Origin of the sequence: Labilibaculum manganireducens, assembly GCF_963665805.2 — a bacterium.
GTDB lineage: Bacteria > Bacteroidota > Bacteroidia > Bacteroidales > Marinifilaceae > Labilibaculum > Labilibaculum manganireducens.
In genome coordinates, this window is the sequence record NZ_CAXXEE010000003.1 from 3,114,264 (window position 1) to 3,575,636 (window position 461,373).

Here is a 461,373-nt window from a genome sequence, read left to right on the forward strand (position 1 = left end):
AGATTAAATTCTGATCAATTTTACATTAACTTTTTCCCATGACATTACTTTTTGTATCAGGCTATTTTAGGACGAGACATTACAGCAAAAAAAAGAGCGCTGAAAAAAAATCAACGCTCCTGATTGTGATTATACCAATTTAATTTCAAAACAGACTTTAATTAAAATGAATTAATTTTTAGCTGTATCGAGGCAAAAAAGTAAAGCATAGCTATGTTACGATGCATCTTTTTTAACGAAGATATAGCTGAAAAGAAACATTTTATAAGGCATGTTTTGATGTTAATTTGGTATTGTATCCTTATCGACACTAAACTTATCCCCGTTTTTATTTGTACTCCTCTTTTTTCTTTTTGTAATAGTTCTGCATAATATAGAAAGCCTTTTTCTTGGCTCCCGACTCCGAAACCAATCCTTTTCTGTTCCAGCCATCCTGCACATTGGGTAACTGGCGAAGCGGTGTCATAAAATCGACCAAAATCCATGGTGTTAATCCAACTACACCTTCAATTTTATCGAACATGGCCAAATTCTCCTGATACATATACTCCTGATATTCTTCACTCCAGCGTGTTTCCTTATCGGCATGAAATCCTTCAATTGCACCACCGCCAAACTCACTAATAATTACCGGCTTATTGTATTCTATTGTGAAGCGTTTGTTTCGGCAGGTTTCAGGAGATCCACCGTACCATCCCTGATATTCATTAAAACTTACAATATCAAAAACTTCGGCAATCGGATCACTCACTTTGTAATTATCACCGGCCAGTCCATCTTCCCAACCATCTTTTTTGCAGGCCGCACTCAACAATCGGGTACTGTCCAACGAACGCACCTGTGAAGTTACTTCTCTTAAAAAGTGATTTCGCGCTTCGCCGGGTACCGTTTCATTTGCAATGGACCAAATTATGGTGGCCGCTCTGTTTTTGTCTCTTCTAACTAGTTCGGAATATTGCGCTTTCGCCTTTTTCAAAACTTCTTCATTCTTCCAGTCGATTCCCCAATACAACGGCAATTCTTCCCAAAGCAAAATTCCCATTTCATCGGCCAAACGAACAATATTTTCCTGATGCGGGTAATGTGCCAGGCGGGCAAAATTACAACCCATTTCCTTTGCCCAACCCAACAACAGCTTTGCATCATCCATTGAATGCGCTCTGTCTCTCCGAACCGGATTTTCATCATGAATGGAAACGCCGCGAAGAAAAACCGGCTTCCCATTTAACAGGATTTCTTTTCCTTGTGTCTCTACAGTTCTAAAACCAATTCTATCGGTAAGCTCATCATCTCCGGCAATCAGTTTTACATCATAAAGCTTTGGGTTTTCGGGCGACCACAAGCTCATCTTTTTTGAGCTAAATGCAAACTCACCTCTTCCCTCTTTGTTTATGGAAACTTCTGCCACAACTCCCAATTCCTTAATTTCAACCTTTGCCTTGTCAGGATAATCGTTGCCGGCAAGCTGAACAGAACCTTTTACCACACGCGTTTTTCTATTCAACGACTCCTTTTGTAAAACCAGTGTGTAATCATCAATATAGGTTTGAGGAACCTCTACAATTTTCACATCGCGCGTAATTCCTCCATGATTGTACCAATCGGTTACCATGGCAGGAATATAATCCTTCTCGCGTCGGTTACTAACTCCTAAAATCAAAAAATTATCCTGCTTTTTTAGTAAATCAGTTACCTCAAAACTAAATGGAGTAAATCCACCTTCGTGCACACCCAATTTTTTTCCATTAAATGAAAAAGTAGTTTTATAGTTTGCAGCCCCCACATATATAAATATTCTGGAGTTTTTATGCTTAGGCTGGTAATCGAAGGTCTTTCGGAACCAAACACTTCCTTCGTAATAATACAGCTCTTCTTTTTGCGAATTCCAGGAACCGGGAACCCATAAGGTTTGAGCATTGTCAAAACTGTACTCTACCCTATCGCTCTTCGATTTTGCCTTGCTGTTTTTATACAAAGGACTAAAGCCGATCTGCCCGGTTTCATACTGATCTAAAATATACTTCCATTTGCCGTTCAGGCTTTGATGGGTGCGACCATTAACATTCGTAATAAAATTGCCTTGTGCAAATAAATTACCCGCACCAAACAACAGGCAAATAACTAATACTGATATAAATTTTGTGATTCTCATTATGGTATCGTTTAATGATTTCTAATCCAGAAGATATTCAATTCTACTTTTAAAATTTGTGTAATGAATGTACTTCTCGTTTACCATCCACAACACAACTGCCTGATCCCCTTTTTTCATGTTTTTAGGAACAACAGGACGAACATTATCATATTTCGAATGCTGCGTAATTGGAGTTACTTCCCAGGTTTTACCAAAATCTGAAGTGACTCTTTTCTCAATTTCAAAAACTCCGTTCACATTTCTCGATAAATAAATTGTATTAGGCTTTAGTGGATGAAAAGTTAAGCCTGCAGAATAATGAGGTTCTCTTTCAACTACTCCTTCAGGAGTTTGGGGAAACCATTTCCCGGCATTACAAATCTCATTATCGATCCATTTCCCTTTCGAAAATTGGGCGTAATGATACAAATGCTCGGTTTCTTTCGGATAACGTGCATATAAAATAACCGGGTTTCCTTTTTTATCAGCCGTAACATCATAAACCCATGCTCTTCCAGATTCTTCTGTTGCCTGATAAACTACTGTTGCTTCTTTAGGCTCAAAAGGAATCTGATTTAAATCACAAATTTTTGTTCCATCAGCTCTCCAAAATGCACCTTTCTCATAGCATGCGTAATAAACAGAATTGGTTGGTTCTTTTCGTGGATGTCCATCGGTAAAAATGATGTGTATTTTAGATTTCCCATCGGAATAGTACCGAACATAGGGGCGATTGTCATCGTTAAATGGTTGGTTCGTAATAAAAACCTGAGCCGGATTAAAAGTTTCTCCATTGTCATCCGACCACATCATGTTGGGTTTAAAACCTGTCCACCGGCCAAAACAAAACAATCTGTTCTTTTCCTTTTTTAATGCGATCGGATTTGCATAAGTAACACACTTTCGAGGATACAATTTAAATTGCTCCCCGCTAAACACCTCTTTAAAGGAAGTTGGACCAAAATCTTTGGAATCTTCCTTTGCCGACAATTTATTCATACGCACAGCCTGATCGAAATGCTTGGTATAAAACATCAGCACATCTTTGTTGTTCAACTCAATAAAAGAAGGATTCGCATGATCGTCTTTATCCAACTTCGGACTTACCGTTTGAATGTAACTCGTTTTAGTTTCCAGATTCAAAGTCGCAGCTTCAATCGATCCATCGGAAGTGACCCAACCAGTTACAACTTCAGCCTTTCCATTGTGTTTGTAAATTGCTCCAGGTGCAGAAAACCAACACCATGCTCCATCATTTGTCAATGTGTTTTGTTGTCCTAAAACTACTGTTGACATAAATAAGAAGCAGATGACCGCGAAAACTTTATTTTTCATCATTTTAATAACTATTTTAATTTGAAAATCATTCATTCTTCCACTTTGAAAAACCCATATTATTTGTGCTTTCAATAATCCTTATTACAAATGAAACGATTCCAGGCATTTTGTTTATCTTTAACATTGCTTTAACGGTACTTATAACGGTTAACACTAAGCCTAAAGCATTGTAAAACCAACCATTACAAACCAAACCCGAAAACTGAAAATTCTTCTTTAATGAATATCTCTTTAGATAACAAGCGGCTTATTATTGCGAAAATCAGGAACAGCAAAACATTTTCCAAGGCTCCCACAAGCAGTTCTTTACTTTCCTATCTATTCGAAGAAACAATAAAAGGAACCGATCTGAAAGAAAAATTAATTGAAATAGAATTTTTTGGAGAATCAAAGAGTACAGAAAAAAGCAGTCCCAGAGTGCGGGTTAATGTTTATAATCTGAGAAAAAAAATTGCCCGGTATTACGAAAACGAAGGCAAAGAAGATGCCTGCAGACTGCACATTGAAAAAGGTCAGTATCAATTGATGTTTTCAATGAAAAAAACCAAAGAAAACGCAGTTAAAAAAATAAAGTTATCCTTATACATACCATACGTAGTACTATTTGTTGTTTTATTGCTGTTTGCCCTTAGTAAAATACCTCAAAAACCGCCAATTTTATGGAGTTCATTTGTAGAGGATGAAAGCAAGCCGAAGCTAATTATTGGTGACGCTTTTGGTGTTATGGGCAATACGGCAACCGGTGCATTTGGATGGAACCGTGATTATACAATCAACAGCATTGAGGAATTCTATCAGTTCTGCGACAACAACCCAAAGCTTAAAAACGAACTTTCTCCTGCCAATTACACGTACATGACGGGTATGGGAGCCATTACCAGCCAAAAAATCACTTCCCTGTTCGACAAATACAATACTGATTTTAACATTCATTTTTCAAGCCAAACTTCCATTGCTGATTTAAAAGATGGAAATACAATTTACGCCGGCCCAATTAAAAATAACAATTCGTTCATCCATTTTTTTAATGAAGCAAATCAATACTACAAAATTAAAGATTCCAAACTGTATTTTTCGAAACACCCAAGCATAAAGGACACCACATTTGATTTATTCACCGAAGGACTTGTCTCTGAATATTCAATTGTATCGAAATACAAAGGGCCGAACAATCACGATCAATTCGTTTTCTTTTCGGATCATGACATAGGCGTCTGTTCAACAGTAGAATATTTCACAAATACTGACTCTCTGCAAAAATTCACAGCATCTTATTTGGGCAATTCAACCTATTTTACTGCCGTTTTTATGGCGAAAGGCAAAAGCAGAACCAATACCGATCTAAAACTGCTGTTGGTTACCACAGAATAAAATCACCTGCCAATTTAAACATCATATTACATCGGCAATTCATCGAATAATCGTAAATTTATTTTCCAAAATCAATAAAATATAAATCATGAAAAAAACAGGTCTTCTCTTGTTACTTATTAGTGTGTATTCGTTCAATATATTTGGTCAGAATAACATTATTCCTCTATGGCCGAATGAGATGCCAAACCACAAAGTTTCAAATGAAACAGAAGTTATTAATGCAACAGATGTTGTTCGGATTTCGAAAGTACAAACGCCGACAATAGAGGTATTCACTCCTGCCAAAAAAAACTCAAACGGGCAGGCTGTTCTTATTTGCCCTGGCGGCGGGTATCGAATTTTAGCATACGATTCGGAAGGTACCGATATAGCCAAATGGTTAAATTCAAAAGGAATTACAGCCTTTGTTCTAAAATACCGCTTACCGGATTCTCAGTCGGTTGTTGAAAGTTACAAAGCCCCGCTGCAAGATGCGATGAGAGCTTTAAGAACCATCCGGTTTAATGCTGAAAAATACAACATCAATAAAAATGAAATAGGCGTAATGGGCTTTTCTGCCGGCGGACATCTGGCTTCAACCCTTGGCACACATTACAATGAATTGATGTATCCTGCAGCTGACGATATTGATTTAGAAAGTGCCCGTCCCGATTTTATGGCACTCATCTATCCTGTAATCAGCATGAAAGAGGGCATTACACATCAAGGATCGAAGCGAAGTTTATTGGGCGAAAATCCAAATGAAAAATTAGCAGGTAAATTCTCCAACGACCTACAGGTTACCAGCGACACACCACCTGCTTTTCTTATTCACGCATCAGATGATAATGCGGTGCCCGTAAAAAACAGCTTGTTGATGTACGAAAGCTTAATCAGCAATGGAGTTTCTGCTGAAATGCATATCTTCTCGACCGGAGGCCACGGCTTTTCTTTTGGTTTTAATAAAGGGCATGTAAGCTCCTGGACCGATTTATTTTACACCTGGAGCAAATCAATTAAAAAATAAGTGGAATGATTTTCACCGCAAAGCTCTGTCTGAAATTTCCACTTCAGACAGAGCTTTGTTCTTTATTGGCAATTGCATAAAAAAAGCAATGTCATATTCTTACAAATACAACATTGCTAACACCAGCCGATATAAAAATATACTAATTCACAATTTTTACAAAATTGGGTTCAGTAAAAAAATACTTATTTAATGCTTACAACAACAGGCGAACTCAATTCATCAGCCTGACTTTTCATCAGATTTTCAAAATTTTCCTGTTCTGCCCACTTTTTATTTTCCAACTCCCAGGCGGCAAAAAAGTAGTGCGTTGCACTTTTGTTGTTATTGATTTTCTGAGTTACAAAGTGTGTTAAACCAACAGGTTGATTCCAACGGCTTCCATTGCTTACCTCTTCGCTCAAAACAGGAGCATCACCAATTCTCACCTTACTATCCGATGGAAATAAAACTCCCATTGCCAGACAGTCATTATTCATCGATTGAATATCGTGGGTTGCAATTGCCTCAAATTGATTGTTTGCTGTAAACGAAAATGGTTTCTTTTCTCTTAAGTAGCTGGTTACAATCCCAACTGCCAATTCCGATTCTTCATCCAATCCGCCTACGGTAACATCACTCTGAAACCAATATTTACCGGCCCAAACAGTTATTTTCTCTTGCGCACTCAGGCTTTTGCCATCCACATTCCATCCGCCGTAATTCAATTCAAAAATAGAACGAACCGGTCCTTTTGTTACCAGTTGAAATTCGAATTTATCGGTTGATCCCAAACGGTATAAAGAATCTTGATGAAACAAGGCCAAACCTCCGGCACCTAAGGATGGACCAACGTGTAAAATATCCATTCCCCAACTGCTTAGTTCATGGTAACTAGTACTTTCTTTGGTTCCGATATTATCCATAATCATTTCAGGCTGAAGCTTTCCGAATAAATCCTTAGCATTTCTGCAGTCGAAATAATCACGAAAACCCATCAAATCGTTTTCCCAACTCACACTTTCGGCCTGATAACTTATTGGAACTCCGGTAAATCCTTTTGGAGAAACTGCATGATCAACACCTTCGAATCCCCCTTCAATGGAACCAACTCCCAAACGCACATTGGTACGTACGGTATATTCAGGAATCTTGTCATACGATACAAAATTCACATTCAATTTTTTCACCTCTTTTGCTTCAAAATCGCAAACCAAAGCCAATTCATCCCATTTTCCATCTCTGTCTAAATCATCAATCTGCGAAGGAATTACAGTTCCTTTTTCATCAGTAACAACCGGGAATTTCTCATTAGGAATTTCTCCTGTTAATTTCTGAACTTCCATCCTGCTAATTACAACAGGTGCATCTTTTCGGGCCTTAGCCGTATTGTTCTTTAATTGAAGAACAGGAGACGAAGTACATGCACTTAAAAAGCTTGCTAAAACGGCAATAACAAAACTATATCTCTTCATTTTACAAAAATTTAGATCTTAAAAAACCTACGAACTGAATGAAAAAAAAGAATAAGAAGAGCATCAATTCACATTACTCTTCCTATTCTTTCACACAACTAACTAATAATCTATATTATCTAACAATTATTTTTCGTTTGATGGTTTGCCGATGGTTGCCAAAATACCACCATCAACATAAACAACATGTCCGTTTACAAAATCGGATGCTTTTGATGCAAGGAATACTGCTGTTCCGCCCAAATCTTCAGGATCTCCCCAACGTGCTGCAGGCGTTCTGTTAATAATGAAATCATTAAAAGGATGACCGTCTTCGCGGATAGCTGCAGTTTGTGATGTTGCAAAATATCCAGGTCCGATTCCATTGGTCTGAATACCATATTTTGCCCACTCAGTAGCCATATTCTTAGTCAACATTTTTAAACCGCCTTTTGCCGATGCATAAGCACAAACGTCGTTACGCCCCAACTCACTCATCATCGAACAAATATTGATGATTTTACCTTCGCGGCGCTCAATCATTTTACGTCCAACATATTTACCCATGATGAAAGGACCAACCAAGTCGATATCAACCACCTTACGGTAATCTTTCACTTCCATATCCTGCATTGGCACACGCATAATGATACCGGCATTGTTTACCAAAATTCCAATTGGTCCAACTTCTGCCTCTATTTTGTCAACACCTGCGATAACTCCGGCCTCATCTGTTACATCGAAAATATAACCTTTACAATCAATGCCTTTTTTTGCGTAATCAGCAATTCCGCGATCCAGATTTTCTTTCGAAATATCATTTACAACAATCTGAGCACCTGCTTCAGCCAATGCTGTAGCGATAGCCATTCCAATACCATGAGTAGCACCGGTTACCAAAGCAACCTTGCCGTCCAACTTAAATAAATCCAAAATCATAACTTATATCTTAATTATATACAACCTGTTTTATACTAACGCAATTCATCCGGCTGACAAATATCCATATCGCCGTAATTCAGGTTTTCGCCGCCCATTCCCCAAATAAATGTGTAGTTACTTGTTCCTGCTGCCGAGTGAATCGACCATGTAGGCGAGAAAACAGCTTCTTCATTTGCCATCCAAATGTGACGGGTTTCTTTAGGATCACCCATAAAGTGACAAATAGCCTGTCCTTTTGGTACTTCAAAATAGAAGTAAGCCTCCATTCTTCTGCTGTGAGTATGTGCCGGCATTGTATTCCAAACACTTCCGGGATGCAACTCGGTCATTCCCATTTGCAGCTGATTTGTTTTAATTGTATCCGAAACAATTAATTTGCGCAATGTTCTGCGGTTCGAATTTTCAGGCTCGCCCAACTCAACCACAATAGCATCTTCGTGTCCGATTTTCACATTTGGAAAAATCTCGTGTGCAGGAGCAGAGTTTAAATAAAAATGAGCAGGAGAAGCCGCATCTGCACTTGCAAAAACAATTTCCTTATTTCCTTTTCCCACATAAAGAGCCTCTTTGTAGTCCAGCTCATAAACTGCACCGTCAACACTTACGCTTCCTTTTCCGCCAACATTCACAATACCCAACTCTCTTCTTTCCAAAAAGTAGTCAGCTTTTAAAGGATCGATCGCTTCCAATGTCAATGCTTCTTTTACTGGAACTGCACCACCTACAATAATTCTATCGTACTGAGAGTAAGTCAAATTAATGCTTCCTTCTTCCATTAAATTCTGAACCAAATACTCATCTCTTAATCGAGTAGTATCGTAACTCTTCGCATCAGCAGGATGAGTTGCATATCTTTCTTCGTATTTCAAACCCATGGTCTTTATTTTATAAATTAGTACAATCTTTTTTGATATTTATTCCAGGCAGGATATTACCTGTCTGCCTCATGCAAAGTAATAAAATGTAATTGATTTGTGCAATCGATTGTCTGTATTTATTTTTTTTAACTAAAAACATCATCGGCACCAAAGCATCAAACCATCAGTAAACATTGATTACCAACACCATTTTAATCAATAAAAAAATAATAAATCAAACTAAATACTGTGCAATCGATTACCCTTTATTGCACTTTTATTACACGAATGTAAAAATAATATGCATCTTTGTATTGGATTACAAGCTACATAACCGGAACATGAAAAAAGAGAGTCACACAACAATACACGATATCGCAAGAGCTTTAAATATATCTGGTTCTACCGTATCCAGAGCTCTCAACGACAATTCCAGAATTAGCGAAAAAACAAAAAAAGCCGTTCGCGACATGGCCAGACAACTGGGCTACCAACCCAATGCCCTGGCATCTAATTTGCGCACCAGTTGCACAAACACCATTGGTGTTATTATTCCCCGAATCAGCAGGTACTTCTTTTCTTCGGCCATTACCGGTATCGAGGAATTGGCCCGAACCAGAGGCTACAATGTTATTATTTGCCAGTCGAACGATCAGGAAGCCAGAGAAGCCGATTGTGTGCAAACTCTTTTTGCCAGCAGGGTTGATGGCGTGATTTCATCGATAGCCATCAACACCGAAAACTTTGAGCATTACAAAACCTTCACCGACAGAAACATCCCTTTGGTGTTTTTCGACCGGGTTTGCGACGAACTGGAAACCAGCCAGGTGGTGGTTGATGACTTTAAAGGCGGCTTTATTGCTGCCGAACACCTGATTTCGAAAGGATGCAAACGAATTGCCCACATTGGCGGTCCGCAGCATTTAAACATTTACATTAACCGTTTGCAGGGATACTTAAAAGCACTGCGCAAGCACAATTTTGAAATTGAAGAAGAACTGATTATTGAAAGTCTGTTAACCCGCGAAGACGGCGAAGCGTGCGCAAAAAAATTGCTGGACTCGCCCAATCGTCCGGATGCCATATTTGCAGCCAACGATATTTCAGCTCTCAGCATTATTCTTTATGCCAAAGAAATAGGACTTCGAATTCCTGAAGATCTGGCTGTTGTTGGATTCAGCAACGAACCTTTCTCCGAGTATGTCAGCCCTTCGCTAACCACCATTGAGCAATCGGGTTTTGATGTTGGCACCAAAGCAACCGAATTACTGCTCGACATTATCACCAACAAAACCGGAAATCATCAGGAAACCATCGTATTGCCGGTAAAACTGATTGAGCGGGAATCGAGCAACCGGTAAAGATTTTCAAGCTTTAAAAAAAGCATCGATACAACTGATTTAAAGCATAAAAAATACCGGAAACAAATGAATGCCTCCGGTACTAACCCCAGATACCAAAATGGTATCCAACCCATAAAACAAAAAAAAACTATTCGCCTGCGCTGATTTCTTCAACAACATCCTTAGCAGACCGCCCTGCACGCTGCAGTAAAAGTGCATTGGTTTCTTCCGATACAATGTTTATTTCTTTCGCCAATTTCGAATAAGCAGCATCTGTATTTAAATCGCACATCACATCTAAATATTTAAAGAAAGTCTCAAACTCATTCCTGATTTCTTTACACATCTCACCACCAATCTCCTCGTTCCGATCCAATTTCGCATTCCCTCTTGCCTCAACCGCTTCGGTAAATTCCTGTTCCGCTTTTTCAAGCTCTTCCAACCATAGCTGTCCAAGCATGTTTTGCAAACACTCGCTTAAAAACGGACTGTTCTTTATTTTTGCAAACAAAGCAACAAGAATAGCCGATTCCTCTAACATCGGGCGACGGGTAATGCCACTGCCATAACTTACTATTTCGTTCAGAATTGCTTTGCCTGCTCCACTAACAACAGGATTTAAACGTTTCGAACAAGCCTCAGCATAAGTTGCAAAGGCAATCATTGCCTGATCTCTCCTGCTGTCGCATTCGGTCACATTTATAGTTAACAACTGCGTGTTCACTTTTTTGCCCGATTCCTCAAGTCTGCCTTTCGATTTCTCGATTCTGCTTTTAAATGGCTCCAAACTAACACTGTCTGTAACAGTATTTGTTATTAAACTGTAAACACGAGCCGTAAAAGTTAGGTATTCCGCTATGCGCATGCGGTAAAACAATGGATACTTAATCATGAAGTAAATATATTACGTTAATATTACAGCTATCTAAATTATCATTTTATCACTCAATAAAAAAGACAATAAGTAAATTTATTTTGTTTTACACACAAAACAACTTAATAATCATGCCAAGCCCACCACCGTAGCCTTACAAAACACCAGTAAAACATAAGCATACACAACTGCCAATTTCTTATTTATACTAAAAATAAACAGTAAAAAACCACCATTTCCCTTTGTGGGTATCCAAATTAAGTCTTAAACGAAGCAGCCCTGCATTGCCTGGAGCCCTGCCGGCACTTTTGCTTTCGTGCCCTGCATTGATGAAAACCCTCACCACACTGCCTTGCTGATATCCCGCACCACTGCCAACCTACCTGGTAAATTTGCTTTTGCCTCCGGCAAACCTGCCAGCCTGCTTCCCGCTTTTACGAACGCCTCCTGCACCACTGCAAGCCTCAATGCCAACATTGCGATGCAGGCTCACACTTGTGCGGGCATCGCTCCAAAAATTGCCGGCAGGGCAAACAGCAGGTTAAGATGCCCACCAAAACAGTACAAACCGGGCTTTTAGTTCGTTAACTATGCCACCCCAATTTTACGAGCAGGGCTTTTACTGAGTGAAGATGGTGCTCGTGAGTGTTTGGTGGGGGCTTTGAATGTATCGAGGAGATTTTCCAATCTATAACGATTATATCCTTTCAGAGGTAAATTGAATGTGCTTGTTTTAATAGAGAAGCTTGTGTGTTTCAAGACAATAAAAACACTTAACAATATTTTGCAACAACATAATAAAGCTTTACATTTGGTTTAACCTTAACCCTAAACTACTATATCATGACTATCCCAATCGAAACAAGTTCCCTTAACTGGAGTGATTTAATTTCCTTATTCGTTGGTATTTGTGCTCTTATCACTGCAATTGTCTCTATACTACTAACCCGAAAAATTTCAAGAAATTCTGTAAAGCCCCTTATTTCAACTATCTCCAGATCTGGCGAAAAGCAATGTGGAATGAAAATGAAAAATTATGGTAATGCACCAGCAGTCATTACTAAAATACAATTCACAAATAAAGCAACCAATTTGGTATTTAATGGATTTCCAAAAGCATTTCCAATTCCTTCAGAATATTGGGAAAACTATATTTATTTCACAGCAGATAAATATTATCTAAGTGCTGGAGAAGAAATCATCTTGGGAATTATTGACAAGCAACATTTAGCTAAAGCACCAAAAAAGAAAAGCTATTTAGATATGAAGAAGGAGTATGACATATTTAAACAAAACGTATCAACCTATATTGAATATGAGGATGTGTATGGTAATAAAATGCCCCCTTATTATAGAGCCAGTATCATTAGTCTAACAAACTAACTTAAGAAAAAAAAATCCGCGAAATGATTTTACATTTCATAAGATTTAGCACTGAAAATAAAGCCTAACAATCCAAAATTGTTAGGCTTTTGTAATTCTTACACCCAATCCATTTTTAAGGATTGTACAAATCGGGATTGAAAAAATTCATGATGGATTGAATCATCTCTATTTTTACGTTTGCCTTTTTATGATCTGGCTGCAGATCGGTAACCCGAATATAGGCGCTTAGAGCTTTTGGCAGCTCGCCCAACTGGTGATGCATTTCGCCTACCTTAAAATGAGCTTCTGCATTGTCTTTATCCAACACCGCAATTTCTTTGTATTTCTCTAAGGCAGAACGAAAATCCCCTTCACTTTCGAACTTTTGCGCGTCTATCTGTATATTTTCAATATCCTTGTTCATGTTTTTTGTTGTTTCGGCAAAGCAATCGGCCTGCCTGTGTTTGTGTGAAGCAAATGTAAGGAAATTTGAATTTGTTTGGATTAATTGTGTGCATCTTATCGGTAAAGAAACAGTTATTTGTAATTTTGCGTCACTAAAACGCTACAAGTATGACAAAACAACACTGGAAACCCGGAACCATGGTTTATCCCCTGCCTGCCGTAATGGTAAGCTGTGGCAGCACACCCGAAAATTACAACATCATCACCATTGCCTGGACAGGAACCATTTGCTCCGATCCGGCCATGTGTTACATATCTGTTCGCAAGAACCGTCACTCCTACAACATCATAAAAGAAAGCGGCGAATTTGTAATCAACCTTACCACAAAAGATTTGGCATTCGCTACCGATTGGTGCGGTGTAAAATCGGGCAAGGATTTCGACAAATTCAAGGAAATGAAACTTACGCCCGGCAAATCGAAAGAAATATCAGCTCCCATTATCGAGGAATCGCCACTGAGCATAGAGTGCAAGGTGACTAAAATAGTTGAATTGGGTTCGCACGATATGTTTATGGCCGAAGTGGTAAACGTTCAAGCCGATGAACGATACATCAACGAAAAAGGGGAATTCTCACTGGCCAAATCAGGACCATTGGTTTACTCGCACGGTCACTACTTCGAATTGGGAGAGCTAATCGGTCGTTTTGGCTACTCGGTAATGAAAAAGAAAACCAAGGAAAAAATTAAAAAGTCGAAAGGGTAGGAAAAATCTGGAAGGGTCTGGAATAGTCCAAAGGTCTTGAAGGGTCTGGAAAAGTCGAAGGTCAAAAGAGAATTGAGACTGCTTACTGATCTCTGCTTTACGATCATCCAAAACACCCCTCTCCCTGTCGGTATCTCCCCTAAAAAGGGAGAAATTCACCAAATTAAGATTTACTGATAACTCTTAACAAACAAAACCGGCCTTTTGAGCCGGTTTTGTTAGTTTATTTTAGGTGCTTACCGAATCCGATCCATCAATCAGCGCACCAATTGGCATTCAGTTCGACGGTGGGCCCCATAGGTGAAAAAGGCGTTAAAAACAGAATTCCATGAGCGAGGTACGAGAGAATATTATTCTGTTTAGACTTTGAACCGTAATGGGTAACAAAGAACTGCAGCCTAGCCCTTTTGGTTCTTTTATGGTGATGATAAAAGAACAGCCCGTCTGGCTTGAAGACAAAAGAGCAAAAGAGAAGTGAAATTTAAAATATGAGACCAAAACACCCCTCTCCCTGTCGGGATCTCCCCTGAAAGGGAGAAATTCACCAAATTAAGATTTACTGATAAGTCTTAACTAATAACCAACAAAAAACCGGCCTTTTGAGCCGGTTTTGTTAGTTTATTTTAGGCGCTCACCGAATCCGATCCATCGAGCGGATTAAAGCTTCATCTTTACCAATTTCGCGTATTGCCAAATAGCTCAACACCAATGCAACCAAGGGAAATGCGTTGATTAAGCTGTAAGTTGGAATGGCATTTAATTCAGTTGCCTGACTGCTTATGCTGTAATAGATCAATCCCATTGCACCAATCATGCAAATCATATTGAACACCGTTAAACGAATCTGCAGCATTCTTTTCTTGAATAAGAAAATAGTAACGAAACTAATTAAGGCAATAATGCTTAACAAGATAGCAACCGGCATGGCATTAAAAACGGCAGGCTCTCCTTCCTGCAAAGCAGGAATTCCACGGTATAAAAATTGGTATACTGCACCCGATACATCTACCAATTCCGCTAAGGGAAAAAAGAACATCACTGCAATTAAAATAAAACTCCCAAACAGGTATAAAGACTGAATTCTTTGTATCATCGTATTTCTATTTTTTTTGTACAAATTTAAACTTAAATACAAAAGCAGCAAACTTTCGTTTACTGCTTTTTACCATCATTACTTACAACTAACTAATCACACTAGTAAAAAAATACTCTTGCCCTGCAGAAATCCCCCTAATCACAAAGCAAATTTTCTATCAGCTTTTGCAGCAAGTTACATCTGCAAAATTTAAGCAGGCTATTAACCTTTTCGTTTTAACGACATATAGTCGATATAATAAATCACTTTAACAGACAGACTGTTAAACTGCGTTGCATCAAATGTATTCTTCAGATTATTCACAAAACGATGAGCAATTTTATCATCTTCGCTAAATATTGTGTTCTTCCAGACTACTGCTAATTCACTTCCCGGAGCAAATCTCCACGAGTACACCATGTCAATAGTAAAGTTGTTAAAATTGATGTCGTTGTTCTCATTGTAATCTGTGGAATTTAAGCCTCCATCCGATCGCAAAGTATAAAAACTGTTGTATTCCGCTTTTGCCCAATAATGCCTTACCTTCATGCTTAACGAGCTTTTATTGTTGAAAATAAAACTTCCGGTGAGCTTATTCTCCAAATAAGAATTAGTTCTGTCTCCGATATAAACTGTTGTTTTGCCATTAATTTCTTCATCATCAACATAACCCAAATCATTCAAATTCCTTCCCCACTCCAACTGATAACTCATCACAAAACGATCACTAAAACGATAGCGTGGTTCAATCTCAAATTCAAACACCTGTAAATTATCGTTTGACAATCTTTTGCCGTACTCACCCCGAACATCAATGGCAAATGCCTTCCTGTAATCCGATGAAATCCATGCTCCTGCAAATGCCGACGATCCTTTTCGCAACTTTAATCCATCAACTCTTGGTTCATCCCAGTCGTACTGATGCAATGGCCGGAAGTTACCATAAATGCCCACATCGGTATAACTTTTAAATTTCACATGTGCATCATAAAAAATAGTAAAGCGCGAAAACCTTGCAGGTGCATATCTTGCCTCATGATTAAATTGTAAATTCCAATTTCGTGCCAGAATACTGCCTTTCGGTTCTGAATTATTATAATAAAAACCCAGATTATTATTGATTAGATTGTTTCGGCTTAAATACCCCATATCGTTAGGATTGTATTTATCCGAAATCATTCTGTGGTAAAAATCCCAGGTAAATTTCCCCTTAATTCTACCAAACTCCAGCTCATGATAATGACCGATTTCATCCGATTCCCCTTTGCCGAACCGTGCAGAAACAATCCCCGTGCCCTTTAAACAATACGAGCGTTCTTTATTCCGGAATTCAAACTCGGTACCGCTTACATTCGCCACATAATCCAACTCAGGCATGTACACATTTGTATTAAACAAACTGACATACGACTCATTTTTTAAACTCTGATCGAACACCAACATATTGTAATTCGAAAATGGCTGCGTTTTAACCTTTCTGCTATCTCCTGTAAGGGTATCGGTAACTTCGGCATAGGTATTTTTAGTCATCGCATTAAAAACACCAATTCCCAATCCCTTTGCATTGCGGCCCGAAATTTTTGTTGCATTAATAATTTTTGCCTCAATAGGATTTTCTGTGATGTCCTCATTCTCATTTAGCTGCTCTTCTACATCATCCATATAAACAGGACGACCACCAATTCTGCGGGAATAGAAAATCTCTCCCCGGTCAAACAACTCCGTGGCCTCGGTAAAGAACTGTCTGTTCTCATCAAATTTAACCTCAAAGGGTGATAAATTCAGAATTTCATCATCCGACTGCACCTGTCCAAAATCAGGAATCAGCATCATATCCAAGGTGTAACTTTCGTTGATTCCATATTTTAAATCCATTCCTCCCCGGTAGTTCACATCAACCGCCGATTTATCGGAAGATTTGTCGAAATAGGTAGAAAAATAAGGTGTAAATGACAGGCGAACAGGAGGATGTACATTCTCAATTCCTTTCATAACGCCACTCTGACTTACCCAGCCATCTTCTTCTTTATCAATAAAATTCCATGTAACTTTTTCACGTACACTCTGAATGTTTCGAACAATATTTATTCCCCACTCCTGAATTTCTTTTGCCGGAAAGCGCAATGCGGAGTAAGGTATTTCCATTTCGGTACTCCAGCCTTTTTCATTAATAATGACAGCACTATTCCAAACAGCATTCCAGCTTGAATCTTCGTTCCCCTTAACAACTTTGGCGTCCCACTGCACTCCTGCCGGAGTTACAATAAATTCAAAAGCATCCAATCCAGTATTAAAAGGGTCAATTACCAAAGATAAGAAGTCAGTATTATTCAGATCATCCCGCTTACTTAATTCTTTAAGAATCCCAGCAGGATTATTATCATACATCATCACACCAACAATAATGGAATGATCCGTATAGACAATTTTCACCTCTGTTTTAAAATTGGAAGGCTCTCCATTCGAAGGCTCATACTGAATAAAATTGCCTGCAACCGGAATACCTTTCCAAACTTCATCAGTAAGATTTCCATCAATCACAGGTTTAGTTGTAACTCGAACAGCAGTAAGTTCTTTTTTGGGTGCTAAGCCGTGTGCGGGCAAAGCGAATACGATTGTAATCTGGCAAACCAGTAACAGCACTCTCTTCATGGTGGTAATAAACATATAGGGGTTTAGCAAAAAAAAATGTGGTTAACTCTCCACCCTACTATCACATTCTATGCCAACAACACAACATCAGCTAATCTACAGACATTTAGTGTTTTTCGAACAAGAATAAACTGAACGTTTACGAAACAATGCTGTTCGCATACGGACAAAAAAAACCGCTTGATTGCTCAAGCGGTTTTATATTTTAGTGAAAAATCTTAATTATTTCCAAGAATTAATGGCATTCCATCTTTTCCGCTTCCAATTACTACCACTTTAGCATTTGGAGATTCAGAAAGTTTAATGGTAGCTTCTATACCACGCATTTTCAAAAGGGCATCAGTTAAACTGCTGTTGATAATCTTATTGGCAACAGCTTCACCATCTGCTGCGATACGTTTTCTTTCCGCCTCACTTTTTTCTTTATCCAATCTAAACTGATAGGCTAAAGCCTCTTGCTCCTGCTGCAATTTGCTTTCAATAGCTGTTTTAATTTTTGCCGGAAGATTTATGGAACGAATCAACAAGGCCTTCATTTGAATGTTATTCTTATGCAGAATTAATGAAGTTTCCTGAATAATTGCATCTTCCACCTCTTTTCTTCTTGTGGAATAAATTTCTTCCGCATTGTACCTTCCTGCAACCTGTCTAACCGAAGAACGAACCTCAGGTATTACAAGTTGATTAATATAGTCCTTACCAAAGACTTCATGCAAATATCCAATTTTATCGTACTCCGGATTAAATCGAACAGATACATCAATATTCAGCGACAAACCACTTTTATCCAAAACATCCATGGTTTCTTCACTTTTCTGTTCACGAACCACATAAACATTCATTTTATTCCAAGGAGCAATAATATGGAAACCTGGCTGAGCAACATGCTCTTTATCTAATCCTCCCGAAAATTTACGGAAAATAACTCCTCGTTCACCCGGTTGCAATGTAACAAACATACTTGATCCTGATAAGATCAGGATTACGGCCAATATACCTAGAACAATTAAAAAATAAGGTTGCTTCTTCATGATTTTGTATTTCAATTATATTTCTAATTCCTGTTAAATGTACTACAATTATGTCATATTTAGAAGAATATTGCAAGTGTAATTTTGAAAATCACATCTCTTATCAAAAGAAACTATTTAGTTAGTTTGCAGATTGATTTTTTTTACATATTTTCGGCTCTTTACTCTTGTAAATTTTAAAAATCATGGAAAAAATAAAATCATCAGAATTAATAATAAATCCTGACGGAAGTGTTTTTCACTTACACCTTAAACCGGAACATCTTGCTGACACAGTAATTCTCGTTGGAGATCCCGGACGCGTAGAGTTAGTTGCAAGTTATTTTGACAGTGTGGAATGTACGATATCAAACCGCGAGTTTGTAACAAAAACCGGAAGCTATAAAGGAAAAAGGTTTTCTGTTCTTTCAACAGGAATTGGTACCGACAACATAGATATCGTAGTGAACGAATTAGATGCTTTGGTAAACATCGATTTGGAAACACGAACACCTAAAAAAGAACATTCCACTTTAAATTTGGTTAGAATTGGAACTTCCGGAGCTTTACAGGGAAATATTCCTGTTGATTCCTTTCTGCTGTCAAACAAATCGATAGGTTTTGACGGGATGCTGAATTTTTATGCCGACAGAGATTCCGTATCCGAATTGGATTTCGAAGATGCATTTAAAAAGTTTGTAAATTGGGATCAAAAACTAGCTTCTCCCTATGTTGTTCCTGCCTCAAAAAGTCTGTTGGACATTCTAGATGGCGACGACATGACAAGAGGTGTTACTATCTCAGCAAATGGATTTTACGGACCTCAAGGCAGAGTTCTTCGCCTTCAGACTTTGGATCCTGATTTGAATGATAAAATCGAAAAATTCGAATACAAAGGAGAGAAGATCACCAATTACGAAATGGAAAGTTCTGCAATATTCGGGCTTTCTGCAATGTTAGGACATGAGTCGGTTGCCGTTTGTGCAATAATTGCGAATAGAATTACTAAGGATGCCAGTAAAGATTATCATCCAACGATAAAAAAACTAATTCAAACCGTTTTAGATCGACTAAGTAAATAGCTTTTACTCTTACTATCAAAGATTTAACCCGCAGGATTGCTTTTCCTTGCGGGTTTTACTATATTTAGTGAGGACAAAACCTGTTATCATGAATAAGAATAAGTTAGAAGCTCTATTATCCTTACTAGACGATCCAGACAAAGAAATTCATAAAAGTGTCGAAAAAGAACTGATGGAGTTACCGGTTAGTACGATCCCACAACTGGAAGATTTCTGGCTGGAATCTAAGAATCCTATCTTTCAGGAAAGACTGGAAATGGTAATCAACAAAATTCAGTTTAAGACCGTTAAGAAAGAGCTTATTGAATGGAGTTCCAATAAAAACCCGAATTTAATAGATGGCGCTATTCTGGTAAATAAGAGCTACAATCCAAATCTGTTAATAGATCCTATCCGAAAAAGTATCCAGAAAATAAAAGATGATGTAAGCTTAGAAATAAACGATAATCTTACCGCACTGGAAAAAATTAAGATTCTAAATCATTTTTTCTACAATATATATAACTATCAGGCTCTCTCTCCAAATCAACCCACAAACTGGGATGGTGATATCAGTACAGTATTATCACAAAAGCATGGTAATTATATAATAATTGCAATTATTTATGCCGGTATTGCTCAGGAACTAAACATTCCCGTATATGGAATAAATCTTCCGGGCAGTGTTTTTCTTTGTTATAATAATGAATCATCTGCCAAATCAAATATAGAAAACACCAATTCAATTCTTTTTTACATCAATCCTATTGATAAAGGAACTGTCTTTGGACAGAAGGATCTACAATATATTATTAAAAGCAAAAACATTGCAAACAGAGCCCAATTCTATAAATTGGCATCCAACACAAGTATGATTAAAAGATTGGTTCAACATGAAATTAATGTGTACAAAAAACTGAACCTAAATAGTTTTATACCCAATTTTAAAGAATTATTTCGCTCCATATAAAAAAAGCCCGTTTCATTACGAAACGGGCTTTTCACTATTTTATACTTTATTACTTCGCGTAATTAATCGCTCTCGTTTCTCTAATTACTGTAATCTTCACCTGACCCGGATAGGTCATTTCGTCCTGAATTTTTTGGGCAATATCCAAAGACAATGTTTCAGCTTCTTTGTCAGAAACTTTATCGCTGCCAACAATTACTCTCAATTCTCTACCTGCCTGAATAGCATATGTTTTAAGCACGCCAGGATGCGACAATGCCAAATTCTCAAGATCCTTCAATCTCTTGATATATGACTCTACAATTTCCCTTCTTGCTCCAGGACGTGCACCTGAAATAGCATCACAAGCCTGAATAATCGGAGAAATCATTGATGTCATTTCAATTTCGTCGTGGTGAGCACCGATTGCATTACAGATATCCGGCTTCTCTTTGTACTTTTCGGCCAATTTCATACCCAAAATTGCATGCGGCAATTCAGGCTCTTCATCCGGTACCTTTCCAATATCATGCAACAGACCGGCACGTTTTGCTCTTTTTGCATTCAATCCAAGCTCAGTTGCCATGATTGCACAAAGATTAGCTGTTTCTCTGGAATGTTGTAATAAATTTTGTCCGTAAGACGAACGATACTTCATTTTACCAACCAAACGAATCAATTCTGGATGCAATCCATGGACACCCAAGTCAATTGCAGTACGTTTTCCAGTCTCAATAATTTCTTCTTCAATCTGCTTGCGCACCTTATTAACAACCTCTTCAATTCTTGCCGGGTGAATACGTCCATCAGTAACTAATTGATGCAGTGCCAATCTGGCAATTTCCCGTCGTACAGGATCAAAACCAGAAAGAACAATAGCTTCAGGAGTATCATCTACAATTATTTCAATACCTGTAGCCGCTTCCAAGGCACGAATGTTCCGTCCTTCCCGACCAATAATTCTACCTTTTATTTCATCTGATTCGATATGGAAAATTGTAACTGAATTTTCAATCGCAGTTTCAGTAGCTACCCGCTGAATCGTTTTCACAACCACTTTCTTAGCTTCCATATTAGCAGTCATCTTGGCCTCTTCCATGATTTCGTTCACGTAAGACATGGCTTCGGTTTTCGCTACATCGCGCATAGAATCGATCAACTGAGTTTTAGCCTCTTCGCCGGACAAGCCGGAAATCTTTTCCAACTGCTCGATTTGCTGCTTTTTAGCCTTCTCCAACTCATCGGATTTTCTTTCTACCAAATCAATTTGAACGGTCAAATTCTCTCGAACGATATCAACCTCTTTCTTCTTGCGTTGAAATTCATCTATCCGTTGATTTAAAGCATTTTCCCTTTGTTTGTATTTCGTCTCAGCCGCAAGTAATTTATTATTTCTTGAGTTGATTTGTTTCTCATGCTCTGTTTTCAATTGGAAAAATTTCTCTTTTGCCTGAAGAATCTTATCTTTTTTGATCACTTCTGCTTCCGATTGCGCATCCCTGATTATTGAGCTGCTCCTGGCTTTAAGAGTCTTTTGCAAAACAAAGTAAGAAACGATGCCACCACCAACAAAAGCAATGGACCCTATTATTATTTCAATCATATCATAGAATATTAAGTCAGTATTATTATATATATAAAATGCAACCCGCACTATCACTCAGGCTTACAACAATAACGTTCAATAGTCCTTTCCTGTCTCACCATAAGATACAAGAAAAATGACTACAAAACATTAAAATTGCGATCAGCTTAAGAAATAATGCGGGTTACAACTTTCCTACCAAGAATGTAAACTACTCTTTATCTAAAAATTCTCTTAACTCCTGTTCCATTGCCTTGACCTCTTCAAGAACCGGGGAAACATCAGTTTTATTTTCAGCTTCAATAACCTTAATTACGTACTGTAACGAAGCCATTGCTAAAAAATCCTGAGTATCTTTATCTTTATATCGTTGTTTGTATTGCAATACTTTTTCATTAATCATTTTTGCAGCTTTCCGGATAACCTCTTCCTGATTACGATCTATCTTCAAAGGATAAAACCGATCCGCTACATTAACTCTTATTGAAAGTTTTTCGTCCATAAACAAATTCTACCTGTTTAAAAGAGCAATACATTTATCAATCTCCCGCACAATTCGGTTAATTTTAACCTTAGCTTCCTGCGAATCACCGCTATTCGCAGTAAATGTTTTGGCTAACTTTAATGTATTGTATTGATGGTCGAGTTCTTCCCTTTCCCTTTTCAGGATTTCAACCTTTTCCATAAGCTCCAGTTTCTCATGAATTAAAGATTCTTTCTCCTGTTTAGATTTCCGGTACAACAAAATAAGTTCCGAAATTTGTCCTTTTAAACTATTCAGTACTTCGTTTGGCTCTTGATCCATCATTAAAATTTTTCTTTTACAAAATTAACATTGCTGAGAAGATTATCAAATATATTAGTTTGTATTTTGTAAATCATTTCAGAAAAAACAGGTTTTTTTGTAGTTTTGATAATCCTTTCACAAAACCAGCATTTATAATATGAAGATAACCAGAACATACACTATTTTCACACTATTGTCACTACTATTTTTATTTTCTAAACAAATATACTCCCAGAGTATAATATTCCCTCAAAATTATTTTCGTTCACCCGTTGATTTTGACATAACATTATCAGGTAACTTTGCAGAACTCCGTAACAATCACTTTCATTCCGGTATCGATATCAGAACATTTACAACTGGTAAAAAAGTATATGCGGTTGCTGATGGTTTCGTGAGCAGAATCAAAATATCTTCAGGAGGTTATGGAAAAGCAATTTATATCGATCATCCAAATGGTTACACCTCTGTTTTCGCGCATCTCGATCATTTCAACAAGGATATTGAAGAATTTGTCAAGTCATATCAGTATCAAAACAACACTTTCGAATTTGATTTAAATCTCAAGAATAATGAAATACAGATTAAAAAAGGTACTGTAATTGCATTTTCAGGAAATACAGGTTCTTCTGCCGGTCCGCATTTGCATTTCGAAATAAGAGATACGAAATCTGAACATCCGCTTAATCCGTTACTTTTTGGTTTCAAAATAAAGGATACTACTCCTCCAAAAATATTCAATTTTTATGCATACCCTCTCGATTCTGCAAGCAATGTAAATGGTTTAAACAGCAGACAAAGTTTTCCGGTTACTTTTTACAACAATGCATACCATTTAAAAGGCGATCCGAAATTAAAATTATTAGGAAATATTGGTTTTGCTCTTGAAACAAATGACTATATGGATAATACATGGGGAAAGTGCGGCATTTTCGACATGAAAATGAAAATAAATGACACATTAATCTCAAGTTATTCTTTTGAAGAGTTTTCTTTTGACGAATCAACCTATATCAACAGTCACCTTGATTACGAATTAAATGTATCCCATAATAAACGCATTCATAAAACTTTTAAAGAGCCAAATAATCAACTTAGCATTTATTCGAAGATGAAAAACAATGGGGTCTTTCAATTTAAAAAGAGCACTGGTTACAAAATTGACTTTTTCGTTTCCGATGCAAATCTAAATAAAAGCAGTCTTCGGGTTTACGCAGCAGGAAACGAAATTGAAAAGATTTTTCCGAAAGGTAATTTTGATGTGCTAATGAACTATGAAAAAGAGAACACTTTCAAAAAAGAAAATATAGAATTGAAATTTCCTAAGAATAGCTTCTATTCAAACATTCCGTTTACCTATTCATGCGAACAGGATTCAAACTATCTTTCGGATATTCATTACATCTGCAATGAAAACATTCCTGTACACAATTATTGCACGATATCAATAAAGCCAAAATCAATTCCTAAAGGAAAATCCGATAAGCTTCTTGTAGTCCGAATAGATGCAAAAGGAGAAATAATCAACGAAGGGGGAATTTATTTCGATTCCTCAGTAAAAACGAAATCGAGATATTTTGGAAAATTTGCTGTGAGCGCAGACACCATTTCTCCCACGATTAAACCAATTACCAATTTTCACCTTAAATCCCTTAAGGGACAAAAGTCAATCAGATTTACTATCAAAGATGAGCTTTCAGGGATAAAATCATACGAAGGATCAATTGATGGTAAATGGGTGCTATTTGAATATGACGCTAAAAATGATCTTTTATTTTATGTTTTTGATCGCAAAAGATTAGCTCCGAATAAAAACCATCAATTACAAATAAAGGTGACAGATCAAGTTCAAAACCAGAAAATATTCACAAGTAATTTCATCTGGTAGTTCAATTTATATATTCCATAAAGCTTCAGTTTATAACATATCCATTTCAAACACGATCAAAAGACCGATAAATCAGGACTTTTATCATTTTTATCTACTGATTTTTTTCTATTTTTGTACGACCGAAAACGGTTTAATTCAGTATTGAATACATTTAAAATAGTTAAACATGAAAAAGATTTTTGTAGTTGCTGCTCTTCTAATGTTGGTGTCTGCTTTTTCAACTCCAAGTGCCAGAGCATGTACTAATTACCTAATAACCCGTGGTGCTTCCACTGATGGTTCTAATATGATTACCTATGCAGCGGATTCGCATGTATTATACGGAGAACTATATTTTCGTCCGGCGGCAGATTGGCCGGAAGGAACAATGATTGATGTTTACGAATGGGATACAGGAAAATTACTTGGTAAAATTCCACAAATTCCTCATACATATTCTGTAGTTGGTAACATGAACGAATTTCAGGTGGCTATTGGAGAAACTACTTACGGAGGTCGCTCAGAATTAGGATCTCAAGAGGGAGCTGTAATTGATTACGGAAGTCTTATCTACCTGTCTCTTCAGAGATCAAAAAGCGCACGTGAAGCGATTAAAGTAATGACTGAGTTGGTTGAAACCTACGGATATTACAGTTCAGGAGAGTCTTTCTCAATTTCTGATGCTAACGAAGTTTGGATTTTAGAGTTGATTGGTAAAGGTAATGGCGAAAAAGGTGCAGTTTGGGTAGCTCGTATGATTCCTGACGGATATGTTAGTGGTCACGCTAATCAAGCAAGAATCACTACTTTCCCATTAGAAGGTAAAACGTCTATCTCTTCTGATAAAATGGATAAAATTTTCAATCCTGAAGTTCAAAATATTTATGCAAAAGATGTTATTTCATTTGCAAAAGAAAAAGGATACTATCCTAAAGAAGGAAAAAATAAAGATTTTAGTTTTTCTGACACCTATGCTCCTGTTGATTTTGGCGGTGCCAGATTTTGTGAAATTAGAGTATGGTCTTTCTTTAACGATGTAAAAGAAGGAATGGATCAATATTTTGACTACTGCAAAGGTAAGATTGAACACGACGATAAAGGTTATGCTACCAACAGAATGCCTTTATGGATTAAACCGGATCACAAAATCAATGTACTTGAAGTAATGGATTTCATGAGAAATCATTTAGAAGGTACAGATTTAGATATGTCAAAAGATATGGGTGCAGGTCCTTACGGAAATCCATACAGATGGAGACCTTTAACCTGGAAGGTAGATGGTGTAACCTATTGTAATGAACGTGCGACTGCTACTCAACAAACAGGTTTCTCATTTGTTGCTCAAAGCAGAAACTGGTTACCTGATGCCGTTGGTGGAATTAACTGGTTTGGTGTTGATGATGCATCTTCATCAGTTTATTTCCCGGTATATTGCGGAATTACAAGGGTTCCAGCAACATTTGCCGTTGGAAATGGAAAAATAATGGATTTCACAAGTAAATCTGCATTTTGGATATTCAATCAGGTTAGTAATTTTGCCTATACCCGATACAATGTAATACATCCCGAAATTGCAGCTAAACAAAAGGCTTTAGAAACTAAATACCTTGCTTTCACCAATATCATTGATCTTGCTGCTGAAGGAATGTTTAAGAAGAACAAAGCAACAGCCATTGAATTTTTAACAGATTTCTCTTGTAACCAAGGAAATAATCTTGTTGCAGAATGGAAAGATTTTTATGGCTATCTTTTTGCTAAATTTATGGATGGAAACATCAAAGAAAAAGATGGAGACAATCAAAATCCAAAAGTTAATCAACCTGGTTACAGTGAAGAGTTTTACAAGACAATTGTAAAAACAACTGGTGACAAGCTTAAAGTTGTTGGTAATGCTCATTAGTATCAACAAATAAATACAAAAAAAGGAACCTTTTCGGTTCCTTTTTTTTGTGCCAGAACAGCTATTTAAAATCTATTATAACTATACAAATTCAATCTGTGTTTGATTTCTTTTATGAATCATGAATCATGAAGAAAAAATAACTTTATTAGGATGTTTTTATAGATTTTTTTATTAATTTCGCGTCGAATTCGTGCGTAATCTCTGACATGGTAATAGATGAATATGTTTACATTGCGTTCGTGAACTTTAACAAATTAAGACAATGGATTTAATTAAAATTGCAGAAGAAGCTTTCGCTACAGGTGTTCAAAATCCTGAATTCAAAGCAGGGGATACTATTAGTGTTTCTTACAAAATTAAAGAAGGAAACAAAGAAAGAATCCAGGTTTTTAGAGGTGTTGTTATTCAGCTTAAAGGTACTGGCACAACTAAAACTTTTACAATCAGAAAAATGTCTGGTAACGTAGGTGTTGAAAGAATTATTCCACTTTGTTCTCCATTCATCGATAAAATTGAAGTGAACAAAAGAGGTCGTGTTAGAAGAGCAAGAATTTTCTATCTACGTGCACTTACAGGTAAAAAAGCAAGAATCAAAGAAAGAAGATTCTAATTTACCTCTTTCCAAGAAATATAAAAGCTTTCCAAAATTGGAAAGCTTTTTTTATTTCGTTATGCTTTAAAAATCAAACTCTATTTAAATTTTAACAATCTAAGGATTGTACAAATCAGGCATCTCTCCATTAGAGATAATCTTTTCCCGGTTACTTCCATCCGTATCCATGATCCAAATATTCTTTTTGCCTTCATTATCATTGGCCACATTCATAAAAATGATTTTACCCCCTGTTTCGGTATACCTGGCCTGCAGATCATTGGTTCCTGCTGGTTTATCATCACCAGAAAGATCTGTCCAATTTGTTCCATCAATATTTACAGAATAAATTTTCGCATTTAGCTGTCTGCCATTATCGTCCTGAAATAGTGAATCCAAAGAAAAAATCACCTTTGTTCCATCAGGCGAAAAGTGAGGACTAGAAATAGTTCCTTCCAGATTTCCCAACAATAAAAATAAATTCGATCCATCAGGATCCATTAAATAAATTTCATTATCGTAGGGCTTCTCTCCTTGCGTAAGTACAGCAATTTTTTCTTGTGACACATTATTGAAATGAGCACTCCAATCACATGATTTAAAATGACGATTCACAGGAGCATTGGCAATTTTAGTTTCCCCGGTTCCATTATAATTTATAGTATAAAGATCGCCGTAATGACCATAAAGAATTTGATCCCCCTCCGGAGACCAAACAAAACCACTTCCACTATTATTATAGCTTACTAAAGACTTGTCGTTAGTCACCTTTACAACATTCTCACCTTTAGTATCCATTGTATAAATATGGTATTCACCGGATTTATTCGAGGCATATGCGATTAATTCTTCATTTGGTGAAATTCTAGGTGAAACTTCACTTCCCCCATCTTTGGTTAATCGAACCAAATGATTTTCTGCTAAATCCCACGAGTAAATATCTCTGGATCCTAGAGTATCTTTCACAAATAAATACCCATTCTTAGGGAAGTTTTCTGTTGTAAATCGCCATTTCTTCCCTTCAACTTCATCCAACTGTTTATTTCTAGCGACAATTTGCCATTCATAAGTTTGTTCAAATTTAAGATTTTGAACAGTAAAAGTTGTATCCAAGATATTTGAAGCAACTTTTGTACCATTCTCATCACTTGCACCTTCAAAAATAATAACATCAAAACGTAACGTATCCCCCTTTTCCGTTTCCCCATTCCTCCAAACTAGATTTACTTTATTTGGAAGTCTAGTTGCATCCTTCTGTATATCTAATGGTGAAACATATGTTATATCATCAGGAATCGTTGAATCAAGAGGAGCAATTCCCATAACCACCTGCATAACCAATTCTTTTCCTTCCTGAACCTTAACGGGTGTACTTACGGCAGTATAACCTTCTTTTTTAGCATTGACAGTTACATCACCAACATTAACCTCACTCAAACTGAAAGATCCATCTGAGTTAGTTGTCACTGATGTAGTTCCAGGATTAGTTGTAATAGTAACTCCTTCCATTGGCAAACTCCCTGCTTCTTCAGAAGTTTTAACAGTACCACTTATCGAACCAAATAATTCCGGATCAACAGTACTTTCATTGCAAGAAAAAATAATTAAAGGCAGACATAGCAAAATAAAATGCCTGAAGAGTAGGTAGAATTGTCGCATATATATTGTCAATTTTATTTTTTTTAAATTAATAATTATCTCCTTGTAAAACAACCGAATCTTGAGCAACAATCAGATTATCCTGATAAATTAATAATTTAGCTGTTAACTTATCAGCTTTGCTAAGATTTATTCTTGATTCAGAAAGAGAAGAAATGCTCTTGTCTAAAATGGTAAAGATTCCTTTCTGGATGGTTTTGGTGTCTCCTGCATGCCCTTTTTTTGTCACCTCAAAAATATATTTTAATGTTACAGAATTATACCCAACATTTTGAACATTTGCCTTTAACAAGCAGCTATGAACCTCTCTTTCCATTACAATCAAGGCTTTAACTGGCAATTGTCCCATACCCCCTACAGTATTTAAAACAAAGCACATAACAACCGAAACAGTGAGTCTTGCATACATTCCTAATTAGCTTTGATATTGTAAATCTAAATTTATTTAATATTTAGCAACGAACCAATACGGAGTCCGTTAAATTACTATAATAACTTCAAAAAAAAGTACCTATTCCCTAAATTATCTTAAAAAAAAGGGATGCCCGTAGAAGGACATCCCATCAAATTAAACCTGCTCTGTATTCACAAACCACTTTTTATTATTACATTCATACCAGTTCCAACCTGATTTACGATCATTCCGCTATTTGCCAATCCTGAATCAATCTCTAATTGGTTGTCATTACCAGACTGAGTAATTTCAAAGCTCTTATTATTCCCAATAACTTCTTGTTGCAATGAATTGTTATCACCATATTGATGAATGCTAGTGGAAATGTTTTTCCCTTGAAGTAAGGATTCAACAAGGTTTCTATCACCTGATTGTAATATTTCCAAGAGACTAGATTCTCCTTTTTGTATTGCCTTAATCAAGTTCTCCATTCCTACTTGCTGAATAATGACCAACTGTTTCTGACTAAATTGATGAAGTATCAATTCGTTCTCATTTCCTGATTGGATTGCCAAAACTTTGGTTTCAGCATTTATAGCATCAACAGCACTGGAATTTAATTGGTTTAGAATCTGATCTTCAACATTATAATTTTGTCCTACAAGATTAACGAAGCAAAATACGAACAGAGCAAACCATATATATTTTCGAATAATTACAGACATAGAAAGGTTTGTGAAAACTATTAGAGGAAAAAAATCCCGCCGAAGCGGGAATTTTTTTCTATTATATATTTTGTAATTATGGAGTTACAAAGATAGTTCCTGCATTTCCTTGCTGAGTTACAGCGAAGTTATCATTACCATCCTGAATAACTAAACCAAAATGACTATTACCAACCTGCTCAAGGAATGAAGTATTATCATCACCAAACTGATAGGTTAAACCTGTGTTATCATCACCAGTTTGAATGATTGTTGCACTATTTCTAGCTCCGTCAATCTGACCGATTACTGCAACGTTACGATCACCTTCCTGAAGGATATCTGCTAAACTTTCTTCCTGATCAACCTGGAAAACCCATCCGCGGTTATTATCACCTCTTTGCTCAACAGCTGCGTCAGAACCAGATCCGCCAAATTGTCCAACAAATGCGAAGTTATGCTCACCTTTTTGAAATACATCAGCACTATTCATTGTTCCACCAATTTGGTCAACGATCGCAGTATTACCATGATCTTTCTGAACAACTTTTGCTTTATTCATAGTACCCCACAATTGAGAAACATAAGCTGTTTGATGATCACCAAATTGCTTCACTGTAGCTTTGTCTTTATTACCAAACTTCTGAGTTACATCAGCAAAGTTTCTGTAACCATCCTGCAATACATTTACTTTACCTTTAGACTCACCAATCTGCTCAACAAATGCCCAGTTACGTGCACCCATTTGAGTTGTTTTAGCGTCATTATGATCGCCGCCAATTTGAACAGTTCTTGCGCCATTAGCCCAACCGTTCTGATCTATAGAAGCCTCATTGTCAACTCCACCTCTTTGGAAAGTTGAAGCCTGGTTAAAATAACCATTCTGATGAATCATAGCATTATTGGAATAACCACCTAATTGTGTAGTGTTAGCACGATTAAATGCTCTCAACTGAGTGATAGCGGCATTATTGAAACGACCACCTAATTGTAGAGTAGAAGCTAAATTACGATATCCCCACTGATTAATGTAGGCAGAATTGAAAGCTCCGCCTCTTTGCATTGTACTTGCTCTATTTGCTCTACCTACCTGTAAAATTTCGGCAGTTGCCATATAAGTGTACATTTGAGAAATAGATGCAGAATTATACATACCAAATTGACTTACCATAGCACTACTGTGAGCACCCATTTGATATACATCACTGTTATTAAATGCACCCCATTGAAGCACACTTGCAGTATTTGCATGATTCCCTTGCAAAACAGAAGAATAGTTTGCTAATCCCAATTGAGTTACACCTGCCGAATTTAAAAATCCATACTGCAAAACATTAGACATATTGAAAAGACCGTACTGACTTACAGCAGCAGAATTCAACATTCCCATTTGCATAATTCCTGACATGTTACCAAGTCCCATTTGATCAACAACAGCAGAATTAAAAAAACCTACCTGATCAACGTAAGAACCATTAAAAGCACCATCCTGAGTTACATCAGCACTGTTTCCAACAAGAAACTGATCGATGCTTGAGTAATTAGCAAGCCCTGTTTGATCAACAGTTGCACCATTCCATAGTCCAAGCTGATCCACATCACTGCTATTAAACCAGCCAACCTGAGTTACGCCAGCAGTGTTCAGCCAACCTGTTTGGTTGACATTCGAATTGTTTACCTGTGCAAATGCAGAAGATACTGCAAAAACAACAGCTACAAATAAAAATAAAAATTTTTTCATGGTTGAATTTTTTAAAGGTTTAAAGTGAATTAATTTTAAAAATCAATTTTAAAGGTTTAAGAGCTCTGACTGATCTAATTATGCACTTATAGCATCCTTCGATCTTTTTATCTAAATTAAGCAAAAGCCTTTCCAACCACTTATGTTTTTACACAAACGTCATTGATTTAGTGATTAAACCAAGTCTCTTTTATGCTAATCTTTATTCATTCTAAAAAAGAATAAGAAAACTTAAACAAAAGTTTAAGGAGTCTTAAATGCATGAAATTAAAAAACCGTCAAAATCGAATAAAAATCCAATTTTGACGGTCTTAAATACTATAATCAATAAATATTCTGACTACTAATTAGAAACCATTATATTGACTAACAGTGGCTGAATTTCCATTCCCATATTGAGAAACAAATGAAGAGTGACCATTACCATTTTGGTAAACATTTACGAAATTGTTACTTCCCACTTGTTCTGTATAAGATACATTTTCAGCACCAACCTGAGTTGTAAAAGCTACATTATTTTCACCATACGCCTGAATAGAAACAGCTTCGTTGTCATCACCATACTGCTGAATTAAAGCATAACTGTTATCCACTTCATATTGGCCAATTCCTGCTGCGTTACCATTCCCAACCTGAATAATACCAGCAAAAGTATTACCTGTTGCAAATTGTTCAATATATGCATAGTTTTCGTTACCTATTTGGGCAACACCTGCATAACTTCCTGAGTTTTCTACCTGAAGAATTTCAGCCTCATTGAATTTACCATCCTGTCCAATATATGCATTATTAAATGAACCGTCAATCTGAGTAATTACCGCATCATTTCCTTTTCCATACTGCTCAACTTCAGCGGCATTTAACCAACCATCCAATTGATATACAGAAGCTTCATTCATTCTACCTCTTTGTGTTACTACAGCGGCATTAAACAAACCTCCATCCTGAAGTATTTCAGCATTATTTCTTCTTCCTTTCTGAGAAATCAGACCTTTATTAAAAGCTCCGTCAATCTGTGTAACAGCAGCTTCATTTCCACGTCCTCTTTGATTAATGGCTGCAGAGTTAAAAGCACCACCATCTTGCTCAGTTACTGCAACATTCTTTTTTCCTTGTTGCATAACAGCAGACTTATTAAAAATTCCTCCATTCTGAAAAGCATATGCCTCATTGGACTTGCCGTCCTGATTCACATCAATTTTATTTAAAATCCCACCTACTTGTTTTGTCCATGCAAGGTTATTTTTACCTTTTTGTATAACAACTGAACTATTTCCTGCTCCAAAAAACTGATCAACATATGCGTAATTATTAGATCCAACCTGAGAAATTTCAGCATTATTGCTACGTCCCATAAATTGATTAACAAGACCATTGTTGGCAAATCCCCGTTGAGACACAAGTGCTGAATTTCTAGTTGTAAATGTTTGATAAATATTCGCATTATTCAAAACACCCCATTGACTTATGGCTGCCTTATCATATTGGCCACCTGTTTGCATTACATTAGCCGAATTTAAAGATCCAAACTGGAATACATCAGCAGTCTCATGATAACTTAAAAATTGACTGATAACAGACATGTTGAAAAATCCGAATTGATCTACATCTGCCTTATTGTAACTTCCCCAAAGTTGAGAAATATAAGATGCATTAAATCCTAATTGGTTCACCTCTGCAAGGTTGTAATTTCCAACCTGTAAAGCTTTTGAGAAATTAGTCATGGACTGAGCAGCATAATACTCATTTCCTTCACCATACTGATCTAAAAATGACATATTTAGAAACCCATACTGCTTAACTTCAGCAATGTTACCTTCCCCATTTTGGTAAATGTCATTAATATTTAGAACACCCACTTGCTCTACTGTGGATAAATTGTCATTCCCAACTTGGTTCACGTTGGAATGGTTAACTTGGGCAAATGAAACTACCCCAGTACATAGTACTACTAAAAAGATGAATAAAATCTTTTTCATGGTTTATAAATTTTTAAGGTTTAAAGTGAATAGATCAGGTCTCCCTGATTTAAAAGTTTTACAAATTTGGTTGTTGGTTGATTTTTACTTGATAATTTATGTTTTATCGTTTTAAATTCAATTTAAATGTAAAGAGATCTATTGAGTTTATATTATTAGATTACATCAAACAGCAAATTAATATGATGAATATGATCAAGAATTTGATGAAGGTAACTCAAAGTTTTAAATTCAATACAAATTATTAATTTAAATTAAACAACTACACATAAGCTACTGTTTTGCAAACTATTAAAGACAATAAGCCGAGAAATACACAAATAAAAAAAGGGTCGAATATTTATTCGACCCTGTTAATAACTTGTTACTATTTTATTCAGCAGAAACAGACTGACTCACTGCTTTTTTTTGTACTTTTTCTTTTCTGTTTTTCTTCTTCTTATTTCTATCCCAAATCTTATCAAAATAGAAGTTTAAGCCGATTTTCCCTTCCCAAAAATAATCATTAAAATTTCCTTGTTTTAATCCATCTATATTATCATTAAATATGTAATGATTCAACACAGAGAAATTCAAACCTATATGATCATTAAATAAAAATTCTACACCTGCTCCATATAATGCCTGAGTATATATCGAATTTGAAAGATCAATAGTATATATGGACTTTTCATGTTCTGAAAAAACACCTAAGCCACCTTCAATATAAGGAGTCCAATCTTTATAAGGCAGTAAACGATATTTAGCTGTTAAATCAAGAGAATTATAAGTTTTTTGAAAATAATTTGTAGTTGCAAGATCTCCCCGGCTAAAATTAAGTCCAAACTGCAATGCTGTTTGAGTATCGTACAATAAAGATACTCCAGCCATAGCTTTCATCTCCGTATGCTTATAATCTCCCATATACAACCATGATCCGCCATTAAAGCCTAAACCAAATTTACGGCGGCGCGGAGTAATTAACTGATCAAAGAAATCTGCCCCCTGATTATCCTCTTTTCCTTCAACATATTTTGTTATTACATCTGAATTAACATCTTCCGGATTCTTCAAATCCCAGAGTCCTTCAATAACACCTTCTATAATCAATGACTCAACGGCTTTCTCTATTGCTTCTTTCACAGCCATTTCAGACGGTTCATTATAGGTGAAACCAACCTCAGCCTCAAGCAGACGTTTAAACTTAACATATCGGAAGATACTGGCGTCCAATTTTTGAGAAAGAATCATTTTTGAAGTGTACACAGTCTTTAGAATTCGACCATTACTTGTAGAAATAGCACGAAGATAAACAGTTACTCTGTCTTGCCGGTACTGACCAGAAGCCCCAGCACCAAAATACTTTAATCCAGCACCGCCAGTCAAAACATTGGCATCGTAACTAATAACGCCGCCTTCCAATACCAAACCGGCAAACAAAAGAGGAGGCAATAATTGAGAACTTTCATTTTGACCTGCGTAATTTGCACGGCTTGATCGTATAATTTTTCGCTCATTCAGTAAATTAGATAAGCCTTCTCTTTCAATAGGAATAAACCAACCCGATTCTTCAATTGCTTTTAAGAGTATTGATGTGGTTCCCTGAGTAACCGCTGTCGACCAATTGGCTCCATTATCAGAAGGCTTATATTGTCCGGTCTGATCACGGAATTTATACACTGCCGCAACTATCTTTTCTTTTGGCTCTGGCAAACCAACCAAACTTTTCCTTGCAGGTGTTTCAGCTCCAATTTCGGCTCTTTGCTCACTTAAAGGTTGATTAAAATATGGAACACATCCATTTAAGAGAGGTAGTAAAATTAAAACACTATAGTAGTGGCGTATACATTTAAACATATATAGGGAATTAGCGAATAACTATTTATTAATAACTGGGAATAACAATATTTGTAAAATTTCCATTTGTAATATCACTGACATTCACAGTAACACCACTTGCATCTTCAGAAATATCTACCTTGTAATTCCCAAGATTATACGAACCGGTTTCAAGCTGATTATTGTCTCCAAAAATAGAATTAACCAATTTACTTGATAGTTGATTCAATATTTGTCGGTTCAGGTTATCCTGAAAATCATCCAACGGATCTTTATTTAATGCACTATCAGCATTTGGATCTTCAATTCTATTTTGCTGTGTTGCGGAATTCAATAACCAATTGTAATTGTACTGATCTCCCCCAAAAGATGAATTTATTGGTTTATACACAAAATCCTGAGCCATAGATTCGGTTGGCAATAACAAACTCAGAAAAAACAAGACAAATACTATTTTTATAATATTCATGGTTCACAGTTTAAAGTTCAAAACATTCCCGTTCCCTGTTGATCTTCATCTTCAAGTTGGGCATTCATTTTTTCATAATTATTTAAAAATTGCATCGCCATTTGGTTTGCGTATTGGGACATTTGTTCCAATACTTCATAGCGTGGCTGCACTCTTTGTTTAAATACTTCATTATCATTTACCAAAACAATAATCTGAGTTGCTAAGCCCGGTAAAACCATTTCTTTAATAGTAATGGTGAAATTTTTTGCTTTTTGAGGCGCAACCCAGACGGAAAAAAACATATCATAGAAATCACGTCCTACTTTGGTCATTGTTTCATCCATAACCAAACCATCAACTTCCATCTCGGAACCTACATTTTCATAGGCTGTATTTTTTTCAACAATATCATCAAGTGTTTGTTGAAGAATCTTTAATGTTTTTATTGAGTCACTCACATCTTCAGTTTCCTGTCCCTTCATTTCCGGAAGTGAAACAAAAAACATAAAAAAAAAGATTAATAGTAAAACTCTATAAAAAATTTTCATTTGAATTTCAATAAAATCAATGATTATCACAACATAAATATATCATTTCTAAATTTAATATCATAGCAATACCAAATTCAATAGACTTCTCTTAAGGAATCTTAACTTTTGTTAACCGGTTAATAATAATTAAACTTCAACACTCTATAATTCAATAACATTCAACCTGTTTATTTTAAAATTTCGGACATCGAATTGCACGTATCCTTCTTTTTTTTCTTAAAAAATAAGTTCCGGAACAAGAAGATTTTGCCTTTCCCAATAAATAGCTAAGCGATATCTCGTGAGCTCCTGAATTTGTTTTCACCAAATTAGACACCACATAATCATAGGAATAGCCAATTCTAATTTTATCAGTTTGGTAACCAATCAAAATAATGAATGCATCAAAATCGAAGGAAAGATTATGACGAAACCAAGCACCAACCACCCAGTTATTTCTGGATAAATACATTCCATAATTTATTTGCTCAAAATCCAATTGTCGTTGATACAATATATTTGGGGAAATGGTAAAATTGCTCTTCATTAATCCACGGGAATATCCCATTGGAATATTTGCACCTGCATGCACTGTATATTTACGAGGTAAAACCGCTATATTCTGTTCTGAATTGAATGCCTCATTGGGTTCTGAGAGATGATCAATTACACCTCCAAAATAAAGACTTTTATAATTTACGATGATCCCCATGGAAAAGTCCCAGTACGATTTACTCAAATTATTTGGCTGAACTTCTCTGGAAGGATAAATCACTCCATACAATGGATCTATCATATCTGAAAACACAAATGAACTCCAATCCAATTTTCTTTGAATATAACCAGCCTTGAATCCAACATTCATTGATAAATTTCGATTAATATCCAAGGAGTACGAGTACATTCCCGAGGCAGTTGTTGTTTTAATTGCTCCCTGTCCCTGATTATCCTGAAGAATTAATATTCCCAGTCCGCCATTCATCAAATCAACGAATTGATCGTAAGAAGCACTGTAGGTGACAAAAGGACGATTATTCTGAGGCCACTGATTTCGATAAGACATTCCTAAAGTTGGAACGTACTCTGATCCGGCAAACGCAGGATTAAGATAAAGCCGGTTTGCGTAAAACTGAGAGAACTCAACGTCCTGAGCCTTGACCAATGAAGTCCAAAGCAAACAACAGACAATACAAATAAATCTCCATTTTACCATTTTATCGAATTAAAGAAACATTGCCATCCTGACGGGCTTTCCCATTAACAATCAGGATCCAAACATATACTCCCACATTTGCGTTTTTCCCTTTATAGGTACCATCCCATCCCTGCCCCAAATCAGTAAATGTATAGATTAGTTCTCCCCAACGATTGTATATATACATCTCAATATCTTCACCTGCAATATCACCTGTGATTGATGGTCCAAAAGTATCATTAACACCATTTCCGTCAGGGGTAAAAGCATTTGGAACAAATATCCGATACCTATCGACATAAACCATGATGGAATCCATCCCAACACAACCGTTCATATCTGTATATTCCAAAAAGTACTTTCCTTCTTCGGTAACCGTATAGGTTGAAGCCGTTGTACCGTCCTGCCACAGATAATTGCCTGGTAAAAACCGAATATCTATTGAAGGAGATAATATTTTTGATTCGGTGTAAAATATTGTTGTATCCATTCCTAAATCAAAAAAAGGCCTGTCATGAACGGTAAAATCAATCACCGAGAAATTAACACATCCATTTTCTATTTTAGCGAAATAACTTTCACCGGAACGAAGTGAAATTTTAAGCGGATTTAAGACAGGAATGAGTAAATCAACATCTTCATACCAACTCACTGTAACAGAGGCATCAGGTGTTACCTGATTATCAAGCGCAGTCAGGTTATAATTCACAACCTCTCCTGTTCCCAAAACATCCTCACATAATTCTATACTTAGATTATTTGCTTCCGGCAGTGGATCGACTAAGAAATTTAATCGTCCGGTATTTTCACAAGAACTCGCATTAGTGGCAAGGGCATAATATGAGCTTTGATTAAAGACAGTTACACCCGAAGGATTCGCTACAGGAATATTCAATTGGTCATCTTCGAACCATTGCACATTTGCAGCAGGATCGTTACTCACCTGCAGATTATAATCGGTAAGGTTTATTCCAGACAATGAGGACGATCCAAAACTCTCTTCACAAACTACCTCGTTTACTGTTGAGGTTTGAGGTAATGATAAAATATCAAATGACAGCTCTGCAAAATTCTCGCAGACACCATTCCAAACTCTGGCGTAATATACATCTCCGTCCGAAACAAGAACATTTCGAGTATTTAAAACAGCATTGGAATAAGTTGCTTCATAATACCAAATAATAGTACTGCTTACTGATGTTGTAATGTCAGAATAGTAATTATTCAAATTCTCTCCTCTCACCTGCCCGGAATTGAAACTATCTTCGCATAACAAGACCTGATGGTTTTGAGCATCAGGCAACGAATTGATTGTAAAATCAATTCTTCCAACATTACTCTCCGCGCCAAAACTTACGCGAACAAAAAAACTATCTCCGTTAGAAATGGCTGCGTTCATAGGATTTGGAACCGGCAAACTCAAGGCCATATCAAAAAACCATTCTTTAACTGTTCCCGGATCATTGTTTACTGCCGGCTCTAATTTTGAAAGATCGTAAGATGTCAATGAACCACTTCCCGATACATCTTCACATAACTCAACCTGCAAATCATTTGCTTCGGGCAGATTTCGAACAGTAAATGTTAAAACTGCAGAGTTTTGACAACTGCCATCATCTACCAAGGCATAATAACTGTCTCCTGTTGTTACATTTACATTATCAGGAGTTAATACAGAAATTGTATGCAAAGCATCTTCATACCACGATATTGAATTGCTTGAAATAATTGAATTATAAGCCAATAAATTTATCCCTGTTGCCAGACCTGTTCCAAAAGTATCTTCCCAAACCTCAACAGTTTGATTGACAGCACCGGGTAATGAATTAACGGTATAAGTAACGGCGGCAACATTCGTATTAAAGGCATCGCTTACTGATGCAAAAAAACGATCGCCATTTGCAGCAATTACATTTGCAGGGTCAGGAATTGCATTCGTTGGTAATCCATTGGGTTCTGTTGGCCAATCACTATACCATGCAAAAGCATCTCCATTCCCTTCATTAATCTGATTTTCAAACAAACTTAAATCAACCAAAGCATTGCCTGTTCCCGCAACATCTTCACAAACAACGGGAAATACATTTCTGGCAATTGGTGTGTTAACCACTGAAAAATCAACAGTTGCAACATTCGAACAAACTCCGTTTGATACAAGGACATAAAAAACATCACCATCCGCAACATCTTGATTTGTTGGATCAGGAACCAAATTTGTAAGACCAGCATCTAAGTACCAATCAATTGAGTTTGATTGCCCGCCAAGTATCATATTATTGTGAAAACTTAAATCTACGCCAAGAGAAATCATAGATCCGGGCACATCTTCAAATTCAACAACACTTTGGTTATTCGCAATTGGTGAGGAAAGAACCGTATAGATAACTGTGGCCGTATTCGACTCACCGGCACTTTGAACCAAAACATAAAACACTTGCCCGTTGGTTACACTTACATTTGAAGGGGTTGTCACAGGAGTTAACAATGCTGCATCGGTAAACCAACTGACACTACTGGTTGTTCCCCCGTTAATGGCACCATTAAGCAACAATAAATCAATATTAGATGCAATTCCACCTCCAAACACATCCTCGCACACATCTATATTTAAATCATTTGCAATTGGCGATGATCGTACTGTGAACTTGATACTTCCACGATTTAAACATGATCCATTGTCAATATATGCGTAAAAAACATCCTGATCATTCACAACAAGGTTAGTTGTATTTACAATTGGATTTGTTAATGCTGCATCAAAATACCATACGATATTATTTGATCCCGCAACCTGTATATTATAGGATGTTAAATCAACACCTGAAGCTGTTCCTGAACCAAAACTATCTTCCCAAATTTGAACTGAAACATCATTCCCCACAGGAAGTGTTTCGATAGTGTAAGTAACAGTGGCAACACTTGTCTCGGTACCTGTTGATACCTGAGCATAAAACACTTCTCCATTGGAAACTATCCTATTGTTAGGATTTATTACCGGCTGTGTTAAAGCAAGATCGTGGAACCATGTTACTGTGAAACCATTATTATTTGTGATTGCTGCTTCGAGCAATGTTAAGTCGATATTGGAAACAATACCCGTATTATAATTGTCCTCACATAGAGTAATATTTTGATCCAAAGCTTTCGGCAAAGTGTTCACCGTATAAGTTACCACAGCAACATTACTGCAAAAACCATCATTCACCTCAACCCAGAATTGTTGTCCGTTGGTAACGGTTACATTGGTGGCATCAGGCACAACCGATGTTAGGGTGACATCAGAATACCATGTAAAAGTTGATCCTGCCACACTATTTACAGCAGTTTCCAAAATAGTCAAATCTACACCTGTTGCTATTCCCGTGCCTTGAACACCTTCCCAAACAGATTGCGATTGATTATTAACTATTGGCAAAGAACGTATTGCTACAGCTTGAGTAACATTATCTGTTCCTCCTGAAATCAGACTAACTTCTAAATTAACATTGTAAGTGTTTGCTGTTCCGTAAATATGATTTACTGTGAAAGGACTGATATTAGAAGTTAATACAGTTCCATCGCCAAAATTCCAGGTTGCACTTGAAATATTTGTCAGATCGGAACTGATTGTAAACTCAGTATTGTCTCCCCTACAGTCAAACTGATAGGCAAACTCAAGAGTGAAAATACTAGTCACAAAATTTGGCAAACCTAACCGACATCTTCTTCCAGATAAATTTTTCGAATCAGCAACAAAATTTGCTCCAGCCCCAGCTACATCCGGATTATTAATCACATCCAGATTAAGACTTCCGGTTGTTCCGTCCGTATTGGTTTTGGCCATGTAAATTCTATTATCCGGAGCTAATTGCAATGCACCATACAACCACGATCCGTTTCCGATAATTTGAGCAGATCCGTTTATAGTGGCCTGATTATTAGATGAAATATTAAACTGATACAAATTGCCACCTAAGAATGAACTTAGATATAAAAATTCCCCCGAAGGAGAAAACTCAATACCATAAGGAGTGCTGTAATTATTCAGCTGAATTGGATTTGAAACAACTCCTGAGGCAGTATTGAAATCGAACAACTCAGCCCGATCCTGAGTATAGATTGCAACAGCCAATTTCGATCCGCCAGGAGAAGTTTTCATATATCCAATAGCAGATTTCCGATCACTATTATGCCGTACTCCAACCGTACTGATTACAGGAGTTGAAATACCTGTGGCTGTAAATTGATAAGCATAAAAATCACGACTGTCCCATGGATGCATAAGAACCCAAAAATCAGTACCATTAGCATGTTTCACCGCGGTTACTTTTTCGCAAACCTCACTGCCATACAATACCGTATTTTTAACTGTTACAGCTCCAAGTCCACCATTTTGCGACAAATCAACAATCGAGTAATTTAAACCATTTCGAAGAGCATTTTGATGAGCATCAACAGTAAATATATAATAGAGTATCGCACTTCCCGGCTGCTGCACAATTATTGAAGATTGGGTTGCTGAAGAATTGCCATCCAAACCTGTTCCATTAGCCATTACTGCATGGGTTTTATTATACACAGTAACTCCATCTGTATAAAATAACAGGTCTCCTTGCGCAGTACAAACAGTTGAACAACCTTCCTCTGTATTTAAACTACCATCAGTTAACGCAACGGAAGGGGTTACATTGAAATCCAAACCTGCATTTTCACCAAAATACCATATCCCAGCCTGTCCCTGACCAAATGCTAAATTTGAAGACAAAAAGAGATAAAAAAGCACTATTCGAAATACAGATTTCATACTTGACTGATATTAAAAAATGGAAAGCAAACAAGCTGTTTAAAATTGCTTAAACCCTGATGTTCTACCACTTACATGCAATTTACAAAATATATCCAATCAATTAATCAGATGCTGATTGTAATTAAATAAAAATCAGGTAATCCTTCCATGAGTCATGAATAATTACCTGATTATTAATATTAGTTAAACGGCATTGGTCAAAAAAATTAACTAAGGCCTAAGTAATCAAAGAGTTTTGACTTAACTGTTGTAGTCAATGGTCGTTTTCCATTAAGAATATAAGACAAATACACATCTGTTACACCAATAATCTTGGCAACTTTCTTCTTCTTGTCATCAAGGATTCTGAGTCTGTCTTTAATTCTAACTAAATCATCCTGAACTTCCTGCTTCATAACTTCAGTTTTATAATTTAACAATTGAGATTAAGGTTTCTTTTTTTTAATTTGAACCGGAAGCAAATGAAAGTTTCATTTGCTTCCGAGATTCAAATTCAATTTTTGTAAATTTTTAATCAATCTACATGGTTGGTTGAAAAGTGAATAGAGCAAAATATCAGTTCGGACTATAATCAAGACCGGAACCAATAGCTTTTTTTAAGTCGAATAAACGAAGTTGCTTCTGCAGCAGTTCGTAATTCATATAGAGTGCTTTTCGGTTTTCCAATTTGGAATTCTGTTCCTCACGGTCAACCGTAATCACAACTTTGGTTTCCTTAAAATTATCATTAATGTATTTTAGCATATCCGAATTGGATAAAGCCTTCAACGGCAAAATTACCAAATCAATTGTCGTCTGATTTAAAATAATTTCCATCTCGACCGGATCATCAGCAAAATACGCTCTGGCATCTAAGCTCTGAATGTATTCTTTCAGCTCATCAATAAGTGATCTATTTTCTTTGACAAAAAGGATATTCATAGGTTCATCTGATGAAGGAATAATTTTCAATAAGTTGCCTTCCAATATTAACAAATCCATACACTAATAATTGATAATAACATACTTCCTTTATCAATCGACATACCACAAAACATATATATCTAAAATACAGATAGTTACATTAATAACAATTATTAATCTGTATTGAAAAAATTATCCGTTTACGGATATATATGTTTAAGAAAAGTAAAACCATCACCTTAACTGCCTGATCTACTTGCAAACAAGTCATTTTTCAATATTTTATCCATTATCGGATACAATAAAAATCGGATACAATAGGAAACCTGAAAAATCTTGATTCTATATGCCTTTACTAAAAAATAGAGCTAATCGTGAATGCAACTCACCAATTTTGGAGGAAAAAAAATATCTGATCGGAATCAGATATTAAACTTCAATTTTATATTTTTTTATTCGCCTATCGAGAGATTGCCAGGTAATATTTAGGAGGTCGGCAGCTTTAGATTTATTATTATTGGATCTTTCCAGTGCTTTACGGATACAATCCATTTCAACCAATTCCAGATCCAGATTTTCATCAGTAGAAAAATCGATTCTTCGTTTTTCTTCTTTCGGGTGGGTAAGTTGGAAATGCGATAAGCTTAATCGATTTGCATCACAAATAATAACAGCTCGTTCCACCATGTTTTTTAGTTCCCGCACGTTGCCAGGAAATTCATAAGCAAGTAATCGCCTAATAACGGCACCATCAATCTCGCTAATGCTTTTCCCCATTACACGGTTAAAGTATTTCACAAAATAATCCAGAAGTAAGGGAATATCTTCTTTTCTGTTTCGCAAAGGCTCTAAATGGATAATAAAAGAACTGATTCGGTGATACAGATCCAAACGAAATCCTTTTTCGGAATGAAGTCCTTCAATGTTTTGATTCGTGGCTGCAATAATTCTTGTGTCAAATGGAATTTCGATATTAGAACCAACTTTCATGATTTTCCGATCTTCTAAAACCCTTAAAAATTTGGTTTGAAGATTAAGTTGCATGTCACCAATTTCATCCAAAAAAAGAGTTCCTTTATTAGCAGCTTCAAACCATCCTACTTTAGATGCGGAAGCTCCGGTAAACGCTCCTTTGGTGTGTCCGAAAAATTCACTTTCAAAAAGTGACTCCGGAATAGCACTGCAGTTTACGGCATAAAAATAATTTTCCTTTCTACTGCTCAGATAATGAATAGCTCTGGCAACTAACTCTTTACCCGTTCCACTTTCACCTGTTATGAGCACCGAAGTATTCTCAGTTTTAGCAACTTTCCCAATAAGATTAATTAAATTCTTCATCTGAGGACTATCTCCGATAATTTCATATCCCATAGCCTTGTAAAACTCTTCTGAAATTATAGAGTAGTTTCGTTTAACCTCTACTAAACTTTTCTTTAGGTGAACAAACTTTTTGGTTCGTTCGATTGCACTTTCGACATCACGCAGACGAAAAGGTTTTGTGAAAAAATCTGAGGCTCCCAAACGCATCGAATGAATAACAGAATCCATCTCACTGTATCCGCTAATCATAATCACTTCAATTTCAGGAAAATCGTGCTTCACTTTTTCCAGAACATCCAAGCCATTCATCTCAGGTAAATTAATATCAATAATGGCTATATGGATCTCGTTCTTATCCATAATATTGAACGCTTCTGACGGGCTTTCTGCTTTAAATATTCTAAAATTAGGATCATTTAAAAATTCCTCCAATTCATCACGAACCAGCTTCTCATCATCTAAAATCAATATTCTTAAATTACTTATAGACACCATACTAAGCAGACTTTACTGATGATTAATTATTTTCAAATTTGATTGCTTTTTTTGAATTCTCGAATTCAAAAGGCAATATCAATTTCATTTCCGTGAATTCGTTCTTTTTACTGCTAACTGAAATTTGCCCATTCATCTTCTGCACAATTCCTTTGCTAATATACAACCCGAGTCCTGAGCCAATACCTGATTGTTTGGTCGTAAAAAATGGTTCGAAAATATAATTGAGGTTATCCGGATCGATTCCACAGCCATTATCTTTAATTGCTATTACTACAGTTTTATCCACTAATTCAGCAGTAATTTTTATCCATTCAACTTTTTTCTTTGCATCTGAAGATTGTTGTTTGTACTCAATAGATTCGTAAGCATTGTTTAATATATCAACAATAACCTTCTGAAACTTATACTTATTACCTGTTACGTATAAATCATCAGAACATGCATCAAACGAAACCTCAACAGTTCGTGTCTTATATTGTTTCTTAATCAGGTTTAAAGAATCATGAACTAGACTTTTCACATCAATTAGCTCCTGCGTATTTTCCTTTTGAGAAGAGTTATAAATGCCAATTTGAGACAAATACTTCTTGATGCGGTCGATGTCTGCAAATACCTGCGAACATTTTTCCCGGATGTACCCCTCGTCAATATTATTCGTCGATAAACGCAAAAGAATATTATCCATAATCATCGAAATTCCAGTTAAGGGCTGATTGATCTCATTCACCATTGAGCCTGCCATTTTTCCAAGGGATTCAAGCTCCGATTTCTTCAATAATAACTGACGATGAAAATCATTGATTCTAAGCTCTTGTTCAACTTTCTCTTTTAGCTTATTGGTTTTATCTTCAAATTCCTGCTCCTGTCGCTTCAAACCGGTTATAATATCCTTATAATCAAAAGAATTATTTTCAACTTCACCATTTGTAACTATTTCCATCATTATGCCACGCACACCTTTTTCATTATTTACCAAGGTTGAATGAGCTGCTAAAACAATTCGTTTCAGTGAATGTTTTTTGGTAACAATTGACAATAATTCAAACACAAAGCCTTTTTTAGAACTCGACAGATTCAATATCTTCTTAATTCTCTTAGTGTCCTCCCCCTTAAAAAACTGTGTAAATTCCATTCCCTTAGAGTCTTTTAGCGCTTTACACTCCAGGAATTTACATGCGTAATCATTCAAATAGCTGATTTGATTTTTTGCATTCAACTCAAAAATGGCCTTGTCACTGTACGCATCATTTTCAAGACTTAAACTCTCTTTAAATGTCAACTCCAAAGCTTTCTTCTGAGAAATATCCGAAACAAGACCATACAGATGAAATATGTCCTCTGCTTCACGGTATTCACTGTACATCTCAATTTTGAAATGTTTAACCTCTCCGCTGTTATAAATATATCGATGTTCAAATTCAATTTTTTGATTTTTTTCAGGAAGATTTAAAAGCATGCGTTCAATTGCCTCCTTATCATCAATATGGGTTTTCAACTTAATTTCCTCAAAAATATTTTCTTTATCAATTGAAGAAATATCATAGAGTCGTAAAAATTCATCTGAACCACGAATAATTTTAGAATAGGAATCCCATTCAAAACTTCCTATTTTGGCTTTCTTTTGAATCTTTCTTAAAACACTTTCTTTCTTAACTAATGTATCTTTTAATTGTTTCCGTTCCGAAACATCACGGCCAATTGCCAAATAGTGCGTATCATCAAATTCTATCTCCTTAAAAACAGTCCATTCCAGGCAAACATTATTTCCAGCAGAATTGACGATATGACCTTCAAAAGTTGTGAATTTATTCTTGCCATTCAGCTTCTTAATTCCTTGAGTCAATTGCTCCTGCAAAACTAAATTAACAGAAGCCAAAGAATCTCTGGAAATTCCATCCAAGGTATAATTGAAAAAATCTGTAAATGCCTTGTTCGCAAATTCCACCCTATGGAGACTATCCATTTTCAAAATGAGTTCCGATTGTCCTTCCAAAATAGATCGGTAATTGGATGCAAGGTTTCGTAAACGTCCCTCCAACAAATCCTTCTCGTTAAGAGCTACAGTCAACTTCTTATTCTGAGATTCAATCAATCTCCGGTTTTTATATAGTTCCAAAAAGATATTGATCTTATTAATTAAGATCGTATTATCAAATGGTTTCATAATAAAATCAACACCACCGCATTCATAAGCCTTTGATTCACTTTGTTTATCCAAAAATATTGCTGTTAAAAAAATAATCGGAGTTGATTTATTCACATAACCACTTCTAATTTTTTGAGCAAGTAAAAACCCATCCATCTGTGGCATTTGAACGTCGAGAATGATAAGAGCATACTCCTTATTCTCGATATCCTGTAAAGCTTTTATTGGTGATTGAATTAACTCTAAACCAACATGTAACTTCCCTAACAAGGCTTTTAGTAATTCCAAGTTTTCAGCACGGTCATCAACAATCAATAATTGGGGAGTAAAATCCAATTCCATAGGTTTCGAGTTAGTGGTTTACACACTTTAAAAAGAAAAAAAATACCCTTACAGGGCACTATTTATTTCATACTAAGGTTGTTTAATCAAAATTAAAACTAATGCATCACAAAATCAACCCCTTTATGATAAAAGGTAACTTAATTTCCTTAGGAATACATATAACAGCGACTAACTATCCGAAAACGGCTATTAAGAATTTGATGATTTATGACTTGAAAATGAATTAAGAGTCGCACGTAAAGTTTGAAAAACAAACTGAAACCCAGCATTTAAAAGACGTTCAGGCACAACTCGCTGGCCTGAAAGAAGAACATTTGCACCTTCCCCAAAAAGGACTCTGAGAATTAATACAGGAACATGGAAAAATGCAGGTCTATTTAAAAAAGCACTAAGTGCTTTGGTATAGTCCCGATTCGTAATTAATTCAGGTGCAATTAAATTGTAAGCCCCTTCCATTTCCTTATTTAAAATAACATAAGAATAGGCATTCATAAGATCTTTTATATGAATAAACGGAAATGCCTGACTTCCATTTCCCAATTTACCGCCTAAGGCATAGCGAAAAATAGGCAGAACTTTTGCGAAAGCTCCTCCTTTGTCGCTCAAAACAACACCTAATCTAAAAATAACAGTTCGAACACCTTGCCTTTTTATCTCATTAGCAGCATTTTCCCAATCAATACAAAGTTCACCCAAGAAATCATCCGAAAAATTTTTACTATACTCGTTGTGTGTATGTTTGTTGTCGTAAATACCAACTGCTGAAGTTGAAATGAATAGCTTTGGTTTAATTTCCATCAAAGCAATAGCACAATTAAGATTTTTAGTTGTAGTAATCCGGCTATTGCGCAGAACCTGTTTATTTTTGGAATTCCACCTGCAAAGTACAGGGGCGCCGGAAAGGTGAATTATGACTTCACAATACTTAATAAATTCGGAAAGATCCTGAACATTACCATAAAGAAGTTTTCTTGGAATCAAAAGAATATCAGCATTTAAATCTCCTGCCAATTTTTCTGTTAGATGAGTACCAATCAAACCAGATCCTCCGGTAATTCCAATTTTCATTTCTTTGGTTTTAAATGATAAAACTTGAAAAATCGCCTTCCAAAAATGTTCGTAATTCGTTTGTCGTAATCCTTACCTTAATATTTCCTCCCATAATATAGGAGATATTTCCAGTTTCCTCGGAAACCGTAATTACATGAGAGTCGGTCGCCTGAGTCATTCCAATCGCCGCCCGATGTCTTAATCCGAGGCTGCCCGGAATATTCGTATCATCCGTAACAGGCAATATGCAGCGTGCAGCAAGTATTCTGCTATTTGACCAAATCACAGCACCATCATGAAGAGGTGAATTCTTAAAAAATATGGTTTCCAAGAGGTTTTTAGATACTCTTGCTTTTAAAATTTGTCCTGTATCTGCATAACTTTGCAAATCCATGTTTTTTGCGATTACAATCAGAGCACCCGTTTTCGTTTTTGACATGTGTTCACATGCGCTAACGACTGATCTGATTTCAATATCCGGAATTCCTCTTTCATCAAGAGCGAACCAATTATTCAATGTAAATTTTTGACTTAAGTTGTATTTAGTTCCAAGTAAAAGAAAAAATCTCCTGATTTCTGGTTGAAATACAACAATTAATGCAATTACACCAACCCCCATAAACTGACCAAGAATACCACTTAACAATTCCATGTTAAGTGCCCGAACCAACAACCACATTAGGTAAAAAAGAGACAACCCAACAAATATGTTGATGGCAACAGTCCCCTTAATTAACATGTAAATCTGGTAAAGCAGGAAGGCTACAAGTAATATATCAAGAATATCAAAAAGTCCAAGTGTAATAAATGCTGTGGTCATTCTTTTCTATTAAATTCAGTATGTTAACAAAATTACAATTTTATTGGACATATTACTGCAATGAGGATTTGATCTTTGAATACAGCTTTACGCATTCAACAGCTTCTTTCACATCGTGTACTCTTAGAATATTTGCTCCCTGATCCAATGCCATCATATTCAACGCAGTAGTGCCATTTAAACTCGTAGATGGATCCCCACCTAAAAATTTATAAATCATCGACTTACGAGACACTCCAATCAATATTGGCAAGTCAAGCTGATTAAATTCCTGTAAATTAGCTATAATTTCATAATTGTGATCCAATGTTTTCCCAAATCCAAATCCGGGATCAATAATAATATCTTTGGCTCCAAATTCATTCAGTCTTTTAATCTGCAATCGAAAAAAAGCAAGCATGTCATTCATTAAATGATGATAAACCGGATTTTGCTGCATTGTTTGGGGCGTTCCCTTGATATGCATCATGATATATGGAACTTTTAATTCGCCAATAACCGAGAACATTTTATCATCCATGGTTCCTCCTGAGATATCATTAATAATGCAGGCTCCAAAATCGGCGACAATTCTTTTAGCTACTTCGGCTCTAAATGTATCGATAGATAATATCGCATCGGGGAATTCCTTTCGAATACATTCTACTGCCGGAATCAATCTGAGAATTTCCTGCTCAGCTGAAACATCTGCAGCACCAGGACGAGTAGAGTAAGCCCCAAGATCAATAATTTCAGCTCCTTCGGACAGAATTTGCTCGCTTCGTTTCAAAATGGCTGCTTTATTAAGATAAGAACCTCCATCATAAAATGAGTCGGGAGTCAGATTCAGAATCCCCATAACCAAAGGCTTTTCAAAATTTATTGACCGATCCCCGCACTTAATAGAAAGATTATCGCTGTTAAAACAATTTGTTTTGTAATTTTGCATCACCGTTTTTTTTGAACAAATTTCGAAGCAAAAGTAAAATAAAATACCATGTCTTAAGCTATTTTCTTACTTTTACAAAGGAAATTTCTAACACTAATTATGAATAAAACAGACCAACAGTACAATTCGATTATTAAAATCTGTACGGATATCTTCACAAAAAAAATGCACGATTACGGAACCGCCTGGAGAATTCTTCGCCCAAGTTCCATAACCGATCAAATATACATTAAAGCACAGCGAATAAGAAGTCTTGAGACCAAAGGAGTAAGCAAGATCGAGGATAATATTCGGGATGAGTTTATCGGAATTGTAAACTATGCCGTCATGGGTATTATACAACTGAAACTTGGCCCCTCAGAAAATGAACTCCCTAATGAAAAAGCTCTTGAGTTGTATTCAAAATATTTTGCTGAGGCTAAAGAATTAATGGAAGCCAAAAATCACGATTATGATGAAGCATGGCGAAGTATGAGGGTAAGCTCTTATACCGACTTGATCCTGATGAAAATTAACAGAACCAAACAAATTGAAGATCTTCGGGGAAAAACATTAATATCGGAAGGTATTGATGCCAACTATTTCGATATGATTAACTATGCAGTTTTTGGTTTAATTAAAATTGAGTTCGAAAACGCCTGATAAGATTGCTGAATTATGAGAATATTACAATTTGTTAGTCGTCTTTTTGTTGGTCTAATTTTTATCTTCTCCGGATTTGTAAAAGCTGTTGACCCAATGGGATCAACCTTCAAATTCACAGATTATTTTTTGGCCTTTGGCATGGATGCTTTAAAGGAGACTGCATTTCCTCTTGCAATTCTTTTATCTGCTCTCGAATTTACCGTTGGAATGGCCTTGATTTTCAACAGTAGAAAAAATATTACTGCATGGTTGGCACTCCTGTTTATGCTTTTTTTCACACCTCTTACATTTGTTTTAGCAATTAGTAATCCGGTAACCGACTGCGGATGTTTTGGAGATGCGTTGGTTCTTAGCAATTGGGAAACTTTCTGGAAAAACATTGTAATTCTTGCTTTCACTTTAGTGATCTTTTTGAGGAGGAAAAAAGATGAAAATCAGCATCCGGTTTGGGAACAAAATTTACTGGTTGGATTCGCCCTTGCTGTTTCCATATGGATCTCAACCTACTCATATCGTCATTTGCCTCTTATCGATTTTAGACCGTATCATATTGGCGCCAATATTTCTGATGGAATGAAAATTCCGGAAGGAGCTCCTGCTGACGAATACCGAAGTCTTTTTAAATATGAAAAAAATGGCGTAGTAAAGGAGTTTGACGAAACCAATTATCCCTGGCAGGATACAACCTGGAAATATGTAGATTCTGAACAAATAAAAATAAAAGAAGGATACACTCCTCCGATTCATGATTTTTCAATCTCGAATGAGACAGAAGGAGACATTACCAATATGGTTTTATCCGACAATGGATATACATTCCTTTTGGTTTCGAAAAATCTTAGTGAAATCAACGAAAGTGCTTTACTAAAAATTAAAGAACTTGCATTTTACGCTCTTGAAAACAACATACAGTTTATTGGCCTGACTGCTTCGGGTGAAGATGCTATGCAAAACTTTAAAACTACTAATGAATTGCCCTTTGAATTTTACAATAACGATGAAATTCAATTAAAAACAATCATTCGTTCGAATCCAGGTTTGCTTTTACTTAAAAAAGGAACTATTCTTGACAAATGGCATTTTAGAGATTTTCCTGAAGCAAATCAACTTCAAGGTGATCTTGCGGCCTACTCTATTACAAAACATCAAACACTAAATATCAATCTATTAATTATTAGTATTACATCAACTTTGCTATTGCTTCTTGTTCTTTTCTGTTTGATAAGAATTCGATTTGCAGAAGCAAAAAACAGATTACGATTATGAGAAAGAAAATTGTTGCAGGAAACTGGAAAATGAACAATACACTTGAAGAAGGTATTGTATTGGCGGGACAAATCAATGATTTAGTTGAAAAGACTGAGCTTAATGGTGTAGATGTTGTTATTGGTACTCCTTTTATTCACCTAACTGAAGTAAATAAACTTGTTAGTGGTAAAATTGGTGTTGCTGCTCAAAACTGTGCAGATGAAGTTAGCGGAGCTTATACCGGAGAGATTTCGGCTTCGATGATTAAATCAACCGGCAGTAAATACGTAATTCTAGGTCATTCGGAACGCAGAGAATACTATGGCGAAACCAGTGAGAAGTTAGTTAAAAAGGTAGCTCTAAGTCTTGCTAACGGTTTAACTCCAATTTTCTGTTTTGGTGAGGTTTTGGAAGAACGTCAGTCAGAAAAGCATTTTGATGTTGTAAAAAGCCAGATTGCAGAAGGATTATTCCATTTATCAGCAGAAGAATTTGGAAAAATTGTTTTGGCTTACGAACCAGTTTGGGCTATTGGAACAGGTGTAACTGCTTCTTCAGCTCAGGCACAGGAAATGCACGCATTTATCCGTCAGACTTTGGTTGCTCAATACGGACAAGAAGTTGCAGACAATACATCTATCCTTTACGGAGGAAGTTGTAAACCTTCCAATGCTAAAGAATTATTCGAAAACCCTGATGTAGACGGAGGTTTAATTGGCGGAGCTTCTCTTAATGCAGAAGATTTCATGGGAATTATTACCGCTTTTTAATAGCGTAAACACATATAATTAAAGCCGATACACTTGTGTCGGCTTTTGTTTTTTGATCAGGATTAAATTAACTTGTTGCCTTATATTATTAGACAAATAAAATGGATTATATCGAACTGAAATGTCAGATCCAACCTTTCTCGGAAGAAATTGCAGAAATATTAATTGCAGAACTTGGCGAATTGGATTACGAGAGTTTTACACAAAGTGAAGATGCTGTTGAAGCATACATACAGGCGCCTCTGTTTGATATGAAAGAGGTAGAGCAACTTAGCATTAATCAGTTGCCGAATGCTCCTTTTAAATTGAGCTACTCGAACAAAACAATTGAATCTCAGGATTGGAATGCGCTTTGGGAATCCAATTTCAGTCCGGTTATCATCTCAGATCAGGTAGTGATCAGAGCCTCTTTCCATACCGACACTCCAAAAGTTCCTTACGATATTGTAATTGATCCAAAAATGTCGTTTGGAACAGGACACCACTCTACCACTTCGTTAATGGTTCAGAGTATTCTTGAATTGGATCTGGACGGAAAATCAGTCTTGGATATGGGCTGTGGTACCAGTCTGCTTGCAATTTTGGCATCGAAACGAAACGCTGAAAAAGTAGATGCAATTGACATCGACGAATGGCCTTATACCAACTCACTGGAAAATATCAAAAACAATAAGGCTGATAATGTATCCGTTTTTTTGGGTGATGCCACTTTATTGGAAGGAAAACAATATGATGTTGTTTTGGCCAACATTAACAGAAATATCTTGCTTAATGACATGAAACATTACGTTACCTGTCTTCCGCAAAACGGAGAATTGGTGATGAGTGGATTCTATACCGAAGATTTAAAATACATTAAAGAGGAAGCTGAAAAAAACAACATGGAATACATCAGCCACAAAGTGGATCTGAATTGGGTTGCTGTTCGTTTCATAAAAAAGTAAAACACACTATTTTTGCCGGTATCTGCTATTCTATAAAGAAGACAGAGAACCGGCGTTTTACTTTCCAGATCCCATCAAATTTGTTAAATTGCCTTTGCAAATATATCCATATCCGAAACTTCATTTACAATGAATAAGCTTCTCTTCCCCGTTATTCTTTTTTTTGGAATAGTAATTTCAACCCAATCCATTTTAGCACAAAGTATCAAGTCATTTTCCCACGACTCGATCATTTTTCAAGATGAATTTTTGAAGTTCATGGATCATCCAACCAAAAAAAAAGAAAGCAAAGAGTTTAAAGAGCAATTCCCGACTTTCTGGTTTTCGCCGGAAATGACAAGAGACAGACGACAGAACATCTACCGGATATGTGATATTTTCCTTGCCAAAAAGGCCAGATCTTTTCCGGATTTTTATAACTATTTCGAAACACTAATGTTGTTTCAGCAACAAAATCGTGACGAAAAAGATTACTCCAATTGGGAGAAGGGGTTAATTCATCAGATCAGTGATAAAAAGAATAAGTTAAGTGCAACACAAGACTTTCTAATTCAAACACAAAACCTTTTAAAGGATACAATAATAAATGAATCCTACGCTACCAAATGGAAATGTGAGAATGCAAAATTCAAGTTTCTATTCGATAAAGTACTATGCATCCAGTTCGATCAGGCAGACCTATATTGCATCGCACAACGAGACAGTTCATGCATTTACAGCACAAGTGGAATTTATCATCCTTTTGAAAAGATTTGGATAGGAAAAAAAGGAAAAGTAACATGGACCAGAGCCGGGAAAAGCGATACTGAAGAATACGCTGTATTTGATTCTTACACTGTTGACACCCAAAAATCATCTTTCCAGGTTGACACCGTCAGCTATTACAACAAGGAACTGTTTGATCATAAAATTGAGGGCAGTCTTTCTGAAAAGATGAACTCGGTGAAAGATCCATCTTTGGCAATTTATCCTCGTTTTGAATCCTTCGAGAAAGAAATCGAGATTAAAAATCTATTCGAAAATCTTAATTACAAAGGAGGTGTTGCCATTCACGGGGCAAAATTTTTGGGAAAAGGAAGTCCCGAAATCCCATCTGTAATAGAGTTATCCAGACATGACACTTTATTTTTAAGGGCACGATCGGAACATTTCTCATTTAACAACAATCGTGTTGTTGGAAAAGATACCGAGATTGAAATCCTGATCGATACCTGTCAAATTTATCACCCCGGATTGTTGTTTCAATACTACCCAGACAAAAAAGAAGTCAATTTAATCCGAGAAGGAGAAGGAATTGCCTTGAGTCCCTACTTCAACACCTATCACAATCTGATTATGGATTTTGGAATGTTGATATGGAATATGGATGAAAATTTAATGCACTTTGGAAGTATGAAAGGCGCTACCAGTCGTCAGGCACACTTTGAGTCCATGAATTATTTTAGTCTCAACCGATTCATGAAAATTCAGGGCATGGATCAGGAGAATCCGCTGGTTTTACTGCGTAAATATGCCGATTATTCTTACGTAGAAACATTTACCGCAATGGAATATGCCAACTTCATTAAAAAACCGGTTAACCATGTGCGCCAGCAAATTATTGGCTTATCGTTTCAAGGCTTTGTAATCTACAATAGAAACACCGATGAAGTTACATTACAGCAACGACTTACCGATTACATTAAATCGGGAATGGGACGACAGGATTACGATGTAATTCGTTTCACCACGCAAACAGAAAATAATGAAGATGATGCTACTCTTCGAATGGGAAGTTACAATTTGGATATTAACGGTGTAAAACACATTGCTGTAAGTGATTCGCAAAATGTGGTAATCTTTCCCAAGCATCAGAAAATAACCCTTAAAAAGAATCGTGACTTCCAGTTCGACGGAAAAATAATGGCCGGATTACTGGATATGTACGGGAAAGATTTTAATTTCTCTTACGAAAAGTTCAAAATTGACCTCGACCTGATTGACTCTCTGCAAATAAACATTGTAACTGACTCACTTTCTAACTATGGCAGAAGATACACAACACAATTGGGAAGTGTATTGGAAAAAATAACAGGAAATCTATTAATTGATGATCCCAACAACAAGTCGGGATTGAAAAACTACGCAGAGTATCCGATTTTTAATAGTTCTGATTCTTGTTTTGTGTACTACGACAGCAAAAAAATTCAGGATGGAGCTTATAAAAAGGAAGAATTCTATTTCAAGGTTGATCCATACACAATCAACAATATAAACGACTTTAAAAAGGAAGACATTTCGTTAAAAGGAACTTTTGTTTCCGACAGCATATTCCCAACATTTAGAGAAACTCTAAGTATTAATGAAGATAATTCGCTGGGATTCTACCACATAACACCTAAAGAAGGATTGCCAGTTTATGGGAAAGGAACTTTTACTGATACCATACACCTTTCTAACGAAGGATTAATTGGTGATGGAACACTAAACTACCTTACCTCTATTACAAAATCTGAAAAATTAGTATTCAGACCGGAAATTATGACCACTCAGGCCGAAAGTTTTGAATTAAAGGAACTTGCTTCGCATATGAACAATCCTGAGGTAAACGGCGAGAAAATTTTTGCAACATGGTATCCGTACAAAGAAGAACTTTACGTGAAGAGTACGGCCTTACCTATCGACATGTATAAAAAGCTGGCAACCCTTGCCGGAACGCTGAAAATTACTCCAACAGAAATTACAGGAGTTGGCGACATGGAATTGGTTAATGCAGAACTTCAATCGGATTATTTTACCTACACGCCTAAAACCATTGTTGCTGATACAGCTGTTTTTAAGCTGAAGAATACAGATTCGGAAAGTTATGCCTTCGAAAGTAAAGATGTTAGAGCACATATCGACTTTATCAACAGAACCGGACAATTTACAAGCACAACAGGAGGAAGCAACAGTGAGTTTCCATCGAACAAATACATGGCCTACATCAATAGTTTTGGTTGGGAAATGGATCAACAGGAGCTTTTATTCGGAAACGAGGATGAAAATACACTTGCCTCTTTGTGGGATCAGGATAAAATGGAAAGCTTACCTAAAACAGCCTATAACGAATTTATTTCGACAAGTTTAAAACAGGATTCCCTTAGCTTTTTCACCCCATTGGCCAAATACAGTTCCATTGATCATACGATTAAAGCACAATTTGTAAAAGATCTGGCCGTTGCTGATGCAAAAATTTATCCTGATAAAGGTGATGTGAACATTGAAGAGGAAGGACAGATGCAAACGCTTCGTAACTCGACAGTACTTGCCGACACTCTTAATTCATTTCACAACATTTTTAATGCTGCCATAAATGTTCATAGCAAAACCTCCTATTCCGGATCGGGTAGTTACACTTATTTAGATGCCGAAGAAAATGAGCAGGAACTGTTTTTTGATGTAATAGATGTGGACAGCCTCGGACAAACCATTGCCATGGGAAATTTACCGGAAGAAAAATCGTTTAGCTTAAGTCCCGATTTTGATTACAAAGGAAAAGTTAGGTTAGAAGCACGCGAGAAATCACTTTTCTTTCATGGTCAGACCAAAATTCATAACAAATGCGAAAGTATTGGCGACAAATGGCTTGATTTCAATTCACAGATTGATCCGAAAGAAATTTACATCCCTGTTGATTTGCACGTAACCGATGATGAAAGCCTGATGCTTTACAATAGTTTTTTCTTAACGAATGATTCCATTCATATCTATTCATCGTTTTTATCTCGTAGAATATTTTACACGGACAACGTGCTATTGGAAGCCAGAGGATTTCTTACCTACAAGCCAAATTTGCAGGCCTATCAAATTGCACCGAAAGACAAATTACAAGATATGGACGCAACCGGAAATATCCTTTCTTTCTATCCTGGCAATTGTAATATGAGAGGAGAAGGTTTAATTAATTTAGGTGCCGAATTGGGACAAATAAAACAGATTTCAGCCGGAGCTATCGAACACGATTTGTCGAGTGATCTTGTGACCCTTGACTTAATTTTTGGTGTTGATTTCTTTATGAACGATCAGGCCATGAAGATTATGGAAACAGCATTTACGCAGGCAAATTTAAAACACACGAACATCAACAAACAGAACTACACCAGAAAACTGGCTGAAATAATGGGGCGCAAAAGAGCCGAATTAGCCGTGCGGGAAATGGACGACAACGGCACTTTTAAAACCCTGCCCAATGAACTTTTGCATACCCTGTATTTCAATAATCTCGATTTTATATGGGACAAAGAAGCCAAGGCATATCAATCAATTGGAGAGATTGGGATTGGAAATATTAACGACAAACAAATCAATAAAAGCATAAAAGGTAAAATTGAACTGGACAAAAAACGAAGTGGTAACCGTCTTACTATGTATCTTGAAATTGATAAATCTACATGGTTCTTTTTCGAATATCACCATGGAGTGATGTTTGTAAGATCATCGAACGAGGAATTTAATACCATATTGCACGAAACCAAAGAAGACAAACGTGAATTTAAAGATCCGTTAAAGAAAAATCCTTATTCATATATTATCTGTCCCCGTTCACAGAAAACAAAATTCCTGAAACGATTTAATTTGTAGAACTTAAATTCATTAGAGGTGCAGCACGCTGCACCTCTAATATTATAATATTGCTATTCTATTATTTCCTTTACACGGCCAACCTGCCCATCTTCAAGCATTACCTTTATGCCATGCGGATGTAAATGCGAATTGGTTAATAACTTTTTTACAGTCCCCTCTGTCAACTTTCCTGACCGCTGATCTGCTTTCAGCACAATTCGAACCTCAAGTCCTGGATGAATATCTGCCCTCTTTGTTCCGTCTTTCATTTCATTTTTTTTTTTGATTTATCGTTACTACAAATATACAGGCTTTTGGGGATTTTGTATTATTATATTAAGTAAATCATTGGTTAAACAAACAAGACCAGTTTATTTAAGTATCCTTCCAATCAAAATTCAACACCATTGTTACAATCAACCTAAAAAGGATCCTTAACTCTTCTCCACAAAATTTAGTTTGAGAAAACCCACAAAAAAATGTATCTTCTAATAATCAGATAGTTTGCATGTAACATTAAAAAAAACAAACAATCAGAAATAAAGTAAGCGTCTCCGCGTCGCCACTCCGTCAAAAAAAAACACCCCGTCAAATTTTGGTTCAAATTGACGGGGTATTAAAATATCAGATATTACTCAGCCCACTTATCAGGAAGCAAGTTTCTCATTTGTTCGTTGGTCATGGTTTGGTGTTCTGCCAGGTGCTGTATCACATCTTTGAAATAAGAAAAGGTATTCACATTGTTCAGTCTGCATGAAATAGCCAGAGAATATAGTTTCGCAGTTCTGGCAGCTCCAGCATTAGAGCCACAGAAAAGCGAATTGCGACGACTAATGCTAATGTAACGCATCGGTCGTTCAATCCTATTATTATCCAAATCGTAATCTGTAGATATTATAATATTGTAAATCGATTCCAGTTCGTTGAGACAGTATGCAGTGGCTTTATTTAAAATATGGTTGGGTAGTATTTCAGGGTCTCGATCAATAGTCCTGAGTTTTTTTTCTAAATCGGTGTAAACTTTCAAGGATTCTTCTTTCCATTTTTCTTTTGGTTTCTTTTTTCTGATCATGTAAAACTGGTTGTACAGGTCAATAATATTTTGTGCTTTTGGTTGTTCTTGAATCTCTATAAATTTTCGTTTGCAATGTTGAATACAACCTAATCGCATTGCTTTTGGATAATTCCACCCTTCAAGTACTTTGTACGAGCTGTAACCATCAGTCTGAACGGCTCCTTTATAATCTCCGGACAGGTAGTTTGTAAATACCTTTTTGGCTCTTGATCCATTTTCATAAATGAACTGAATCAAATTATTTTGATGGGATAAAGCACTCCAAAAGTAACCTTTTCGACTTCCTTTATCGCCGTCTAATACGGTATGATAGGTTTCATCGAAATGGATATAAGGATCTGCAAGAATAGCATTCTTAAGGTGTGGCATCAATCTATCAAGCAGGTCCGCTGATTTTTCGATTAAGCCATGAACAGTTGCTTTGGGGATATCAATGCCCATCTCGTTCAAGTATTTCATAATGCGTTCTACGGGCATGCCGTACACATATCTTTGTTGAATTAGGTGTGCCAGTATCGAGCTATCGAAGTTGGAGTTCTGAAATGGCGCCACTGGAGCTTTTCCTTCAAAAAAGTTATCACCCATCCGATATTTCCTGCAGCGATAAATATGTTTGATCAGTCGGGGTGGTATATATGTATACCTTATCACGTCACGGTGAAACAAGTAAACAGCAACTTTTTCATCAAAGCCGGCATCGCAAGGCAGTACATCTTCTACAAGCTCTTCAATATTATCGTAAACCTTTCGTTTAGCACCATTATTACCTCTTTCTTTTGGGGAAGGAGCTGGTTTTTTATCGTCTGCAACAGGAGCTGTATATTTACGTTTTTCGGTCTTTTTAGGAAGGTTCATATTCGCAAATCGCTTCAACTTCTGGGCATCTTTATCCTTCTCTAAAAGTACTGCCTTTAAAGCAGCTAACTCTTTAGCTTGTTCTTCTATGGTTTTAGTCAAAGATGCCAGTACAGCTGTTAATTCTGAAATTTGTTCCTGATAAAAAGCGCTTAACTCTCTGTTTGTCATGATATAAAGATACAAAAATAGTAGGGTTTCACCATGCAAAACACACACTATTTTTGCACCTTTTACGCTCTGTATCAAGCCGTTATCATGGCTTTTAAGCGAAGTTCGTTCGAATTGCTTTTGTGTTTTATTGAGTTGACGATTTGATCAAGAATAGTACTTTCTACCTCAAAGAAAGGTGCATCGCCAACTTGTTGTGGCAGAGTATAGCAGCCCAATTCAAGCTTCTTGTTGTAAAGAACAAATCCTTCTTTTTGCCATCGTAAAACCTTAATTGATTTACGCGTGCTACCAACAAAAACATAACCATCGCCATTTAGTGCATCCTTTTTACCTAAAGTCTTTACCAGATGATAAAGCGAATGGATTCCCTTACGCATATCAACTGGTTCGCGAAAAAAATAAAAACGTGTCGTTGCCGTGAAATTGAAAATCATAGTACATCCTTTTTATGTGAATTTTAAGAATGTAAAAATCTAAAATCTTATCGAAAATCCATATGCGCTATTGTGGAGACGGATACGAAATAAATACAAAACACACTATAACTAATTCCATATTGTAAAATTTTTATATATTTACATGAACATAACACAAAAACCAATTACGTTTCATAATCAGGCAGAAGAATGAACACCACTAATCATCAGTCCGTAAAAGCAAAGTTCTCATTTAACGGTCATATTTTTTTCTCTTACACCAAACTAAGTTTTCAAAAGAATCTTTTTAGTTTTGCTGTACCTGTTATTCTTATTCCAATATTAATCGTATCAAATTCGCTAAATCTTTACAGTGCATACAAAGATGAGGCAAATTACGAAATGATTTTTTTCTTATCGATCCTAATAATCAGCCTAGGTCTTACGATTGTCACAATTTTCAAATATAAAGAGGTTAAAGCAATGGATGGCAAGGAGTTCACATTCCGAGAGATAAAAATGATCCGCATTAGAGAATCGAGAACGAATGCCAAATTAGCCTTTGAATTTACAAATGGTATAAAGCATAAAATGTCGATTAAAAAGGACGATGCCTATTCCAATTTCTTCAAGAACCTGAGCTATGCCAATGTAAAAATTTCAACAACTAAAAGTTAGTAAACCCGAACTGCCTTTAGCATACAAAAAGCACCCAATTCTTCAAAATCTCCTTGTATTAGCTGAGATTGATTGCTGTGGAAACAAAAAATTGATTAATTTTATCTTACTAGTTAAACAGTCCATAGTCAATCATCATATGCAAAAATATCAGTTCTTAAATAGAGATTTAAGTTGGTTATCCTTCAATAAAAGAGTACTACAAGAGGCTTCGAATACAAGATTGCCATTATACGAGAGAATTAAATTTTTAGCTATATATTCTTCAAACCTCGATGAATTTTATAGGGTACGCTTGGGCACCTACAAACGGTTTACCGAATTGCCTGCCGAAGACAAAGATATTTTGAGAGAGAATCCTGATGCAATATTAAAAAATATCAATGCTGAAGTTGATCGTCAGCAGAATGAATTTGGGAACATTTTTACGCAGGAAATTATTCCGGCATTGGAAGAGGAAGATATTATTCTGATTCGGGACCAATCCCTATGCGAAGAACATCATCAGTTCGTAAAAGATTTTTTTCTTGATAATTTGTTGCCTCATGTTCAACCCATACTATTATTAAAAAAGCAGATTCAGCCTTTTCTTCAAAATAACGTGATTTATATTGCGGTTAAATTGTTTAAAAAAAGAAAAAAAGAAGAGGAAGAAGGTATTCCCAAATCCCGTCGTTCCAGATATGCGATTATAAAAGTTCCGAGTCATCGTTTTCCACGCTTTATTGAATTGCCTGATAGGGATGGCAAGCACTTCATCATGTTTTTAGACGACATCATTAAATTGAGGATGAAACTCTTGTTTCCCGGTTACAAGATCGATTCCAGCTACAGTTTTAAGCTTAGCCGCGATGCGGATTTACTGATTGAAGATGAGTATTCGGGCGATTTAATTAAAATGATCGAGAACAGTTTAAAAAAACGGGAAACAGGTTCTCCTTCGCGTTTTTTATATGATGCATCGATCCCTAAGGATTTTCTGAAATTTTTAAAAGACTCTTTTAACCTGCAAAACAATGACATGGTGAAAGGAGCCCGATATCATAATTTTCAGGATTTTTTCGGTTTTCCAAATCCAAAATATCCTGAACTGGAACCCGAATCGTTTCACCCCTTAAAGGTGGATGATTTGCAGGGCAATAAATCTGTTTTTAAAACCATTCGGCTAAAAGATCAGATTCTTCATTTTCCTTATCAGTCGTACGAATATGTAATTCGCTTTTTAAACGAAGCGGCAGTTGACCCGAAAGTTGTAGAAATTAAAGCGACCCAATATCGGGTTGCTGATAATTCGGCCGTTGTAAATGCATTAATTAACGCAGCATTAAACGGTAAAAAAGTGACTGTCTTTGTTGAAGTAAAAGCGCGCTTTGATGAAGAAGCCAATCTTAGATCGGCAAATGAGATGCGAAAAGCCGGCGTAAAGATTATTGACAGTATTCCCGGCCTGAAAGTTCATGCAAAACTAGCTTTGGTATTGCGTAAAGGAGATAAAAAAGATTATGCCTTTTTAAGTACCGGAAATTTCAACGAAAAAACAGCCAAAATTTATTCCGACCATGGTTTACTAACTTCAAATGAAGTAATTATTACTGAGTTGAAACAGCTCTTCGATTATCTTGAAAATCAAACCGAGGGATATGAGTTCCGAAAACTTTTGGTTGGCCGATTTAATTTGAGAAGAAGCTTAATTGAATTAATTGATCAGGAAATTCAAAATGTAAAAAAAGGACACAAAGGATATATTATTCTGAAAATGAATGGCCTTCAGGAACGCGACATGATCACAAAATTATATGAAGCCAGTGAAAACGGGGTGAAAATTGATCTTATTATTCGCGGAATTTGTTGTCTAAAACCAAACAAAACATACGCAAAAAACATTCGGATTATTCGTATTGTCGATCAATTTCTGGAGCACGGAAGAATCTTTTATTTTCACAATTTAGGAGAAGAACTTCTGTACCTGTCTTCGGCCGATTGGATGAATCGGAATTTGCACCGACGAATTGAATGTGCTTTCCCGATTCAGGATAAGAAAATAAAAAAAGAATTGATTGATATCTTAAACATACAGCTTAATGATAATGTTAGTGCCCGAATATTAGACGGAAAGTTGAATAACCTGCCCATTCCAATCAATGGAAAAGTAAAGAAAATTCAATCGCAGAAGGAAATTTTCGCATACTTAAACAAAAAAGAAACAGCGAGCAAATCGAGAAAAAACCGGGCCGCAAAAGATTCCGTGTAAATTTGTATTGTTCTAACCCAAACTAAAACCCAATGAAACAACTTATTCTTGTAAGACATGCTAAAACAGAAGTTATTCGATACGACATTTCAGACTATCAGCGCAGCTTGGTTAACAGAGGAATAAATGATTCCAAATTGATTGCCAACAAGCTGTTTTTAAAGAATATCATTCCTGATTTGATGATTTCGAGTCCGGCTAACAGGGCTATTGAGACTGCTTTGCTTTTTGCAGATGTGTTGCAATACCCAATTGATAAAATTGAACAGAATGACGATTTATACGATGGTTTCACCACTCACGAATTTCTAGGCTTACTCGATAAACTGGGAAAAGAAAATGAAACAGTTATGGTGGTTGGGCACAACCCCAGCATTGAATATTTAGCCTTTAACCTAACCGAAGAGTTCTATCACAATGTTCCAACCTGCACAGTAATTGGTATCGATTTCCAAATAGACAAATGGTCTGATATTGAAGCTAGAACAGGCAAGTTGGCTTTTTACGAGTATCCAAAGAAATATAAGGAGGTAAAGTAGGTGTAATATTTTCAAATTGATTATTACAAGAACACTATGATTCAACATTTCAAAATACTTACATCAATTTTAATAATTCAATTATTACTTGCTTGTTCATATTCTTCAAATAAGGAAAATAATAAAATCAAGGTAAGCGTCTCCGCGTCGCCACTCCGTCAAAAAAAAACACCCCGTCAAATTTTGGTTCAAATTGACGGGGTATTAAAATATCAGATATTACTCAGCCCACTTATCAGGAAGCAAGTTTCTCATTTGTTCGTTGGTCATGGTTTGGTGTTCTGCCAGGTGCTGTATCACATCTTTGAAATAAGAAAAGGTATTCACATTGTTCAGTCTGCATGAAATAGCCAGAGAATATAGTTTCGCAGTTCTGGCAGCTCCAGCATTAGAGCCACAGAAAAGCGAATTGCGACGACTAATGCTAATGTAACGCATCGGTCGTTCAATCCTATTATTATCCAAATCGTAATCTGTAGATATTATAATATTGTAAATCGATTCCAGTTCGTTGAGACAGTATGCAGTGGCTTTATTTAAAATATGGTTGGGTAGTATTTCAGGGTCTCGATCAATAGTCCTGAGTTTTTTTTCTAAATCGGTGTAAACTTTCAAGGATTCTTCTTTCCATTTTTCTTTTGGTTTCTTTTTTCTGATCATGTAAAACTGGTTGTACAGGTCAATAATATTTTGTGCTTTTGGTTGTTCTTGAATCTCTATAAATTTTCGTTTGCAATGTTGAATACAACCTAATCGCATTGCTTTTGGATAATTCCACCCTTCAAGTACTTTGTACGAGCTGTAACCATCAGTCTGAACGGCTCCTTTATAATCTCCGGACAGGTAGTTTGTAAATACCTTTTTGGCTCTTGATCCATTTTCATAAATGAACTGAATCAAATTATTTTGATGGGATAAAGCACTCCAAAAGTAACCTTTTCGACTTCCTTTATCGCCGTCTAATACGGTATGATAGGTTTCATCGAAATGGATATAAGGATCTGCAAGAATAGCATTCTTAAGGTGTGGCATCAATCTATCAAGCAGGTCCGCTGATTTTTCGATTAAGCCATGAACAGTTGCTTTGGGGATATCAATGCCCATCTCGTTCAAGTATTTCATAATGCGTTCTACGGGCATGCCGTACACATATCTTTGTTGAATTAGGTGTGCCAGTATCGAGCTATCGAAGTTGGAGTTCTGAAATGGCGCCACTGGAGCTTTTCCTTCAAAAAAGTTATCACCCATCCGATATTTCCTGCAGCGATAAATATGTTTGATCAGTCGGGGTGGTATATATGTATACCTTATCACGTCACGGTGAAACAAGTAAACAGCAACTTTTTCATCAAAGCCGGCATCGCAAGGCAGTACATCTTCTACAAGCTCTTCAATATTATCGTAAACCTTTCGTTTAGCACCATTATTACCTCTTTCTTTTGGGGAAGGAGCTGGTTTTTTATCGTCTGCAACAGGAGCTGTATATTTACGTTTTTCGGTCTTTTTAGGAAGGTTCATATTCGCAAATCGCTTCAACTTCTGGGCATCTTTATCCTTCTCTAAAAGTACTGCCTTTAAAGCAGCTAACTCTTTAGCTTGTTCTTCTATGGTTTTAGTCAAAGATGCCAGTACAGCTGTTAATTCTGAAATTTGTTCCTGATAAAAAGCGCTTAACTCTCTGTTTGTCATGATATAAAGATACAAAAATAGTAGGGTTTCACCATGCAAAACACACACTATTTTTGCACCTTTTACGCTCTGTATCAAGCCGTTATCATGGCTTTTAAGCGAAGTTCGTTCGAATTGCTTTTGTGTTTTATTGAGTTGACGATTTGATCAAGAATAGTACTTTCTACCTCAAAGAAAGGTGCATCGCCAACTTGTTGTGGCAGAGTATAGCAGCCCAATTCAAGCTTCTTGTTGTAAAGAACAAATCCTTCTTTTTGCCATCGTAAAACCTTAATTGATTTACGCGTGCTACCAACAAAAACATAACCATCGCCATTTAGTGCATCCTTTTTACCTAAAGTCTTTACCAGATGATAAAGCGAATGGATTCCCTTACGCATATCAACTGGTTCGCGAAAAAAATAAAAACGTGTCGTTGCCGTGAAATTGAAAATCATAGTACATCCTTTTTATGTGAATTTTAAGAATGTAAAAATCTAAAATCTTATCGAAAATCCATATGCGCTATTGTGGAGACGGATACAAATCAAGGATTCATCTAATATTTCTTTTGCGGATAGTTTATGGATGAAATTTGCCACTGCTATTGAAGAAGGCAATTTAGAATTTTTAGTGAATAATTCATTTGATACAATTCAGTGTGTCGATTGTATTTCTGAGAATAATGATGAAAAAGAATTCTATCAATCAAAAATTATTTTTCAAAATTATCTTGATAAATTAATGCATCTGGACAACCTAACGAACAAGGAATTTTCAACATTTATGAATGATAGTAGTATTCGAGTCAGCTATAATATTAAATGGAAATCAGCACCTGAAGGAGCTTACGGACTTGTATTCTCTTTTGCCAAGAAGAATGAAAAATTCTATTTTGATGGAATGTTTACAATACCATAAATACTCTTAAATTGCACCTTTAGAATTTTCAGCTAAAATAAAAATACGTGTTAATTACTGCTTCCCAAAAATAATCTGTCCCTGATTATCCAAGATTAATTTGCCATCAACAGTTTCCTGCGATTGTGGATCTTTAAAACCTTTAATCAGAGGTGTTTTTCCTTTAGTTGCCAACGATTTTATTTGAGCTTCGCTCAATTTTTTCTCCATAAAAACAAAAGGAACAATAAACTTGCAGCCATTTCGGTAATTGGAGCAACCATAAGCAGCATTCCCCTTTAAGAGTGTGCCTGTTTTGCAAACCGGACAAGTCCATGATTCTGCTTCCCCGGCTATAAACTCGATACCGAAATCGGGTGTTAAGCCTAATTGTCCATTTTGCTTTTTCCCATCAATTTCGAATCCTTTAATTTTGGGCGTTATTTTTTTCAGCACCAATGCCTCAACCTGTTTATCGGTTAATTTCTTTCCTTCAAATTCAAAAGGAATAAGAATTTTACATCCATTTCCCCAATTGGAGCATCCCCAGGCATTATTGCCTTTTAAAATCTTCCCTTCTCCGCATTTAGGACAAGTTAATTCTTTCTTGATTGCTGGTTTTACCTTCGCTTTTTGCTTTTCCTTTTCTTTTTCCTTCTCCTCATCAATCACTTCTATTTGACTGATATTTTTCCGCGATTTTACGTCCCAAACAATTCCTACAACCATATTTTTCAATTCGGCCATAAACTGATTTACTTCGTAGTTGCCCAGCTCAATTTCCCGAAGTTTCTTTTCCCATTGTCCGGTTAGTTCTGCCGATTTTAGCAGCTCATTCTGAATCGTATCAATTAGCTGAACACCTGTAACCGTAGCCTCAAGTCGCTTTTTATCTCTTCTGATGTATTTTCTTTTAAACAGAGTCTCAATAATATTCGCCCGGGTGGAAGGACGGCCAATTCCGTTCTCTTTCATTAAATCCCTTAACTCATCATCATCGACCTGTTTGCCGGCGGTTTCCATGGCACGAAGCAAAGTTGCTTCTGAATAATATTTAGGAGCCTGCGTCTGTTTCTCAGCCAAATCGGGCGTATGTTCTCCACTCTCCCCTTTCACAAAATCAGGAAGAATAACTCCATCGCCAATATTACCGTCTTTAGCATATAAAACACGCCATCCTGGTTCCAAAATCTGTTTTCCTGTTGCCTTAAAATCTATAGTAGTCACCTTTCCTAAAACGGTGGTGTTACTCACTTTACAATCCGGATAAAATACCGAAATAAACCGTCGTGTAACAATATCGTAAACCTGCTTCTCATCATACGACAAAGTCCCCGGCACAACACCTGTAGGAATAATGGCGTGGTGATCGGTCACCTTCTTATCATCAAAAACCTTTTTCGATTTTTTAATTTTTGCTTTTAAAAGCGGCTCTGTAAACTCGCTGAATGCTGTTAGCTTTTGAAGAATTCCCGGTATTTTTTTATACAAATCATCCGTAAGATAAGTCGTATCAACTCTTGGGTAAGTGGTTAATTTCTTCTCGTACAAACTTTGAATCATTCGCAGTGTATCTTCTGCCGAAAAACCCAGTTTCCGGTTACAATCTACCTGCAACGAGGTTAAATCATATAATCTGGGAGGTAGTTCTGTTCCACTCTTTTTCTCAACAGAAACAATTTCGAATGGCTCCGAATTAATTTTATCAAGGAACTCAATTCCTTGCTCTTTTTGTTCAAACCGCCCATGAGTTGCAGCAAAACTCACATCACGATAAGTGGTTTTTAGCTCCCAATAAGTTTGAGGAATAAAATTATCAATCTCTTTTTGACGATTTACAATTAAAGCCAAAGTAGGCGTTTGCACACGGCCAATGGAAAGTACCGACTTACCGTTTGCGTATTTTAGTGTGTAAAGTCGTGTTGCATTAATTCCCAACAGCCAGTCGCCAATTGATCTTGATGATCCTGCAGCATATAATTTATCAAACTCCTTACTATCACGTAAATTATTAAAGCCGTCACGAATAGCCTCTTCGGTTAGAGATGAAATCCAAAGTCGTTTAACGGGAACCTTACACTTAGCTTTGTGCAAAACCCATCGTTGAATTACTTCCCCTTCTATTCCGGCATCACCACAGTTTATCACTTCGCTGGCATTGGCAATTAGCTTTTTAAGAGTATCGAATTGTTTCTGAACGCCTTTATCGGGAATTACCCGAATTCCAAAACGCGGAGGAATAATTGGCAAATCATTTAAATGCCAGTATTTCCAATTAAGATTGTATTCATGAGGTTCTTTCAAGCCGCACAGATGACCAAAAGTCCATGATATTTGATATCCGTTTCCTTCGTAATATCCATCTTTTTTACTTTTGGCACCCAATATTAGGGCAATTTCACGTGCTACACTTGGTTTCTCAGCTATACAAACTATCATGCTTTACTCCTCTTGTTTTAAGGCAATATATTCTTAAATATTTCACAAAAAATCAGATTCCTGGTTCTAAGGAACCAAACAATTTATTCTGTAATATAATTTTTATTTCTTTCTTTCCCGCTTCATCCACTTTTCAACCATCATGAACAACTCCATTTTTGAAACTGGTTTCATAATAAAATCGTCCATACCTGCTTCAGCAGATTTCACATGGTCATCCGAAAAAGCATTTGCTGTCATAGCAATAATCGGCCTGTTGAACCCATTCTTACGCAATGCAACGGTTGCCTGATAACCATCTATTATTGGCATTTGCAAATCCATAAACACCATCAAAACACATTCTTTATTTTCCTGACAAAAATCGAGAGCTTCCCGTCCATTTTTCACCCAATGGGTAGGAATATTATCCATTTCCAACAGACGGGATATGATTTTACCATTCACAAAATCGTCCTCTACCAACAGTACTCTCCCATTACTAAACTCAGGCTTTTCTTCCTCCATTATTCTGATTTATTATTTTCAATGTAAATATGTATTGTTTTATCCAATTATCATATTAAATCACTAAAACAAGTATTTAAATTCGATAGAAAGAATATCATCTTCAATTGAATGGCTAAAATTAGCAGTAATTACCATTAATTTATAAGGTGCGAGCCAAATTCCTCCTCCATATCCATGGTGCCATTTGTTAGAACTCTCATTATCAACCCAGACCTTGCCAAAATCATTAAAACCCAAAATACCCACTTCACCTCCCAAAAAATAAGATTTAAAACGAGCAATCCTAAGTCTCAAATCAGTATTTTGAAATACAATATCATCTCCTGCGAATCGATCCTGACGATATCCTCTTAGATTTGATTTTAAACCTAATTTATTCGCCTGAAAAAATGAATATCCACTGCTGTTATGACTGGCACCGGCACGCAATGCCAATATTGTTCTTTGAGGTCTGCCAAAACTAACATACATTCGCATATCAGTCTCCATTTTATGAAAATTATTATCATTCCTCTCCAATCCCTTATAGTATTTCCAACTGGATGACCAATAAATTCCTCTTGAAGGAAGTACCTTATTATCCCGTGAATCCCACAAATAATTAATACTAAGTCCTAAATATCTTCTGGTATTAAAATCGGTTAAAGGATTCAAATCATTGTCAGGATTGGTAAAATCGGTTACAAAACGATCCGGTGTAGCTTTCAACTCCAGCTGCTGATAAAATGAACCAATTGAAATAAAATGTTTCTCCCCAACTTGTTGTCTTAATTGCGGATGAATAAAAAACTGAGCCATTCGAATCCTGTTGTAAGCATCATCATCGATTTTAGAATTTTCTGTTTCATTTCCCAATCCGTAAAAGTAGCCCTGAAAATTAGGTGTATTGTAATGAATATCTGTTAGAAAATCAGTTTTTCGAAACACCTGCTTGAACTCACCGGAATATTTTAACTCTACCGATGGATATGCAAATGCATAATTAACAATGAATTTATGAGATGATCCGTATGGTTCTTTCCTAAATCCTTGGGTTTTAACATTTACACCTGCACCTAAAACCAAACCATCATCACTAACAAAATTAAGGTTCGCACCAGGGCTTACAACATTATACTTAAATGCTTTTCTATCGTATGAATTTACTTCAGAACTTTTCCCAAATCTCTTTTTGTAAGCTCCATCGCCCTTAATTCTGGTTTTTGATTTATCGTAAATAAGCAGATTTTGTTTCCCTGTATCTGCCAGTTTAAACTTATCTTTTCCTTTTCCTCCAATAATCCGAAGCTTTATTCCATTTTTGTTATTTCCATTTACCTCAAACTTATCTTTTCCATCCAGTCCAAAAATTCTCACCTCATTGGTTTCATCCTTACTAAAAGTTCTGCGATACAATAGTTCTTTTTTATTCCCTTTACTGCTTAACCGATGGCTTTCAACAATTAATTTTCCATTTTCAATCCAGTTGATCTCGAAACTCTCATTATCATTCGTACCTACAACATCAACTTCTTTTGCTAAAAATTCATAAAACTCCTCTGCCAATGTTGGTAGCTGATCTCTTCGAGCCTTTAGCTTTTGTGTAATTTCGTCACCCGAAATTGCATAGACTTCCCTTGGCAAAGCTTTCACTGATTCTTGAATAATACTATCGCTTAACTTGCTTTGAAGTTCCTTTGCCATTTCAATCCAATCATTTCTGTCCTTGGATTGTAAAAAGTTTCGATCAAAATAACGGGCATTAAAACCAAGTCCTACTACATTTTCGACAATTGAATCGAATGATTGAAATTTAGGCATAGCCCATTTTCTTCGAATCAACCAGGGAATTGCTCCATCGCTAAAGAAAAAAGCCTGATCGCGGTCTCTTGGAATCGGCCTCGCAATAGTTTTGCCATCTTTTTTGAAGGTTGCCCACCTCCACTGATCATCGTGCCGATCCCAGTCATTTAAGAAAATATCGAATAAACGGGCACGCAGCACAGCAGTTTCATCAATCTGAAGGTCTGAATTTTTGAATCTCTTTTTAAGCAACTTATCTGTTCCTAAAATATCATGGGAGTTCCCAAAATTATCCATATCAGATACATCGCCGTTGGGGCGCTCTTCGAAAAGAAACAATTCATTCTTAAAACCATCCTGATAAATTCCAAAGCGAGGATCATTGGGAACGTAAACAATTTTTGGATTGGTATGATAGACACCCACTGCTTTTGCCATTTTGGGAACGGCTAAAGCCGCATACGGGTAGGATTCTGAAATTCCATCCTGTACAATTTTGGCCGCAAAGCTTCCTTCCAACCCTGGAGGAATTGCTTTTTCGGTATACTTTTCTACCGACCGCAACACATATTGCTTTCCATCTTTGGCCTCTAGCCGCAATGATCTGGTTTGCTGTCCTCCTCCTCTTTTCAGAATTTTTAATCCGCCTTTTTCTGTTGCAATATCAAAAACCGGGACTGTGATAGGAGTAGCCCAATCTTTTCGGTAGTTCTTCCCTAAAATTTTCGTTTTTAATTTTCCATCTGTTTCATAAAATGTGCTTGCTGCAACTGAAATAGTACTATCCGAATAATTGATCTCTTTGTATTTGCTAATTAAATCTTCCTTAGAAGGAACTTGCTTAGTATAAAGTTTTTCCCGAAATGCCAAATGAGGCTCTTCCACTCCTTCAGCTCCCACCGACCAAAATTCCAGCCAAACCTCATCATTCGAGTAAAAGTTGATTCTCGAGAAACCAACCTCACGCATAGCAACATCCATTTTATTTTTTGACACATAGTCGCTCTTGCTCCCCGATCCTGAAACAACAAAAAATGAATTGTCCTTTTTAGTAAACTGCAAGCTATTATCGTGAGCCGCAACAACAATAATGTTATCGTATCCCACTCCTACTTTTCGGGACATATACCTCATTTGCTTGTAAAAAGGATAAGCGAAATCCTGCGATGTGCCAAAAAGTTTCCGATACAACTCTACAGGACCCGGAAAAGCAAAATTTCCGCCATGCTTTCCTGCACTGTAAATAGGATGATGTGTGGCAAAAACAATTTTCTTATTCTTATTCCTCTTTATAGCATCATTTAATAGAATTAAAAAATCATCATTGCTTTCCAGATCACATTCCGTTTCCGGTTTATCTCCCAAATGAAGCCACCATTGTGAATCTACAATCAGTAAAACCACTTCATCCGTTAAATCTATCTCAACTGGGCCGGGACAACCTCCCGAAGGAAGAAAAACATCTCCCCGATCCAAATAATCCTCTATAAATGTCTCAGTATTCAGTAAAGCTTCCCATCCATGACGTCGTCCCTCATTCCATTCTTTTTCGCCCGGAATAAAAATAAGTTCACCCTTAAAATCCTTTATCGAATGCAAAAGTTTCATTAAATCAGGATTCTCTGCGTCTATGTCCTCCATTTCATCCTCTAAATATCCTTTCGGGAAAGTGTTGCCTAAAAATACGAGTGTCCCTTTCTTCCCAACTTCATTCATTTGACCTTTTAGCATGTCGATATTTGAATCAACAATAGCCGATTCACCAACATCACCAATAAAAAAAATGGAATGATCGAGCAATATTGATGCAGGAGCTTCCGGCAACTTGGTGTTTTGTGCAAATACAGTATTTATTGAAATAAAAACACCGATATAAAGTAAAATCCTCTTCATCGTATTATCAAAATTAAGATACAATCACATTCGTCAACTGCAGTTTATTTGTGGTAGCTGAACCTGTAAATATTAGCAGTTCTTCCTTTTCCTTCATTAGAAATATACATAGTCCCGTCAGGAGAAAAACAGATTCCCTCCGGCTGTCTGAACATCTTTCGTTTCAATTTCACAATAGCCAAAACATCGCCTTCCGGATTAAGCACCAGTAATAATTTACCAACGGATCCTAATACATATAAGTTATTGGTAATAGGATGCGTTGCCACCGCCGATGGTTGAAATGTAAAATCTCCTTGTGATGGATTAATACTTTCCACCAAGGTCACAGAAAAACTTGTATATCCGTCAAAATCAAGAATTCTCCTTATTTGTTCCTGATCAATTAAAAAAGCAGGAGAATCAGACAATTTATTCGTTGTGAGAGAATACTTATAAATTGCTCTTTTCCCTTTAAAATCATTATTAATGCCCGGATTTCCTTTGCATGCAACAAGAAGACTATTGCTTTGGAAATCATAACCTAAACCTTCCGTATTGTTTCCTGCATTCAATTGTGTTTTGGTTTTCACAGATAAAATATCCTCATTCTTCATATGATCAACTGCAAAAATATTTCCATCAGACCGCAGTACAAAAACCTGATCACCTACAACTTCAATACCTTCATAATCTCCTGGTTTATCAAACACATATTTTTTTGTAATCTCTTTCTTCTTTAAACTGAATTTGTAAATAATTCCTTTCTCATCGTTCACACAAAGCAAACTATGATCATTATAATAAGATAATCCGGAAATCTCTCTTAACTCATCTTTCAAATCATATTTTTCATCAGCCTCCAATATAGAGTAAGGAAATTGATAGGTAGAATCCAATACATATACCAACTTAGTATCAGCTGATTTCTGCTTACACGATTCAAAAAAAATTAGAAAACTTAAAAGAACAATATAGGAAATTAAAAATCTGTTCATTATATGAGTGTATCTTTTTTGGATTTAATTAGGAACTTAAAATTACATAAATAAGGCTCAATTCCCAACAAAAAAAGAGGGACCCAAGGCATTATTATAGAATTTTCAAATCGTTTTCCACTATAATGACTATATTTATTCATTACAATTTTATTTAGTCAACATTAGAAAAAAGAAGAGAAATGAATATCATCCATGAAGCGGAAACATTTGTTACTAATTTAATCGAAAGTACCCACCAGCCAATCTTTACCTATCACAATTTGGAACACACTCAAAATGTGGTTAAACAAGCAAAAAAAATTGGTTTGGAAACAGGATTGTCTCCCGACGAAATGGAAAATCTTATTCTGGCAGCCTGGTTTCATGACACCGGTTACTATGAAAACTTTGCTAAACATGAAGAAATAAGTGCTGCGCATGCCAGAAAATTTCTCGAAGAAAAAAATTACCCTGAGGAAAAAATACAACAAATAACTGAAGCTATTTTACACACAAAGATGCCGCATCTTCCTTGTGATGAAAAAATATGTAATGTGCTGTGCGATGCAGATCTGCACCACTTATCAACAAAGGATTACATAAAAATATCCGAAAAGCTGAGAGAAGAAAGAAGTGGAATTCTTCATCATGACATTCACCCCAAATTGTATTGGGAAGAAACCTTGCGTTTTTTAAAAGATCATCATTATCATACCAATTACGGTAAAAAAACTTTGGCTAAAAAGAAAGAGGTGAATTATCAAAAAGTAGTTGATAAAGTGGCTGGTTTTCAGACTAAAGAAATAAAGAAGCTTACCGAAATGGTAAGTAAACTGGAGCAACAGAACACAAAGCTAAAAACTCCGCAGCGTGGCATTGAAACCATGTTTAAAGTAACTTCAAGGAATCAGATTAATTTAAGTTCCATTGCCGATAAAAAAGCCAACTTAATGATCTCTGTCAATTCAATCATCATCTCGGCCATCTTCTTTATTTTCAAAAATATAATGGATGTTCCTCATTTCATTATCCCTTGTGTTATTCTTTTGATAGTATGTTTGTTCACCATTACTTATTCTGTATTGGCAACCCGGCCTATTGTTACGTCAGGAACATTCTCGCAGGAAGACATCAAAAAGAAGAGAGTAAATTTAATGTTTTTCGGAAATTTTCATAAAATGGCTCTTGCCGATTATTCAGACGCATTAAAAGGAATGATGTCGGACTACGATGAATTGTATGACAGTTTAATTAGAGATCAGTATTTTCTTGGAAAAGTTTTGGGTAGAAAATATCGTTTTTTACGAATTTCTTATACCATATTTATGTTTGGCCTCATCTTTTCTGTTCTAACATTTATTCTGGCTGCAATTTACCAGCCTATGGTTTGGTAAATTTTTATTTCAAATTAATCCCTGAAAAGAAATACATAAGCTAACTTTGCAACATCATGTTTTTTTTACTTGTGAAAGCTTATGAACTTATTTTATACACCAGATATCCAGAATCAATTTTATCAATTGGATGAAATTGAATCAAAACATTGCATTAGAGTACTTCGGTTAAAAGAGGAAGATATTATTCATCTGATTGATGGCAAAGGCTCTCTTTACAAAGCGAAAATAATTGACGCTCATCCTAAAAGATGCACTGTTGAATGTATCGAGACTCAAACGGAATTTGGGAAACTGAATTACCAATTACACATTGCTCTGGCACCAACAAAAAATATGGATAGAACAGAATGGTTCATGGAAAAATGTACCGAAATTGGTATTCATGAATTCACTCCTCTTCTATGTCAGCACTCCGAGAGGAAAGTAGTGAAACATGAGCGTTTGTTTAAAGTAATTACCTCTGCAGTTAAACAATCGCTTAAAGCTTACCATCCAATTTTAAATGAACAAACCAAATTTTCCGATTTGGTAACGTCCCCATTCGATGGAGAAAAATACATAGCTCATTGCAACGAAGGTGATAAAACGCATCTAAAAAACCTTTACCGGGCAAAACAAAATGCACTAATCTTGATTGGTCCTGAAGGAGATTTTAGTATTGAAGAAGTAAATCTGGCTAAAGAAAATGGCTTTAAAGAAATTAGTCTGGGAGAAAGCCGTTTGAGAACAGAAACAGCAGGAGTTGTTGCATGTAATATCATTAGTTTAGAAAACCAATAATCATTTGATGAGTAAAATAATTCATACTGCGCTTTTTTTGCTCATTAGTTTGTGCTCCTTTTCACAAAACACAACGGTTCGAATCGGTTTACTAAAATACAATGGCGGTGGTGACTGGTATGCAAATCCAGGATCACTTCCCAATCTCATCGAATTTTGCAATCGCAACAATATTGCAAGCATCTATAAAGATGCCAATATTGTTGAAGTGGGAAGTCCTGAACTATTCTCCTATCCCTTTGTTCACCTAACCGGGCACGGAAATATTGTTTTGAACAATCAGGAAGTTACAAATTTAAGGAAGTACCTTGAAGGTGGAGGCTTTCTTCATGTTGATGACAATTATGGCTTAAATGCCTATTTCAGACGCGAGATAAAAAAAGTGTTTCCGAACGAAGAACTGATTGAGTTACCCTTTTCTCATCCAATTTATCATCAAGTGTACGAATTCCCAAACGGACTACCGAAAATACATGAACACGATGGAAAACCGCCTCAGGGCTTTGGTATTTTTCACAAAGGCAGATTGGTTTGTTTTTACACTTACGAAACAGATTTGGGCGATGGCTGGGAAGATACTTCTGTTCACAACGATACAGAAATTAATCATCAAAAAGCACTAAAGATGGGTGCAAATATTATTTCTTACTCGTTTAGTAATTAGAATTATTCTTAATTACCTTATTCTCTTCCCATAAACGAATCTTCATCTTATTTTGACTTGAATTTCCCTTAACAAAATGATATCTTAAACTGATATTACATTGTTTTCAGTTACTTAAGATATTTACTATGGCAAAATCAACGAAAGGAATTATTGGAATTCTAACTGGTGGTGGTGATGTTCCCGGGTTAAATCCCGCTATTCGTGCTGTCACAATTAGAGCAATAAGGGAAGGTTATCAGGTAATCGGCATTCGCAAAGGCTGGAGAGGTTTAATTGATATTATCCGTGATAAAAAAGCAGATAACAGCGAGAACTATATTTCATTAAGTGAAGAACTGGTAAACAAAGTTGGTAGAACCGGCGGTACATTTCTTCACACTTCCAGAGTAAATCCTTCAAAAACATCAAGAGATAGAATTCCAACTCATCTAAAAGAAAAATACAATGAAGAGGTTAATGATTTAACGGAAGAGGTTCTTGCCAATCTGGCTTTTCTGAACATTGACTATTTAATTCCAATTGGAGGTGACGACACTCTTAGCTATGGTGTGCGATTGTACAAAGAAGGATTTAAAGTTATTGCCATACCTAAAACCATGGATAACGATGTTCCCGGAACTGACTACTGTATCGGATTTAGTACATGTATCACACGTACCATTTCATTAACACACAGCCTAAGAACATCAGCTGGTTCGCATGAAAGATTACTGGTATTGGAAGTTTTCGGTCGTTATGCGGGATTTACAGCAATTTTACCAACGCTGGCCGGTGCCGCAAATAGATGTGTAATTCCAGAATACAATTTTGACATAGAACGCTTAACCGAGTTAATGATACAGGATCGATTCTCAAATCCAAGCCATTATTCCGTTGTGCTAATTTCTGAAGGAGCTAGTTTCTCAGGCGGGGATATGATTTTCCAGGATGATGTCAGAGACGATTACGGACATAGAAAATTAGGTGGCATTGGTGACCGCGTATCTGAACATCTGAAACAATTATCTCCAAAATACAACAATTCAAAACCGATTAATGTTATCAATCAAAAGTTAGGCTATCTGGTTCGTTGCGGTGATCCGGATGCTATTGATTCCATAGTTCCTATGGCATTTGGTAATCTGGCTTTGGATTTAATCATTAAAGGAGTTCATGGCAGATTAATAACACTCCGAAATGGAAGATATGATAATGCTCCGATAGATATTGTTACCAGCTCTAAAAAATTGGTGGATGTTGACCGGTATTATAATACCGATCGGTTAAGACCAAAATACAACAGCTTCGAAATGCAGCCATTATTTTTAATGACCGGATTGTAAGAAAAAAATGTTTAGTATATTTGAGAAACCTTTCGTTACCGAAAGGTTTCTGCTTTTATCAGAATATCCAAACCATTTTTGAACCCTCTTCAGAATTTATTTTTTCACTATTAAATTTATTATGCTGGAATATAACATCTTAGGCATTCAATTACTTGAATGGATTGGCTATGCTGCCTCGGTATTGGTTTTGATTTCTCTAACAATGACTTCGATTGTAAAATTAAGATGGTACAATTTGACTGGAGCTATTCTTTTTTCTGCTTACGGATTTTTAATTGGCTCCTTACCTGTTGGAATCATGAATTTTCTTATTGTTTGCGCAAACCTATACAATCTGCAGAAAATGTATAAGCGAAAAGAAGACTTTAAAATCATTGAGATAAAAGAAAATGACGAGCTGTTAACGCATTTTCTTGACTTTTATAAAAAGGACATTAAGAGTTTCTTTCCGGATTATAAGATGGAAAAAGGACAATTGGGAATGTTTGTACTAAGAGATATGGCAGTTGCAGGAATTTTTATCGGATCTAAAGATCAAACAGAACTAAGAATTGAAATGGATTATGCATTACCTCAGTACCGCGACTTTAAAGTTGGTGCTTATTTGTACAATCAATTAAGTGATATTTTACAGAAACACGATATCAATTCCGTTTATTTCGACACGGGAATAAATCTAAAATATATGGAGAAAATGGGATTTGAAGCATCCAATAAAGATGGCAATTCCATCATGCAAAAATCACTAAAAAAATCCTCTTAATAACTTAAGAGGATGTCCAAAAAGTTCAATCTCATTGTCATTCTGAGCTTGTCGAAGAATCTTTATCTTTGAAAAACAGATGTTTCGACTTCGCTCAACATGACATTTTCGAGTGAAACTTTACTTTTTGGACACCCTCTTTTTTTATTCTTCTAATTTGTTGGCATCTTCGGAGCCATTATCTTTTTTTCGTCCTGCTTCATTCAAGGCTTTATTCAAAATCCATTCAATTTGTCCATTCGTACTACGAAATTCATCAACAGCCCACCTTTCCAACTTTTTGTACATCTCAGGATCAAGACGCAGAACAAATGATTTCTTTTTTGCCATAGTTAATTAATTATTGATACAAAGTTCCGGTATTTACAACAGGAGTTACATCTTTATCGGAACAAAGCACTACCATCAAATTACTAACCATTGTTGCTTTTTTATCCTCATCAAGATCAACAATGTTTTTTTGTACCAATTGCTCCAATGCCATATCAACCATACTAACAGCACCTTCAACAATTTTAAAACGCGCAGCAACCACCGCCGTTGCCTGCTGACGGCGCAACATTGCACCCGCAATTTCAGAGGCGTACGCAAGATAGTTAATTCTTGCTTCCATCACTTCAATTCCGGCAATTTCCAATCGTTCAGTCAACTCTCTTTCCAATAATTCACTTACATTATTCCCTCCCGAACGCAAGGTAATCTCAGCCTGTTCATCCTCAAAATTATCATACGGATACGAACCAGCCATATGTCGAATAGCAGCCTCAGACTGAATATTCACAAAATGTTCGAAGTTATCTACATCAAAAGCAGCTTTGTAGGTATCTCTTACCCTCCATACCAAGACAACCCCAATCATAATCGGATTTCCAATTTTGTCATTCACCTTTATAGGATCACTATCCAGATTCCGGGCTCTCAAACTCACTTTCTTTTTTACCATAAATGGATTTACCCAAAAGAATCCATTAGTCATTATGGTTCCTTTATATGCTCCAAACAGCACCAAAACTGAGGTTTCATTTGGATTAACGATTGTAAACCCCGAAATAAAAGCTATTACCAAAGGAATAAAAATAACGAAAAACGGATTCCTTACCATTACCAATCCTACTATGCCAATTCCCAGCATAGCCAGAACAATGAAAACCATTAAAAATCCTGACTTTCCAGAATAACTTTTTTCTTCTCTCATAATAATTTAGTTTGATATCATTTTGATATCAAATATACATCTTTATTTTAAAATTGGAAATTTTAGAACAAAAAAAACCGGAGTACAAATACTCCGGCTATTTCTTAGTTTAATGCTATTTCTGCAATATCTGGCAATTTCAGATTCACATTTTTTGTGGACTGACGAAATCCTAAAACACGATGAAGAAGATTTGATTGAGACTTCACTTTGAATCTGTCCAGATATTCAACGAGTTCAACAGATTCGAAAACATCAGAATTTGCAATCCGATCCATAAGTGAAATCATTTCTTGTCCTGTATTTTTACGGGCAAAATTTAAAAGAGTATAAACATCATTCATAGGCAAATAATTATTTCTATTTTCCTATTAACGATTAAAATTTCCTTTTAGTATCCGGAATCAAAAAAGACTGGAAAATGTACATCTTCCAATCAATTTATTTTTAGATAAAATATTCCTGCTAAAGAGTAAGACTCATATTTTTTTCTTCAATTGTTTTCCGCATATTGATTAAGGCATATCTCATACGCCCCAGAGCAGTATTGATACTAACATCAGTATGTTCGGCAATCTCTTTAAAACTTAAACCTTTATAATGCCGCAAAATAACAACTTCCCTCTGATCCTCAGGAAGTTCATCAACCAATTTACGAACATCATCATGAATCTGATTTTGAATAAGTTCATCTTCATAGTTTCCTTCACAATATTTGGAAGAATTGAAAATATCCAATTCATAATCATCTTTCGAGAACGTGTTATTCTGTTTCTCTTTTCTAAAATGATCTATAATTAAATTATGAGCTATTCGCAGCACCCAAGCCAAAAATTTCCCATTGTCTTGATATTTCCCCATACGGAGCGATCGGATTACCTTAATAAAGGTATCCTGAAATAAGTCCTCGGAAAGCTGATGATTTTTTACAATTAGATAGATATACGTATATACTCTGTCCCTATGTCGGGTTACAAGAGCGTCAATACTATCATGATTACCATCAATGAATTGCTTAACGAGATCATAATCGGTAGGATTAATTTTTCTCAATTTCACAGCTATTTAATAAAACAGTGTAGAAATTATTCTATAAGCAATGTCTCCTTTTTTATTGATGGTTAATAAATATCCCTAACAAGATGCAATAAACTAATTTTTAATGAGATTTGAAAATGTTTAGAAGTTAAATATCTTTGTAGATTCGATTTTAGTAAACTTATAAGAAACCTAATTCAGGGTCGAATAATAAATATGGCGGACAAGAATTCAGAAAAGTACATTTATATAAAAGGGGCAAAAGTTCATAATCTAAAGAACATCGACCTTAAGATTCCCAGAAATAAGTTTATTGTAATCACAGGACTTTCAGGATCAGGGAAATCATCATTGGCATTTGACACCCTTTACGCTGAAGGACAACGAAGGTATGTGGAAAGTTTATCTTCCTATGCAAGACAATTTTTAGGACGAATTGACAAACCTGAGGTTGATTTTATTAAAGGGATACCTCCTGCCATCGCAATTGAACAGAAGGTAAATACCCGGAATCCACGCTCAACAGTTGGCACATCAACAGAGATTTACGATTATCTTAAACTTCTTTTTGCAAGAATAGGGAAAACGTACTCGCCCATTTCAAATACCCTGGTTAAGAGGCACTCCATTACTGACGTTGTGAAGTATATCCTTAGTCAGGAAGAAGGTGTTCCGGTAATGATTTTAGCAGAAATGCTTAATGGCGACCGAAGTAAAAAAGAGCAACTGGAAGTTTTATCTCAACAAGGATTTTCAAGAGTAGAAAATAAAGGAGAAATCCATAAGATTTTTGACGCAATTGAGAATCCGGGTCTTCTTCAGGATGATGAGCCAATTCATATCGTAATTGATCGAATAAGAGTTTCTTCAGATGAAGATACTCAAAACAGAATAGCTGATTCCCTGCAAACTGCATTTTACGAAGGAAAAGGTGAATGCCTGCTTTCTATTAATGGAAGTGCAGATTACCAAGCTTTCTCGAATCGTTTCGAGGCCGATGGAATTGTATTTGAAGATCCAAATGTTCACACATTCAGCTTTAACAATCCACTTGGAGCATGTCCAACCTGCGAAGGCTTTGGAAAGGTAATTGGTATTGATGAAGATCTGGTGATCCCAAACAAAACACTAAGCATCTACGACGATGCTGTTGTTTGCTGGAAAGGTGAGAAAATGCAGGAATGGAAAAATAAATTAATCTATTCTGCCGATAAGTTTGATTTTCCTATACATCGCTCCTATTTTGAATTGAGCGAAGAAGAAAAACTTTTACTATGGACTGGAAATAAACACTTTAAAGGTTTAAATGATTTTTTTAAATATCTGGAAGCAAAACAATATAAGATTCAATACCGGGTTATGCTATCCCGATACAGAGGAAAAACAGTTTGTCCGGACTGTAGAGGAACCCGGTTGAAAAAAGAGGCCGGCTATGTAAAAGTAAATGATAAAAACATTCAGGACTTGGTGTTAATGCCATTGAATGAGCTCAACGTTTTTTTTCAGAATTTAAATTTGGATAAAACCGATGAGAAAATTGCCAGTCGCTTACTTGTAGATATTAGAAACCGCATTAATTTCCTATCTGATGTCGGATTGGGTTACCTAACCCTTAATCGATTATCCAGCAGTCTGTCCGGTGGAGAATCGCAGCGAATCAATTTAGCAACCTCATTAGGAAGCAGTCTTGTTGGTTCGCTTTACATTCTGGATGAACCAAGTATCGGACTTCATTCGCGGGACACCGAATTGCTCATAAAAGTTTTGAGGGAATTGCGCGATTTGGGAAATACGGTTATTGTTGTTGAGCACGATGAAGATATAATTTTGGCCGCTGATGAACTTATCGATATCGGGCCATACGCCGGCCGGCTTGGCGGAGAAGTCGTATTCCAAGGAAATATTGATCAGTTAAAAAAGTCATCGGAAAGTTTAACTTCTCAATACATTTCCGGAAAAATGATGATCCCTGTGCCCGCCACACGAAAAAAATGGAACAATTTCATTGAAATAATTGGTGCAAGGGAGAATAATCTAAAAGGCTTAAACATTAAATTCCCATTAAATATCATGTCAGTTATCACTGGTGTGAGTGGATCCGGAAAATCTTCTCTTGTGAAAACGATCCTGTATCCGGCCTTAAAGAAACATTACGGCGGGTACTCCGATAAAAGTGGTCATTTCGATGCTCTTAAAGGAGATCTTCATCTTATTAAAGACATCGAATTTGTCGATCAGAATCCAATTGGGAAATCATCCCGGTCGAATCCTGTTACCTACTTAAAAGCATATGACGAAATCCGAAAACTATTTGCCGATCAAAAAGCATCTAAATATAGTGGTTTTAAGCCTTCACATTTTTCCTTTAATATTGACGGAGGCAGATGTGATGAATGTCAGGGGGAAGGAATAATTAAGGTTGAAATGCAGTTTATGGCTGATATTTACCTGCAATGCGAAAGTTGTAAGGGAAAAAGATTCAAAGAAGATATTCTGCAAATTAGATACAATCAGAAAAACATTCATGACGTACTGGAAATGACTGTAAACGAATCGGTTGAATTCTTTTCTCAGGGTAAAAGCACAACAGAAAAGAAAATTGTTCAACGATTACAACCACTGGTTGATGTAGGATTAGGTTACGTGAAATTAGGTCAATCATCAAGCACCTTAAGTGGTGGTGAAAGCCAAAGAGTAAAACTAGCTTCCTTTTTGGCGAAAGAAAAAGCAGAACCTTGCCTGTTTGTTTTTGATGAACCAACAACTGGCTTGCATTTTCATGATATCAATAAATTAATGGATGCATTTAATGCCCTAATATCAAGAGGACATACGCTAATTATTATTGAACACAATATGGAAATAATTAAATGTGCCGATTGGTTAATTGATTTAGGTCCTGAAGGTGGAATTAATGGAGGGCAGATTGTTTTTGAGGGAGTTCCCGAAGATGCTGTTCATTGTTCAGCTTCCTATACAGGACGATATTTAAATGAAAAAATAGATAAAAAAGGTTCTTAAAGGAACCTTTTTTTACTTATAATTTCAAACCAAACAAAATAGAGACACAACCGCTTTTCTGTTCGGATTCAATATCTTCATTTTTGACAAAATCCAAAGATATGATTAGTGTTTTAGCCTCATCCAATTCAAAATCAAAGAAATCAGTGTAATTACTATCCTCGTTATCAAAAATCACATTCAGATCTGAATCGGTAATTTTAAAATGTATTGTTGGCATGTTATCTTCACAACCAACTACTACACGATATTTTTGTCCGCTAAAAAAGGCTTTATGCAATTCAACTTCCTCGTCTGGATTTAGTACTGCTCCGTTGTAATTACCATCATGAATATAATTTTCAAGTTTAGGTTTACAATGTTCTTTTGCAAAATCCCGGCATTGAGAAAATACAAGATTAACAGAAAAAAAGAATGCAAGTAAGGCTGACAATAAATAATACTTCATATTAAAAATGCTGTATGTGTAATTCTTAAATTATTTTCACACTAATGAACTAAATAATCCCTCATATCACCTATTTTCGCAACTAATTGTACAAATACCAATTCATCAACAGAATCAATAAAATCAGCCCCCTCTTTCATATCTGAAGTTTTAATACTCATTTCAAATAATTTCTCAAGCTGTAATACGTTCTGGTAAATGGGTTTAATAATTGGATCAGCCTGATTGTCCTGCAACACCGTTTTTATACTTTCAAGAGACAATTTCTGATCTAAAATTTGTTTGATTAACTCCTCATGTGATTTTTCATTGGGGTTAACACTTTGAGTTGCTATATACATGCACTCCACCCATCCTCCAATTAGCATCAAAGCAGACAGTGAATACCTGTCCTGCTCTCGTAATTGTTGATTCGATTCCATATAAATCTCCGATACAATATCAACAATCAATTCCTTATTTGTCACATTGCTTTCAAGCAAACGAACCTTGTCCTGTCCAACTGTTCTAAGAATCCCTAACGATTCTGCGAGACTTCTGGACACATTCATATACTCAATTGAGATCTGATATTGTTCATTCAAGCTTGCATAGCTTAAATCTGCACAATAAACCCCCAGCGCTATCGCCCTTGACGAGCTTGTTGAATATCCCGGTAAATTCTCCATGCTGTTCAGCAAATCTTCCCTAAAATGAACTCCTGATTTTTTAATTAATAATGAAATTTCAATTGGGCTGGGAAGTACAAAAAAAATTCTCTTCATCTTATCCGCATTTTCCTTCATCAACTGATACTCCAGCAATTCTTCCTCAGAAACCTGCTCTTTATTTTTTTTTGATGAAAACAAATTGCATGAATTGAACAGTAGTATAATTCCTAAACTCCAAATAATTTTTCTCATTGAACTCATTCTGAAGATTAACATCTATCTTTCAACGAACTTAAATTACAATTTTTCAAGAAAATAACATCTTTTTTTCAAGAATATTTCACAATACAAAATGAAATGGAAAAAGATCATTTTGCTGTTAAAATGAATGTTCTCCGCACAAAACTATCCATTCCTAATCATTAAACATAAAATTATTACTTAACTTCTTGCAATTAAAATCAGCATATACAGATATACAACTTTTGAGTTTTTGTAAAAAAAAAGCAACTCAAGACTATCCTTTCAATTATTAAGTTCCAATCAATTAGCCATAAATTAATGAAAATGCAATTAGTAAACAGAAGATATTGAGAGGGGGTAAAAACAAATAAAAATTACTAGTTTTGCATCGAATAAAAAGAACAATTTAATGAGCAATATTAGTAAAAAGGATTTACACAACTCCATAATCTTAGGACTTAGTTCTTTGGATAATAAAGTGGTACTTGATTCAATCAATCAATTACGTGAAGAAGGAAAACCAGAAGATATTACACCTCTGTTAGAACTGATGATTTCTAATTCCAGTAAGGAAATACAATCAGCAATCAATAATTTTCTTGCTGATCTAAAAAATCAGGATTCGGATAAAATTATTATAGAGGCAATCGGTGATGAAAAGTATCTGACAATTAGAAAAATTTTAATTTCAATTTGCTGGGAAACCAGTATTGATTTTTCAAAATACATATCAACTTTTGTTGATTTGTTAATTGTGTCGGATTTTGAAACTTCCTTTGAAGCATTTACAGTAATAGAAAATCTTACCGAAAAAATATCAGAAGAAAGTAAGCCTGTGGAGATGGCGAAACTTAAAGATGCCATTTCAGAAGCATCTCCCGAAAAAAAGGGAATTCTTCACGAAGCCATTCATATAATAGATCAACTATAAGAAAAGAGAAAGCCGCTTAAAAAGCGGCTTTTGTTTTTTATATTAAAACGTCCTTTTCATTATTTGAAAAGTATTTCATAAACTGCGCTCTTTCATACAAACCAGGATCTTGAATACTGCCATAATTAAGACTGCCGCGAAATTCATCAACAGTTTTAAATCCTTTTTTGGTCATCCAACTGGTTAAGTCTCCCAATATATTGGTAATTTGATCGAAACCATGCTCATATACAGTAGAACAAATCTGTACTGTTTTAGCACCTGCCAACAATTGCTTGATTGCAGCCTCGCCATTATGAATACCTGTTGAAGCTGCAATATCAATTCCTTTAATTTTATCAGACAACATACCAACCCAACGAAGAGATTTACGAATATCACTTGCTGAACTCAACACTTCGGCACTGGTAATTTTCATTTTCTCAATATCGATATCCGGCTCATAAAAACGATTAAACAGCACCAATGCATCTGCTCCGTCAGCATTTAAACGATTAGCAACTGAAAATAAATTGGTAAAGTATATTCCAATTTTCATTGATATTGGAATATTTACTTCCTTTTTAACGGCATTAAATATGTCGAAGTATAAATTTTCGTATTGCGCAGAACTCATGTTTCTGTCGTTTGGAACGATAAACACATTTAACTCAATAGCATCGGCTCCGGCTTTTTCAATTTCTTTAGCAAAAGAAGTCCAATCCGATGAAGAAACACAATTAATACTTGCAATTACAGGAATAGAAACAGCCTTCTTAGCTTCCTTAATAAGTGTCAAATAATTCGAAACGGAATTTCCTTTGATGTAGGTCTGAATATAATCTTCAGCTTCAGGATAACTTGTATTTGAAGGATCTTTACCAATCAAATTTTTAGCTTCGTTGCGAATTTGTTCTTCGAATAAAGACTTTAAAACAACAGCTCCTGCCCCTTTTTCTTCAATAATTTTAATTTTTCTTACAGAATTTGTAAGCCCGGAACTGCTGACAATTAAAGGATTCTTTAACTGCAATCCCATATAGGTGGTTTCAAGATTAATCATGCTATTTGATTTTTTAATATTTTTCAATCGATAACGAACAAATATAGTAAATTCAAAAGAGATATTTACATCCTTAGTACTGACTTAGCCTATAAAAAACCCAGAATTTAATATCTCGATCCGAATATTGTGCTTCCTACTCTAATTATTGTACTGCCCTCACTTATTGCCAGCATATAATCACCCGACATTCCCATTGAAATTTCTTTAAATTCAGGACTGTCAATAAAAAAATCTGATTTTAAACTTTCAAATATAGATTTAAGATTACCAAACTCATTTCTGATCCGGACTTCATTATTGGTGTATGTGGCCATTCCCATTACGCCGGCAATTTGAATCGCTTTTAATGATTTAAAATCCTCCGAAGTAAGCAATTCTTTTGCCTCATCGATAGTAAGACCAAATTTAGTTTCCTCCGAAGCGATATGAAATTGCAGCAAGCAACTGATAACTCTGTTATTCTTCTCTGCCTGCTTGTTAATTTCTTTCAGTAATTTAATACTGTCAACAGCATGAATAAGCTGCACGAACGGCGCTATATACTTCACCTTATTGGTTTGAAGATGACCAATAAAATGCCATTCTATATCCTTGGGAAGGTCGTTATATTTTTGTGCCAGCTCCTGTGGTTTATTTTCACCAAAAATCCGGTATCCTCCTTCGTAGGCTTCAATTATATCCTCTTTGGGTTTGGTTTTAGATACTGCTACTAATTTTACGTCAGCAGGAATTTTCGCTAGAATAGTGTCAATTATTTGAGGTATGCTCATGGCAAATTGCAGATTTTAAATTTCAGATTCAAAATTACAACTTTTATGGATTTTGATGTGTTGTTTGGGATTTTAATTATTTTCTGATAAAATAAAACCAACTCCATGCACATTTTCAATTTTTATGGTAGAATCCAATTTTAAGTGCTTCCTTAATTTAGTGATAAAGACATCCAGGCTGCGTCCCATAAAATAATCATTTTCGCCCCACACATTTACCAGTATATCTTCTCTTCGCAATACATTATTTTTATTCTGAAGCAAAAGATACAATACATCACCCTCTTTTTGAGTGATCCGAAAAATTTCTCCATTTAAAGTCAAAGTAAGATTTGCATGATCGTATAAAAATTTACCCACATTAAATATTTGTTCTTTTATTTCAGGTGCTGTATTTACACGCTTTAGCACAGCATTAATTCTTCGGACCAACTCATCCTCATCAAAAGGTTTCGTGATATAATCATCTCCTCCCAAATCAAAACCTTTTAACTTATCCTCCTTTAGCGATTTTGCAGTTAAAAAGATAATGGGAATCTCTTGATTAATTTCACGAATCTTTTTCCCCAAAGTAAAACCATCCATTTTTGGCATCATGCAATCCAATAAACAAAGGTCAAACTTAGAATTAGAGAAAGACTCGAATCCTTTCTCCCCATCTCGGGCTAAACATACCGAAAAGCCCTCCATTTTTAGAAATTCATTTAAAACAAGACCTAAATTAGGATCATCCTCAACTAGCAATATATTTTTAGAATTGGTCATAAAATAATTTTAGATTGATGGCAAAACAATAGTAAAGGTACTGCCGGAGTTTCTTTTGCTCAAAACATTTATTGAACCTTTATGAGAATCAATAATCATTTTTGAATAGGACAAGCCAATGCCAAAACCTTTCACATCATGCAGGTCGCCGGTTGGAGCTCTGTAATATCTATCGAATACATGCTTCTGTTCCTCTTTAGTCATTCCAATTCCTTTATCAGTTACCGCAATATAAAGATGTCCATTCGTATTTTTAGTCTCAACTTCTATTTCTGGTTTAGATTCGGAATACTTCACTGCATTATCCAAAAGATTTAACAATACATTCTGCAGCAAATCTTTATCACCACAAACCATATCATTTTCCGCATTCAGCTTGTACGCTATGGTTCCTTCCCGCTCTGCCAATTGCACGGAAATAAAATCGGAACACTCTTTTAACAAGGAGTGCAAATTTATTTGATCTGAATTTAACTGCAATTCTCCGCGTTCCATACAAGCCAGTTTTAACAACTGATCTACTTGACTTTTCAAGCGATTATTCTCTGAAAAAATCATGCTTGAATAATGAACTACTTGATCGGGATCGGCATAAACCTTATTTCGTTTTAACATTCCACTGGCCAGCGAAATTGTTGCCATCGGTGTCTTAAACTCGTGTGCTATATTATTAATCAGATCAGTAGTTCTACCCAAAATCTTTTTATCATTTATCAATGAAAAAACGGTTATCCCGAAAAATGTACAAAGAATTAAAATAAGAATTAATGAGCAAATAAACATACTCCCCATACTATCCATTAAATTTTTCTCTCTTTTTTGGAAATAGACATTTAATATTGCCTTATCGTGACTTAATGCTTTACGCAAACTATAGTAAAAACATTTACTTTTAGGCTGCTCGTCAGCAGTACTTAATACTTCAATGGTATATGGCGATTGAATCTGATAATTTTTAAATTGCTGATGAATAATTGAATCCAGGCGGCTCACCTCCATCTTTAAAAGCTCACTATCCGAAGCATTGTATTTCGATTTAGACATGCACTCCCGCATCTTCTCACAACTCTCCTGATCTTTTGTAAACTCATCGACAGACTCATGCAAAGCCAAGCCAACACGATGATTGAATTGCTCTTCGTTTAAGCTTCTGGCTCTGCTTATCCATCTAATTTGAATTAAAAGAAGAAGAAGCAGAATAATTATTGATATAACAATAAATATCTGGATTCTATAAACCTTAAATTTTCGCATTGTATTTTTAAACAACAAACTCATAGACTAATACTTCCTTAACATCTAGATCTTATGATCTTTTTCACGACTCAAAATTAGTGTAAATTTTAAGAGTTTTTGATGCTTTAACAATTCATTAACAAGAGATAAAAAGATCTTTTACGTTCTTGTAGTATTCAATTCAAAATTAAACTAAAACAGATTAATTAACATTTTAATAAAAAAAAACATGAAAAAGTTATTATTTGGACTCTTATTTGTATTTGCGATAAATGTAGTAAGTTTTGCTGCTCAACCGGTAATTTCAATCTTTGATAATCAAATTTCTTTGTCTCAGGATCAAGATCAAAAACAGGATCAGGAGAAGAAAAAAGTTGAAAAGAAAAAATGTGAAAAAGACTGTAAAAAAGCCTGCTGTACCAAAGACGCTAAAGCTGAAAAATGTGATAAGGCAAAAAAATGCACAAAGGAAGCTAAAGCAGAAAAATGTGAAAAAGACTGTAAAAAAGCTTGTTGTACTAAAGAAGCCAAGGCAGAAACTAAATGTCCTAAAGACTGCAAAAAAGAATGTTGTAAGAAATCATAAGGATATCTTCTATATCTGCAAACCCTTCAATAAAATTGGAGGGTTTTTTTATGCAGTTTGGTACAATTTATGTTCTTACTTAAGAGTTAATTCAATAGAACGTAAACTGTTTTACCATGAAAAATCTGCTGTTTTTATTTATTGGTGTTTTCGGTTTTTCCGGAGTATTTTCACAGAATGTAGAAAGATACATGGAATATCATGACAATGGAAGAACTCTGATATTGCAGGGGGAATATGAAAAAGCCATCCTTTACTTAGACACTGCCATTACTATTATGCCTTACTATTCCACCATTTTTCAAGATCGCGGATACGCAAAAATGCAGTTAAAAAAATACGACGAAGCAATTCTTGATTTTGACCATGTGCTGAGTAAAAAACCATATCTATCGGAAGTACGACTACAAAGAGGCATGGCACTTTACCACCTAAATCGTTTAAACGAATCTGAATCTGACTTAATAGAAGTCTTAAACAGTAATCCAAATAAAAGCCGTGAGGTAATTATTTATCTTGATAACATTCAAAGGGAAAGGGATATAACAGCACAACAAAATTATGATGCGATGTTGCAATCAATGCGGTTTCAAGTCGAAAATGAACGAATTTACCGGGCCCGCCATCGGGAAGAAGTTATCTGGAATACTGTCGTTCCTTTGGCATTCTGGACTACCGTATTTTTAACCTGGTAAATCCGGATCTGTCTTGATTGACTTTCTTTTGAATGAAATTGATTTTCCCATAAAACGAGCTTTATTATAACCAGGCAAGTCTGTGTCTTCCATTTTTAAACGAACCTTTTCCAGACTTTCTACAGATCCAACAACAGTTAACACATCACCCAACCGAAGTCGTGTATATCCGGTAGAAATTAAGGTGTTATTATTACGTTTGGTAGCCAAAATAATAACATCGGTAGGAATTTGTAAATCCCTTAAAGTGATGCCGTGCAATTCTTTATTTTGCATTTCAATGTCCACAGTATCCTGATCTTTTTCCATACCAAGCAACAATGAAGTGGCAATTGGTGATCGCACCAGATGATCCATTAAGCTTACCATTACTGTGGAGGGTTCAACAATCAGAGCTCCCAACTCGTGAAATTTACTTACATAACTCCTCTCATTTACCCTAACAACAATATCCCTTGTACCAAATTTTTCATAAGCTAATTCACAAAATTTAAGATTGTCTTCATCCTGATTCAAGAGCACTATCGCATCCGCATTATCCACTTCAAGTCTCTTTAATTCAACCATACTTAATTCTTTCACATGAGTCACATTAACACCATGATACTCTAAATTTGCTCTCTCCTCACTACGGGTTACTAATTTAACCTCCCAGCCATGTTCCTTTAATTGCCGTGCTAAAGCAAGCGATTGTCCTTCCAGACCAAAAATAATAGCTTTCTGAATTTTGTTTTCATGCAATAGTTCTTTCTTTTTATGACTCTCCCCAACCATTAATATAAACCATTTAAAAAGTGGCGGACCACATATCTCATTGAGTACAATAACTCCAATTAATATCGCTCCGAATTGAGGTCCCCAATCGGGATATTTCACTGCCACCACAGATACCAATCCAATAGCAACTCCGGCCTGAGTAACATACGGCATCCAAGAAATTCTGTTTACCCTGAAAGGATCACCTCCTAAAGTTCCTCCAATAAAAGCGCCAATAGCCATACTGATCAGCCTAATTGCAAAGAACAACAGTGCCACACCCCAGGTTTGAGCCAGGATATCCAAAGAAACTGATGCACCTGTAAGGGTATAAAAAATAATGTAAATAGTAGGAACAACCAATTCTATAATTTTAACAAACTCCCGGCGGTAACTTCCAAAATTAACAACAACAAAACTTCCAATAATACAAATTAACAAAGGTTCAATATACACCCTAAATCCAAGCAAATTTTGACTTTGTTCGCCTACCAAATGAGCAAAAAGATAGATACTATATCCTATTGCTACCAAAAAAACCGCTTTTTGCATTGTAGTAATTCCGCGAGCCAAAATCCAATTAATAGTTTGCCCCAGCAAAAAACCGATTAAAATTGAAAAACATAATTCTCCAATTAGAATAACAATTAACCAAATATCAAACGGAACTTTAGAAATTAAAGCACCTGCGATGGCAAAACATATCGTAAATAAAATGATTACCAAAACATCCTTTATCACCGTAACCCCAATAGCAGTTTGTGTGTAAGGTCCTTTCGCCCTCATCTCATTAATTACAGCAATTGCAGATGCTGGAGAGCGGGTAATAAAGATGGTTCCTACCAGCAAGGCAATGGCAAGCTTCACCTGCCAATCGAGTTGTGCCATAAATAACAATCTGGCAGATAAAAAGAATATCGCCAACACACTCAAACCAAAGGTGAAAAAAAGTTGACTGAAAGTCATCCATTTGATACTTTTCATCCTGCCTTTTAATTCCTTCAGGTAAAGTTCTGCCCCTGCGGCAAAAGCGATAAAAGCCAAACATATTTCGTTTATAAAATGCAATTGGGTAATGGCCTTTCGTGGAACAAAATTTAAAATAAAAGGTCCGCAAAGAATTCCAATGAAAAGAAGACCTGTTATAATGGGTAATTTAACTTTAGGAAAATACCTTGAGATTCTATTTGCAGCAATTGCAACTATCAGAAATCCCACAACTAAAATAAATATTTCAAGGTAATTATTCATTTAATTCGATTAAGGTTACTTGTATTTATCTTACTTATTCCAATTTTAAGATACAGAATTATATCAATCAAAGCAACGCAATAAGTTGATTAGCCATTTCTTTGAAAAAATTTGGAATGCCAATTCATTCAAATAATTCTGATTAATGATAAAAACAGGTTCACTATTTTGGTTCTATTTCACAAACATTTAAATTGTTCATATCCGAACACCAACTGTACGATACCCAACACTATTAAGACTCTGTAAAAATAGCTTAAGCCAACATTACACACTGACATACATACAATTAGGGTTGATGGCACAAATACTGATGTATAAAAAGTGCAAAACCACTGTGATTCGATACGGGTCATAATTCTATTAATAATCAGACAATTAACTAATTAACCAACTCGAATGAAAAAATATAGTTTTATATGGATTTTCCTGTTTCTAGGCATAGAATTAATGTCCTGTTCATTGAGTATGGCAGAATCATATGACATTAAAGATATTGAGACTATCCTAAGAGAAACCAAAGCGTTATGTCTTAAGGACAATGGCATGCTTTGGGGAAGAACTCTCGATGTTCCTATTCTTTTGGTTGATAAAGAAAATGGACGAATCTACTCAAATAACAATAGTAAAAAGTTAGGTTTAGACTCCTATAATGAAATTTACACCGGTATTCTCCCCAATTTTGTTGATGTGATAAAAGGACCAGCCAAAATCGGCAATCAAATTTGGGCCGTTATCCCACTGCCCTTGCCTGAAGATAAAATTGAAAGACAATGTATTATTCTTCATGAAGCTTTTCATTGTGTTCAACCTGAAATGGATTTGAAACCCGAACCTTATAACAACAAGCATATGGACGAAATGGAAGCTCGTTTTTGGTTGAAACTTGAATGGAAAGCTCTTGAGCTGGCTCTGCAAAGTGAAGGGGAAAATAAAAAACAGGCAATTACTGATGCACTCTGTTTTCGCCATTACCGCAGAGCTTTGTATGGTAAATGTGACGGCTGTGAAAATCGATTTGAGATTCATGAAGGCATGGCCGAATATACAGCTCAAAAATTATGCAGAAACGATAAAGATTTAAAGACATATTTGCAAAATAAGCTGCACTCAATGTGGAAATCTCCATCTTTTGTAAACTGTTTCGCTTATTTTTCCGGTCCCGTTTATGCATACCTTCTTGACAAAACGGAAACTAACTGGAGAACACACTTAGGTGCCAAAGATGATATTGCAGCTATAGTTCAATCGGCCTATGAAATATCCTTACCGTTCGATATTTATATGGAAGCAGAAGAAAGATCAGTGCTTTACAGCGGCGCCCAGATAATGGGCGAAGAATTGGATCGTGAGCTCGCATTATAAGAATACTTTATCAAACTTTCAATTAAGAAATCAGATACGGGGCAACTTAATTAAGTTGTCCCGTTTTTTCTATTTACTTTGGTTTAGACTTTATGTATCTTTAACTACTAAATGAAAATATCATGGATATATTATTGGATCAAGGTTGGAGCGAAATAGACAGTAAATTGGTTAAAAATTATGAATTGCCGAACTTCATTGAAGCAATCAATTTTATAAATTTAGTAGCTGCAGAAGCCGAAAATATGGATCATCATCCAGATATCAAACTGTACAATTATAAAAATGTACGCCTAATTTTAACCACCCACTCCAAAGGTAAAATCACAAAAAAAGACATTATTCTTGCCAAAAGCATCGACAAAGTTTTTAACTCGATGTAAGTCTTTTAAGTGATCACAATACCTTTGTTGTAAGTACCCAATACTTTCATTCCTTTCGTATAAGCTGATATTTTATCCAACGCATCCCTAAACTGCCGGGGTCCCTGAAATTCCAAATCGACATGAAAAAAGTACTGCCAGTTGATACCGGGAATTGGCAGAGATTGAATCTTCGAAAGATTAATGTTCTCCTTGGCAAAACAATCCAAAATATAAGACAAGCTCCCCGCTTTATGACTGGTACTAAAATATAATGATGCTTTATTGTATCCTCCGTTTGGAACAACATCTTTCTGTCTCTTTAAAAGAAAAAACCGGGTTTGATTGTCTTTTATGCTTTCAATTTCCTCAGCTATAATTTCCAAGCCATACAATTCTGCCGGATAATCACCGGCAATAGCTCCCACACCCATCAATTGATTGTCTCTTACATTCTTAGCACTTAAGGCCGTATCCTCCATTTCCACCAATTTAATATCTGGATAATCGTGAAAGAAAGCACGACACTGATGAATTGCCATTGGATGGGAATGAACTTCTTTTAAATCTTCAATTTTCTGCCCGGGCAAAGCCATTAAATTTTGCTTGATTCTCAGAAATATCTCCCCTTCGATTACAAGACCGGAATCCTGAAGGAGCCCGTAATTCTGCAGAATACTTCCGGCAATAGAATTTTCAATCGCCATAATTCCTCCATCGCATACTGATTCGTCTTGAATCAATTCAACAAGTGTGGCGAAATTACCGGCAGGAATAATTTCAACATCTTCTCCGTAATAAGCATTAGCTGCCAAATGGTGAAAACACCCCTCAACTCCTTGAATAACAATTTTTCTTTTCTCCATGGTTATAGTTAGATTTTGTATCACAAAAAAGAGTCCCAATTAATCAGGACTCTTTGTAAATAATATTATATTTTATTTCATTAGAATCCTGTTCCTCTCTCCGTTAAAAAAGAAAAAAATAAAAAACCAATTATTAAAAAATACTGTTTTCATTCGTAATTATTTTAAGTTTTTGCCATATAGCCTGTCCCGAACTTGTTTCGGGAGAACTTACCATGCTGGAATAATCTCTTCCTGTGTTTCAAAATCGCTTTGACATGGACAGTTTCATACAGTCAAAAAAAAAGAGCCCTTACAGAGGCTCATCATCAATTAAATAGTACGTGAATCCTCTTCTAACAACAGCTGCTAAAAAAGAAAAATCGCCCGATATGGATATTGTTATTCATACTTTCTGTACTAATTCCTTCCAAAGGTAAAAAAATATTTCATACAACCTTACAATTATCATTCTCATGCACAAAGTTGTGCTGTTAAACCACTCAATTTTACCATATGCTGGCTGGTAATTCTTCTCAACCCCTGCTATCCTCTTGCAAACCTAAATTTTAACAGATCAATAACAACTAAGCCTGTACTTTTTCAACGAATAGTAGTATATTTAATACTTCGATGTCTTTATATATAGAAAATGAAATTTAGATACCAGTTATTACTACTTAGCTCGCTTATTATTTCAATAAAATCAGTGAGCGCTCAGGAAATTAAATCCCATAATTTTAATGAATTGGAACCTATTCTCCATTATCAGAATGATACCACCTACGTGATTAACTTTTGGGCGATGTGGTGCAAACCATGCGTTGAAGAACTCCCCGAATTTGAAGATATCCGTAAAGACTATACAGATAAAAAGGTGAAAGTAATACTGGTCAGTCTCGATTTTGGAAAAAATACAGAAGATCGCTTACTCAGCTTTTTAAAGAAAAAGAATATAAATGCTGAAGTTGTTTTGCTTGATGATCCGGATGCAAACAGCTGGATTGGAAAAGTGGATAAAAACTGGGATGGTGCTCTTCCTGCAACTCTTATTTATAGAAAAGATGAAAGAATAGTTTTCACCCGCCAGATTTCGTACGACAAATTGGCGGACTCAATTGATAAATTAAATAATCAACCGAATTAAAATTTATAATTATGAAGAAAGTATTGATTCTTGGCCTTTTTATATTGGCCGCAATGGGAATACAAGCTCAAGGCTACCAGATAGGCGACCAGGCGAAAGATTTTAAACTGAAAAATGTTGATGGAAAACAGATTTCGCTCGCCGATTACAAGGATGCCAAAGGATTCATTGTGATTTTCACATGCAATCATTGTCCGTATGCTGTAGCTTATGAAGATCGAATTATCGAAATTGACAAAAAATACAAGGAAAAAGGATTCCCTGTAATTGCGATCAATCCAAACGATCCGGAATTGTATGAAAGCGATTCTTTTGACAATATGATTGTACGGGCTAAGGAAAAAAGATTTACATTCCCTTATTTGATGGATGAAACACAGGAAGTATTTAAGAGATTTGGAGCGACCAAAACTCCTCACGTTTTTATCTTAAGCAATAATAGCGAAGAATACACCGTGGAATATATTGGTGCGATCGATAACAATTACAAAGACGAAACTCAGGTTACAAGTACATATGTTGAAGATGCTTTAGATGCACTCTTACAAAATAAAAAGCCGGAAATTACTTCTACAAAAGCAATTGGTTGTGGAATTAAAACCAAAGGATAAGGAAATCATCAAGGAAAAGATCCGGGTATCAAATGATGCCCGGATCTTTACTAAAATTCAATTACATTCTAATCTGTGGATTTGAATCCTGTTTATTCGGCAATTTTTAAAGAGAGCTTTCCAACCACCCTACCCGTTTCACTGTACTGATGAGCTTTGGCAACATCCATTAAATCGTAAGATTTATCGATGTAAGTTTTTAAAAGACCTGCATCAACAAAATCAGCCAATAATTCGAGATCTGCCTTACTTTCCTGTACAAAGATCTTCTTCATTTTTTTGGAACTAAGCAGGTTATGAACAGACCCGAGCAAAAGAATGTTGAAAGAAGGGAGAGTTGTCACAAAAATTCCTCCCCGCTGCAAAATGTGTTTTACTTTTGAATATTCCTGATTTCCTACCACATCGAAAAAAATGTCGTACTCTTCCTGAAGCGAAACAATATCCTGTTTGATATAGTCAACAACCCGGTCAGCACCTAAATCTTTTGCAAACTGCACATTTCTGCTGCTGCAAACTCCTGTAACTTCACAGCCATAAGCTTTTGCAATTTGAACTGCAAAAGACCCAACACCTCCCGAGCAACCATTCACCATTACATTCATTCCTTTCCGAATTCCACCCATATCCCGAAGTGCCTGCAAGGCTGTTAATCCTGCCAAAGGCAAAGTGGCAGCCTCTTCAAAATTCATATTTTGCGGTTTTAATGCCAGATGGCTTGCTGTGGTAGCAACATATTCAGCATACGCACCATTCTTAGTAATATCAATTTTCCCAAACACCTCGTCGCCAACCCGAAAAAACTGTACTTTTTTGCCGATTTCGACCACCCGTCCGGCTATATCACCTCCTAAAATACAGGGTAATTTCTTTCTCATGAATAGTCTTAAGCTGCCTTTACGGATTTTCCAATCGACCGGATTTACTGATGAAGCATAAACCTCAACCAAAACCTCTGTGTCATTTATCTGCGGACGGGAAAGATTGGCAATCTCCAAAACATCCGGCGTCCCGTATTTTTTCATTACTACCGCTTTCATCTGTCTAAATTTGTTTAAAGATGTCACATGGAACTCCCAAATTACACTCATTCTCCTGTGTGTAATACTTTTTACATGGTTGTTTCACATCCTAAAAGTTTAATGATACAAAACTCTCATAATGAATTTCTTGTACATAAATCAAGTTACAACAAGTTTCCAATATTTTCAAAATAAAAAGGCTTACCCTTAAGGATAAGCCCAGTCTGTATTCCAAATATATTTTATTTCATATCATCCCAATCGCCGTCAAACAGAATTTTATCCAAAGAGCGCCGCTCCCTTTTACTCGATTCCATTTCCCTGATATTTTCGGGCAATTGCATTGGATCACCTATATAACCAACAGCAATCATTGTTACAATATCAAAATCGAAAGGAATTTCAAACATCTCCCGGGCCTTTTCAGCACTAAAACCAGCCATTTGATGCATATATAACCCCATACCCGTTGCTTGAACAGACATATTTCCAATGGCCAAACCCAAATCATGACGTGCATGATGATTCTCTTTTTGACTCTGAGCAAACTTTTTTGAAGCAAGTGTCAAAATAATCATAGGTGCAGTTTTTACCCACATCTGATTAAACTCTACCAAACAAGACATCAGTTGATCATACCGCTCCGGATAATCCTTTGTTGCATAAATAAACCGCCAAGGCTGTTCGTTAAAACAAGACGCGGCAAATGATGCTGCCTCGAATAATTTTTCAATCTTGGTTGGTTCAATTTCCTGATCCGAAAAGGCTCTTGGGCTCCATCGTTTGTCAATCAATTCATGAATTTTCACACTCATTGCTCTATAGGTTTGTAGTGAATAAATGTCCTGACATCAGTAAAACCGGGATACTGAAGTAGGTTTTAGTGATAGGGTTATAATGCTTTGAAGATAAGCATATTTTAACAAAAATTAAGGACTTGCTTGTATTTTATTGTCTATATTTGAGGCTATTTAATAATCAATGAACCACTTATAAAAACTTGGATGAAAGCAAGTGTATATTTATTGATTCCTCTGTTACTATTTATGCTGTTGGTAGATATTTATACCTACCGTGGCGTGAAACCTCTGATTGCCAGAATAAAATATTCGCTGGCAAGACAATCATTAACCATGCTGTTTTGGGGTATTTCCGTTTTAATTTTTGCTGGTTTTGTCCTGTTTATATTAGGGATCAAGCATGTGCGGCAATCTGAAGCCTACATCTATGTTGGATATCTGGTAGCTGGTTTTTCGTTGTTTTACATTCCAAAGTTTGTATTTATACTTTTCGTTCTGTTAAAAGATATACTAGGGGCGATTGCAGGAATCATTAATTGGTTCGGGGAAAGAAAGAAAAAAAGTGTACCACAATTTAATTCGAAGAGAAAAATGGAGAGATCCGAGTTTTTATATCAAATGGGATTGGTTTTAGCAGCCATCCCGTTTGCATCCATATTGTATGGAGTAACCAAAGGGAAATTTAACTACAGGGTAATGCGCGAAAAGATCGGTTTCGATCACCTTCCCAAATCATTTAAAGGACTGAAAATCGTTCAAATATCAGACATGCACCTGGGCAGTTTCAATAAGAATTTTGAGAAAATTGCCAAGGCTGTTGAACTGATCAACGAACAGGAACCGGATCTGATCCTATTCACAGGCGATTTGGTAAATAACTTTGCGGAAGAAACAGAAGGATGGGCTCCTATACTATCCAAAATGAATGCTAAAATTGGAAAATATTCCATCATGGGAAATCACGACTACGGTGATTATTCGTACTGGAAATCTTCTGCCGACAAAGCCGAAAATTTACAGGCAATTAAGGATTTCCATAAAGAAATGGGATTTAAACTGCTTTTAAACGAATCGGAAACCATATCAGTAAACGGGGAAGAAATTGCACTGCTTGGTGTCGAAAATTGGGGCAAACCTCCTTTTCCGCAACACGGCGATTTACAAAAAGCAATCAAGGGATCAGCCAATATCCCCTTTAAAATTCTGATGAGTCACGATCCTTCGCATTGGGATGCGCAGGTTTTGGATACGGATATCGCCCTTACCTTCTCGGGTCATACACATGGCATGCAGTTTGGGATCGAACGGGCAGGCATAAAATGGAGTCCGGTGCAGTACAAATATCCACGCTGGGGCGGATTGTATCAGCAAGGAGATCAATACCTTTATGTGAACCGCGGCTTTGGTTACATCGGATTCCCCGGCCGGATTGGTATGCCACCCGAAATTACTTTGGTGGAACTGGCCTAATTAAAAGCTGGCTGATGCGAACACATCTAATTTTAATGAGATTCTAAAATTATACATGAGGATGCGCACTGTGCGTATCCTTTTTTTATTCCACACCTCAACCTTGGCTGAAAAATACCACACAGGCATTCTGTTTTTGGGCAACTGTTAACTGCGTTTTTAAAATCTCTGTGAACCTCAGCGTTCTCAGCAGTGAAAATCGTTTTACCACAAAGTACACGAAAGGATTGCACAAAGTAACACGAAGGAGATAGGCTTACCCAATAATGGTTGATGCACTATCACTCAATACTGTTTTCTCCTCTCCTGAAGGAGAGGGATAGGTTGAGGTATTTTTATTTTACACCTCATCCCCGACCCAACTCCTTACATAGAAATAAGAATCGTTAACAAACAAAATCTTCCCATCTTAAAGGGAACACTACGCTCCTGTACTATCTGGTTTTAGAATCAACACTGAAAGAACCCGAAAGAGTCTTTTTTTATTTTGGTATTCATTGATCTCCCCGAGTAATCCCACTCAACATCGAAACATTGTGCAGTTCCTTACCTCTGGTCAGGATCACAAATCAACTTTTCCTTTTCCATATCCACGACCACAACGGTCGTGGTGCTACGACCACAACGGTCGTGGTACTACGACCATAACAGTCGTGAAAAAACAAGAGCCGATTCAAAACTATAATTGGCAAAACAGATCCATTTTTATGCTAATAAAAACACTTCAACCCGCGGCATACGTTCTGTTTACAGGGTTTTGAGGAAAAATGTAAAGAATGTTAAATTTATCAGATGCACCAAAATACAAACAAGCGCCAATCGCAAATAAACAGGCATTTATTCCTGACTAACAACACTAAATCCCAACTAAATCAATTCTCTTTAGTAAAACCAAGCAGACAACACAAAGCACAAACCACTGACTGCGAGTCCTTTCTTTACTATTTACATTGATAATTAATAAGCGAATCTACTTCCCTGTTTTTATTTTATACTTATTTTTAGGGGGCAAATGTAAAAAGCAAGTGAAATTTAGATTCATCTGATTAAAAAACCTCTTCCATAATTAAAAAGTCCATTGGATGTAATTTTAACGGATAAGAATAACATCAAATTATAAAAACAGCTGGTAGGTGATATAAAGTGCACTTTTACTTTCACTTTAGGGCACATAAAGGCAGAGATTCATGACAATAGATTTGACAATAAATGAGCGTAATATTGATTCTGATTTTCAAAGAATCGCCTTTGACTTAATGAATCATTGGATTCTCAAAGTGCAATCAAAAGCATATCGGATTACAGAGATTGAATTTTATTTTAAAAGTGATTCTCATAATGACAAATATATTCATGGGCGTAAGTTGCAAATGGAGAAAGAAAGATGGTATTTTCATGGTTCAGGGGTTGATATAACGTTTGGCACGAATGAATCCTACGGCGGCATTCTGATTAGAGCAATATATGACTATACAAATGACAGTTATATTTATGGGCCACTCAATTGTGTGACAGAGTTGTTTAGTAATATTGATTTCGTTTATGAGACAAATATATCGTTTGGATTAGTCAATGCAGAACCACCGGATTTTGAAATTGAAAAACCGATTTCTGCTCCACGAGTAGGCTTAAATCCACAAAAAGACAAGGAAAATTTTGACGCTTTTTACCGTTACTTAATAATGCCTAAAAAAAGACATGCTGAGAAATCAAAAATTGCACAAGGAATGAAACAGCAGAAATATTTGGATGAACAAATTAAGGAAATATGGGGATAACAGTTCTATTAACTACAAAATAGACTGTTATTAGAAAAATTAGTTTAGTGCTTTTTTTTGATGTTTATTAATTTATGTTTAAAAAAACAGAGCAGTACTTGTGGACAAATTCCTCATAAAAACCACCCGTCTGCAAAGCTGGGCTTACTGGGTAAACATAGCCTATTTCGTTACCATCTTGTACGGCAAACAGCAAACTACCAAACAGTCGGCTGCTGCTCTTACAATTTACCGTTAGGAGTCAAATTGAGAATTCCTGAAGTTATTATAGCTTACATTACAAAAAAGAAAAAACATGTCAACAAGTAGAAAAGACTTCATCAAAAAACTTTGTGTATCCGGAACTTGTCTATGCGGATTTAGTTCTATTATGCTAACAGCTAAGGGCAACGACAATACAAACACCGAAACAATAAGTCAAAATGAAGGCAATCAATTAATTCAAGAATGGATATCGAATGTACTATCTAACTTAGATATTGAAATAGATAAAGAGTTAATAAGAGGAGTTCTAAAAAAATCATCTATTGTACATTATAACAACCTGAAAATGGATGAAATGCTATCCAATTATGTCGGTGATTTAGACAAATTCATTAATTTTATTGAGGATAAATGGAATTGGAAGATTGACTACAATAAAACTACTAAAACATTAATTGCAGACGAAAATAAGAACCATTGTGTTTGCCCAATTTCGAATTATGAAAAAGAAACTAATTCATCTGCAATGTGTTTTTGTTCTGAGGGATTTGCTGAAAAAATGTTTTCAACTGTCGCCGGGATTCCTGCATCAGCAGAAGTTATCTCATCAATTAGAAGAGGAGATGATAGCTGCAAATACAAAATAAAATTTCAGGATTGATAAAGATTGAATGAACTACAAACTTAAGATGTATAAAACAACAGCAGAGAAAGTAGTCAATTCAAAAAATGCAGCCCGCTTCAACTTTCTTGTAATTTGACAGGAAACTACCACGCAGTCGGCTGCTATTCTTATACTAAACGTTGGACATAATTGTATAAAAGACTATGGAATTAAAAGATGTTATCGAAAAAAGAAAAACCATTCGGGATTTTCAAAGTAATAAAATATCTAAGGACATTATTGATTACGCGATAGAAAACGGATTTAAAGCACCGACATATAACCATCTTAGGGATTGGGATTTTATTATTTTAAATCATCTTGAATCCAAATTAAAACTGATTGAATCGGAGAATCTTGATAAACCAATTGATAGCAAAGAACTTGAGCATCAATTCAAGAATGAGGAAAAGATAATGAAGGAAATGTATCTTGATGCAATCCCTAAACAGAAAAAAATGATTCTTGAAGCGCCAACAGTTATTATTGTTGCATTTAAACCTAAAACAAGAGTTGCAGAAGCTAAAAAAATATACGACTTAAATTGTTTAGCATCAATATGGACTTGTATTGAAAATTTCTTGTTAAGCCTTGCAGAGTATAATGTTTATGGAGTAACATTCATTCCTCAAAATATAGAAACCATTAAGAAAAAATTGGAAATTCCTGATGAACTTGAAATTGCATCAATAATTCCGATTGGCTATATGGCTGATAATGCAAGAATCTTAAAGCAGAAAACTATCAATATTTCTGAGAGAAAACATTACGAAAAATGGTAAAACAACTATAATCAACACTCGTACCTCTTGACAACCAAATAATATTCCCATAAAATAAAAGCTTTAAAAGTTAGCTAATTAGCGAGCTTTTAAGGCTTCTTTTTTAGATTAATAATCTTGAAACTTCAAATTATCGAAGGATTAAAATGGATTTAAATACACCTTTAGTTGTGATATGGTTTCGAAAGCTTTCGAGATTACCATACTGAAATAATCATCCCCCTGTGTGTCACAAATACCTTTCATGCACGTTTCATATTAAGTATTTTATTATTTAATTTTGTAACAAAAAAAGGATGATTTGTAATTTAGAGAAGAAAAATATTGAAGAATTTAAGACCACAAATATATTACCTCAAACTCCTTTCTGGGCACGCGTAAAAAGAAATCAAGGATTTATTCCAAAGGGGTTTGAGTTGACAATCTCAAAGGATTTATTATTTAGCACAGCTAACTCTTTGGAGAAAAAAAGTGAAGATTTATTGGTTTTAATCAAGTACGTAGACAATGTTAATTGTTTTGCATATATCCCATACGGGCCGAAATTAGAACCTGCATTTGAAAATCAAGGATTATTTTTAGAACAATTATCTGAATCGATAAAAGCGTTTCTTCCACCAAACTGCATTTTTATTCGTTACGATTTAATTTGGGAGAATCAGTGGGCACTTGAAGAGGAGTATTTTGACAAAAATGGAAATTGGATAGGACCACCGCCAAGTGCAACTCAAGAATACCGACTAAATTTTAATACGGCTAATTGGAATTTACACAAAAGCATAGAGGACAATTTGCCAAAAAATACCTTTTTTCTTGATTTGACTTTAAAAGAGCAGGATTTGCTCAATAATATGAGATACAATACACGGTATAACGTAAAAAAAGCGAATAAGAAAGGTATTAGGGTACTTGAATATGGTATTGACCATATTGGACAATGGTATAAATTGTATCAAGAAACAGCTATACGACATAACATGCCATTGCAAAATCAAGAATACTTTGTGGCCATATTAAAAAATCAGGACAACGGTAAAAAAGGAGTAAGCGTTAAAATGCTAATGGCTGATTTTGGCGGTAGTTTTCTTTCATCAATGTTTTTGGTTTTGTCAAAAAAACGGGGAACATATTTATATGGAGCATCCACATCCTGTAAAAATAATTTAATGGCAAGCTATTCTTTGCAATGGGAATCGATACGAATTGCAAAAGAATGGGGATGTTCTGAATATGATATGTTTGGTTCTGCTCCTAACTTAAATCAGGCTCATCCTTTACATGGAGTTCATATTTACAAAAAAGGATTTGGTGGAAATATTTACCATAGAATGGGATGTTGGGATTATCCGTACAATAAAAAGTTGTATAATTTATATCGGGTACAAGAGATCAAAAAATAAAGCCCGAAAGCCTAACTGAAGTAAACCCCAAAAATAGAACAGCTTATTAAGTCGATAAATTGGTTGGGGAGCAGCTCTCACACCACGTAAGCCCCAAGAGAATATAGAAAAGAAAAAACCTTACTTATGGACAAATATCAAAACAAATACCGCATAAAAACCACCCGCTTGCAAAACTGGGATTACGGAGCAAATGCGCCCTATTTTGTTACCATCTGTACGGCAAACAGGAAACATTTTTTCGGGCAAGTGGTAAATGGGGAAATGCAATTATCGGAAATCGGGAGAATGGCAGCAACCTTTTGGCTGGCCATACCCGAACACTTTCCCTTTGTGCAACTGGATGCCTTTGTGATAATGCCCAACCATGTGCATGGCATAATTGTGATCAACAAAGCTGATGATAGACAGTGTAAAGACACAGGATATGGTAAAGACACAAAATCTTGTGTCTCCACAAAAAACCAATTCGGGCCACAATCTAAAAATCTGGCATCAATTGTCCGCGGGTTTAAAATAGGGGTGAAAAAATATGCAACACTGCACCAGATCAACTTCACCTGGCAATCTCTTTATCACGATCACATCATCCGGAATGATATCGCCTACCAACGGATTCATGATTATATTCTGAACAATCCCGCAAAATGGGAAGAAGATAAATTCCATAAATAATCATCCCGTACAGACGCAAAATCTTGCGTCTCAACGAGGAAATCTTTCATCTCAAAGGAAATACCGCACAGACGCAAAATATTTCTTCTCAACCGCAAAATCCTCAATCTCAAAGGAAAGCCCGTACAGACGCAAAATCTTGCGTCTCAACCGAGAATCTTTCATCCAAAACGGAAACTAAAACGCACTCAACGAAAAGGATATTAACAAATTCGCAAACATGCTGCCTGTTTGATCCTCATATCCGACACGAATACCCAAATCAACAGGAGCCGAAAAGCGAAGTACATGCAAATCGGTGCTTAGCTCAGCACCAAAAGATGTGAATGCATCATCATAGGCAAATAGATTCTGATTTACATCTGATACTTTTCCTTTCTGATATCCGTAATCTATAAAAGCATTCATTTTCACTCGTTTAAAATAGGCCAATGGTCCCAAATTCCAATCGGGATAAAACAGAGGCAATGCATAATCAATGCCTGTCGAGAAAATATCTTCCCCATAAATATCAGTCATTCCCCGCGGACTTTTAATCATATTTGAAAAACGGGAATTATAGCTGGAACGGTTTTGGTATCCGCCATACATTTTAATGCCATGATGCTTCACAAATCCTGGGAAATACAGATACGTTTCGGCCGACCAGGTTTCACCCAGTTTTGAATCGCCAAATGGTGTGTGACGATAGTTCAATTCCAACACCTGTGCCCATTGATACTGCACATCGCGCGGAGCCTTTTTTGCAATGTTATAGGCAAAAATCTGATACTCCATAATCTCCTGAGTAATATTTTTGTCGCCAAAATCATACTCCCCCAATCCTAATGGATTTGTTTGTGTAGCAGCCAATGGAGTATATTTTATATTGGCCAGCTTTGCCAAACTGTAGGTTATCTTAGGGATAATGCGTGTTGAATATTTTCCTCCTGAAAGATCGAACGGCAACTTGATACTATTCTCCCATTCCCACTGTTTTAAAGCGCGGTGAACCAATATGGTATCAACCTGAACCGGCGAAATTCGATCGGCAAGGGTCGCAAACTGCGCTTCCTTATTTCCCACAGTCAGTTTTGAGTCGATAATCGGAAACCATCCCTGATAAGATAGGTTCACATAAAACTGTCCGTTTTTATAGCCCTGTTCTTTCTTATATCCTACGGTGGTCAATAAAGTACTCAGCTTATTTTGCGAGGCGACCGACACACCTATATCGGATTTTTGATCCAACCCATCGATAAACAGAGGTGCCCAGGAATGAAAATTGAACAAATGTCCCAATTTTGAGTAATTCTTCACCTCGAAACGAGCCAGATTTGTTGTATCAGGAGCCAATTTTTCACCCAATTGCTCAGATAGACTTTCCGCCAATTGGAATGACGAATAGTCACCCTCCCACTCTTTCCAATTACTAACCCGGTAATCTGTCTTTACAGGCAAATAGCCATCGGATGTGTAATCGGAATAATAAAGTTGATTACCATTCGCATGAAGATCGCGTGCACCAAACCTCGATGATGTGACCTGATACACTTTCCCACTCGATTTATCAAAAGCAAACACATTATCGATTCCCGTGAAACCGGCTGTAAAAAAAATATGATCATGGCTTACCTCCAGCTGAGAGATTTCCTGTTTCCCGGAAGAAAACAAGCAGGTTCTGTTTCCAGTATTTACATCGAGAGATACCAATTGCTTTCCTTTTTTATTCAATAAAATGTATACTATCGATTGGTTTCCATCCCACTTTGGTGATAAAATAAACTCACCTTTTCCAGCATCAATTCGTTGCTCTGTCAGCTTACTTTCAGCATTAATGATTACCAGATGATTATCGCCCAGTTCATCTGTTTCCACCACTGCAATTTGCTTCCCATCCTCTGAAAATGCCGGTGCAAACAAAGAGTTTTTGTTTTTAATTTTGCTTCTTCTTTTCGATTTGGTATCATACATCACCAACACACTTTTATCGGCCTTTTCCCAACGCAGATGATCCTTTCGTTCCGACCAAATCAGTTTCCCGTTTTTGTAATCGAAACCAGTATTAAAATCGTATCCGGGAACGAACAGTTTCTCTTGTTTTCCTTCTTTACTGATTTTCTCAAAATAAGCAGCATCTGCCAAGCCTTCTTTCAATACAATTACTTCGCCCGATTCGTTAACATGGGGAAAGCGTTTGTTGGTATAGATTCCCTCACGATTTGCCAATGGTTCAAAATCTGTCAAATTCAATTGAGCATCCTGAACTTCCCATTCCCATTGCAATTCCTTCATGGTATCGTAATACAACATCAGCTTGCCGTCGGCCCGGGTATTTTTCTCTTTTACCTGTGCCCAATCAATATCCTCTACCTTTATTCCTTTGGCAAAAATCTCTTTTTGTTTTTCGGATAACGAATCGAATACAGCATCTCGTTTCCCATTCATTCCCTGCTTAATTCCATCAGCAAAACTGGTAATCCCTAAAGGTCTTCGCCCAACGCGATTCAATGTATTTTCCCACAATTCATCTCCGTAATGTATTCTTGCTTTGCCAACCAAATAGTAACCCAATTTGTAGCGATCGGCTGCATAATCCTGATACGATCCATTGATTGCCTTATCGTAAGAATAGTTTCCTTTTTCAATCAATTGAGCCCGCAGTTCCTGCTCAAAAAACGGCAGGCGTCCCCGCCCCGATTCGCTTAAAGCTGTTTCAGTACAAACCGCATCGCCTTCCAAAAACCAGGGAGGTAAATACAGCCCAACCACAACTACGGCAGCCTGCTGACCAAATACATAGTTAAAAAAGCGCGTAAATCCTTGTTCTAATTTATCCATCTGAATAACATGCCGGTATTCATGAGTGGTTACATGATTAATCCAAACCTGAGCATCATTATCGGGTGCCGAAGTATTGTAAATCTCCATTCGCTTCGGAGCCCAAGCCACCATACCATTACTTGCAGCGCTTTGGGTATGCACAACTACTGAAAATTTCTTAGGTTTATGATTGAGATCTTTTCCACCTTTTTGAAGTAAATCCTGAAAAACAGCAGCCATGTATTTGGCCTTTTGCTCGTACCCTTCAGGAAATATAATTTGAAAATCCTTCGTATTAATTTGTTTCCAGCTTATGGAAGCAGGGTCTTGTCCCGTACTAAAATATTGTCCTTTAGCAAGGCTGTAAGTTGTTATCAAAAAGGAGAAAACAAAACATATTCTAACAAATTTCATCATATCAAAAGAGTAATAATATTGATTGTACTTTTAAAATAATATCGGGAAAATTTATAATATTGATCCATAGGAACAAAGCCATGCTCAAAGAATAACAATTAATCTGAATACCATCAAAACAGTGCAAGTAAGCTAGCAATTCCAAATAAATATTAATTTCATAAGCCACTAAAAATACTTATTTTTAATTGAATATAAACTTCCCTATGAATATCGATCAATATAAAATCTCGAAAAAAATAAGCTTAGCAAAAACAGACACGTTCAAAGAAATTGAAAATGCTAAAGAAAAGCTAAAACACATCCGCAGAAAAATCAGTGAATTGCAGGACACCATGTATGCGCATGGAAAATACAATATGCTTATTTGCCTGCAGGGAATGGACACATCCGGAAAGGATAGTTTGGTGAGAGAAGTGTTTAAAGATGTAAACGCCAGAGGTGTTGTGGTACATAGTTTTAAAGCTCCTACTTCTGCAGAATTGAAACATGATTTTTTGTGGCGGCATTACATTGCGCTGCCGCAAAGGGGCAAAATTTGTGTTTTTAACCGCACCCATTACGAAAATGTTTTGGTTACGCGGGTACACCCAGAATATATTTTGGGTGAAAACATTCCTTCGGTGACCAGCCTTAACGATTTGGACGATGCATTTTATCACAAGCGCATGGAACGGATCGTGAATTTTGAAGAGCACATTGCAGAGAGTGGTACCATTATTTTAAAATTCTTTTTGCACCTTTCAAAAGACGAACAGAAAAAGAGATTGTTTCGAAGACTTCGCCGAAAAGAAAAAAACTGGAAGTTTTCCAAAGATGATTTAAAAGAACGAAAGTCGTGGAATGCTTATCAGGAATGTTACGAAGATGCTATTAATCGTACATCGAAAGATTGTGCTCCCTGGTACGTTGTTCCTGCTGACGATAAAGCAACTGCCAGATTGATTGTAGCTGAAACAATACTTCAAAGTCTGCAATCATACAAAGATATGGTGGAACCAAGCCTCGACGAAGAAACTCTGTCTCATTTAGATGAATTTAAAAAACAGCTTGAAATTGATTAGGGAGCAAAGGGCAAGGAAGAAGGGACAAGGTTAAAGGAGAAAGGTTAAAGGAGAAAGGACAAAGGTATTGTCATCCCGAGGAACCGAGGGATCTCATTCCTTAGGTTTCGGAAGAAAAGGAACAAGGGACAAGGGAAAAGGGAAAAGGACAAAGGTCTTGTCATCCCGAGGAACCGAGGGATCTCATTCATTAGGTTTCGGAAGAAAAGGAAAAAGGGGCAAGGGAAAAGGGAAAAGGAGAAAGGACAAAGGTCTTGTCATCCCGAGGAACCGAGGGATCTCATTCATTAGGTTTCGGAAGAAAAGGAACAAGGGACAAGGGAATAGTTATCGGTGACTGGTTATGTTAGTAAATGCGTTAACTCCAATATATCTTCAACCCGTTAGAATGAATAAAATCTCCTGAAATTTGAGTCTTATTTGATTTGCATAATTCGATTTCTATGCAGACCTTTGCCTTTCTAAATATGCAAAACAATCAGGTTTTTGCGAACACAAAATTATGAGTAAAATTATTATTAAAACTCCGGAGCAAATTGAGGGGATTCGAAAAAGTGCTCAGCTAGCCGGAAATACTCTAAAATATATTAGCGATTTCGTTAAAGAAGGAGTTAGCACAGAATACTTAAATCAGTTGATTGAAGACTACATTCGAAACAATGGTGCAATACCTGCGCCTCTGAATTATCATGGTTTTCCAAAATCATGTTGTATTTCTTTAAATGATGTGATCTGCCACGGTATTCCGGATGAAAAAACCATTCTTAAAAATGGTGATATTTTAAATATTGATGTAACTACAATTCTGGATGGTTACTATGGCGATACAAGCTCCATGTTTACTATAGGTGAAATTTCTGAACAAGTGGCAAAATTGGTTGAAGATACAGAGCATGCTTTGTATTTGGGAATTGAGCAAGTGAAACCGGGCAACTACTTTGGCAATATCGGATTTATGATCGGAAGATTTGCGAAAGGAAAAAAATATAGTGTTGTTTACGAATTTTGTGGTCATGGTGTTGGTATCGACTTTCACGAAGCACCTCAGGTTGAGCATATCGCTCCCAAAAATTCCGGACCAAAGATGAAAGCAGGAATGATTTTCACCATTGAGCCAATGATTAATCTCGGAAAACCAAGAGCCGTTGTTGATGAAAAAGATGGATGGACAGCGCGCACGATTGACAAGAAATTATCTGCTCAATTTGAACATACCGTTTTAGTAACTGAAGATGGATATGAAATTCTTTCGGATGTTGGAGAATACGATATTTTTAAATAGACTTTAAAAATTAGACCTTAAAGAGCACTTCCAGTAAAATACAATTCTCCTGCTCTACTAAAAAAATAAACCGCTTCATTTGGAGCGGTTCTTTTTTGCTTTTTAAAACGCCGATTTAATTGTAATTTCGATGCGTTAATTTAAATCAGAAAAATGAAACGTCCATGTAAAAAGTGTTACACACAGGAAGATAAGTGTAATTGGGGAGTTCTCCCGAAACAAGTTCGGGACAGGCTATATGACAAAAACATACAGTTATAAACATATGAAAAATACAGCTGTTATATTGGCCGGAGGAAGCGGAAAACGGATGGGAGGATCGTTACCTAAACAATTCATGATTCTTGGCGGAAAACCAATCATTCAGCATTCTATTGAAGCGTTTGAAAATCATCCTCAAACCGACGAAATCTGCATCATTATTCATGCCGATTTTATTCATGAAGTTGAATGCATTGTGAAAGAGAATAACTTCAAAAAAGTGAGATACATTTTACCGGGAGGTAAAGAAAGAAGTGATTCAAGTCTCGCCGCTATTCAAGCATATCAAGAAGAACAAAATATCAACTTAATCTTTCATGATGCTGTACGCCCCTTTATTTCCAGCGAAATTATTTCTAATGTAATTCGAGAACTTAATGCTGGTAAATCAGTTGCCGTTGCTATAACAACTGTTGATACCATTTTTGAAGTTGACGAGAAAAACAAAATCGTTTCTGTTCCACAAAGAAATTTTTTAAGAAGAGCACAAACGCCACAGGCCTTCCCTTATCATACAATTAAATCAGCTTATGAAATTGCTTTAAAAGATCCTGATTTTGTGGCAACAGATGATTGCGGTGTTGTATTGAAATATCTTCCAACAGAAGCCATCTTCATTGTTGAAGGTGATAAATCCAACATCAAAATTACTTTTGAAGGGGATTTAGTGTTGGGGGAGGAGATTCTAAATAATAAATAGTTTTCTAACTTAACCCTTAAAATTACACTTCCGATAAGTCTGGTAGGATACCTATCTCACACATCTTAATTACTAACAAATTAACCATCACTAAATAAAAATAGATAACGAAATAAAATCTTATGTATTTTGAAACCATTTTTTCAATTTAATTAACAAGTATAGAACTAAAAATCATAAAAATATTACTTGCCAAAATAATTGCTATCACTTATCTTCGCGACCATATACAAATTGTGATATTCAAACAAATGACTGAAAATCCTTCTAAATCGATACTGGTTTCCACGTACAACTGGCCTAAGGCATTGGAACTTGCAATAAGGTCAATATTCAAGCAAACCGTACTTCCAGATGAAATATTAATTGCTGATGATGGATCAAGCAATGAAACAAAACTTATTATTGACAAATTAAAACTAGAAAGCCCAATTCCTATTATTCATATTTGGCATGAAGACGATGGATTTAGAAAAACATTAATTCTAAACAAAACAATCGCAAAGTGTAAATCAAAATACCTGCTACAAATTGATGGTGATATAATTCTGGATAACAGGTTTATTGAAGATCATCTTCAGATTGCTGAAAAAGGTTACTTTATTTCTGGCAAGAGAGCTTACATTACAAAATCAGAAACAGAAAAACATCTTCAGGATCCTGACAAAAAAATTAATTTTTGGAAATTAAAAGATAAAATGCAAGTAGTTAGACTCCCCCATTTCTTTAATTTCAGAAGATTAACTGATTCTTATAATCCAAATAAAGGAATTAAAGGATCAAACACATCATATTGGATGGAGGATATCATTAAAATAAATGGTTTTAACGAAGATTTACAGATGTGGGGCTATGAAGATAAGGAAATTGCAGCCCGTCTAATAAATAACGGAATTCGTAAAAAAAGGGTTAGATATCGTTGCATCAGTTATCATCTACACCATAAAATTGCATCTAAAGACAACCTTCCCAAACACACATCTGTTTTAGAACACATTATCTCTGAAAAAATTAAAAGATGTAATAATGGTCTTTCAAATCATTGATACATTTACAAATTAAAATACATAACTATGAAACTCAGCGCACTACTACCTCTTTGTATTAGAGGGAGTTACGACATAGATGATCTTGGCAGAACCGAAATACTTTTTAAAAGCCTTAGTGTTTTTGCAGAACCAAATCTATTTGATGAATTTTTAATTGTTTGCCCTGACAACGAGGTGGATATTGTTAAAGAAAAATGTACTAAATGGAAAAAACTGAATATCCGTGTTATTTCTGAAGAAGAATTGGTTCCAGAATTAAAATCATATCCAAATGTTCGCGGATGGAGAAAACAACAAATGGTTAAACTTGCAGCTCCCCGCATGTTGGATTGTGACTATTTTGTTACTTTCGATGCTGATGTGATTTGCTTAAAACCATTAACAAAAGAGATATTACTCCCAAAAAGAAAAGCCATTTTACAATATGAAATGCGGTCACGACATCCTAAATGGTGGCGTTCCTCATCTCGCATACTAAATATGTCAACCAATACATACAATTCGAAAAAAGGTATGACAGTAACTCCTGCCATCCTATCCAGCAAACTATGTTTATTGACTGGAGAAGAGATTGAAAAACATTGGAATAGAAAAGGAACTTGGGTGGATAGATTGTGCCAATTGCATAATCCTAAATCAGTTATAAACTGGACACCATATCGCTTTAAAAGAGCAAAGTGGACTGAATATTCTCTTTATTACCTCTGCACACTCAAACATAATTTATTTGACAAATATCACGTTTCAACGGGAACAAATGAAACTCCTCAATTAATGCTTTCGCATGACACTTCAGATTATGAAGAATGGAATGAATCCAAAAGCTTCTCCCAAGCTGATCCACATTTATTTTGTGTCGTTGGTAGTAAAAAAAGATTAGAAACAGAAAGTGTATGGGAAAGAATTAAACCCTTTATTCCATATTCAGAAATAGAATAATAAGAAACGCCTGTAATTATATATAGTTACAGGCATTTCTGTTAATTCCCTTTTAATCTTTTTTTCCACTTATTTTTCCTATTTATTTCAAGCTTATGCTCTTTATCGAACTGAATTAACAAATTAACCGCCTCATCTTCATCTTTTTGATTGATTCGTGCATATTCCCTTGCCACCACCTCTAATTCACTCTCACTAGCCCAAATTTGAGAGAAATTTTTCAATCCTTTATAATAATCCATCTTCTCAAAACGAAGACGATTGATATCAACTATAGAAAATTCATACGTTCCCTTTATTCTCTCCGAAATTAAAATATTACCCCGAGAATAATCCAAATGATGAATGCCGTTTTTATGAAGCTTTTCATAGGTAAATACAGCAAATTGTTTTAAAATATTTTCTTTATCGGGAAATTCAAAGCCTATCAAATCTCGAATAGTAAAATTATATTCTTGATGAACTGAAATATAAAAACTTCTATTAAACAACCCATTTTTTATAATCTCCACAACAGCTATTGGTTTCGGTGTATTCGCCCCTCTTCTAAGGATTTCCATTCCGTACTCGTAAGAATGTTTCGCTTTAGACCCCCTAAACCATGCATAGGCTATCTTATTAATGAAATGCGGCACTTTAAACGATTTAACATTAATTAATAAACCTTTATGCTTAAACGTTTTAATTGTATTTCGTCCTTCATAAATACAAGTTCCTTCTTCTTGGAAAATCTCCGGAAGTCTTTCAATGAATTCAGTAAGAAAATTATAATTAGAATTTACATTATAACGCATTTTACGTTTTAATATCGTTCTCTTTTCTTCTATGCGCAATTCAGGCAAAACTTCCATTATTTTATTTGCAACGCGTTCCCCTGCCCGGCCATCCAGCGTTTCAAACATTCTTCTATTGGCAATCTCGCGTTCTTTTTTTTTGAGTCCTGAATTTGCATGTGCATACGCCAGCATTTCATTCAATTCCTCTTCCGTTTCAATTTGAAAACTAATCGAACTGATTATTTCCCGTACTTCCGGTACTGTTCTCTTCATTACAGGCACTTTAAATGTCACGATTGGTTTATGTAAAGCACACATTTCAGAAAGAATTGAACTTGTATCACCAACACAAATATCCGAAATCATTATATATGGTGTTATATCTTGTGTTTCGACGTAGCGAACACCTTCCGTATTCTTAATTACATTTTTATATTTTTCTGAAGTCCAAATATGAAGTGTAACCAGAACATTGTATTTCTCAGTGTAACTTGATAATTTATCATACCAATGATGCACTGCGGACATTTGCGAACTATCCCAAGTAGCTGAGAACAAGACAGTTCTTTTATTACTGTCAAGATTTAATTCTGCTCTTATTTTTGAAAGAACCTCTTCAGAATAAGTTCCGTTAAAAGCATCATCTATTTTTGGAAAACCTAAGCCAACTCCAGATGTAATTCCGATCAATCGGGCTTCCTCCACCTCTTTTGAACTGGTAAAATGAAATTGATTAAACATATTGTGTCCATTTACATTGGCAAAAGGTTTAAAATGATATGCTCCATGCGCAATCCCAATTCTAATAATTTTTGATTCCGGAAATAAATAACATGCCTGACGGCACATTATCACTGCCTTGGGAAACACGGGCATCACCCTTGCTTTTATTCCTTTTTCAAGCAATTTTTTCTGAAGACTGCGATTTTTAACAACGATTGGAATTGGCTTTAAATGCCTCTGTACATTTTTAAAAATCTCTAAATCAAGCTCATTTGCACAGTAAAATACAACTGCCCTTCTTCTTTTTATCACATTGAGAAGATTCCATATCACCTTATAAGGAAACTTTATAACATAGTATGTTAGAACCATTTTCCAGAATTATTTATTGGTTAATTTTTTCTTCCCTGATAAAATTCCTGTTTTAACCAACTTTATTTGAAAACCAATATTATTGTCTAAATATTTACCGCGATCAACGGCAATACTTGTTGATACTTCAAATGGTACTGCTTTCCATCTTGGAAAAATTACCTCCATTAAATAAGATTGTTGAGAAAGACCATTCGGGTACGTGTAACTTTTTGAGTAATTTTCTTCCTGATTTCCTTGTCCATCATTTACAAGCAGTGCCCGACCGTAATTCTCAGAAAAAGTCAGTAAGGTTTTGTACCTAAACTTCCCAACGACACCCGTAATCCCAAAATGATGAGCAACAACAGCATTATTTGAAATTCCTCCCACAACACCATCATTTATAGAAGCTGTGAACAAAGGCAAACCAATTATTCGTTGATGATTTGTCCAACCTGATTGAAAAATACTATTAGAGAAGTACCCATCAAACCCAATTACCGGTTCAATTGGATGATTTGGACGAATGCTGTAGCCCCCTTGGTCTTTGGTATAATAATACTCATAAATAAAGGATGAAATCAATTTTGATTCTTTGAATTTAAGAAAGAAACTCATATTCCAATCCTTCACCTTATTGATATGCTTAAAATCACCTGACTTATCCTCGTACATATTTTTAAAACTCAACACCGATTCTATTTTCGAAGTCGAATATGAAAACTCAAACATATTTTGTCCAATATGATTTCCTGATTTGTTGTAACTCTCGTTTATTGATTGATTCCCGTTTTTGTCAACTAACACTTTACCTCCTCTTACGAAAACAGCATCTGCAAACGCATCAAAACCTCCTAAATTGCCCCATTTAGGAGAGGTTCCTCCCCATTGAGCATAGTGATCCAATCCTATAGTAAATGATAGACCATCTTGTTTTCCAATTCTTAAAAATGCATTTTTATGATGTACATTCGTATGATTGACATATCGGTCATCATACATAATTCCATTCCCAAAGCTTCCTTTTACCCACAACCAATTATTTGAGAAAGGTAGAGATATAAATTCTTTTAATTGAAATTTTAATTCCGGATACATCCTGGCATTACCTGAATAAAGCAAATCATTATTAGTTACAGACAAACCATCAAATTGGACATCCCGATGTTGCATACCTAAATTAATGCTGATTTTTTTCCATTCCGCAGAAACATATAGTTCATCAATAAAAAATTTAGACTCACTGGCTCGGCTTCCAACTAAAGAAGCTCCATAATTAAAATCTATACCCTTTATATTCTTAGCCGGAGTACTGTATATTTTAAAATTTGCAATACCACTATTTTCATCAGGAACAATACCATACTTATTGGTAACCATCCAAAACGGAAGGTTGCTTTTAGAAGAAACCTGTGCTGAAATTTCAGTTTCATAATTCACTTTCTTCTTTTGTCCAAAAAGAGTTTGACCCGATGCAAAGAGCAATATCAGTAAATAAAGATTTTTTTTGTACATTTTAATTATTTCATTTTTTTCACAAAAGATTTAACAATTTCCTTCATCGAAATGGATCCTATTTTCTGATAAGGAATAAATTCAGGCTCATAAAACTTAAATTCAGATATGTCATCCTTTGCATCAATTTCTTTAAAAGATTTTATTTTGCAAATATAGACCAAATCTAAGGTAAATACAGATAATCCACCAAAAACATATTCGTTTGGATAAGACATAAAATAGGACAATTCTGAAACTTCTAAATTCAACTCTTCTTTAATTTCACGACAAAGTGCCTGTTCTGCTGTTTCCATTACATCCACAAAGCCTCCTGGTAAATCGAGCATTCCTTTCTGGGGCTCAACAGCTCGTTTAGCAAGTAACAACTCTCCTTTTTCGTTAACTATTAAAGCAGCAACTGCAGCAGAGGCATTTACATACAAATGAAAATTACAGTTCTCACACAAAAATGAATTATCACTTTTGTAAAGAAACTCTGCTCCACCACATTTGGGACAATATTTAATTACTTTTTGAGGGAATGTTGGACTCATCTTCAACTTTTTTTTATGAACAACAAATCTACGTGAATGAAATTTGTTTCACAATAATCAAACGACATTTTTAGCTGAATATTGGCATTACATTTATTTGGATTGACAAAAAATAAGCCTGTGATTTCTATTTAGCTGTTTGATATTTTGAAAAAGTTATTACTTTTAAAACGAAGCAAATTACTAATGGGACGAGCCAACCTCGTTTCTATCCTGACACTTTTTTGGGGTTTATCTTTTTCATGTTTCATTAAGTCGCTATTACTGATTAAGAAAAGATATCCTGGCGTCCCATTATTTTTTTTGCTGTTTAAACAGGAATAAATTTCTAACCCAACTACCATAAAATCAAAAAAGGCAAATTTCAAATGAAATTTGCCTTTTTTACTAATAGCCAGACGCCCGGCTGTCCTTATGCCTTTTAGTATCTGCAACACCAATGTATTCTCCCGAGTCCGAAACAAAAATATCGGCCATCATTCCAATTTTCGATTGAGGTTTTACTATATGTTTCAGATCTTTAAGTTTATTTACAACTTCCTTCGATGGAAAATCCGTTTCTACATATATTTCATCGGGCAACCATTGTGAATGAACGCGAGGTGCGTCAACAACCTCCTGCGGATCCATCTTAAAATCAATTTTATTAATTATATTTTGAAAGACTGAGGTTATTATTGTCGATCCTCCGGGAGAACCCAACACCATAAACAGTTTTCCATCTTTCTCAACAATTGTTGGTGTCATACTGCTCAGCATTCTTTTTCCGGGCTTAATGGCATTCGCCTCACCACCAACCAATCCGAACTGATTTGGGAAGCCTGGTTTACTGCTAAAATCATCCATTTCATTGTTCAGAAAAAAACCGCCTTCTTCCACCACTACTTTACTTCCGTAATTTCCATTTAGGGTAGTGGTTACAGCAATTGCATTTCCTTCTGAATCGGCGATTGAAAAATGGGTGGTTTCAAAACTCTCTATCAGCTCAACACTTCCGGCTTTTATATCCTGCGAATTTGTTTTCTTATCCATTTCAATATCAGCAAATCGATTCTCTAAATACTCATCGTCAACTAATCGATTAACAGGAACTTCGTAATAATCTGGATCGCCAAGCCATGCAGCCCGATCGGCATACACTCTTCTCTCTAATTCTACCATTAAATGAATGTGCTCAAAAGATCCAAAACTATACTTATTCATTTTATACATCCCGGCTCCTTTCAGCAACTGAACCAATGCTACACCTCCACTTGATGGCGGAGGCATTGAAATGATCTTATGCCCCCGGTATTCACCTAACAATGGCTTACGCCAGACAGATTGATAATCCTGTAAATCCTTAGCTGTAATAATACCGCCATGTTTTTCCATCTCCGAAACAATCAAGCCAGCAGTTTCCCCTTCATAAAATGCATTGCGTCCACTTGCTTTTATTCGCGATAATGTTCTTGCCAATGCAATATTACTCAAGGTATCTCCCTCGCTAAAAAGACCTTCCCTTAAATAAGGAACTAAACTCTTCCCTTTGTTTTGCTTTTGTATTTGATCGTGGTAATCATTTAATTTATTTGCTTCCAACAAACTTAAAGCAACACCATTCTCAGCCAGTTTAATTGCTGGTTCTAACAATGCGTTCCAATCCATTTTCCCATACTTCTGATGTAACTTTACCATTCCATCTACGGTACCCGGAACTCCAACGGCCAAATGCCCTTTTTGACTCAAATCAGAATTAACATTTCCATCCTCATCGCAATACATCTGTTCAAATGCAGCTTTTGGTGCTGTTTCCCGAAAATCAAGAGAATTATAATCTCCGCCAGAAGTTCTGATAACGGCAAAACCTCCTCCGGCAATATTTCCAGCTCTTGGGTAAACAACTGCCAATGCAAATTGTACGGCAACAGCCGCATCAAAAGCATTTCCACCTTTTTGTAATATCTCCTTTCCAACTTCGGAAGCCAAATAATGAGCCGTTACCACAACCCCGTTTTTATAAGATTGGGCATTTTGAGGTTTACTGCATGAAGAAACCAGAAGAATAAAGGCTAAAAGAATTGAGGTTAATTTTGTTTTGCGCATGTTTTATTTACTAAATGATTCAGAATTCTAAAGATAAATAGGATTTATTCAGTACCATATATTTAATACAAAAAAAGGTGCCCTTTTTGGACACCCTCAAATTTTCTTATTCACTCCATATCTTACTTTCGTGATCGATATACCAAGTTTTCCCTGATTTTCCTTTGGCATAAATTAGAAATTGCTTTTTCGTTACTTCCACCTGAATTGCAAAAGGTGATTTCAATTCTTTTTCGAAACACGCCTTATCCTTATAGTATTGTTTCTGCTTATTATACAATCTAATAAGCTCCATTTTCAATGAATAATCTTCATCCATTTTAAACACATCACTTCCCTCGCCTGCCTTTGTTGTTGAAAACTGTACATACCCCCATGTTTCCGGCTGATGCATTGCAATAACTCCTTGTGGAGACCATACCCAATTGTGTTCCGGAAAGGGGTTTCCAGTTTCTGGATCAATACATTTTAAGTACGTCCCCTGATCTGCTTTCACATCCCAATTGACCCTTGAAAAATTGACCCGCCATTGTTCACCGTTTTTTGGTTTTCGCTGTTCAGGAGCACACTCCTTCAATACTTCCCAAGGGAAAGCAATTTCCAATGTCCACTTCTCATCTTTGTCCGAAGAATCATTTATTGTTCCGTAAATGGCTGTTGCCGATTTTAATCCTTTTATATCCCATGCATTAATTGCAGGAGCACCATCACGATATGGTTTTGCCAGCATCAAATCCCAAATGGTATTGAAAGCGTTCATTTCAAACTCATAATATCTGTGATTATCCCCTTGAGGATCAATAAATACCTCGAAATCATTATCGTAAAATATTACTGTATCCCGTTGTTTTAACTTTGCCCAAACATGTGGTTCTTCCAATTCTGCGGCCACATAAAAATAATCCTCATCCCATGCCATTTTAACATTAGTTTTATAGGCAGGCAAAGGTTTTTTATCTCCTTCTATATCTACAAAATATTCTGACCAATTTATATCTCCCCACTCCGAATCACTTAAAACTCCATCTATATTTATTGGATTAGACGTTTTACAGCACATATATGATCTTGCCTGATCCTGAGCTTTTCCCAAAGCAATAACAGTTAGCATCAAAACGATTAGCAATGTTGTTCTCATATCAAGCAGTGTATTTATTTTTATTTAAAATTAAGTAACAAAATAAGCATTTAACTAATTTCAAATCTAAGGATAATTTTCAGCATTAAAATCCGAACTTTGCAACATTTTCGGGAGTTTAAAAAGGAATTCCGCTACATCATCAGTACTAATCTGGTTTAGTAGGATGAAAAAAAAACATTTATTCCTACTTTTGGAACGAAGCTAAAAATCAAACTCATGTTAGAATTATTTTACCAACGACGAAGCATTCGAAAATTTACCGACAAACCTATCGAAACAGAAAAATTGGACCGTATTATGCAAGCCGCCTTATTGGCTCCTTCTTCAAAAAGTGCATATCCATGTGAATTTGTAGTTGTTGAGCAAAAGGAAATCAATGAAAAACTTTCTGCCTGCAAACCACTTGGAGCTGGATTCCTAAAAAATGCAGCTTGTTCCATAATAGTGGCAGGCGATGCTGACAAAAGTGATGTTTGGATAGAAGATTGTGCCATTGCATCCACTTTTATTCAGTTACAAGCGGAAAAGGAAGGATTGGGAACCTGCTGGATTCAAATAAGAGAAAGAGAATACAATGATAAGCAATCAGCAGAATCTTATATTCAGGAAGTGGTAAACATGCCTGCAAATATTAAAATTCTGGCCATTATTGCTATCGGTTATAAGGATGGTGAAAAAGCAGGCCGTGATGAAAGCTTTCTCAAAAAAGAAAAAATCCATATTAATTCATTCTAAAATACGACTAAGAAGGTGTCCAAAAGGGAATATTTTGTAATGGATTGTCATGTTAACCGATCCCAATGGCTATCGGGACGAAACATCTGTTTTCTAAAGTGAAAGATTCTTCGACAAGCTCAGAATGACAATAGAACAAAACTTTTTAGACACCCTCTTTTCTTTGTTCAAATAAATTTTTATTTGCTGTGGCGCTCTACCAAAAGATCAACAACTTCTTCCAACTTATAATCCTTCGCTGCAAGGAGCACCAGGTAATGAAACATCAGATCAGCAGCTTCGCCCATAAATAAATCTTTATTATCATCCTTGGCTTCAATCACTAGCTCAACGGCCTCTTCACCTACTTTTTGAGCAATTTTATTGATTCCTTTGTTGAAAAGACTTGCGGTATAAGATTTCTCAGACAAATTCTTCTTTCTCTCAGTAATTACCTGCTGCAACTGCAATAAAAAATCAATGGATGATGCTTTGTTCTCTTCCTGCCAGCAAGTGTCCGTGCCTTTGTGACAAACCGGACCTACCGGAGCCACTTTTATCAGTAAAGTGTCATTATCACAATCTAAGCTTAAATCTTTCAACTCAAGAAAATTACCGCTTTCTTCTCCTTTGGTCCAAAGTCTTTGCTTACTCCGGCTGTAAAATGTCACTTTTCCGGACTCTATTGTTTTTTCGTACGATTCCCTATTCATGTATCCCAGCATCAACACCTTTTGTGTTTTTACATCTTGAATAATAGCTGGAACAAGTCCTTCTCCTTTTTCGAAATCAATTTGGTTTGTCAGATCTTTAAAATTCATCTTTTATAATTGTGGTTCGTTTATATTCTAACTGGTATATTTTTACTTTTTAGATAATTTTTCAAATTGGGAATCTCAATTTCCTTAAAATGAAAAACACTTGCCGCCAAAGCAGCATCAGCCTTCCCTTCGGTAAATGTATCGGCAAAATGTTCCATATTTCCTGCTCCACCCGAGGCTATAATAGGAATATTGATCATTTCAGATAGCTTTGCCAAAGTCTCATTTGCGAATCCATTTTTGGTTCCATCGTGATTCATTGAGGTAAACAAGATTTCTCCTGCGCCTAATCTCTCCGCCTCCAAAATCCAATCGAACAGGTCAATTCCTGTTGCAAGTCTTCCGCCATTCAAATAGACTTCCCATTTGCCATCGGCAAAGCGGGCATCTACAGCAACAACAACGCACTGACTTCCAAATCGGGAAGCCAAATCTGAGATTAACTTCGGATTTCGAACTGCAGAAGAATTTATCGAAACCTTATCAGCTCCGGCATTCAACAGAACGCCAACATCCTCCGGAGTGGAAATGCCTCCCCCAACCGTAAAAGGTATATTAAGTTCTTTGGCTACTTTTTGCACCAAATCAACAAGCGTTTTCCTCTTTTCATGAGTGGCAGTAATGTCTAAAAAAACTAACTCATCGGCTCCTTGCTCTGCATAATATGCAGCCAGCTCAACAGCATCACCCGCATCTCTTAAGTCAACAAAATTAACTCCCTTAACTGTTCTTCCGTCTTTTACATCCAAACAGGGTATTATTCGTTTCGATAGCATATTTACAGGATAAATTCGTTAACCAATTCGTTCATGTCAATTCGTTTTTCGTAAATTGCTTTGCCGATAATCACTCCCCAACAGCCAATCTCATTCAAAATACGAACATCTTTAATATTACCAACACCTCCGCTTGCAACCAGTTCTAAATCAGGAAACTCTTTCATTACCGATTGATACAACTCAACAGCTGGTCCCTGCAGCATTCCATCTTTCGAAATATCTGTACAGATTACTGTTTTAACGCCTTTTCTCTGATAATTCTCTAAAAATTTGAACAAGTGATAATCCGAATCTTCTTTCCAACCAGAAATTGAAACCATTTCGTTTCGAACATCAGCTCCCAAAATCATTTTTTCAGATCCGTATTTACCCATCCATTTTTCGAACAGTTCAGGATTCGAAACGGCAATACTGCCACCTGTAACCTGATTCGCTCCGCACTGAAAAGCCAATTCAATATCTTCATCAGATTTTACTCCTCCGCCAAAATCGATTTTCAGATTGGTTCCGGAAGCCACTCTCCGCAACACTTCCGAATTGCAAATATGTCCTGATTTAGCTCCTTCCAAATCGACCAAATGCAAACGGGTTATTCCCAATTCTTCAAAACCTTTAGCTATCTGTAATGGATCTTCGCTATATACTTTTTCGGTATCGTAATCACCTTTTGTTAATCGCACACATCGTCCGTTTATGGTATCGATGGCTGGTATTATTTTTATTTTGGTCATTTTTTTTAGATATAAGACATGAGACATGAGAAATGAGATTTGCCCCCCACAACAGCTAAAGCAGTTGGCAGCGCAGAAAACCTTTTCCCTTTACAGATTGATAAAATTTTCGAGTATCCTAACTCCTACTTCTCCCGATTTTTCGGGATGAAACTGACAGGCATAAAAATTATCTTTCTGAAGAGATGCGCTAAAATTTAAAATATAGTCACAAGATGCAACAGTTTCTTCCGAACAAGGCACATAGTAAGAATGTACAAAATAGGCAAATTCCATTTCAGAGACTCCTTTAAACAAACTGCCTTTTAGTTCCTCCAACTGATTCCAGCCCATGTGCGGCACTTTGCGTTCATTGGTAAAGCGTTTTACTTGCAGCGGAAAAATACCCAATCCTTTTGTATTACTTTCCTCGGAGCTTTCGCACATCAGCTGCATTCCCAAACAAATACCCAGCACAAGCTGTGTTAATTGAGGAATCAATTGATCCAAGCCATTCTTCCGAAGCGAATTCATAGCCCAGGCGGCTTCACCAACTCCGGGAAATATCACTTTATCTGCACTGCGAATCACTTCTTCATCATTTGAAACAACAGGTGTAATTCCCAGACGCTCAAAAGCATATTTTACAGATTGAATATTTCCTGCATCATAATCGATGATAACAATTTTCTGATCTTTCATTTTATTTAGACTAAGATGAGAGTCCCGAATTCCCGGGATTAGATAAATCACTTCCCTTACACATTTATTTATAGCTTTCCCTTAGTGGATGGCAATTGCAAACAATTTGCGTCTCTTCGAATTGCCATGCGGATGGCTCTGGCCAAAGCTTTAAAAATACCTTCTATTTTATGATGCTCATTTTGTCCTTCGGCCTTGATGTTCAGATTGCATGAAGCTCCATCGGAGAATGACTTAAAAAAGTGGAAAAACATCTCTGTTGGCATTCCTCCAATCATTTCGCGATTGAATTCAGCCTCCCAAACCAACCAGTTTCTACCTCCAAAATCAATAGCAACCTGCGCCAAACAGTCATCCATCGGCAAACAAAATCCATAACGATCCAATCCCAATTTATTGCCAAGAGCTAACTTAAATGCTTCTCCCAAAGCAATTGCAGTATCTTCTATGGTGTGATGTTCGTCAACTTCCAAATCGCCTTTTACAGCAACGCTCAAATTAACTCCGGAGTGTTTGGCAATCTGATCGAGCATGTGATCAAAAAATCCGATTCCTGTATCAAATGTGCCTTTTCCTTCTCCATCCAGATCTAAAACAATTCTAATCTTTGTTTCGTTCGTATTCCTTTCAACCGTTGCGGTTCGTTCACTTAAGCGCAAAAACTCATATATTTTCTCCCACGATTCTGTGCGTAATTCAATACAAGCTTCCAATTCCTGTTTCGATTCCGACAACTCATCATCACCAATATTTCCACTTGATGAAATAAAAATTGCTTTTGCATTCAAATTCTTAGCCAATTCAACATCAGTCCAACGATCACCAATCACAAATGAGTTTTCCAAATCATACTCTTCCGAGAAATACTTTGTTAACAAAGCGATACCTGGTTTTCTTGTTGGTGCATTTTCATGCGGAAACGTTTTATCGATACATATATCAACAAATTCGATTCCTTCGCTCAAAAAAGCCTGTATCATTTTATTCTGAGCCGGCCAAAAGGTATCCTCAGGATATGAATCGGTTCCCAAACCATCTTGATTGGTAACCATCACCAATTCAAAATCGAGTTGCTTTACAATTTTTGCCAGTCCATTAAAAACACCAGGATAATACTCCAGTTTCTCCAAACTATCCACCTGATAATCAACAGGAGGCTCCAGAATCAATGTTCCATCTCTATCAATAAACAGAACTTTCTTTTTTGTAGTTGTATCCTTCATGATTTCAATTCAAATTTTGTTAATGTATTTTTCAAAATCTCATTTTCCTCCCTTGTACCAATACTAATGCGAACACAGTTTCCCAGACTTTGAATTTTTGACCGGTCCCGAATAATGATTTCATCGGTAAGCAAATAATCATATAAGCCTCTTGCATCATTCACAAGAATCAAAATAAAATTAGCATCAGTAGGATATACTTTCTCAACAAAAGACAAATCACTCAAAAAAGTGATCAAAACTTCTCTTTCTGTGATGATATTCTTCACCTGTTCTTCATACAAATCAACAGCTTCCAATAATTCAAGAGCTTTGGTCTGAGTCAGGCAATTCACATTATAAGGTGGCTTTATTCGATTCAATATATTGATGATTTCCTTTGATGCCAAACCAATACCCAAACGAATTCCTGCCATTCCCCATGCTTTTGACAATGTTTGCAGGATCACCAAGTTAGGATAGCTTTCTAACCTGCCCAACAGACTTTTACCCGGAGAAAAATCGATATACGCTTCATCAACAATTACAAGTCCAGAAAAAGTCTCAAGCAATTCAACAACCTTACTCTCATCCAACAAATTAGCCGTTGGATTATTCGGCGAACACAGAAACAACAGTTTCGATTTCTCATCTACAATTGAAAGTACGGCATTTACTTCCGGTTGAAAATCCTTATCAAGCGGTACTTCGCGATTCTCAATCGCATTGATTCCTGCTGCAACTTCATACATCCCATAGGTTGGCGTACAAATAATTACATTATCGATATTCGGCTCACAAAATGCTCTAAACAAAAGATCAATAACCTCATCACTGCCATTTCCAAGAATCATATTTTCAGGATTCACAGCTTTCAATTCTCCCAAACGTGCTTTTAATGTTCTTTGCATAGGATCCGGATAGCGATTTACTCCATTTTCATACGGATTTTCGTTGGCATCCAAAAAGACAGATCCCTTTCCTGAAAATTCATCTCTTGCAGAAGAATACGGCACCAGTCTTTTCACGTTCTCCCGAACCAATTTGTTCAAGTCTATGCTTGATTTTATTTTTGCTCCCATCATGAATTCAATTTTATCTTATTCAAACGAACCGTTACTGCATTACTGTGAGCATCCAATTGTTCGGCTTTTGCCATAACTTCGATTACAGGCCCCAAATTCAGCAAGCCCTTCTCACTTATTTTTTGAAAACTGATACTCTTCATAAAAGAGTCAAGACTCACACCGGAATACGCCTTTGCAGCTCCGTTTGTTGGTAAGGTGTGATTGGTTCCAGATGCATAATCGCCTGCACTTTCCGGAGTATAATTTCCTAAAAAAACAGAACCTGCGTTTTTGATTTCATCGATCAACAAATCTTCATCTTTTACAGATACAATAAGATGTTCCGGCGCATACGAATTGCTTAATTCAAGAGCTTCTTCCTTTGAATTCACCAAAACAATTTTCGAGTTCTCCAAAGCTTTGGCAGCAACATCTTTTCTCGAAAGAACCTGCAATTGTTTTTCAAGTTCTTGTTCAACTCCTTCTATTAGCTGCTCAGCCCAAGTCACTAATACCACCTGACTATCAGCACCATGCTCTGCCTGAGACAATAAATCTGCGGCAACAAATTCCGGCTCTGCTGTTTCATCAGCCAAAATCATTACCTCCGAAGGTCCCGCCGGCATATCAATTGCCACTCCTATTCTATTTGCCCGTTGTTTGGCCGCAGTCACATACTGATTTCCCGGTCCGAATATTTTATGAACTTTTGGTATCGATTCGGTTCCATAAGCCATTCCTCCGATTGCCTGAATGCCGCCAACCTGAAAAACCCGATCGATTCCTACCAACTTGCAGGCATATAGAATTGCCGGATTAATTTTTCCATTCTTCCCTGGAGGTGTACAAAGAACAACCTCTCCACAACCAGCCAATTTTGCAGGAATCCCCAACATTAACACCGTTGAAAACAAAGGAGCACTTCCACCAGGAACATACAAACCAACCTTTTCGATTGCTGTTGATTTCCTCCAGCAACAAACTCCTTCACTTGTCTCAATCACCTCCGAATCCTGAAATTGAGCCTCATGAAATGTTCGTATATTCTTTGCCGCAATTACCAAAGCTTGTTTTAATTCATCCTCAAGCATACTCTCCGATGCATCAATATCTGCTCGGTTAACTTCCGTTTTATTAATATTTACGCCATCATACTGCAGGGTATATTTAAACAATGCTTTATCGCCATCCCGTTTTATTTCTCCAAAAACCAGATTTACGGCATCCTCTAACTCATCCACATTAAAGATAGGACGGGTTAATACACTATTCCAAGATTCTTTCGCCGGGTATTTTATTACTTGCATTTTCGTAGGAATTAAACTTACAACACCATTTTCTGAATTGGAATAATCAATATTCCTTCTGCACCATTCAATTTTAACTGATCAATGACTCCCCAAAAATCATTCTCATTTATAACAGAATGAATAGAACTCCATCCTTCCTGTGCCAAAGGCAATACAGTTGGACTTTTCATTCCAGGCAGTACCTTAATAATATCCTCCACTTTATCATTAGGAGCATTCAGCAAAATATATTTGTTGTTTTTTGCGGCTAAAACCGATCTCATCCGAAACAGTAATCGTTCCAATATTGCACTCTTCAAATTGCTGATATTTTTATTCGCAACCAAACAGGCCTCCGAAACCAAAACCTCTTCCACTTCAACCAGTCCATTCTTGAACAATGTACTACCAGAACTCACCAAATCGCAAATTCCATCGGCTAAACCAATATTAGGCGCAATTTCAACAGAACCGGAAATTACGTGAATTTCACAATCTAAATTATTGGCATCTAAAAACTGCTGCAAGGAATTTGGATAGGAAGTGGCTAATTTTTTTCCGTTAAAATATTCCAATCCGGTATACTCCACATCTTTCGGCAAAGCCATTGCCAACCGGCACTTCGAAAATCCCAGTTTCTGCAGAACCTCAAGTTCCTTTTGTTTTTCAATAATTACATTCTCTCCTACGATAGCAATATCTGCAACCCCATCCTGAACGTACTGAGGAATATCAGAATTTCTTAGGTATAAAACTTCGAGCGGAAAGTTGGAAGCGTTTGCTTTTAACTGATCTTTTCCATTATCGATGGAAATACCACACTCTTTCAAAATCCGCAATGAATCTTCCTGCAGTCTTCCTGATTTTTGTACTGCAATTGTTAATTTTTCTCCCATGGTTAAAATTTTTGGTGCCTTACGGTATCTGTTTCAGGCATAAAAAAAACGCCCGACTGTTACCAGCGGGCGTTTAAATGTTAGTTAAAATATCTTTAGAAATACTGCATAACATCCTCAGCTCACCGGTTGGTAAGTATAATGATGATGATGATGAATTGCAGTAAATTTCATTTTTTCTTTTTTGATACGCCACAAAGATTAGTAAAATATTTTAAGCATCCAAATTCAGACTCAAAGAATTACAATAATATAAACTTAAATTAACAACACCTGATTTAGGCTGTATGCAATAAATTACATGACATTTTACGACACAAAACCACGCCTTACATGGGGGTCATCTCAAAAAAAAACAATTTTTCTTCTTTATACCCCTTATCGTAATCGTTATAAATACTAAAAACATCATTTTTTATAAATTACCCCCTATTTTTCTGTTGTAGTTTTGATTTTTTTAATACTTTTACAAAATCAAACTATTAAATATAGGGGTCACATTAAAAAAAACCACATTTTACAAACCGATACCCCCACATTACGAATAGTCTGATTGAAATAAACCATTTTTACTAACTATTGTAGAAAACCTAAATTTTTACCACATGCAAAAACATTATTTAGCTCTTCGAAACAAAGCCACATTGCATTCCGAAGATAAAAAAGAGCAATCCCTTTCTTCAAATTTTCGACAACGGTCGAATTTACGCTTGGTCTAAACCCGAAACCCGAGATTCCTTAATCCGGGGAATCTCGGTGTTTCAATTAGCCGAAAATGAAAGAGTATGATTTGAGAAACTATTAAAACAATTAGCTCATGAAAAAGATCGAAGCAATTATTCGTAAAACAAAATTTGAAGAAGTAAAAAAAGGCCTGCACAATATCGGAATTGACTACTTGTCATTCTGGGATGTAAGAGGTGTAGGAAAATCAGTAGAAGAGAGAGTTTATCGAGGTGTAATCTACGACACCAGCAGTATCGAAAGAACATTAATTTCTTTCATTGTGCGGGATAAATATGTTGATAACTGTATTGTAAGCATTCGTGAAAATGCTTTCACCGGAGAGATTGGAGACGGTAGAATCTTCGTTTACAATGTTGAGGATGCTTACCGCATTCGAACAGGAGATTCGGGTGATCGTTCCTTATACGACGAAGAGTAATCAACAAGCATTTTTCACTATTTAAATTACCTATCATGGAAGAAACACTTACTTTAAATACTTTACAAGCAGCCGTTACCGAAACGGGACACTCAATTGATATTGTCTGGGTCTTAATAGCAACAGCACTTGTTATGTTTATGCAGCCAGGATTTGCCATGGCTGAAGCTGGTTTTACAAGATCAAAAAACACAGCCAACATCCTAATGAAAAATCTTGTTGATTTTGCTGTTGGATCCATTGCATTTTTCCTAATTGGATACGCCCTGATGTTTGGCACAGATATAGGAGGATTGATTGGAAAACTGCCTTTTATGGAAGATATCAGACCTGATATTGACCTGTCATTTTTAATGTTCCAAACCGTTTTTGCGGCAACAGCGGCTACCATTGTATCCGGTGCCGTAGCTGAACGAACCGAATTTAAAGCCTATATACTTTTTAGTATTGTAACTACAGCTATTGTTTACCCAATATCAGGACACTGGATTTGGGGCGGCGGATGGTTAAGCGATCTTGGCTTTCACGATTTTGCCGGATCAACTGTTGTTCACTCCGTTGGAGCATGGATGGGACTTGTAGGAGCAGCTATAATTGGCCCCAGAATAGGAAAGTATAATGGCAAAGTCAACGCAATTCCCGGTCACAACCTTACCTTTGCTGCACTTGGTGTATTTATTCTTTGGTTTGGATGGTTTGGTTTTAATGCAGGCTCTCAATTAGCTGCCAACGGAACAGCAAACACTGTTGCAATATCTCACATATTTCTGACAACCAATTTATCCGGAGCTGCAGGTACTTTAGCAGCACTGGTAATTAGCTGGATTCGCTATAAACGTCCTACTCTTTCATTAAGTCTGAACGGTTCATTAGCCGGCTTGGTAGCAATTACTGCCGGTTGTGATATTGTATCGCCTGAATCTGCTATTATTATTGGTTTAATTGCTGGTACAGCCCTTGTATTTGGAGTAGAATTTATTGACAAAGTTTTACGAATTGACGATCCGGTAGGTGCTGTAACCGTACACGGAATTAATGGTGCTCTGGGAACAATATTAGTAGGATTTTTCGCTAAAGAAGGCGGTGTATTCTACGGAGGTGGTTTCAGTTTACTGGGAGTTCAGGTTTTAGGTGTTGTTGCTGTTGCAGCATGGGCCTTGGGAACAGCATTTATTATTTTTAAAGTACTAAAAGTAACTGTTGGACTAAGAGTATCGGCCCGTATAGAAGAAGAAGGTCTTGACATCTACGAACATGGAGAAAAAGCATATCACTAACACTTTCTCATAAACTCGTTTCTCATAAATGGCAAGGTACAATATTTGTTCCTTGCCATTTTTTTTGCTTATCCATGTTTTATTGCAAGATACTTTGTAATTTCATGTGAAATTCTGCGTTAGGTTAGAATGAATAATCACAAATTTTTTAACCAAATAAAATTAAATCAAATGAAGAAAGTAAATGTATTTTTATTAGCTTGTTTTTTTCTAGTGCTAAGCATTGGACAATCCGGTTGTTACGGACCATTCCGCCTGACAAAAAATTTGCACGAATGGAACAGTACTGTAGGTGACAAATTTATTAACGCACTGGTATTTTTTGCCTTTATTGTAATTCCAGTTTACGAAGTTGCTGTTTTTGTTGACGGTGTTGTACTGAATACCATTGAATTTTGGACCGGAGATAATCCTGTTACAATGGGCGAAAATGATAAAGATGTTCAAATTGTAAAAAAAGACGGTAATAAATACCGTATCACAGCCACGCAAAATAAATTTCATATAGAACAACTTCAAGGTGACAACAAAGGTGATACAGCAGAATTAATCTTCAATCCTGAAAATAACTCATGGAGTTTAAAAGATGGTAATAAAGAACTTCAGAAACTTGTTGATCTAAACGTTGAAGCGAATCTGATTCACATCTACAAACCTGATGGTCAGGCTGTAACTTTTGATCAGAATACAAATAATATGGCATCTATTGAAGCCCAACTAAAAACAGAATCAGTAAACTGGGCCCGAAAATAAACGATAAACCCAGCCAAAATGAATGAAACCCCAATTGTTGTGTCTGACTTTTGGGGTTTCCTTCAATTGCATTGACCCCAACTCTAAAATTATATAGTCTAAAAATTTTTTCCTTGAACTGATAGATGTAACTTTATTTAGTAATGATTCAACTTTAGGACAATATGAACGCAAAAGTAACTGAACCTATCAAAAGTGCTTTTTCAAGGTATTTTTTTGTCCTTCTTTTCCTTTTATCACACTTATACTCTTTCAGTTTACCTCTCAGCAAATCTCCCGAAAACAAAAAAATCACCCTACAGCTTAAATACTTCCATCAATTTCAATTTGCGGGCTATTATGCAGCTCTTCACAAAGGGTTTTATGAAGATGCAGGATTAACAGTTGAATTAATTGAAGGGGGTGCAATAAACTCAATAAGTAAGGTATTAAACGGCGAGGCTGATTACGGTATCGCTGCCAATGATTTACTAATAGAACGACTTAACAACAAACCAATAGTTTTATTAGCCTCCATATTCCAAAGCTCTCCGTCCATATTTATCTGCCTGAAAGAATCAAACATTCATACGGCGCATGATCTTATCAACAAAAGAATAATGTTGCTGGATGAATACAGAGATCCGGAACTAATGGCTATTTTTTATAAGGAAGGAATTCAAATAAATGACATCAACCGAATTAGCACAACCTACAATATTAATGATTTGATTGATGGAAAAACTGATGCATTAAATGCGTACTCTACCAACGAAGCCTTTTATCTGGAGGAAAAAAACATTCCATACACAATTATATCACCCAAAACCTACGGTATCGATTTTTATGGTGACTGCCTGTTCACAAGCGAAAAAGAAATCAAAAATCATCCAAAAAGAGTTAAGGCATTTCTCGAGGCAAGCAAAAAAGGCTGGGAATACGCACTGAAGAATCAAGATGAAATTATCGATTTAATTCTTGAAAAATATTCAGCAAATAAAACCCGGGAGCATTTAGAATTTGAAGCAAATGAAATTCAAAAGCTAATTCTGAATGAGTATGTTGAGATCGGTCATATCAACCCCGGCAGATGGGAAAACATTGCCGAAACATGCTCTAAGATGGGAATGATCTCAAAAAACTACGACTTAAACGGTTTTATATACCAACAAGAAACATACAACACTCCTGCATGGCTAAAATGGGTACTGGGAATTGCTGTATCACTTAGTGCTATAGTAATTGCCATATCTTATTATCTGTATTTTTTTAACAAACAATTGCAAAAAGCCGTTTCGAAACAAACATCAAACCTACGCCAAAAAAACATCGAATTGCAAAATGAAATATCAGAAAGAATAAGAACTGTAGCTGCACTAAAGCAATCTGAAAAGAGATTTCGAGAGATGATTGAAAACCTGCCCTCAGGTGCTATTTTAGTAGAAGAAGATGAAAGTTTGTTCTCCAATAAAAAAGCATTTGAAATTACCGGTTACACCAATTCCGAACTGCAGGATATCAACTCATGGTTTTCAACCCTTTATCCAAAAAGCAGGGAGGAAAACATTCAATTGTATTTGGAAAATAAGATCAACAACTTTAAGAGTGCTTCGATCTCAAGCATAACATGCAAAAATGGTGATCGCAGGCATATTGAATTTCACGCCTACAAGTTTGACAACAAGGAAATTTGGCTGATAAATGATATAACAGAAAGATTAAAAACTGAAAATGATTTAATCTCCAGCGAAAATAAACTCAGAACTTATATTGAAGAATCTCCAAACGGTCTGGTTATTTTCAATTCAAACACAAAGGTAAAATTTGCTAACCAGGCATTTACAGACCTTATGGAAATTTCTGAATCCAAATTAGATGATATTTGTATTACTGATTTTTTTGCTCCCACACATCTTCAACAAAATAAAAAACTATTCAATCAGCTTTTAAACAAAGGAAAAACTCAAGGCGAAATATTCATTCAAACAACATCCGGCAAAAACATTCCGGTATACATCAGCGCTGTTCAATTAATCAATCAGGAATTTTTAGCTTTTATTGTCGATATTTCAGCAATAAAAGAAGCAGAGAACAAATTAAGCCTGGCATTAAAACATGCAGAAGAAAGCGACCGTTTAAAATCTGCATTTCTAGCCAATATGAGTCATGAAATACGAACTCCTATGAATGGAATTTTAGGATTTAGTCAACTACTGCTAAAAGAGGATCTAAGTCAGGAAAAAAAAGAAAGATACATTGATATACTAACACAAAACGGGAAACAGCTTTTAGTGATTATCGACAACATTATTGATATTTCCTATCTGGAAGTAAATCAACTTAAAATAAATTCTTCTGTTTTTCAGGTTCAACAATTATTCGATAATCTGCAGCTTTTTTTTTCTGTTGATAAAAACAGATACAAAAAAGATCATTTGGAAATTCGTTTCAACAATACCATCTCCGTTGAACATGATCAAATAAGTTCTGACTATGAAAAAATCAATCAGATACTCATTAATTTAATAAACAATGCTTTAAAATTTACCGAAAAGGGAACAATAGCCATATCATCAAGAATTGAGAAATCCTTGCTTTACATCACTGTTGAAGACAGCGGGATTGGCATCCCCAAGGAAAAACAGGATATAATTTTTGAACGTTTCGGTCAGGTAGAAAACGCCTACACCCGTCAATTTGGTGGTGCCGGTCTCGGCCTGCCTATTTCGAAAGGTTTAATCGAACTTTTAGGCGGTGAAATATTTTTCGAATCCAATGTCGGAATTGGTTCAAAATTCGAATTTTACATCCCAATCAACAAAAAAAGAAGATGACAAAAAATTTGCCTTGAAAGTAGAATACACAAACTAATTTAGGACTTGAATCTATTCTTTTTAATTTTTTCCTTTTGGTGAAGAAATCCTTTTCGCTCCATTTTACCCCAACTTCTGTTTCCCATTAAATATTCTATATTTCCCTTAACTGCGAAAAATAAACTTATTGGATGAAGAATAAATGGCTCTAACAAGGCCGCAATCCACAAGCGAAAAACGTCCATTTTTCGTTCGTAACGATGAAAAGTTAATTCCTCGTACAAAATTGCCCATGTAGAAAAAAACACCGCAAAAGTATATACAAACAAAGAAGTAACCAGTATAAAACTCATGCTTAAATTATCTGTAAAAAACAACACAATCATATAGATTATACCCACCACTTCCACCAGAGGTGCTAACCACTCAAATAAAAACCAGAAAGGATAACCCAGCAAACCCATGGCACCATATTGTGGTGAAAGAAATATTTTTGAATGATCAGTCAGTGTTTCAATCGTACCACGGGTCCACCTACTCCTCTGTCTTCCAAACACTTTCAAACTTACAGGAGCTTCTGTCCAACACAAAGGATCAGGAACATATTCGATCTTATACTTCTCGCGATTCTCGGACATGTATCGTCGAATTCGAACAACCAATTCCATATCCTCACCAATCGAATGTGCATAACCACCACTTTGAACCACCACTTCTCTGTCGAACATTCCCATTGCACCTGAAATGATAATCAGCCCATCGAGCTGAGCCCAAGCCATTCTGCCCATTAGAAATGAACGCGTATATTCCAAAACCTGCATTCTGGCTAAAATATTCCGAGGAACTTTCACGTTGGTTATTCGTCCGTTTTCAACCAAACACGAGTTGGCTATCCGCACAACACCCCCGGCAGCAATTACCCTTCTGTCGGTTCTTTCCAGGAATGGCTTAACTAATTTCAAAACGGCATCCGGCTCCAAAATAGAATCAGCATCAATCGCCATAAATAAAGCTTTATCTGATACATTAATTCCTGCATTCAAGGCATCTGCTTTCCCTCCGTTTTCTTTGTCGATAACCACTAAATTGGAATATGTAGAAAGAATCGATTTGTACACTCCTCTCACCTCTTTAGTTGGAATCTCCATATTAACTGCAAAATCGACCTTCTCTAATTTAAATGCAGTTTGCAAATCCTCAAATGTCGAATCCGTACTCCCATCATTAATAACGATAACATCAAAATTATTGTAATGAATCGTATAAATAGACTCAACATTATCTACAATAGTTTTTGACTCATTAAATGCCGGCACAAGCACCGAAACAGAAGGAGCCAAAGGAGAATCAAGAATTACATTGTAATCTACAAAGCTATTCTTCTTCAAATAATAATTCAAAGCAACTCCCGAAATAATACTCAGCGTTGTATAACTAAAGATCAAAAGAAATGCATAGGAGATAAAAATCCCATCCAAAAAATAACTTATAAATCTTATAAACTCATCGTAATTCATATTCTTGGATCTAAAACATGACTGATTATCCTCTTCAATTCTTCATCCCCGTTTTCGGAAAGTGATTGCAGCTTCACAATACCAGGCACGCCAACAAGTGCCAGAGACTTACAGCATTCCATTCTAATCTTAAACTCTTCATTGTTGATATTTTCAATAAGGAAATTCATCTCACTCTCCAAACGCAACTGACCAATCGATCTTATAATATTAATCTGATTAGGAAGCTCCTCTAATAAAAAAAGCTTTTTCAACTTACCAACAGCCTCCTCACTCTCCAAATCAACCAGAGTTTTAATAACCTTTCCTTTCACCAAATCATTGTCATGATACAGTAATTCCATCACTTTTGGAGCTGCTTCCCTTTGTTTTAAAACGCGTATCATGTCCAAACAAAACATCACCACAGAGTCATTCCAGTGATCAAGCCACAAATGAAATTCTGGTATTTCAATTCTCTTTTTGCGAATTAAATCGAAAACATTAATCTGCTCCCAAACAGTAAACGGTTTTTCCTGAGAATCCAGAAAAGCAAAGGGTACAAAAGGCAGCAACTTAATTAATCCCATCTGAGATTCAATTCGAAGAATTTCATTTGGTCTTTTAAGAAACTCCATAATATTTTTATTCTCACTCTTCACTCTCATGTGACTGAGTTCACGAATCCCCCTAATTTTATGGTGCCATCTCTTACGAAGTTTTCCTACGGAATCTTCATTTAATTTCATATCCAGATACAACTTTCTAATTTCACTGCTTACCAACTTACTCTCTGCCGTATCAATTGAAATTAAAACCGCTGTCAATATCTTTCTATGAAATTTAGACTTGACATTTTTCAAATCTGACAATTCTTTCTCCGACAAATCATCGATCAAAAAGCGAACAATAATTTTAGAATACTTTTGATACAACAATTCTGTTTTCTTCTTCCGATAAGAAAGGTATAATTTAGAAAAAAGAATTGATGGAAGAAGAAAAACCAATGCAACAAAGAAAACAATGATCATGGAAATGATCAATCCATTCAGTGCATTGTATGGCAGCCTTTCAAATGCATAATTTACAATTGACTGAGTTTTCTCTATAAATGTCTTTAAAAAATTAAAAAACACGAGTAGTACCCCCTGAACATGACCAGCATATTCTAACAGCTCAATTAAAATTATATATATAAACTTTATCTGCATCCTACTTCCTGCCCTCCTCCTTAATTTCCAATTCTTTTTTCACAGCCTTTATTTGTTACGCAATAAATGATCCCAGTCCAGAAACATAAGCTCCAACATTCTCCACACTCCCAACCGCTGAATGAACATTTGTTCAGAACTCTTTGTTGGCATACATTTTAATGAATTATTAACTGGGATAATCCATTCCTAATATTTAAAATTGATAAGACAACTTCACCGAGAAAGAAAACGCTTTCCTCTTTTCATTAACCCGATACTCTTCCCGTTCATAACCAAATTTCAGAAGATAAAGCAAGCGATCGGTCCCTAATCGGTCCTGATAAGACAATCTTAATTTTCTACTTTTGTATTTGTATACATCCGGTGACGAAAAATTCCCTCTGGGCTCATCAGGCGAAATACCTGTGGCTAATTCAAGACCTATATAATTCTTCGAATCTCTTAAATACCTTCTTGCTTCCAACCAATACACCTGTGAGACATTACCATTTTCGGGGGTCAGGTATGTTCGAAAAGAAAACCAGTATTTCCTGTAGTATTTTTCCAGCGAAGCTGTGTAAATGAAAATATTTTTATTCCCTGCATCAGAATTAAACTGAAGAAACCGCATGCCTGCCGACACACCAAATTCCTCTGGTAATTTATGATACAATTCAGCTCCTGCACGATGTTTAGGAAACAAATTATTGGGAGAATATCCATAATTTAAATAAGCATAACTCATTTTAGTCACCCGTGGGTAGGCATCTATTTCAAATTGTTTCGCCACCTCCCTGGACCAAAAACTTTCACCATCAGAAATTAAATCACCCAAATTTATCTTCCCAATAACAGTACCCCAACTATTGCGCCGGGCCAACTGAAACGAACTTAAATGCCACTTTCTATTGTAAGGCTCTTTGAAATACTCATAATCATGCTGATAAATCGCTTTATAAACCATTTTAGATGATCTGTATTTTTTCATCAGAGCCAACCCCTCTTCACTGCCGGGATTCAACTCTAACAGTTCATCAAGAACAAGTAATGATTTACTTTCCTCACCAACATCCTGCAGCAGCTTAACTTTCTGAACTAGAAAGGCCTCTTCATTAGGAAAAAACGACAAACCATACTCACAATAAAAAATTGCCTTATTAGGATCTCCTGCCCATTTTTCCATATCAATCATAGCAAAAATGGCATCACTATTATCAAAATCTTCATCCAAAACCAGTTGTAACTCCGCTCTTCCCGGTTGAAAATTTTTATCCCAGCCATAAGTTCTCCCAATTAGTATTCTCGCATCATAAAACTTTGGATTTTGATTCAAAATTTCAGAACAGATACTTCTGGCTTCTTCACGATTCCCTGCAAAAGCCAATTCCCTTGCCCGATTAAATTCATCTAAACTATTTTTCTTAGGCACAGAAGTTTCCTGAGCAAACCCTTGCCCAATCATGCAAAATAATAAAAGTGTTAAGAGAGATAAAAATTTCACCATCCAAAATACATTGTTTATGTTTATTTAAAATAATCAATTAAAGTAAAACAAAGCACAAATGTCCAACTTATACTTGACAATATCAAATTAGTTTAAGTTTAATCCACATACATCACCTTTCGAGCCTTTCTTGCTGATATACTATCCATTACAGTCCCCATAAATGGCCGGTAATACTTCCAGAAAAACATTTTCCTATCTTTAACCTGATTCGCATTGTAAAATGCACCACTCAATCTATTAATTCCATTAAAGTAGGAAGAATAAATTCCCATTTCGTTGTTTGAAAAATCACAGGCAAAATAAATAAACCGATAATCCTGATCGTGTTCCAAAATTGCCGGAAACTTTTTTGGCAAATTAAACTGATCCAACAAAGCCTTTCCTTCTTCATTCACATCTAAATTAAACCACGCCAAAACATGATTGCGTGAATCGGTTGAATTGATGTCAAACCAAAATGGATAATATATCGATTCAGGTACATTATATTGCAACTGTGTACTCAATTCACTTTCCAAAACGGGAAAATGTCTGTTTAAATGTTTTTTAGCATCCAGAATAACAATTCTCTCTTTATTATCAACCAAAACGATTCCGGCATTTTTAAAATCATACTTCTTTTTATAATTCTTTTTATACAAATCCGGCAACCAGCTAGGAATTTCCGGATCAAGCACTGTATCTAAAGTATGGTAATATTTACCAACCCATCCACTCCATTTTAGTCCCAGCAATTGTTCTGTTTGATTTCTAACCAATTCCGAAGTAGGCGCTGCAATAAAATTAAACTCTGCAATGATCGTTTTGCCTTTTCTCTTCATCTCTCTTATCAAGTTGAACTCTGCCGGTTGTAATCCACCATAAAATAAGGATATTGTATCCTTTCCATAATCCGGATGATCTTTCCAGTTGGAATTATAAATTCCATATGTATCGGCAAAAAATGCGAGATCCAAAGAATCAGCAAGTGCAGACAACCCCTGCTTTTCTAAAATGCGCAGATCCTTTATTATATACCTGCCATCACCTCCGGGATGAAAGCCGTAAAAATCCTCCGCGAAGTTATATTCCTCTCCATTCGATTTTACCCAGCGCTTTTGATTGGCAACCCAAAAAAAAGACAGGTGCTCAGAATAATTGCCGTTTGGAACTGTTTTATCAACAACTAACAGATTCATTTGAACCTTATCTTTAAACTTCCAACAGATCCAGGAAATAACAGGAATCATCAGAAGCAAGAGAATTATTATTCGTAGTAATTTCCACATTCGCTCTTTTTATTTTAAATTACTTGCAATATTCATCTTTATAACGGATTTAGTCAATATTAAGTTTGTTTTTTTTGATAAGTAATTTTTATTCAAGGATGTAAGGCTCTTTTTTTGACTTGACTGATTTCATCCTCCTTTTAATAAAAATAAATTTCATAGCCGAAACCATGATATTCATCTATTAATTAAAAGTATTTTTCCATGAAAAACATTCTTGCCGCAACATTTTCCGCTTTCAGGAAATCTGTTTCAATTCAACGGATTCTTATTGTCAGACCCCCAATACTCATGAACAAGATATGAAACCTAACAGAAAACAAAAATTAGCAGTTGTCTGGACAAGCGGAGACCGGGATGTGGCTCTTAAAATGGTATTTATGTACACCTGCAATGCTAAGAAAATGGGCTGGTGGGACGAAATTAACCTTATTGTTTGGGAACCATCCTCAAAACTGTTATGTGAAGATGCAGAGCTTCAAGAATACATTGAAAGAATGCTGCAAGAAGGAATATCCATTTTTGCATGCAAAGCCTGCGCTGATATGTATGATGTTACTCCTCAACTTGAAAAATTAAATATTGATGTCAAATTCATGGGTGAAGCACTAAGCGAAACCCTTCAAAAAAACTATAAAGTAATTAACTTTTAACATTACAACATGCTAAGCAATAGTATTTACGAGTTTTTACTCGAACTAAGAGAGAATAACAACAGAGATTGGTTTCATGCGAATAAAAAAAAGTACGATAAGGCCAAAAAGGATTTTGAACTTTTCGTTGAACTAAGTATCGAACAAATCAAAGTTATTGATCCGGATCTATCAGGACTAAATGCCAAAGACTGCATTTTTAGAATATTCCGGGATGTTCGGTTTTCTGAAAACAAACAACCCTACAAAACACATTTTGGAGCTTTTCTGTCAAAAAATGGCCGAAAAAGCAAATACGGAGGTTATTACATCCATATTGAACCCGAAGGAAGCTTTTTGGGAGGCGGTTGCTACATGCCTGCACCAAATGTTCTTAAGGCCATTCGTGAAGAAATATTTCACAACCCACTGGAATTTCAAGAAATCATCACGAATAAAGAATTCTCATCTCATTTTCCTGAAATGTACGGTGAAAAACTAAAGACTGCTCCACGTGGTTATCCTAAAGATTTTGAATACATCGACCTGCTAAATTTCAAGAATTATGCGGTAGGGAAAATGGTGCCCGATCGAATCGTGTTATCAGAGCAATTTTCCGATGAGATTTTAGAATGCTTCACCAGTTTGCGTACGCTTAATGCATATTTAAACGAAATACTGGCAGATTTATAAAACGAAATTCTCTTTTTATGATGAAATTTCCTTACTAATATTAGCGGAGGAAACCGTAAAACAAAACCTTTTCTTAGTCGGAGCAGATCACTCTTAACCTCCTAAAAGAAAAGGTTTTCTACTGATGGCTGTCGATACAATTTAAATTACCTGTTCAATTTAAGTTGATAAAACCATGTATCCTGAGATTTAGATTCATTCTTTTATGTTCGTTTACTATATTAGATGAGCTATACAAAAATTTACCTGATTAAGTACAATTGAGATTGAAAACTTACAGCCTGCCACACTTATTGGATCAAAAACGAACAAAATGAAACAAATCACACTACTAAGTCTAATTGCTCATTTTTTACTTCTTACACCTGCCTTTGCAAAAAAAGAAACATTTAAATATCCTGCATTTACCATCCCTGCCGAACTTAAAAAAAATGCCAATGCCGTAGTTCGTTTGGATGAAGCCGAATTTACAGTACACTCAAGAAAAAGCTCCAGTCTGACACAAAAAATGGTGATTACAATTCTAAATAAAAAGGGAGAAGTTTACGCATCAATTCCATTTGGATACAGCAAATTTGAAACTTTGGAGAGTTTAAAAATCACCATCTATAATTCCCTTGGCTTAGTGATTAAAAAAGTAAAGGAATCAGAAATTAAAGATTACAGCTATAGTTCTGCGGGTGAGTTGATAGGAGATTCGCGTTTCAAAATTTACGAACCTGTTCAAAAGCAATATCCATATACTATTGAATACGAATCGGTATCAGACTACAAAGGTCTTTTTGTTTATCCAAGCTGGAAAGCCTATCCCGGCTATCTGGCAGGTGTTGAAAAATCCATCATGAAAGTCATAATTCCTTCGGAGGAAAAATTACGATACAAATGCATTAATTTTAAAGATTCAATCAGTACTACAACAATAAATGACCAAAATATCTACCAATGGGGTATCGATAGTTTGCCTGCCTTAAAAAGCGAAGCCTACTCTACCGGCGTACTCTCACAATCACCTCAAATTCTTTTGGCTCCTCTCGATTTTGAAATGGATAATTACCCAGGCAGTTTAGAAAGCTGGAATAGTCTGGGGAAATGGTCGGCCGTTTTAAATCAAGGACGCGATCAGATTCCTGAAGAAGAACAGGCTCATATCCTGGAACTTACCAAAGACTGCCAGACAGATATTGAAAAAGTAAAAATATTGTATGAATACATGCAATCGAAAACACGTTATGTTGGTATACAATTGGGAATAGGTGGCTGGCAAAGTTTTCCGGCCGAAATGGTTTCGGAAAAAGGCTACGGTGATTGCAAAGCATTGTCGAACTACATGAAGTCCCTGCTTAAAGTCGTTCATATTCCATCTAATTATACTTTAGTGAAAGCAGGGGAAAGCAATAATTTACAACATACAGATTTTGTACACAGCTATTTTAATCATGTTATTTTACGGGTTCCGCTGCTGAAGGACACCATTTGGCTCGAATGCACAAGTCAGAAGATGCCTTTTGGCTATCTGGGAACCTTTACCGACGACCGCGATGTGCTGTGTGTAAATGATGATGGCGGAGAACTATGCCATACTCCTTTATATACCATAGAACAAAACCAGCAGATTCAAAATGGTACTTTTACCCTATTGGAAAATGGAAACGCGCATGCTGAAATCTCGACTGTTTACACTGGAATTCAATACGAAAACATTGAAACTCTTTACCATAGAAGCAGTGTGGATGATCAAAAGAAATTCCTTTACGAAGAACACATCAACCTACCCGATTTTACAATTAATGATTATCATTTTCAGGAGGATAAAAAACAAATTCCATCGTCAGTTTTAAGTGTAAACCTTGATGTAAGAAACTATGCTTCGCAAACAGGGGATCGTTTATTCATCCCATTAAATAAAATCAACAGAATTACTTACATTCCTCCCAAATTGGAAAACAGACTCACCGACATTCGCTATATCAGATCAACTGAAGATAAAGACAGCATCTGTTTTATACTACCTGAAGGATACAAAATTGAAAGTCTTCCTGAGGAAAAAATTATTGAATCGGACTTTGGATACTATCAAAGCAATGCTGAATTGGTTGACAGTAAAGTTTACTACACACGAATTTTCCGCAAAAATAAAAACACATTCAATGCATCCCGCTACGAAGAGTTTCGGTCATTTAGGAAAGAACTCGCAAAAGCCGATAAAGCAAGTTTGGTACTAAAAAAGATTACGAAATCCTGAAGGGGCTGAATAAAGTCTTGAAAGGTCTTGAAAGGTCAAAGAGTCCAAAAGTCCATTGTAATCAAAAGAGGTAGAGGATTGGATTGTCATGTGACTTTGGCTCATAGTATAGAATAAGGATAACTATGCTTTGCCAGTGGATTCAAGGTAGGGGATTTAGGGGTAGTAAAAGCATAAATACAAAAGCTCCAAAAGATTATTTCTTTTGGAGCTTTTTGCATGTTGTGGATTCTTAAATGCAAAAATCCAATACTTTAGCGGCATTTTCCTGATCTCCTTTTTCCAAAAGGCGTGTTGCTATTTGAATCAGTTGGTTTTCTTCCATGCCATTTTTAATCGCGTCGGCGATTTCCTTTGGTAAATTTTCCATTGGTAAAAATTTGTAGTAGTGTATAATTTCGCTGTAAAATTAAACAAAAAAATGAAAAGCCAAGCTGTCAAACTTGTCAAGTTAATTTGTTTGTCTTTATTTCACGAGCTTTGAATATGGATTTTGATTCGTTCGTGGAATGAGAGGGGGGTGTTTGATGAAAAAAAGTCTGGAAGTGTCTTGAAAGGTCAAAGAGTCCAAAAGTCCATTGTAATCAAAAGAGATAGAGGATTGGATTTTCATGTGACTTTGGCTCATGGTATAAAATAAGGGTGACTTTACTTTGCCACTTGGCTTTAGCCAGGGGATTCAAAGCCAAATGCCAAATGTAATAATTCTCCCATTTTAAGGGGAGATGCCGACAGGCAGAGGGGTGCCTTTAAAATAAAAAGAGAATCTTCTTCTGCGCCACAAGATCCAATAGTCAAAAAAAGGTATTTGTTTTGACCATTCAACCTTTCCAGACTTTTTGACTTTTTACTTTTAGAATGTTCGACGATCCAATCTAAAAAACAAGCATTCAAAAAAAAACAGTTTTTAGGTTTCTATGTAAAGAATTATGTGTTATATTTATGCGTTAATATTGTGAGAGTGCATGAATGTTAAATATTCTGATTCTTACATTTTCTGTTTCAATGACTACTGACTACTTATATAATTTACCGGAAATGAAGAAATACCAGATTTTAATCGTTGATGATATACCAGATAACATTAAAGTATTACAATCCATTCTTTCCGACGACTCCTACGAAATTAGTTACGCATTAAATGGTAAAGATGCGATAATGCTGTGTGTTGCAAAAAGTTTTGATTTGATTTTACTGGACATCATGATGCCGGAAATGGATGGTTATGAGGTTTGTGAGTATTTTAAATCAAAAGAAAAAACAAAAGATATACCTGTAATTTTCCTCACTGCGAGAGTTGATGAAGAATCCATAATTAAAGGTTTTGAAGCAGGAGCTCAGGATTATGTCACCAAACCGTTCAATCCACAGGAATTAGTTGTCAGAGTGAATACGCATCTTGATTTAAAAAGTAAAAATCAGGAGCTGAAAATGATGAATCTGGAATTGGAGGAGAGGGTTGCTGCCCGAACCATGGAGTTGGTTGAGTCAAACCAAAGTCTTGAGCATGCAAACCATCAGCTTTCAACTCTCGAAGATGCTAAAAACGATTTTCTGTCGCTCATGTCAACAGAACTGAGAGAGCCACTAAATGGTATTGTGGGTTTTGCTGAAATGTTGGAATTCTCCATTAAAAATAAAACCAATTTAAAATATGTGCGTTACATTATTCAGGCTTGTGAAAAACTGACTGGGGTTTCGGATATGGCCTTACTTCTTTCTGCTTTGCGTTTTGATCGTTATGAAATGAAAATTTTGGGAATTTCTGTTTACGAGGTAGTCAAAGACAGCATCGAAAAATTAAAACCATTGATCGCTGAGCGAAAGATTAAAGTAAAGGTAGAGATCCCTAAGAATTATATCATTCGTGGTGATGAGAAATTGTTTGGCATCAGCATGGAGAAAGTAATTGAAAATGCAGTTACCAATGCACCTTCGCGTTCCGAAGTTTTGGTTGGCGCTTCGTTGGAAGGTCAAAGTGTCAAGGTTTTTGTTCAGGATTTAGGAGTGCAGTTTACTCCATCCGAAGTGAATTACACATTCCACTTTTTTGAACTAAACAAAGAAGACCGAAGACAGGATTTTAAACGTTTTACCGCTGGTTTGGTAGTTGTGAAATTGGTTATGGATTTACACAAGGCCATTGTTGATGTGGAGAATCTTAGCGAAGGTGGTGTTCGGGTTTCATTTCAGCTTCCGGTGTACTAACTAAAGTCTGGAAATGTCGGAGAGTCTGGAAATGTCGAAGCGTCAAACAGTTTTGAACTGTCCAAAGATCCGAAAGGTTAAAATAGTATGGAAGTGGCTTATGATTGAATGATTAGGATTTTAAGCTGTTAATTAAATTCTGAATACTACCCCTGATATTAGCCTGCAATCTTTCCGTAAATTTTCAGCTGTATTATTATCAAGATAATGGAGATCTTCGGCTAAATAAAGCATACTTCGAACCTCACCGCATAAAACTTTCGAAATGTCCAAAAAACGTCTGAATTCAGTGTCTGAATATCTTTCAAAACCTTCGGCTATATTATTCATGATAGAAACTGAAGCTCGTTGAATTTGGTCTTTGAATCCAAAATCTTTAATCCCATTCATTTCTTTGTATATCTCATTAATCAATTTCCAGGCATTTTGCCAAATCACCAGTTCTTCAAATTTTTTAATTGTACTCATATAATTATTTCGTATTTTTTTACTCTTTTAAACTCCTGGATTTTTCCAGCCCCTTCGACCTTTCCAGACTCTTGGATTATTCTGGTTTTTAGACTTTTCACCTGTTTGCCTTTGGCATAAATATAAACCATGGCGCGGGTGTAATACCATTTTACAGCCATGGCAAAACTATAGTCTGAATAAGGCAAGCAGGCCACAAACACCTGGCAGTGGATCACCTCTCCGGTCTGCACATCCACGTAGTTCAGTTTCTTTCCGGCAAAGTCGATAAAAAGCTTCTCGCCCGCCTGGTGCTGCAGTACCATTGATGGTTTAGAAGCAATCAAATGTTGTGACAAGTGATGGCAGAACTGAGTATGGCTGTAGCCTTGTGCATAATCCAGACGGTACTCTTCCCACAATAGCTTTCTGGTAACTCCGGTACGTTTCAGTTCACTGGTAAAGTAATTCAGTTTTCCCTTAAAATGTTCAAAGCGTTCGTCCTTATAGGCTGGATTACCGGGATGAAACCTGGCTTCCAATACGGGATCATCCAGCAACAACAGGCTGTCAACATCCGTTTTCAATCGGGATAGTTTATCCAGGTACGCCTTCACGGTATTCTTGCTTACACCCAGATCATTTTAAATATTAATCTAAAAATGTGGTAGATATCGGATTGGGTTACGATGTTTCCATAGATGAAAATGGTCGTGTTGGCAAAAAACCAATCCATTGGGAATATCAGGATGATCCAAACAGAAAAAGACTGTACGAAGTATTTTCGGCACTAATCAAGCTAAAAAAAGAAGAAGTTGCCTTCGAATCGGAAGATTTCACACTGAATACAAATACCGTTTTAAAACGTATTGAAATCAATCATTCTGATATGGATGTTAGAGTAATTGGAAATTTCGACCTTAAGCTAAGAAGTATTGATCCTAATTTCAGTAAAACCGGTACCTGGTATGATTATTTTACCGGGCAGGCAATTGCTGTTACTGATGTTAACGCATTTATAGATCTTAAAGCCGGGGAATATCATATTTACACAACAAAACAACTTTCCATTCCTGATGTAAAATCAGCACCTGTTGCTTCAAACATTACTGTAAGCGGAACTTTCAGAGAGGATGAAACCTTAACGGCAAGTTATACCTTTACGGATTTGAATAATGATCCGGAAGGAAGTTCAATTTACAAATGGTACAGAGCAGACGATGCAAATGGAACCAATGAAACTGTTATTAGCGGAGCCGATCAATTATCTTATACTCTTGTTAGAGCTGATCGCGGTAATTTTATCCGCTTTTCGGTAACACCGGTTGCACAAACAGGTGAATTATTGCAAGGTGATATTGTTTACAGTGCATACAGCGAAGAAATAACCTACTCAACAGGCATTAATGATATTTTAAACAAAGAATTACGCCTGTACCCAAATCCGGTTCGTGATATTCTTCATCTCGAAAATCTAAAACAAGTAAATAAATTACAGCTTTTTGATTTATCAGGAAAAGCAATCATAGCTGTAACAATGCCAAATGAATCGGCAGATTTAAACATAAATCATCTAACAACAGGAACTTACATTTTAATATTTGAAATGGAAGACGGCTCAAAACTCAGCAAAAAAATAGTAAAGCAATAAACAGTGTTTTTTCAATAGGTTTTAGATCAGATAAAATCCCGTTTTTTGGAACACCAAAAGCGGGATTTTTGACTACTTAATTGTCAGCTCCAATCGATATTTTATTTCTGAACCAACGGGAATCATCAGTAATTGATAATCTCCTGGAATCAATGGATCATCGGGCATTGAAACTTTAAATACGAATGGGGAATCGCCGTAACTCCCAATTTGTTCTTTAACCAGTTGCTTCTCATTATCTAACAGTTGCAACTTCAGCGTCGTATTAAAAAATTGTCTCAAATGGAATTGGACGAATATATTTTCCGATTCAGAATAATAATATTTCTGATCGGCTCCCATAAACTCATCCCTATCCTGAATATTGTTCTCATTCAAATCAATAAATCCTGTAAACAGAAAAAATCCCTCCTGCCCTTTTTTGAATTCAGGCGCTAAATTATCCACATTCTCAGAGATTCCCATATTCATTTTTGGTACAGAAGAAACAGTATCTTCAGCTACAACCGGTTCGGGCTCTACAGTTTGTTCTGAATCAGCAATCTGCGTTGTATCTATTATCTGAATAGGAATTTGATATTGTTTCACCTTCTCTCCTGCAACCGAAGCTGTAATCAGATAATTTCCAACGGAAGCCTCACTTAAAACCTTCAGAAAATCATTCCCATTATGCAGGGTATCCTCTTTCATAGTATAATGCTGCAAGCTATCCAATTTAGAAATATTCATGCTGAGCAACTGATGCTGAGCATCCCAAACCTGATAAACAACCCGATTGGTAGTTGAAGGAAGATTTAAACCCATTTCAAATTTTACATCGCCTAAAAAGTATTCTTTCTGATTTAATGCAAACACTTCAGAGCTATCCATTTTCATATCTCCATCCTCATCTATCCACATCCTAAAAATATGCAGGTTTTCAGGAAGTAGTTTTTTGCGAATTTGAGCAAAAGTGTTTCCATTTGGCTCTTTTAATGAAAAACGAATTTGGTAGGTTGTTCCGGTTTCCTCCGGATTAATGGTTAAAATATAATTTCCAACAGGCAGAAATGAATCGAAACCTGAATAAGTAAATAAAGGAGTTGAAGTATAATTCTTTTTAATTGTACGAATCAAATTACCACTGGTATCCCAAATTCTAAGTTTTAAATTTGAACCTTCGCTCAAATTTGGATCATATAAAGAGACACTAATGGCTTCACCTTTCGAAAATGAGTCTTTGCCTAATCCGAAAAACTCATTACTTTCAACAAGCCCGTTCTCATTCAGATCAACCCATTTATTATATGCAAATAAACCAACTGGGATTGAATATTTTTGAGATTCCTGTGTAATTCCCAATGAATCAATCAGAATCAACTCTTCATTTTTGTCAGGTGGTTGCTCCTGACTTTTAACAAGTAAAACACTAAAACAAATGAAGGCAAGCGACAACAAACACCTACCGATTGTGCGGATGTATTTATGCAATGTCATGGCTGTAAGTTTAAAGCTGAATAAAATGATACTCTATCAACTAGCGTACGATTTTAACAAAGCATTTGTTTTATTATCAAGCTGATAGTTTGACGAATTGCCTGCTAAAATTGGTTAAAAATGCTTAACGGTAAATAACTAATGAAAGAAGCTAAGAATTTTGATGCTGTTATTGAATGGTTTTAGCTCATTTAACGGGGTGTGTAAAATAAAAAACAGATCCTTCTCCATATGTTGAATCAAACCAAATTTTACCTCCCAATAATTCAGTTAAACTCTTTGAAATAGATAATCCGATTCCAACTCCATTATATTCCCTCGAAAGCTTTTCATTAGCCTGTCTAAACAAGCCAAAAATACTTTCCTGTACCTCCTCTGGAATTCCAATTCCTGTATCCTTCACAAAAAAATGAAGAACTCTCACCGAATTCATATCTCCGTTTATAACGCCATATTCAATACTTCCTTTATCAGTAAACTTCAAAGCATTTTTTAATAAATTCAGAAATACCTGCTTAAAACGATGCGGGTCAGTATTTAAAATAAAATCTGAAAAATCAGGAGGAATGTTTACTATCAATTCGATATGTTCCTTTTTCAGCACATTCCTCTCATTATGAATTACAGCATCAATTTCATAAAACAAATTTAAGAGACTACAATCTTCATGTTTAATTTTAACCGCACCGGATTGTATTAAACTAATATCAAACAGGTCTTCCACAATATTTAATAGAGTATAGCCACTTTGATTAATCATTTTGCAATATTCAACTGCTGTTTCAATACCTGCCTCATTATCCACCAATCCAGAAAACCCAATTACCGCATTTAAAGGAGTACGCAATTCATGCGACATAGTGGCTAAAAAAACCGACTTTAAACGATCCGATTCTGTTGCGTCATGTAAAGCTTTGTACAATTCCTGCTCGGTTCTTTTTTGCTCAATAGAGATACTAATCTGATGCGAAATCAACTCAAGCATCTTCTTATCTTCCTCAGTAACGGCATTCTCGTCTTCGTAACTTTGAATCACCAAAACACCAATCACTTTTTCTTTTCCCTTTAGAGGCATTCCAAGCCAAATCTTGGAAGGTTCACCCTTAAGTTCCACTTCTCCTTTTGCTTCCAACTCATCCAATTCCTCAGCTGTTGCCAAAAGTGCTGTTTCATGGTCAACAACCCAACCGGAAATTGTCTTGCCTTTAGGGAATTTTTCGAACGAATCATGTTCATCGTCATGAAAAGGCAGGCTAAACATCTTGGTTTTATCATCATATAATGCAACAAAAAAATTTGTTGTATCAATTGTGGAAGACAATTCTTCCCTGATGAACTGAATAAATTCAAACAGTGTATTTTGCGAAAAAACAGCGTTCGAAATATTTAATATGATCTTTTGAATTTGTTCCTGTCTCTTTCTTTCAGTAATATCTTCTTTTACAGCTATAAAACTTACTATTTGCCCTCTTTCATCCTTTATGGGTGATATGGTTGCAAACTCCCAAAACAACTCACCATTTTTTTTCTTGTTCTGAAATTCACCTCTCCACACATTACCAGAACTTATTGCTTTCCACAACGATTCATATAAGTCAATTGGATGGTTTCCTGAACTCAAAATCCGGGGGGTTAGTCCAATTACTTCTTTCAAGGAATAACCGGTAAGTTCATTAAATTTTGGATTTACATACTCAATATTCCCCTCACAATCAGTAACAATTACCGAAACAGGACTTTGAATCACAGACTGCGATAATTTATGCAATTCTGTTTTGGCATTTTTATAATTAGTAACGTCACGAACGGAAAGCAAACATATGAGCTTGCCTTTAAAAGTAGAATTCTTAACTCGGACAACTACATCTATCTTAGAACCATCCTTTTTAATACCTATAGCTTGAATTCGATGACGAAAATTTCGAGATTCTTCGGTAAAAGAATTTATCCAGTATTTTTTCTCAATAAAATTATAAATAGAGAAACCTGATAATTCCAATTCCGAATACCCAGTCATTATTTCAGCTCGTGGATTAACTTCAACTATTTTGTCATCATCAACAATAAAAACGGCTTCATTAGTAGCATCAGCTAAAATCTTATATTTATTTTCGCTTTCCTCCAGTTGTTTTATAATGCGATAACGATCAAGAACAATTGCAGTCAAGCCAGACAGTTCAGAAATTAATTCAAGATCTTTGGGATTTGGCGTATTTGAGTCACGACGATAAATGGCAAAAGTCCCCAGAATTTTACCTGAAGCATCTTTAATAGGTTCCAACCAACAAGATCCCGAATTTGCGTCTTTTGCAATACTTTTGGAATCATTCCAAAAAGGATGAGTATTAATATCTTCTACAATAACTCTTTCGCCTGTATAAGCTGCTGTTCCACATGATCCCATCCCATTTCCAATAGGAAGACCATTTACTGCTTTATTATAAAAGTCCGGCAATTCGGGTGAGGCTCCCAATAACAAATGCTTTCCTTCCTCATCAACACGTAGAATTGAGCAAATTGAACCCTGAGAAATATCCTGAACCTGTTTTACAATTTCATTCAAAATTATTGCCTCGGGTTCTCCCTTATATAACAACTCCAATATGCTCGATCGTAGTGTGTTCTGCTCTTTCATTTCACTAAATTATCATTTTTTAGCAAGCACAAGCACTTCTCAAACAATTTATTTTAAAACAATAATTTTACTTACTGAAAAGACATAGAGGTAAATCTATTTTGAAATTTTGCATTAAGAATTCATCGATGAGTATTCCTAAATGCAATAGATACCTTAGTTCCTTCGCCATAAACAGACTCAAGACTAATTTTGCCATCATGTAAACGCACAATAGATCTTGCAATTGGCAAACCTATACCAGAACCATTCTCCTTTGTTGTAAAAAACGGAATGAAAACATTTGGAATATCTTCGGGTTTTATTCCTGTGCCATTATCTGTTATTGATATCTGAATAAATCCCTCCCCATCAATTCTGGCTTCTATATTTACCCGTCCTTTTTCAGAAATTGCATCCTTTGCATTCTTAATCAGATTTACCATCACCTGAACAGCGAGCTGCTCATCTATGGCAATCAACAAATCTTCATCTGGTATCGAAAACTGATAAGCAACAGTAACATCCTCATCTGCACACAATAAAGTTTTTACATGCTCAAACAATTGCTTTACTTTTACATTTTGAATTTGAGGTTTTGGTATTCTCGACAGTTCCCGGTACGATTCCACAAAATGCATCAACCCCTCGCCCTGCTCCTTAATCACCCGTAATCCCGATTGCGTTTTTGTCAGCAGTTTCTCCGAAATCACTGTCCCCGAATTCATCTCTTTGTAGCTTTTCTCTAAATTCTCCGACAAACAGGTTAATGGAGAAACTGAATTCATTATTTCATGGGTAAGAACATTAATCAAGCTCTGCCACGACTCGAGTTCTTTTGCATCCAGCTGATTTTTAATATCAGTAAAAGAGAGCAGTTTATAGTTTTCTTCAGCCAGCTGCAACGCATTGCAATTCACTAATAAATGCATTTTTGTCTGGTTAATATGCGTTTCAACAATACGACTTTCGCCCGGCTTTAACTGCTGTAAGAAAGAAAGCAGATTTGAATCGCATTTTAACAGGGCTTTGATAGTAAGCAAATGATGAACACCAAGCAATTCTCTGGCTTTTCGATTAATACATTCAACCCTTCCCGAAGCAGTAATGGTTAAAATACCAATAGCAGCACTCTCAATTACTGCATCACTAAAAATTTCCTTTTGTTGGTATTTTAAACGTAAATCCTTTATTATCTGATTCACATTTTGCATGCCGGCACGAAGCTCTCGAAATGACTCTTCTTCATACATTTTAGGTATTTTAAGACTGGAATCTTCGTTCTTTACGGATAAAAAAAACTGACTCAGTAATCGGTTTGTCGAATTAAGAAAATAGATCAATTTAACAACCTGCCAGCAAATAATTACAAACACAACAATTGATAAATTTGCATAATTACTTTCCCAAAACAACCAGCCAAAAAAAAATGAGAGAAGAACTAGACCAAGAACCCGGAGAATGATCTGAATTAGCATTTTTTTATAAATCATACTTTTTAATTTTATGATATAAGGTTGGACGCGTTACACCTAATTCCTTTGAAATCTGACTCATATTTCCTTTATGTCTGTCCATTGCAGATCGAATCAATTGCTTTTCCATCTCCTCAAATGAAACAGCTTCATTTTTCATTTCATTAATTTGTTTCTCTTTAAAAAGAAACTCTTCGGCTAACAATTCCGAATTATCAGTTAAAATAACCGCCTTTTCGATTGTGTGCTGCAACTCCCTAACATTTCCAGGCCAAGAATATTTCATGAGTTTCTCAATCGTATTTTTAGCAAACCGCAGATTTTCCTTGTTGTACTTCACCGCATATTTTATCAGGTAATATTCTGCCAACACAGCCACATCACCATTTCTATTCCTCAACTCAGGCACGTCAATTTGAATGGTATTTATCCGATACAATAAATCCTCCCGAAACTCTCCATTCAATGCCATCTGCACCAAATTCTTATTGGTTGCACAAATCAATCGTATATCAATATCATGAACCTGATTATCACCCAAACGAATGATTTTGCGTGTTTGCAATGCACTTAGTAACTTGGCTTGCATCGGCATGGAAAGATTGCCTATTTCGTCTAAAAACAGTGTGCCTCCGGAAGCTATTTCAAACCGGCCAATCCTACTTTCCCGCGCATCGGTAAAAGCACCTTTCACATGTCCGAAAAGTTCACTCTCGAACAACGATTCGGTAATGGCTCCCATATCAACTGTAATAAAAACAGCATTGCTTCTTTTCGATTTTTGATGCAATTCTCTTGCGATTAACTCCTTACCGGTTCCGTGTTCTCCAAGAATTAATACATTAGCATCTGTACATGCTACCTTTTCTATAATCCGATGCATTTCCAGCATTGGTTTGGAACGACCAATCATTCGTGTTACCGATTGATTCATCTCTCGTGCCAGCTCCTCTTTCTCATTCTCCAACTGCACAATTCTCTGTTTCGATTGACGGAGTTTCAATGCCGTTTTTAGAGTAGTAACCAATTTGTTATTATCCCATGGCTTTAAAATAAAATCGCTTGCTCCCACCTTTATAGCCTTCACAGCTAATTCTACATCTCCATATGCTGTGAGTAGCACAACGGCCATGTTTGAATCTTTCTCTAAAATTTTATTCAGCCAAAAAAAACCTTCATTCCCAGTATTCACACCTGCTGAAAAATTCATATCCAGAAGAATGATATCAAATTGATTGGTTTCTAAAGCTGCAAGCAGCGAATTTGGATTTGACAAAGTCTGCACTTCTTCAAATTCATCCTGCAGCAAAATCTGCAAAGCAGTTAACACTCTTTTATGATCATCTACAATTAACACTTTACCTCTGGACATAATTTTATTTTAATGCTTTTCCAAATGTAAAAAACCTTCCCCAACAAGTCTATTAATTGTAAAGAAACTATACACTAATAATAAAATTTATTTACAATTCAGTTCGCGGAAACATCACCCAACACTAACTAACATCTTAATTATCTGACAGATTCAACAACAGGCATAATAATTGGCAACGAAATACAAATAAACAAACAAGTCTTTTAAATTTTATCCTATTTAATTTGCTTGTGTTTATAGTATGAAACCTGTACAATTGTACTACTAATCTGATTAACATGATAAAAATAGAGAACCTAAGTAAAACCTTTCGGACTGAAGAGGTTGAAACAACTGCCCTAAACAATATTCAACTGGAAATAAAACAAGGCGAATTTGTTGCCATCATGGGACCTTCGGGTTGTGGTAAATCAACCTTACTCAACATTATGGGAATGTTGGATAGTCCATCGGAAGGAAAATACTATTTTGACAATCTGGAGATAGGATCTCAAAAAGAAAAACAACGCAATAAAATTAGAAAAGGGAATGTCAATTTTGTGTTCCAAAGTTTTAACCTTATTGATGAACTAAATGTTTACCGAAATGTTGAACTGCCACTCAACTATTTAAATATTAAATCAGCAGATAAAAAAGTGCGTGTTTTGGAAATGCTCGACCGCATGAAAATTGGGCACCGAAGAAACCATTATCCACAACAATTATCCGGTGGGCAGCAACAACGGGTTGCCATAGCGCGAGCGGTTGCTGCCAATCCTAAATTGCTTTTAGCGGATGAGCCTACTGGTAATCTGGATTCGAAAACCGGATTGGAAGTAATGAATTTATTGAGTGAACTAAATAATGAAGGAACTACAATAGTAATGGTGACTCACTCGGAAAGAGATGCGGAATTTGCACACAGGGTAATCCGCCTTTTTGATGGCGAAATTGCTGCGGAAAGTACCGCAAAAAAAATGACCGGTATTCATTTCTAACCTTCAACACTACACCTATGTTTTTCAATTATATCAACAAAAATAAAAAATGGTTTTCGATTAATATCATTGGTATTGCAATCGCCTTTGCGGCGGTACTCATTGTTTTCTCCTACACTCAAAAAGAGCTCTCCTTCGATAACTTTCATTCCAAAGCAGACAACATTTACCGAATCCAGATTGATAAACCCGGAAGAGCAAATATACTTGATGAAACTGATGATATCAGCTCTGCCTCAATCGACAGAAACTACATCGTCAGCCTCTATGACCGTTTTCCTTCCATTAAAAAAATTGCATTTATTGGCAATTTATGGCAGGCAAAAATTCAAGTTGGAAAAAATGAGTTTTCCCCTGAAAACATCTACTACACAAACGAAACTTTCTTTGAAGTTTTTGATTTTAAAGTAGAAAAAGGAAATAGAAATACGCTTCTAAAAAAGCCTGACGAAGTAGCAATTAGTGCAGCAACAGCACTCAACTATTTTGGAAGTATAGATGTTATAGGAAAAGAAATCACTCTAAAAGAGCCTTATACTGAAGATAAAACTTTTACAATAACTGCTATCTTAGAGAATGCACCAACCAACTCACACTTTAGACCTGAAATACTTCTTTCAAGATCTTTAAAAGAGATGAAAGAAAATTACGGGGGCTATTATACCTACCTGCTTCTGCCGGAAAAAACTTCACCGTCAGAACTCCTAAATTCAATTAATGACTATTGGTCCAAGAATGTTAAAGAAGAAGAGCTGGCTCCAAGCTTTAAACTTTTACCTCTAAAAGACATTCACCTAAAAAGTCACCAAAGAGATGAGCTAAGTGAGACTGGAAATATTAATTCTTTGATCATTCTAATTGCAGGCGCCATAATTATTCTTCTAATTGTAATCATTAACTATTCAAATTTAAACTTTGTACAATTTATAAACAACAGTAAAGATTTTAAAATCAGAATGGTGAACGGAGCTTCAATTTTGAATCTTTCGCAACTCCTCTTTGTTAGATCAATTGCACAAAGTATCATAGCAATTGGAATCGGAGCTTTTTTAGCCTGCAATTTTAATCAGGCAACTCATTTCGAATATCAGTTGGAAATAGCTTACAGTACAGTATTAATTTCTTCACTTTTATTTTTGATCGCATTCGGTATTCTTGCCTTACTTCCTTTGTATATAGCAGATTTATCAACTGATTTAAGCAAAACTCCTAATCATGGATCCAAAAAATTTGAATTTTCACTCCTGTTTCAATTCATCTTATCCATCTCAGCCTTAATTCTAACAATCGTTCTGTACAATCAGATTTCATTTGTCAATAAAAATCATTTGGGAAATGGAGACAAATCTGTTCTCGTTCTTCCTGAGGTACCTTATGTTGCGCTCGAAAAATATGACACCTTTAAAGAGGTCGCTTTAAAACATCCCGAAATATTATCGATTAGTGCATCTACAGTGCCTCCCGGAAGTATTGCTCCATTTAAATACGGATTCGAAATGGAAGGTATTGATAATGATAAGGAATTACGATTAACCGTTTTAACCATCGATGAAGATTTCTTTACCCTTTTTGATATAAAGCCTGTTGCAGGAAATTTAAAAATGGGACCGACCTCAACGCAAGAATGGGAAAGAATAGCAATCAACCCAAACCTTGAAATAGCAGGCAAAAGTCTTAAAGAATTCGAAGCCAGTCATGCAGGATTTAAAGAACAATACATTTTAAATAAGGCTGCTGTAAAAATGCTGGGATTTAGCAATCCCGAGGATGTAATTGGCAGAGAATTTAAATACAACTTCACTGCCACATACATGTTTGCCAAAGGAGAAATCATCGCCGTTGTAGATGCAATTCATTACGACAACATGTTCACAAAAGAAGAACCAATTGTAATGGCATCCAAGAGGTTATTCAACGGGACATTCTTTGTTAAAATTGATGATCAAAACAAAAAAACAGCGGTTGATGTTCTTCTGAAAGAATGGAATCAATTATTTCCAAATGAACCTTTAAAGTACAAATTCATCAGCGATATGTATGCCAAAATTTATCGAAACCAATACAACGAAATGAAGGCATTAACGCTTTTTGCCATACTATCCATTGTATTATCTACCCTTGGTATGTTTGCTCTTTCTTCTTTCAGTATTCAACACAAAACAAAAGAAATTGGCATTAAAAAGGCCAATGGTGCCACATCAAGTGAAATACTAATCCAATTAATTGGAGAATACACCAAATGGGTAGCGCTCGCTTTTATTATTGCCTGTCCAATTGCTTACTATGCAGCATCTAACTGGCTGAGTAATTTTGCCTGTAAAATTGAGTTAAGCTGGTGGATTTTTGCATTATCTGGTATAATCGCATTTTTCATTGCAATCGCAACGGTAAGCTGGCAAACCTGGAGGGCTGCAAGTCAGGATCCCGTACTTGCTTTAAAATATGAATAGAATACACATTCCAAGTCTTTATTATGAGGGTCTCACTTCGGTGAGACTCTCTTTTTTAGACAAAACAATTCCCTGCCAACAAATACACAACATCCTGTTTTACAACAACCTAAACCAAACACAAACAAAATATCATTTTGTGCTTCACTTACGACTATTGTGGTCGTGGTAGCACGACCGTTGTAGTCGTGGTAGCACGACCATTGTAGTCGTGGTAGCACGACCGTTGTAGTCGTGGTAGCACGACCATTGTAGTCGTGGCAGCACGACCGTTATAGTCGTGGCAGCACGACCGTTGCAGTCGTGGCAGCACGACCGTTATAGTCGTGGCAGCACGACCGTTGCAGTCGTGGCAGCACGACTGTTTCGGTCACAGCGAGAGAGTGTTTTTCAATTATACCAATTTAATTTCAAGACAGACTTTAATTAAAATGAATTAATTTTTAGCTGTATCAAGGCAAAAAAGTAAAGCATAGCCATGTTATGATGCATCTTTTTTAACGAAGATATAGTTGAAAAGAAACATTTTATAAGGCATGTTTTTATGTTAATACATCAACAGTACGATTTAACGGAAACTAAAAAAAGTACCACTCCGAAGAGCAGCACTTTTTAAGGTTGCGTATATAAAGAGAAAACTTTATCCTACTAATTTGCTTTTAGGTTTCATCCTGTTCAGCATTTCCTTGGTTTTAAGATCCAAACGAGACTCTTTTTCTTCCGGTTGAGTAATCTCACCAGCAGCCTCTTCTGAAGTTCCACCCAAGCTATATAATCCTCTCAAAAGCATTGCTTGCTTTTCTTCAGCAGGAATTGCCTTGTAAGCTGCTTTTTTCTCGTCTTCAATTCTTTGTTTTTCAGCCTCTTCAGCTTCTACTTTCGCGTAGTAAGCATCCGCTTTGCGATTCTTAAGGAAAGGACCTGCAACTGTTGGGAACAATTCCAACAACAACATTTCTTTCTCGTTCTCAGCAAGCTTAACGCCACCAAACTCTTCCAATATTGGATTCTCCGGTGATTTGTATTTGCTTACATCGAAAGCAGTCGCATCGCGCTGTCCGCAAATCTTCTGACGGTACTCCGGATCGATCTCAATTGGAGTTTCGCCATATTCACCCTTCACAAGGTTGAAGAATTGGTTGTTTACATTTGTATAAGGAGCTTTGCCGCTGTTCACATCCAACACATAATTTACTGCCTGAACACCAATGATTTGTGACGATGGAGTAACCAATGGAGGACAACCCGCAGCAACACGTACTTCCGGTACCTTCAATAGCACTGTTGGCAGCAAATCTTCCAAACCTAAACCTTTCAACTGAGCCAGCATATTGGTATACATACCACCTGGAATCTCAGCTGCTTTTACTTCTTCGTTTGGTGCAGGAAAGTTGAAGAATTTATCGATAGCGTTACATACGTCCAACAATTCTGCTTCTTTATCTGCTTTCGCTAATACAATCGCTTTATCGAACAATGCATCAATCTCTTTTGGAAGATAATCAGCTGTAATATCGAATTCCAACGGGAACATTTTGTATGAATCGAATTCTGCAATCCGACTGCGGATTCCCTTTAGTTCAGCATTTATTTTAACAACAGCATCTAAATTCACACCAGTGTCCAAACCTAACTTATCAGCAAAAATCTGAATGATTTCGAATGCCGGAGCAGCCGGTCCACCTGCAAAGTTCAGAATGTTTGTATCAACAATATCAACACCGTTAACAATTGCCATTAAAACAGCACCTAGTCCGTAACCCGGAGTACAGTGAGTATGGAAATCGATTGGCACATTCAATTCGCTTTTCATTCTTCTGATAATTTTCCCTGACAATGATGGTGGAATCAATCCAGCCATATCTTTCACAGTAATCATATCAGCACCCAAAGCCTGCATCTGTTTTGCCTTGTTCAGGAAGTAATCTACATCGAAAATCTTCTTAGGCAATCTCTTTCCGGACAACAATGCTTTCCATCTTTGTTTTCCTGTAAATTTAGGATCAACAGTATAGCAAACCGCACAGTCAGCAATACCGCCGGCTTCTTTCATGTATTTGATGGTGGTTTCCATGTTCTTCACATCATTCAGACAATCGAAGATACGCATGATACCCAAACCGGATTTAACAGCATTTCTGTTGAAACCTTCGATTACTGATTCAGGATATGGAGAATATCCGAACAAGTTTCTACCACGGGATAGTGCTGTAAGATAAGAAACATCACCAATCACTTCTTTGATTGACTCCAAACGGTGCCATGGATCCTCGTTCAGGTAACGCATTACCGAATCGGGAATTGCACCACCCCATACTTCCATTGCATAAAAGTTGGCATCCTTATACATCGGAAGCACTTTTTCAATTTCAGCCTGAGGTACACGTGTAGCAAACAATGACTGCTGACCATCACGAAGGGTAAGGTCACGAATCTTTAGTTTACCTGTACGTTTAACAGCAGCTCTTTCTGCAGCAATTTTCTTGCGGTTAACTTCTCTTTGAGCTTCGAATTCTGCTTTACGCTTTCCTTCCAGATAACCTTTAGCTACCAACGGAAACAACTCAAGCAACATGAATTCTTTATTATCCTTCGCCAATTTCACGTTTCCGTACTGTGGCAATGTTGGATTTTCAGGAGACACATAAGCATCTACATCGTATTCTACTTTTTCAGCTTTCCCGGTAATCTTTTTACGGAATTCAGGAGCAATCTCGATTGGAGTTGTTCCATACTCTCCTTTTACCAAATTAAAGAACTGATTCGATACATTGGTATAGAACGGACGTCCTGAATTCTCATCGATTACACAGTTTACAGCCTGAACACCAACAATTTGAGAAGAAGGGGTTACCAGTGGCGGACAGCCAGCGTCCAAACGAACCACTGGTACCACTTCCAGCACTCTCTCTAACAGGGTTTCCAAACCTAAAGCTTTCAACTGGTTAAGCATGTTGGTATACATACCTCCAGGAATTTCCGCATCCTTAACCATTTGGTTCGGAGCCGGGAAATTAAAATATGCTTCAATTGCATGACATGCAACAAGTAGTTCCTCTTCCTGATCGGCGTTGGCATACTTAATCGCATCATCGAATAACTGATCGATGTTGGCAGGCAATTTATCTTTTGTAATATCAAATTCAATAGGGAACTGCTTGTAGCTGTCAACATCAGCTAAAGCATTCATACGAATCTCTTTCAGAATTTTGTTGATCTCAACAACGGTCTTGGCATCACCATCCAGTTCGATGCCTAATTTCTGACAGAAAATGTAGATCAATTCGTAAGCCGGCGCAGCAGATCCTCCTGCAAAATTCATGATGTTGGTATCGATGATATCAACGCCATTGATAATTGCGGTAAGAGCGGAAGCCAAACCATATCCTGGTGTAGAATGTGAATGGAAATCTACAGGAATATTTAATTCTTCTTTAAAACGGCGGATGATTTGACCTGCATATGAAGGTGAAGCCAATCCAGCCATATCTTTTAATGAAATCATATCGGCACCTAAAGCCTCAAGCTTCTTAGCCATATCAACAAAGTAATCCAGATCAAAAATCTGATCAGGAAGGTTCTTTATTGTTAATCTTTCAAGATCTTCTTTTTTGGTAGGAAATTTAGAATCAACAGTAAAACATACTGCACAATCAGCAATACCACCAGCAGCTTTCACATACTTAATGGTTGACTTCATGTTTTCGATATCATTCAAGCAATCGAAAATACGCATGATTCCCAATCCAGACTTAACTGCCTGAGTATTGAAATCTTCGATTACTGATTCCGGGTAAGGACTATATCCAAAAAGGTTACGGCCACGGGATAGAGCGGTAAGTTTGGAAACATCGCCTATCACTTCTTTAATCGACTCCAAACGATACCATGGATCTTCATTAAGGTATCGCATAACTGAATCAGGAACTGCACCACCCCAAACTTCCATTGCATAGAAATTGGCTTTTTTATACAAGTGTAATACCTTTTCAATTTCTGCCTGTGGCATTCTTGTAGCAAAAAGAGATTGCTGACCATCTCTTAATGTAAGATCTCTAACTAATAACTTCCTTTTTTTCATACCCTGACTTGTTAATTTTTTATCCCCAATTATTACTCGAGAGAGTTGCTTTAAATTGGAATCGAATCAATGCGATTTAATTCTGCATCAAAAATAAAAACAATTTTTCATTGGAGAAATTTTTCTGTATTATTCGCTGTATGTTGTACAATACACCGTTTAATGGGTGTTTATACCCAAGAATATTAATGATTTTTTTCTTTAATAATAACATGTAGAAGCTGCAATCGATAACGAAAATTGCAATCTTCACATGACAAATCACAAAAAAAGTACTGAAATAGGCACTCGCAGAAATGCAGCTTGTAAAATGATACATACTTAACCGATAACAACTACTGTTAAGCATTGATTGAGCTTAAATACCCAGATCAATTTTTTCGATTTTACAAATCTGCTGTACAACATGCCTCATTCTGCAAAGTCAGTTCGATTTAATACTCTTTTCCAGGAAGATTTATAGAGCAGAGCATTTTCAATTTGAAATTCGGGAATTGGCTCGGCAAACGAATATTTCGTAAAAAGATGCTTACATTTACCGTGTTAAATTTTTAAGTAGTAAAACCGCACTTTCATCTGTAAGTGATTCTTATTCAACACAGATAAAGTGATAAAATATAATATTGTGAGTATGATTGGTCAGTTTGCATCATTAAAAGTTGCTAAAATAGTCGATTTTGGAGTGTATTTACAGGGAGAAGATGAATCTTTAATTCTTTTGCCTACCCGATATGTGCCTCCTAAAACCCAATTGGATGATACTATTAAAGTATTTATCTATCGTGATTCGGAAAATCGAATTATTGCAACAACTCTTATTCCCTATGCTACAGTAGGTGAATTTGCTTATTTAAAGGTGAAAACGGTCAATAATTTAGGCGCATTTCTCGACTGGGGAATCGCTAAAGATTTGTTTGTTCCGTTTAGTGAGCAAAAAGACAACATGCAGGTTGGTTATTCTTACCTAATATTTGTTTATCTGGACAATGCATCAGGCCGGATTGTTGGAACAGCCAAAATCGAAAACGTACTTAGAGACGTAGAGACCTCCTATGCCGAAGGCGACGAAATAGAAATCCTGATCGGAAGAAGAAATGATTTAGGTTATCAGGTATTGATTAGCAACGACGCATTAGGAATGTTGTATCAGAATGAAATTTTTGAACCTGTTCGATGCGGAGATGTGCGCAAGGCATATATTAAGAAAATTCGTCCTGATGGGAAAATTGACGTTTGCCTTCAAAAACAAGGTTACGAAAACAAAATTCCTGATTCAGGAGAACAAATTCTATCTCAGCTAAAAAAAGAAGATGGTTTTCTTCCTTTAAACGACAAAAGTTCACCTGAAGATATTTATCACCTTCTAAATATGAGTAAAAAGAACTTCAAAAAGGCGGTCGGTCTTCTTTACAAACAAAAACTAATCACCATTGAAGATTCGGGCATATTTTTAGTGAAAGGCGCTAAATAGAAAAGAAGAACAAACAACACAACACGAACTTATGAAGAAACAATTTAGAATGAGCTTGTTCATTTTAATGGCGTCAATTTCATTTTCTGCCATTGCTCAGGACAAATCAGATTGGAAAAACGGTGTTCCGGAAGGATGCACCACCATAACGGTTGGCAGAATGGCTACTGCCGATGGCTCTGTTATTACATCTCACACCGATGACAGTCACCGTACAAGAGCATGGATGAATGTTGTTCCCGCTAAGAAGCACAACAAAGGAAATAAATTTGAGTTGTTTGAACGCTCTGCCTGCGATAGTTTGGCAATGCCAACTTATCAGCACAAAAAAATCGGAGAAATCGATCAGGTTGAAAAAACCTACCAATTCCTAAATACTGCCTACCCTTGCATTAACGAAAAGCAATTGGCCATTGGCGAATCTACTTTTGGCGGTCATGAAGAGTTGTTCTCTACAGAATGTTTGATCGATTGTCAGCGTTTGCAGCAATTAATGCTGGAAAGATGTTCTTCTGCCCGCGAAGCAATTAGTTTGGCTGATGATTTATTAAAAAAATACGGCTGGCGCGATTATGGCGAATGTCTTACCATTGCTGATAAAAAAGAGGTTTGGCATTTTGAGGTTGTTGGTCCGGGAAAAGGGAAAGTAGGAGCCGTTTGGGTTGCTCAGCGAGTTCCGAACGATCACATTTCGGTAAATGCGAACGCCAGTACCATTAAAGAGATTGATTTAAAAAATCCGGATTATTTTATGGCATCGGCGAATATTTTTGATGTTGCCAAAGAAAACGGATGGTGGAAAGAAGGCGAAACATTCCGCTGGAATTACGCTTATGCACCGGAGAGTCGTTTGTCTCTGGCTTCACGAAGAAGAGAATGGCGTGTGCTTTCAATGGCAGCTCCTTCCCTGAATTTGGATGCCAACGACAAAGATTTTCCTTTCTCGGTAAAACCGGATGAAAAAATAACAATGGATAAATTGGTAGAGATCTTTAAAGATTACTACGAAGGCACTCCATATAACTTTGTGAAAAATATCAAACAAGCAGATAAAGACGGCAATGAAGTGATATCTCCTTTTGCAAATCCTTTTATGCCTTACGATATGAATAAATTGTTTCGTGTGAATGGCGGATGGGATGAGCTGGGAGAAAGAACCATAGCCCGTTGGTATACCATGTATGCAACAATTATTCAATGTCGTGATTGGTTGCCCGATGAAGTTGGCGGCATTGTGTGGTTGGCGCAGGATAATGTGGCAAGCTCAATTTATATTCCGGTTTATTCGGGATCGACAGATTTAGCCGAAAGCTACAAAGTAAAAGCCCGCACATTGGGATATACCCGCACTTCTGCATGGTGGGCTTTCAACCGACTGGGTACATTATCGGCTCAGCGATGGGGCGACATGCGTCACGATATTGACAAGGTGTTTGTTCCATTACAAAAAAGCTATTTTGAGGAGCAAACAAAAATTGACGAGCAATTCATGAGTTTGAGTAAGAAAAAAAGAGTGGAATTCCTTACCAACAGAACCATTCAACTTGGAAACGAAGTGGTTGAAAAAGCATGGGAAATTGGTGATGGAATCTGGACCAAATACGATGAAAAATTCTAATATCCCTAAATATTGAATGAGAAAGAGCAACTGGTTGGTTGCTCTTTTTTTTGCAGCCTAATGTACAAACTGAGTCAAGCTCATCATAAAATAAAAATGCATTACTATTTCTCATCTTGTTTCGGAACAAAAAAGGGGGTAAATTGATGACTCGTTAATGTAAATAATCATACCATGCGAAAAATAATTACCATCTGTATCTTACTTATCTCAACTTCTTTTATGAGCTTTTCCCAAGAGAGTATACATCAATTTACAGTTACAACTATTGACGGTTCTGAATTTAATTTTGCTGATTTAAAGGGCAAAAAAATCATGATTGTCAATACGGCATCTAAATGTGGATTTACTCCTCAATACGAATTATTAGAGGCATTGTACAAGGAATATCAGGATAAAGATTTTGTAATTGCAGGCTTTCCTGCGAATAACTTCCTTTGGCAGGAACCTGGAACTGATGAAGAAATAAAAGAATTTTGCACAAAGAATTACGGCGTCAGTTTTCCTATGATGTCGAAAATATCAGTAAAAGGAAGTGATATACATCCAATTTACAGCTGGCTGACACAAAAGTCGAAAAATGGAGTGATGGATTCGAAAGTAAAATGGAACTTCCAAAAATACCTGATTGATGAAAATGGGAAGCTTGTTGATGTACTTTCCCCAAAAGAAAAACCAAATTGCGAAAAGGTAATTTCATGGTTAGAACAATAAATGAGTTTCAACAAAAAAAGAGACGCAATGGCGTCTCTTCAATATAATTGTATTGTCTGCTGTGCTGATCTAATTCTTACGTTCCAGTTCGTTTAAATTCTCCATTTTCTTCGTCCTAAGAAAGGAGTAAATATCACCCAAATGTTCCTTCACCTTCTTGTTTCCAAATTCGTAAACCTTCTCAGCCAAACCATCCAGAAAATCACGGTCGTGAGAAACCAGAATTATGGTTCCGTCAAATTCTTTTAAGGCGGCCTTCAAAATATCTTTGGTTTTCATATCCAAATGATTGGTTGGCTCATCAAGAATCAGCAAATTCACCGGCTCCAGCAACAATTTAATCATTGCCAACCGGGTTTTTTCTCCACCCGACAGAACTTTTACCTTTTTTGTTGAGTTGTCACCTCCAAACATGAAAGCGCCTAATATATCTTTAATTTTTGTTCGGATATCTCCCTTGGCAATATCATCAATGGTTTGAAAAACCGTTAAATTTTCATCCATCAACGAAGCCTGATTCTGAGCAAAATAACCAATCATCGTATTGTGCCCAAGTGTTAAGTTACCACCATGCTCAATTTCCTGCATAATGGCTTTTACCAAAGTCGATTTTCCTTCTCCGTTTTTACCTACAAAAGCCAGCTTCTCTCCTCTTTGTATTGTAAAATTCACACCTGAAAATACAGTATGATCACCGTAAGTTTTTTCAACATCTTCCATAATTACAGGATAATTTCCTGAACGCGGCGATGGCGGGAATTTTAAACGAAGTGCTGAATTATCTTCCTCATCAACCTCAACAATATCAAGTTTTTCGAGCATTTTCACCCGCGATTGAACCGCCAGTGTTTTGGAATACGTCCCCTTAAACCTGTCAATAAAAGTCTGATTATCAGCAATCATTTTTTGCTGTTCCTCAAATGCTTTTTGCTGATGAACTCTTCGTTCCTTGCGAAGCTCTAAATATTGAGAGTAATTTACTTTGTAATCGTAAATTCTCCCCATTGTAATTTCAATAGTCCGTGTCGTGATTTTATCAACAAAAGCCCTGTCATGAGAAATAATAACAACGGCTTTTCCCGAATTAATCAGAAAATCCTCTAACCATTGTATCGATTCAATATCCAGGTGATTCGTCGGCTCATCCAAAAGAATCAAATCGGGATTTTGCAGAAGAATTTTTGCCAATTCGATTCTCATTCTCCAACCACCGCTAAATTCGCTGGTTGGTCTTGTGAAATCTTCCCGTACAAACCCCAATCCAAACAGTGTTTTCTCAACTTCTGCATCGTAGTTTATTTCTTCTATCGAATAGTATATTTCACTTAAAGCAGAAACATCCTCAATCAATTTGTAATAGCTCTCCGATTCAAAATCTGTTCGTGTACCCAATTCCACATTCATTTCCTCAATCTGCTTCTCCATCTCGAAAATGGAAGCAAAAGCCTGAGCTGTTTCTTCGAATACCGTACGGGTATTATCTGTCATTAAATGCTGTGGCAAATAAGCAATCACCTTATCCTTAGGACTTGAAACTCTTCCCCGGGAAGGACTTTCGGCTCCTGCAATTATTTTCAAAAGAGTAGATTTACCAGCCCCGTTTTTTCCCATTAAAGCAATTCTGTCCTTTTCATTAATCACAAAGGAAATGTCTTTAAATAAAGTGGTTCCTCCAAATTCTACCGCTAAAGCATCTACACTAATCATCTCTTTAATTTAAATGAGCCGCAAAGATAATCACTTTAAGGAAATCTGAAATAAATTCTGTGCGATTGACATTTAAAATTTAAATAAGAACCCGATTGGCACTAGTCGCTTCTCTCAGTTTCAATTCCCGTCAAGTTTATCTATTACCCATTTATTGGTCACACTTTTAGGTCTGATAATTGGCTGTCCCAATCCTAAGGCAAGGATATTCTGAGCACAAAAACCCATTACTCTCGAAACACCAAACAAAACGGTATAGAAATCGAACTGATTCAGCCCGTAATGATAAAGCAGCGAACCCGACATGGCATCAACATTTGGCCATGGGCTAGCCACTTTACCTCCTTTATAAGCTGATAAAATATCAGGAACCAGCTTGAATAGTTTTTTGGCAATTTTAAAACAATGATTACCGGCACAATTGTCATTCCCAAAATTCATAAAAGCTGTAAACCGAGGGTCGGTTACCCGAAGTACCGCGTGACCATAACCAGGAATCACATTGCCTGAATCCAAAGTATCTATAATATATTTCTTTAATTCTTTATCGTCCGGATCAGCTCCAAGTTGATCATAAATTTTTAGGATGAATCGTAAACACTCCTGATTTGCCAAGCCATGTAACGGACCTGCCAAACCGTTAAGTCCTGCTGAAACGGCATAATACAAATCCGAAAGAGCCGAATTAACCACTCTTGATGTAAATGCGCTCACATTCCCTCCTTCATGATCGCAATGCAAAACCAAATACAGGCGCATTAAATCCGCAAATCCCTCATCATCATTAACACCAAGCATGCGTGCCAAATTGCCCGACCAATTCAAATTTGAATCGTAAGGAATTAAATTCCCGTCTCCAAAGCGAATTCGATAAATACCTGCTGCAAGTTCTGGTAACTTTGCAAGTATATTCATCGCATCCTCCAGGGTGTATTTCCAATAATCTGCTTTTTGTAAGCCTTTCTGATACTCTTTTTTAAATACAGACTCATTTTCCATCGACAAAATACCCAGACTCAACATGGTCATCGGATGAGTGTCCTTTGGAAGACTGCGCAACACATCCCATGTGTATTGCGGTACCTTGGCACGTTTATTTAAATCATTCTGAAAATCGGCAAGCGATTCCTTATCCGGAAATTTTCCTGTACTCAAAAGGAAAAATATTTCCTCAGGTAATTTATCCGAAAACTCATTTGTTGTATACTTTCCGATATAAAGGCCCGAATAAGGATCAACATAAGAGGTGTTGCAAGCCAATGCAACCAATCCACGCATTCCACCATATATTTGTCCGACAGTAACTTCCGAAACTACTGAATTACGGCCTCGGGCAAAAATATTATCAATTTCCAACTGCAATTCAATAATGTGATTTTGAATTCCTTCCCGTAGATTATCCATATCAATTTTATTATTCCGTTTCAACACAAATCTAAAAAAGAGTGCAGGCAATACACTTAACAGAGGCAAGAGGACTTTATATAAGTTACAAAAAAATGGCTGATTAGGAAACTTAACATATAGACTATTAGCAGTTTATTGAAAATTAAACACCTCCGAAGTCATCTTTTCAGATGACTTTTATTAAATAAAAAAAGCATCCCAAAATGGGATGCTTACAACCAATCTGTTTGGTTTGTATTATTTCACTGCAACTACTAAATATTTTGATGCTTTCCAGAACTCATTTGGATCAAGAATTGTGATTGCTTCAATTTCTTTATCCGTTCCTTCAAATCGATAGGAATCACTTGGGTGAGAAGTTACTAAACTAACTTTCTTTCCTGATACAGGAATAGTTGTTGTTTGAGTAATATCAATGTTATTGAAATTATCAGGATTAATTTTCTGATTCAACTTGTTGGTTGCTCCGATTCCTAAAATACCACCAGTACTTGTTACAACCTGCTTCAATTTCAGCTCCTTAATATCTCCGATTACGTAATGAGCAGTATTTAAGTTGGTTGTTTGCTCTTCTATTGTCTTGGCTTTGCTGTCATTCTCAGTATTTAATGCAACAACAGTTCCATTCAATTCAGTAACCTGACCGTTCAAATTGTCAACTTCAACATTAAGCTGTGCCAGCTGCTCCGATAAAGCATTAATTGATTTATCCTTTTCTTCAATTTGTACTTTTAAACCAGCAATCAATTTTTTTAGTTTTGAGTTTTGGTACCAGCTGTTATTCAATTTTTTATCCAGACTTTCAAGCTTTGCTTTGTTTTCTTCCAAAAGATCGCGAACCAAACCTAAATCAGTAACGATCTGTGCTTTTTTTCCAACACTTGGATTCTCACTTGCACTAACAGAAATAATATTTTCTTTCTCTTTAATTATTGCCAGATTAGCCGCAATAACATCAAACGATTCAACAAAATCATCAATGGTAGAATCTTTTTCCTGAGCCATTTGAGTCAGTTGAACATTTTGCTCACGCAATTGCTTTAATTCTTTCTGATTACATGCTGTAAACAGAGGTAATACCAGGAGTGCAAATACTAACTTTCTCATAATTTTTAATTTTAATAAGTTTACATCAATTCAAATTCACAGATCAATAAGAGAAATCTGTGCCAGAAATAAATTCAAATTAAAAACCAACATACAAAAGCAACCTAATCATTCATTACCAACACAATACACTCTATCAGGCAATTTTAATTTTTCAATTTTCAGTTTGTAAATGTGTGGAATCTTTCCCCCAGTTTGTAGAAACAATTTCTACAAACAAAAAGTGCCTGCATAAATGCAGGCACGAGGGGTTAACTTTCAAACTAAGTCTGAAAGCTATCGGTTATCTTTTGTTCCAGATTAAAGATGCTGCACCTAAAACCGCTGCGTCATCCTCAATTCCTGAAGCTAATATTTTAACTTTTCCTTTATAAATGGAAAGAAGTTGTTCTTCGAGTGTTTCTGCAACCGGATTAAAGAGAATATCTCCCGCCTTGGTTAATCCTCCAAATAGAAAGATTGCCTGCGGACTGGTTACAGCCACAACATTGGCAAGAACCTCTCCCAGCATTCTGGCAGTATATCGAAATGTTTCTTTTGCTACTAAATCGCCTCTGCCGGCAGCTTCAGCAACCATTTTTGCTGTCAGCCTGCTAAACGGAACATCTCTCAGCTCACTATCGCCCATGTGCCGTGCCAACAACTTATAAACAGTTCTTTTCACTCCTGTTGCAGAAACATAAGTCTCCAAACACCCCTTACGTCCGCAGCCACACTCCCGTCCGCTGGCGCGGACAATCATATGTCCAACCTCACCAGCAAAACCATCGTGACCATATAACAAATCACCGTTCACCACAATTCCACTGCCCAATCCGGTTCCCAAAGTAATCACAATGAAATTATTCATTCCTTTTGCAGCACCAAAAACCTTTTCTCCCATGGCTGCAGCATTGGCATCGTTGGTAATAATAACCGGAACATCTATTCTCTTTTTCACTAAATCTGCTAAAGGTATACTCCCCTTCCACCGCAAATTAGCTGCATTTTCAATAGTTCCCGTATAAAAACTGGCATTTGGAGCACCAATACCAACTCCAATTATCTGCATTTGTTCTGCTGATCCATTCATTGCAGATTCAACCTCAACAAACAATTCATCTAAATAATCCTCAATAGCAGCGTGTTTTTGAGTTGGTAAACTTCCTGTCACCAAGCAATTCCCTTCCGAATCAATACAGCCAAAAACTGTATTGGTTCCACCTATATCGATACCTAAAGCAACTTCCTTCATCCCAACAAAATAAATTATTAATTACGCGTGTTTGTGTCCTCTTAAGGCATAGAATAAAATGTATCCGTAACAGATAATGGTTAAAGCAAATGCATTTCGCAATCCGAAATTATCGGCTAACACTCCCATTATCATTGGGACTATTGCCCCTCCAACTATCGCCAGACACAAAACACCTGACCCCTGACTGGTGTATCTACCCAAACCATCAATTGCAAGAGTAAAAATAGTCGGGAACATGATTGAGTTAAACAATCCTACCAAAACAAGACTCCACATGGCAACGTATCCATTGGTAAGCATACTGACAACAATTAATGCTGCAACCATAACAGAATTGAAAGCCAATACTTTTGAGGCTGATATCTTTTGCATGATTGCTGATCCTATAAACCGGCCGATCATCGCACCCCCCCAAAATACCGAAACATAGCTGGCCGCTTCTGCTTCACCAAACAGGTGCAATCCTTCGTCGCCAAAATACATCACCAAAGCACTACCTATGGAAACCTCTGCACCCACATAAGTAAAAATGGCAACCGCACCCAAAATTAAATGTCTGAATTTCCACACCGAACCTTCTGCTTTTTCTTCCTCAACCTCCTGAATTTTCGGTAATTTCACCAAAGCAAAAATCACTGCAATTACAGCCAATGCAATTGCCAGTCCAAGATATGGCATTTGAACCGCTTCAGCCTTGCCTGCACTATCAATACTTGTGTTATCCAATATTAAATAAGCACCAAAAATTGGAGCAACAGTGGTTCCCAAACTATTAAATCCTTGAGTAAGATTCAAGCGGCTTGAAGCCGTTTCGGGTGTGCCTAATTCTGCAACAAAGGGGTTTGCTGCCACCTGAAGAATAACTATCCCTACTGCCAACACGAACAAGGCAAAAAGAAAAAATCCGTAGGACAAAAATGCTGCGGCAGGAAAAAACAAAGCAGCACCAATAGCCGCAACTCCCAATCCTGTTACAATTCCCATTTTATAACCAATCTTTCCAATAATCCAACCGGCCGGCAAAGACATTAAAAAATAGGCGCCAAAAAAGGTAAACTGTACCAACATTGCCTGCGTAATTGACAAATCGAACAATCCTTTTAAATGAGGAATTAAAATATCATTCATGCAGGTTAAAAATCCCCACATAAAAAACAGAGAAGTCAGCAGGGCTAAAGCTCCTTTGTAGTTCATTCCCTGCGCTTGTGTGCCGGAATTACTCTTACTATTCGTGCTAATTGAGACCATAAGTATATTTTTTCAATCGTTTGTATTTCTGTGTACAAATCTCAATCAATTTCTTATGAATTAATTTTACTATTTTATCATTTTATTGCACTATATTCACACTTTATTAATAACAAACGATAGCAAAAGGCAATAATGCACAAGTACTGCTTTTAATGATATTAATTTGCAATTTGAATTTAACACAAAAAACAGCCGGTAATATATTAGCTTTTAATGAGTAAATATTAAACAGAGCAGTTAAAATAATACAACTATGTCGCTACTACTTGAAGAGATACCGATAAAAAATGAGCATTCGTTCCGATCTAAGATTGATGTTTTACCGCACATTGAAGTTCCGTGGCATCATCATCCCGAATTTGAATTGATCTACATTGAAAAAAGCAGAGGCACTTTGGTGGTAGGTGACTGTATTGACAATTTTAAAGATGGCGATTTGATATTTATTGGTCCCAACACTCCTCATGTAATGAAGAACGATGAGTCTTACTACCGAAAAGAAAATGATTTGCGCGCTATTGCCTGGGTCGTTCATTTTAAAGAGGATAGTTTTGGCAAAGAGTTCTTTCTATTGCCTGAAATGTATCGAATTAAGAAGTTCCTGACCAAATCGTTTCAGGGAGTGCGGATTGAAGGCAGTTCAAAATACAAGATCATTCAGCTTTTAAAAACACTTCATTCTTCGGAATTTGCTCAGCGGATTCTTGTACTGCTGCAGATATTGCAGGTTTTAGCTCTATCGGATGATCTGGAGTATCTGGCTTCGGATAATTTTGTGGAAACGTTCCAGCACAGAAACAATCAGAAACTGTATCAGATTTACGAATATGTAAGCAAAAACTTTCAGCAAAAAATAGAATTGGACGAAGCAGCTAAAATTGCCAACATGAGTAAAACCGCATTTTGCCGCTTCTTTAAAAGCAAAACGAATAAAACCTTTTCCGAATTTCTGAATGAAATGCGAATCAATTATGCAAAAAAGCTTCTTGCCGAAGGCAGGTTAACGGTGGCTCAGATTGCCTACGAATGCGGCTTCAACAGTCCCTCTTACTTCAACAAGACTTTTAAATCGGCTACCGGAAAATCACCTCTTCAGCTAAGAGGAAAAAGTCTGGAATCGTTCCAATCCTAAAATCAAAAGAGATCGTGACAACATTCAAGCAATTCCATTGAATTGGCATATGTTTTTTCGGCATCGATGAGCAGGTATTTCTTTTCCAAATCGCGTAAGCAGCCGGCACTGCTGCACAAGCGCAATTTACGGGCTCCGATGGTTTCTGCTCCGTAATCAACACCAATGTGACCGCTGACCAGTGTTCTCATTGGTGAATTTTGACGATCTGCACTTGCAAACTGCAGCAAATCATCAATCATTTTAAAATATTCCTCTCCATACTGCCGTTCGTTGCCATTCATTAAAACATCCCACAAATAATCCCCTTCGGCAGTATCCATAAACAGGGAACCAATCTGCGGATTATAGGTATGAATACTTTCAATGTGTGCAGTAAATTCTCCTTCATGGGAATACTGCCTGAACCAATTCAAATCAAACTCTTTGGTACGTGCATAACGATCGGAACTACCGGCATGACTCACCAAAACACCTCCTTTGGTTCTTAGCAGAAACGGCATATCCATAAAAAAGCGTATTATCTCTTCCCTGTTCTTCCGAATCCGGTTCTCGAACCAGGAGGTAAACTCCAGATTGCCCCGATGCAAAGGAATATGATAGATGTGAACCAACTCATGATTCCCCAGCAAACAGATCACATCGCTTCCCTTTTTGTTTGCGCCTGTTTTAATGAGTTCCTGAATCATTTCCAGAGATTCATCTTTTTGCCTGCCGGGATAAGCATGAATTAAATCGCCCAGAAAAACCAGATAATCCGCTTTCCCTTCGCTTTTTAATTTTCCATACACGTTCAAAATCTGCCGAAAATCAAATCCATTTCCATGCAAATCGGACACTATCATTAATCGCCCATACTGAATGTCACAAATCATTTTTACTTATCTTTATAATTCAAAGCTTTAATCTGCAAAAGTTCTAAAATTGTTATAAATTATATTTGCAAACATACAACTACATTCAGGTAAAATTAAAATTTTTTAGATATGCTTGAAAAATTACTGAAAAACCCCGAAAAATATTTTTGGTCGATAAATAATGACGGCGATCTCGTTCTGGGAAATGCAGATCTTGGACTGAAAGCAAAACTCACGTTAACCTTAACCAATAAATGGATCAATCTGGCTCCTTTGGTTGAATCCAGTCCGGGAAATTACATCGGACAATCGGAAACCTTCATGAAAAATACCAAAGAATACGAGCTGGTTGCAGAACTTTACAAATTAATTAAAGCCCAATTAAAAGAACCTACACTAATTGAAAGAGAAAAAACCACTAAGAACACCTATGCTTTTCTACTCAAATATTATCAAGAAACTAAATAATGATCAGATCAATTATAACTGCAGTATTTCTTAGCATTATCATCATACAGCAAGCAGTGGCGCAGCACCCGGATAAATTAAAGTCAGGAGATCTTTTCCCCGAAATAAAAGGGGAATTGTTGTCTTCCAAAGCGATTACCCTTCCCGATCATTGCAAAGGAAAAGTGAGCGTTTTAATCATTGCATTTAAAAGAGGTACTCAGAATCAGATTGACACCTGGACCCAACCACTCATGAAAGAGTTCAGCATCTGCAGCGATTTTCGTTTTATTGAAGTGCCCATGATCAGTAACTTTTACTCTTGGTTGTCGCATTATATCGACAATGGAATGCGTGGCGGCATTGCTGAACCAATGCACAAAAATGTAATGACTTATTATGGTCCTTTAAACAGCTATTACAACTACTTCGATGTTCAGGACAAAAAGCTGTGTTACCTTTTCCTTTTGGATAAAGAAGGTAGAATTCAGTTCCTTACCAAAGGTGAAGCCAAACCCGGCGATCTGTCTGTTTTACTTCAAAAAATAAAAATTCTTTTGCAATAGATTATCAGATTTTAGATAAGAGATATCAGACTGATTTACAAGATCCTTGTTCCCATTTTCTTTCTGCCGAAACACCCATTGGGAAAATCACTCAAAGAATTAAGCAGAAGCAAAACATTCGCATTTTTAATGGCAGTACAGCATTTTCAAACTTTTTATCGAAATATTTAGTGAATAAAGTTTACTTTTAATGCTTCGATATAAAAGCACAGAAAATGAATAAAAGAGGATTTGCAAGCGATAATTTTTCAGGAATATTGCCGGAAGTAATGGAGGCCATTCAGAATGCGAACCAAGGTCATGTAATGGCTTACGGCGGAGATCCGTACACAGCAGCTGCAATTGAAAAGTTCAAAACCCTGTTTGGAAGCAATATTGATGTATACTTTGCCTTCAACGGAACCGGAGCCAATGTTATTAGCCTTTCAACATTAACCCAATCGTATCATTCCATTATTTGTCCGGCTACGGCTCACATTCAGGTTGACGAGTGCGGTGCCCCGGATAAATTTACAGGTTGTAAAGTAATTCCTATTGAAACACCCGACGGCAAAATATCGCCCGAATTAATTCTCCCGCATTTGCACGGATTTGGTTTTGAGCATCACTCCCAGCCAAAAATGATTTCGATTACTCAGTGCACCGAATTGGGAACCGTTTATACGCCCGAAGAAGTGAAAGCCATCTGCGATTTGGCACATGCCAACAACATGTACGTTCATATGGACGGTGCACGACTGGCAAATGCTGTTGTAAGTCTGGATGTTGATGTAAAAGAATTTACCACCCTTGCCGGTGTTGATGTGCTCAGTTTTGGCGGTACCAAAAACGGCATGATGCTGGGCGAAGCAGTCATCTTTTTTAATCCGGAACTATCGAAAGAAGCCAAATACGTTCGTAAACAAAGCATGCAGCTTTGTTCTAAAATGAGATACATTGGTGCACAGTTCGATGCCATGCTCACCAACGGACTGTGGCTGAAAACAGCCCGTCATGCCAACAAAATGGCCAAACTGCTCGAACAGGAAGTTCGGAAGATAAACCAGATAAAAATTACCCAAAAGGTTCAGGCCAACGGCATTTGGGCACTTATCCCTAAAGATAAAATTGAACAACTTCAGGAAGAATACTTTTTTTGGGTTTGGGATGAACAGGCAGGCGAAGTGCGCTGGCTGTGCTCTTTCGACACCACCGAAGATGATATTCTTGGTTTTGTAAAACTTCTTAAACAAACTCTTTAATACCATTCATTGATAACTGATAACTGATAAAATGGCCTCTCTTCGTAAAAACTTCTCATTAAAAAATTACAATACATTTGGCATAGAAGCCAATGCCCGATATTTTTTCGAATTCGATACTGTCGAAGAAATTCAAGACTTTTTAAGCAAAAACGACATCCTTAACATTCAGTATTTACTGATGGGAGGCGGCAGCAACCTTTTGTTTACCGATGATTTTAACGGTCTGATTATTCACCCAAATGTAAAGGGAATAAAAATTCTTGAAGAAGATGATGATTCGGTTTTGGTTCGGGCTGGTGCCAACGAAGATTGGGATGAATTTGTAGCCTGGTGTGTTGAGAATCATTTATCGGGCATTGAAAACCTGTCTCTGATTCCGGGTGTGGTTGGTGCAGCTCCTATCCAAAATATCGGAGCCTATGGTGTTGAGGTAAAAGACGTGATAGAAAGCGTGGAAGCCATATCAATAGATAGTAACAAAAAAGTAACTTTCAGCAATGCGCACTGCGAATTCGACTATCGGTACAGCGTTTTTAAAAACGAATACAAAAATCAATTCATTATTACCCACGTTAATTTCCGACTCAGCAAACAGGCCGAATATAAAATTCATTACGGCGCCATTGCCCGGGAACTGGAAGCTTACGATGAAGTGAATCTGAAAAATATCCGCGAAGTAATCATCAAAATCCGCGAAAGCAAACTGCCCGACCCAAAAATACTGGGCAATGCAGGCAGTTTTTTCAAAAACCCTGTGCTTGCCAAAACGGAAGCCGATGCCCTAAAAGCGAAACACGAAGACATGCCGGTTTATGAGTTAAACGAAACACAAAGCAAACTGGCCGCCGGCTGGCTGATTGAACAATGTGGCTGGAAAGGCAAACAAATAGGCGATGCCGGTGTTCATAAAGATCAGGCGCTGGTAATTGTGAATCATGGCCATGCAAAAGGATCTGAAATACTCGAATTGGCCAACGAAATCAGAAAATCGGTGCTCTATAAATTTGGTGTGAAGCTGGAAATGGAAGTAAATGCGGTTTAAGCAGACCAGTGCAATGATAAAATGCCAATTAAAAACACATAAAAAAAACCCCTTCGGACAATTGTTCAAAGGGGTTTGCTTCAGTTTGTATGTAGTTGCAAATAATTCTCTCTAGTTCAATTCCTGATTTACTCTTTCCTTTTTGCGCTTTAAGGCAGCCATACGGCTGCGCAGCTTGTTGTTGCCGGCTTCAATTAATGTATTTACCACATCGGCAAAAGGCTTGTATTTTTCAGGATTTGCCTTCGCCATTGCGCCTAAATAACCCAACAACTCATTGTTAATAATGTTCTTCAGTTCCTGGGCAATAACCGATGCCGCTTTGGCATTTTCCCGTTCGTTTTTGTCTTCGATCAATTTGGATGCTGATGCATCAAAAACGGCCTGCGATTGTTCCAAATTATCCATCAATTGTTTTAAATCAGCTATTGCCTGAACATGTTCCTCCAATTCGGGTGCCTTTAAATCGCTCAACATGGCCCGTACCCCGACACTTTCTATGGTGTACGATTCTTCGGCGATTTTTATCCCGTAACGATCCAAAATTTCTTTTATATGCAAAGCCTTTTCCTGAGCGGCACTTGGGCGGCGCATGCATTTGGCTTTTACTTCATAAAAAATGGCGCGCAGATCCAAATCACGTGCCTCATCCTTTTCCTTTAATTCACTATTCAGCCAACCCGAATTAATCTTCCCAATTAACTCGTTCGACATCCCGGTTAATTTTCCGAGTGTGATGCTGTAGTACGCATCTTCTGTTATGGGGTATTTTTTACTTAATTCTATTATGCCTTGACAATCTTCTGCAACTTCATTGGTAATTGCATTTGCATGTATTTTTTTCATTTCTGTTTGGGTTTGGTTAAAAATTGAAAACCAAAGCTATCCATAATATTTTAAAAAACAAACATAAATCAATAAATTATGGATGAATGCAGCAACACAAAATACCAATAACAATGGATTACAATAGAAAACAATCAACAAAACCAGTCAATGTAAGATAAAGCCAGCCCCTTATTTAAACCATTTTATCAGCTTAACAGATAATTAGTACCCATTTAAAACAAACTTTTATAAACCCCTCAAACAAGCAACTCCGCATCTTATTTAACCAGCCCACATTTATCCCTAACACAAGTTCATACTAGCCATTTTTTCCGCTGGACGGGATATCTGAAACTCATGAAACATATTTTTTTCGCTGGACAGGATATCTGAAACTCATAGAAGACATCTTTTTCGCTGGACGGGATATCTGAAACTCATAGAAGGCATCTTTTTCGCTGGACGGGATATCTGAAATTCATAGAAGACATTTTTTCCGCTGGACGGGATATCTGAAACTCATAGAAGACATCTTTTTCGCTGGACGGGATATCTGAAACTCATAGAAGACATTTTTTTCGCTGGACGGAATATCTGAAACTCATAGAAGACTTTTTTTCCACTGGACGGGATATCTGAAACTCATAGAAGGCATCTTTTCCGCTGGACGGGATATCTGAAACTCATAGAAGGCATCTTTTTCGCTGGACAGGATATCTGAAACTCATAGAAGGCATCTTTTTCGCTGGACAGGATATCTGAAACTCATAGAAGGCATTTTTTTCGCTGGATGGGATATCTGAAACTCATAGAAGGCATTTTTTTCGCTGGACGGGATATCTGAAATTCATAGAAGACATTTTTTCCGCTGGACGGGATATCTGAAACTCATAGAAGACATTTTTTCCGCTGGACAAGAAAAAAGGCCGGACTGAGGGCCTGGCCTTTTCAAAATAGCTGCTGCATGAATTTTCCAACATTCAATATTTGTTGTGTGTGCCCTTTCAAATAAAATATTTACAATCCCCGAGCTAAAGCACGGGGCAATGGATGTTGTGTGTGCCCTTCAAAATAAGAGCAACTATAACATTGCGCTAGTCATTTAATTAATCAAATCAGTTGCGTGTACCCTTCAAAATAGGAGCATTTACAACATTATTTCTTTAAGATGGCACAAATAGTTGTTGTGTATACCCTTCAAAATAAGAGAAATTACAACCTGCTTGTTATTGACGATTAAGATACGGTGTTGTATGTGCCCTTCTAAATAAGAGTAATTACAACGATGCTCAATTATATCACAACAGCCAAATTGTTGTGTGTGCTTTCCAAAATAAAAGCAATTACAACATGAGTACAAATTTAAACTAATAAATTGAAGTTGTGTATACCCTTCAAAATAAGAGCAATTACAACCTGCTTGTTATTGACGACTAAGATACGGTGTTGTATGTGCCCTTCTAAATAAGAGTAATTACAACGATGCTCAATTATATCACAACAGCCAAATTGTTGTGTGTGCTTTCCAAAATAAAAGCAATTACAACACGGTAAAAAATCGCATCCTAAATATGTAGTTGTGTGTACCCTTCAAAATAAGAGCAACCACTGCTGACAATTAACAATTGATAATTATCAATTAATAATTAATTGTATTACCCTTCAAAATAAGGACAATTACAACCTGCTTGCTATTGACGACTAAGATACGGTGTTGTATGTGCCCTTCTAAATAAGAGCAATTACAACGATGCTCAATTATATCACAACAGCCAAATTGTTGTGTGTGCTTTCCAAAATAAAAGCAATTACAACCGTATGATTTAATTATGCAAAAATCATTACGTTGTGTATACCCTTCAAAATAAGTGCAATTACAACACATAGACACCTTGAATAACTCAATCAAGTGTTGTGTGTACCCTTCAAAATAAGAGCAACCACTGCTGACAATTAACAATTGATAATTATCAATTAATAATTAATTGTATTACCCTTCAAAATAAGAGCAATTACAACACATAGACACCTTGAATAACTCAATCAAGTGTTGTGTGTACCCTTCAAAATAAGAGCAATTACAACTACTGAGGTTGCAGCTTTGTATGATAAAGTGTTGTGTATACCCTTCAAAATAAGAGCAATTACAACTTAGTTATGAACGGTTCAGCGATTATCAGAGTTGTGTATACCCTTCAAAATAAGAGCAATTACAACATCTATCCGGAATAACGATAGGGATACTGCGTTGTGTATACCCTTCAAAATAAGAGCAATTACAACTTATTAATAAAGAAATGATGCTTAATGTGCGTTGTGTATACCCTTCAAAATAAGAGCAATTACAACAAAGCTGTGAAACCATTGGAGCAATACATAGTTGTGTATACCCTTCAAAATAAGAGCAATTACAACATTGCTCTATCTTCATTATTCGTAAATAGAGTTGTGTATACCCTTCAAAATAAGAGCAATTACAACTGGCTGTTATAAATGCCTTATTTGCAAAGGATAAACCGTTTTTTAGTCAGTAAAAAACGGAGGTATTTTCTACTATATAGCTAGTATGGCGTCAATTTTTTCATTGTAAAGTGCTGCTATTTGCAGGGCAAAATTACTATCAGTCCACTGATTAACAAACAAACTCATCGTCTTTTTTTGAGGGAATAAATTGTGCGAAAAACAGTTCCGAACCCTATTTAAAAACAAAAATTCGTTTTCGTTTATCCGCCCCTCATCTTTAAGCCATTGCAAATAGGCTTTGTGCGGAATGTGTCCGTTTTTACAATCCTCATCTATAAAATTATCGGTGGCATGGTTTGTTATCAGCCTTTCTTCGAGTTTAAATGCTGCATCAAGAACCGTGTGTCTGGCCGTATTATAGGCCTCCAATTCGTTTTTAAGATTGGGCAATGGTATTTCGTTTTCGGTAAAATATTCAAATAACTCAGGCAGGCGCCGGTCGAAAACATACTTATGCAGCATGCTGTGATCTTTTCGTTTGCGCTGATCGATAATTGTTCTTGTTATTTCGGCATTATTTTCGAACCACAATTTTCCGGTAACCGGTTCCTTCACGGTAATGGTTTTGTTTAAAAGCGTATCTATTTGGTTCAGCTTCAAGTCCCGATCGGCATTCATTAGTTTTTCGAGCATCAGAAGCATTATCCGATCTTCTTCCTGCAACAAACGAATTTGCTTTTCGGAATTCGATATGCTTCGCTTAAATACTTTTTCTACCTGACTGAGCTGAATATCCGGCAAACGTCGGTCGGTTCTTTGTTCTATTCTTCTTTCATTTCGCTTTGCTCTAAAGGCTTTTTTTACACTATCGGAATAAAAATCGGCAAACATTGCATTCTCCTGCAGTTTAAAATTCACTTTTTCATCGAAAATAAAATACTCCCTTTCGGCATTGTAAAAGCTTTGCGTACTGTCGCCGCGATTTTTCCACCAAATTTTAAAAAGCTCATTGTATTTGGCCTCTGCAGGATACTCCACTTCGTGCGCCTCTAATTTATTTTGCAGCAAACGAATTAGGGTTTCATCGAACAGGTTGGTTGGTAAATTGATCGGCGCTTTACCATCCCCTTTCACCTTTCCCTTTGTTACATTATGCAGCCATTCATCCAGATTGTAGTTTGTTTTCTCTTTTAGCTGACGTAGGGTAAAAGGAATGTTTGACAAATCAGCAGGCAGTTTTACTTCGGTAAGTTGTTTTCCGGCTTCCTCGTTCCACTCTCTTTTATAAAAAGTGTTCATCATCCACGATTTATCGGTGGTACTTGTCTTTCCTGATCGAAAGTTTTTAACTGCAAGCATTTTATTCACCTTCTCCTGAAGATAAATGAAGTAAAGATCCTGCGTGTATCGTATTTTGCTGAATTCAATATTTTTTAAAAAGGGATGCCCGCCGGCCTCGTTAAGCCGAAGCTCTTTGCTGATGAGATCAATAAACAGGGCTTTTTTTTCGGGATCGGCAAACAAAGCCAAACATTCCTGCATTTTATCGTAATAAAACGAGGTGATTTTTTTCTTTTTATCGGTACTGATAATCATATCAACAATATCCTTTGCCAGGAAAGTAGCCATTTCGCCAATTTTCGGAATTTTCCCCTTTCCTGTTTTGGTAAATTTCTGATACGCCTTTAAGCGATCCATGCCTTCGCGCTTCATTCGTTTAATTCGGTCGGAAATGGCGCGGTTCTCATCAATATCAACAATGCACAACCAGTAGTCTAAAATGCGTGTTGGTATTTGTTTGTGGTTCAGATTGTATTGTGCCAGCACCTCATCCAAGGTTTTTTTACGTTTTCTTAAATAAGCCAATGCATTTGGCTTGTAGGCAGGATCTTTTTTCGAATCCGATCTTTTATTGAATTCGTTCCAGTCGTTTGGCAATTTCCCCTTTACCTCATCAATAAACTGCTTATTGGTAATTTTATTGTTGCAGGCCAAAATAAAATCGTTGATCAGTTCTTCGGGTTTTCCCTTTTGCAGATATTCCAACACAATAATTTTGGGCAGCTCGTGCAAACTCAAAAAGGCTTCGGGCAAAGCTTGCTTAAGGCTTTTCTTAATTTTCGATTCTGAATTCGGCCTATTGATTACTATTGACTTCGCACAATTGGTGTGCAAACCAATTTTATTGTTTTTTGTGTTGTAAAAGGGTGCATATTGATCAAAACCGAGCGAATTTCCACCTTTGTCAATCTGTTGCAAGACTTCTTCCCCATCTTCAAAATCGCTTAGCTTTCCAAATGCTTTTGCATTTTGCACAATGCTTCGTGGGTACAATTCATTATTAACGGGCTTTTCGTATTCGTCGATGAGTAACTTCCCCAAATTAATCTGAAAACGCAATTTGCTAAAGATATCCGTTTCGTCGATAAACTTTAATGCAAAATAAGAGAAGCGGTTGCTGTGTCTTATTTTTCGTGTAAGTGCCTCAATATACTTGTCGTAATCTTCAATAGCAAGCTTGTCATTCGTGCTGTTATCCAACAAGTTTTCAATTTTCAGACTATCCAGATCGGGTTTAAATGCTTTCCTTTCCTCATCGGTAATTACGCTGTACAGTTCTTTGGGACATCGGTTCAGGGTATTGATTATATCCAGTGTGAGTGCCTGCTTTTTATCTTCGCTTACAAACCGATTGTGCGGCAGTTTGGCACAAAAGGCCATTAATACCTCTCGTGTGGCAATAAAACTATTGAACTGTGTTCCTTTTAATCCTTTAATTTTCCCAATAAACTGAAACGCATGTTCCCGCTCTAAAAACATCGAAATTAAAAAGACAAAACCATCAGTTGTTATTGTGTTATCCTGATTTACAAGTACACGTTCTTTTACAGGTTCAAAATCTTCATCGTTTAAAACGCCATTGAACCTCTCCTTTGTATATTCAACAGCCCGTGCAAAATTAAGCCTAAGTAATTCGGCAGCTTCTTTCGAAATTGTCGTTTTTCTTTTGTTCCCTTTTGCTACGGAATAGTAATGAGAGTAATCGTTTCTGAACTCTTGAATTTCGCTGAACAAACATCGTAAAGAAGCTGTCATTGCCGCAAAATCTTTTCCTGTATTCCTATTATTCGGGTCGCCGGTTCTTTCCGATTTTGGAAGTTTCTCAAAGTCGAAAACTTTTATAATTGGGAAAAACTTAACTGCAATAGAATGAGCCAAATTCCAGTTAAGATGCTTTCTGTTGTTGCTGCATAAAAAACTGTCCAATATTTTTTCTTCATCAGAAAGAGTTGATATTTTAATTTTATGGGCAACAGAATTGCTGATACAAAAGATATTTAACCTCGCCATATTCAGATAGCCTCCAAAATACTGCGGATCGTTTTCTATTGTTTTGTAAACATGCAAGCCCTTATGCTCTGTTGTTTCGATTGTTTCCATTGTGCTAAATTTGTTGTAGATGAGTAAAATAAGCCCAATACATTTTCATGACCATTCGTTTGCGGTACCATTGGGCAAGCCGTGCCGAAACAAAAAGAATAAAGAATAATAATATATTAAGCCAAAGTGCGGTAAATATATCTGGTTTGTTTAAATGGAGAGAAGTAATAAAATGCAGGGCAAACAAAAATACCTCCAACAAAAGAAGCAGGATGCAGGCCAGAGCTGTTTGCCGAAAGAAAAAATAAAAGCTTTGAAAGGTTTTAGGGTGTTCTATTTTGCCGTGATGCTCCAATTCGTAATACATGCGGTCGTAAAACTCATCCTGCAAAACATCCGTTTCTTTCTGCTGGTCGGCTGTAAGATTATCGAAACCGGTTTTATTCAAAAAGATGTTTTTTCCGTACCATTCTTTTGCTTTCTTATTTAAAGTTTCATTCATCAATTGGTGAAGAAACTTCATTTTTAAATAAAGAACAGCAACAGGTTTGTACATTCCCAAAAGCCGGTTGTACCATTTCTGCTGTACTAAATAGAAATTTACAGCGTAAAGCGTGGCTCCAATGATAAGTGCAAAACACAATGTGATACCAATGTTTACCTGCCAATTAAGCGCTCCGAATAATGCAGGTATAAATCCATAAAGATTACTGATGATATTACAAAAAAACAAAAAGAGTACTCCGGGCAGCAACAGCCCCAGCAAATCGTAAAGTGAAAACTTTCCCATCCTATTTATTGTTTGATTTAACTTCGGCTTTCTGCGGAATATTTATTCTACAGCAAAACCAATTGCGAATCCGAATCTACAAAACAATAATTAGTTAACAAAATAAACAATAGCGAATAAAAAAGAAATTGCTAAAACTCTGAGGTCTTTGGCGCTGTCAGGAGTTAGCAATTGGTGGATGTAAAGTTGGGATTGCAGTTCGGCTTTAGCCAACTGGATTTAAAATATTCCAATCTTTTGCTTTAGCATCATTTTTACTCCTTCCGCGAATAAAAAAGAAATTGCTAAAACTCTGACAGGTCTTCGACGCTGTCAGGAGTTAGCAATTGGTGGATGTAAAGTTGGGATTGCAGTTTGGCTTTAGCCAACTGGATTTAAAATATTCTAATCTTTTGCTTTAGCATCATTTTTACTCCTTCCGCGAATAAAAAAGAAATTGCTAAAACTCTGAGGTCTTTGGCGCTGGCAGGAGTTAGCAATTGGTGGATGTAAAGTTGGGATTGCAGTTCGGCTTTAGCCAACTGGATTTAAAATATTCTAATCTTTTACTTTAGCATCATTTTTACTCCTTCCGCGAATAAAAAAGAAATTGCTAAAACTCTGAGGTCTTTGGCGCTGTTAGGAGTTAGCAATTGGTGGATGTAAAGTTGGGATTGCAGTTCGGCTTTAGCCAACTGGATTTAAAATATTCTAATCTTTTGCTTTAGCATCATTTTTACTCCTTCCGCGAATAAAAAAGAAATTGCTAAAACTCTGACAGATACTGTGGTAAAATCCAAATTAAATTAATAATTATTTCCTAAATTTATGGTATGAAAGAAAACTTCAAATGATTATTCATTTAAGTTTATCTAGCGGCGGAGTATAGCTCCGCCTTTTTTATGACTCTTTATTACTCTAAGCTTTCACTGTGGATAAATTCCTATCATTATAGTTTATAATATAGGCTTCGTTTTTTTTCCATAGAGTATAGATTAGAATTAATAGCTTTCGCATAACTGCAATTAGACCTTGCTTTTTTACACTTCTACCTTCATTTATGCGATTATAAAATGTTTTTAAGTCTGGATTATAAACAGATGCGGTCATAGCTGGCATATAAAGTGCAGCACGAATTCTAGCATTTCCTTTTTTTGATATTTTCGTTTTTCCTTTAAAGCTCCCTGATTCCTTCTCAATAACATCGAGACCTGCATAGCTAACTAATTGACGAATATTACGAAATAGTAAAAAGCCATTTGTTTCTGCTAAAATCTTGATGACTGTTATAAAACCGAGGCCTTTAACGGAGATTATGTTTTCTAATTTGTCGAATAAAATCTCATCTTCTTTTACAAGGAGTAACATTTCTTGTTTTACAGCTTCTTCTTGTTGTTTATAGAATTCAATTTGTTGTTGTTTTAGTGTAATAACACGTGGATGTACACTGTAAGCTTGTTGTAAGGCATGAAGCTGAGACTGAGCAGTAGAGCAGGCTTCTTTTAAACTCGTGTGTTCTCGTGAGAGATCTCGTATCATTTTAAAAGATTTGCTCGGAGGTGTCCATATATCTGTTCCAGATAGATTTTTTTCAATTCCGAATTCTGCAATCATTTTTGAATCGACTTTATCGGTCTTTGTTTTTAGATTACAACTCTTCGCATAATATTTGATCTTCTGAGCCAATTGAACACTAACCAAACAATCTCGTTCATATAAGAAATAAGCTAAATTTTCATAATAAACACCTGTTGCCTCCATCACAAAGACTAAACTGCATCCAGGTTTAGTATTTCGGTTTATACACCAGGTATAAAACTCTTGCATCCCCGATAAATCATTGGTAAAAGACTTAGTCCCTTTGATGACGATCTTATGGCTATTGCTTAAAGCTTTATAACAGGCATAGAACATGTCTTTCCCTATATCTATTCCAACCACCTGTTTGCTTAATTCTTGAGACTCATTCATAAGTGTTCTGTTTTAATAAGAATTCTTCTCACAGTCTTTCCTCGCAGTTGATACGAAATCTATACATTAAGCATAGTTTCTCAATACTGTTCTGACTCGTAGAAAGAAAACAGAATAGGAGGATTATCTGTCAGTGGACATACATAAGCGTTGTCTAGGTCTAATTCTTACTCCTGATTCTGTTCTTATTTTTATCTCATAAATGTAAAAAAGATATATCTAATCTTTTCATGTCGTAAACATACGAGGTCTTCGGCGCTGTCAGGAGTTAGCAATTGGTGGATGTAAAGTTGGGATTGCAGTTTGGCTTTAGCCAACTGGATTAAAAATATTCCAACTAAATGTGATAAACTCGAATTAAAAGTTTGCCAATACTCCGGGAAGTCTTCGGTGCAGTTTCGTTTTTGCAGGCACAAAAAAGACCGGGCATGATGCCCGGTCTACAATTTTCATTCAGCGCTTCGCTTTTCGCTTAATCCTTATCTACCAATTTCATAGCAGCTTCGGTATAACGCTCTCCCGTATTGGGATATTTCGCAATAATGGCTTCAATTTCGGCCACTTCGTTTGCTGTAAACTCAATATCTGCAGCTTTGGCGTTTAGATCAAGGTATTTGCGCTTTTTTGTTCCCGGAATCGGAATGATGTTATCACCTTTTGCCATCAGCCATGCCAATGCCAGCTGGGCAGTATTGATGCTCTTGCCGTATGCAAATTCATCCAGTGCCTTTATCAGATTCTGATTGTTGATTAAATGTTCTCCCTGAAAGCGGGGTAAGTTCAAACGGATATCGCTTGATGCAATATTATCCACATTAAAATTCTCGGTAAACATTCCTCTTCCCAAAGGTGAATAGGGAACAAATGTAATGCCCATTTCTGTAATTTCGGGCAGTACTTTCTTCTCTACATCTCTTGTTAAAAGTGAGTATTCACTTTGCAATGCCGAAATGGGATGTACTGCGTTCGCTTTTTTGATATTGGTAATGGATGCTTCTGAAAGTCCCAGATAACGCACTTTTCCCTCCTTTACAAGTTCTGCCATTGCTCCTACTGTTTCCTCAATCGGTACGTTCGGATCAACCCGGTGGGCATAATACAAGTCGATGGTTTCGATGCCCAATCGCTGCAGACTTAATTCCACTGCCTTACGCATGTATTTGGGTGAACCGTCAAAACTACTGGCCAGCAAATTTTCCCCGCCATACTTAAACCCAAATTTAGTGGCTATAAATATCTTGTCGCGGTTTGGTTTCAGTACTTTTGAAATCAGTTTTTCATTCGCTCCTCCACCATAAAAATCGGCAGTGTCCCAAAAATTAATTCCCAATTCCAGTGCTTTGTGCAAAGTGGCGATACTTTCCTCATCATTTCTTTCGCCGTAAACATGCGACATCCCCATACAGCCCAATCCTATGGCAGAAAGCTGTTCTTCTGTTTTTCCTAATTTTTTGTATTGCATCTATTTATAATTTTAAGTTTTTATCTGACAGCCTGTCCCGGACTTGTTTCGGGAAAACTTACCCTAGAATCATCTCCCTCTGTGTCACAATTTCACGTCATAAATGTTTCACACCAATTGTTTAAATAATTACACAACAAAATTAATGATCCTGTTTCAATGGAAACAAGAGGAATCAAACCAAAAATTATAAAATTCAAACAATCTGCAATCTCGCTTCCTTTGGTGTTATCCCCGTTGCTTTTTTGAAAAAATTATTGAAATAAGCAGCATATTCAAAGCCCAGACAATAGGCAATTTCGGCAACAGGCCAATCGGTATGAACCAGCAATTCGCTTGCCTCAATAATAATACGGCCTGCAATGTGTTCAGTAGTTGTTTTCCCTGTAACCTCTTTTACTGCTCGGTTAAGATGGTTGGTGTGCACGGAAAGCTGACAGGCATAATCATTCGCCGATTTTAGTTTCAATTGATTCTGCATCGAATCAATAGGAAACTGGCGCTCCAGCAATTCCATAAACAGAGACGTAATACGGGTGGCTGCATTCTGCGTTTGCTCGTAGTTTTTTGCGGGTTCCATCCTAAGTGCGTAATGAACAATCAGATGAAGGTAATTGCGAAGCACATCCTGCTTATGAATGTACGAACCTTCATTTTCCACCATCATTTTCCGATACAAATCAGCAATTTCCTTCACGGCATTTTTATCAGGAAAATAAACCTTATCGTGTCCCAGCTGAAACATTGGAAGATCCGTAAGCAGCTCATCCCTCTGTTTTACAAAGAATTCATTAAAAATACAGAACCATCCTGTCTGCTCTTTGGAAATATTCTGCCAGTTATAGGGAATCAACGGATTCGAAAACAATAAAGCCGGCCTGTCTATGTAAATACTTTTATCTGCATAATCGAGCCTTCCCTCGCCCAATATCAAAGTTATTTTATAGTAATCTCTTCTTGAATAAGTGAGCGGTCCGGTACAGGCCGACCGTTCAAAAACATTAATGTGAGGCTTGCTTAAAACCAGCTCCTGATCGGGCTTGTATTTTATTCTGTTGTAAAATTCGTTTAAATCTTCACTCTTTTTCATGAAGCCAAATTACAAAATTCAAACAAAACAAACGGGCATGAATTTCGCTTTTTATTTTCATCATTTATAAAGGATGTAATCAGGCTTACTGCAAGCCGTCTCCGACTGCAGTTTTAAATCACTAACCGATCGGAGTCAACTGTGGTTTTTAGAGCATTCAGCAGCTTTTCTTTTAGTTCTGATAACTCCTGATCGTTTGGTCTGGTTTCCCCGGCGTTTATTATTTTGCTGTCCATCGCCCAAATCGGTTTCAATGGATTGGGATCGTCTTCGTATCTGGGAATAATATGCCAGTGCAGATGAGAATATGCATTTCCCAACATTTCGTAGTTTATTTTTTTGGGTTGAAAAGCCAGATGAACAGCCTCGGCAACTTCACTCATTTCCTTTAAAAATTTCACCTTAAACTCTTCGTCCAATTGATGCAGCTCAGTTTTGTGTTGTTTACAAAGCAATAAAACGTAGCCCTTAAAGAATTGAAAATCGCCCAAAACAACATAACCCGTTTCCAGTTCTGCCACAAAGTATGGGTTTTCATGATTTAGAATTTTTGAAATTCTTTCACAAACAAGGCATTTATGGTGCATATTTTAAAATTTATGAATGATTAATTTTCGGTTATACCGAAGCAAAAAAGAAGAAGACAGCCGGATTCCCCTGCATTTTTTAACGAAGATAGCTGAAAAGAAACATTTTGCAGGATCAATTTTGATGTTAACCTGATATAGTTCTGCTATTAAAACATTAAGCTCTCCTTAGTCTGCGGGGAGTTAATTTGATAAAAAGCATTCGGTAGTTTGGTTTCTTATTGTTTTGCATCACCATAAAAACAGAAGTCAATATGAGAAGAATGGCCAAAGAACTTTTTACGTCCATTACATCATTAAACACAAACACTCCTACCATAACTCCGGTAAGAGGTTCAAGTGTTGACAGAAGAGACGCATTCCCCGGACCGGTATGTTTCATGCCCATATAGAATAAAACAACCGACAAAAAAGTAGACCAAAAGCTAAGATTTACAATATAAAATATGGACAGAATACCAGGATTTGTGTTGATATTATTTGTGAAGAAGCATTTGCCAAAGAACAAAATTGCAGAGATGCCAAAAATCCAAAAAGCAACGCTGTAAGGCGAAATTTTCCTTAATTCGGGATTGGCCATGCACAAAATGTAGATGGCGTAAAACAAACCCGACACCAAAGCCCATAAAACACCTGTTGCATTAATCGCAGCACCGCCGCCTAAGGATAACAAGGCAATGCCAATAATGGATAAAAAGAGGGCCGTTAATTTTTTCAGTGTAAATTTCTCTTTGTAGATGATGCCTGCAAAAACAATGGTGATAATGGGGTACACAAAATGAAGTGTGCTTGCCAATCCCGACGAAATATACTGATAGGATAAAAAAAGTGTGTAGGTAGTCATCATGGTTCCTACAACTGCGAGAATCAGCAGCAGAAAAAATTGTTTTTTATTGATTCGGATATTAATCTTTTTGTAGATACAAAACAAACCAATCAGCACAAATGCAAAACTGAATCTGTACAACAGCAGGTTACTCACATCAAAACCTTCGGCATAGGTTTTAATGGCAAAAAAAGGCAGCAGTCCAAAAAATACTGCTGATAAAAGTACCATAATGGTTCCTTTTGTCTGTGTTCCAATCATTGCTCTCAATTCAATTTACTCTGCTGCAATGATAATAAATCCTTTGATACAAAATGTGAGACGCAACTCTTATTTTTCAAGCCGGTTGCATTTAATTATGCAAAGCTTTCTCTTCCGGCATTCCTCTTCCACTGATCCTTAATTTACAGATGTAGAATTCACGGTTTATGGAATGGCCGTATTCAATCCGCAAAAAAAAGAGGATGTCCGAAAAGTTGAGTTTTATTGTCATTCTGAACTTGCCGAAGAATCTTTATGTTTGAATAACAAATGTTTTAAGCTCGATCAATATGAGGTTTTCAAGTGAAACTTAGCATTTCGGACGCCCCCTTAAATTTTGATGTAACTGCATTTGCATCAACGGTTGGGATGAAGCAATTCCATGGCAAATTCCGGTTTCTGTCCTTCAATCAGCTCACTTACAATTTTTCCTGTTACGGGTGCAAGACTCATCCCCATCATGGCATGTCCGGCCGCAACAATCAGGTTTTGAATGTTGCGTGGCCTCCCAATGTATGGCAAGCCATCATAACTTACCGGTCGTAATCCCTCCCAAATATTCAATTCTTCGATGCCGGGCTGTTCGAAAGATTGTATTGCCCCGGCAGTGCGGTTTAACATGGCCTGTACGCGCTTGTGCCTGACCTGTCCGGGCTTGCCGTTAAATTCCATACCGCTCCCCAAACGAATGCCTCCGTTCATAGGAGTAACAGCAATTTTTGCTTCGCTAAGTATCAATGGTGTATTCAAATTCCATTTCGGAGTGGGCACATCCATACTGTATCCTTTTCCGGCAATCAAAGGCAGATTTACACCAATCATTTTTGCCAGGGCTGATGAAAAAACACCTGCTGCCAGAACAATCTCATCGGCTGTAAACATGGCTTCCCGGGTATGTACTCCTGTTATCTTTCCCTTAAAAAGATCGAATTTACACACTTTCGAATTGTGATGAAACACCACCCCCTGCTTAAGCAGGTATGTCTTTAGCCACAGCATGTATTTTTGCGGATTCAGGTGTCCGTCACTTTCGTACAAAACGGCTCCCTCTGCATTAAACTGAACATCCGGCTCCATTTTCCTCAGTGCCGAATCATCTATTTCCCGGGTTAAAATTCCCAAACGATTCGCAATACGTGCCAGTTCCAATTCTTCTTCCAATCCTTTTTGAGTGCTTGCCATCATCAGCAATCCTTTTTTTTCGAATCCGACATCTACGGCCTGCTCTTCTACAATATCAGCGTAAAGCTGTCTGCTTTCGACATTCAACTGCAATAGTGCAGGCATCACTCTGTTTACATGACCAGAATTGGCACTGGCCATAAACTTCAAAAACCAAGGGGTGTTTTTCACATTAGCCAAAAGGGGAAGATGCACGGGACTTTTCGTATCGAAAAGCATGGTAAATCCTGATTTTAGCATTGCCGGCGACGCTATGGGAATAAAATGACTTGGCACAATCAAACCACAATTTCCATAGGAGCATCCCGAATGATCGTTCTCAGCAACAGCATCAATTACTTCAACTTCATGACCATTTCGAATCAGATAATACGCACAGTGCAAGCCAATAGTACCCGCACCGACAATAAGTATTTTTTTTGCCATTCTTTCGTTTTACAATTTTCCACCAACTCTAAATCCGTGTGCATAAGGATCTTCGTCGTCGATTATAATAGTATTGTATCCGGTAACCATTGCCCATCCTTCAATTGCCGGAACTATTGCATCATATTCTCCTATTTTCAGATGCTCTTCTACCGTTCCCACAAATTGACTTCCAATAATACTTTCGTGCAGAAACTTTGAGCCAAGCTCCAGCTTTCCTTTGGAAAACCACTGCGCCATACGAGCAGACGTTCCTGTTCCGCAAGGACAGCGATCAATGGCCCGTTCGCCGTAAAAAACAGCATTACGGGCATCGGCCTCAGGCGAAATGGTATTGCCTGTCCACAAAACATGGCTAAGTCCTGAAATTTTTTCGTTCTCCGGATGTACAAAACTGTACTTTTCATTCAAAGCCGTTCTGATTGCTCCGCTGTAACTGATCAGCTCATCAGCGGTAAAATGATGCAGACCAGAAAAATTAGCCTGCTCGTCGACAATGGCATAAAAGTTACCGCCATACGCAACATCCACAGTTAATTCGCCCAAATTCGGGCTGTCAACCTTCAAATCTGTTTTATACAAAAAAGATGGAACGTTGATAATCTTTACTGAAGTTACTTTGCCTTTGTCGTTTTGAACGTAATGTGCCGCAACAAGACCTGCCGGAGTTTCCAACATCAATTTTCCGGGAGTTTTAGGCAATACCAATCCCTCCTCAATCGCAATGGTTACCGTGCCAATAGTGCCGTGCCCGCACATGGGAAGACAACCACTTGTTTCAATAAAAAGGATTCCTGCATCGTTTTGCGGATTTTCGGGAGGGAAAATAAAGCTTCCTGACATCTGCTCATGTCCACGAGGTTCAAACATCAATCCATGTCTGATCCAATCGTATTCACGCAAAAAATGTTCACGCTTTTCGGAAATCGTTTTGCCTTGCAATTGCGGAACACCTCCTGCTACAACCCGAACCGGATTTCCACAGGTATGTCCATCTATACAAAAGAATGTTTTCTTTGCCATACTTATTTCTTATTTTATTGGATCTTTTGTCCATTGATTATCAACCAATCGCCAAATGCCTAATGGATTGGTATTTTTTAATTCTTCAGGAAGAAGATGCTGCGGAAAATCCTGATAACTAACAGGACGCACAAATCTTAAAATGGCAGAAACGCCAACCGAAGTAAAACGGGAATCAGTAGAAGCCGGATAAGGCCCGCCATGCTGCATGGCTGAGCAAACTTCGACACCTGTAGGAACTCCATTCAACAACAAACGCCCGCATTTCTCAACCAAAGATGAAATCAAACCGGAATAATTATCCAGTTCGTCTTCATACGACCATAGGGTTGTTGTCAATTGCCCTTTTAAAGCTTCTATAACATCGATAATTTGTTCTGCCGATTCACAAACCACAAGCAAACTAAAAGGACCAAAAACCTCTTCGTGCATAGATGGTTTTGCGATAAAATCGGTGGCTTTCACCAATCCTAAAACGGGAACTGCTTTTTCCGGACCTGTTGTGCTCCCGCTCTTTCCAAGCACTTTAATCTCGGAGTGTGAAAGTATTTTATCGGTTCCCAACTGATAGTTGCGCAGGATTGATTCGCTGTACATTTCAGCACCCTCCGTATTTTTTACTTCGTGAACCAAATTCTCAATAAAATCATCAAATCCATCTGATTTTGTTGTTATCAGCAAACCTGGATTCGTACAAAACTGACCAGCTCCCATATTTACAGACGCTACCAATTTTGATGCAATGGAAGCATGATCATTTTTCAATGCATTTGGCAAAACAACAACAGGATTTACACTCCCCATCTCTGCGAACACAGGAATAGGCTCAGGTCTGCCGGCAGCCAAATTATACAAAGCACGGCCACCACGTTCTGAACCTGTAAAACCAACCGCTTTTGTTAAAGGGTTCTTCACCAGTAATTCACCCGACTCGTATCCCGAATCTTCAATAAAACCAAATACTCCTTCCGGTAAACCGGATTTTTTCACCGCTTGTTTTATCGCGTTTGCAATAAGGGCTCCGGTTTTAGGATGCGCAGGATGGCCTTTAACCACCACAGAATTTCCACCTGCCAAAGCCGAAGCGGTATCGCCGCCGGCCACCGAAAAAGCAAGTGGAAAATTTCCTGCACCAAATACAACCACAGGGCCAATCGGCACATGCAATTTGCGCAAATCCGGCTTAGGAAGAGGAGATCTTTCAACATCTCCTGCATCAATAACTGCATTTAGCCACGAACCTTCATCGAGCAAATCGGCAAACTTATCAATTTGCCCAACAGTCCTGTCCCGCTCACCTCTCACACGTCCTTCCGGCAAATTTGTTTCTTCCATCACCGTATGTATCAGGTCATCGCCAATGGCATAAATTTCCTTTCCGATAAGACGTAAAAACTTTGCCCGCTCCCGCCCCGAAAGCTTTTTATAAACTTTGAAAGCTCTGCCTGCAGCCTCCATTGTATTGCTGATATTCGTTTGTAATCTGCTCATTTCTATTGTGATTAACAGGTTGATAAATCAGGACGGTTTTTTAATGCAATTTCAATGGTTTCAATTGCTTTTTGCCGTTCCGTTCCGGAAAGAATTTTTCGAGGTGAGCGCACATGTTCGGTTCCAATACCTGCATAAACCTCTGCCAGTTTTATGTACTGTACCAGTTTCGGATCAATGTCCATCTCCAACAATGGCATAAACCACCGGTACAATTTCACAGCTTCGTCAACTTTACCTGCTTTAGCCAAATCGAAAAGCACAACTGTTTCTTTAGGGAATGCACTCACCAAACCTGCAACCAGACCATCTGCTCCCAACAACAAGGCTTCTAAACAAATGGTATCAACTCCACCCAATATTTTAAAACGATCGCCAAAAGCGTTTCGCAAGCGGGTAATATTCGTTAAATCGCGTGTAGATTCTTTTACAGCTTCAATATTAGACACATCCAGAAGAGCCTCGAACATTGGAATCGTAATTTCAATTTTATAATCAACCGGATTGTTGTAAAGGATGATGGGCAATGTGGTAGCATTGGCAACTTCTTTAAAATAAGCCACCGTTTCATCAGAATCGGCTTTATACAAAAGCGGAGGAAGCAGCATAAATCCGTCGGCTCCATTCGCTTCAGCTAATTTTACTGCTTCAACAGCACGCTCGGTACTTGATTCTGCAATGTTCATCAACACCGGAACCTTATTGCGGTAAGGCTGTAAAACCTCCACTAATTTTAGCTTTTCATCTACACTTAGTGTGCTCGATTCACCAAGCGATCCTCCGATAATTATTCCTGAAACACCAGATTCAATCTGAAAATCAATATTTTTTAAAAAAGCAGGAATGTCTAATTCCCCATTCGCTTTAAACTTTGTTGTAACAGCAGGATAAACACCTGTCCAGGTAGGTCTCATATTTTATAATTTTATAAATGAATTAATAACAATTCAAAAATAAAAGACTTAAAGGTGTTTTATTTCGCTTATTTTATCAGAAGCTTGAACAATATTACCCACTATTATTATATTTGGATAAAATTCCGATATTATGATGCCATAAAACGAAACCTGTTTAATTATTCCGGTTCATGTTCTGATCTTCGACATGCAGACAAGAGGATCGTTACATTCATTTGCCAATACAAATCCTTACATACAATTATATGAAAGCAATTCGATTTGTCATTCCGAAAACCAGCGGTAACTCCTTTCGGCTTCAGTTGGATCAAAGTAAAAAATTTTACGATTCGATACATTATCATCCCGAACATCAGCTTACCACAATAATAGAAGGCGAAGGAACATGCTTTATTGGAAATCATGTGGAACGCTTCTCGCCAGGAAGTGTTTATCTAATCGGAAAAAATGTTCCGCATGTATTTAAATCGGATCAAGCTTACTATGAGTCTGATAACCAATTAACTTCCTTTGGTATTTCGATCTTCTTTAAAGAAGAAACCTTTGGCAGTCAATTCTTTGAAATTCCCGAAATGGCACACATCAAACGCCTGCTTAATCTGGCTCTTAAAGGATTAAAACTGAAAGGAAAAGAAAGAGTGGGAATTTCTGAAAGTATAATAAAAACACAAAGGCTGGAAGGATTTGAAAGATTCCAGCATTTGCTAAATATCCTTAACCTTTTTGCGGTATCTGAAAGTCTGCATTCGCTTTCTACAGTGAGTTATAATGCACCCATTAAAGATTCCGATAATGAACGGATTAATGTAGTATTTCACTATTTGTCGACCCATTTTCAGAAGGATATTAGCCTGGAAGAAATAGCCTCCGTTGCCAATATGACACCCAATGCATTTTGCCGCTATTTTAAACAAAGAACACGAAAACCATTTTCCTCTTTTTTAAACGAGATGCGTATTGAATATGCCGGTAAACTGATTGCCGGCACCAAGCAAAATTTTGGAAACATTGCATTTGAAAGCGGCTACAACAGTATTTCCTATTTCAACCGTCAGTTTAAACGCATAACAGGCTGTACTCCTATAGAGTATCGCAATAAATTTGGGAAGTAGAAAATTTGATTGGCGACTTAAGTGCTGTAATAATCACCAAAACCCCCTTCCTTTCCGCTTTTAGAAAATGAAGGAGGTTTTAATTTTTCATGAATCAAAAAACTTACCTGCCAGTGCTGTTACAAATTGAAAGCTTCTTTAAGGAACATTCTTAAATCCGTTTGTTCCCGTCCCAAAATACTCTCTAAAGTACCGTCAGCCATATTAAAATCATTATTCTTAATTCCCTTGGCAAACAAAACGGACATTAATACAATTTCTTCGGGCAAACCAAATTGCTTCAACATATCTTCAAATGCATCATCTTCCGGACTGGTGTAATTTACTTTTTTACCTGACAATGAGGTAAGTTCAGCAGCAATATCTGCAAATGAATAGGTTTTTGATGCCGTTAAGTGATAGGTTTTGTTTTCGTGTCCTTCACTTGCCAAAATAATTGCAATAGCTTCTCCCAGATCTTTTCTGACGGCAAAAGGCACTTTACCCTCACCTGCAGGAAAGAAAATACCTGTTTTCAAAACATCTTCACCTACAAACATTGGAATCACCTCTGCATACAAACTATTTTGCAAAAAAGTGAATGAAAGCCCGCTTTCTTTTATGTAATCTTCTGTTTGAAAATGATCCTGAAGCAATGGTTGTAAAGGAGATACAGAAATATCTTTCAATGTAACACCTGTATATAAGATCTGTTTCACTCCTGCTTGTTTAGCAGCATCAACCACATTTTTATGCTGACCGATTCTATCATTAAAATCACTTGATGAGATTAGTAAAACTTTATCTATACCCTTCATCGCATTATTTAATGAATGAATATCCTGGTAACTTCCGATATTAACAGTTACACCTTTTGCTTTTAAAGCCTGTGCTTTGGCTTCATCCCGAACTAAAATTGAAATTTGACCAGCGGAAACTTTTTTAAGTAGATTTTCAACTACAATATTTCCCAAATTTCCTGTTGCTCCGGTTACTAAAATTTTTTCCATCTTATATTTTATTTAAACTTACGATATAAAAGTTTTATACTTACTTTTGTATAGCAAAGATATATTAGTTTGTAAAAACGACCAATAAGGTACATCCTTGTTCTAAACTAACTTCAAGGTAACTATTGTTGATAATCAAAGATCTATGATGGAAAAAAAAATAAAAAAAAGTGAATGGGATATTACAAATTGTCCTGTAAGAACGGTTTTAGATCGCTTTGGTGATAAATGGTCTATTCTTGTATTGTTGGTTTTAGGCGAAAAGCAGAAGCTGCGTTTCAATGAAATCAATAAAGAAGTTGGTTCGGATATATCCCAAAAAATGCTGACTGTTACATTAAGAAAACTGGAGGCTGACGGATTTATTTTTCGAACTATTTATCCGGAAATTCCTCCTAAAGTTGAGTACGAAATTACAGACTTAGGTAAATCACTCGTTCCCCATGTGGATAATTTAACGAAATGGGCGGTTTCCAATATGCCGGCAATCAAAAGATCCAGAGAAAGATTTAAAAAGTAAGCAGATATCCGTTATGAATACACTGCCATTTGCCATACAGTGTATTCTCAATTAAAATCTGAAAATTACAAACCGATAAGAGCAGAAGTACTAATTATTTCATGATGCCTCTTTGGTTGAGCGCTCTTTGATAGCGACTTGCATTTTGGTTGTGTTCGCGCAAGGATTTGGCAAATATGTGATATCCATTAAATTCGGGACTGGCACAAAAGTAGTAGTATTTGTGTTTTTCGTAGTTTAGAACGGCTTCGATACCGGAAATAGATGGCTGACGAATTGGTCCCGGAGGTAATCCGCGGTATTTATAGGTGTTGTATGGAGAATCGATTGTTTTGTGTTTGTTAAGAACCCTGCGTATGGTGAAATCGCCCAAAGCAAATTTTAAGGTTGGATCGGCATCCAATTTAATTTTACGGTTTAAGCGATTCATGTAAACACCTGCAACACGCTTCTTTTCATCTTTTTTAACGGTTTCCTCATCGACAATTGATGCCAGGGTGCTCACCTGAACAGGTGAAAGACCAATATTTTTAGCTTTTTGCAAGCGCTCAGCATTCCAAAACTTAACATACTCTGTATGCATTCTCTCAATAAAATTTTCTGCATCTAAATTCCAGTAAACCTGATAGGTGTTGGGAATAAACATTCCTATAATGGTATGAGGTGCAAATCCGTATTTCTGCAATTTAGATTCGTCTTTTAACAACGATAGGATGCTAATTGAATCGGCCTCGATTTGAGCTGCTATTTTGCCCGAAAAATCTTCTAAAGTGCGGGTATTATTAAAAGTAAGATTGAGTGGCGTTTGAATGCCTGAGCGCAATAAATTTATTAATTCATTATTGCTCATGCCATTTTTAATTTCGTAACGCCCCGGGTGAATGTGATTTGCAAAATTCTTCTTCTGCATTACCCACTGAAAGGAAGAGCTGTTTTTAAGACAGCCTTTTTCATTTAAAATCCGCAAAACATCTGCCTGATTTGAATTGGTGGGTATGTACAACAAGCTGGTTTCTTCTTCGCCTAAATCAATATTCTTTGAAAAAATATCCTGATAATATTTAAAAAGTACCGATCCTGTTACAACTAATACAAGCATTACAGCAAACACTACAAACTTCCACTTTTTTGAACGGTTGTCTTTCAGACGAAACAAATTGATCATTAGTTTGAATTAAAAATAAATACAGGACTACTCTGCAAAAATAGAGAAATAATATTTCCTTGATAAACAGACTTCCAAAAATAGAAGAATTTGTGATCATTTAAACGTTTACTAATCGTGAATTAGTACTCCGGCATCGCAATTTAAGAATTCAACAGTTTCCTTGTCTGTAAAAATCAAAAAATCTACCTTTGAATGAATCACAAAAAAAACGATACACACATGAACATTTCATCGAATTTTGATGGCGGTAAAATTGAAGTTATTGATGCAGCCAATCCTCAAAACATACAGCTAAGCATCCCCAACGACACGAATTCTGATTTTTTTCAATGGTTCCATTTCAGATTGATGGGCGCAATGGAAGAATCTGTTAAAATGCGGATTACAAATGCCGGTAAAGCATCTTATCCGGAAGGATATGAAGGCTACCAAACTGTGGCATCCTACGATCGTGAAAATTGGTTTCGGGTTCCATCGAATTACGATGGCAAAGAGTTGATTATTGAGCATACGCCACTTTATAACTCGGTTTACTACGCTTACTTTGCTCCTTACACCTACTATCAGCATTTAAATTTAATTCATCAGGCACAAATGTCGCCGGAGTGTGAATTGGTTTCGATTGGAAAAACGGTGGAAGGAAAAGACATTGATATGCTAATTGTTGGTGAAGCCGACGAAGCGAAAAAAAGCATTTGGGTAATTGCCCGTCAGCATCCCGGCGAGCCCATGGCCGAATGGTTTATGCAGGGTTTAATTGACCGCCTTTTGGATCAGGATGATCCGGTTTCGAGAAGTTTGCTAAATAAAGCTGTTTTTTATTTGGTGCCTAACATGAATATTGATGGCAGTATTGCGGGCAATTTACGGGTAAACACAAAAGGATTTAACTACAACCGCGAATGGGCTGAACCTTCGATTGAAAACAGTCCTGAAGTTTTCCATGTACGTAATTTAATGGACAAGTATGGCTGTGACTTAAATCTGGATATCCACGGAGATGAAACTTTGCCTTATAATTTTATATCGGGCATTGAAGGCATCCCTTCTTTCGATGAAAGATTGAAAAAATTAACGGAAAAATTTATTGACTCATGGATTGCTTCATGTCCTGATTTTCAGGATACTCACGGCTATCCGAAGAACGAACCTGGAACAGGAAATTTAGCAATTTGCTCGAAACACATTGGAGAAAGATATAAATGTTTATCTTTGACAATTGAAATGCCATTCAAGGACAATAATGATTTACCAGACCCTGAATTTGGTTGGTCTCCCGAAAGGAGTATTTTATTGGGAGAATCTGTTCTTCAGCCAATCTATCAAGTGGTGAATCACCTAAGATAATTAAAAGCATATACTACTAAGTATATTACTCGAAAGGCCCATGCTCAAGCTTCCGTGAGTGTGGGTCTTTTTTGTGGGGTAATTTTTAAAGTGTTATTCCCAAACCTTAACAGGGAAAAGCAGTTTCCCAATGCCCCAAAGTGAATTCCCGATGCTAAAAAGCGACTCTTTGTCAGAGAAAGTAAATTCCGGATACCCCAAAGTGAATTCCCGAGACCGAAAAGTGACTCTTTGTCAGAGAAAGTAAATTCCAGATGCCTAAAAGTAGAATCCCAGCACTTTAAAGTGAATTCCAAATGCCTGAAAGTGGAAAATCGGGGGATTGTCTGGTAGTGTCTCTATTTTTGTGTATTTATCTTTGTTTAATTTTACTGTGCCCACATCTCGGGAAAGTAAAATAAGGGCGACCGACATTCTAATGATTAATTTGTATTCGTTTCTTTTTTATTGCTATTTCGACAAAGCTATTGAAGTTCCACCTTCATTTTTTGTATTGATTCTTCCTTCATCAATACAGAACAAAAAATGTTCATTCTTCCTTCAAAACAATTCCATAATGTGTTCAAATAAAAAAATGCATTTACTCCCTAAGCAATCAAATAATGGCATCGAAATTGCGTTTGCCATTCTATCTGATTACTTTAAAACAAAAAATAAACGGACATATGGCGATTCCTTTTAGATATCAGTTCCTACTTGTACTATTTTTCACCTTGCTTCATTTTGAAAGTTTCTCTCAAACCAAAGTCGATGAAATCATTTCGAAATACCCGGCGAATTTTAGCTCTTATGAAGAATTAGCTGATAAAATAAAAACTGATTTCAATACGGATGAAGATAGAACCCGAGCTGCCTTTGCATGGATTGCCATGAATGTTGAATACAAAACAAAAGGAGTAAACAAGATTCAGAAAATCCGCTTTTCGTATACTTCAGACGAAGATTTGCAGACACAAAAAGATCAGTTCAGAAGAGAGCTTGCGCAGAAAACAATGAAGAGCCACAAAGCTTTATGCGAAGGCTATGCAACTCTTTATCAGGAAATATGCAGCTTGCTAAACATTGAATGTGTAATAATACCGGGCGTGGCAAAACGATTTGTTTCGGAGATAGGAAACAACAAGCTGCCTTCGAACCATGCATGGAATGCTGTAAAAATTAATGGGAAATGGAAGCTTGCAGATATTACCTGGGCGGCTGGTTCTGTTGACTACGCCAAAATGGAATTCCTGAAAGAATATACTCCTGCTTATTTCGATAGCGATCCAAAGGAATTTGCCATGAAACATTACCCTGATAATCAGGAATGGTTGCTGCTAAATAAAGAATTTACCCGGGAAGAATTTGCACTTCAGCCTGCCATTTTTAATGAATTCATTGGCAAAGGCTACCAAATAATCAGTCCGGAAAATGGATTAATATCAATCCGAAAAGGAAATGAGATTGCCTTTTCAATTGCAAATGTTCCAAGCAGCATTCCGATTGCTTATCATTTTAAAAGTGAAAAATTTGGACAACTCGTAAAACCTATTCTAAAAAAGAACATCGTTAACTTCTCAGTACCAACAAACAGGAAAGGCAATGATGAGTTGATCATTTATTTCGAAAACCAGCCGGTTCTGGGGTACAAAATTACCGTAAAGTAGTTGGGTGACACTGTCAGATATAAAATACTCTGACAGGTCTGCTTTAAACTTGATCCTTTCCCCTTTTTACTTGGTCACCTGACTCAATTCTCGTCTCTGAAAAACAGTTTGTAGTAACTTAAATCAAGGGCGGCATCATATCCTTTTTCAATGAATTTTCGCTGTCCGTGAATGTAAACATGAAAGTTTTTATCCAATTTTAAAATGTGTTTAAAGTGCTTTTGCTCTCCTTTTACAGCATCGTTATTAATTGTGAATTCTGGTGTAACTGTTGTTCCCTGTTCATTTTGATAATAGGTTTTGTACTCATCAAATGCAGTGGCCACCTCAGGTTGTTCAATCACTTCCTTTTTAAATAATTCCTCGTTGAACAGCTTTTTATCTTTAAAAAAATTGATTGACTTGTTCATTAAATCAATCTGATCTGCTTTGGCAACCTCATTCTCGTCGTTGTACACATCACCAATAAAACCTTTACACATATCCAAATAATTTTGGGTATGATAGAAATTATCTTCGCGAAGTTTCAAATTTAAAAAGTCCTCTTTCCAGTACAAAGCCTCTTTGTTCGAATTGGTTTTATCAACAATACAAACTTTGAATCCTTTTTCCTTTTCGGAGTTGAAAATCAGGCAGCCTTTGTCCAATTTCTTGATATTGATTCCGTTTTCACATCCCAACTCAAAATTATCCTGCTTTTGGTACACCTTTAAAAAAGTGTCTTTATTTTCTGATTTAAAAATACCCAACGCATCGCAAACTTCTCCATCAACCACGCAATTCGAAAAGCCCACCAAATAAAATTCGCCACCCTTTATATTCGGATGATTCGATTTTTCGTACAGATGAACTGCAATATTGGTTGACTGATCGTAAAAGGAAACATTCTCCTCAAAATACTCCGAGGCATAACAATACACCTCATTCATATTTAAATCGGTATCATGCTGGAAATTATAGAATTCCTCCTTATTAAAGGCTGTTAAAAAATACTTTAGCAGGATATCCTTAACATCATCATCTTCCAATTGAATTTCCGATTTAGAAAGTTTCAAATCTTCATCGTGATGTTTATTTCCTACATTATGAACCACAATACGGTCCAGATTTATATCTTCAAAGTTGAACATGTTTTTCCTTTTTTTAATCCGGCGATAAAGATACAGACTTTCAGTAAATAATTTTTTCCTTTTAACTTATCATTTACAATTCAATAGATCGTTAGATTTTAGATGTGAGATATTAGACTGATTTACACTACACTTATTTTCAAATCTTTACATTGAATCAAGCATAATGCAGACAATCTTAACAATCAGATACTTACAAAAAAAACGAACTGTTAATTTCAAGCATTCCTTAAAAAAAAAGAGGATGAACCGTGATGATTCAGCCTCTTTTTAAACTATCCTATCCTGAAATAAAACTATTTCTTTCTTTTCTTTTGTTTCCAATACAGAACAAATCCCATTATCAAAATCCATAAAATACTAATCCCGGAAAGAGGAATAAAAAGGATGTAAAACTTTCCGAAAATGTACCGGTAAATTCTTCCGGTATGAATTTCCAGACACAAATTCCAAAGCGACATGGGTGATTGCTGAATATTCTCAGGCATTGAGGTAAAACCGGATTGATCACTTAAATTTCCTGAGCCCAAATTGTAATCAAACAAAATTTCTTTTCCCTCTGAATCTTTCAAATATCCAGCAATTGGGTGGGCAGAAATTGGCGGCCCCATCGTTTTCAAAGGAACATATGGTTTTTTAGTAATATAATCGAAAACTAATCCTTTTTCAGGAATCCAATAAAATAATCCACTAAACGATCCAACCAGATAACTCCCATCATTCACCTTTTCGAACACATTCACTCCCATTACTGAAATGGGAGGCTGTACTGCAAAAACTTTCGGAGCAGAAGTAAAATCATCATCAGAATAATATATACTCTCATTGGTTGCCAATAGAATTCGGTCCAATTCTTTATCGTACATGATCCTGCGCAACTGATCGTACCAAGGATTCGGGTTGTTCAAATGCGTAAGTGGAATTTTAGGAACCCGATTGGAGACTATCGCAATCAACAATGGCGGACGCAAAAACATCCCCGTTAGAGTAGTCAGGACAAGAAAAATTATTAACCAATATCCAAAGTGATTGTGCCATTTCAAATTAAATTTTAGAAATTTAATCTTCCTCTTAGCATCTTTTCCTTTCTGCTTCAACTTCTTTACCCATTTGGGATAGATAAAATACACCAAGCCACTTACACACAGAAGAATGAACACCAAGCCTATAAAATCAACAAACAACTGCCCAATTATTCCAAAAGCCTCACCACTATGAATTTCCCACAATGTTTTAAACAAACTGATCTTATTGTCGTAATTCTGATCTGGAAGCAAATTTACGATCTCAAAACCAATCTCTGTTTTTTTCAACAAGTGAGAACGTGTCAAAACAAATAGTTGATTCTTAATTTCAACCAAATCAACAACTCTCTCCTCAGAAACAGGCAAGTCAATGTTTTCCCAATTTTCACTTTTCGGATTGTAATAAAAAAGTCCAAACAAAGTTCCCGCATACAATTTACCCGAACTGGTTTTAATTACTTTTTCAATTTTCCTGTTGTCGACGCCAGTTGTAAAGCCGGAATTAAAGTCCTGAAATGTTTTGAAATTATCGATAGTTTTCCAGATTCCGATATTACCATAAATTAATGCTGTATCTCCTTGAATTGTTACAGCCGATTTCACTGCAGCCTTATTCCAATTTGAATACTGATACTCACTGCCCAAATATTTTCGATCTACATCAGCAGACGAAAATACTCCCCGGTGATTCATCACAATTCCAGAAATTGCGAATAATAAAATAAAGAAAGTCAATGCCAAAGAAGGCCATTTATGGTACTTCTTTAAGAATTTCATTGTTTTAGCTTTATCCATAACAACATATAACATTACACAAATTGTTCCTAAAATAGCAACAAAATAAAACAAAAAACTGCCTAATGCAGAGTTTAAATCATCTACATTAGGCAGCTAATCACCCTAACAAACTATAATATAACAAACTCCAAAAAACGTTCCATTCACAAATCTCCTCTGTCTTTCTTCACCCACGAAACGCTTTTTTAAACCTCAATTTTATTCTTAATTTAAAAACATTTTCATGTCTTCGTCAACAGTACCAATTCCTGCAATTCCGAAAGTATCAATTAACACTTTAGCAACATTTGGAGAAAGGAAAGCCGGCAATGTTGGTCCAAGGTGAATGTTCTTAACACCTAAAGATAAAAGCGCTAACAATACAATAACTGCCTTCTGCTCATACCATGCAATGTTGTAAGCAATTGGTAATTCATTGATATCATTTAGTTCAAACACTTCTTTCAGCTTTAATGCAATAACTGCTAACGAATATGAATCATTACACTGGCCTGCATCCAATACTCTTGGGATACCTCCAATATCACCAAGCTCAAGCTTGTTGTAACGGTATTTAGCACAACCAGCTGTTAGAATTACTGTATCTTTTGGTAAAGCTGCAGCAAATTCGGTATAGTAATCACGACCTTTCATACGACCATCACAACCTGCCATTACAAAGAACTTACGAATAGCTCCTGATTTTACAGCATCAACAACCTTATCAGCCAATTGCATTACCTGATTGTGAGCAAATCCACCTACGATAGTTCCGTTTTCAATTTCAATAGGAGCAGCACAAGTTTTAGCCAACTCAACTATTTCAGAGAAATCTTTCTTTCCATCTTTACCAGCTGCAATATGCTTAAATCCTGGGAAACCAGAAGCACCTGTAGTATATACTTTATCTTGGTAAGTAGATTTAGCAGTAGGAGGAACAATACAGTTGGTGGTGAACAAGATCGGTCCGTTAAATGTTTCGAACTCTTCATTCTGCTTCCACCATGCATTTCCGTAGTTACCTACAAAGTGCTCATATTTTTTAAATGCCGGATAGTAATTGGCAGGCAACATTTCAGAGTGAGTGTAAACATCAACACCAGTTCCTTCAGTTTGCTTCAACAATTCTTCCATATCCTTCAAATCATGACCGGAAATAAGGATACCTGGCTTGTCGCTTACACCAATATTCACTTTAGTAATTTCAGGATTGCCATAAGCAGTTGTGTTTGCTTCATCAAGAGTGGCCATAGCAGTTACACCATTAGCACCACACTCCATAACCAAAGCAACCAATTGATCAGCGGTCAGTGTATCATCAGTAGTCGCCTGCAAAGCTTTCTGCATAAAAGCATACATTTCCACTTTTTCAAGACCTAAATTGTAAGCATGCTCAACGTAAGCAGCAAAACCTTTCAAACCATACAATAACAATTCTCTTAATGAACGAACGTCTTCGTTTTCAGTAGACAATACTCCAATAACACGTGCTTTTGCATCAAAATCATTCTCTTTATCAGCAAACCATGTTGCGGAATGATGAAGGTTTTCAAAAGTAACACCTGCTGCTTCTGCCTGATTTTTAATTTCTTCACGCAGCTTAAGACCTTCGCGAACAGCCGCTACAAATTTTACTTTATCAAAATTGGCATTAGTAATAGTCATAAACAAACCCGTCATAATGAAGTTGTTCACTTTATCATTCTCAACACCAGCTTCACGGGCTTTGGTACTGAAAACTGAGATTCCTTTCATCACATACATCAGTAAATCCTGAATGTTTGCAACCTCATCGGTTTTTCCACAAACACCTTTAATTGTACATCCGGTTCCTTTTGCTGCCTCTTGGCACTGATAACAAAACATAGCCATAATAATATTTTTTAATGTTATAAATTTGATTATTCAAGTTACAATATTGAGAAGAGACAAACTAAAATAATTTCTGAAATGAAATTTACTTTGCTCTCTCAACACTACAAAGATGTGGCAGTATGGTAACAAAAAGTGTAACGGATGTTACAAACATGTAAATAATTCGGATTTTTTCATCTCTTTATCCCCATTGCTGAATTTGGACAAAAAAAATCCCAACCTAAATCGATTGGGATCCTATATTTAAAATTTATTTTTACATCAAATCTTTGCAATTCCGTTTTAGTTCTTCCTTCAGTTCACACTTACACTCAATGTAACTTGCCAACTGTTTATCGGACAGAACATCTTTCATTTCGACTTCTTTGCGTTTCAAACTATCGCGAACTGCCTGCATACAAGGAAATCCATCCTTCTCCATAGTCAGCTTTTCAATTTCTTTTTCATACTTCAAATTTAAAACCTCAATCTGCGTAATCTGTTCCGCAGACAAATCCAACTTCTTCTCCATCCAGGATGTAATTAGATTTGCTCTTTTTTCAGCCAAAGAATTGTTTTTGGCACTCACAGAAACACTCATCATCACAAATAGTAGAATCAAACTTCCAGCTACAATCTTCATATACTGCTTTTTAATTTTCACTTCAATCAAACAGTTATAATAACGGCTGATTAAATAAAAAGTTGTTAAAACATTGGAAATTTAAATATTTTTAACGAAATATCCAAGCAAGACACAATTTAACAAGCTGTTATTCAGATCATAAAACGGCATCCGAAGAATCTGCAATTAAAGAAAATTCAGTGCAATTAATTAAAAATTATTTAATAATTTAGGCATCCCTTTCTAATCATTTTAATGTAATCTTACACAGGTAAAAATAGGATTGCAACAATAAACTTACGAATAGAAAGACAAAAAACGAAGACCATGAAAAAAATAGATATATTCCCAAGTACTAAAGCATTTATTTTTGATTTAGATGGAACCTTGGCTGACACAATGCCTTTACATTATGAAGCCTGGGTAAAAACAGCCAAAATCATGAACTTGGAATTTAGTGTTGATTTTTTAAAAAGTTGTGCCGGAATGCCTTCTTCTAAAATTATCGATTTACTAAACGAGAAAAACAACCGTACTATTGATCCACAAAAATTCTCTGATATGAAAGAAGAATTTTTCGCGAAGGAGATGCACAAAATCAAAGAAATTACTGCCGTTACCGATTTGGTATACAAATATCATGGTAAAATACCAATGGCAGTAGGAACTGGTGGAAAACGCAACATTGCCTCTGAAACCATGCAGCTTTTAGGTTTAGATAAGTACATTTCTATTCTGGTAAGTGCTGATGATGTAGAAAATCACAAGCCGGAACCGGATACATTTTTAAAATGTGCTGAACTAATGGGAATTTCTCCTGAAAATTGCCAAGTGTTTGAAGATGCAAGCTTAGGCTTTCAGGCCGCTGAAGCTGCAGGCATGAGAGTAACCGATGTCACTCCTTTTTATTAGAATCAATAAAACTATTTCATGTTAAAAAAATTACTGTTTGTTCTTATGGTGGCTCTCATCGCCTTTTCCTGTTCTAAGGAAAAAAAGGAGTATACGATTGCATTTTATAATGTCGAAAATTTATTTGACACTCTTAACGATCCAAACACTCGGGATGACGATTTTACTCCTGAAGGAAAATTAGAATACACTGCCGAACGATATCAGAAAAAATTGGTAAATCTTTCCAGTGTATTATCTTCTATCGATAAAAATAATTTCCCTGCTATTATCGGACTTTGTGAAGTAGAAAACCGATCTGTACTGGAAGCATTAATAAGTCAGGAAAAATTAAAATCTGCTGATTATGGCATCGCCCACACCGAAAGTCCGGATGGAAGAGGAATTGATTGTGCACTTCTGTATCAAAAAAACAAATTCAAATACCTAAGTCATGACATAATTGGAATTCATTTTCCAGATGAACCAAACTACAAAACACGCGATATTCTTCATGTTGAGGGTATTTTAGGTTCTAATGATACCTTACACCTATTTGTTAATCATTGGCCATCAAGAATAGGAGGAACAGAAAAATCGGAGAAAAATCGTGTATTTGTAGCTAAGCAATTAAAAATTGCCGTTGATAAATTGCAGGAAAAAAATCCCAATGCAAAAATCATTATCATGGGAGATTTTAATGATGAACCGAACAACAAATCTGCTGAAGAGATTTTAGCCGCTACCAACAATAAGGACACATCAAATCCAGAAGCTCTTTACAATCTAATGTACGATTTAAAGATAAACGGAAAAGGCACTTACAACTACAAGGGTGATTGGAACATGCTCGACAATCTAATTGTTTCCAACAGCCTTATCAGCAATACAAAAGGACTGCATACAAATCATCAGGCAGGAAAAATCTTTAATGCTGACTGGATTTGCCACAAAACACCAAAAGGTATATTGGTTCCCAACCGCACTTACGCCGGTCCTAAATACTTTGGTGGTTACAGCGATCACTTCCCCGTTTACTTTCAGTTAAACAATTAAAAAAACAATCAAATAAAATAAAACAGCTGATTACCAACAACGTAATCAGCTGTTTTTCTTTCTGAAATGATCTGATAAGCTAGATTTTCCATTTAAAATTATCAAGGTTCATATTGTTTCTATATTTTAGCAATTCAGACATCGAACCAATCAAAAGTGCTGCATGAAATTTAAAATTGAATCAAAATTTAAACCAACAGGAGATCAGCCAAATGCCATTGAAGAATTATGTAAAGGCTTAAACGATGGCGCTCCTCATCAAACTCTGCTTGGGGTTACCGGTTCAGGTAAAACATTTACCATCGCCAATGTAATTGAGCAGGTACAGCGCCCAACCCTGGTTTTAAGTCACAACAAAACTCTTGCCGCTCAGTTATATGGTGAATTCAAAACGTTCTTTCCGAACAATGCTGTTGAGTATTTCGTTTCCTATTACGATTATTATCAGCCGGAAGCATATCTGCCGGTAACAGGCACCTATATAGAGAAAGACTTATCTATTAATGATGAAATTGAAAAGCTGCGTCTAAGCGCTTCCTCTGCCCTTCTGTCCGGAAGAAAGGATGTAATTGTAGTTTCATCCGTTTCCTGCATTTATGGTATTGGAAACCCAGAAGATTTTCATGCTAATGTTACCGAAATTAAAAAAGGACAATTAATTTCCCGCACCAAACTTCTTCACTCCTTTGTCGATGCTTTGTACTCAAGAAATGAAATAGAGTTTGACCGTGGAAATTTTCGGGTGAAAGGAGATACAATTGATATCTATCCGGCTTACGCTGATTTTGCTTATCGCATTATATTCTGGGATGATGAAATTGAAGAAATTTACTCTTTTGACCCAATTAACGGAGCTAAATTAGATCACTATGACAGAATAACGATTTATCCTGCAAATATATTTGTTACCAGTAAAGACAGGGTCCAAAAAGCCATTCATCAAATTCAGGATGATATGGTAGCTCAGGTTGCCTTTTTAAAAGATATAGGAAAACATCTGGAAGCAAAACGTTTGGAAGAAAAAGTCAATTTCGATTTAGAAATGATCCGGGAATTGGGACACTGTTCAGGAATTGAGAATTACTCGCGGTATTTTGACGGAAGAACTGCAGGAACCCGCCCATTCTGCCTTATGGATTATTTCCCTGATGATTTTTTGGTGGTAATTGATGAGAGTCATGTTACCATTCCGCAGATTCGTGCCATGTATGGTGGTGATCACTCCCGAAAAATAAATTTGGTTGAATATGGCTTCCGCTTGCCTTCGGCGCTGGATAACCGCCCATTAAAATTCGAAGAATTCGAACAGATTGCCAAACAAACAATCCACGTAAGTGCGACACCTGCCGATTATGAATTGGAAAAATGCGAAGGCGTTGTTGTGGAGCAGGTGATCAGACCAACCGGATTACTTGATCCGCAAATAGAAGTTCGCCCAAGCCTTAATCAAATCGACAATTTAATTGCCGAAATCGACAAACGCACACAAATTAGTGAACGTGTTTTGGTTACCACACTCACCAAGCGAATGGCAGAAGAGTTATCGGAATATTTCACCAATTTAAATATTCGCTGCCGGTACATTCATTCCGATGTTACTACATTAGATCGGGTGAAAATAATGGAAGATCTAAGAAATGGTGTTTTTGATGTTTTAATTGGTGTAAACTTATTGCGTGAAGGATTAGATCTTCCGGAAGTGTCTCTCGTTGCAATTTTAGATGCTGACAAAGAAGGATTTTTGAGATCCACCAGATCTTTAACGCAGACCTCGGGAAGAGCTGCCCGTAATGTGAATGGCAAAGTGATCATGTATGCCGATAAAATTACCCGGTCAATGCAGGAAACCATCGATGCAACAGATCATAGAAGAGAAAAACAATTGGATTACAATACCAAAAACGGCATTACTCCAACACAAATTACCCGTTCGAAAGCAAGCACGATGAATCATGGAAAAGACAATGAACCTGTTGCTTATTCCGGTCCGGATTCAATTGAAATCGCAGCGGATCCTGTTGTTCAATACATGAGTAAAAGCAGTTTGGAAAAAACCATTGAACAAACCAAAAAAGCAATGCAAAAAGCAGCTAAGGAAATGGACTTTTTACAAGCAGCCCAATATCGCGATGAAATGTATAAGCTTGAAGCGCAGTTAAAAGAAAAGAAATAAAAAAAAGCAGTTTCGAAAGAAACTGCTTTTTACATATCGTAAATGGAATGTTTTATCCCAAATAAGTTTTCAGTAATTTACTTCTGGAAGTATGACGTAAACGACGAATCGCTTTTTCTTTAATCTGACGAACACGCTCACGTGTCAAACCAAATTTTTCACCAATTTCTTCCAAAGTCATTTCCTGAATACCAATACCGAAGAAAAGTTTGATAATGTCACTCTCTCTTTCAGTAAGAGTAGCTAGTGCACGATCAATTTCTTTAGTAAGAGATTCATTCAAAAGATTTCTGTCGGCTATCGGAGAATCATCATTCACCAATACATCCAACAAACTGTTGTCTTCCCCGTCAACAAACGGAGCATCAACAGAAATGTGTCGACCTGAAACACGAAGCGTATCTGCTACTTTATCAGCAGGCAACTCTAACGATTCAGCTAACTCCTCAGGAGATGGCTTTCTCTCGTGCTCTTGTTCAAATTTAGAAAAAGCTTTGTTAATTTTATTCAAAGAACCAACCTGATTCAATGGCAAACGAACAATTCTTGATTGCTCAGCTAAAGCCTGCAGAATAGATTGACGGATCCACCAAACGGCATACGAGATGAATTTAAATCCTCGTGTCTCATCAAACTTTTCAGCTGCTTTAATCAAACCTAAATTACCCTCGTTAATAAGATCCGGTAGGCTTAACCCTTGATTTTGGTATTGTTTCGCAACCGAAACAACAAAACGTAGGTTAGCTCTTGTTAATTTCTCCAAAGCTCGTTGGTCGCCTTTTTTTATTCGCTGCGCCAATTCAACTTCTTCCTCTACCGTAATAAGATCTTCTTTACCAATTTCCTGTAAATACTTATCCAAAGAAGCACTTTCACGGTTGGTAATTGATTTGGTTATCTTTAATTGTCTCATAGTCCCTTTTCATCGAAATATTTTGCAAAATTAGACTTTTAAATACTTAAAGTCAAAATTAATTGCTCTTTTATTCGAATTATTATTATTTTCCCATTTAATTTCCTAATCTTTATCATTTAGAGAAAACGCGTAATACTTAACGCTTCCATCCGGATAAATTCCAGAGATAAACACACCTCCATTTTTTACATCCTGAAGCGCATCTTTAATATCATCTACCTTGAAAATTGGCGTTTCGTTAATTTTATAAATAATAAAACCCTCCTTAATCTCCTCGTCCTTAAACTTCCCATCGCGCAGATTCTTTACCCTCACTCCTCTGTTTATTTGAAGACGATACTTCTCCTGTGTTGATATAGGCTCAAATTCAGCTCCAAGAAAAGCCAGATCTTTAGATTTAATTACGTTGGTATTTCCTAGTCTATTACGTAAGACTACCTCAATTTGTTTCCTTTCCTCATCTCTTTTTATTAAAACCTTAATTTTATCACCTGGGTGGAACTTACTAATCTGCTCTTGAAGTTCAGCACTGGAATTTACAACTTTCCCTTCTATATTCAATATAATATCTCCCTTTTTAATTCCGGCATTCTCGGCAGCTCCATCTTCATTTATACCCGCAACATATACTCCTTCAATTTTATCAATTTTAAATTCATCAGCTAAATTAGCGTCAACTGTTCGAATAGACACTCCAATAAATGCTCTTTGAACCTCTCCGTATTTCTTCAAATCGCCAATTACTTTTTCAACGATAGTAACCGGAATGGCAAAAGAATAACCCGAATATGAACCAGTTCTGGATTCTATTGCAGTATTAATTCCAATTAACCGACCTTTAGTATCAACCAAAGCCCCACCACTGTTCCCTGGGTTAACGGCAGCATCAGTCTGCAAGAATGACTCAATACTCATTCTATTTCCATTTAAACCAAGATTTCTTGCCTTTGCACTAATAATACCAGCCGTTACCGTAGATGTCAGATTAAATGGATTGCCTACTGCAAGAACCCACTCTCCAAGTTTTAGATCATCTGAATTTCCAAAATCCATTTTCGGAAGATCTTTTTCATCTATTTTAATTAAAGCCAAATCTGTATAAGGATCAAAACCAACTAATTTTCCTTCATATTCTCTTTTATCGTAGAGTACAATATTTATTAAATTCGATCCTTGCACTACATGATTATTCGTTACAATATATCCATCATCCGAAATAATTACTCCGGAACCAGATCCTATACTAGCTCTTGGCTGCTGACTTCTACCTCTCTCTCCAAATAAAAAATCATAAAAGGGATTGGATTGGTATTCCTCATTTGAATAAAGTGTTTTTACATGAACAACCGATTTTACAGACATTTCTGCAGCGTATGTTAAATCAACCTGAGGCAAACCAACAGTATGGTTTGTAAGTTGTGTCGTTCGCACTTCCGGAACAGTAATAATTCTTTCTTTTTTATCAGTAAATAACACAAATAATAAAACGGCAATTGTTCCACCTAAAATGGCAATTGCTAATTTTCCCAAAAATAATTTCAATTTCATCTGAAAAAACTTTATTAATTAATAATTATATGATGCCTGTTTGAAATCAAACAGGATGTTTTTCTTACTATGCCTAAAAAAGCAAAATGTTGCTTTCTCTATCAAAAATAAAAATCAAATAATTTCATGGATCAAATAATTTTGATTTTCTTGAGTGACGAAATAACTGGTGCCAATAAGATTCCTACATTTATACGACAATTTTAACGATATAAACTTAACAAGTGTTTATAATTTATTGGTATTTAACACTTCTTAACAAGATTTAAAAATGAAAGTTGAATTTTCAAAATATCAGGGAACTGGAAATGATTTTGTTTTAATTGACAATAGAAACGGTAGGATTGCTCCGGATAACTTCTCATTAATCGAAAAACTTTGCGACAGAAGATTTGGTATTGGTGGTGATGGATTAATGTTACTTGAAAATGCAGACGGATTCGACTTTAGAATGAGATATTACAACTCGGACGGAAAAGAAGGCAGTATGTGCGGAAATGGTGGTCGTTGTATTGTTGCTTTTGCTTATCATTTAGGACTTGTCTCAGAAAAAACAAAATTCATTGCTGTTGATGGAGAACATGAAGCAAAAATTACGAATACTAAAGATGGTATTCAGGTTAGTCTGAAGATGATTGATGTTTTAGATATTGAAATGGGTGACGATTTTTATTTTTTAAATACCGGATCACCTCATTTTGTGCGATTCATATCCAATCATGAAAATTTCGACACTTTTACTGAAGGAAAGAAAATACGCTGCAATAATAGGTTTGCCGAAAAAGGGACAAATGTGAATTTTGTATCATTTCAAGGTCAAAATATTACTGTCAGCACTTACGAAAGAGGTGTTGAAGATGAAACCTATTCATGTGGAACAGGAGTTGTTGCATCGGCTATAAGTGCCGGTTTTAAAACGGGCAGTAACAATTTTATAATTAAGACAAAAGGTGGTTTTCTTGAGGTTCATTTCAGAAAAATAAGTAACAAACAAATTGAAGATATTTGGCTGACAGGACCGGCAACACATGTTTTTAATGGTACTCTCACAACATAATAATTGAATTCTACTTCCACCTTAATATGAAATTCTTTCTTGCTAAAATTATTGAAGACAAAAGCATTTCTAAAGTATTTTTGGTTTCACTTCTCGCCACTTCCTTTCTCCTAATTTCCATTCTTGGGATTTTTTGGGTACAGCAGGCAAGGCAAAAATTTAAGCAAGAGTCCAAACAAATACAGGACGACTTTTTTAAGATACAAGAAAAAACCCTTCAACACGAAACTCAAACTCTTATAAATTATATTGAAAACGAGAGAGAGCAAACAAGAAACACACTAAAAAAAGACATCAACAGCAGAGTTTACGAAGCGCACTCCATTGCTGCAAACATATATAACAGCTGTAAAAATGATCTTACGGAAGATCAGATAAAGAAACTTATAACAGATGCTTTACGCTCTGTTCGCTTTAATGACGGAAGCGGTTTTTTCTATATAAACAGCTTGGCAGGTGTTGTGCAAATGAATTCAGAAAACCCGGAATGGGAAGGACAAAGCAAACTATCACTTAAAGATGTTTTTGGTATTCCTATTATCAAAAATGAGATAAAAATTGCACAAAATAATGGCGAAGGTTATTCAAACTATTCATGGCAAGAGGAAGAAGGGCAAAAAATCGATCCTAAAATATCCTTTGTTAAAATATTCAAACCATATAATTGGTACATCGGATGTACTCAATATGTAGAAAACTACGAATTAAAAATTCAAAATAAAATTCTGGATAAAATTACAGACATGCGATTTGATGAAAGCTTCTCAATTGTAGTATTTAATTTTAACGGAACTTGTTTAGCACATACACAAAAGGATCTTATTGGTCAAAATCTTTGGAATAAAAAAGACAAAGATGGCAGAAAGATAGTGCAGGAGCTGATTACAAGAGGAACAGATAAAGATGGTGGATTCGTTAGGTATGCGGATCCATACAAAAAGGGCAGTCAAGAATCTATTGCAAAATTGATGTATGCAAAAACCTATAAAGACTGGCAGTGGGTAATTGGCAGCGGTGTTCATATCAGCCAACTCACAGAATCAATTCAGAATAAGAGAAATGAACTAAAAGCTCTTGTAAATGGGTATTTTATAAAAGCAGGTTTAATCTTTTTATTAACAATTTTCATTATAATTACATTCACCCGGTTTATGGTAAAAATCAGCAAATCGGGATTAGAGATTCTAACTCAATTTTACAAAAACGCTGCGAGTAATTCACATATAATTGACATATCTAAACTACATTTTAAGGAATTTAAAATTCTTGGTGAGCATGCCAATGAAATGATTCTTAAAAGAAAATCGATTGAACACCAGCTTAATATTGAAACCGCCTACTTTGAACAACTTTTCGAAAATTCTCCCGAGGCGATCGCAATTACCGACAACGAGAGTAATGGTATAAAAATCAACAAACAATTTACAAATCTGTTTGGCTATACAAAAGAAGATTTAAAAGGAGTTGTAATAGATACCTTGCTTGCCGATGAAACAAAACAAGGTGAAGCCAATAGTTTAAATTACATCACAGCTAAAGGCCAGATGGTAGAAATTGAAACTGTCCGGAAATGCAAAGATGGCAGACTAATTGACGTTTCGATTATGGGAAACCCAATTGAAGTTGATGGTGAGCAGATTGCTATTTTCGGTATCTACAGGGATATTACAGAAAGAAAAATATATGAAAAACATTTAACCGAAGCAAAAAACAAAGCGGAGGAATCTGATAAATTAAAATCAGCCTTTCTTGCGAATATGTCTCATGAAATAAGGACTCCAATGAATCATATTCTTGGATTTACTGAAATTATTACATCTCAGGAAGTTAATGAAAGCGAGCGGCAAGAATACGGAGCTCTAATAAAACAAAGTGGTATTAATTTACTGCAACTCATTAACAACATAATTGATCTATCGAAAATAGAGTGCAAACAAATAAAACTTTCCTCTTTGGAAATTCCTGTTAATACAGTACTTACCGAATTATATGAAAAGTATTACATTCACAAAAACAAGAATAAAAAATCCCACCTTATACTTAAAATTCAAAAGACTCTAAACGATGAAGACTCTATTATTTATACTGATCCTGGTCGGTTAGAGCAATTACTATCAAACTTAATCGAAAACGCGATCAAATTTACAGACAATGGGTTTGTAGAGTTTGGTTATCAACTTAAAGAAAAAAACAAAATCGAATTCTTCGTAAAAGATACCGGCATTGGAATCCCTGAAAAATCAATGGAAAATATCTTTCACAGCTTCAGACAAATGGATGGATCGGACACCCGACAGTATAGCGGAACAGGTCTGGGCTTAACCATTTCTAACCGATTAGCTGAAATACTTGGCGGAGAAATAAGAGTTAAATCGAGAGAGAATCTCGGCACATGTTTTTTTGTCACTCTTCCCTACAACAGAAGTAAACTGAAGATTGAAAAAACCGAAGTTGGTGACAAAAAAAATTACAACTGGAAAGGCAAGAGCATTCTTATTGTAGATGATGAGAAGACTAATTTCTCCTTCTTTAAAGCAAGTCTGGCAAAAACCAATGCAGAAATACTTTGGGCGGCAAATGGAAGTGAAGCAATAATAATATGTCAGTCAGTTGCTGTTGATCTTGTACTAATGGACATACAAATGCCAATCATGAACGGTTACGATGCAACGAAAGAAATTAAATTATTCAACTCACAAATTCCGATTATTGGCCAAACCGCTTACTTTCAAAAAGAATACAAGCAAAAAGTAATAGCTGCCGGTTGCGATGACTATCTCTCAAAACCAATTAAGACATCAAAATTACTGGATTCTATTGAAAAACAGTTTTTAAAAAACTAATCCCATTTTGTCTTTACCTGTTCTTTTTTATAGTTCTGAATGTAATTCATAGCACTATCATAACTATTTACAAATAAATAATAGTCCCGGTAATCCTCTTTTGCAAAATTCTCCTGGTAAGAAAGTTCAAATTGTGCTTTTAAAAAATCATAAAACCCATCTGTATTAATGAATACAATTGGTAAGTTATGATATCCCAACTGTTTCAGGGTTATTACTTCCAGAATCTCTTCGAGCGTACCAAAACCTCCCGGCAAAGCTACAAATGCATCTGATTTTTCACGCAGAATTTTTTTCCGTTCCGACATATCAGGAGTGATGACTAATTCATCCAAAAAATCAGCTGATATTCCATAATCATTAATCAGCTTTGGTACTACACCAATCACCTTTCCTCCAGCCTTTTTAACCGAAACGGCAACCTGATTCATAAGTCCCACATTTGTTCCCCCGTAAACCAAATTGTATCCTGATTCACCAATTGATGTTCCAAGGTTTTTAGCTTCCAGAAAATACTTTTCACCCACAGAATTGCTGGAAGAACAAAATACACAAATATTCATATGTTTATTATTTGTTTTTCAGTTGCCATATGGAACTTACCATGCTGAAATAATCATCCCCCTGTGTGTAGAAAGCTTTATACATGGACGTTTCATATGTTTATAATTTTAAGTTTTTGTCATATAGCCTGTCCCGAACTTGTTTCGGGAGAACTTACCATGCTGAAATAATCATCCCCCTGTGTGTAGAAAGCTTTATACATGGACGTTTCATATGTTTATAATTTTAAGTTTTTGTCATATAGCCTGTCCCGAACTTGTTTCGGGAGAACTTACCATACTGAGATAATCATCTCCCTGTGTGTCAAAATCGCTTTGACATGGATGTTTCATATTTTCAACCTTTAAAATTTACGTGGGGTAAATTATTAATTTTGTTTTACACAACAAATAAAAACCACAAAATTGATGATTTGATAATAAAAAAGCCCTTGAGAAACAAACTCAAGGGCTCAACATACTATATTTTACTGTTTATGCATCAATATTGGCATAAGTTGCATTCTTCTCAATAAATTCTCTTCTTGGAGGAACTTCATCACCCATCAACATAGAAAACACATGATCAGCCTCAGCTGCATTTTCAATTGTTATCTGGCGTAATGTTCTCACTTCCGGATCCATGGTTGTCGACCACAATTGTTCGGCACTCATCTCTCCAAGACCTTTGTAACGCTGAATGTGCAAAGAAGATTCTTTTCCACCACCCCATTCTTCAATTAAGCGCAAACGCTGATCTTCATTCCAACAATACTGTTCATTCTTACCTTTTTTAATCAAATACAATGGAGGTGTTGCAATATATAAGTAACCACTTTCGATTAATGATTTCATATATCGGAAAAAGAAAGTCATAATAAGAGTCGCAATGTGACTACCATCGACATCCGCATCACACATGATTACAATTTTGTGGTAACGAATTTTTTCCACATTTGCAGCTTTACTATCCTCTTCGGTTCCAATTGTAACCCCTAAGGCAGTAAATATATTCTTGATTTCTTCACTTTCGAAAACCTTGTGCTGCATGGCTTTCTCAACATTCAAAATTTTACCTTTTAACGGAAGAATTGCTTGAAATTTACGATCTCTACCTTGCTTGGCTGTTCCACCCGCCGAATCTCCCTCGACAAGGAATACTTCACAATTTACAGGATCTTTATCCGAACAGTCGGATAATTTACCAGGCAATCCGGAGCCACCTAAAATTGTTTTTCTCTGAACTAATTCACGGGCCTTTCTGGCGGCGTGACGAGCCGTAGCTGCCATTATCACCTTCTGTACAATGGTTCTGGCATCTTTTGGATGTTCCTCTAAATAATTAGCCAGCATTGTGCTTACGGCCTGATCAACAGCAATACTTACTTCAGAGTTTCCCAATTTTGTTTTGGTTTGTCCTTCGAACTGGGGCTCTGCAACTTTCACAGAAACAACAGCCGTTAAACCTTCACGAAAATCATCACCGCTAATGTCAAATTTCAATTTTGACAACATTCCTGACTTATCAGCAAATGCTTTTAATGTTCTGGTTAATCCACGACGGAAACCTGTTAGATGAGTTCCACCCTCTATTGTATTGATATTATTCACATAAGAGTGAATATTTTCAGAATAAGAAGAATTGTATTGAAGTGCTATTTCAACAGGAACTTCATTCTTGTCTATCGAAACATGAATGGTTTCCTCAATTAACCGCTCTCTTGTGCTGTCAAGATATTCAACAAATTCTTTTAATCCTTCTTTTGAATAAAAGGTTTCGAAACGAGGTTCTCCATTCTCATTTAGATCTCTTTTATCTGTAAGATTCAAACGGATCTCTTTATTCAAAAATGCCAGTTCTCTTAAACGTGCAGCTAAAATATCGTATTTATACTCTGTGACGAGGAAAATTGAATCATCTGGTTTAAAAGTAATATAGGTTCCTGTCAAATCAGATTCACCTATTGTTTCTATCGGCGCCAATGGCACCCCTTTTGAATATTCCTGACGATAAATTTTTCCGTCACGATGGATTTCTGCAGTTAAAAGTATCGACAATGCATTAACACAAGAAACACCAACCCCGTGCAAACCTCCGGATACCTTATAAGAATCCTTATCGAATTTACCACCGGCATGCAAAACAGTCATTACTACTTCAAGTGCCGATTTGTTTTCCTTCACATGCAGGGAAGTAGGAATTCCACGACCATCATCCTTAACGGTAACTGAATTGTCCTCGTTAATAAACACATCGATATTTTTACAATATCCACCCAAGGCCTCATCAATCGAGTTATCTACAACCTCATACACCAAATGGTGCAAACCTTTAATATTTACATCACCAATGTACATAGAAGGGCGTTTACGAACCGCTTCCAATCCTTCTAATACCTGAATACTATCAGCAGAATATTCATTATTCCCGTTTGGTTTCTTTTCTAAATCACTCATTTATCAGATCTTTAGTTGTCAATCAAATAATTTAACCAATAAATCGTATGATTATTGATCAAATCATGATCTTATATTCTAATATTTTTTTTGTACAAAAATTAATTTATTCTCAGGAAAGTTTTTTTCTGACTAAACCGATAAAAACCAGTAGTGAGGAGAAAGACAAAACACACTTACTATCAGCGTGTTAATCCATTACTAAAGCCTAAAAATAAAAGTAAAACAAAGATAGTAAAAATGATGAGTTTACCGGCTGTTTTATCTGGAAAAATCGTGCTTTTTAATAGTTTTTGTCAAACTGTTTTTAAAAGTACAAATCAGAAGAGATATGCGTCCGTTTATGTTTACAATTCCATAGAATTACTTCGGCGGGGTCTTTTCATTTTAAACCTGATAATAAAACTATTAATATCAGTCCCCGATTTAGTCCGTCCGTATTCGTGAAGTTCAAATAATGTAGTTACATTTTTAAAATTTTTAGGCATTGCTTTCCACATCTTGTAAAAAACAACCTGAACATTCTCCAAATCGGCATTATCGAGCTTTATTTTAAGAACCTCCCTGTTCCTGGGCATTGCAAAAACACTTACTCCGTGTGAATCCCAATCGATCGATTCTTCGGCCACAAAAGCCAGGTTAAGGGTGTCCCGGGTAATATCAAACAGATAGGTTACTCCCATATCCTCCATTCCCATCTCCATTAAAATTTCGAGTGGTTTTTGGTCATTATTGACTGAAAGCTTCCACCGCTCTTCTTTTTGAGCACAAAGCTCACTTACACATGAAAAAAGTATAATAACGAACGGAAGTATATATCTTGATTTACGAATCAATTTACAGGACATAATTTTGATAAAGATTTGATAATGCTATTAAAAATAGCAAAAAGCGTGCGAAAAACAATTTGCAAACATAAGCAAAAATTAAAAAAGGATGCTCTACAAATAGAACACCCTTCTGTAAAATGCTTTTAATACGGCCTAAAATACGACTTTCACACCCAATAGAAAATTAAGTCTCTGCGAAGGATATCCATCCCACTGATAGTATTTGTCAGCAAATAGGTTATTTACTTTCCCAAAAGCCGTAAAATGCTTATTTAAACGATAATTCGCACCAATACTCAGATCATACACAGCATCTAATGTTTTTACAGTAGATCCCATAGAAACAGGTCTCTCGCCCAATATATTAACTCCCGCCAGAAAGTCAAGATCATTTGTGAATGCATATGTTGCATTTACATTCATTTCAAATTCCGGCTTGTGCCATGCCTCCGCTTGCATATCGAGAGTATATTTATTGAACCAAACTGCTGAATTCAATTCCAGTTTATCGGTCCAACCTATACTTACTTCTGCGCCTAAACGAAGCAAACTAATATCATCATAAACCACATCAAATTTATTTGAATAAGTAGTACCGAAATAATCTACATTTGCCGCACCGGCATTTCTTTGCATAAAGAAGTACTGATCATCAACAGAGCTGTATTCAGCCGATAATTTAAAAGATGAATTAGAAGACAAACTGCCTTTTACACCACCAAACAATTTGTATTTTTGATTGGAAGGCACCACATTCAAACCTGAGTAAACGTATGGATTCTCAGCAATAATATCATTGTAATTATTCATTTTCAAATCCCCGTTCAATCCTGCAAACAGGGTCATAATACCATCAATTGCTTCAAAATCGACAGCTATATCAGGATACAGTTTTGCTTTTGAATCGTCGCCCATGGCAAGAACAGTATTCAATCCTAATTTCAAATTCAATTGTCCGGTTTTAAGCGAATACTGAGGATTTAAGTTCCAAACGAGAGTATTCCTTTCAAACATAGATCCCAACTCTTGCATACTGGTAATTCTGTCGGTTGCAAAATAATCAAAAGATGATTTCAAACTCCAAAAACCATCACCACGACGAATTTTAGCCTCGGCACTAATCAATACATCATTCTCTGTTACGTAGATATCATCCGTAAAGTGCTCGTATTGCAAACCAACACCAAAATTCAACTTCTCTTCATCTTTAAAGGCAGTAAGAAACTCTGCATTCAATCCAAAACGATTTTGAACCTGCTCAGTATATGGAAATAAATTCACATAATCTGCCACAACATCATCTTCTGCCGGAAATCCAAAAAAATCGTATCCTTTGTGCTCGTAATACACCTTTCCTGAAACCTTTCCTTCATCCAAATACACACTGCCATATACTTCAGCCAATTGTTCTTTCCAATCGGGCTTTGCTTTCCGACCATTTTCCAACTCCAATTTTCCGTTGGTGGAATAATGACGAATATGAATTCCAAAATCACTTATTTTCGAGCGTTGGTTATTGAAACGATAATCCCCGAAAAGGGTTGAATAATTACCCCCTGCAAGAGTTAAGGCATGACTGTTAATTGATTGCAATGGCTCACCAACAATTCGTGCTGCCGGGATTAAAGCAGGAGAAAATCCTACGGCCAAAGGTTTTGTTTGTATAAAGTAGGAAAACGAAGGAGTAAAGGTTGCTGTATCCTGAACCACCGGCAACTCTCCAATTCGCTTTGATTTATTTATTTTTGGCTGATAAGCGGTTTTCACCTTCACTTCTTTATTTAAATCTCTTTCTTCCTGCGCATAAGAAACTGAACAAGCCAAACCGGCTATCGCCACAGTGAATATGATTTTTTTGAACATTTCTTTTTTTTATTAGTGGTTAATTACTTAATATCTAATCTATTTAACATCTTCTCTAACATGATTCTCTCCTCATCTAATTTAAGAGAATCTGTTTTTACAGAAGACTTTTCAAATAACTTATTGCTTTCGGTACTGTCGGCTCCTTCGAACTGAACCTTTACTTCATTATTGGTTATTTTCTCTTCGGCCTTTTTCTCACTGGCTAAAAGGAGATCCAATTTCGCCTGCGCTCTTTCAATAATCCCATCGTTCTTTACTGCATAATTATCAACAATACTTTGCAGGGTATACCGAGCCTGAAATGGATCATTCTTCTTCATAAACACATCCGACAGCAAAAGAAAACTTTCTGCCAGCCAGTAATGATGAGGAGAATTCATTTCTATGAACCCGTTGATTTCTTTTTCGGCCAAATCGTACTGATTATTCCCAAAATAAACTTTTGCCAACAGATATTTTGACTCTGCCCCTTCGACACTCTGAGTTTCCTTAGCCAATTCCTTAAAATCGTTCGATGCAGCGACTGTGTTCGACAAATTCAAATAAGATTTGCCTCGTTTGTACTTCGCTTCCCGGATTAGCTCTTCCTTCGATTTGGCTGCCTCGAGTACATCGTTCGCAGCCTGAATGGTATTTTCATACTCCTTTAAACTATATACCGATCGCATGTACCCCACTTTGGCCAATTTCACATTCTCCGGAATCTCTGCCATTTGGGTCAATCTCGAAAATTGCTTTTTGGCCTGAGAGTAATTCTTATTTCTGTAATTCAATTGCGATGAAGCCAGCAAAGCCCTTTCTGTAAACAAGTTGTTCGGACGATTCAGCACCAGTTCGAATCCGGCAAGTGCCTCATCGTACTTTTGTTGATTTAAAGCTGCGTCTGCTTTGTAGAATTGTGCATTTAACTGAAACATTCCATTTGGGAAATTGGATAAATACTCATTCAATGCATTTGTACCTCGCCCGGTATCGCCTGACATGTACAATCGTTCGGCTGAAATATACGAAAGAGAATCTTTCTCTGAACTTCGAATTGCTCCACCTCCTTTAAACGACTCTGCGAACGCAAAATAGTCGTTCACATTATTCATATCAACATAAACATTCTTTAATCCGATAAAGGCACTTTTCTTTTCTTCGCATTGCGGATAATTTAAAACCACCTCTTTGTATGCACTGATAGCTTTTTGGTATTCTTTTGCATTGTAATTAAGCTGTCCTAACTGCAGCAATGATTTAGGTGCATAACTGCTGGTTGGAAATTTGCCTGCTAATTCTTTATAAATAGATACGGCAGTTGCCTGATCGTCCAGCTTCACTTTTGCACTGGCCAATCCGAACAATGCATCATCTAAATATTCCGAATCGGGATAAGAAGTACGTATCTGCTCCAGCAATTGTACCTTTTCGCTTGTGTTGCCCAGTAATCCAACCGAAAGAGCCTGCTGATACAATGCATAATCGGTATCCCATTTGTTGGCAATCGCTGATTTTCTGTAATATTCGGCCGCATTTTTATAATCTCTGTTCAAAAAGAAACAATCGCCAATGCGGTTGCAGGCATCCGAAACAAATGTGCTTTTTTTGTCGGATTGATTGACAAACTTGCGGAACCAATCGGAAGCTTCGTTGTAGTTATCCTGCTCGAAGTAAGCATATGCAATATTGTAATAGGCACGCTCGTAATATTCCGAAGAACCGGAACCCGGCGACAATAAAAACTCGTTATAAAGAGTAGTTGCCTTAGCAAATTCACCCATTCTGTAATAAGCTTCTGCTTTCCAGTAGATGCATTCGGCAGCAATCTGAGAATTATAAATTTTGTATTGCAAAGCGGCATTAAAAGATTCGATTGCCTTGCTGTAATTCAACTGCTTCATCAACTCTAAACCTCGCAGCCAGGAAACTCTTTGGTAAGCTCTTTTAATCTCAGGAGTTTTATTTGCAATTTTATCCATAGAAAGTAAAGCATCTCCATAATTCCTGGTAGTCATGTACACTTTCACCAGGTAATCGTAAGCTTCATCATTACGATCAGAGTCAGGATAGTTCTGCAAATATTCATCGAAAGCCTTTATGGTCTCGTTAAAAGGCGAATAAGAAAGCTCGTAGGTCAGTTTCGCAAAATTAAACAAAGCATCCTGCTGCATGTTTTTATCGAAATCCATTCGGGCAGTAGTTGCAAAAGCAACTTTAGCTCCCTGCTTATCTCCCAATTGCAGAGAACAATCTGCCAGACAGTAATTGGCAACCATCAGCAACTCATCATTTTCGCCGCCAACTCTCTCAAATTGCTCAACTGCTTCCCCATATTTCTTTTGCTTGTAAAGACAATATCCGTAAGCAAACTTGTCCTCACGCGAAAAGCTTTTCTTTCCTTTATCCAGAAATGGAATTGCCTTTTGGTATTCTTTTAACTGGTAATGAGAAAGTCCGATCATCTTCGCAATTTCGTCGCTTCGTGTTACCGAAACATCATCTAAAAATTGCGGAGCATATTCAATTACCTTCGCATATTTCTCCTGCAGGTAATAAATTTGTGTGATGTAGTAAGGAACAATTGGCTGAAAGGTTTTATTCTTAATCAGCTTTTCGAACCCATTCAGCGCGGTTTGATAATTCCCGTTTAAATAGGCAATGTGAGCATAATAGTAATTTGCCGGAGCGTTATATTCCCCCGACACTTCAATAATATCGAAAAAGAATTGTCTGGCCTCTTCATATTTCTTTTCCACAAAATAAGAATAGCCCATTTTAAACTGGTATTCGGTTCGCTGATCGGGATTTAAGGCATAAACATCAACCTTTTTAAACCATTCCAAAGCATCCTTGTATTTCTTACTTCGATACTGCTGTCTTCCCAACTGAAAATATGCTGCCTGCTTTAAATTACTCTCCGGATGTTTCTGAATAAAAGATTTCATTTCCTCTTCGGCCTCCGGACGAAAAAGTTCGATGGAACACCAGGCCATATAAAAATCAGCTTTGGTGGCTCGATCGGAATAAGCATCCTTCTCCATTTGAATAAAATCGGAGAATTCGTGTCTTGCTCCGCCATAATTTTTGTTTTGGAACATTTCCATGGCCGATTGCCAAACTTGATTGCTGCTTTTAAGAGGCAATGATTTTTGGGCCTGAACTGTAAATCCCAAACATAAAAAAAACAGGAAAGTCAAAATCCACAAACTATATTTATTTCTCATACTTCGTTGCGTGTGTAGGTATAACAAGTTAAAAAAACGTTGAATATCCAAGCCTTTCAGTGGCTGATTTCCGAATCAGATTCAACTCATAAAATCAGGCCTAAAGGTATAAATAATCTGTAAGCTTATCGTATTTCAAACGGTGGAAAGAAAGAAAAATTGCACTCTGTTTTGATAAAGAAAAGAGCAATAAAAAACCTTCTGCCGAAATAATTTTTTAGATTTGTATGTCAGCATACAATTTGAATCCTAAAAAAACGAAATACATGACCGAATCTCCTATCATTGAACTTAAAAATGCAGTTATCCGCCAGGCAGATAATATTATTTTAACAGACGTTAGTTTGGAAATTGAAAAAGGAGAATTTGTTTACATCATAGGAAAAGTGGGCAGTGGCAAAACCAGTTTAATGAAAACTTTATACGCCGATCTGCCAATAAAAGAAGGAGGCGGTTCGGTTGCCGGATTTTATCTTCCTATCATCAAAACAAAACAAGTTCCTTTTTTAAGACGAAAAATTGGTATCGTATTTCAGGATTTTCAATTGCTGACCGATCGGAATGTTCATTCTAATCTGGAATTTGTTTTAAAGGCTACCGGCTGGAAAAACAAAAAAGAGATTGACCATAGAATAGAGGAAGTGCTGAGCAAAGTAAAAATGGATAAGAAAGGATATAAAATGCCGCATGAACTATCGGGAGGAGAACAGCAGCGAATCGTTATTGCCCGCGCCTTACTCAACTCTCCGGATATTATTTTAGCCGATGAGCCAACTGGTAATCTTGACCCCGAAACATCGGATGAATTGGCTGAATTGCTTATGGATATCAGTAAAAACGGGCGGACTATTGTGATGGCAACACATCAGCACGATTTGCTGAAGAAATTCCCTGCCCGTACTCTTGAGTGCAAAGACGGAAAAGTGATTGAGATATCAAATCCTAAAACCGATGAAGAAATAGAGATTGAATTGGATTAGCACATCAGAAAACACCCTAAATCCCTAAAGGGGCTTCACTACTTATAAGTACGGAATTTTGCGAGAAACCAGAACATACCATAAGGATTTTGAGAAATTGAAGCTAAAGCACAGTTTGATTTTTCCGCTCGCTTTTGTTTTTTTGATTTGGGCTGTTAAAATATTTGAATGGGGACTTGGCCTGGATTTGTATTATCTGGGGATTTTCCCTTTGCACGCCAAAGGTTTATTGGGGATTCTCACCAGTCCGTTAATTCATAAGGATTTTAGTCATTTAATGGCCAACACAATTCCCTTTTTTGTATTAAGTTGGGGTATCTTCTATTTCTATCGTCCGCTTTCGTACCAGATATTCATACTGTGTTATCTTACAACAAACATTCTGGTTTGGCTTGGCGCACGCGAAGCCTATCATATTGGTGCCAGCGGATTGGTTTACGCTTTTGCATCTTTCCTGTTTTTTAGCGGAATTATCCGCAATCACTATCGTTTAATTGCTATCTCTTTTATTGTGGCTTTTCTGTACGGCAGCTTATTTTGGGGCGTGTTCCCAATTTTAACTGATGTTTCGTGGGAAGGTCATTTGTTTGGTGGTTTCTCTGGAATGATTTACGCCTTGGCTTATCGAAATAAAGGACCGAAAAAGCCTGCAATTATTATTCCCGAAGATGATGATTCGATTCCTGAGGAAATCTGGAATTCGGAGGATTTTGAAGATAAGGAAGTGTTGAGGAAATGAGCAGTTAGCAGTTAGCAGTTAGCAGTTAGCAGTTAGCAGTTAGCGAAAAATAAGGAAAAAGGCTGAAGTTTGAAGGTTGAAGGTTAAAGGTTAAAGGTTAAAGGTTAAATAAATTAAACTTTTCGAAATTGAGACAATCAATACCTTTCATTTATAGAAAAACATTTCAACAAAAAAATGAGTGAAGAGTTCCTAAATATCTCCTTTCTTTACTACTAAAAACCTCACCCTATTCCTCTCCTTTAATGACTACTCTTTATACAAATATTTGCTTTCTCAGGCAATAGTTTGATTATAAACCTAAGCACTCCTCTGTTCTTCGAACATCTCCCCTTAAAATGGGAGAATCGTTCACAAACAGAATCTTCCCTTCTTGAGGCTACCATAACGCAGTGAAGATTGTGGACGCAATTTGGAATAATATTGTGAACAAAGTGCCGATCCCGACACGTCGGGAAAAGGGTGTTAATTCCTGATATTATCATTTTTATACTTCTTGTTGGTTGAAAAAAATCAAGAGCAACAAGATGTGTATAAAGAGTAACTTTAAGGAGATGAGAACATGGCTTCGAAAACCTCCGCAATATTCTAAGGAATTGAATAAAAAAAACGTTTACAGGTCTTCGACTCTGGCAGGTTTTTAATTGTATTTTTCTTACTATAAAAACAAATGGCATCCTCACTTGTTGTGAGAACGCCATAAATTTTATATTCTACGGATTATTATTATTTCTTGTAGTACTTCATTGCCTCCGGCAAGTAAGCCTGAAGATCTTTAACACGGGTTGCATCGGCGGGATGAGTAGATAGAAATTCCGGTGGTTTTTGGCCTCCGCTCTCTCCCATTCGTTTCCAAAAATCGATTGCTTCAGCAGGATTGTATCCGGCCATAGCCATAAAAATCAGACCCATTTTATCTGCTTCGGTTTCGTGAGAACGCGAGAAGGGAAGCATGACCCCAACATTAGCACCAACACCAAAGGCAGTCATCCAAATTTGTTGTGTTTCGGCAGGCTTTTCGTTTAAAGCCATTGATAATCCTGTACCTAAAGCCTGAATTCCCATTTGCTGACTCATGCGCTCGTTACCATGGCGTGCAATGGCATGTGCAATTTCGTGTCCCATAACAACAGCCATACCGGTTTCGGTTTGTGTGTAAGGTAAAATTCCTGTGTAAAAAACCACTTTTCCGCCAGGCATACACCATGCATTTGGAGTTTCATCATCAACCAGATTGAACTCCCAAACAAAATTTGCAATGCGGTCGCTCATGCCGTTATCATTCATGAATTTTTCCACTGCGGCCGAAATTCGGGCACCGCAGGCTTTTACCATTGCCGATTGCTCTTTGTTATCGGAAAGTTTACTTTCCTTTAAAAAGGCATCGTATTGAGTTAAACTGGTAGCAATCATTTCTGTTTCGGAAAACAGATTCATTTGTTTTCTTCCGGTAATGGGCACAGTTGCACATGCAATTGCAAACAACAAAAAACCCGAAAGCAAAATGGTACGCCTGTTTTTCTTCATCATTTTCTTATTTTGATTTTAATAATTGGTTCTTCAAAAATTTATTTCTAAATAAACTCAACCCTTACATGTCTTCGACGCTGTCAGGTTTCAATTAAATTAATTTGTGCGACGGTTCATGTCCATTATTCTATTCTCAGGGCGCTGTCCTGAGCTGAAATAGTAAAGCCCTTCAGGCTTACAAAATAATCACTCTACACTATTTACTGTTTACTGATCACTGTTTCCCGTTCTCTGCCTCCAGTTGTTTCAGCAGATCACCGACCTTCGTAACAGGCAGTTTGCAGGTATTATTTTTACAAAGATAGAAAGTTGTTTGCCCATTTACATATCTATTTTGCAGCAAAGGCAAACTGCTTTCGGTTTTGCTCCCTGAAATCAAGACATTGGGTAAAAATAATTCTTCAATTTTCCGTTTCTGAACTATGGCATCTTCTCCTGCAACAACAATTTCGATGAGTGGATTTGCCAACCAAAAATACAACTGTCCCCAATTGGAATGATAGGTGAGTGACTTTTCGAGACGTGGTTTCACGTTGGCCAGCATCTGCTCCGAACGCTCTATGTATCTGCCTTTATCCAAATAAGTTCCCACAACAAACAAGCTTTTGGCAATGGATGAGTTCGATGATGGAATTACATTATCAAGCAATTCCATTTTACGGGCTATTAAGCTCGGATCCTCATCGGATGTATAGAAAAACATGCCAGATTGTTCATCAGAAAAATGAAGCAGAACATGTTCGAGTAAATCATTGGCCCTGCTCAGCCATTTCTCGTTAAAAGTTGCCTGATAAAGTGCAGTAAAAGCCTCGATAGTGAAACTGTAATCGTCTAAAAATCCGTTTATTTTCGAATTCCCGTCTTTGTAATTACGATGCAAATGCGCTTTTCCTTTCCAAAGGTATTTTTGAATGAACTCAGCATTTTTAATGGCTCTGTTCAAATATTTTTCATCACCCAAAGCCTTGTAAGCATCTACGTATCCTTTCAGCATGAGTGCATTCCAGCTGGTTAACGATTTATCGTCCAAACCAGGGCGGATCCTGTCCTTTCTTCTCTCCAAAAGAGCTCTTCTCCCCTTCTCCAAAACTTCGTCCAGTTTCTTTACGGATATTTCATACTTATCGGCCAATGCTTTTTTATCAGTCTGTATCATCAGTATGTTTCCTTCCTCCCAATTGGCCCGGTCGGTAATGCCGTAATACTCACAAAACAGGTCGGAGTCTTCTTGTAAAAACTGATCGACCTCCGATTTTTCCCACACATAAAATTTCCCTTCCACCCCTTCGCTGTCGGCATCGAGCGAGGAATAAAAACCACCTTCGGGCAAACTTAATTCCCTATCGGTAAACTCCAAAGTTTGTTCAATTACCTGTTTGTATTCAGGAATTTTAGTGAGCTGATAGGCTTCGGCATACAAACTAACCAACTGCCCGTTGTCGTAAAGCATTTTTTCGAAGTGCGGCACTTTCCAAATGGCATCGACCGAATATCGGGCAAAACCTCCGCCCACCTGATCGTAAATACCGCCCATGGCCATTTTATCGAGCGTAAGCGTTACATGATTAAGCGCCGGCTGATTTTTTGTGAAATAGTAATAGCGCAATAAAAACTGAAGTGAATTGGGCAATGGGAATTTTGGCGCCCAATTGTTTCCCCCTTCGCGGGAATCGAATTCGGATTCCCATTGGCGAAAGGCTTTTTCTAAATCTGCGGCAGCGAACCGGGATACTTCTGCTTTTACTGCAATTATTTCGTTTTCACGGATTCCACCCGCCAACTGACCGGCCACCTTCTTTACTTTATCCTGTTCATTGATCCATGCATTATGAATTCCTTTCAGCACATTCATCCAATTACCGGCAGGAAAGTAAGTGCCTCCAAAAAACGGTTTCCCATCGGGCATAGCAAAACAGTTCAAAGGCCAGCCACCGCTACCGGTCATCATTTGCACGGCATCCATATATATCTGATCGATATCGGGCCGCTCCTCGCGATCGACTTTTATGCAAACAAAAAATTCGTTCATCAGCTTGGCAACCTCCTCGCTCTCGAAACTCTCGCGCTCCATTACATGACACCAATGACAGGCGGCATAACCAATGCTCACCAAAATTGGTTTGTTCTCGTTTTTGGCTTTGGTCAAAGCCTCTGCTCCCCACGGGTACCAATTAACAGGGTTGTGTGCATGCTGCAGTAAATAAGGACTATTCTCCTTAATTAAATGATTTGTATGTGTGTGATTCATTGTTTGATCGTGATTTTGAGAATTAGCCGGACTTACTTTTACAAGCACAAGCGATAAAAGCAGCACTACCCGTATCCATTTAATCCTCATCGTTTCCCTTGTTTTTAAAGTAAACTAAAGATATAAAATTATTTTTAATCATTTTAAATAAGAACACGATAAACAGATTGCAGCCAACAAATAAAATCGTATCAATAGTGATAAAGCATGAAAAATTGAGTTTTGACACAATGTACTAAGTACAAAGCCTGAAAACTTCAGTTTTGACATAATGTACTGAGTACAAAGCCTGAAAACTTCAGTTTTGACACAATGTACTGATTACAAAGCCTAAGAACTTTAGTTTTGACACAATGTACTGAGTACAAAACTTGAAAACTTGAGTTTTTGTCCGATGTACTCAGTACAAAGCAAAAAATGATAGTTGGAAAACTCAATAAATACAAAAACAAATCAGTCTTTGGAATATTTCAATTTCAGTGGGCTAAAGCCAAGCTGCAATAGATAAAAAACACAAAGCATTTACTAATGCAAGTAGAAAATCAGAGTGTTTATCACTCTTGTTTTCAAGCAACTGATAATGGAAAATTAATGACTGAAGGAGTGAAATGAAACTACTGCAAAAACATCTATTGCTGTTGCTTTTAAGCAACTGATATTATGCAATTAATAAACAGGCTTTAGCCACATAAAATAAACAATATCGGTTCGTGGCTGCTTTTAATAATGCGAAGTTGCTAAAACAGTACAAAGCAAATAGAAAGTCCTCAACTGCTTACTGAAAAAACAAATCAAGTAAACGCCCATAGTTCCGGCAGCATTTTCCAATTCTGTTTTGTCCTTTATTTAGAACTATTCTCAGAATCTAAAATCAGTCTTTTAAAATACTATTTTGTTAATTTTAAAAGCCGAAAGGATAAAACACTTTTGCGTTTGGGGCAAGGCAACTCGCGATTTCAATAAAATTATATCTTTACATTCTAAACCATAACAATAAAATAAATATATATGAGCAAAGATATACGTTGGCAGCAACGGTTTATAAATTTTAGTAAAGCATTCAATCAGTTATCAAAGTTTATAAAGCATGAAGAACTGAATGAAATGGAGGAACAAGGACTAATAAAAGCTTTTGAATATACATATGAGTTAAGTTGGAAAACGCTGCAAGATTTATTGAGAGATAAAGGATATAGCCAAATTGCCGGACCAAAACCTGTAATTGAACAAAGCTTTCAAGATGGATATATTACCAATGGAAAAGGTTGGATGAGAATGCATCAGGGTCGAAATTTGGCAAGTCATACATATGATGAAGAAACAGCAATTGAAATAATCAAAGGGATAAGAAATGAATTCTTTTTTCTTTTACAGGATTTGATGATTCGATTGGAAGAAGAAAAATCAAATTCTCAAAATTCCTTATTTGATGAATAAAAATTTAAATGTTGGATTAAGCAGTTGTGACTTAGAGAGCATTGTTAAGATTATTAAACAATGCTCTAAAGTTAATGAAGTAATATTATTTGGTTCAAGAGCTAAAGGAACTTTTTCTAATGGTTCTGATATTGATATTGCATTAAAAGGCGAAAATATTTTACTTAATGATGTGCTTGATTTATCAATTGAGCTGGAAGGATTAAATCTTCCATACAAGTTTGATTTAATTATATTTAACCGCATAAAAGAGAAAGCATTAATTGAGCATATTTCAAGAGTGGGAATCTCGTTATAATGGAAATGCCCCCGCTACCGCACAATTTTATTGTGTGATAAGTAATAAAAAGAATAAGTTTTTCCATTTTATGCATCCTTAAAACCGCTATGTTTAAAACTAAATTGAGCAGTTTAATGAGTTTTTAGACAGACTAAAGTTGACATTCATTATAAAAAACTCGTAATCAAATTGAAAATAGATAGAACAGATAAATTCACGACAACCTCCGTAATCGGGCTTACAAAAGTTACGGATTCCTCTCATTATAAATTTAATGTCGCCAAAATAGTTACTTATCTAAAAAAATACAGCGAGGACTTACCAAACTTGTATGTTTGGAATGTAAATATTGAAAAATTAGTCGGGCTAAAAGTATTGACAGAAAAAGAGCGAGACAAACTCAGTGAGATTAAACCTTATGAAAAGGAAATAATTCTCAAAGATAGAATACGAAAGAAGTTAAACGAATTCTATCATAATCAAAAAAACGAATTTGATAATCTGTGCTTATGGATTATTAAGGATTGGGGTGGAATAACGGGCGCAAAAGATGAAAATACTATAGAATTAATTAAACAGTTTTTAAACCAAAACGAACCCATATTTAATAGAATTGCAAGTGCTTCAAAAGTCGGTGCTTATATGTTTCCTGAGAAATATACAATATATGATTCAAGAGTTACCTATTCATTAAATTGGATAATCTTATCGGAAAATGCTGGAGAAAAGTTTTTCCCAATTCCTGAAGGAAGAAATTCTAAAATGTCTGCGTTTGATATGAACGTATTAATTAGACTAAGAAACATTCAGAAATATAAACCAATTAATACTGAGGAATTAACAAAAAGACTTTACATCAACAATAAAGATAAGAGTTACTTTATTCCAACTAAAAAAGCTTATTCCGAACTGAATAAATTGATTAAAGACATTAGTAGTGATCTTTGGGAAGGCGAAAAATCTAAAATGCTTTATTACACAGAAATGCTTTTGTTTTCTATTGCAGACAAAGAAATTTTCAATGATATTACTAGTAAATTAACATTGAGTATAAAATAACGAAATGCTAACAAAAGCTAAATTTTCATGGGCGGTGATGAAAAGTTTAAATGCATAGCACTATTAATCCCGGCAAGTCAGGATCAGCAAACATCAGCAATATGAAAAAAAAGAACTGGGTAATCAGAGTCGGAATATTTTTGATTATTTTCTGTATTCCATTTTTTCTATTGATAGCTATAATTCCATTTCTCGAAATGGAAGCTAAAACCAAAATTACACTCTCCACCATATCTCTGGTTATTGGCGAAGTGCTGTTTTGGCTTGGAGGAATAATGGTGGGGAAAGAGCTTTTCAGCAAATACAAAACCTACCTAAACCCTAAAAACTGGTTTAAAAAAGCAGCTAAAAATCAGGAATCAGAATGATATTTCGATGGCAGTCGTAAAAACTCTATTCCCTCCATTTTATACCAATTCGTATTTTTCTCCCGATAAATCGGGAGAATCACTGAGTTTTAAATATCGGTATAATAACTGTGTGTAAATTTTTATCTAAAATGATATTAGATAGGAGATTCATAATTCAACACCACAAAATCGACAATTTTGGCTGCCAGACTCGCCGTATGCATGTCCCTGTCGAGCGATGGATTTAACTCTGCAATATCAAAAGCAATTACCTTTTTCGTTGCAAACAAGAAACTCAGCAGTTTAAATACAAAATAGGGCGTAAAACCCAATGGCGACGGCGCACTTACGCCAGGTGCATAAGCCGACGAAAAGCCATCCATATCGATGGTAATGTACAGATAATCGTTATTGGCAATAATGGGTGTCAGTTTGTTTTTAAGGCTTTCCATTTCCATTGCCGATGATTCACAATCGTAATTAATAGAATAGTTGATGTGCTCTCTTTTTGCAATATCAAACAATTCTTTGGTGTTGGATTGCTGCTGAATACCAATGGCATAATAATCTACCAGATCACCCTTTTCGTGGCATTCCGAAATAATCTGATTGAAAGGAGTTCCGGAATTTCCTCTCCCCTCTACCGGGCGAAGATCAAAATGCGCATCGAAATTAATAATGCCCACTTTTCGTTTTTGGGTCTCCTTAACGGCATCGCGTATTCCCATAAAATGTGCGTAAGACATATCGTGTCCGCCACCAATGCCAATCGGAAATATTTTCTGCTTAATTAAGTCGGAGATTGCATAGGAAAAAAGTGCCTGACAAGCTTCCATATCATCATCGTTGCAAACAATATTGCCGGCATCAATCACACGTTTGGACTCGAAGTGGATCGGCAGTTTTGCCAATCGGTCGCGAATCGCCTTAGGTCCTTCGTGCGCTCCCATTCTTCCGCGGTTACGTCGTACTCCCTCATCGCACACATAACCCAAAATGGCAATATCGATCTTTGAATCATCAGACTGCTGATTCAATTCATCCCAGTTTACAAATTCAATTTGCTGGTGCCAATACTGCTTCCCCATGTCTGGATTTGATTTTCGTCCTTCCCAATAACCTTTTTCAGCAGGTCTGTATTCAGCATTTATCGATTCATTATCTCTTCTCTCCACAACTACAAATTCGTATATATGAAATTGGTTCAGGAAATACCTGAACCAATTCTATTTTTATCTAAAAACGATTTTTAAAAAAGATCAGTCAGCAGGTTGTCATCTACCAGATTGGGAACGGTTACCTTTAAATCTGGTGTGCGTTCCATTTCCCTTTTAATGGCAAACATCGCTTCCTTATTTCTTGCCCAGCTGCGTCGGGCAATCCCGTTGTTTACATCGTAAAACAACATATTTTTTAAGCGTGCATCAGCTTCCCTGGTTCCGTCAAGCAACATTCCGAATCCACCATTGGTAACCTCTCCCCAGCCTACGCCGCCGCCATTGTGAATCGACACCCAGGTTGCACCTCTAAAGCTGTCACCAATCACATTCTGAATGGCCATATCGGCAGTAAACTTACTGCCGTCGTAAATATTTGAAGTTTCGCGGTAAGGCGAATCTGTTCCACTCACATCATGATGATCGCGCCCCAAAACAACCGGTCCTATTTTTCCTGCTGCAATGGCATTATTAAACGCTTCAGCAATCTTAGCACGTCCTTCGGCATCGGCATATAAAATACGGGCCTGCGAACCAACTACCATTTTGTTCTTCTTGGCATCCTTAATCCAGGTAATGTTATCCTGCATCTGCAATTGAATTTCTTCCGGAGAACTTTCCATGATTTCCTGCAATACATTCATTGCAATCTCGTCGGTCTGATCCAGATCTTCAGCTCTTCCCGAAGCACAAACCCAACGGAAAGGTCCAAATCCATAATCGAAACACATTGGGCCTAAAATATCCTGAACGTATGATTTGTATTTAAAATCAATCCCGTTTTCGGCCATGATATCCGCGCCGGCGCGGGAAGCTTCCAGCAAAAAGGCATTCCCGTAATCGAAGAAATAAGTTCCCTTTGCCGTATGATTGTTAATAGAAGCAGCATGGCGGCGTAAAGTTGCCTGTACTTTTTCCTTGAACAGCTCCGGCTCTTCACGAATCAATCTGTTCGATTCCTCATACGAAGTATCCACAGGATAATATCCTCCAGTCCAGGGAATGTGCAATGATGTTTGATCGGAACCAATGTGAATGAAGATATTCTCCTCATCGAAACGCTCCCAAACATCCACTACATTACCAATAAATGCAATGGAAACCACCTCGTTGGTTTCTTGTGCTTTTCTTACACGGGCAACCAATTCGTCCATCGAATCAATCAAAACATCAACCCAGCCCTGCTCATGACGTTTTTTGGCTGCTTTGGGATTCACTTCGGCCGCTACGGTAATACAACCGGCAATATTTCCGGCTTTTGGCTGTGCTCCGCTCATTCCACCTAATCCGGCAGTTAAAAAAATCTTTCCTGAAGGAGTTTCTCCCTTTTTCAGGATTTTACGAAAAGCATTCATCACAGTAATGGTTGTACCATGAACAATTCCCTGCGGACCAATGTACATAAACGAACCAGCTGTCATTTGTCCGTACTGCGATACACCCAGCGCATTAAATTTTTCCCAGTCATCTGGTTTGGAGTAGTTAGGAACAACCATACCATTGGTAACCACCACTCTTGGAGCTCCTTTCGAAGAAGGAAACAATCCCATCGGGTGACCTGAATACAGATTCAAAGTCTGCTCATCTGTCATGGTCGCCAAATACTGCATGGTAAGCAGGTACTGCGCCCAATTCTGAAAAACAGCTCCGTTACCGCCGTAAGTAATCAACTCCTCGGGATGCTGAGCTACTGCAGGATTCAAATTGTTCTGCATCATCAGCATAATACCTGCTGCCTGTATCGATTTGGCAGGATATTCCTGAATCGGGCGGGCATACATTTTGTATTCAGGCTTAAACCGATACATGTAAATACGACCAAAATCCAATAATTCCTGAGCGAATTCAACAGCTAACTCTTTGTGCCAATCCTTTGGAAAATAACGCAGAGCATTACGAATTGCCAACTGCTTTTCCTCTACCGATAAAATATCTTTCCTTTTAGGAGCTCTGTTGGCATCCTTCGGATATGCTTTTTTTGCAGGTAATTCTGCTGGAATCCCTTGCAATATCTGTTCTTGAAATGTCATACTTTCGTCTTTACTATTTCACAATAAAAGCTCTGGTCTTCACAAAATCAATCATTGCATAGATATCATCTTTCAACACACGATCATCTTCCAGCTTATCCACTTTACTTCTGATAATGTTAAAATTCTTTGTCATGATATCTGAGAAATGATTAGGACTTCTAAATTCTAATGCCTGAGCGCCATACATCAACTCAATGGCAAATATTTTCTCGATATTACCTAATATCTGATTGAATTTTCGTCCCGAGATACTTCCCATCGAAACGTGATCTTCCTGTCCTAATGAAGTTGGAACACTATCTGCTGACGGAGGAAAACAAAGTGATTTGTTCTCAGTAACCAGTGCCGCGGTAGTATATTGAGGAATCATAAATCCTGAATTTAATCCACCACTTGCAGTTAACAAACGAGGCAATCCAAATTTACCTTCCAACAGCAGGTAACATCTTCTGTCAGCAATATTACCAAGCTCCGATGCCGCTATGGAACAGTAGTCCAAAGCCATCGCCAAAGGTTGTCCGTGGAAGTTACCACCCGAAATGGCTTCGGTATCACTTAATACAATTGGATTATCAGTCACCGAATTCATTTCGATTTCAGCCAGCTCATTCAAATGATACCATGCATTTCTGGATGCACCATGAACCTGAGGAATACAACGTAATGAATATGGATCCTGAACACGTTCACAATCAATATGACCCGCTAAATTTTCTGAGTTTTCCAACAGCATACGCATGCGTTCCGCCACTTTAATATTTCCTTTAAACGGACGAATTGAATGTAATTCCGGTTTGAAAGGAGCAGCACTTCCCTGAAAACCTTCCAGACTCATTGCTCCTGCAACATCTGCCAAATCAAGAAGATATTCCATTTTATACAAACCACGGATTGCATGTGCCAAAATAAACTGAGTTCCATTGATTAAACCCAAACCTTCTTTTGCTTCCAAACGAATAGCCTTCAGGCCATTCTTTGCCAATACTTCTTTGGCAGGAACAATATCTTTGCCGATCCAAAATTCACCTTCTCCTAAAAGAGGTAAAAATAAATGCGACAAAGGAGCTAAATCGCCCGAAGCACCAACAGAACCCTGTTCCGGAACAACCGGAATCAAATCATTTTCAATAAAAAATAAAATACGCTCAATCACTTCCAACCGAACACCCGAAAAACCCTGCGCCAATGCTTGTACCTTACAAATCATCATGATTTTAGATAACTCTTTACCAATAGGATTTCCAACACCTACAGCATGGGTTATCAGCAAATTCTCCTGTAATTTGCTCGTTTCTTCCGGCGAAATCTGAGTATCGCACAAAGGTCCGAAACCGGTATTTATTCCATAGTAAGCTTTATTGGACTTCGCCATTGTTTCAACCTTGGCTCTGCAAGCATTCACTTTACTGATAGCTTCTGCAGTTAATCCCGCTTTAAGCTCTCCTCGAGCAATTTGTATCGTCTTATCAACACTTAACCGATCAATTCCGTATTTAAACATAGTTCAAGTAGATTTATTTTTTATTACAAAGTTATTCGTAATTTTGATACCCAACAAGACTATTGTTGTCATCATTTAATAACTATGAGTAATCAAATAGAGTTCAGACATTACAAATATTTCCTTGCTTTAGCCGAAGATCTGCATTTTAGAAAAGCAGCAGAAAGCTTGTTTATATCGCAGCCAGGATTAAGCCGGCAGATTAAACAAATGGAAGAGATTCTTGGAATCAGCTTGTTCGAACGCCATAACCGAAAAGTAAAACTTACTATAGCCGGCCTTTACCTGCAAAAAGAGTTGACCAATAATTTTAAACGTTTGGATGAAATTATAAACCATGCTAAACTGTTACATGATGGCTTGAATGGCAATTTGAATCTCGGCTATGTTGGTTCTGCCATGCAGGATGTAATTCCGGAACTATTATTAATATTTAAGCAAACCCATCCAAATGTTCTTTTCAGTTTAAAAGAAATGGACAACAACAAACAAATCCAGGCACTGCTTAATCATGAAATTGATGTCGGTTTTGTGAGAATGGAACGAGTGCCCAGAGGATTAAGCATTCAATCTGTTTTTGAAGATACATTTTCCTTAGTTCTTCCTAAAGATCATCCAATTAACGAATCGAACTTCACGAATTTGTCTCAATTTAAAAATGATTCGTTCATCTTTTTTGATGCTTCGTACAGTGAATCGTATTTTGAAAAAGTAATGCAAATTTTCGATGAAAGTGGTTTTGCACCATTGATTTCGCACAACACGGTTAATGCCAGCTCGATATACCGGCTGGTAGAAAATAAATTTGGTGTTTCAATTGTACCCACTTCTCTGAAATTGGGCTACGACATGGGAATTAAATTTATCGAATTGAATAAAATACCTCAGAGAACAACCTTGCGGGCTGTCTGGAACAATAAAAATACCAATCCAATATTAAATGACTTTCGTACCATGATTGATAGCAAAATGGCAAACAGGTAAATTCATCCAGACTAAGAACATTTACTCTTTGGTTAAAATTCGTCGTTTCAGAATTTGACTTACGTGAATAACGAAGTGAATATATCTTCTCTTAAAATTTCACGAACTCAGGAATAAATATAATAAATAAAAAAAGGGAAGCTACTTCGCAATCAGAACATTAAAATATGTACTTTTGCGACTGTTTTGCGAAAAAGCAAGAAGAAGTGTCCTTAAAAAAACACTTTAAATATATCAATTAAGAATTTTAGAAAGAGCCTGTATGAAGCGAGTTAATGCGTACAAAAAATTATTTAATGTTGATCAGGATACTGATCTTAAGAAATTGAAATCAACTTATCGAAATTTGGTTAAAGAGTGGCATCCTGATAAATTTCAATCTGATGATGAAAAATTTGCTGAAGCAGAAATCAAAAGCCGCGAGATTATTGATGCTTATCACTTTTTGGTGAGTATTGCTCCAGAGACAATTGCCGCAAATCTGGAAGAATATACTTCAACAACTACCGAATCGGGCATTGCTGATTACAAACACAAAGGCTTGTTGCTTGAAATCTCTTTCACCGATGGAACTACTTATGAATATTTTGGCGTTCCAAAAAACGTATTCAATAAATTCATCAATTCAGATAAGCAGTATCGCTTTGCCAAAAGAAGCATTTTCAACTCTTACCTGTACCGAAAATCTAAAAAGGACGCCATAGCAGCCTAAAGAATATATGATCAATAAAAAACCCAAGCTCAAAAAGCCTGGGTTTTTTATTTTTCAATCCTCCAAAACCAATCAATTGGTTTTTAACCATCCGGTAATGCTTAAGCGTGGCTGATTACTGAGCAAAACTTCATGCTCGAGTTCACTGCTCTTAAAAAACACACATTTGCCGTTAAGCGGAGAAATACACTGATTGTGATCCGAATGGTAAATGCACAATTCGCCGCCATCACCCGGCTTCCAATCCGGATTTAAGTACATGATCATAGTGAAAGCTCTTCCCTTATTATTCACAAACTGATCGAGATGCTTTTTATAGAAAGTTCCCTTTTCATAAAGAGCATAATGAAATTCATATCCGGTAATGCCTGAATAGCAAGTCTGATTTAAATAGGCAACAAAACGATCCATCAAATTAAAAAAACAGTCCTCGTGTTCATCATGATGTTTGCGATCGAGCCAATGTATTTTATCGCTGCGAATTAATTGATTGTGAACTAAATCAGTATTATTCCCAATCCCGGCAGGCAGCATCTGCTTTTGCGACAACAATCTTAACAAATTGCCTTTAAGCTGAGAGGCCAGAGTTTCACTCAGGAAATTATCTGTCAGGCCAACATTAGTTTCTAAATAAGTGCTGACCAAATCATCGAATGCTGTATTCAATTGAATCAATTAATGTGTATGCGAAACGAATCCGCTGAACTGCAAGGTAGACTATTAAATTGAAACATGATTCAATATTCCAACAATTAAATAAGGAAGACGATCGCATTTTTGATTACTCTATTTTAAGTGTTTATCTTTCCCAAAAAACAGCTTGGTATGAAAACAAACCTACCCGAAAACTTCAAAAAAATCAACGAATATTTCTCTCCCAAAGTGATTGGAGAGGTAAACGATTCTTACGTTAAAATTGCCAAAATAAAAGGTGACGAACTACCGTGGCACGATCATAAAAATGAAGATGAACTGTTCTATATCATTGAAGGCAGCCTTTTAATGGAAATTGAAGGCTCAGAACCGTTTACTATGAATGCCGGAGATATGTACATCATTAAGAGAGGCACTCAACATCGGGTATCCGCAAAGAAAGAATGCAAAATCATGCTGATTGAAAACAAAACTACGGCTCATACCGGAGATGTTGAATCTGCAATAACTAAAAATATCCAAGATCAGCTCAAATAGGATACTATCTTATTTAGAATCATCCCGCCAATTTAATTTGTCGCTGCAATGTCTAACTACCTAAAATTGCTTCTAAATTCTATATCTTTATTCATAAAAATAAGCTGAGTGATAAATATGGTGCATATTAGAAGAATTTTTCTGCAGATTTTAATTTTAACAGCGCTTCTGCTGAATGCATCAGCACAGGACAATGCAATAGTTAACAAAATAAGGTTTACAGGAATCGATACACTGCAAAAGGAAATTCTTCTTAAGCAGATGAATACCAAAGCCAGACCATTTACCGGGAAGTTGACTTTTTGGAAAAAAACCACCCGATTTTCCAGTTTCACATTCGATGAAGACTTACTTCAACTGAAAAAATACTATCAGAAGAATGGCTTTTTAGATGTATCAATTACATCGGATCTTCTGCCAGACAAAAGAAACAAAAAACTTGACCTTCTCATTCACATCCGGAAAGGAACTCCTATTTCCATTGGTAAAATCAACTATTCCTTAACCGGAACCGAAGCAAACATGCAAATTTTAGAGTCTGTAAAAATGATTCTTCCTCTAAAAACCGGAAACCTGTTTCAAGATGAAAAAATCATCGCTTCCGAAAATTTAATCCGTGAAAAATTCAACCGTGAAGGATTTCCTTTTGTGAAAGTGGAAAAAAGCATCCATTTAAATGAAAAACTACATACTGCAACTATTAATTTCATTGTAAACCCTGGAAACAAAAGTTATTTTGGTAAGATTAATCTGGAAGGAAATTCTGTAATCAACAAAGCATATATCCTGAAACATGTTGAACTTAGCAAAGGTGAAGTCTTTTCTCAGGTGAAAATTGAAAAGACTCAGGAAGAATTGTTCGACATGAATCTATTCCGGTACGTAACCATTCGTGCAATGATGGATAGTGTAAATCATGACTCAGTGCCAATTTCCATTCACATAAAGGAGCTGCCCCGCTGGTCCGTAAAAATTGGTGCCGGATATGGAACCGAAGACAAAATCAGGACATCCATTCTATTCAAACGATTAAATTTTTTAGGTGGAGGAAGAACTCTGTCGATTAAAGGACAGCACTCTTACTTCACTCCGCTTAGTATCGAGAGCAAATTTATACAACCCGATGTTTGGAGCAAAAATCTTGATTTCATTTTAAATCCGTTCTTCTCGCGCGAAAAAGAAGACAGTTATGAAGTAGACAGGCTGGGAACTTCGGTTACTTTTCAGAAGGAATTAACGAAAAAATCTGCCGCTTATATTTCCTATACATTTGGTAAGGATAAGGTAGATATATCGAAAAGCAAAGGCTCCTTATCGATTGAGGATGCTGACAAATTGAATCACAATAAATCAGGTGTAACATTGGGCTACAACCTAAACACCACCAACGATATTTTTTCTCCTGAAAAAGGATGGAAATATGAAGGAACAGCCACTTATATGGGAATAGGTTTCAATTCCCAATTTCATTACTATAAAATTCTGACAGAAATAGACTATTTCCACTCACTGAGGAAGAATGTTGTTTTTGCCGGAAAAATAAAAATTGGAATTATTGAACCAACCCAAGGCGATTCTCAAAGTCCTATCGAAGATCGTTTTTTAATGGGAGGAGCACTATCCTTGCGTGGCTGGGGCCGTAATCAGATCTCTCCGAAAAACGAAGAAGGAAACAAGTTGGGTGGAAACAGCATGATGGAAGCCAGTGCTGAAATAAGATTTCCATTGTACGGTATCTTTTCAGGCACAGCCTTTACGGATTTTGGAAATTCATGGTTAAACTCATGGGAATTCAAACTAAACCAGCTAAACTACAATGCTGGCTTGGGCCTACGTGTGAAAACACCTGTTGGTCCTATTCGTTTGGATGTTGCAAGCCCATTATTCGAGGGAAAATTCAGAACCCAATTCTTTATTACTATTGGGCATGCATTTTAATGTGAAATTAAATGATTGAAGGAATGAAACGATTTTTAAAAACAGCAGGTATTGCAAGTGCAGGAATAATTATTCTCCTGGCGATTCTGCTTTTTCTCCTTTCTACCGGACTTTTCAATAATTGGATTTCGGAAACTGTGTGCCGAATAGCCAATCAACAGCTAAATGCAGAGCTTACAATAGGAAAAATTGAAGGCAACCCTCTCTCCCATCTTATTGTAAAAAAAATTGACTTGGAACAAAACAAGAGTAAGCTGATAACTCTTGATGAACTGGAAATAAAATACAACATTTGGAAGATCGCAGTAAAAAAACTTGAAATTACATCTCTGAAATTAAACGGAACATCGGCTTTCCTGCAACAAGACAAGGATGATTTATGGAACCTTGAAAAACTGATTCCTGTTACAGAAAATTCAGAAGCTAAAGTTCCTTCGAATCCCTTTTCATGGGAAATAGAATTGGCAGATGTATCTACGAAGAATTTTGAGGCCAAAATCGTGGCGAATGACAGTACAAAATTAATTCCGCAGAATATAAAATTTGATGCTTCTCTCAGTTTCAAATTTGCAGCTGATTTTATGAATATTGATCTGCACAAACTTGAAGTAAGCACACAAAAACCATCTCTGGAAATTAAAGATTTACATTTTCAGGCAAGTGTAATTGATTCGGTATTTAGCTGGTCCAATTTTCAACTTCAACTTCCTAAATCAAAGCTTAACTCAAAAGGTTCGGTTCCTTTCAATCAACTGCTTGGTTCCGAAGTTTCTTTTCACGCAAACCCATTCGATTTTGAAGATGTAAACGAATGGATTCCTTCAATTTATGGTAAACCCAACATCAATCTGGAAATTTTCAAGACCGAAAATAACAGTCAGATAGACTTCTCCATAAAACAACAGAATCAGATTATTAAATTACTGGGGGAAATCAATGATAGTAACAGCTTGCCGGATTTTCATTTCACAATGGAAACCGACAGTATAAATGGAGAATACTGGACTCATAATGATGACCTTAAATCAAATATTAAAGGTGAACTTGAGCTTACAGGAACGGGGCTGGATTTTAAGGAAAACACAATTCACGCCACAGCTAAGTTTGCCGATTTAAAATACAAGACTTACGAATTAAATGATTTTATTCTGCTTGTTGATAAAAACAAAAATAAACTCGATGCAAAGGCAAGAGCAAAAACCATTTTTGGGAATTTAGATTCAAAAATCCATATTGAAAAGCTATTTGAATTGGCCAATTACAGTGCAGAACTAAAAATTGGAAATTTAGATTTAAGCAAACTAAGCAGGAATAAAAATCTAAAATCAAACATTAACATCGACCTAGAGGCATCCGGACAAGGTTTTACCCCTGGTGACCTGCAAACAAAACTTCATTTAAAATCGACAAAATCAGTCCTTTTTAATCAGCCAATCAAAAACTTAGATGCCAATATCCTCATCAATAAAAAAGAATATCTAATTAATGATTTCAGCTTTGAAGCGCCTTACTTAAAGGCAATTCTTTCGGGAAAGGGAAATAGTACCGAAAACAATCTTATTCATTTGGAGCTAAAATCAAAAAACCTAAATGCGCCTCTTATCGCCCTGGGCTTGAAACCCGTCGATTTTAACGGCGAAATTACAAGTGACTTATCCGGACCTTTTAATACTTTGGATTTTAGAAGCAATATCAATATCGTACATGCCGGAATCGACTCACTCGTTTTGCAAAATTTCAAAGCTAAGCTTCATTCGCGCTTTTCGGGGGATGAACTATTGGCAAATATGGATTCGGTCGGGAAAAAAGACACAAGTACAAATGCCTTTTTAAAAAACATCTATCTAAGTGCAAAAGCAAGTGCAGATTATATTACATTTGAAAAGTACTATATGGCGAATACGAACTTAACTTTTGAGAAAAACCAAGAAAACAGTAGTGGTAATATTACTTCCTCCACAGCTTTAGGAAATCTGAAAACCAAATTCTCTATTGAAAACCTGTTTTCGGTTCCCGCATATAAAATAAAAAGCAGCTTGAAAAATATTGATCTTTCCATGATCACAAAAAACAAAAAGTTCCGTTCCGATTTGAACTTCGAAATAGTTGCCACAGGGAAAGGGATTCAACCCAAATCCATGAATGCTGATCTGGAAATTCAATCAAACGGATCATCTATATTTGATTTGCCTATTGAAAAATTCAAAGCAAAAATAAACTACAATAAAGGAGAATATCAGGTAAATGGATTTCATATAGAAACGCCCTTTGCTTTCGCCGGTTTAACGGGCAAAGGAAACTGGAAAAAGAACAATCAGCTCAAATTAAATATAAAAACTACAGACATTCAGCAGCTCATCTCTGCCTTAGAAACAGACAAATTACAACTTGTTGGACAACTAAAAGCTGAAATTAAAGGTCCGGCCGATTCTCTGCAAATATCCTCTTCGGTGAATGTAACTGAATTGAAACTCGATACCATCAGCATCAACAAAATAACAGCTGATGCTGAAATCCATTTTGCAGATTCAACATATTCCGGATTCATGAACCTTTTGGTGAGCGACTCTAAAATGCAGGATTTTAATCTTCAGGAACTTCATTTTAAAAGTAAGTTCAATCAGCAGAAAGCGGTTAATTCGTTCGCCTTTTTTGCCAGCGATTCTTTACATGGTAAAATTTTATCCGAACTAAAAATCAATAATAACCCCAGCATTTCCTTTCAGGATATACAATTAAATTTAAACAATCAGATTTGGAAGGGAGGCAACGATTCCAACTACATTAAATTTAGGCAGGATTCTATTGAAATACACCAATTTGAACTTAGCTCGCAGCAAAGTGCATTAAAAGCAAATGGAATATTTGCTTTTAATGGAACTGAAGATCTGCATGTTGAAATTCAGAATCTAAACCTGATCAACATTTCAGAACTACATTTTTTGCCCTATCAGATATCAGGAAAAGTGAATGCTTTTCTCGACATTGCCGGAACAGCAAACAAACCAATTATTAAATCTATTCTCACTATTGATCATCCGGAAGTTGACAGCCTGCGATTTAGCAAATTCCAATCTGATATCAACTATACAAACGAAAAACTTCGTTTTGAGACATATCTTGATGGCTATTCCTCACGACTTATCAACGCAGAATTTGAACTCCCTCTGCACTTTTCATTTACTGAAAAGTTTCTGCTTCCCAAGGAAGACAATCCCATCCATGCCATTGTAAAAATCGATCAACTCGATATCAATAAATTCAATCGTTTTATTCCAACAACAGGAATTGAAGCTAAAGGTTTCCTAAGCATGCAACTCAATATTGATAACACCATTAACAATCCTCACATTAGTGGTTATCTAAATTTTGGCAAGGGTGCTTTTCAATATAAAAAACTGGGAATGGATTACGATGATATCGAAATGCGCAGCCGCCTGGCAAACAACTATTTTTATCTCGACAGCCTTCTCATAAATTCCGGAAAAGGAAAATTGCAACTGAAAGGATTGGCTGAAATGAAATCACTGATTGATACAGAACTAAAAAGCATTAATCTGGATGTAAAAGGGGAAAACTTCAAGGCTTTCGACTCCGAATTAATAAAGGCTGTTATCAATACAAATCTTAGCCTGAATGGTTCGCCCGAAAACCCTACCTTCAAAGGAAAAGTAACAATTTTAAACTCAAGCCTAAATACCGATATATTCCTAAAAGAATTCAATCGTGTTTATGATGATTCCAACCAACCACTCTTGGTTACTGCACGGAAAAATGCAGAAAATGAAGAAATAAAGTACACTATAAAAAAGAATTCAGCGCAAAAAGATCCACCTTCAATTTATAAAAAACTGGAGGGGAATTTCGACATCGAAATCCCTGGAAACACCTGGATAAAAGGCAAAAACATGAATTTTGAACTGGCCGGAAATCTACAAGCGATAAAAGAAGGTGAACAGATAGACATTTTCGGAACTATGAACGTAAAAAGAGGATTTTATAAAATTTACGGACGAAGACTTGAATTTGAAGAAGGTGAAATCACCTTAACAGGTGGAGCAACTCTAAATCCGATTGTCAATTTCAAAGTTGCCTACAAATTCCGCGATCCGGATAATCAATTGCGAAAACTTAGCGTAAATGTAACCGGACGAATTAATAAACCGAAAGTCAAATTTTTTCTTGACGATACCTCCATCGAAGAAAAAGACGCCATTTCTTATCTGATATTCAACAAAAGCACGAACCAACTTGATACAAGAGAAAATACATCAATGAAGAGTAGTAATATGGACATCGCTAAGGATTTTGCAATCGGCCAATTCTCGAATGTACTTAAGGATGCCTTACAATCGTCACTTGGTTTGGATGTGATTGAAATTTCGGGGAAAAGTGGTTGGACGCAAGGCAGTGTATCGGTTGGTAAATACATAACAAACAATTTGTACCTGAATTACGAACGAACATTTGCCATCGATAAAAAGGATAAAATTATTGAACCTGAAAAAATTTCAATGGAATATCAATTTTACCGCTCTCTTTTTTTACAGGCGACCAATCAGAGTGCGAATTCCGGTTTTGATTTCATTATCAAATGGACCTGGAAATAATACCAAATTAACATCAAAACATGCCTTATAAAATGTTTCTTTTCAGCTATATCTTCGTTAAAAAAGATGCATCATAACATGGCTATGCTTTACTTTTTTGCCTCGATACAGCTAAAATTAATTCATTTTATTTAAAGTCTATTTTGAAATTAAATTGGTATAAGTTGTAATTCCAAACCTGTTAATTCGGTAAATAAAAATAAATACCCAAGCCATTTGTAAATAGAATATTTCCATACAAAGAATGCTCCAAAAAAACTGCGTTTAACGATTTGTTGCGAAGGTAGGTAAAGGAAAAAATAAGACTGCCAACAAAGGTAAAAATCAAAGCCATCCAGTTTCTAAAAATAATGTGAGCCATGGAAAAACAAATCGCATTTATCAACAGCATTACCAGCGGATTTCTAAAAAGAAGTTTATACCGATAAAAAAAGAATGCCCGGTAAATGAATTCCTGTGTGTATGCTGACCAAATAGGATAAGTGAAAATTACAGCAAGCCAAATCCAAAAATTATTCCTCGGAAGGTAAAAAAACACATCTCCCCTAAAAATATAAACCCAGATTGATGTAATAAACAGTAATACAAATCCTTTCAATAAAATTTCCTGCCATGGATAGTCACGCTTAATTCGAAAAATACCGCGGTCAAAATTTTTATCCCTAAAAACAATAAAGAGACAATAGAGAAATACAATAACCAGAGGCACAGCTTTATGAACCGGTATAAGCTCGTAAAAATACAAGACAGGAAGTACCAGAAACATAAAAATCATTTCTAACCACAGGTATAATTTCTTCATCTCACCACCCACTAAAAATTTGAAAACAATAGAAAACCAATTGAAATAAGGAGGACTCCTTATTAAGACTCGTTCTACTTAATTTACAATTTTTAGATGGATTTTGTTTCAAAAACTTTGGTGAAATTTAGGAACGGAGGATTTTTATTGACTAACGAAATAATAGGGTTAATAAATCCATAAAAATGATGATAAAAAGCCTTTTTTAATTGATTTATCTTACTCAAAAATAGACAAATACCTACAACTCGTTACAACGCCCAGCTAGAATTCTTTTCTTTGCGCTTTTCTTGCAGCAATAATTAGTAAATAACCCGCAATTACCGGTCCGTAAGACACAAAATAATATCCCTTCATGTCGAACCAATGGAAATAGGTTCCCAGAGTAATGATACCACCAATTATCATTAGAGTCCATCCTATCAGGCGTAATTCACGAGCCTTAAACTTCCCTTTCTTCTTCACTTCTCCCCTCAGCATCCGATCATCAATTGCGCGGACAATATCCTTGATCAAATCTTCTTCGATATTCTTTCCTGCTAATTCTTTACGGATTTGGGAAAAATCCATTCCCTCTATTTTCTTTTGGTGATACAAATCAACCAACTCTTTAAAGTTATTTTCCATAATTCAATTGTGCTATTCGTTCAACAAAACTAGCTACAATTGAACACATATTCAAAACAGTACCGGTAAATCTTTCAAGCATTAAGTAAAAACCAATCATAAACACAAGAGCAATACAAACTACAATACGACCTATCACCATATAACCAGAATATATCACCATACAAAGTGAACCTACTACCAAACGACTGGAACATATCACCATAAGAATGGAACCTATCACCATATGAACGGAATCTATCATCGTATAACTGGAATTCATTATCATAGAACTTGAATTCATCACCACATAACGTGAATACAGCTCCGGTAAACTAAACCATTTAAAGAGTAAAAACGATTCCCATTAAAAAACAGGCTTCCCGAATAGGGAAGCCTGTGATGTATCTGATCAAAAATATTTGTTCTATTTATAAATTGCCTTTTTAGCAGCAAGCAAAGTATTCTGTAATAAGGAAACAATCGTCATTGGACCAACACCACCCGGAACAGGAGTTATGAAGGATGCTTTAGGAGCAACCTCATCAAACTTCACATCACCTAACAGCTTCCAGCCCGACTTTGTTTTATCAGATTTTACCCGGTGAATTCCAACGTCGATAATCACAGCACCTTCTTTCACCATATCGCCTGTTAAAAACTCTTTCATTCCCAAAGCAACTATAACGATATCCGCCTGACGGGTAATTTCCGCAATGTTCTTTGTTCGGCTGTGGCAAAGAGTAACTGTACAATCGCCATACTCGGCTTTACGCGACATTAAAACACTCATTGGAGTACCTACAATGTTGCTTCGACCAATAACAACACAATTTTTACCTGATGTTTGAATTTTATATCTCTTCATCAACTCAACAATTCCTGCCGGAGTTGCCGGCAAATAGGTTGGCAGGCTCGACACCATTTTACCAACATTCATAGGATGAAATCCATCAACATCTTTTTCGGGACGTATGGTTTCAATCACTTTCGATTCTGAAATATGCTTAGGCAATGGCAATTGAACAATCAATCCATCGATATCATCATTATCATTCACTTTTCTAATTTCTGCAAGCAATTCTTCCTCGGTAATGCCCTCTTCGAAACGAAACTCTGAAGATTTAAAACCTACCATATGACAAGCTTTCACTTTTGCAGCCACATAAGTTTCACTGGCTCCGTCGTGTCCAACAATCATAGCAGCCAAATGAGGAGTTTTTCCACCAGCCTTTTTGATTATTTCTACTTCGGCAGCAATTTCCTGCTTCACCTCTGCTGAGATTTTTTTTCCGTCGATTAATTCCATGGTCGTATCGTTTTGCGGTATAAAAAATGCCTGACCAAGCGGCCAAGCATTTCTATTTGTAAGTTTATTATCTTCGGCCTCCCATATTCCCCATCATTCGGGACATGTTTCCGCCTTTTGTCATCATTTTCATTAATTTTCGCGTTTCATCGAATTGTTTGATTAAACGATTCACGTCCTGAATGGTAGAACCACTACCATCGGCAATTCTCTTTCTTCTTGATCCGTTAATTAATGCCGGATCTTCTCTCTCTGCCGGAGTCATCGAAAATATAATTGCTTCAACACCTTTAAAAGCATCATCATCGATATCAACATTCTTAAGTGCTTTTCCAACACCAGGAATCATAGATGCCAAATCTTTCAGATTACCCATTTTCTTGATCTGCGAAATCTGAGACAGGAAATCGTTGAAGTTAAATTGGTTCTTGGCGATTTTCTTCTGAAGTTTTCTAGCTTCGTCAGCATCAAATTGATCCTGGGCACGTTCTACAAGTGAAACAATATCACCCATACCCAAAATACGATCGGCCATACGACTGGGATGGAAAACATCAAGAGCTTCCATTTTCTCTCCCGTACCAACAAATTTGATTGGTTTGTTAACAATTGAACGAATTGAAAGCGCAGCTCCACCACGTGTATCACCATCCAATTTTGTTAAAACAACACCATCAAAATCCAAACGCTCGTTAAATTCTTTGGCTGTATTCACCGCATCCTGACCGGTCATGGAATCAACAACAAACAGAATCTCGGAAGGATCAATGGCTTTTTTAACCGCCTCAATTTCCTTCATCATTTCTTCATCGATAGCCAAACGACCAGCTGTATCGACAATCACCAAATCGTTTCCGTTTGCTTTTGCCTGCTTAATGGCATCCTGAGCAATCTTAACAGGGTTCTTACTCTCAATATCCGTATATACAGGAACTCCAATTTGTTCTCCTAATACTTTCAGCTGTTCGATCGCTGCAGGACGATATACATCGCAAGCAACCAACAATGGATTCTTAGAACGTTTTGTTTTTAGAAGATTTGCCAGTTTACCTGAAAAGGTGGTTTTACCCGACCCCTGCAAACCAGCAATTAATATTACGGCAGGTTTTCCCTGAATATTTATATCAACCTGTGTACTCCCCATTAATTCAGCCAGCTCATCGTGAACAATTTTCACCATTAACTGATTTGGTTTTAATGCGGTTAGTACATTCTGTCCTAATGCTTTTTCTTTTACTGTATTGGTAAAGGACTTGGCTATACTAAAGTTTACATCGGCATCCAAAAGGGCACGTCTCACATCTTTCAATGTTTCTGCTACATTGATTTCAGTAATTTTTCCTTGCCCCTTTAATATCTGGAAGGATCGCTCAAGTCGTTCGTTAAGATTTTCAAACATTATTATACAGATTTATATTTCACTGCAAAATTAAAAAAATCTGCTTAGCGATAAAGACTATGCGATAGAAATGTCGATAATTTTATCAATGATTTTTCATTTTCGTTAGAAATAGTATTAAAACAACACTTTTAAAATAAAAAAAGAGCGAATTCCAAAAATGAAATTCGCTCTCTCAATAATAAATATATTTTTACATTCTTTCAGGAACACCAATTCCTAACAATTCCATTCCACTTTTTATAACCTGTGCAACCTGCTTAGAAAGAACCATTCGGAAGGCTCTTAATTCAACATTGTCCTCTTTAGAAATTGGAAAATCGTGATAAAACTGGTTGTATTCTTTCACCAAATCATATACGTAATTTGCAATTTGTGCAGGGCTTGTTGTATCACCGGCTTCTTTAATGATAACCGGATAGTTGGCAATCATTTGAATTAAATTTGATTCCTTCTCAGAAATTTCAATAGCTGCATTTGCGCATTCAGGAAATTCAATTCCTTCATCAACAGTCTTTTTCAAAACCGATTGAATACGAGCATATGTATACTGAATAAATGGTCCTGTATTTCCGTTAAAATCAATTGATTCTTTAGGATTAAACATCATATTCTTTTTAGGATCGACCTTAAGAATAAAATATTTTAATGCTCCCATAGCAACTTTATTATACACATCCTCAGCCTCTTCTGTAGAATATCCCTGAAGCTTACCCAATTCGTTTGAAGTGTCGCGGGCTGTATTTACCATTTCATCCATTAACTCATCTGCGTCAACAACAGTTCCTTCACGGGATTTCATTTTTCCTTCAGGCAATTCGACCATACCGTATGAAAGGTGCTGAATTTTATTACTCCACTCGTATCCCAGTTTACCTAAAACCAGCGACAACACCTGGAAATGATAATTTTGTTCATTACCTACAACATAAATATGCTCATCAATACTGAATTCATTGAATCGTTCGTAAGCTGTCCCAATATCCTGTGTCATATAAACAGAGGTTCCATCATCACGTAACAGTAGTTTATGATCCAATCCGTCTGCCTCAAGGTTAGCCCAAACAGAACCGGTATCTTTACGGTACAAAACTCCTTCTTCCAAGCCTCTTTCAACAATTGCTTTTCCCTGCTTATAAGTCTCCGATTCGAAATAAACCTTATCGAAATCAACCCCCATTTTTTGATAGGTAACATCGAATCCAGCTAAAACCCAGTCGTTCATCTTTCTCCATAAAGCAACAACTTCCTTGTCGCCCGCTTCCCATTTCACCAACATTTCCTGAGCTTCCAACAACAACGGAGCTTGTTTTTTAGCTTCGTCAGCATCCATTCCGTTGGCTGCTAAAGCTTCAATTTCTTTTTTGTATTCCTGATCGAATTTCACATAGTATTTTCCAACCAAATGATCTCCTTTTAAACCTGTTGATTCAGGAGTTTCCCCTTCGCCAAAACGCAGCCAGGCAAGCATCGATTTGCAGATATGAATGCCACGGTCGTTCACCAAATTTACTTTGATTACTTCGTAACCATTCGCTTTTAAAATTTGAGCAACAGAATACCCCAATAAATTATTACGAATGTGCCCCAAATGCAATGGCTTATTTGTATTTGGTGAAGAATACTCGATCATCACTTTTTTAGCACCGGCCTCTAACTTTTTAAAGCCATAGTTTTCCGATTGAAAAGCAGTATTCAACACTGATATCCAATAAGAACTGTCAATAACCAAATTCAAAAATCCTTTTACAACATTAAAAGCTGTTACAGCGTCAATATTTTCCTGAAGAAAAACACCAAGATCATTGGCTGTAGCTTCCGGTGATTTTTTTGAAAAGCGCAAAAAAGGAAATACAACTACAGTTAAATCACCTTCAAATTCACGTCTTGTTTTTTGAATCTGAACTGTTTCATTATCAATTTCCTGACCATAACAACTATTTACGGCCTCTACAACCTTACCTTTTATAATGCTTTCAATACTCATCTGAAAATTCTTTATTTCGAATTCAACTATTTACAAACTATATGTCTTATCAGATCAAAAAGGTCTTTTAGCCAGTCTGGATTTTCCATTCATTAACCGCCCAAAAAAGTACCCCATAATCCGAATGTGCAAAGATAATACGAATAAAATAAATAGTTCCCTACATTTAGAAAAAAGTCATTCATGACCTTGTTTATGGAATCCCTCAAATAGCCTCATCTATTTAACTTCTGATAAAGCAACATTACTTACCTTTGAAAAATTACAAAACCTTGTTTATTTTTAATTTGATATTTTCTAACTCTTTATTAAATTAAATAGAAATAAAAACAACAAAAACATTCATTTTAAGTTATAACAGTTAATTGCACAAATTCTTAAGCCCAAAAGAATGAAAAACATTCTCCTTCTTCTATTTTCATTAATTACCGCCTTTCACGTCACAGCAACCGTCCAATCAGAAAGAATAGACTTTACAATAAAAAACGCAAATCTTGATCGCGTAATCGAAATTGCCCAATCCTACTTCAATTCAAATAATGCTGAAGCTTTAAGATTAAGCTTGCAGGCCGCTGAAAAAGCACTTGAATTTGAGAACATGAAACAATACGCGATCGCGAATGAATTATTGGGGAGAATATATTTGTATCAGGGAGAATTGAAAAATGCCGAAACATGTATTGATATTTCTCTTGAATATTGGAAAAGCATGAGAGACACTCTGAAAATGAGTTTTTGCTATGGTTATTTAGGCGATTTAAACTATTCAACATGTAACTATGATACCGCAAAATTGTTTTATCAAAAAGGATTTGAATTAAAAAAACTAACCCAGGACAGTATTAATTTCAGTTTTAGCTACAACGCCATTGGCAATATAAAATTAGAAAACTGCAGATACGATGAAGCATTAAAAAATTACCGTAAGGCATTGGAGCTGAATATACGCTTTAAGAACAATTCCGGCATTTGCTACACTCACAATGCATTGGGAAATGCTTATTTTGAAATTAATGATCTGGAATCATCAAAAAAACATTTCGAAAAAGCGCTGGAAATTGGCAAAGAAAATCATCTCGACAAAAATATTGCATATACTTTAAACCATCTGGCAAAACTGCACAACAGATTAAGCAATAGAACTACAGCCATTGATCTATACAATGAGTCGTTACAAATCAGCAAAAAACTATTATCGAAAAATGGAATAGGACTGTCTTACATGGGAATTGGAGAGGTCTATCAAACCCTCATGCAGAATGACAAAGCTTTAGAATATCTGCATAAAGCATTAAAGCTTTTTGAAGAGCTTGGATCTCAAAAAAATATTGCGAATTGCTACTTAAACATTGGTATGGTTTTATATGAAATGAAAGATCACACCATCGCTCGGGAAAAGTTTCAAAAATCAATAGAAATAAACGAACAAATCGGATATTTAAAAGGAAGCGCCAATGCTTATCGCAAAATAGGGAATACCTATTACCAAGAAAAAAATTACCCTCTTAGTCTTTCCAACTATAATAAATCGCTTTCCATTCAAAGAAAAATAGGCAACTTAAAAGGAATCGCATCCTGTTATACAAATATTGGTTTAATTCATGTAAAAAGAGATAGTTTGGCGTTAGCCCTGGATGTTTTCAATAAGGCAATTGTTATTAATATGGGGATTAATAATATTGGCGGAGTTGCATCAACTTACAATAATTTGGGTGAATTATATAAGACTAAAAACAACCACAAACTGGCAATTCAATATCTGTTAAAAAGCTTTGATATAGCCTCTGAAATTGACCGGAAAACACTCATGGCTGAGTGTGCAAAAAATTTATCAGAGATTTATTCTTCGGATAAAAATTATAAACAATCCTTGCACTATCATCAATTGTATTTCGATTTGTACAACCAAATGTACAATGCACAAATGGAAAATAGAATTGGTTGGATTCAGATGCAAAACGAAAGAGAAAAACGAGTAACTCTGGAAAAAATTTTCGCCAATGAAAAATCAATCGAAAAAGAAAAATTAAATAAGCAATCCCTTATCAATTCATTTTTAATAGTAATTGTTGTTCTCATTCTGCTCTCAATAACATTAATTTACAGCCTATATCTTGCTGTAAAAAAGGCAAATAAGAAATTAACCAACGAAATTACGGTACGGAAAAAAGCAGAATTACAGCTAGAGGAGAATCATCGAAATCTTGAGAATCTCGTAAAAATACGGACGATTGAATTAATTAAAGCAAAAGAAAAAGCAGAACAATCGGATCAATTAAAATCCTCCTTTTTAGCGAATATGTCTCATGAAATTAGAACTCCAATGAATGCTATTATTGGGTTTTCTAAACTGCTGACGATGACCAATTCTTCAAAAAAACAAAACCATTACACTTCAATTATTTATGAGAACGGACATGTTTTACTCACTCTTGTCAACGATATCATGGATATTTCGATGATTGAATCAAAGCAGTTGAAAATTAAAAAATCCAGTTTCAAGGTTTATCCAATGCTCGAAGAATTAAAAAGCATTTTCGATGAACTTAAATATGCTGACAAAAAGAATCATATTGAATTTACCATTCACTACAATGATATACCTACAGATCTGACAATTACCTCCGACCGGGTTCGAATAAAACAAATTCTGATAAACCTCCTGCGAAACGCGTTAAAATTCACAAAATCGGGTCATATTGATTTTGGAGTCGAATTAATTGAAAACAAAATACGCTTCTTTATTAACGACTCAGGCATTGGTATTCCGTACGAAGATCAATCTTTAATTTATGATCGATTTAGACAGGCAAGTAATAATTCTGCAGAGCACGGAGGTACAGGTCTGGGACTAACAATTTCAAAGAGTTTGGTTGAATTACTAAATGGTAATATTTGGTTTACGTCGAAACCGAATGTAGGAAGCCAATTTTATGTCGATCTTCCTTTCCAATCAAATCCCATTAAGATAAATTCCGAAACTTCAGAAGACGGTAAGGAAGCAGATTTTACCGGAAAAAAAATATTAGTAGCAGAAGATAAAAAATCAAATTTTCTTTACATTAAAGAAGTACTCCGAAAGACAAATGCAGAAGTAACCTGGACAAAAGATGGGGCTGAAACTGTTGAGCAGTTTAAATTAAATCATTTTGACTTGGTATTGATGGACATTCAATTACCAAAAATTGACGGATACGAGGTTACTAAGAAAATAAAGCTGCAAAACCCACATGTGCCCGTAATTGTTCAAACTAAATTTAACCATCAGGATGAAGAACAAAAACGTTCAGGATCTGGCTTTGATGGCTTCATAATAAAACCCTATACCGGGAGTGAACTTCTTCGTATCATATCACAGAATTTATCTTAAAATGTTCTTTCCCAACTCTCAAATGCTTGATCTCAACCATTATTATTTTTGATAAAAAAAATCTGCACCATGAAAAAAGCAATTTTACCATTATTTATTATCATCACTCTAATAGTAAGCAGTTTTATTTTATATCCTGATGTAGAAAACAAATCTGATTATGCAATTGTAATTCATGGCGGAGCCGGAACTATACTGCGTAAAAATTTCACTCCTGAAAAGGAAACACAGTATAAAAAAGTACTTCAAGAGGCTCTCCAAATTGGTGATTCCATATTAAGAAATGGCGGAAGCAGCCTTGATGCGGTTGAAAAAACAATTCGTATCCTGGAAAACTCGCCCCTGTTTAATGCTGGTAAAGGTGCAGTATTTACCAATTCCGGAAAGAACGAACTTGATGCCTCAATTATGTGGGGAAAAGATTTAAACGCAGGAGCAGTAGCTGGCGTTGATGATATAAAAAATCCTATTAGCGCAGCCAGAGAAGTCATGGAAAATTCAGAGCATGTAATGCTGAGCGGCCACGGCGCTTCTGAATTTGCTAAAATGCAAGGTCTGGAAATAGTTGACCAGAGTTATTTTTTCACACAAAACAGATGGGATCACCTGCAGGAGATCCTTAAAAAAGAGAAAGAAATGACTCCGGAAGATCATCACGGTACAGTTGGATGCGTAGCTTTGGATAAAGATGGAAATCTGGCGGCCGGAACGTCTACGGGAGGTATGACAAATAAGCGTTTCGGGCGTATAGGAGACTCTCCTATTATTGGTGCAGGTACTTATGCCAACAATGCAAGCTGTGCAATTTCATGCACTGGTCACGGCGAATTTTTTATCCGATTAGGTGTTGCTAAAGATATTTCATCCATGATGGAATACCAAAATATTAGTTTGGAAGAGGCCAGCAACAAAGTTATTGATAAATTGACTAAAATTGGAGGAACCGGTGGAATAATCGGCCTTGATAAAAACGGCAATATTGTAATGAAAATGAATACAGATGGTATGTACAGAGCTTATTCCAATTCAAAAGGGGAAACTGAGGTATTGATCTATAAATGAGAATAATTTATTTTGCGAAATGAATATTTCAAGCTAAATTAAACTTAGTCAACAATCACAAAAAAAAATTAAGCTATGAAGATAAACCTTAACGGAAAATGGAAAAATCAGTACAATTCAGAAATGGATCTAACTGTTACAGAAAATCTTGTAAGCGGAACATTTCAAACTGCAATAGGGCAACCCAAATTCGAAGAGAAATTTGAAATTACAGGAAAAATCAATGCTAATGTGATTGCATTTATGGTAGATTTTGAAAAGTACGGATCTTTGGCTTGTTGGACAGGTCGTTTTGAACTGGACGAATCCGGACCTGTAATTCACACCATGTGGCATTTGTCACAAAGTGAAGGTGGTGAAGAAGAACAGCTTGCCAAAGCAATTCTTACAGGAGTGGGAACTTTCAGAAAACCATAGGTATAAATTAAGAGAGTGTCCGAAAAGTAAAGTTTCCCTTGGAAATGTCATGTTGAGCGAAGTCGAAACATCTGTTATTCAAACATAAAGATTCTTCGGCAAGCTCAGAATGACAATAAAATTGAACTTTTCGGACACCCTCTTATTCATGTATCTTAATTAGACTGCAACATCTAAATTATCAATTTTACCAAGTAAGTCATGTGTTGAATCTAACAAATCATCGTATATGGATTTATAATGATTCTTGATTTCTTTTGCTGTTTTACCACTTAATTTTTGATTAATACGTGCAATATATTCATTTCGTGACGCTGCCGCCTCATTCATGATAACATACACGTCTTCTGAATTTTCACGTCCAAAGAAATTCAAATGAATGATACCTCTCATTAATATCTCGTTTGTTAGGAAATTTATGTCTTTTTTAAAATTTCTTCTGCTTGCCATAATTAAAATTTTAGATTTTGATGATTGCTAAATTACTAAAAATACCAAGAGTATGCATTCCAAAATTTATAATTCACACACATATTTTATAATCTTTAAATCATTGCAATTGGTGAGTAAAAAAAGTTTATTTGTAGTTGTAAATCTACATTAAGAACAGAGGTTGTTGATTATGAGCGAGTGTTTCCATTATATTTTTCTGAAAAATGAAAAAGCAAAACCTGCTAAAGATTTTAATGATAAAATCTTTTTGCGGGGAATAAGCCTGTATGAAGTTATTCGGGTCGTTTCCGGGAGAGCTTTATTTCTTGAATCACATTTTCAACGATTAACAAATTCAGCGGCTTGCCTTGAACAGAACCTTTGGTTAAGCCTGAATCAAATTAAAGAAAGTATTTCCAATTTAATTGCATTGAACGATTCCCAAAACGGCAATATCAAATTAGTATTTCATATCGACGGTGAAAATGAAACTTTTCTGGCCTATTTTATTCAGCATTATTATCCCAGCGAAGATCAGTATAAAAATGGTGTTAGAACTCTTGTTCATCAGGCTGACCGACCAAAACCAAATGCTAAAGTATACAACCACTCCCTTCGTTCTACAACCAATGATTTAATTAAAGAAGCTGAAATTTTTGAAGTACTGCTCCTAAACTCTATGGGAAACATTACTGAAGGGAGCAGATCTAATCTTTTTTTTATTAAGAACAATGAGTTGCACACTGCTTTAGATACAGATGTTTTACACGGAATTATTCGTAGTAAAGTAATTGAAGCTGCTGAAGAACTTAAAATTCCTATTCAAAAACACTCTATTCAATATGATGATTTACCAAGTTTTGAGGCTGCCTTTTTAACTGGCACATCGTTACAGATTTTACCAATAAAAAGAATCAATTCAATTAGTTACTCAAGCTCCCATGAGATTATTGGCAGGTTATCTGAAGTTCTTCGTACTAAAATCAGTGAATATTTAAAGTAAATATCCTATTGTTTAGGAAATCCTATCACCACTTTAGTTCCACTTGGAAATCCTTTTTCATCTGTCAAGTCTTCAATAAAATATTCATATACCCGACCATTACTCAGAACTTTATTCAATAATTTAATTCTATCCTGTGTAATAATCATTGTTTTATGATGGACTTTAATATTCGAATCCTCGTGCAGGTCTTTGGCCTTTTTGCGCCCGACACCATTATCTTTAATAATACATTTTAAATAACCATCCTGTTCAATCTCAAAATTCACATCAAGATTTCCCTTTGTCTCCGATGCTGCAAACCCATATCTTATTGCATTTTCCAAAAATGGTTGTATCAGCATTGGCGGCAATTTAGACTTAAAAGGATTAATTGCTGTATTTACACTTATTTTGTATGAAAATTTATTAGAAAAACGCATTTGCTCCAACTTCAAATAAAGTTGTAAATAATCAATTTCATCCGATAAAGAAATAAAATCCTTATTTGCACTTTCAATCTTCTTTCGCAGCACATTCGAAAAATCTGAAAGATATTCCAGAGCACTCTCTTTTTGCTCTTCCAAAATATAACTCTGTATTGAATTTAAAGAATTAAAAATAAAATGCGGATCCAACTGATTTTGCAACGATTTCATTTTCAATCCTATAACTCTATTCAATTGTTTAATCCTTGTCTTTTCTCTTTTTCTAATAAAATACGTATAACCCCACATGGCGACATAAACAAGTCCTCCAAAAATCAAGCTCAACAATATAATGAACCACCACATTTTCCACCACGGAGTCTTTACAATAATATCAAAAGAAAAAGGAATAATAACACCTTCGCTTAAGTGTTTTCCTTCCACTTTTAGAGTGTAATTACCACTTGGCAAATGAGAAAATACAGCATCTGAGGAAGGACTCCAATTTGACCATTTCTCATCAAATCCATCTAATAAATATCTGAACCTAACATTCGATATATTCTGGCAAAAATCTATTCCAAACGTAAAAGCTAAATCATTCTCATCATAATTTAATTCAATTGGTGAAATTGGTGAATTAGTCCATTCATCTGCCTGTGAACTATCAGGCATCCAATCTTCACCATGGATCCTAATTGAAGTAAGACTAATTTTATCCTCAAAATGCTTTCTTTTGCCAGTATTTGTCTCTATTTTTAATAGTCTATTCTTTGTCTTTAGCCAAATATCCTGATTCTTATCAATAATTGACTGTTCTCCGGTTTGGTCTAAATACCCATCTTTCGAGTTCCAGAATTTAAATTTTAAATTTGAATTTTTCAGCCATGAATTGTACTCAAAACGATGTACCCCCAGATTCGTTCCGCACCACAATGAGCCATCCTTTAAATATTGGATTCCTTGAATTGATGTCCCTACTAATCCATCCAAATCTGTAATGGAGTCAATAACAACTAAGCTATTCGATTTACTTTTCATTTTGTAAATCAAACCATTATTTCCACCGGCAATTATGGTAGAATCCGGCAATACCAGTATGTCATTTAATACATTGTGAATATTTGAATTCTTTCTGTTAAAAATCCTAAATTCATTATTCTTAAATTGAATAATACCTTTCTGTCGGGTTGAGATCCATATCGAAGAATTCTTCGCAACCATTTTACTAACACCAATGCCGGCCGACTTCGGAAATTTCAATATTGGTTTTTGTGAATCCAATCCGCTTTTAGAATAAAACTTAAATTGATTCTGCCAGAAACAAAGTAAATCGTCATCTTCTGTAAACACAAAATTCTCAGCTGGAGTAATTCCAATATATTTTAATTGACAGCTATTTGTGCTAAAGGTGTAAAAACCTCTGTTTGTTGATATCCAAACCAGTTCGTGCTTGTCTGTACCTAATTTATAAATCGAGAAATCTTTAGGACACTTAAATTCCACGCTAGCCAGAGAACAGAAATCTTTAACCAATAACCGGTGTTGAACCTGAGAATTTTTAAGGATACTAATTTCATTTTTGCTTGCCACAATTATATTTCCTCTGCAATCACAAATCAAATCCTGCAAAAGAATATTTTTAAATCCCAACAGATCAGAATCCAGGTAGGTAAACTTTGAATTTTGCAATTGAATTAAACCGTGGTTATGCGTGCCAATCCATAAATCGTCGTATCCTTTTCTTAAAAAAATGGAATGAATAACGTACTCATCCAACATTTTCTCTGCAGATAAATCGGATAATAAATCGCCACGAAGTCTTATCAATTTTTGTTTCTGTATCTCTTTTTCAAAATATCTCAACAAATAAAAGTCTTGGGTTTCATTCCCTTCAGCTTCAATAACATCACAAACTAATTTCTTTTTTTCTTTCGTTTTAAGAGTAAACGGTTTACCCGATTCCAGAAGATTCTTTAGCTCAATACTATTGTTTTGATAACCAATTTCAACTACGGGTAAATTTGGTTCGGTATGGTATTCCCGAACCTTTTCCGATTCCATTTCAAATTCAACATTCTCTTTTTGAGAGGCACTGTTCGCAACCAATTTATTTTGAAATTGTCGAATCTTAAAAACTGGCTTTTTCCATAAATTACCAACATGTTTCAATTTGGAGTTTTGCTCTTTGTATACAAATACCCCTTCTGATGATCCAAGAATTATATGATCACTTGCAGCGTTTTTCACAAGACACGCAATACCGCTCTCTTCTGCTACGGAATCCAACTGAAAAATTGAAAGTTTCTTACCATCAAATTTACAAAGGCCAACACCTTGTGCCGAAAACCATAAATTCCCTTTTTCGTCTTCACAAATTGAGTTAATTCTTTCTCCCTGCAGTCTTGAAAGTTCTTTCCGAAACTTAATCTCTTCACCAATAAATTCAAACAGTCCTGCATCCGTAGCAAGCCAAACCAACCCTCTTGAATCTTCGAAAATATCAAAAACAATATTACTGGGAAGTCCATCAGCCATTGAAAAGTTCCTTGTTGATTGCAAATATGCTTTTACACACATTGGCATCCCAACAAAAAATAATATGATCAAAAATAATACTCTTCGGATAAAAATCATTCTGCAATAATAGTAAATAAGAATAAATTAAAAATGTGTCAAATGTGCCAAATGCGTCAAGTGTTATTAACAACTACTTATTTACTGAAAAATTGCATTAACATACTCGAATAATTACTGCTCAGTATACTTTATCCACATCAAAATCAAGCCAAAGCATAAGTTTGCTTATTTACGATGATTCTGAATTACAAATAACAAGCATGATTTCACAAGAATTAAAGTCAAAAGATTAACAATTTTCAATTTGTTTCGTATTTAATTTATGATTTTAAAACATAAAAAGACTCAATTTTAAATTGAATTTGTAAACCATTCATATAATTTCACTTCTTTTGTTCTCTTAATTACCAATTGAGAAAAATTATTTTATGAAATATACTTTTACTGCAACAAATTTAGCGAAGCTTAGCGAAGAGTATTCTGAGAATCAAAATTTTGTTCTTAATACACTCCCACGGTTAAAAATTCTTCATGCAATAAAAAAAGACCTAAATACCATTACTAATTTGGAATGGAACATAGAATACAGTCCTGTAAATATGAACATGAACCGTGTAACAATCCACTATAAAAATCAAACATATAAAGATTTCAATTTTTTTTATGAGATTCCGCTTTCCTTAAATTTTGAACTACGGGTCTATCTTTCCAACTCATCCATCCATTTTATTGATTTGTACAATTTTCTTCTTGAAAAGGAAATCCTTGCCAAAGATCAATTTTCGATAAAAGCGGCTTATCATACTATTCCACATTTCATAATCAACAAAAAAACCAAGCGTTACGACATAAGTATCATCAATAAATATTCTTACACAAATGAGTTTAATAAAAACTTAATTGATGAAAATGTGAAGAATGATATTCAATCCGGATTTGAAATATTTAATCCGGTTTTTGACCAAATAATAGAACAATTCAAAATTTGAGTTAATTTTAGAATATGAATTTAAGGCCTTTAAAGCAGAAGCAAAATAATCTTAGTATTAGTAGAGCCTACTTTTTACTATTTCTTGTCTTAACGGTAAGCTTTCTTGTTGGAATAGGAGGCATTTGGATCTATAAAGAAGTCTCAAAATTCGCAATTGAATCAGAAGCACTTAGAATTAAATCCATCGCTCAACAAAAAAAATCGCTGATAAGCAAAACCGAAGAGTGTACTAATTTTATCAATTATCAGAATACTCAGGCCGAAAACAGAATTAAAAACAGACTTAAAAACTTTGTTAATCAAGCACATGCTATTGCATCGAACATTTACAGACAAAACAAAGGGAAAATCCCTGATCAGGAAATAAAACGCAGAATTAAGCAAGCTATTTCCCCCATGCGTTTCTCGAATAATAAAGGATACGTTTTTATTAACACCTTGGCTGGAAAAGGTATTCTATATCCTTTATCAAAAGAAAAGGAAGGACAGAATTTAATTGATTTTCAAGATCTTAACAAAAACTATCTCATTAAGAATGAAATCAACTTAATGATGTTTCAAGATGAAGCTTACACTAAATATGAAAATCCGAATAAAATAAAAAACAAATACAACGCTTACACAAAGGTATCATATATCAAGAAGTTCATACCTTACAATTGGTACTTTGGGAGCTTCTCCTTTTTAGATGACCTGCAGGATGAAAATCAAAAAGAAGCGTTAAATAGAATTAGTCAAATCAGCCTTGCAGATAATAATTCCTTCTTTGTATATAAAAAAGACGGAACCTGTCTGCTTCATAATAATACTGAAAGTATTGGGAAAAACTACCGAGACTATAAAAATGCTCTTCGTAGAAATAATGTTGAAAATCTTTTATCACACGCAGTGTTAAAAAAGGAAGGTTTTATCGAATATGAAGATCCTTATTCGAATCGAGGCAGAAAGGTCTCGTACATTGTAACAATTGAAGATTGGGATTGGATAATTGGAGCAGGTATATATACAAGAGACATTGACGCAAACATTCAAACAGCTCATATTGAATTGCGGAAAACGGTTTTAAATTATATCTATCAGATTATTATTTTGATTGGAATTACCATTCTAATCTTCTATTTTACTTCGAAATTTATTTCAAAGAAGATGAATCGAAACTTCGTTTCATTCAATAATTTTTTCCGTAAAGCATCCACTCAATCCATTAAAATTAATCCTGATGAATTGTATTTTCCGGAATTTCGGGATATGTCGAAAACAATTAACAGAATGATTGACATTCGTAGTCAGAAGGAAAAAGAATTAGAAATTGCTAAGGAACGTGCAGAGGAATCTGATCGTTTAAAATCTTCCTTTCTTGCCAACATGTCTCATGAGATACGGACTCCTATGAATGCTATTATTGGATTCTCCGAGTTACTACAAGAAGATGATATACCTTACGACACCAGAAGACAATTTTTCAGTCATATAAAAAACAGTGGAAACGCCTTACTAAATTTAATTAATGATATAATCGATTTTTCCAAAATTGAATCGGGTGAGCTTAAAATTTCAAGAACTATTTTTAATTTGAATCAGCTTTTTGATGAATTGCATCAAACTTTCGAAAAAATTAAAACGGGCAAAGGGAAAGATCATATTGATCTTCAATTCCTAAAAGGCTTAAATAACGAACAATCTGTTATTTACACTGACCCTTTTCGCTTAAGACAAATTATTACAAATCTCGTTGAAAATTCGTTAAAGTTCACCGAAAAAGGCAGTGTTATAGTTTCGTATCAATTAAATGGGGGTGAAATAATCTTTTCGATAAAAGATACTGGAATTGGAATATCTAAAGACAAGCAAGATGTTATTTTTAATCAATTTAGACAAGCAGATGATTCCCATGCTAGAAAATATGGCGGAACTGGTCTGGGACTTTCCATATCAAAAAAACTGGCAAAACTTTTGAATGGTAAAATGTGGCTGGAATCTACCGTAAATGTTGGAAGCAGCTTTTTCATCAGTATCCCTTATCAGAAAAAAAAGTCTTCTGCAGTAAATTCAACATCAAATGAGGATTCTGATTTCAATAAAAAATTAGCCGGGAAAAAGATTCTGATCGTGGATGATTATAAGGTGAATCTCACCCTCTTGGAAAAAATGCTTAAAACGACAGGAGCTGAACTCATCATTGCTCAAAATGGAAAGATAGCCGTTGATTATTGCATGAATAACCATTTTGATTTGATTCTATTAGACCTGCAAATGCCAAATTTAAATGGCTACGACACATTTAAACTAATTAAAAAAGATAGCCCAAACACAAAAATAATTGCTCAGACAGCCTATACCTTAGCCAATGAAGAAGAACAGGTTCTTAAGTCGGGATTTGATGGCTTTATTACCAAACCAATTATCAAGCAGGAATTAATTGAAATTATCCACAGGATGATTTAATGAAAGTCTAGAATTTCGGACACTTAATTCGACCAATTTGTCTTCGGCGCCTAAGATTTTTTTCCATAGAACCTGACGATCTGTTTTTAAACCTCATTAAAAAAGAAATTTCGTGAGCTCCTGTGTTTGTGTGTATTAATTTAGAAACCGTTTTATCATAACTATATGAAACCTGCCACCAATCACGAATAATTCCTAATTGCAGGATTATTGCATCGTATTCCAACTCCAAATTATCTCTGTACCACATTCCGTAAATAACAGAACCTTTTGAGAGATATAAGCCGTAATTTAGCTGTCGGTTAGCTCCTTGTTGTTGAAGTAAAAAATTAGGAGCTAAACTAAAATCAGCTCGATGCAAACCATTTCGGAAAACCGGCACGTTAACACCACAATGTAAAGTGTATTTTCTTGGCAACTTAGAATAGTCACTTTCATTTTTAAAAGTTTCGTCTGGTTCTGTTACATGATGAGCAGCAAACCCAATAAACCAATTTTTAAAGGAAGCGATCATTCCGGTTGAAAAATCGAAATAATTCCTGCTTAAGTGATCAATAGCCCCTTCTCCTGTAAAAGGATTTATCAAGCCATTGATATAAAATTCATCAGTCTGGTCCGGATAAGTAAAATTGGTGTCATCCAACTTTCGTTGAATAAATGAAACCTGAAAGCCTGTTTTTATCAACAAATCACGGGACACCCGAAGTGTGTAGGAATACATCCCACTTGCCGTTGTGGTACTAATTGTTCCATCGCCTTGTTCATCCTGCATAATCTGAAGTCCAAAACCACCGCCAAGCACATTTACATATTGGTCGTAAGCTACGCTGTAGCTTATGTACGCTGAGTTTAACTCAGGCCACTGATTTCTGTATCCAAATGAAATTCTGGGATCGAAATCGGAACCGGCAAATGCCGGATTCAAATAAATTTTATTCGCATAGAACTGAGAGAACTCTACATCTTGTGAAAACAGATTTAAAGAATTCAATAGTAGTATAATAACACTTACTATTTTCAGTTTGTTTCTCATTATCTAAATAAGGTTACGGTACCGTGAGCCCGTTCTTTTCCACCATAAAAAATCATCCAAACGTATACGCCAATTTCGGATTCTTCTCCTTTATAGGTTCCGTTCCAGCCATCGTATTTCAACTCATTATTACTGACGACATCTTTTCGCAACTCGAAAACCTGCTCACCCCATCGTGAATAAATATACAATTCAAAATCGGTAACTACACCTTTAAAAACAGGATAAAATATCTCATTTGGGCCTTTCCCGTTTGGTGTAAAAACATTTGGAACAACCATTTTAGGTTGTAACAATTTCACTGCTGCTGCTGATTGTGCAACACAACCAAAATCATTCATTACCTGAACAGAATAGTCGCCGGGTTCTTCAACCTCAATACTTCTCCAATCTGATCCTGTGCTCCAATAGTAAGAAGAATAACCCGCACCAGCATCTATCGTAACAGTCTGACCTTTGTAAAAGCTTAAGGTATCTGCAGCCAAACTTAACTCAGGACTAGGATAAACCTCTACATGCAAGGTATCTGTGCCCATTATACCGTATACATCCCAAACACTTACGATATAATTGCCCGATTGGTTCACATTAATTGTTCTTGTTGTTTCACCGGTACTCCATTGATACCTTTCCCAGTGCCCTGGATCCAGCATAAGAGAGGTTCCCTGACAAATACCGGCATTTCCCCCCAAATTTATATTTGGAACAGGATTTACAGCTACTTTCACTTTCCCATTACCTCTGCAACCGTTCATATCTACAACATTCACAGCGTACTCTCCGTCTCGGTCCACTTTTAAAAATTGTGAGCTTTCCTGATTGTTCCACTCATACTGAACATATCCACTGCCTGCATCAAGTAAAAGAGTAGTTCCTTCAGCAATTGTAGTATCGCGCCCCAAATAAACATTCGGATTATCGTGGACAAATATTCGAATTTCATCATTCCCCACGCAACCAAAATCATCAGTAGCCTTCAAGGTAAATTCACCCTCTTCGTATACATAAATTTCTTTTGTTTGTCCGCCGGGAATCCATTCTGAATGATATCCATCAGGTGCTTCAATAATCAACTCTTCACCTGCACAAATAAACAAGTCAGGCCCCAGATCAACTATAGGAAGATCATGAACAACTACATTTACAGAATCGTAACCTATACATCCATTCAAATCTCGAACCTCAACAGAATAAACACCACTGGTATAGGCCAATCTTGTCTGAGTTGTAATTCCATCATTCCATGAAAAGCTTTCGCCATCACCTATATCCAACATCACAGATTCTCCATAACACATATCAATCTGATTTGGAAGAGAATTAATTGGCAGATGAATTATTTCAACATGAACACTATCGGAGCCAAAACATCCATTCTCATTTATAATATTTAAAGTGTACCATCCGGTATCCCCTGCCTTAATTGAATAATTTGTTTCGCCCACTAGCTGAGAACCATCCTTATTCCATTGATACGAATATCCTGTTTGAACAGGACCTTCTATATATGTGGAATCTCCATAACAAACCAAATTTGTTGAGTAAGATAAAGTAAAATCAAAAGCCGGGTAAAAATTTACTGTAACACTATCTGTTGCAACACATCCGTTCGCATCTGTAAAATCAACAAAGTAATTATTTGGATCAGATACTGTAATTGTTTGAGTCGTTTCACCGGTATTCCACAAATAACTGCCAATTTGAGTTCCCGCATCAAGAACTACAAAATCTCCATCGCAATGTGTTTGATCTGCTCCCAAATTAACTGTTGGGTTGGCATGAATGGTTGCATTGGCATCGTCTGTTGCGAAACAGCCGTTAGCGTCTGTAACTACAACTGAATAATTACCACTCGCTGAAACTGTAATTGTCTGCGTGGTTTCTCCTGTACTCCATAAATAGGTTGATCCTGCATTGCCGGCATCAAATGTGATCGTATTTCCTGAGCAAGTCTGCTGATCTGCTCCCAAATTAACTGTTGGCTTCGGATGTATTGTTGCATTGGCATCATCACTTGTTGAACAGCCGTTGGCATCTGTTACTGTTACGCTGTAGTTTCCTGAAGTAGAAACTGTAATGCTTTGAGTGGTTTCGCCGGTACTCCATAAATAAGTTGATCCTGCGTTGCCGGCGTCAAAAGTGATCGTATTTCCTGAGCAAGTCTGCTGATCTGCCCCAAGGTTTACTGTTGGGTTGGCATGAATGGTTGCATTGGCATCGTCTGTTGCTGAACAGCCGTTGGCATCTGTTACTGTTACGCTGTAATTTCCTGAAGTAGAAACTGTAATTGTTTGTGTTGTTTCACCGGTACTCCATAAATAAGTTGATCCTGCATTACCGGCATCAAATGTGATGGTGCCTCCGGCACAGGTTTCCTGATCAATTCCTAAATCAACAACTGGATTTGCATGGATAGTTGCATTGGCATCGTCTGTTGCTGAACAGCCGTTGGCGTCTGTAACTACAACTGAATAATTGCCACTCGCTGAAACTGTAATCGTCTGAGTGGTTTCACCGGTACTCCATAAAGAAGTTGATCCTGCGTTGCCGGCGTCAAAAGTGATCGTATTTCCTGAGCAAGTCTGCTGATCTGCCCCAAGGTTTACTGTTGGGTTGGCATGAATTGTAGCATTTGCATCATCACTTGCAGAACAGCCGTTGGCATCTGTTACTGTTACGCTGTAGTTTCCACTTGTCGAAACTGTAATCGTCTGCGTGGTTTCACCGGTACTCCATAAATAAGTGGCACCAACATTTCCTGCATCAAATGTGATCGTATTTCCTGAGCAAGTCTGCTGATCTGCCCCCAAATTAACTGTTGGATTCGGATGTATTGTTGCATTGGCATCATCACTTGCTGAACAACCATTCGCGTCAGTTATAGTTACTGAATAGTTACCACTCGCCGAAACAGTGATTGTCTGTGTTGTTTCACCGGTACTCCATAAATAAGTTGATCCTGCGTTGCCGGCGTCAAAAGTGATCGTATTTCCTGAGCAAGTCTGCTGATCTGCCCCCAAATTAACTGTTGGGTTTGGATGTATTGTTGCATTGGCATCGTCTGTTGCTGAACAGCCGTTGGCGTCTGTAACTACAACTGAATAATTGCCACTCGCCGAAACTGTGATTGTCTGTGTTGTTTCACCGGTACTCCATAAAGAAGTTGATCCTGCGTTGCCGGCGTCAAAAGTGATCGTATTTCCTGAGCAAGTCTGCTGATCTGCCCCAAGGTTTACTGTTGGGTTGGCATGAATGGTTGCATTGGCATCGTCTGTTGCTGAACAGCCGTTGGCATCTGTTACTGTTACGCTGTAATTTCCTGAAGTAGAAACTGTAATTGTTTGTGTTGTTTCACCGGTACTCCATAAATAAGTTGATCCTGCATTACCGGCATCAAATGTGATGGTGCCTCCGGCACAGGTTTCCTGATCAATTCCTAAATCAACAACTGGATTTGCATGGATAGTTGCATTGGCATCGTCTGTTGCTGAACAGCCGTTGGCGTCTGTAACTACAACTGAATAATTGCCACTCGCCGAAACTGTGATTGTCTGTGTTGTTTCACCGGTACTCCATAAATAAGTTGATCCTGCGTTGCCGGCGTCAAAAGTGATCGTATTTCCTGAGCAAGTCTGCTGATCTGCCCCAAGGTTTACTGTTGGGTTGGCATGAATTGTAGCATTTGCATCATCACTTGCTGAACAGCCGTTGGCATCTGTTACTGTTACGCTGTAATTTCCTGAAGTAGAAACTGTAATTGTTTGTGTTGTTTCACCGGTACTCCATAAATAAGTTGATCCTGCATTACCGGCATCAAATGTGATGGTGCCTCCGGCACAGGTTTCCTGATCAATTCCTAAATCAACAACTGGATTTGCATGGATAGTTGCATTGGCATCGTCTGTTGCTGAACAGCCATTGGCATCAGTAACTACAACTGAATAATTGCCACTCGCCGAAACTGATATTGTTTGTGTTGTTTCGCCGGTACTCCATAAATAAGTTGATCCTGCGTTGCCTGCATCAAATGTGATGCTGTTGCCTGAACAGGTTTCCTGATCAATTCCTAAATCAACAACCGGATTTGCATGGATAGTTGCATTGGCATCGTCTGTTGCTGAACAGCCGTTGGCATCAGTTATTGTTACGCTGTAATTTCCTGAAGTGGTAACAGAAATTGTTTGTGTTGTTTCTCCGGTACTCCATAAATAAGTGGCACCAACATTTCCTGCATCAAATGTGATCGTATTTCCTGAGCAAGTCTGCTGATCTGCCCCCAAATTAACTGTTGGATTCGGATGTATTGTTGCATTGGCATCATCACTTGCTGAACAACCATTCGCGTCAGTTATAGTTACTGAATAGTTACCACTCGCCGAAACAGTGATTGTCTGTGTTGTTTCACCGGTACTCCATAAATAAGTTGATCCTGCGTTGCCGGCGTCAAAAGTGATCGTATTTCCTGAGCAAGTCTGCTGATCTGCCCCAAGGTTTACTGTTGGGTTGGCATGAATCGTTGCATTGGCATCGTCTGTTGCTGAACAGCCGTTGGCATCAGTAACTACAACTGAATAATTGCCACTCGCCGAAACTGATATTGTTTGTGTTGTTTCGCCGGTACTCCATAAATAAGTTGATCCTGCGTTGCCTGCATCAAATGTGATGCTGTTGCCTGAACAGGTTTCCTGATCAATTCCTAAATCAACAACCGGATTTGCATGGATAGTTGCATTGGCATCGTCTGTTGCTGAACAGCCGTTGGCATCAGTTATTGTTACGCTGTAATTTCCTGAAGTGGTAACAGAAATTGTTTGTGTTGTTTCTCCGGTAGACCATAAATAAGTGGCACCAACATTTCCAGCATCAAAAGTAATGCTGTTTCCGGCACAAATTTCCTGATCAATTCCTAAATCAACAACTGGATTCGCATGAATCGTTGCATTGGCATCGTCTGTTGCTGAACAGCCGTTGGCATCTGTTACTGTTACGCTGTAGTTTCCACTCGCCGAAACTGTAATCGTCTGTGTGGTTTCGCCTGTACTCCATAAATAAGTTGATCCTGCGTTGTCGGCATCAAATGTGATGCTGTTGCCCGAACAGGTTTCCTGATCGACTCCCAAATTAACTGTTGGGTTCGGATGTATTGTTGCATTGGCATCATCTGTTGCTGAACAGCCGTTGGCATCAGTTACTGTTACGCTGTAATTTCCACTCGCTGAAACTGTGATTGTCTGCGTGGTTTCGCCAGTACTCCATAAATAAGTGGCACCAACATTTCCTGCATCAAATGTGATCGTATTTCCTGAGCAAGTCTGCTGATCTGCTCCCAAATCAACAACCGGATTCGGATGGATAGTTGCATTGCCATCGTCTGTTGCTGAACAGCCGTTGGCATCAGTTATTGTTACGCTGTAATTTCCTGAAGTGGTAACAGAAATTGTTTGTGTTGTTTCTCCGGTAGACCATAAATAAGTGGCACCAACATTTCCAGCATCAAAAGTAATGCTGTTTCCGGCACAAATTTCCTGATCAATTCCTAAATCAACAACTGGATTCGCATGAATCGTTGCATTGGCATCGTCTGTTGCTGAACAGCCGTTGGCATCTGTTACTGTTACGCTGTAGTTTCCACTCGCCGAAACTGTAATCGTCTGTGTGGTTTCGCCTGTACTCCATAAATAAGTTGATCCTGCGTTGTCGGCATCAAATGTGATGCTGTTGCCCGAACAGGTTTCCTGATCGACTCCCAAATTAACTGTTGGGTTCGGATGTATTGTTGCATTGGCATCATCTGTTGCTGAACAGCCGTTGGCATCAGTTACTGTTACGCTGTAATTTCCACTCGCTGAAACTGTGATTGTCTGCGTGGTTTCGCCAGTACTCCATAAATAAGTGGCACCAACATTTCCTGCATCAAATGTGATCGTATTTCCTGAGCAAGTCTGCTGATCTGCTCCCAAATCAACAACCGGATTCGGATGGATAGTTGCATTGCCATCGTCTGTTGCTGAACAGCCGTTGGCATCAGTTATTGTTACGCTGTAATTTCCTGAAGTGGTAACAGAAATTGTTTGTGTTGTTTCTCCGGTAGACCATAAATAAGTGGCACCAACATTTCCAGCATCAAAAGTAATGCTGTTTCCGGCACAAATTTCCTGATCAATTCCTAAATCAACAACTGGATTTGCATGGATAGTTGCATTGGCATCGTCTGTTGCTGAACAGCCGTTGGCGTCTGTAACTACAACTGAATAATTGCCACTCGCCGAAACTGTGATTGTCTGTGTTGTTTCACCGGTACTCCATAAATAAGTTGATCCTGCGTTGCCGGCGTCAAAAGTGATCGTATTTCCTGAGCAAGTCTGCTGATCTGCCCCAAGGTTTACTGTTGGGTTGGCATGAATTGTAGCATTTGCATCATCACTTGCAGAACAGCCGTTGGCATCTGTTACTGTTACGCTGTAGTTTCCACTTGTCGAAACTGTAATCGTCTGCGTGGTTTCACCGGTACTCCATAAATAAGTGGCACCAACATTTCCTGCATCAAATGTGATCGTATTTCCTGAGCAAGTCTGCTGATCTGCCCCCAAATTAACTGTTGGATTCGGATGTATTGTTGCATTGGCATCATCACTTGCTGAACAACCATTCGCGTCAGTTATAGTTACTGAATAGTTACCACTCGCCGAAACAGTGATTGTCTGTGTTGTTTCACCGGTACTCCATAAATAAGTTGATCCTGCGTTGCCGGCGTCAAAAGTGATCGTATTTCCTGAGCAAGTCTGCTGATCTGCCCCCAAATTAACTGTTGGGTTTGGATGTATTGTTGCATTGGCATCGTCTGTTGCTGAACAGCCGTTGGCGTCTGTAACTACAACTGAATAATTGCCACTCGCCGAAACTGTGATTGTCTGTGTTGTTTCACCGGTACTCCATAAAGAAGTTGATCCTGCGTTGCCGGCGTCAAAAGTGATCGTATTTCCTGAGCAAGTCTGCTGATCTGCCCCCAAATTAACTGTTGGGTTGGCATGAATGGTTGCATTGGCATCGTCTGTTGCTGAACAACCATTCGCGTCAGTCATCACAACAGAATAATTCCCGGAAGTGGTCACCAAAATTCCTTGCAAGGTTTCTCCTGTGCTCCACAAATATGCAGATCCTGGATGGCCTGCGTCAAACATGATGTTATTTCCATTACATTCCTCTTGGTCTGCACCCAAATCTACAATTGGATTTGGATGAACGGTAATATTTATATCATCAGTTCCTGAACAGCCGTTGGCATCAGTTACTGTTACGCTGTAATTCCCAGAAGTTGAAACCGTAATAGTCTGAGTGGTTTCGCCTGTATTCCATAAATAACTCGCACCAACATAACCGACATCCAAACTAATTGTATTTCCCTGACAGATCTCCTGATCAAAGCCTAAATTCAAATTCAGGTTACTATTGATATCAACCCTCACAGTATCCAATGCAGGATTTACACAAGGAACAATTGGTTGCGCACTTAGCTCTATATCAATAAATCCATTTAAAATATCAGCACTACCAGGTGTATAAGTAGGATTCAAAATTCTGGTATTGTCAAAAAAACCATCCCCTAGACTTCTCCAGATAAATGAAGATTCATTGCTTACAACACCGCTCAAACTTGCTGTCCCTGATTCACAAATAGCAAGATCTGAACCTGCATCAGCAGTTACATGCTGAATAACTTCAACCGTTACATCTAATGGAATCTCAGATAATTTATACATACTAATACCATCCAAAGCAAAAGCATTGTCAACACCTGTTGTACTTGTATTATTGATTTGAATATTTAAATAACTTGAACTATCTGAATAAACCAGTCTTTGATATTTATCCCAATTACAAGGAGAATTGGTACTAAAGCTTTCGATTACAACACCATTAACAACAAACTCAAAATCATCAAAACTATCATTTTTAAGATTTGTAATATTCAATGCAAATACGTAATAGCTATCTGGATCTACAGTAATATTCTGTTCCCAAACTGTATTATTTACAGATCCACCTTCAACAACCATTACATTATCGGGAGAATTTCCTGTTATTCCTGAACAGGCAGCTTTATCACTGCCAAAGAATTCTGTATTTCTATTAATGGTATATTTACTTGAACGCGAACTACACCTCCAAGAACTTGAACAATAGTAATAGTCACTTTGAAAACCTATATTCCCTAAAGTAAAATCACCATTCTCAACCAACTCTAGAGTTTCATCAATATAAAAAACACGAAGATGATATGTTGTTGTTGAATCCGGCGATACAACTACCCTTGAAGAAAGACCATCAACATCCCAATTAAACAGAAAATCATTTCCAGCATAAAGCTCAACCGATTCGTCTCTGCAAATAATGGTATCATTTAGAGTAACATCAGGAATATTTCCGGTTGAACTGGTTATATTAATCATATCCATAGCAGAACAACCATTCATATCATAAACACGAACAGCGTACAAACCTGGCTTATCAACATCCAGATATCTGTTTCTTGATCCATCATCCCAAATATAGAAGAAGTGACTTCCTGCATCCAATCGAATTACGTCACCTGCGTTCAAAACCTGATCAGGTCCCAAATCAACCACCGGAGGTGGAACCAAAGTCACGTTAATATCATCTGTTGCATTACAACCATATGCATTTGTGACAGTAACGGAATAATTACCATCACCATATACAATAATCTCTTGTGTTGTTTCACCTGTACTCCAAAGATAAGTTGCTCCTGAAATTCCCGCATTTAAAACCACTGGATTTCCGGAGCATACTGTGCGGTCAGGTCCCAAGTCAATTGTTAGATTTGCATAGAAACCAACATAAACATTATCAGTCTCAACACAATTAAAAGAATTTGTCACTTCAACAGAATAGGTTCCGGCTGTTGACACTTCAATGGTTTGGGAAGTTTCCCCTGTATTCCATGAATAAACTGAACCTGCATTCCCCGCATCTAAAATAACATTTCCACCACCACATGATGCCTGATTATCACCAAAACCAATAACAGGAACAGGATTCAGATTAAGAGTTAAAAAATCAGAGACAGCTCCGCAAGGTGAATTCGAATTAGCTGTTGCTGTAAGTATTACACTGCCAGCGGCTGCATCATTACTTCCCGGAGTGTAACTAGAATTAACATTTGAAGGATTAGAAAAAGTACCATCACCTGAAGTTGACCACAAGAAACCTGTTTGGTTGGAAACTGTTGCGCTCAAACCTGCAGTTTCATTACCACATATAGTAATATCTGAGCCCGCATCAATAGCCGCAGGTTCAATTACTGTAACTGTTCTGCTGTCCGGCACTTCAACCAAAGGATTAAAAGAAATACCATCCAAGGCATAATCGTTACCACTTCGGATTAAATTTTTATTTACAATTGATATTTCAATAGATGTTTTTGTACCTGAATACCACAAAGAGTAAAACTCTTCCCAGTTACAAGTTAAACCAACACCAGGTTCAATATAATCCCCCATTAAAACTCCATCAATCATAAATTCCAATCGAGCCGGATTGGTTGGATGAACATTTGCAGCCCAAGTAGAAAATGCATAATATTGATTCGGATTTACCGTAATGGTCTGGCTCCACACAACTACGTTTTCATCGGGAGCACCATTAACAATCAACATTTTATCAGGATTATTTCCTGTATGACCAGAGCATGTGGAAAAATTGGGGTGATAAGCCTGAGGATTACTGTCAACAGCATATCGTCCCTCTTGATATAAAGATTCACTAGCTGAAGGATTGGCAAGAGAAAATACTGGATCCGGACAATAAATATATTCACTATAAAAGCCAATGTTTCCAAAATCAAAGTCACCATTGGAAATTAACTCAGTTCCTGTATCCGGAACAAAAACACGAAGATTGTATGTGGTTGTTACTGCCGGAGAAACACTAATTGCAGATGAAAGTTGTCCTGTACTCCAATTGTACATGTATGAACCTGTTTGTGCTTCTAAAATAACAGATTCACCAACACAAATAGTTGTATCATTAACTGGCCTCACAATTTGTGCTGTTCCAGAATGATAACTAAATCCTATAACTATCGTAACACCAATAAGCTGTAGAAATCTTTTCATATTCACTCTTTCGTTAAAACCATCTACTCCAAACCTCCAAGCATCTGCCTTTTGATGAAAGGCTATTTTTTTTACTTTAATTACGCAAATTTAACGATTAAAGTTTGGCTTTTTGTAACTTGATTTGCTTTACTCTTCAAAAAAACACCTAACCAACAGGATATGAACAAATTGCTCGTTTGTTTAATTTTTATTAAAATACAGACTAAATAAAAATGCGGCTGGATTTGTTGATTAATAAGTCTGAACAATCCTATTTTTTCAGTACCTTAAATACAGCCACAAATCCGAAAACGATTTCGTAAAATGATACTTTTCAGCCCTCCATAATTTAATTATGATTTATTAAACCAAACTAAAATTCAAATTATTACCCCAACATACTCACTACCCAAATATAAAAATATCGTTTAAATACATTATCACCTCAAAATATTTCACATTTTTAAACATAGATAAAGTATCTAATTAAAAGACACTTAACAACCATACGTAGTGGCAATGTTGTGTTAATTTTTATTTCTGTTGAGGTTTAATAAACACGATCAATTTGGAACAAACACCTATATAGGCCGACCTTTATGAGGTTATTAATAATCAAAAATAAAAGAGCATGAGATTACTATTATCTAACCTAATTCTTTTGTTGTTTTCTATATCTGTATTTGCACAAAGCAGTACTAACATTACAGGTATAGTTACAGACCAATCTGAAATGCCATTAATTGGTGTTACCGTATTTGTTAAAGGAACCACTTCAGGAACTGTAACAGATATTGATGGGAACTACAGCATTGAAGCTTTAAGCAATGCTACACTCGTTTACAGTTTTATAGGTATGAAAACACAGGAAATTCCTGTAAATAATCAAACCTTAATCAATGTGTCTTTACTTGAATCTACCACAGGTCTGGATGAAGTAGTTGTTATTGGATACGGAAAGATGAGCGTAAAAGATCTAACGTCATCAATAACAACAGTAAAATCAGAAGACTTGGTTAAAACTCCTTCTGGTAACGTTATGCAATCGTTACAAGGGAAAGTTGCAGGACTTCAGGTTATTAGTTCCGGGGAACCGGGTAAATCACCAACCATACGCCTTCGTGGTATTGGTTCTTATCCCGGACATGACAATGAAGGGCCTTTGTATGTTGTCGATGGAGTATTTTACGACAACATCGATTTTTTAAATACGGCTGATGTTGAATCAACCTCAGTACTTAAAGATGCGTCAGCGGCTGCAATTTATGGAGTGCGGGCTGCAAATGGAGTTGTATTAATTGAAACCAAATCCGGTAAACGAAATCAAAAAGCCAAAATTAATTACAATGGCTATTACGGATATCAAGTGGCTCAGAATGTATTGAAAATGGCAAATGCTGAACAATACACGAATATGGCCTTAGAATCAGGATCGGCGGCAGATGAACAATTCATATTAAATGCGATGCAGCGATACGGCAGAAGTCGTATAAATCCAAATGTACCAAACGTAAATACAGATTGGTATGACGAAATTATGCGCACTGCAGCTATTCAAAACCATAGTTTAAGCGTATCCGGAGGCAACGAGAATGCCACCTACTCAATTGGAACAAGTTTCTTTACCCAGGAAGGTATTTTGAATATGAAGAATGAGTATGAACGTTTTAACCTTCGTTCAAAAATTGACTTTCAGGCAAATGAGTGGTTCACAATTGGAGGAAATGTAATACTGAGTAATTCGACCAAATATGAACCCGAATCGGCTGCTTGGAATGTGGCTTATTTTGCGGTACCAATTATGCCTGTTTACGATGAACTAAATACTGCTGCAAGCCCAACAAAATATGCGAGTGCTGAAGACTTAGGGTATCGGGGAGGTAAAAACCCGTTTCCAACAATGGATTTAAGTGAAAATCGTATTAGAACAAAAAAAGTACTTGCAAATTTCTATGCTAAACTGGATCTAATACCAAAAAAATTAAATTTCAAAACCACTTACAGTCAGGATTTCACTTCACAGGAAGGACGTTTTGTTGATCTTGCCTATTTTGTCAGCACTAATTTTAAGCGTACTGATGACTCGGTTCAAAAAAACTCTCAAACTACTACAAACCAAACATGGGATAATATTTTAACCTATGCCGACAGCTTTGGAGGGCACAACCTTGTCCTTATGGCTGGATCATCATACAGAGATGAAACCTGGAATTATCTTAGTGCAACCGGTTTAAATTTCCCATCTGGACTTGAAGAAAACTGGTACATTAGTAAATCACAGAGTAAACCATCTGATAGTGTTAATGATGACGGAAGAAAACAGTATGGGATGTCCTATTTTGGAAGAATGTCTTATAATTTCAACAACAAATATTTACTTTATGGAACAATGAGGGCTGATGGCAGCTCAAAGTATCAGGAGAAATGGGGTTATTTCCCAACTGTTGGTGCTGGTTGGGTTCTTTCAGAAGAAAACTTCATGAAGGATGTAGAACTTGTTGATTTTTTAAAATTTCGCGCAAGTTGGGGTAAACTGGGAAATAATAAAATCGCGGCCAGCGATGGTGCAAATTCAACCAACGTTGTAACAACTGCAATTGATGGCGTTTTAGTTTCCGGAACAACAACCTCGAGTACCTACTCTTCTCTAAAATGGGAAGTTACCGAAGAAACAAACTTTGGTATTACAACAACTCTTCTTGCGAACAGATTATCTGTAGATGCTGATTATTATATCCGCGACACAAAAAATGCAGTTATAGATGTTACCAATCCTCTTATAGGAGGCACTGTAAGAAGAAATGCCGGAGAAATAAGAAACTCGGGATTCGAGCTGGCTTTAAATTGGAGTGACAATATTACGAAAGATTTAAAATACTCAATTGGAGCAAACTTTTCTACTCTTAAAAACGAAGTAAGGGATTTGTTTGGTCAGCCATATATAGACGGAGGACAAGCAGAATTTCGTCAACGTTCGATTGTAGGTGAACCATTATTGGCATTTTTCGGACGTGAGGTAGTTGGTGTTTATCAAAATGAGGCTGAAGTCGCCGCTGATCCTGTTGCCGTGGAAAATGGGTTAGCTCCCGGGGATTTAAAATACAAAGATCAAAACAAGGATGGAAAAATTGATGATGACGACAGAGTTGTTTTAGGCTCTTATTTTCCAAATTTCATGTACGGTGCAAATCTTGGCATAACCTACAAAAACTGGGAATTCACAATGAACATTTTAGGACAAACCGGAAACAAAATTCTCAATCGTAAACGCGGTGAGTTAATCTGGACAAATGATGGCAACCTGGATGCTGATCTTGCAAAAAACCGTTGGCATGGTGAGGGAACATCAAATAAATATCCTTCCTCTGCAGGATTAAGAAAAGGCTGGAACCAAAAGATGAGTGATTATTTTGTTGAAGATGGATCCTACTTCAGAATTCAGAACATTCAAGTTGCTTACAATCTAAGACAAAAGGTAGTGTTTGGTGTAAAAGTTCCTGATGCTAGAATTTCATTCACTGCAGATCGTCCTTTAACCGTATTTAGCTACAATGGATTTAATCCTGAAGTAGAAAATGGAATTGATACACAAACCTATCCTATTCCTGCAGTATATACACTTGGCTTAAATGTTAATTTTTAATTCGAAAAAACATTTCATCATGAAACTATTTAAATATTCTATACAGATCACCCTTGCAGCAGCTGCAATTCTATTTGCAACGGCCTGCGATGACAAATTAGACGAACCAGCCGAGAATATTGCCATTACTGACAGCACTGATTATTCTATTGCTGAAAATATGATTTCACCCTTACTTGGTCTTTATGCTGAATTCAACAATAAAGGCTGGGAAACAAATCCATTAATGTCTGTTCGGGGAGATGATGTGAATGCAGGAGGTTTAGGTGATCAGCAAGATTTTGCCGAGACTGACCGATACAATTACAACAAAGATTTCTGGATGTACAATTCGGCCTGGGAAGGTGAATACCGCGATGTAATCACCTCTCACAGTACAATGGAGCAAATTCAATTGTATGCCGACAAAACAGGAAACCAAAACTTAGGAGACCAGTACATTGCAGAAGCAAAAACAATTCGCAGCTGGATTCTCTTTAATATATCCCGAACATGGGGAAATATTCTGATCCCAACGAGTTCAGATCCTACAGAATTATTGGTTGCAGATATCACATCAAAAAATGATGTAATGCAGCACATCTCTGATCAAATGGACGAGGCAATTCCTTTTTTACCGGATATGAATCCGAATCAAAGAACTGATATTCGTGGCGGCGTAACCAAATACACCGCACTTGCGATAAAAGCTCTTGCAAATTTGGAATTGAAAAACTATCAGGCTGTTGCTGATGCTACTTCGCAAATTATCAGTTCAAATAAATTTAGCTTGGAAGCTGATTTTTACGAGCTGTTTAAAATTCCCGGGAAGCTAAACAATGAAAATTTGTTAGAAATGCAATATTCTGACTTCGGACAAGGTTCAGGCGACAGTAAAAGTTACCTTTTCGAATTCTTTGGCCCTCAAAGTTGGACTCCTGCAGTTGAAGGAGCCGGCAGTGGCTGGGGATTTTGGGAACCTAGTTTGAAATACATCAAATTCATGCTTGACAGAGGTGAAACTGTTCGTTTGGAAACCAGCGTACTCTTTACAGACCGAGGCATTGCAGAAATTCAAAAAGATCCGAACTACACAACTCTACCTTCGTGGATTTCAAACACAACCCGATCGGGAGATGTAATTAATGATTATGCACGTGCACTTTTTGCAAGCGGCAAGCACTATTTACCATCAGATCAGCTTACACCTGGACGTACTACATACGGCACAAACAAAAACTTCACCTGCATTCGTTATGCTGAAATATTATTAATGCATGCCGAAGCCATAACTCAAGGCGCATCAAGCTCATCAATATCTGCAGATGCTGCGGTTAATTTAGTTCGGGAAAGAGCTGGTTTAACAGCAATTTCAGGAGTTACAAATGAACAGGTTATGGATGAAAAATTTGCTGAGTTAGCCATGGAATGGGGAACACGCTTTTTTGATATGGTTCGTCTTGAAAAATACAACGAGTTAAGCTACGAAGGAAGAACCTTTAATGCTGATTTGATTTACTTACCCTATCCTCAAAATCAAGTTGATTTACTTCCAGTCTTAAAAGGCAGCAACTAATAATTTTGATCATTAAAATGAAGAAAATGAAACGACCATGTAAAAAAAATTACACCCAAGAGAATGAGTGTAATTGGGGAGTTCCATCTGATCATAAAATAAAAAATATAAACAGATGAAATTATTTAAAAATATACTAATCACAATGATTGCTCTCGTATTTGCTACGGCATGCGACGAAGGAATTGATCCGATTACAGCAGTGAAACCAGGAGTGGATGAAACTGCCCCTGTAATCAAAATAAACTACCCTACCGAAGGAACAATCATAAAAGTTCTTGATCTGGTTACCTCAATTGACATTGATATAAAAGTAACCGATGATATCGAAATTGGAAGCATATCTGTTTTAATGGACGGAACTGAGATAGCCAATTTTACAACATTTACTGATTATCGGATAGCTCTTGAAAAATTTACCTATGACAATGTAGCAACAGGAAATCACATTATGACTGTAACAGCCACCGATTTGGAAGGCAAAAGCACTACTTCCTCGGTAAATTTCTCAAAAGAACCTCCTTATACACCACTATTTGAAGGTGAAGTGTTCTATATGCCATTTGATGGTGATTATTACGAATTGGTAAACATTGTACAAGCAGCTAAAGTTGGCTCTCCAGGATTTGCAGGAGAAAGTTTAATCGGAACTGATTCTTATTCGGGAACTACCAATTCTTATCTAACCTACCCAATTGCCTCATTACTTTCATCTGAATTTACTGCTGCATTCTGGTATAAGGTGAATCCATCGCCGGATCGGGCAGGAATTCTTGTTGTGGGAGATGATGAAACTGATCGTAATCAGGGATTCAGATTATTCCGGGAAGGAAATGGTGCCGAGCAAAGAATTAAGCTTAATGTAGGTATTGGTACGGCTGAAGTTTGGAATGATGGTGATATTATCGACGTTGCCGCCGGAGAATGGGTACACGTCGCTTTTACCATTTCACAAACACAGTGCACAATATTCTTTAACGGTGTCGAAATGAGATCTTCCCCTTTGGAGGCAGGTATTGATTGGACTGGCTGCGAAACATTGACAATTGGTGCCGGAGGCGAAACATTCAGCTATTGGAATCATCTTTCGGATAACAGCGCGATGGATGAATTACGTTTATTCAATAAAGCGTTAACTGCAGGCGAAATTCAAGATATGATTAATGTTACCAATCCGTACGAGCCTAAATATGGTGAAACATTCTACATGCCTTTCGATGGAGACAATACCGATTTAATTAGCTACAATGAAGCCACAGTAGTAGGTACAACAGGTTTTGCGGGCGAAAGTGCACTTGGAAGTGATGCTTTTGCAGGAGCCACTGATTCTTACCTTACTTTTCCTACAGAAGGGCTGTTTGGAGAAGAGTTTAGTACTGTATTTTGGTACAAAGTAAACCCAAGTCCAGACCGCGCTGGAATTCTTGTAGTTGGAAATAACATTCCTGAAAATCGCAACCAGGGCTTTAGATTGTTTCGAGAAGGCAGTGCAACCGAACAAAGAATAAAATTAAATGTTGGTACCGAAACAGCAGAAGTATGGAATGATGGCGGTGTTATTGATGCAACTGCCGGCGAGTGGGTGCAAATTGCAGTCACCGTTTCCTTAACAAAATGCACAGTTTATTTCAACGGTGTGGAAATGTTATCCTCAGATCTTTCGAAAGGTATTGATTGGACCGGATGTACCACGATGACGATTGGTGCCGGAGGTGAAACTTTCAGTTACTGGAATCATTTATCCGATTCAAGCTTCCTTGATGAATTACGTATTTTTAATACGGCTCTTTCGCAGGAAGAAATTCAAACAATATATGATGCAGAGAAGTAATCTCTCTGTATAGAATTTTTAATTCCAGAGGTTTCTCACAACCAGAAACCTCTGGAATACAATATTACTCAACCAGAATTAAAACCAATGCTCAGACTATTAACCATCCTTTTAACTTTTGTAAGTGTTGCAGCTTTTTCTCAGCGTACAGCAGAAACTTATTGCAATCCGCTGAATATTGACTACACCTACATGATTTACAATTCCCAAAACGACCTTTCCTATCGCTCTGGAGCAGATCCTGCTGTAGTGGAATTTCGCGGCGAATACTACCTGTTTGTAACGCGGTCATTAGGTTACTGGCATTCTACAGATTTGCTAAACTGGGATTTTATTCAACCGGAAAAATGGTATTTTCAAGGATGCAATGCTCCTGCCGCACACAACTACAAAGACTCAGTTCTCTACATGACCGGAGATCCTTCCGGTTCTATGAGTGTGCTATATACCGATAATCCTAAAAAAGGAGATTGGAAAATTGTCCCTGCCATTCTCAATAATCTTCAGGATCCTGATCTGTTTATTGATGATGATGATCAGGCCTACATCTTTTGGGGATCTTCCAATACATTTCCGATAAGAGGCAGGAAGTTAGATAAAAACAAAAGATTCATTGCAGAAAAAAATACCACTGAATTATTCAGCCTTAACCAGAAAATTCACGGATGGGAACGATTTGGAGAAAACCATTCCGATACCCTGCTTAAAGGATATATGGAAGGTGCTTGGCTAACAAAGCACAATGAAACCTATTACATGATGTATGCTGCACCGGGCACGGAGTTCAATGTTTATGCTGATGGTGTTTACACAGCGAAAAGTCCAATGGGACCCTATACTTACCAAGCTCATAATCCGGTAGTGTACAAACCTGGTGGATTCATGAACGGAGCCGGACATGGAAGCATCGTAAAAACAACCTTAGGTGCTTACTGGCATTTTGGATCGATGGCTCTTTCTGTCACTGATATTTGGGAACGCAGACTTTGTATGCATCCAATTTTCTTTGATAAAGATGGATTAATGTATAGCAATACCCGATTTGGAGATTATCCACATTATGCCCCAAATTCGAAAGAAAAAACCGGCGAATTTCGTGGGTGGATGCTTCTGTCTTACAATAAACCAATTAAAAGTTCATCTCCCCAAGGAATTGAAAACCTTACGGATGAAAATGTAAAAACATTCTGGTTGTCAAAAACCAATACTGGAGGAGAATGGTTTACCATCGACCTCGAAAAAACAATGGATATAAGAGCAATCCAGATCAATTTTCACGATCATAAATCGGATATGTATGGCAGATATGAAAATTTGAAACATCGTTATCTGATTGAGTACTCTACTGATGGATCAAATTGGAAATCATTAATTGACAAGTCTAATAGCTTTAAAGACACACCCAACGATTACGTTGAACTAGATCAGGCTTATAAAGCAAGATTTTTAAAGTATACCAATATTGAGGTTCCTACTCCATCGCTTGCAATATCTGATATTCGAATATTTGGAAATGCTTCAGGAAAAGCGCCATCAACAGTAAAAAACTTTAAGGTTGAACGCTTAAAAGACCGACGCGATGCAAAGATCAGCTGGAAACAAATGGAAGACTGCCAGGGATATAATATCATTTGGGGAATAGCTCCGGACAAGCTATATAATTCATGGATGATTTATGGTAAAAATGAACATTTGCTTAAATCACTTGACTCTGACAAAACCTACTACATCACAATTGAAGCATTTAACGAAAATGGCATTTCGAAAACCTCTCAGGTTATTGAAGTAAAATAAGACAACAAGTTATGAACTATACAATTTTACTATCTCTTTTCATGCTTCTTTCATCATGTGGTAAAGATAAAGAGGTAAACATTCCCGAAGAGGAAACCGGCAATAATGGCCCAAAAATTTATCAGGGATTATCCGATGAAATGTTATTGGATACCATTCAATATTATACTTTTCAGTATTTCTGGGATGGTGCAGAACCCAATTCGGGTTTGGCTCCTGAGCGAATCAATTTATCAGGTATTTATCCGCAAAACGATCAGCATGTTGTAACAACCGGAGGTTCGGGTTTCGGGCTTATGGCTGTACTTGTTGGAATCGACAGAGGTTTTATTTCGCGCGAAGAAGGCGTGCAGCGATTCGAAAAGATAGCCGGTTTTTTGGAAGAAGCAGATCGTTTTCACGGCGCCTGGCCACATTGGATGGATGGAAAAACAGGGAAAGTAGTTCCCTTTGGACAAAAAGACAACGGCGGCGATTTGGTTGAAACATCCTTTCTTGCGCAAGGCTTGATCTGTGTTCAGGAATACTTTAAAACCGGATCGGAAAAAGAAAAACAACTGAGCGAAAGAATTAAAAATCTTTGGCACGGTATTGAATTTAATTGGTACGAAAAAGACGGCAGCGATGTACTTTACTGGCATTGGTCCCCAAATTATGCATGGGAAATGAATTTTCCTCTGGAAGGCTATAATGAGTGCTTAATTACGTACATCACAGGAGCCTCATCGCCAAACTATTCCATTAAAGCCGATTCATACCACAAAGGCTGGGCCCGAAATGGAGACATTGTTCAGCCAAGTTCAAAATACGGATATACTTTAAATCTAAAACACAATGGCAATCCATCTGCCGGAGGACCTTTGTTTTGGGCACACTATTCCTATTTAGGTTTTAATCCAAGTATCAGTTCTGATAAATATGCCAACTATTGGGATATTAATGTTGCTCATACAATGATGAACCGGGCTTATTGCATTCAAAACCCAAAAAAATTTGATGGATATGGCGAAAATCTGTGGGGATTAACAGCCAGCTATTCCATAAAAGGGTACAGCGAATGGGAACAAGGAGGCGGAAGAGAACGCAATGATTTGATTGCAAATGATCTCTATTTGGGTTATGCTGCTCATAATCCCGATAAAGACTATGGAATCATCGCTCCCACCGCAGCTCTGTCCTCTTTTCCTTATGCGCCGGAAGAATGTATGAAGGTGGCAAAAAATATTTACTTCAATCTGGGAGACAAAACCTTTGGTAAATATGGCCCATACGATGCTTTTAGTGTTGAACACAATTGGTATCCGAGAAGTTATTTAGCCATCGATCAGGGGCCGATTGTATGCATGATTGAAAACTACAGAACTGGTTTGCTTTGGAATTTGTTCATGAACTGTCCGGAAGTAAAAGAAGGATTAAACAAACTGGAATTTACTATTCAACAGTAAGTTATAAATCGTGATCAAACATTATCTAAGAAACATTCACAATGAAAAAAATTAACACTATATGTCTCGGACTGATCCTTTTTTTGAGTTTAGGGCATACTTATGCTCAAGACTTAAACCAGTATCAGAAGGCCAATTTTATTCTTGGACAGGACACTTTAAAATATCGAATCCTTTATCCTGAAAACATGGAAAAAGGAAAGACATATCCATTGGTATTATTTCTTCATGGTTCCGGTGAAAGAGGGACTGACAACCAAAAGCAGCTGACTCATGGAGCGAAGCTTTTTCTGGATCAAACAAACAGAAAAGAGTATCCTGCTATTGTTGTTTTTCCCCAGTGTCCCCCAGATATTAAATGGACACATCGATTAAAAGAAAAATCAGCAGAAGGAGACTGGATTTTTAAATTTCCTACGGAATCAGGCCCCACAAAACCAGCTTACATGGCCGATCAGTTAGTAAATAAAATAGTAGAGGAAGGAAACATTGACCCGAAGAGAATTTACATCATGGGCTTATCAATGGGAGGAATAGGAACGCTTGAGTTTTTGTACCGTTGGCCGGATAAGTATACGGCTGCTGCTGTGATTTGCGGCGGACACAACCCGAAATTGGTCACAAAATATTCCCATGTTCCAATTTGGTTTTTTCATGGTGGCAAAGATGATGTTGTACCCGGAAAGTATTCTAAACTAGTCTACGATGAGCAAAAAAAATACAATGCTGAATCAAAATACACACTTTATCCGGAAGCCAATCACAATAGCTGGGATCAGGCATTTGCAGAACCTGATTTAGTAAAGTGGCTCTTTAGCAAGAGCAAATAATTAATTACAAATAAACAATAAAGCGATTACAGATTACTATGAAAATGATTAGAAAAATGAAAACAAAGCTTACACTATTCAGCATATTGGTATCCATTGCAATGTTTTCATGCAATACATCCAAACCGAAATACAAGAGTTATAGCGGCGATGCCGAAATTGAACGAAAAGTTGATTCTGTTCTCTCTTTAATGACATTAGAGGAAAAAATTGGACAAATGACTCAGTTCTCCGGAAGAGGTGATATTACAGGACCGGAAATGCAAAATGAGGTAATGCCCTATCTTAAAAAAGGTTTGGTAGGAAGTATGTTTAACGAAGCAACTGTTGAAAAAGTCCGGCCGCTTCAGGAGGCTGCATTGGCAGAATCAAGACTAAAAATTCCTGTGCTTTTCGGATACGACGTCATTCACGGCTTTAGAACCATATTTCCTATGTCGCTTGCAGAATCATGTTCCTGGGATCTTGATTTAATAAAAGAAAGTGCCCGGATAGCTGCAACAGAAGCTGCTGCCGAGGGCATTTCCTGGACTTTTGCACCAATGGTTGACATTGCCAGAGATGCTCGCTGGGGACGCGTAATGGAAGGTGCCGGAGAAGACGTTTATCTTGGAAAACTGGTTGCCACAGCAAGAGTTAAAGGTTTTCAGGGCGAAGATTGGAAAGATTTAAAATCGACCAATACGGTGCTGGCCTGTGCCAAGCATTTTGCTGCCTACGGAGCGGCAGAAGCTGGTCGTGACTACAATACAGCTGAAGTTTCGGAACGCACACTAAATGAAATCTATCTTCCTCCTTTTCTGGCTGCAAAAGAAGCCGGTGTTGCTACCTTCATGACTGCTTTTAACGAAATTGGCGGCGTACCATGTACTGCGAGCAAATATTTATACAAAGATATTCTTAGAGACCGATGGGACTTTAGAGGTTTCGTAGTTACCGACTACACTGCAATTAACGAATTGGTAGAACACGGTATTGCAAAAGACGAAGCTCAGGCTGCAGAACTGGCAGCAAATGCCGGAATCGATATGGACATGACAGGTGGTGTTTATCTGGAGAACCTAAAAGCTCAGGTTGAAGCCGGAAAAGTAAGTGTGGAAAGCATAGATATCGCGGTAAGTCGAATTCTGGAAATGAAGTTTTTACTTGGCCTTTTCGACGATCCTTATCGATATATGGATGAGGCCAGACAAGAATCAACCCGAATGAAACCGGCATTTCTGGCATCAGCAAGAAATATTGCGAAACGTTCTGTTGTTTTACTAAAAAACGAAAACATATTTCCAATCGATAAATCTTCAAAGAAAACGATCGCTTTAATTGGTCCGATGATTAAAAATCAGAGCAGTTTAAACGGAGAATGGGCCGGTCGTGGAGACAGAAATCAAAGCATTTCACTGTTTGATGGATTACAAGAAAAATACAAAGGTTCAAATATTCAATTTACCTATGCTCAAGCATGTGATTTAACGGGAAATGATAAATCAGGATTTAAACCGGCACTAAGTGTTGCAGGCAAAGCTGATCTTGTTCTTGTTGCCATGGGAGAAGATTTTAACTGGTCAGGCGAAGCTGCCTGCAGAACAAATATTCAGCTGCCAGGCGTTCAGCAGGATTTTCTAAAAGAGCTTAAAAAACTAAATAAACCAACAGGTTTAGTACTTATGAACGGTCGTCCGTTGGATTTATCGTGGGAAAATGAGAATATGGATGCGATTGTAGAAGCCTGGTATTTGGGAACAACAGCAGGAGATGCTCTTGCCGATGTTATTTCCGGAGATTACAATCCTTCCGGAAAGCTAACCTTATCTTTCCCCCGCAACATTGGTCAGGTTCCAATTTATTACAATGCGAAAAACACAGGTCGCCCAATCCCTAAAAATGATCCTGATGCAGATTATAAATCCACTTATATCGATGTTGAAAACTCTCCTCTTTATCCTTTTGGATATGGTTTAAGTTATACCACATTTTCGATAAAAGATGTGAAATTAAATGCGAATACTCTTAAATCAGGAGAGCAATTAACGGTAAATGCCACGTTAAGCAATACTGGTAATGTTTACGGAGAAGAAGTGGTGCAATTGTATGTTCAGGATTTATACGGAAGTGTAACCCGTCCTGTGAAAGAATTAAAAGGATTCGAAAAAGTAGGATTAGAGCCAGGTGAAAGTAAAGAAATCCAATTTACAATTTCGGAAGAAGATTTAAAATTCTATGATATTAACATGAATTTCGTTGCCGAGGAAGGTGATTTTAAACTTTGGGTAAGTAATAATTCATCCAACGAATCGAACGAACTTTCATTTCAGTTTAAGCATTAGTTTATCAATAGTTAGTTTTATTAGTTATAGCGGTACAGTTTCTAAATTGTACCGCTGTTTTTTTTTGCTTTCAGCCAACAACAAATAAGATTCTCACAAGTTAAAAAGAATACCAAATTAATATCAATAGTATTATTTGTTGCCACCCAAAAGGCGGATTACCTCTTTCAGAATTTCATTTTCAGTGGTAAGCTTCTCTATTTGTGGATTGATTGGGTTTTCGATATTGAGCTCTCCGGCGAGTATCTTAAAAAAATTGACCTGAAGTATCTCACTAATCTTAGCCAGACGATCGGTTTGAATGTCTGGCTTTTTTAGAGTGCTGTAAGTGGCATTTAAACTTAAGCCAAGCTTTTTAGCCATTGCAGCTATGCTCACTTCCTGCTTTTTCATTTCTGATAAGATCAGCTCGTTGATGGGAATCGTTTTATTCGAAGTCATGCTTAAAAATAGTGATAATAATTTACATTTTGCAATAATCAATCAACTTAAATGGTAATTTATTCCCGTAATAAGATAATTAATCACGGAAAAATAGTATTAACATACATTATTTTTGCAATAATACATATTCCTGTGGTTGCATCATACTGTCCCGAGGTGGTATCGTATAGTCCCTTGGTAGCATCACACCGTCCCGAGGTGATATCATATAGTCCCTTGGTAGTATCACACTGTCCCGAGGTGGTATCATATAGTCCCTTGGTAACAAGTTGCATTCCCATGGTAACATATTGCATTCCCGCAGTAGCAAGTTGCATTCTCATGGTAACATATTGCATTTCCGCAGTAGTAAGTTACATTCCTATGGTGGAAACATACAGATCTGCAGCAATAATAGTAAATCACCAACAAACCTATGCCAAAATGTTTCTTTTAGATTCAAGTCATACTCTGGCATAGACGGCTTGATTGCAGTGAGACTCTGACCAACTTATACGAATGCAGTGACAACATCCGTTTACATAGTGGCACAATTGTACCGAAATATTCAATCTGTTTCAATCAGCAGACAAATCAATACCTCATAATCACTTTGGTGAGATTTTCATCGGGTTCCAGCTCCATTTTTTTTCGTAGTCTGTATCTGCTCACCTCCACACTTCGAACTGTAATTCCCAAAAGCATCGAAATTTCTTTCGAATTCATATTCATTTTCAAAAGAGAACACAATCGCAGATCCGCAGGAGTTAAATTTGGATAATTCTGTCTCAACCCATCGTAAAACCCACTTTGAGATGCGGCAAAATGCCGCTCAAAATCGAGCATGTCCTTTTTCTGAGTCAGCTGTCCGTTTATTACTTTCAAAATCTTATCGTAATCGCGGTGAGGAAAACGCCCTTCCAATTTGTGGAACATGATATCCAATTCGCGTTTTATTGTATTTAACGATCTGTCCTTCTCAACCAGAGCATTGGCTGAAACCGTTAATTTTCCCTGCAGATTCTCCAGTTCTTTCTGCAAAACATCATTCTGAAGCTGCTCTATTGTCGATTCGTTTTTCTTGTGTTGATCGGTATGTTTTTTCTCAATGATATTGGTCTGTTTCTCCAAAATGCGTTTATTAAAAACAATCAGTAAACCAACACAAACCACCAGCGATAAAATGATAACAACAACGCCTGTTTTTGAAGCAAACCAAGGAGGCAAAATTACGAATGGGTATTCTACCACATTTGATCTGCTGCCGTCGGAAAATACAGCTCTGGCCTGATATACATATTCTCCGTGCGGGATATCATTTATTGTATTTACACTTTCAGTTTCACCTTCAATCCAATCGTCGTAAAGATTTACAATACGGTATTGATAGGTCACATCGTTAGGACCATAGTTAACCGAATTAATAGTAAATTCCAGAGAATTATCTCTGTTCTTAAGTTCCAAAACCTTGTTGTTGTGCAAAGGCAGTAAAATTCCCTTATTACCGACACCTTTTTTCCCCTTTACAACTTGGGTGATGACCAATGGCTGATGCTTGTATACATCATTCGATTCATTGGGAAGGATAGCAAAACCATTCTCCAAACATAAAACACTGGCATCTTTGTTAATTGAAATATTCTGATACTTATCGGGAAATGAAAATTGTTTATCCAAGGTGAAAGCACTTACAAAACTCATCGAATCTGCTGTGTTTTTCATGTAAACAGCCTCATTATCGGTGATAACCCAAAAATGGTTTTGATCGGCATTTACAATATTTACAGCCTTTTTAAAACGTCCCAAAGTGTTATTCAACTTGTTAAAAGGCAGCATTCTGTCCGTGAGATCATCATAAGTGTAAATCTCCTCTCCTGTTGTTACAACCACCCGGTTGTTAACTGTAAAAACATTCAGCTGATATTCTGTAGGCAAGCCTGATTCCAATCCAAAATACTTGTTGGATACTACCTTTCTAAAATCACCAGACAGCGTCAAACGATTCAAGCCTTTTATTTCATGACTGATCCAAACATAACCTGCATGATCAACCTCAATAAACCGACATGCACCTTCAAATCCATCAACAAAATGAGAAAAAACCCACTGGTTATTTTCTCTTTTAAACATTCTAATCTTAAAGTAGGTAGACTCTATTAACCATTCCTGCCCGTTTTTTTCAATAATTTCAAAATCAGTACCTCCAATTGCTGTTGACAATGGATAAGCGTTTCCCTGATCCAATTTGAAGATACCATTATTGCTGCCACACAAGAGTTCGCCCCTTAAAATTTCCAATTTCCAAATGTGCCCGGTAATTCCCTCTAAAAGGGATAATTCCCTAAAATCCAGGTCTGCATAATCCTTATCAAATTTTGAGCAAAGAACCCCGTTATTTGTTCCGATATAAATGTATCCATTGTGTTTTATGACAGAATAAATTGCTGACGGAGCATTATCCATATCTATTTTATACTCAATGGTCGAATTTAAGTCGACATAAGACAATCCATTATCCATTCCCAGCCATAAATCTCCTGAATGATCGAGAGCCATTCCCAAAACAGTATTGTTTTCCAGTTTAGACTGCCGGTCGATGTGACTAAGGATTTTACCATCATGATTAATAATGTATAAACCACCCAATAAGGTTCCTATTGCATATGCAGTATCACCAATGGAAACGGCAGAATTTACATCTTTTGAAGACAATACCTCATTGGCTTCACAATTCCATTTCTTAGTTTTTCCATCCTTTAAAATATGAAGTCCTGATTTCCCATCGCCAACAATAATACCCCGCTCGTTGGGCAAATAAAAACGGATGGTTGCATTTTTTGCAAAATCGGAATCAGCAATAACTTTAATCTCCCCGGCTTCTATTTTACAAATCCCCCGACCGCTGATTCTTGAATAGACTGTATCATTTACCTTTCCTAAAAACATCAGTTCACCTCCCGGCGCTGCTGATTTTACCTCTTCGGTTTCCGTATTGTATATAAAAAGTGTTGGGAATGACTGAAAAAGAATTTCTTTTCCGCTCTTAACAATGGACCAGATTCTCTCACTGGAAAACTTGTAATCGTTTAATTTTTCGGCTAATGAATAATAATTTAATACGCCTAAACTGTCCCTCTTCCAATATCCAAAATCTTCATAACAACCGGAATACAATCTTTGGCTCTGCTCATCAAACAGCAGAGATCGAATTGCCGATTTAGATCTGTGCTGATGCAAAACCCAATCTTTCCCGTTGTATTCAAGTACACCGCCGCTGTTCCCAAAATAAGCCCTCCCAAGCTCATCAAATGCTACAGCCCAGTTCTGGCTCATTGCCTGGTACTCACTTCGATCGTGATTAATCACAAAAATCCCAAACGGCTTTTCGATTGCGGATATAAAAGTCGTCTGAAAGAGTAAAAATAAAAGAAGAATTAAATTGGCAGGTTTCATAGTTGCAATTCGATCTGGTTTCCTACAAATATAAAAAAATCAGAGACGATATTACCTGATTTAATTGATCTTGCAACAACATAGTAAAGAAAAAAGGAATTAAAAATTTAAGAATATTACTATTTTAAATCTCATCGAAGGTTTTAGCGGAATCCTCGCACAAATTAAGCAAGGTTTGTAATTCAGTTTTAGTAAATGAACGGTACTTTCCAACTTTTAAGCTGCCTAAGGAGATGTTCATAATCCGAAGCCGCTGCAGGGTTTTCACATTGTAATCCAGATATTCGCACATTCTGCGAATTTGTCTGTTTAATCCCTGAGTCAGAATTATTTTAAATGTAAAATCATCAACTCTCCAAACTTTACATTTCTTAGTTACGGTATCTAATATAGGAACACCATTTCCCATTTTTTTTATAAAATCGGAAGTAATTCGTTTATTCACCCTTACAACATATTCTTTCTCATGATTGTTTCGTGAGCGAAGTATTTTATTCACGATATCGCCATCATTGGTGAGAAAAATAAGTCCTTCACTCGGTTTATCCAATCGCCCGATTGGGAAAATCCGCTCCGGATAATTAAGGTAAGTTATGATATTCCCTTTTATATGAGTATCTGTAGTGCAGGTGATGCCAACTGGTTTGTTAAATGCCAAATAAATATTTCCTACTTGCCTGGTAATGGTTTGTCCTTTTACCTTGATCGTATCCTCGCTGGTAACCTTAACACCTAAATCGGCTGTTGTTCCGTTCACCTTAACTCTCCCACTTTCAATCAGCTTATCAGCCTCTCTTCGTGAACAATATCCTGTTTCGGCAATTGCCTTATTTAGTCGTTTTAATTCCATTTTTTCTCTACTTCCATCCAATTGAAATGCAAAACTACAGTAATTAATTAATTATCTGAAAAGAAGAAGCTTTTCTTTGAAAAAACCTATTTAAAAATGCCGAGGCTGTTCCTAAAAACAACACCCCAACCCGAAAGGTTGAGGTGTATTTTATTATTCTGAGGCTAAAAATAAGGAAGAAACAAAAGTTGTATTTTGCCGAATAGGGAAATTAATACAAATCTTCACGGTACCGACCAGCACCAATCAGGCGATCAAGATAAAAACCTGGTACTTCCGATTCCCCCTTATGTTTCTTCTCATACAATTTAAGGATTGTCTGACGAACGCCCATTCCCATTTTTAAAGATCCGCAAACATAAATGCAAGCGCCTTTGTTTAGCCATTGATAAATTTCATCAGCATTCTCATGAATTTTATCCTGCACATAAATCTTGTTTTCATCATCTCTTGAAAAAGCCGGATCAAAACGGGTAAGAACACGGTGATTCAACCATTTTTTTATTTCTTTTTGATAAAGAAAATCAGATTCCTGATGTTTCTCGCCAAATATCAACCAATTATCACCGCTTTTTTGCAATTCCTTTTCCTGTAAAAAAGCCCTGAAAGGGGCAATCCCAGTACCTGAAGCAATTAAAATAACCGGTACATCTGATTTTTCAGGAAGACGAAACGAATTGCCTGACATCAATTTAAACTGCACTTGTGTGCCTACTTGTAAGCATTGATTCAAGTAAGTTGAACAGGAGCCTTTCCTTGTTCTTTCCCTTACATTAAATTGCACTTGTTTTACAGCTAGGTGAATTTCTGCAGGATTGCATTGCTGACTCGATGCAATTGAATAATATCTGGGAAGAATTCCCGGCAATACCGAAACAAATTCCTGAGCATTCATCTCACAAGGAAAGTCGATCAACAAATCCAACAAATCATGTTGACCAAGATATGCATTCAATTGATCCTCTGCTGAGATTAGCTCTTCCAACTGCTTGTGTTGAGCAAATTGCTGATATTTACAGATTACACTCTTACGTAGAGTTGTTATTTCCAGTTTGTTTTGCAAAAGATGCCCCAGCTGAAATTCAACATTGTCGAAAATAACCGATTGCTCTCTTGACCAGTGAACCGTTTTGAGAATTTCAGTGACCAATTCGCAAGGATTTTGGGGAATAACACCAATAGAATCGCCTGGTTGATAAGACACCTGCAATGAATCAATGCCCAAAACAAGATGATATATCCCGTCAGAAGAACCTTCATTCAAACGGTATTTTTCTTTGATCAAAGCATTGTGATAGTGAACCTCTTGATCAGTTTCGATTGTGATTTCCTCTGTTGCTGAGGTTGAAAGGTGCTGATTCAGAATTCCGGTAATCCAACTGACAGCATTCGGTCCAAACTCCGCATCGCAGTCAGCCCGTGGGTAAAAACGGCTGGCTCCAAGTTCGTTTAAACGTTCATCAATATCTTTACCTGTTTTACAAAAGAACTCATAACTTGAATCGCCCAAAGCACATACCGAATATTGCAGATTTCCCAAGTATTCTTCCTGAGAAAACAAATAATTGTAAAAACGAATAACTGATGGCGGAGGATCTCCTTCGCCATGTGTGCTTGCAACAATCAGAAGCATTTTTTCATTCTTTACTAAATGAACCGGATAGCTTGACATGTTGACAACTCTTGCTGCCAATCCGTGTTTTACAAATTGTTTTCCGGCCTCGTTGGCAACAAAAGCAGCATTACCTGATTTTCCTCCGTAAAGAATTGTAATGTCACTTTTTCCTGAATCAGATCTCCAAAAAAATAATTTTCGAATAGCAGACTTTATCATTTTTATCACTTGAAAAGAATTAGAAAAGAGAAATTTGCTGACGATTCCTGCGGCGTTTCCACCACATCAAAAACCCGGTGACAGGTAATGAAGCACAAATCAGGCTAACTAAGAACGCGAGTATTTTGCCAGGAATCCCCAAAATAGCACCCACATGAATGTCGTAATTGGCTGTTATCAGCTTTTCACCAAAATTTTTATCGGAATGTTTGCGTTCCTTAAGCAGTTTTCCTGAATACTGATCAAATTGCAGTTGGTGATTAATGTAATACATGCCTTCTTTTTGCTGCACGTAAACATTTATCACTCCAAGACTATCGGTCGGAAACGAAATACGAAAGGCATTTGCATCAGCATATTTTTTTCGGGTTTGACTAAACGCCTCATCAACCGGGCTTGTCGCAATGTAATTTCCGGGCGATGATTTTTCCATGCTTACATCAGGAGGACTCGTTGTTCCTGCTGCCACGACATAAACTGCAGCCTGAAACCACCTGAATGCCCAAACCATCCCGGTAAGGGAAATTAGTAAGGCAAAAACAATGCTGTAAAAACCAAACACATTATGCAGATCGTATAATTTCCGGTATAATTTTGTTGGTTTCTTCCATTTTATATTGAATCTGTTTTGAGCTGTTTTAAAACTTTTCGGCCACCATAAAACCAATCCGGAAATTAGCAAAATCACAAAAATAAATGTACTCCAACCTACTATGGGCTGCCCTATTTCTGTTTTCAACAACAAACTCCAATGCAAATATTTCACAATATTGAAAAAATCTAACTTTTCGTTGTAAACAGCTTTTATTTCCCCCTTGTAAGGATCAATAAATAAAGACTCATAATGCTCGATGGAACTAAAATAGGTCAATCCTTCAGGATTAGGCTTATAAGTATAAAAAACCCATGCTTTTTGAGGATCATTATAAATATTCACCCAACTTATTTTTTTCTCAGTACCAAACTCTTCCTCTGCCTTTTCCCACAATTTACTTACTGGAATTGTGCTGTCAGCATGTTTTTCCACATAACTTGCATCCATCCTTCTCCATTCCGTAATTTCTTTACTAAAAGCATAAATACATCCAGTAAGAGAAACAATCAAAACGATAACTCCTGAAGTTAAGCCTAACCAAAGATGAATTTTAGCAATTGCATTTTTTATCATGATAATCAATTTAAATAAACAGAAAACATTCATCTGTTAGAAATAGTTATTGCAAATCTCCTTTCCGCTTTAAGCAGAAAGGAGATTAGATCACACAAAATTTATAAAGTCTTAAAATTTATAGCTGACATTTAAGCGGAAGTTGGTTCCCGGCTCTGTTTGCCAATAATAGAATCCCGAATATCCACTTCCTGAATACAAATATTTATCCAGTAAATTATTAATGTTTAAGCCAACTGAAAAATCTTCGTTTTTCCACGAAACGGCACCGTCAAGTCTAAAATAATCCGGCAAAATAGATTCGTTGCCGGCCCCCCAGGCCCACGATGACCGATCAACCTGATATTGATAACCAAGTCCCAGACCCAAGCCTTTTAATCCCCGAGATTTAAATTGATATTTTAACCAACCATTTGTCATGTGTTTGGCATGTCCGGCCATGCGGGTGCCAACTTTGGTTGGATCGCTGTCTTTTGAAACCTTTACATTAGTATTTGCATAGTTCAAAATCAGGTTCAAACCGCTTACGATTTCTCCCTGGATGTCAAACTCAAAACCTTTTGATTCTGCCTCACCCAATTGAATGCTGTAATTCACGTCTTCCGGATCACTTGTCAGTACATTTTCTTTGGTGATTTTATAAAAAGTAAGAGATGAATTCCATCGTCCATTAGCCCACTTACGTTTAATCCCGGCTTCCAGGTCATGACCTTCAACCGGATCAAAGGCTTTTCCATTTTTATCGCTTCCCGATTGTGGCAGGAAAGATTGATCGGACAAGGCATAAACCGACGTATTTTCATCAATAGAATAACTAATTCCAAAGCGGGGAGTTAGCACCTCATCATTTGTAGATGCTCCATAAACGTCCGTTTTGTAAGAAGTATATCTCCCCGCCAGGGTTAATCTTAAATGATTATCAAAGAAACCCAATTCATCCTGTACATATAAAGATGAATAGCGGGTCATTTGTGCTGCCGGATAACTTCCATTATAAGCACGCTGGCGAATACTCATACTTCGGTCAAAAACAGGCATAGCCGATGTGTGTACACTGTGAACCGGATTGTAAATATCAATAGGATTATCTACTCCGCCCAGAGAACCTCCCTGAAACCAGTCTGCATAATACTCTTTGTCACCTATATCAATTCCGGCAAGAATGCGATGGTTGATTGCCCCTGTTTGAATTTCGCCATTTACAAAAGCTTGTCCCAATTTCGCAGTGCTAACAGCATCACCAATACTTATGTTGCGATAAACAAGACCTTCGGTTGATACAGAGTCAGCCCATAATGACGAACCAATCTGTTCGTAATTTACATATCCTAACTGGGCAGTAAATGTCCAGTTTTCGTTTAGTTTGTGCTCCAAATTAACAAAAGCATTGTGTTCACTGATGTTGGTAGGGTCTATATTAGGCTCCAGTAAAGTAAAATCACGGGGCAAATCGCCAAAGCCATTTGGAGAAAAAACATAGGCCGACCCAATATTAGACATTTTAGAATGCTGATAAATATATTCTGCTGTTAGTGTCGTTTTTTCATCAATCAGAAATTTAATTGATGGTGCTATGGTGTAACGGTCATTAAACTCATAATCGCGGTGAGAATCTTTTGTAGAGCCCATTAAGTTTAAGCGAAATAACAAACGCTCATCTTTGCTTAATTTACCCCCCAAATCAACAGCCGTTCTTAACGTATTAAAGGAACCCATCATCAATGAGATTTCATTGGTTTGATCAGCTTCGGCCTTTTTGGTAACCACATTATAAAAACCACCCGGTTCACCTGAAGACAGCATAAAACCGGCAGGTCCTTTTACAAACTCAATACGTTCCACAATAGACATATCCTCGGTAAGTGGTCCCCATGGTAAATCTACATTCATTCCATTCCGAAAGGCAGGAATTTTAAATCCCCGCATATTGATCCTGGCAAAACTACCCCAATGTTCAATCATTTGTGCCCCACTGATATTCCTGGTTATGCTTTCACGCATATCGACCAGTTGCTGATCATCCAAAAGATCTTTCGTGACTACCTGAATGTTTTGAGCCGCTTCGAGCAAAGGTGTATTAAAACGCAAACTTTGTGATGATTTATCGGCAATGTAGCTTGAGTATCGATTCCCCATAATTAAAACTTCGCCAATCTTTTCGTCTGTTTTTTCCATATTGAAAGCCGGCACAACTGTTTCCTGTCCGGCAATCACACTAACGTTTATTTTTTGTGTTTTTAAACCAATAGATGAAGCTTCGAGAAGATATGATCCTTCGTCAACTTTAGAAATAATGTAATTTCCTTTTTCATCTATAATTGTTCCCTTATTTGTTCCGTTTAGTCCAATATTTACCAAAACACCTTCATTATCATCAGGAATGTTCACCTTTCCTGAAATTGTTCCGGTTTGAGCGTGTAATATTGTTGTAATAGTAATACATACTATCAAAAAAATTAACTTCTTCATTTTTTACTATTTTAATTAGGATTTATTTTAGATAGCAAATCTATTAGTTACTTAAACAGCTATCAATCCCAATAAATAGTGATTTACAATAAACAGGCGGCGAGCAATCCGATACTTAAATTACCCGATTATGACACAAGTAAAAAGCCATGACAAACACAGACACAAGATTGACTAACAGCAAATTAATTTACAAGCCAAATTCAAGTTCATTTGATTTTAACAGAAAAAAAATCATTCTGAGAACAGTTCATACATATCACTAAATACAGCTACTCTTAAAATATATTTGGGAGAATTTCACTCATTACAAAAATCACAAAAGCATTTGGAATAAATAATTGTGAAATTTTGAACTTTGACCTGGAAGGAAATAAATAAATTATAGTTACTGTAAGGATGAGCTATCAACTTCCTGAACAGTAAAAAATCGTATGCGAATTTTGATGACCTCGAAAAACAGACTTTCAGGACACTTTTAATGGAAAGCGAAACTGTAAAGCAAGCTTTAAAAACTTTATTTTACACACATTAATCTTTTGTGTGACATTGCAATGAAAGGATTTTTATTTTGAAAGTATTTTAAGCCTCAGCCGACTGTATTATTACCCGTTCACCCATCGACTGTATTTTTATTCTTCCACAATCGACAAACGGTTGGTTTCCACATGATAGAACAAAGGAGCAACTGTAATTTTCGGATATTTCACACGCAATCGCTTGGCTTCAGTCACTACAAATTCTATTTCATTTCCTATTTCGAACATGGGAGCAAAATTGGTAAAATGTTCTTCGGCTCTTTCAGGAGTCCAGCCGGCAGTACCAACCAAACCACTTATGAATTCATCCTTTCGGGAATGCAGATTAACCATGCCGCAATTGTTGTGACCTATCAATGCAATATGCTTAATTCCTCCTACCGAAATTGCGTATGAAACTTTAAATTCGCTGTAACGAAGGTTAGCTCCTCCCGACCGAATAATGTATGAAAAGTTTTCTGGAATGTGCAGATGTTTGCGATTATCCATACACATACCAACCAAAAGCTGGGCTTCGGTATAAGTGGCAAAAGGCCGTTTTAAGTTATGGAACTCCAGCAGCAATCCAATGGGTGTATGTCGGTATTCCGGTAAGATATCCTCAATACAATTAACAGGTAGCAGTCGATTCATGATTACGATAGATATTTCATTTCCACTAAAAAATCATCATTTTACAGTGGTATGGTTTAGAATGATTCTAAAGATAGCCAAATGATTCTTCTGTGCAAATCAGAAATACAAAGAAGAATTATTCGACCGGATAATTTTTCAACTGTCCCCATTCCGCCCACGAACCATCATAAAGATATTTGCTGTTGGTTCGCACCAGCTCGCAGGCCAGCAAAACAATGCAAGCACTTACTCCCGATCCGCAGCAAAAAACCAAGGGTTTATTCTTTACGGATAAACGTTCAAAAATCTCATTTAATTCATTTTTCGGCAGAAACATTCCTTTAGCCAAAACACTGGTAAAAGGAAGATTAATGGATTTTGGAATATGACCACTTTTCAAATTTTCCCTGGGTTCGGGAACTCTGCCCAAAAACCGGTCTTCTGAACGAACATCAATTACAAGGCTCTGCTCACTATTGATATTTTCGAGAATTTGTTCCGAATTCAAGACTGATTCCAGATTAAAATCAGCTTGAAAATCGCCCGGTTCCAATTCGATGGATTTCTGTGTCTCAACGTCAAAATTTTCTTTATTCCAAACCGGCAAACCACCATTCAAAACAGCAACATCATTATGCCCCATTGCTTTAAACAACCACCAAACCCTTGGGCTTGAATAGGTACCTAAATTATCGTAAACAACTATTTTACTATTCTTATTAATTCCCAGTTTACGGCACTCTGCGGTAAAACGATCCGGACTTGGAATCATATTTGAAATTGGATTGTCAGGATCACAAAATGTATTTTTCAAATCGAAAAAACGCGCATTTACAATTTGAACACCTTCGTATTCTGATTTTAACCCGGCCTTATTATCCTTTAGACTAGCATCAAGAATAAGCAGATTAGGGTCATGCAAATGCTGAGAAAGCCATTTGGCTGATACCACCGGTTGCAATTTGGTTTGAGTTTTTAACATGAATTAAAAAATTGAAGATTCAGTTTCGCTGGTAAACAGTTCCAAAAATTTCATTCCCTTACTCGAATTTCCCTTTTTATTCAACCTTGGACTCCATACTGCAATGCTGTATTGATTAGGAAGAATGGCAACAATACCACCGCCAACACCACTTTTCCCTGGCAAACCAACTTTAAACGAGAATTCACCAGCTTCATCGTAAAAACCACACAATTGCATCACAGCATTAATTCTTTTCGATTTACTGGAACTTAAAAATTTCTCATTAGTTATAGGATCTTTCCCATACGAAGCCAGAAAAAGGAATGTTCTGGCCAGCTCACTACAAGTCATTTCGATGGAGCACAAATTAAAATAAAAGTCCAAAACTGTATCAATGTCGTTACGGATATTCCCTAAATCCTTCATCAAATTGATTAGAGAAGCATTTCGATAACCTGTTGATTTTTCAGATTCTGCAATACGGGAACAATATTCAAGCGCAGAATTACCCGATAGACTTCTCACAAAATGAAGAAACTCTTCCTTAGGATTTTCCAGATGCTCCACTAAAATATCGCAGATTACCAACGCTCCTGCATTTATGAATGGATTACGCGGAATTCCCTGATCATACTCCAACTGAACCAGGGAATTGAAAGGAGTACCGGATGGTTCAACTCCCACTCTCTTCCATAAATCCTCATCTTCCAACTTGTATGCCATTACCAAGGACAAAACTTTTGAAATACTTTGTATGGAGAACTTTTCTTCTGAATCTCCAATGCTGTAATTTTCGTTCGTATTCGTGATCAAATGAACTCCAAATTTACTTGGATCAACATCACGAAGTTCCGGAATATACGACGCAGGACTCCCGGAATCCTTATAATCGTCCATCTTTTTTAAAATCTCCGTAAATATCTCTTGGTATTCCATAAACCAGCTTATTAAGTTGGCTTAAAGTTACATTTTGAACTGTAAAATCCTAATAGATTAAAATGAGTGTACAATACTCTATTTCCCATATGCAATACAAAGACAATAAGGATTTTGATCTAACTCTCTTCCAGTTTGTATTTTGTGGTGATTGAGAGTCATAATGCAATTTCCGGCTTTCTTAAATTGATTATTATTGGAAAAATGCTGAAAAGCTATCAAACAGCCGAAAATTATGTTCCTCTTTTTAGTCAAAGGTCAGTAATCACCTTGTATTTTCCCTGATCTTATTCAACAGTTCTTCTCTCTTAAAAGGCTTTGCGATGTAATCGTTGCAACCAACATTCAAAGCCTTCTTTTTTTCGTTTCCAATGGCAAAAGCAGTTTGAGCAATAATGGGAATTTTATTGTGAAGCCCCCGAATTATCTTAACAGCTTCGTAACCATTTAAAACCGGCATTTTAATATCCATCAAAATCAATCCTAAATTTGCGTTCTTCCGACAAATATCCACTGCTTCCTGTCCATTTTTTGCTCTTAAAAAATCGATTCCCGCATCGTTTAATATTCTTGATATATAAAGAAAATTATATTCTTCATCTTCTGCAACAAGTACACAGCCAGGCCTTAAAACACTATTCAAATCTGCTTTTTCCTCTACTGTAGGTTTCTGAACAACGAAATCACCAGGAATTGTAAAATAGAATTTGGAACCAATTCCAAGATTGGATTCTACCCAAATATCCCCACCCAATAAATTCACATTACCCCTGCAAATGGCTAAACCTAAGCCTGCTCCACCAATCGTTTTTGTTGTTTCAATCTCTGCCCTGTGAAAACGATCAAAAATTTTCTCATGATATTCCGGAGCAATCCCAATTCCTGAATCCTTTACATAAAACAGCAATCGATCTTCCTTCGTCTCACACCCCAATTCAACCTCTCCTTTTGGGGTATACTTTATTGCATTACTAATGAGATTATCCAGAATTTGTCCCAACTTTACTCTGTCGGAAAAAACAATGTGATCTGAACCGGAAAGAGTATTATTTAACCGAAGAGAAATATTTTTCCTTAAAATTGTTCCGTGAACTGAATAAATCTGTTCCAAAAATTCATTAAGATTAAACTGAGTTTTATTAATGATCACATTTCCCGAATCTATTAGTGAAACATCCAATACATCATTAACTACATTAAGCAATTGATCCGAACTTTTAGTAATAATATCAAGGTACATTTCCTTTTGATCTTTGGTCAGATCATTTTCTTTTAGAAGGCCTGCAAAACCAACAATCCCATTCATAGGTGTTCTTATTTCATGCGATATGTTCTGCAAAAAAGCAGTTTTCAACTGATCGCTCTCTCTGGCTTTCTTTTCTGCATTTCGAATTTTAATCAAATGCTTCTTTAGTAAGAAGTAAAACAAAATTCCAGTCACCAAAACATAAAACCAACCTTTATAAGTTTGTATTTCTGTCAGATAATTGGGATCAGAGATTATCTTTTTCGCTAATTGATCAGAGAATGTGATCCATAATCCTCCTATCAATAAGTATGAAATAAGAATTTTATATTCAAATTTTACTTTTACCATATCTAGTCTTCCTAATATCTGAAATGCCAACAATAGTACGCAGGCAAAACATTAAAGTTGAGCTTTTTGCAAAAAAAACAACAAGATCAATTGCAATTCTTTTTTTAGCTTATCAGTTTATTTCGTTATCATTTTTTCCCACTACGGTAAATTTCTTGTACAAAGTGTTGCCATGATTGTCAACCAAACTAAGCAGATGCTCTCCTTCATCCGGACTTAATTCCATCTGATGCAGATGAACCGTTGCCCCAATAAATTCACCATCCAAGTGCCAAAAAACTTCAGCTTCCGGATCGTGATGAGCCATCTCGAAAACAACTTTCCCACGAATTCCATCCAAATCGATGGGAACAAAAATCTGATCGTTTCCTTTCGGATAAATCAGCTCCATCACTTCATGATTCCGGGCTCCGGAACAATCATCCCGAAAGGGGGGCAAAGGTCGGTACAACGCATTTCTTTTTTTATAGTACCATTCCATTGCCGGCGGCAAAACAAACCAGTTTACATGTTGCATATTAGTCACTTTCTCGCATTCAGAATTCACCTGATACCTCTTGCCTGCATCCAAATGTACAAGTCTGTGATAAGGACAGGAATTGGTCTTCAAACCTGTCTCACAAACCAACATTGTATCAACAGTCTCGCACCACCTTCCTGCTCTGTATCCACTTTGCCTGCATACAGGAATCTCTTCCATCTCCTCAAACGGAATATCAAACCAAGAACCTGAAGGAAGTAAATTAAATACATCGAACATGACAGGCGCTGCTGAACTTACACCTGTTAAGCCCGGCCGGCCTTCTCCATCAGCGTTGCCAACCCAAACCCCAACTACAAAATCAGGTGTAGTCCCAATTGCCCAGGCATCGCGAAAACCAAAACTGGTTCCGGTTTTCCAGGCCACTTTACGTGATGAAGAAAAAGATTTCCACCCATTTTCACCATCCGGTCTGTTGACTTCCAGCAAGGCTTCAAATGTTTGATAAACGGAAGCAGCACTTAGTCTTGATTGGATTTCAGGATTCCCTTTTTTTACAGAATCCTGAAGTCGGTAAACTGGTTCGCGAATATCATTCGGATAATAAGTTTTATTGTATTGATTGTAATGATTTAAGCTTCTTGCCAGTCCGGAATACATCCCGCATAAATCCCACAATGTGCCTTCTGCCCCTCCCAAAATTAAAGACAATCCATAATGTCCGGCCGGACGATTAAGCGTACTCATTCCCAATATCTTCAATAGGTGGTGAAACCGCTCTACACCGTAATTGCGAAGCATACGAACTGCAGGCACATTTAAAGACCGTGACAGCGCCTTTTGAGCAGGAACGGCACCATCGTAGCGAAGATTAAAATTCTTAGGCGAGTATCCTGCTATCTGAGTTGGAATATCAGGAATGAGCGTATTGGGAAGAATTTCTCCGCTATTCAGCATACCGGCAAATAAAAATGGCTTTAAAACACTACCTGTACTTCTCGCAGCACGAATAACATCTACCTGATTTCCATGATTTTCCTCATCCAATTTATCGGTATTTCCAACATAAGCTATGCTTTGACCGGTTTCCACATCTAAAACCAAAACAGCCATATTGTGAATTTGATTGGCCTCTAAATTCCGCTGATATTTTCGAACCAACTCATTTACCTGCAATTGAAGCCGATAGTTTAAAGAACTTGTAATTCGTTCGCCTGTATGTTCAACATTTGCCTGATCCAATAAATGAGGAGCCAACATTGGCAATGAATGAATTTTAGAAGGTATTTCTTCTAATTTTGCCAATTTACAAGTGATGGAATCAATAACTCCTCTTTCCACCAACCGATCCAAAAGGCGATTGCGTTTATCATGAAGTTTCCTGCTGTTTCTTCCCGGATAAATTAATGAGGGAGCATTTGGCAATACTGCTAAAGCAGCAGCTTCTGCCCATGATAAATCTTTGGCATTTCGTGCAAAAAAACGCCACGAAGCAGCTTCCAATCCAACTACATTTCCTCCAAATGGAGCATGAGATGCGTACAAGGCAAGAATCTCCTTTTTAGAATATCCCAACTCTAAGCGAATCGATTTTATCATCTCAACCAGTTTCTGATAGAGGTTTCTGCTCTTGCCTTTGCGGGAAATACGAACCAACTGCATGCTTAACGTACTTCCGCCGCTCACCACATGGCCAGCCTTTATATTTTGAATTAAAGCTCGTCCTAACGAAACCGGATTCACTCCCGGATGGTAATAAAAATACTGATCCTCGAATGCCAAAAGCGATTGCTCAAACTTGTCCGGTATTTGTTCCGATTCCGGAAACCGCCATTGTCCGTCAGCAGCAATTCTGGCTCCAAGTAACTTTCCTTCTCTGCTATAAAGAATAGTTGATGTGGGATCGTGAAATAATTTTGATGGCAGAGAAAACCAGAAACTTACGCACAACAGCAAAAATGCCAACATTAAAATGCGGCATTTTTTAGATTGGCAATATTTTATTTTTGGTATTTTCATTTACTAAAAGAAAGCTTCCTTTTTGAATTTATTATTTTCCATTTAAAAAAACGCTGTCAGGTCTTTCAGACTCTGACTGACCTGTTGTAATTGTTTGAAACCTGACGGAGTCCTTGGACCCGTCAGAGTTTAACGACTAATGAAAATGATTAGGCATTAAACACCATGCATAAACCTCGGCAATAGAATTAAGATACTTTTCAAAGAGTTCAAGGAATCTCTCATAATCACCTTCTTCAGAAAATAAATCGCAAGAATTTATCCCACGATTATAAATATGATAATAATTTCCTGACTCTACCGGCTCCATACCTTCTCATTTATTACCCAAATAACTCTGACAGGTGCTTCGCACTCTGTCAGGTTAACCTTTATATTTTACTTTACAACTTCGACCCATTGACCCGGATTGCGGGCATGAATACGATCATCGTACATAGCTTCACAATTTACTGTTGGCAGGTAATATTTTCCAACGTAAGCGGCATTCATAGTAATCGAGAAGGTTTTGCTCTTGTTTCTATCCAAGTCAAAATAAGTATACACACGATCGTCACGAATATCCTGATAAGTGGGAACATCAGATTTTACAAGTTCATCAACATCTCCGAAACGAGTATTAACAATCTCCCAACCCGATGGGAATATCTGAGTCAAAGCCATTTGCTCATAATTGTCCATCACACCCGGGTTTTCAATCCGAACTTCTACTTTAAAATCAGTTCCCTGATGCAGGTTTTTCACATCAATCGGATTTCCCTGCATATCTTTGTAAGAAATCTTCATTTTCAGATTCTCCTCGGCAGAGGTCTGGTCACCCGTTGCAGGAATTCCACTCATACTTACCCGTGCATAAAGAACTCCATCGGATAGGTTGTTGACTTTTACACTTGGTTTTCCTGTTTTTAAATCCAAAGGAATTTGAATAAGCGGATTATTGCTCTTTAATTCCTGCATTTCACCACCATTTAGGGAATAGGAAATATTCAATTGCTTTGATTCTCCACGCCCTGCAAATTCTGCCATCCCAATTAAACAAAAGGCGGTTGTTTGTGTACTCATCCAGGACTTACTTGATAATTCTGCTGATAATTTCTGTACCAAAGGAAAAGCCTTAGTTTTTTTATCAAGCAAACTTAAAGTTTCCAGAATCATCGCTCTGTCACGGGTATCAGACCCAAAAGAACCTGAATTTTCACGATAAGCTTCCACTTCCGTTCCCAGATTTTCAATCAGATTCTCTGCAACTTCTGTTTGTCCTATTAAACGATAAGCTGCCGCCAATCTCCATTTTGCAGCTGATGAAAGTTTTGTTTGTTCTCTCATTCTGTTCATTGAAGCCAAATCAGGCGTTTCAGCTTCGGCAAGAGTATATAAGCGGTATGCCTGCAGTAAATCATGACGGGAATAGTAAACACCACCGCGGTAAGAAGAATTCTCCCAGCTTTTAGCTGCAGATTTTTGATATCGTAACCAGGCAGATTTCAAGCCAATTGGTAAAGTATAGCCCATCTCCTGAGCCTTCAGCATAAAATGCCCTGCATAACTGGTTCCCCAATCACTTTCATAATCTCCTCCCGGCCAGTAACTGAATCCGCCGTTTGGCATTTGAAAACTCAACAAGCGATTCAATCCTGCCTGAACATTTTTAGAAATCCGGGCTTTTTGTTCTGAATCCAGAGTCACTACCTTATCTAAAAATAACTGAGGAAAAACCGACGAAGTTGTTTGTTCAATGCATCCATGAGGATATCCGATAAGGTATTCTAAACGACGGCCAAAATCGATAGGTGGAATATTCGACAATTCCAAAATCCCTTTGTTGGTTCCTTCCATTCCGGGTAGTTTCAATATATTAGCCCAGCTTTCACCTGCTTTTAACAAAGTGTCACTAACATTTACCACACGTGGATTCGGATTACGCACATCCAATTCAATATCATATGTTGTTTTTACATTTCCACTTTCTGCAAAAACTTTTACTTTGGCAACCCCCAATTTAGAAACCACTTTCAAATCAAAATCAATTACCTGCTCTCCCGTTTTTTCAAAAACCACGCTCTTTTCAAGACCGCCTTCGCTGATAAGAAATTCATTGGGTTCAATTCTAACTTTTACGTTCTTAATTTTAGGGTCCATAGCAAAAACAGTAACTGGTAATTTTACTGATTCGGCAGGACCAACCACTCTAGGCAAGGTTGCCAGTATCATTAAAGGCTTGCGGACCTGAATCGTTTTCTCGGCAGAACCATAAGCTCCCTTATTTCCTGCAACTACCATAGTACGAACAGAGCCAACATAGTTAGGCATGGTAATTTTATGCAATTTACTATCACCGGCATGTAATGTGTAAGGGCCATAAAACATTACCACAGGTTTAAACCGATTTGCCTTGGCCTGCTTCTTTTCACCCAAATCTTCATCACCTCCAATGGCAAATGCTTTTTCCAATCTGGCACCAAATGCCCCCATCACCAAATCGTACATGTCCCAGGTTTTCACTCCAAGAGCTTCGCGGGCATAAAATGTATTCCAGGGATTTGGTGTTTTAAAGCGTGTTAAATCAAGTAAACCATCATCAACAACAGCTAAAGTATACGTCATTGCCTTTCCATCCTTCTCCGAAACTGTCACCTCAAATTCTTTCTCCGGCTCCAACACATCTGGCATTTTAATTTCCGGATTCAATCGGGTATTTGGATCTTCCACCAAAATTGGAATCACACCATACATCCGAATTGGCAAATCATTCTCGGTTTGAGCATGAGGCTGAACCAAACTTACACTAACATATGCATTGGGTGACATTTCCGAAGTTATCTCAAATGAAAACTCAGATTCATTGGTTTTTGTATCAATCCAAAATGCTTGTAAAACTTTTGCTCCGGTTTCGATACTTACCAAAGCCTTTCCTGATTTTGAAGAAGGAATTGTTACTGTAGCTTTTTCGCCAACGCTGTATTTGTCTTTATCAGAAGTAAAAGAAAGCATTGCGGCATTGCCTGGCATTCCTTCAGGAGTACGGCCATACCATTTCGAAAAATAAGCCGTTTCGCCGGTTGAATGTCCACTTACCGGATCAGTCACCCGAATTAAATAACGTCCGTAATCATTCCAATCGTTGTATTTTATATTCAGCTTAAATTTCGCTTTTCCACCTTTGGTGCTAACCCTTTGATGCGAAACAATCCGGGTTGATGAGCGGCTAATGTACGAAGCCAGATTTTCTTCTCCGGCATCCCACCACCAACGCCAGTCAATCTTGTAAACTTTCACCTCCAAATCTTTCCGGTCAACAGGAGCTCCGTCGGAATTTACTGTGGCAATTTGAATTTCATGATCTGTGTCCGTTAAATACCATCCTCTCTCCGATTCCGGCATTTTTACCCCAACAAATGACTGATAAGGAGCAAACTTCACTCTTTGCATATCAATACTAAAATCACCGCCTTTTTCAAATACACGGGTTATAAAATTGGCATTCAACATTCCGGGAGCAGATTTGTTTCCTTTTAAATCCAAATCCACAACTGCTTTTCCATTCTGATCTACTTTTCCATCAAAAATTACTTGTTCGTCGGCATAAAATTCTTTCGACGGATCATCAAAAATATAGCGGGGATATTTATCAAATGAGGTTTTAGCTGGAGTCAGCCGCAGGCTGATATTTGATTGTAAATCGCGGGCAATCGCTCCGTGCAGCCATTTAACATCCAGATTGGCTTTTTGATTCGCTGCCACAGATTTTAAAACTTCAGATTCAAATTCGAGCTTTATTTTTAACCTGTTTGGTTTAACTGTTTCTATTTTTATCGTTTTTGTAAAAGATGCACCTCCTACTTGTATTCTGGCAGACCAGGTTCCTGTTGGTGCATCAGCATCTGTTGAGCAGGTGAATGAATAAAATCCATTGGTTCCACCTGTGCTTATTTTATGAGTAACAGTTTGTCCCTGAGGATTTATCAACTCAAAAACAACCGGATGATTATCTGGTAACACATCATCAGAATCCTCTAAAACAAAAGTCAGGTATAAATTATCTCCCGGACGCCAAACACCGCGTTCTCCGTACAAATATCCTTTTATCCCCTTTTGAACTACTTGTCCGCCAACATCAAAATTACTAAGCGAAAGAGATGATCCATCATCCAAACGTAAATACCCCCGCTGAGTTCCTTTTTTTGCAACCAAAAGGAAAGGCTGCCTGTCCAACTGCACTTTAGCCAAACCATCTTTATCGGTTTTACTTCGGGCCATCAGCTGTTTTTGATAATTGTACACTTCCAGTTCAACATTAGCTTCCGGCTCTGCTGTAATCAGATTGGAAACTGCAAAAGTGATCGATTTATCAGTTCCCCCTTTTGCAATAATCCCCAAATCGGAAGCAAATAAATTCCGGCTAACAAACCGTTCTCCGTTATAATAGGATACATGACAAGGATTCTCTTCTTCTCTCCATGTGTATCCGGCAGGATAATAGTAAGACTCATACCATCCCGGCCGATCCCAATCCTGCATTTCTTCCTCCAGCTGTTGCTCTGCAACTATATCATCCAGACTATTTAACTGATCCCCGCTTTCCTGTTCTGCTCCGCAGGCATACAATGAATACTCTTTTCTAAAGCGCAATTCAATTCGGTAAATAGATCCTGGTTTCACATCAATGTAATTCGAAATATCCAAGGTGTATGCATTCCATTTACGAAGATCAACAGCACGATTGGTTCCCAAATCGATTCGTTTTTGCAAAATTAAACGGGCTACTCTTCGAATATTACCCGATTCGCCCATTCGGTTATCCTGCAAAAACTGATGTACATTGTTCTCGAATATTTCTACAACTCTCACATCAACAGCATTCAAACTAACAGCCTCGAATGGCAAAATCAATCCTTGCGATGAAGGAGAAATAACTCCTTTTCCGATTAACCGGACTGCAGGTTTAATGTCCTCAAAAGTGAGTTCCATCTTAGTGCTTTTCATCAAAGCGTATTCCATTGCATTTCTAATTCCTTCTTCAAAACTTACTGTTTTGATTCCAGATAACCGATAGCCGGGATAAGCTCTGACTTCATTTCCTTCTACAATAAATTTCAAAGAAGATACTCCGTCAATACGAATTAAACCATCCAGATTTTGATTCTTTTTCAGTGGATCAGAAAAACGAACCGACACATATTGCTCTGGTTGCTGAATCACCTTTGCATTCATCACTTTAAAAACATTTAATGCAGGAATCTCAATTTCTTTCTCCCCTTTTTCATCCACTCCAATGGCTGCCCCGTTCCACACCAAATTCAATTCTCCTTTGTCCTCTTCTCTTTTCAAGCTATCCACAACAAAATGATGCTGTTTTCCATCAGCAGAATGCATCCACTCAATATTTTTTTTCTGAGAATTAATTGTGGCAGCCAAAACCGATTCAATCTCATCATCAACAATTACATCAGCAGTTGTGATGTATCCTTTGTATTTCTGATAAAGCATATCTGTTTTATCGTAAGATTGCAGTCCTTCTCCAGTAAAGGCAAAACTTTGTTTTATGGTTTGAAAATTGAATTTCAGATCGGCATATTTCGCAGGAACCTCCATCAATTTCGATAGCTTCACATTCACTTTATATTCTTTTCCCGATTCCATTCTGATTTCTGGTCGGAATTCAATACAACGAGGATCTTTCCAATATGCTTTTCCTTTTACCGAAGGAGCAATACTCACAATCCCCTCTTCCAATTCCTGACCAGATTCAATCTTTTGATCGTAATCATTTACCAGTCTTATTTGAATCACCGACTCGGCAGAAACAACTCCGGAAGTAAAAGCCGAAATATATTGTCCAAAACCAGGATCAACTTTTTGTTTTACACTCTGTTTGTCTTTACAGGAAAACGTCGCAAGGATCAATATTGACAACGAAATCAGGAGGTAGAATTTTTTTCTCATTTTGTAAATTATGCGGATTAATTAAATCAGCATAATATTAAGGATAAGAAATGATTTATCAAAGTTTACAAACGATCATAATCCATACTATTTTTCAATAATAACCGAATTAAAAAAAAGCCGAAAAGGATTTCCTCTTCGGCTTTGCATATATTTTAGAATTAACTTCTATTCCGGTTTCTTACTCAGCTCGTTTCTTGGACGCAGAATTGCCACGTCTCCATTCTTTATTTCCTGAATATGACGGTTTCGAAGAATTTGGCGTTCTCGAAGAACCTGAAGACTTTGAAGAATTCGATGATCTCGAACTGGACGATCTGGATGAATTTGATGGTTTTGAAGATTTAGATGACCTAGGCTGTTGCCTTCTTCTATCCGACTTCACTTCCTCTACAGCATTATCCTCTACTCCACCCGGAAGAAAAGGATGATCCTTAACCACGTCAATATCTTGTCTTATTAACTTCTGGATATCTTTAAGATATGGTTTTTCTTCTGTATCACAGAATGAAATTGCATTGCCGCTCGCACTTGCACGACCTGTTCGTCCGATACGGTGAACATACGTTTCAGGAATATTTGGCAAATCGTAATTTACAACCAAAGACAATTCCGATACATCAATCCCTCTGGCTGCAATATCTGTTGCAACAAGTACCTTTGTACTTCCATTTTTAAAATTGCTTAAAGCAAGCTGTCTGGCATTTTGAGATTTATTCCCATGAATTGCTTCGGCCGGAATACCAGCCTTTTGCAAGCCCTTAACTACCTTATCAGCACCGTGCTTTGTTCTCGAAAACACCAAAGTAGAATCAGTTTCTTCGGTTTTTAAAAGAAAAATCAGCAATTTTGGCTTTGCTTTTTTACTCACATAATAAAGCGATTGCCCTACTTTTTCGGCTGTAGTCTGCTCCGGCTTTACCGTTACTCTATCAGGATTACCTAAAATTTTACCAGCCAAGCTTACGATGCTTGCCGGCATGGTTGCAGAAAAAAACAAGGATTGTCTTCTTTTTGGCAAAAGATCAATAATTCGACGAATGTCATGAATGAACCCCATGTCAAGCATCTGGTCTGCCTCATCCAAAACAAAATACTTAATGTCTCTTAATGAAATATACCCTTGCTGTATTAAATCCAGCAATCGACCCGGAGTGGCAACCAACACATCAACACCTCGGTTTAAAGCCTGTGTTTGTGCGCCTTGTTTCACTCCCCCAAAAATAACTGTATTCAGAATTCCTGTATACTTTCCGTACTCTGAAAAACTATCCTTAATCTGAATAGCCAATTCGCGGGTTGGAGTTACCACCAAAGCCTTAATTTTGCGACGACCTTTTTCTGGTGTTGCATCATTGTAAATATGCTGTAAAATTGGAATTGCAAATGCTGCAGTTTTACCCGTTCCTGTTTGTGCACAACCTAATAAATCTCTTTTGCGAAGTAAAATGGGTATTGATTTTTCTTGAATTGGAGTGGGATGTGTATAACCTTTTTCCCCAATCGCTTTAAGAATGGGATCTATAATCTCTAATTTGTCAAATGTCATAAATGTACTTAAAATTGAACCGCAAAGATAGTCTAATAGTTTGGATTAACAGCAAGCAGAGTAAAATAGCTGATTATCAACGAAATTAAATATCAATTATTCGTTTTTATTTTACTGATACTAAAACAAATCTAGGTTGCTGCAATCTATATTTTTAACATTCTAAACCATTCCATGATTTATATGACTCGTTAGATTTGATCTAAGTAACAAAGGTTTTCTTCAAATAGTTTTAATGCAACGATCCTTCCTCAAATTAAAAATTATTTTTCTCAGGCAACCTTTTGAAATGAATCTGCATTATTAAGTTTGTAGGAAACAATTATGATCTCTACTTGTGAAAAAATTAATAAAAGCTCTTAAAAATAAAAACCCAAAAGCTCAGGAACAGCTATTCAAACAGTATGCTGATTACTTGTATCGTATTTGCTATCGATATCTAAACAATCGAGACTTATGTCAAGACGTACTTTCCCAGAGTTTTTTAAGCATTTTTAATAGCATTGGAAAGACCAACATTCAAGAAGAGAATCTACTAAAGGCCTGGATGAAAAAGATCGTGATTAATCAATCTCTCATGGAAATAAGAAAGAACATTCGGTTTTCGGACACTTTAGAATTGATTGAAGATATAGAAGAATCAGAACTAACAAGTGATGAAAAATTACTGGAAGACGATTTAATACAGATGGTATTGAATCTGCCTGATGGTTACCGAACTGTTTTCAGCCTGTACGCAATTGAAGGCTATAAACATGAAGAGATTGCACAAAAGCTTAACATTGCCGTTGGAACATCAAAATCGCAATTGAGCAAGGCTAGAAAATTATTAAAGGAAATGATTTCAAAAACAGAGGTGAGATATGAAGCAATCCGTTGAGAAACAAATAAAGAATGCATTCGAATCTTGGGATAATAAAAATAATTTCGTTGGTTTCGACAAAACTGCTCTGTGGAGTTCCATACAAATGCCCCACAAAAACAAGACCTTTGCCTGGTTTAGGGTTGCATCGATTGCTATTATCCTAATCTTAATGGGGGGTTTGAGCTATTCTTACCGAGTAAATCAATGCTTACAAATAAGCCAAGATCAATTAAGAATTGAATTGAATCAGGCAAAAGCACGTATACCTCAAGTTGCACAAAAAGAAGTTGAGACAAAGATCATTTATAAAACACAGATCAAAACAGTTGAATCAGAACAGGCAAAAACAGCCTTGACTAATCTATCTGAAAAACTGGAAAGTATTACTTCTAACAACACAGTCTTAATAAAACAATTAAACGAACAGCAACTTGTAAACAATTCGTTAAATGACAGCATTATTAGTCTGAAAAATTATTTAGACGAAACGAACAAATGGTATGCTCAACAATTAAAAAACAGTGAAAATAAAAACCAAGTAAAAGGGCTATCGATTGATATTAATGAAGAAGCTTTAATGGCTTTATCTAAAAACAATTCAAAACTTAAAACCACAACAAAGAATCCAAACAGGAAGTTTAAAATCACATTTAAAAATAACTCACGTGAATCTGAAACATCGGCATCATTGTTTAAAGACCTCACGATGAAATAATCATAAACTCGGTTCATTCACTTCTTAAAAGAAAACACATGACAAATAAAATCATACTACTTAGCGGACTTCTATTTCTATTTTCGATAAAGATATTTGCTGCCAATGAAAACAAATTTCATTCTGATACCATTCGCATGCAGATGCCCAATGAAACCACCATTGAAAGCAGAAGCACTTATGATGGCAAACATGATTTGGCAGGGAATCTAGAAATCAAAGATCTTCTAAATGTTTTCCTTACACGCTGGGCTGTTTTAAACATTGCAGAACTAGAAGCGAACAAAGCCATTCTTATTAAATGTTCTACAATAAAGGAGTATGATAAAGATATCCTACACACAATCACAATAGAAGAGATTGCCTCAACCATGAGCATTTCTTTTCCTACAGATACGGCTATTGCATTGGTAATAAAAGGCAACAATAAACTTGAATTAAACTCGAAAGTTGCCATTTATTTTAACACGATGAAGCAATTAGAAGAACTTACAAAATATGACTTCTCGCAAATTCTAAAAAATACAGACCAACAATTAATAAAGAAAAGTGATTGGTACCTTAAAGCTTCTCCTTTTGTTGCTTGGGTAAAAGTAAACGAAGACAATTCCGCAAAACTGCTTCACCAAATAAATACGATGGCAACTACAAACGATCAAATTATTCTGAGTGCAGGCACTTCTCTTGAAAATGTTAAAGGAACTTGGAATGGTAGTTTTTATACCCGTATGACAGTACAACTAGGGAACAAAAACTTAGCCAAACAGGCTTTTTCTCTAGGCTATGAATGGATGTACGATTTCTCATCAGGTAAAGAAAACATCAATCATTGGGTAGATTTGGGGTATCAACGTAATTTTTCTAAAAATCCGAATAAAGGAGACTGGTACGGGTTAAATTTAGGGTATTTAGCTAAACAAAATGGAGATTTATTTGAAAAAGACTCTTTTCGCTTGGGTATAGAAAAGAAAGTAACCGAAAATATAAGTATTGTTCCTCAAATCTATTTTAACGATTTTTTCAAGAATCCGTATCCTGGTTTTAAAATCAAGATTCACTTGTAGGCTATAAGAACACATAAATTAGCTAAGTTATTTTAAATCTATAATTTCAAGAGATGGCTCTTCGTTTGATGAGCCATTTCCGAACCCTTGATCCCCAAAATCATACAAATTCGAATCAGAACAAATGAACAAATTATATTTTATCATACTGGTTGCAATAAGCGTATCTAGTTGCCAATCTATCAAAATTACCGAAAGTACTGACTACTCAACTTATTTAAAAAATGATAAGATGATCATCACAAAAGATAGTCTTCTACACACAAAAGAGTTGATAAAAAAGTATCATCCCAATCCATTTAATTCAATATCCGAAGCTAAATTTGATTCCTTAATAGATGAAATCTCTAAATCTTTTCCGACTGATTTTATTCCCGAGACAGAATACATCTACCAGTATCGAAAAGCTTTTGATAAAATCACTAATGGAGATCCTCATTTTCTAATATTGCCTCAACTAAGAAGATATCCAGAGTACAAACTCAAGGGCAAACACATTAGAGTTTGGCCATTTAAAATGCTATGTATCAATGATACTCTTATAATAGACCAATCAATCTCTCCCGAATTACAAAAAGGAGATCAAATTATTTCTATCAATGAAAGATCTGCAAAAGAGATTGTGAAATACACCTATCATCATCGTTTTCTCGATTCTCCTTTTACACAAGCCCAGAATCATTTTTGCTTTGCGCCAAACTACAAGATTCAATTCCTAAGAAAAGGCCAAAAACACAAAATTAAGATACCCGGAGTTCCTTTGAACAAGTATAATTTTAAAGAAAAATACTATCCAGAAACAATCTATAGCGATTACGAAACAGGCTATTTTGGCATTAAGAACTTCGACAACAACAAATTCATGATTAAACAGCTGGCAAAATTCATAACAAAAGTTCAATCCAAAGGTTATACTAATATCATTATTGATGTTAGAGATAATCCGGGAGGAAATGGAGATCGTTTTGATGAATTAATATCCCTTTTTACCGACAAGGATAGCATCGGCTACCAAAGCGGATCACAAGTTATGGTCTCAAAAGCAACACTTGATTATGGCTTTTCTGAAGACTCAATTGGAAAAGTTTGCAACATGCCCGAAGCAGATATTATAAAATCTTGTCCTCTGGATAAATCAAAGTATGCTGGAAAAATGAATTATTATGTGTTGGTAAGTGAATATACTGCTTCGATGGCATCAACCTTTGCCAATATCATGCAGTACAATAAATTTGCCACATTAGTAGGAGAACCATTGGCTCATAATGCTCTTAGATATGGAGAGATTACAACTTCTGCCTTTAATAATTCCTTACTTGTTATTTCTACTGTAGAAATAGACGAATACAGTAATCAAAAAAATGGCATTATTATGCCTGATGTGTTTATTCCATATAAAGCTGAAGAATATAAAAACGGTGGCGATCCTGTTTTGGAAAAATGTTTGGAATATATCACCCCAAATAAATCTTTAAGTTACAAGTAACCTCAAATGTATACAAAACAAAATCCCCCTTGAGTTGTTGTACTCTCGGGGGATTTATTATTTTATTTTGCTTCTATTTCTTCGAAGAATCGGATGAAGGAGAAGCCTTTTTCTTAATATGTATCAGTTCCATTTTGCGGATTCGTGCGCGAATGGCTCCCTTGGTACGTTTTAATTTAATAGCCATTTCACCAACAGGAACACCATCAAAAAACAGATTAATCAATTCATCATCATCCTTTCTTGACCAAGGATTATAGGCCTGCTTATTTTCTTTTTTAATCTTCTTGATGGCATCGAAATCGTCCTGATCCATGGTTTTAAATTGTTTGATGTTATTGTCTTTAGCACAAAGATAGTCAGAAGAATCTATTTTGAAGAGAAAGAGCCACCAAATGAAATGAATTCACTCAATGGCTCTTGATTTATTTAAAACCGATAAAACAATCAGTTTACTTCTTTTGAAGCATCTTTAACAGCATTTCAGCTACAAGTGCTGATGATGCCGGATTCTGACCGGTAATTAAATTACCATCCTGAACGGCATAAGCAGCCCAATTATCACCTTTGCTGTAAATACCTCCGTTTTCCTTCAACATGTCTTCTACCAAAAAAGGAACAACCTTAGTCAACTGAACAGCTTCCTCTTCTTCATTGGTAAATCCGGTCACTTTTTTGCCTTTCACCAGGAATTCACCTTGTGCATTTTTCACATGCCGCAAGGCTGCCGGTGCATGGCAAACAAAGGCAATTGGTTTCTTAGCCGCATTAAAATCCTCAATCAATTTTGCAGAAGTTGCATCTTCCGCCAAATCCCAAAGAGGACCATGTCCGCCAGGATAGAATACAGCATCGTAATCTTCAAAATTGATATCTGCCAAAGCAATGGTTTCATTAATCTTTTTCTGAACTGCCGCATCTTCGTTAAAACGCTTGGTATCTTCGGTCGCATTCTGCGGCAAATCCGAAGTTGGATCGATTGGTGCAGCACCTCCCTTTGGAGTTGCAATTGTTATATCAACCCCCTGATCAACTAATGTATAGTAAGGATTGGCAAATTCTTCTACCCAAAATCCTGTTTTGTGACCTGTATCTCCCATTTGAGAATGAGAAGTCAGCACGAATAATATTTTCAAAGCTCCTGTTGTTATCGTCATATCTATTAAATTTAAACCTGTTTATTTTTCTTAAAATTATATTTTCACAATCATTTTTCCCTTGTTCTTTCCTTCGAAAAGATCAAGAAAAGCCTGCGGCGTATTTGCAAATCCTTCAACAATTGTTTCGGTAGATTTTAATTTTCCTTCCTGCAGCCATTTTGCCAATTGAGGAATTGCTTCTCCCCATTTTTCCATATAATTGGATACTACAAATCCTTGCATCAGTACCGAATTCTTAATCAGTATGGGCTGAACTCTGGGTCCCATTGGTACGCTGGTCGCATTATACATCGAAATTGCTCCGCAAACAATGATTCGTGCAAAACGATTCAAATTCATCATCACACCATCTGAAATTTCTCCGCCTACATTATCGAAATAAACATCTACTCCATTAGGACAAGCTTCTGCAATTGCCTGACTCATGTTCCCGGCTGTATTGTAATTAATTGCAGCATCGAAACCAGATTCAGAAACCAGTTGTTCCACTTTCTCGTCGCTGCCGGCAATCCCAATCACGCGACAGCCCTTCAACTTTGCAATTTGTCCCACAATGCTTCCCACAGCACCTGCAGCTCCCGAAACTACAACGGTCTCTCCTGCTTTAGGCCTGCCAATTTCCAACAATCCGAAATAAGCAGTTAAACCTGTCATTCCCAACACACCTAAGTAAGAAGATAATGGAGCTTTCTTTGCATCTACCTTTAACAAGCCTTCGCCTTTAGATACCTGAACCTCTTTCCATTCCAGTAAGCCTGATACAAAATCACCTTTACTGAAGCCAGTCAATTTTGATTCAACAACTTCAGCAATCATACCCGAGCTAATTGCTTTCTTTAACTCGAATGGCTCGATATACGATTTACCTTCCATCATTCTTCCCCTTAAGTAGGGATCAACAGAAATATGTGTTGCTTTTAAAAGTATTTCTCCTTCTGCAATTTGTGGCTGTTCTTCAGTCACAAATTTAAAATCGGATAATTTTGGTACGCCTACCGGTCTGCTTTTTAATTGTATTGTTTGCATCTTATTTTGTTTTTTATATTAATGAATGTTCATTCTCTTTCGAGGATAAAAAAAGCCTTACCTATGAACTCTACAGATAAGCACCAATCTCTTGTATTTTGTCTGATTCAATTATTTTATAATCTGGTTTTGCCTGCGCCAAAGCGTGTAATGCATTTGCAATTGTCTCTGCCTCAATTGCCCGGTATTTTTTCCATTTCCCCACTAAAAACGGACTTAGCATTTTTATGATAATCGATCCAATTTTTTCACCCAATCGATCTTCATCTCTTTTCCCGTTAATTAAAGAAGGCCTTAAAATATAGGTATTTGCAATCTCCTGACTTAAAACAGCCTGCTCCATTTCTCCTTTTGTTTTGTTGTAGAAGATATTGCTCCCGGTATCTGCACCTAAGGCTGAAATTACAAGGAAACTTTTAATTCCATTTGCCTTAGCAAAACTTGCAGCTGTCGCAGGAATACCAAAATCAATCTTCCTGTAAATGGTTTTATCCTTCGTTTTCTTAGCAGTAGTTCCAATGCAGCAAAATACTTCATCGCCGGTGAAATCCTTCTTAAATTCTTCTAAACTAAGCAGGTCTCCAATAAACTCTTTTAACTTGGGATGAACCAAATCTAAACCTCGGCGGGTAAAAATTTTCACTCTCGTATAGGCTTCATCTTCCAAAAGCCGGTTCAACAGAAGCTTCCCTGTTAATCCGCTTGCTCCTAATATGATTGCTGTCTTTCCCATAAGTGTATTATATTCGAATGCTATCCCAGGCGGACTGAAATGCCTGTTCCAAACTTTCTTGATTTATCTGGTAAAGGCCGCGTTTTTGCATATTCATTAAAAAGGCCAATGGATTGATGGCATAAGCATAGAGAATATATGGCGAAACATCTTTAATGATACCTTCCTTCTGTCCCTTTTCCCATAAATCCAGCAAGGGCTGTAAATGCTTCAACCCTTCCTGTACGCTGACCTCATCGATCATCGTTGTGTTATCGCACTGCGATAAAAACCATGCTTCCTCAACCTGTTTCAACTTATAATCAGCAATATTGTACCAGATAAATTCAAAGGCTTTTTTTACGGGCATATTTTCAGAATAATCTTTAAATGCCTGCTTGGTATATGATATTTTCAGTTCCAGATACAACTGATTGATCAGATCCTGTTTGTTTTCGAAATAAATGTAAATAGTTGCCGGTGACACATTGGCCATCTTGGCTATTTTAGACATTGGAGCATCATGAAAGCCGTTATTATTCACCAAATTCAAGGTAGCTTTTAACAAAGCATTCCGTTTCTCCTTACTTTTTTCTCTGATTGCCATATTGGAAATTCTGATTTGATAGTCTTTTTTGATTTTGATGAAACAAATATAAAATAAATAATCCGCAAAGTGAATGAACGTTCACTAATTTTAACATTTAAAATATAAAAACCCGGTATCAGAGGATTTCAGAAGCATTCTATGCAGGAAAATTAATATACAGAATAAAAAGAAGCTTGTAATCTCCACTTCTAAGACTAAACAAGGAAAACAACAGGCAATTAGTTTGTATCGGAGTAGGTGTAATGCCCAATAATCGGAAACTCAAATAAACAATCCCCAATTACCTGACCAGCGCCAATGTTGTGCACTATTAAGAAGCGTTTGCCATCTCTGGATTTTTTATTAATTACGATACCAATATGTGTTATAGCGCCGCCTAAATTCCAGCAAACAATATCGCCCGGAGAATAATCAATGGACTTTTGACTTAATAGTTTCTCCTGTCCGTTTCGCTCAAAAAATTTCATCAGGTTGGGTACTCTTCGGTGATCAATATTGGTATCGGCATGTTTCAAACCCCAAATTGCCGGATACAAACTAAAATTAGCTTTCATATCCTCATGAACCTCTTTCTGCAAATCGATTCCCAATTTTCGGTAAGCACGAATTACAACATCAGTGCAAACGCCTCTATCGGCAGGAATATCTCCGTTGGGATAAGCTATTGAAAAGTAAGAAGCATCGTAGATTACTCTCTGTTCGGTTAACTTTATTGCTTCATCTGATAAGCGCTCCGAAAAAATTTGCGCCTTACATGTAATTGAGAGAAGACAAAAAATCAGTACATAAAAAAGTAGTCTCATTTGTGAATGTATCAGGTTTCTATTTCGGGACTGCCGGCCGGCAACTAATTTTACATTATAACCAGACCGCCGCAGATCAATGAAATATTGCATGCAGGCTTATACCTCTTTGCCAATTAAATAAACCGTGTAAGCCAGATAACTTACCAAAAGAAGAGCCGCTTCCCATCTGTCCAGCTTCTTCTTTACTCCTGTAAACATGGCAATAAATAAAAATATTGTGCCGCCTGCCAAAATATAAAGATCGATATTGAACAAAGGTTTAAATTCGATGGGTCTGATAAAAGAACTGACAGACAGAATTAAGAAAATGTTGAAAATATTTGAACCGATAATATTCCCTATCGCAATATCATTATTCTTACGCAGCACAGCCACAACCGAGGTTACCAGTTCGGGTAATGATGTTCCGACAGCAACAATTGTTAATCCTATAATCTTTTCACTTACCCCCATGCCTGAGGCTACTTCAACAGCATTATCCACAACCAGTTTACCTCCCATAATCAATCCTGAGAAACCAATGAGAATAAGACTCCATATTTTAAGAACTGACATTGGTATTATTTCGATTTCGGGCACAAGAGTTTCTGTTTTTAATTGTTTGTAAACGTAAAACAGGAAAAGCCCAAACATCACAAGTAGTACAAGTCCATCCACCCGCGTAAGCACCGCAGTATCCTGAAAAAAACTATTGCAAAGCAGATATAAAATTACAACCGCAAAAAGAGAGAGCGGAAGCTCCTTCCAAACAGTATTCGACTGAACAACAATTGGAGAAATAAGTCCTACAATTCCCAAAATAATGAACAAATTAAAATTGTTGCTTCCAATTACATTACCAAACACAATATCGGAATACCCGTGAAATGAGGCGAACGAATTCACTACCAATTCGGGTGCCGACGTTCCAAAAGCGACAATGGTAAGGCCAATAGCGATATTCGAAATATTATTCTTTTTAGCCAATGCTGAAGACCCGCTAACCATCCAGTCAGCCCCTTTAATCAGCAATACAAAACCCAGTAAAATTAATAGAATTGATACAATCATATTTTTAACTAGTAAACTAAGACCATTCCTTTTTACAATTCACTTCTCATTATTCTCGTTCGAAGGTATCATTTTTTCAATATCCAAATGTATTTCCTACGGGAATATTTTCCGGCTCCTTACTTTATACAATCATGTATGCGCTGCGCGGTATATTTCAATCTTATAATATCATAAGTTCATACAAAGACAGCACGTCCTAAGCAAATTTAAATCACCGGAACATGCTGTCTGTTATCATTTTCATCCCTTACTCTTTCTCAGGAGACATGTACTTATATACCAACCCGGCCAAAATTGCACCTGCAATAGGAGCCAGCCAGAACAACCACAATTGATCCAAAGCCCAATCGCCAACAAAAAGTGCCTGACTTGTGCTTCGCGCCGGATTCACAGATGTATTTGTTACCGGTATGCTGATTAAATGAATCAGAGTCAACCCCAGACCAATTGCCAATCCGGCAAAACCAGCCGGTGCTTTTGAGTGTGTTGCTCCTAAAATAATCAGTAAAAACATAAAAGTCATTACCACTTCGCTCACCAAAGCTGCCAGCATGCCATATCCACCAGGCGAGTGCTCGCCATATCCGTTCGCAGCAAAACCTCCCATATCAAAACCAGCTTTACCACTTGCAATCAAATACAAGATTCCTGCACCTGCAATTCCTCCCAATACCTGAGCCACAATATAAGGCCCCAGATCTTTCAGTTCAAAACGTCCGCCAGCCCAAAGACCGATAGAAACAGCCGGATTCAGGTGACAACCAGAAATATGCCCAATTGCATAGACCATAGTAAGAACAGTTAATCCAAAAGCAATTGCCACACCAACAAATCCAATTCCCAATTCGGGATATGCGGCCGCCAAAACAGCACTTCCACATCCACCCAGAACCAACCATAGGGTTCCTATAAATTCTGCGACTAATTTTTTCATGCGTTCATATTTTTAAGGTTTAAAGTAAAATAAACAAGGTTTGATTGTAAACAGATACTTTTCATCTTACCGAACAATAAATATAATAAATTCCTTTTTATGGCTATGTATTTATCAGTGGATTCTAATAATTGACCAAGCAAGTTCCTAATTACAAATTTACAGGCATAGAATTCGGACTGGCTTTTTCTAAACAAAGAGATAACTTCGAAATCGATTGTATCTGATTAATATAGACCACATACTGTTTCAGTATTTTTTATTATTAGAATAATTCCAAATAAATTATACTTTTGTAGGCTTAATTTAAAATAAACAAGATTTATGACCTGCTACTCAACTTTATTGTTAAGAGTACTAACTCTGTTTTTATTATTTTCATTTTCTAAAAGTTCTTATTCCAAAGAAATAACTCTGAGTAATAATGTTTTAACAACAAAAAAAATAAGTATTTCAATTGATAGAATTGGTGGCCTGGAGAATCATATTCATCCTTTAAATAGTACGATGCTCATCACTAAGGATAAATGGAATCATCAATATTTTATGAATCCGGAACCATGGTCAGCAATCAACAGTAATTCTGTATGTTCGTTACAAATTGAGTTTGAAATTTCAAATTCTCAGTTGAAAAATAAAATCGGCTCCGATCTTCCCTATCTGCATATATCTGATGTTCTATTGAAACTAGACAATAACAAGGTTGAAGATATCAGAAGACATAAACTATACTATTATGCAGATAATGCTTGGATCGAGAGCAAGTACATTCATAATCATAAAATCGCTCAGAAGAATATTAGAGTATTAATAAGTATCCCAATAGTAAATTCAGAATTAGAAACTATAATCAAGAGCAATTACAATTCGATAAACAAAGTCAGAGTTTTGTTTGATAACGATGAAAAATACATTGATTGGGTTCTTGATGAGAATAATGAAATATTAAAGGAACTGAATAAAATTGCACGAATTGATTATAATGAGAGGATAAAAGAATTACGAAGAAGCCGAATACTCAAAGATTTTTAATCGTATTAAAACATCAATAACTAAAAGATCGTTATACAAACGATCTTTTTTTGTTTAAATACTCACGCGCATAATGCCTTGTACTTTATTGCTCCTGTAAATTTACAATTGGCTGGTATTCTCAATCCATATTTCCTTCAAAATGAAATTAAAAACTCTAAACTCAGCCGGGGCTGAAACAACTGCGCTACATTAAAGCAACATAATTTTCAGATAAACATTGGAGGAATCTCAAAATTATTGCTAAATTCAAGCTGTTTTTTTAGATATAAAACCTCATATTCTACCATACAATGTCAGATCAATCAGATTTAGAAATCCTCATGGATGAAATCAATGCCATAGAAAATAAAAACATAAAGCATTGCGACATGCCATTCGAAATTTACATCTATGAAGCCGAACGGCTGCACACACGTGCAACAGAAGATCTGTCGAAACTTTCTGCCGTAAATATGCCGGTCGGTTTAATCGATAAACTGCATGTCCGCACCAAGGCACTGAGCCGTGCACAGTTAAACTGGGTTGAACTGACAGGTGAAAAAAAACAGGCAATGACCAACTTGAAAACCGAAACCCCCACCTTGTTAAAACTGCGCAAATACCTGATTGACAACATGCAGTTTGCTTTTAGAAATGATAAAGATCTGCTGAAAAAAATCAGAGATATTAAAAAAGGCAATTCGCTGGCCAGTATCATTTTCGATTTGGCTTTATTGGCCCGACTGGGAAAAAGTAATGTTGAAGCCCTGCAAGCCATCAACTTCGATTTAAGTCTGTGCGATAAAGCCACCGAAGAATATGAACGAATAAGTAATTTACTGGCTATAAAAGACAGCAAAATGTACATTCCCGACGAGATGCTGCTAATCCGAAACAAGGCCTTCACTCTACTTAAACAAGTGGTTGATGAAATCCGACGCTATGGTAAATTTGTTTTTCGGGATAAGTCCGGGATCGTAAAGGCTTACCAAAGTGAACACCACTGCAAACGCAATGCTGAATACTATAACAACAAGAAAAACAACAGCTCTCAGAGTTAAATGAATACTTACCATACAAAAAAAGTCTGATCTTATTCCATTTTCATACATCCAGCCTAATAATTATTTGCTAACGCTTACTAATTAGATTTCTCTGCTGAGAATATTATGTGTTCATTTTATTAAATAACATCATCAGATGAATAAATGATTATATCAGATAACAAAATGAATAAATCAGCTGTCATCTGATGGTATTAAATATTCATCTGAAGTAATAAAATTATCAGCAATCAATGTGGTTTATTCATCTGACGATATTGTTTTTTACGCAAACTATATCATTTTATCTTCTGATATAGTAATAAAATCAGCAATCGTTCTGTAATTTGTAAATTAAAAGGAAAAATACCTCAGAACAACTACAGATTTGTAATCTAAATAAAATTTCAGAGGTAAAAATTCTAATCCCGAGGGACAAACGAATAAAAAAAGGACAGCAAATCTGCTGTCCTTTCTATTCTTTTCTGAACTCTTTTAGATAAAAAACCCAGGTTCTTTGCGTTCAGAACAGTTTTCGAAGAGATTATTTGTGATCTGATTGATAAGCGGTGCATCAAAAATCCGGGCATCCTCCGGGCAGGTTTTAATACATGCACAACACCAAATACAAGCCTTTGCATTTGTAATTACTGTTTTGTTTACCTCAATAACATCAACGGGACAAACATCGGCACAAACGCCACACAGCGTACATTTCGCAGCAATGGTTCCTGGCGACATTACCGGGGCATTCGGCAATTGTTTGTATGGATAGTTACCCGAAACGTTTAGCTCCAGACCATCGTTTTTCTCCAATTTAGTTAAAATCGCTCCTGCAAATTGTTTTGCTTTAAGAAGATCGGCCTCATCAGGACGATTTTTTGCTATGGGTTTACTTTCTGTTGAATAAGAATGCTCTCCGATAAAAGTGGCTGCAGCTATTGGAGTAAAACCTAATGCTGTACTTACATCTTTTAACTCAAGCAGAGCGTCATCGTAATCTCTGTTTCCATAAACAGCTACTAAAACCACAGGTGTGTTTTCAGCATTAAAATGCTTCAATCGCGGAATTACTTCAACGGGCAAACGTCCTTTGTAAACAGGCACACCAATAATGGTTAATTCATTACCAAAATTCTTACACTCAAAATCGGTTTGAGTAATGTCAAACTCATTGATTTGTTTTGCTTCCAATCCCTGCCCAATGGCTTTAACTACTTTCCTGCTTGTTCCTGTTGGAGAAAAGTAGATTAGATTTACTGATGGTAAATTCATAGAATATCATTTGTTCTTACTACTGTCCGAAGGTAAGAAGTCTTGCTATAATTTTAATTTATCAGAACAAAAAATCTCCCTATCCAAAATAGAAAGGGAGATTTTCAACTTAAATAAATGTGTATTATTGATCTAAGGGTTTAAATAAATCCACCACCACCTTGCGTTTCCTGACTATCTCTTTGCTTTCTTCTTTTGGCTTTGTTTTTACCGCTGCCAAACCGGTACGAAAAGCCAAGATATGCTGTCCTACTCTCCCAATGAAATTCGCCTTCCTGGTTGTAAGGTACTTTTGAATCAAACTTAAACTTCATTCCTTCAAAAATATCGTTTACTCTAAAGGTTAGTGTTCCTTTTCCTTTCAGCACCGTATAACTTGCTCCTGTATTGATCATCCACATTGGATCCACTTTAAATTGTAAATCTTCACCACCTCCGCGGTACATTGCGAACAACTGAAATTTCAATTTTTTAGTAGCCGTAAAGCTATTGGATACCCGGGCATTAAAGGAACTATTGGTAATTTCAAGATTCTCACCATTCGAAACACCGGTTTCTTTCTGAACATACAAATCGGAACTTGCATTCATCGACCACCATTTAAAGAATTGATAATTTGCTGACAATTCTATTCCATAACGATCATTGCTATCAGTATTATAATAAGATAGCTCAACCTTTTCAACATCCAAAGGATCCTTATTTAAAACTCTGGAAATATTATCAGTAACACGTCTATAAAATGTTCCTAAAGTAACGGAACCTTTCGCCAATCCTTTTGTATAATTGAATTCGAATGAATTTGTAAACTGAGGATTTAAATTGGGATTACCAAAAGAACTAATTAGAGGCGTACTCCATTCTCTAATTGGGTTAACCTGCTGTATAGAAGGCCTGTCAACCCTTCGACTGTAACTTAACTGCAATTGGTTTTTTTCGCTGGGTGTAAAGGTGAAAAATACGGATGGATAAACTGTAAATTTACTATCTGTATACTTAGCACTTTCATCTCCTTTACTAAATTTTCCATCTACTTCGTACTGCTCTATTCTAGCACCCAGCTGCATAGAAAATTTATTCATTTTTTGATTTAAATTCACATATCCGGAATAAATGTTTCTATCGTATGTAAATGCTGAATTGGGTTTTAGAACAGTTTCATACCAGTCGCCATCGGGAATTCTATTTCCCAAATTATCATATACAAACTCGTGCTGATTACTTGCTTTTGAATTTTCCGTATCGTTAATCCTAAGCTCCAAACCCATTTCTAATTTTGTGTTTTCTGATAATGGATTTGTATAATCTAAATTCAAAAGACTGTTGGTATAATCATTTTTCACATCATCAAAATAATTAGATGTCAAATCAGTCGAATTTAATAATTCAGTGTATGCAGCATCCTCAGGCGAATCACTCTCACTGTAGGTTGCTTCAAACTCTAAACTATGCCCCTTTTTCTCGAAATCGATTTTATAATTTAAGTTATAAGTTCCTGCAGTATTGTCTGATTCCGATTTCATTAAATTGTGATTATCCAGGGCGCTTCCTCTAAATATTTTGGTATCTCCATTCATTAAATTGTCAGAGAAATTCTGTGTCGTATAAAATGAAAGTGTATTTTTTTCATTTAAATAAATATCAGCTCCAACTTTTAATAACTGAGAGTTATTGTCGCTGTTAAATTCAAATTTTTGAAGAATGTCATCAGCTAAAATAATTTCTCCATCTCCACTTTCTGAATGCCTTAAAACTTTACCATAATTATTTCTTTTTCCGCCATTTGCCCCAAAGTTTAAAAAGAAATTAACGGCTCCGGTTTTGTAATTTAAATCTATCGATCCATTAGCACGTGTGTTCACGCCACGTGTTACGCCCAAATTCACATTACCATTAAAGCCAATATTTGCGTTCTTATTCAATACAATATTTATAATCCCACTCATCCCTTCAGGGTTGTATTTTGCTGATGGATTGGTAATCAACTCAATACTTTTAATTGATGTAGAAGGAATCTGCTGCAACAATTGAGCTGCACTAATATTAGTAGGCTTGCCATCCACCAATATTCTCACATTCTCGTTTCCTCTTAAGCTCACTGTTCCCGTTTGACTATCAACACTAACCGATTGCACATTGTTTAAAACCTCCGAAGCTGTGGCTCCGGCAGCGGTTAAATCTTTACCAACGTTTATAACCTTTCTATCCACTTTCTGAGTTACGCTGGACAGCTCTGCTCTTACCGTTACTTCTCCAAGAAGTTCAGTATCCTCTTCAAGTTCAACAGTTCCCAATTTATACGCTGATACTTTAGATGAGAAATCCAACTTTCTAACATATGACTTGTAGCCCATGTATTGAATCTCAATTGTGTTTTTTCCTTCGGTAATTTTCTTAATAATGAATTCTCCCTTGTCATCTGTAATACCTCCGGTAATTATTTTATTATTGGCATCTCTTATCACCACATTTACATATGGTAATGGCAACTTGGTCTTAACATCTATAATAATACCAGTTAACGATCCATTCTTAATTTCCACTCCCATATCAGCTTGTGCGTAACTGGAAATACTGCATATCATTAATATGATTATCAATATTCTTTCTCTCATAATTAGTTTATTTACTTGGTTTGTTCTGTGGTTAATTAGACTACAATAAAAACTGAATGGTTACAAATAGATTTTTACAATTGTTCTGAACTACTACATTGGACTTAAGTTAAAGCCCCCGGCAAAATGGTATAAAACTCTATTATAACACGTATCGGATTTGCTTTATCACATATGATGCCGAAAAAGGTAAGAGACTTACATCCAACACAAAGAACCTAACTTAGCTTTAAAATAAAATGTGCGATAACGAACACACATTGTACGATTGCGACTTTAATTTTAAAAATAACAGGGAAGCACAAAGGCAAGGCACCGTAAATGCAATCTCTCAAAGACCCCCAATTCAATCGGTATTAGGGACTTTTGCAAACAATTTAATTCCAAGTAAAAACGATACTTTATTAACCTTTTTTTTTTAAAGACGTACATTAACTATTGTGTTAAGTTTGGCAGGATGTTGCTTTATTATAATTGTTGATGGGATTCTAGTTGATGTAGATCTTGAAATTATGATTCTGCCATACATATACAGTAGTTAAACTAGTTTGTATTTGTAGAGAAACAGATATATAAGGCATTAAAAAATCTGAATTGAAGATAGTTTTAAATTAATACACCGAATAGAATGAAGAATGTTAACAACTGGAAAGCAAACTTGTTATTTATATTAACATTACTATTCACAATATTTGCTTCAATTTTTGTAAAGTTTCAAATTGATAAAAAGGATGAAGCTGAATTTAGGTTCGAATGTAAGGAAATCAGCAGTAGAATAGATTTGCGGTTGCATGCTCATGCACAACTGCTTCGCAGCGGGGCTGCATTTTTTAGTGTATCAGACACCGTACGGCGTGAGACTTGGAGTAATTTCATAAAACAGTCAAAAGTAGACCTGAATTTGCCAGGAATATTAGGAACAGGATTTTCCTTACTTGTACCTAAGAATCAGTTGGAAAATCATATTTTACAAATCAGAAATGAGGGATTTCCTGACTATAAGGTCTGGCCGGAAAGCTCTAAAGATACATCTACTGCAATCATTTTTCTGGAACCCTTCTCTCAACAAAATATGCGTGCCTTTGGTTTTGACATGTCGAGTGAATCGGTGCGCAGAGAAGCAATGGAAAGAGCCCGTGATTTGGATATCGCTGCCCTTTCAGGAAAAATACTTTTAGTTCAGGAAACAAAAACAGACGTACAGGCAGGAAACTTAATGTATGTTCCCGTTTACCGGAAAGGAGCCGTAACAAACACTGTTGAACAAAGACGTTCGGCTATCATAGGATGGGTTTACAGTCCTTACCGCATGACTGACCTGATGTTGGGTATCTTGAAAGACTGGGAATTAAACGATAATAAAAAATTGTTTAGCTTAAATATTTTCGATGGAAAGATTTGTTCTGCAAAATTACTTTTGTTTAATTCACTTAAAGATGAAAAACAGGAAAACCACAAGAATATACGTTTCTCTTTAAAAGTACCTATTGAGTTTAATGGCCATCAATGGACATTGGTATTTGTTCAAAAAAAAGAAAATTTTATTATTGAATACATTGCCTCATGGTTGGTATTTATTGGAGGTTTAATTATTAGTATTTTACTATTGTTGCTCTCCAAATCAATGCTTAGCACAAAGCTTAAGGCGCAACAAATCGCAGAAGAATTAACCTCTGAACTAAAAGAAAGTGCGCGTTTACTGAAAGAATCACAAGAAATTGCACGCCTGGGAACCTATTCGCTGGATTTAAAAAGGGGTATGTGGCGAAGTTCCGAAATACTCGATGCTATATTTGGGATCGATGAAAATTACACACATACAACTGAGGGATGGAGCGCTATGATTCATCCTGACCACAGAGAATTGCTGCTGAATTATTTTCAAAATGAGACAATAGCTCAGAGGTTACCTTTTAATAAGGAATATAAAATAATCAGAAACTGCAATAAGGAAGAACGTTGGGTGCATGGCTTGGGTAAATTGGAATTTGATAATAATAACAATCCGATTCGATTAATAGGCACAATAAGTGATATTACTGAACGCAAACTTGCTGAGGAGCAATTAAATTTAAGTCGTGAACAATACCGAAGTTTATTTGAGAATTCGCCACTCGGAATTTATCAGACAACACCTGATGGAAAAATCATAAATGTCAACAAAGCTCTCTTGCAAATGCTGGAATTTGAATCATTGGATGAATTACAAAATAGAAATCTGGAAACGGAAGGGTACAGTAAAGAATCTACGATTAGCCGTAAGCAGTTTGTCGAAATGATTGAAAGAGACGGTTATGTAAGAGGTCTGGAGGAAAGTTGGACAACTAAAAGTGGGCGAATCATTCCAATCCGTGAAAATGCACAAATTGTTAAAGGAATAAATGGGAACGTTGTTTTTGAAGGGACAGTGGAAGATATCTCTGAACGAAAGAAGACTGAAAAACAACTGCTTTTAAGTCAGGAACAATATACTATAGCCGTTGAAGGCTCCAATGATGGCATATGGGATTGGGATATTATTTCCAATGAGGTGTATTTCTCACCCCGTTGGAAAAGTATACTTGGTTATAATGATAAGGAATTGGAAAACAGATTCAGCACTTGGGAAACTTTATTGCACCCTGAAGATCATAAAAAGGCTTTAGCTGTTGTGCAAGCATACTTTAATAATGAGATTCCGGAATACGAAATAGAGTTTAGGATGAAACATAAGGATGACAGTTACAGGTGGATTCTTGCCCGGGGAAAAGCCTTGCGTAACGAAACCGGCAAACCTTATCGTATGGCTGGCTCGCATACCGACATCACATCTCGCAAGATAGCAGAAGAAGAAATCAATAGATTAAATGAGCACAACCAATTAATTCTGAATTCTATTGGAGAAGGAATTTACGGACTGGATATGGAAGGTAGAATGACCTTTGTAAACCCGGCAGCGGCCGCCATGATAGGAAAACCTATTGAAGAACTTATTGGTAAACAAGGCCATGCTGACCACCATCATACCCGTCAGGACGGCTCTCAATACCCTCGTGAAGACTGTCTGATTTATAATGTTTTTCGTACAGGAGTAGCCAGCCATGTGGATAATGAAGTATTTTGGCGGGCAGATGATACCAGCTTCCCTGTTGAATACATATGTACGCCAATAAAAAACAACTCGGGAGATTTAATAGGAGCAGTTGTTGTATTTAAAGATATTACTGAACGTAAACAGGTAGAGAAGAAGGTGAAAGAAAGTGAAAAACGACTTCGTGCAATCATCGAGTCGTCACCTATTCCAATGGTTATAACTAAAGTTTCTGAAGGGATTATATTAATGGCAAATGAAAGCCTTGGCAAACTCTTTAAAATTTCTTTATCGGATGCGATTGGACAGAAATCACCTGTTTTTTATTCGAATTCCCAGGATCGAAAAAAATTATTCAAGATACTAATGAAGGATGGAGTTGTGGATAATTATGAACTTGTTTTAAAGAAATCAGATCAGGAGTTATTCTGGGCTTCAGTATCACTTAAATTAATGACCCTTGATAATGAACAGGTATTAATTGCCGGATTTCATGATATTACAGAAATGAAAAATGCTGAGGAAGAAATCATCAAACATCGTGAGCATCTTGAAGAAATGGTCTCTGAAAGAACCCGTGAACTAACTATTTCACAGCAGAAACTGCAACAAAGTCTTAAAGAAATCACAGATTACAAATTTGCCCTTGATGAATCAAGCCTCGTCTCTATTACTGACAATAAGGGTGTTATAAATTATGCAAATGATATTTTCTGTAAAAAATCAAAATACAGCCGGGAAGAACTCATTGGGAATACCCATCGAATTATAAATTCGGGTTATCATTCAAGTGACTTTTTTATTGACTTGTGGCATACAATTTCAAAAGGTAAAGTCTGGCGAGGGGAAGTTAGAAATAAAGCAAAAAACGGAAGTTTTTATTGGGTAGATTCAACAATAGTACCATTTCTTGACAAGCAAGGGAAGCCATATCAGTATGTATCTGTTCGATTTGATATTACCGATAAAAAACTTTCAGAAGAAAATCTAATCAAAGCAAGAGATGCAGCTAACTCTGCCAATCAGGCTAAGAGTGAATTTTTGGCAAATATGAGTCACGAAATTCGTACACCTATGAATGCCGTGATTGGATTTTCGGAACTTTTATCTAAAACCGTGAAAGATGAAAAACAACGTTCACAGGTAGAGTCGATCCGCAGCAGTGGGAAAAATCTATTGAAAATTATCAATGACATTCTGGATCTTTCGAAAATTGAAGCGGGTAAAATTGACATCATACCTGTACCGGTCAATCTTTATAGTCTAACCAAGGAAATTAAAAATTTATTTGACCCCAAGGTGAATGAAAAAAAGATTGATTTCTTTATCGAATATGAAAGTACAATTCCCAAATTACTTCTTCTTGATGAAGTGCGATTGCGCCAAATTTTGTTCAATCTTATAGGGAATGCTATTAAATTTACTGATAATGGACATGTTATCTTAACAGTTGATGCGCATCGAAATATAAAATTGAAAGATAGTTATGATCTGATTTTGCATGTTGAGGATACAGGAATCGGCATCCCGATTGATCAACAGAAATTGATTTTTGAGCCTTTCACCCAACAAGCAGGACAAAGTGCAAAATATGGTGGAACTGGTTTAGGCTTACCCATCACTAAAAAATTGATTGAAAAAATGGGGGGTACTATTCATCTTGAAAGTGAAGCAGGTAAAGGGAGTAACATAAGGGTTATTATTCCTAACATACCTATTTCTGAGACTGAGATCGAACCCGAGGAGAGCTTGATTGACTTATCAATAATAAAATTCAATAAAGCAAAAATTCTTCTTGTTGACGACAATGAATTAAATCGTGAACTGATTAAGGATATGTTAGAACATTCACAACTTGATGTCTTTGAAGCAGAAAATGGCGAAGAAGCTGTGCAGTCAGCAACAAAAAATCTGCCCGATTTAATTCTGATGGATTTGCGTATGCCAGTACTGGATGGTTATAAGGCCACAGAAATACTGAAGCAAACAAAAAGTACCAAATCCATTCCGGTTATTGCAATCTCAGCTTCTGCAAAAAGTATAATAACTGGAAATAGAAATGTAGAGATATTTAATGAGTTTTTAATGAAACCATTGGATGCTTCTGACTTGTTTGATAAAATGAAGAAGTATCTCACATATCAGGTTAAAGACGAAGCAGCTACAGCTGATTCCAAACAAATTGACATTGCACTGACTCAGGAACAATTAAATCAGCTGCCTGAACTCATACCAGTTCTTGAAAATAAGTTTGTTCCTATTTGTCAGAATGCTATCCAATCGCAAATGATTGACCAAATTGAAGAATTCGGTAAAGAATTAATTAAACTAGCTGAAGAAAATAAGATTGAATATCTTAAAGATTATGCAAGCGAAGTTTGCAGTTTGGCAGATAATTTCGAGATCGACAGATTGTTGAAAACTCTGGTAAGATTCCCGAAAGTCATAGAGCAACTTAAAATATAACATAAAAGCATATGGAAACAATTAGCAATAATAAAATTAAGATACTCGCAGTTGACGATAATCCTAAAAATATTCAGGTAATTGGCAGCATCCTGCGCGATGAGGGATATTCTGTTGGATTTGCTTATGACGGTCAGCAAGCCTTACATCTTTTAAATAAAATACAAGATTTTAATCTGGTCCTTTTAGATGTAAATATGCCCGTAATGAATGGTTTCGAGACCTGTAAAGCCATGCGTGAAAACGAAAACATGAAGGAAATTCCAGTCGTATTCCTGACAGCACTTAACGAATCTGAAAATGTGGTTAATGGCTTTGAAGTTGGAGGGCAGGATTATATTATCAAACCTTTTAATTCAAAAGAAGTATTGGTGAGAGTGAAAACTCATATCGATCTGAAAAGGAGTAAAGACCAACTTAAAAAAATAAACCAATGGCTTGAAGAAAAAGTAACAGAGCGCACCAAAGAGCTCCAGAAAGCAAATAGTGAACTTGAAGAAGTCAATCAGGAATTAGAGGTGTTGGATAAAGCAAAATCAGATTTTCTGTCCATAATTAGCCATCAAATTAACACACCTTTAAATGGCATAATTGGTTTCATTGGCATATTGAAAAATGAATTGGTCGATTCTAATGTTACAGAAATGTTACATTATCTTGAGATTTCTGCCAATCGGCTTCATCGCTTTGCTAAAATAAGTTTGAAAATTACCGAGTTACGCACTAAAAAACAGCCCCTTCAAAAAAGTGAAATTAGATTAAGCGATTTAATTGAATCAACCAAGCTTAATCTTTCGGAACAAATTAAAGCAAAAAAGGCGAATGTAGTTTTTGATGGCAAGATTGATAATACGCACATAAATGGTGCTCAAGAACTAGTTGAATTTTGCTTTGAAAGCATTCTTGACAATGCGATCAAATATTCACCCAATGGTGGGCTTGTTCGTGTGAACATAGATTCTGATATAAAAAAAACAACCTGTTCTTTTATTGATCAAGGTGAAGGCTTTACCCCACAGACACTAAAAAACAGATTTAAATTATTTGCAACTAACTCCCAGTATCATGATGATCAAAATGGTCTTGATTTGGCTACAGTGAAACTTATTATGGATGCCCATAACGGAGAAATTATAGCAACAAATAATGATGAGATCGGAGCTACTGTAGTATTAACTTTTCCAAACTAAAATTAGATTGTAAATATTGAACTCAATATATGATATTAAAAATAGGAAGTATACAAAGGATCATTTTCATTTTCTGAGCCCGCAACAAAAAAGCCGATACTTTCGTATCGGCTTTGTGATCCAGTCAGTATCACCATTACAGTAGTAAAATTAGGCTATATGTCAGTATAGGTACTGCAAATTTGATGATTTAAACAGATTGCTGGTATATCAGTACTTTAAAATTCTGCTTAAAACCGCTTATTAAAGCTACTTAATATATTTAAAATTTCATCTCTTATTGAAAAATTAAACGACTCCAATAATCATTCAATGCCTAGTGAAGAATTTGAACCTCTAACCTCACTCCCCCCAGACACAACCACCCTATTATTAATTCTCAGTAAATCAATTGCTTAGATGGAATGAGGTTTTGAATTTGCAAGTTTTTTGCACGTTTTTGCTTGTGATATCTTTTCTTAACTAGGCGTGTTGACCAATTCTATTTTATATTTGTGACTCTCTTAGAGTCTTAAGTTACATCAAAACGATAAGGATCACAAATAAGCTTATTGAATCGACCTTAACCGTCTTTATTCGCATTAAATCGACTCTAATCGTCTTTATTAACATCAATTAGAGTAGAAGTAATAAGAAAAGCATTATATTTGTACAACAATACGTACAATGATACGTACAACAATACGTACAATTAGATGTGCGGGTGAATACTAAAAATTAATGACGATGCTAACAACAACAATTTCAAATTTCCGAAAAGATATAAAAAAATACTTTAATCAAGTAAATGATAATCACGAAACCTTAATTATTAACAGAGGGAATGATTCGGGAGTGGTTGTAATTTCGTTGGAGGAATACAACTCTCTTTGTGCGACACAGTACGAAATGTCAACGAAAGCAAACGAACGAAGATTAGACTCTGCAATTGAAAAATTAAAAGGAGGCTCTTCTTTCACTAAGGAACTATTTGAATAATGAAGTATATTTTTGTAGATGAATCGTGGGAGGATTATTTGTATTGGCAAAAGGTTGATAAAAAAATGGTTAAAAAGATTAATGATCTATTAAAGGATATTTCTCGAACCCCTTTTGATGGGAAAGGTAAACCCGAAGCATTAAAACATAAATATCGGGGCTTTTGGTCCAGGAGAATTAATGAAGAACATCGTTTGATTTATCGGGTAAGAGATGATGAAATATTGATTGCTAAATGTAGATTTCATTACGATTAAATAAGTTTCTATAAATATTGAACACACAAAAGCATTACTTTTTATGTAACGCTATTTCAGGACGAGACAAATCTATGATTTAAGGGGGGATATGTAAAGTATTCCCTCTTTTTATTATTGTCTGAGTGAGGTATGTCCGATCACATTATAATGAAAATTACAGGAATCAAAGACCCAAAAACTTTACTGAAATATAAAAAAAACATCTCAGAAATCAGTTGTTGAGTCTATGACAAAATATTGGAATTAAATAGTGTTTCTAGTTTTGCATGATGATAGGAGTTAGTTCCTGCTTTATCTTTTCGTAGGCGGATTGTTCCAATAATCCTAAATCAAGCAAATCTTTAGACTCTTTCAATTTTGCGATTGCTTCAACTCTTGTTAGAGGGGTGTTTAAGCTTTTTATTTCGCCGACTAAAGAGGATTTTGATAAAAACGGACAAAGTAAATTTTTCAAATCTAAATCTGGAGCTTATCGTGGAGTATTGGCAGAGGCGAAAAAATATAAAAAAGATGCTTCCAGAATATTAACACCGATTGAAAAGGCAATTGATAAACACACCAAAAAGAAGCGATAACTCGATGCAAAAATATATCGGTAACAAAGACTTTTCTAATGCTATTCATTTCCTCATAAAGTCGAAGAACTATTACAGTCTATTTTATGGTTCAGGTGGATTAGAGAAAAGCATCTATACTGCAGACGCAAAATTTATTTGTGCTGAAAAAAATCCTGAATGCAAAAAGCATGAAACTTCTATGATGGCCACAATAGAATATTCCGACTACAAGGATCTTATAGAAGATAATGTATTTACTCGAGAAGATTTCATTTTTGCAGATCCCCCCTATAAGTTTTCGACCAGGAGAGCTGGACGAAAATATTACAAGTTCGAATTTTCCGAAAAGGATCATATAGAATTTTTAAACTATATCGCCTGGCTCCCTAGCAGAATAATGCTAACACACCCCGAATGCGATTTGTATAACGAATATTTAAAAGACTGGTATAGGGAAGATTTACATTACATGACACATGCTGGCTTACTGACTCGGTGTACATGAATTACAATCCCGAAGAAATAAAGCTTTTAAATTATGACTGTCTTGGTAGGAACTTTACAGATAGACAACGAATAAAGCGACAACAAAAAAACATCGTATCTAAATTTAAAAATCTTGATCCTATGATTTTAAAAGCAGTGGTTCATGATTTGAAAAATGAAAGCTTGGTTTAAATCCCATATAGATTTTTGTTTCTATACTCGAGCTGAAATAATTTGTAGCGTATTCATTCTAGGATGTCGCAATGAACACAACAAAAAGATGTGTTTTTACAAAAATGACTATATCCACAATAGGGTACACTCTAAAAAGAATAAAATTTAAATGCCTAAGTGTAAAATCTTGCTTGGATAGGGGGAATATTAATAAAATGATAATCTCAAAATGAGTGAGTAAGAGTAGTGCGAAAAGAATAAGATTTGAATATTTCTAAATTGTAAAATGAAAACTTCAAACCAAAGGAAAGGGGATGCTTTACAGCTCCCCGTTCTTATGTGGTTTATTTAATTTTTAATTAATGAAAATCATCAAATACATATGCTGTACCAGATCCTGTAGAACTTCTCCAAAATTTAACGATAGGGTTCGTTATGGAATACTCTTTGTTCCCATTCATGTTTACATATCTATTGGCCGCATACAAGTGAACACGATCTTTGGTGTTGGACATTGCAGTCTCATTATAGATAGTTTTTGAGATGCCTGAAGAGTTTGTGTAGGTGAGTTCAGAACATTTAAATTCTAAGCGATTATCCCCCTTTTTATCTTTCCAGTTTTTTCTGTAATATTTACTTTTGGCTCCGACACTGGCTCCAATGTCACCATAGGTTTCGGCATACATCCAAACACGAATTCTTCTGCGACTACTTACTTTAACCGAATAAGAATCACTTGTCCACTCACCTGTCTTTGTAATAACCTGAGCTGATTTCGTACTATTTGTGAAGGAACTACTGTCAATCTCAATATCTTGAATTTCCTCAAATGGGCGATTAAATTTCTTAACCAATTTAAATATCCCATTTTCTTTTACGTATTTGGTTATTTTACCTACTTCTGCAATGTAGATGTTGTTACCAATCGCTAATACACCATTTGAATTAAATTTTTGAGCAACAATCGGATCACTGATAATCATCTCATATTCATTATTTCCAATTGGTTTTAGAATGTCAGCATATTGTTTAATAGCTTGTTGATACTCTGCTTCTTTTTCAGGGTCTACTGAATAATTAACGATTTCCTGATACGCGTCCCACATTGTTTTAATTCGGGATTTTGCTTTTGTGTTTCCAGAAGGTGACATAACATCTAAGTTGCTATCAAAACTTAAAAATTCAGAAGCGTTGATTTTATTAAGTTGCTCATTGTTTTGAGTTGAGTCTAACTCGTTACACTTATCACATGATGCAAAAATGAAAGCAGTTGCGATTACTAAAGAAAATAATTTAATATTTTTCATAGTTTTATATCTAAAAATTTATGCCAACCCCTATTTTTGGTAAAACTTTAAATTCATCAGAAAATTCAGTCTTAAATTCAAGTCCTAGCATTAACTTCAAATTATCACTAATAATGCCTTTTTTAGTAATATAAAAGGGTAGTCGCATATATTCTTCATCCGAATCAGAATATGAGAAGCCAACTCCCCAAGATAAATCAATGCCTTTAGACGTATTGAAATCCTTTTTAAGAAATACTGAATATGAAGCATCTCTTAACTGTTCATTGCTAGCTTCGATTCTAAATTCCGGATAAAAACCTTTATTCGTAAATAAGGCAATTCCAAATTCATTTGAATTGTAATAGCTCGCAGTCATTTTTTTTTCTTGTGCAATACTAGTAAGTGCCGTAACAACAAATACGAGTAGTAATATTTTTTTTTTCATTTTGTAAAAATTTAAATTTAATTAAAGAAGTAAAACTAAGTATAATATTTGAATAGTCAAATCTGTAATTTTCATATAAATTGATTTTAAAATAACACACATTGCGTAATATGTTGAAAAAACAAATAATTAAATGGATTTAATATTTATTAACATATTGATATTATACTAAAATATTGAATGACATAAAGTCATGCTTTATATCGAAGTGTCACAACATTGGACATAAAAATAGTGAGACAAAACGCTTGTTGAGAAAAGTAAAATGAGAGGGATGATCTAAAAACATATATGAAGACTGAATGACGTTTAAATTTCATTGAGTATAATTAGGAATTACAAAAACACCCCCGTAAATCATGAAATTTACGGGGGTGTTTTGGGTTTTAGTCCGGTCTTGCACCGTCTAAATATCGTCCTCCTCATTTTCCTGTGCCATGTAAGCCTGCAAAGAAGTAAAAATCTGCATTTGCTCCTCATAAGGTTTTGAAAAGAGAATGTACAGCATTTGTGCAAATGTTCACGGCAAAAAAATAAGCAACAAGAATTTTGCAGTGGAAGGTGTCGGGTTCGGTTTCATCGGGTAAATACCCAACTGCAAAAATTTAATCAAAAAGTCAAAGAGATTCTGAAAGATGAAAAATTCTTAGTTGAACAAATAATCACCAGTGAGGGCAAATGTCCTTTTGTTGTGTACTGTAATGGTGAAAAATTCCAATCCGATAGTACTAAGAGCTTGCTAAGTAAAATAAGAAAGCAGAATGAAAATAAATTATGTGTTATTTATCTATAATTGAGCGTGTTGATAAGTTGACATTCCAAAATTATTAATAAAAATCATTTATTTGGGTTACTTTTTGATAAATTCTGAATAAAGGGATAGTTATATATTATGAGTGTTATTAATATTTATTTCACATTGAAAATTATCTAAAAAATTAAAATGCAAAATTTCGAAAATTTAAATCAACAGGAACTCCAGATGATCAACGGTGGTGGGAACAGACATGTAACAAAAATCGATATAGATGGTGATGGTAAGTGGGACATGAAAACTGTATCTAATACTAGAACTGGAAAGGTAAAGGTTAAATATCGCTTATAGGTAATCTTATTGAAAGATTAATACCTCTAGTTTTGAGTATTGGAGTTGTATATATAAATTATTAAAAATTAAAATAAAATGGATAAATTTAAAAAATTATCAAATAATCAAATGGGTGCAGTTAAAGGTGGTTTTCGCCTCGTTCATAAAGTTGATATAAATGCTGATGGTAAGTGGGATTTTAAGATGGTAACAAATACCAAAACAGGAGTACATAAATTTAAAATGAGAGCAAATTAAAACTTTTATCTAATCAGAAATAGTATGGCGTCTTAAAAATAAGACACCATACATCTCATAAATTTAAAAAAATAATAATGTTGAAAATTATATCTTTTTTTATTTTAGTATTTCACCTTAATTTCGGTATTGCAAATGAAATTAAAAGTAATAATAAGGAGGTTGCAACTCGCGTATCTTTTGTTAAGGAAAAAGGAAAATACTTCGCAACTAATGTGACAATTAATGGGGTTACTATTCCTGGTAAGTTCCTAATTGACACAGGCTCAGAAACAATCATTTCTGATAAAGCTGCGATATTAGCAGGACTAGAATTTAAAAAGAATGTGACAATTTCTGATGGATATAACTTCAAAGCAGTTCTTAAAGCGAATGCAGAATTAAATATAGATGGCTTTAGTTTTAAAAGAACAAAGATATCTGTTCTTTATGAAGTTGATTTTGGTCTTGGTGTTTTTTGTGATGTTGCTGGCATTATTGGTAATGATATTATGAAACAATGTGTTTGGTCTTTTACAAAAAATGAAATATTAATTTGTTCTGATTTCGAAATATTAAAGAATATCTCATCTTTCAATAAAGAAAAACTCATATTGCAAGGAAAAAATAGGACAGTTCCTTATGTTGTTGTTAGTTTTGGTACACCAAGAGCAACTGCGTTACTAGACACAGGCGATGACTGTTTTGTACAGATTAATAAAGTAGTATTGGATTACATTAAGCCTCAAGAAATAATTCAAGGGAAAGGACGAGCAGTTTCAATGCTTTTGAGTCAACAGAATGCTACTTCCAAATCAAGTTACTCAATTATACGAACAGATAAATTCACGCTTGGTGATAAAACAGTATCCAATCCTGTTGCTTATATTGAAGCTGATGAAGAGGGATGGGCAATTGGTACAGGATTATTTGATTATTTTGATATTATTATTGATTTTCCTAAAAAGAATTTTTTTTTAAAACAAACAAAGACAGAATATGTTAGTGGGAAATGGAATACTTTTGGACTTTCAGCCATCATTGAGAATGGAAATGTATTAGTGAAATTTGTTTGGGATGATACTCCTGCTTATGAAGCAGATATTGAATCCAATAATAAGATAATTAGTATTGATGATCTTTATCTTGAAGATATTGATAAACAATCTTCTTGTCAGATATACAAAAAACTAGACGATAAGTTAAGTAAGGATTCGATCTTTTTAACGATTGAAAAAAAAGATGGCAAACGTTATTCTTACAAACTTCAAAAGACAAATATGTTTAAATAAATTTGAATTGATATAATTAAGTTAAAACACCCCCGTAAATCATGAAATTTACGGGGGTGTTTTGGGTTTTAGTCCGGTCTTGCACCGTCTAAATATCGTCCTCCTCATTTTCCTGTGCCATGTAAGCCTGCAAAGAAGTAAAAATCTGCATTTGCTCCTCATAAGGTTTTGAAAAGAGAATGTACAGCATTTGTGCAAATGTTCACGGCAAAAAATAAGCAACAAAAATTTTGCAGTGGAAGGTGTCGGGTTCGGTTTCATCGGGTAAATACCCAACTGCAAAAATTTAATCAAAAAGTCAAAGAGATTCTGAAAGATGAAAAATTCTTAGTGGAACAAATAATCACCAGTGAGGGCAAATGTCCTTTTGTTGTGTACTGTAATGGTGAAAAATTCCAATCGGATAGTACATAAGAGCTTATTGAATCAAATTAGAAAGGAATATTTTAAAAATTAGTGGTAATTTTTCCATCCACATTGGAAAATATTTTGTTTCAAAATGGAAATTTTAATAACTTTTATTATTTAATGGATATTCCGGATCATATTGACCCCTCTTTTCAAAATAACACAGGTTTTGGTTCTTTTGTGGTAGAATGTAGATAACCACTAAAACGAATGCAGATGGCTGGAAAACCAAAACCTATGAGTCAAATCAAACAATTACTGCGCTTGCATCAGCAAGGAAGCCCAAAGAAAACCATAGCCAGGAGGGATCTGGGTGTAAGCAAGAATACCGTGAAGGCGTACCTGGATAAACTATCCCGATTGAAAACGGATGTTGACAGCCTGTTGTTGCTGGATGATCCCGTATTGGAAGCCAGGTTTCATCCCGGTAATCCAGCCTATAGGGACGAACGCTTTGAACATTTTAAGGGAAAACTGAATTACTTTACCAGTGAACTGAAACGTACCGGAGTTACCAGAAAGCTATTGTGGGAAGAGTACCGTCTGGATTATGCACAAGGCTACAGCCATACTCAATTCTGCCATCACTTGTCACAACATTTGATTGCTTCTAAACTGAACTTGCAACAAAAAAGACGACACTTTCGTATCGTCTTTGTGATCCAGCCAGGGCTCGAACCTGGGACCTATAGCTTAGAAGGCTATTGCTCTAATCCAACTGAGCTACTGGACCGTCCTTGTTTTTTTTCTATTTTTGCCTTTAAAAATGAGTGATCCAGCCAGGGCTCGAACCTGGGACCTATAGCTTAGAAGGCTATTGCTCTAATCCAACTGAGCTACTGGACCATTCCTTTAAAAGGCGATGCAAATATAGGTATTTATTACATTCCCAAACAAGTATTTTTGCGTTTTTTTTCAGTAAAAATCAACTACAGACTAGTAAGAGCTTATATCACAGTTCTTATCCAATTTACAAGGCCTTTGCATTTTATTATCTGCTGTAATTTATCGGGTAAAACAGGTATTTCGAATCGTTTTTCACCAACCTGAACGACTCCTTCCTGAAAATCAAGCACAAGCACATCATTTCTATGGTATGATTCAACAATTTCGCGGTTCACAATGAGTAATAACCCCTGATTAATTGCCGACCTGTAAAATATCCTATTTACCGATTTTACGATCACCGCACGTACTCCTGCATGAGCCAATCCAACTGCAGGATGTTCTCTTGAACTGCCGCAACCAAAATTTTCCCCGGCAATCAAAATATCACCTTCCTCTACTCCATCCGCAAAAGAATCATCAAATCCTTTGAACAAATGTGGACGAATTCCATCCGGATCGGAACTCAAAACCTCGTAAGTTAAGTTTCCTGCAAACATTTGGTCGGTATTTAAATGATCAACATCGGAGTAATCCCAAACACCATTCGATTTTCGTTGGTCTGATTCCTGAATCAGAATTGTGGCACTTTGTTCTTTCTGAAATGGAAATTTTATCTGATGGGAAGCATCTGTTCTTGGATCGGTAATTTCACCTGTTAGCGCAGAACAGGCCACAGTTGCTGGTGAGGCAAGATATATTTGAGCATTTTTATTGCCCATTCGGCCTAAAAAATTTCGGTTCGCGGTGGAAATCACCGTAAATCCATCAGCAGGAATTCCTTGTCCGGTTCCCAAACACGGACCGCAGGAAGACCCCAAGATAGTGGCACCGGCTTTCATCAATCTGGTGATAATTCCCTCTTTAATCGCATCCAAATATATTTCTTTGGAAGCTGGAGCCACCAACAACTGAAAACCACTGACAATCTGTTTACCATCCAGTATTTTGGAGGCAATCCGCAAATCCTCCAATCGTCCATTCGTACAGGTTCCTATTAATCCCTGATTTACCTTCACACCTTTTACTTCTGATATGCTTTTTACGTTGTCGACATGATGCGGCGCAGCAACCAGTGGAACTAAATCGCTTAAATTAATTTCGTATTCTTTAAAATATTGGGCACCTTCATCGGCCCAAATGCCTTTTACCTTTTGTTCATAAAAATCTTCCAACACCTTATCGGGAGGAAATACGGCATTCTTAGCACCCATTTCAGAAGCCAGATTTGCCAATGTCATGCGATCAGAAATGGAAAGACTTTTCACTCCCTCACCATGATATTCAATAGACATGTAATTGGCTCCGGCCGAACCAATCATCCCGATAATCCATAAAGAAAGATCTTTTGCATAAACACCTTGCGGCAACTTTCCATTTAGAATGATTTTAATGGATTCGGGCACACGAAACCATGTTTCTCCCCTTTTCCACAATCCGGCAGCTTCCGTGCGGTCTATACCTGCAGCCAAGGCATTAAATGCGCCGGCGGTGCATGTATGACTATCACTGCCTACGATTATCATTCCTGGTTTGGCATGGTATGACATGATTTGATGACATATGCCTGAGCCTGCATCGTAAAACTTTTTGATTCCTTGTTTCTGAACCAATTCACGAACCCTCTGATAATCGGTAGCCAACTTGGCATTGGTTGGCGGCGCATTGTGATCCAGAACAACCAAAAGCTGATCAGGATCTTTCACTCGATCGCCACCCATTTTTTCAAATGTAATTTTGATACTGGCCGTATTATCATGAGTCAGAACAATATCGGGAGTTTTGAAAACAATGCTTCCACATTTTGCCCGGAATATCTTTTCAACGAAAGTTAGATTCTGCATAGTATTAACGTATTTTTTAACCAATAACTAACCTTAACCACTAAGTAAACTCAAAGTACTGCACAGAGAGTCTCCTAATTTTCACTTTGTGTTATCCTTCGTTTACCTTTGTGGTTAAATCTTTAAATGTGTTTAACCACAAAGGACACTCAAAATACTTCGTGGTTAACTATTTAAAAGAGTCCTCCGTTTTGATAAATTTCCAGTTGAACTTCAGAGAAACGCTCTCCCTGTACCGATATATTTTTAGTTGTATTGGTGATTTTACCCGTCTCTAAATCCAAACGAATTGTATCACCATCAGTCAAATTCAGTTTTGAAATATCAACACAAGTCATAATTGGAAAGGCTGCATTAATGGCATTCCGCTCGTAAATTGCTCCATAAGATTCGGCAAGAATACCTTGTATTCCCAATGCTTTGAAACAATCAACCGCCTGCTGCCGGGAACTGCCGCTTCCAAAGTTTTTGTGTGTAATCACAATATCGCCCGACTTGGCTTTTTGTGCAAAATCTTTGTGTCCTTCCAGATTATCAAAAGTATACTGTCCCATTTCATCCGTATCAGTAATAGAAAGATATCGATTGTGATAAATCATATCTGTATCGATATTATCCATGGGAATGTACCAAGCACGCCCTTCAATTCTCTTAGGTCTAATCAACACCTCAGAACTTGAATGAAGTATTGTACCCACTTCTATTTCTTTTCGGGGACCAAATGTTACGGGATGCTCCGGTATTTCATCGTGCGGAACAATGCAACCGGCAATTGCAGAAGCAACTACTGTAGCTGGTGATGCCAAATACACCTTTCCTTTTCCCTGCTTGCCTGGAAAATTTCTGTTCCCGGTGCTAATGGTTACCTCTCCTTCACCATTCTGTCCTACCTGACCGGCAGCACAACCTGCGCAACCAGCATTCGAAACCATGGCTCCGGCTTCTTTAAAAATATTAATCAAGCCTTCTTTTAAACATTCATTCCAAATTTCATCGGTAGCGGGAACGATCTTAAAAACGACACCAGGAGCCACTTTTTTCCCTTTTAGGATATCCGCCACAATCCGAAAATCTTCCATTCGTCCATTGGTACAACTTCCTATAAAAGCCGAGTCTATTTTCACTCCTCTGACTTTGCTAACCGGAACAGTGTTGTGAGGTTCTCCCGGCAAGGAAACCCGGGGAACAAACTCTTCCAAATCTATTTCAAACACCTGATCGTATTCAGCATCCGCATCAGCTTTCACTACATCAAACTTCCTTCCATTTCGAAACTGACTGTGTTCCATAATGGCATCATTGGGAGTAAACAAAATGATGATACATCCCATTTCTGTAGCCATCGATGAAATTGTGATTCTTTCATCAAGAGTAAGATGATCTACTTCCCCTCCATAAATCTCCACAGAATATCCAAGAAGAGAATTTGCTCCAAACCGGTTCAACAATTCCAAGACAATATCCTTGGCATAAATTCGCTCCGGCCGCTTTCCATTTAAATTTATTTTAACTGATTTAGGAACTTTGAACCAAACTTTTCCCTTATGAATTGCAGCAGCTATGTCTTTATCGCCCATTCCTTGCCCGAATGCACCAACAGCTCCCAGAATATTGGCATGAGAATCTGTAGTTACGGCAGTAATTCCTGAATAAGCGAGACCTTGCTCAATTAAAGTATGCGTTCCTATACCTGTATTGATATCAAATACTTTTACACCATTATCCCGCGCAAACAATCGGCATATTTGTTGGTTTATAGCATATTTTTGATCAGAACCCGTAGGGTTGCAATCAAATGTAAAATAAGTCTTTTTCGGATCGGCAATTTTCAATTTATGCTCCTGGATATTTTTAACCACATTTGCTCCTCCAAAATCCCGGGCAGCACGAATGTCAATCTCAACATCAATAATATCGCCAGGCTTTACAACACTCTCTTTGGAGTGATTTGCCAAGATCTTCTCGATTAATGTCATTCCCATAGTTTCAAGTGTTTTAGATTTGATATCATCTCTTCTTATTATACTACAGCTCACATAACCAACTACTCACCTTCTAAATTTACACAAAATATCTTCGCCATCATCACCATTTAATTCAGTTTTACAAACAGCCCGATTGAATGCAAAAAATATAAGTTCCGTTGGCTTTACCAATGGATATACTACTCTATATGAACGACAAAGCCATTCCATTAGCCTCTGCAAGAAATACAATGAAGATCAAATAATCAAGAATAAAGGCTTTTCTATTTCGAATGTGCGAGTATCTTTGCAACTCAAATTGAAGCAATGACAAGATCTATTTCCGAAAATATCCCCAAACTGTATTTGATTAAAATTGCCAAGTGGTTTATGCTCACCATGCCCATTATTGTTCTCTTTTATCAGGAGAATGGTTTGAGTATGCAGGATGTGCTAACCCTTAAGGGAATTTATTCAGTAGCAGTTGTGGCTCTGGAAATTCCATCGGGGTATATTGCTGATGTTTGGGGTAGAAAAAAGTCTTTGATCTTAGGTTCTATTCTGGGTTGTTTGGGATTTGTAGTCTACTCGTTTAGCTCAGGATTTAATGGATTTTTAATTGCAGAATTAATATTGGGCGTTGGCAGCAGCTTTATATCCGGTTCCGATTCAGCTATGCTTTATGATAGTCTGCTTAAAATGAATAAGGAAAAAGAATATCTAAAACAGGAAAGCAGAGTGATGTCGGTTGGGAATTTTGCGGAAGCTCTTGCTGGAATTGCCGGTGGCAGTTTGGCTTTAATCAGCCTGAGAACGCCCTTCATTTTTCAATCATTCATTGCGTTCATTGCCATTCCTGCCTCCATCCTATTAGTCGATCCAAATCAGAATTCAATAAAATTAAAAGTTGGATTCAATCATATTCTTGGCATTGTAAAATTCTCGCTTTGGGACAATGCCAAATTACGCTGGAATATTGTTTTTTCATCAGTTATTGGATGTGCAACACTAACACTTGCCTGGTTCATTCAACCCTATCTGCGGGATTTAAACATGGAAGTCAGCACCATTGGAGTAATCTGGACTCTTTTGAACCTAACCGTGGGAATTACAGCACTTTCAGCACATAAAGCGGAGGAATATCTTGGAAAAACAGGGACTTCTGTTTTTATTGTCATAGGAATCTCGGGAGGTTTTATACTAACTGGCTGGTTCAATTCATTGATTGGTGTTGGCGTCCTTTTCTTTTTCTATTTTGTGCGTGGAATTGCAACTCCTGTTTTAAAAAATTACATCAATCAAATTACTGAATCGGAAATGAGAGCAACGGTACTCTCAGTCAGGAATTTTATCATTCGAATTTGTTTTGCCATTATTGGTCCTTTTTTGGGATGGTACACCGACCATTTCAACCTTTCATCAGCCTTACTGCTTGCTGGAACAATCTTTTTTGTTCTGGGCGGAATAAGTGTGGTTTTCATGACTAAAGCGGAGAAATAGAATTCTTTCAATTAATTATCCTACCTCTATCTCCAACTCGTCGTAAGCCAAAAATACATTATCAGGTAATTCAGCTTCCACCTCATCATGAAAACCCATTTGGTGACTAATGTGAGTAAAATAGGCCTTTTCAGGCTTTAGTTCTTTCACAATATCCAATGCCTCCGAAAGAGTATAGTGCGAAATGTGAGTTTCTTTTCGAAGAGCATTCAGAACCAAAACTTTTAAACCTTTTAATTTCTCTTTTTCTTCCGGAGAAATATAGTTCGCATCAGTAATGTAAGCCAAATCCCCAATTCGAAAACCATAAACAGGGAGTTTCAAGTGCTTCACCCGAATAGGTTGTATGCTTGTGCCATTAATATGAAAAGTTTCGCCAGTCACATCGATCAAGTTCATCTGAGGAATTCCCGGGTATTTAAATTCAGCAAAAACGTAAGAAAATTCTTTTTTTAAAGATTCCTGTACACGCTTTTCGGCATAAATGGAAACTGCTTTTTTATTCACCCAGTTAAATGCACGAATATCGTCTAAACCAGCTGTGTGATCTTTGTGTTCATGCGTAAAGATAATTGCAGAAATATTCTCAACTTTTGCACGCAGCATCTGATATCTAAAATCGGGTCCGCTGTCAATCACCAAATTCTGACCATCAACATTTATCAACACTGAAGAACGCAGCCGTTTATCTTTGTGATTTTTTGACTGACAAACCGGACATTTACAGGCAATAATAGGAACCCCCTGAGAAGTTCCTGTTCCTAAAAAAGTTAATTTCACCATATTGTATTTCTAATTCGAATTCCCTTACCTGATTGATCAAGATTACTTACTTGAATCCCTTAACTCTTTTCGAATAGACAGATAAAGCAAATATGCCAGTACAAAAACGGCCATTACTGCTGAAGGAATTGCTGCTTCTTCTCCAAATAATGTTAAAGCCGTAACAACTGCAAAACCTGAACTTTTAATCGTAACCAAAAGATTCTGAGTTATCGCTGCCGGAGCTTTAATTCCAAGTTTACGACTAAACAGTTCATAAATCCATCCCAAACCAAAAATCCCAAGAAAAAGTACCAGAGACACCAGTAAGAGTACATCAAAATTAGAAAAAAATACTTGTCTATTTAAGCCAACAGCAGTAAAAATAATCAGAGCAAATCCCCAATCAACAATTTTACCTCTCACCTTTTCTATTGTTGGTTTAATGGGTTGCCAAAGCAGCAGTCTTGAAATTAGCAGGGGAACTAAAACAAGTTGAACCATAGTAATGAATAAATCGAGCGGATTAATCCCTCCATCAATATTTGAAAACAAACCAACAATTAGCGGTGCAAAAAACAAGGACGAAATAAAAGCCCCCAAAGTTCCGACTATGGCATACTTTAAATCACCATCCAATATATGTGAGAAAGGAATCACAGCAACACCTGGCGGTGTAGAAGCAATCACCACAAACCCCAGAAAAAGCTCAGGCGTTGGCATCAACCAATACGACAATGCAATGATTACAGCTCCAAATACCACATAATTCAAAAACGATCCCATCAGCATTGGCAGTATCATCTGCTTTAAAGGAAACATGGCTTTTGTAGAAATTCCAGTGGTTGAAAAGGTCATTACGATTGCTAAAATATAAAAAGTATACTCTTTTAACAGACTTGCCCAATCGCCAATCAACAATCCTAAAACGACAGCAAGAACCAAAATAAAGTTTCGATTTAATATTATTTTACGTGCAATTTGTGTCATATTATTATAAATATTATCAATTACCTGCAAAGATGTAATAAATCAAGATAAGTTCAAAACTATTCAGAATGATTACAGATAACAAGTTTGCATTTGACAAGCTACCATTTAAAGAGTAACAGACTTATTTTGTACATTTGCCGAAAATATATCATTTATGAAAGGCAAACTTTTTTTAATCCCAACTACTTTGGGAGATACAGAAATCGATCAGGTAATACCAAATAACATTCAACAACTGATTCCGGATATTAAACACTTTATTGTAGAAAACATACGGACAACACGTCGTTATCTTAAAAAAGTGAATCAGGATATCAATATCGATGAGCTTACCTTTTATGAATTAAACAAACACACCTCTCCAAAAGACATCTCAACTTATTTGGACGCTATTACCGATCACGACATGGGGATTATTTCGGAAGCCGGATGTCCTGGTGTTGCTGATCCCGGAGCCGATGTTGTAAAAATTGCCCATACTAAAAACATACAGGTAGTTCCATTGGTTGGACCTTCCTCCATATTACTTTCTTTAATGGCATCTGGTTTTAACGGACAAAACTTTGCCTTTAATGGATATTTACCTATCCCGAGCGACGAGAGAAGCAAGAAAATTAAACATCTGGATCACCGTTCGCTAAGTGAAGGTCAAACACAAATGTTCATTGAAACTCCTTTCCGAAACATGAAAATGCTTGAAGATTTACTTCAAAATTGCAGTCCGGCCACTAAACTTTGTATTGCTGCCGATATCACACTTGAATCGGAATACATCAAAACCATGTCGGTACAGGCATGGAAAAACAATCTGCCGGATTTACACAAAAGACCTGCTATCTTTTTGATCCACAGAGAAAAATAAAAAAAACAGCGCAGACGATGAATCTGCGCTGTAAATTTTACAACTTCTTAAAACAAAAAATCAAATCAGTTTCTTTACAAGCTATTATAAAATTCAGGCAAAACCTTTTTGAATTGATCAATTGCGTCCTTTAATGACTTCTCGGTTCTGCCGCCGGCAGCATTCATATGCCCGCCCCCATTAAAATAACCTCTGGCAACCCTGTTTATAGGAACATCACCTTTCGATCGGAAAGATATCTTAACAACATCATCCTTTTCAATAAAAATTACAGAAACAAGCATCCCCTGAATGGATAAAGGATAATTCACAAATCCTTCCGTATCGCCATCCTTATAGTTAAATCGAACTAAATCTTCCTTTGTTAATGTAATAATGGCTGTATTGAATTCGGACAAAACTTCTAACCCCTGATCCAAACAATGTCCTAATAACTTCATCCTGTCCGGAGAAAAATTATCGTAGATATTCGAATGAATCTTACTTTTATCAATTCCTTTTGCAAGCAAACTCCCCACCACCTGATAAGTTCTTGGCTGAGAGGAATTGTAACTTAAACCTCCTGTATCAGTAATAATTCCAGTATAGATACATTCCGAAATTGATTCATCAATCATGTCTTCATCACCTAAAGCTTCAATAAATTCATACATCATTTCGCAGGTAGAACACATTTGAGTATCCGAAAACATCAAATCAACAATTTGTTCAGGTTCAGGATGATGATCAATCATGATTTTTTTTGCAGTTGCCTTCTCCAGCACTCCTTCCAAATCGCCTGAGCGCTTAAATGAATTATGGTCTACAATAAAAATAAGGTCAGATGAATTAATATACTCCTCAGCCTTTTTCTTTCCATTGGTATAAATCCAAACATCAGAATTTCCAGGCAGCCATTTTAAGAAAACGGGATAAGCACTTGGGCTGATTATTTGTGCCTGTTTTCCTTTCTTTATCAGATACTGATGCAAGGCTAACGAAGATCCAATAGCATCACCATCGGGACCCGAATGCGGTATAATTGAAATTTTTGCACACTCATTAAGCAATATTTCCGCTTCCTTAATCAGCTCAGCATCAATTCTATTTTGCAAATTATTCATTCTATTTCTCTTGTAATAATTATTATAAGCTGGTAAAGATACAATAGATCGTTAGATTTTAGATATGGAAGCAGGATAGATTTACGAATCATTTGCCGAGCATGAGGAATACTTTGAAGAATTAAATTCTCAATTACCTGTTTTGTTAAATGAACAGTTGCACAAGTGCTCAGAATCATTATTTTTGTATTCGAAACATTTAACTATACACATATATGAGAAGCGATAGAACCTTTACCATGATAAAACCGGATGCTGTTGCAAACGGACATATCGGAGCTATTCTGGCAAAAATTAATGAAGCAGGATTCCGCATTGCTGCCATGAAATACACCAAAATAACTAAAGATCAAGCTAAGAAATTTTATGAGGTTCATCAGGAGAGACCATTTTATGAGGATCTTACCGATTTTATGAGCTCGGGAACAATTGTAGCTGCAATTCTTGAAAAAGATAACGCTGTTGCTGATTTCAGAAAATTAATCGGTGCAACCAATCCTGCTGAAGCTGAAGAAGGAACAATTCGTAAAGAATTTGCAGAATCGATGTCCCGCAATGCCGTTCACGGATCGGACAGTGATGAAAATGCTTGTATTGAAGGAGCTTTTCATTTCTCAGGAACTGAGATATTTTAATCTGTAAATTTTAAAAATACAGGGCGCATTAGGGTCATCTTAGTGCGTCTTTTCTTTTACCGAACAATAATCTCATCGATAATGTTCGCCTGCACTTCCCTGTTTAAAGCTCGCATTAGGCCTTCACGAATCATTAGCAGTTCATTTCTAATTACTGATGAGCGCACTTTTACAAATAGCTTTCGATTACGAATGTAAATATCAGTAGTAGCATTGGCAACCGTTTTACCAATCACTTTCTCCCACGAATTAACCAATTCATACTCTTTCAAGCGCCCGTCCAGATTGCTTTCCTTAAGTACCTGCCGAATTAATTCATCTATTTTTTGTGTTTGGCTTCTTCTCATTTTATTTAGCTTACAATGGCTCCTTTATCAATTACAAACAGTTGGTATTCCTGCTCCATTCCCGAAAGTATTTCGTTCAAATGATCACGATTGGTATCGGATATAAAGATTTGACCAAAACGATCTTCAGAAACCAATTTTACAATCTGCTCTACCCGCTGCGAATCCAATTTATCGAAAATATCATCGAGCAAAAGTATCGGATTAAATCCGGCAATTTGCTTGATAAAATCGAATTGTGCGAGTTTTAAAGCAATCAGATAAGTCTTTTGCTGTCCCTGAGAACCCATCTTTTTAATAGGATATCCGCCCAGAGTTAATTCCAAATCGTCCTTATGAATTCCTACTGTGGTATACTGAGTTACCTGATCTTTCCAACGGGCATTTATCAGCAGATCACGTAATGAGTTATCATGTAAAAGTGATTTATAATCCAAATTTACAGTTTCATTCCCTAAAGAAATCATCTGATAGTACTCCTGAAAAACAGGCATTAGCTTATTCAAAAAATCCTTTCTCTTTTCATAAATAGATGTTCCCAGCACAATCATCTGTTCGTCCCAAATACTTAGAGTATCTTCATCGAATCTGCTTCCTGATGCAAAATCTTTCAGCAATTTATTTCGTTGCTGCAAAACACGATTGTAACGAATTAAATCTTCCAGGTATTTACGATCATATTGTGAAATTACACTATCCATATACCTGCGTCGCTCCTCACTCCCATCCGTATCAAACTGGCATCTGCCGGAGAAACCATTACAATAGGCAATAAACCAATGTGTTCCGAAAGTTTTTTATATTCCTTTTTATTCCTTTTAAAATTCTTCTTCTGCCCGCGCTTTACACCGCAATACACAAGCTCATTTAATTCTTTTCGTCGGTAAGTTCCTTCCAGCACCATAAACTGTTCATTATGATTGATATTTTGCTGATCACTCACAGAAAAATATGACTTACAGAAACTTAAATAATACACCGCATCCAGCAAATTGGTTTTTCCCATTCCATTATTCCCAATAAAACAATTGATTTTTGGTGAAAAATTCAATTCCAAATCAAGTATGTTTTTATAATTTAAGAGGGATAATTTTTCCAGATGCATGTATGAATGGATTTAGATGACTGTTGCAAAATTACTAAATTAAATCAATTTGGATTTACTTATTTAGTTCTATAATATTCTAAATTCCTATCTTCATTTTTTACAGAAAAAATGTCTGATATTTCGTAAAAAAAATTACATTTGCGTTAGAAAAAATAAAACTAATAATATTTGAGCATGTCAAAAAATAAAAACAATCAGGTATCTGAAGATAATTTTGAAAATTTAGAAGAAGCGTTAAGCAAAACCGAACAATATATTGAGAAAAATCAGAAAAAACTGTCCACTATTGCTTTTGTAATAATTCTTTTGGCTGTAGGAGTTTTTGCTTATCAAAAATACTACAAAGCTCCTCTTAATGAGCGTGCTCAAAATCAGTTGTTTCAGGCTCAAAGATATTTCGAGAAGGATTCATTTAATTTTGCATTGAACGGAGATGAAAATTATCCTGGGTTTTTGGATATTATTGATGAGTTTAGCTCAACTCCGGCAGGAAATATTTCAGAATATTATGCTGGTATTTCTTATTTAAGAATGGGCGAATTCCAAAATGCAGTTGATTATTTAGAAAAATTCAGTTCTGATGATTTCTTACTTAGTGCTCTTGCAAAAGCGGCTATAGGAGATGCTTATATGGAATTAGGAGATACTAAAAAAGCAGCTTCAAATTATATGGATGCCAGTTCTTTTAATACGAATGATTTCACAACACCTATCTATTTGCAAAAAGCAGGACTTGCTTACGAAATGTTAGGTGAGTACAATAAAGCACTAACTGCTTACGAAACTATTGAACAAGACTTTTCTAAATCAGCAGAAGCCCGTGATGTTGAAAAATACATTACAAGAGCTAAGTCGATGATAAAGTAAAACAAACTCAAAATATAAAAACGGAGGCTAAACAATAGTCTCCGTTTTTTTTTGCTCTTTTTCTAAAACACAAACTGATAAGAATTGCTATTTACAAGAATAGAAAGCGCAGGAAAAGACTTACAAGTATAAATCAACATTCTGCTCCGTTCACAATTCTTTACTCTTTAAACAGCCTTAAAAGAGTACACCTCTTAATATCTCCATCAGAAAATTTACAAAAGCAAAATTAGCTTAAATTCAATTTTCAGATCGTAATAAAACCAGTCCTATTTCATAAAAAATCGACGACTCAAATTTCTAAGAGAATTATATTGAAAAAATATTTCATAGGAAATCAAACACTTACATAAATATTTCATTTTTTTTGAAAAAAAAACGCAGGCACCCCTTGTATTTTGTAGTAAAGCTCCTATATTTGCATCCGCAATCAAGAAACAAAGTTCTTTACATACATTGCATTTGGGGAGATACCAAAGTGGCCAACTGGGGCGGACTGTAACTCCGCTGACTTCGTCTTCGTAGGTTCGAATCCTGCTCTCCCCACTTTAAATTTTAACCAAGGAACAAACGTGTTTCTTGCATGCGGGAATAGCTCAGTTGATAGAGCATCAGCCTTCCAAGCTGAGGGTCGCGAGTTTGAGTCTCGTTTCCCGCTCATTTTTTTTGAAATTATTATTTGGGGAGATACCAAAGTGGCCAACTGGGGCGGACTGTAACTCCGCTGACTTCGTCTTCGTAGGTTCGAATCCTGCTCTCCCCACTTTGATTTCGATTGAGAATGCTCAATCCTTATGAGATCATTAATGCGGGAATAGCTCAGTTGATAGAGCATCAGCCTTCCAAGCTGAGGGTCGCGAGTTTGAGTCTCGTTTCCCGCTCAATTATTATTGGAGAGATGGCAGAGTGGTCGAATGCGGTAGTCTTGAAAACTATTGTGCGGCAACGTACCGGGGGTTCGAATCCCTCTCTCTCCGCCATGCAGAAATGCAATAGAAGGAAAAGCCTTGTAAACTTAACGTTTACAAGGCTTTCTTCATTTAGCTCCGACGCAATAATACACCTAAAACAACATTATAAAGTGAACAGAATTACAAAACTACACTTGTTCGCTTTACATACCATAATAAACTGAATCAAAACACATTAAATGAAAATATGCTTAGAAAGTAAATTTGACAATCGGCTTTGTTTTCACAAATTAAATACCCTTAGATTGAGACGCTGATTTCATTTTTTTTGTAATTAGATTTACCGCAAACTTTGGAGCTATACGGTATAGAACATCTAACATTTTGGCATCTTTCCCTATCCTAGCTCTGAATTTATCTTTCTCAATGACCGCTATATTTTTTTTGGCAGCTTCGTTTGGCTGAAGTACTCCGGAACTTGTCTTAGCTTCTTCTTTTTCCTTTTCAGATTGTTCTAAACCAGAATTAAATTTAATATTTGTATTAATCGCACCTGGGTGTACAACAGTAACCTTTATATTCATATCCTTCAATTCAGCATATAAGCCTTCGGTAAGTAGTTTAACTGCAGCTTTTGAAGCGCCATACAAGGTTTGTCCAGGAAAAGGAATAAATCCACCCATACTTGAAATATTAACGATATGCGCCTCTGGACGTTTTTCAAAATATGGTAAAAAGGCTTTAGCCATATTTAAAGTGCCATAAAAGTTAATGTTCATAATGCATTCAATTACATCAAAACCAACAGCACTTGCATTTATAAATGGTTGAATAATTCCTGCATTATTAATAATTCCATCTACCGCTCCGTGAATTTTTATGATTTCTTCCGGAAAGACAAGAACCCTTTCTTTATCCGTTATATTTAGTACATGCTTAGATAAATTTGATATATTTTCCCTTGCTAGCTTTATAGTTTCATCCAACGCTTCACTATTAATATCAACTATAGCTACCTTAGCTCCTTTTTCAAGTAGATTTAAAACAAGTTTACGCCCCAAACCACCGCCTCCGTCAGTTACTACAATTATTTTTCCTTTGACTTTCATTGATAACTTTTTAGATTAATTTATTCGGAATCAGCCAAATTTCGGGCACAAGCACCATCGTAGCGATCGGCCATTTTGGCCGAGCAATGGTTTTCATCTTTCTTATTCATGAGTAATTCAACGGTGAACCAACCATGTTTAAAGAAGACCTTCAACGAATTACCATCCTCTTCAACTTCCTTAACGTCTTTTGTTCCATCGGCTTCGCTGTAGACCGTCCCCGTCAACTTTCCCTCTTTTCGTACAAGCGTTACTACTAATTTTGAATCTCCTCCGGGAGTACCCTTAATTTCAACATTCCACTTGCCCACAAAATAATCCGCCTTTGCTGCTTGGACGTATGACAGCGTACTTGCAACGAGCAAGATCAACAATACAATTCCTCTCTTCATTTATTCTATTTTAATCCGTTAATATTTTGGTGTTTATATTTCAGTTACATCGTCTCTTAACTAATTTTTCATGGCTGCATCAATAATCTTTACCCCATTGGTTATTCCACTTTCATTAAATGCATCAATAGTGAAATAATAGTTCTGAATGCTGTTTAAACTGTGAATGGTTAATGAATCAACATCATAAACCTGATAGTTCAGGTACAATTTTTCCGGAGAAGTTCCATAGCGAATATTATAACCCACTGCGCCATTGCTCTTTTGCCAACTAAGCTTAGCATTCCGATTATCTGTGGTGTCGCGCTGACAAGAAAAATTGGACACTTGCCGTGGAGTTTTACCTCTCCCATTACCGAAAATCCGGAATCCTGATAGCGCGAATTTTCCATCAGGAACTCTGAAATTGATTAGTCTCACATATCGACATGAAACCTTTAAAGGCAATTCGATCAAATCGTGGGGACAATCATAGGTGTTCGCTGTTTTATCAACCAAAGTTTTCCATTTTATTTTATCAGTTGAATATTCAATTTTATATTGATAAAAAATGGAATCCTTACGTCCTAAAAGAGTGGTTTCCACATCAGCAAAATTGATTTGAATGGCACTGATTTTATATTGACTTTGCAAATCGACCATAAGCCATTCTCCAGCATTGCCGGATTCGGCACTCCAGCTTGTTCGAACATTCTCATCGGTGGCATTTTCTTTTGCATAATTGGGCAGGGTTGATGAAACCTCAACCGGTTTATGATAAGAAAGTATTAGAGAACTGGGCTGATAGTCTCCGGACCCTTTCATTCGATTTTGTGGAAGCTGATGCGGAAAATCTCCAAATGCAGTATAGCTGTAAAATGTACCATCATTATCAAAAAATGCGGGCCACAGACCCAACCTGCGTTCAAATTTATGCTTCACTGAAATACTCATGGATGCCATGTGCCAAAAATTTCCATATTTATCCTGAAAAGTACTGCCATGGCCTGCCCCGGCAATAAAGCCTTCCGGTTTATAGGAAAAGGGATTATTCGCTGCAATTTCATATGGCCCTAAGGGATTATTTGAAACGTAAACACCATCAGCGTAGCTCTTAAACTGGGTTCCAGGAGCTGAATATTGCAAGTAATAGGTTCCGTTATGTTTTGTTACCCAAGCACCTTCGACCCATGGCTTTTTGCGCCCGGAATAATTATTATAATCATCGGGACGTTCCCAACCGTAAGTATCTGGTTCCCCATAAAACAATTCACTTCGGTCGCCAATAAGAGTGAAGTTTTCCTTATAATTCAGTTCTATTCCATAAATCGGTTTAAAGTTTGAACATCCCCAGTATAAGTAAAGTCGCTGATCATTATCCATAAATAAATAGGGATCCCAAACTATAATTTCCAGTGAATCTACAGCCACATCCCATTTACCGGATAGCGGATCGGTTGTTTTATAAATGGTACTCTTCTGAGTTGACGAGGCCAAAAAGTAAACTGTATCTCCGATTGAAATAGCTGTTGGGGCATATTCTTCTTTAGGAATCTGATCCGACTCAATAAATTCCCAATTGGCCAGATCTTCTGAATACCAGTAACCACCAGACATGGACGCAAATAACAAATAACCATCTTGATACTGTATCACACTCGGGTCAGCAGCTTCCCTTCGGGATGGTTGGTCTAACTGAAATCGATAATTTATATTTAGTGGATTGCATATGGTTTCCCCTCTTTGACTGTAACAAGTATTTGAAGTTATCCCCAAATACATTGTAGCGACTAGACCCAGTAATATTCGTTGTTGATTCATCACATTTATAGTTTCAAATGATTTTCTCCTTCATTTAACAAGATCTCCTTACCTTTCCAAATAAACCGACCACTTGTATTGGATGGGAGAACAATGTCAGCCTTCAAGCTATTTTTGAGTAATGAATAATTCACTTTTATTATTCCATTGGGATGCGGCATCTCTCCTCCAATTTCGGTCAGCTTACCCAAGTGAGGTTCGATCTTCACTTTTGTAAATCCGGGAGCATCGCTGTCTATTCCAAGTACTGTCCTGAAAAATTCGATGTTCGGACTGGCTCCCCAGGCGTGACAATCGGAGCGAGATGCATTTAAGTCGGAGGTCTCAGCCCAAGTTGTTAATCCCATCTTTATATTATCTCTCCATACATCTAACCATTCTAAATATTTATCTCCCATTCCTGCTTTTGTTAGTGCCTGGTGCAGGTAATATTTGAAATATATCGAGGCCTGTGCTAATGTTTTATCCGTAAGTATTTTTTCTGCTATTTTTTTTGCTTCATCACCAGATACTACCCCTGTTAGAATAGCTAAAATATTTGCATGTTGTGAAAAACCGTCTTTTTCAACTCGATCTGCAAAAAGTCCGACTTTATTATCCCAGTATTTATTTCTGATTGTTTTCTTTAGCTTTTCAATTTCTTTTGTATAAATATCTTCAAAATCATTTATTCCGATATCTTTTTCAAGATTAACCATCTGCTCGTAAGCATAGAGTAGTTGCAAATCAAGCAAAGAAGAACATCCATCACCTCCTAATTTACATACTCCTAATGTCCAATTTGTTGATTTCGTCCAATCAGTAAACAGCCATCCGGGAAGATTAATAACCGATCCGTCAGCCTGTTGGTGTTTCTTATAGTAATTAATAATCTGGCGAGCCCCCAACAGTTTATCTTTGACAAAATTCGAATCATTACAATACATCAAATAATCGTTTAACATGGCAATATACCATACCGAATATATACCAATAACCTGCTCTTCACCAGCCGGATATCGGCTTAATGTTATTCCTTCTGTTGACCTTGATTGGTCAATCAAGTTAATTGCATTTCTAAACAATCGAGAGTCTCCACTATTAAAAACAGAGATTAGGGCTTGAATTTGTGTATCACCAATGTATTGCAATTGCTCATAGTAAGGGCAATCGAAATAGGTATCAAATGCACATAGTCGTGATGTGCGCCAACCAATTGCCAATATTTCTTTTAATTCCTTATTCTCGGTATCAAGATTAAATCGTTTAACAAATGGGTATCCCGTAAATGTGGAATAGATATTATTTAAAACCAAAGCTTTGCCCTGAGTTTCTATCTCTACCTTCAAATACCTAAAGGTTCTAAAAAAGAGTGTAGTAAACTTCTGGTTATTTGCTCCATTTGAAATAATTCGATCCATTCTGCCCTTAAACTCTTTCCCTTCAATTTCATTTCGATTGCCTTTACTTAATGGATATTTCTCATATAAAGTTTCGCAGTATTCAACGGTTATTTGTGCATTTTCCCCATCGCTAAACTCCAAATTTAGATATGCATTAGTTAAATAAGTTTGGTCAAGAATAAAAGTAACTTTTGAATTTGATGGTATGGTGATATTCTGTTTCTTAACCGGAAAATCTTCCGGCACATTTATTCCTTCTGACATTCGTAATTTCGAAATTCTTTGATCCGTTAGTTCCATTTGTGGCAGTTCGGATGGTTGCAAATAATTATTATTAATAACTCCAAATTTATAACTATTGCCTTTCCCTAATTTCTCCGGCTTCATCCAGTTTGTAACATCACAATCAGTATCATTCCAGTTTCGAATAGTTTTATTCATATCAATAAATTCGCCTGGTCCCATTTTGTAAGATGTAAGGGGCAAATCAATTTTTATAGGACTATATCCAGTATCCTGAATACATACCCATGAACTACCAGTATTTAATACTCTACCTTGATCTATCCCTGCCTGTAATATAAATGCCGTTTTCAACGAGATATTAGCAGTCGGTCGATATTCTCCATCATTCCAAACTAAGGCTGCCACAATATTGTCTCCAACTTTGAGATAAGGAGCTAAGTCAACTGTTTCGTAATTCCAGTGTTTTGTATCGCCTTTTGCAGGTCCAGTTGAAACAAGTTTTTGGTTGACATATAACTTATAGCAATTATCAGCAGAAACATATACAGGACAAGTAGTCGAAATGTTCTGAAATGTAACTTGTTTACGAAAATAATAGACTCCATAATCATTATCTCCTGTTTTGGGCACTTTAATCCAATCTGCTCGCCAATCTTTCTGCAAGTAGATTTTATCTATTTGTTGCGCACTTAGAGAATTACATGCAACAATACCCAAAGATGCTATTATCACTTTTAGTATTAGTTTCTTGAATTTCATTATTACGTTTTATTATGGTTTTTATTTATAGTTAATAGGGTATAAATGATTTCCTTCTCCTCTGCTATTTGTTGCCCTGTAGCAAATCAATTTCAACTTGAGGGACTAAAGCTTTATTCACTTTTTCAACTACCAACTCATTTTTTAGCTTAAATGATTTTGACAATTTTAGGTCTTCGGAAGATGCCCCAATATGAATAGTATAGATTCCGGCATCAGCAATCCAGGCTGATTGTCCGGCATTAAACGAAGCCAAATCTTTTGCATTAATTGAAAAACATAACGTCTGCGATTCTCCGGGGTTTAACATTTTTGTTTTGAAAAAACCCTTTAATTCTATAACCGGCTTATCGGCTTCTCCAACAGGAGCTGACAAATAACACTGAACAACTTCTTTTCCCGGCACTTTGCCTGTATTTGTTATTGTAACAGTTGCATGAACAGGCTGGCGAAATTGCTTCGAATTGATGCTCAAATCGCTGTATTCGAAAGATGTGTAGCTTAAGCCAAATCCAAATGGAAAAGAAGTTGCAACGCCAAAGGTGGCGTTATATCGGTATCCGACATAAATGCCCTCTTCATAAACCACTTCTTTAGGGCGGCGGGCTGGTGTACCTGGAAAATTTTTGGAAGAGGCCACTTCTTCATATTTAACAGGAAATGTAACCGGCAATTTTCCCGATGGGTTAACTTTTCCACTCACCACATTGGCTATGGCGTTACCACCTTCCTGTCCGGGTTGCCAAACCAACATAAGCGCATCGGCTAAATCTTTCCAGGAAGTTGTTTCAATGACTCCACCAACATTCATTAAGAAAACAACCTTTTTCCCCGTTTTATGGAACGCTTCGGAGATGCTTTTTAGTTGCGCCAATTCCGCCTCTGTGAGATTGTAATCACCTTCCAATTCCCGATCCGCCGCTTCGCCAGAATTCCGGCCAATGGAAACGATGGCTATATCCGTTTCATTGGCACACTTTTCAATTAATGCTGAGGAGGCTATATATTCAGGACGTAAGCGAACTTTACCAAATGAGTTTTTGGCGGGGAAAGCAATACGGTCATTTTCAATGTAAGTATCGTATTCCGATTTTAACTTCGCGTCTATCGAAAATCCGGAACTGGCAAGTCCCTCACAAATGGAGATATTGTAAGCAAAACTGACATCGCTGCTCCCATTGTTATTGATAAAGGTATCGTAAGAGGTGTTACCAAAAAGGGCAATTTTTAATCCTGATTTTAATGGCAAAGTCTGCTCCTCATTTTTCAGCAGTACAATGCTTTCTTCGGCAGCTTTTTTACAAAGTTTAGCATGCTTATCCAAATCCGGATGATCATCATTTTTATACCCATTAAATCGAAGCGTTTTGGTAACCCCAGTCAGGATACGCTCAACGTTTTTATTTAAATCATTCTCGTCTAACATCCCCGACTTTACGGCATCAATAACCTCAATTATTTGCTTATCAAAGCCTGGTTCTATCAAATCATTTCCCGCTTTCAGCTGAGCAATAATATCTTCGCCGGCTCTCCAGTCTGTCATTACGAAGCCGGAAAAGCCCCAATCCTCGCGGAGTATTTTTGTGATCAGGTCGTAGCTTTCGGGCGTATAGGTTCCGTTTACCTTGTTGTAAGCAGTCATCACCGCCCATGGATTCGATTTTTTGATGGCGATTTCAAAGGTCTTTAGATAGATTTCTCTCAAAGCTCTTTCACTGATAACCGCATTGACTTTTCTTCGGTTAGATTCCTGATTGTTGGCAACAAAATGTTTAACAGTTGCCCCTACTCCGGTTGATTGGATACCACTGACCATGGCAGCGGCGATTTCTCCCGACAAAACGGGATCCTCCGAATAGTATTCCCCATTACGGCCATTAAGCGGATTTCGGATAATATTGAAAGCCGGAGCCAAAGCAACATCTACCCCATAGTGTTTGAACTCGTCACCCAATGCTGTACCGACCTGTTGTATGAGCTCCACGTCCCAGGACGACGCCATCATCGTTGGCACAGGAAAAGAAGTTCCGTAATAAGTTTTAGTACTATCGTTATTTCGTATTGGATGAATGCGCACTCCTGTTGGGCCATCGGCCAAAACAGTAATCGGAATCCCTAATCGGGGGATACTGTTGATAGAACCTGCGGCTCCGGGTACAATGCCATCCATTTCTCCGATCATCCCATTTTCCGTTTCTTCGCCCATCATTCGGCCGCCTCCAATTACGATAGTGGCTTTTTCCTCTAAGGTCATGGCTGCTACAACTTCCTGAATGGATGCTTTGCCTAATTGCGGAACTATTTGGCTACCTTGAGCCTGTGAAAATAGTTGCAGGGGTAAAAAGGCAAAAAGCAAATAGCTTAATTTCCAGGCCGTATTTATATTTCTCCTTAATTCGAACATTTCTATTGATTTTGGTTTGTTTTATCATTTAGCAGCGATCTTTTTGTTGCCTTGGTTATCCCTGTTTCATTAAATGCATCGATACTGAAATAGTAAGTAACACCTACATTTAAGCCAGTCAACTCAACCGAATCTAAATCATACACCATTACTGATGTATATAACTTATTAGCATCAGTACCATAATTTATCACATAACCTGTTGCTGATTTATCGTTGTGCCACTTTACGGTTGCCTTACGAGGATCCGTTGAATCGCGCGTCACGCTGAATTCATTAACCCGATTGGGCTTTTTACCTTTTTGCGTTCCAAAAATCCGAAAATCGAAAACTGAAAATTTACCATCACCGGGTACATCTTTCACATTTTCAATCTTGATGTATTTTGCTTTTATTGGCTCTTTAAGTTCAATATAATCATGACAAGCATCTATCGTATTATTACTTCTATCCACAACTACTTCCCATTTATTTCCATCATTGGAGGCCCAGATTAGGTAAGCGTATGTATTGGTATCGCCCGGATTTAACAATGCTTCATGATCGGCAAAATTGATCTGAATAGCTTCAATTGCAGTTACTTTGTCATCCAATTCCACACTAAGCCATTCGCCTTTATTCCCGGTCTTGGCGGACCACCAGGTTTTTACATTTTCATCGAAAGCATTCGTAACGGGATACTGCTCCAAAGAAGAAGAGACGCTAGCTTTTTTATTGTATGACAATAACATCCATCCTGCAAAAAGATTTTCCTGATTGGGTTTCATTTTGCCAGATGGCATCATCATGGGGTAGTCACCAAAGGCAGTGTAAGTGCGTAATACACCATCTTTATCGAAGCTGGCAGGGAACAATCCTAGACGCCGTTCAAATTGTGAGCGTGAAGCAATACTTAAACTTGTTACGTGCCAATAATTTCCATATCTATCCTGAAATGTTGAACTATGCCCGGTTCCTCCAATAAACCCTCCCGGTTTATACGAAAACGGGCTGTAGGTTTCATATTCGAATGGCCCCGTCGGTGAGTCTGACGTATAAACGCCGTCAGCATAAGTTTTAAACTCCGTTCCATTTGAAGCATATTGCAGATAGTATTTCTCCTCATGTTTATTCATCCAGGCGCCTTCGTTAAAACCATTTTCGTCCGTTTCATTGTTCGCACCAAACACTTCCCATCCATGCCTATCCGGATTGTGTCGGATACAGACAATGGGCACCGTTTTGGGTTGCATTTTATCATTCAGCTCAACTACCCGGATTGGTTCCGAATCCTTATTCGAACAGCCCCAGTATAAATAAACCTTTCCGTCATCGTCCTGAAAAAATTGGGGATCCCATACATCCATCGGGAGTTTGCGATCCATTTTCTTCCAATTATCTTCAAACGGATTTGTTGAATAATAGATATAATCTTTCATTCGTGAAGAAGCCAAATAATAAACCGTATCGTTGATGGCAATTACACCCGGCGCATATTTTAAGATCGGAAGAGTTTCTGTTCGTACATATTTCCAGTCCAGCATATCGACCGAATACCAATATCCACCGGAACGAGAAGCAAATAACAAGTAATTCCCTTTATACATGATCATTGCAGGGTCTGCCGCTTCTCGCGAGGAAGACCAGAACCTGTAATTCAGATTCATCGGGTTACAAAAAGTTTGCTGTTGTGCATTCATTTTTTCAGAAAACAAAAGCAGTACAACGATTGAAAGCGATATCAAAAGTTTATTCATCATATTCGACTTAGTCTAATCTGATTTTTATTCGATCTGTATCTATACCGGCTGCTATGGCTTCCAAAATTATTTCACCGGGTATTCCCGTTGGCCTGACAATGACCATTCCTTTGCCCTGATAAACTTTCTTTTGGGGTTGCTGGAAACTGGAAACATCCTTTGGATTTCCATTACCAACTCCTGCAATTTCGCCCGGCCCAGTCATGGTGTAATTGATCTCAATATCATCGGCATAAGGAACAAGATTGCCTTCAGCATCAACAATTTCGACTGATACATAAGCCAAATCATTCCGATTCGCTTTGATCGTCGTTCGGTCGGCAATCAGTCGAATGGAAGCAGGTTTTCCAACTGTTTTCAACGTTGTTGACGATACTTCTTTTCCATTCTCATAAGCTTTAGCAACCAATGTACCCGGTTGATAAGGCACATTAAAAAGCACAGTTATCGAAGTGTCTGCTATCGCTTGTTCGCCAATCAGTTTTCCATTTAATTCGAGTTTCACCAATTTACTTTTGGTATACACGCGAACCTCTAGCGTGTCACCTTCGGACCCCGTCCAACTCCAGCTTTTCAATTCATCCGGCCATCCCCAGTCGTTTACATAGTATTTCAGACCTTCCGGAACTTCAAGCTTTTGAACCATCATCTCAATTGAGCTCCGATCCCAAACCACATCGCGATAAAAGGATTGTGGTTTTTTATTGCCAACAAAATCGAGGTCGCCACAAAAGGCGTTAAACCAAGGCCATTGAACAAATATCTTTCTTTGCTTCTCTGTAATAAAACCCGTATTGGCACATCCTGCTTCTCCCCGATAGTCCATAGCCGTCCACACAAAATCGCCAATCAGATAAGAGTGCTTTTGCAATAATTGCCATATTTCATATGCCTTTGAAGGATAGGATTCTGTTCCCAACATAATTCGATCGGGATATTTTTCATGATCCGCTTCGTACTTTTCATCCATATAATTGTACCCACCAACTTCAAGAATGTCAAAGATTGCAGGAGTGTGTTCTTCCCAGTTATACGTCCTGCGGGCATCCCAAAAATCACAAACGGCTTCGGTAACCTTACGGGTAGGATCTAACACTTTTACCCGATCCAGCAACATTTGGGTAATCTGAAGTCCTTCGTCCGAAGCACGTTCACGGATTTCATTCCCGATACTCCAAAGAATGATCGATGGGTGATTTCGATCCCGATGGATCATCGCGATCAAATCCTTATCCCAGTTTTCTTCAAAATAGAGATGGTAATCATCCTGAAATTTGGTTTTCTTCCAGGCATCAAAAGCTTCGTCAATCACATACATCCCTAAGCGGTCGCAAACTTCTAACAAAACGGATGATGGGGGATTGTGGCTCATCCGGACGGCATTAAATCCACTCTCCTTCAATAATTTAATCTTCCGCTCTTCTGCGGCCTCTATTGATATCGAACCTAATGATCCGTTATCGTGATGGATGCACCCGCCTTTCAAAAGAACCGACTTACCATTAACCAGCAGGCCATTTTTCGCATCAATTTTGATATCACGGATTCCAACAGGAAGAGATACCTGATCAACAGTTTTCGCTTTTTGTTGAATTTCAACCTGAACGGTATATCGATTGGGCGAATCGGCCGACCATAGGGCTGGATTTTCAACCATCATCACCTGGCTGGCTTCAAGTGTTTCACCTGCGGCTATTGTCACCTTGCTTTCGCCTTTGCCAACCTTATGACCTTCGGCATTAAACAGTTGGGTAAAGAGGATAAAGTCTTCGTCTTTTTTCCCACCATTAGTAACTGTTGTAGCAACATTTACTTTTGCCGACGTTTCCGATACCTCCGGTGTTGTAACATTTACACCCCAAAGATTGATATGTAATGGGTTCACGACCGTTAATTGAACATGACGATAGATTCCTGAACCGGCATACCAACGGCTATTTTTTCCTTCATTCCGAACCTTAACGACCAATACATTTTCCTGACCTGGAAGATTCAGATAAGGGGTTAATTCATAATTGAAAGGCGTATAGCCGTATGGGTGATTCCCCAGATGATGACCATTGATCCAAACATCGGAATTCATATAGACGCCATCGAACTGAATAAAAATATTCTTGCCTTCTTCTGCTTTCGATAATTTGAACGATTTCCGGTACCAACCTTTACCGCCGTATGTAAATCCGTCGAACGTTTGACCAGCAGATTTCCGGTAAAACGGGCCGACAATCGAATCGGGGATTTGAATGGCAACATCTTCTGTACTCCAGTCGTGAGGCAAATCCAACTTCCGCCAACCCGAGTCATCGAAATCCGGGTTTTCCGGACCTGATTGGATACTATCCAATCTGAATGACCAGTCTTCGTCGAATAGTTTTGTGCGAAGATTTGAATCGTTTTGTGCCATCAGATTTGTACCGACAACGGCAAATATGAAACACAAACTAATTTTTAGGATCCCTTTTGTTATTCGTTTTTCCATTTTATTTCATTTTAATAATTTCACTACCTGCCAACAGGAACGCTCCTGTTCCGTAGAGTTCCGTATTATCAGAAAAGTCACGGTTACTTGGACGATCGCCGGCTCCCTGAACATAATTAGCCCGACCTTCGTCACTGACACAATTTGTTAAACCTTTCCAGGCTCTACAAGTTGCTCTTTTAAAATTTTTCCCTTTCAACAATCCTGAATTTATACCATAAGCCAAACCGAAGCAAATCAATCCACTCCCACTGACTTCGCCATTTGGATAGGCAGAGATATCCAGTAATCCGGAACTCCACAAACCATCTTCGCGTTGAATTTCAACTAAACGGGTAGCCATTTCGCGAAAAAGATTTTCGTAAAACGGACGTTCCTGATAATCGGAAGGAAGTTCCTTCAACATACGAGCTAACCCGGCAATAACCCAACCATTCCCACGCGACCAAAACAGCGGTTTTCCATTGGCTTCGAGTAAATCCGTTGGATCATTTTTAATCGTGAAATTCAAATCGCGGGCAAACAGATGTTCTTCCTTATTGTAAAGCATTTCATAAGCCTGGCGATATAACTCGTCATTGTATTCCAAGTAATCCGGACGGTCAATAAGCCTTCCCAATTTGATCAAGACAGGAGGAGCCATAAACAAGGCATCTGCCCACCAATACTTAATCTGATCGATCCCTTTAACGGTGTAGGGTTCGTTTACAAAACGAGCTAAAGTATCAATCGTCGGCTGAAGCATTTCCTGCTTTTTCTCAATCAAGTACAAATCAATGTAGGTTGAAGAAATGGCAATATCGTCGGCATGGAAAAAGCGTTTGTAAGGAGACCAGTTCGTTGACTTTCCGTTTTCCATCATCGCCTCGTACATGAATGGTGATTGTGTCACTTCCCATGCGGCAAATAATCCGGTGAGAAACACCGCGTTTGTCCAATCGTTTGGAGCCCGCCGCTTGGGGTTATCCAGTTGCCATTTTGCTACCTTATTCAAAACAGAACGAACGTATTCCGGCTGACAATAATCAACCTTCGTTTGAGCCGTTGCCCCCAATGTGAGTGTCAAGAGCAAAAGACAACTGATACTTCGCTGAATTCGTGTTTTCATTTCAGTCTAGAATTTATAGGTTAACATGTCTTCAACTGCCTCAAAATAGCCTTTCGATTCGGCCAGACCTGGTAGCGGATCTTTCCGGTTTTCTTCCAGCTCGAAACTACAAGTACCTGCATAGCCAACTTCCGTTAACATTTTCACAAAGTCCGGAATATGCAGAACGCCCTGTCCTATCACGCAACTTCGACCTGTTTTATCGGCAGCAGTGACATCTTTGAGTTGAATATCCAGGATCCGTTCTTTGTATTTCCTCAGGCTTTCAGCAGGATTCGATCCACCGCGCATTTCATGTCCCATATCCAAACAAACGCCGATTCGGGTGTCCAAATCCTTGATATGCGCAATAACATCAACAGCATTTGGAAACATCGGGACGTCTCCCCCATGCACATGAATGGCAAACATGATGTTATATTCTCTGACCTTTTGTTCGACATAAGGGAGTAGTTCATATTGAGGAACACCCACAATCAGATCAACACCAACACGTTTCGCATAATCGAAAACCCGATCAATCTCTTCCTGCTTGTTCAAATAAAACAGACCAACACTATTGGCAATGATACCGTTTCCGGCTAGTTTTTGGTGGAATTCAGCGATCTGCTCATTGGTGCTTTCAAAGGGCAAATGTTTTTCCTTAACCGATAAATAGTGGATATTCAATCGACTGACCATATCAATCATTTCATCGGTATTGAACTTGATGAAATTGGAGCCAAGGATTCCTATTTTATACGGCCTTTCCGCTCGCTGTGAAACAGTATTCTCCGATGCTTGTGAGTAGGCCTTATTTTGAATCGCCAAATAAGCAAGAGTCAGGAACAGCACGGATCGTTTTAGGTGTAATGATTTCATTTCGTTTATATTTCAGAAGTTTATTCGTTCTTTTTCACCGTTAATTTCAATGTCCAGAAAACTCAATTTTTGAGTTGGATCGGAGCAGATTATTTTCGGTTTTTTTCCGTTAGGTTGATATTGGATGAGAAACAGCCCGGGTTGCTCACAACTAAAGATTAAATCATGAGGTAGTTGCATGCTTAATGTTGAATAAGCTGCGATAAAAACCTTCTTTTCTTTGGGAAGGTAGATCACTTGTGCCTCCTTGGTATTCGATAAAACCTGAATCGATTTTGTATCGAACCGGGCTGTCTGGACTGCGGTTGTAGCCGGGAGAATGACATATTGATAGTGTGAGTTTTGCGGTTTTACGCCGTGATCCACCCATAAAGAGACAAACTCCTTTGTTTCTTTCATATCTTCGGGATACATACCCATGATATCGTGCCAGGAAGCAGTTCTTGATTCACTGCCTGCAAATGCCTTTTCTGCCTGAAAAATAATGTAACCCGTTTTATGGTGAAAGAAACGAACCTCATTTGCATCTGTCAATTCCGTATTTCCGACTGGTGTCCATTTATTTTTGTTTAGACGTAGCAAATCGTTTTTTTTCAAACATTGCTCGATTGAAGTGGTTACAACACAGGCACTGTCGGTGGTAATTCCGGTGCCAAGACATAGCACATAATCTTCGGTAAATATCCAGGACTTTTGTGCCGTCAATCCGTCACGAACCAATTGCATGACGGTCATGCCCGTCTCACCATCGTTCACATTGCCAACAAAATCGCTTTGACTTCGATACCCCCCAAACGTCAACTTTTTTAAGGGCTCTTCAGATTCGAAAGCAGTAATTCCTGGAAGCTTTCGCCAGTCCCATACCGGAAAAATGTTGTTGTACTCATCACCGTCCACGTAGGTATACGTTGAACCATCGGACATATAATATCCCTTTTTATTGTCACTATTGCCTGCTTCACCCCCAATTGTACGGGTAGAAGACATTCTTACTGAAGTCATCCACAGCGGGCGCCGACAGACAGTTTGATCGGAGTTCCGGAAATGATATACACCTTGCATGCCTGGTACCTCATCCGTAGATTTGAAGCTGCTTTTCAGAAATTCTTCGTACTGATTTCTATTTTTTGAATCGACATTAGCCAAAGCATTGGCCGAAAAAGCAACCGATAACGCTTTATGTTGTTGTGATTGTTTAAAGAATTGCCTGCCCAAACAATTGACATCCATATTTCCTTTCCAAATGATGCGCTGAAAGCCTTTATTAATCAAATCGGAAAGAATATTCAACTGATTTTGCTCCATCGCCAGCGAGGTACCAGAGAAAGTCTTAGCCCAGAAACTCATGTCTGCGATGAATGCAGCGCCGTAATTACCAAATTGTTGCTGTTTCCCGTGTTGGTGGTAACTGTAATCATATTGAATTCCCTCGTCACGAGGTCCGGTTGGTCCCATGACAACCATTGAGACAATCGTATCCCTGGCCTGCTTAATCAATTCGTAGTTGTTCTCCAACAGACCGCGAACCAACACATTGCCTGATAACCAGACTTTGTTTTGACCGGTTGTCCCTATTTTAGAAACCGCCATCGCCTGAATTGCTTCGGCCTTTTGATGGGGGCTCATCTGATCTTCAAACAAAATGAAGATTGGAGCCAATGCTTTGGGAATGCCAATATCGTTATACCACCAATCACGCTGATGACCTACTCTTTTGGAGCCATCGATACAGACTATCTTTTTGTCGAACCAGAAATCCAATGCTCTGCTAATAGCCGATTCTAGCTGCTCGGATTGGTAAAATGACGATTTTTCAAATCGGTACTGTTTGCACATCAACAGCAGACGTTCTAAATGACGCTTGGGTTGCCATCCCGAAGTCTCAGTTGTATTATAGTCAATATCAGGCCATGAACCATCTGCGAGTTGATTCTGAAGTATGGTATTTACGTCCTTCGGATCGGCCGGATATCGTTGCATTAATTCAACAACCATCTGATCTGAAACCAACATCTCTCTGGGCAGCTCAATCAGTCGTTGAATCAATTCATCCTCCCCTTTAGAAAGAATCAAACTGATATAATTTTGTTTCAAGTTCTCTACATCAAATGCACCAGTTGGCATGTTAGAATTATTTTGCGCAAATAATGGCACAATGGCAAAAAACAAGGCCATCAACGAGCAAAACTTTATTGTAAATTTCTGAAATTTCATAATTACCTTAAATCTATTTTACATTTCACCAAGACAATTTGACTACCTTTATTCCAGTTTATCGAGCCTTAATTTCGATGGAATCGCTTTTCAATCCGTCAGCCTTGGCATTCAGCACAATCGTTCCGGATCCTCCCTTGGGGCGAACAATGGCCAGCGCTTTACCATGAAATACTTTCTTCCGGAATTGCTGCATACTGGAAACATCGACAAAATTTGAATTACCAACACCGGCTAATGCTCCATTTCCGCTTACAAAAAACTCAACTTCTATATCATTCACATAAGGAACCACCTTGCCATCTGCGTCAATTACCTCAACACGCACATAGGATAGGTCGTTTCGATCTGCCTTTATTGTTGAACGATCGGCGACCAGGCGGATTGCGACAGGCTTTCCGGTTGTTACCAGTTCTGTCGATGAAATTTGCTTGCCATTATTGTAACCAATAGCAAGCAATTTCCCTTGTTGATATGGCAACTTAAATGAAACCGTAATACCATCATCCGGCTTTTGTTGTTTGGCTATTTCTTGCCCATTCAAGAATAGTTTAACAGTCTCGCAACTGGTATACACTTCAACTTGCAAGCTATCACCATCCATTCCAGGCCAACTCCAACTCCTATGCACATCGGGCCATCCCCACCAGCTCTCAAATTCGTATTGGCCATCCGGAATTGGTTTACGAACGAACATTTCTATTTTACTTCGTCCCCAAACCACATCGCGATAGTACGATTGTGGTTTCTTGTTTCCTATCAAGTCAATATCGCCACAATTGGCATTATACATTGGCCATTCAATGGTCGTCCTTTTCCCCGGTTCATTAAAAAATTCGGAGACGCCTAGCCCAGCTTCCCCCATATAATCGACTGCTGTCCAAACAAAATCTCCAATCACATTGGGCAATTTTTCAACAAAAGGCCATGCCTGATCAGCTTGATTAGGGTAGGATTCAGTCGTCACCATCACCCTATCTGGATATTTTTCATGATCCTCCTCAAAACGATTCCACTGGTAATTGTATCCACACACATCAAGATCGGCAAACGCTTCAGGTGTCCTTTTTTCCCATTTCGGGGTTCGGTTTATTCCTTCTGTTACAAAGCGGGTTGAATCTATTGATTTGACAATCTCTTTCAGCTGATGTCTTGTTGCATAACCCAGCGAATCAACTCGTTCTCTAATTTCGTTTCCAATGCTCCAAAAAATTACAGACGGATGATTTCGATCACGCAATAGAATATTGGTCAAATCTCTTTTGTACCACTCCTGAAAATATTGGCTGTAATCATCCTCCGTCTTTTTGTTGTTCCACATATCGAACGCTTCATCCATCACTAACATGCCCATTCTATCGCAAACATTCAGAAATGTCCTGGAAAACGGATTGTGGGCAGTCCGAACAGCATTAAAGCCACTCGCTTTCAATATCTCTAACTTTCGTTCGACAGCTCTTTCTATATCGATCGCTCCGATGGGGCCATTATCATGATGGATGCAACCACCGTGCAACAGTGTAGGAATGCCGTTAATGGTCAAGCCGTTCTCTGCATTAACATTGACATCTCGAATTCCGAAAGGAATAATGACAGTATCTGAATTTTTCTTCTTCTCCTTTATTCTAACCCTCGCTTGATACATGTTCGGGCTATCCGGACACCACAAAACAGGATTTGAAACAGTTAGCAGCTTTTCCACTACGCTTTTTTTGTTTGCAACAGTTTGAACTGAATTCTCGGATGTTGCAACAATTTCTCCTTTTGCATCAATCAGTTCAATCTCCAGATCGACTGTTTTATCCTTTTCTTCGGAGTTATTAATTGTTACAGATAGAAGAACATCTGCTATGTCTTTCCGAACAGTTGGTGTTGTAACAAACACGCCCCACACGTCGATATGTACTGTTGGAACGACCTCAAGCCAAACTTCTCGTGTGATTCCCGAACCAGAATACCAGCGACTGTTAATGCCTTCGTTTTTTACTTCAACGGCGATGATTTTATCTTTCCCGGATTCATTCAGATACGGTGTTAAATCGTAGTAAAAAGGGGTATAACCATTCGGTCGATTACCGAGATGATGACCATTAATCCATACATCAGAGTTCATGTAAACTCCGTCGAAACACAGATAGACGATCTTCCCTTTGTCAACTCTATTCAGTTGAAAAGACTTACGATACCATGCTGTTCCGCCCACTGTAAAACCAGTGTTAAAGCCACTAACTGCATTTTTGTCAAATGGCCCAACAACAGAATCAGATTGATTGGGTAAGTCTTCGATACTCCAGTCATGAGGAATATCAACGATCCGCCAAGCAGAATCATCGAATTGAGGACGCTCCATTCCGGTCTGATTAAAGTCTTTAGAAAATCTCCAGCCATGATTCAATTCACGAATCCGTTCACGCCCTTCAACTTGGGCATTGACGTTGCCAGATAGCAATATCAAAGCAAACAGTACAAAATGTTTAAACTTCATTTGATAATTCATACTAGTTATTTTTGCCAATTAAACTGAGCGACTTTTACATCAGAAGAGCTTGTTCCAACAAACAGGTTGAAATCACCCGGCTCCCACTGCCATTGAAGATCATGGTTATAGAATTTCAGGTCTTCGGTTGTTAATTCAAATTCAAGCTCTTTCGATTCTCCGGGTTCCAGGTAAATTTTTTGGAATTTTTTTAATTCTTTCACCGGTCTTACAAGCGATGCAACCGGATCATTCAGATAGAGCTGAACAGTCTCTTCTCCGGTGTAATTTCCGGTATTAGTCACGGTGATTTTTGCGGTCAATTTGCCTTTATCGCCAGTTACAAGCGTATCACTGAGTTGGATCTCACCATAACGAAATGAGGTGTAACTCAATCCATAGCCAAACGGGAATAAAGGTGAATTCAATTCATCCAGGTAGTAGGAATTGAATTTCATGATCCCGCCGCGCTGTCCATCAACATAAGGTCGCCCGGTATTTTTATGGTTATAGTAAATCGGTATTTGTCCTACAGAACGCGGGAATGTCATGGTTAGCTTACCCGAAGGATTGTACTTCCCGAATAAAACATCAGCAACGGCATCACCTGCCATCGTGCCCGGGCGCCACGCCTCCAGAATAGCATCGGCAAACTGCAAATCATCAGTCAAGGTTAACGGACGGCCATTGATGAGCACCAGAACCACCGGTTTTCCGGTAGCCTTAAGCGCCTTTAAAAGCTGACGCTGGCAGTTGGGAATTGAAATATCTGTTTTACTCTTTGCCTCACCCGACATATTCGATGTTTCACCTAAAACCGCGACAATGACGTCGGACTGATTTGCAGCTTCGATCGCCTTAGCAATCATTTCCGCTTGTTCCTGGTCATTGTAAAAACCACGGCTCTTTCCCAGGAATACCGGCTCATCAGTAATAAACGAGCCCTCCGTGTAAACGATCTTGTTCTGTTGTTTTTTCAGCCCATTGAGAATGGTTACAATGCTATCTGTTTCTCCCCGGAAGGACCACATACTGAACATTTGATTTTGCACATCGGCCAAAGGACCAACAAGCGCGATTTTGCTCTGTCTACTCAACGGAAGCGTTTGGTTTTCATTCTTTAAAAGCACCATCGATTTGCACGCGGCTTCTTTGGCAACTTGCTTGTGTTTTTCACATAAAAGAACCGTTGAGGCTTTCCCGGGATCGAAATTTCGATACGGGTTTTCAAACAAACCCAAATTGTACTTTGCCTCCAGAATTCTATGGCAGGCAGCATCAATCTGGTCGATGGTAATTTTCCCGTCATCCAATAGTTTTTGACACGAACCGGCAAAGCTTTCACTGGCCATGTCCATATCCAAACCAGCGATCAGTGCTTTGCCCGCAGCCTCCTCATAGTCGCTGGCAACACCGTGAGCAACCAGTTCCTGAATGCAATTGTAGTCGCTGACTACAAATCCTTTAAATCCCCACTCATCGCGCAACAAATCGGTTAACAACCATTTGTTAGCAGTGGCAGGAACCCCGTCAATATCGTTAAACGACGACATAATACTTCCTGCACCCGCTTTAATGGCCGCTTTATAGGGAGGTAAATAGTATTGGTACATGGTCAGACGACTCATGTCGGTGGTGTTGTAATCGCGACCTGCTTCAGCAGCGCCATACAAGGCGAAATGTTTAACACAAGCCATCAGGGAAGTTTCACTTTTCAAGTCATCTCCCTGATAACCTTTGATCATGGCACGTGCAACGACGGAACCCAAATAAGGATCTTCACCTGCACCTTCCATCACACGCCCCCAACGCGGATCACGGGTAATGTCAACCATGGGTGAAAACGTCCAGTTGTAGCCAACAGCTGATCCTTCAATGGCGGCAACCCGGGCTGTCTGTTCTATCAAGATAGAGTCCCACGAACAGGAAAGACCCAGCGGAATTGGGAATACGGTTTTGTAACCGTGAACAATATCCAGTCCGTTGAAAAAAGGGATTTTCAAACTGGTGCTATCAGCTAACGTCGCCTTTTTATGGATGAAGTCAGGCTCTCCCATCACCGAATAGACATTGCCGGCTGAGCCATCTTTCAATTTTAGAAAAGCATTTTTTGTGGCAAAAGGACCGGTTTTCGAAGTGGGTGTAACCAGATTTAACTGAGCAATTTTTTCAGCGATGGTCATCTTGCCCATGAGCGCCTTGATGAAAGCGTCACGTTGATCATTTGCATACACCTGTTGACTAAAAGCCAAAGTCAAGCACAAAATAAAAAGCGAAAATAAATTATTAATTAGTTTTTGAGCATTCATTAGATTTTATTTTTTGATGTCCTGTTTTCATCGAGGTTATGTGCAATTCATAATGCAACTAAAAACTGTACAAAACCCTAACTCAAATCAACTATGATGAAAACAATGATTTCAATTTACAATTCAATAGTGCATCCAATGGCTGCATACAATCCGTTTTATTTGAGCGTTTAGTCGAACAAAGTTCATTTATCCAAAAAAACTGGCCATTCCGGGTTTGTTATCACACGTAAATACGTCATTCAGATTTTGCCTTCAATTTGAATAATGGATTGTTCGGTTTCCGAAATCACTCATCCTGATTAATCGGAACCCAAGCAAAAACTTAAAAACCGTTTGTCGAAGGTTTTATTATCAAATACCAATAAATACTGAATTTTCGTACCGCCACTATTAATCCAATAAATCGGCTACACATTAATTCTTTTAAAACGAAAGAAACAAAAAGCTGTAAGGAGGAAGTTTAAAAACTCCTGGATATACCTTTTTCCCTTTAATATTAGGCAATGCTCCATCCGAGTTCAAATTAAGTACCTGACCGTTCAATTTCACTGTTTTTGTCTGAAGTTCATTGGCAGATTTTGGCTGAAATACATCAGCAGAAAACAAATATTGTTTAGCTTTTGCCGGAATGAAAATTGATTGTTCCGTATCTTTTGTATTCACGATCAATACAGCCATTCCTTTGGATGAATTTTTAAGACTATGTGCAAAAATATCGACACCGTCAGTTAATACTCCGGCATCATACACTTTTGTACCCATTAGTTTATTCCAAAGCAACGCAGCCCAATAATTAGGTCGTGGTTCTAAGGTATACTGGTCAAGTATTCCATATTCACTGGCACAAAGTGTATTATGCATAACAACCTGCACATTCCTTTTTGCCAATCGGCCTAATTGTTCCAGATAACGGAAACAATCCAAATAGGTTTCGGACAAGGGATTTCCACCACAGGAAGCTTCAGCTGTTTCGGTTAACCATATTGGAGCACATGGTTGATACTTATCTCGAAATTCTTCGTAATATTTTAAACCAAGTTCTGTTTTACTTAACCACTCTTTCGAAATCGCATTTTCAGGAGTTTGCCTGCCAAAACATCTTTTTGATAAGATACCATAATAATGATACGACCAGATATCAAAATTTGGTTTGGGATCTGCTGCAAATATTTGATCTGTTGTGAGAGAAATTCCGGGCATGATTCCCCCTTCACCCGTTGACCCCGGACCCGCAATTATCATTTCAGGCATTGCTGAACGAACAAAACTTTTAAACGCAGCAAAGTCCTTGTCAAAATAGTTTCCATCATAATTTTTGGGGGCATTTCCGTGACTGGCATGAGATGGTTCATTAAACATTTCGGCAACTGCTATTTCACCCCCAATCGATTTTGTATAATTAATTAGCGGTTCTACTTGAGCCGAAGTCCAGTTGCCCTCTTTATCTCTCATTCCATCACTAATAGCAAAAGATGCTGCTAATTTGCCATCGACAGCTTTACAAAAATCAATGACTCCCTTCCACTCCTTTCTGGTTAATACGTTTTCATACCCATCAGGAGCAGTTACCAACTTAGAATCATCGTTATCCTGAAAATAAGTTGAGTTAGCCCAGGTGCCACTCACCCGAATATAGGTTGGCCCCAGTTCGGAAGTAAGCATACGCAATTTTTTATCATACAGATTAACCGCAGGAATCTTTCTTTTTAAAGCATCAAACCCACCACCTCTTATCTTGGTCGAATCCAGCAGAACATAGGGTATCCAGAATCTGCCTCCGACAACTTCACACATTTCGACATTAAATGACTGATATCTTTCATTTACTTCAGCAATCTGTTTTAGGTTTCTCAGTTTTAGTCTGATAATATGCTCAGTTTGTCCCGGAGAAACAGGGTCTTTTGAATTATCTGTTTTTAAGTCAACCGCAAATGCACCTAAACACGTGGCGATAAGTATAAGCGTTACTATATATATTGTTTTCATTCTTCATGTAGATTAAATACTAAGATTAGTATCGGTTGTTTTTTTTTAGTTATTGAATTTCGTTGATTGTTTATTCCGTGGCCTTATTTATCAGAACCTGCTAATTTCAATAAGATGCTTATTTTGCGGACAGGATATTTCTTAAAAGAGAAAAATCCATTGGTATAAATGAAATTAAACTCGAAGAGTGGTTGTAAATTGAGTATCTTAAAGCAAACAAAGGTGTCCCCAATGTGAATCGTGTGATAATGTATTCACAAACCATCCCGCCTAACTTTAAGCGACATAATAATCAGGGAGAGAAGAAAAAAGAAGCCAGAAAGATGAAACTCATCTCCCTGACTTCTTCAGAACTATTTATTTTCTTTTACACGGGTGGCATATGCATCGAACATATCCATCATTGAACCTTCCATCTTATCTGCTTCGACCTTTTCCATGTACAAATAAACATCGTAACCACTTGCTACAAAATAGCAAGTTACATTGTCGTCTTTCTCTTCTACGCGAGTAAGTTTCGATGGTTCTTTTCCTTCTGACTTAAAAGTTCCTGTTAGCTTACCATCTTCACCTCTTGTCAGAATAAGAAGAGAATGAGCATCTCCACTTGGAGTACCTTCAGTTAGAATATCCCATTTCCCAGCATAATAATCTGCATTTTCTTGTGCTTTTGCAGAGTAATTTGTTAATGAAACAATTACCGCTGCGAAAATAAACATTATAAACTTTTTCATAATTCTATTGATTTAATTAAACATTATTAAAATTTAAAATCTACTGATAATTCAAATTGTCTTGGACGAATTGCAGAAGCTACAACAGCTTTTAACTGCTCTGCTTTTGCAACATCCATTTGCATTGAATTAACTAAGTCACCTTTAATACCTCTTTGATCAAGGAAATTGGTTACCTTAAACTTAAGTATTACATTACGGCTCATGTTGTAATCCAAACCTCCGAAACTTTCCCACCATGGTTTATAGGAAACAGTATTTAAAGCATTTCCATATTGTTTACCAAAATAGCGTAAGCTTAACCAAGCTTTCATTTTTCCCTGGAAAAATTTATAACTAGGATCAATTTCCAGTAATACTTTAGATAATTGTGTTACCTGATTGTTAGAATAGTTATAGGAACCTTCACCTGCCGGAACAGTTACACCATATGGTGTAGGAGTAGCATCAAATTTGTAGCTTAAGCTATAGTTTTTATACTGAGGGTTCTGTAGTGTAATCAAAAAATGGATATTAAAATTCTTAAATGGATTGGCAACAATATCAGTTGTCCAACCTAAGGTTTGAATATCATATAATTCCGGACCAAAATCATCTCTTACTAATTGTGCTAATCCTGCCATTTGTCCCAGACTTGCCTCAGCACTGGCATTATAAAGTGTTGTTTCTGTACTTTTAACATTTGCTTTTTTAATTCCTGTAATTTTTGAAACAAGATTTAATTTCGATCCTATATTAAAATAGACTCCTGCTCCGTACTTTGTAACAACAATTTCATTGTCCGTTGGTATTGTACTACGAGTATAGGTATTTCCATCTTCTGGAATTGGCGTTCCTTCAGGTCCACGTTTTGAATCCCAAAAAATATCCCAATAAGAATTGTAACATCCGTCAGCAATAACTCCGAAATTTTTAGTAAGCTTAAAAACTAAATTACCAACGGCAACCTTATTAAATTTATCTTTTTGTTCATATTCAATGAATTCAGATTCAACAGCTGCTTCATTGGAATTAAACTGATCATGTGTTTCTTTATAATTCTGATGCTCAATACGAAACCCTAATCCTAAATCAAGACGGTTACCCAAAGAAAAGTCATCTGAGAAATACAAGGCAGCTTTATTTACCTGATTATCATCTACCTTACCATTGTTTCCTGAACTTAGTACTTCTTCCGCATTAGTGCCATCAAAATAGGTAATAACAGTTCCTGTTGCAGTTCTTTGAGCTGTATAAATTCGCGGATTGGCTTCTACAGTCATAGTATACATCCCTGTTAAAGTTTCATATTCCCGATGAAACATTTGGTATTGACCACCTGCTCTTAATCGATGTGTTCCAATTTTCTTAGTGAATTGTAATCTGGAATTAGACATTGTAACATCAGCCTGAGGGATCAACTGATTCAAAGTCAACTGGCTGCCTATTCCACCATTAGCATCAGGATCAATATTAGTACTTAAAGGAAATATTACTCCCATAGTACCTTTCATTTTTTGAAAAAGTGATGTATATTCCATATCCCATCCATTATCAAACTGATGATCACCTACCAGATATATATTATGCGATAAAGACTGACTAAACTTATCATCATCCAAATTTGCAACCTTTGCGTTCCCATACGCATCTCTGTAAGGAATTAATCCGCTGCCGGGGATATATGAATCTTTGCCTAAATCAAAAGTAGGAAGTTCACTAAACTCACCATCTCCGTCGTTTTTTAAGGGCACATAATTCGACATGATTATTTTTGAATCAACTATCTTATAAATTAATTTAACACTACCTTTATTATACTTCTGTTGAATACCAATCTTACCCAAGCTAGTGTTATCGTACCAGTCTGTATACTGATAGTTAATTCCATTGCCTTTATCAAAGTTCTTGTAGGCACTAACAATATATCCTAAGCCCTTTTTATTCAGAGGCCCGGTAAATGTTGCATCATAACGAGAAGTACCGTTACTTGTTAAAGCAATTGAAGCGTAACCTTGATGCTTTCTTGAAGCATCTCTGGTAAAAGAACGCACAGGATTACCTACTTTACCATATAGCAATGCACCCTCTTCAAATGATAATAGACCTAGCTTAGTTAAGCTATTATCTTTTCTCCATGCGGCCAAAGGATTTGTTGGATAAAAATAGTAAACTACAGGCACACCATTTTCAGCAATAACAAGGTCACCTCTAAAAGGTAAACCAATATTCACATTTCGAGGTCCCGTTGAATTTTCAGCATTCAACATTACATTCCGGTTTTTCTCCTCCTTTTTCGAGATAAGGGTATCAGTAGTCTGTTGGGTCTTCACTTCACTTGCAGAATCCTTCTGTTCCTGCGAGTATACTTGCTTTGACATACCAAAGACAAGAACAACACATAAAGCACTTAATAATTTTTTCATAGATCAATATTTAGTGATAAAATAGAATTAGTTTTTTAACTGCTGACGATCAGTTAAAATTCAATTAGCTTTAAATTCAATATTCTTTCATTTCATTATTTATAATTTTTTTTAGATTATTTGTAAATTGTATATCCTATGCTGAGAATACTCTCTTCCAAGTATAGCTCCAACAATACAATCGTTTTCGATAACAATGCAAACATACTTGAATCTGCATTTTAAGCGTTCTGATTCTGTCACCCTTATAATCAACACGTCCGTTTAATCAAAATCTCACTGTGCGCATTTTGTAGGCACCTAATTAACTGATCGTTACAAAACAATCCTTATAAAAAAAACAACGATAAAAACAACCTACTAATAAAATAATGGAATAGACAAACAAAAAAAAAGCAATAAGAATAATGGGATGAAGTAATTGATAAGAAAAAGTTAATTATTATATAAACTCTTCTGAAATTAGGTAGAACAATGCACTAATTTACACCTAAAATATCAACTCAAAATAACGTTTTTAAATACACTATATAGCACACACCTTATTAGATATTGCTTAAATAAAGGCTTTCAGTCCAAAGTACTTTATTCTTAAATTAGTGTATTTGATTTTTTAAATTCAGTAGGAGTTAGATTGGTATATTTCTTAAAGAAATTGTTAAAGGCAGTTTTTGAATTAAATCCACATTCATATGCAATCGCAATAAAAGACCAATTTTTATGCGTAGGAGAAAGTATCAATTTCATTGCATATTCCGTACGGTACTCATTAACAAAAGTATAAAAGTTTTTTTTGAGATTTTCATTCAAAACTTGTGTAATATAGTGTTTAGGAATATCTGTTTGTTCCGAAAGTTTAGCTATTGATAATTCATTATCTTTCCAGGCTTCTGATTTATTCATAAAATCAATCAGTATTAGGGTGAAGTTTTCAGCTTGTTTTTCCTTTAAGCTCGATTTTTCATACCGTTCGGAATCCGGTTTTATAAATTTGCTTAAGCTGACCGATTTGTAATTTGAAATTAATTGATGCTGCCGGTATCCCCATATGCTTAAAATATAAACAAAGACCAGTAAGGCTCCGCTTCGGAACTTTTCAATGTGCTCGATGAATGATTTCTGAATATGGAATGCACTTATAAGTATAATAAAATTATAAACTAAAAAGTATGCTGTGATTACCGTAAACAGCCACCACAAATTTATTTTTCGGGATTCAAATGAGTAATTATTAGCAATTTGTCTTTTATGCCGAAACAGAATAATTAGAGATAAAATGGTGTAGATCCATAAACACAAAACAAATAAATGACCAACAATAGTCCTGACGTTTATAAGCTTACAGTAGTGTTCAATAAACGATTCCAGACTGTTTATTTCGCTGCTGTAAGTCAGCAAAACAATGGTTACTCCAATAAGTAATGGGGCAAAATTTAAATAGTCCTTTCGCAAAAAGTGATTGTGATCCTGGCTGATATACTTCGTATATAAATACAGGAATGTTGGAAAAGTAATTGCAAGATTAACTGAAAAAGGCCATAGTTCTTCGCTGATAGCATATAGATTCTTGACTACATTTAATAAAAACATCCCGGCTATCGTAAACAACCAACATCCCAGAATCCGATCAGCAACAGTAAGTGGTTTTTTTAGGAAAACCATTATTGCCACAAATATTGATTGGGCAAAACCAATGTAAATAAAAGCAATGTCCATATGTGTAAAGCTAATATTTTTTTTTGTGCTTCAAAATTGATATAATCTTCAGGTATAATAGTTATACATCATTTAAACAACTCATACACAGTACTGTATTTTATGAATTCAATCTAAAATTCAATATAATTCGGATAATAAAAGGTTCGATCTATTTCATTAACCCACCAAGAGAGGACAACAGAAAGATGTTAATTTCAATACTTTAGAAATCGAGCAGTTACATTCATTGTCATTTTTATTATACTTCAGTCTACAATCATTATTTGATTGCTTAAATTTTCAATGTACATCAAATATATTTTTTGATTAGCCACAATGATTGATAGCTTAATTTTCCTTCCAATTCAAGACAGGAAAACAAAAGAAAGTTGAATTCCGGATGATTCATACATTTCCTTTTAGAAAATTACCACCCAAAATCAGAATTTATATTTCGTCATGAGAATTATCCTTGTATAGTTTTGTTATTGCCAGAGAAGCCTTTTTCTTAAACCTTGCTCCTATATATGTTGATTTTCAATGGAATAGTTGCAGTATTACTTTTTTAGATTGTTATTCTTTTCCTCTGTAATGAGTAATTCTTACATAAAGGCAATGAATACTACTATTTTTTCACAGCATTTTGTAGCTGAAAAATTGATAAAAATAAGTAGTCGGAAAATCTTTATCACATGCAGGCAATTCAGATTTTCCGATAAACTTTTATTTTTAAGAATAAATAAATTACTCGTCTTCTAATACAATCTCATTTTTTGAACTGAACCCCATCTTTTGTTGTAATCTTTTTACCATATAGTAAACAACCGGCACAATAATCATTGATAGTAACATGGAAACTGTCAAACCACCAATCAAAGTCCAGCCAATACCATTTTTCCATTCGGCACCCTCACTTTGAGAGAAAGCCAATGGAATCAAACCAATGATCATGGAAACGTTGGTCATTAAAATAGGTCTGAAACGCAATTTTACGGCTTCAGAAATGGCTTCAACCAATTCTTTACCACCAGAGATTAATTCGTTGGCAAAGTCAACAATCAGAATAGCATTTTTGGCTACTAAACCAATAAGCATCACAATTCCCAAAATGGAAAAAATATTAAGAGTGCAATTCGTCAATGCCAATGCCCAAAGAGCACCTGAAATGGACAGCGGGATGGAAAACATCACCACAAACGGATCGGCCCAACTGTTGTATAAAACCACCATAATGAGGTAAACAGAAAGGATTGCGGCAAGGAAAGCTAATCCCAGATCAGCAAATGATTCTGCCATCAATTTAGTTTGTTTAGAGGTTGTAACCTTTGTTGATTCAGGGGCATTTAGTTCTTCAAGTTTTGAGGCAAATTCTGTTTGAATTGTGCTTTGAGAAACCCCAAGAACCTGACTTGTTAATTGAACGGATGGGTTCCGGTTATAGCGTTCCAAACGCGACGGACCATTTCCTTCTTTTACTTCTGCAAATTGAGACAATTTAATTAGTTGACCAGTACTCATGGATACAAACGAAATATCTTCCAAATCTTTTTTATCCCTGCGATTTATTTCATTAAGTTGAATATTAATATCATATTCCTTTTCTCCATCGCGAAATTTATTGTCTGTGTTGCCGGCAAATGAAGTTCTTAAGACAGCTCCAACTGTAGCAAGATTTAAACCCAGCTTACTCATTTTATTGCGGTCAACACTAATATTATATTCAGGGTTGTCCTGATCAACACTTAACTCAGTTTCCACGGTACCTTCAATTGATTTCATACAATTTAGTACTTGTTGCGAATAAACCAGAACACTGTCAATATCCCTACCAACAACGTAATATTTAAGTGGTGTATCTTCGTTCCCCATAATATTAAGCGAAACAGCTTTAATTTTCACACCAATAATCATCTCTTCCAATTTTGCACGTACTTTTCGGGCAAATATATTGGTGGATACTGTGCGTTGTTCTTTAGGAATAAGCTTAACCGAAACCTCTGTAAAATATGGAGTTGCAGTTGTACTGATAATACCTGATTTTTTACCTGCTGTAGTATAAACCATATCAACTTCAGGAAGGCTTCTCAAATAATTTTCCACGTTACGTGTAGTACTATTATTTTTATCAAGACTTATATCATGAGGGAATTCCATACGCAAAATAAAAGAACCCCGGTCACCTGCAGGAACGAACTCTCCTCCAATATATCCGGCAGGGAACAACATAAACGTTCCGAAGAAAATAGCTGTAGCCACAATAAGAGTAATGGCTTTATTTTTCAATGCCCAATGCATCCATCCCAAAATCCATGCATTCAATCCATCAATTCCACGCTCAAAGATATTGAGAGTTTTGCCTAAAAAGTTTTGTTTTGGAACAGCCAGTTTTGCCCATTTCGAGGTCATCCAGGGAACAAGCGTGAACGAAACCAATAGACTGATCAACATTGACACAACAATAGTTACAGCGTATTCACGCAAAATATCGCCAACGATGCCTGATACAAACGCAATAGGTAAAAATACCGCAACAAGTACAAGTGTAATTGCAGTAACGGTCATTCCCAATTCTTTTACAGCTTGATAAGATGCCTGAATACGGTTTTTTCCCATCTCCATATGACGGTAGATATTTTCAATAACTACAATCGCATCATCAACCAAGGAACCAACAACCAAGGAAAGTGATGTTAAACTAATCAGGTCGAATGAAAACCCAAATAGATACATGGCTGTAAAGGTTGAAATTAATGATGTTGGAATAGCAATTAAAACAAAGATTGAATTCCGCATACTTTGCAGGAAAACCAACATAATTAACGATACGAGAACGATAGCCAGTATCAGGTCATGAAAGACAGCATCAGCCGCCTGTATGGTAAATCGGGATTGATCATCAGCAATATCAAATTTTAAATCATGGTCGGCATAATTGGCTTCAAGTTCTGCAAATTTTTGTTTGATTAATTTTGCTACTTCAACTGAATTCGCTTCTTTTTGCTTACTAATCTCTATCCCAATAGTTTCCTGTCCGTCAATCCTTGTAATGTTGTCGGGATCTTTTATACCATCATAAATATCAGCAATATCCCCAAGCTTAACAATTCCACCGTCTTTGGATCCTCCAACAATGACTTCCTTTAACTCAGTAATTGAACGGATTTTTCCAGAGAGACGAATGGTCATCTCATTGGTATAAGTCTTCAGTTTCCCAGTTGGGAATTCCATATTGGCATATTCAATCATTTTGGTTACTTCAAGCAAATTCAGCTTATAGGCTTCCAATTTATCAGGATCCAACATGATTTTAATTTCACGTTCCAAACCTCCAATCAAATCAACTCTTGAAACACCAGGTATACTAGACAGATCCGGTTTGATCCGATCATCAACCAACTTAAAAAACTCAGTTCCGGAAAGCTTGCTGTTAACACCTGCAATGAATATTGGTAAGGTGTTCAAATCAAATTTGTCAACAGAAGGCGTTTGTATGTCTTCAGGAAGTTGAGACAGAATACTATTTGTCTTTTGAGTTGCCTGTTGTACCGCAACATCAGTGTTTGCATCCAGTGCCAACGATAAGGTCACAATAGAAAGATTTTCAATTGAAGTCGATTCAATTTCTTCAATCCCCTCCATTGATGCAAGAGCATCTTCAATTGGAATTGTTACCGATTGCTCTACCTCGTGAGGTCCTGCACCTGGGTAAATCGTTGTAACTACTATTGTAGCTGTTGAAATTTCCGGCATCAGGGCATATTTGATTTTTGTAGCCGAAAATATTCCTAACAATACCAAAATTGTGAATAATACGATTGGTACTGTGCTTCTTTTTATGGATAAGCTTACTAGTTTCATTGAAATGTATTTTAGTTTTTGTCCAAATGAAGTCTGTTAATTATTTGATTACTTCCACTGTTGCTCCGTCGAAAATGCTGTAGTTTCCGTCAATAATTACCTGTTCTCCGGAATTTAGTCCCTCGAGTACCTGAACTTGACTATCAATCACCTTTCCTATTGTTATTGTTTTTAAAACAGCTTTACCATTCGCAATGGTATATACACTTGCATCTTTTAATGAGCCATTTATAGCTTTTCTTGGAACAAAGAAACTTGCGGAGTCCGATTTCAATAAAATTTCAGATGATACAAACATACCCGCCTTCAACAGTTTTTCGCCGTTGTTTTTTAGTTTAATTTCTGTGTCGAAACTATTTCCATAACCCGCTTTTTTCCCGATATATGAAATATAGCCTTCAAAAAACTTATCCGGATAAATTGAGGAAGTTATAATTACTTTTTGTCCAATATTAATGCCACTATAATCTTGTTCGGAAATAGTCACCTTTAGTTTCAGATTTACAGCATCAATGATATTACAAATTTTAGCACCACCGCCAATAAATTGCCCCATATCGATATATTTATCTTCAATATAACCAGAAACAGGAGCTTTAATTTTAGTATCTTCCAATTGGCGGTTTGCCGAAATATATTTTGCCCGGGTTGTTTTAAGTTTCAGTTGTATATCCTCTAATTGTTGGCTTGTTGCGGCATTCTCTTTAACTAACTTCGTAAATCTGGCATCTTCTTTTTCTAATTGCTCTAATGCAGCTTTACTGGCATCAAGCTGCGCTTTTAATAGTTCGTCATCAACTTTGGCAATAATATCACCTTTGTTTACATAGTCGCCTTTCGACTTATAAATTTCAACAATTCGCCCTTGTGTTTCCGAAATCAGATTTAAATCAGTTTCCGATTCCAAAAATCCAGTTGAAGAAAATTTTGATACAGGCTTTATCGATTTAATAACAAGAGCTTTTACCGGGTAATACTGTCCTTTTATGTTGCCAAGTTCTGCTGTTTTCGTTGTAGATTCTTTATTTGCTTTAAGTTGTAGAAAACAAAGGGTACATATTATTGCAACTATGGCAATGTACATTAGTCGATTAATATTTTTTTTCATTTTATGATTTTTTGCTTGTCTTATGAATTATAGAGATAGTAAAAAGGTTTAATTACCCGATATTGAATAATTAATTAACAGTCCTTTTGATTTTAAGAGATCTATTTCGGCCTGTTTCATAGATATGAAATTTTGCACATAATTAATTTCGGCGTTACGTAAATCTTGTTCAGATATTAAAAAATCTGTTAAGGTGGAAATACCTTCATTGTATTTCACATCCTCCTGATGCCTTACTTCCTTCGCCAATTCAATGTTATCCAATTGTATTTGGCAATTCTTCACATTGGAATTATACTGCATCAGTGCATTGCTATATTGAAGCTGTAAACCTGTCATAACACTTAGCTTTTTGTTTTGTGTCACCTCCATGTCGTATTTGGCAGATCTGATTTTTGCGTTATTGGAAAAACCTGTGAATATTGGGATGGTCGCTTTAACACCAATCACCTTTATATTGTACCAGTCCTTGCTGCCATCAAAAAAATTAAATTTGTCTCTTATTCCTTGAAACATATAACTACCATACAAGGCAATATTTGGGTACTTTTCTGCCTGTTCAGTTTTTATTTGAAGCTTGTTTAATTCCAATGATTTATCGAGCAGTTTAATTTCAGTGAGGTTTTGAAAGTCTAATCCCTCAGCAAAACTTTGAGTTAAAAGGGAACCATCGAAAAGGAGTTGGAAATTAGTTGTATCAACTACAAGTTGTTCATCCGCTTCCATACCAATGATATATTTCAGATTATTCGTCTGTACATTAATGGCGGCTGTAACTTGTTCCTTGTTGGCTTGCAGGTTTGTGTAATTGATTGTAATTTTATCTGCGTCTGTTTTTAGTGCAAGACCTCCTTTAACTAAGGCATTAACTTTCTTTTTCATCTGGCTGAGAGATTGCATATTGCTTTCAATAATCTCTAAATTTTTGTAGATAGCCATTAAATTGTAATACTCCTTTAAAAGCAAATGAACCATTTCAACCTGAGCTTTCTCCACCTCCAGACCTCTTATTTCCGATGCCCGTTTTACCGTTTTTAAAGCGTTGATGTATTTCAAGGAAAAAAGAAGCTGAGATAACTGTATCGAAGCGTCCATGTTGTGTTTTAGCCCAAATGACAATGCCATATCTTCACCTCCTCCCATCAGGGATCCAGGAACAATAGTTGTTGGCAATTTTAAATAATTCTTATAATCTATTTCAGATTTTATCTGAGGCAATCCGTTTCCTCGAACTTCTTTTATCTTTTGTTCTCCTTTTAATTTATTAAGATTGGCTTCTTTTAACTGATAGTTGTTTTGCCTGGCAAAATCTAACATTTGCTGTAAATTCATTTTGTGTGTTTCTTGTGCCATTAAGCCGACAGAAAAAATGAACGACAATAAATTGATTAGGATAATTCTTTTTAATAACATATCATTATATTTTATTTGATACTACAGTTTGTTGAAATGACATCGGCAATTTTATAGATAATGTCAGTTATTGTAGTACCATCTCAATTTTATTTAGAATATAGACGTCCTGTTTTTAAAGTGGCACCCATAAGACGCTGTATGAGAGAAGCATATTGGAGACAGTGTTTTTTATTTAGAACAACTTCTATCCTATACCGATACTATGTATGGATGAAAAAATGTAATCTTCTCAATTAGCAAATAGAGAGTAAAGAATGATTTAGCTGTGAAAAAATGATTAATTAGATAACCGCCATGTTCTGGGTGTCTGAAATAAAATTGGCTGTTTTTACTCGAATTATAAATTTGTATTGTTATTGCTGCAATTAGATAAGTAAGAGTAATTTTTATAAAAATATAATAATGGATGTAATCAATATATACGGAGTTGTAATTTCAACTTTAGGTGCTGTTTTTATTTTTACATTAAAAGATATAAGCAAAGCAGGCAACAGAATGTTATTTTCATTTTTCGCAACATTTATAACTAAATATTCTTTAGAACTTCTTAATGAAAATCTAAATAATTTGTTACTTTCGAATATCTCCTCATCTATAAGTTTAGCTAAATATATTTTTTTCTTCTTGTATTTAAAATATATGACATCAGACCTGAAGCGAATTAAACAAAAGGATATCCTGTTCTTTTTGCCCTCCAGCCTTTTGTTGATTTATATGGTTGCTGCAAAGTATGATTTTGTTACAGGGTATGTTAATCCTAATATTCATTTTCAAATAATTAACAGATTATTTTCTGTATTCATGGCTGTTTTTCTAATACTTTCATTTAATATATTAAAGAGACACCATAAGGAGTTAAAAAACTATTATTCATATGAATCAGCAAAGATCAGTTTGGTTTGGGTGGTTGGCATTCTTACATATGATGTTATTATTCATTTAGTAGGCGTAGGATGGAATATTTTTAGCAGTAATATGGTTGTTGATATCTATATCAAAATAAGCCGTTTTTATATGTTTAATGAAACTATTACTTTATTAATAATTATGGTATTGGGAATTTGGCAAAGTACTATTTCACCCACTCAGATTGCTAAGTTGGTTGCCAAAAAGGAAGTAAATGAAAAACTTGGTTCGTATGTTCCCATCTTAAAAGCTTATATGGAGAAAAATAAACCTTATATAGATGGAAATTTGTCAATAGATAGCCTTGCAGAGCAGTTAAATTTAAAACGTCAGGATTTGTCTGAAATAATTAATTTTCACCTAAAAACCAATTTTTTCAATTTTATTAAGGAGTACAGGGTAAATCATATGATCGAACTAATGAAGAACGATAATTCTGACAATATTAAACTTCTGTATTTGGCATTTGATAGCGGGTTTAATAGTAAATCTGCATTTAACAGGGCTTTTAAAGAAGTTACGGGTAAAACCCCCTCAGAGTATATGAGTTTATTTAAAAGCTAAATGTAATTTATATCGACTCATTTATACTTGATATTAATTCATCCCATTATCCGACACATCCTAAAATAGAGAAATATGATTTCTTAACCTTCCTTTGGGAATCAGTCCATCGAAAAAAGGAAACATACTTGTGCTCCTGTATGGTTTATCACTTACGGGCAAGCTTAGGCTCACCGATTCCGGATTTTCCAACTGGAGATAATCCTCCTCATACGCAAAAACAAATCCCTCTTCATTTTCGATGATGGTGCCTGCCCACTGATCGTGCATATAAACTTTTGCTTTTCGCATGACTTAGATTTTTTTACTTACAGGAACCGGCCCCAACTCCTGACCAAACAAGTTTAAGACCTGATTGACTTTGTCCATGCGCAAAGATTCTTTGCCTTGCTCAAGGTCGCGAATAAAACGTATTCCTACTCCAGCTTTATCCGCCAAATCCTGTTGAGTCAGGTTCAGTAATTTTCTTTTCTCTTTTGTGAAAACAGATAATGACATGTGCGAGATATTTAATTATTTATACCTTATCGGGTATAAATATACAACATTCTACAAAACTATACCTTATCGGGTATAAAATAATATCTACAGGAGTGATTTATACCTTTTCGGGTATAGTTTTAAATAAATCAATAAGAAGTTGATTTATTTTAAAGGCTGTTAGATCTGAAAAAAGACGTTGACAGATTGGTTTTTGTATTTTTATTGAAATTGTTAAGTGTCCCATGCCAGACGGGCTGTTCTTTTATTCATTCGTAAATTTTACGGGTATTCTATGAGCTCGAAAAGCTTAGTTATCAGTAACTCAAAAGAAACAAAAAATCAAGGCTGCGGCGCTCTGTGCCTCATTACGTTTTAAAATCTGTAAAAAATAATGCTCTTATCTGGAATGAAAGCATCAAGATGTTAAAATCTCTTCCTGCTACAGGTCTGCTTCATCAGCGATCTCCTCTAAATCATCTTCTAACAGCGCTTTTCCTTTTCTCATGTATTCATTAAATGCATCCCAATTATAGGTGTCTTTTTCGTTTCTGTTGATGTGTTTCGCCACATCAAAAAGATAATCCAAACCACATTCTTTAAAAAGGGTAAAAATTCCTTGTTCAGGATTCATTTCGCTGGAAGCAAACACTTCCAGTTTGGCAATGTTCCAATAAGTAATTTCCTCTTTGCTTAAGCCTGATAATTTTTCCAGCTTATCACCTTCGGGAGTACCACGCTGTGTCACAAAAAGAAAAGTGCTGATAACAAGCTTGTCACCCACCGGCCCGGCAATAAAATACCCCAACTTAAAATCTTTGTAACAAATCGGAAACAATACATTTCTACGATAAATAAAAGGCTCTTTATTCCTCATACTAATACCGATGTAACTTTGTGCAGCATCCTCTCCAATGGGTGCAGTCCGGCTTAGATATCTTATCAGTGCATGATTTTGAATGCAGACAGGAAGTTCTTCCTCATCTCCTTTGTATAAGCCGGATAACTTCGCAGCCGAAATGCTGATCCATTGAGGTTCATCATTTACACTTTGGCAGCCTATCTGATAAACAATTCTTTTGATCCCATTTATTTTCACTTTACTAACCCGCGGTTCAACGCTACATATCTTTAGAGTATGATACAAGCCATGCACATCATCTTTTCTGTATTCATATGAAGTTTTGAAAGTGTGCATGGTTGTCGTAAATGGATTTGAAACAATAAGTATCCTGTTGTAATTCCAATACAAATCCGATATTGGGTTTTCAATTTTAGCAAAATGCCTAAATAATACATGCAAAGACTTTTTGATTTCAGCAGCTCTTGTTTCAGGAACATAGGAGTGCCATGCTATGAACCGCTCAACGGCCACCATAGCAATCACCGAAACCGGATTTTGTCCTTCTATCAAAACGGATTTTTCCTGCTGGCAAAACAGCTGACAGAAATGCTTGTAGTATTTCATTTTCTCTCTACTGATCTTATGCCCTGCCATCAATTTCGGCTCCATAAAATGCATGCGAAGCCTGTAAATTTCTTTTATCTCCTGCTGACTTAGTATGCCTAAAGCATCGGCACAACCAAGTAATTGGCACACTTGTTTTATCCGATTAAAATTGACATTTATGGCCACACTTTCGTTGTACTTTACAGCGGGTGTTTTCCTTTTTCCTTTCCTACTCATCAAGCCCCTCCTCAACCAATTCTTCAAGCATTTCATCTTCTGCTCCCTCATCAAATAGTTCTGTTTTCCCCTGATTGATGTATGCGTTTAAAGCTTCCCAATTGTAATTTCTCTGCTCCTTTTCACAGCCTATTGATTGTACAGTAAATAAATGACTTATTCCTGCATCCTCAAATGCTTTCCTCATTTCATGATTAGTCTCCAAATTTGAACCGAAGAAATTTTCAAGGCTGCCAATTTTCCAGTACGATATTTCTTCTTTACTCAAACCCAATACTTTTTCCAGCTTATCACCTTCGGGCGTATAATGATGAGTCAAAAATAAAAATGTCTTAATGATCAATCTATCTTTATTAATTACGCCTAAGAAATAACCACATTTTAGATTTATATGAAAATACGGAATCAAGATATTTCCCTTGTAGATTTCAATCTTAAGAGAAGTTTGTAAAGTATAACTAAGCTGATGGATAATATCCATACCAGATAGTGGTTTTAATCGCTCCAACAACCGATTATAGGCGTGATTTTGAATACACAGCGGCAATTCCTTTTTATCACCACGGTATACTCCCTGAAGGCTTTTTACAGGTACAGACACCCAATTCATAGTAAAGCCATAATCCAAATACCCTAACTGAAATACTTTCCTGAGTTTACCATTTTCGATATAATTACCCGAACGGCACGGAACAGCCTCTAAAGTTGAAAAATAATGCATCCCGAGTGTTGGATATTCCTTCACCTTAAAATCAAACTTCAGATTGTATAAGGTATCGTTAAAAATGTTGGTCCCATTGGCAGTAATCGTATAATGAAAAATAATTGTCTTAATCGCGTCCTGCAAAGTCCCCAATTTTAACCGCATAGGAGTAAAGGCAATCTGCAATTGATTTTTTCTTTCACCTGTCAAGTTGTCAAACGAAGTTAAAAATTGCAATCCTGCAAGAATTTCAAAATTGGTGAGTTCTACTTCCCTATCCGGCTGCAGTTTGTAAATACTGTCAGCATAAAAATCCTGCACATACTTCGTAAAAAATTCTAATGCATCTTTTGAAACAGCCTTTTTGTTCTTAAACTTAATAGATCCTATATAAACTCTATGTCCGAAGGCATTACTTTTTTCATCTTTTGAAAGAAGTTTAAATGCAGTTTCACAATCGGTCTGGTAACATATACGTTCTAAAATTTTTAAATATTTTTTTTTTAGTACAGGATTGTTATGAGGACTGTTATCCCGTTTTCTTACTTGCGAAGTATTTGTTTTCTTTCTCTTTTTGGACATCGAACATCTGATTTAAAATGCAGGTGTTAAATTAACAATATACCCGCAAATAAAAATAAAAACCTCTTATTTTATATAACAATTTTATTATTATTTGTCAGGTGTTATTTAAATGCTGTCCGATCTTAGCCCCTGACAGGTTCGATTTAAAGGATTGAAAACCCTTTACCCGCAAATTACACATCTACGAAAGCAGGGAGAAAACCCTGATGAATTCTTTGCCGAAACCCGGGGGACAGAACGCCATATTTCCTCTTTTCATAAACTTGGCACATTTGACACATCGAAATTATTATAAATTTACTTAACTTTCTAAACTTACAACGAGCAAATTACACAAATCACTGCAAAACAACACACTAACACAACAACAGAACAAAACAGTAGAATAAATTTATACTATGAGATTTGAATTGACATTGAACCGTACCACAAAGCAACGCATGTTGCCTATGGATTACCAGTATTACATTAGTGCCTGGATTTACAAGGTGCTTAAACAAGCCGATAAAGACTTTGCCTCTTTTTTGCACGAGAAAGGCTACGGCCAAAGTGAAACAAAACTTTACAAACTTTTTTGTTTCTCACAAATGAATTTTGGAAAACCAAAACTATGGAAAGAGAAAAAACTTTTCGAAATATCAGCTCATGAAATCAAGCTGCAAATTTCATTTGATGTAAACGAAGCGGCCTCCACTTTTATAAAAGGCTTGTTTATGCAACAGGAATTTTATCTGGGTGATAAATTTAATGGAATCGATTTTAAAGTTGCTAATGCTGCAGTTTTGCCCGAACCCGAGTTCACTGAAAATATGCACTACCATTTACAAACGCCATGGGTGGTAAGCTGCCAAACTGAAAATAATAAATACCCTCAATACCTTTCGCCTAAGGATGAAAGTTTTGAAACTTTTGCAGTAAAACACCTGATTGAGAAATACAATAATACAAGGAATCAGGAATCCGTTTCTTCAAAACAAATAACATTAAAGCAAACAAGCGGTTTTAAACGTGCCGGTTTTGTAATGAAACCAGATACCAAAGAACAGTCGAGGATAGTAGGGAATTTGTTTGAGTTTAAACTAACAGCACCTGTTGCTGTGCAAAAAATGATTTGGAATGCCGGATGCAGCGAGAAAAGTTCGAGTGGTTTTGGTTGGCTTGAGAAAATTGAAAGAAATTGCGAAAGGTGATTGAGGAAATGAGTTTACGAAACACCTGCCTGCAGCAAAGAAATAAGCGCTTACAGTGAAACGGAAAGCATTTACAGACAAGAAACAGGTGCTGACAAGAAAGAAACATGTACTTACACGAAAGAAATGGATGCTTACAATAAGGAAATAGGCAAATGCAACAAAGAAATGCCTGTACGCAACTACGAATTAACTCCTCTCTTTATGGAATTTTCCATCCGTGGGGACAAATAAATAATTTTAAATTATACAGTATTATGAATCAACGACAAATGAACAGCAAGCACATGTTAGATGTCTCGCTATCCTATCTCAACGCAAATTCTGCTGTTTGGCAAAGCATTGCCAAAATCGGCGAAGTAAAAAACCAACTTGATGCCATTAGTCTGGCCGTAGACAATGCTGCCGACGAGCAGGAACAATCGCAGGTGGCGATTGGGAAAATTAAACTGACACTTAAACACACAATCTGTGAAAAGGCCGATATTTTAAACGACATTGTTGAAGTGTTTGCCCTGATGAACGATAACCAGATACTGGCTGACAAAATGAGCGATAGTGCTACCGACTTGTTTAAAATGAAAAACGAAGACAGCTTGCGCCGTGTGAAACAAATTATTACTGCGGCCAGCGAAAACCAAGAGGTACTAATTGCCGGTTACGGACTTACTGCCGAACAAATTACCGATCTGCAAGCCGACTGCGACCACTTTCTGGAACTGAACGGACAACCGCGCGAATACCAAATTAAATCGGGCATGGCTACAAAAAGCCTCGAAGAACTTTTTAACGAAACAAAAAACCTGCTCGATAATCAGCTCGATAACCTGATGAAAATTTTTAAACGCCGCAACTCTTCCTTCTACAACGGTTACCTAAAAGCCCGTATGGTGGTGGATTATTAGGCTGAAAAATAAATTAAATGATAAACCTTCAAGGTTTTTAAAACCTTGAAGGTTTGGAAAAAAAATAAACAGATGAGAATACACATCACAACTACACCTTCAAAACAAACTATTGATTTTAATCATTTGCATCTATTAACAGGTACAATCCACAAATGGTTTGGAAAAAACGAATTTCACGATTCCATTTCACTTTACTCATTCTCTAATTTAACGGGAGCTAAAGCTTCAAAAAAAGGATTAGACTTCCCGAACGGAGCCAGTTTCTTTATCAGTTGCTGGAATAATGAACTAGCCAGACTGCTAGTAATAGGAATCCAAAATAATCCAGAAATGTTTTTTGGCATGAAAGCAAGTGAAATTATCTTGCAGGAGAATCCGGAATTTTCAACAAAATCAGATTTTCAGATTGGAAGTCCAATTTATATTCAGCGCAATCTGGAAAATGGCAGAAAAAAATTCTACTATTTCGATGATAAAGAATCTCCAGACCTTCTTGCAGAAACACTTACCGCAAAAATGATAAATGCTGGTTTAGCTGAAGACAAAACATTAAGAATAACTTTCGATCAAAACTACCACAGAAAAAGCACTAAAAAAATCGATTACAAAAAAGGCAGTCAAATCATAAAAATTCGTGCCAGTTGGTGCCCGATAATTATTCAAGGCAAGCCCGAAACCAAAGAATTTGCTTGGAATGTAGGTATTGGCAATAGCACAGGAATTGGATTTGGGGCAATTAAATAAAACAAGCATGATATACATTGTAAAATACACAGGTCCATTTGGTTTTATTAAACCATGGACAGCAGTAAGAGATAGCGAAACTTACTCTCAACAATTTCTTACGCCTTCGATTGTTGCAGGAATAGAACGTAAATTATTTCCTGAATTATTGAAAGATGATGATGGGGAGATTAAAAAAATAACAGGGCATAGATTAAGCTACAAACAAATTTCGCAACAACAAGAGCAAACACAGCCGCGAGGATGGAACGAGAAAGGAAGAGGAACAAATAAGGAGTACTATAGACCTTATGCTATTCTTGTTCGTGGCGTGATGCTTGAACCAACGCTATTTCTTGCTTTTAAGAATTTTGCAGATGCCGAAATAGCTAGCAGACAACACATCTGCTTATGTAGAAACGAAGATATTCTATATCCAACAGAAGAGATTATTAAGGTTTCAAAAGAGGAATTTGATACCGATGAAGAATTATTTGCAGGTTTTGAACTGGTTTTTGAAAAAGACGATAAATCGTTTTTGGTTGGATACAATAGGTTTAAAGAGAGTGAACCGATGTATGGCAGCCTTAAAGTGGTTGGCACACCTGTGAAAAGCAATTATTAAACGGCAAAAATAACGCAAAATGAGTCAATCCTTATCTCAAATATATGTTCATATTGTTTTTCATATTAAAAACACATCTGTAGATATTAGGCAATGCGACAAGGAACATTTGTATGCTTATATGGGCTCTGTTATTAATAGTAATCAATCGATTCCCATATTAATTAATGGACCCGAAAATCATGTTCATATTTTGTGTGTATTGTCAAAAAACATTGCAGTAGCTAAGCTTGTTGAGAACATTAAAAGACACAGCAGCAGATGGATAAAGACGTTAGACGATTACTATTTAGACTTTGCTTGGCAGGGTGGTTATGGGGCTTTTTCGGTTAGTTCTTCTGTCCACGATCGCACTGTAAAATATATTGCCAATCAGGAGGAGCATCATAAAACACAAACATTTAAAGATGAGCACATACGGTTCTTAAAAATGTATAATGTTGAATATGATGAGCGATATTTATGGAACGATTAATCTGCCCTTTCAGGGCGTTGCCATGGGTTGTATTTATCCTATTCCCAAGGCGTTGCCTTGGGCTGAATTAAAGAAGGCTTTCAGCCTTAATGTATGCCTGAAAGGCATAATAAATTCAGCCTAGGGTTTATCCCTAGGTATTAATGATAATAAAAGTACCGCCTGAAAGGCGCAATTAATTAAACCCAAGGTTTATCCTTGGGAATTGATAAAAACAAAAACATTGCCTGAAAGGCATAATAAATTCAACCTAGGGTTTATCCCTAGGAAAACAAAAATACAATGAAACAAATCTGCACACATATTAAGGCAAAAGGATTACCCGAACAGACAACTCTGTACGAGCATCTGTATTTGGTAGCAATAGTAGCCGAAAAAATTGCACCTCATTTTAATCTAAATCCACAAATTGCCAGGTTAGGTGCAATATTACACGATATTGGAAAAGCAAGTACAATTTTTCAAACACGATTAACAAGTAACAAAAAACCAGATACACCTTTCCGACACGAGATTGCCTCTTGCTTTTTTATCTCTCTTTTTAATGAGAATATACATCCGCAATTAATAGAGATGGTTATTGCTCACCATAAATCGGTTATTAATGATGCCAGAGATAAGGGCTTACTAGATTTAGAAGAACAGCAATCAAATCCTTTTGGATTACATATAAAAGAGTGGGAGAAATGGAAAGACGACGCATTAACTATTCTACAATCGTTTGGTGTTGAAACACGAGACATAACCATTAAAGAGGCAGAGGATAATTATTCAAAAGTTGTTGAATACTGCGAAGATAAAGTAAAAGAACAGGGTTATTCGGAGTGGCGTGGATTACTTATGGCAGCCGACCATTTTGCATCTGCATTATCGGGTAAAACAGATGAATACCTAGGCAGACTATTTAATAAACCAAATCTCGATTTCTTTAAACGTACTAGCAAGCTATATCCATTATCTCTAATAAGCGCCGATTCCAATAACACACACACAATGGTTGTTGCATGCACAGGAGCAGGAAAAACCGACTATCTTTTTAGACGCTGCAAGGGCAGAGTATTCTACACGCTTCCTTTTCAGGCATCAATTAATGCCATGTACAAAAGGGTAAAGAACGATTTATTGAAGGACAATCCCGATTTAGACATCCGTCTGTTGCACTCGGCTTCGTCAATAGTTTTAAATGGTAAATCGCACGAAGAGAAAATAATTCAAGGTCATGTTGGAGCATCAATTAAAGTGCTTACACCACATCAAATTGCAGCCATAGCTTTTGGAACAAACGGCTACGAGGCAATGCTTATGGACATAAAGGGCTGCGATGTAATTCTGGACGAAATACACTCATACACCAATGTAACAAGAGCCATTGTTCTGAAAATAGTAGAAATTCTGCATCACTTAAACTGCAATATTCACATTGGAACAGCCACAATGCCATCGGTTTTGTATCATAAAATAATTGGCATACTTGGTAAAGAAAATGTACTGGAAGTTAAGCTGGAAGATAAAGAGCTCGATAAATTTAACAGACATACAACCCATAAAATTAGCGATTGGAATAGTGCACAAGATCTGATTTCGGAAGCAATTATTGATAACAAAAAAGTTTTAGTGGTTTGCAACCGAGTTCGAAACGCACAAGACCAGTACAAAATATTATCAGAAAAATATCCCGATACGCCGATACTATTACTTCACAGTCGTTTTAAACGTGGCGACAGAGATCTTAAAGAGCGTCAGCTTATAGGACTAGACGAAAATAGTAATTCAACTCATATGTTTAACACTTCAGACAAAGCCTGTATTGTGGTATCAACACAGGTGGTTGAGGTGAGTATCGACATTAGTTTTGATATAATGGTTACCGAAGCTGCTCCTCTTGATGGAATGATTCAACGTTTTGGACGTGTTAACCGAAAGCGAGATGACGACACCATTGGCAAGTACAAACCTGTATATGTTATTGCTCCGCCAGACGATAAAAAAGAGGCTTTGCCATACGATGTTGATGTATTAAAACGCAGTTACAATGTATTACCAAATGCCGATGTTTTAACCGAAGTTAGTTTACAACAAAAAATTGACGCTGTTTTCCCAGATATCGATTTTACTGAAATTGAGAGTCACTCTGTTTTTAAAAACACTGGTAAGTGGAATATCGATAAGCTGACACATAACCGAAAAGCAATTCTTTTAGATCTGTTAGAGATTGATAGTGTAAGCTGCATTTGCGAAGCCGACGAACAAAATTATTTGCAGGAAAACTATGAGAAAAGGATACAAATGGAGATAAGCACACGCTTTTGGGTAGTAAAGGGATTACGACAGCTCGACTGTGGAAGCCGACCTTTTATAATACCCGATTCGGCATACACAGCCGAACTGGGTTTCGAAACCGAAAAAGCTAAAGCAGGCAGTTACAACCCCGAATATTCATTTTTATAGATAAAACTATTTAACTATGATAGCAGCAACAATTGGACGCACTTTCTTAAAGGCGTGGAACCAACGAGAAAAGAAAAACCTCACTGCCAAAGATTTTTTTGAGCAGGAGTATTTCCACTATTTCTTCAATCATCCTAAGTATATGCAATGGGTTACTAATTCACCCTTTGTGCAAGAGCTAAGTTCTGATCCAAAAGGGAATTATGGTGTTAGAACAAAATATAAAAAAGATGGGAAAACCATGGTGTTTGAAACTGATAATGACGCTTTACTTTTCTACCAAACAAATATAAAAAACAGGGAAGATTTCCTCTTTTGTTATGAAAATGACAAGAAAAAACTATCTAAAAAAGGGATTGAGTTTTTAAAAACTTTGAATAAAGAAGAAAGAAATAAAAAACTAACAGACTTTATTAATAAAGCTGAATTATCTAAAGAAAACAATGATTTTGATGGTTCAATTGTAATTGGATATCCAGCATCAGAATCGGACGAATTTCCAGTTTTTTCAGGTCAAGTATCAAATTTAAGCATAACTAACACTTTAGATGATATCTATTTATCTTGGATTGGCAGTGGTCTAGGAATAGGAGTTGAAGGAGCATATACAATATACTTTGATGAACCACATTTGCTTATTGATATTTACGAAGGATGGATAGTGTATAGAACAATAATAAATGATTTAAATATAAAACATCAAACTAAACAGATTGATACTTGGAATGGACAATGGTTAGCCTACAAATATGATAAATATTACAAAGGCGAAAATGATTTTGTAATTATTAATAATCATAAAAATAGAATATTCAAGATAGATGAAAAAACAGGGATCGTTAGTGTTGATACCATCCCTTGGTCAAAATTATTATTTAGCATATCAAGAAACTCAAGTAAAGATCAAATAATTGGGTTTGTTGGCACTTTTTCAAAAGATAATAAATCATTAGGTTTTTATCCATTTCACTTTAGTTCTGCCAATAAACTTATTGATTATTATAAAATTCTGTTTGGAGAAAATTTAGCCTTGCAAGATTCTAATCAATATGAATCTTTATTTGGATACAATGGTTTAAAATATGCTTGCGAGTTGGGGTCAATAGGATTACAAGCCTTAGAGCCAAAAGGCCTGCGCAAATACTTTGGTAACGATAGTAACTTAAAGTTGGCAAAGCCTAATCTATCGATAAAAAAGGACGAAAGCGACAATGATTATGCTATACGCAAAGAAAATGCAAACAATAAAGATTACGAGAATATAGTAACATTTAGAACATATAAAACTTGGTTAATAGCTATGATAACAAAAAACAAAGAAGAAAATCTTCATTATTCAGAAGATATAGCAAAAGCTTTTATTAAGTATAGAAGTGAGGCTAGAATAGAAAAAAAGTTTATTGAAGAAAAACTTTTAAGTGTAAAAAGTAAACGTCAGTTTTTACAAGAACTATCAACATTTATAACGATGGTACCAATTGAACTTGCAGATAAAATTAAAGAATTAAGAGACAAGGTATATTTAATGCCAGAAGATGAATTTGGGTATCTATTTGTCTTACTAAAATTTGATTATGCCTATCAAGAAAGATTAATAACAAACAATTAAAAAAAAATTATTATGAGCACAATTTATATTAGAACTCTTAAAAGAGCAGAACACACAGTTTTCTGTGTATCAGATGGACAAAAGTTTTATCGTGATTCACAATTCGATAATCGTATGGTGCCTTTTTCTAGTGGTCAACAGATTAAACGCTCTGTAATGGAATCTCTATCTATGGCTTTAAACGAAGTTCCATCTCCAATAACTTTTTATACAAATGTTAAGAAGAGTGCAAAAACAAAAAACTTAGAATTTGATGGTGAAGGTGTTGCTTTTGGAACTTGCGACCCAACAAACTCCGACCAATTACTTGGAGGTTGGATGAAAGCTCTAAAGGGCGGTGATTCAAAAGTCATAAAAAGAAGAAGCCCGCTATCAATTTCAGCAATGCGAGGCCTTCATCCACTTCTTGCAGGTATAGAAGTCGAAACAGGAACATTTGATAGAAAAGATAGAGGTAATAACATTGTAGTTGTTAAAGATGAATCTGGTCGTGTATTAACAGAAGATGAATTAGTGGAATTTCTTGATAACAGAGAATCTCAGGTAAGTCTTACAAGTAAGTATTTAAAACCTCAACGACGCGCCACAGGTCTATTTGTGCAAGATATGGCAATAGATATGCGTCGCCTGTTTTGTGTGTCGCTAAATAAATTGGAGCCAGAAATTACTGAAGAGACCGAGGCTAAACTTCGTGAAGAAGGTTGGAAAGAGACCCAAACAGTTTTTGGCACTTGTTTAGTTGCTCCAAAACCTGTACGCGAAAAATTAATTCCTGCACTTGCTCACGCCATTGTAAACTGGACAATTACAAGTAATCAGGCTCGTACATTCTCGTTAATGGAGACATTGGCAATATCTGTTTCGGACAATGCAAACCGAATTGCAGGTAGCATTCGTGCCAAACTAAAAGAGGAGTACGAAAACCGCGCCGAACCTATTATCGAAGAGGATATGAAGGGTGTCGAAACATTTGTATCTCTAGCAGCATCGGGGTATATCCGCACTAAAAAAGAGTCGGTTGATGCTATGGACAACGCTCAACAAGCCCTCATCAATCAAATGATGGCTTTCGATTACGAAAATCAACTGAACTAACAGGTTAAACCCTCAAGGTTTTAAAAATCTTGAGGGTTTAGAATTAAAAACAACAATAACATTATGGCTCATTCTCCCATGCCTTTGCTTACTCAGCAATACTATCACATCTATAATCGTGGTATTAATGCATGCCCTATATTCACAGAGCATTCAAATTATGAGCATTTTTTAAGACTTTACGATAAGTACATTTCACCAATCGCAGAAACCTATGCATGGGTATTGCTTGGCAATCATTTTCATTTGTTAGTTCGGATAAAAAAGCAGGATGAAATTATATCCAACCTCGAAGGTCTTGAAAACCTTCGAGGTTTAAATATCGAAAAACGTATTAATCAACAATTCTCTAACCTATTTAATGCTTATTCCAAAGCTTTTAACAAGAGGAATCAACGTACAGGCAGCTTATTTGAGCATCCCTTTAAAAGGAAGTTGATTGACTCAAAAGAATATCTCAGAAGCGTAATCATCTATATTCACAATAACCCGGTACATCATGGATTTTGCGAAAGTCCCATCGAATATGCCTGGTCATCCTATCTCACCTGTTTATCTGATAGAGACACATCCTTAATGAGAGAGCAAGTAAGAAGTTGGTTTGATGACTTGCATCACTTTAAACAGTATCATTTAGAAAACAAGCAAGTAATTAATCTAACAAATTGGTTCGAAAACTAAGCCTTATGCACATTACCGGAACCCACTTCAATTACTACATGGTTTGCCATCGCAAACTGTGGTTGTTTGCGAACAATATTCAAATGGAACATTCATCAGATTTGGTTTACGAAGGCAAACTGATACACGAAAGCAGTTATCAGCAACGTAGCTCGAAATATGAAGAAATTGCTATTGACGGAATCAAAATTGATTATTACGATGCTAAGAATAAGGTGGTTCACGAAATTAAAAAGTCGAGTAAATTACTGGAATCTCATGCATGGCAGGTAAAGTACTACATCTATGTATTGGAATTAAATGGAATTGAAGGCGTAACGGGTCTACTGGAATATCCGAAAGAACACAAAACAGAGGAGGTATTTTTGAGTATCCCCGATAAGGAGAGAATTGTTGAATTACTTGAGGAAATTGATAAAATTATACACTCCGATATATGCCCTAAAGCCATAAATCAGCCCAAATGTAAAAAATGCTCTTACTACGATTTTTGTTATAGTTCTGAGAAAGAGAACTAATATCGGTATCACTTGAATTTTAATCGTTGGAAATGAAGAAAACATACTACCTATTTAACCCAGGGCGTTTATCGCGAAAGGATAACACGCTAAAATTTACACCCGTTGACGAAGAGGGGAATGATTTAAAACCTCGCTATTTGCCAGTTGAACAAGTTGACCAATTGTATGTATTGGGATCGTTGGATGCCAATTCGGCGCTTTATAACTTTTTAGGAAAAAATGATATTGCTGTGCATTTTTACGATTACTATGAAAACTACACCGGATCGTTTGCTCCGAAGTGTAAATTGCTTTCGGGAAAAATGCTGATAGCCCAAACTAAGGCCTATTTAAAAAAATCAAAACGCGTTGTTGTTGCCCAGTCTTTTATCGAAGGAGCATCATTTAATATGCTAAAAAACCTGAGGTATTACGATAACCGAGGTAAAGATTTGATGCCTGTAATTGATAGTATTGAGCTTCTTCGGAAAAAAATTGGTGAGACAAAAGAAATTGATGAATTAATGGGTGTTGAAGGAAATATCCGGAAAAATTATTACGATGCTTTCAATTTAATTATTAATGATCATGAGATGGGAATACGCACCAAGCGCCCTCCTTTAAACATTGTAAACTCTTTGATCTCATTTGGCAATATGATGTGTTACTCGGAGTGTTTGCGTGCCATTCAAAAAACACAATTGGAACCTACTATAAGTTTTCTGCACGAACCCGGAGAACGACGATTTAGTCTGGCTTTGGATTTGGCTGAAGTATTTAAACCTTTTTTAGTTGACAGGGTTATTTTTAAGGTTTTAAACAAAAAGGAAATACAGGAAAGTGATTTCGAAGAAAAACTGAACCGAATTGTTTTAAAAGAGAAAGGAAAGAAAAAATTTATACAGGCTTTTGAAAAACGATTGGAAGAAACCATTAAACACCGAAGTTTAAATAGAAGTGTGAGTTACAAGCATCTGATAAAACTGGAATGTTATAAATTGCAAAAACATTTGTTGGACATAGAAGAATATAAACCATTTAAAATTTACTGGTAATGTATGTAATTTTGGTTTACGATATGGGCGAAAAACGTGTAGGCAAAATGTTGAAATTGTGCCGGCAGTACTTAAATTGGATTCAGAATTCAGTTTTCGAAGGCGAAATAACAGAGGTGAAATTAAAAGAACTAATTTTAAAAGCTGAATTTATTATGAATGAAGAAGAACGCGATAGTTTAATTCTGTTTAAAAGCAGAGAACAAAAATGGTTGGAAAAAGAAGTAATTGGACATGAAAAAAATGATTTGGATCAATTCTTATAGTTGTCGATAAGTCATTACAGATCGTCCCTCTCCCCTTTTTTAAAATGTGACTTCGACCTTAAGGTTCTTTGACATATCGAAAAAACTAATGTTTCGGCAATGTTGTCGAAACCCCATATATTTTATACTTTTGCACATCGACAACTAAAGCTTGTTGTTTTTGCCACATCTTAGAATCTTAATTTATTGATTTTCAGATGTTTTTTTTGAGTCGTCAATCGACTCTCAATCGAACCATACTGGAATTGAAATAACAGAAGCCCAATGGCAATTAGCCAACGCGAAAACTCTCAATCGAACCATACTGGAATTGAAATTATAGAATAAGTGTTGAATCTAAAGATTACATGCCTCTCTCAATCGAACCATACTGGAATTGAAATAAGAATCTTATTCACGGGATCTTTTGTTCCAATATCTCTCAATCGAACCATACTGGAATTGAAATTTTTCTCAAAAAAATATATAATGCTACTAGTGACAATCTCTCAATCGAACCATACTGGAATTGAAATAATCATAGAATAATTATAAGGTATATTTGGCAATGCTCTCAATCGAACCATACTGGAATTGAAATTACCTTGCATTCTCCATCTGTTTTATAGCCATCTGCTCTCAATCGAACCATACTGGAATTGAAATGGGTCCGGAGGTAAGGGTAATTCTAGTATTGCCGGACTCTCAATCGAACCATACTGGAATTGAAATAGAAATAATAATCATTGGGTTGATCGGCTGTAATTCTCTCAATCGAACCATACTGGAATTGAAATTTGTCAAGTCAACTACTAAATCGTTTTCATTACTAACTCTCAATCGAACCATACTGGAATTGAAATGAAAAAACACTTTAAAAAATAGATTGCTTCAAGATCTCTCAATCGAACCATACTGGAATTGAAATCTAATAATGTTGTAACATAACCTCTACCTTTATCTAACTCTCAATCGAACCATACTGGAATTGAAATAAGTTTCTGCTTAATGATTCGAATTTGCAGAAGTAGCCTCTCAATCGAACCATACTGGAATTGAAATGTGCATGATAGTGCTGAATGTTGCGACTTTGCGGAATCTCTCAATCGAACCATACTGGAATTGAAATATCATAAAGGCGTCTTTGCCGGCATCAGTGATATTCTCTCAATCGAACCATACTGGAATTGAAATTGTTCAGTGCCGGAATGTACAGTTTCTTCGTGCTTGCTCTCAATCGAACCATACTGGAATTGAAATACGGGATACTAACACACGCCCAAGTTATAAATGAAACTCTCAATCGAACCATACTGGAATTGAAATTCGGCAATTCCATTCCCTGAAGCAGGCAAACCAATACTCTCAATCGAACCATACTGGAATTGAAATCAGTATGCGATAGCATGTCTTCGGATTACCATCCGTCTCTCAATCGAACCATACTGGAATTGAAATTGCGAAGAATGGATGCAATTATCGCACACATTCTTACTCTCAATCGAACCATACTGGAATTGAAATCACTCTATGATATAAGCAACTCCTTTTTTCGCTCCGCTCTCAATCGAACCATACTGGAATTGAAATATATTCAGAATCGCCCGATTCTGCATCTATTACTTCTCTCAATCGAACCATACTGGAATTGAAATTTTGCTACAGAAACGGTGCCCTTAAAATCACTAAAGACTCTCAATCGAACCATACTGGAATTGAAATTGGGGTAAATTGCATTCTATTAATGTGAATTTTGCTCTCTCAATCGAACCATACTGGAATTGAAATAAGAGGAGCAATTGTCGGTTGAAGAGCAAAAAATACTCTCAATCGAACCATACTGGAATTGAAATGTATAAGGATCCATCAAAGCCATGGATGGTATTTCTCTCTCAATCGAACCATACTGGAATTGAAATTTAGCAAATGGAGGAAAGATGATCGGTGGGATGACCCTCTCAATCGAACCATACTGGAATTGAAATCTGGAAAATGTAAAATCCGAACACATTCGCGTACAACCTCTCAATCGAACCATACTGGAATTGAAATTTTGCACAACAATTTCAACAAAATCACTTGAACGGCTCTCAATCGAACCATACTGGAATTGAAATTTGCATCATAATCAAGAATATAACTCATGTAATTGCTCTCTCAATCGAACCATACTGGAATTGAAATAGTGGTCAGAGTTCGAAAGCTATTCTTTGTTTCTAGCTCTCAATCGAACCATACCGGAATTGAAATTCGAAATAATAGGAATGCTATTGGCTAATTTTGAGACTCTCAATCGAACCATACTGGAATTGAAATTAGGTAAAAAATGCCGTTTCAATTTCTTCATCTGGTCTCTCAATCGAACCATACTGGAATTGAAATTACTTTTAGACACATGCACCTGTCCTAACTGTGGAACTCTCAATCGAACCATACTGGAATTGAAATAATAATTTGTAAGTTTTTCCCATTTTCACTAACCCTCTCTCAATCGAACCATACTGGAATTGAAATCATTAAACGAAGAAAATGAAATACTATTCACTGGAAACTCTCAATCGAACCATACTGGAATTGAAATGTAGTAAAAATCTCTATATATAGCATTTTAGGTTCCTCTCAATCGAACCATACTGGAATTGAAATATGAAAAAAGTTGAACGAAGTTGAACTTCAGTAAGACTCTCAATCGAACCATACTGGAATTGAAATACAAATAGTTTGCAGCAAGTTACAGAAGTCGGAGGAACTCTCAATCGAACCATACTGGAATTGAAATTGATCCAAATTCTAATGTAAGCAAGTATTTTTTTTTCCTCTCAATCGAACCATACTGGAATTGAAATTATGTGGGAACTTAGTGTTCTTGTCTGCATGCGAACTCTCAATCGAACCATACTGGAATTGAAATTTTATAAAAATTCTCATTATGCGTAATATAAAATTGCTCTCAATCGAACCATACTGGAATTGAAATATTATACAGATACTGCTTGTACCGGTCTATTGTTTCTCTCTCAATCGAACCATACTGGAATTGAAATACACATCATTCAAAGATAAGGTATTCGTCCTTATTCTCTCAATCGAACCATACTGGAATTGAAATTGCTGAAATTGGTTTTCTTCCTCTTTCATTCAAAGGCTCTCAATCGAACCATACTGGAATTGAAATCGCTCTTGGATCGCGTGCAGAAATTTCAAATCGTGCTCTCAATCGAACCATACTGGAATTGAAATCCGATTTTCAGACAACATCCCTAAATCGATAACAACACCTCTCAATCGAACCATACTGGAATTGAAATACTGTTGTAAGGGTGATTAGGATGTTTGGGTGAGAACTCTCAATCGAACCATACTGGAATTGAAATACTGTTGTAAGGGTGATTAGGATGTTTGGGTGAGAACTCTCAATCGAACCATACTGGAATTGAAATTAAGAAACTGAGTAGAAGTACCCCCATCCGCAATACTCTCAATCGAACCATACTGGAATTGAAATGCTTTCCACATCAACACCCAATTGTTTTGCCTGTACTCTCAATCGAACCATACTGGAATTGAAATAAAATAAGTTCACTCGAAAGAGAAAATGTATATGTTCTCTCAATCGAACCATACTGGAATTGAAATAAAGTAACGAATGCGTTGCTGGTTGGTTCGATTTAAACTCTCAATCGAACCATACTGGAATTGAAATTAAATAAAACACCATTTAAAACAGACCCCACATGAGACTCTCAATCGAACCATACTGGAATTGAAATAATAAGCGAACAAATAAATAACATCCCTTGCCCCGTCTCTCAATCGAACCATACTGGAATTGAAATCCATCCACGGGGGAATCCTCACGGGTCGCTACGGTTCTCTCAATCGAACCATACTGGAATTGAAATTATCGAGAAATCCAAGTGGCGCTACTCCCATAAGGGCTCTCAATCGAACCATACTGGAATTGAAATTAAGCCGAGCGATTGGCGTATACAGAGAATTGATAACCTCTCAATCGAACCATACTGGAATTGAAATATGTTAATTGGGTATTTAAAGAAGCCGATTTGGCTGCTCTCAATCGAACCATACTGGAATTGAAATTGAGAACGATGAATGCTGTACAATTTTGCGTTGTACTCTCAATCGAACCATACTGGAATTGAAATAAAAGTATTCGGTATTCTTCGTCGGCGGCTTCGTACTCTCAATCGAACCATACTGGAATTGAAATATATCATACGCAACAACTATAATAGGTAACGGGAAACTCTCAATCGAACCATACTGGAATTGAAATTCGCTCAAAGCGTCCAGTTTGGCATTAAACACCATCTCTCAATCGAACCATACTGGAATTGAAATATGGATCGGAGGTAATTTGAATGACTTCGTTTTTTCTCTCAATCGAACCATACTGGAATTGAAATGAGAGGCAGAAGGTGTGGAAAGGGCTTTTAATAGGCTCTCAATCGAACCATACTGGAATTGAAATGATAAAGACTTGCATATACTTAATGGCGTTACAGGACTCTCAATCGAACCATACTGGAATTGAAATAATTTTAGGATCTTCCCAATTGTCGTCTTTGTCGATCCTCTCAATCGAACCATACTGGAATTGAAATCTCCACATCAGCAGACCCCTTTATGTATTGCTCAATCTCTCAATCGAACCATACTGGAATTGAAATCTACTAAGAAGCTTCACTCTTAGGTTCAAATTGGCTCTCTCAATCGAACCATACTGGAATTGAAATTTATGTTACAAAAGGCACAAAAGAAACTGTTTTCCACTCTCAATCGAACCATACTGGAATTGAAATGGTTGTAATTAAATAAGTAAGTGATTTAATTGTCCACTCTCAATCGAACCATACTGGAATTGAAATGTTGTAGGATTTGGGAAAACGTACCCGATTTGTAAACTCTCAATCGAACCATACTGGAATTGAAATACGGATTACAGCACAGGATTTCAAAATCTTAGATATCTCTCAATCGAACCATACTGGAATTGAAATTCAGGAGGGATTTACTCATGTATTGAGAAAGCGGAGGCTCTCAATCGAACCATACTGGAATTGAAATAGAGCACCCAACAGGTTCACCGTTGGTAGATTTGCTCTCTCAATCGAACCATACTGGAATTGAAATGCGTAACCAGCTATGCGAATGCAAAAAGGAATACCAACTCTCAATCGAACCATACTGGAATTGAAATTTCCGTCGCTTAGTTTTGTATTAATAGCTCTTACCCTCTCAATCGAACCATACTGGAATTGAAATCAAGCTAGTGACCAGGGTTCGATTCCCACTGGGAATCTCTCAATCGAACCATACTGGAATTGAAATACGGCTGTTGGTGTATAAGCTGCAGTAATTGTTGCAACTCTCAATCGAACCATACTGGAATTGAAATGACAATTAGGCAAGGGCGGCACTTCACCTACTGGTGCTCTCAATCGAACCATACTGGAATTGAAATATATTCCGAATGCAGATGTAGACAGACAGTGGCATACTCTCAATCGAACCATACTGGAATTGAAATTTACTCCGGATGTAATGAGTAAGGTTCGCTCAGATTCTCTCAATCGAACCATACTGGAATTGAAATTTTTGACAAAATTCGATTGCCCTATCTTGTCAAGTACTCTCAATCGAACCATACTGGAATTGAAATGAATTATATTCTGTTGGTAAGCATATAATCGAGTATTCTCTCAATCGAACCATACTGGAATTGAAATTTGCTCCGGCTCTCGAATCAGGAGTAATTGTTAAAACTCTCAATCGAACCATACTGGAATTGAAATATAGGGTATAGTGAATTGTATAAACATATTGTCCTTCTCTCAATCGAACCATACTGGAATTGAAATACGGACTTAACGGCTTTCTTCAGCTTCTTTCTGAACTCTCAATCGAACCATACTGGAATTGAAATACGTAAATACCTTGTATGCTTTTAAATAAAATATCCTCTCAATCGAACCATACTGGAATTGAAATTAATGCAATCACAGATAATACATTTTTGGAAAATTCTCTCAATCGAACCATACTGGAATTGAAATATCATAATACAACCAAGCCCAACATACATTTGCCAGTCTCTCAATCGAACCATACTGGAATTGAAATAGGCTTTAACTTTTGACTTTGGGCGCGGCCCTTTACTCTCAATCGAACCATACTGGAATTGAAATACTTAAAGACAGCAAATACCTACGAAATCGAATTACCTCTCAATCGAACCATACTGGAATTGAAATAGATGTTATAAAATTGGGGATTCGAGATGTTACACTCTCTCAATCGAACCATACTGGAATTGAAATGCACCTATTGAATTATCAAAAACGGACTTGAAAGCACTCTCAATCGAACCATACTGGAATTGAAATACGCCAACGCCTCCGGGAGAGGATGATTTACCATTCTCTCAATCGAACCATACTGGAATTGAAATTCGGTTGTTCTGTGACTAAATACATAATAGTAATGCTCTCAATCGAACCATACTGGAATTGAAATGTTGTAGGACCTATTGTAAGCGGATTAGTGAATAAACTCTCAATCGAACCATACTGGAATTGAAATGTTAGTTTCAGTATCAGACATAACAATAGAAGCATTCTCTCAATCGAACCATACTGGAATTGAAATCTATAAAAACAAAACAAGCAAAAGCGGATAAGGCACTCTCAATCGAACCATACTGGAATTGAAATTGGATAATAATGCTCAGAAATCGGATCCAGCTCCAGCTCTCAATCGAACCATACTGGAATTGAAATATGAAGCGAGAACAGCCTTGGAATCGTATACAGATACTCTCAATCGAACCATACTGGAATTGAAATTCTTCTGTGAAGAAGTCGTTCCCGGTGATAAATTTCTCTCAATCGAACCATACTGGAATTGAAATTAATAAGAGTAATGAACAGACTCATAGATAATAGACTCTCAATCGAACCATACTGGAATTGAAATTCGGGATCGAAGAAGATAGCTTGAGAAGAAGAATCTCTCTCAATCGAACCATACTGGAATTGAAATACGACACCAATATGAGAAGTAACACCTGAATCCTTACTCTCAATCGAACCATACTGGAATTGAAATATATCACCACGGTTCTTCAGCATTATTTTCTTTTGCTCTCAATCGAACCATACTGGAATTGAAATATAACCTAAGTTGTTGGTTAACAAGAGTTTCAAGACTCTCAATCGAACCATACTGGAATTGAAATGCTGAAGCACCAGCCGATATACCTGCCATAGCCAATCTCTCAATCGAACCATACTGGAATTGAAATATGTAAAGGAAACGGTGTTTCTTTTCCGGATCCATACTCTCAATCGAACCATACTGGAATTGAAATAACGAATAGCCTTTTAACTTCAGTTTTTTATATCTGCTCTCAATCGAACCATACTGGAATTGAAATCAGATTTTTGCAGTTAGAATAAAATGTTCTGTTTGCTCTCAATCGAACCATACTGGAATTGAAATCTAGTAGAGGTGTTGGCTAGTATACTTTTATTCACACTCTCAATCGAACCATACTGGAATTGAAATACCGGAACATCCAGCACAAAGCTAGTGAATGTTTTCTCTCAATCGAACCATACTGGAATTGAAATTCAGAAACATAAAGAATTCCGGATGAATTTACATAACTCTCAATCGAACCATACTGGAATTGAAATACCTGAGTTCTCAGAAGTATCTCTCAATGTCTCATTCTCTCAATCGAACCATACTGGAATTGAAATTCAATCGGCAAATAAAGAATCTAGAATTATATCAAACCTCTCAATCGAACCATACTGGAATTGAAATGTTATTGGCTCAATCGTATCTGCCGGCTGTGCAATTCTCTCAATCGAACCATACTGGAATTGAAATTTGGAAACCATCTCATTGAATTGCTTCACAGAATAGCTCTCAATCGAACCATACTGGAATTGAAATAAAGAAGCCAAAAGATTTATTGAAAAAGTTGAGGAAGCTCTCAATCGAACCATACTGGAATTGAAATATGGCAACACTTTCATCAACCGTTAGGTTAATTGTTCTCTCAATCGAACCATACTGGAATTGAAATTCAGGAGGGGTGTTTTCAGGATCTTCAAACACTTTCCTCTCAATCGAACCATACTGGAATTGAAATTCATTAGGATAACCACCACTTAAAACAAATTCATTTGCTCTCAATCGAACCATACTGGAATTGAAATGAACACTGCGCAGATGACTCATACGTTTTAATAGCCTCTCTCAATCGAACCATACTGGAATTGAAATCTGTTTAAGCAAGTCTCGATCAAGCACATGTAAATCTCTCAATCGAACCATACTGGAATTGAAATATTGGAATTTAAGTGAAGCAGGTGGAACCACTAAACACTCTCAATCGAACCATACTGGAATTGAAAATGCAGGGGCTTATCAATTTGTCGCATCTAATCTCTATCTTCGCAGACCTGATTTTGTTTGCAATACCCGAAATTCCGGATGGCATTTTACCAAAGTATTCTAATTTTAATTAACGGCATAACCTGATGGGTATATATACGTAACGGCGCTTGTTCCTATTCGAAACAGGAACATCAATTCAATAAATGGTAAAAAGCACAAAGCTTATTATCAATTACAAATCATTACATTAAGGCAGATTAGCACATGGATTTCGAAGGAAGAAAATATCAAATTAAAAGATATGATTTATCAGAAGATAAATCGTTAAAGGCCTGGAGTGCTGCAGACGAATATCTTTTACAGGCGTTTGCTGATTTGGAAAAAAAACCGAATCAGTTAGGCATTTATGGTGACCGGTTTGGTTTTTTGGGCTGTTATTTACATTCATTTAACCCGACAGTAGTATTTACTCAAAAAAGTCAGCAAAAAGCCATTGATGCCAATTTAAAAGCGCACAACATTCCATTACTTTCTTATTCAGACCCACTTTCGCCTCTTAAAAATGAAATGGATTTCGCCTTGGTAAATGTGCCTAAATCATTAGAGCTTTTTCAACTTTTTCTTGAACAGATTACTGGCAATTCAAGCGAAGACATTACTGTAATTTGTGCATTCATGACCCGCCATTTTAGTCCTAAATTATTACAGATAGCGCAGGAATATTTCGATGTAACAGAACAAAGCAGAGCGGTAAAAAAAGCGCGCCTGTTAGTGCTTACTAAAAAGAAAAACATCGTTAAAAAAGAACTCATCACTTCACTAAATTACAACAATCAAGACTACAAACAGTATTGCGGAGTATTTTCGGCACAACATATTGATTATGCCACGCAGTTTTTTTTGGAACATCTTGAAATAGATGATACCGATCGGTGCATTTTGGATTTAGCCTCTGGAAATGGAATTATTGGCAACGAAATATTCAAAGAATTGCCTGATGCAGAAATCCATTTAATGGATGATTCTTATCTGGCTGTCTCTTCAGCAAAATTAAATATTCAAGGAGAAAACATTCATCATCATTTTAATAATGAGCTAACCATTTTTGATGATAACGCTTTTGATTTAATCGTAACAAATCCGCCCTTTCATTTCGAATTTGAGATAAACATCCAAATTCCCCTTCATCTCTTTAAAGGATGTCTCCGCTGTCTGAAAAAAGGAGGAAACCTTCAGATTGTCGCGAATAAACATTTAAATTACAAAATACATTTGGAGCCTCTGTTCTCGTCGGTTGAGATTATCGCTGAAGACAAAAAATTTATTGTGTACAAATGCATTAAGTAATTATATCAAAATTGATCTTATAAAATAGTGCTTATAGAATCAAGTCATACCCTGACAAGAACGACTTGTATACAATCAGAGCATGACAAGCTGATATTTTAAGCAGGATTTTGATATTAAATTGGTATTACACCAGAAAAACATATAAAAGCCCGGCCAATACAGTCGGGCTTCAATTTTAATCCTGAAGGAAAATATCCAAGCCATTTGCTCTATTCATGCTGATGATGTCCTTCGTCACTTTTCATCTCAGCATTCGTCCGATCGTATTTACAACAACCCGGCAGCTTATTGTAATTCTCATCTTTCGCTTTATGCATTTCCGTATCATGACCTGCATTGGCAATGGCCATATGTATTTTGTGAATGTCTGTTTTGGTCGTATCAAAAGCAACTTCAATTAGTTTCGTTTCCTTATTCCAATCTGCCATTGTTACACCATCTACTGCTAAAGCAGCTTTTTCGATTCGGTTCTCGCACATTCCACAATTACCAAACACCTTAAATTTTTTACTTGTTTGCTGAGCAGATAAACTAAACCCGCTCACTAAAAACAATCCGATTAATCCTAATACTTTTAACTTCATAACATTTACTTTTATCGTTATTAACTATCTACTTTAAAATACATTACAAGAAGAGAACACTCATATCTCCTCTTAAAAATCACTTAATCGTTTCCTTCACTTCTCCACATCCGAGCATCATATCTCCAAAATAAGGATTTTGAATTTCTTCAGAATTGCTGAACCAGTAAGCACCTTTATCATCATCTGCCATTGGGCAGAATTGATAGTAAGTTGTTACTTTATACAGCCCAAAAGATTTTATGCTTTTATACAATGCCTGGTTAAAAGGGGCAAAAGCAGTTCTTTGCACACCAATATCTTTACTGGCAGCAATCGCTTTCAACTTGGTCTCAAGTACATTTAAATTGGTCATCCACTGCATATGTGCATCACCTTTTAGCAGGCTCATGTCAATAGTACTCAATTTTGACAATAAGGATTCCGCGGCAGGTTTAACCAAAGATGGATCGGAGGCAACAAAAGCTTTTGTGAGCAACAGATATTCGTTATAAAAACCAGTTAATTGCTTTTTGAATTTCTCATCTACCACAGCACTTTCCATTTTTTGCATCGAATTACCGGCACCCATATCTCCATGATTATGACCCATTGAGACTTTTCCTCCATCAGGATTCATCATACTCGGAAGCCCAATTAGCTGAGCTGCAGCATCAATTTTAAAGACTCCGTTGATGGCAATTTCTTCATTCTCTTTCAACCCCTCACTCACAACAAAAAATGCACCTGCTTCGGGTCCCAAAACGATTTCCCGATACAAAAATGACGGAGTTTCCCGATTCGGAACTTTTACATACACAACCGATCTTTTTCCTGTCCAAAGTACTGCTGATTTCGGAATCAGTATTTTATTCAATCCTTTCTCAGTTTTAGATTTCACAATCCCATTCACAAACATTTCCGGTTTCAACTGCTGATTTTTATTTACAACCTCAGCCCTCACTTTTGCTACTCTGGTATCGCCGTTAATGAATGGATCGATAAAAGTCACTTTAGCTTCATAATTCTTACCTGGCATCGCCTGCACTGTAAACTCAAGCTTATCATTCACTTTTATCCAGGGCAAATCACTTTCATACGCATCCAGCATCACCCAAAGTCTCGATAAATCAACCACTTCAAACAACTTGCTTCCTTCCTTTATATAATCGCCAATGGCAACATTCCGCACAGTAACGGTTCCCGAAATTGGAGACAATACATCAAAATAAAGCATTGGTTCTCCTTTTGTCTCGATCTCCTCAATTTGTTTATCGGTAAGATCCCATAATTTCAATTTCCCTTTAGATGCCTGATATAAGGACGGACGCGATGATTTAAAACCAATCGCCTCCAACAATTCACGTTGCGCGGTCACCAAATCGGGAGAATAAATGGTAGCCAGCTTGTCGCCTTTACGAACTGTTTGTCCTGTGAAGTTGACGAATAACTTCTCTATTCTGCCTCCAAACCGGGCCGTCAATTCCGATATATTTCTTTCATCTGCATGGATTTTCCCTTGCAAACGAACCGATTTCTCAGGAACTCCCAATTGAACTTTCATGGTTTGAATGGCCGCCAATTTAGCCGCAGACTCTGTCATCACAATTTCATTCGGATTGACATCATCTCCTGCAGATTGCCTGTTTATGAGCGGAATTAAATCCATTGCGCATATCGGACATTTTCCCGGCTTATCCTGTTTTATTTGTGGATGCATGGAACAAGTCCAGGTAGTTGGATCTTCAGATTCATGATTGTGCCCTTCGTGCCCTTCCACAGCAATAGTGCCTGCTGCTGTTTTATCAGACGATCCGGAAAATATCAGGCCGAGAAAAACTCCAATTACCAAAACTGCAATTACTAACTTGTAATTCTCTTTTATATTATTGATTATTTTTTTCATATCAGAACGATTTATTTACCCATTAAATAATTGATGAATGAAATTGCTGCTTGTTTATCTGCCCTGGCTTTTTCCAGCTCCAGATTGTACTTCAGAACCTTTCTTTCCATTCTTAAAATCTCCTCAAAATTTTTATTCCCTGTTGCATAATCGGTTTCCAACAGATTTAAGGATTTATTAGCCAATTCTAACTGAGCGATGTACAAAGCAATTCTTCTATGTCCATCTTTATAATCTTTCCATGAATTTTCGAATATGGACTCCAACATGTTTTGTGTGTTGGCTTTGTCCATCTCTTTGGCGGTTTCAAGCAAAACAACTTCATTAATCATTGCTTTGTATTTGCTCCGGTACAGAGGAATTGTAATCCCCACTTTTGGGAAAACAAAGGCATCTTTTCCTGCCAGATTATTGTCTCCCTTCCCAACAATTGTATACTCAAATCCTAAATTAAAATTGGGCTTGCCTTGTTTGTTTGCCAGGATCTTTCTGTATTTCAACGACTCCTGCTGAAGCGCTATTCCCAGAAGCTTGTGATTGTTGCTTCTCACAGAATCCAACAAGGCCTCTTTTGCAAAACGAATATCGTCTTCCCACAGAACATCCGGAGTATCTACCTCATTGGATAGATCTGTATTCAGCAGTTTGTTGAAAGAAAACTCCAATGCTTCCTGCTTATCGGTTAAAAGAGCCAATTGATTTTGCAAATCACCAATTTCCATTTCTATTCGATACCCATCAACAGCTGAAACCAAACCAGCCTCTACCTTTATGGCTGCCAACTTTTTAAATACACTCAGAATTTCAAGATTCTGATTGGTTATTGCAATGGCCTTCTTATTAAAATAGATGTTGTAATAGTTTGCACTGATATCACTGAATAATTTTGATTTGGTATCCAGAAAAACCTCATATTTGGCCTTGGCATTCTGAACCGCTATATTTTCTTTTGCTTTAAGAGTCCCGAACCAGGGAAACATCTGCGAAAGCGAAAATTTAAATTCCTGAGGTCCCATTCTTGTTTCAACCGGTTCTATAAAATAAGCGAATGCCAACTGAGGATCCGGCAGTGCTTTCACCTGAGGGGCAACCTCAAGTGCTGCCATATATTCCTTAAACCGGGCCTGAAGCCCAGGATTATTTTCTGCTCCTGTTTTCAAGTAAGCTGACAGTTCCTGCTGACCAAAGGCAACCGAAGATGTCAAAAGAAACAGGACTGTGATAATTCTATTTATTTTTTTCATGTGTTGATAATTGTATGTTTTTGCCACATGGAACTTTCCATTGTAATCGTTTCTCTGTGTGTAGAACGCTTTATATATGGACGTTTCATGATACTATTCCTTTCGTTTTTTTAACTCTTTTGTAACTTTAGCTTCCTGCCACATGCTGTACAGAACCGGAACAACAAACATTGTCAGCACCTCAATGGTCATTCCTCCGAACAGTGGAATTGCCATCGGCACCATAATATCGGAACCTTTTCCGGTTGATGTTAAAATTGGAATCAGGGCAATAATGGTTGTTGCTGTTGTCATAACTGCAGGACGAACCCGTTTTGAGCCCGCTTCCAAAACCAAAGCACGAACCTCTTTTGCTGTTTTAGGGCTCTTTTTTTCCTGCAGCTGTTTGATGTAGGTACTAATCAAAACACCATCATCAGTGGCGACACCAAACAGAGCAATAAAACCTACCCAGACTGCCACACTCAGATTTATGGTGTGAACCTGAAATAAATCCCTTAGGTAAATGCCGCCTAACTCTCCGTTCAGAAACCAGGGCTGACCATACAGCCAAAGCATAATAAATCCGCCTGACAAGGCTACAATGATCCCAGTAAATATGAATGCTGTTGATACAATAGATTTAAACTGGAAATAAAGAATCAGAAAAATGATTAGTAATGAAATTGGCACAACAATCATCAATCGTTTCGTTGCGCGAATCTGATTCTCATAGTTTCCGGTAAAAACATAGCTGACACCTGCAGGCAGATTAAATTCTCCTTCGGATATCTTTTCTTTTAGATAATCCTGTGCATTCTCAACCACATCCACCTCTGCAAATCCTTCCTTTTTATCAAAAATTACATATCCTACCAGAAAGGTATTTTCACTTTTAATCAACTGAGGCCCCCGGATGTAATGAATGCTTACCAAATCGCCTAACGGAATTTGAGCGCCATTCGATGCCGGAATCAATATCTTCTTTATATCTTCAGGATTGTCGCGAAATTCCCGCGCATACCGCAAACGAACCGGGAATCGTTCTCTCCCTTCAACCGTTGTTGTTAATTGCATTCCTCCAATAGCACTGCTGATTACCGATTGTAAATTCTTAACTGAAATACCATAGCGTGAGATCGCATCTCTGTCAATTTCCAGCTCCAGATAAGGTTTTCCCACCACCCGATCAGCAAAAACAGACATGGCCTGCACCCCTTTCACCTGTTTCAGATGTTTTTCAATCTCGTATCCAACCTTTTCTATTGACTCCAGATCGGGACCAAAAACCTTGATTCCCATGGGTGCCCTCATTCCGGTTTGCAGCATTACCAAACGTGTTTGAATTGGCTGCAGTTTTGGGGCAGATGTTAAGCCTGGAATTGATGATTGACTGATGATTTGATCCCAAATATCATCCGGCGATTTTATTTCTTTGCGCCATTGACGGAAATACTCTCCATTTTTGTCTTCTATCAGATTTTCTTTAGCGATTAAACGAAACCCCTCTTCCCTGGGATTGTATGTAGAACCGTCCTTCAACACAAACGCGTCTTTTCTGTTTACTTTAAACCGCATTCTGTGTCCGGATTCATTCAGCATATACTCCGACTTGTAATTAATCAAATTTTCATACATCGAAGTGGGAGCCGGATCGAGAGCAGAATTTACACGTCCCCATTTTCCAACTACACTTTCCACTTCAGGAATCGAATTGATCTTTTTATCCAAAACGGCAATCACATCAAGATTTTCCTGTATTCCGGAATGTGGCATTGTTGTTGGCATAAACAAGAATGATCCCTCATCAAGCGAAGGCATAAATTCCTTACCAATTCCCGGAATGGCAGCATCCAGTTTTTTATAAACACCTGTATTTTGAACAAAATCGGGCATAAAACCAAACAGTTTGTCAAATCCCTGCCATATTGAAATTCCAAATACCACGAACAGGATGGGAACGGATAAAAATTTCCATTTGTTGTTTAAACACCATTTCAGAATTTTCGCATAAAAAAACACGATTGATGATAAGGCACCTAAAACTACACTTACAATTGCAATTACGAACAAGAAGTTAGCAAACAGGCTGTTCTCTGCTCCCAAAGGCAACCATGCCTTGGTCAGGAAGAATACAACTACCACAATTGTGATGGCAATGTTGATTAAATTCACCCATGATTTTTTGGTCTCCTTCCATTTATCGGCAAAAAAACCATTTAAGCCATATGCAACCAAGGCCATTGCGATATAATACCCTGAAACAATTGACAAAACAATGCCTGCCACAACAATCAGGCTGTTCCAGATTTTAGAGTATTTGTTCTTGTCAAAACGAATTGAAAATACCAGATGAGCCAATGTTGGAATGATAATTAAACCAATCAGCAAAGCAGCCAACATGGTAAAGGTTTTGGTATATGCCAGTGGTTTAAACAGTTTTCCTTCGGCAGCCTCCATGGCAAACACAGGTAAAAAACTGATGACAGTAGTTGCCAAAGCTGTTACAACCGCCCCTGCAACCTCAGTTGTTGCAGTATAAACAATTTCCAAAAGTCTTTTCCCTTTGGCTCCTATATTTTCAACGGCCTCAGCATGCCTGATGATGTTTTCGGTGAAAACAATCCCCACATCAACCATAACTCCAATTGCTATTGCAATACCCGACAGAGCAACAATATTCGCATCGACTCCAAACTGACGCATGGCAATAAAGGTGATCAATACTCCAAGCGGCAGTAAACTTGATATTAAGAAAGAAGCCCTAAGATTCAGCACCAACACAATAATCACTAAAATACTGATCAAAAGTTCCAGTGAAATCGCTTCCTCTAATGTTCCAAGGGTTTCTTTGATCAATCCTGTTCGATCGTAAAAAGGAACGATTGTTACTTTAGACAGAGTGCCGTCGGCCAATGTTTTTGATGGTAAACCGGGTTCAATTTCTGCAATTTTATCTTTTAAATTTTCGATGGTATGCAAAGGGTTAGCACCGTAACGTGCTACCACAACACCGCCAACAGCTTCTGTTCCTCCTTTATCCAAGCCACCACGACGGGTAGCCGGACCAAAATTCACCTTCGCGACATCCCTTATCCGGATGGGAATATTATTTCGAACAGCAACAACGCTTTTTTCAATGTCTTCGAGACTTTTGATATAGCCTAAAGCTCTTATTAAATATTCTACTTTATTGAACTCAATGGTTCGGGCTCCAATATCCAGATTGCTGTTCTTAACGGCAACCATTATCTGACTAATATTTACTCCATTCGCCTTCATTGCATCCGGATCAATATCAATCTGATACTCTTTCACAAAACCTCCAATGGATGCGACCTCGGCTACTCCTTTGGCCGAAGTTAATGAATAGCGGACGTAAAAATCCTGAATGGTTCTTAATTCGTGAGGATCCCAACCTCCTGCCGGATTTCCATCCTTATCTCTTCCCTCTAAGGTGTACCAGTAAATTTGACCAAGAGCTGTTGCATCAGGTCCCAAAGCGGGAGAAACACCCTCGGGAAGTGTGCCTGCCGGCAGCGAATTTAATTTTTCAAGAATCCGCGTACGGCTCCAATAAAACTCTATATCCTCATCGAAAATAATATAGATACTGGAAACGCCAAAAATGGAATTACTGCGAATGGTTTTTACACCTGGTATCCCCAAAAGGGATGTTGTTAACGGATACGAAATCTGATCTTCAATATCCTGAGGAGACCGACCCGGCCATTCCGTATATACAATTTGTTGGTTTTCTCCGATATCCGGTATCGCATCAACAGGCACAGGATCGCTTGGCAAAATACCGGTATCCCAACCAAAAGGAGAATTAATAATTCCCCAGCTGATCATGACAATCAGCACCAAAAAAGTAACCAGTTTATTCTCAAGGAAAAAACGAATAATTTTATTAAGCATAGTTAATAAATTATGATTTATCTTAAACTTTTAAAATTACTGAGACGCAGGAAACTACAAGGCACAGCAATTCCAACGCATCTTATAAAGATAAGTTACAAATCATAATCTATAATTCTGCAAACAGGAAAGTACCGTTTGAATTTTGGGGGGAGGAACAATATATTCTACGAAATTCTTCCTGACTTTAAGAGGTGTTTCAACCTTAATTAGTTCAATTAAAACCGGCAATACTACTTCCAATTGTTCGAAATCAAAAGTATAAGACGAAATTGAAAAATCATTTTCAATTTTTACGGTAAAAACTTCATTATGGCAACACCCTTGTGGAATTTCGCAGCAAGCTTTTGGTGCAGCTAAAAAAGACACATCTTTTACATGGCCTCCACAATAATGTATGGAGACAGTTATACCTGTTGTAACAACAAATATAACCAAGGCTAATAGTAAATGACTGAATTTCTTAAGCATTACAAATAATTTATACGACAAATATAACGCCTATTTACAAAAAAGACGTGTATAATTTGTAAAAAGACGTGCACAATTTAGAAATAAAGGAGTTTTATATCTCATTTATAGAATGTCTTCCTGCTTTTTTATTTTTTCCAAATTCGGTAGGTGTTAAGCCGGTAACCGACTTGAATTGTCTGGAAAAATGCTGACTGGAACTGTAATTTAACTGATAGGCAATTTCGCTGATACTCAATTCCTCGTAAAAAAGTAATTCTTTTGCTTTCTCTATTTTTTGAAGAATCAGGTACTTTTCGATTGTTTTACCTTCGAATTCGGAAAAAAGCTTGCTAAGTGAAGCATAACTATGCCCGATAGTCTTCTGTAAATGATCGGTTAAATTTCCTGCCTGAATGGCTTGTTCGTGATAATGAACGATTTTGATAATTTCACTTTTAACCTGCTCAATCAATTGCGATTTCTTGTCGTTTAAAAGTTCAAAACCTATTTCTTCCAAATCAATTTTCAGTTTTTGCGTTTCACCCTCCGTTAACGACCGGTCCAAAACCACTGTCCCCAAATCTATTTCAATAAAATTAAGGTTCAACTTCTTAAGAACCATCTCCACTGCGGCTATGCATCTTGGACAGACCATGTTCTTTATATGAATGCGGTTTTGTTCCATTTTATAATTTTAATCCGACAAGCGAAACAAATAAACTACAAGCTATTCCTTTTTGCAAAGTCTTATTTCACAGCTTGTTTCTGAAAAGCAAAATAAGAAAAACATTTAAGAAGGCATCTAAAACAAGAAAGGAAAATTAAAGGTTTCGAACACCTTCTTTTATTTCAGCTACTCTTTATACATCTTATTGGTCTAAAAAAATAAAGAGCAGCAAAATGTATAAAAAGAAAATTACAAGAATCAGCACCCTTTTCCCGACGTGTCGGGATCGGCACCTTCCCTTAAAAAGGAAGGATTCATTTATTTAAGGTGCTTCTCCCTTTTTCAAGGGGCGATGTTCGAAGAACAGAGGGGTGTTTATATTTACAAACAAACTCTTTCGTGGTGAAGCGGATATTTGTATAAAGAGCAACTATTTCCGAAGAAATCAATCTGAACCCCTATCCACAAACATGAGCAAGTTCATCTTTCAATGATTTTTGCCTCTTTTCGCTTAAGGCAAACGAATCCAATAAATGAAAGTTTTCTTTTAGCTGCAAACAGGTAAGGATGTTTCGATCCATCAAATCCTGCTTTTCCGCTTTTGTAAGATTACTTAGTATCGTTACAGGATAAAGACGAAGCTCTTCAATGATTTCTTTCAGACCTCTGTTTTGCGGATAATCCCATCCTAACAGATGCAAACCACTGGAAGTGCCGTACTGCACTGAATCGGGTGAAAAACGGGTATTTGTAACCACCCATCCCGTAAAGGAAAGATCTTTGTATTCGGGCATATCCTTTCTTTTTTCGATGATGTCGTTCACACGCGAACGCACATACAAAGGCACCTGCACACTCACATGTTTTCCCTGATCTTTATGATATTTGCATTCAACCAAGTGCTGCTCCTTATTGCGGGTGGCAATTACATCCATTTCGTGAGTCACACAAACACCTTCAACCACCACTCCTACTTCAATCTCAAATTCTTGTTTTTTAAACAATTGTCCGATAAACTGCTCAAAAGGGTATCCTGTCGGGCCAAGCTCCATAATTGCTTTCTTTAAGCGGTAACGCATGGCCGAAGTGTTTTTTTCGCGGCGCAAAACTGAAAAGGCCCGGGAATAGATTTGTTTGGTAGTAACCCCATTAAAAATCCAATTCTCAATGTTTACAAGAATTTTTTCTATTGCAGCGGCACTTGCCCCTGCATTTTGAAGCGAACGCTCCAATTTATCAATTGCAAAAAGCTCCTCATTACCCGAAGCTTTTTTCACATAAATCAATTTACTATGAAAGGAATTTGCTTCCTTACTGTCCTTATTTTCGATACTCTCGATCTGTTTTGAATTGGTCATTCTGGTCTTTCAATTTATTTGTTTCACAATGGGAATGGTAAAGCTAAAAAATAATAAATCACATTGTGGTTGTGTAAGGTTTATCTGTTTATTGTATTTGAAGTTTGCACATTAAATTCCTTCTGCCTATTACAGCCATTTCTTTTTGCGGAAGTACCATATCATTCCTGCTGCAACCAAAATCATGATAACAAGTATGGCAAAGTAGCCGTATTTCCACTCCAGTTCGGGCATGTTCCTAAAATTCATACCATAAATACCGGCCAAAAATGTAAGCGGAATAAAAATAGTTGCTATTAAAGTCAGAAACTTCATGGTGTTATTTAGCTGATTATTCTGTTCGGACTCATACGTATCGCGAATATTTGAGAGATAATCGCGCAGGTAATCCAACTGATCGATGATAAACAAAATATGATCCTGCGTATCCCGGAAAAACTTCACATTCTCATCTGCAAATAAAGCTGATTCACTTTGAATTAAAAGATCATAAGACTCCTTCAAAGGTAAAATGCTTCCCCGGGCCTTCATGATCTGCTTCTTAAAATCCTGAATTTTTCGCGGAACGAAATCCGAATCTTCCTTTCCGATGCAGTCTTCCAATTCAGTCAGCTGATCGTTCCAATTTTCAATGATGTGAAAATAGTTGTCCACAATTGTATCTGCTACAGCAAAAAACAAATAATCCACTCCTTTGGACCGTATTCTTCGTGTACTGTTCTCCAAACGGGTAAATAAAGAATCCAATACTTCATAGTTCGAATCCATAAAGGAGATTACATAATTTTCCCCTAAAATAAGATGAACTGGTACAGACTGAAACTTATATTCTCCCATCTTTGGGATCATCAATTTTAAGGAAAGAAAACTGTAGTGATCCAGATCCTCAAATTTAGGTCTCAAATGTGAATTAAGTACATCTTCCAAAGTCAGGTTATGAATGTCAAGCTGCTTGCCTAAATTCTCATAAGCCGGAATATCAATCCCTGAAAAATGTATCCAGGAAACCAAATCACCCTCTTTAAAATCATATGTAATCTGATCCAAATCAGTCGTATACTCTGATAGTTTAATTTCTTCAGAATTGTACTGCCTCACCTGAACCGAAGCATGCTCAAGTTCACGGCTTCCAATATGCAGCAGAGTGCCCGGAGCCATTCCTGTTTTTACCGAAATACGACTTGTTTTTTTCTTTGTCATGACAAAATAGGTGTGATTAATTGTATCTTTAAATTAAACAAATCATTTACTGGTTAACAAATATATTACAACAATGATAGAAACATTTGAAGCTTTATTAAAAAACCTTGGTATTGGGTATAAATTACTTTTTATTCTGGTTACAATCATCTCGGGTTTTTTAATTTCCAAACTCATTCAGTTTTTCATGAGCCGCATGCTGAAAAAAGCTTCGGATCTATTAAATGTTGATCCAACCAATTACAGTTTTCTTAAAAATGCGGTTAGTTTCCTCATTTTTACAATTGTTGTTATCATCGTTTTTTATTCGATTCCTGAATTGAAAAGTGTTGGTGTTAGTTTAATGGCCAGTGCCGGTATTTTGGCTGCGATTCTTGGATTTGCATCTCAACAGGCTTTTTCAAATATTATCAGCGGCATCTTCATTGTTATTTTTAAACCTTTTCGCGTTGGCGATTTCATTAAAATCGGGGAATTACACCAGGGTACAGTTGAAGATATTACTTTGCGCCATACCGTGATTAAAAATCCTGAAAACAGGAGAGTAATTATTCCCAACTCGGTTATTAGCTCCGAAACCATTTTAAATTCGTCAATTACCGATGCAAAAGTCTGCTCATTCATCGAAATAGGAATCAGTTACTCTTCTAATATCGACAAAGCAATTGAAATCATTCAGAATCAGGCTTTGAACCACCCCAATTTTTATGACAACAGAACAGAGGAAGAAAAAGAGGAAAATATCGATCAGGTAGTAGTTCGGGTGATTAATCTGGGTGATTCGAGTGTTACACTGAGAGCATATGTTTGGGCCGAAGATTCGGGCAAAGCTTTTGTGACGAAATGCGATTTACTGAAATCTATTAAAGAACAATTTGACAGAGACGGAATTGAGATTCCATTCCCGCATCAAACCGTCTACCTTCGACAGGAGAAACCGTTAACAATCACTCAAATTTAAAACCTGATTTTTTGGCAGGAAGAATCAAGTGCGTAGAAACAGCATGAAATGCGGTTTTCCAGTGGCTTGATCCTTTCCACTTGTTCCCGATATTAAATAGAATTCGCAGAACTAAGAATCTCACAATTCAGCAATTCTTTGATTACATTTTCGGTCAACTCACTTTTAAAGGCAAACTCAAACCGAATGTCCATCACATACGCTTTTAGCCGCATTTTGTAACAAAGTTTATCGTACTTGATATCGTTCACAAAAACAACAGCGATTGGCTTGGCCAAGTACACATAATTTGAGACCTTGGCAACTTCCATTGCTATTTTCCGAACCTGATGTGTATCGATGGTAATTGGCAGATAAATTTCGGCAACTACCTGACAGTTGGTTTCGCCCGAATTCGAATTGGAGATGGACTGATTCATCAGTTCGCCGTTGGGAAGGGTAACAATTGAATCGTCAGCTGTTTGAACCCGGGTAGATCGCAGAGACATATCCAAGACCTCACCATAGGTACTTCCAACTTCAATTTTATCACCAATTTTAAACGGCCTGTCGATAATGATCACAAAACCACCAAATATATTCTTTAAAATATCCTGAGCGGCAAAACCTACTGCAACACCCACCGATGCACCAAAAGCAATCAAGGATCCCAATGGTGGATTAAATATTCCCTTTACAATAATGTAAGCGATTACCATCCAGCAAATAATTTTTACTACCGGAACAATAGCCTTGCCTTTCACTCTTCTGTCCGGGCTTTTTTCAGACCAAATCTCGATGCTTCGGGTCAGAAAACGAACCATAAAATATCCGATGGCAATAAAAACCAATGCCCAAAATATCTTCGAAAAAGAAATGAGATTGGAAACATCAGGAGCATCAAATTTAGCTCCGATTGATTTAATTGTATTATCGGTTGATGAAACAACAGAATCTACTTTCATCAGCTCTGTTTTTGCAATAGAATCAGCAATCTGATTTTGCGGCAGTAAAGTTTGAGTGCCTGTAAAAAAGCTCCCGGTAACGAGAAGTATGCTTATAATTTTCTTCATTTTATTCTGCAGTTATTTTCTATTCTTAAATGCCTTTAGTGTATGTAGTTCAAAACAGCCAAATGATCTGAAATCTGCCTGTAAAGCAATGGGTTTATAAAATACACCTCATTTCTTTTAATTAAAATTCCATCGTCGGCAAGCACCATTAAATGAGCAAAACTTTCCTCTTTTTGCCAGGCAAAAACAGCAGCATGCTCCTCGAGTAAAAGCCCCCCTTGAAGAACCAATGCATGCAAAGTGGTAATTTGAGAGGTGCTAAGCGTGTTGAAAAAAGAATACTCCAGATGTTTGTACTGCAAATGAAAAATATTATCCTCAACACTTACAATCGATCTCATCCAGAAAATAAGTGCCAGGGAAAGATTGTTCTGTGCAAATTTGTACAGCCGGTTAAAGTAATCCTGCTCTAAATACGTCTGTTTATCAGCCTCCGACATTCTCTTATACGATCGTTTTGGGTGAAATTCTTTCGGTGGCAAAAAGTTAAGCTTAAAGCCGCTAAACTTATGCCGTTTAATAATAATTTCGGTTAACTGCTCCTTGTTCAAACTATCCAGATTCACCACATATCCAAAATAACCGCTCATTTTTAAGGTGTAATTAAGATACTTGTAAGTATAAAGCAAGCAAGTACTCAACCAAAAAATCTGGGAATTGGTTTGTGATATCAGTCTAAAAAACTCCGATAGATTTTTAAAGCCATAAAGCTTGCGCAGAAATAACTGATGCACATTCTCTATTACAACTATTCTTCGCCCCTTCAAATTCTGAATTTCCTCAATCAATCCGTCCACCGAATTGAATTCCAAATCAGCAAAAACAGTTTGTAAAAACAGAATAAAATCTTCTTCACTGCTGATTTTACGATCCAGGTCGAATCTGTAAAAAGCGTACTGATGTCCAAATTTCTCCTTAAAAACACTTACCATAGAAGTGATTCCACTCCCCGCCTCTCCTACCAGACAAGTGGGTGCAAACTTCCCGTTTGTCCAGTTACTGTAAGCAATTTCGAGCTGCTGAATCACCTTAGGCCGCTCAATTCGAAATTTGGCATTTGCAATGGGCGCAATTCTAAACAGTCGCTGATACATCAAAGGCAGGCGGGCAATGGAAATTTCTGTTTCCGATAGGTAATTGGATAATTCGCTGCCAATGGTTTCCTTTTTTTCCGACAAACCCAAAACTTCGCGGTAGGCCGTATATTTTAACCGCCCCTGCTTAATTACATCAAGAATTTGGGCCTGCGATTTGCTGAATTTTTCTTTGAAAAAGGCCAGGCTGTTGCTCAGAACATTTTTAGCATCCCGAATTCTTTTTTTCCGAATCATCTCCGTCTGTTTCTGATCCAGATTATCAAGAGTGGTTGCTGTTGTTATTTCAGATATGAAATTGGTATTAATTCTATCGATTTGTTCCAGCACATCCGTTGACAGCCGTGTATTGTACTGCTTATTTTCTTTTGCTTTCTGCACTGCGCGTTCAATACCTTCTCCAAATTCAGAAATCTGATTGCTTCCATTCTCAAGATCACCGGCATTGTAGTATTCCAAGGCATATTCCACAATGCCTGCCAATTCGCTTGTGTTTGCTATGGACTGATGAATGCCGTTTGCCAATGTGTTTTTTTGAATTGTAAGAGGACTATCGATCGATTCCCCAATGCAGCCAACTACAATATTATTCACATTGGTTTCCCTCAATTTTATTGAGCCTAAATTTTTATGCCAGCCCTTTTTATAGGGTAATAAATAGCTTGACGGTATGTTTTCAAACTCTTTGGAGCATTCCGATTGCAGGAGATCAAAATACGGAGCAAAATCCGTTTCCATTAATTTCTCAATATAAGCTGGAATTCTCCCGGCCAGCAATTGTTTTGTCAGTAAATTATCTTCAACATCCTGCAAGTCGCTTTCGTTCTTAATTTTTTTAAGAGCCGCTTCCAAAACACTCACAAAAAAAGAATCCTCGCCAAGTAAAACCTCTTCCAAAGTGCTTTCTAACTTTGCTTCGTGTTGATTGAAAATATTTGTAACAGATAAATTTGAAAAACGAATTTCGTAAACCAGCCGCCAATGCTCAAACAAAGCAAATACACGGCTGTTGTAATTCGTAAATAATTTCTCCTGTTTTTTTAGACAAGCATCTGCTTTTTTCGTCAGTTTCCCCGATTGAATTTTGCCGGCCGGAAACTCAATAGTTCCTGTTTTTGAATGCAATTCGGCATACTGCAAATCCAGATCCTCTTTTAACCCCTTAAATTTCAGCTCAATTTCAATTTGTTTGGTATCAATCTGTTTGCGTAGTTCTGTTAACTGCAGAGCAAAATCATTTTCAATCCATTTGCTGTTTGCAAGCAGGTTGTTTTCAATTTGCTGATCAATTGACTTGATACTTTGAAAAATATCCTGCCGGAATGAAAGTGCATCCTCAACAATCGTATTCACATCCTCTAAAAAGCGCACAAAATAAATCAGTTCGGCCAATTGCCTGCGATGAATTTTGTGTTTCCGGTAGTTTTTAGAAATTGGCTCCTTTTTAAATAAGGATCGGAATTGATTTCTGACATCCAGCAATCCCCAATTCATCTTAAGAAAAAACAACTTCCCCAGTTTTCTTGTTTTCAAAAAAATGCCATCCGAAGGCAAAGCATAAAACCGGTCCTTATCCTGAAATTCTTCAACCAGCTCTTCAAAACCGGAAATGTATTCTTTAATCTCTGCAAACTGATCGAAAAACTCCGAAACGTCAAACTTATTTAAATCCTGAAAATATTCGTGAACGTATTTCTTAAATTCTTCGCTGAATTTTCGGTAATCGGAATAAGTATCAGAAACAGCCTGGTTTTGCTCAATTGAACCAAGCGTTTTCTGTAGAGTAGATATCATGTTCTCTGTTGGTTGAAGAGAACTTAGTAATTTTGATGAATATTTAGTGTACATGGCTTATGTGGTCAGTAATTACAATTATTCAAATTACGAAAAATACCCGATATGCCAACATCAGTATATATTAGGGAATTTACCTGCCGGTTTTTAAGCACAAACCTGCCCCGGGCAAAGAGAACTTCTTTTTCCACATCTTTTTGCTTGGTGGACTTATTTCCCTGAGAAATACGACGACTTTTTGTTTGGATGACCTTTTTGCCACGCATATAAGCCATCTTTTTGATTGGACACCCCTTCTGAAACTCATACGAGACTTTTTTTTATCTGGACAACCAATCTGAAACTCATACGAGTCAACTTTTTGTCTGGACAACCAATCTGAAACTCATACGAGCCATCTTTTTGTTTGGACAACCAATCTGAAACTCATACGAGTCAACTTTTTGTCTGGACGACCAATCTGAAACTCATACGAGCCAACTTTTTGTCTGGACAACCAATCTGAAATTCATACGAGTCAACTTTTTGTCTGGACAAAAAAAAAAGGCCGGGCTGGGAGCCTGACCGTTCTCTTTTATTCTGATACTTTTTTGAAACCTCTTTTTCGGTTTTGTTCCCCTTTTGCAATTACAAAAATCCATTTAAATTTTTGCAAAATTAAATTTATAGATTGCCTGTTCCTTGTAGCCACTTCTGCTAACAGTTAAAACAATAGCCCCAAATAGCTATCGGTGGCATGGCACTTCCCTATCAAACCGAGGTGCAGTTTGAACGGACTACGAAGCTTGAAATAAGCACTTTTCCTGCCATTGCCTATACTAAATGTTGTGGGTAATTTTTACAATCCTAAACGTTCAAGTTCATCTTTCAAATTTACTCCCTTTAACAGAGGTATTGTTTTAAAACCAAGCCTGTTTGCAGCATTAATATTCTCCTGATTGTCATCAATAAATAATGATTCATTCGCTCTTAATCCATATCGGGTAAGTAACAATTGATATATCCGTGCATCAGGTTTTATAATTTTCTCTGTTCCTGAAACTACTATGCCTTCTAATTCCTTGAAAAAAGGATATTGATCAGATACTATTGGAAATGTTTCAGCCGACCAATTCGTGAGCCCAAATAAGCGGTATTTATCTTTCAAATCCTTTATTAAAGCTGCATTTTCTTCGATTGCTCCTCCAACCATTTTTGCCCAATCAGAATAATAATTCCTAATCTCTTTTTCGTATTGAGGGAATTTTTTCACTAATTCTTCAGTTGCTTCATTTAATGGGCGACCTGCATCTTGTCTGATATTCCATTCGGTACTGCAAACGTCCTTTAAAAAGTATTCCATTTCTGCTTCATCCTGAAATACATTGCGATAAAGGTATCTCGGATTCCAATCAATCAGTACACCTCCAAAATCGAATATTATGTTTTTTATTTTCATATGATTATTATTTTATGTTTTTGCCATATAGCCTGTCCCGAACTTGTTTCGGGAGAACTTACCATGCTGAAATAATCATCTCCCTGTGTGTCAAAATCGCTTTGGCATAAACGTTTTATAATTATTCCGTAATTTCAACCCAATTGCCTTCACTATCTTCAATAACACTCTCATAAAAGCCATCTCCTGTAGTTCTTGGTTCTCCCACAATTTTATATCCATCAATTCGTAATTGTTCGGTTAGTTTATCAACTTTCCCTTTACTCCCAACTGATATTGAAAAATGAGTTAATCCAAAAGAAATGGAATGTTCTCCACCTAAGTCCGTAATACCAGGTTTGTGCATAATTTCTATTCGGGTTGAAGATCCTTCGAAAGATAAAAAACAGGAAGAAAAGTTCTTTTTAGTGTTGGTGTATTTTTCACCACACTTCATTTCAAAATACTTGATGTAAAATTCTTTTACTTTTTCTAAATCATGTACCCAAATTGCTATATGTTCAATTTTCATCTGTTTATAGTTTCATACCGTTCTAAATTATAATTACAGCGCAAAGGTAAGGGGTAGTAAATTTAAGAAATTGTATATTTTAAGCAGGTTAAAATAATTTAAAATTATAATTAATGATTTTGCTTTCCTTATCAGCCAATTTTATTAATGCCTGATAAGCTGACGGTGTTTGGTTTACGAACATTTTAAATTCACGAATGAAGTGTGCCTGGTCGAAATATCCTGAATTTGATCCTATTGAAGTCAGATTATCCTTACTGTCGATCAAACTGCAAAGCGATTTGCGAAATTTAATCAGTCTCTCAAATTTCTTAGGAGTGATTCCAACAATTTGGGTAAAATTTCTGTTAAGCGCTGTATAATTTGTTCCTGTTCTTTTGCAATAATCTTCAATAGAACATGTCTCATCATTCCACCTGAATTGTTTGTAAAAATCCATTATTTGAAAAACTGCAGCATGTGATTTTTCGCAATGTAAATCACTTAACAGTTCGTAAAGCTTGTCAATTAATACAGTGTTCGAATCGCTGACAGAACAATTAAGAATGTCCTTTATTCCTTTTGTTTCAGGCGGGTAATAAATTGAATGATCAATTAGCTTTTTTCCTTGAATCTGAATAAAAGGATATAAACCAAAGGCAAAAAATCTTACTCCAATTATTTTAGTGCCGGCGGGATAAACTAATACTGTGTTTTTAGTAGAAATGCCTTCTATTTGCGGGGCTTCAATTAACATTTCATCTCGTTTGTATGCAGAATGATTCAGTGTAAAAATTAAGTTAACGTACTGATTTGGAGGGATCATTAATTCTACTTCTGTTTCCTTATTCTCTGCAACCCAAATTCTTTCAATCAAATCTGGAAATAGTTCAGCTTTGTATGTTTTTATAGTAAGCAATTCGTTTTTTTTATTTACAAACAAGCTGTTGCATGGTGGTGCTTTGCTAATTTTCTAAAAGACATTTCAATTCATCACCCGTTATAGATGGAATAAACTCAGTTGCATGTCTGCGATACGATAAACACAGTCACCCAATTATTGATTTAAATACTCTTCTGTGGTTTGCACTGTTGAGTAAAAATAATTTAATGCTGATAAAAAACTATTCTGAACTTCATTGGCTTCAACAACTTTTCCATTGTATTCTAAATCTTTTGTTGCACAAGCATCACCAATAACAGAAATAGTAAATCCAAAATCTTTTGCCGCTCTTGTTGTTGCATCAACACACATATGGGTCATCATACCGCATATTACCAAATCAGTTGTTTGTGTTTCTTCAAGATATTGCATCAGGTCTGTTTCTCTGAAACTATTTGGATAATGTTTAACTACTATCTTCTCACTTTTTAAAGGACTGATTGTCTGATGAATTTCTGCTCCTTTTGTATTTGGTAAAAAGAATGATGCATCAGGCCGTGTTGCAATGTGCTGAATAAAAATTACGGGCAATGCCTCTGCTCTAAATTTGTCTAAAAGAAGTTTTGCTTTCCGGCAGGCTTTATCCGAATGAACAAGAGTCATTGTTCCATTTTCAAAATAATCATTCTGAATATCTATTATAATCAGTGCTTTTTTCATTTTTATCCATTTCAATTTTAAATACTATGTGTCTGAGTGTTGCATGGCACTTTCCTGTCAGATTACAGAAAAGTTGAAGCGACAACAAATCTTGAATTTACTACTTAACCGGCTCTTTCTTACCTTAGCCATTTGTGTACTCTGTTTATTTTTTCAATTTATCAAAGGTAGTTATAAACCATCTAATCCTGCTTGAAATATGCAATGCAAGATATACCAATAAAATTAACGCAATTTTGTCGTGAATTTCGATAAAGGTATTAAGTATAGATTCATCTCCTCCTGTTAATTTTATGAGCCAAGGCAAGAAACCCGTTAATGCAACGAGAAGAAAGAGAATTGAAAGAGTTATTACATGTCTGTTTTTAGCAATCAGATTCTTCTTTACAACAGCTTTAAACCATCGCCAATGCAAATTGATATGATAAACCAGGAAAAAGGAAAAAATAATGACAGAAATTTTATGAATTATTAACCATTCAGAATGACTTAAACCCCAAACAGATTTAATAATATCTATTCCGTCATGATTCCCTATGTGATATTTAATCTGTATCAATAAACCGGAAAATACCATAATCAATCCCAAAAGCAGTAACCCAAGATTTATTTTTAAGCTAAGAGATGGACTTTTCATTTGAATAATTCCTCCTTATTGAATGTTTTTTCAATCTTGGTAAGCCACATCTTACGTTTTTCGTCAGATGCTTGTTTTACCATAGTAAAGCTAATCCATTTCCTGTTTTTATAACCTAACTTCCAAAATGTTCCTCTGATTACGGCTTTTTGTATAGCATTGCCAAAAATAATCCGATACAAAATACTTGGTGTGTTCATGGTAGTAATCACTGTTACTCCCTTTATATTTGTCAATAGAGGTTTCATTTTTGTGTTGCTGCCATCTACATAATCATAAGCGACTCCCGGAAAAATAACTTTATCTATAAACCCTTTCATTAAGGCAGGCATAAGCTCCCACCAAATAGGGAAGATAAAAACAACATGGTCTGCTTTTTCGAGTCTGTTTTTATACTCAATAACTTTGGGATCTACTGGTTGTTTGTCTCTAAATGCTTTTAGGTCTTGAGAAGTCATTACGGGATTAAAGCCCTCTTTGTCAAGATTAATAATATCTATGTCATGGTTTGCTTGTTGAAGTCCGCCTGTTACTGAATTTAAGATTGCGTTACAATAACTTCCTTCGTAAGGATGATTAAATACAATTACTACTTTCATAATTATGCTGTTTAATGTTTAAAATTTACAACACAAAAGTCAGTAATCAAAAACGACCTAACGATAACAATTGTTAAGAAATCAATATGGCTTTCTATTTCTAATCCTGCTAAGCGAAATTGGAGTTATGCCTAAAAAAGAGGCGATATAATGCTGAGGAATTCGTTTAATTATTTCAGGATGGTTATTAATTAAATCCATATATCGCTCCTTGGGAGTATCTTTTATCCTGGAAAGAAAAAGCAGTCCATAATTACTAAAACGTTGGAAAATAAAGTCATGAAATTGATCTTTAAATTCTGGATAGATTTTGAAAAGTTCTGAAAAGTCCTCTTTCCCAATTGAAATAATAGTTGAAGGTTCTATGCTCTCAATTGTAAACAGGCTTGGTTTGTTGCTCATGAAACTGTCAATTGAAGCAACAGGCTGCCCTTCCAAAAAGAATTGAAAAGTAATGTCTTTTCCATCTTTATTAAACCACTCACGCAAACACCCTTTCCTTATAAAATAAATATTTTTTGCAGGCTCTCCCTCTCTTAATAAGATCGTTTTAGAATCAATTTCTCTTTCAATGAAAGCCTCATGAAACCTTGCCCAATTCTTTTTATCTTCTTTTATTGTATTAATCAATTTGTCAAACATTATCAGGACTGTTAGAAGTTTATTAGCATAACATACAACGCCAGTCTGTCTAAAAACGAATCAAACTGCTCAATTAAGTTTTAAATATAGCGGCTTTAAGGATGCATAAAAACTGAAAAAGATTTTATTTATAAATAGAATTGAAGTTCTTATTTGGAGCACTTTTATCTCTAACGACACCTTAGTTCAAGAGTGCTGATAATCTTAAAAAACTGCTGAAATTCGCGACAAAAAAGACTGAGATAATGCTTAGTCCACCACTTGTTTTTCCATTGCAATGAACCCATTTGGCTCATTTAAGTTGTTTTTAAGTCTTAACAAATTTAAAGTTTCTGGATTTTAACCTAAAAAAGGAAGCTTTAAAAGCTCGCTAATCAGCAAACTTTTAAAGCTTTCATCTTATTTTTTTAGAAATAGTAATCGGTTGTGCAAGGGTTACCGTTTTCAGCCATTGCTGTTTTATTCAAAATCAATGTTCCAATTATTTCTCAACGACTGCAATTTAGGAACAACACAAGACTTCTTATCATTTTCAACGGACACAAAAATCGGAACAAAATCGCCGTTCTTTTTATCACTCATAATCGAATAGTCAGTTGTAAATGATTCTCCAATTATTTTATTTCCACTTCTTGTTTCATATTCATAATGCACAATAATTCCTTGTCCAAAATTAAAAACAGGAAGTCCGGATTTTAGCATCATCGAAACTATCTTTCCTTTTGATACTTTTCCGAATTTGTAGAGTTTAAGTTCCTTTTTCAAGTATAAGATTGAATAGATTAAAAAAGGCAATCCAATAATCAGAAACGGGATTGGTATGATTAAAAAGAACCAAATTGAAAATCCATATGGTTTTAGGTCTTTTAGTATTGAATTTCCATTGAGTTCTTTGATTTCAATATCATCTCCGATTTCTAAATTTTCTATTTTTCTTTCTTCCAGAACTTTATATTTAGATTCAATTTCTTTTCCATTCTCTGAATATTTGTATGAAATTATTGTTGGGTGAACTCCGTTAATCGTCACATTGTATTGAGTTTCAATGTCCGTTATTTCAGCAGTAGTTTCTTTTCCCTGCGAATTTATCAATTCATAATCAATTTCCGGCGCGTCGTTTCCAAATGACGAAAACACTATCGATAAAACAATAACAAGGAATATTGGAATTAGAGCAAAAAGAAAGCCAAAAAGCATTGGAATCGGTTTCTTTTTCAGGATATTAAGTATGGTTGAGAATTTAATTTTTCTAGGCATAATTCGTTCGTTTTTCTAATAGTGGTTAACTTCTAAATAAAGCCATGGGCTCTATTTCGTTTGCATTTATAGTAAAAGTGTATTTAGCAACCCATATCCGGCAGTAATAAACACTTATGATATTCAGTCCGCGAATCTACGAAACTAACATCGCTTAACAAAAAAATAATAAAGAAAAGGACGACCAAAAGGAATAAAAAAAACAGACCAAGCCAGAGCCCCAATTATTGTATGCACTGAGAGCCTCACTTACAATGAGGCTCTCAGATTTAAAATATAACAATCAGGACTATATTGCTTTTATCGAAACAGATTTCCTGTGAGGGGGAAATTGCTAAAACTCTGACAGATTTTCGACACTTTCAGGATTTTGCAATTGGTAAGTATTACAGAAAAACAGTCCGAATAAATGTAAATATACTGACCTTTCAAGCTTATTCTATCATAATGTAAGCTTACCCTTAATTGGTAAGAATAATCCCTCCTTTAGCTTGAATGGTCAATTGAATTTTCCCGGTTTTTTTAATACTAATGTTGTCTTTAAACGGAACAAAATCTTTGTTGTCGCCATATCTTGTAATTAATTTTCCGGCCAACATGGGAAGCTCCACCTCTATATTCAACGGTTCATGCTCAGCATTTACACCAACTACATACCATTTGGAAGCATGACGACGAGCCAAAATGCAATATTTTCCCGGATAGCCGTCGATAAATACTGTTTCATCCCAGGTTGTTGGCACCTCTTTCATAAATTCAATTTCGAATGCAGGAACATCGGTAAGGTTATTGGGCGCAATGGCAAACATCTGAACCGGGTTTTGGTACAGAACAGCTGTTGCCAATTGAAAAACATCCGAGGTGCGACGAATGTTGCCCCCATCGTTATTCCTGTTGTGCCGTTTATTAAGCAAAACAGGGCCAAATTCCATAGATCCCACTGCATTACGAATAAAGGGATGTAAGCAGGCATTATAGGCTTCCATATCATTGGCATGTTGTTGAAAAATAAGGTTTTCAGAAGCCCGTACGGCTTCACTGCCCACAAAATTCGGATACATCCGCTCCCATCCCCGGGGAAGGGTGGTTCCATGAAAAACAATCATCAATCCATAATCGTTGGCATCAGAAAGGATGTCTTCGTACAGCTTCATGCTTTCTTGTTTATCCCCTCCAAAAAAGTCAATTTTCAATCCCTTTACACCCAGGCTTTGCAGCCATTTCATTTCTTTCTTACGAATAATCGTATTATTCATTTTGTTTTTGGGTCCTTGCGGAGCATCATTCCAATAACCATTGGAGTTGTACCATAAAAAAACATCCACTCCTTTCGACTGCGCATATTTAATTAAAGAAGGCATCCGATCGTAACCAACTTGTGTGTCCCACATCGCATCCATCAAAATGTATTCATACCCCATCTCGGCAGCCAAATCGATATAGGTTACCTGATCATCGTAATTCATACTTTCATCCTGCCACATAATCCAGCTCCAGGTAGAACGTCCGTATTTATATTCCAGCGATGGTTCATACAAAGGTTCAACAACATCAAAAGGGATGGTTGTTTCAACAATCTGTTTCAGATCATCACTTACAGTGATTGTTCTCCATGGAGTAAAATTCGGTAATGAAAATGCCGGCGCGGCACTTCCGATACCATTATTTTCACCTAAATCCGGAAAACGAATAGAATATAAACCATCGGAAGTTCCTTCACTTAAATGCGAGGCACAATACGAGCTACTTACTCCTGTTTCCGAAACCAATACCCAGCCATCACTACCAATGTGAAAAAGCGACGGAAAAGTATAACCTTGTCCATATTTTGAAGATGTTCCCATGGGTTCATCAGGAATATATTCTTCTTCGTAACTAGGTTTGGTTCTTTCCCATCCAATCATTGGAGTAGCCTGTGGGGTAAGGAAAGTGGTTGTTTTATTTGGGAAATTAAATCCGGTAACTTCTTTTTCAACAACACAACTTTTACTATTTCCGTATTGAGGCAACTGATAACGGAATGCAATATCATTGTTGCTTACACGGAAAATAATTTCAATTTTTTGTCCCTTTTTATTCGATAAAGCCACTGTTAGTTCGTTTGCCTGATAAATAACAGTCGATTTTTTTATTCGATCCTGAGTATATTTTTTGTCAATTTTCCCATAATCTGTTGCCATTAACTCCATTTCCTGACTGAAATCTCCAACATTAGTGATTAATCCAAGCGGTGAATCATCCAGCATTAAAATACCATTGTAATTTACTGTATAAACAGGCTTACCGTCTTTTACCAAAACAGATACACCTAGTTTGCCATCGGGGCTGATTGCCTTATATTCCTGAGAAAACAAGGAAATTGACAACAACATTAAAACATAAACAATAATGTACTTTTTCATAAAAAATATAATTAAAATTTTAAGGTAACGGAATAGAAGCCATTTTATAAACGCGAATTCAAAAACCGCTTCAAAATTAAATAGTAAGCCATCGATGTACTGCTATCTTTTTAGCTTTGCGCATCACAGTAAAAGTGCTTTGTACTTTTATTTTTTTAAAAATACTAAACATTATTTAGAAGATTGATCTTGACTTCTCAGAATGGTTCCAAATAAAGGATAAAAAAAGAAATGCTAAAACTCTGACAGGTCTTCGACACTGTCAGGATTTGGCAATTATTCTGCACAACAGAGCAGTACAGGTGCTCTCACTTACAATGAAACCCTTTGATTTTAAAACTGAAATTTGAGCCTTGGCTATATTGTTTTTATCGAACCGGATTTTCCTGGGGGGTAATTACTAAAACTCTGACAGGTCTCCGACGCTGTCAGGATTTAGCAATTATTCAGCATAAATAAATTACTAAAGAATGTAAGAAGACCATTCCGAAAGTCTGGGCTGGAAGGAAATAAAAAAAGGGTGGCTTAGAACTGTAGCCACCCTCCTTAGATTATTAGCGAACGACCATGAGTCGTTTCGTTACTATAAATTGATCTGTTTGAATGGATATAAAATAATTTCCGGAAACCAGATCATTAATATTAATTCTGTGTTTCTCTCTAGGCTGTATGGTTTTCACTACCTGCCCACGACTATTCAAGATTAAGATTTTAATCACATCGTCGTCGGGTAAATCGATGCTCACAAAATCGCGTGATGGATTTGGATAAATCTTAACAATTTTCTCAAAAATCTCTTTCAATCCTGTTGGCTGACTTACAGTAAAAAACTGAAATTCTTCGGCGGACTTAATATTAGCGTTTCCATCCTGATGAGCCCGAACTTTAAATTCGCCTGGTAAAGTTGGTGTTAGTATGGATCCATTAAGTTCACCATTACCTTCCAACAGCTCGAAAGCAACCGTTAATCCTTCCGAAGAAACGGCACTCAGTTGAATTGGCTCTCCAACAACTACAAGGCCTTCAATAGGCTCGAAAGTTATCGTCTGACTTGCTTTTTCAACAGTAAACGTTCTGCTTACCGATTCTGCCGCTTCATAGTTCTCATTACCTGCCTGCACCGCTTTTACAACAACTGTTCCGGCTCCGGTAAGTGTCAGTTCTTTTCCGGATAGAGTTGCCGGGCCTGATACCAGTTCGAAATTGACTTCCAGTCCTGATGAAGCACTTGCTGCTAATTCAAAAGCAGGATCGCCAAAGGTTTTATCTGCAAGAGCAGCGAAAGTAATGGTTTGACTTTCTTTACTTCCTGCAACTGTAAATGTTCTGCTTACTGATTCTGCCGCTTCGTAGTTCTCATTACCTGCCTGCACTGCTTTTACAACAACTGTTCCAGCACCGGTAAGTGTCAGTTCTTTTCCGGATAAGGTTGCCGGACCTGATACCAGTTCGAAGCTTACTTCCAGTCCTGATGAAGCACTTGCTGCTAATTCGAAAGCAGGATCGCCAAAGGTTTTATCTGCAAGAGCAGCGAAAGTAATGGTTTGACTTTCTTTACTTCCTGCAACTGTAAATGTTCTGCTTACCGATTCTGCCGCTTCGTAATTCTCATTACCTGCCTGCACTGCTTTTACAACAACTGTTCCCGCTCCGGTAAGTGTCAGTTCTTTTCCGGATAGAGTTGCCGGGCCTGATACCAATTCGAAATTGACTTCCAGTCCTGATGAAGCACTTGCCACCAATTCAAAAGCAGGATCGCCGTAGGTTTTGTCTGTCAATTCCGCGAAAGCGATATCCTGAGAAGCTTTATTCACAGTAAACGTTCTGCTTACCGATTCTGCGGCTTCGTAATTCTCATTACCTGCCTGCACTGCTTTTACAACAACTGTTCCGGCTCCGGTAAGTGTCAGTTCTTTTCCGGATAAGGTTGCCGGGCCTGATACCAATTCGAAATTGACTTCCAATCCTGATGAAGCACTTGCTGCTAATTCGAAAGCAGGATCGCCGTAGGTTTTGTCTGTCAATTCCGCGAAAGCGATATCCTGAGAAGCTTTATTCACAGTAAACGTTCTGCTTACCGATTCTGCAGCTTCGTAGTTCTCATCACCAGTCTGCACTGCTTTTACAACAACTGTTCCGGCTCCGGTAAGTGTCAGTTCTTTTCCGGATAAGGTTGCCGGGCCTGATACCAGTTCGAAATTGACTTCCAATCCTGATGAAGCACTTGCTACTAATTCGAAAGCAGGATCGCCAAAGGTTTTGTCTGTCAATTCCGCGAAAGTGATCGTTTGCGATTTTTTACTGATTTTGTCTGAACGTAATTTTAAACGCAGCAATATAGGATGATGATCGGATATACTAACACTCTCCTCGCTTGTATTGTTGGTCAGAACCTGATATTCATCGTACAATTCATTGGAAATTGTAATGTGATCGATATTGGTACTTGAAGTAATTACATGATCGAAATAATCTTTGGTTTCGAACCATGATGCATAAGGAGAGGAAGCCCCGCTGGTCATACTTCCTTCTAAATAATCGTTGTAATCACCCAAAATCACCAAATTATCGTTGGAATAGTTGGTATTCAACTCATTCATCAGGAATTTCGCATCAGCTAATTTTCGGGAGTGACTATCCTGACAACACTTGGCGTGAATGTTCACCAACTTGATGTTCTCTTTCATGCCATTAATGAATACCTCTGCTTCGAATAGATATGGCAAACGTCCCGAAGCCCAGAAACTGGAAGCATCGCCTGTGTACCCATCAATGGAAGCGGTAGATGTATCGGGATATAAATCAGAAAACATCGAGAAATCGCCTAAGTTACTCACTGTTGTTTGGTTGTAGATGTAACAAACACGCTGAGCCGGATAATCTGTACTTGGAGCTGAATCGTCATGAGAATATCTTGCACCCATACTGGCTGCATACACATTATCTCCTGCCAAAACATTCAACTTCTCAACCAAAGGCTGCAGAAAATCACCATTTACATTATCGGAAACTAATTCCTGAATGGCATAAATATCGGCATCCAATTCAATGATTTTCTCAGAAACAGCAGTCAACTGCTCATCGAAGGAAGATGCATGTTTCGACATTGTTGGAGATCCAAACCACTCCAAATTCCACGATACAATATCCAGGGTTTTATCTCTACCCAAAGTTGAAGCGTCAGCAATTTCGGTTGATGCCAAAGAGCTTACAGCGACAACAAGCGATTCGGCCGCTTTTGCTTTGTGAGTAATCGTTCCTGCAGATCCATTAATTACAGCTGTTTTTGGCGCGAAACGAACCGTAATCAACACTGGTGAGACTTCTGATTGATCAATACTTAGCTTTGATTTATAAGTACTTCCATCTAAAGAAATTTCATAATTATCGCTGGCCTGAATGCTAATATCGCCTTCTATTTTATCGAAATTTAATTCATATAACATAGGCTCGCTAACCGCGCCAACTTCTGTAAATGGAAATTTCAAATCAGCAATAAGATTGCTTGATAAACTTCCGGTTAATGGAATTTTATTTCCTTCAACCACCACATCATCTACCTGATAGGTTGTAGTAACAGAACTGCCGTCGCCGGTATATTTAAAGGCGATGTATGCTGTTCCTTCATATGCAGACAAATCGATATCGCCGGATTCTACAAAGTCGGCTCCATAAGCAGTATTGTTTCTTTCATCAATTGCGGCATCCAATTTTTGCCAGGTGGCTGCACTTACATCGCCGCCATCGTAATCGGTAGAAATAAACACCTCTAAGGCAAGTCCCTGAAAATAACCATTCTTGGTTTTAAAAGTCAGTTTCTCATTATTATAGGCATCCAGATCCAATTCAGGAGAAATTAACCACGAAACCACTTTACCAGTGGCTTTGTAGGCCGACATTTGCATGTACTTATTACTTGAAAATTCTGTTATTGCCCAATTTCTGCCGCCAATTTCCGATTTCAAGATCCAATTGCTGTGCGTATCCGTTTCGAAATCCTCATGTAAAAATGCAAGAGGAATCAATGCCGGATCTCCCTCGGTACCCGATACAGCCATCGACTTGGAATTTTCGCCGCTTGTAATTTTCAGATCTCCTGTCACTTTTGCTGAAACAGCTGATTCAGGAACAAATTTCACAGATATTGTGGCCTCTGCAATAGTTCCATCGGCAGCGGTTAAAGCCAAAGAGGAAGAATAGTTGGTGCCGTCTTTGGATATCAGGAAGTGCTGCGGAGATGTTATGCTCACATTTTCGGTTAAAGAATTTGCTGATATCGTAAAAGTCTGAACGGCCGACTCTTCACCAAATTTAACCATGCCGAAATCGGCCAATGTTCCTGTAATTTTAATCTTGGCAGGCTCTGTACCAATTCCGCCATTCCATTCCTGCGCCTTGGCTTCTCCAAAAATGTACTGCACCAATTCAGGATGGTCAACAAAAGGATTTCTATTGTGCTGATATCCGTAAATCACATTGTTTCTTCTTACTTCATACGGATCAACAGGATCTTCCTCGTGCCATTTCAATAAATCGGACAGCTTTCCGTGACGGGCTGCTGATTCAGTTTCCTTGCACTGATCATCAACGGTCATATCCCAACGGGTTGCCATGTAAAAAATCATACGGGCAACATCACCTCTTGCCGATTTAGGTGGAGTATATCCCGGAGCCTCATCGGCAAAATCACGACTGCCACGCACACTATTCTCCTGAGCGTCGGTGGCTCTTAAATGATGACCATCGGTACCTGGCCCATCTGAAGTTCCAAAACCGCCATGCGACTTTGCCCATGTGTGTTCTCTGTTCCATCCTGTACTACCCGATACGTGAGCTGTTTTTGCAATTCCCTGCTCAACATACATTTGCCAGACTTGCGAAGCATTTTTCGGATTCTGATCGCCATCTTCACACATGTTCCAAACGGTGCTGTAAGATTGAGCTTCTGCTCCGGCCTCAATTATGGTATGAATATGCTCACGCAATGCAGTTCCGTTAAATCCAACAGCACTACTGTAATAATCGGCGGGAATTTTCACACTTCCCATGTGATGACTTGGACTTACTGTCTGTACATATTCTTTTGGTGTTAGATTCACAACAATACTTCCATCTCCATTGGTTTCCGGAGCCAAATAAACGTAGTTAGCCAAAATGCTTCCGGTGCTTCCATCATTATCAGCAATACTAATTGAGGCACTAACAGTTGTTCCCAACTGAATTCCTGCAGAAGGATTCGAAATGGAAACCGTCATGCTTTCAGTGCCTTCAACATCGGCATCATCAACAATGGTAAGACTTGCACTTGCCGTGCTTTCGCCTGCCGCAAATGTAAATTGTGCTGCTGACAGTGTATAATCTCCTGCTGTAATTCCCGTACCTGAAATATTCACATCAAGAGTCTGGCTTTCGCTTACTGCTTCACTTGCGGTTGCTGTTAAAGTAATTATTGTTTGATCAGCTTCGCTGGCTGTTGTGGCAGATAAAGCCAAATTTACAGAAGTCAATGTTGGTTCCCCTGATAAATTAACAATTACCGAATTTCCTTCGAAGGAAGCATGACCACTGTACGTATCTCTAAATCCGTTGAATTTAATTTGTTTGCCCAAATTTTCAGGATGATCCTGTAAATTCCAGATATCACGATTTGCTCCTGCTTCCAATTTAAGATTCAGGCAATGATCAAAATTGGTCTCATCCTGAGAATCAGCAATAGAAATATAGTACGCGTTTGTAAATGGTGCTTCAAAATCAGTACCCACCGAAACAATATAACCATAGGCATAATACTCGGCAGAAGTTTCGGACAATGCCAAAGCTTCATTTATGGTAAAAGGACTCGTTTCCGTTCCGTCATTACCTGCACTATCATTATCTGCTATGCTAAGAACTGCACTTACTGTTGTTCCCAACTGAATTCCTGCAGAAGGATTCGAAATGGAAACCGTCATGCTTTCAGTGCCCTCAATATCGGCATCATCAACAATGGTAAGACTTGCACTTGCCGTGCTTTCGCCTGCCGCAAATGTGAATTGTGCTGCTGAAAGTGTATAATCTCCTGCTGTAATTCCCGTACCTGAAATATTCACATCAAGAGTCTGGCTTTCGCTTACCGCTTCACTTGCAGTTGCTGTTAAAGTAATTATTGTTTGATCGGCTTCGCTGGCTGTTGTGGCAGATAAAGCCAAATCAACAGTTATTGCAGTACCAGCGCTGGCATTTGATTTTCCGGGAGTTGGAATTCCTGCAATAAAAGCGGTAGTGTTTCTGGCTCCGCCTTCTCCGTCAGTTGCCCTGTATATGGAATGATTCGCCATATCGCCCGAAGCATTCTCATTTATTTGTCCGCCTTCGATTATTCCTGCCAACAATCCAGCATCATCTGCATCATCGGTATCATAAGCAACAAAATCGACTAAATTCTCTGTTGTTACAGCTGTATTATTTGGAAAATCTGCTGCCGGCGCTTTATACAAGGCAACAGCATCGGCACCATTCTGAAGAGTGAAACCTGAAGGAGACAAATTTACATTTGCAACCTCAGTACTTCCGATTACAAAAAAGCCTTGTGCATTGGTAGACTGCCCGGCAAGATCATAAGTCGCATAAGACAAATCATTACTCCCGTTGTAAAGAACCAAAGTGTATCCATCCAAAGAAGTATTCCCGGCTCCTCCGTCGTACAATTCAACAAATTCCTTTGTGTCTGTACTGGCCTGATCGCAATCCAGTTCATTAATCAGTAAACTCGAAACTACCGGTATTTCAACACTTACTGCCACCACGTATTCCTGACTCGATCCATCTTCTGCAGTTACAGTATAAGTCACCGGATTTGTAAAATCCTGAGATGCACCACTTGCCGGCAAAACAGTTGCCTTATCGGATATTTCAATTACCGGACTAAGGGCTGTTACGTTAGTCGATTCCGGTAAAGTTACACCAATTGTATGTGCGTCTTCGTTAAGGGTTCCGGCTTTGCCATCAATTACAAATGATGTTATGGTCTTTGCCGAACTTTGAACCGGAGCAGATCCATAGGCAGTCCACTGAATATCATCAAGACTTACCTGTTTTCCTCCACCGGAAATATTTTTTATTTCAAGACTAAAAATGCCTTCTACATTAATATCAGTCACAATAAAATCCTGCAATCCGGTAATTTCTTCGGATTGAGCAACAGAAACTCCATTAATGAATAACTCTACCTGTCTTATGTTGGTGGATGTATATTCTTTTTGCACCTTACAACTAAAACTGCTAATTCCATTGGGAATATTTTCCCCTTTTAACGAACTGTCGGTTTTTCCAAAACAAATTGCTTTGCCATTAATCGGTCGGTCACCCCGCGAATTTACATAGCTCCAGCTTTGTGCGTTGTTCCCTTCAAAATTTCCTGTTTCATATGAACTTCCCGAAAGGGGTAAATTCATAAAATCTTCTAATCCCTGACCAAAACTGACTTGGGCGGACATCATAAATAAAGTAAGTAATGTCACCAGACACCACCTCTTACATGTGTAAAATGAAAACATAGGCTTAGTAGTAATTAAAAAATAGTTTGAAAATGAATTTTTCAAGAAGCGTGTACAAAATGGTTGTTTTGAGCATCAAAAATATACAAAATATCAAATAACCGAACATATCAATGTTAAGTTTATGTATCCTTTTGATTAACATTCAATTTTTGATTACGAGCTATCTATCAGCATGTAAAGTACATTCGAACACCATATAAAAAGAGTCTTATATCCCTTACGTTAAAAGAACAATATAATAACTGGATATTTGTGACTTTAGCCAGCCGGAACGACTTTTTCGCTGCACATAGAAGACCTATTTTTGGGGGAGGTGTGCACAAAATATCGAAACCCAGTAACAGACTTTTTTTTTGGCCGGCACATTGCCCGGAGTTTTTCAATATTTTTTTGCTTGTCCGGCTTATTTGCCACATGTATGAGTCAAATTTTTTCTTGAGCAATAAAAAAGACCAAACTTTAGCTCGGCCTATGTATGGGTTTTTAACGGAAAAATGTTAACGACAGGTTTCAATTCATTTTTAGCAATTCAATTTCATTATTTTCAAAGCTATCTATTTTATAGTCCGCTATTTTACAATCAATTTCTTTATTTCCATTCGTAAAAGCGACAACAGTCATACCTGCATTTTTTGCCGCCAACATACCAGTGTATGAATCTTCAATTACGATGCAATCTTCCGGTTTCGTAAATAATTTTTCTGCAGCCCTATAATAAACAGCAGGATCAGGCTTTACTTTTTTTTCAAACTCTGCCGATAATATCGAATCAAATAAATGCAAAATGTCTAATTTCTTTAAAACCACAGGAATAATTCTGCTTGGTGAATTGGTTGCTAATCCAATTTTATATTTTCTTGTTTTCAGTTTTTCAATAAATGATTTTACTCCATTTATTTGGCAATTTTCAGTTTCAATTAGCTCAACAACCCGTGAAATAACCATTTGCTCTACAGCTGCGGCATCTTTATCTTTCCAAGGATATTTGTCATGCCAAAATTGAGTAACTTCAGATGTTGTCATCGACTTTGTTATTTTAGAATATTCGTCAGTCACCTTAACTCCCAAAGAAGTAAATACCTCATATTCCGCCTGTTTCCAATATTTCTCCGAGTCAATTAAGACGCCATCCATATCAAATATAATAGCTTTTTTATTTGTCATATTTATTAGTTTACCGCACCTGTTCTTTTAACTTACCGCTAAGGTAAAAGTGTTTTTTATCCTTTAATTTTTTAAAATTAATAAAACATTTGTTTGGAAAACTGATTTTAGATTCTAAAAACAGTTCAAAAAAAAAAGAATTTATTAAAACTCTTGCAGGTCTTAGATACTGTTTGGATTTAGCAAATTGCAAAGCTAAATTAATACGATCGGGCAGTATACTTATTTGCTTCTGTTATCTTTGTATTTGAAAAACAAAAACCGATACATGAAGAACAAAT

The 461,373-nt window shown here is 36.7% G+C and carries 334 protein-coding genes, 7 tRNA genes, 1 pseudogene and 1 CRISPR repeat array (1 of these 343 cut by a window edge); of the genes and pseudogenes, 135 read left to right on the plus strand and 207 right to left on the minus strand.

Features of this window, described 5'->3' with window-relative positions; genetic code table 11:
* Window positions 1-328 precede the first annotated feature (328 nt).
* Both ACHZAX_RS12140 and ACHZAX_RS12145 read right to left on the minus strand, forming a co-directional pair.
* Window positions 329-2,152 carry a glycoside hydrolase family 2 protein gene (locus tag ACHZAX_RS12140; RefSeq protein WP_320019305.1) on the minus strand — a complete coding sequence of 608 codons (1,824 nt, stop codon included), beginning with the start codon at window positions 2,150-2,152 and terminating at the stop codon, window positions 329-331.
* 21 nt (window positions 2,153-2,173) lie between these two features.
* Window positions 2,174-3,472, minus strand: coding sequence for a BNR-4 repeat-containing protein (locus ACHZAX_RS12145; protein ID WP_320019306.1), 1,299 nt, complete (start codon window positions 3,470-3,472; stop codon window positions 2,174-2,176).
* A gap of 219 nt (window positions 3,473-3,691) precedes the next feature.
* Between ACHZAX_RS12145 and ACHZAX_RS12150 the strand changes: the two genes are divergently transcribed.
* On the plus strand, window positions 3,692-4,843 hold the full coding sequence (locus ACHZAX_RS12150; protein WP_320019307.1) for a hypothetical protein: 1,152 nt from the start codon (window positions 3,692-3,694) through the stop codon (window positions 4,841-4,843).
* A gap of 88 nt (window positions 4,844-4,931) precedes the next feature.
* Window positions 4,932-5,852 carry an alpha/beta hydrolase gene (locus ACHZAX_RS12155; RefSeq protein WP_101307999.1) on the plus strand — a complete coding sequence of 307 codons (921 nt, stop codon included), beginning with the start codon at window positions 4,932-4,934 and terminating at the stop codon, window positions 5,850-5,852.
* A 185-nt stretch (window positions 5,853-6,037) separates the two neighbouring features.
* Here the strand turns inward: ACHZAX_RS12155 and ACHZAX_RS12160 are convergent, their stop codons facing one another.
* From ACHZAX_RS12160 to kduI, 3 genes are all read right to left on the minus strand, one after another.
* Window positions 6,038-7,306: a DUF4861 domain-containing protein gene (locus ACHZAX_RS12160; RefSeq protein WP_320019308.1), complete on the minus strand. Its 1,269-nt coding sequence runs from the start codon at window positions 7,304-7,306 to the stop codon at window positions 6,038-6,040.
* Between the two features lie 126 nt (window positions 7,307-7,432).
* A complete protein-coding gene (locus tag ACHZAX_RS12165) occupies window positions 7,433-8,224 on the minus strand; it encodes a gluconate 5-dehydrogenase (RefSeq protein ID WP_180327161.1) in 792 nt (263 codons plus the stop codon).
* A 35-nt stretch (window positions 8,225-8,259) separates the two neighbouring features.
* Window positions 8,260-9,102, minus strand: coding sequence for a 5-dehydro-4-deoxy-D-glucuronate isomerase (kduI, locus tag ACHZAX_RS12170; RefSeq protein ID WP_101308001.1), 843 nt, complete (start codon window positions 9,100-9,102; stop codon window positions 8,260-8,262).
* A gap of 323 nt (window positions 9,103-9,425) precedes the next feature.
* On the opposite strand from kduI, the gene ACHZAX_RS12175 reads away from it, so the two are divergent.
* A complete protein-coding gene (locus ACHZAX_RS12175; RefSeq protein ID WP_101308002.1) occupies window positions 9,426-10,445 on the plus strand; it encodes a LacI family DNA-binding transcriptional regulator in 1,020 nt (339 codons plus the stop codon).
* 130 nt (window positions 10,446-10,575) lie between these two features.
* On the opposite strand, the gene ACHZAX_RS12180 is transcribed toward ACHZAX_RS12175, so the two are convergent.
* Window positions 10,576-11,319, minus strand: a complete 744-nt coding sequence (locus ACHZAX_RS12180) for a DUF6261 family protein (protein WP_101308003.1) — start codon at window positions 11,317-11,319, stop codon at window positions 10,576-10,578.
* Between the two features lie 825 nt (window positions 11,320-12,144).
* Between ACHZAX_RS12180 and ACHZAX_RS12185 the strand changes: the two genes are divergently transcribed.
* The gene (locus ACHZAX_RS12185) at window positions 12,145-12,684 is read left to right on the plus strand and encodes a hypothetical protein (protein WP_101308004.1); all 540 of its coding nucleotides are present in this window, start codon (window positions 12,145-12,147) and stop codon (window positions 12,682-12,684) included.
* Window positions 12,685-12,799: 115 nt separating this feature from the next.
* Here the strand turns inward: ACHZAX_RS12185 and ACHZAX_RS12190 are convergent, their stop codons facing one another.
* Window positions 12,800-13,090 (minus strand): tetratricopeptide repeat protein, encoded by a 291-nt coding sequence (locus ACHZAX_RS12190; protein ID WP_101308005.1) that lies wholly within the window; start codon window positions 13,088-13,090, stop codon window positions 12,800-12,802.
* A gap of 149 nt (window positions 13,091-13,239) precedes the next feature.
* Between ACHZAX_RS12190 and ACHZAX_RS12195 the strand changes: the two genes are divergently transcribed.
* Complete coding sequence (locus tag ACHZAX_RS12195; protein WP_320019309.1) at window positions 13,240-13,836, plus strand: flavin reductase family protein; 597 nt, start codon at window positions 13,240-13,242, stop codon at window positions 13,834-13,836.
* Window positions 13,837-14,467: 631 nt separating this feature from the next.
* On the opposite strand, the gene ACHZAX_RS12200 is transcribed toward ACHZAX_RS12195, so the two are convergent.
* The 3 genes from ACHZAX_RS12200 to ACHZAX_RS12210 all read right to left on the minus strand — a co-directional run bounded on the left by ACHZAX_RS12200 (window position 14,468) and on the right by ACHZAX_RS12210 (window position 18,594).
* Window positions 14,468-14,929, minus strand: coding sequence for a DUF4293 domain-containing protein (locus ACHZAX_RS12200; RefSeq protein ID WP_320019310.1), 462 nt, complete (start codon window positions 14,927-14,929; stop codon window positions 14,468-14,470).
* Window positions 14,930-15,133: 204 nt separating this feature from the next.
* Window positions 15,134-17,563: a DUF5916 domain-containing protein gene (locus ACHZAX_RS12205; protein ID WP_320019311.1), complete on the minus strand. Its 2,430-nt coding sequence runs from the start codon at window positions 17,561-17,563 to the stop codon at window positions 15,134-15,136.
* 218 nt (window positions 17,564-17,781) lie between these two features.
* Window positions 17,782-18,594, minus strand: coding sequence for a prohibitin family protein (locus ACHZAX_RS12210; RefSeq protein ID WP_101308009.1), 813 nt, complete (start codon window positions 18,592-18,594; stop codon window positions 17,782-17,784).
* A gap of 185 nt (window positions 18,595-18,779) precedes the next feature.
* Between ACHZAX_RS12210 and ACHZAX_RS12215 the strand changes: the two genes are divergently transcribed.
* Both ACHZAX_RS12215 and ACHZAX_RS12220 read left to right on the plus strand, forming a co-directional pair.
* A complete protein-coding gene (locus ACHZAX_RS12215; protein WP_320019312.1) occupies window positions 18,780-19,655 on the plus strand; it encodes a nucleoside phosphorylase in 876 nt (291 codons plus the stop codon).
* A gap of 88 nt (window positions 19,656-19,743) precedes the next feature.
* Complete coding sequence (locus ACHZAX_RS12220) at window positions 19,744-20,604, plus strand: transglutaminase family protein (RefSeq protein WP_320019313.1); 861 nt, start codon at window positions 19,744-19,746, stop codon at window positions 20,602-20,604.
* A 49-nt stretch (window positions 20,605-20,653) separates the two neighbouring features.
* On the opposite strand, the gene rny is transcribed toward ACHZAX_RS12220, so the two are convergent.
* The 3 genes from rny to ACHZAX_RS12235 all read right to left on the minus strand — a co-directional run bounded on the left by rny (window position 20,654) and on the right by ACHZAX_RS12235 (window position 22,976).
* The gene (rny, locus tag ACHZAX_RS12225; protein WP_101308012.1) at window positions 20,654-22,186 is read right to left on the minus strand and encodes a ribonuclease Y; all 1,533 of its coding nucleotides are present in this window, start codon (window positions 22,184-22,186) and stop codon (window positions 20,654-20,656) included.
* A 193-nt stretch (window positions 22,187-22,379) separates the two neighbouring features.
* Window positions 22,380-22,670 (minus strand): cell division protein ZapA, encoded by a 291-nt coding sequence (locus ACHZAX_RS12230; RefSeq protein WP_101308013.1) that lies wholly within the window; start codon window positions 22,668-22,670, stop codon window positions 22,380-22,382.
* Window positions 22,671-22,679: 9 nt separating this feature from the next.
* Window positions 22,680-22,976: a hypothetical protein gene (locus ACHZAX_RS12235; RefSeq protein ID WP_101308014.1), complete on the minus strand. Its 297-nt coding sequence runs from the start codon at window positions 22,974-22,976 to the stop codon at window positions 22,680-22,682.
* A 136-nt stretch (window positions 22,977-23,112) separates the two neighbouring features.
* Between ACHZAX_RS12235 and ACHZAX_RS12240 the strand changes: the two genes are divergently transcribed.
* From ACHZAX_RS12240 to rplS, 3 genes are all read left to right on the plus strand, one after another.
* Window positions 23,113-24,843, plus strand: coding sequence for a M23 family metallopeptidase (locus ACHZAX_RS12240; protein ID WP_320019314.1), 1,731 nt, complete (start codon window positions 23,113-23,115; stop codon window positions 24,841-24,843).
* A 169-nt stretch (window positions 24,844-25,012) separates the two neighbouring features.
* The gene (locus ACHZAX_RS12245; RefSeq protein ID WP_320019315.1) at window positions 25,013-26,725 is read left to right on the plus strand and encodes a dipeptidase; all 1,713 of its coding nucleotides are present in this window, start codon (window positions 25,013-25,015) and stop codon (window positions 26,723-26,725) included.
* Between the two features lie 265 nt (window positions 26,726-26,990).
* On the plus strand, window positions 26,991-27,338 hold the full coding sequence (gene rplS / locus ACHZAX_RS12250; RefSeq protein WP_101308017.1) for a 50S ribosomal protein L19: 348 nt from the start codon (window positions 26,991-26,993) through the stop codon (window positions 27,336-27,338).
* A gap of 99 nt (window positions 27,339-27,437) precedes the next feature.
* Here the strand turns inward: rplS and ACHZAX_RS12255 are convergent, their stop codons facing one another.
* The 17 genes from ACHZAX_RS12255 to folP form a co-directional block, all read right to left on the minus strand.
* A complete protein-coding gene (locus ACHZAX_RS12255; protein ID WP_320019316.1) occupies window positions 27,438-28,979 on the minus strand; it encodes a carboxypeptidase regulatory-like domain-containing protein in 1,542 nt (513 codons plus the stop codon).
* A gap of 28 nt (window positions 28,980-29,007) precedes the next feature.
* Window positions 29,008-29,388: a hypothetical protein gene (locus ACHZAX_RS12260; RefSeq protein WP_320019317.1), complete on the minus strand. Its 381-nt coding sequence runs from the start codon at window positions 29,386-29,388 to the stop codon at window positions 29,008-29,010.
* Window positions 29,389-29,564: 176 nt separating this feature from the next.
* The gene (locus tag ACHZAX_RS12265; RefSeq protein WP_320019318.1) at window positions 29,565-30,098 is read right to left on the minus strand and encodes a hypothetical protein; all 534 of its coding nucleotides are present in this window, start codon (window positions 30,096-30,098) and stop codon (window positions 29,565-29,567) included.
* Window positions 30,099-30,174: 76 nt separating this feature from the next.
* Complete coding sequence (locus tag ACHZAX_RS12270; protein ID WP_320019319.1) at window positions 30,175-31,818, minus strand: hypothetical protein; 1,644 nt, start codon at window positions 31,816-31,818, stop codon at window positions 30,175-30,177.
* Window positions 31,819-32,165: 347 nt separating this feature from the next.
* The gene (locus ACHZAX_RS12275) at window positions 32,166-33,797 is read right to left on the minus strand and encodes a hypothetical protein (RefSeq protein WP_320019320.1); all 1,632 of its coding nucleotides are present in this window, start codon (window positions 33,795-33,797) and stop codon (window positions 32,166-32,168) included.
* Window positions 33,798-34,169: 372 nt separating this feature from the next.
* Window positions 34,170-35,633, minus strand: a complete 1,464-nt coding sequence (locus ACHZAX_RS12280; RefSeq protein ID WP_320019321.1) for a CsgG/HfaB family protein — start codon at window positions 35,631-35,633, stop codon at window positions 34,170-34,172.
* A 28-nt stretch (window positions 35,634-35,661) separates the two neighbouring features.
* Entirely contained in the window at window positions 35,662-36,084 is a 423-nt protein-coding gene (locus ACHZAX_RS12285) for a curli production assembly/transport component CsgF (protein WP_101308292.1), read from the minus strand.
* Window positions 36,085-36,101: 17 nt separating this feature from the next.
* Window positions 36,102-36,572: a CsgE family curli-type amyloid fiber assembly protein gene (locus ACHZAX_RS12290; protein WP_180327180.1), complete on the minus strand. Its 471-nt coding sequence runs from the start codon at window positions 36,570-36,572 to the stop codon at window positions 36,102-36,104.
* Between the two features lie 217 nt (window positions 36,573-36,789).
* On the minus strand, window positions 36,790-37,809 hold the full coding sequence (locus ACHZAX_RS12295) for a PorP/SprF family type IX secretion system membrane protein (protein WP_101308294.1): 1,020 nt from the start codon (window positions 37,807-37,809) through the stop codon (window positions 36,790-36,792).
* Between the two features lies 1 nt (window position 37,810).
* Entirely contained in the window at window positions 37,811-42,574 is a 4,764-nt protein-coding gene (locus tag ACHZAX_RS12300; RefSeq protein ID WP_320019322.1) for a T9SS type B sorting domain-containing protein, read from the minus strand.
* Between the two features lie 209 nt (window positions 42,575-42,783).
* Window positions 42,784-42,972, minus strand: a complete 189-nt coding sequence (locus tag ACHZAX_RS12305; protein WP_101308296.1) for a helix-turn-helix domain-containing protein — start codon at window positions 42,970-42,972, stop codon at window positions 42,784-42,786.
* A gap of 160 nt (window positions 42,973-43,132) precedes the next feature.
* On the minus strand, window positions 43,133-43,558 hold the full coding sequence (locus tag ACHZAX_RS12310; RefSeq protein WP_101308297.1) for a hypothetical protein: 426 nt from the start codon (window positions 43,556-43,558) through the stop codon (window positions 43,133-43,135).
* A gap of 351 nt (window positions 43,559-43,909) precedes the next feature.
* On the minus strand, window positions 43,910-45,295 hold the full coding sequence (locus tag ACHZAX_RS12315; protein ID WP_320019323.1) for a sigma-54-dependent transcriptional regulator: 1,386 nt from the start codon (window positions 45,293-45,295) through the stop codon (window positions 43,910-43,912).
* A gap of 22 nt (window positions 45,296-45,317) precedes the next feature.
* The gene (locus ACHZAX_RS12320) at window positions 45,318-47,786 is read right to left on the minus strand and encodes a response regulator (RefSeq protein WP_320019324.1); all 2,469 of its coding nucleotides are present in this window, start codon (window positions 47,784-47,786) and stop codon (window positions 45,318-45,320) included.
* A gap of 192 nt (window positions 47,787-47,978) precedes the next feature.
* Window positions 47,979-48,857 (minus strand): TIGR01777 family oxidoreductase, encoded by an 879-nt coding sequence (locus ACHZAX_RS12325; protein ID WP_320019325.1) that lies wholly within the window; start codon window positions 48,855-48,857, stop codon window positions 47,979-47,981.
* Window positions 48,858-48,867: 10 nt separating this feature from the next.
* Window positions 48,868-49,659: a diadenylate cyclase CdaA gene (gene cdaA, locus ACHZAX_RS12330; protein ID WP_101308301.1), complete on the minus strand. Its 792-nt coding sequence runs from the start codon at window positions 49,657-49,659 to the stop codon at window positions 48,868-48,870.
* A 52-nt stretch (window positions 49,660-49,711) separates the two neighbouring features.
* Window positions 49,712-50,587, minus strand: a complete 876-nt coding sequence (gene folP / locus ACHZAX_RS12335; RefSeq protein ID WP_320019326.1) for a dihydropteroate synthase — start codon at window positions 50,585-50,587, stop codon at window positions 49,712-49,714.
* A 99-nt stretch (window positions 50,588-50,686) separates the two neighbouring features.
* Here folP and ACHZAX_RS12340 point away from each other — a divergent pair, with 99 nt between their 5' ends.
* The 4 genes from ACHZAX_RS12340 to prmA all read left to right on the plus strand — a co-directional run bounded on the left by ACHZAX_RS12340 (window position 50,687) and on the right by prmA (window position 54,194).
* A complete protein-coding gene (locus tag ACHZAX_RS12340; RefSeq protein WP_101308303.1) occupies window positions 50,687-51,229 on the plus strand; it encodes a DUF1599 domain-containing protein in 543 nt (180 codons plus the stop codon).
* A 15-nt stretch (window positions 51,230-51,244) separates the two neighbouring features.
* A complete protein-coding gene (locus tag ACHZAX_RS12345; protein ID WP_320019327.1) occupies window positions 51,245-52,498 on the plus strand; it encodes a BT_3928 family protein in 1,254 nt (417 codons plus the stop codon).
* On the plus strand, window positions 52,495-53,250 hold the full coding sequence (gene tpiA, locus ACHZAX_RS12350) for a triose-phosphate isomerase (protein WP_101308305.1): 756 nt from the start codon (window positions 52,495-52,497) through the stop codon (window positions 53,248-53,250). The genes ACHZAX_RS12345 and tpiA overlap by 4 nt, the downstream gene beginning before the upstream one ends.
* 101 nt (window positions 53,251-53,351) lie before the next feature.
* Entirely contained in the window at window positions 53,352-54,194 is an 843-nt protein-coding gene (gene prmA / locus ACHZAX_RS12355; RefSeq protein WP_320019328.1) for a 50S ribosomal protein L11 methyltransferase, read from the plus strand.
* Window positions 54,195-54,277: 83 nt separating this feature from the next.
* Here prmA and ACHZAX_RS12360 read toward each other — a convergent pair whose 3' ends face one another.
* Window positions 54,278-54,427: a hypothetical protein gene (locus ACHZAX_RS12360; protein WP_320019329.1), complete on the minus strand. Its 150-nt coding sequence runs from the start codon at window positions 54,425-54,427 to the stop codon at window positions 54,278-54,280.
* 25 nt (window positions 54,428-54,452) lie between these two features.
* On the opposite strand from ACHZAX_RS12360, the gene ACHZAX_RS12365 reads away from it, so the two are divergent.
* Window positions 54,453-58,796, plus strand: a complete 4,344-nt coding sequence (locus ACHZAX_RS12365) for a hypothetical protein (protein ID WP_320019330.1) — start codon at window positions 54,453-54,455, stop codon at window positions 58,794-58,796.
* Between the two features lie 53 nt (window positions 58,797-58,849).
* On the opposite strand, the gene ACHZAX_RS12370 is transcribed toward ACHZAX_RS12365, so the two are convergent.
* From ACHZAX_RS12370 to tnpB (ACHZAX_RS12380), 3 genes are all read right to left on the minus strand, one after another.
* A complete protein-coding gene (locus ACHZAX_RS12370) occupies window positions 58,850-59,047 on the minus strand; it encodes a YwbE family protein (protein WP_101308308.1) in 198 nt (65 codons plus the stop codon).
* A gap of 362 nt (window positions 59,048-59,409) precedes the next feature.
* Window positions 59,410-60,879: an IS66 family transposase gene (gene tnpC / locus ACHZAX_RS12375; RefSeq protein ID WP_320019331.1), complete on the minus strand. Its 1,470-nt coding sequence runs from the start codon at window positions 60,877-60,879 to the stop codon at window positions 59,410-59,412.
* Window positions 60,880-60,953: 74 nt separating this feature from the next.
* Entirely contained in the window at window positions 60,954-61,316 is a 363-nt protein-coding gene (gene tnpB / locus ACHZAX_RS12380) for an IS66 family insertion sequence element accessory protein TnpB (RefSeq protein WP_320019332.1), read from the minus strand.
* Between the two features lie 192 nt (window positions 61,317-61,508).
* On the opposite strand from tnpB (ACHZAX_RS12380), the gene ACHZAX_RS12385 reads away from it, so the two are divergent.
* From ACHZAX_RS12385 to ACHZAX_RS12395, 3 genes are all read left to right on the plus strand, one after another.
* The gene (locus ACHZAX_RS12385; protein WP_320019333.1) at window positions 61,509-61,976 is read left to right on the plus strand and encodes a hypothetical protein; all 468 of its coding nucleotides are present in this window, start codon (window positions 61,509-61,511) and stop codon (window positions 61,974-61,976) included.
* 139 nt (window positions 61,977-62,115) lie between these two features.
* Window positions 62,116-64,227 (plus strand): polyphosphate kinase 1, encoded by a 2,112-nt coding sequence (gene ppk1 / locus ACHZAX_RS12390; protein WP_320019334.1) that lies wholly within the window; start codon window positions 62,116-62,118, stop codon window positions 64,225-64,227.
* A 32-nt stretch (window positions 64,228-64,259) separates the two neighbouring features.
* A complete protein-coding gene (locus ACHZAX_RS12395) occupies window positions 64,260-64,766 on the plus strand; it encodes a SixA phosphatase family protein (RefSeq protein ID WP_320019335.1) in 507 nt (168 codons plus the stop codon).
* Window positions 64,767-64,985: 219 nt separating this feature from the next.
* Here ACHZAX_RS12395 and tnpC (ACHZAX_RS12400) read toward each other — a convergent pair whose 3' ends face one another.
* Both tnpC (ACHZAX_RS12400) and tnpB (ACHZAX_RS12405) read right to left on the minus strand, forming a co-directional pair.
* On the minus strand, window positions 64,986-66,455 hold the full coding sequence (gene tnpC / locus ACHZAX_RS12400; RefSeq protein WP_320019331.1) for an IS66 family transposase: 1,470 nt from the start codon (window positions 66,453-66,455) through the stop codon (window positions 64,986-64,988).
* A 74-nt stretch (window positions 66,456-66,529) separates the two neighbouring features.
* Complete coding sequence (gene tnpB, locus ACHZAX_RS12405; protein ID WP_320019332.1) at window positions 66,530-66,892, minus strand: IS66 family insertion sequence element accessory protein TnpB; 363 nt, start codon at window positions 66,890-66,892, stop codon at window positions 66,530-66,532.
* Window positions 66,893-66,962: 70 nt separating this feature from the next.
* On the opposite strand from tnpB (ACHZAX_RS12405), the gene ACHZAX_RS12410 reads away from it, so the two are divergent.
* Complete coding sequence (locus ACHZAX_RS12410; protein ID WP_394698267.1) at window positions 66,963-67,355, plus strand: hypothetical protein; 393 nt, start codon at window positions 66,963-66,965, stop codon at window positions 67,353-67,355.
* Window positions 67,356-67,409: 54 nt separating this feature from the next.
* Here the strand turns inward: ACHZAX_RS12410 and ACHZAX_RS12415 are convergent, their stop codons facing one another.
* The 4 genes from ACHZAX_RS12415 to ACHZAX_RS12430 all read right to left on the minus strand — a co-directional run bounded on the left by ACHZAX_RS12415 (window position 67,410) and on the right by ACHZAX_RS12430 (window position 74,935).
* On the minus strand, window positions 67,410-69,773 hold the full coding sequence (locus ACHZAX_RS12415; RefSeq protein ID WP_320019337.1) for a type IA DNA topoisomerase: 2,364 nt from the start codon (window positions 69,771-69,773) through the stop codon (window positions 67,410-67,412).
* Between the two features lie 102 nt (window positions 69,774-69,875).
* Window positions 69,876-70,280: a response regulator gene (locus tag ACHZAX_RS12420; RefSeq protein WP_101308314.1), complete on the minus strand. Its 405-nt coding sequence runs from the start codon at window positions 70,278-70,280 to the stop codon at window positions 69,876-69,878.
* A gap of 63 nt (window positions 70,281-70,343) precedes the next feature.
* The gene (locus ACHZAX_RS12425) at window positions 70,344-73,958 is read right to left on the minus strand and encodes a BamA/TamA family outer membrane protein (protein ID WP_320019338.1); all 3,615 of its coding nucleotides are present in this window, start codon (window positions 73,956-73,958) and stop codon (window positions 70,344-70,346) included.
* 44 nt (window positions 73,959-74,002) lie between these two features.
* Window positions 74,003-74,935, minus strand: coding sequence for an SdiA-regulated domain-containing protein (locus tag ACHZAX_RS12430; RefSeq protein WP_320019339.1), 933 nt, complete (start codon window positions 74,933-74,935; stop codon window positions 74,003-74,005).
* 182 nt (window positions 74,936-75,117) lie between these two features.
* Here ACHZAX_RS12430 and ACHZAX_RS12435 point away from each other — a divergent pair, with 182 nt between their 5' ends.
* The 5 genes from ACHZAX_RS12435 to ACHZAX_RS12455 all read left to right on the plus strand — a co-directional run bounded on the left by ACHZAX_RS12435 (window position 75,118) and on the right by ACHZAX_RS12455 (window position 79,849).
* Window positions 75,118-76,311, plus strand: a complete 1,194-nt coding sequence (locus tag ACHZAX_RS12435) for a Pycsar system effector family protein (RefSeq protein WP_101308317.1) — start codon at window positions 75,118-75,120, stop codon at window positions 76,309-76,311.
* An 81-nt stretch (window positions 76,312-76,392) separates the two neighbouring features.
* A complete protein-coding gene (locus tag ACHZAX_RS12440; RefSeq protein WP_320019340.1) occupies window positions 76,393-77,094 on the plus strand; it encodes a 16S rRNA (uracil(1498)-N(3))-methyltransferase in 702 nt (233 codons plus the stop codon).
* A gap of 7 nt (window positions 77,095-77,101) precedes the next feature.
* The gene (locus ACHZAX_RS12445; RefSeq protein ID WP_320019341.1) at window positions 77,102-77,758 is read left to right on the plus strand and encodes a DUF4159 domain-containing protein; all 657 of its coding nucleotides are present in this window, start codon (window positions 77,102-77,104) and stop codon (window positions 77,756-77,758) included.
* Between the two features lie 128 nt (window positions 77,759-77,886).
* Complete coding sequence (locus ACHZAX_RS12450) at window positions 77,887-79,083, plus strand: 6-phosphofructokinase (RefSeq protein ID WP_101308320.1); 1,197 nt, start codon at window positions 77,887-77,889, stop codon at window positions 79,081-79,083.
* Between the two features lie 121 nt (window positions 79,084-79,204).
* Window positions 79,205-79,849: a YgjV family protein gene (locus ACHZAX_RS12455; RefSeq protein ID WP_101308321.1), complete on the plus strand. Its 645-nt coding sequence runs from the start codon at window positions 79,205-79,207 to the stop codon at window positions 79,847-79,849.
* Between the two features lie 144 nt (window positions 79,850-79,993).
* Here ACHZAX_RS12455 and ACHZAX_RS12460 read toward each other — a convergent pair whose 3' ends face one another.
* The 4 genes from ACHZAX_RS12460 to ACHZAX_RS12475 form a co-directional block, all read right to left on the minus strand.
* Entirely contained in the window at window positions 79,994-80,179 is a 186-nt protein-coding gene (locus ACHZAX_RS12460) for a type II toxin-antitoxin system antitoxin (RefSeq protein ID WP_101308322.1), read from the minus strand.
* Between the two features lie 10 nt (window positions 80,180-80,189).
* The gene (locus ACHZAX_RS12465; protein ID WP_320019342.1) at window positions 80,190-81,044 is read right to left on the minus strand and encodes an SPFH domain-containing protein; all 855 of its coding nucleotides are present in this window, start codon (window positions 81,042-81,044) and stop codon (window positions 80,190-80,192) included.
* Window positions 81,045-81,148: 104 nt separating this feature from the next.
* Entirely contained in the window at window positions 81,149-81,388 is a 240-nt protein-coding gene (locus tag ACHZAX_RS12470; protein WP_101308324.1) for a hypothetical protein, read from the minus strand.
* Between the two features lie 121 nt (window positions 81,389-81,509).
* The gene (locus tag ACHZAX_RS12475; RefSeq protein ID WP_394698268.1) at window positions 81,510-82,097 is read right to left on the minus strand and encodes an RNA polymerase sigma factor; all 588 of its coding nucleotides are present in this window, start codon (window positions 82,095-82,097) and stop codon (window positions 81,510-81,512) included.
* Between the two features lie 201 nt (window positions 82,098-82,298).
* Between ACHZAX_RS12475 and uvrA the strand changes: the two genes are divergently transcribed.
* The gene (gene uvrA, locus ACHZAX_RS12480) at window positions 82,299-85,103 is read left to right on the plus strand and encodes an excinuclease ABC subunit UvrA (protein ID WP_320019344.1); all 2,805 of its coding nucleotides are present in this window, start codon (window positions 82,299-82,301) and stop codon (window positions 85,101-85,103) included.
* 16 nt (window positions 85,104-85,119) lie between these two features.
* Here uvrA and ACHZAX_RS12485 read toward each other — a convergent pair whose 3' ends face one another.
* Window positions 85,120-85,551 carry a hypothetical protein gene (locus ACHZAX_RS12485; protein ID WP_320019345.1) on the minus strand — a complete coding sequence of 144 codons (432 nt, stop codon included), beginning with the start codon at window positions 85,549-85,551 and terminating at the stop codon, window positions 85,120-85,122.
* Window positions 85,552-85,592: 41 nt separating this feature from the next.
* Window positions 85,593-86,453 (minus strand): hypothetical protein, encoded by an 861-nt coding sequence (locus ACHZAX_RS12490; protein ID WP_320019346.1) that lies wholly within the window; start codon window positions 86,451-86,453, stop codon window positions 85,593-85,595.
* Window positions 86,454-86,853: 400 nt separating this feature from the next.
* On the opposite strand from ACHZAX_RS12490, the gene ACHZAX_RS12495 reads away from it, so the two are divergent.
* Entirely contained in the window at window positions 86,854-87,375 is a 522-nt protein-coding gene (locus ACHZAX_RS12495; RefSeq protein WP_320019347.1) for a hypothetical protein, read from the plus strand.
* Window positions 87,376-87,412: 37 nt separating this feature from the next.
* On the opposite strand, the gene ACHZAX_RS12500 is transcribed toward ACHZAX_RS12495, so the two are convergent.
* The 4 genes from ACHZAX_RS12500 to ACHZAX_RS12515 all read right to left on the minus strand — a co-directional run bounded on the left by ACHZAX_RS12500 (window position 87,413) and on the right by ACHZAX_RS12515 (window position 91,209).
* Window positions 87,413-88,417: a dihydroorotate dehydrogenase-like protein gene (locus tag ACHZAX_RS12500; protein ID WP_101308330.1), complete on the minus strand. Its 1,005-nt coding sequence runs from the start codon at window positions 88,415-88,417 to the stop codon at window positions 87,413-87,415.
* A 107-nt stretch (window positions 88,418-88,524) separates the two neighbouring features.
* Window positions 88,525-89,190, minus strand: coding sequence for a YggS family pyridoxal phosphate-dependent enzyme (locus ACHZAX_RS12505; RefSeq protein WP_320019348.1), 666 nt, complete (start codon window positions 89,188-89,190; stop codon window positions 88,525-88,527).
* 72 nt (window positions 89,191-89,262) lie between these two features.
* Window positions 89,263-89,955 (minus strand): response regulator transcription factor, encoded by a 693-nt coding sequence (locus ACHZAX_RS12510; RefSeq protein ID WP_320019349.1) that lies wholly within the window; start codon window positions 89,953-89,955, stop codon window positions 89,263-89,265.
* Window positions 89,956-89,964: 9 nt separating this feature from the next.
* Entirely contained in the window at window positions 89,965-91,209 is a 1,245-nt protein-coding gene (locus tag ACHZAX_RS12515; RefSeq protein WP_320019350.1) for a sensor histidine kinase, read from the minus strand.
* Between the two features lie 211 nt (window positions 91,210-91,420).
* On the opposite strand from ACHZAX_RS12515, the gene ACHZAX_RS12520 reads away from it, so the two are divergent.
* Window positions 91,421-91,777, plus strand: coding sequence for a hypothetical protein (locus ACHZAX_RS12520; RefSeq protein WP_101308334.1), 357 nt, complete (start codon window positions 91,421-91,423; stop codon window positions 91,775-91,777).
* A 116-nt stretch (window positions 91,778-91,893) separates the two neighbouring features.
* A complete protein-coding gene (locus tag ACHZAX_RS12525; protein ID WP_101308335.1) occupies window positions 91,894-92,472 on the plus strand; it encodes a tetratricopeptide repeat protein in 579 nt (192 codons plus the stop codon).
* Here ACHZAX_RS12525 and ACHZAX_RS12530 read toward each other — a convergent pair.
* The gene (locus tag ACHZAX_RS12530) at window positions 92,461-94,479 is read right to left on the minus strand and encodes a monovalent cation:proton antiporter family protein (RefSeq protein ID WP_320019351.1); all 2,019 of its coding nucleotides are present in this window, start codon (window positions 94,477-94,479) and stop codon (window positions 92,461-92,463) included. The two genes, ACHZAX_RS12525 and ACHZAX_RS12530, sit on opposite strands and share 12 nt — an antisense overlap.
* A gap of 399 nt (window positions 94,480-94,878) precedes the next feature.
* On the opposite strand from ACHZAX_RS12530, the gene ACHZAX_RS12535 reads away from it, so the two are divergent.
* Window positions 94,879-95,844, plus strand: a complete 966-nt coding sequence (locus tag ACHZAX_RS12535; protein ID WP_143470817.1) for a hypothetical protein — start codon at window positions 94,879-94,881, stop codon at window positions 95,842-95,844.
* A 122-nt stretch (window positions 95,845-95,966) separates the two neighbouring features.
* On the plus strand, window positions 95,967-96,227 hold the full coding sequence (locus tag ACHZAX_RS12540) for a 4a-hydroxytetrahydrobiopterin dehydratase (RefSeq protein ID WP_320019352.1): 261 nt from the start codon (window positions 95,967-95,969) through the stop codon (window positions 96,225-96,227).
* 5 nt (window positions 96,228-96,232) lie between these two features.
* Here ACHZAX_RS12540 and ACHZAX_RS12545 read toward each other — a convergent pair whose 3' ends face one another.
* On the minus strand, window positions 96,233-97,072 hold the full coding sequence (locus ACHZAX_RS12545) for a prephenate dehydratase (RefSeq protein WP_101308339.1): 840 nt from the start codon (window positions 97,070-97,072) through the stop codon (window positions 96,233-96,235).
* 631 nt (window positions 97,073-97,703) lie between these two features.
* Here ACHZAX_RS12545 and ACHZAX_RS12550 point away from each other — a divergent pair.
* Complete coding sequence (locus ACHZAX_RS12550) at window positions 97,704-98,198, plus strand: TlpA disulfide reductase family protein (RefSeq protein ID WP_320019353.1); 495 nt, start codon at window positions 97,704-97,706, stop codon at window positions 98,196-98,198.
* An 11-nt stretch (window positions 98,199-98,209) separates the two neighbouring features.
* Window positions 98,210-98,809, plus strand: coding sequence for a thioredoxin family protein (locus ACHZAX_RS12555; protein WP_320019354.1), 600 nt, complete (start codon window positions 98,210-98,212; stop codon window positions 98,807-98,809).
* A 92-nt stretch (window positions 98,810-98,901) separates the two neighbouring features.
* On the opposite strand, the gene ACHZAX_RS12560 is transcribed toward ACHZAX_RS12555, so the two are convergent.
* Together ACHZAX_RS12560 and ACHZAX_RS12565 are read right to left on the minus strand one after the other, a co-directional pair.
* Window positions 98,902-99,849: an NAD(P)-dependent alcohol dehydrogenase gene (locus tag ACHZAX_RS12560; protein ID WP_320019355.1), complete on the minus strand. Its 948-nt coding sequence runs from the start codon at window positions 99,847-99,849 to the stop codon at window positions 98,902-98,904.
* Between the two features lie 224 nt (window positions 99,850-100,073).
* The gene (locus ACHZAX_RS12565) at window positions 100,074-100,646 is read right to left on the minus strand and encodes a nitroreductase family protein (RefSeq protein ID WP_320019356.1); all 573 of its coding nucleotides are present in this window, start codon (window positions 100,644-100,646) and stop codon (window positions 100,074-100,076) included.
* 189 nt (window positions 100,647-100,835) lie between these two features.
* On the opposite strand from ACHZAX_RS12565, the gene ACHZAX_RS12570 reads away from it, so the two are divergent.
* From ACHZAX_RS12570 to ACHZAX_RS12595, 6 genes are all read left to right on the plus strand, one after another.
* A complete protein-coding gene (locus ACHZAX_RS12570) occupies window positions 100,836-102,101 on the plus strand; it encodes a metallophosphoesterase (protein ID WP_320019357.1) in 1,266 nt (421 codons plus the stop codon).
* Window positions 102,102-103,288: 1,187 nt separating this feature from the next.
* Window positions 103,289-103,879 (plus strand): hypothetical protein, encoded by a 591-nt coding sequence (locus ACHZAX_RS12575; protein WP_320019358.1) that lies wholly within the window; start codon window positions 103,289-103,291, stop codon window positions 103,877-103,879.
* Window positions 103,880-104,174: 295 nt separating this feature from the next.
* Entirely contained in the window at window positions 104,175-104,744 is a 570-nt protein-coding gene (locus ACHZAX_RS12580; protein ID WP_320019359.1) for a hypothetical protein, read from the plus strand.
* A gap of 167 nt (window positions 104,745-104,911) precedes the next feature.
* Window positions 104,912-105,529: a nitroreductase family protein gene (locus tag ACHZAX_RS12585; RefSeq protein ID WP_320019360.1), complete on the plus strand. Its 618-nt coding sequence runs from the start codon at window positions 104,912-104,914 to the stop codon at window positions 105,527-105,529.
* Window positions 105,530-105,825: 296 nt separating this feature from the next.
* Entirely contained in the window at window positions 105,826-106,929 is a 1,104-nt protein-coding gene (locus tag ACHZAX_RS12590) for a lipid II:glycine glycyltransferase FemX (RefSeq protein ID WP_320019361.1), read from the plus strand.
* A gap of 126 nt (window positions 106,930-107,055) precedes the next feature.
* On the plus strand, window positions 107,056-107,604 hold the full coding sequence (locus tag ACHZAX_RS12595) for a transposase (protein WP_320019362.1): 549 nt from the start codon (window positions 107,056-107,058) through the stop codon (window positions 107,602-107,604).
* 177 nt (window positions 107,605-107,781) lie between these two features.
* On the opposite strand, the gene ACHZAX_RS12600 is transcribed toward ACHZAX_RS12595, so the two are convergent.
* Entirely contained in the window at window positions 107,782-110,823 is a 3,042-nt protein-coding gene (locus tag ACHZAX_RS12600; protein WP_320019363.1) for a DUF2268 domain-containing putative Zn-dependent protease, read from the minus strand.
* A gap of 206 nt (window positions 110,824-111,029) precedes the next feature.
* Between ACHZAX_RS12600 and ACHZAX_RS12605 the strand changes: the two genes are divergently transcribed.
* The 5 genes from ACHZAX_RS12605 to ACHZAX_RS12625 all read left to right on the plus strand — a co-directional run bounded on the left by ACHZAX_RS12605 (window position 111,030) and on the right by ACHZAX_RS12625 (window position 116,118).
* The gene (locus tag ACHZAX_RS12605) at window positions 111,030-111,887 is read left to right on the plus strand and encodes a PPK2 family polyphosphate kinase (RefSeq protein ID WP_101308350.1); all 858 of its coding nucleotides are present in this window, start codon (window positions 111,030-111,032) and stop codon (window positions 111,885-111,887) included.
* 502 nt (window positions 111,888-112,389) lie between these two features.
* Window positions 112,390-113,169 carry a type I methionyl aminopeptidase gene (map, locus tag ACHZAX_RS12610; protein ID WP_101308351.1) on the plus strand — a complete coding sequence of 260 codons (780 nt, stop codon included), beginning with the start codon at window positions 112,390-112,392 and terminating at the stop codon, window positions 113,167-113,169.
* A 265-nt stretch (window positions 113,170-113,434) separates the two neighbouring features.
* Window positions 113,435-114,130, plus strand: a complete 696-nt coding sequence (locus tag ACHZAX_RS12615; protein ID WP_320019364.1) for an IspD/TarI family cytidylyltransferase — start codon at window positions 113,435-113,437, stop codon at window positions 114,128-114,130.
* Between the two features lie 251 nt (window positions 114,131-114,381).
* Window positions 114,382-115,176 (plus strand): glycosyltransferase family 2 protein, encoded by a 795-nt coding sequence (locus tag ACHZAX_RS12620; RefSeq protein WP_320019365.1) that lies wholly within the window; start codon window positions 114,382-114,384, stop codon window positions 115,174-115,176.
* A gap of 27 nt (window positions 115,177-115,203) precedes the next feature.
* Window positions 115,204-116,118 carry a DUF6492 family protein gene (locus ACHZAX_RS12625; protein ID WP_320019366.1) on the plus strand — a complete coding sequence of 305 codons (915 nt, stop codon included), beginning with the start codon at window positions 115,204-115,206 and terminating at the stop codon, window positions 116,116-116,118.
* 41 nt (window positions 116,119-116,159) lie between these two features.
* On the opposite strand, the gene ACHZAX_RS12630 is transcribed toward ACHZAX_RS12625, so the two are convergent.
* The 5 genes from ACHZAX_RS12630 to ACHZAX_RS12650 form a co-directional block, all read right to left on the minus strand.
* On the minus strand, window positions 116,160-117,989 hold the full coding sequence (locus ACHZAX_RS12630; protein ID WP_320019367.1) for a CDP-glycerol glycerophosphotransferase family protein: 1,830 nt from the start codon (window positions 117,987-117,989) through the stop codon (window positions 116,160-116,162).
* Window positions 117,990-117,998: 9 nt separating this feature from the next.
* Window positions 117,999-119,486: a capsule assembly Wzi family protein gene (locus ACHZAX_RS12635; protein WP_320019368.1), complete on the minus strand. Its 1,488-nt coding sequence runs from the start codon at window positions 119,484-119,486 to the stop codon at window positions 117,999-118,001.
* A 5-nt stretch (window positions 119,487-119,491) separates the two neighbouring features.
* Window positions 119,492-120,022 (minus strand): NUDIX hydrolase, encoded by a 531-nt coding sequence (locus ACHZAX_RS12640; RefSeq protein WP_320019369.1) that lies wholly within the window; start codon window positions 120,020-120,022, stop codon window positions 119,492-119,494.
* Window positions 120,023-120,409: 387 nt separating this feature from the next.
* Window positions 120,410-122,107, minus strand: a complete 1,698-nt coding sequence (ggt, locus tag ACHZAX_RS12645; protein ID WP_320019370.1) for a gamma-glutamyltransferase — start codon at window positions 122,105-122,107, stop codon at window positions 120,410-120,412.
* A 106-nt stretch (window positions 122,108-122,213) separates the two neighbouring features.
* Window positions 122,214-123,245, minus strand: coding sequence for a carbohydrate-binding family 9-like protein (locus ACHZAX_RS12650; RefSeq protein WP_320019371.1), 1,032 nt, complete (start codon window positions 123,243-123,245; stop codon window positions 122,214-122,216).
* Between the two features lie 219 nt (window positions 123,246-123,464).
* Here ACHZAX_RS12650 and ACHZAX_RS12655 point away from each other — a divergent pair, with 219 nt between their 5' ends.
* A complete protein-coding gene (locus tag ACHZAX_RS12655) occupies window positions 123,465-123,983 on the plus strand; it encodes a nitroreductase family protein (RefSeq protein ID WP_101308361.1) in 519 nt (172 codons plus the stop codon).
* Window positions 123,984-124,162: 179 nt separating this feature from the next.
* Here ACHZAX_RS12655 and hisIE read toward each other — a convergent pair whose 3' ends face one another.
* From hisIE to hisG, 8 genes are all read right to left on the minus strand, one after another.
* Window positions 124,163-124,783, minus strand: coding sequence for a bifunctional phosphoribosyl-AMP cyclohydrolase/phosphoribosyl-ATP diphosphatase HisIE (gene hisIE / locus ACHZAX_RS12660; RefSeq protein WP_320019372.1), 621 nt, complete (start codon window positions 124,781-124,783; stop codon window positions 124,163-124,165).
* Window positions 124,784-124,803: 20 nt separating this feature from the next.
* Entirely contained in the window at window positions 124,804-125,559 is a 756-nt protein-coding gene (gene hisF / locus ACHZAX_RS12665; protein WP_101308363.1) for an imidazole glycerol phosphate synthase subunit HisF, read from the minus strand.
* A gap of 2 nt (window positions 125,560-125,561) precedes the next feature.
* Window positions 125,562-126,293: a 1-(5-phosphoribosyl)-5-[(5-phosphoribosylamino)methylideneamino]imidazole-4-carboxamide isomerase gene (hisA, locus tag ACHZAX_RS12670; protein ID WP_320019373.1), complete on the minus strand. Its 732-nt coding sequence runs from the start codon at window positions 126,291-126,293 to the stop codon at window positions 125,562-125,564.
* 90 nt (window positions 126,294-126,383) lie between these two features.
* Complete coding sequence (gene hisH / locus ACHZAX_RS12675) at window positions 126,384-126,974, minus strand: imidazole glycerol phosphate synthase subunit HisH (RefSeq protein ID WP_320019374.1); 591 nt, start codon at window positions 126,972-126,974, stop codon at window positions 126,384-126,386.
* Between the two features lie 68 nt (window positions 126,975-127,042).
* Window positions 127,043-128,197 (minus strand): bifunctional histidinol-phosphatase/imidazoleglycerol-phosphate dehydratase HisB, encoded by a 1,155-nt coding sequence (gene hisB / locus ACHZAX_RS12680; RefSeq protein WP_320019375.1) that lies wholly within the window; start codon window positions 128,195-128,197, stop codon window positions 127,043-127,045.
* Window positions 128,194-129,261 carry a histidinol-phosphate transaminase gene (gene hisC, locus ACHZAX_RS12685; RefSeq protein WP_394698269.1) on the minus strand — a complete coding sequence of 356 codons (1,068 nt, stop codon included), beginning with the start codon at window positions 129,259-129,261 and terminating at the stop codon, window positions 128,194-128,196. The genes hisB and hisC overlap by 4 nt, the downstream gene beginning before the upstream one ends.
* Window positions 129,258-130,550 carry a histidinol dehydrogenase gene (gene hisD, locus ACHZAX_RS12690; protein WP_320019377.1) on the minus strand — a complete coding sequence of 431 codons (1,293 nt, stop codon included), beginning with the start codon at window positions 130,548-130,550 and terminating at the stop codon, window positions 129,258-129,260. Before hisD ends, hisC begins: the two co-directional genes overlap by 4 nt.
* Before the next feature lie 17 nt (window positions 130,551-130,567).
* Window positions 130,568-131,428, minus strand: coding sequence for an ATP phosphoribosyltransferase (hisG, locus tag ACHZAX_RS12695; protein WP_101308368.1), 861 nt, complete (start codon window positions 131,426-131,428; stop codon window positions 130,568-130,570).
* Between the two features lie 817 nt (window positions 131,429-132,245).
* Between hisG and ACHZAX_RS12700 the strand changes: the two genes are divergently transcribed.
* From ACHZAX_RS12700 to ACHZAX_RS12715, 4 genes are all read left to right on the plus strand, one after another.
* Complete coding sequence (locus tag ACHZAX_RS12700) at window positions 132,246-132,593, plus strand: P-II family nitrogen regulator (RefSeq protein ID WP_101308369.1); 348 nt, start codon at window positions 132,246-132,248, stop codon at window positions 132,591-132,593.
* A gap of 35 nt (window positions 132,594-132,628) precedes the next feature.
* Window positions 132,629-133,870, plus strand: coding sequence for an ammonium transporter (locus ACHZAX_RS12705; protein WP_101308370.1), 1,242 nt, complete (start codon window positions 132,629-132,631; stop codon window positions 133,868-133,870).
* Between the two features lie 171 nt (window positions 133,871-134,041).
* Window positions 134,042-134,623, plus strand: coding sequence for a DUF3332 domain-containing protein (locus ACHZAX_RS12710; protein ID WP_180327186.1), 582 nt, complete (start codon window positions 134,042-134,044; stop codon window positions 134,621-134,623).
* Window positions 134,624-134,787: 164 nt separating this feature from the next.
* Window positions 134,788-137,436, plus strand: a complete 2,649-nt coding sequence (locus ACHZAX_RS12715) for an ABC transporter substrate-binding protein (RefSeq protein ID WP_101308372.1) — start codon at window positions 134,788-134,790, stop codon at window positions 137,434-137,436.
* 38 nt (window positions 137,437-137,474) lie between these two features.
* Here the strand turns inward: ACHZAX_RS12715 and ACHZAX_RS12720 are convergent, their stop codons facing one another.
* The 4 genes from ACHZAX_RS12720 to ACHZAX_RS12735 form a co-directional block, all read right to left on the minus strand.
* Window positions 137,475-138,932, minus strand: a complete 1,458-nt coding sequence (locus ACHZAX_RS12720; protein WP_320019378.1) for a glycosyltransferase family 2 protein — start codon at window positions 138,930-138,932, stop codon at window positions 137,475-137,477.
* Window positions 138,929-139,942: a HEAT repeat domain-containing protein gene (locus ACHZAX_RS12725; RefSeq protein ID WP_143470818.1), complete on the minus strand. Its 1,014-nt coding sequence runs from the start codon at window positions 139,940-139,942 to the stop codon at window positions 138,929-138,931. Before ACHZAX_RS12725 ends, ACHZAX_RS12720 begins: the two co-directional genes overlap by 4 nt.
* 376 nt (window positions 139,943-140,318) lie before the next feature.
* Complete coding sequence (locus ACHZAX_RS12730; RefSeq protein ID WP_320019379.1) at window positions 140,319-141,608, minus strand: YaiO family outer membrane beta-barrel protein; 1,290 nt, start codon at window positions 141,606-141,608, stop codon at window positions 140,319-140,321.
* 98 nt (window positions 141,609-141,706) lie between these two features.
* Complete coding sequence (locus tag ACHZAX_RS12735; protein ID WP_320019380.1) at window positions 141,707-142,879, minus strand: hypothetical protein; 1,173 nt, start codon at window positions 142,877-142,879, stop codon at window positions 141,707-141,709.
* A gap of 302 nt (window positions 142,880-143,181) precedes the next feature.
* Between ACHZAX_RS12735 and ACHZAX_RS12740 the strand changes: the two genes are divergently transcribed.
* The 3 genes from ACHZAX_RS12740 to ACHZAX_RS12750 all read left to right on the plus strand — a co-directional run bounded on the left by ACHZAX_RS12740 (window position 143,182) and on the right by ACHZAX_RS12750 (window position 146,446).
* Entirely contained in the window at window positions 143,182-143,532 is a 351-nt protein-coding gene (locus ACHZAX_RS12740; RefSeq protein ID WP_320019381.1) for a DsrE family protein, read from the plus strand.
* A 9-nt stretch (window positions 143,533-143,541) separates the two neighbouring features.
* Entirely contained in the window at window positions 143,542-144,204 is a 663-nt protein-coding gene (locus ACHZAX_RS12745) for a DUF2461 domain-containing protein (RefSeq protein WP_320019382.1), read from the plus strand.
* Window positions 144,205-144,517: 313 nt separating this feature from the next.
* Window positions 144,518-146,446 (plus strand): DUF3857 domain-containing protein, encoded by a 1,929-nt coding sequence (locus ACHZAX_RS12750; protein WP_320019383.1) that lies wholly within the window; start codon window positions 144,518-144,520, stop codon window positions 146,444-146,446.
* A 232-nt stretch (window positions 146,447-146,678) separates the two neighbouring features.
* Here ACHZAX_RS12750 and ACHZAX_RS12755 read toward each other — a convergent pair whose 3' ends face one another.
* Window positions 146,679-146,816 carry a hypothetical protein gene (locus ACHZAX_RS12755; RefSeq protein ID WP_289532075.1) on the minus strand — a complete coding sequence of 46 codons (138 nt, stop codon included), beginning with the start codon at window positions 146,814-146,816 and terminating at the stop codon, window positions 146,679-146,681.
* 668 nt (window positions 146,817-147,484) lie between these two features.
* Between ACHZAX_RS12755 and ACHZAX_RS12760 the strand changes: the two genes are divergently transcribed.
* The gene (locus ACHZAX_RS12760; RefSeq protein WP_320019384.1) at window positions 147,485-148,654 is read left to right on the plus strand and encodes a hybrid sensor histidine kinase/response regulator; all 1,170 of its coding nucleotides are present in this window, start codon (window positions 147,485-147,487) and stop codon (window positions 148,652-148,654) included.
* Between the two features lie 132 nt (window positions 148,655-148,786).
* On the opposite strand, the gene ACHZAX_RS12765 is transcribed toward ACHZAX_RS12760, so the two are convergent.
* Together ACHZAX_RS12765 and ACHZAX_RS12770 are read right to left on the minus strand one after the other, a co-directional pair.
* Window positions 148,787-149,122 (minus strand): four helix bundle protein, encoded by a 336-nt coding sequence (locus ACHZAX_RS12765; RefSeq protein WP_320019385.1) that lies wholly within the window; start codon window positions 149,120-149,122, stop codon window positions 148,787-148,789.
* Window positions 149,119-149,718 carry a hypothetical protein gene (locus tag ACHZAX_RS12770; protein ID WP_320019386.1) on the minus strand — a complete coding sequence of 200 codons (600 nt, stop codon included), beginning with the start codon at window positions 149,716-149,718 and terminating at the stop codon, window positions 149,119-149,121. The genes ACHZAX_RS12765 and ACHZAX_RS12770 overlap by 4 nt, the downstream gene beginning before the upstream one ends.
* 47 nt (window positions 149,719-149,765) lie before the next feature.
* On the opposite strand from ACHZAX_RS12770, the gene ACHZAX_RS12775 reads away from it, so the two are divergent.
* Window positions 149,766-150,752 (plus strand): T9SS type A sorting domain-containing protein, encoded by a 987-nt coding sequence (locus ACHZAX_RS12775; RefSeq protein ID WP_320019387.1) that lies wholly within the window; start codon window positions 149,766-149,768, stop codon window positions 150,750-150,752.
* A 72-nt stretch (window positions 150,753-150,824) separates the two neighbouring features.
* On the opposite strand, the gene ACHZAX_RS12780 is transcribed toward ACHZAX_RS12775, so the two are convergent.
* The 4 genes from ACHZAX_RS12780 to ACHZAX_RS12795 form a co-directional block, all read right to left on the minus strand.
* Window positions 150,825-152,228 carry a hypothetical protein gene (locus tag ACHZAX_RS12780; RefSeq protein WP_320019388.1) on the minus strand — a complete coding sequence of 468 codons (1,404 nt, stop codon included), beginning with the start codon at window positions 152,226-152,228 and terminating at the stop codon, window positions 150,825-150,827.
* A gap of 187 nt (window positions 152,229-152,415) precedes the next feature.
* Window positions 152,416-154,863 carry a PAS domain S-box protein gene (locus ACHZAX_RS12785; RefSeq protein WP_320019389.1) on the minus strand — a complete coding sequence of 816 codons (2,448 nt, stop codon included), beginning with the start codon at window positions 154,861-154,863 and terminating at the stop codon, window positions 152,416-152,418.
* 122 nt (window positions 154,864-154,985) lie between these two features.
* Window positions 154,986-156,335: a sensor histidine kinase gene (locus tag ACHZAX_RS12790; protein WP_320019390.1), complete on the minus strand. Its 1,350-nt coding sequence runs from the start codon at window positions 156,333-156,335 to the stop codon at window positions 154,986-154,988.
* Complete coding sequence (locus ACHZAX_RS12795; RefSeq protein WP_320019391.1) at window positions 156,325-157,689, minus strand: sigma-54-dependent transcriptional regulator; 1,365 nt, start codon at window positions 157,687-157,689, stop codon at window positions 156,325-156,327. The genes ACHZAX_RS12790 and ACHZAX_RS12795 overlap by 11 nt, the downstream gene beginning before the upstream one ends.
* A gap of 281 nt (window positions 157,690-157,970) precedes the next feature.
* Here ACHZAX_RS12795 and ACHZAX_RS12800 point away from each other — a divergent pair, with 281 nt between their 5' ends.
* Window positions 157,971-158,669 carry an ABC transporter ATP-binding protein gene (locus tag ACHZAX_RS12800; protein ID WP_320019392.1) on the plus strand — a complete coding sequence of 233 codons (699 nt, stop codon included), beginning with the start codon at window positions 157,971-157,973 and terminating at the stop codon, window positions 158,667-158,669.
* A gap of 17 nt (window positions 158,670-158,686) precedes the next feature.
* Window positions 158,687-161,119 carry an ABC transporter permease gene (locus ACHZAX_RS12805; RefSeq protein ID WP_320019393.1) on the plus strand — a complete coding sequence of 811 codons (2,433 nt, stop codon included), beginning with the start codon at window positions 158,687-158,689 and terminating at the stop codon, window positions 161,117-161,119.
* 640 nt (window positions 161,120-161,759) lie between these two features.
* Here the strand turns inward: ACHZAX_RS12805 and ACHZAX_RS12810 are convergent.
* Window positions 161,760-165,200 carry a hypothetical protein gene (locus tag ACHZAX_RS12810; RefSeq protein WP_320019394.1) on the minus strand — a complete coding sequence of 1,147 codons (3,441 nt, stop codon included), beginning with the start codon at window positions 165,198-165,200 and terminating at the stop codon, window positions 161,760-161,762.
* A gap of 607 nt (window positions 165,201-165,807) precedes the next feature.
* Here ACHZAX_RS12810 and ACHZAX_RS12815 point away from each other — a divergent pair.
* The 3 genes from ACHZAX_RS12815 to ACHZAX_RS12825 all read left to right on the plus strand — a co-directional run bounded on the left by ACHZAX_RS12815 (window position 165,808) and on the right by ACHZAX_RS12825 (window position 169,003).
* Window positions 165,808-166,671, plus strand: coding sequence for a CvfB family protein (locus ACHZAX_RS12815; protein ID WP_197092830.1), 864 nt, complete (start codon window positions 165,808-165,810; stop codon window positions 166,669-166,671).
* 31 nt (window positions 166,672-166,702) lie between these two features.
* Entirely contained in the window at window positions 166,703-168,289 is a 1,587-nt protein-coding gene (locus tag ACHZAX_RS12820) for a dipeptidase (protein WP_320019395.1), read from the plus strand.
* A gap of 174 nt (window positions 168,290-168,463) precedes the next feature.
* Window positions 168,464-169,003, plus strand: a complete 540-nt coding sequence (locus tag ACHZAX_RS12825; RefSeq protein WP_320019396.1) for a glutathione peroxidase — start codon at window positions 168,464-168,466, stop codon at window positions 169,001-169,003.
* A 69-nt stretch (window positions 169,004-169,072) separates the two neighbouring features.
* Here ACHZAX_RS12825 and ACHZAX_RS12830 read toward each other — a convergent pair whose 3' ends face one another.
* The 5 genes from ACHZAX_RS12830 to ACHZAX_RS12850 all read right to left on the minus strand — a co-directional run bounded on the left by ACHZAX_RS12830 (window position 169,073) and on the right by ACHZAX_RS12850 (window position 175,709).
* Window positions 169,073-170,710 carry an ABC-F family ATP-binding cassette domain-containing protein gene (locus ACHZAX_RS12830; protein WP_320019397.1) on the minus strand — a complete coding sequence of 546 codons (1,638 nt, stop codon included), beginning with the start codon at window positions 170,708-170,710 and terminating at the stop codon, window positions 169,073-169,075.
* Between the two features lie 120 nt (window positions 170,711-170,830).
* Complete coding sequence (locus ACHZAX_RS12835) at window positions 170,831-172,114, minus strand: citrate (Si)-synthase (protein ID WP_320019398.1); 1,284 nt, start codon at window positions 172,112-172,114, stop codon at window positions 170,831-170,833.
* 240 nt (window positions 172,115-172,354) lie between these two features.
* A complete protein-coding gene (locus ACHZAX_RS12840; RefSeq protein WP_320019399.1) occupies window positions 172,355-173,224 on the minus strand; it encodes a Cbp1 family collagen-binding glycoprotein adhesin in 870 nt (289 codons plus the stop codon).
* Between the two features lie 283 nt (window positions 173,225-173,507).
* Window positions 173,508-174,458 carry an ROK family protein gene (locus ACHZAX_RS12845; RefSeq protein ID WP_320019400.1) on the minus strand — a complete coding sequence of 317 codons (951 nt, stop codon included), beginning with the start codon at window positions 174,456-174,458 and terminating at the stop codon, window positions 173,508-173,510.
* 21 nt (window positions 174,459-174,479) lie between these two features.
* The gene (locus ACHZAX_RS12850) at window positions 174,480-175,709 is read right to left on the minus strand and encodes a sugar MFS transporter (protein WP_320019401.1); all 1,230 of its coding nucleotides are present in this window, start codon (window positions 175,707-175,709) and stop codon (window positions 174,480-174,482) included.
* A gap of 256 nt (window positions 175,710-175,965) precedes the next feature.
* Here ACHZAX_RS12850 and ACHZAX_RS12855 point away from each other — a divergent pair, with 256 nt between their 5' ends.
* Window positions 175,966-176,844 (plus strand): AraC family transcriptional regulator, encoded by an 879-nt coding sequence (locus tag ACHZAX_RS12855; protein ID WP_101311781.1) that lies wholly within the window; start codon window positions 175,966-175,968, stop codon window positions 176,842-176,844.
* Between the two features lie 2 nt (window positions 176,845-176,846).
* Here the strand turns inward: ACHZAX_RS12855 and ACHZAX_RS12860 are convergent, their stop codons facing one another.
* Entirely contained in the window at window positions 176,847-177,719 is an 873-nt protein-coding gene (locus ACHZAX_RS12860; protein ID WP_320019402.1) for a metallophosphoesterase, read from the minus strand.
* A 111-nt stretch (window positions 177,720-177,830) separates the two neighbouring features.
* Between ACHZAX_RS12860 and ACHZAX_RS12865 the strand changes: the two genes are divergently transcribed.
* The 4 genes from ACHZAX_RS12865 to murB all read left to right on the plus strand — a co-directional run bounded on the left by ACHZAX_RS12865 (window position 177,831) and on the right by murB (window position 181,000).
* A complete protein-coding gene (locus ACHZAX_RS12865) occupies window positions 177,831-178,169 on the plus strand; it encodes a hypothetical protein (protein WP_320019403.1) in 339 nt (112 codons plus the stop codon).
* Window positions 178,169-178,714 carry a hypothetical protein gene (locus tag ACHZAX_RS12870; protein WP_320019404.1) on the plus strand — a complete coding sequence of 182 codons (546 nt, stop codon included), beginning with the start codon at window positions 178,169-178,171 and terminating at the stop codon, window positions 178,712-178,714. Before ACHZAX_RS12865 ends, ACHZAX_RS12870 begins: the two co-directional genes overlap by 1 nt.
* Window positions 178,715-178,929: 215 nt before the next feature.
* Window positions 178,930-179,955 carry a threonine aldolase family protein gene (locus tag ACHZAX_RS12875; protein WP_320019405.1) on the plus strand — a complete coding sequence of 342 codons (1,026 nt, stop codon included), beginning with the start codon at window positions 178,930-178,932 and terminating at the stop codon, window positions 179,953-179,955.
* A 31-nt stretch (window positions 179,956-179,986) separates the two neighbouring features.
* On the plus strand, window positions 179,987-181,000 hold the full coding sequence (gene murB / locus ACHZAX_RS12880) for a UDP-N-acetylmuramate dehydrogenase (RefSeq protein WP_101311786.1): 1,014 nt from the start codon (window positions 179,987-179,989) through the stop codon (window positions 180,998-181,000).
* A gap of 111 nt (window positions 181,001-181,111) precedes the next feature.
* On the opposite strand, the gene ACHZAX_RS12885 is transcribed toward murB, so the two are convergent.
* The 12 genes from ACHZAX_RS12885 to ACHZAX_RS12940 form a co-directional block, all read right to left on the minus strand.
* On the minus strand, window positions 181,112-181,846 hold the full coding sequence (locus tag ACHZAX_RS12885) for a DUF6261 family protein (protein ID WP_320019406.1): 735 nt from the start codon (window positions 181,844-181,846) through the stop codon (window positions 181,112-181,114).
* 2,535 nt (window positions 181,847-184,381) lie between these two features.
* A complete protein-coding gene (gene cas13b, locus ACHZAX_RS12890) occupies window positions 184,382-187,732 on the minus strand; it encodes a type VI-B CRISPR-associated RNA-guided ribonuclease Cas13b (protein ID WP_320019407.1) in 3,351 nt (1,116 codons plus the stop codon).
* Window positions 187,733-187,736: 4 nt separating this feature from the next.
* Window positions 187,737-188,462, minus strand: coding sequence for a type VI-B CRISPR accessory protein Csx27 (csx27, locus tag ACHZAX_RS12895; RefSeq protein WP_320019408.1), 726 nt, complete (start codon window positions 188,460-188,462; stop codon window positions 187,737-187,739).
* An 897-nt stretch (window positions 188,463-189,359) separates the two neighbouring features.
* Window positions 189,360-190,412, minus strand: coding sequence for an IS110 family RNA-guided transposase (locus tag ACHZAX_RS12900; RefSeq protein WP_101311841.1), 1,053 nt, complete (start codon window positions 190,410-190,412; stop codon window positions 189,360-189,362).
* A gap of 472 nt (window positions 190,413-190,884) precedes the next feature.
* Window positions 190,885-191,874 carry an aldo/keto reductase gene (locus tag ACHZAX_RS12905; protein ID WP_320019409.1) on the minus strand — a complete coding sequence of 330 codons (990 nt, stop codon included), beginning with the start codon at window positions 191,872-191,874 and terminating at the stop codon, window positions 190,885-190,887.
* Window positions 191,875-192,070: 196 nt separating this feature from the next.
* Entirely contained in the window at window positions 192,071-192,964 is an 894-nt protein-coding gene (locus tag ACHZAX_RS12910) for a helix-turn-helix domain-containing protein (RefSeq protein ID WP_320019410.1), read from the minus strand.
* 113 nt (window positions 192,965-193,077) lie between these two features.
* Complete coding sequence (locus tag ACHZAX_RS12915; protein ID WP_101311765.1) at window positions 193,078-193,551, minus strand: HIT family protein; 474 nt, start codon at window positions 193,549-193,551, stop codon at window positions 193,078-193,080.
* Window positions 193,552-193,708: 157 nt separating this feature from the next.
* A complete protein-coding gene (locus ACHZAX_RS12920; protein WP_101311764.1) occupies window positions 193,709-194,638 on the minus strand; it encodes a DMT family transporter in 930 nt (309 codons plus the stop codon).
* Between the two features lie 357 nt (window positions 194,639-194,995).
* The gene (locus ACHZAX_RS12925; protein WP_320019411.1) at window positions 194,996-196,246 is read right to left on the minus strand and encodes an NAD(P)/FAD-dependent oxidoreductase; all 1,251 of its coding nucleotides are present in this window, start codon (window positions 196,244-196,246) and stop codon (window positions 194,996-194,998) included.
* 9 nt (window positions 196,247-196,255) lie between these two features.
* The gene (locus ACHZAX_RS12930; protein WP_320019412.1) at window positions 196,256-197,269 is read right to left on the minus strand and encodes a 4-hydroxyproline epimerase; all 1,014 of its coding nucleotides are present in this window, start codon (window positions 197,267-197,269) and stop codon (window positions 196,256-196,258) included.
* A gap of 9 nt (window positions 197,270-197,278) precedes the next feature.
* A complete protein-coding gene (locus tag ACHZAX_RS12935) occupies window positions 197,279-198,760 on the minus strand; it encodes an aldehyde dehydrogenase (NADP(+)) (RefSeq protein WP_143470967.1) in 1,482 nt (493 codons plus the stop codon).
* A gap of 11 nt (window positions 198,761-198,771) precedes the next feature.
* On the minus strand, window positions 198,772-199,674 hold the full coding sequence (locus tag ACHZAX_RS12940) for a dihydrodipicolinate synthase family protein (protein ID WP_320019413.1): 903 nt from the start codon (window positions 199,672-199,674) through the stop codon (window positions 198,772-198,774).
* A 248-nt stretch (window positions 199,675-199,922) separates the two neighbouring features.
* On the opposite strand from ACHZAX_RS12940, the gene ACHZAX_RS12945 reads away from it, so the two are divergent.
* A complete protein-coding gene (locus ACHZAX_RS12945; protein WP_320019414.1) occupies window positions 199,923-200,789 on the plus strand; it encodes an AraC family transcriptional regulator in 867 nt (288 codons plus the stop codon).
* Between the two features lie 119 nt (window positions 200,790-200,908).
* Here the strand turns inward: ACHZAX_RS12945 and ACHZAX_RS12950 are convergent, their stop codons facing one another.
* Window positions 200,909-201,778: an SDR family oxidoreductase gene (locus ACHZAX_RS12950; RefSeq protein WP_320019415.1), complete on the minus strand. Its 870-nt coding sequence runs from the start codon at window positions 201,776-201,778 to the stop codon at window positions 200,909-200,911.
* 148 nt (window positions 201,779-201,926) lie between these two features.
* On the opposite strand from ACHZAX_RS12950, the gene ACHZAX_RS12955 reads away from it, so the two are divergent.
* A complete protein-coding gene (locus tag ACHZAX_RS12955; protein WP_218973187.1) occupies window positions 201,927-202,298 on the plus strand; it encodes a winged helix-turn-helix transcriptional regulator in 372 nt (123 codons plus the stop codon).
* Window positions 202,299-202,392: 94 nt separating this feature from the next.
* Here ACHZAX_RS12955 and mltG read toward each other — a convergent pair whose 3' ends face one another.
* On the minus strand, window positions 202,393-203,463 hold the full coding sequence (gene mltG / locus ACHZAX_RS12960) for an endolytic transglycosylase MltG (RefSeq protein ID WP_320019416.1): 1,071 nt from the start codon (window positions 203,461-203,463) through the stop codon (window positions 202,393-202,395).
* Between the two features lie 195 nt (window positions 203,464-203,658).
* On the opposite strand from mltG, the gene ACHZAX_RS12965 reads away from it, so the two are divergent.
* Together ACHZAX_RS12965 and ACHZAX_RS12970 are read left to right on the plus strand one after the other, a co-directional pair.
* A complete protein-coding gene (locus ACHZAX_RS12965; protein ID WP_320019417.1) occupies window positions 203,659-204,813 on the plus strand; it encodes a M14 family metallopeptidase in 1,155 nt (384 codons plus the stop codon).
* 602 nt (window positions 204,814-205,415) lie between these two features.
* Window positions 205,416-206,459, plus strand: coding sequence for a transglutaminase domain-containing protein (locus ACHZAX_RS12970; protein WP_320019418.1), 1,044 nt, complete (start codon window positions 205,416-205,418; stop codon window positions 206,457-206,459).
* A gap of 83 nt (window positions 206,460-206,542) precedes the next feature.
* Here the strand turns inward: ACHZAX_RS12970 and ACHZAX_RS12975 are convergent, their stop codons facing one another.
* From ACHZAX_RS12975 to ACHZAX_RS12990, 4 genes are all read right to left on the minus strand, one after another.
* A complete protein-coding gene (locus tag ACHZAX_RS12975; RefSeq protein ID WP_320019419.1) occupies window positions 206,543-207,589 on the minus strand; it encodes a nucleoid-associated protein in 1,047 nt (348 codons plus the stop codon).
* 296 nt (window positions 207,590-207,885) lie between these two features.
* Window positions 207,886-209,463 (minus strand): PepSY domain-containing protein, encoded by a 1,578-nt coding sequence (locus ACHZAX_RS12980; protein WP_320019420.1) that lies wholly within the window; start codon window positions 209,461-209,463, stop codon window positions 207,886-207,888.
* A gap of 153 nt (window positions 209,464-209,616) precedes the next feature.
* Window positions 209,617-211,263, minus strand: a complete 1,647-nt coding sequence (gene hcp / locus ACHZAX_RS12985; RefSeq protein ID WP_320019421.1) for a hydroxylamine reductase — start codon at window positions 211,261-211,263, stop codon at window positions 209,617-209,619.
* Between the two features lie 259 nt (window positions 211,264-211,522).
* On the minus strand, window positions 211,523-211,888 hold the full coding sequence (locus ACHZAX_RS12990; RefSeq protein ID WP_101311771.1) for a hypothetical protein: 366 nt from the start codon (window positions 211,886-211,888) through the stop codon (window positions 211,523-211,525).
* Between the two features lie 309 nt (window positions 211,889-212,197).
* On the opposite strand from ACHZAX_RS12990, the gene ACHZAX_RS12995 reads away from it, so the two are divergent.
* From ACHZAX_RS12995 to uvrB, 3 genes are all read left to right on the plus strand, one after another.
* Window positions 212,198-212,782, plus strand: coding sequence for an HAD family hydrolase (locus ACHZAX_RS12995; RefSeq protein WP_320019422.1), 585 nt, complete (start codon window positions 212,198-212,200; stop codon window positions 212,780-212,782).
* Window positions 212,783-212,800: 18 nt separating this feature from the next.
* On the plus strand, window positions 212,801-213,817 hold the full coding sequence (locus ACHZAX_RS13000) for an endonuclease/exonuclease/phosphatase family protein (RefSeq protein ID WP_320019423.1): 1,017 nt from the start codon (window positions 212,801-212,803) through the stop codon (window positions 213,815-213,817).
* 163 nt (window positions 213,818-213,980) lie between these two features.
* On the plus strand, window positions 213,981-215,990 hold the full coding sequence (gene uvrB, locus ACHZAX_RS13005; protein WP_320019424.1) for an excinuclease ABC subunit UvrB: 2,010 nt from the start codon (window positions 213,981-213,983) through the stop codon (window positions 215,988-215,990).
* Window positions 215,991-216,042: 52 nt separating this feature from the next.
* On the opposite strand, the gene ACHZAX_RS13010 is transcribed toward uvrB, so the two are convergent.
* Window positions 216,043-216,903 carry a sigma-70 family RNA polymerase sigma factor gene (locus tag ACHZAX_RS13010; RefSeq protein ID WP_289530848.1) on the minus strand — a complete coding sequence of 287 codons (861 nt, stop codon included), beginning with the start codon at window positions 216,901-216,903 and terminating at the stop codon, window positions 216,043-216,045.
* 105 nt (window positions 216,904-217,008) lie between these two features.
* Complete coding sequence (locus ACHZAX_RS13015; protein ID WP_101311813.1) at window positions 217,009-218,454, minus strand: S1C family serine protease; 1,446 nt, start codon at window positions 218,452-218,454, stop codon at window positions 217,009-217,011.
* A 271-nt stretch (window positions 218,455-218,725) separates the two neighbouring features.
* On the opposite strand from ACHZAX_RS13015, the gene dapF reads away from it, so the two are divergent.
* Both dapF and ACHZAX_RS13025 read left to right on the plus strand, forming a co-directional pair.
* A complete protein-coding gene (dapF, locus tag ACHZAX_RS13020) occupies window positions 218,726-219,511 on the plus strand; it encodes a diaminopimelate epimerase (RefSeq protein ID WP_320019425.1) in 786 nt (261 codons plus the stop codon).
* Between the two features lie 26 nt (window positions 219,512-219,537).
* Complete coding sequence (locus tag ACHZAX_RS13025) at window positions 219,538-222,354, plus strand: cache domain-containing protein (RefSeq protein ID WP_320019426.1); 2,817 nt, start codon at window positions 219,538-219,540, stop codon at window positions 222,352-222,354.
* Here the strand turns inward: ACHZAX_RS13025 and ACHZAX_RS13030 are convergent.
* The 5 genes from ACHZAX_RS13030 to ACHZAX_RS13050 form a co-directional block, all read right to left on the minus strand.
* On the minus strand, window positions 222,351-222,917 hold the full coding sequence (locus ACHZAX_RS13030; RefSeq protein WP_320019427.1) for an LOG family protein: 567 nt from the start codon (window positions 222,915-222,917) through the stop codon (window positions 222,351-222,353). The two genes, ACHZAX_RS13025 and ACHZAX_RS13030, sit on opposite strands and share 4 nt — an antisense overlap.
* A 474-nt stretch (window positions 222,918-223,391) precedes the next feature.
* Window positions 223,392-225,353: a DNA topoisomerase (ATP-hydrolyzing) subunit B gene (gene gyrB, locus ACHZAX_RS13035; protein WP_101311073.1), complete on the minus strand. Its 1,962-nt coding sequence runs from the start codon at window positions 225,351-225,353 to the stop codon at window positions 223,392-223,394.
* Window positions 225,354-225,700: 347 nt separating this feature from the next.
* Window positions 225,701-226,201: a hypothetical protein gene (locus tag ACHZAX_RS13040; protein ID WP_320019428.1), complete on the minus strand. Its 501-nt coding sequence runs from the start codon at window positions 226,199-226,201 to the stop codon at window positions 225,701-225,703.
* A 135-nt stretch (window positions 226,202-226,336) separates the two neighbouring features.
* Window positions 226,337-228,046: a TonB-dependent receptor gene (locus tag ACHZAX_RS13045; RefSeq protein WP_320019429.1), complete on the minus strand. Its 1,710-nt coding sequence runs from the start codon at window positions 228,044-228,046 to the stop codon at window positions 226,337-226,339.
* Window positions 228,047-228,069: 23 nt separating this feature from the next.
* Window positions 228,070-231,255 carry a tetratricopeptide repeat protein gene (locus ACHZAX_RS13050; protein ID WP_320019430.1) on the minus strand — a complete coding sequence of 1,062 codons (3,186 nt, stop codon included), beginning with the start codon at window positions 231,253-231,255 and terminating at the stop codon, window positions 228,070-228,072.
* A 266-nt stretch (window positions 231,256-231,521) separates the two neighbouring features.
* On the opposite strand from ACHZAX_RS13050, the gene ACHZAX_RS13055 reads away from it, so the two are divergent.
* Complete coding sequence (locus tag ACHZAX_RS13055) at window positions 231,522-232,235, plus strand: cell division ATP-binding protein FtsE (RefSeq protein WP_101311104.1); 714 nt, start codon at window positions 231,522-231,524, stop codon at window positions 232,233-232,235.
* A gap of 58 nt (window positions 232,236-232,293) precedes the next feature.
* Complete coding sequence (locus ACHZAX_RS13060; protein ID WP_320019431.1) at window positions 232,294-232,974, plus strand: rhomboid family intramembrane serine protease; 681 nt, start codon at window positions 232,294-232,296, stop codon at window positions 232,972-232,974.
* Window positions 232,975-233,700: 726 nt separating this feature from the next.
* Here the strand turns inward: ACHZAX_RS13060 and ACHZAX_RS13065 are convergent.
* Together ACHZAX_RS13065 and ACHZAX_RS13070 are read right to left on the minus strand one after the other, a co-directional pair.
* A complete protein-coding gene (locus ACHZAX_RS13065; RefSeq protein ID WP_320019432.1) occupies window positions 233,701-234,501 on the minus strand; it encodes a M48 family metallopeptidase in 801 nt (266 codons plus the stop codon).
* Window positions 234,502-234,718: 217 nt separating this feature from the next.
* Window positions 234,719-236,842, minus strand: a complete 2,124-nt coding sequence (locus ACHZAX_RS13070; RefSeq protein ID WP_320019433.1) for a thioredoxin domain-containing protein — start codon at window positions 236,840-236,842, stop codon at window positions 234,719-234,721.
* A 918-nt stretch (window positions 236,843-237,760) separates the two neighbouring features.
* Between ACHZAX_RS13070 and ACHZAX_RS13075 the strand changes: the two genes are divergently transcribed.
* The 4 genes from ACHZAX_RS13075 (at window position 237,761) to ACHZAX_RS13090 (ending at window position 239,896) form a co-directional block, all read left to right on the plus strand.
* On the plus strand, window positions 237,761-238,189 hold the full coding sequence (locus tag ACHZAX_RS13075) for a nucleotidyltransferase substrate binding protein (RefSeq protein ID WP_101311079.1): 429 nt from the start codon (window positions 237,761-237,763) through the stop codon (window positions 238,187-238,189).
* Window positions 238,182-238,487 (plus strand): nucleotidyltransferase family protein, encoded by a 306-nt coding sequence (locus tag ACHZAX_RS13080; RefSeq protein ID WP_101311080.1) that lies wholly within the window; start codon window positions 238,182-238,184, stop codon window positions 238,485-238,487. Before ACHZAX_RS13075 ends, ACHZAX_RS13080 begins: the two co-directional genes overlap by 8 nt.
* Before the next feature lie 171 nt (window positions 238,488-238,658).
* On the plus strand, window positions 238,659-239,528 hold the full coding sequence (locus ACHZAX_RS13085) for a hypothetical protein (RefSeq protein ID WP_218973153.1): 870 nt from the start codon (window positions 238,659-238,661) through the stop codon (window positions 239,526-239,528).
* A 101-nt stretch (window positions 239,529-239,629) separates the two neighbouring features.
* Window positions 239,630-239,896, plus strand: coding sequence for a transporter suffix domain-containing protein (locus tag ACHZAX_RS13090; protein ID WP_180327372.1), 267 nt, complete (start codon window positions 239,630-239,632; stop codon window positions 239,894-239,896).
* 137 nt (window positions 239,897-240,033) lie between these two features.
* Here the strand turns inward: ACHZAX_RS13090 and hutG are convergent, their stop codons facing one another.
* The 3 genes from hutG to hutH form a co-directional block, all read right to left on the minus strand.
* Complete coding sequence (gene hutG / locus ACHZAX_RS13095; RefSeq protein ID WP_218973154.1) at window positions 240,034-241,053, minus strand: formimidoylglutamase; 1,020 nt, start codon at window positions 241,051-241,053, stop codon at window positions 240,034-240,036.
* A gap of 74 nt (window positions 241,054-241,127) precedes the next feature.
* Window positions 241,128-243,125, minus strand: a complete 1,998-nt coding sequence (locus tag ACHZAX_RS13100) for a urocanate hydratase (RefSeq protein ID WP_101311082.1) — start codon at window positions 243,123-243,125, stop codon at window positions 241,128-241,130.
* Window positions 243,126-243,138: 13 nt separating this feature from the next.
* Entirely contained in the window at window positions 243,139-244,629 is a 1,491-nt protein-coding gene (gene hutH, locus ACHZAX_RS13105; protein ID WP_101311083.1) for a histidine ammonia-lyase, read from the minus strand.
* An 84-nt stretch (window positions 244,630-244,713) separates the two neighbouring features.
* Between hutH and ACHZAX_RS13110 the strand changes: the two genes are divergently transcribed.
* Window positions 244,714-245,613 (plus strand): LysR substrate-binding domain-containing protein, encoded by a 900-nt coding sequence (locus ACHZAX_RS13110; RefSeq protein WP_101311084.1) that lies wholly within the window; start codon window positions 244,714-244,716, stop codon window positions 245,611-245,613.
* A gap of 262 nt (window positions 245,614-245,875) precedes the next feature.
* Window positions 245,876-246,325, plus strand: a complete 450-nt coding sequence (locus ACHZAX_RS13115; RefSeq protein ID WP_320019434.1) for a KTSC domain-containing protein — start codon at window positions 245,876-245,878, stop codon at window positions 246,323-246,325.
* 72 nt (window positions 246,326-246,397) lie between these two features.
* Here ACHZAX_RS13115 and ACHZAX_RS13120 read toward each other — a convergent pair whose 3' ends face one another.
* Window positions 246,398-246,991 carry a 2OG-Fe(II) oxygenase gene (locus ACHZAX_RS13120; RefSeq protein ID WP_320019435.1) on the minus strand — a complete coding sequence of 198 codons (594 nt, stop codon included), beginning with the start codon at window positions 246,989-246,991 and terminating at the stop codon, window positions 246,398-246,400.
* Between the two features lie 159 nt (window positions 246,992-247,150).
* Between ACHZAX_RS13120 and ACHZAX_RS13125 the strand changes: the two genes are divergently transcribed.
* From ACHZAX_RS13125 to ACHZAX_RS13135, 3 genes are all read left to right on the plus strand, one after another.
* A complete protein-coding gene (locus ACHZAX_RS13125) occupies window positions 247,151-247,516 on the plus strand; it encodes a cupin domain-containing protein (RefSeq protein ID WP_320019436.1) in 366 nt (121 codons plus the stop codon).
* A gap of 117 nt (window positions 247,517-247,633) precedes the next feature.
* Window positions 247,634-249,454, plus strand: a complete 1,821-nt coding sequence (bamA, locus tag ACHZAX_RS13130; protein WP_320019437.1) for an outer membrane protein assembly factor BamA — start codon at window positions 247,634-247,636, stop codon at window positions 249,452-249,454.
* A 23-nt stretch (window positions 249,455-249,477) separates the two neighbouring features.
* Window positions 249,478-254,064, plus strand: coding sequence for a translocation/assembly module TamB domain-containing protein (locus ACHZAX_RS13135; protein ID WP_320019438.1), 4,587 nt, complete (start codon window positions 249,478-249,480; stop codon window positions 254,062-254,064).
* 181 nt (window positions 254,065-254,245) lie between these two features.
* Here the strand turns inward: ACHZAX_RS13135 and ACHZAX_RS13140 are convergent, their stop codons facing one another.
* The 6 genes from ACHZAX_RS13140 to argS form a co-directional block, all read right to left on the minus strand.
* Window positions 254,246-254,866, minus strand: coding sequence for a CPBP family intramembrane glutamic endopeptidase (locus ACHZAX_RS13140; RefSeq protein WP_320019439.1), 621 nt, complete (start codon window positions 254,864-254,866; stop codon window positions 254,246-254,248).
* 264 nt (window positions 254,867-255,130) lie between these two features.
* Window positions 255,131-255,493: a hypothetical protein gene (locus tag ACHZAX_RS13145; protein WP_101311091.1), complete on the minus strand. Its 363-nt coding sequence runs from the start codon at window positions 255,491-255,493 to the stop codon at window positions 255,131-255,133.
* Window positions 255,483-255,755 carry a hypothetical protein gene (locus tag ACHZAX_RS13150; protein ID WP_320019440.1) on the minus strand — a complete coding sequence of 91 codons (273 nt, stop codon included), beginning with the start codon at window positions 255,753-255,755 and terminating at the stop codon, window positions 255,483-255,485. The genes ACHZAX_RS13145 and ACHZAX_RS13150 overlap by 11 nt, the downstream gene beginning before the upstream one ends.
* A 144-nt stretch (window positions 255,756-255,899) precedes the next feature.
* Window positions 255,900-256,781 (minus strand): bifunctional 5,10-methylenetetrahydrofolate dehydrogenase/5,10-methenyltetrahydrofolate cyclohydrolase, encoded by an 882-nt coding sequence (locus ACHZAX_RS13155; RefSeq protein ID WP_320019441.1) that lies wholly within the window; start codon window positions 256,779-256,781, stop codon window positions 255,900-255,902.
* 67 nt (window positions 256,782-256,848) lie between these two features.
* A complete protein-coding gene (gene ffh / locus ACHZAX_RS13160; RefSeq protein WP_101311093.1) occupies window positions 256,849-258,180 on the minus strand; it encodes a signal recognition particle protein in 1,332 nt (443 codons plus the stop codon).
* A gap of 193 nt (window positions 258,181-258,373) precedes the next feature.
* Entirely contained in the window at window positions 258,374-260,167 is a 1,794-nt protein-coding gene (argS, locus tag ACHZAX_RS13165; protein WP_320019442.1) for an arginine--tRNA ligase, read from the minus strand.
* Window positions 260,168-260,558: 391 nt separating this feature from the next.
* Between argS and ACHZAX_RS13170 the strand changes: the two genes are divergently transcribed.
* The 3 genes from ACHZAX_RS13170 to ACHZAX_RS13180 all read left to right on the plus strand — a co-directional run bounded on the left by ACHZAX_RS13170 (window position 260,559) and on the right by ACHZAX_RS13180 (window position 265,016).
* The gene (locus tag ACHZAX_RS13170; RefSeq protein WP_320019443.1) at window positions 260,559-263,537 is read left to right on the plus strand and encodes a tetratricopeptide repeat protein; all 2,979 of its coding nucleotides are present in this window, start codon (window positions 260,559-260,561) and stop codon (window positions 263,535-263,537) included.
* 69 nt (window positions 263,538-263,606) lie between these two features.
* Window positions 263,607-264,599: an isoaspartyl peptidase/L-asparaginase family protein gene (locus ACHZAX_RS13175; protein WP_320019444.1), complete on the plus strand. Its 993-nt coding sequence runs from the start codon at window positions 263,607-263,609 to the stop codon at window positions 264,597-264,599.
* A gap of 75 nt (window positions 264,600-264,674) precedes the next feature.
* Window positions 264,675-265,016, plus strand: a complete 342-nt coding sequence (locus ACHZAX_RS13180; protein ID WP_101311097.1) for an avidin/streptavidin family protein — start codon at window positions 264,675-264,677, stop codon at window positions 265,014-265,016.
* A 159-nt stretch (window positions 265,017-265,175) separates the two neighbouring features.
* Here the strand turns inward: ACHZAX_RS13180 and ACHZAX_RS13185 are convergent, their stop codons facing one another.
* Entirely contained in the window at window positions 265,176-265,466 is a 291-nt protein-coding gene (locus ACHZAX_RS13185; RefSeq protein ID WP_101311098.1) for a hypothetical protein, read from the minus strand.
* Window positions 265,467-265,638: 172 nt separating this feature from the next.
* Here ACHZAX_RS13185 and ACHZAX_RS13190 point away from each other — a divergent pair, with 172 nt between their 5' ends.
* The gene (locus ACHZAX_RS13190; protein ID WP_320019445.1) at window positions 265,639-266,451 is read left to right on the plus strand and encodes an aminotransferase class IV; all 813 of its coding nucleotides are present in this window, start codon (window positions 265,639-265,641) and stop codon (window positions 266,449-266,451) included.
* Window positions 266,452-266,456: 5 nt separating this feature from the next.
* Here the strand turns inward: ACHZAX_RS13190 and ACHZAX_RS13195 are convergent, their stop codons facing one another.
* A complete protein-coding gene (locus tag ACHZAX_RS13195; RefSeq protein WP_320019446.1) occupies window positions 266,457-269,396 on the minus strand; it encodes a sensor histidine kinase in 2,940 nt (979 codons plus the stop codon).
* 470 nt (window positions 269,397-269,866) lie between these two features.
* On the opposite strand from ACHZAX_RS13195, the gene ACHZAX_RS13200 reads away from it, so the two are divergent.
* Window positions 269,867-270,427: a hypothetical protein gene (locus tag ACHZAX_RS13200; RefSeq protein WP_101311101.1), complete on the plus strand. Its 561-nt coding sequence runs from the start codon at window positions 269,867-269,869 to the stop codon at window positions 270,425-270,427.
* Window positions 270,428-270,441: 14 nt separating this feature from the next.
* The gene (locus tag ACHZAX_RS13205) at window positions 270,442-272,874 is read left to right on the plus strand and encodes a cache domain-containing protein (protein ID WP_320019447.1); all 2,433 of its coding nucleotides are present in this window, start codon (window positions 270,442-270,444) and stop codon (window positions 272,872-272,874) included.
* A gap of 7 nt (window positions 272,875-272,881) precedes the next feature.
* Here ACHZAX_RS13205 and ACHZAX_RS13210 read toward each other — a convergent pair whose 3' ends face one another.
* Together ACHZAX_RS13210 and ACHZAX_RS13215 are read right to left on the minus strand one after the other, a co-directional pair.
* Complete coding sequence (locus ACHZAX_RS13210; protein WP_320019448.1) at window positions 272,882-273,907, minus strand: PorP/SprF family type IX secretion system membrane protein; 1,026 nt, start codon at window positions 273,905-273,907, stop codon at window positions 272,882-272,884.
* A complete protein-coding gene (locus ACHZAX_RS13215) occupies window positions 273,907-284,043 on the minus strand; it encodes a T9SS type B sorting domain-containing protein (protein ID WP_320019449.1) in 10,137 nt (3,378 codons plus the stop codon). The genes ACHZAX_RS13210 and ACHZAX_RS13215 overlap by 1 nt, the downstream gene beginning before the upstream one ends.
* A gap of 613 nt (window positions 284,044-284,656) precedes the next feature.
* On the opposite strand from ACHZAX_RS13215, the gene ACHZAX_RS13220 reads away from it, so the two are divergent.
* From ACHZAX_RS13220 to bglX (ACHZAX_RS13250), 7 genes are all read left to right on the plus strand, one after another.
* Window positions 284,657-287,668, plus strand: a complete 3,012-nt coding sequence (locus ACHZAX_RS13220; RefSeq protein ID WP_320019450.1) for a SusC/RagA family TonB-linked outer membrane protein — start codon at window positions 284,657-284,659, stop codon at window positions 287,666-287,668.
* 19 nt (window positions 287,669-287,687) lie between these two features.
* Entirely contained in the window at window positions 287,688-289,223 is a 1,536-nt protein-coding gene (locus ACHZAX_RS13225; RefSeq protein WP_320019451.1) for a RagB/SusD family nutrient uptake outer membrane protein, read from the plus strand.
* Window positions 289,224-289,338: 115 nt separating this feature from the next.
* Window positions 289,339-291,054 (plus strand): LamG domain-containing protein, encoded by a 1,716-nt coding sequence (locus tag ACHZAX_RS13230; protein WP_320019452.1) that lies wholly within the window; start codon window positions 289,339-289,341, stop codon window positions 291,052-291,054.
* 87 nt (window positions 291,055-291,141) lie between these two features.
* Entirely contained in the window at window positions 291,142-292,848 is a 1,707-nt protein-coding gene (locus ACHZAX_RS13235) for a family 43 glycosylhydrolase (protein ID WP_320019453.1), read from the plus strand.
* Between the two features lie 11 nt (window positions 292,849-292,859).
* Entirely contained in the window at window positions 292,860-294,293 is a 1,434-nt protein-coding gene (locus ACHZAX_RS13240) for a glucoamylase family protein (protein WP_320019454.1), read from the plus strand.
* A gap of 41 nt (window positions 294,294-294,334) precedes the next feature.
* Complete coding sequence (locus ACHZAX_RS13245) at window positions 294,335-295,123, plus strand: carboxylesterase family protein (protein WP_101309005.1); 789 nt, start codon at window positions 294,335-294,337, stop codon at window positions 295,121-295,123.
* 56 nt (window positions 295,124-295,179) lie between these two features.
* Window positions 295,180-297,447 carry a beta-glucosidase BglX gene (gene bglX / locus ACHZAX_RS13250; RefSeq protein ID WP_320019455.1) on the plus strand — a complete coding sequence of 756 codons (2,268 nt, stop codon included), beginning with the start codon at window positions 295,180-295,182 and terminating at the stop codon, window positions 297,445-297,447.
* 132 nt (window positions 297,448-297,579) lie between these two features.
* On the opposite strand, the gene ACHZAX_RS13255 is transcribed toward bglX (ACHZAX_RS13250), so the two are convergent.
* The 13 genes from ACHZAX_RS13255 to ACHZAX_RS13315 all read right to left on the minus strand — a co-directional run bounded on the left by ACHZAX_RS13255 (window position 297,580) and on the right by ACHZAX_RS13315 (window position 322,287).
* Entirely contained in the window at window positions 297,580-297,888 is a 309-nt protein-coding gene (locus ACHZAX_RS13255; RefSeq protein ID WP_320019456.1) for a hypothetical protein, read from the minus strand.
* 576 nt (window positions 297,889-298,464) lie between these two features.
* Window positions 298,465-301,323, minus strand: a complete 2,859-nt coding sequence (locus tag ACHZAX_RS13260) for a helix-turn-helix and ligand-binding sensor domain-containing protein (RefSeq protein WP_101309008.1) — start codon at window positions 301,321-301,323, stop codon at window positions 298,465-298,467.
* 124 nt (window positions 301,324-301,447) lie between these two features.
* Complete coding sequence (gene rluF / locus ACHZAX_RS13265; protein WP_320019457.1) at window positions 301,448-302,173, minus strand: 23S rRNA pseudouridine(2604) synthase RluF; 726 nt, start codon at window positions 302,171-302,173, stop codon at window positions 301,448-301,450.
* Window positions 302,174-302,384: 211 nt separating this feature from the next.
* Complete coding sequence (locus ACHZAX_RS13270) at window positions 302,385-304,007, minus strand: diflavin oxidoreductase (RefSeq protein ID WP_320019458.1); 1,623 nt, start codon at window positions 304,005-304,007, stop codon at window positions 302,385-302,387.
* Between the two features lie 19 nt (window positions 304,008-304,026).
* A complete protein-coding gene (locus tag ACHZAX_RS13275; RefSeq protein ID WP_320019459.1) occupies window positions 304,027-305,175 on the minus strand; it encodes a PepSY-associated TM helix domain-containing protein in 1,149 nt (382 codons plus the stop codon).
* A 111-nt stretch (window positions 305,176-305,286) separates the two neighbouring features.
* Window positions 305,287-307,644 (minus strand): TonB-dependent siderophore receptor, encoded by a 2,358-nt coding sequence (locus ACHZAX_RS13280; RefSeq protein WP_320019460.1) that lies wholly within the window; start codon window positions 307,642-307,644, stop codon window positions 305,287-305,289.
* Between the two features lie 632 nt (window positions 307,645-308,276).
* Window positions 308,277-308,816 carry a carbonic anhydrase gene (locus ACHZAX_RS13285; RefSeq protein WP_101309012.1) on the minus strand — a complete coding sequence of 180 codons (540 nt, stop codon included), beginning with the start codon at window positions 308,814-308,816 and terminating at the stop codon, window positions 308,277-308,279.
* Window positions 308,817-308,934: 118 nt separating this feature from the next.
* Window positions 308,935-309,780, minus strand: a complete 846-nt coding sequence (locus ACHZAX_RS13290) for a sulfurtransferase (protein WP_320019461.1) — start codon at window positions 309,778-309,780, stop codon at window positions 308,935-308,937.
* 3 nt (window positions 309,781-309,783) lie between these two features.
* Entirely contained in the window at window positions 309,784-310,698 is a 915-nt protein-coding gene (locus tag ACHZAX_RS13295; RefSeq protein WP_320019462.1) for a glutaminase, read from the minus strand.
* 265 nt (window positions 310,699-310,963) lie between these two features.
* Entirely contained in the window at window positions 310,964-312,295 is a 1,332-nt protein-coding gene (locus ACHZAX_RS13300; RefSeq protein ID WP_101309015.1) for a hybrid sensor histidine kinase/response regulator, read from the minus strand.
* Window positions 312,296-312,407: 112 nt separating this feature from the next.
* Window positions 312,408-314,744 carry a penicillin-binding protein 1C gene (gene pbpC / locus ACHZAX_RS13305; protein WP_218973028.1) on the minus strand — a complete coding sequence of 779 codons (2,337 nt, stop codon included), beginning with the start codon at window positions 314,742-314,744 and terminating at the stop codon, window positions 312,408-312,410.
* Between the two features lie 429 nt (window positions 314,745-315,173).
* The gene (locus ACHZAX_RS13310; protein ID WP_320019463.1) at window positions 315,174-320,738 is read right to left on the minus strand and encodes an alpha-2-macroglobulin family protein; all 5,565 of its coding nucleotides are present in this window, start codon (window positions 320,736-320,738) and stop codon (window positions 315,174-315,176) included.
* Window positions 320,739-320,919: 181 nt separating this feature from the next.
* Window positions 320,920-322,287, minus strand: a complete 1,368-nt coding sequence (locus ACHZAX_RS13315; RefSeq protein ID WP_320019464.1) for a DEAD/DEAH box helicase — start codon at window positions 322,285-322,287, stop codon at window positions 320,920-320,922.
* Window positions 322,288-322,624: 337 nt separating this feature from the next.
* Here ACHZAX_RS13315 and ACHZAX_RS13320 point away from each other — a divergent pair, with 337 nt between their 5' ends.
* The 4 genes from ACHZAX_RS13320 to ACHZAX_RS13335 all read left to right on the plus strand — a co-directional run bounded on the left by ACHZAX_RS13320 (window position 322,625) and on the right by ACHZAX_RS13335 (window position 326,417).
* Window positions 322,625-323,167: an RNA polymerase sigma factor gene (locus ACHZAX_RS13320; protein WP_101309019.1), complete on the plus strand. Its 543-nt coding sequence runs from the start codon at window positions 322,625-322,627 to the stop codon at window positions 323,165-323,167.
* 88 nt (window positions 323,168-323,255) lie between these two features.
* Entirely contained in the window at window positions 323,256-323,867 is a 612-nt protein-coding gene (locus ACHZAX_RS13325) for a hypothetical protein (RefSeq protein ID WP_320019465.1), read from the plus strand.
* A gap of 38 nt (window positions 323,868-323,905) precedes the next feature.
* A complete protein-coding gene (locus ACHZAX_RS13330) occupies window positions 323,906-324,931 on the plus strand; it encodes a hypothetical protein (protein ID WP_320019466.1) in 1,026 nt (341 codons plus the stop codon).
* 232 nt (window positions 324,932-325,163) lie between these two features.
* Entirely contained in the window at window positions 325,164-326,417 is a 1,254-nt protein-coding gene (locus tag ACHZAX_RS13335) for a S41 family peptidase (RefSeq protein ID WP_394698270.1), read from the plus strand.
* Between the two features lie 73 nt (window positions 326,418-326,490).
* On the opposite strand, the gene ACHZAX_RS13340 is transcribed toward ACHZAX_RS13335, so the two are convergent.
* The 8 genes from ACHZAX_RS13340 to aqpZ form a co-directional block, all read right to left on the minus strand.
* Window positions 326,491-326,733 (minus strand): hypothetical protein, encoded by a 243-nt coding sequence (locus ACHZAX_RS13340; protein WP_320019468.1) that lies wholly within the window; start codon window positions 326,731-326,733, stop codon window positions 326,491-326,493.
* 136 nt (window positions 326,734-326,869) lie between these two features.
* The gene (locus tag ACHZAX_RS13345) at window positions 326,870-327,574 is read right to left on the minus strand and encodes a type 1 glutamine amidotransferase domain-containing protein (RefSeq protein WP_320019469.1); all 705 of its coding nucleotides are present in this window, start codon (window positions 327,572-327,574) and stop codon (window positions 326,870-326,872) included.
* A gap of 36 nt (window positions 327,575-327,610) precedes the next feature.
* Window positions 327,611-328,603: an NADP-dependent oxidoreductase gene (locus ACHZAX_RS13350; RefSeq protein WP_320019470.1), complete on the minus strand. Its 993-nt coding sequence runs from the start codon at window positions 328,601-328,603 to the stop codon at window positions 327,611-327,613.
* A 70-nt stretch (window positions 328,604-328,673) separates the two neighbouring features.
* Window positions 328,674-329,336 carry an NAD(P)H-binding protein gene (locus ACHZAX_RS13355; RefSeq protein ID WP_320019471.1) on the minus strand — a complete coding sequence of 221 codons (663 nt, stop codon included), beginning with the start codon at window positions 329,334-329,336 and terminating at the stop codon, window positions 328,674-328,676.
* Between the two features lie 7 nt (window positions 329,337-329,343).
* A complete protein-coding gene (locus tag ACHZAX_RS13360; RefSeq protein WP_320019472.1) occupies window positions 329,344-329,922 on the minus strand; it encodes a TetR/AcrR family transcriptional regulator in 579 nt (192 codons plus the stop codon).
* Window positions 329,923-330,143: 221 nt separating this feature from the next.
* Window positions 330,144-330,728 (minus strand): DUF1287 domain-containing protein, encoded by a 585-nt coding sequence (locus ACHZAX_RS13365; RefSeq protein ID WP_320019473.1) that lies wholly within the window; start codon window positions 330,726-330,728, stop codon window positions 330,144-330,146.
* Window positions 330,729-330,827: 99 nt separating this feature from the next.
* Complete coding sequence (locus ACHZAX_RS13370; protein WP_320019474.1) at window positions 330,828-331,781, minus strand: calcium/sodium antiporter; 954 nt, start codon at window positions 331,779-331,781, stop codon at window positions 330,828-330,830.
* 250 nt (window positions 331,782-332,031) lie between these two features.
* Entirely contained in the window at window positions 332,032-332,718 is a 687-nt protein-coding gene (gene aqpZ / locus ACHZAX_RS13375; RefSeq protein WP_101309029.1) for an aquaporin Z, read from the minus strand.
* A 324-nt stretch (window positions 332,719-333,042) separates the two neighbouring features.
* On the opposite strand from aqpZ, the gene ACHZAX_RS13380 reads away from it, so the two are divergent.
* Window positions 333,043-333,750, plus strand: a complete 708-nt coding sequence (locus ACHZAX_RS13380; protein WP_320019475.1) for a hypothetical protein — start codon at window positions 333,043-333,045, stop codon at window positions 333,748-333,750.
* Window positions 333,751-334,043: 293 nt separating this feature from the next.
* Window positions 334,044-334,793 (plus strand): hypothetical protein, encoded by a 750-nt coding sequence (locus ACHZAX_RS13385; protein WP_320019476.1) that lies wholly within the window; start codon window positions 334,044-334,046, stop codon window positions 334,791-334,793.
* A gap of 477 nt (window positions 334,794-335,270) precedes the next feature.
* Here ACHZAX_RS13385 and ACHZAX_RS13390 read toward each other — a convergent pair whose 3' ends face one another.
* Window positions 335,271-336,050 (minus strand): 4Fe-4S binding protein, encoded by a 780-nt coding sequence (locus ACHZAX_RS13390; RefSeq protein WP_320019477.1) that lies wholly within the window; start codon window positions 336,048-336,050, stop codon window positions 335,271-335,273.
* Window positions 336,051-336,190: 140 nt separating this feature from the next.
* On the minus strand, window positions 336,191-338,665 hold the full coding sequence (locus tag ACHZAX_RS13395) for a TonB-dependent receptor (protein ID WP_101309033.1): 2,475 nt from the start codon (window positions 338,663-338,665) through the stop codon (window positions 336,191-336,193).
* A 628-nt stretch (window positions 338,666-339,293) separates the two neighbouring features.
* Between ACHZAX_RS13395 and ACHZAX_RS13400 the strand changes: the two genes are divergently transcribed.
* From ACHZAX_RS13400 to ACHZAX_RS13415, 4 genes are all read left to right on the plus strand, one after another.
* Complete coding sequence (locus ACHZAX_RS13400) at window positions 339,294-344,201, plus strand: PAS domain S-box protein (RefSeq protein WP_320019478.1); 4,908 nt, start codon at window positions 339,294-339,296, stop codon at window positions 344,199-344,201.
* An 11-nt stretch (window positions 344,202-344,212) separates the two neighbouring features.
* A complete protein-coding gene (locus tag ACHZAX_RS13405) occupies window positions 344,213-345,391 on the plus strand; it encodes a hybrid sensor histidine kinase/response regulator (RefSeq protein WP_320019479.1) in 1,179 nt (392 codons plus the stop codon).
* 726 nt (window positions 345,392-346,117) lie between these two features.
* Window positions 346,118-346,369: a type II toxin-antitoxin system Phd/YefM family antitoxin gene (locus tag ACHZAX_RS13410; RefSeq protein ID WP_320019480.1), complete on the plus strand. Its 252-nt coding sequence runs from the start codon at window positions 346,118-346,120 to the stop codon at window positions 346,367-346,369.
* Window positions 346,369-346,626 carry a Txe/YoeB family addiction module toxin gene (locus ACHZAX_RS13415; RefSeq protein WP_320019481.1) on the plus strand — a complete coding sequence of 86 codons (258 nt, stop codon included), beginning with the start codon at window positions 346,369-346,371 and terminating at the stop codon, window positions 346,624-346,626. The genes ACHZAX_RS13410 and ACHZAX_RS13415 overlap by 1 nt, the downstream gene beginning before the upstream one ends.
* A gap of 259 nt (window positions 346,627-346,885) precedes the next feature.
* Here the strand turns inward: ACHZAX_RS13415 and ACHZAX_RS13420 are convergent, their stop codons facing one another.
* On the minus strand, window positions 346,886-347,083 hold the full coding sequence (locus ACHZAX_RS13420) for a hypothetical protein (protein ID WP_320019482.1): 198 nt from the start codon (window positions 347,081-347,083) through the stop codon (window positions 346,886-346,888).
* 125 nt (window positions 347,084-347,208) lie between these two features.
* Between ACHZAX_RS13420 and ACHZAX_RS13425 the strand changes: the two genes are divergently transcribed.
* A complete protein-coding gene (locus tag ACHZAX_RS13425) occupies window positions 347,209-347,691 on the plus strand; it encodes a DNA adenine methylase (RefSeq protein WP_320019483.1) in 483 nt (160 codons plus the stop codon).
* 514 nt (window positions 347,692-348,205) lie between these two features.
* Here the strand turns inward: ACHZAX_RS13425 and ACHZAX_RS13430 are convergent.
* Window positions 348,206-349,153, minus strand: a complete 948-nt coding sequence (locus tag ACHZAX_RS13430; protein WP_320019484.1) for a hypothetical protein — start codon at window positions 349,151-349,153, stop codon at window positions 348,206-348,208.
* 10 nt (window positions 349,154-349,163) lie between these two features.
* Window positions 349,164-349,580: a hypothetical protein gene (locus ACHZAX_RS13435; protein ID WP_320019485.1), complete on the minus strand. Its 417-nt coding sequence runs from the start codon at window positions 349,578-349,580 to the stop codon at window positions 349,164-349,166.
* A 1,183-nt stretch (window positions 349,581-350,763) separates the two neighbouring features.
* Here ACHZAX_RS13435 and ACHZAX_RS13440 point away from each other — a divergent pair.
* The 3 genes and pseudogenes from ACHZAX_RS13440 to ACHZAX_RS13450 all read left to right on the plus strand — a co-directional run.
* On the plus strand, window positions 350,764-350,925 hold the full coding sequence (locus ACHZAX_RS13440; protein WP_320019486.1) for a hypothetical protein: 162 nt from the start codon (window positions 350,764-350,766) through the stop codon (window positions 350,923-350,925).
* A gap of 77 nt (window positions 350,926-351,002) precedes the next feature.
* Entirely contained in the window at window positions 351,003-352,196 is a 1,194-nt protein-coding gene (locus tag ACHZAX_RS13445) for an aspartyl protease family protein (protein ID WP_320019487.1), read from the plus strand.
* Window positions 352,197-352,841: 645 nt separating this feature from the next.
* Window positions 352,842-352,943 (plus strand): annotated as a pseudogene (locus tag ACHZAX_RS13450) (helix-turn-helix domain-containing protein); the annotation flags it as partial.
* A 319-nt stretch (window positions 352,944-353,262) separates the two neighbouring features.
* On the opposite strand, the gene ACHZAX_RS13455 reads toward ACHZAX_RS13450, so the two are convergent.
* The 4 genes from ACHZAX_RS13455 to ACHZAX_RS13470 all read right to left on the minus strand — a co-directional run bounded on the left by ACHZAX_RS13455 (window position 353,263) and on the right by ACHZAX_RS13470 (window position 357,315).
* Window positions 353,263-353,337, minus strand: a tRNA-Arg gene (locus ACHZAX_RS13455).
* Window positions 353,338-353,375: 38 nt separating this feature from the next.
* Window positions 353,376-353,450: transfer RNA gene (locus ACHZAX_RS13460), tRNA-Arg, on the minus strand.
* A 101-nt stretch (window positions 353,451-353,551) separates the two neighbouring features.
* Complete coding sequence (locus ACHZAX_RS13465; RefSeq protein ID WP_320019488.1) at window positions 353,552-355,333, minus strand: aconitase/3-isopropylmalate dehydratase large subunit family protein; 1,782 nt, start codon at window positions 355,331-355,333, stop codon at window positions 353,552-353,554.
* A gap of 173 nt (window positions 355,334-355,506) precedes the next feature.
* Window positions 355,507-357,315: an aconitase/3-isopropylmalate dehydratase large subunit family protein gene (locus ACHZAX_RS13470; protein WP_320019489.1), complete on the minus strand. Its 1,809-nt coding sequence runs from the start codon at window positions 357,313-357,315 to the stop codon at window positions 355,507-355,509.
* Between the two features lie 309 nt (window positions 357,316-357,624).
* Between ACHZAX_RS13470 and ACHZAX_RS13475 the strand changes: the two genes are divergently transcribed.
* A complete protein-coding gene (locus ACHZAX_RS13475) occupies window positions 357,625-358,797 on the plus strand; it encodes an MFS transporter (protein WP_320019490.1) in 1,173 nt (390 codons plus the stop codon).
* A 15-nt stretch (window positions 358,798-358,812) separates the two neighbouring features.
* On the opposite strand, the gene ACHZAX_RS13480 is transcribed toward ACHZAX_RS13475, so the two are convergent.
* Complete coding sequence (locus tag ACHZAX_RS13480; protein WP_245870291.1) at window positions 358,813-359,580, minus strand: MBL fold metallo-hydrolase; 768 nt, start codon at window positions 359,578-359,580, stop codon at window positions 358,813-358,815.
* Window positions 359,581-359,622: 42 nt separating this feature from the next.
* The gene (locus ACHZAX_RS13485) at window positions 359,623-360,549 is read right to left on the minus strand and encodes a bile acid:sodium symporter family protein (protein ID WP_320019491.1); all 927 of its coding nucleotides are present in this window, start codon (window positions 360,547-360,549) and stop codon (window positions 359,623-359,625) included.
* A 157-nt stretch (window positions 360,550-360,706) separates the two neighbouring features.
* On the opposite strand from ACHZAX_RS13485, the gene ACHZAX_RS13490 reads away from it, so the two are divergent.
* Window positions 360,707-361,414, plus strand: a complete 708-nt coding sequence (locus ACHZAX_RS13490) for an SAM-dependent methyltransferase (protein ID WP_320019492.1) — start codon at window positions 360,707-360,709, stop codon at window positions 361,412-361,414.
* A 74-nt stretch (window positions 361,415-361,488) separates the two neighbouring features.
* Here ACHZAX_RS13490 and ACHZAX_RS13495 read toward each other — a convergent pair whose 3' ends face one another.
* Window positions 361,489-362,517 (minus strand): DHH family phosphoesterase, encoded by a 1,029-nt coding sequence (locus ACHZAX_RS13495; RefSeq protein WP_320019493.1) that lies wholly within the window; start codon window positions 362,515-362,517, stop codon window positions 361,489-361,491.
* A gap of 215 nt (window positions 362,518-362,732) precedes the next feature.
* On the opposite strand from ACHZAX_RS13495, the gene ACHZAX_RS13500 reads away from it, so the two are divergent.
* A complete protein-coding gene (locus ACHZAX_RS13500) occupies window positions 362,733-363,152 on the plus strand; it encodes a nucleoside-diphosphate kinase (RefSeq protein ID WP_101309041.1) in 420 nt (139 codons plus the stop codon).
* A gap of 56 nt (window positions 363,153-363,208) precedes the next feature.
* Here ACHZAX_RS13500 and ACHZAX_RS13505 read toward each other — a convergent pair whose 3' ends face one another.
* The 3 genes from ACHZAX_RS13505 to ACHZAX_RS13515 are packed head-to-tail and all read right to left on the minus strand — an operon-like array spanning window position 363,209 to window position 364,604.
* On the minus strand, window positions 363,209-363,499 hold the full coding sequence (locus ACHZAX_RS13505; RefSeq protein ID WP_101259901.1) for a DciA family protein: 291 nt from the start codon (window positions 363,497-363,499) through the stop codon (window positions 363,209-363,211).
* Between the two features lie 5 nt (window positions 363,500-363,504).
* Window positions 363,505-364,200 carry a DNA replication/repair protein RecF gene (recF, locus tag ACHZAX_RS13510; protein WP_320019494.1) on the minus strand — a complete coding sequence of 232 codons (696 nt, stop codon included), beginning with the start codon at window positions 364,198-364,200 and terminating at the stop codon, window positions 363,505-363,507.
* On the minus strand, window positions 364,188-364,604 hold the full coding sequence (locus tag ACHZAX_RS13515) for an AAA family ATPase (protein ID WP_320019495.1): 417 nt from the start codon (window positions 364,602-364,604) through the stop codon (window positions 364,188-364,190). Before ACHZAX_RS13515 ends, recF begins: the two co-directional genes overlap by 13 nt.
* 177 nt (window positions 364,605-364,781) lie before the next feature.
* Here ACHZAX_RS13515 and ACHZAX_RS13520 point away from each other — a divergent pair, with 177 nt between their 5' ends.
* The 6 genes from ACHZAX_RS13520 (at window position 364,782) to ACHZAX_RS13545 (ending at window position 366,454) form a co-directional block, all read left to right on the plus strand.
* Window positions 364,782-365,474: a tetratricopeptide repeat protein gene (locus tag ACHZAX_RS13520; RefSeq protein ID WP_101309043.1), complete on the plus strand. Its 693-nt coding sequence runs from the start codon at window positions 364,782-364,784 to the stop codon at window positions 365,472-365,474.
* Between the two features lie 464 nt (window positions 365,475-365,938).
* Window positions 365,939-366,020 (plus strand) — tRNA-Tyr (locus ACHZAX_RS13525).
* Between the two features lie 39 nt (window positions 366,021-366,059).
* A tRNA-Gly gene (locus ACHZAX_RS13530) sits at window positions 366,060-366,132 on the plus strand.
* Between the two features lie 23 nt (window positions 366,133-366,155).
* Window positions 366,156-366,237 (plus strand) — tRNA-Tyr (locus ACHZAX_RS13535).
* A 45-nt stretch (window positions 366,238-366,282) separates the two neighbouring features.
* Window positions 366,283-366,355, plus strand: a tRNA-Gly gene (locus ACHZAX_RS13540).
* Window positions 366,356-366,366: 11 nt separating this feature from the next.
* Window positions 366,367-366,454 (plus strand) — tRNA-Ser (locus ACHZAX_RS13545).
* A gap of 221 nt (window positions 366,455-366,675) precedes the next feature.
* Here the strand turns inward: ACHZAX_RS13545 and ACHZAX_RS13550 are convergent.
* From ACHZAX_RS13550 to ACHZAX_RS13640, 19 genes are all read right to left on the minus strand, one after another.
* Window positions 366,676-367,494: an SDR family NAD(P)-dependent oxidoreductase gene (locus ACHZAX_RS13550; RefSeq protein ID WP_320019496.1), complete on the minus strand. Its 819-nt coding sequence runs from the start codon at window positions 367,492-367,494 to the stop codon at window positions 366,676-366,678.
* Between the two features lie 20 nt (window positions 367,495-367,514).
* Window positions 367,515-367,886, minus strand: coding sequence for a hypothetical protein (locus ACHZAX_RS13555; protein WP_101310214.1), 372 nt, complete (start codon window positions 367,884-367,886; stop codon window positions 367,515-367,517).
* Window positions 367,887-367,946: 60 nt separating this feature from the next.
* Window positions 367,947-369,686 carry a family 43 glycosylhydrolase gene (locus ACHZAX_RS13560; RefSeq protein ID WP_320019497.1) on the minus strand — a complete coding sequence of 580 codons (1,740 nt, stop codon included), beginning with the start codon at window positions 369,684-369,686 and terminating at the stop codon, window positions 367,947-367,949.
* 5 nt (window positions 369,687-369,691) lie between these two features.
* A complete protein-coding gene (locus tag ACHZAX_RS13565) occupies window positions 369,692-372,073 on the minus strand; it encodes an alpha-L-rhamnosidase-related protein (protein WP_320019498.1) in 2,382 nt (793 codons plus the stop codon).
* Between the two features lie 64 nt (window positions 372,074-372,137).
* Complete coding sequence (locus ACHZAX_RS13570) at window positions 372,138-374,477, minus strand: beta-glucosidase (RefSeq protein WP_320019499.1); 2,340 nt, start codon at window positions 374,475-374,477, stop codon at window positions 372,138-372,140.
* 2 nt (window positions 374,478-374,479) lie between these two features.
* Window positions 374,480-376,216, minus strand: a complete 1,737-nt coding sequence (locus tag ACHZAX_RS13575) for a family 43 glycosylhydrolase (RefSeq protein WP_320019500.1) — start codon at window positions 376,214-376,216, stop codon at window positions 374,480-374,482.
* A gap of 7 nt (window positions 376,217-376,223) precedes the next feature.
* A complete protein-coding gene (locus ACHZAX_RS13580) occupies window positions 376,224-378,695 on the minus strand; it encodes a glycoside hydrolase family 2 TIM barrel-domain containing protein (RefSeq protein WP_320019501.1) in 2,472 nt (823 codons plus the stop codon).
* Between the two features lies 1 nt (window position 378,696).
* Window positions 378,697-379,803: a glycoside hydrolase family 88/105 protein gene (locus tag ACHZAX_RS13585; protein ID WP_320019502.1), complete on the minus strand. Its 1,107-nt coding sequence runs from the start codon at window positions 379,801-379,803 to the stop codon at window positions 378,697-378,699.
* A gap of 6 nt (window positions 379,804-379,809) precedes the next feature.
* The gene (locus tag ACHZAX_RS13590) at window positions 379,810-380,664 is read right to left on the minus strand and encodes a sugar phosphate isomerase/epimerase family protein (protein ID WP_320019503.1); all 855 of its coding nucleotides are present in this window, start codon (window positions 380,662-380,664) and stop codon (window positions 379,810-379,812) included.
* A gap of 12 nt (window positions 380,665-380,676) precedes the next feature.
* On the minus strand, window positions 380,677-382,878 hold the full coding sequence (locus tag ACHZAX_RS13595; RefSeq protein WP_320019504.1) for a polysaccharide lyase 8 family protein: 2,202 nt from the start codon (window positions 382,876-382,878) through the stop codon (window positions 380,677-380,679).
* Window positions 382,879-382,936: 58 nt separating this feature from the next.
* Window positions 382,937-385,375 carry a glycoside hydrolase family 2 TIM barrel-domain containing protein gene (locus tag ACHZAX_RS13600; RefSeq protein ID WP_101310204.1) on the minus strand — a complete coding sequence of 813 codons (2,439 nt, stop codon included), beginning with the start codon at window positions 385,373-385,375 and terminating at the stop codon, window positions 382,937-382,939.
* A 5-nt stretch (window positions 385,376-385,380) separates the two neighbouring features.
* Entirely contained in the window at window positions 385,381-387,663 is a 2,283-nt protein-coding gene (gene bglX / locus ACHZAX_RS13605) for a beta-glucosidase BglX (protein ID WP_320019505.1), read from the minus strand.
* Window positions 387,664-388,089: 426 nt separating this feature from the next.
* Window positions 388,090-389,652 carry a hypothetical protein gene (locus ACHZAX_RS13610; RefSeq protein WP_320019506.1) on the minus strand — a complete coding sequence of 521 codons (1,563 nt, stop codon included), beginning with the start codon at window positions 389,650-389,652 and terminating at the stop codon, window positions 388,090-388,092.
* 353 nt (window positions 389,653-390,005) lie between these two features.
* A complete protein-coding gene (locus ACHZAX_RS13615; RefSeq protein WP_101310201.1) occupies window positions 390,006-390,386 on the minus strand; it encodes a Rab5-interacting family protein in 381 nt (126 codons plus the stop codon).
* Between the two features lie 26 nt (window positions 390,387-390,412).
* Entirely contained in the window at window positions 390,413-392,791 is a 2,379-nt protein-coding gene (locus ACHZAX_RS13620) for a hypothetical protein (RefSeq protein ID WP_320019507.1), read from the minus strand.
* Window positions 392,792-393,382: 591 nt separating this feature from the next.
* Window positions 393,383-394,507: a helix-turn-helix domain-containing protein gene (locus ACHZAX_RS13625; protein WP_320019508.1), complete on the minus strand. Its 1,125-nt coding sequence runs from the start codon at window positions 394,505-394,507 to the stop codon at window positions 393,383-393,385.
* A 726-nt stretch (window positions 394,508-395,233) separates the two neighbouring features.
* Entirely contained in the window at window positions 395,234-398,347 is a 3,114-nt protein-coding gene (locus ACHZAX_RS13630) for an efflux RND transporter permease subunit (RefSeq protein ID WP_320019509.1), read from the minus strand.
* Window positions 398,348-398,387: 40 nt separating this feature from the next.
* Window positions 398,388-399,455, minus strand: coding sequence for an efflux RND transporter periplasmic adaptor subunit (locus ACHZAX_RS13635; RefSeq protein ID WP_320019510.1), 1,068 nt, complete (start codon window positions 399,453-399,455; stop codon window positions 398,388-398,390).
* Between the two features lie 48 nt (window positions 399,456-399,503).
* Window positions 399,504-400,868, minus strand: coding sequence for a TolC family protein (locus tag ACHZAX_RS13640; protein WP_101310196.1), 1,365 nt, complete (start codon window positions 400,866-400,868; stop codon window positions 399,504-399,506).
* A gap of 405 nt (window positions 400,869-401,273) precedes the next feature.
* On the opposite strand from ACHZAX_RS13640, the gene ACHZAX_RS13645 reads away from it, so the two are divergent.
* The gene (locus ACHZAX_RS13645) at window positions 401,274-402,341 is read left to right on the plus strand and encodes a helix-turn-helix domain-containing protein (RefSeq protein ID WP_101310195.1); all 1,068 of its coding nucleotides are present in this window, start codon (window positions 401,274-401,276) and stop codon (window positions 402,339-402,341) included.
* Window positions 402,342-402,401: 60 nt separating this feature from the next.
* Here the strand turns inward: ACHZAX_RS13645 and ACHZAX_RS13650 are convergent, their stop codons facing one another.
* The 4 genes from ACHZAX_RS13650 to ACHZAX_RS13665 form a co-directional block, all read right to left on the minus strand.
* Window positions 402,402-402,632 (minus strand): HipA N-terminal domain-containing protein, encoded by a 231-nt coding sequence (locus tag ACHZAX_RS13650; RefSeq protein WP_320019511.1) that lies wholly within the window; start codon window positions 402,630-402,632, stop codon window positions 402,402-402,404.
* 3 nt (window positions 402,633-402,635) lie between these two features.
* Window positions 402,636-402,839: a helix-turn-helix transcriptional regulator gene (locus ACHZAX_RS13655; RefSeq protein ID WP_101309083.1), complete on the minus strand. Its 204-nt coding sequence runs from the start codon at window positions 402,837-402,839 to the stop codon at window positions 402,636-402,638.
* Window positions 402,840-403,263: 424 nt separating this feature from the next.
* Window positions 403,264-404,508, minus strand: a complete 1,245-nt coding sequence (locus ACHZAX_RS13660) for a hypothetical protein (protein WP_320019512.1) — start codon at window positions 404,506-404,508, stop codon at window positions 403,264-403,266.
* Window positions 404,501-405,793 (minus strand): hypothetical protein, encoded by a 1,293-nt coding sequence (locus ACHZAX_RS13665; RefSeq protein ID WP_320019513.1) that lies wholly within the window; start codon window positions 405,791-405,793, stop codon window positions 404,501-404,503. Before ACHZAX_RS13665 ends, ACHZAX_RS13660 begins: the two co-directional genes overlap by 8 nt.
* A 401-nt stretch (window positions 405,794-406,194) precedes the next feature.
* Here ACHZAX_RS13665 and cas6 (ACHZAX_RS13670) point away from each other — a divergent pair, with 401 nt between their 5' ends.
* From cas6 (ACHZAX_RS13670) to ACHZAX_RS13730, 13 genes are all read left to right on the plus strand, one after another.
* Window positions 406,195-406,986: a CRISPR-associated endoribonuclease Cas6 gene (cas6, locus tag ACHZAX_RS13670; protein WP_245870297.1), complete on the plus strand. Its 792-nt coding sequence runs from the start codon at window positions 406,195-406,197 to the stop codon at window positions 406,984-406,986.
* A gap of 155 nt (window positions 406,987-407,141) precedes the next feature.
* On the plus strand, window positions 407,142-407,891 hold the full coding sequence (locus tag ACHZAX_RS13675; protein ID WP_320019514.1) for a hypothetical protein: 750 nt from the start codon (window positions 407,142-407,144) through the stop codon (window positions 407,889-407,891).
* Between the two features lie 72 nt (window positions 407,892-407,963).
* Entirely contained in the window at window positions 407,964-408,638 is a 675-nt protein-coding gene (cas6, locus tag ACHZAX_RS13680) for a CRISPR-associated endoribonuclease Cas6 (RefSeq protein ID WP_320019515.1), read from the plus strand.
* A 7-nt stretch (window positions 408,639-408,645) separates the two neighbouring features.
* Complete coding sequence (locus ACHZAX_RS13685) at window positions 408,646-409,242, plus strand: hypothetical protein (protein WP_320019516.1); 597 nt, start codon at window positions 408,646-408,648, stop codon at window positions 409,240-409,242.
* A gap of 19 nt (window positions 409,243-409,261) precedes the next feature.
* The gene (locus tag ACHZAX_RS13690; protein WP_320019517.1) at window positions 409,262-409,717 is read left to right on the plus strand and encodes a transposase; all 456 of its coding nucleotides are present in this window, start codon (window positions 409,262-409,264) and stop codon (window positions 409,715-409,717) included.
* A gap of 282 nt (window positions 409,718-409,999) precedes the next feature.
* The gene (cas3, locus tag ACHZAX_RS13695) at window positions 410,000-412,165 is read left to right on the plus strand and encodes a CRISPR-associated helicase Cas3' (protein WP_320019518.1); all 2,166 of its coding nucleotides are present in this window, start codon (window positions 410,000-410,002) and stop codon (window positions 412,163-412,165) included.
* Between the two features lie 16 nt (window positions 412,166-412,181).
* On the plus strand, window positions 412,182-413,774 hold the full coding sequence (locus ACHZAX_RS13700) for a hypothetical protein (protein WP_320019519.1): 1,593 nt from the start codon (window positions 412,182-412,184) through the stop codon (window positions 413,772-413,774).
* Window positions 413,775-413,786: 12 nt separating this feature from the next.
* Entirely contained in the window at window positions 413,787-414,869 is a 1,083-nt protein-coding gene (locus ACHZAX_RS13705; RefSeq protein WP_101309092.1) for a CRISPR-associated protein Cas7, read from the plus strand.
* Window positions 414,870-414,932: 63 nt separating this feature from the next.
* Window positions 414,933-415,550, plus strand: coding sequence for a hypothetical protein (locus ACHZAX_RS13710; protein WP_320019520.1), 618 nt, complete (start codon window positions 414,933-414,935; stop codon window positions 415,548-415,550).
* Window positions 415,551-415,555: 5 nt separating this feature from the next.
* Window positions 415,556-416,068 carry a CRISPR-associated protein Cas4 gene (gene cas4 / locus ACHZAX_RS13715; protein WP_320019521.1) on the plus strand — a complete coding sequence of 171 codons (513 nt, stop codon included), beginning with the start codon at window positions 415,556-415,558 and terminating at the stop codon, window positions 416,066-416,068.
* Between the two features lie 32 nt (window positions 416,069-416,100).
* The gene (gene cas1b / locus ACHZAX_RS13720; RefSeq protein ID WP_320019522.1) at window positions 416,101-417,105 is read left to right on the plus strand and encodes a type I-B CRISPR-associated endonuclease Cas1b; all 1,005 of its coding nucleotides are present in this window, start codon (window positions 416,101-416,103) and stop codon (window positions 417,103-417,105) included.
* Window positions 417,105-417,371, plus strand: a complete 267-nt coding sequence (cas2, locus tag ACHZAX_RS13725; RefSeq protein WP_101311515.1) for a CRISPR-associated endonuclease Cas2 — start codon at window positions 417,105-417,107, stop codon at window positions 417,369-417,371. The genes cas1b and cas2 overlap by 1 nt, the downstream gene beginning before the upstream one ends.
* A 222-nt stretch (window positions 417,372-417,593) precedes the next feature.
* Window positions 417,594-425,798: a CRISPR direct-repeat array (repeat unit 30 nt; unit sequence CTCTCAATCGAACCATACTGGAATTGAAAT).
* Between the two features lie 246 nt (window positions 425,799-426,044).
* On the plus strand, window positions 426,045-427,127 hold the full coding sequence (locus ACHZAX_RS13730) for a class I SAM-dependent methyltransferase (RefSeq protein ID WP_320019523.1): 1,083 nt from the start codon (window positions 426,045-426,047) through the stop codon (window positions 427,125-427,127).
* 212 nt (window positions 427,128-427,339) lie between these two features.
* On the opposite strand, the gene ACHZAX_RS13735 is transcribed toward ACHZAX_RS13730, so the two are convergent.
* The 8 genes from ACHZAX_RS13735 to corA all read right to left on the minus strand — a co-directional run bounded on the left by ACHZAX_RS13735 (window position 427,340) and on the right by corA (window position 438,421).
* Complete coding sequence (locus ACHZAX_RS13735) at window positions 427,340-427,714, minus strand: heavy-metal-associated domain-containing protein (RefSeq protein ID WP_320019524.1); 375 nt, start codon at window positions 427,712-427,714, stop codon at window positions 427,340-427,342.
* 79 nt (window positions 427,715-427,793) lie between these two features.
* A complete protein-coding gene (locus ACHZAX_RS13740) occupies window positions 427,794-429,599 on the minus strand; it encodes an efflux RND transporter periplasmic adaptor subunit (protein WP_320019525.1) in 1,806 nt (601 codons plus the stop codon).
* A gap of 11 nt (window positions 429,600-429,610) precedes the next feature.
* The gene (locus tag ACHZAX_RS13745; protein ID WP_320019526.1) at window positions 429,611-430,843 is read right to left on the minus strand and encodes a TolC family protein; all 1,233 of its coding nucleotides are present in this window, start codon (window positions 430,841-430,843) and stop codon (window positions 429,611-429,613) included.
* A gap of 93 nt (window positions 430,844-430,936) precedes the next feature.
* Window positions 430,937-434,743, minus strand: coding sequence for an efflux RND transporter permease subunit (locus tag ACHZAX_RS13750; protein ID WP_320019527.1), 3,807 nt, complete (start codon window positions 434,741-434,743; stop codon window positions 430,937-430,939).
* A 102-nt stretch (window positions 434,744-434,845) separates the two neighbouring features.
* Window positions 434,846-435,214 (minus strand): HYC_CC_PP family protein, encoded by a 369-nt coding sequence (locus ACHZAX_RS13755; protein ID WP_320019528.1) that lies wholly within the window; start codon window positions 435,212-435,214, stop codon window positions 434,846-434,848.
* Window positions 435,215-435,308: 94 nt separating this feature from the next.
* Window positions 435,309-435,881, minus strand: coding sequence for an AraC family transcriptional regulator (locus ACHZAX_RS13760; protein WP_320019529.1), 573 nt, complete (start codon window positions 435,879-435,881; stop codon window positions 435,309-435,311).
* Window positions 435,882-436,321: 440 nt separating this feature from the next.
* The gene (locus ACHZAX_RS13765; RefSeq protein ID WP_320019530.1) at window positions 436,322-437,221 is read right to left on the minus strand and encodes a restriction endonuclease; all 900 of its coding nucleotides are present in this window, start codon (window positions 437,219-437,221) and stop codon (window positions 436,322-436,324) included.
* Window positions 437,222-437,350: 129 nt separating this feature from the next.
* Window positions 437,351-438,421 carry a magnesium/cobalt transporter CorA gene (corA, locus tag ACHZAX_RS13770; RefSeq protein ID WP_320019531.1) on the minus strand — a complete coding sequence of 357 codons (1,071 nt, stop codon included), beginning with the start codon at window positions 438,419-438,421 and terminating at the stop codon, window positions 437,351-437,353.
* 73 nt (window positions 438,422-438,494) lie between these two features.
* Here corA and ACHZAX_RS13775 point away from each other — a divergent pair, with 73 nt between their 5' ends.
* Window positions 438,495-439,382: a mechanosensitive ion channel family protein gene (locus tag ACHZAX_RS13775; protein ID WP_320019532.1), complete on the plus strand. Its 888-nt coding sequence runs from the start codon at window positions 438,495-438,497 to the stop codon at window positions 439,380-439,382.
* 92 nt (window positions 439,383-439,474) lie between these two features.
* Here the strand turns inward: ACHZAX_RS13775 and ACHZAX_RS13780 are convergent, their stop codons facing one another.
* The 13 genes from ACHZAX_RS13780 to hxpB all read right to left on the minus strand — a co-directional run bounded on the left by ACHZAX_RS13780 (window position 439,475) and on the right by hxpB (window position 461,092).
* A complete protein-coding gene (locus ACHZAX_RS13780) occupies window positions 439,475-440,434 on the minus strand; it encodes a mechanosensitive ion channel family protein (RefSeq protein ID WP_320019533.1) in 960 nt (319 codons plus the stop codon).
* A 35-nt stretch (window positions 440,435-440,469) separates the two neighbouring features.
* Window positions 440,470-443,322, minus strand: a complete 2,853-nt coding sequence (locus ACHZAX_RS13785; RefSeq protein WP_320019534.1) for a hypothetical protein — start codon at window positions 443,320-443,322, stop codon at window positions 440,470-440,472.
* Window positions 443,323-444,160: 838 nt separating this feature from the next.
* Window positions 444,161-444,760, minus strand: a complete 600-nt coding sequence (locus ACHZAX_RS13790; RefSeq protein WP_320019535.1) for an HAD family hydrolase — start codon at window positions 444,758-444,760, stop codon at window positions 444,161-444,163.
* Window positions 444,761-444,881: 121 nt separating this feature from the next.
* Window positions 444,882-445,271 (minus strand): VOC family protein, encoded by a 390-nt coding sequence (locus tag ACHZAX_RS13795; RefSeq protein WP_320019536.1) that lies wholly within the window; start codon window positions 445,269-445,271, stop codon window positions 444,882-444,884.
* A gap of 88 nt (window positions 445,272-445,359) precedes the next feature.
* Window positions 445,360-446,169, minus strand: a complete 810-nt coding sequence (locus ACHZAX_RS13800; protein ID WP_101311532.1) for a helix-turn-helix domain-containing protein — start codon at window positions 446,167-446,169, stop codon at window positions 445,360-445,362.
* A 138-nt stretch (window positions 446,170-446,307) separates the two neighbouring features.
* Window positions 446,308-446,853, minus strand: coding sequence for a cysteine hydrolase family protein (locus ACHZAX_RS13805; protein ID WP_320019537.1), 546 nt, complete (start codon window positions 446,851-446,853; stop codon window positions 446,308-446,310).
* Window positions 446,854-446,998: 145 nt separating this feature from the next.
* Window positions 446,999-447,490: a DUF4405 domain-containing protein gene (locus ACHZAX_RS13810; protein WP_320019538.1), complete on the minus strand. Its 492-nt coding sequence runs from the start codon at window positions 447,488-447,490 to the stop codon at window positions 446,999-447,001.
* Complete coding sequence (locus ACHZAX_RS13815) at window positions 447,487-448,089, minus strand: NAD(P)H-dependent oxidoreductase (RefSeq protein ID WP_101311535.1); 603 nt, start codon at window positions 448,087-448,089, stop codon at window positions 447,487-447,489. Before ACHZAX_RS13815 ends, ACHZAX_RS13810 begins: the two co-directional genes overlap by 4 nt.
* Before the next feature lie 81 nt (window positions 448,090-448,170).
* Window positions 448,171-448,731 carry a Crp/Fnr family transcriptional regulator gene (locus tag ACHZAX_RS13820; protein ID WP_320019539.1) on the minus strand — a complete coding sequence of 187 codons (561 nt, stop codon included), beginning with the start codon at window positions 448,729-448,731 and terminating at the stop codon, window positions 448,171-448,173.
* 459 nt (window positions 448,732-449,190) lie between these two features.
* Window positions 449,191-449,988, minus strand: a complete 798-nt coding sequence (locus tag ACHZAX_RS13825) for a hypothetical protein (protein ID WP_320019540.1) — start codon at window positions 449,986-449,988, stop codon at window positions 449,191-449,193.
* 461 nt (window positions 449,989-450,449) lie between these two features.
* Entirely contained in the window at window positions 450,450-452,390 is a 1,941-nt protein-coding gene (locus ACHZAX_RS13830) for a glycoside hydrolase family 97 protein (protein ID WP_320019541.1), read from the minus strand.
* A 554-nt stretch (window positions 452,391-452,944) separates the two neighbouring features.
* Window positions 452,945-459,865, minus strand: a complete 6,921-nt coding sequence (locus tag ACHZAX_RS13835; RefSeq protein ID WP_320019542.1) for an endonuclease — start codon at window positions 459,863-459,865, stop codon at window positions 452,945-452,947.
* Between the two features lie 573 nt (window positions 459,866-460,438).
* Window positions 460,439-461,092, minus strand: coding sequence for a hexitol phosphatase HxpB (hxpB, locus tag ACHZAX_RS13840; RefSeq protein ID WP_320019543.1), 654 nt, complete (start codon window positions 461,090-461,092; stop codon window positions 460,439-460,441).
* Between the two features lie 268 nt (window positions 461,093-461,360).
* On the opposite strand from hxpB, the gene yccS reads away from it, so the two are divergent.
* Window positions 461,361-461,373: the beginning of a YccS family putative transporter gene (yccS, locus tag ACHZAX_RS13845; RefSeq protein WP_320019544.1), read on the plus strand. It continues 2,132 nt past the right edge of the window; the window shows 13 of its 2,145 coding nt (coding positions 1-13); the start codon lies at window positions 461,361-461,363; the stop codon falls past the right edge of the window.

Bases quoted from the DNA above. Each gene is read 5' to 3' on its own strand.
- ACHZAX_RS12140 (WP_320019305.1), bottom strand. From the start codon at position 2,152: ATGAGAATCACAAAATTTATATCAGTATTAGTTATTTGCCTGTTGTTT.
- ACHZAX_RS12145 (WP_320019306.1), bottom strand. From the start codon at position 3,472: ATGATGAAAAATAAAGTTTTCGCGGTCATCTGCTTCTTATTTATGTCA.
- ACHZAX_RS12150 (WP_320019307.1), top strand. From the start codon at position 3,692: ATGAATATCTCTTTAGATAACAAGCGGCTTATTATTGCGAAAATCAGG.
- ACHZAX_RS12155 (WP_101307999.1), top strand. From the start codon at position 4,932: ATGAAAAAAACAGGTCTTCTCTTGTTACTTATTAGTGTGTATTCGTTC.
- ACHZAX_RS12160 (WP_320019308.1), bottom strand. From the start codon at position 7,306: ATGAAGAGATATAGTTTTGTTATTGCCGTTTTAGCAAGCTTTTTAAGT.
- ACHZAX_RS12165 (WP_180327161.1), bottom strand. From the start codon at position 8,224: ATGATTTTGGATTTATTTAAGTTGGACGGCAAGGTTGCTTTGGTAACC.
- kduI (WP_101308001.1), bottom strand. From the start codon at position 9,102: ATGGGTTTGAAATACGAAGAAAGATATGCAACTCATCCTGCTGATGCG.
- ACHZAX_RS12175 (WP_101308002.1), top strand. From the start codon at position 9,426: ATGAAAAAAGAGAGTCACACAACAATACACGATATCGCAAGAGCTTTA.
- ACHZAX_RS12180 (WP_101308003.1), bottom strand. From the start codon at position 11,319: ATGATTAAGTATCCATTGTTTTACCGCATGCGCATAGCGGAATACCTA.
- ACHZAX_RS12185 (WP_101308004.1), top strand. From the start codon at position 12,145: ATGACTATCCCAATCGAAACAAGTTCCCTTAACTGGAGTGATTTAATT.
- ACHZAX_RS12190 (WP_101308005.1), bottom strand. From the start codon at position 13,090: ATGAACAAGGATATTGAAAATATACAGATAGACGCGCAAAAGTTCGAA.
- ACHZAX_RS12195 (WP_320019309.1), top strand. From the start codon at position 13,240: ATGACAAAACAACACTGGAAACCCGGAACCATGGTTTATCCCCTGCCT.
- ACHZAX_RS12200 (WP_320019310.1), bottom strand. From the start codon at position 14,929: ATGATACAAAGAATTCAGTCTTTATACCTGTTTGGGAGTTTTATTTTA.
- ACHZAX_RS12205 (WP_320019311.1), bottom strand. From the start codon at position 17,563: ATGAAGAGAGTGCTGTTACTGGTTTGCCAGATTACAATCGTATTCGCT.
- ACHZAX_RS12210 (WP_101308009.1), bottom strand. From the start codon at position 18,594: ATGAAGAAGCAACCTTATTTTTTAATTGTTCTAGGTATATTGGCCGTA.
- ACHZAX_RS12215 (WP_320019312.1), top strand. From the start codon at position 18,780: ATGGAAAAAATAAAATCATCAGAATTAATAATAAATCCTGACGGAAGT.
- ACHZAX_RS12220 (WP_320019313.1), top strand. From the start codon at position 19,744: ATGAATAAGAATAAGTTAGAAGCTCTATTATCCTTACTAGACGATCCA.
- rny (WP_101308012.1), bottom strand. From the start codon at position 22,186: ATGATTGAAATAATAATAGGGTCCATTGCTTTTGTTGGTGGTGGCATC.
- ACHZAX_RS12230 (WP_101308013.1), bottom strand. From the start codon at position 22,670: ATGGACGAAAAACTTTCAATAAGAGTTAATGTAGCGGATCGGTTTTAT.
- ACHZAX_RS12235 (WP_101308014.1), bottom strand. From the start codon at position 22,976: ATGATGGATCAAGAGCCAAACGAAGTACTGAATAGTTTAAAAGGACAA.
- ACHZAX_RS12240 (WP_320019314.1), top strand. From the start codon at position 23,113: ATGAAGATAACCAGAACATACACTATTTTCACACTATTGTCACTACTA.
- ACHZAX_RS12245 (WP_320019315.1), top strand. From the start codon at position 25,013: ATGAAAAAGATTTTTGTAGTTGCTGCTCTTCTAATGTTGGTGTCTGCT.
- rplS (WP_101308017.1), top strand. From the start codon at position 26,991: ATGGATTTAATTAAAATTGCAGAAGAAGCTTTCGCTACAGGTGTTCAA.
- ACHZAX_RS12255 (WP_320019316.1), bottom strand. From the start codon at position 28,979: ATGCGACAATTCTACCTACTCTTCAGGCATTTTATTTTGCTATGTCTG.
- ACHZAX_RS12260 (WP_320019317.1), bottom strand. From the start codon at position 29,388: ATGTATGCAAGACTCACTGTTTCGGTTGTTATGTGCTTTGTTTTAAAT.
- ACHZAX_RS12265 (WP_320019318.1), bottom strand. From the start codon at position 30,098: ATGTCTGTAATTATTCGAAAATATATATGGTTTGCTCTGTTCGTATTT.
- ACHZAX_RS12270 (WP_320019319.1), bottom strand. From the start codon at position 31,818: ATGAAAAAATTTTTATTTTTATTTGTAGCTGTTGTTTTTGCAGTATCT.
- ACHZAX_RS12275 (WP_320019320.1), bottom strand. From the start codon at position 33,797: ATGAAAAAGATTTTATTCATCTTTTTAGTAGTACTATGTACTGGGGTA.
- ACHZAX_RS12280 (WP_320019321.1), bottom strand. From the start codon at position 35,633: ATGTTTAAATGTATACGCCACTACTATAGTGTTTTAATTTTACTACCT.
- ACHZAX_RS12285 (WP_101308292.1), bottom strand. From the start codon at position 36,084: ATGAATATTATAAAAATAGTATTTGTCTTGTTTTTTCTGAGTTTGTTA.
- ACHZAX_RS12290 (WP_180327180.1), bottom strand. From the start codon at position 36,572: ATGTTTTTTGTTTCACTTCCGGAAATGAAGGGACAGGAAACTGAAGAT.
- ACHZAX_RS12295 (WP_101308294.1), bottom strand. From the start codon at position 37,809: ATGGTAAAATGGAGATTTATTTGTATTGTCTGTTGTTTGCTTTGGACT.
- ACHZAX_RS12300 (WP_320019322.1), bottom strand. From the start codon at position 42,574: ATGAAATCTGTATTTCGAATAGTGCTTTTTTATCTCTTTTTGTCTTCA.
- ACHZAX_RS12305 (WP_101308296.1), bottom strand. From the start codon at position 42,972: ATGAAGCAGGAAGTTCAGGATGATTTAGTTAGAATTAAAGACAGACTC.
- ACHZAX_RS12310 (WP_101308297.1), bottom strand. From the start codon at position 43,558: ATGGATTTGTTAATATTGGAAGGCAACTTATTGAAAATTATTCCTTCA.
- ACHZAX_RS12315 (WP_320019323.1), bottom strand. From the start codon at position 45,295: ATGGTGTCTATAAGTAATTTAAGAATATTGATTTTAGATGATGAGAAG.
- ACHZAX_RS12320 (WP_320019324.1), bottom strand. From the start codon at position 47,786: ATGGAATTGGATTTTACTCCCCAATTATTGATTGTTGATGACCGTGCT.
- ACHZAX_RS12325 (WP_320019325.1), bottom strand. From the start codon at position 48,857: ATGAAAATTGGAATTACCGGAGGATCTGGTTTGATTGGTACTCATCTA.
- cdaA (WP_101308301.1), bottom strand. From the start codon at position 49,659: ATGACCACAGCATTTATTACACTTGGACTTTTTGATATTCTTGATATA.
- folP (WP_320019326.1), bottom strand. From the start codon at position 50,587: ATGCAAAATTACAAAACAAATTGTTTTAACAGCGATAATCTTTCTATT.
- ACHZAX_RS12340 (WP_101308303.1), top strand. From the start codon at position 50,687: ATGAATAAAACAGACCAACAGTACAATTCGATTATTAAAATCTGTACG.
- ACHZAX_RS12345 (WP_320019327.1), top strand. From the start codon at position 51,245: ATGAGAATATTACAATTTGTTAGTCGTCTTTTTGTTGGTCTAATTTTT.
- tpiA (WP_101308305.1), top strand. From the start codon at position 52,495: ATGAGAAAGAAAATTGTTGCAGGAAACTGGAAAATGAACAATACACTT.
- prmA (WP_320019328.1), top strand. From the start codon at position 53,352: ATGGATTATATCGAACTGAAATGTCAGATCCAACCTTTCTCGGAAGAA.
- ACHZAX_RS12360 (WP_320019329.1), bottom strand. From the start codon at position 54,427: ATGATCGAGTCGTGGGAAAATGACTTGATACTTTGTGCTAAAATGGAT.
- ACHZAX_RS12365 (WP_320019330.1), top strand. From the start codon at position 54,453: ATGGATCATCCAACCAAAAAAAAAGAAAGCAAAGAGTTTAAAGAGCAA.
- ACHZAX_RS12370 (WP_101308308.1), bottom strand. From the start codon at position 59,047: ATGAAAGACGGAACAAAGAGGGCAGATATTCATCCAGGACTTGAGGTT.
- tnpC (WP_320019331.1), bottom strand. From the start codon at position 60,879: ATGACAAACAGAGAGTTAAGCGCTTTTTATCAGGAACAAATTTCAGAA.
- tnpB (WP_320019332.1), bottom strand. From the start codon at position 61,316: ATGATTTTCAATTTCACGGCAACGACACGTTTTTATTTTTTTCGCGAA.
- ACHZAX_RS12385 (WP_320019333.1), top strand. From the start codon at position 61,509: ATGAACACCACTAATCATCAGTCCGTAAAAGCAAAGTTCTCATTTAAC.
- ppk1 (WP_320019334.1), top strand. From the start codon at position 62,116: ATGCAAAAATATCAGTTCTTAAATAGAGATTTAAGTTGGTTATCCTTC.
- ACHZAX_RS12395 (WP_320019335.1), top strand. From the start codon at position 64,260: ATGAAACAACTTATTCTTGTAAGACATGCTAAAACAGAAGTTATTCGA.
- tnpC (WP_320019331.1), bottom strand. From the start codon at position 66,455: ATGACAAACAGAGAGTTAAGCGCTTTTTATCAGGAACAAATTTCAGAA.
- tnpB (WP_320019332.1), bottom strand. From the start codon at position 66,892: ATGATTTTCAATTTCACGGCAACGACACGTTTTTATTTTTTTCGCGAA.
- ACHZAX_RS12415 (WP_320019337.1), bottom strand. From the start codon at position 69,773: ATGATAGTTTGTATAGCTGAGAAACCAAGTGTAGCACGTGAAATTGCC.
- ACHZAX_RS12420 (WP_101308314.1), bottom strand. From the start codon at position 70,280: ATGGAGGAAGAAAAGCCTGAGTTTAGTAATGGGAGAGTACTGTTGGTA.
- ACHZAX_RS12425 (WP_320019338.1), bottom strand. From the start codon at position 73,958: ATGAAGAGGATTTTACTTTATATCGGTGTTTTTATTTCAATAAATACT.
- ACHZAX_RS12430 (WP_320019339.1), bottom strand. From the start codon at position 74,935: ATGAACAGATTTTTAATTTCCTATATTGTTCTTTTAAGTTTTCTAATT.
- ACHZAX_RS12435 (WP_101308317.1), top strand. From the start codon at position 75,118: ATGAATATCATCCATGAAGCGGAAACATTTGTTACTAATTTAATCGAA.
- ACHZAX_RS12440 (WP_320019340.1), top strand. From the start codon at position 76,393: ATGAACTTATTTTATACACCAGATATCCAGAATCAATTTTATCAATTG.
- ACHZAX_RS12445 (WP_320019341.1), top strand. From the start codon at position 77,102: ATGAGTAAAATAATTCATACTGCGCTTTTTTTGCTCATTAGTTTGTGC.
- ACHZAX_RS12450 (WP_101308320.1), top strand. From the start codon at position 77,887: ATGGCAAAATCAACGAAAGGAATTATTGGAATTCTAACTGGTGGTGGT.
- ACHZAX_RS12455 (WP_101308321.1), top strand. From the start codon at position 79,205: ATGCTGGAATATAACATCTTAGGCATTCAATTACTTGAATGGATTGGC.
- ACHZAX_RS12460 (WP_101308322.1), bottom strand. From the start codon at position 80,179: ATGGCAAAAAAGAAATCATTTGTTCTGCGTCTTGATCCTGAGATGTAC.
- ACHZAX_RS12465 (WP_320019342.1), bottom strand. From the start codon at position 81,044: ATGAGAGAAGAAAAAAGTTATTCTGGAAAGTCAGGATTTTTAATGGTT.
- ACHZAX_RS12470 (WP_101308324.1), bottom strand. From the start codon at position 81,388: ATGAATGATGTTTATACTCTTTTAAATTTTGCCCGTAAAAATACAGGA.
- uvrA (WP_320019344.1), top strand. From the start codon at position 82,299: ATGGCGGACAAGAATTCAGAAAAGTACATTTATATAAAAGGGGCAAAA.
- ACHZAX_RS12485 (WP_320019345.1), bottom strand. From the start codon at position 85,551: ATGAAGTATTATTTATTGTCAGCCTTACTTGCATTCTTTTTTTCTGTT.
- ACHZAX_RS12490 (WP_320019346.1), bottom strand. From the start codon at position 86,453: ATGAGAAAAATTATTTGGAGTTTAGGAATTATACTACTGTTCAATTCA.
- ACHZAX_RS12495 (WP_320019347.1), top strand. From the start codon at position 86,854: ATGAGCAATATTAGTAAAAAGGATTTACACAACTCCATAATCTTAGGA.
- ACHZAX_RS12500 (WP_101308330.1), bottom strand. From the start codon at position 88,417: ATGATTAATCTTGAAACCACCTATATGGGATTGCAGTTAAAGAATCCT.
- ACHZAX_RS12505 (WP_320019348.1), bottom strand. From the start codon at position 89,190: ATGAGCATACCTCAAATAATTGACACTATTCTAGCGAAAATTCCTGCT.
- ACHZAX_RS12510 (WP_320019349.1), bottom strand. From the start codon at position 89,955: ATGACCAATTCTAAAAATATATTGCTAGTTGAGGATGATCCTAATTTA.
- ACHZAX_RS12515 (WP_320019350.1), bottom strand. From the start codon at position 91,209: ATGCGAAAATTTAAGGTTTATAGAATCCAGATATTTATTGTTATATCA.
- ACHZAX_RS12520 (WP_101308334.1), top strand. From the start codon at position 91,421: ATGAAAAAGTTATTATTTGGACTCTTATTTGTATTTGCGATAAATGTA.
- ACHZAX_RS12525 (WP_101308335.1), top strand. From the start codon at position 91,894: ATGAAAAATCTGCTGTTTTTATTTATTGGTGTTTTCGGTTTTTCCGGA.
- ACHZAX_RS12530 (WP_320019351.1), bottom strand. From the start codon at position 94,479: ATGAATAATTACCTTGAAATATTTATTTTAGTTGTGGGATTTCTGATA.
- ACHZAX_RS12535 (WP_143470817.1), top strand. From the start codon at position 94,879: ATGAAAAAATATAGTTTTATATGGATTTTCCTGTTTCTAGGCATAGAA.
- ACHZAX_RS12540 (WP_320019352.1), top strand. From the start codon at position 95,967: ATGGATATATTATTGGATCAAGGTTGGAGCGAAATAGACAGTAAATTG.
- ACHZAX_RS12545 (WP_101308339.1), bottom strand. From the start codon at position 97,072: ATGGAGAAAAGAAAAATTGTTATTCAAGGAGTTGAGGGGTGTTTTCAC.
- ACHZAX_RS12550 (WP_320019353.1), top strand. From the start codon at position 97,704: ATGAAATTTAGATACCAGTTATTACTACTTAGCTCGCTTATTATTTCA.
- ACHZAX_RS12555 (WP_320019354.1), top strand. From the start codon at position 98,210: ATGAAGAAAGTATTGATTCTTGGCCTTTTTATATTGGCCGCAATGGGA.
- ACHZAX_RS12560 (WP_320019355.1), bottom strand. From the start codon at position 99,849: ATGAAAGCGGTAGTAATGAAAAAATACGGGACGCCGGATGTTTTGGAG.
- ACHZAX_RS12565 (WP_320019356.1), bottom strand. From the start codon at position 100,646: ATGAGTGTGAAAATTCATGAATTGATTGACAAACGATGGAGCCCAAGA.
- ACHZAX_RS12570 (WP_320019357.1), top strand. From the start codon at position 100,836: ATGAAAGCAAGTGTATATTTATTGATTCCTCTGTTACTATTTATGCTG.
- ACHZAX_RS12575 (WP_320019358.1), top strand. From the start codon at position 103,289: ATGACAATAGATTTGACAATAAATGAGCGTAATATTGATTCTGATTTT.
- ACHZAX_RS12580 (WP_320019359.1), top strand. From the start codon at position 104,175: ATGTCAACAAGTAGAAAAGACTTCATCAAAAAACTTTGTGTATCCGGA.
- ACHZAX_RS12585 (WP_320019360.1), top strand. From the start codon at position 104,912: ATGGAATTAAAAGATGTTATCGAAAAAAGAAAAACCATTCGGGATTTT.
- ACHZAX_RS12590 (WP_320019361.1), top strand. From the start codon at position 105,826: ATGATTTGTAATTTAGAGAAGAAAAATATTGAAGAATTTAAGACCACA.
- ACHZAX_RS12595 (WP_320019362.1), top strand. From the start codon at position 107,056: ATGGACAAATATCAAAACAAATACCGCATAAAAACCACCCGCTTGCAA.
- ACHZAX_RS12600 (WP_320019363.1), bottom strand. From the start codon at position 110,823: ATGATGAAATTTGTTAGAATATGTTTTGTTTTCTCCTTTTTGATAACA.
- ACHZAX_RS12605 (WP_101308350.1), top strand. From the start codon at position 111,030: ATGAATATCGATCAATATAAAATCTCGAAAAAAATAAGCTTAGCAAAA.
- map (WP_101308351.1), top strand. From the start codon at position 112,390: ATGAGTAAAATTATTATTAAAACTCCGGAGCAAATTGAGGGGATTCGA.
- ACHZAX_RS12615 (WP_320019364.1), top strand. From the start codon at position 113,435: ATGAAAAATACAGCTGTTATATTGGCCGGAGGAAGCGGAAAACGGATG.
- ACHZAX_RS12620 (WP_320019365.1), top strand. From the start codon at position 114,382: ATGACTGAAAATCCTTCTAAATCGATACTGGTTTCCACGTACAACTGG.
- ACHZAX_RS12625 (WP_320019366.1), top strand. From the start codon at position 115,204: ATGAAACTCAGCGCACTACTACCTCTTTGTATTAGAGGGAGTTACGAC.
- ACHZAX_RS12630 (WP_320019367.1), bottom strand. From the start codon at position 117,989: ATGGTTCTAACATACTATGTTATAAAGTTTCCTTATAAGGTGATATGG.
- ACHZAX_RS12635 (WP_320019368.1), bottom strand. From the start codon at position 119,486: ATGTACAAAAAAAATCTTTATTTACTGATATTGCTCTTTGCATCGGGT.
- ACHZAX_RS12640 (WP_320019369.1), bottom strand. From the start codon at position 120,022: ATGAGTCCAACATTCCCTCAAAAAGTAATTAAATATTGTCCCAAATGT.
- ggt (WP_320019370.1), bottom strand. From the start codon at position 122,107: ATGCGCAAAACAAAATTAACCTCAATTCTTTTAGCCTTTATTCTTCTG.
- ACHZAX_RS12650 (WP_320019371.1), bottom strand. From the start codon at position 123,245: ATGAGAACAACATTGCTAATCGTTTTGATGCTAACTGTTATTGCTTTG.
- ACHZAX_RS12655 (WP_101308361.1), top strand. From the start codon at position 123,465: ATGTTAGAATTATTTTACCAACGACGAAGCATTCGAAAATTTACCGAC.
- hisIE (WP_320019372.1), bottom strand. From the start codon at position 124,783: ATGAATTTTAAAGATCTGACAAACCAAATTGATTTCGAAAAAGGAGAA.
- hisF (WP_101308363.1), bottom strand. From the start codon at position 125,559: ATGCTATCGAAACGAATAATACCCTGTTTGGATGTAAAAGACGGAAGA.
- hisA (WP_320019373.1), bottom strand. From the start codon at position 126,293: ATGACCAAAATAAAAATAATACCAGCCATCGATACCATAAACGGACGA.
- hisH (WP_320019374.1), bottom strand. From the start codon at position 126,974: ATGAAAGATCAGAAAATTGTTATCATCGATTATGATGCAGGAAATATT.
- hisB (WP_320019375.1), bottom strand. From the start codon at position 128,197: ATGAAGGATACAACTACAAAAAAGAAAGTTCTGTTTATTGATAGAGAT.
- hisC (WP_394698269.1), bottom strand. From the start codon at position 129,261: ATGATGGGAGCAAAAATAAAATCAAGCATAGACTTGAACAAATTGGTT.
- hisD (WP_320019377.1), bottom strand. From the start codon at position 130,550: ATGCAAGTAATAAAATACCCGGCGAAAGAATCTTGGAATAGTGTATTA.
- hisG (WP_101308368.1), bottom strand. From the start codon at position 131,428: ATGGGAGAAAAATTAACAATTGCAGTACAAAAATCAGGAAGACTGCAG.
- ACHZAX_RS12700 (WP_101308369.1), top strand. From the start codon at position 132,246: ATGAAAAAGATCGAAGCAATTATTCGTAAAACAAAATTTGAAGAAGTA.
- ACHZAX_RS12705 (WP_101308370.1), top strand. From the start codon at position 132,629: ATGGAAGAAACACTTACTTTAAATACTTTACAAGCAGCCGTTACCGAA.
- ACHZAX_RS12710 (WP_180327186.1), top strand. From the start codon at position 134,042: ATGAAGAAAGTAAATGTATTTTTATTAGCTTGTTTTTTTCTAGTGCTA.
- ACHZAX_RS12715 (WP_101308372.1), top strand. From the start codon at position 134,788: ATGAACGCAAAAGTAACTGAACCTATCAAAAGTGCTTTTTCAAGGTAT.
- ACHZAX_RS12720 (WP_320019378.1), bottom strand. From the start codon at position 138,932: ATGAATTACGATGAGTTTATAAGATTTATAAGTTATTTTTTGGATGGG.
- ACHZAX_RS12725 (WP_143470818.1), bottom strand. From the start codon at position 139,942: ATGATCATTGTTTTCTTTGTTGCATTGGTTTTTCTTCTTCCATCAATT.
- ACHZAX_RS12730 (WP_320019379.1), bottom strand. From the start codon at position 141,608: ATGGTGAAATTTTTATCTCTCTTAACACTTTTATTATTTTGCATGATT.
- ACHZAX_RS12735 (WP_320019380.1), bottom strand. From the start codon at position 142,879: ATGTGGAAATTACTACGAATAATAATTCTCTTGCTTCTGATGATTCCT.
- ACHZAX_RS12740 (WP_320019381.1), top strand. From the start codon at position 143,182: ATGAAACCTAACAGAAAACAAAAATTAGCAGTTGTCTGGACAAGCGGA.
- ACHZAX_RS12745 (WP_320019382.1), top strand. From the start codon at position 143,542: ATGCTAAGCAATAGTATTTACGAGTTTTTACTCGAACTAAGAGAGAAT.
- ACHZAX_RS12750 (WP_320019383.1), top strand. From the start codon at position 144,518: ATGAAACAAATCACACTACTAAGTCTAATTGCTCATTTTTTACTTCTT.
- ACHZAX_RS12755 (WP_289532075.1), bottom strand. From the start codon at position 146,816: ATGGAAAATTTACCAAAGGAAATCGCCGACGCGATTAAAAATGGCATG.
- ACHZAX_RS12760 (WP_320019384.1), top strand. From the start codon at position 147,485: ATGAAGAAATACCAGATTTTAATCGTTGATGATATACCAGATAACATT.
- ACHZAX_RS12765 (WP_320019385.1), bottom strand. From the start codon at position 149,122: ATGAGTACAATTAAAAAATTTGAAGAACTGGTGATTTGGCAAAATGCC.
- ACHZAX_RS12780 (WP_320019388.1), bottom strand. From the start codon at position 152,228: ATGACATTGCATAAATACATCCGCACAATCGGTAGGTGTTTGTTGTCG.
- ACHZAX_RS12785 (WP_320019389.1), bottom strand. From the start codon at position 154,863: ATGAAAGAGCAGAACACACTACGATCGAGCATATTGGAGTTGTTATAT.
- ACHZAX_RS12790 (WP_320019390.1), bottom strand. From the start codon at position 156,335: ATGATTTATAAAAAAATGCTAATTCAGATCATTCTCCGGGTTCTTGGT.
- ACHZAX_RS12795 (WP_320019391.1), bottom strand. From the start codon at position 157,689: ATGTCCAGAGGTAAAGTGTTAATTGTAGATGATCATAAAAGAGTGTTA.
- ACHZAX_RS12800 (WP_320019392.1), top strand. From the start codon at position 157,971: ATGATAAAAATAGAGAACCTAAGTAAAACCTTTCGGACTGAAGAGGTT.
- ACHZAX_RS12805 (WP_320019393.1), top strand. From the start codon at position 158,687: ATGTTTTTCAATTATATCAACAAAAATAAAAAATGGTTTTCGATTAAT.
- ACHZAX_RS12810 (WP_320019394.1), bottom strand. From the start codon at position 165,200: ATGAAAAAAAGGAAGTTATTAGTTAGAGATCTTACATTAAGAGATGGT.
- ACHZAX_RS12820 (WP_320019395.1), top strand. From the start codon at position 166,703: ATGAAGAAACAATTTAGAATGAGCTTGTTCATTTTAATGGCGTCAATT.
- ACHZAX_RS12825 (WP_320019396.1), top strand. From the start codon at position 168,464: ATGCGAAAAATAATTACCATCTGTATCTTACTTATCTCAACTTCTTTT.
- ACHZAX_RS12830 (WP_320019397.1), bottom strand. From the start codon at position 170,710: ATGATTAGTGTAGATGCTTTAGCGGTAGAATTTGGAGGAACCACTTTA.
- ACHZAX_RS12835 (WP_320019398.1), bottom strand. From the start codon at position 172,114: ATGGATAATCTACGGGAAGGAATTCAAAATCACATTATTGAATTGCAG.
- ACHZAX_RS12840 (WP_320019399.1), bottom strand. From the start codon at position 173,224: ATGAGAAAGTTAGTATTTGCACTCCTGGTATTACCTCTGTTTACAGCA.
- ACHZAX_RS12845 (WP_320019400.1), bottom strand. From the start codon at position 174,458: ATGAAGGAAGTTGCTTTAGGTATCGATATAGGTGGAACCAATACAGTT.
- ACHZAX_RS12850 (WP_320019401.1), bottom strand. From the start codon at position 175,709: ATGGTCTCAATTAGCACGAATAGTAAGAGTAATTCCGGCACACAAGCG.
- ACHZAX_RS12855 (WP_101311781.1), top strand. From the start codon at position 175,966: ATGTCGCTACTACTTGAAGAGATACCGATAAAAAATGAGCATTCGTTC.
- ACHZAX_RS12860 (WP_320019402.1), bottom strand. From the start codon at position 177,719: ATGATTTGTGACATTCAGTATGGGCGATTAATGATAGTGTCCGATTTG.
- ACHZAX_RS12865 (WP_320019403.1), top strand. From the start codon at position 177,831: ATGCTTGAAAAATTACTGAAAAACCCCGAAAAATATTTTTGGTCGATA.
- ACHZAX_RS12870 (WP_320019404.1), top strand. From the start codon at position 178,169: ATGATCAGATCAATTATAACTGCAGTATTTCTTAGCATTATCATCATA.
- ACHZAX_RS12875 (WP_320019405.1), top strand. From the start codon at position 178,930: ATGAATAAAAGAGGATTTGCAAGCGATAATTTTTCAGGAATATTGCCG.
- murB (WP_101311786.1), top strand. From the start codon at position 179,987: ATGGCCTCTCTTCGTAAAAACTTCTCATTAAAAAATTACAATACATTT.
- ACHZAX_RS12885 (WP_320019406.1), bottom strand. From the start codon at position 181,846: ATGAAAAAAATACATGCAAATGCAATTACCAATGAAGTTGCAGAAGAT.
- cas13b (WP_320019407.1), bottom strand. From the start codon at position 187,732: ATGGAAACAATCGAAACAACAGAGCATAAGGGCTTGCATGTTTACAAA.
- csx27 (WP_320019408.1), bottom strand. From the start codon at position 188,462: ATGGGAAAGTTTTCACTTTACGATTTGCTGGGGCTGTTGCTGCCCGGA.
- ACHZAX_RS12900 (WP_101311841.1), bottom strand. From the start codon at position 190,412: ATGAATGAGTCTCAAGAATTAAGCAAACAGGTGGTTGGAATAGATATA.
- ACHZAX_RS12905 (WP_320019409.1), bottom strand. From the start codon at position 191,874: ATGCAATACAAAAAATTAGGAAAAACAGAAGAACAGCTTTCTGCCATA.
- ACHZAX_RS12910 (WP_320019410.1), bottom strand. From the start codon at position 192,964: ATGAAAAAGAGTGAAGATTTAAACGAATTTTACAACAGAATAAAATAC.
- ACHZAX_RS12915 (WP_101311765.1), bottom strand. From the start codon at position 193,551: ATGCACCATAAATGCCTTGTTTGTGAAAGAATTTCAAAAATTCTAAAT.
- ACHZAX_RS12920 (WP_101311764.1), bottom strand. From the start codon at position 194,638: ATGATTGGAACACAGACAAAAGGAACCATTATGGTACTTTTATCAGCA.
- ACHZAX_RS12925 (WP_320019411.1), bottom strand. From the start codon at position 196,246: ATGGCAAAAAAAATACTTATTGTCGGTGCGGGTACTATTGGCTTGCAC.
- ACHZAX_RS12930 (WP_320019412.1), bottom strand. From the start codon at position 197,269: ATGGCAAAGAAAACATTCTTTTGTATAGATGGACATACCTGTGGAAAT.
- ACHZAX_RS12935 (WP_143470967.1), bottom strand. From the start codon at position 198,760: ATGAGCAGATTACAAACGAATATCAGCAATACAATGGAGGCTGCAGGC.
- ACHZAX_RS12940 (WP_320019413.1), bottom strand. From the start codon at position 199,674: ATGAGACCTACCTGGACAGGTGTTTATCCTGCTGTTACAACAAAGTTT.
- ACHZAX_RS12945 (WP_320019414.1), top strand. From the start codon at position 199,923: ATGAAAGCAATTCGATTTGTCATTCCGAAAACCAGCGGTAACTCCTTT.
- ACHZAX_RS12950 (WP_320019415.1), bottom strand. From the start codon at position 201,778: ATGGAAAAAATTTTAGTAACCGGAGCAACAGGAAATTTGGGAAATATT.
- ACHZAX_RS12955 (WP_218973187.1), top strand. From the start codon at position 201,927: ATGGAAAAAAAAATAAAAAAAAGTGAATGGGATATTACAAATTGTCCT.
- mltG (WP_320019416.1), bottom strand. From the start codon at position 203,463: ATGATCAATTTGTTTCGTCTGAAAGACAACCGTTCAAAAAAGTGGAAG.
- ACHZAX_RS12965 (WP_320019417.1), top strand. From the start codon at position 203,659: ATGAATCACAAAAAAAACGATACACACATGAACATTTCATCGAATTTT.
- ACHZAX_RS12970 (WP_320019418.1), top strand. From the start codon at position 205,416: ATGGCATCGAAATTGCGTTTGCCATTCTATCTGATTACTTTAAAACAA.
- ACHZAX_RS12975 (WP_320019419.1), bottom strand. From the start codon at position 207,589: ATGTTCAACTTTGAAGATATAAATCTGGACCGTATTGTGGTTCATAAT.
- hcp (WP_320019421.1), bottom strand. From the start codon at position 211,263: ATGGCTATGTTTTGTTATCAGTGCCAAGAGGCAGCAAAAGGAACCGGA.
- ACHZAX_RS12990 (WP_101311771.1), bottom strand. From the start codon at position 211,888: ATGAAGATTGTAGCTGGAAGTTTGATTCTACTATTTGTGATGATGAGT.
- ACHZAX_RS12995 (WP_320019422.1), top strand. From the start codon at position 212,198: ATGAAAAAAATAGATATATTCCCAAGTACTAAAGCATTTATTTTTGAT.
- ACHZAX_RS13000 (WP_320019423.1), top strand. From the start codon at position 212,801: ATGTTAAAAAAATTACTGTTTGTTCTTATGGTGGCTCTCATCGCCTTT.
- uvrB (WP_320019424.1), top strand. From the start codon at position 213,981: ATGAAATTTAAAATTGAATCAAAATTTAAACCAACAGGAGATCAGCCA.
- ACHZAX_RS13010 (WP_289530848.1), bottom strand. From the start codon at position 216,903: ATGAGACAATTAAAGATAACCAAATCAATTACCAACCGTGAAAGTGCT.
- ACHZAX_RS13015 (WP_101311813.1), bottom strand. From the start codon at position 218,454: ATGAAATTGAAATTATTTTTGGGAAAATTAGCAATTGCCATTTTAGGT.
- dapF (WP_320019425.1), top strand. From the start codon at position 218,726: ATGAAAGTTGAATTTTCAAAATATCAGGGAACTGGAAATGATTTTGTT.
- ACHZAX_RS13025 (WP_320019426.1), top strand. From the start codon at position 219,538: ATGAAATTCTTTCTTGCTAAAATTATTGAAGACAAAAGCATTTCTAAA.
- ACHZAX_RS13030 (WP_320019427.1), bottom strand. From the start codon at position 222,917: ATGAATATTTGTGTATTTTGTTCTTCCAGCAATTCTGTGGGTGAAAAG.
- gyrB (WP_101311073.1), bottom strand. From the start codon at position 225,353: ATGAGTGATTTAGAAAAGAAACCAAACGGGAATAATGAATATTCTGCT.
- ACHZAX_RS13040 (WP_320019428.1), bottom strand. From the start codon at position 226,201: ATGTCCTGTAAATTGATTCGTAAATCAAGATATATACTTCCGTTCGTT.
- ACHZAX_RS13045 (WP_320019429.1), bottom strand. From the start codon at position 228,046: ATGTTCAAAAAAATCATATTCACTGTGGCGATAGCCGGTTTGGCTTGT.
- ACHZAX_RS13050 (WP_320019430.1), bottom strand. From the start codon at position 231,255: ATGAGAAATAAATATAGTTTGTGGATTTTGACTTTCCTGTTTTTTTTA.
- ACHZAX_RS13055 (WP_101311104.1), top strand. From the start codon at position 231,522: ATGACCGAATCTCCTATCATTGAACTTAAAAATGCAGTTATCCGCCAG.
- ACHZAX_RS13065 (WP_320019432.1), bottom strand. From the start codon at position 234,501: ATGAAGAAAAACAGGCGTACCATTTTGCTTTCGGGTTTTTTGTTGTTT.
- ACHZAX_RS13070 (WP_320019433.1), bottom strand. From the start codon at position 236,842: ATGAGGATTAAATGGATACGGGTAGTGCTGCTTTTATCGCTTGTGCTT.
- ACHZAX_RS13075 (WP_101311079.1), top strand. From the start codon at position 237,761: ATGAGCAAAGATATACGTTGGCAGCAACGGTTTATAAATTTTAGTAAA.
- ACHZAX_RS13080 (WP_101311080.1), top strand. From the start codon at position 238,182: ATGAATAAAAATTTAAATGTTGGATTAAGCAGTTGTGACTTAGAGAGC.
- ACHZAX_RS13090 (WP_180327372.1), top strand. From the start codon at position 239,630: ATGAAAAAAAAGAACTGGGTAATCAGAGTCGGAATATTTTTGATTATT.
- ACHZAX_RS13100 (WP_101311082.1), bottom strand. From the start codon at position 243,125: ATGACATTTCAAGAACAGATATTGCAAGGGATTCCAGCAGAATTACCT.
- hutH (WP_101311083.1), bottom strand. From the start codon at position 244,629: ATGTTTAAATACGGAATTGATCGGTTAAGTGTTGATAAGACGATACAA.
- ACHZAX_RS13110 (WP_101311084.1), top strand. From the start codon at position 244,714: ATGAGTAATCAAATAGAGTTCAGACATTACAAATATTTCCTTGCTTTA.
- ACHZAX_RS13115 (WP_320019434.1), top strand. From the start codon at position 245,876: ATGAAGCGAGTTAATGCGTACAAAAAATTATTTAATGTTGATCAGGAT.
- ACHZAX_RS13125 (WP_320019436.1), top strand. From the start codon at position 247,151: ATGAAAACAAACCTACCCGAAAACTTCAAAAAAATCAACGAATATTTC.
- bamA (WP_320019437.1), top strand. From the start codon at position 247,634: ATGGTGCATATTAGAAGAATTTTTCTGCAGATTTTAATTTTAACAGCG.
- ACHZAX_RS13135 (WP_320019438.1), top strand. From the start codon at position 249,478: ATGAAACGATTTTTAAAAACAGCAGGTATTGCAAGTGCAGGAATAATT.
- ACHZAX_RS13140 (WP_320019439.1), bottom strand. From the start codon at position 254,866: ATGAAGAAATTATACCTGTGGTTAGAAATGATTTTTATGTTTCTGGTA.
- ACHZAX_RS13145 (WP_101311091.1), bottom strand. From the start codon at position 255,493: ATGGAAAATAACTTTAAAGAGTTGGTTGATTTGTATCACCAAAAGAAA.
- ACHZAX_RS13150 (WP_320019440.1), bottom strand. From the start codon at position 255,755: ATGAATTCCAGTTATACGATGATAGATTCCGTTCATATGGTGATAGGT.
- ACHZAX_RS13155 (WP_320019441.1), bottom strand. From the start codon at position 256,781: ATGGAATTAATCGACGGAAAAAAAATCTCAGCAGAGGTGAAGCAGGAA.
- ffh (WP_101311093.1), bottom strand. From the start codon at position 258,180: ATGTTTGAAAATCTTAACGAACGACTTGAGCGATCCTTCCAGATATTA.
- argS (WP_320019442.1), bottom strand. From the start codon at position 260,167: ATGAGTATTGAAAGCATTATAAAAGGTAAGGTTGTAGAGGCCGTAAAT.
- ACHZAX_RS13170 (WP_320019443.1), top strand. From the start codon at position 260,559: ATGAAAAACATTCTCCTTCTTCTATTTTCATTAATTACCGCCTTTCAC.
- ACHZAX_RS13175 (WP_320019444.1), top strand. From the start codon at position 263,607: ATGAAAAAAGCAATTTTACCATTATTTATTATCATCACTCTAATAGTA.
- ACHZAX_RS13180 (WP_101311097.1), top strand. From the start codon at position 264,675: ATGAAGATAAACCTTAACGGAAAATGGAAAAATCAGTACAATTCAGAA.
- ACHZAX_RS13185 (WP_101311098.1), bottom strand. From the start codon at position 265,466: ATGGCAAGCAGAAGAAATTTTAAAAAAGACATAAATTTCCTAACAAAC.
- ACHZAX_RS13190 (WP_320019445.1), top strand. From the start codon at position 265,639: ATGAGCGAGTGTTTCCATTATATTTTTCTGAAAAATGAAAAAGCAAAA.
- ACHZAX_RS13195 (WP_320019446.1), bottom strand. From the start codon at position 269,396: ATGGCTGATGGACTTCCCAGTAATATTGTTTTTGATATTTTCGAAGAT.
- ACHZAX_RS13200 (WP_101311101.1), top strand. From the start codon at position 269,867: ATGAAATATACTTTTACTGCAACAAATTTAGCGAAGCTTAGCGAAGAG.
- ACHZAX_RS13205 (WP_320019447.1), top strand. From the start codon at position 270,442: ATGAATTTAAGGCCTTTAAAGCAGAAGCAAAATAATCTTAGTATTAGT.
- ACHZAX_RS13210 (WP_320019448.1), bottom strand. From the start codon at position 273,907: ATGAGAAACAAACTGAAAATAGTAAGTGTTATTATACTACTATTGAAT.
- ACHZAX_RS13215 (WP_320019449.1), bottom strand. From the start codon at position 284,043: ATGAAAAGATTTCTACAGCTTATTGGTGTTACGATAGTTATAGGATTT.
- ACHZAX_RS13220 (WP_320019450.1), top strand. From the start codon at position 284,657: ATGAGATTACTATTATCTAACCTAATTCTTTTGTTGTTTTCTATATCT.
- ACHZAX_RS13225 (WP_320019451.1), top strand. From the start codon at position 287,688: ATGAAACTATTTAAATATTCTATACAGATCACCCTTGCAGCAGCTGCA.
- ACHZAX_RS13230 (WP_320019452.1), top strand. From the start codon at position 289,339: ATGAAATTATTTAAAAATATACTAATCACAATGATTGCTCTCGTATTT.
- ACHZAX_RS13235 (WP_320019453.1), top strand. From the start codon at position 291,142: ATGCTCAGACTATTAACCATCCTTTTAACTTTTGTAAGTGTTGCAGCT.
- ACHZAX_RS13240 (WP_320019454.1), top strand. From the start codon at position 292,860: ATGAACTATACAATTTTACTATCTCTTTTCATGCTTCTTTCATCATGT.
- ACHZAX_RS13245 (WP_101309005.1), top strand. From the start codon at position 294,335: ATGAAAAAAATTAACACTATATGTCTCGGACTGATCCTTTTTTTGAGT.
- bglX (WP_320019455.1), top strand. From the start codon at position 295,180: ATGAAAACAAAGCTTACACTATTCAGCATATTGGTATCCATTGCAATG.
- ACHZAX_RS13255 (WP_320019456.1), bottom strand. From the start codon at position 297,888: ATGACTTCGAATAAAACGATTCCCATCAACGAGCTGATCTTATCAGAA.
- ACHZAX_RS13260 (WP_101309008.1), bottom strand. From the start codon at position 301,323: ATGAAACCTGCCAATTTAATTCTTCTTTTATTTTTACTCTTTCAGACG.
- rluF (WP_320019457.1), bottom strand. From the start codon at position 302,173: ATGGAATTAAAACGACTAAATAAGGCAATTGCCGAAACAGGATATTGT.
- ACHZAX_RS13270 (WP_320019458.1), bottom strand. From the start codon at position 304,007: ATGATAAAGTCTGCTATTCGAAAATTATTTTTTTGGAGATCTGATTCA.
- ACHZAX_RS13275 (WP_320019459.1), bottom strand. From the start codon at position 305,175: ATGATAAAAAATGCAATTGCTAAAATTCATCTTTGGTTAGGCTTAACT.
- ACHZAX_RS13280 (WP_320019460.1), bottom strand. From the start codon at position 307,644: ATGAAGAAGTTAATTTTTTTGATAGTATGTATTACTATTACAACAATA.
- ACHZAX_RS13285 (WP_101309012.1), bottom strand. From the start codon at position 308,816: ATGAATCGACTGCTACCTGTTAATTGTATTGAGGATATCTTACCGGAA.
- ACHZAX_RS13290 (WP_320019461.1), bottom strand. From the start codon at position 309,780: ATGTTAAAAACTCAAACCAAATTGCAACCGGTGGTATCAGCCAAATGG.
- ACHZAX_RS13295 (WP_320019462.1), bottom strand. From the start codon at position 310,698: ATGGAATACCAAGAGATATTTACGGAGATTTTAAAAAAGATGGACGAT.
- ACHZAX_RS13300 (WP_101309015.1), bottom strand. From the start codon at position 312,295: ATGGTAAAAGTAAAATTTGAATATAAAATTCTTATTTCATACTTATTG.
- pbpC (WP_218973028.1), bottom strand. From the start codon at position 314,744: ATGTTGGCATTTTTGCTGTTGTGCGTAAGTTTCTGGTTTTCTCTGCCA.
- ACHZAX_RS13310 (WP_320019463.1), bottom strand. From the start codon at position 320,738: ATGAGAAAAAAATTCTACCTCCTGATTTCGTTGTCAATATTGATCCTT.
- ACHZAX_RS13315 (WP_320019464.1), bottom strand. From the start codon at position 322,287: ATGACATTTGACAAATTAGAGATTATAGATCCCATTCTTAAAGCGATT.
- ACHZAX_RS13325 (WP_320019465.1), top strand. From the start codon at position 323,256: ATGCCCCACAAAAACAAGACCTTTGCCTGGTTTAGGGTTGCATCGATT.
- ACHZAX_RS13330 (WP_320019466.1), top strand. From the start codon at position 323,906: ATGACAAATAAAATCATACTACTTAGCGGACTTCTATTTCTATTTTCG.
- ACHZAX_RS13335 (WP_394698270.1), top strand. From the start codon at position 325,164: ATGATCATCACAAAAGATAGTCTTCTACACACAAAAGAGTTGATAAAA.
- ACHZAX_RS13340 (WP_320019468.1), bottom strand. From the start codon at position 326,733: ATGGATCAGGACGATTTCGATGCCATCAAGAAGATTAAAAAAGAAAAT.
- ACHZAX_RS13345 (WP_320019469.1), bottom strand. From the start codon at position 327,574: ATGACGATAACAACAGGAGCTTTGAAAATATTATTCGTGCTGACTTCT.
- ACHZAX_RS13350 (WP_320019470.1), bottom strand. From the start codon at position 328,603: ATGCAAACAATACAATTAAAAAGCAGACCGGTAGGCGTACCAAAATTA.
- ACHZAX_RS13355 (WP_320019471.1), bottom strand. From the start codon at position 329,336: ATGGGAAAGACAGCAATCATATTAGGAGCAAGCGGATTAACAGGGAAG.
- ACHZAX_RS13360 (WP_320019472.1), bottom strand. From the start codon at position 329,922: ATGGCAATCAGAGAAAAAAGTAAGGAGAAACGGAATGCTTTGTTAAAA.
- ACHZAX_RS13365 (WP_320019473.1), bottom strand. From the start codon at position 330,728: ATGAGACTACTTTTTTATGTACTGATTTTTTGTCTTCTCTCAATTACA.
- ACHZAX_RS13370 (WP_320019474.1), bottom strand. From the start codon at position 331,781: ATGATTGTATCAATTCTATTAATTTTACTGGGTTTTGTATTGCTGATT.
- aqpZ (WP_101309029.1), bottom strand. From the start codon at position 332,718: ATGAAAAAATTAGTCGCAGAATTTATAGGAACCCTATGGTTGGTTCTG.
- ACHZAX_RS13380 (WP_320019475.1), top strand. From the start codon at position 333,043: ATGACCTGCTACTCAACTTTATTGTTAAGAGTACTAACTCTGTTTTTA.
- ACHZAX_RS13385 (WP_320019476.1), top strand. From the start codon at position 334,044: ATGTCAGATCAATCAGATTTAGAAATCCTCATGGATGAAATCAATGCC.
- ACHZAX_RS13390 (WP_320019477.1), bottom strand. From the start codon at position 336,050: ATGAATTTACCATCAGTAAATCTAATCTACTTTTCTCCAACAGGAACA.
- ACHZAX_RS13395 (WP_101309033.1), bottom strand. From the start codon at position 338,665: ATGAGAGAAAGAATATTGATAATCATATTAATGATATGCAGTATTTCC.
- ACHZAX_RS13400 (WP_320019478.1), top strand. From the start codon at position 339,294: ATGAAGAATGTTAACAACTGGAAAGCAAACTTGTTATTTATATTAACA.
- ACHZAX_RS13405 (WP_320019479.1), top strand. From the start codon at position 344,213: ATGGAAACAATTAGCAATAATAAAATTAAGATACTCGCAGTTGACGAT.
- ACHZAX_RS13410 (WP_320019480.1), top strand. From the start codon at position 346,118: ATGCTAACAACAACAATTTCAAATTTCCGAAAAGATATAAAAAAATAC.
- ACHZAX_RS13415 (WP_320019481.1), top strand. From the start codon at position 346,369: ATGAAGTATATTTTTGTAGATGAATCGTGGGAGGATTATTTGTATTGG.
- ACHZAX_RS13425 (WP_320019483.1), top strand. From the start codon at position 347,209: ATGCAAAAATATATCGGTAACAAAGACTTTTCTAATGCTATTCATTTC.
- ACHZAX_RS13430 (WP_320019484.1), bottom strand. From the start codon at position 349,153: ATGAAAAATATTAAATTATTTTCTTTAGTAATCGCAACTGCTTTCATT.
- ACHZAX_RS13435 (WP_320019485.1), bottom strand. From the start codon at position 349,580: ATGAAAAAAAAAATATTACTACTCGTATTTGTTGTTACGGCACTTACT.
- ACHZAX_RS13440 (WP_320019486.1), top strand. From the start codon at position 350,764: ATGGATAAATTTAAAAAATTATCAAATAATCAAATGGGTGCAGTTAAA.
- ACHZAX_RS13445 (WP_320019487.1), top strand. From the start codon at position 351,003: ATGTTGAAAATTATATCTTTTTTTATTTTAGTATTTCACCTTAATTTC.
- ACHZAX_RS13465 (WP_320019488.1), bottom strand. From the start codon at position 355,333: ATGCAGAATCTAACTTTCGTTGAAAAGATATTCCGGGCAAAATGTGGA.
- ACHZAX_RS13470 (WP_320019489.1), bottom strand. From the start codon at position 357,315: ATGGGAATGACATTAATCGAGAAGATCTTGGCAAATCACTCCAAAGAG.
- ACHZAX_RS13475 (WP_320019490.1), top strand. From the start codon at position 357,625: ATGACAAGATCTATTTCCGAAAATATCCCCAAACTGTATTTGATTAAA.
- ACHZAX_RS13480 (WP_245870291.1), bottom strand. From the start codon at position 359,580: ATGGTGAAATTAACTTTTTTAGGAACAGGAACTTCTCAGGGGGTTCCT.
- ACHZAX_RS13485 (WP_320019491.1), bottom strand. From the start codon at position 360,549: ATGACACAAATTGCACGTAAAATAATATTAAATCGAAACTTTATTTTG.
- ACHZAX_RS13490 (WP_320019492.1), top strand. From the start codon at position 360,707: ATGAAAGGCAAACTTTTTTTAATCCCAACTACTTTGGGAGATACAGAA.
- ACHZAX_RS13495 (WP_320019493.1), bottom strand. From the start codon at position 362,517: ATGAATAATTTGCAAAATAGAATTGATGCTGAGCTGATTAAGGAAGCG.
- ACHZAX_RS13500 (WP_101309041.1), top strand. From the start codon at position 362,733: ATGAGAAGCGATAGAACCTTTACCATGATAAAACCGGATGCTGTTGCA.
- ACHZAX_RS13505 (WP_101259901.1), bottom strand. From the start codon at position 363,499: ATGAGAAGAAGCCAAACACAAAAAATAGATGAATTAATTCGGCAGGTA.
- recF (WP_320019494.1), bottom strand. From the start codon at position 364,200: ATGGATAGTGTAATTTCACAATATGATCGTAAATACCTGGAAGATTTA.
- ACHZAX_RS13515 (WP_320019495.1), bottom strand. From the start codon at position 364,604: ATGCATCTGGAAAAATTATCCCTCTTAAATTATAAAAACATACTTGAT.
- ACHZAX_RS13520 (WP_101309043.1), top strand. From the start codon at position 364,782: ATGTCAAAAAATAAAAACAATCAGGTATCTGAAGATAATTTTGAAAAT.
- ACHZAX_RS13550 (WP_320019496.1), bottom strand. From the start codon at position 367,494: ATGAAAGTCAAAGGAAAAATAATTGTAGTAACTGACGGAGGCGGTGGT.
- ACHZAX_RS13555 (WP_101310214.1), bottom strand. From the start codon at position 367,886: ATGAAGAGAGGAATTGTATTGTTGATCTTGCTCGTTGCAAGTACGCTG.
- ACHZAX_RS13560 (WP_320019497.1), bottom strand. From the start codon at position 369,686: ATGAATCAACAACGAATATTACTGGGTCTAGTCGCTACAATGTATTTG.
- ACHZAX_RS13565 (WP_320019498.1), bottom strand. From the start codon at position 372,073: ATGAAATTCAAGAAACTAATACTAAAAGTGATAATAGCATCTTTGGGT.
- ACHZAX_RS13570 (WP_320019499.1), bottom strand. From the start codon at position 374,477: ATGTTCGAATTAAGGAGAAATATAAATACGGCCTGGAAATTAAGCTAT.
- ACHZAX_RS13575 (WP_320019500.1), bottom strand. From the start codon at position 376,216: ATGATGAATAAACTTTTGATATCGCTTTCAATCGTTGTACTGCTTTTG.
- ACHZAX_RS13580 (WP_320019501.1), bottom strand. From the start codon at position 378,695: ATGGAAAAACGAATAACAAAAGGGATCCTAAAAATTAGTTTGTGTTTC.
- ACHZAX_RS13585 (WP_320019502.1), bottom strand. From the start codon at position 379,803: ATGAAAACACGAATTCAGCGAAGTATCAGTTGTCTTTTGCTCTTGACA.
- ACHZAX_RS13590 (WP_320019503.1), bottom strand. From the start codon at position 380,664: ATGAAATCATTACACCTAAAACGATCCGTGCTGTTCCTGACTCTTGCT.
- ACHZAX_RS13595 (WP_320019504.1), bottom strand. From the start codon at position 382,878: ATGAAATTTCAGAAATTTACAATAAAGTTTTGCTCGTTGATGGCCTTG.
- ACHZAX_RS13600 (WP_101310204.1), bottom strand. From the start codon at position 385,375: ATGAATTATCAAATGAAGTTTAAACATTTTGTACTGTTTGCTTTGATA.
- bglX (WP_320019505.1), bottom strand. From the start codon at position 387,663: ATGAATGCTCAAAAACTAATTAATAATTTATTTTCGCTTTTTATTTTG.
- ACHZAX_RS13610 (WP_320019506.1), bottom strand. From the start codon at position 389,652: ATGAAAACAATATATATAGTAACGCTTATACTTATCGCCACGTGTTTA.
- ACHZAX_RS13615 (WP_101310201.1), bottom strand. From the start codon at position 390,386: ATGAAAAAGTTTATAATGTTTATTTTCGCAGCGGTAATTGTTTCATTA.
- ACHZAX_RS13620 (WP_320019507.1), bottom strand. From the start codon at position 392,791: ATGAAAAAATTATTAAGTGCTTTATGTGTTGTTCTTGTCTTTGGTATG.
- ACHZAX_RS13625 (WP_320019508.1), bottom strand. From the start codon at position 394,507: ATGGACATTGCTTTTATTTACATTGGTTTTGCCCAATCAATATTTGTG.
- ACHZAX_RS13630 (WP_320019509.1), bottom strand. From the start codon at position 398,347: ATGAAACTAGTAAGCTTATCCATAAAAAGAAGCACAGTACCAATCGTA.
- ACHZAX_RS13635 (WP_320019510.1), bottom strand. From the start codon at position 399,455: ATGAAAAAAAATATTAATCGACTAATGTACATTGCCATAGTTGCAATA.
- ACHZAX_RS13640 (WP_101310196.1), bottom strand. From the start codon at position 400,868: ATGTTATTAAAAAGAATTATCCTAATCAATTTATTGTCGTTCATTTTT.
- ACHZAX_RS13645 (WP_101310195.1), top strand. From the start codon at position 401,274: ATGGATGTAATCAATATATACGGAGTTGTAATTTCAACTTTAGGTGCT.
- ACHZAX_RS13650 (WP_320019511.1), bottom strand. From the start codon at position 402,632: ATGCGAAAAGCAAAAGTTTATATGCACGATCAGTGGGCAGGCACCATC.
- ACHZAX_RS13655 (WP_101309083.1), bottom strand. From the start codon at position 402,839: ATGTCATTATCTGTTTTCACAAAAGAGAAAAGAAAATTACTGAACCTG.
- ACHZAX_RS13660 (WP_320019512.1), bottom strand. From the start codon at position 404,508: ATGAGTAGGAAAGGAAAAAGGAAAACACCCGCTGTAAAGTACAACGAA.
- ACHZAX_RS13665 (WP_320019513.1), bottom strand. From the start codon at position 405,793: ATGTCCAAAAAGAGAAAGAAAACAAATACTTCGCAAGTAAGAAAACGG.
- cas6 (WP_245870297.1), top strand. From the start codon at position 406,195: ATGAGATTTGAATTGACATTGAACCGTACCACAAAGCAACGCATGTTG.
- ACHZAX_RS13675 (WP_320019514.1), top strand. From the start codon at position 407,142: ATGCAACAAAGAAATGCCTGTACGCAACTACGAATTAACTCCTCTCTT.
- cas6 (WP_320019515.1), top strand. From the start codon at position 407,964: ATGAGAATACACATCACAACTACACCTTCAAAACAAACTATTGATTTT.
- ACHZAX_RS13685 (WP_320019516.1), top strand. From the start codon at position 408,646: ATGATATACATTGTAAAATACACAGGTCCATTTGGTTTTATTAAACCA.
- ACHZAX_RS13690 (WP_320019517.1), top strand. From the start codon at position 409,262: ATGAGTCAATCCTTATCTCAAATATATGTTCATATTGTTTTTCATATT.
- cas3 (WP_320019518.1), top strand. From the start codon at position 410,000: ATGAAACAAATCTGCACACATATTAAGGCAAAAGGATTACCCGAACAG.
- ACHZAX_RS13700 (WP_320019519.1), top strand. From the start codon at position 412,182: ATGATAGCAGCAACAATTGGACGCACTTTCTTAAAGGCGTGGAACCAA.
- ACHZAX_RS13705 (WP_101309092.1), top strand. From the start codon at position 413,787: ATGAGCACAATTTATATTAGAACTCTTAAAAGAGCAGAACACACAGTT.
- ACHZAX_RS13710 (WP_320019520.1), top strand. From the start codon at position 414,933: ATGGCTCATTCTCCCATGCCTTTGCTTACTCAGCAATACTATCACATC.
- cas4 (WP_320019521.1), top strand. From the start codon at position 415,556: ATGCACATTACCGGAACCCACTTCAATTACTACATGGTTTGCCATCGC.
- cas1b (WP_320019522.1), top strand. From the start codon at position 416,101: ATGAAGAAAACATACTACCTATTTAACCCAGGGCGTTTATCGCGAAAG.
- cas2 (WP_101311515.1), top strand. From the start codon at position 417,105: ATGTATGTAATTTTGGTTTACGATATGGGCGAAAAACGTGTAGGCAAA.
- ACHZAX_RS13730 (WP_320019523.1), top strand. From the start codon at position 426,045: ATGGATTTCGAAGGAAGAAAATATCAAATTAAAAGATATGATTTATCA.
- ACHZAX_RS13735 (WP_320019524.1), bottom strand. From the start codon at position 427,714: ATGAAGTTAAAAGTATTAGGATTAATCGGATTGTTTTTAGTGAGCGGG.
- ACHZAX_RS13740 (WP_320019525.1), bottom strand. From the start codon at position 429,599: ATGAAAAAAATAATCAATAATATAAAAGAGAATTACAAGTTAGTAATT.
- ACHZAX_RS13745 (WP_320019526.1), bottom strand. From the start codon at position 430,843: ATGAAAAAAATAAATAGAATTATCACAGTCCTGTTTCTTTTGACATCT.
- ACHZAX_RS13750 (WP_320019527.1), bottom strand. From the start codon at position 434,743: ATGCTTAATAAAATTATTCGTTTTTTCCTTGAGAATAAACTGGTTACT.
- ACHZAX_RS13755 (WP_320019528.1), bottom strand. From the start codon at position 435,214: ATGCTTAAGAAATTCAGTCATTTACTATTAGCCTTGGTTATATTTGTT.
- ACHZAX_RS13760 (WP_320019529.1), bottom strand. From the start codon at position 435,881: ATGGAACAAAACCGCATTCATATAAAGAACATGGTCTGTCCAAGATGC.
- ACHZAX_RS13765 (WP_320019530.1), bottom strand. From the start codon at position 437,221: ATGACCAATTCAAAACAGATCGAGAGTATCGAAAATAAGGACAGTAAG.
- corA (WP_320019531.1), bottom strand. From the start codon at position 438,421: ATGACAAAGAAAAAAACAAGTCGTATTTCGGTAAAAACAGGAATGGCT.
- ACHZAX_RS13775 (WP_320019532.1), top strand. From the start codon at position 438,495: ATGATAGAAACATTTGAAGCTTTATTAAAAAACCTTGGTATTGGGTAT.
- ACHZAX_RS13780 (WP_320019533.1), bottom strand. From the start codon at position 440,434: ATGAAGAAAATTATAAGCATACTTCTCGTTACCGGGAGCTTTTTTACA.
- ACHZAX_RS13785 (WP_320019534.1), bottom strand. From the start codon at position 443,322: ATGATATCTACTCTACAGAAAACGCTTGGTTCAATTGAGCAAAACCAG.
- ACHZAX_RS13790 (WP_320019535.1), bottom strand. From the start codon at position 444,760: ATGAAAATAAAAAACATAATATTCGATTTTGGAGGTGTACTGATTGAT.
- ACHZAX_RS13795 (WP_320019536.1), bottom strand. From the start codon at position 445,271: ATGAAAATTGAACATATAGCAATTTGGGTACATGATTTAGAAAAAGTA.
- ACHZAX_RS13805 (WP_320019537.1), bottom strand. From the start codon at position 446,853: ATGAAAAAAGCACTGATTATAATAGATATTCAGAATGATTATTTTGAA.
- ACHZAX_RS13810 (WP_320019538.1), bottom strand. From the start codon at position 447,490: ATGAAAAGTCCATCTCTTAGCTTAAAAATAAATCTTGGGTTACTGCTT.
- ACHZAX_RS13815 (WP_101311535.1), bottom strand. From the start codon at position 448,089: ATGAAAGTAGTAATTGTATTTAATCATCCTTACGAAGGAAGTTATTGT.
- ACHZAX_RS13820 (WP_320019539.1), bottom strand. From the start codon at position 448,731: ATGTTTGACAAATTGATTAATACAATAAAAGAAGATAAAAAGAATTGG.
- ACHZAX_RS13825 (WP_320019540.1), bottom strand. From the start codon at position 449,988: ATGCCTAGAAAAATTAAATTCTCAACCATACTTAATATCCTGAAAAAG.
- ACHZAX_RS13830 (WP_320019541.1), bottom strand. From the start codon at position 452,390: ATGAAAAAGTACATTATTGTTTATGTTTTAATGTTGTTGTCAATTTCC.
- ACHZAX_RS13835 (WP_320019542.1), bottom strand. From the start codon at position 459,865: ATGTCCGCCCAAGTCAGTTTTGGTCAGGGATTAGAAGATTTTATGAAT.
- hxpB (WP_320019543.1), bottom strand. From the start codon at position 461,092: ATGACAAATAAAAAAGCTATTATATTTGATATGGATGGCGTCTTAATT.